This is a genomic window from Vibrio orientalis CIP 102891 = ATCC 33934 (assembly GCF_000176235.1).
Lineage (GTDB): Bacteria > Pseudomonadota > Gammaproteobacteria > Enterobacterales > Vibrionaceae > Vibrio > Vibrio orientalis.
This window is the reverse complement of record NZ_ACZV01000004.1, coordinates 634,387-1,095,759: the sequence shown is the minus strand read 5'-3', so window position 1 is coordinate 1,095,759 and position 461,373 is coordinate 634,387. Positions and strand designations below refer to the sequence as shown.

Genomic DNA, 461,373 nt, shown 5'->3' with positions numbered 1-461,373 from the left:
CTGGGAACTTCTTAAGCAATTTGTTCTTTTGCGCGGAAGGGATAGAAAGCGCTTGGTCAATTTCGCCTGCTAGGTATCGGTTAAGAGCGACGTTTGCATCGCCAATCGGTAGCCAAGTCACTTTCTCTAAGACAACGTTGTCCGCATCCCAATACTTGTCATTTTTGACCATCACCATCTTTTCATTCACTTTCCAGTTTGAAACGGTGAAGGCGCCATTGGTGACGATGTTTTGTGGTTGCGTCCATGCGTTGCCATGTTTTTCGATGGTCGCTTGGTGAACAGGCGCTAGCACAGGGTGGCTAAGCAGTTTGATGAAAAAAGGAACTGGCTTCTCAAGCGTTACTTCAAAGGTATGGTCGTCAATAGCACGAACGCCTAATGACTCAGCTGATGCTTCTCCTTTCATGATTTTGTTAGAGTTTTTGATGCCAGGAATGGCTGCAAACCACGCATAAGGGGAAGCAGTTTCTGGATCGATTAAGCGTTTCCAACTGTAGACAAAATCCTCTGCTGTCAGAGGGTCACCATTCGACCATTGTGATTGACGTAGTTTGAAGGTGTAGACGGTATTGTTGTCATTAGCCTGCCAACTTTCAGCAATCCCGGGAATGGTTTTACCTTGTTTATCTTGAATCGTTAGTCCTTCAAATAGGTCGCGACCTAAGTTGAAGGCTGGCTCTGCAGCTTGTTTTGCTGGATCAATCGATGTGACCTCAGCGCCGTTGTTAAGCACGATTTCTTGTTTGTCTGCCAGTTGTGTTCCTGCCGGGTAGGGCTTCGCGATGGTATTGCCTGCCATAAATGCCGCAGCAATAGCACTTAATGCGATCAGTTTTTTTGCTTTCATAGCTTCCTCGTTATTTCCTTATAGGAGTGACCCTATGGCGAAATGGGAGGGGAGGTTAACGCCATGAACGGTTTGGTATTAACCGACATTTCACCACTAGGGATGAGGTGAATGTATATTGTATAAAATGCTCAAACAAACACTATTTAACATGTTTGCAACAAGGTGGCAGAAGCAGAGACCAGCGGTCTTAGTTTTTGAGACTGAATAAAATTTAGTCAGCCAAATGTATTGAAACCGCTGTCAGATCACAGCGGCTATTTATCAATAGACTAGGTGCTGCGAAAACGTGCGGAGACTTGTTTGAGAAGCTCTCCATTGATTTCTGGTAGGCCATCAGAAAAAAAGATTTGTTGGCCCGGAATATTGCGGAAAAGTACATTCGTTAACTCACCTGTACCATTAGCGCTATTGGCCGCATGCATCTCGCCTATTTTCTGATCTACTTCTTGTTCAAGCTTTAACCTTTGCTCGGGTGTTAATCTAACCCGCGCATGGCAAACCTGAGAGAGCGTGTTATCTGCCATCGAAATTTGTTCAAATCGGCGCTTAAACAGTGTGTCTAGGGCGGTGCCTTCTTCCATAATGAAGCGACGCCCTGAGCGGTAGAACACTTTGTCGCCGAGGTTTTCGATGTAACCGAGCACTTCGGCAATGCTGAGATAAAAGCGTAAACTGGTTTCAGAGAGCTGGTACGTTTGCGCCACTTCTTCAGGAGTCAGATTACAAGAGGTAACAAGGTAGATAAAGTCGAGTAGATAAGGATGTTCAACGAATAAGGCATTTTGCTCACCAGATAAGAACTGTTCGTTATCACGCTGGATTTGAATTGCAATCTCGGACAGCTCTTTTAGATCCGTATTGAGGTGATTGGTATAGATGAGGATCTTATCTAGCCCAAGGGAAGGGTTATGCAAATGCCGCTTTATCGTAGAGAGTGGAATACCCGTTTTCTCAGACAAAGCACTGTAGCATAAGCCTTCTTCTTTGATCTTAAGGCGAATTGCGGCTAATAAAAACTCAGGACCAATATGCATACGGGCTACTCCATTAGGATGGGTCGTTATGGCGTTCTAGCAACAAATCGCGAATGGCGGCCCCCGCTTCAAGAATGTGTTTCTTAAGCATATATTTCGCACCTTCGATATCACGATTCTGACACATTTCCAGTAGCGCTTGGTGCTCTTTGTCCGCTTTGACAGTGCCTTCGGTAAACAATAACTGCATACGAATATAGCGGTCACACTTGGTGTTGAGGTTATAGATGACGTCCATGGTCTCTGGCATATCAGCAGGAGCGTAGAGCGCTTTATGCAGCTCATAGTTGTAGTTGCTCCACTCTTCGACTTCATCACCTCGACTTACCACGTCATCAAAGCGTTCGCGAATGGCGTTAGCTTTGGCGAGGTCTTCGTCAGTCATCTTTTGAATCGCGCGCTCCAAAATGTGGCACTCAACCACTGCTCTTAGCTCAAACAACTCGTCAATCTTGTCTGGGGAGAGTTCGGTAACCGTTGCTCCTTTATGAGCTTCAAAGCTGACCAATCCTTGTGCTTCTAGCTGCATTAAGGCTTCGCGAACGGGGATACGGCTAACGTTAAACTCTTTAGCCAGTGCGTCTTGGCGCAAAGGCTGACCAGTTTTCAACTCCCCTTTGAGAATTTTAGTTCGAATCGCTTCTTCGACTAATTGGGTTCGAGTTTTAAAAACAGGTTGTGACATCCAAGTCTCCAGTAGTACGTCTTCAATATTGTATTCAATATACTATTTTGTCGGAGAATGTGAATGAACAACGTGCCAGTGGGCTGTTTTTTGGGGGATAGGTCAATAGTTGGTAATGCTGAGAGTGAGCTTGTGTCAGGTTTTAGGCAGCAATGAGAGCCTGAATCGTCAAGGCTCTCATTTATTCAAAAGACTTTATTGCTTAATAAACTGGCGATCAAAAAGATGGCCTAGCTTAGCGGCTTTGGTTTCAAGGTAGAACTGGTTATTGGTATTAATGCCTTCCTGCAGTGGCACTCGCTCTTGGATAACAATCTCAGCTTGCTCTAGCGCTTTCACCTTACGTGGGTTATTGGTCATCAGGCGTACAGTATCGATGCCTAGATAGCTGAGCATTCCTCGACAAAATCGGTAGTCTCTCATGTCGGCGGCAAAGCCTAATTGCTCGTTGGCCTCAACGGTATCGGCGCCTTTATCTTGCAAGTGATAAGCTCGAATTTTGTTGATCAACCCAATACCACGACCTTCCTGACGTAAGTAGAGTAAAACGCCCGCACCTTCGTCGGTGATGTTTTGCAGAGCTCTATCGAGTTGGAAGCCGCAGTCACAACGAGTACTAAACAATGCATCACCGGTTAAGCATTCGGAATGTAGGCGAATCAACGGCGCTTCCACGGAAGAGATATCACCGTAGACCAGCGCTAAGTGTTCTTTACCTGTTTCACGTTCAATAAAACCGTGCATTTCAAAGGTGCCCCATTTGGTTGGCAGCTTAGCTTTATCAACAAATTGAATTAGGTTGTAAGGGGTACTGTTTTGCAACCGTTGACGCACAGACATTAAAATCTTGCCGAGGTGATTGTTACCTTGCCCATCTTCCCCATCGCCCCAAAAAGCATCCTTATGTGAATGCTCAGTGAGGGTTGCCTCGCCAGTTTCGATCAATTTAAACGCCAATAATGGGTTCTGGCTAAACTTTTCTGTGACGATAAAGCGCATCACATCGAGTCGAATATCGAGCCAGTCAGTTCGTTCTTTTTGTTTAAACTCACGACTTAGCTCAAATGCGCGATCTGGCGTTTTACTGTGTTGAATTTGGCCATAGATCTCTGGATCAACGAACTTCTGTGCTTGGTAGTAATGCTCACTTGTAGGCCAAGTCTGACCATCGATGTTAATTGGAGAATGGAAAAAATTGGAAAGAAATCCGTAGGCGTCTTCCGGTTCGTAAAACTGAATATTGCTATCCATAGCGCTCTCCTGACATTGTTTCAGCTTGCAATAAGAAATTGATTGCTTATTAAGAATTAGTTGTTGCTGAGTATAATGTCAATTAAATGAATTTTTTTGCGCCGGAGTGCGTTTATCAATCATTATAATTCATGCTCTTTGTTAGGCTGCTTCCATATATCGCTCTCAGTTTCGTCATATCACTCCAATTGATTAATTTCTGTGCCTATGTACTGCGCTGGCCAATATAGTTAACTCTCCACAATCTTAGGTTTATAGGGAGTTTAAGCATGGAAAACAAAAACTTAAGTCTGAATAAATTGACGTTAACACTGATAGCTACGGGGCTTATTTCTACGGGCGCATATGCGTTACCAAATACTGCCCCAAGCAGTAAAACGGTACCTAACGTAGAATCGATAGCTGTGTACAACCATAGCCTGAGTAATGAGAGAATCTTTGCGAAACAAGCAGCGCAACGTGAAATCTATTCTGGTTGGGACCAACTACCTGTGTTTGATGTTAATAAAACGTATGAACATGCAGATTCGAGCGTAAAGTTTACCGATGGCCAACGCTGGGGGGTATTCAAGAATAAGTGGTGGGTGAAAGGTGAATCGCCAAGTTTTACCGACGGAAATGGAGCATGGGAGTTGGTTAGCGAAACTGATATTTTAGGCCACTATTTGCCTGAATCCGTGACTGTGAATAATTGGCTCAGTTCGTCGGCTTACAACGCGGGGGATCAAGTAAAGCATTCGATCAATGGAGAGGAGCTTTATTTCGAAGCTAAATACTGGACTCAAGGTAGTGAACCAGCCCTGACTGTTTCGAATGGTGGAACGGTTCAAGATTGGGAAACGCCGTGGACCCAAATCGATGGGGTCTCTGATGATGTGACTCCGCCAGTGACTCCTGACCCTGATCCAGAACCACCGGAGACAACAGATCCTGAAACTCCTGTTACACCGGACCCAGAGCCGGAACTACCAATCATTCCAGAGCCAGAGCCAGAGCCAGAGCCAGAGCCAGAGCCAGAAATCCCGGTTACTCCAGATCCAGAATTACCAGGTGAATTTTGGAACTCGACAACGGCTTATGTTGCTGGGGACAGAGTCAGCTATACGATTGACGGCTCAACGTTATTGTTTGAAGCAAGATACTGGACGAAAGGTGACAAGCCAGTGCTGACGGTATCTAGTGGTGGAACGCTGCAGGATTGGGAAACCCCTTGGCAAGTTGTTGATGGAGTGGTTCCGGAACCTGAGCCAGAAGTGCCAGTCACGCCTGAACCTGAGTTACCTGTTACTCCAGATCCAGAACCGGAAGTGCCGGTAACACCAGACCCAGAGACTCCTGTTATTGATCCACCTACCGACCTGCCAGCCGATGGCTATGAATTCTTGAGTGAGCTAACTAACGAACATTGGGATTGGTTCTTCCCTATGCGTTCTGGTCGCTACAACATGGGAGGGGGAGCTCGTAACCAACCTCCATTTGCTCTCGCTGATGGTTCTAAAGATACATTTAATCTAGACGCATTCAAGCGTGCGGTACTGGAGTACAATACGTGGGCGGAAAGTAAAGGCTACAAACAGTTCCTGAATGAAGGGACTAAGTCTCAGCAAGCTCTAGAATTTACAAGCTTTTGGGCGAAATCATCGCGAGAGACTTCTGGCTCGTGGGACAATGCTCCCGCGCCATGGATCGTGAACGATAAAGACGCTGGCATTGTTTGGAAAGGTGCACTTTACTGGGTTGAAGAAGTGGGATACTCAACTAACCCTGACGGTACTAGCCCGGCAATTAACTATGTTGATGCTGGCTCTACCGCTTACCCACCAGCTGAAGGGCGCTCTTACTATGGTCGAGGTATTATTCAGCTGTCTTGGAACTATAACTATGGTGCGTTTAGCTACTGGTTGTATGACAATGGCATGATGCGTGATTTGATCACTGAACGTGATACCTTGTTGAAACGTCCAGATTATGTCGCAAACCAAGGGGATTTATCGATCTTATCGGGTATTTGGTTCTGGATGACGCCGCAAGGTGCAAAACCATCATCGCATGATGTCATGATGGGTAACATCACTCACGTCTCAAGCAGTAGCCAAGAGTTAGGGTTACCACAACGTAATGATGGCGGCAGTATTGTTACGGCTGAAGGTGAGTCTTACGATGAGGCTGTTATCTCCTACCGTTTAGGCACAGTGACTAACATTGTGAACGGTGGATTAGAGTGTAATAAGGCTGCGTCTTACCATACTGGTCCAACTCAACGTGCTTCATACTACAATGCCTATGCTAAGTATATGAATGCGAGTATCAATGGTATTCAGGTTCCTACCGTTCAAGATTCAACCAACGTTTGGTCAGTTAAGGTTAACGATCAAAGCCCTGATAATCTAAAAACGTCGACTTGTTACGCTCAAAAGAGCTACTACGGTTGGTAATATACCAGTGAAAACCTAATCGGTTTGATCTAAGAAACAGCCTGCTCAATGTAGCAGGCTGTATTGTTTTTGGCCTTATTAAGCCTATTTCCCATCCACCGATTGGCGAACACTGAGCGGGTTTTGTGATTTAAGGGCGTCGGGTAAAAGGGCTTCTGGTACTGATTGATAGGCAACCGGTCTTAACCAACGTTTGATTGCCTCAGCACCAACAGAGGTACTGGCTGGCATAGTTGAAGCTGGGTAAGGACCGCCGTGCACCATGGCATAACTGACTTCAACACCGGTAGGCCAGCCATTAAAGACGATACGACCTGCGACCTCTTCAAGTTCATCAAGCAGTCGAGAAGCAATAGGGTAGTCTGGTTCTTCGGCATGGATGGTTGCAGTTAAGCTTCCAGCCAAGTTTGTGCTCAGTTGCAGCATATCTTGGTCATCTTCACACACTACGATGATCGACTGTGGTCCAAAGATCTCTTCTTGCCACTGTGGATTATTACGCCACTCATCGCTGGTGGTTTCAAACAGCATTGATGGTACACCATTATCTGGTTGAGACTGAGTACGAGTTAAGCCGCTTTGACTGGCTCTTTCTTCGCTTTGGACCAAATAGTTATGTTTAATTCCACCAGTCAGCATGGTTTGCCCAGGCTGCTGCTTAATACCTTGGCGAACGGTGGCAATGAATTCCTCACTCGCTTTACTTTTAGCCACAAATACGACCGCAGGTTTAGTACAAAACTGCCCGCAACCCATATTCATCGAAAGGATGTACTCTTCCGCCAGAGATTGCGCATGTTCTGCCATGCGATGGGAAAGAATAAATACAGGATTTGAAGCGCCTAACTCACCATAAAATGGGATTGGTTCTGAGCGGCTCTGAGCTAGATCGAATAGGGCTCGGCCACCATGAATCGAACCTGTGAACCCAACCGCTTTTATGGCTGGATGGCTGACAACGGCTTGGCCAAGTTCGTGGCTCGTGCCTTGCAGCAGCGTAAATATCGCTTGGGGTAATTGTTGTGCTTCGATTGCTTTGGCAATGCACTTTGCCACGATTTCACTGGTGCCAGGGTGAGCAGGGTGGCCTTTCACTACCACAGGGCAACCCGCCGCGAGAGCCGAAGCGGTATCACCGCCGGCAGTGGAAAACGCGAGAGGGAAGTTGGAAGCACCAAATACCGCGACTGGGCCTAAACCAATGTTTTGGCGACGAATATCGGGTTTAGCAAGTGGCTCTCGATTGGGATTAGCGGTATCAAAAATCGCTTCTTGCCATAATCCGCCCTCTACCACGTCAGCGAAGAGCCTTAGCTGTGCAGTTGTACGGCTTAGCTCCCCGTTGAGCCTGGCTGGTGGAAGGGCTGATTCTAGGTTGGCTCGTTCAACGATCGCTTCTCGCTGCTCTTCAAGGCAATCTGCAATCGCTTGTAGCAATAGGCTTCGAGTCTTGGGCGATGTTTGACGAAATGACTTTGCGACTTCATGAGCAGCAGAGGCGGCAAGATTAACGTCGGCTTGATTGTGTTCGGCAAATTGGCCAGCTAGCGTTTGCTCAGTCGCTGGGTTTAGTGCGTAAAAGGTGTGGCGAGTACTCATAACGTTTCCTAAATATGGGGTTAATTGGGTTTATTTCAGTTCAAATCCGTACGCATACGGGTCTTGGTCATCGACCCAAATGGTGTTGTGCCCCGTGACTTGTGCCCAGCCTTCAATACTTGGCAGTATCGCTGCTCGACCATTTACCTCGGTAATGCCTTCGATTCGTCCGGTGAACAAACTGCCAATGATGCTCTCATGGATAAAATCTTCTCCTTGTTTGAGTTTGCCTTTGGCATGCCATTGCGCCATACGCGCGCTGGTTCCTGTACCACAAGGAGATCGGTCGAGGGCTTTTTCTCCGTAAAACACAGCGTTCTTGGCGGTAGATTCTGGGCGAGTTGGCGTGCCAGTCCAAAGCACATGCGACACGCCACAAACGGTTGGATCGTTAGGGTGAATGCACTCAACCGCTTGAGAAACCGCTTCGCGAACTTTTGGGCTCAGCATTAAAATTTCATCGGACGTGTAGTGCTCTAGTCCTTGGTAATTTTCTTGTGGATCGACGATGACGTAGTAGTTGCCACCATAAGAAACATCAACGGTGATCTCGCCTAACCCTTCAACTTCAACCGTGACATCTTGGTGAGCAAGATAAGCAGGGACGTTAAAGATCTTTACTGAGGTGACCTTTTCGCCGTCTCTTTGATAGTGCACTTCAATCTGTCCTGCAGGTACATCTAGGATTAATCGACCTTCTTCTTTTGGGGTGATCAGCTTGTGTTCTAACGCAGAGGTGACAGTTCCAATGGTGCCGTGGCCGCACATCGGTAAACAGCCACTGGTTTCAATAAACAGAATCGATGCATCGGCATTGTCACTACAAGGTGGCAGTACCACGGACCCTGACATCATGGCATGACCGCGAGGCTCAAACATGAGCGACTGACGGATCCAATCATAGTGTTCGAGGAAAAACTGGCGCTTATCGCTCATGGTCTTTCCTTCTAGCGGAGGCACGCCGCCTGCAACTAATCGAACCGGATTACCACAGGTATGTGCATCAATACAGAAGAAGGTTCCTTGTCTCATTTCTCGCTCCTTGAATAAGAAATTGGTTGAAGTAGAGAAATTGGATGTTATCGTGATGTTAAGTATATTTTATACAATTTTGTTTTTGAAACGTGATAAGGAGCAAAATAAATGGTGAACAAGAAATCATCAATCCCACAAAATATCGCCGTGGTTGGCGGTGGTGTTATTGGATTATGTATCGCACTAAAGCTGCAGTTAGCGGGTGAGAACGTCACCATTTTTGATAAGCGTGGCGTGGGAGAGGGGTGTTCTAAAGGTAACGCTGGTCATTTTGCGACGGAGCAAGTTTTTCCTCTCGCAACGCCTGCGCTCTTGCCCCAGTTACCTAAAATGTTGCTGTCGCCAACCAGTCCGGTATCGGTTCGATTTCAAGATGTCCACCGCACGCTTCCTTGGATGGTTCGGTTTCTATTAAAGGCTAGAAAGAAGGCTTCAGAGCATGCCACTCAAGCACTGACGGAGTTAAACCGCGTCGCGATGGAAAACTGGTTTGAGCTGCTAGAGCAAGTCGGATTATCGGAGTTAATTACCATGCAAGGTTCATTGTTGACCTTTGAGAGCGAGTCACTGTTTGATAGCTATCGCTCAACACTAAACAGGTTACGTGAGCAAGGGGTGAATTGCCAAGTCTGGGAGCAAGAGAGACTACGTGATGAACTCCCTTATTTATCAGCCAATGTTAAAAAAGGGGTGTTTTTCCCTGATACGGGACATACCTCAAACCCTTATAGAATGTGCATTGAGATGGCAGATGTGTTTGAGTCAATGCAAGGTCGATGGATTAAAGAACAAGTTGATGACGTATTTTTTGATGGTGAACTGGGCGTCGTCGTGACGCCGTCGCTCAGCCATGAATTTGATAAAGTCGTTATCGCAACAGGCGCAGAATCGGCCCCACTAGTAAAGAAAATTACTGGAGTTAAAGTGCCGATTCAGGCCGAGCGTGGTTACCATTTAATGGTGCCAAAACTGAAAAATTGTTTGCCGTTTCCCGTTAGCTCAGCGGATAGAAAATTCATTATGACGCCGATGGAGACGGGTCTACGTTTGGCAGGGACGGTCGAATATGCAGACATCGATTCCCCACCAAATATGCAGCGCGCCAACATGCTTAAAGGGTTAGCAACAGGATTATTGAAACCAGAATGTGAACTTGACTCGGTCGGTGAAAGCTGGATGGGAAATCGTCCCTCATTGCCTGATTCGTTACCTGTAATCGATACTGCTTTGAATGGCAAAGTGCTACTCGCGTTTGGTCACCAACACCTTGGTCTGACGCAGGGGGCTATCACGGCTGCTTTGATTTCTCAGCTTCATACTGAGAGCGAAACCATAGTCGATCTTTCGCCATTTGCGCTAGATCGCTTTTGCTAAAATTTTTTAAAATTAAATATTGTATAAAATATACAAGCGCATTATGTTAATTAAAAGTTAATGAAAATTAAGTTCAAAAAACGGATTTGATTTGATGCCTTACAGCAGTATCTGGGCGTCCAATAATTTCGGGAACACTCCCGATGTGACAACAACAAGGAGCAAAAATCATGTCAAGAAAGACGATGACACCACTCGCACTTATGGTTTCAGGACTGCTGTTAGGAACGATTAATATCGCCAACGCGAGCGACAAATTAACGGTCGTATCATGGGGCGGCGCTTTTACTAAAAGCCAAGTAGAGGCGTACCACAAACCTTATGTTGAAAAGACAGGCGTTGAATTGGTGTCTGAAGATTTCAGTGGTGGTCTAGCAGAAATCAAAGCGCAGGTAGAGGCGAATAATGTCCGTTGGGATTTAGTATCACTTGATAAGCCAGACATTGTCCGCGGTTGTGCGGAAGGTTTATTGGAAACCGTTGATCCTAGTATCTTACCGGCCGGAGATGATGGTACGCCAGCGAAGGAAGATTTTATTCCAGGGGCAATCCATGAATGTGCAGTGAATACCATCGTGGTTTCAACGGTACTTACCATCAACGAAGAAGCCTTTAATGGTAAGGCTGTGCCATCAAAGCTGACCGATCTCTTCGATCTTGAGCAGTTTCCGGGTCGCCGAGCTCTACAGAAAATGCCACAAGGTAACCTAGAGTGGGCGTTGATTGCTGACGGTGTTAAACCCGAAGCTGTGTATGAAACTCTTGAAAGTCCAGAAGGTCGAGCTCGTGCTTTTGCTAAGTTAGACAGCATTAAGCCACAAGTTGTGTGGTGGACAACGGGAGCTCAGCCGCCACAAATGTTGGCAGACAAAGAAGTGGTGATGGCGTCTGCATTCAATGGCCGTATTCACAGTGCCACTCAAGAAGAGGGTCAGCCGTTCAAAATCATTTGGGATCATCAGTTAGGCTATATGAATGGCTGGGCTATTCCTAAAGGCAGTCCTAACCTTGAGCAAGCTCTAGACTTTATTAAGTTTTCTTCGGGAACCAAACCACTGGCTGACCAAGCGAAATATGTTGCTTACGGTCCTACGCGTAAATCATCTTCAGCGCAAATCAGCCCGGAGATCCTAGCCAGCTTGCCGACAGCGCCTAATAACTTCCAAACCGCGTTTTTGATTGATGATGAGTGGTGGTCAGATTATGCCGATGAGCTGAATGAAGAGTTCAACACTTGGCTTCTTAACTAACCCTAAGCTCTAAAGTGGAGGCGAGATTGCTCGCCTCCTTAAAAGGAATATTCAATGATCAATCTCGATGCGCAGCAAATTGTCAAAAGTCTAACGATGAAAGGTTTGATTGACTCGATGCGCCAGACTTATCAGGAACAATCGACCATTCCTCAGCGCAGAGTGATGCCTTTAGAGGAGGGCAGCTACGACGCGTTTGCCTTGCTACCTGCTTGGAGTGAGTCACTTATTACGGTCAAAGCGTTTACTTATTTCCCGCAGAATTATCAGGAAGGAAAAGACACTCTCGCTTCAAAGATCTTAGCCTTTGATCGCGCTAATGGTGAGCCATTGGCACTCTTGGATGGCAAGGTGCTGACGTTTTGGCGCACTGCTGCGGCATCTGCATTGGCGGCTGACTATTTAGCACGTAAGGATGCGAGTCGCTTACTGATTTGTGGTACAGGGAACCTTGCTCCCTACATGGCTTACGCTTATGCAGCTATCCGTCCGATCAAAAAGGTGTTGGTGTGGGGGCGCGATAAGCAAAAAGCTCGTCAGACAATCGATACCATTTTGTCGAGCAATCAATATCAGTCACTCCCTATAGAAAATCAGTTCGATGTTGAAGTGGTGGATGACGTGAACAGTACATTGGCACACATCGACATCGTTACCTGCGTAACGGGATCAGATAGGGCGCTATTTGATGGTACTCAACTTCAACCTGGGACACATGTCGATCTGATTGGTAATCATGATAAAGATAAGCGTGAATGTGATACTTCGACGGTAGTACGTTCTAGTGTGTTTGTTGATAGTAAAGTTAACGTCTTAGCCGAAGCGGGAGACTTACTTATCCCGATTGAACAAGGGCTATTTGCCGAACAACAAATCCAAGCTGAATTGACCGAGTTGTGCTCTCAAACTCACTCAGGTCGTCAATCTCAACAAGAAATTACGTTATATAAATCAGTCGGCAGTGCTCTGGCCGATCTTGCTGCAGTTGAGTTTGTTCTAACCCAGAAAGAGATTCTTTAATTTTTGAGGATAGTCCTCATTTATCGCGGTTTCGGCCGTATTTTTAAATTGCATAAAATATACAAATGGAAGGTATAAGATGAACGTAGATTGGAAAGGTGTCTACCCAGCAGTTAGTACACAGTTTCGCAAAGACCAAAGCATTGATCTAGATGCGACTCAGACGGTAATTGATAACCAGATTAATGACGGTGTAAACGGCATTATTTGTCTCGGTACTGTGGGTGAAAACTGCGCGCTCTACCCTGAAGAGAAGCGCCAAGTTCTAAAAGCTGCACAAGAAGTGGTAGCAGGCCGTGTACCTCTTATTGCAGGGACGGCAGAGTCGATCACTACGGCTGCTGTTGACTATATGCAAGACGCACAAAAAATCGGAATTGATGGTTGTATGGTGATGCCAGCGATGGTCTATCGCACCTCAGACAGTGAAACGGTTGATTACTACCGTACGCTTGCTGAAGCGACGCCTGAGATGCCAATTATGATCTATAACAATCCCGTTTCTTATGGCGTTGATGTCTCTCTGGACATGATGGCGCAACTGGCAGAGTGCGAAAGTATTGTTGCAGTTAAAGAGTCGACCACAGATACCCGCCGAATCACTGAGTTGTATAACCGTTTCGATGACCGCTTCACCGTATTTAGCGGCGTTGACGATATTGCCCTTGAATCATTGATGCTTGGTGCGACGGGGTGGATTTCCGGTCTAACCAATGCGTTCCCTGCTGAGTCTGTCGCGATTTATAAGCTTGCGAGTCAAGGCCGTTACGCGGAAGCACTAGAAATCTACCGTTGGTTCTTACCATTACTTCGTTTAGATACGATTCCGACTTTGGTGCAGTGCATCAAGCTAGCGGAGCAGGTGTGTGGTCGAGGCAGTGAACAGGTGCGAGCTCCACGTCAAAACCTCAAAGGTGACGAGCGTGCACAAGTGATTGCCTTAGTTGAGCAGGCGATTGCGACTCGCCCTGATTTATCGAAATACAAGCTGTAACTCCCCAAAAGTTACCTGGTTAAGGGTAAGGAGTTCCTTACCCTCAATCCATTTATGTAAACGGCTTATTAGGTCGTTAAGCCGTTTACCTATTTGGGTTGCCAAACATATTGCTATTAAAAGGATTCGCAATGGCACTGCAGAAGGAATACGTGAGCTTTCAACACGTACAGAAAACCTATGATGGTGAAAACCTCGTCGTGAAGGACTTCAATTTGGCGATTGAGCCGGGTGAGTTCGTCACTATGCTTGGCCCGTCAGGCTCGGGCAAGACTACTTGTTTGATGATGTTGGCAGGGTTTGAAACCGCAACTAAGGGCGAAATCTATATTGATGGAACCCCAGTGAACAACCTTGCTCCGCATAAGCGTGATATTGGCATGGTGTTTCAAAACTACGCGCTCTTTCCGCATATGACGATTGCAGAGAATCTCGCTTTTCCATTGAAGGTGCGTAAGTTATCGGCAGAGGAAGTTGAGCGAAAAGTGACATCCGTGCTTGAGATGGTTGAGCTTGCTCATGTCGCTAACCGTTACCCTAAACAGTTGTCCGGTGGGCAGCAGCAGCGTGTCGCCTTAGCTCGTGCTTTGGTGTTTGAACCTAAGTTAGTGCTAATGGATGAGCCACTAGGTGCGCTCGATAAACAGCTTCGTGAACAGATGCAACTTGAGATCAAGCGTTTGCATGAAAAGCTCGGCATTACCGTGTTGTATGTAACTCATGATCAAGACGAAGCATTAACGATGTCTGATCGCATCGCGGTATTTAATAATGGGGCAGTGCAGCAGCTCGCTTCTCCAACGGATCTTTATGAGTCACCAAGCAATGCGTTTGTAGCGCAGTTCATTGGCGAGAATAACCAGATTCAAGGCGTCGTCTCTCAGCTTGATTCGCATCGTTGCACTGTGAGTGTTAATGATCTTTCTATTAATGCCAAACCAGTGAAAGTGGCCAGTGTGGGTGAGACTACCCTGTTATCTGTACGTCCAGAGAAGATCGTTGTCGAGCCTGAAGCGGGTAGCTGTGATAACGAGTTAACTGGGTTGCTAAGAGAGCTGATTTATCATGGTGATCATCACCGCTTAGTGGTCGAGATTACGGGTGTAGGCGATATCGTGGTTAAAGTGCCTAACGACAGTCATGGTGAACGCACGTTTGTTGCAGGTCGTCAGTATACCATCGGCTGGCTTAGCCAAGATTGTCATGCGCTTGATTGTCAGCAAGTGCAAGCCGAGCATGAGGTAGCCGCATGAGTCGCGAACTAACAGGACTAAACTCGGTTTTGTCATTGCAGCGCAAGCTGGTGCGAACGGACCAAAGTCTCAAAGCCCAACTCAAACGTGCCGAGAGGCAAAAACAGATTCGCTCCATTTTGCTAATTCTTCCTTTGGTCTGTTTTATCTGTATCACGTTTGCCTTTCCTATTGCGGAAATGCTCTATCGAAGTGTCGATAACAATGCGCTGCCGAAAGCGTTTCCACACTCTTCTAGTGCGATAAAAGAGTGGGATTACCAAGGCTTACCAAGTTTGTCGATTCAGCAAACCTTTATGGGAGAACTTAAACAGCGCTATCAAGATAAGACGCTACCCAAACTGGCGAATCGAATGAATATTGAAGTGTCAGGTATGCGTAGCTTGTTAATGAAAACAGGGCGAAAACTGGCTAAGTTAGAGTCGCTGCCGGAAAACCTTGAAGAGATTAAAAAGCTCGATAAACGCTGGTCTAAGCCGCAATATTGGGCCGCGCTGAAAAACCTCAGTTCACCCTATACCTTGAGCTATTACCTTGCCGCGCTGGATTTACGTTACGACGCCAAAGGTGAAGTGAGCGCTCAGCCAGAAACAAGACAGGTATATGTGGACTTGTTTACCAAGACATTAGGTATGTCGCTGGTGATCACCGTAATCTGCTTAGTGATGGCTTATCCAGTCGCGTATTTACTGGCAAATCTTCCGGATAAGCAAGCAAACTTGTTGCTGATTGTGGTGCTCCTGCCATTCTGGACTTCACTTTTGGTTCGAACCACATCTTGGATCGTGCTGCTGCAAAACCAAGGTGTGGTGAATGATTTGCTGCTTTGGCTTGGGATCACCAGTGAGCGCTTAGCCATGATGCACAATACCTTTGGCACTATCGTGGCGATGGTGCACATCTTACTGCCGTTCATGATCTTGCCGCTTTATAGCGTGATGAAGGGGATTAGTCCAAGCTACTTCCGCGCTGCTCGATCATTAGGTGCAACGCCTTCAGTTGCATTCGTTAAAGTCTACATGCCACTGACAATGCCCGGAATCGGTGCGGGTGCCTTACTGACATTTATTCTATCGATTGGTTTCTATATCACACCGGCGTTGGTTGGTGGGCGCAGCGGGCAGATGATTTCAAACATGATTGCCTATCACATGCAAACTTCATTGAATTGGGGAATGGCAGCCGCACTTGGCGGGTTGTTGCTCGCGGTAGTGACAGTGCTGTTTTATCTGTTTAATCGCGTCGTCGGTATTAATAACATCAAGGTAGGAGGTTAACTATGGCACTGCCAGCTTATTGTAATATGCGCGAGCGAGTGGGTTACGCGACCTACCTAGTATTTTGTACCTTGGTGTTTCTGTTTCTTATTGCGCCAATCCTGATTATTGTGCCGCTTTCGTTTAATGCGACGCCTTACTTCACCTTCACTGAAGGGATGTTAAGTCTCGACCCTGATGCTTATTCAGTGCGTTGGTATGTTGATATGTTTACCAATAGTCAGTGGCTGATGGCGCTTAAAAATAGTACCTTAATCGCCATTAGTGCGACGATTGTTGCGACAGTGCTCGGAACATTGGCGGCGATGGGATTAGCAGCCAATAACGTCCCATTTCGCAATGCAATTATGGCGTTTCTGATCTCGCCAATGATTGTTCCGGTGATCATTTCTGCTGCCGCGATGTACTTCTTCTACACTCGCTTGGATTTATCGCAAACCTTCACTGGTATTGTGCTAGCGCATGCCGCATTGGGGACGCCTTTTGTGGTGATTACTGTGACAGCGACTCTAAGCGGCTTTGATCATAGTTTAGTACGAGCGGCGTATAGTCTAGGAGCTAACCCAGTCTATACCTTCAGGCATGTGACCTTTCCATTGATTCGTCCGGGGATGATTTCCGGCGGTCTATTCGCGTTCGGTACTTCTTTTGATGAAGTGGTGGTGGCGCTATTTATCACCGGGGTTGAACAAAGAACGGTACCGAGACAGATGTGGTCAGGTATTCGCGAGCAAATCAGTCCAACCATTCTTGCCGTGGCGACACTGCTGATCTGCATGTCAGTCATGCTGCTGCTTACGCTAGAAATTTTACGCCGACGCAATGTGAAGATTCGCGGGATCAAGGAGTAGGTTTATCGATTTTTGGAGTAGGGCAAGTCAACTGTTTAGGTTCTGTCCATATGTCCTAGTAGGCAATAATCCCCTGACTTGCTATTTCCATAACGCCTCAATATTTGAGGCGTTTTTTTTAACACCATTGTTAAGTTATTGAAATCGTCTACGAAATTGACTCGGGGTCATCTCTTTTACTGTTTTGAACTGCCTGTTGAAATTAGACAAGTTCTGAAAACCCGTTTTCTCGGCAATGAGTGCGATAGGTTGCGCGGTACTGGCGAGCAATTCGCAGGCTTTGCCGATGCGAAATTGCTTTAGGTGATCAGAAAAACTGACGCCGTAGTGCTTTTCAAACAAGCGATAGGCGGAGCTTTCGCTCATATGCAAATACCGACCAAGGTCAGAGATTCGAATTGTATCCGCGTAGTTGTTTTCGATATAACGAGTCGCCAGTTGAACCTTTTGCTGTGCTTCTTTGTTCCCCGACACTTGGCTGATTCGATAGGGGGAAGCCGATAAACGCAACGACTCGGCATCATTGGCGATCAACAGTAGTACTTCAATGACACGAATGGCTTGAAACTGTCGTTCGACTTGCTCAATGCCATTGAGACGTTCAGCAACCTGTTGTGATATCGCGGGGCTAAATTTGATGCCATAGGCTGAGTTTTCAAGTAGCCGCTTGATATTGCGAGCCTCAGGGATTGTCGCTTGCAGCTTTTCTATCCAGTGGTGCTTGAGCCAGACAATCACAGAGTGGTGCGGTTTTTCTTCTGAACCGTTGATTTGGCCAGTGATCATGTGGGGTAGCCCCGGTCCATATAAGAGCAGAGTATTATGATGGACTGAGCCTACTGCATCTCCGGCAAAGTAATTGCCACTAAATACATATTCGGGGTCTTGGTAAAGGACCAGTTCATATTCGGTGTGATAGTGCCAAGAACAAGCAAAATCTTCTTTTTTTACTCGGCAATGATATTCGCGAACAATCCAATCATTGCTCGGTGTATCCATCACGTTTTCTATGAACGGTTTCATTGCTGCTCTCCCTTTTATTCGCCGTCAAGATTAGTGTAATTGTTGCTTTTCTGTCAAAGGTGGATTCAAAGTTGATGGATTAGTATCAGAGGTGGCTCGAATACTATCAATATAACCGCATATCTTTGCGTAGACTGTAGCCTCACACACTTACTCAAAGGAGCCCTACTATGTTCAAAGATAAAACGGCGATGTTGTTTATTATTACTGCGTTTGTCACCGGCTTATGTGGGGCCTTTTTTTACCCTTTGTCGAGTCTCTTTATTGTTGAAGAGCTAGGGGCATCGCCAATGATGTTGAGCTTATATATGGTGATGGCGGTGGTGAGTGCGGTTGTGGTCTCCCAGTTGTTAGCAAGACAATCTGATCGCAATTGGAAACGAAAAACGATTCTCCTTGTGGCGATGACTTGCTATTTAATTACCATCTCAAGCTTTATTGTTGTCAGGGACTATTGGTTAGCAATCACCATTGCGACGGTCTTCGGCAGTGTCAGTGGCGCCTCTTTTGGTCAGTTGTTTGCGCTAGGTCGTGAGTACGGTGATCGCCATATGAAAGACAGCACGACTTTTCTTTCTACGATGCGTGCAGGAATCGCGATTGCTTGGGTATTTGGTCCGCCAATGGCATTTATGCTCAAAGCGGCTTTTGGTTACAACGCCTCGTTTACCGTTTCCGCTGTGATTGTCAGTCTCTCGATTTTTGTTATGGCCAAGTACCTACCAAATGGCGTGGTTAAAGAGGAATCATTACCGGAACAAGCGCCGACCGCGGGTCAAACTTCGAATGGATTGATTGCGCTATATTGTTCAGTGGTTGTGTTTGCTTTTGCGGCGAACAATTTATACATCACCAGCATGCCGCTTTACCTATCGCAAGAGCTGAAAGTTGACCCAAGTTGGCTCGGTTTTCTATTCGGTGCAGGAGCGTTATGTGAGATTCCAGTGATGCTTTACGCTGGAAAACTGGCAGCGCGCTTTGGCACGATTAAGTTGCTGATGCTAGGTCTTGTCAGTGGCGTAGCCTTCTACTCTGTAATGCTTACTAACACAACGTTCATCGCCATGTTGATGGCGCAGGTACTGAATGGCTTCTTCATTGGGGTATGTGCGACCCTCGGGATGGTTGTATTGCAAGATATGATGAAAGATCGCTTAGGCACGGCGTCGACGCTTTTCTCCAATATGCTCAACGTTAGCATGTTAGTCGCGAGTCTTTCTGTTGGCGTAGTGGGTGAATTGTTTAACTACTACAGCACACTTTATGTTTCCCTCGCGGGGTCATTAACAGCCATCGTCTTGTTGGCGTTGTTTGCTGTATCTGAATCTAAGCACCATCAACAGCAAAGTCGGCCTATGAGTGCTTAAACCGAGTTCCTTACGACAGTCATCTTTGGCCAAAAGGTTAACCAGTAAATACTGATAGCCTTTTGGTCAAAGAGACTGATTAACCGAGCCTCAGGCTTTCCCCCCGTTAGTCACTAAAGCTATGGCACCTCAAGTTGTTCAACTTCTTCTTTCGGCGCCTTGAGTGGGAGTGTTAAGGTAAAACATGTGCCGACTTCCAGCTCACTGGTGACATTAATGGTGCCACCGAGTAATCCAGTAACTAAGTTATAGACAATATTGAGGCCGAGACCTGAGCCGCCTTGTCCTAAGCGAGTGGTGAAGAACGGATCAAAAATCTTTTGCAGATGTTCTTGTTCGATCCCTTGTCCGTTATCCGTGATGGTTAATACGGCTTGCCCCTCAATCAAGTGCCCCTGAATGGTGACAGATTTCTCAGCTTGACCAGAGAAGGCATGAACGATCGCATTCGACAGTAAGTTCATTAGCACTTGGGTGAGGGGACCCGGATAGCTATCCATGACGATGTTTTCCTCACACTCTTCCATTAAGGCTATTTGGCTCTTGCTCAGATTTGGTGACATGGTGACTCGAAGCTCGCGTAAGATCTCGTCTAGATTAAACGAGCGACGTTGATAGCTTGATTGGTCGACTGCTACCTGTTTAAAGCTTGAAATGAGTTCTGCTGCGCGGCGTAGGTTGCGCTCAATACTCTCTGCAGAATCGCAGCTTTGCTCAATATAGCTATCGAGTACCGAACGTCTCAGCCCTTCTTTGGTTGATTCAACAAAGTGTTGATTGGTGTCTTTGAGGCTACTCGCGACAACCATTGCGTTGCCTATGGGTGTATTGAGTTCGTGCGCGACCCCTGCGACGAGTGAGCCGAGTCCCGCAAGTTTTTCTGACTGGACCAGTTCTTCTTGTGTGGCTTCGAGTACTTCAAGTGCATGTCTAAGTTCGACGGTGCGTTCATCTACCCGTTGTTCGAGTTCACGAGTTTGTTGCTCGATGGTTTTGAGGTGCTCTCGGCGATCGTGTTCTGTCTTCGCAGCTCGCTTGAACCAATATGACCACTTAGATGGGATCGTTGGAATGATCAAATTTGAATTATTTGGCAGCTCTTCGACGAATTGAGCTAACCGCAATGCGGGCTTACTGAAGTTCCAGTGTTGATAGAGCACAACAAGCAATAGTAATAGAGTGAACGCCGTAGCCATGATTAGGTTCGGTAACAGAGTTTGCAAGGTATAAGAACGTATATCACTGTTTGAGATTTCTAATACTAACCGCCATGGTGTATTGGGTAATTGGTAAGAGGCCCAATACCCGAGCGGGGTAGTGTTTAGGAGTGCATGCGTCGCTTGGTGAGCCTCACCTATAGTCACAAATGACAGGACATCTTGTTGGTTTACTGCTTCGGTTTTACCTTTCAGGCTGCCTCCGCTGTCACCAACCACTCTACCTTGCTCATCAACAATGGCTAACCTTGCCCGTTCAAGGGGTCTATCGGTAATGATCTTATCGAGTACTTTTAGAGTTATATCGGTCCCAACAGCACCTACAAACTTGTCATCCATATAAGTCGGTGCAAGCAAGGAAATCATCATGCCTTTGCCGCCAGCATCCATATAGGGTGTCGTCCAGACCTTTTCTTTTTTCGGGTTGGCAGTTGGGTTGATCAAGTCCAGAGGGAAGGTTCCGCCAGCCTCAAATATAACATCGAGTGCGGCATCCATGTTATCGGATTGAGTCGCTCCTAGGATATCTTTAGCCCCAAGCCATGGGTATATATAGGTCAGAATTTGCTCTGCATCGTAGTAGTAGCTCCACTGAAAGTCATCGTGTTGTTGGTGCGTAGAGACGACTTCGGAAACCATCGAAAGCAGCGTTTGAGCATCGAATGAATAGTCTCGAGCGTTGGAGCGAACATAGAGCTGACCAACGGTGTCACGCAGTGATTCGGGCAAGTTATCCCAGGGTGCGTTAGCGGGGGCGTTTTTAGATTGCTCGCTCAGATAGAGAAATGATTGTTTGTTTGGAATTAGCTCTGGATAAAGATAAGCGGTTTCGATGGCATTGCGCATAGTATCGATATGATTTAATGACACAGAGATGGTTTTATTCAGTGACAGCATACTCTCAAGCGCTTTATGGCTTTGCTCGGTGACGACTTGAGAGCGAATTTGCTTACTTAGATAGAGCGTGTTTCCCAAAGTAAGTAGGACGATTAACGCCAGCGCGCCATAAAGCATCAATCGGTGGCGGAAAATTAGCGCTTTTGAGCTGATATGCTCTTGGGATTGTTTGGTATTAGCATTGTTTTCATTGTTCCATCTAGGGTCTTCCATGAAAGTACCTTTCTATTTAGTCGTTCGGCATTGGCTTAGCTAGGAATGCGATGAGCTCGTCAAGCTCCATTGCTTTGGCAAATAACCAGCCTTGACCTTCTTCGCAGTTGAATGCTTTTAATTGTTGATACTGAGCTTGAGTTTCAATCCCTTCGGCAGTGACTTCCATACCTAACGTTTGGCCCAAGTTGACAATCATTTTTGCGATGCTGTCATCTTGTTCCATGGCGTCAACGAAAGTTCGGTCGATTTTTAATCGTGTGGCCGGTAGGGTATGAAGAATGCTGAGCGAGGAAAATCCCGTTCCAAAATCATCAATTGCAACTTTACAGCCAAGCGCTCTGACGCGGTTTAAGGCTTGTTGGATATCATCTAGATTGTTTGCGGCGATGGTTTCAGTAACCTCAATCTCGACTTGCTCAGGGGGAATGTGACTCGATTGCATCGCGCTTTTCAGGTCTGCGCAGAAGTCGGGTTCTTCCAACTGAGCCGGGGAGACGTTAATTGCGATGGTGATATCAGCAAAGCCACTATTCAGAAGTTGATGGAACTGCTGGCAAGCCTGTTTGAGTACGAATTTGCCAATGTTCACCATCATGCCAGACTGTTCTGCCAACGGGATAAACTGATCAGGAGGGACTAAGTTGCCGTTTTTATTGCGCCAGCGAAGTAATGCCTCAACCCCTGTTAATTTAAGCGATTCAAGGTGATACTTAGGTTGGTACATGAGGAAAAGGGCATTATTGTCTAAGGCTTCTTTAAGCTCTGACAGTAAAAGCATTCGATCTCTGGCGCTTTGCCCCATATCTTTGGAAAAGTGAATGACTGAGCCTCGGTGATGTAACTTAGCCTGTTTCAACGCGACTTGAGCATCTTTATAGCGTTCTGCGAGATTGGCATTGTCTTGCTCATTTAATTCCACTTCACCAACACTAGCCATGATTTTGAACGGCTGACTGTCAATGAAAAAGCTCTCATCGAAGACATTGAGTATGCTACGGGTGTCCATTTCTTCTGCATTACCAATCAGGGCAAAGACATCGCTGCCTCCACGAGCAAGGAAGCAGTTTGGAAAAGCCAAAGTAAGACGGTGAGCGACGGCTTTGAGTAAGAGGTCTCCAACTTTGTGACCAAAGCTGTCATTGAAGGCGGAGAAGTCATCGATGTCGACTAAGGCGAGTAACGACGAGTGGTGGAGCTTAGGGTTTGATAGTTGGTAGCGAAGCAAGCTGTTGAGGTTGGGGATGCGAAGTAATGAGTCAGTGAAAGCTTGCTCTTCCAATTTGTTGTATAGCAACACGTTATCGAAGCCAACGGAGAGATTGGCACAAAAAACTTCAAGTAAGTGGCGATCAAGATCTTCAAGTGGACGATGGATATCGACGTAGGCAGCCAACCCTCTACCCTGCTCAGTGGAGAAATAGAGAGTGAGCCCAGTTTCAAGTAGGCTGGTGCGGCTTTCTAGACAGCGCATGATTGACTCTCTTATTTTATGCGAATCTAACGTGTCGAGTGGTGAATGGACAAATTGGCTATAACGCCCAGCCGCTGCGATGATTTGGGCACTTTCTCCTTGATTGTTTGAGGGCTCCTGAACGCAGATTAAACCATCAGGTTCGATCTGGATGATAGCGCTAATCTGTTTAACCGCTCCTTCAGCAAACATTCTTAGACCATGCAGGTGGGCGAGTTCAGTACTGGCCTTGACGACTTTTTCGAGTCCTTGGCGCATAATTTGTTGATTTCGTATCTGTTTATACGCTCGTATAGCACTCGTTAGGATGGTAAAGAGACGAACTCGCGTAAGCTCTGGTTTCGTTCGGTAATCATTGATGTCGTAGCGCCGAATGGTTTCCATTTCGGGGGCATAACCAGGTTGGCCGGTACGTAAGACGATTCGAATGGCTTTGAGCTCAAGCTTATCGCGGATGATTTCGACTAGATCCAAGCCAGCGTGTTCCGTTTCCATCACCACATCAAGGAGCACGACACCAATATCACGTTCGTTTGTCAGGCATTGCTGTGCTTCTTTAGCGGAGTAGGCATGTATCAATTCAAGTGGCCGCTCCTCAACAATCAATCCCTTGAGCGCAAGCTTTGTCGCTTCATGGACGTCAGCATCGTCATCGACAACAAGAATCCGCCAAGTGTGAGAGGGTAGCGTAGGTAAATCTGTTGGGTTGTCATCTTCAATGATGAGCATTAAGTCGTCAGTTGATTCAGCCTTGTTCTCCATGAGCCCTCAAATATTGGCGTAGGTATAAGCTAAAAGTTTAGTCCGATATTGTTGGGTATGCGAAGTGAGAAGAGTAACGGAGATATTGAAAAGAATCACAATGACTAGGCGAGTAGGACTCGCCTAGTGTCAGAATGGGTGCTACGCCAGTTTTAGATCAAACTGCTGACGATACATCACCATATCTTCAATGGTCAGTACTGGCATATTGTGCAGCTTACCAAAGGCGACGATCTCTGGTGCTTTTGCCATGCTGCCATCAGGGTTTGTCACTTCACACAGTACGCCTGCTGGTTGTAGACCTGCCATTTGCATCAAGTCAATAGTACCTTCTGTGTGACCACGACGAGTTAAAACGCCGCCTTTACGCGCACGTAGAGGGAATACGTGACCAGGGCGAGCAAGGTCAGAGGCTTTCGCCGTTGGGTTGGCTGCAGTCTTAATCGTGGTAACGCGGTCTTGAGCAGATACCCCAGTTGTGACACCAACTTTGGCCTCAATAGAGACAGTAAATGCTGTTTGGTTAGCACTGTTGTTGTCTTTGACCATAGGCGTTAGCTCTAGGCGATCCGCTTGCTCTTCTGGTAAACATAGACAAACGATGCCGCTACATTCACGGATCATCAGTGCCATTTGAGCGGTAGTTAAAGACTCGACCGAGTATATGATGTCGCCTTCGTTTTCGCGGTCTTCATCATCAAGAAGAAGAACACCACGGCCTTCTTTTAAGGCTACGAGTGCAGTTTCAACGCGTGTAATTGGGTCGCCGAATTCGGCAAGAAGTGATGACTGATTCATGGTTAACTCCTAAATATCACCAGAATCAGGGCATGCATGAGCACCGGAGCCTCGATAAATGAACTCCAGCTAAAACGAAATGCACCACGGCATACAGAGTATGGTGATGTCTTTTCATTCTCTCTCATCCGGACTATAACCGTCGGCTCTGGGTTTTCACCAGATCTGCTGACCTCGACGAATCGAGCGCTCGCGGGCTCACCTTAAACCGAATATAGCTAAGGAATACCGCCGGTGGGGAATTTCGCCCCGCCCTGAGAATAAATTAAACGTTTGCAATTAAGCGAATGGGATTCTATCGCTTCTGAGAGGAAAATCAACAAACGCGCTCAATATAATGAGCTTGAACAGAAACAGCGGTGCTAAATGGCAAAAAAGACAGCACTAGGCTGTCTTTTAAACGAGTAATCATCATCACTAAGAGGATTATTTGTAGAACGCTTCTACTTCGCCTTTTAGTTTGATCAGCATTGGGTTACCCCAGCGATCTTTTGCTTTTGGTGAAGGGATTTTTACCCAACCTTCACTCACGCAGTACTCTTCAACATCAGTACGCTCTTTGCCGTTTAGGCGGATACCGATGTGGTGCTCAAAACACTCTTTTACAAAGTGTGGGCTACGTGGGTTACCTGAAAGGTGATCTGGCAACTCTGGCTTAGCGTTGTTATCGCTCATGATTATGACCTGCAATATATTTAAGGTGACGCATTGTAGACAATACCAAGCGCGGCGACAAGATAGAGTAAGTGGTTACTAATCGTCTTCTCCGCACTCAGCACAAGCTTGGTAGGTTCTTTCCCCTTCGCTAATGACGAAATGCTTGCCGACACAAGTTTCGCATAGCGCGAGTGTCGGGTAGCTTTGCTTCGGTTTTTTTGATTGAGTGGTGACGACTTCGACCACGTAGAATTTTCTCATGTTGATTAACTTACTTGATGAAGAGAACAGCTCGGATGTTACCAAACGCCGCGACTTATCGCATTCGCAGAGAGCTGGAAAGTGCCAGTAAAGCAGAAAAATACTGCTTTACTGGCTTGATTTAACCTAATGTTGTCTCGCGGTTTACTCCGGACTCTAACGCAAAGTCATGATCATGGCTGATCAAAATGAACCCTCCTTGATACTGCTGTAATGCGCTGGCTAAATTGATTTTCGACTCTAGGTCTAGGTGGTTGTCTGGCTCATCCAGTAGCAAAAATGGTTGGCTAGGCTGATGACTGACGATCAACATCGCCAGTTTCATTTTCTCGCCGCCGCTCAGTGCTGACCCTAATCGAAACACGCTGTCACGGCGAAACCCGATACCTGCAAGTAATGTACGCGCATGGCTTTCCTTCATTTGATTGCAGTGTGACATTAGATTGTCGAGCATCGAGAGCTGCGCTTGTATGACGTTAAAATGTTGGTCGAGATAATAGAGTGGGGTGTTGACTAGGTACTCTCCCGACATGACTGGCCATCGACCATGGAGCGTTTTGAGTAACGTAGACTTGCCACTACCATTTTTACCCTTTAGATGCAGTTTATCGTTGGCATAAACCTGCAAGGTGAGCGATTCGATAAAGCCGTATTTTAGCGTTACATCTATCAGGGAAAGTACTTTCTTAGTACTTATTTGCCCATCCTCTAAATAGATTTTTTGCGTTTTGAGCTGTTCTTGTCTTTCACGCAGTGCGCTTCCTTTCCGCTGTAAGTGCTTCATTCTTAACTGTTCGTTTTTATTGCGACTGGCAAGCCGGCGTTCAGCGCTGTTTTTCATCCCATCTAGCAATATTTTAGGCTGACTGCCATCTTTGCGAGACTTATTACTTTGAGAAGCTCTTTGCTCGGCTTTCTCCTTGTTTTTCTGCGCTTGTTCAATAAGCTGCTTTTGCGTTTTTTCTACATTGTTCAGTTGTCTTTCAACGGCTTGCAGTTCAACGCGCTTAAGTTGTTCGTATGTGTCGTAATTGCCACCGAAGGTTTGCAGCCCGAGTTGGGACATCTCCCATATTTCATTCACCTCTCTTAATAATTCTCGATCATGACTAACGAGTAATATCGAGCCGGCGAAGTTTGCCATTGCGTGAATGAGCCATTGTTTGGCTTGCCTATCAAGGTGGTTGGAGGGCTCATCCAGAATCAGCAGTTCTGCCTCGCTTTCAAACAGTTGCCAAAGCTGCAAACGTGCCAGTTGACCGCCGCTTAGCTCTGAGCAGGAAAAGAGAGGGTTGGCTGGTAGGCCCAATTCGCTGAGTTGCTGTGAGAGTTTGCTCTCCAAATCCCACTGGTCTTCAACGATATTGAACCACTTTTCATCACAGCTCCCTGCTTCGATTTGTTTGATCGCATTGAGAATGGTCTCTTTCCCCAAGTAGTGGGCAATTGAACTCGTTTGAGTTAAAAGTTCGTCATCTTGTTGTCGGTAAAGAGCATAGGAACTCGGCTTGGAAACGGTGCCATCAGATGGGGCTATTTCACCTGATAATATCGAGGTAAGAACGGATTTTCCGATGCCATTTCGCCCGACTAATCCGACGCGAGGTTTGGCCATTGAACAAGATAGATGTGTGAAAAGTTGTTCACCGTTGTCAAAGTGAAAGCTGATGTTTTGAGCACTAAATACTGGCATATGTTGCCTCCTGTAGTACAGGGGGAACAGCCGTAGCTAAGAATAGTGTTGTGAAGTTAGATCTGTGCTGTCAAAAATTGTATCAAATACAGATTTTGAAATTTAACGCAAAGAAATAGCTGAGAGTGAGCTACGCCTACTAACCCTGTAAATCCAAAGATAATGTGAAGATGGATGACAGGTTTAGTTATTCATATTGGCGTAATCTCCTGAAGAAATGATGGCGAGAGTATACTGAGAGTGCTGAGCAAAAATCAAGCAACTCAGCACAGAGATATGCCTAACGTCACACAGCGATTTGGTAGCGGTTTCTCCCAGCACTTTTAGCTCGGTATAGCGCGGCGTCAATTTGAGCGAAGTTTTCATCCCAGTTTTTAGAAAGTATTTGGCCAGTGCATACCTTGGCTCCCAGAGAAATAGTAACGTTAAACTGTTGTGAGCCGTAAGCGTAGTGATGAGACTCAATACAACCACGCAGTCTTTCTAATATTCCTGCCACATTTTCGTGACCATCAAGAGGGATCAGCAAAATAAATTCTTCACCGCCCCAACGAATCAATTGATCTTGCTTACGCAGCTGACCTTGGAGTACTTGGACCGTTTCCTTAAGCACCATGTCACCGATGTCATGACCATGTTGATCGTTAAAAGATTTAAAATGGTCGATGTCTAGCACTGAAACCAGTACGTCGGAGGTAATCAGTGTCTCTTGCTTGATCCATTGCTCTAAGTAGCGTCGATTGTAGGCTCCGGTGAGCAAATCGGTGTGGTTTTGCTGTTTCAATTCAGAATTCGAACGCTTTAAGCGCAAAAAGACTCGCGCAGCGAAGTAGCTAATGAAGATAAACAGTGCAGTGTAGAGAATGTTTTTCGAGCGTTGCTCTTCCAATTTCGCGGCTTGTAGGGCATTGGTGGCTTCTAGTAACTCGACTTCGCGTTTGTTAAGCGTACGTTCTAACGCACCTTTTTCGCTGATAATCTCTTCATTGTAAGTTTGTCGATTGAAGTCCTGCTTCAGTAGGGCAGACTGCTTCATGTAGTTGAGAGCTTGCTGATAATTCCCTTGCTTTTCATAAGCATTGACAAGGTTAGCAAGAAGTTGAAGCTCCCAAGCTGTTTCTTGGCTCTCCGAAACAGCAAGAATATCAAGGGACTTATGCGCATAGGCAATGGTTTGGTCATAGTTTTCTTGAGCTAAATACGCTGTAGAAAAAGAGTCATAACAAGTCGCTAGCATTACCGGAGATTCAGAAGATTGCTTGGAAAGATCAAGACAACGTTGTGCCATATCCAACGCCTCGGTTGGGCGGCCAACGCTAGAGTAGAGCTGAGACATATTTGATAGGGTAGAAAATTTAATGCGATTGGAGCCTGTTTTATCTGCCTCTTGGAGTGCTAGGCGCATGTATGTGGCCGCTTGTTCATGATCGCCTGTCGCAAAATAGATGGCACTCGAGTTAGCATATAGAATCGCTTCAAACAGACTATTGTCATACTGATTGGTCTGATATAGCTTCAGCGCTCGCTTTATGTTGATATTCGCTTGTTTCCACTCTTCAGACTGCATGTAGACAGTAGCGATATTATTCAGCGTCATGGTGGCTTGAAAGTCGTCACCGATTTCATTGACCAACGCAAAGGCCATTTTGTAATAGTTGAGACTGGCTTTGATGTTTGAGTGCTGCATTTTAATATTGCCTAGCCAGCGATAGGCTCTTGCCAGAAGACGTTTATAGCCAATCTCTCTTGCGAGTATAACTGTCTCGTGCAGAAGTAACTCTCCCTCGCTCAGTTGATCAGACTCGAGCAGCTTAATTGCTTTGTTGAGTTTGGCTTCTGCTGTTATCCAATCAATGCCAGCTTGTTGTCCGAACTGAACCAAGTCTGGCGGCGTGTCGATGGCTATTCCTTCATATTTCTTCAGGTTCAACAGGCCAAAATAGTATAGCGCTGTGCTCTGTGCAGATGCGTTTCTCGGCAGTGAGATCTCACTGAGCTGGACCTTCCCTGGGCGGCATAGAGAGTGGTAGTAGAAGTTGAGCATTGAGCGTTCATCACTTTCAACCTGTTTATAGAGAAAGTCATATTGTGGTTCTACATTGCATGCTGCTTGCGCTGAAAAAGATGCACTCAGAGCAAAGTAGGTGATCACAAAAGAAAGGTAACGCTTCATCTATACCGCAAACAATCATTAATGGCTAATACCTTAGTTTACCATCTTATAAATAGCCTGTACTTCGTTGGGGGTAAATTACTTCTGTTTAATAAATAATTTAACAATCACTCTAGTTCATCGTGACTTTATTGAAGTCAATCCAACCGTTTGCAAGTAGCTCTGGAGCAGATATGGTCTCGGAAACGGTGGGGCCAGTACTGTCCGGTGCGCTGTTGTTAGTATCGGCGATCCACAATGTCTTTTTGTTGGTTGCTTTCTTATTGCTGCTTGCGTTCTGGCAGCTGGAAAAACTCGAATTTACCCACCAACCCATGAATGATCAGCGTAATCTGTTCGATTCTCTAAAGGAAGGTTGGCAGATTCTGAGAGCGGAACACAATATGTGGCAAATTACCCTTGCCGTGATGGTGATTAATACCACTGGGGCGGTGTTCTGGATTCAAGCTATTTACTACGGCAAGGCTGAATTGGCCTTAAGCGCGATCGAAGTCAGTTACTTGATCGCTGCATCAGGCTTTGTTTTACCCTTGATGTTGCCCAACGTTTGGTATCAGTGCGGTGTTTATCTGTTGCTGCGTAGTTCAAATAGTGACGGCGTTGATATTGTGGCAAACCTCAGTACGCGAAATTACCTAATCTCAAGAGTGTTTGATGACTTGACCTGTCTATGGCTTTATAGTTTAAGTTATATACCACTTAACCGTTATTTAGGTAGGTTTCCATGTACAAAATCTCTCAGCTCGCTGACCTATTGGGCATTTCCCGTACTACCTTGCTCTACTATGAAAAGCTCGGGCTGATTAAAGGTCAGCGTATGAGCAATGGCTATCGCTCATACGGAGATAAAGATCTGCAACGCCTGAAATTGCTTCAGAACTTGCAAGCGGGTGGTTTAACTCTGAAAGAGTGTCAATCGTGTTTGGATGAAAAGATTGATCGAGCGCTGCTGAAACAAAGGCTGACTGAACTTGAACAAGAGATCGAGAAGAAGCAGAAGTCACGCGATTTATTGGCAGCTCTGCTTGGCGAGAGTCGTTTGGATGATTGGCATAGCAACCTAAATAACATTGCCCCTGATGCTCACCTTGAATGGTTGATGAAGCAGGGTTTCGATGAAAAACAAGCGATGCATTTGAAGTGGTTGTCGAAAGATATGAATGAACATGAACGTTATATGCAAGATTTTATGCGAGTCTTTGAAGCGCTAGAACGTTGGGGCCCGGGGAGCGAATTTGATACTGAAAAAGCACTTGGTCTGCTTTCTAATAAGAGTGGCGACTGGTTAGAGATTGGTTGTGGTCAAGGTATCGCGACTAAGCTTCTTGCGACTCATACGGATGCGCACATTACTGCGATTGATAATGACCAGCCCGCACTTAACTTCCTTGATAACACTCTTCAAAGAATGGGCCTTAGTGATCGAGTCACTGCTGTCTGCGCCGATATGGGGAAGCTGCCTTTTCCGCAAGGGACTTTCGATGTGATTTGGGCTGAATGCAGCGCGTATATTATCGGGGTCGAGAATGCGCTAAAAGCTTGGCGTCAGTTACTGAAACCTAATGGAATACTGGTTGTAAGTGACCTTGTATGGCGAGTAGATGAACCTACTCAAGATGCTAAGGTGTTTTGGCAGGGCGAATATCCGGATATGACGACCGCGACGTCACGAGCCAAACTAGCCCAACGACTAGGGTATGAAGTGGTGAACTCTTTTCCAATTAGTGATGAGTCATGGGATAACTATTATCTACCACTCAACAAGCGTATTGGTGAGGTTGAGGAGACGCTTGAAGGTTCGGCAGCGATTGAAAGCCTTAAACGTGAAATCGAGGCTTATCATCAACGAGAGCACCAGTTTGACTACCAGATGTTCATTTTAAGGGTAGCAGAGTAAAAACCTCAAAGAGTGTTTGACCTGTCTATAACTTTACAGTTTATGCTGCAGGCACAAATTTGAGAGGACTTAATATGAATTACGGTATTTACAATACGACTGAAACAGTATCGATTATCGAGCTATTTCGCAAAACATTTTCCGACTCAGAAGGGCCTGCTGAAGGTCAAATGATCGGTGAATTAGTTAACAACCTTATCTCTGAAACCCCTGACCAAGATATCTCAGTTGCAGTGGCGAGAGATGGTAGTGACATTGTTGGTTGTATCTTGTTTACTCGCTTAGCGTTTGAAAATGAAAGCGAGTGCTTTTTGATGGCGCCTGTTGCTGTACGCACTGATTATCAAGGGAAGGGTGTTGGGCAAGGGTTGATCCAATTTGGTCTAACCGAGATGCAAAACCAAGGCATCAAACTGGCCTTTACCTATGGTGACCCGAATTTTTATAGCAAAACTGGGTTCGAGCCAGTCTCTGAGCAAGCATTTAAAGCGCCATTGCCGCTGAGTTTTCCTCATGGGTGGATGGCTCAATCGTTGGGCGAAGAAAAGATTGAAGCGCTTTCTGGTAGCAGTACATGTGTGCCTGCGTTTAACCAACCTGAATTGTGGTAATGCTGTGTGACTTAAAAAACTCTCTGATGGGCGTAGTACTCTTCGGGGAGTTTTTATATTCGCCTCAAGGTCGAGATCTGATCGATAGTTTTACATGCACCATTGGAGTCGACATACAGAATTATTCTATTATCTAAAAGCCTAAATCAATGGATGAAATAAACAGTTATGGAACCGAGAATCAGCATCATTACCTTAGGGGTAGAGGATCTTCAACGCTCATTTGAGTTTTACACTGGACTTGGCTTCCCAAGCTCAAGATCGCCAGACGATGGCATCATCTTCTTTAAAACGGGCGGGGTTTGTTTAGCACTTTACCCGATCAAATCGCTTGCTGAAGACGTGTCACCTGATATGGCAGTGAAAGCGTCAGGCTTTTGCGGTATGACTTTGGCTCACAACACACGTACGAAGCAAGAAGTCGACGACATTCTGAATAGAGCCGTTAGCCTTGGTGCAAAGCTAGAAAAGCCAGCACAAGATGTTTTTTGGGGAGGTTACAGTGGCTACTTTTCCGATCCTGATGGTTATTTGTGGGAGATTGCTTTTGGCGACTGTTGGGAGTTTAATCAAGATGGGTCATTAGTTATCGATTAGGGGATAAAGTGCAGTTACAACGTATCCATCATGTAGCAATTATTTGCTCAGACTATCCAGTGTCTAAACGCTTTTACACCGACGTGTTAGGGCTTAAGGTCTTAGCTGAAAACTATCGTCAAGAAAGAGATTCTTACAAGTTAGATCTCGCCTTACCAGATGGTGGGCAATTGGAGTTGTTTTCTTTTCCCAACCCACCAGAAAGACAGTCTAGACCCGAAGCACAAGGCTTAAGACACTTGGCTTTTACCGTTAAATCAGTTGGAGATTATGTCAACTATTTGGTTGGAAAGGGAATCGAAGTCGAGCCGATCCGCATTGATGAGTTTACCGGTAAGCCGTATACGTTTTTCAACGATCCAGACGGCCTACCGCTTGAACTCTATCAGGGTTAACTTAGCTCAAAATCTCTCGTTTGATAACCTTGAATACGCCTGCTTCACGGTTACTTGGAGCAGCGAAACGCGCGACCTGTTTGACCTTAGGGTGGGCATTATCCATTGCGTATGAATGGTAGCTTGCCTTGAGCATTTCCAGATCGTTGAGGTAGTCGCCAAAGCTCATGGTTTGTTCATGAGAGAAGTTCAATGATTGCTGAAGGAATTCTATCGCAGCACCTTTAGACGCCTTTGCATTCATCACATCAAGCCATATCTTAGCGCTGACTACAACTTGGTGGCTAGCGCCGAATACCTTATTGAATGACGGGTAAACCAGCTCTTCTGTACCGCCAAAGTGACATATTGCGACTTTAATAAATTCGTCTTTGACGGTAAGTAAGTCATCAACGTATTGGCAGTTTTTGTAGTATTTAGAGAACTCAGCGAGCGCCTTAGGATCTTGTGTTTCAATATAGGCTGATTTTTTTCCGCACAAGACGATTTGCGCACCGTCGATCGAGCGAGCTTGAGCGATGATTGCTTGAATAGAATCGTTATCCATTCCGCAACTATATAGCTCTTTGCCTTGGTGCATCACCATAGTGCCGTTTTCGGCAATGAACATCATGCGCTCTTTTAAAGGTGCGAAGGTTTCAATCAAACTGTAATACTGACGGCCCGAAGCGGCAGCAAAGATAATGCCTTTCTCTTCAAGTTGTGGGTATAGCTCAAAAAATTCAGGGTTAAGTTGACTGTTTTCGTCGAGAAGTGTTCCGTCCATATCGGCAGCGATGAACTTTATTGGTTGTTGGCTCATTTGGTAAGGGTACATAGGTTAGAAAGAAGATTTATGAGCCTTAACTTACACGACTCTAAGGGCGAGACAAGTAAATTTTGCGCTGGATGCCAGAAATAAAAAAGCCTAGCGAGAAGCTAGGCTTTAAGAGTTAAACATCAAATATTATGATGCTTTATCGAGCTTTGGGCTATCAGCCGGCTCTTCATCTGATGGTTCTGAGAAAATTTCTGCGACCGCACTGCGCTCTAATTCGCCTTGCAAATTGCCATCTTCATCAACTACAGGCAAAGAGTAGTCGTACGACATAGTATCCACCAACACTTCTTCGATAGCAGCATCTGGTGACACCGATGGGACTTCTTCATAGATCTCTTGACTGATTTCATCCTGAGTGGTTTCTCTGGCGGCGTCGTTTAAGCCCTCTTTTGTCAATACTCCTTGGTAACCTTCGTCAGTCACATGGTAGGCGTAGTCTTGCTTGATGCCTTTCATCTGAGAGATGGCTTCTTGGATAGTATTGGCACTGATTCGATAAGCTTGCGGGTTCATCACTGTCTCAACCGTCAGCGCACGTGCTCGGTTTACATCTTTAACGAAGGCTTCTACATAGTCATCAGCAGGGTGGAGTAAGATTTCATCCGGAGTCCCTTGCTGGACCAACTCGCCATCTTTCAGGATTGCAATTCGGTCACCCAAGCGTAGTGCTTCGTCTAGGTCGTGAGTAATGAACACGATGGTTTTGTGCAGTTTTTCTTGAAGCTCAATCAGTTGATCTTGCATTTCGCTGCGGATCAAAGGATCAAGTGCAGAGAAGGCTTCATCCATCAGCAAGATTTCTGCGTCAGTACAAAGTGCACGCGCTAGGCCAACACGTTGTTGCTGGCCGCCAGAAAGCTGAGAAGGGTATTGTTTTTCATAGCCTTTTAAGCCAACTGTTTCTAACCACTCATAGGCTTTATCAAGGCGCTGAGTTTTCTCGACGCCTTGAACTTCTAGGCCGTAAGCGACATTGTCGACCACGGTGCGGTGAGGGAGCAGTCCAAAACGTTGAAATACCATCGACATTTTGTGGCGACGGAACTCTTCCAACTCCTTTTGGTTGAGCTTCATAACATCTGTCCCTTCAACTAGAATCTGCCCTTCTGTTGGGTCGATCAGTCGATTGAAGTGACGGATTAAGGTCGACTTACCTGAGCCAGATAGACCCATAATAACGAAGATTTCACCTTGCTTGATGCTAAGGTTAATCTCTTTCAGTCCGACTGTGTGGCCAGTTTCTGCGAGGACTTTATCTTTGCTTTCACCCTGCTTTACACGCGGCATTACCGTGTGAGGCTTCGCCCCAAAGACCTTATACAGTCCACTGATTTCGATAAGTGGTTTAGTCATGCTTTAGATCTCCAAGGTGAGCTTGTGTTCTTTTTGCGTAAGCTTGAGAAGCGCGGTCGAACAAGATCGCCAAAGCAACAATCGCAAAACCGTTTAAAAGACCAAGAGTGAAGTATTGGTTGGTGATGGCTTTAAGTACTGGTTGACCAAGTCCCTTAACACCAATCATCGATGCGATCACAACCATAGAAAGCGACATCATAATCGTTTGGTTGATGCCCGCCATGATGGTTGGCATTGCTAGCGGTAACTGGACACCAAACAAGCGTTGTTTTGCGCTCGCCCCAAATGCAGTGGAGGCTTCTAAGACTTCTTTGTCTACTAGGCGGATACCGAGGTTGGTAAGACGAATCACCGGCGGAATAGCGTAAATAACAACGGCAATTAGACCTGGAATTTTACCGATACCAAGTAGCATTACCACCGGAATTAGATAGACGAATGCAGGCATGGTTTGCATTACATCAAGCATAGGAGTAACGACAGATTGCACTCGGTTGGAGCGGGCCATCGCGATACCGATTGGAATACCAAGCACAATAGAGAGTAGGGTACAGACAGTAATGATACTTAAGGTTCGCATCGTATCTTCCCACATTCCAAAATAACCAATCAAAATGAGGGAAACAAAACAGCCAAGAGAAAGCTTCCACGAGCGACTAGCAGCATAGACAAGGCCGGTACAGATCGCTAAAACGAGCATCCAAGGGGTTGAGAGAAGAAGCTTTTCAAACCAGATAAGAAATGAAAGAAGAGGGTCGAAGAATGATTCGATCATATCTCCGTATTCACGAGAAAAATCTCGGTATGCGCCATCAAGCGTCTTGCGAATCGCTCTAAGATCAGAACGCTCCATTTCAGGAAAGCTGTTGAACCAGCTATCATTTGACATCAATAAGTTCCTTTTATTCTCATTCACCGCGTGTTGCTATGCGGTGAATGAGTACATCTATAGGATAGCGCCTAAGCGCTAAGATAGTTCTAGAGTTGTTTCTATAGGGCTTGTTTTACTTTATCAGCCACATCTTGTGGTACCCATGCAGTCCAGATTTGCGGGTACTTTTCTAGGAAGTGGAACATCGCTTCTTCGCCGTCAGCTTGGTTGTCTTCCATCCAAGCCAGCAGTTGGTTCATATCAGCATTCGTGAAGCCACGTTTAGCAAAGTACTCGTAAGCTTGTGGTGCTCGGGAAGCGAATTCTTCTGTAGTAATTGTATGTACTGGTGAAGGTGGGTACATGGTTGGTTTAGGTTCTGCACACTCAGGTTGTGTTGTACAGCCGACAAATTCAGCTTCATCGACACCACTACCAAAGTCAACTTTGACCATTTCGTATTTACCGAGTACGGCTGTTGGCGCCCAGTAATAACCAAACCATGCTTCTTCACGTTCGTAAGCTTTTGCGATCGCGCCAGACAGGCCAGCACTTGAACCTGGGTCAACGATAGTAAATCCTGACTCACCTAGTGCGAGTGCGTTGAAAAGGTGGCCTGCACTGATTTGACAGTTCCAACCTGCTGGACAGCTGTAAAACGCTGAATTATCTGGGTCTTCAGGGTGTTCGAACAGTTTTGAGTGCTTCTTAACACCTTCGATAGTTGCAAGTTCTGGGTATTTGTTGACCAAGTATTTAGGTACCCAGAAGCCTTCCTCACCGCCGTCGACGAGTGATTTACCTGCGTAGCGAAGGCGTTTTTCTGCCACACCTTTATCTAAGGCATCTTTTAAGCTGTTGCTCCATAGCTCAGGAGCAACATCTGGCTGGCCTTTTTCAATCATCGATGTACCAGTAGGCATGGTATCACCAGGGATAAGTTCGGCTTCACAACCATAGCCGTGTTCTAGAATGAATCGGTCAACATTGGCGATTACTGTCGCGGAATTCCAGTTCATATCTGCGATAGTGACTTTACCACATTCGTCTGCTTGAGCCTGGAAAGCGGTTGCGCTTAAGGTCAGTATTGCAGCCGTTTTTAGTTTCATTTGAATTTCCTTTTTAATGAATACGCTGTAATGGTAGTGAATTGATATTTAGAGTTCAAATGATTATATGATTGTTGTGACTAAAATTTGTTACTGTTGATGTGGTTTTATTCTCAATCTGGTACAGGTTATATGGTTATTATATGTGATTTGACCTGAAAATTGCATACCTATTAATGCTTGATGTTTTGAGTTCAAAGTAAATATTTTAATTAGTAGACCAAACATTTTTTATGTCGGGCCAGCCCCAGTTAGTTAGCGCCACGTCGTTGAGGACCCCTTGAAAGCGTAAGGTTTGCCTGTGATGAAAGAGTGGTGAAAGCCAGAATTGGTTAATCAGTGCTGACGCAATAGGCTCTAACGCATCTAAATAGTCATTTAATGGCGTTTGTGAACGAAGCTCGTCTAAACGTTGGACTAGCCACTGCTTAGACTCTTCACCAATACAACGCTGAATAATGGGGTTGTGATAAAGACTGTTAAAAGCGGACGCATGGCGATTATCATCTAGGTTGATGTTGGTGATAATCAAAGATTCGGAAAGATCTCCCTGACTAGAGCGAGTAGTTAGCTCGCGGTAGGAGTAGGTATTGATAGTGACGTCGACGCCTTGTTGTTCAAGTAAGTACTTCAATGCTGAGGCGCAGTTCCACAAGGAGCTATAGTCGTAGACGGCAATGCTGAGTTGTTTAGGTAATGTGACCGAAGGCATCTCTGGGCGAGTAATCTTGTGCCACATAGGCAGAAGATTTTCAGCGATTTCGCAGCCAAATAAACGGTCTGTTTCATCCAGGTAGCGATAGACTTTATCTGCAGTGAGGTAAGTCGAGAGAAAACGTCGTTGGCTATCATCTAGAGCCTGAGCCCCGCTTTGATTAAATAGGATGAACATACAGCCGTCCTCTATCCGGCTCTTCTGCACATCTTTTTCTGTACGCTGGCTAACTGCATGAGACACATAGTAGTGGCACTGTTTACTTGATTGGGCTCCAGGTTGGTTGGTGTGAATTTGCTGGTTTTCCAGCCCTAGCTCGTCTAGGTGCCATATGGTGACTTGATCGGTTAAGGCTCGGCAGCTGTAGTAGCGCTCAAATGCCTGTAAACACAGCTTTGTTTGGCTATGCTCCGTCACCTCAAATGGCCCAGAACCAATCACTTGACGAGAGGCTGATTGGCTTACTTGGTTTGGTGGTTGAATTGAGTATTTAACACCGGAAAGAAGTCCACCAAACCCTTGATCGGGTTTAGAAAGCGTAAAGACCACTTTATTTCGCGCTGGCGAGTGGACGGACTCTAAATGCTGGAGCTCACTTTGGTAGTCTTCGAGCGCCATTAGCTTTTCGAACAGCTCACTAATGCAACTTCCATCTATGGTGGCACCATTATGAAAGCTCAAACTCGGGCGTAGATAGAAAGTCCACTGCAGGGCTTCTTCGTCATAGTACCAATGGTGGGCTAATTGTGGCTGCAATTCTCCGCTATGAGAACTACCGACTAAGCAGCAGTATATTTGCCTTAGTAGATACCGTTCACTCGATCTTTGTAGCTGATGGGGGACGAGGCGTTCAAAGGGACGTTTGTAGGTAAGCTGGATATGGAGCATACCCTCTCGGACAGAGGCGCCCGACGTACTTTGTAGCAGCCTGCCGAAAGCAATTTCGTCATCATCGAGTATAGAGAGTGCCTTTTCATACTTACCTTGCAAAATACGTTTGGCGGCAAGTCTATTTTTAAGCTCATCTAGTTCTAGGTTCAATACTAATGTGGAACGCTGATTACGCCCCGGTTTTGGTGTCCAACTTAACCATTCAAGTTGCTGCATTTGGCTCAGTAGATTACGAGCGTGGCGTGGACTGGTAAACAGCAGTTCGGCCACCATAGGTAGCGCGGTTTTGATCTCAGCGCCGACTCCCATAGGAACCAGGCGAGTGTAATAACGAATAAGATTTAAGTCAGACACAGAAATTCTCAATAAACCAAGCACAGTTGTTATCTAGTTTGTTCCTATTTTCACTCGGTTTCTACAGCTTGAAGGCGAAATTCGCCAATTATTGACAATAAGAGGAATGGAATAAATTTATTTGGCTAGTTTTTACGTTCCGTATTAAGCGAGAAAATAGCGGCAACTAAGGAGGCGAAGATGAGAAAAGCAGTAATGATACGTTACTACCAAGCGCGACTCGCCAGCTCTTCAAATAGGTTGGAGAAATTGGCGCTGTTGAATCTACTCGATCTATTGGCTTAACCGCTACTGGTTGCTGACTAAACCAAGCGGCATCAAATAAAACTTGCTCCTGACCCCCACGAAACAGTTTATTGATGCCGCTTTTTTGATTAGAGAGGTTTGTATAACGTTATCCACGTCCCTCTATCTAGACCACTGATGTTTACTCCAGTCACGCTGCTTGCTTGAGTGACACCAGTGGGTAACCAATGAACGTTAATGGAATCAAACTTACTCGCTACTGACGCTTCAAGACCTGTCTCTTCAAGTAAAAATCCCATATTGGTGGCTTTCCAGTGGGCAGTGGCTGTTGCTGCCCATTGATCTTTGAGACGGTTGGTAATCAGCTGGGCGGCGACTTTGAGTTTAGGACCGGCAATTTTAGCAAATTGAAAATACTCGACGGAATTACCCACAACGGCCACGGCTTTGTCGTTGAGTACTCTTAGGTCTTTGACTGCACTGCCTTGAATCGGGAATTGTTCAATCACTTGGTATTTGCTGTTATCCAACAAATAGAGCGAGCTATTGGTTACCACTGCCGACTGCTTTCCATTGGGTGATGACTTTACAAAATGGATAGCGGCATCTAATTGGAACTTATTTAACTCTGTAGCGAATTGACTCTTCTCCACCCAGGTTACGTTGTTATCTTTAAGGCCAAAGATCAGTTTATCGTTAATTGTGAAGGCTGCTGCTTTCGCATTGTTTATACCAATGGTCGATTTAGGCGCTAATGTTGTCGAGTCAATCAGTACCGCATCATCGTTGCCGCCAGCACCACTATCGACAATCAAAAGCTCTGACTCATCAAGTGAGGCAACAACAAAATCTTGGGTCGCTGTTAGCGTGTAACTCTCCGAGCCCATTACCAGTTTGTCAGCACTTAATCGGCGCAGTTTATCTTTTGCGTAGATGCCATCGTCTAGTTCAGCAAGGATAGATTTCTTTTGGTAGAGCGGCATCATCCAGTTGAAATTATCATTGAAGCAGCGCTGTGCTGATAGATCGGCATCTGGGTTGACTGGGGTTGGTTTGGGGATCGGAATTGGTACGCTGCCTGAAGCGCCGCCGTACGCATCAATGGATACCTTTGAATGTTTAGTAACTTGGGTGGATTTATCATGCAAGCTAGTTAAGAAAATACCACTGGTTCCACTTGAACCACACTGTTCACTGGCTTGAGCTACTAGCTTAGGTTGATAAAGCTTGTAAGATTGAATGCTATTAAGTGCAGGCAGGATTTGTACAAGTTGATGTTCCCCGCGCTGCCATCCAAGTAGATCATCTATGCTGCCGCCGTGGTGGTCGTCATCGTCATCGTCATCATCATCATCGTCGTCATCGTAGCGAGTGATGGTAGTCAGTTCAGATAAGGCGTGTGCAGAAGCGCTGACTGCGTTATTGCTATTACCAATACTAATGTGCTTCACATTGTCTGATGAATCTAAAAAGACGATTTTTTGATTGGCAGGATTATACGTAATCGATTTCGCCCCAATGAGTGATGAGTCAACCTGAGAGCCATGCACGGTAAGAAGACCATCAAATGAGACATGCCTGCTTGGTTGAGATTTTAGATTAATACTAGATAAATCAAGAGTTTGATTGGCAATCATAAGATCAAGAGCATGGGCGATATTGAGCATCGGATCGAACTGACCTTGGCTCTGAGCTTGACGTAAAGTTTTTAGTAAAACTTCGGTCTGATCTTTGGGGCCATGAGTGGTATTGACCTGCGAAAAATTGACCCCCACTTTATCACCGAGTGCTTCTTGCAGATAGGTGATGGCACTTTGTTCATCGCCCTTCAATGCCGGGTTAAACAGCATTTCACTGTGCACTAAAGTGGTGAATGGTGACACCATCTGTGAACCAGCATGAGCCGTCAGAATTGCACCGTTATCATTGATCATTTTTGAATAGCTGCTGGTGTCAGAAATTTGTTGTTCGTAGGTACTACATACTCCGTCTAGATCTGTATCAGCACACTCTTTGAGAGAAGAGTATGAGTATGCATTAACGCCACTTGTTGATGAGGTCGAGTCATCCGAGCCTCCTCCACAAGCACTGAGAAGTAGTACACCTGAAATAGAAAGTGCCAGTTTGCACATTGGATAATTTTTAAGCATAGTCAACCGATAATTTTATTGAATTCTATTTTGCACAGTATTAATTGCTGCCATTTAATCATCTATCGAAATAAAAGATCAAATGATATTGATAATAAATATCATTTAAATTAATATCGCCGCTCAATTTTGTTGTTGGTTTTATAAATCATGGAGTCTGGACGGTGGGAATACTGGTCAAAAAACTTGGGGCTGGGGCGATAACAATAGCGCTTGTTGGCTGTGGTGGAGGAAGCGAATCTGATGCGAAAATTTCCTCGCCAGAAAGTAAGGTATCTGCCAAGAATTTGTCTGGTGTCGTGATGGATGGCTACTTAAAAAATGCCAATGTCTGTTTGGACAAAAACAACAATGCTATCTGCGATAGTGCAGATGGTGCGATTGTTCTGACTGATGAAAATGGTCACTATGAGTTGCCAATCGAGGGCGATATTTCTAGTTACAATCTGCTTGTTGAAGCGCTTTCTGGCGTCACTGTAGATATGGATAATCCAGGTCAAGTTTTACTTAGTGATTTTACTCTAGAGGCGCCAGGAACCCGACCTGAAATTGTTAGCCCATTGACCTCCATGGTATCAAGCATTGCGCAAACAACGGGTGTTAGTTTTGATGAAGCAGCTAAGAGTTTGGCTGATGATCTGAATGTTTCAGAGCAGACGATTATGTCTGACTATGTAGGTAGTACAAATCGTGAAAGTCAGCAAATCCATATGCTGGCACGTGGGATCACCAAGGTACTCCAGTCCGCTCAAGAAAGCTCAGTCAGCGGCGGTGTCACTGAAGAACACGCAAGAAAAGGCTCAATGCAGCGACTTGCGAATCTTGATGTCGCCGCGCTAAAGCAGCGTACAGACAATCTCTCTCACGGAGCGAAAAATACCGATCAAGCGCTAGCTCAAATTGCGGGTGACTATCAAAACGATTTAAAGATTACCCCTGATGATATCAAGGGAGATAAGGTTCTAGCTCGACCAAAAGCGCCAAAAAATCCAGCAGTCAATGATGCTGCCGATACTTTTGACTGGACTTGGGTTAAACCCTTCAATGCTATCTCAGATTACGAATTCTCATTAGACGGTGGTGTGAGCTGGCAAGGTGTCACTCAAAAGCCGATCAATGTAGGTTCTGGACCAATTCCTCAAGGAAGTGTCCAAGTCCGTGTTGCGGCAAAGCCTGAAAGAGCGATCGCTGTTGGCTTGGTCTTGGTTTCTGATAAAGCTTACACAGATACGCTGGTTGCTCCGGCACCAACGGCACTAAACCTTAATGATGCTAAAAATGAGTTAGATTGGACATGGGCTACGGGATTTGTCGCGTTTCTAGATTACGAATACTCTGTCGATAGTGGTAACAGTTGGAAACCAGTAACAGCAAAGCCACAATACATTGGTGATATTGCATTAGCAGCTGGTGAGCTAAAGCTAAGGGTTAAAGCGGATGACGGGCAAGGACGTCCGGCAGGTTTAATGGCGAAATCGACTCAACCTATAACGGTTACACCACCTAAACCAACCGCACCGGTACTGCTTCGAGCTGATGATGCCACTGATATATTAGAAATCACGCTAGTCCAAGGCTTTCCTAGCCTTAGCGATTATGAAATTAATCTAGGGTCGGGTTGGAACGAGCTGACAACAAACCCGGTACAAATCGGCAATGTGGATATTGCCTCTGACACAATACAAGTACGTGTGAAAGCGAATGCTACTAATGCTCGCCCTGCAGGTAGCTCACTTGTGGTTACACAGCCATTTACCCGAGCCATCAATAAACCTTCTAGCCCGACACTTCCTGTTGTCGACAATGCCAACAACCAGTTTGGTTGGACCAATGTCGCTGGATTTGTAGACGTATCTGACTATGAGTTTTCAGTCGATGGCGGTAAGTCGTTCAGTGATGTGGGTAATAACCCTCAAGATTTATCTGATAGTAATTTTGCTATCGGTGATGTTTGTGTGCGAGTAAAACAGGCCGCCAGCAATGCAGCAGGCAGCTTACTGTGTAATGACAAACCTTACTCTGTGACGCCAGCAAAACCGACAGCACCGACTAATGGTGTGGTTGACGATGCGCAAAACACTTTCGATTGGACTTGGGTTTCTGGGTTCGAAACGATTCAAGATTACGAAGTGAGAATTGAGGCTGGCGACTGGCAACCGGTTCAAACCAAACCAGTGCAACTTGAAGATCGTGCCTATGCCATTGGTACGATTGAAGTTCGAGTAAAGAATAATCCAGTTGATGGTCGTGACGCAGGTGAGGTTTTGTCGAACACTGACGAGCTTACCAAGCAACCTGACGCGCCCGTGGCGCCAACATCTCTTGTCGTTGATGACACCGTAAATACTTTAGATTGGGTGAATGTCGCAGGCTTTAGCGCTGTTGCTGATTACGAGTGGTCGGCCAATGGTGGTTCAACATGGACACAAACCGTGGCGAAGCCAATCGTGGTTGGCGATATTGCAAAACTGGCAGGTGAAGTACAAATTCGCGTCCGTGCCAATGGGCTAAATGGTCGCCTGGCAGGTGCTGCGGCATTAACGGCACAAGCGTATACCCAAACGCCGACATTGCCTGCACCAAGCAATGGTGCAATCAAGGTAGCAAATAATGGCGCAGTGCCAAATATGATCAATTGGGATTACGTCAACAGTGGCGAGCATTATGACCGCGCTGAATATTATGAGTTTACCGTAGATAAAGGCACTACTTGGCACGCTGTTACAAACAATCCTCAGTTTGTTGGGCCTAAAGCCTATGACAAGAGCTATGTGGGTATCCGAATTAAACAGAATGCGATTGCGGGCAAAGAGAATAGTGCGGGGTCGATCCTGTGGGCTACGGCTTTGACTGGGCAATTTGGAGCGTTTGAATATGTCCCAATGGAAACGTGGAATCAGTCATCAGGGTTCAGTTTATACCATGGCTGGAATAGCTACGATACAAAGTGTGTTGCCCAATACGATAGTAATGGCGAAGGCGAACCAACATTCTGGGCAGTGACTTCAGTGTCAAGGTCTGAGAACGTATTTACTAGAGTCTCTGAGCTAACGACTTGTGGCATTAATCATTGGCAATTACCTAAAGCATCAGAAGCGCTCACACTAACGACCCGTAGTAGAGATACACTGCCGAGTTACGCGAGATCTTACCTAATTTCAGATTACTCAATTGTTTGGTTAGATGAAGCAGGGACAGCGGTAGCTTACAAAAATGGAGTGAAGGACGCATCTCCCTACTCAAGCAAATATGCTTTCGCGAAATGGCAGCTTGCGAGTGGTGCGGAGCTTGTTGCGGACGTTAATAACAAACTATCGACGCTAGATGGCTTTTTATCTCAGCAGTCTACTGAACTGACTCAAGCAACGTCGTTTTTAACGACATGGTTAGCAACAAATCAAGCTAAGCAAAAGAGCTACACAACGCTAAGTAGCGAAGCTAACGTGAAACTGAATGCTCTTAATGGGCTAACGGCGAGTTGGGAAGCGCAAAAAGCTCAGCAGCAAGCACTCGTGAGCAAATTAACGTTTGAAGCGAAAATGGCTCAATCTCGTACGGACAGTGAGAGCGTTGCTTTCATTGTTAAAGTGGCAGAGTTCGAGAATAAGCTTGAACAGTTAAGCAAAAACAATGTCGCGCTTTCAGGAGTGATCGAAGCTACCGCATTCGCTGAGAAGCTTGCCAATATTCAATCACATTCTGACTCAATGACATCTGCGCAAGCGACGTTGCTCGCAGCAAGCTCAGGCAGTGCAATGCACCAAGCGACCTTGGCGTTTTACGCAGCATTATTTGATATTGAAAGTGACTATGGCACCACAGACGCGTTAAAAGCGGCGCTAAACAATGCATTGAACGGTATCGATAGCCAATTCGCGGCGCTGATTTCTGCGATGACAGATTTGGTTACTGAGTTAGATTCAACGATTGCCGTCCATAGTATCGATACATTACATACCACAGCAGAAGATGGATTAAACCGTGCTCACTCTGCCGGGTTTGTAGTCGCGCAAGCTGATGCTCTCATTGATGGCCAGTTTGCAAAGTTAGACTCATTAGGTCGTTACTTGCCTAAAGCAACATCCTATCAGCAGGGTTGGCGTTGTGTGCTCGATACCAATGTCTCGGGGACTAAACGAGTTTGGACATTGTTAAGAAGTGGCCTGCCGGGTAGTAAAGACGAAATCGTTTACGATGCAGCGGGCGCTGATTTACCAAGTGTTGTCGGGGTTGGAGGAGTTATAGAGACAGCGAACAATGCTAATCTATGTGGTTTCAATGACTGGAAGGTGCCTCATCCAAAGCGAATCAAGTCATTGGAAACAGCAACGGTTGCAGGACTTAATGGCGCGAGTAAGACGGTTGATGTCAATGTGTTCCCGAATCACAAAGGCCTTGTTCCTGAATACGATAAGTCTTACTACAACGGGGGGACACGTTTCTATTATTGGACGAGTGCCGCTTCAAGTTCTTCAAAGCAATACGCTTATGTGTTTGCCAATACGAGTGAGAGACCTGACCTACGCGCGTTTGACCTAGATGGCGATAGCTATGACCAGTACGTCACTATGGCACGACTAATGCGCGAAGACTCTGTTGCTTGGGACTATATCGCTAGTGACGGCTCAATCGTCGCGGATCGTGCCTCAGCACAGTGTGCTAAGCATCCAGAGACAGGGGAGATTTGGCAGATCTTCCAGAGTGCAATATCGAGTGAACGTTATAAGACCTTTAACAACATCCAAACGGAGCTAGCCAACTATCAAGGTGGTGTGTGTGGCAAGTCAAACTGGGGCTTACCCTCTGTGGATGATATGCGCAGCTTGATCCCAACAGATGTTGCGGTATTCCCATACGCAGCGCCCACGAGTAGCGATTCTTACGAGCATGACTACTACGTTACGAATGGGACGACAGAATCAAATCTCGAATACATTGAAATAGAGCTTGGTAAGTCAAGCACTAGTTATTACAGCAGCACAAGCCCAAATAAGTTCTTATACCGCTTCGTCGCTAAATAACCCAAATCTTTAAAAATAATAACTAATCCAGCCTCCGTTGGAGGCTGACTCTCATTTTTTAGGAGTCTATTCATGCTGAATAAGAAAAAACAACGCGGAGCTGCCGCAATTGAATACGCAATTTTGGCTGCAGCGATGTCGGTCGTATTGCTCACCTTAGTCGGGGGCAGTGACGGGCGATTAACACAAGCGATCACACAGGCTTATGACACCGTTATTACCTCATTAGAACAGTCTGCAGATTCAGGCGAATAGTTTCGTTTAGTTAAGGAAAAATCATGACAGCGAAACGACTAATGTTGCTTTCTTTGATTTTGTCAGCAGTGGGGATCGCCATCCTCTTGCTCAATCCAAGTAAGCCTCAATCCGAACAACGTCAAGCGGCTGCCGAAGTCTTTAAGCGCGTCCTTGTGGCTAAGCAGGGAGTAGTGGTGGGTCAGCCGTATACACTCAACATGTTCCAATGGAAAAGCGTATCGGAGCAAGAACTTAATAACTACCTCGACTTTATCTCGGAAGAAGAGTTTTCTCGTTTAGACCTAAAACCAGGTATTGCGCACACGGCGATTCAGTCTGGCCAAGTGATGTCTTCAGATGACTTTGAAACTCCTGCCAGTGGCATCTCGATGGCATTTAAAGTGCAAAGTGGTCATCGCGCAATATCAGTTCCGGTTGATGCGGTCACAGCCAATTCTGGATTTGTTCAGCCCGGTGACAAGGTTGATATCTTGCTATTGGGTTCTCAAGTCGAAGAGCTCAAGAAGTATGACAATCAAGTCGCGGGGCTCTACGTAACGACTATTGCTATTGACGTGAGAGTGTTGGCATTTAATCAGTATGCTGATCCACAAGATTTTCAGAAGAATCGCAGTGCTTACGGCGCAGATATTCCTGATAACAGCTCGGTCTCTTTGGAAGTTACACCTGAACAAGCGACCCAAATCGTGCTGGCGAATCAAATTGGTAAGCTGACATTGTCACTGCGCGGAGCGGGTGAAATGATTTCTGATGTTGATGAGAAATACACCGTCACTTCAACACTGATCAATCCTGATAGTAAGCAGGTCGCGCCAGACTTAGGTTTGATTCAGCTTCGACCAACGAAAGATAAAAACTAGTCGTGATAGGAAAGGACACTATGAATAGAGCATTCCGCTGGTGGAGCTTGTTATTGCTTCCTGGTTTGTTTTTCTCATTTGCTTCATGGGCAGCCCCACTAGAAGTAAATATTAATGAAGCGAAGATGATTAACTTGCCGCAAGATGCGAAATCGATCTTCATCTCTAACACTCATATTGCGGACTACCAGCCTATGACCAACACCAAGATTATGGTGTTTGGCATGCAGGCAGGCACCGCGACCATTACCATCTTAAATGCCCAAGAGCGTGTCATTTACAACAACAAGATTCGAGTTGTTCATGATACTAAGGAATTGGATTCGTTGATTGCAGCGCAGTTTCCAGAAGCATCGGTGCACTCTGAATCGTTGGGCGGGAAATTGTGGTTAAAAGGCAATGTACCAACACCTGTTATGGCACATAGCATTGTTAGTGTCGCAAAAGGATACTTGTCGCCAGTGATTGCTCCTCAGCAATCAGAAAACGGTTCGACTTCATCTGACAGTTCAACGCAGAATTCTGGCAGTGACAACAGTGATGAACTCGTCAACCAATTGATGGTGACGATGCCAACGCAAGTGAACATTCGAGTTCGCATTGCAGAAGTGTCGCGTAACGTATCCAACAAATTGGGCATTAAGTGGGGCTCACTTCAAGCGGGTATGGGGAGCTTTTTATATACCAAAGCTTGGGATGTAAGCAGCTGGGGTAAACCAACATTAGGTGCGTTGGTTGATGCGCTTGCGTCTGATGGCACGATGTCTATTCTTGCTGAGCCAAACTTAACCGCCATGTCAGGGGAAGATGCAAGCTTCTTGGTTGGTGGAGAGATCCCGTTACCATTGATTAATGGTGATACGGCAACCGTCGAGTACAAGCCGTTTGGCGTTAACTTGAACTTTACCCCTGTTGTACTTGGTCCTGATCGTATTAGCCTGCGTGTTTCACCTGAAGTGAGCAGTGTGTCGGTCGACAATCAGACGACATTGAATGGTAATACTTACCCATCATTCACTTCTCGCCGTGCCACCACCACCATTGAATTGGCGAGCGGACAAAGCTTTGCACTTGGAGGGTTACTTCAAAGCAGTGAAATTGATCAACTGCAGAAGTTACCAGGCGCGGGTGATATTCCAATCTTAGGCGGCCTATTCCGTTCAAGTGAGTACCAACGTAAAGAAACCGAACTGATCATAATTGCCACGGCTTATCTTGTTGAGCCAGTGCGGAATGACGCGTTACCTCTTCCTACCGATAACTTACTGCCACTTAGCGATCTCGAGCGCCTGCTCGCGATTCCTCGTTCGCGCGGTAAGCAGGTGAAAGGCAAAGATACTTACACGGACAATCGAGCGCCACGTTTGCTCGGTGATAACGGTTTCTACTACTAAGGTAATTACTTCATGATCAAATACATTTTACCTGCCTTGGTATTGCTTGGTGGGTGCAGTTCATCTCCGATTGAGAAAGCGCCAGCGCTTGATGTGGTTTCGGTGACCAATAAGCTGACATTGGCTATGCAAAGTTCGTCTTTAAGTGCAAAGCAAAGTAAAGCCGTTGAGCAGCTTGTTCAACGTAAAGGCTCCCCATATGGTTTGAACGTCAAGCTAGTGAGTTTAAGCAAAAGTGGTCAACGAGGCTTAAATCAAATTGAAGCATTACTTATCGATCAAGGCATTGCTGCTAAAAATATTCATCGCGAACACCTAGCTGAGAATGGCAAGGGTGACGTTCAGATCCTGATTGAGTCGTTTAAAGCCAAAGTGCCAAAGTGCCAAGCGCAAAAGTACAGTAACAACTTCATCAATCGTTACAAAGAGCATCCATCGTTTGGTTGCGCCACATCTGTTGCGCTGGCTCAAATGGTCGCGAACCCGAAAGACTTAGTTGTTGGCGAGCAGTTAGGCGCAACCAATGGAGCTAAAGCGGTCGCGACGATCGACGGTTACATCGCACCTGCAATGGACTCTGGCAACCAAACAAGCAGCGAAGAAAACACATCGACAGAGTTTGGAGGTAATTGATATGAAAACACATACCTTGTCTGTGTTGGTGGCCGCATCAGAGCGTCTCGATATCTACAGTCTGACTCAAGCATTTGCTGAAAAAGGCATTAGCAACCTTGTTCAAACAACATTGGACGAAGAGCAAATCATCAAGCAAGTGGTGAAACATGGTCACGAAATTGTGGTGCTGGATGTTTCGCAGCTGTCGGTTGAACAAGCGAAAACCATGCTACATACCGTCAAGCTGAGAACAGGAGCTCAGGTTGTTGCAGTTGGCGACAATCGAGAAATCGCCTTTTATCGCGCGATGGTCTCTGCAGGTGCGAGTGAGTATCTACTTAACCCAGTTGAAATCAGCGCCTTTAACGCGACAGAGTTCCAAGCAAATAAAGCAGAAACAACGGCAGGTAAAGTGATTGCTGTTGTTGGGGCTAAAGGAGGCGTTGGCGCATCAACCATTGCGGTGAATTTAGCGCGCGAATTGGCGGAGCGAGGAGAAGTACTCACTGTTGCCGATATGGATTTTGCGACTGGTGACTTAGACCTGCAATACGATGTGCAAGGTAACACCGCATTAGTGGAGATGCTGCAGTATCCCGAACGTCTAGAGCCTGTGGTGTATGAGCGAAGCGGTATTAAAGTCTCGGACCGCGTGACCTTATTTACCGGTTACTTGCCACTGGACTCTACACCATTTTGGCCAGAGAAAAGCGCCTTAGACCACTTTAGAAAGTTCTCGCTTCAACATTCAGATAGCTTGGTACTGGATTTACCTTCGTTTTCGATGCGCGACCAAATCGGATTTAGCTCACTGGCCCAAGCGAATGTCAGGGTATTAGTGGTAGAACCGACCTTATCGTCGATTCGTAACACAGGGCAAATTTTGGCGTTACTGGATTCAACGGCAAATGGTCAGTCAGATAAGATCAATCTGATTGTGGTCAACCATACCAAATCAGATAAAGCGTCGTTGATCAGCTGTCACGATGTTCAACGCGCGTTAGGTTGCGCAGTCGATGTTGTATTGCCTTATGCGCCTAACCATTTCTTAGCTAAAGAGTCACTGGGTCGTTCATTGTTAAATGGTAACCGCAAAGTGTCGAGGGCGTTTGATTCACTGGCGAGCAAAACTGTTGGTGGAGAGCCTACAACCAAACGCCGCCGCTGGTTGAGAGGTGCCTAATGTTTACCACCTCTAGAAAAACGGTTGAGCCGCGCAATAACGCCGCGACTCCGGTAACGAATGCTCATTCTGATCCGGTTAGGGATCATTACCAAGTCATTCATGCCAAGGTGATTAAGGCGATTGAACCTAGTGTGGTGGTTAAACTGAGCCCTGCGGATCTCGAAGGGCGTATCCATCACCTGGTGTCCGATATTGTTTCCGCTGATCAGCTTCCTCTTGGCCACCGTGAGGTGTTTACTGTGGTCAAACAGTTGGTTGATGAGATGTGTGGCTTGGGACCATTGCAGCCACTGCTCAATGATCCGGTAATCACAGATATCATGGTCAACGGCTATAAGGAAGTCTATGTCGAGAAACTGGGAAAACTTCAGAAAACTGACGTGGTGTTTCGAAGTGAAGAGCAACTGCTTAACTTAGCGAGACGTATCGTCAGCAAAATTGGTCGTCGTATCGATGAAACATCGCCCCTTGTGGATGCACGTTTAGAAGATGGCAGCCGTGTTAATGTGATGATTCCTCCGCTGGCACTGGACGGAACTTACATTTCGATTCGTAAGTTCACCCAAGATAAGCTCTCTTTGAATCAACTTGCGACCAATGGTTCGATGTCGAGCAATATGGTTCAGCTACTCGATGTCATTGTACGTTCGAGACTCAACGTATTAGTCGCTGGTGGTACGGGAGCTGGTAAGACAACACTACTCAATGCTATGTCGTTTAGCATCTCGCCAACTGAACGCATTGTTACGATTGAAGATGCCGCTGAACTCAAGCTTCAGCAACCCCATGTGGTAAGGGCTGAAACGCGTCCTGCTAATGCAGAAGGGCTGCCTGCTATTGGCCAGCGAGAGTTGGTGAAAAACTCCCTACGTATGCGTCCTGATCGCATCATCCTCGGCGAGGTTCGTGGTGAAGAAGCATTTGAAATGATGCAGGCAATGAATACCGGTCACGATGGCTCGCTTTCGACATTACATGCCAACTCGCCAACGGATGCACTGGTTCGCTTGGAAAACATGTTAATGATGGCTCAGTCTAACTTGCCTTTGTTTGCGCTTAGACGTCAGGTGGCGGATACGATTGATGTGGTGGTTCAGGTAGAACGCATGCGTGATGGCAAACGCCGAGTGGTTGCTATCACAGAGATCATCGGCTTGGAAGGTGAGCAGTATGTCACTCAAGACTTATACCGATATGTCATGAGTGGCGAAGATGTGCAAGGGAATCTGCAGGGCGTCTACCAGTCGAGCCGAACTTTGCCACAGTTCGTGACCAAGGCGGCTTATTATCAGTTAGAGCCACTGCTTCGCCGCGCGATGGAGCTAGAGATATGATTTACATCTCAGCTGCTTTGTTCCTGTTGTTGGTGGTTCTTTATGCTCTATGGCGACGCTCGCTCAAAGCAAGGGTGGCACATCGCTTAAACGGGTTAAATGCACAGGCTCGTCAAGATAGTGCGCCTTCGATCTTGCGTAAAGCCACGCCTTCAAGTGGGGTGTCACGACTGGTTGTTCGCCTAGATGCGTTGTTTTCTACTAAAGACAAAGCGTTACTTTTGGCTGCACTTATCGTGTTACCCGTAGTGAACTACGTGATGCTCGGCATGATCGATGCTCAGTGGAGAATTGCATTGGGGCTTGCCGCGACCGCTGCGATGGCTCTGATGCTATTTGTCTTGCGCAAGAAACAGCAAATTGAAGAGTTCGAACAGAGCATTGTCCAAGTCTTAGGTCTGATTAGCCGAGCGGTTTCGGCTGGACTATCTGTGCCTCAGGCGATTTCTCAGGTGGCTGAGTCGCAAGGTGGGTTACTGGGACGTGAATTTTCTCGTATTGAAGATCAGCTCGCGTTGGGGCACGGGATGCGCTACACCCTAAACGAAGCGTGTATTCGCTTACCTTACAAAGCCTTTCGCTACTTCACTATTGCGCTGGTATTAAACCAAAGCAATGGTGGCCAACTGCGCGAAATTTTACACAGTTTAAGCCGTACTCTGCATGACAATCGCACCATGCAAAAAAAGGTTAAGAGTCTGACCTCTGAGCCTCGCATGGCGGCACGTTTTCTTTCACTGTTACCGCTTGGCCTACTGGCGGTAGTCGCTTGGATTAACCCCTCTTTATTCGTTTTGCTGATCAAAACTGAAACGGGTCAGTCAGTGTTGATCTACTGCGCGGTGAGCATTGTGTTGGGTGCTATCACTCTACAGGTGATGACCAAAAATAGGAGGTTCACATGATCCTCTCAATGGGTATCGCGTGTCTTGTACTAGGAGCTGTGGGGGTTATTGCTGGATTCCTTCATGCTACCCAGTACGACATTGTTAAAGCGCGTCTTGATCGCGTTGCAAGGTTTGGTGCGGTGCAAGTCTCGCGCGGTGGTATTTTGCGTTGGGCGAGAAACCCAAAGCGCGCTCAAAAGCTCGCCATGTTTGGATACGTTTCATCACAGGCTGAATCGATTTTCATGACAGCACGTGCTAGCGCAATGACTATCGCCGGAGTGGTCTGGTTTTACTCTCAGCAACTCTCGGTTGATGTTGGTGGATTTGCCCAATGTGTCGTAGTTGCTCTGAGCATAGGTATTGTTATTGATAGAGCCCTAGATTGGCGAGTCAATGTGGTACGCCAAGAGATCGCTAAAAACATCCCAGATGCACTTGATTTAATGGTGGTGTGTGTCTCCTCTGGGCAAAGTCTTGAAGCGACCTTTAATACGGTAGGCCAAGAGATGAAAAGCATCTCGCCATCGCTTTCAAGAGAGTGGTTAGTGACGGCCACGGAAATGGCAGTGTTGGATTCTCCTCAAGTGGCACTGACTAACTTGGACACTAGGTTAGCCCTACCTGAAGTGAACAACATGATAGTCACTATGTCGCAAGCACTGAAGTTTGGTACGCCAATGGCCGATGCGCTCAAACTGATCGCTTCAGATAACCGCCAATATCACATGTTAGAGCTCGAAGAGTGGGTCGGAAAAATCCCGGCGAAAATGTCATTTCCTTTGGTCGTACTCATCATGCTGCCTGTGGTTGTCATCATCGTTGCGCCAATGGTGCTCAGCCTCTTCCAAACCTTAGGTCAATTATGAAAAAGTCAATTATCGCCCTTGTCTTGGGGTTTACCTTAATGGGTTGTCAAAGTGCGCCACAACAAGAAACCGATGACCTAAAACTGGCCAATACAGCGATGCTAAACGGTCACGCGGATAATGCATTACTGATCTACAAGCAAAAGTTGGAGTCGACCCCAGATGATGCTGAACTGCTGTTTCTTGCAGGTTCAGCGTGTAACCAGTCGGGCCGTTATGACGAGGCATTACACTATCTAAACAAAGGGCAGCAGATTTCTCCCTCACATCAGTTTGAGCGTGAAATCGGCCGCTCGCACCTTGCCTTGGGTGATTTGGAACAAGCAAAATCAGCGCTAGTTAAAGCAGTAAATGCCGCGCCGTCAGACGATGTCGCCTTAAATAGCTTAGGTGTCACACATTCATTGCTTCAGGAGTATCAAGACGCGAGAGAGGTGTTTAGCCAAGCGATAGTGCTAACACCAGACAGTGTTGAATACCGAAATAACCTAGCGCTTACTTGGATGTTGGATGGAATGCCTCATCAAAGTATCCGCATCTTATATCCCATTTATCAGCGTGGAGAGGCGAGCAGCAAAGTGCGGCTTAACTTAGCGTTGTCATATGCAATGAGTGGAGATGTTGAGGCTGCGAAACAAGTGGCGGCTCAAGACTTGTCGCAAGCTGAGCTTGAGCGCAATGGGCAGTATTACTTAAATCTAGCCAATCAGTTTGACGGAGAAACCCAATGAAACGTCAACGAGGTAGCCAATCCTTAGAGTTCGCGATGATAGCGCTGCCTTTTGTATTGCTGTTGTTGGTGGTATTCGAATTGACCCGCTTTCTTTGGATCAACATGGTGTTTGATTCAGCGGTCAATCAAGCTATGCGCGTCGCGCGTGTGATGCCGCCGGCATATGCTGCCGATCAAAGCGTCAAAGAAAAAATTGCCTCTTATCCATTGCTGGAAGAGGAAAAGGTCGAGCTCTCTGCTCCCCGCTATGCAGGTTTTGTGAGTGACTTGGCTCACTATCGTATGACATCTGCCACACAAGCCAAGCTAGGGCAATACACAGTGAATTATCATTTTTCGTTCTTGTTGATCCCTAAGCTAAGTGAAGTGTGGAAAGAATCGATGACGTTGCAGAGAGTGATGGTGGTGGCGTATGACCATTAAAACCGCATCAAAGCAAGGCGGTGTGGCTTCGATTGAGTTTCCATTTGTTGTTGTTGGCATCATGGTGATTGTCTTTGGTTTAGTTTCCATTTATCGCCTGATGTATACCCAGACGCGACTCGACAGTACCGCGTTTATGCTCGCCGATATTGTTGCGCGAACCTTTGATGATAAGGGATCTACTGCGGGACTGACGCTAGATGAACTGATCGATGAGCAGTTTGATGCTGAGGATCTACGGATGATTGCTCAACGTATGTTGCCAACAGGAATCGCGTCAGAGAACGTTGGTTTGAAATTAGAAATTCTACGCCAAGATCCAGCCTCAGGTGATATCAAGCCCGCTCAGCGGGGAGCCGGAGCAAATTGTACTGCGGCATCTTCTATTGAAAGCCTGTCTGGCTTAGCGCCGAAAAGTGAGCGAGATGAAAAAGCACTTAAAGGCCGGACGGCAACTTTAGTCCAGGCCACGTTATGTGTTGAAAACCCATTTAGTCTCGATTCGCAGTTTGAGTTGACTGGCTTTGTGCTACCAAGTCGTTTGACAAGCAAAGCTGTGATGATTGGAGGTCGTTATGCACTTTAATCAATCGATTTCGAAGCAACATGGATCTGTGGCGATCAGTTATCTAGCCATGCTGATTCCTATGATCATTGCAGCGGCGTCAACCATTGTGATTGGTTACCAGGTGCAGCTTTCTAATCGAGGAATGCAAGCGACAGATGCGGCGAGTCTCGCGTGTGAGTTTAGCGGTGAATATGACGGAACTATGGCTCAAGGTTATCTCGATTACTACCGACCAAAAATTGACAAAGTGAGCGGTCAAATTGGGACTCACAGTGGCTGCAATGTGTCGCTGAGTTACAGTTTATCGACCATATTTACTTCGCTGACGTTGTCGGATGCTTCATTCGTTGTCAGTTCAACGGCAAATGAAAAAGCTTATGTGACTGAAGATGTTGCGAGCGAGCCTCTCGAATTGATTCTAGTGCTCGATATTTCAGGTTCAATGGCCAGTGACCTTGATGACTTAAAAGCGATTTTAAAGCGCGGCTTAGCTTCATTAAAAGAGCAGCAGAACAACGCCCTTAGTAAGGATCATATCAAGGTCTCCATTGTGCCTTTTTCTGATGGCGTTTCAGTCAATAACGCCCCTTGGCTCAATGAAACAGGAACCTTCTGTGTCGAAGGTATCACTGAATCTGGTGGCAAGTTTTCTGCGGCGCACACGGTGGCAAATTTGGACATTACCCATGACCAAACCCCAGTTAAAACCTTTCAACCGGATAAGTGGCTGATGGATTGTAGCGCGATGTCGGTCACCTTGCCGCTTACTGCCGATTTAAACCAAGTGACGAATGCCGTTGATTCGCTTAGAACCGAAGGTGGTACGGCTTCTTACCAAGGCTTGATTTGGGGGCTAAGACAGCTCACACCAAATTGGCAAAAGGCTTGGGAGGTTGGGCCGAATCGCAACTTTGACAAGGTTGAACGCAAGTTAGTGCTAATGACTGATGGTGCCGATTACGGTAGTCATTTCGATGAGCTAATCAATGCAGGTTTGTGCGATAGGGCAAAAGACTATGGGGTTGCGTTGAATTTTGTTGGCTTCGGTGTGTACGGCGCTCGACTTGAACAATTTACTCGCTGTGCTGGGGACGCTAACGGCGTTTTCTCGGCCTCCAACACTCAAGAGCTCGACAGCTATTTCTCGCAGCTGCTGAGCGTTCAATACGATACCAGATTGAATTTTGGCAATAACTAAGTCTACTCAGACTCACAATTAAAACAAAAACTTAAGGAGAAATAATGTTTAAGAAATGGGTTGTCATTCTCGCGTTATTAACGTCACTGCCGTCGTTCGCTTTTAAAGAAGGGGACACGCTGACGGATACGGCATCTGCAGGGTTATCTCTCGACCCTAATAAATTGACGATTGTGGATTTTTTCGCTGAGTGGTGCGTGTCATGCCGTCATGAACTGCCAGAAGTGAATTCTCTCTATCAAACCCTTGATGGTACGGGTGTCACCGTAGTGGGTGTTGATGTTGATGAAGAAGTCGAAGTGGGACTGGCATTTCAAAAAGAGCTTGGTCTCGAATTCCCAGTGATTAATGACCCTCAGCAATCGTTGGTCAACGAATTTAAGCCTATCGGCATGCCTGCGCTCTATTACATCTACCAAGGACAAATACTCAAAGTCCGTTTTGGGGCGATAAACAACATCAGCCAGGTAATTACTGAAGACCTAGCTGAAATGGGAGTGGAATTATGAGGCTGGTTACTCGCTCAACTTATGTCGCGTTAGCGATGTTGTTTCCTTCTTTGGCAGTGAGTGCACCCAAAATAGATTTGAGTGGGATAGGTAAAGCAAAGCCGGTGCAAACACAAGTGACAAACGATTCAGGCATTTTCGAAGAGGAAGTCATTTCAAGCAAAGTGTACAGCAGTGACGGTGCAATGCCTTCGGCGAGGCGAAAAGTTGAGATGGTTAAGCCCAGTACGGCTCAACTAAAACTCGACAAGCCGAAAAAAGAGAACAAATCCTCGTTGGAATTTGTCGACAAGGCATTGGGCATCAAGCCTGTTAAACCGTGGGAGAAAGGCACTCTGGCAAAAAAAGAGATGAAGCCAGGAGGTCCAGTCCCGGAGTTTGATTTGTTTTCCGAAAAGGTGTTTGCCTACAAGCAAGGATCGGTTGGTGGTAGTGGCGTCGGTGGTGGCGGCTGTGGTTGTAACTAAATAAATAAAAACACAATGAAAAAAATACCTTTAACGCTGCTCGGTGCAGCAGCAGTGGCTAATAATGTAATGGCTGAAGATCATATTTCGGTTCATTATCTAAGCTACCAAGAATATGACGACAAAGTTGAAGCAGGCGATCGCGTTGTTTCATTTGAGAAAAGCATCGGTTTGGATTGGACGATCAATCTAGAAGTCGGCTATGACTCGGTTTCTGGTGCTTCACCAGCATGGGGGCCGACAACGCCACCTTCCGGGCCAGACGATGCGATCAATCGAGCGCAGATGACGGAAAAAGCTCAGGCAAAAACTGACCAAGTTATTCGCTCCGGTTACGACCCACATTCGAGTGGTTATGAAATTCAAAAAGTACCTTTAGAAGATAAGCGTAAATCGTTTAGTGCGAGTGCGACTTATCGAGATGAAGATCGCAATGAATGGACCTTCGGCCATAACTTTTCAGTTGAAGAAGACTACGAAAGTGTTGGCATTAACGGTAAAGGGCTTATCTATGCTGACTCGCAAAAGAATCGTTCATACAGCTTAGGCCTTGCGGCTCTGTTTGATAAAACGCTGGCGTTCCAAAAATATGAAAACTACGGCAATAGCCAAGAGTGGGAGAGCATTTTTACTGGCAGTGTTGAAGCCGGGCTTTCTCAAGTCTTTACGCCAAACCTATATGCGGTCTTTACAGGTTATGCTGGCTACCGTTCAGGGTATTTGAGTAACCATTATCTCACGGTATTGCGAGAAATAGACATTGATGAAGATGGCCAAATTGGCACCGATGAGGTGTTCTTAGCTCAAGATTCAAGACCGGATACACGTTTGTCTGGTGGTGTTAACCTGCAGGCGTTTTGGTCGATCACAGACTCTTTAGTCGTTCGTCCAAGATATAAGTGGTTCCAAGATGATTGGGGAGTCATGTCGCACCAAGTGGGAGGTAAGCTCTCTTGGGCTGTCACGGATTGGTTAACGTTAGGTCCTGGGTATTTTTGGTATACCCAAGACGCTGCGGATTTCTATCGTGACCCTTACGGCTCGGATAAGACTTTTGCTTCAACTGGTTATGCGACTTCAGATCTTCGTTTAGGCGACTATACCGCTAATGCCTATGAACTAGGCGCGAGCGTCAAGGTATACAAAGGTGTGAGTATTAACCTGCTTGGTGCCTATTATGAGCAATCTAATGGTTTTGAAGCGCAGTGGTGGGCCGTTGGAGCGACCTATGCATTCTAATAGGCCATTTGTTCATCGCTTTAAAGCAATGACGGTGCCGTGTGAAGTGCAATTATTTGGCTCGATTAAGGCGAGCCAAATTACTGCGATGATTGAACAAAACACCCGTAGATTAGAGCAAAAATATAACTTCTACTCTGAGCAATCTTGGCTGACACGTGAATTAAATCAACGTGGCGACAACTCGGTTTTACTTGATGATGAATCACTCGTGGTTTTTCAAACTGTGAAAAACCTAGTGATGGGAACAGCTGGAGTTTTTGATCCCACCGTGGGTTCGCTCAAGTGGTTATTGGCCAAGGACGCAAGCCTAAACCGCGCGCAGGCTTATCAAATTGCTCAACCTATGATGGGCGAAGCGGCGTGGCACCTTGAGGGTAAGCAGATGTTTATCAGCCACCATGAGACGCGGTTTGATCTTGGCGGTGTGATTAAAGAGTTTGCTATTGATCAAGCCATCAATCTCGCTGAAAGCTTGGGCGTAGCAGGTGCGCTAATAAACTTTGGTGGCGACATCCGAGTGCTGGGAGCAAAACCAAACCAAGAGACGTTTAATGTTGCGGTGGTTAACCCAAGCAATCCGACACAAGCGTTTTTTTCGTTGCCTTTGGCCAATGCGGCTTTGACGACTTCTGCTCACTATGAGCGCAAAACACAATTTTCTGATGGGCAAACCTCTCATATTCTGTCTGACAAAGGGACACATTCGAAAGTGTTATCAGTGACCGTTGTGGCCCCTACTGCTTTAGAAGCGGGCGCGATAAGTACCGCTCTGACCATTGACCCTTTACTTCCAGTTCCCGGCGAAGTCAGCATCATTTTTATCGATGACGAGCTCAAAATACATCAAGATACGGAGTTTCTAACGCAATGAAACAGTTCATTGTCACCTTAATGGTGTTTCTTTCCTTTTCTACATGGGCTCAAGACGATGATTTTCTGCCAGTAGAGCAAGCATTCCCATATCAGTGGTCGGTGAGTGAGGCGGGTTTGCAAGTGCACTTTGCTGTTCACCCAGATTACTACTTATACAAATCACGCTTTAAATTTAGTTCTGATGAATCAGTTAAGCTCGGGGAAGCGGACTTTTCTTGGGCTGGAAAGTCTAAAACGGACAAATACTTTGGTCAGGTTGAGGTTTTTGATAAACCAGTGACATTAACACTGCCGTACAGCGGCGTAGGGGAGATCAACATCCGCTATCAAGGCTGTGCCAATAAAGGTTTATGTTACTTACCTCAGACGATTACTTTATCGGTTCCAGAGCATACCAACTCGACGTCGAATGACCCCACGTTTTGGCAAGATATTTCAAACTTAGCGGATGATACCGACGGATTGTCAAAGTTCTTAGGAAGCGCATCAAAAGCTCAGGCTGTTTTGATGTTCTTTTTACTTGGACTAGGGTTATCGCTGACACCTTGCGTGCTACCAATGGTGCCAATTCTATCAAGCATAATAGGTGGCGACGCTAAGATGACAGGGCGTAAAGGGCTTATTCTGTCTAGCTCTTATGTTCTAGGGATGGCAACCAGCTATGCGATGACTGGAATTTTAGTAACGACAATTGCAAAAGGCGTTAACTTGCAAGCAGCGATGCAGCAACCTTGGTTACTTAGCCTTTTTGCCATCGTCTTTGTCGCCTTAGCATTAGCAATGTTCGGCTTTTATGAATTGCAATTGCCTTCATCTATCCAAAATAAGCTTAATAGTCGCTCAGACAAACTTGGTGGTGGTCGAGTAGTCAGTGTATTTGGTATGGGAGCCATATCCGCATTAGTTGTTTCCCCTTGTGTCAGTGCACCTTTAGCTGGCGCTTTACTGTATGTATCGACCACACAAGATTGGGTGTTTGGTGGTATCACGCTGTTTATTATGGCGCTGGGTATGGGTATACCGTTAATTCTCATCGGTGTCAGCGGCGGTAAGTTGTTGCCTAAGAGTGGTGCGTGGATGATTGCAGTGAAGCAGCTATTTGGCGTGTTATTACTTGCGGTCGCGATAGTACTTGTCAGTCGCTTTGTTCCTGCGTGGTTGACTATGTTGCTGTGGGCAATGTTGACAATAGGCGCAGGGGTTCATTTTGGGGCGCTTGAAGCCGCTCAGCCAGGTTGGGCTAGAATGCGTAAATTGGCGGCATTTATGTCGTTGTTTTATGGCTTGGTATTGTTTGTTGGTTTTTTGACTGGTCGTGTTGACCCGCTTAATCCATTACAAGCACACACCGTGTCTCAGCAGCCTATTTCGAGCTCAGCATCATTTACTAAACTTGCCAGCATTGAGGCACTAGAAGGGGCGTTACAGCAGGCACAAAACAATCAACAGCCTGTGTTGGTCGACCTTTATGCTGATTGGTGTGTTTCGTGTAAGGTGATAGAAAAAGAGATCTTCAGCAATGCAACCATCGCAAAAAAACTGGCTGGGTGGAAAACGATTAAGTTAGACGTCACAGAGAGTTCACCGGAACAAATGGCTTGGTTAGCTCAGAGAAATGTCTTTGGCCCTCCAGCGATATTTTTCTATTCCCCTAGTGGCGCAGAAATCGAAGCGAGTCGGCTTGCAGGCGCGGTGAGCTTAGAAAAGTTCCAAGACCGATTCCCTCGACTATAGTGATGAATCAAGCAGCGAACGTGCTGCTTGATTTAATTCTGTTGCGTAAATGTCATCAGGTAGAAGATTTTGACCTAGATAGTAGCTAATATTAACGGAGAATAATTCATGGTTGGCTACTAAAATGGAAAAAGTTGTAGATATTAATAAATGGCACAAGGAACACGTTAAGAGTGAACAAGATCTTCAGAATCTATTTACTGAACTCAACACCCATTACCACTCTGACCCCTACACAACCCTTGCTCAAAGGTTGGATAAGCTCAAGCAGCTAAAGTCGAGTCTACTCGAACAGCAATCTCAACTCGTCGCAGCGTTGAACTCAGACTATGGCCATCGTAGTGAGTTTGACAGCCTAATTTGTGATGTACTGCCAGCTGTTAACCATATTAATTATACAATCAAGCATCTTAAAAAATGGATGAAACCCAGTAAGCGCCATGCGGGGATGCTATTAATTCCTTCCAAAGTGAGAGTGGAGTATCAGCCATTAGGGGTTGTTGGGGTGATTGCCCCTTGGAACTTTCCTATTGTTCTGAGTATCGCACCAATTGTTACTGCCATTGCGGCAGGTAATCGCGTAATGGTCAAGTTGAGCGAGCATACGCCTGCAACTAACGTCGTGCTGAGCCAAATTTGTTCGGTACTGGATAAAGATGTTTATGTTGTTGAAGGTGACGCAGAGATAGCCACGCACTTTTCATCATTACCTTTCCATCACCTCATTTTTACTGGCTCAACGAAGGTAGGCAAACTGGTAGCCAAAGCGGCGGCCAGCAACTTGACTCCGGTGACCCTTGAGTTAGGAGGAAAGTCGCCGGTACTTATCGCACATGATGCTGATATCAAACGAGCGGTGGATGCAATTATGCTTGGCAAGTCTATTAATGCAGGCCAAATTTGTGTTGCACCTGATTATGTATTGCTTCCACAGGGAAAAGAGCTGCAATTTATAGAGTGCTATTTGGAACGCTTCTTTCAACTCTATGTTGAAGATGGAGAGTTGAAAGATGCGACACATATCGTCAACGAGGCGCAACATAAGCGTTTGCTCTCTTATCTGCAAGACGCTAAGGATCAAGGAGCGACGATTCACACCATTGATTATGTGGACCATGAACAAGGCCAGCTCCTCCCTCAACTTATAACTGGAGTTACTGAGCAAATGTTAGTGATGAAAGAAGAGATCTTTGGTCCCATTCTTCCGGTTATTGGCTATAGGCACTTGAACGAAGCGCTCACGTATATTAATTCAAAGCCAAGACCATTGGCACTTTACTTAATGTCTGATGACAAATTGCTTCAGCAACAAATTATTGAGCAAACCCACAGTGGTGGGGTCGCGTTCAACGATACGCTGCTTCATGTTGCGGCGGACGATGCACCATTTGGCGGTATAGGCGAATCTGGAATAGGTCATTACCATGGAGAAGAAGGGTTTAGAACCTTCTCAAAAGCGAAGACGGTATTGTCGACTCTTTCTTGGATTCCTCGCAGTGGCTTACTCCTAGAATATCGATCTTGGCTACAAAAAGTCATTGGCTTTTTGTTTCTGCGCTGATTTGCTTGATTGTTGTTATATGGCAACAGTGTTTCAACCTAATTGATATATATCAACAGCGAGAGTTCTTCTAATATACCTCCATCGCAGCAACATTGGCTGCTAACGAATTTCAACAGAGGAAATATTAAGATGAAAAAACTAATCGTAATCACAGGTGCTAGTTCAGGTATTGGTGAAGCTATTGCTCGTCGTTTGAGCAATGAAGGTCATCCTCTACTTCTTTTAGCTCGTCGTATTGACCGTCTTGAAGCGCTTAACCTACCAAACTCTTTATCAGTAAAAGTAGACGTAACAGACAAAGCCTCTTTTGAAGCGGCTATTGCTCAGGGCGAAGCAAAATTCGGCCCTGTAGATGCTATCGTAAACAACGCTGGTGCAATGCTTCTTGGTCAAATAGACACTCAAGATGCACAAGAATGGAAAACCATGTTTGATGTCAACGTTCTGGGTCTTCTAAATGGTATGCAAGCAGTCCTTGCGCCAATGATGGAGCGTAACAGCGGCACGATTATCAACATTAGCTCAATTGCGGGTAAGAAAACGTTCCCAAGTCATGCGGCATATTGTGGTACTAAATTCGCTGTACATGCTATCTCTGAGAATGTACGTGAAGAAGTAGCAGCATCAAATGTTCGAGTAACAACAATCGCACCAGGTGCTGTTGAAACAGAACTACTTTCTCATACCACATCACAAGATATCAAAGATGGTTACGACTCATGGAAAGAAGACATGGGCGGTGTTCTAGCGGCTGATGATATTGCTCGTGCAGTAGAGTTTGCTTACAGCCAGCCACAGAATGTGTGTATTCGTGAAATTGCTCTAGCGCCAACTAAACAACAGCCATAGTCGAGTAAAAAACACGATATTAGCGAGCCAGTGACGAATGTTGCTGGCTTTTTTGTTTCTTCAAATTGAGAATTTATTTGAGAACAGAGTGGATGGTCAAGAATTGATTTTTATTAAAATCAAAATAAAATCAGATACTTACCTTTGCTTTTGAATGCTTGGCATAGGGGTTGCTTTGGTATTGAGTGACAGATAGGTTATTCGCATTTTCGAGAAAGCCGAATAATGATGTCGTTATAATCAGATTTATAGTTGAAAGTGTTGACTATACTTAGAGTATGACTATCACCGAGAGGAGATGCTTATGGCAGTTGTCCCAAAACATACCGACGCTAGCACTCGTTACGATCCTAGTCAGGAGTTAACGGCAGATCAGCTACACCGATTTGGTCGAGTTGCGCAGAAAGCACAGCAACGTCGTGATGAGAGAATAGAGCGAGGAGTGATTCCTCAGACAGATCGTGCAGCAAGAAGAGCAGCGCTTAAAGATGCGGCTTTTCGACCTATTGTCACACCTAAACGTGATAAACCTAATACTGTCCGTTACGCAGTATGGATGCTTGTTGTCATGGTGTTCTCACTATGGCTAATGTATATGACTCGTTAACCTATTTAATCGAAGTAACACTCGCGAGCTTTTTTTCTTGCTCAGAAAGGTCATGAGGTAACTTGCTATCGCTGTAGAAACGGTATTGGTTTTTCCCACTATGCTTGGCAGCGTACATGGCTTTGTCAGCGCATCGAGTGAGTTCTGATAGCGTGCTGGCGTCATCTGGATAGAGTGAAACCCCCACACTAACCGTCAAGGTGTTTATACGTTCTGATGATTGATAGCTTTCGGCAAATAAAGTGCTGATGCGATTTAATATACCTTCGAGGTCTTCAATTTTTGTCACATCATAGAGAAGCAAGACGAATTCATCACCAGCAAAGCGTGCGATTGAGTAATCATGTTTCTCTGTTTTTCTATCTTTGCTTCGGACATTATTTCTTAAGCGTTTTGCGAAGTGTTGCAGCACCCTATCACCGACATCATGCCCATAGGTATCATTGATTGCTTTAAAGTTATCAATATCGATAAACACCATGGCAGTAATCTGGCTGCTGTTTTTTTGCTCTATCAGTTTTCCTGCCGCCCAGTTTTCGAAACTCCAACGATTAGCAAGTCCTGTGAGTTGATCCAAATAAGCGAGATCTTCGATGCCCTCTAAATATAGGGAGTGGATATAGTTCATTACTTTGGCGTAGTAATAGGCGGAAATATTACAAAGAAGACAGAGCGAAAATAGGCTCAGCAAGAATCGGCTCTTAGAACTATCGGCAGAGAAGTGTACGGCTTGAGGGAACTGAATAGCGATGAGAGTGAGCAGACAAAATCCGACACTCATCAGTGCGCCAACTTTGAAATCATTGACGAAAATTAGCACGGCGATAATGGGATAAAGCCATAACAGTCGATCGTTAATATGTGAACCATAGAGTAAAAGTACTACACCATGGAGCAGTAGTACGCTACTCAGAACTAAGTCACTGTGGTTGACGCGTTTATGTTTCAATAAGTAGACAGTGTTGAGTAGCAACACACAAGACGAGAAAAAATTGATAGAGCTAAGGAAGTAGTCGCCGCTAAGAAAGCGTGCGACACCATAACTAAACAGGATGGCGATCGCTATCAATGAACAGAGCAAGACAATATTCGATTTTCGTGTCGCACGAATATCCGCCATCTCTTCAATTTGCCTTCCTGCTAGTTGTTGCATATATCAAAAGTTCCTTTACGCATAGCCCCACAAGCTAAGTCTAGGAGAAATATAAATGTCTGAACGAAAACCGAATTATAGTGTTTTTATCAATCAGAATAATTAATATGCACCTTGATTTATAGTGTTAAATGATTTGAGAAAGCAACAGAATTTTGACTCATTAATGATCTGTTGCTAAACGGGCGTGCTACTGCATTATCGATGGACTTTTGACGGTAGTGCTTAGCAGGAGCTTATGATTAGGCTTGGTATTATAGTTGATGCTTATGACTAATCGGTCTATGGATTATTCGTAAGAGAGCGAAAATTCACGACGTATCCAATTCCTTATCAATAGTATGTTTTCATTTTTGAGTTTACTTGGCTGGCAAGCAAAATAGAACTTTTGATTGGGGTTGAGAACCGGTTCCCCCACTTCGACTAAGTAGCCTTGGTTCACTTCTTCCCTGACAAAAATACGGTGGGTAACAAATACCCCTAAATGACGAGTTGCTGCTTGGACCGCCTGAATAGAAGCGCCAAATTTAAGGTTATTGACCGGATCGGGCATTGAATGTTGGTACTTGTCGCACCAAATTGCCCAGTCATGTTTACGTCGGTCATTGGTCACGATGATTGCGGGGTGGCTTTCTAGCAGTGCGATTGGGTCAGTTTTCCCGTTGGCCAGCTCGGGGCTAGCGACCATGACGAGCTCATCATCAGCGAGTTTCTCACAATAGTAGTCTTGCCAATCATCGGTGTGTCCATGAATAACGGCGATATCGACGCCTTCATTTTCCATGACAAACTGCCCAACAAGGTTCGATATGCGAATATCCAAATTTGGCGCGTATTGATTAAGTTTATGAACTCTTGGGATCCACCAGTGCATTGCTAGGGAATTGACCATGTTCAATGTGAGTCGATGAGAGAGGTTGTTTTCGACTATTTGCTGTGTTGCGCGAGTGATTTGTTCTAGTGGCGGCGCAATTCGTTTGTAATAACTTCGCCCAAGAGCGTTGAGGGTAATATTTCTGCCAGTTCGGTTGAACAGAGTTTGTCCAAGGTAAGATTCTAACGATTTGATCGACTGACTTACCGCTGAGTGGCTGACGTGCAGTTGATCTGCCGCTTTAGTCATACTTTGCGTTTCTGCAACAGCGACAAAAGCATATAAGGATTTAAGTGGTGCAGAAGTTAGTTTTTTCATCTGTAAGTTTTTCTTACTAATACTGTCAAATTAACTCAGTTTTTATTTCTCCCCCTTGTTTCTAAACTAGTCGGTGTAAGGGGGGATGTATGTCAATTCAGTTGTACCCGTTTTTATTTATGTTAGCGTCAACGTTCAGTCTGTCATTAACCGGGCTGCTTTCCAAATTTTTGAGTCAATATGTTGATCTCGCAACACTGGGATTTCTCAGGTTTGTCGTGCCTGCAGTGATCATTTTACTGATTACGCGACAATCGATGATGATGCCAAGGGGCAGACTCGCTCGCACTATTTGGCTGAGAGCAATATGTATTGCAGGTTGCCAGCTTTGCTTTATCTATTCGCTTTTACATTTAAGCTTAGTGGAAAGTATTGTCCTGTTTGGTACAGGTCCACTGTTTATTCCAGTGTTAGAACGGCTTATATATAAAACACCACTACAATGGCTATCAGTTGGCTCGCTGGTGGTTACGTTCTTTGGGGTGACCTTGCTTGCCGGAGATGTAGCGGATATATCAGTTCGCCCCGAATTGCTCGTTGGACTGGCGTCAGGTTTATTGAATGCGGGTTCGCAGCTTAGCTTATATCGAATCAGTAAATCGAGCCTATCTGCATTAGAGATTAACTACTGGACATTTCTATTTGCCGGTTTGGTGCTATTGCCGTTTGTTGGTTACAGCTATGTTAGTTTAGATAGTCTTGTTGATGTGAGTGTTGTGCCTTGGGAAGGGCTGGCGGCACTGCTAATTGTCGTCTCAGTGTTGATTATTAACACCCAGGTATTTCGTGCAAAGGCCTATCGTTTAGCCAATTCGGGCACTCAGTTAGCGCCGCTAGTATTTACCAATGTGCTATTTACCGCGTTATGGCAGCAGATATATTTTGATGTAAGTTACAGTGTCACTCAGTCGGTGGGGTTGTTGTTAATTCTAGCTGCTAACATGTTTGTTGTTCTGTTTCCGATCTGCCGCCGTCGTTTTAACGCCAAAGCCGCGTAAAAAATAGCAAAGCCCCACAAGGGAGTGAGGCTTTGCTGTGGAATAACTTATTGAGCGATGAGCCCATAAGGAAGGCTGGAGAAGACTTTTGGGTTGGCTTTAATCGTCGGCGCCTCATTGACGCTCTGCCAATCAAGCAGCATTATCGCCAATACATTTCGATGTTCACCATAGGCAACATCAAAGTCACCCGTCACAGAAGGGATCATTCCTTTATCTTTGTCGATCGACTTTTGAATCGCTTGGCGCGTCTTTTCTACCACGGGGTCATTTTCAAGCCCGGCCAGTAAAAAGGTAATACCAACTTCAGCGACAACATCTTCTTTTGCTCTGAGTAAGATGGTGTCAATGTTGCTGCGGAGATAGTCGTAGATCCATTGGTATTCTTTCTCATCGACTTGGTGCTGATAGTATTCGGAATCGGCGAAAATAATATGGGTTAAACCGTAAAGTTTATTGCCGTATTGCTGCTTAGAGAGTTTTTTGTCTTCGCTATCAGGATAAGCTTTGCGAAAAGCTTCGATAAACGGCTTAACTACGTCCTGTTCATCGAGTTGTCGTAACCAGAATACTTGATTGGCAAGTTGTGCTGCCCACGCGCGAATCATTTCAGGATCGGTCGCGTACTTCTCAAAATCGTAACGGCGGATGACCTGGCGAAGCTTTTGATCTTCTTTATGCTTAAGGCCATATTCGTTGGCTCTAGCCATAGAACCGAGCAGGTCAACGCCAAGATAAAGGTATTCGGGCATGTGTTTTGTGACGGTATAGCGTCTCACACTGCGCTCGTCGGTATCGTCGCTGTAGCTGGACACGCGTTTTTCAGAATAGAGGAGGATTTGCTCTGGGGTATGTACCTCTGCAGCGAATTTATTGAGTTTACTTGCGACGCGCGCCATATCACTCCAAACGGCCGCTGAATATTTCGGGTCAAGCGTCTGTCTATACATTCTCAGCCCATAGTGGCCTTCTTTAAATGCTGGAAGAGTATAGAGCTGAGTTTCGTATGTATGGCGAATGATATCAGCAGAAGCAGTAAAACTCTCAGGTGGCGTTGATGCAAAGGTGGTTTGGCTGATTGCTAGCCCTAAGCAAAGTGCGACAAACTTTCCACGCATGTTTTCATCCTCATATGGCAATTTACCCATCTATCCATTAACAGTATCAGAATTTTCTTATTCAATTGTGAGCAATGAGTTAGGACTTACCGATAACTGACAGTTGTAGGTTAGTGGCAGAGATTGGAGAACTCTTGCGCAAGTAGTCTGGGCGTGGAGAGCAGCAATATTGCACTTTCTTATCAATAAATTTATCTATTATCGGTGAAAAGTACGACAATTTAATGTACGTTTTATATAACTGATAAAAATAACAATCATCGTCATTTTAGCGTAATTGAGCAAGTAATGGTGTGAATCAGTATCATTACGCGACCATTTCTGGGGGATAGATGACATATCATCGAGACAAGCATTATTACATTGGTGCTTTGTTTTTGACCATCTTTGTATTCTCTATAGGGCTCATTGAGTCTTTAGACCGCAGTCAGAAGTCCTTTCTGAGAGATAGTTTATTGGCGCGAGCAAAAGAGGAGTTGTCTATTGTTCGCTCTGAGCTTGAAGCTGCGATTGTCGCTGATATTTACGTGTCCAATAGTCTTGCCACTTTGGTTGCGGCTAACCCTGAGTTTGAGTTCTCTGGTTGGGATTTGATTGCATCTAGTATTCTACGTAAAAGCCGGCACGTACATGTTATTGGGCTCGCTCCAGATGATGTCATCCAATTTATCTATCCTTTTGAAGGGAATGAAAAAGCGGTAGGGTTGGATTATCGGACCATTCCAAGCCAGTGGCGTAGCGTAAAAAAGGCGCAGGAAGTACAAGAGATTTTTATTTCTGGTCCCGTCAACCTTGTTCAAGGTGGAAGGGGCTTAATCGCCAGAGTGCCAATTTTTACGGACCCTCCATACAACACAAAGTATTGGGGGGTGTGTAGCGTTGTTATTTCTTTGGACTCACTGTTTTTAGATGTCGGTGTTTCTGCATTCGAACACAAGTATGCTCTTGCGATGCGAGGGTTCGACAGTACAGGAGTTGATGGCGAGGTATTCTATGGATTGCAGCAAACCTTTGATGAAGCGTTTGCTGTCGAAGTGGTGCACTTTCCTTATGGCAGTTGGGCGATTGCTGCATCGACCAAAGGGGATCTTTTATCCAACAGTCCTTGGTACCGAGCGCACGCGGTTAGACTGCTTGGCTATCCAATGCTCATTACACTTATCATTGCTTTTGCGATGACTTACCGTCTATATGCTCAAGCGAATCAACGCTCTTTACATGATGAATTAACGCGCTTGCCGAATAGACGTTACTTTATGTATACCTTAAGTGAGCACTTTGATGCAGCCTTGAAAAACCCACATAAGGATAAATTTGCGATTCTTAACATTGATATAGATAAGTTCAAACGTATCAATGACACCTATGGACATGCTGCTGGTGATAAAGTGTTAATTGCGACGGCTGAACGACTCAAAAGTGTGCTCAGGGCGTCAGACCTTGTGGCTCGCATGGGTGGGGACGAATTCTTGATTCTATTACCGAGAATCGATCGAGTTGAAGATGTCGATGTTATTAACATTGAACTGCAAAAAGCGGTTTGCCACACTCCGGTTATCTTTGAGCACAATCTTATCAATATTCAAGTCAGCGTCGGATACGCTTTATACAAGCCAGAGTTAACAGATGTGGGCGAGCTCCTCAAGCTTGCTGACATCCGCATGTATGAAGAGAAGCGACGTCAAAGTTTAAAAGACCACACAAAATAGCGCTCTTAAACGGCAAGTTAATGTAACCCGTGCTATAGAACTAAAGTAATGGTTGCAAGAGTGAGTGCGTATGAAAGATCTAACTCAGTGGCTTTGTGAATATGGAGAAAGTCATCAAAACCCTACCAATCAAAAAATCCACAAGGTGGCCGTACCGGGTATCTTTTTATCAGTAGTTGGCCTGATTTGGTCCATTCCCTCGATTGAGCTATTTGGGCTTTCTCTCAACTGGGTTTGGGTCGCTGCGTTTCCAGTCATGGTGTTTTATTTTAGGCTTTCATTGAGTGTCTTTCTGATGATGTTGGGGTTTACTCTCGCCTGTATCGCCTTAGTTTGGTCGATAGAACTGATGCAGATATCTATCTTCCTTTTTTCATTAACGCTTTTTGCCGTTTTGTGGCTGTTCCAGTTTATCGGTCACAAAATAGAAGGGAAAAAGCCTTCATTTTTTGAAGATCTCCAATTTTTGCTTATCGGTCCTATTTGGGTGTTTCGCAAGCGATAGGGCTTGATATGCCGTTATTTTATCGTTTGCGTCTAGCCATGTGTTCCTGCTCACACTTTCAATTAAGTCTGCTAGTTATTTAGAGGTAGTAAATAATAAATGTGACAATTGTCATAGTCAAAAGTGATTTGTTACCGGTAACATGGTGTTCAACGTTACCGGTAACATAAAAATTACAACCGGTAAGTAACCAAAAGTCATTACGGCTAGATTGGACAACTGAAACGAATAAAGGAAACCCCTACTATGAAAGCAATGACTAAAACTCTACTTGCTGCCTCTATTACCGGTCTATTCTCGATGTCAGCACTAGCTGCAGATTTTACTCTTAAGATTCAATCATCAGACCCGTCAGGTGACTTGAACTTTAAGGTGCAGCAAAACTGGGCAGAACGTGTAGAGAGTATGTCTAACGGTCGTATTGATATCGACCTTCTGCCAGTGGGCGCTGTGGTTAAGCACACCGAAACACTTGGCGCTATCAAAATGGGTATCCTAGATGGTCAAGTAACCGCGACGGGTTACTTTTCAGGTAAAGATCCAGCGTTTGGCCTAATCGGTAACATGGTTGGCGCGTGGTCAGACACCACTCAATTGCTGCAATACATGAACTATGGCGGTGGTAACGAGTTAATGACAGAGCTGTACGCACCTTACGGTGTGAAGTTTGTTGGCGCATCGACGACTGGCGTTGAATCATTCATTTCTAAAAAGCCAATTGATGGCGTGGACGATCTAAAAGGTCTTAAGCTGCGCGCCCCAGAAGGCCTAGTTCAACAAGTGTTCGCGGCGGCAGGTGCTACGCCGGTTAACCTACCTGGTTCAGAAGTATTTACTGGCCTAAGCAAAGGTGTTATTGATGCTGCGGATTACACCGTGTTCTCAACTAACCAAAAAGCGGGCATGAACGACATCGCAACGCACCCTGTTCAACCAGGCTTCCACTCATTACCTCTGATTGATATTTCAATCTCACAGAAAAAGTGGGACAAAATGCCAGCGGATCTACAAACGATTCTGCAAACGTCAGTGCGTGACTTCTCTTACGACATGACAACTCAGCTCAAAATGGCTGACCAAGCGGCAGTAAAAGAGGCGCAAGCTAACCCAGAAATCACGATTCATGACTGGTCTCAAGAAGAGCGTAAGAAGTTCCGTGAGATTGCTAAAGGTCAATGGAAGGTGTTTGCGGAGCGCTCTCCTAACGCACAGAAAGTTTATGACTCTGTGACAACCTTCTTAGAGACGAATGGTCTTCTTTAAGCTATTCGCTCTTGATTAGCTTCTCTGTGGAGGGCGAGAGCCCTCCTGTTTTTTCAGGATTGCCCGATTATGACTGATAACTCTCCCCACACACCACCAGAGCAAGAAGAACAGCCAAGAAACATCCTTGATAGAGCCATTATTAAAATCAGTAATCTATTAAGTGGGTTGTTCATCTTTACGGTGCTTATTTCCTTTTACGAAGTCGTGATGCGTTATGTATTCGACGCGCCAACGACTTGGGTACATGAAACCGCCTCGTTTGTTGGTGGATCGTTGTTCATTGTGGGTGGTATTTACGCATTCGCTGCGAATAAACACGTTCGAGTTGTTCTAATTTACGATTCAGTTTCTTCTCAAACTCGAAAATATCTCAACCTTGTCCACCATGTGGTTGGCCTCGCATTTGCGGGTATGTTGGCTTACGCCTCTTATTTAATGGTTCAAGAGTCTTGGTTTACTCCTTGGGGAGAGCTACGTCTTGAAACCTCTGGTTCGGTTCTAAATGCACCGTACCCAGCTCTGCTGAAAGGCATCATCTTTGTTTGTCTTTGTGTTCTTGTTGTCCAGTTTGTGTTGCACCTCATCCAAGAGATTGCAGGTTTAGGGAAGAAAGACGATGTTTGATTTATCTTCTATTGGCATCGCATGGGGTAGCATCCTCATGTTAGTTATGATGATTGGCTTGTTACTCACCGGTATGCAGCTTGCTTTCGTAACAGGTTTCGTGGCTATCTTTTTCACGCTGTTTTGGTTTGGCCCAGATGCGCTTCCTCTCATTGCGAGTCGTACTTACAGTTTTGCATCAGGTTATGTTTTCCTCGCTGTACCAATGTTTGTATTGATGGCTGCATTGCTTGACCGATCAGGTATCGCAAGAGACTTGTTTGACGCAATGAAGTCTGTTGGTCGCCGTGTACGTGGTGGTGTTGCGGTTCAAACGCTGCTTGTTGCGGTACTGTTGGCATCAATGTCGGGAGTAATCGGCGGTGAAACGGTATTACTGGGTATTCTGGCGCTTCCGCAAATGCTTCGCCTTGGCTATGACCGTAAGTTAGCGATCGGTACGACTTGTGCGGGTGGCGCATTAGGTACTATGCTGCCCCCGTCCATCGTACTGATTATCTATGGTATGACGGCGAGCGTATCCATTGGCGATTTGTTTAAAGCGTCATTCCTGCCAGCGTTTATTCTTGCAGGCTGCTACATCGGTTATGTATTGATTCGTTGTAAACTCAACCCATCTCTAGCACCTCTGCCAAGCGATGAAGAGATGGCTGAAGACATGGCCAATCAGCCAAGCTACTTCAAAGCGCTGTTCTTCCCGCTACTTTCTGTGGCAACGGTTCTGGGCAGTATCTACACGGGTGTCGCTTCGGTAACAGAAGCATCAGCTTTAGGTGTTGTGGGCATCATGATCTCTGCGGCGATTCGTGGCGAACTTAACTTCAACATGCTTAAAGAGAGTGCCATCGCAACGATGCGTACCTGTGGCATGATCATGTGGATCGGTATCGGTGCAAGTGCATTGGTTGGTATCTACAACTTGATGGGTGGTATCGACTTTGTAGAAGAAGTGATTCTGGGTCTAAGTGGCGGTAGCGCATTGGCAACGCTACTAATCATGATGGCGATTCTACTGGTACTAGGTATGTTCCTTGACTGGGTAGGTGTGGCATTACTTACGATGCCAATCTTCGTACCTATCATCATTAGCCTTGGTTACGACCCAGTCTGGTTTGGTGTGGTGTTCTGTCTTAACATGCAGGTGTCGTTCTTATCACCACCATTTGGTCCGGCCGCTTTCTACTTGAAGTCGGTAGCGCCAAAAGACATTACGCTCGGTGAAATCTTCACATCACTATTGCCATTTATCGGACTTCAAGTTCTGGTTCTTGGTCTTGTGATTGCGTTCCCTGAGCTAGCAATGTGGTGGAAATAGCCCACCACATCAAATAACTTGAAACACCGAAAAAATTATAGTGACAGCCTCCAGTGAGAGTTGGAGGCTAAGGATAGTATTGTCCAATGAAAGCGAAAAAAATCTTAGTTATGGGCGTATCAGGCTGCGGTAAGAGTTTGATTGGTAGTGAGATTGCTAACGCTCTAAATTATCCATTTCACGATGGGGATGATTACCACCCACAAACTAACGTGGAGAAGATGGCCCAAGGTATACCACTTACCGATGACGATCGTATTGGTTGGCTAGAAACGTTGAATAAAGTGTATACCGAGAATGATAGTGCCGTGATCGCTTGCTCAGCGTTGAAACCTGCTTATCGAGACATTTTGCGTCGCAATAACGAAGAGCTTGTGATTGTCTACCTTCAAGGCGACTTTGACACCATCTGGAATCGTCATAAAGCGCGAGAAAATCACTACTTCAATGGTGAAGTAATGCTGCAAAGCCAATTTGATGCGTTAGTCGAGCCAAGCCAAAGTGAAGCTCTATTTATCGATATCTCACAGGATGTGAAAACCGTGATTAGAGATGCGTTAAATGCCATTAAGGAAAAAGAGGGAAAAGCATCATGAGCACATCTAACATCGCAATGATTGGCTTAGGTGTGATGGGAAAAAGCCTCGCACTTAACCTCTTAGACCAAGGGTTTAACGTAACTGGATTCGACATAAGTGATACTCACCGTGACGGCGCTGAGCAAGAAGCAGGAGTGCTTACCAAGCAGGCAGCTAAGGGGCAGTTTGTTAAAGCTACCAACCTAAGCCAAGTACTTGACTCGTTGTGCAAACCACGTGTGATAGCCCTATCTGTTCCGGCGGGAGCGATTGTAGAGTCAGTGATCGATGATTTGCTTGAAGTAGGTCTCGAGCAAGATGATATTGTGATTGATACCGGAAACAGCTTGTGGACAGATACTGAGGCACGCGAACAGAAATACCAAGGCAAATTGCGCTTTTTCTCAACGGCCGTTTCTGGTGGTGAAGTAGGTGCTCGTACTGGCCCGGCATTAATGGCCAGTGGTGACCGACAAGCCTGGAACTACGTGCAACCAATGTGGGAAGCGATTGCTGCAAAGGTGGATAACAAAGGTTTACCGGTTGGTCAATTTGAACAAGGTGAACCGTGCGCAGCCTATCTAGGTCCTGCCGGTGCCGGCCATTACGTAAAAATGGTCCACAATGGTATTGAGTATGCAGACATGCAGCTCATATGTGAGGTTTACCACTTCATGTCTGAAGTACTAGGTATGTCAGCGCAAGAGATTGGCCAAGTATTTGAGAAATGGAACCAAGGGGTTCTAAACAGCTACTTGATGGAGATTAGCGCTGAGATCTTGCAAACCTCAGACCCGATTACATCAAAACCGTTCGTTGAAGTAGTTCTTGATAAAGCGGGCCAGAAAGGAACAGGGTTGTGGACCGCGGTCAACAGCTTACAACAAGGTGCGCCAGCCCCAACGATTGCTCAAGCCGTATTTGCAAGAGCACAAAGCAGTCAAAAAAGCACCCGTGTTATGGGCGCTTCGCAACTCAAAACGCATGTTCAACCAAGCAGTGGTATAAACAAACAAGCGACCATTGCCGAACTGCATGAAGCATTATATTGCGCCAAGCTATCTGTTTATGCCCAAGGTTTTGATTTGATGAAAACCATGTCGGAAAAAGAGCAGTGGGAGTTAGATTTTGCCCATATCGCTAAGATTTGGCGTGCGGGCTGTATTATTAGGGCTGTTTTCTTACAAGACATTACAGCGGCTTACCAAGTTGCCCCTCACCTCGAAAACTTGCTGTTTGCTCAACGTTTCGTGGAAGAAGTGCATAACCGCTCATTTGGTTGGCGGGCGACCGTGGCAAACTCGGCGCTTACTGGTGTTCCGATGCCAGCGATAAGCTCTGCACTTAGTTATTTCGACTCTCTCCGATGTGAAGTGCTACCGGCAAACTTGCTGCAAGCACAGCGAGATTACTTTGGTGCTCACAGCTATTCTCGCATTGATGAGGAAGAGGCCAACAAGTACCACATAACGTGGAGCGCTGGCGAAAGAACTCAAATCAGCGTATAAAAATAAAGCGTTCACAGCAATGTGAGCGCTTTTTTGTTACCTGTAGCAATAAAAAACAATTTACTCATAGGTATCATGTTACCAGTAACATAAGTAAGAAGTTTATAGACTCCGTCATGGCCAATAAGAAAAAAAGACCCACATTACAAGACATCGCTGACCGAGTCGGCGTGACAAAAATGACTGTAAGCCGTTGCTTGCGCGATCCTTCTCAAGTCTCTGAATCACTCAAAGATAAAATCAACCAAGCGGTTGAAGATCTGGGCTATATCCCTAATCGAGCGCCAGACATACTGTCTAACGCAAAATCCAATGCGATCGGTGTGCTTGTTCCCTCGTTAACCAACCAAGTTTTTGCTGAGGTGATTCGAGGTATTGAGTCGGTGACCACACCCGCTGGCTATCAAACCATGATTGCGCACTATGGCTACAGCGCAGAACTGGAAGAAAAAAGTATTGCCTCACTGCTTTCGTACAATGTTGATGCAATCATTTTGTCGGAAAATGTTCATACCGAGAAAGCTCGTAAAATGCTGCAAACCGCTTCGATACCTGTTGTAGAGATCATGGACAGTTACTCAAATAAGATTGAACAGGCGGTTGGATTCGACAATGCAGACGCGTCTAAAGCGATGACAGAAGCGATCATTGCGAAAGGGCGTAACAATATTGCCTATTTCGCAGCTAGAATGGATGAGCGTACTCGTTTAAAGATGGATGGTTATCATCAAGCAATGAATAGTGCGGGCAATACGCCGGTGAGCCTACAAACGGAAGAAGCTTCGTCGTTTACGCTCGGAGCAAAACTTCTTGCTCAGTTGGTGGAACAGTACCCAAATGTGGATGGCATAGTTTGTACCAATGATGATTTAGCCATTGGTGCAGTGTATGAGTGTCAACGTCGTGGTATCAAAGTCCCTGAACAAATAGCCATTGCGGGTTTTCATGGTCATGATATCAGCCAGACCATGATTCCTAAACTTGCTACAGTGATTACACCACGTGAAGAGATTGGCCGAGTAGCCGCTGAGCAACTTATCCAGCGCCTGAAAGGCGGGGTTGATTGGCCTGCAACGATTGATCTAGGTTATGAGATTGAACTAGGGGAAAGTATTTAATTTGCGTTTTGCAAATGTTTCATTTTTTAAATTGCTTCGATTTGCAAAATGAAAATTTATTATGCGCATTGTTTTTATGAAATGGATTAAAAAAGCACCAAAAACAAAGCTGGAAGTGAATTTTAAAAGTTGGCACGCATTCTGCTTTATGTATATTGACCCTTCTTAAGCCGAGGGTCACCTAGCCAACTGACGTTGTTAGTGAACCTTATTTGTTCACACTTATATATAGCCAATCACACATATTGTGATTGGCTTTTTTTCTTTTTAGCGCCATGAAAATGGTTAGCTGAGAATAATCGGGCTTGCCTCTTCTTCACATCCGTTGTAACAACTTGGCTTTCTTGGACATACCGCTCCTCTAGAGCAGATCACTCTCGCGTCTGTCTGAATTCCGCGTTCGATCCAGTTAATGTTTAGGATCTTTGCGATAGTAGTAAATTCCTTCTGAATATGACGAGGAATAGCAGCGCTACCCCCATTACCCACGCAGAGTGATTTGAGCTCTTCTGCCAGTTCAAGGGAATTTCCTCCTTGAGCATCAATAGCTGGGTTCAAATCAATACCGGCACATAATACTCGATTGTTGCCCGCGGGATCGGTCATGTTGACGGATTCACAGCAATAGATTCTTGGCTCGTCGCCTACATTAAGAATGGATATTTGTGCAGAGCTACCTTGTTGAGGCTCTGAAAGACGACGGAATACAGCCCAGTGCTGGCATGGGTCATTCACTTTACGCATGTTTCCCCATGGAAGAGGGATGCCATTTCCTCGGTATACTGCTTTGAGCTTGTTCTGTCCATACGCATCAAAGTAGTGCCAATGCGGGTAAGGGGATACCACGGTCATCCGACGCATAGCAACAGAAGGAGAGACTCCTGCTTTTAGGTGGACATCAATTTCATAGCCACTCCGGTCAAGGAGCTGTCTAAAGGGAACTTTAGGGCATAACAATGCGCCTGCGAAAAAGCTCGATTCAAAGTCTCGCCATGCTTGCAAAATATCTTGAGAGTTAAGGTCTGAAGTCGGTGACGTTTGGTCATGCTCCTCCCAACTGTTGGCGTGGCCCACCGAAAGGACGCTCTTTAGACCCTCTTTACTGTGCAGGACACAATGACCGATATATACCGCAAGGTCGTATTTTAAGCGAGTCGGGTAATTCTTGAGGATTTCATTTAAATAGATAGTGCCAGGAGGCTCAAAGAACGAAGTTACGACTTGTTTCGCGCTGACCCCAAGTTCATCGACAACATCTTTTGGCGGACGAGAAATCCAACGAATCGTTAAACCGAGACTACGAGCGATATCCATCAAATCTTCAGCAGATAGGTTGAGCCGTTTGAGTCCGACTTCTTCAGCGGCGCGTTCAAGATCAGGAAAGTGGTTTTGGTTACTCTCTTGATGAGCTCGAATTAATAGATGAGCAAACTGTCGCCCGGTAATACCAGTTTGAGAGAGCATCTCAGGAATGGCAATTTGTAGGATGTCATTGGAGAACAGGAAACTTGGTTCCAGCGCCATGCCACTGATCCCGCCTCGATTACCTTTGTCTGGCGTGATATCAGCTTGCTCTGGTTCATCGTCTAAGAACCAAGCCGGATCTTTTTGAAATACTTCAGCAATCACTTCCAGCATATCGATACTTGGAACTCGTTTTCCCCGTTCAATCATGGATAGGTAAGAAACGGACGGCGCGTACTCTGGGTTGACTCTAATGCAGCGTGCAGAAAGGTCTTCCATAGTTAAGTGATTGCGCTTCCTAAGGTTTCTAATCTTTGTCCCTAAAAAATGGGACTGACGAATTAAGCTTTTTGACACTGGCATTTTGTAAAATTCACACTGTAAAATTTTTGTTGTGAAATTGTAGTAAAAAATTCACTAGTATAGAAAGTAAGCAAAGTCACAAAACTTAAAACAACCTTAATCAAGTTTGAAAACTTTGCTCTAGGACATAAAGATGTGCCATTACTTTGAAATAACAGTCCGCGAGGGAAACACTATGAACATGCTTACTATCGATAAAACAGAAATCCAAAAACAAGACAAACCATTTATCGCTGAAGCAGTCTTCGCGGTTGAAAAAACGAACTCGAAGCAATCTTCAGAAAAACAAATGAAAGCGAAACAACTGCTTGACCGCATGTTCCCGCTAGAGAATGGCTCTCACCAAGAAGTAACGGCTTACATGGTGGATTACCGTCACTTTGTTGCTTACTTCAAAGATGGTACCCATAGCGGCTTAAAGAGTAATAAACAATTTGTTGCTTACAGTGGGGAGAAAGAAGAACCAACGTCTATCTTGTTTCGAGATGGAACTGGTAGCCACGTAGAATTGACGTTTGGTCGCAATAAGGGGACTGGTTGCGTTGAGCTGATTGAGATTGATGATATCCAACTTGAAACATGCACCATGTTTCCGCAAGAGAGCTCAGAAATTTCAGCAATGCGTCACTGGATTAGCGTGGTAAGAGGCGACGAAAAAGGTAAGCCTAAGGCGTGTACCGAAACCAAGGCGTATACGGCGAAAAGTGGCGAAGACTACGACTTAGAGTGCTGTTATACAATGAATAAATAGCCAAAAAATAACAAGGCCTAGTAGAAATACTAGGCCTTTTTTATTTGAATTCGGCAAGATGCTATTTTGCTGCTTGCTTTTGCTTCGCTTTACATACCGCAGCAGTAAACACAACGTCTGTTGAGCTGTTTAGTGCTGTTTCTGCAGAGTCTTGAACCACACCAATGATGAAACCTACCGCAACCACCTGCATTGCAATCTCATTTGGAATACCGAACAAGCCACACGCAAGAGGGATAAGCAGTAGTGAACCACCTGCAACGCCAGATGCACCACAAGCTGATACCGCTGCCACTACACTCAATAGAAGTGCAGTCAAAAGATCGACTTCAATACCCATAGTGTGCACAGCAGCAAGAGTTAGTGTAGTGATCGTGATCGCTGCACCTGCCATGTTGATGGTTGCACCTAGAGGAATCGATACCGAGTAGGTATCTTCGTCTAGCTTCAGTTTCTCACACAAAGCCATATTGACTGGAATGTTTGCTGCACTTGAGCGAGTGAAGAAAGCGGTCACGCCACTTTCACGAATACACTGAAGAACGAGTGGGTAAGGGTTCTCGCCCGTTTTAACGAATACGATAATCGGGTTAACGACTAGAGCAATAATCGCCATTGCGCTAAGCAGTACTGCTAGAAGCTGAGCGTAGCCTGCAAGTGCATCAAAACCTGTAGTCGCGAGCGTTGCTGATACTAAACCAAAGATACCAAACGGTGCTAAACGAATAATAAAGCGTACGATCTGAGATACGCCGTGGCTCAAGTCTTCGAAAACGGCTTTCGTTGTACCTGAGGCGTGATGAAGAGCAAGACCAAGGCCGATTGCCCACGCAAGAATACCGATGTAGTTAGCACTCATAAGAGCGTTTACTGGGTTATCGACAAGCTTGAATAGTAATGTGTTTAGAACTTCCGCAATACCTTGAGGTGGAGTTGCGCCTTCTGCACCAGATACCAGCGTCAGTGTCGTCGGGAAAAGGAAGCTAAGTACTACCGCGGTTAAAGCAGCGGCAAGCGTACCAAAAAGGTAAAGTACGACGATAGGGCGCATATAGGTATGCTGGTTCTTTTTCTGGTTAGCGATTGATGCAGCGACCAGAATAAAGACAAGAATAGGAGCGACGGCTTTAAGCGCACCTACAAAGAGGCTTCCAAGTAAACCCACACTTTTAGCGTGCTCTGGTGAGACAATCGCTAGACCAACACCTAATAAGATGCCCGCTAGGATTTGCAAAACCAGATTGCCACGAGCAAAGCGTGCAATAAGTGAGTTGTGTTGCATAGTTATCCCTACAATGAATTGTTTTATAGATTTGTAGTCATTTCAGTTATTGAAAACTGAAGGGGGTATACTATCGCCCTGAAATTATGTGTCTAGAATTATTTGAAATTTAGCATTAAAGGTTGCTGCATAACGCTTGTTGTTGTTTTTATGTTGTAATTATGTTTTCTTGTGGTTGTTCTTGATGTAAATAAAAAGGGGCTCAAGGCCCCTTTTTAATGATGCAGAATATGATTAGTATTCTTTGCCCTTCTTATGAGAGCGGCTTTCTTCTTGCACTCTTTTATAAAACTTAGTCAGCTGTTTATAAGAGGCTCGCTGCTCGGCAAGTGTCGCCGTATTGCGTTGTTGTTCACGTTGCAGCTTAAGGTAGTTGGTCAGGCGGCGCTCTTCGAGTTCTCCTGATTCGATAGCTTCACGTACTCGACATTTTGGCTCATCTTGATGTTGGCAGTCCGAGAAACGGCACTGTGAAGCGAATGCTTCAACATCGGAGAAGGTTTCTGACACTCCATCTGCACAATCAATGAGTTGCAATTCTCTCATTCCAGGGGTATCAATCAGTACACCGCCACTAGGCAAGAAGTGCAGTGAGCGGCTTGTCGTAGTATGTCGACCTTTACTGTCATCTTCACGTATACCGCCAGTCATTTGAGCATCTTGATCTAATAAGCTATTGACTAGAGTTGACTTGCCGACGCCTGATGAGCCCATAAAGGCGACTGTTTTTCCAGCGCTGCACCAGGCTGCGAGTCGTTGACACTCATTTTTATCTAAGGCGTTTAGGCTTTCTACCATTAGCAATGAGTCAAGTGCCTGAACTTGCTCGCGAAGCTCATTTTCGTTGTCGGTTAAGTCCGCTTTAGTTAAAACGATAACCGGTTCTACCTTAGCTTCATGTGCGATAGCCAGATAGCGCTCAATTCGACTCAGGTTAAAGTCCTCATTCAACGAACAAACGATAAATAACGTTGTCACATTGGCGGCAATCAGTTGTTCGTGAACTTTGCTGCCAGCGGCTTTTCGATGAAAAAGGGACTGCCTTTCAAGTAGGCGGCCAAAGCGTTGATTAGAGTCGAGTATTACCCAGTCACCAACGGTCATTGAGGGTAAAGACTTATGAATATCAAGCTGTATCTCACCTTGCTCGCTAAGGAGCTTATAAACGCTTCTGTGATGTTCCGTCACTCTGGCGATTGTATGAGCGTTCTCTAGGTCGTCTAATGTGAGTTGTTGTTGGAATAGGTTATTCCAGCCAAGTGTCGAAAGCGACATAGGCATTTGTGTATTAGTATGCATGGTTGCCCCAAGTTTGCAGTTAGGCTGCAGAAAATCTTTTAGGGTCTTTTGACCCCGGTTTGATTACACCGGGCAAATAGAAGGGAAGGAGTAGGAAAGGGCTATAAGTACTCGTTAGCTCTAACGTTTCTTCACCGTGTTTGCCGGGTGGGTTTTTAATACAATCATCGTATCCTCCTAAGTTATTGAGATTGGTTTGCGTAGCAATAATAGCAAAAGAGGTGAGCATTTGCCCACCTCCTTTTAATTTTTAGTGATGATGCTTCATTCCGCTCATTACTTTCTTGATTGGTGCGGAAAACGTCTGCTTTTGACCATTAGCAAAAGTGATCTGTACATCAATTTTTTCGCCTTCGACCAGTGGCTTTTTAAGATTAAATAGCATGATGTGTAGACTACCTGGTTTGAGCTCGACACTACCCTTGGCAGGGACTTCGATACGTTCGATTTGGCGCATTTTCATCACATCGCCTTCTTTAAGCACATCATGCAGTTCGACTTTGCCTGCGGCTTCTGTTGATGCTGACACAATATAACGAGTATTCTCACCACGGTTCATTATCTCAGCAAAAACAGCGCTTGTTGCCGCATTCGGTGGCGTCGCGCGAGCATAGGCGTGGTGCGCCATGATATCCATCTTCGCTTGTGCGAGAGGGCTCAATGCAAGTGAGGCTAAAATTAGGGCTTTTAGTTTCATTTTAACTAACCTTTTGAAGTAATAGTTTTAAAGGCTTCAACCAGTGGGGCTGGAGTCAAAGTATGTGGCACTTTGGTTATTAATGTGCCATCTGGTTTTAGGAAGTAAAAATACGAACTATGGTCGAGCGTGTATTTTAACTCCGAGTTTTCTAATTCGGTTTTACGGAAGATAACACCGTACTTGTGAGCTAATGGCGTAGTAACATCCAATGGTGCAGAGAGTCCCTCAATCATGGGATGAAAATACTGCGCATATTTGTAAGAGTCAGCAGCGGCGTCTCGCTCAGGGTCGAGCGAAATGAAAATAGGACGAAATTGGTCTTTGATGGGCTGATCGATTTGGTTCAGTGCACCTGCCAACATCGCTAAAGAGGTTGGACAAACATCGGGGCAGCGAGTAAAGCCGAAGTAAACGACACGCACCCGTTCATCGTTAGGATCAAACAGTGATACGGCTTGGTTATTTTCACCAAATAGGGTTACTGAAGAGTCTTCGGTAGCTGGAGAGGTTTCGTTCTGAAGATCTAAGTAACTCTTTAGGCCAAACCCTAAAGCAAACGCTGCGACTAAGATAAGAGACCAATTTTTACTCATCTTTCCATCCTTATAGACGTTTTAAAAGCGGTTTCGCCATCAGTGATTGTGCCATACCAAGTCATGGCTTCAGTTGTGCATACAGGAAGAATTACCTGACCAGAGAATTTACCATCGCTGTTTTTATCCAGCTTGAAGACAACCTGTCCCATATCCATTTCATAGCCTTGCAACGAAATGAGCAATTGTTCGTTTGAACTTTCTGGCCAATCGACTTCAACTACTGTCGGGACCAATGGTTGGCTCGTATCCTTATCGGCTTGAACTGTTTTGTGGTCTTGCGTACAAGCGTATGTGGTAATCAGGCAATATTCATCGAGAGAAATTTTGTCGTTTTTAGCATTGAACCAATGCAAAATATCATTGGCAAAGAAGCCAGTACCGACTGCAATAATGAGTAAGAGCAGTTTAGCTACAGAAAGCATGTTATTCGTTCCATGATTGTATCGGCGCAATGCTAGCATAACGCTATGGGAAGCCATGGGTTAGAGAATTAAAACTGTGCTGAGCATCAACTAGAACGTATCACTTGTAGGGCTTTTCTTGATGCCGTAGATAGCATGGTCGAGAATCCGTCCACCTACTTTTTCCTGATTAGTCAGAACGCCCTCTAAAGTCATTCCTATTCTCTCGGCAACGCGTCGGCTCGGTTGATTATCTACCGCGGCACAGAGTTGTACTTTTACCATACCAAGTTCATTGAAGGCTTTTTCGATTAGGTGATTGACGACACGTGTAACAATGCCTTTACCTTGGTGATTCTGAGAGAGCCAATAGCCTACTTCTGCATTGAGCGTATCGTAGTTAAGCGTATTAAAGCTGCAATTTCCGACAATTTTTCCCCGATAGATGATTGCACAGGTCATAGACTTTCCTTCGGCGTATTCATGCAATACGCGCTGAATAAAGTGACGGAAATCTTGTTCGCTTTGACAATGCTTAGGCCATGCGAGCCATTGGGACAAATAGTCAACTTGATCGCTAACAAGTGAAGCATATTGATGAGCGAATGATTCTTGAACTAGCGCGAGCGAAAGTTCGTCGTCTATTTTTTCCGTGAACATATTGCTTCCTCCAACAGTTTCAAACACTAAACCTAACAAACTCTAACAGTGATAGCCATAACGTATTGTTGTATAAATGCTTTATTTCTGGCACGGAAAATATGTTGCACGCTGCGTAAGTCACAGTTTTGTTAATAACCACGGACAAGATATGGTCTATTTGTACCTCTTTCGTATACCCTTGTATTCATAATAACTATTTAAATACCAATAAAACGTGAGTATGGAATTTCCCAAGGAAGACGTACGTGTTGATATGCATCGCGTGCTATTTGAAATCGCCTATGCCCTCGATGCTGTAGGTTACGATGAAATCTATCATGGTCATCGAGTGGCTTACATCGCCTACAGTTGTGCGATACGAATGGGGTGGAGTGAAGAGAAAGCGCATAAAGCATTTGCCTTAGGCTTAATACACGATTGCGGTGTATCAGAAAGCAGTGAGCTGGATGTTTTACTGACCTCATTTATCCCCAAAGAGACTCAGCGCCATTGCATTAAAGGCTATGAACTACTTAAAGCGTGTGAGCCTTTAAGTCAGTTCGCCATTCCTATTCTTTATCATCATACGGATTGGCGACAGCTCGCTGAGATTCCAAATATTAGTGATGAGGATAAGCAACTTTCAGCATTGATCTTTTTAGCTGACCGGGTTGATTACTTACAGTCCTCCAGACCCTATGATGTGTATGGTAACGTGACCTCTGAGAGTAAAGAGTTTATTACCGGTGAGTTAGCTGCTAACGCGGGAATAATGTTCGAACCCTCAATAGTCGAATCGATGAATGAACTTCTGACTTGTGATGATTTTTGGTTCTCTATGGAGCTACGCCATATCGAAAATTTATCATCGCAATTTGTTCACGCGTTTGGTCATAGATCTAACACAGGGCTTGAGGAATCTATTTGTGTCGCAGAGCTATTTGCTCAAATTGTCGATGCAAAAAGCTCATTTACTTATCAGCACTCGAATCATGTCGCTCGTCTGGCTGAATTTTTGGCCGGTAAGCTTGGTTATTCTACTCAAACTTGTCGGATGCTTTATCTCGCTGGGCTTATTCACGATATTGGCAAGTTAAAAACTCCAAGCAGTATCCTACACAAGCCCGATCAATTAACCGACGACGAGTATTGTTGTATTAAGCGCCACGCAACGGACTCTCGTCATGCGTTAGAGAACATGTTTAAAGACTCTTTAGTCATTGACTGGGCTGCGAATCATCATGAGCGTCTAGATGGTTCGGGTTATCCGTTAGGTTTGACTGCTGAGCAGCTTGACGGGCCCAGTCGTTTGGTTGCGGTGACTGATGTATTCCAAGCTTTAACTCAATCTAGACCGTATCGAGCCGGGTTATCGCTTGATAAAACCTTAACTATTCTTGAAGAGTTAGTGGAAAATGGCAAGTTAGATAGACAGGTATTTGATTGTATCTCGGCCAATCGAGACATTTGTTATCGAATTTCTACAGGTCGTGAGTATTTAGCAGAGCCAGCGTAATGAATAGGCTGGCTCTATCAGTATTACTTACTGTTGATATAAGCTTTGAACTTCGCTTGTGTTTCAGCATCCGCTTTGTCATACCAAAAGTGCAACATTTCTTCAGCCGTTGTGTTTGCTGCTTTGCCGTCTGCTGGCAGGGTAGCAGGCAAGGTCACAGGTACAACCGCTGCTGTGGAAACGGCAGCGATACCACCTTTACGGTTGTACTCCGCAAGCTCTATTTGGTGATTACGGCCGATTTGCATGCCATCTTTGACTAATTTGTCCTGTTTAACAGCAATGGATTGACCATTTTTGTCGTTTAGGTTCCACTCTACGTGACGAATTTTCTTCGAACCATCGTGCTCATTGCGGTATTCAGGAAGTTCGAACTCCAACTCGCTGTTAGTCGCGGTAAAGGTACCAATGAGTGGGTCGCTCTCGAGGATGATACGATCTTTACCCTGGTCAAAATAAGGGTTGTAGGTGAACAGAATTTGGTTCTTACCATCAGGCAGCGTAAGAGTCTTGGTTGCCGAGAAAAATCCGCCAGAAAGCTCTGGCTGTGCATCGTTTGCAACTAACACTTGAACAGTGTCAGGAATTTCAATAGTAACAGCAGCAGTAGTAAAGCCACTAAAGCCTAGCGCAGCCATAGCAAGTAGTGTTGTTTTAATTTTCATTTTGAGTTTCCTAATAAACAGGCACTTAACCCCAAGAGAGTGCCTAGCTTAGAGTACGTTTGCAATATTCAAATGTAAGAAGTTGGAAAATTTCATCAATTTTTCATACGTCGTTATCACGCTCAAAGAGCGAGTTCATGAGCTAAAAGGGCCAACCTTTGACTATGAGCCTCCGGTTCTTCGCCATTTATCTAAGTCACGTTCTCACTAACCCCGTTACCGCCAAGATTGTAATAGTGTTCTATTTTGTTATACCCGTTCCAAATAGTCAAACCACCTATCTAAGTGACAGATTTATTTAAATTATTCTGCCAATGTCAGGATTTATAAATTTTGACTCAACATTCAAGTTGCAATGTAACACCTTGATAACCTCAAACTGATTTTTGACCTTGCCTCGTAAACAGCTTTTATTTTTTTCATCTAAAAAAAAGTCTCTTGAATACTGAAAGGGATGTTTTCGCTCGACGAAAGCAGACTTAGCCCCAACGTTAGGGCAAACATTCAAGGAATGAGAGAAATAGGTATGAATCGTATGAATTTATGCGCTGCTAGTATTGCACTCGCAGTATCAAGCGCAGCGATAGCCGCTCCATCAGCACCGAGTGTTGATGTATATGGCTCGAACAATCTGCAGTTCTCTAAGATTGAACTGGCTATGGAAACACCCGCTGGTTACAACCAAATGGTGAAGTATCATGAAGAAGCTGATATTACCATTAAGTTCAATCAATGGAGTGGGACAACAGGCGACACTTACAAAATCTACTTTGATGGCACACAAGTGGCAACGGGCCCAATCAGCGGTAGCCAAACGGATGCGACATTTAAATATGGCCAAGGTGGCTTGTACCAAATGACCATCGAAGCGTGTGATGCAACGGGTTGTAGTACCAGTGCTCCGGTTGAAGTCACGGTAGCGGATACTGACGGGTCACATTTAAAACCACTGACCATGAATATCGATCCGAACAATAAGTCCTACAATACCGATCCAAATACCGTTGTGGGTACGTATTTCGTTGAGTGGGGTATCTATGGTCGTGAGTACACGGTCGACAACCTACCAGCCGATAACCTAACTCATATTCTATATGGCTTCATTCCAATCTGTGGTCCTAACGAATCGGTTAAGTCTGTTGGTGGTAATAGCTACAATGCGTTGATGACCGCGTGTCAGGGCGTGCCAGATTACGAAGTCGTGATCCATGACCCGTGGGCTGCTTTTCAAAAGAGTTTCCCACAAGCTGGGCATGAATATAGCTCTCCAATCAAAGGTAACTACGCGATGCTTATGGCACTTAAGCAACGTAACCCTGACCTGAAAATTATCCCTTCAATTGGTGGCTGGACACTTTCTGACCCCTTCTTTGACTTCACTACCAAAGCGAACCGAGATACTTTTGTCGCGTCCGTTAAGCGATTCCTAACGACTTGGAAGTTCTACGATGGTGTTGATATTGACTGGGAATTCCCTGGTGGTGGCGGTGCAGCTGCGAACCTAGGTGACCCAGTAAATGATGGCCCTGCGTACATCGCTCTAATGCAAGAACTAAGAGCAATGCTTGATGAGCTTGAAGCGTCAACGGGAAGAACGTATGAACTCACTTCAGCAATTGGTGTTGGTCACGATAAGATCGAAGATGTTGATTACGCGGATGCGGTTCAGTACATGGACTACATCTTTGCTATGACATACGATTTTTATGGTGGCTGGAACAATGTAGTCGGTCACCAAACTGCATTGTACTGTGGTAGCTTTATGCGTCCTGGTCAGTGTGATGGCACTGGTGTTGATGAAAACGGCGAAGCGTACAAAGGCCCTGCTTACACCTCCGACAACGGTATCCAATTACTGCTAGCACAGGGTGTTCCTGCAAGTAAACTTGTTCTTGGTGCAGCAATGTATGGCCGTGGTTGGGAAGGTGTAATGCCAGAAACACTATCTGATCCAGCTGATCCTATGACGGGTGTTGGTAACGGCAAGCTAAAAGGCTCTACTGCGCAAGGTGTGTGGGAAGACGGTGTTATTGATTATAAGGGTATTAAGTCGTTCATGTTGGGTGACAACATCCAAGGAATCAATGGTTTCCAATACGGCTATGACGCACAAGCTGAGGCTCCTTGGGTATGGAACCCGACAACGGGTCAACTAATCACGTTTGATGATGACCGCTCAGTTAAAGTAAAAGGCGCGTATGTACGTAACCTAGGCCTAGCGGGTCTATTCTCTTGGGAAATTGATGCTGATAACGGTGATATCCTAAATGCGATGCATGAAGGTCTAGCTGGTGGTCCACCGCAAAACCGTGATCCAGTCGCGAATGCGGGCGCAGATGTGACAGTTGTTGGCCCTGCGAGCGTTAGCCTTGATGGTAGTGCTTCAAGTGACTCTGATGGCACAATTGCAAGCTACCAATGGACGCAAGTTTCTGGCACTCCAGTAACGCTAAGTTCAGCAAACAGCGCAGTGGCAAGCTTTGATGTAGCAGAAGTTGCTCAAGTTGAAACGCTAACCTTTAAGATTACTGTGACTGACAATGAAGGTGCGACCTCAACTGACACTGTGGTTGTAACGGTTAACCCTAAAGATCTTCCTCCAGTTAATGAAGCGCCAGTAGCTTCAGTTACTGCGCCTGCTAACGTAAATGCAGGAGATGTGGTCGTTGTTGATGCATCTGGTTCAACTGATGCGGATAACGATGTGCTTACTTACACATGGATCATCCCTGCAGGCCTTACTGCAACGGTTGATGGCGCGACAGTAAGCTTTGTTGCGGCTGAATACACTCAAGACACTTCGTTAGCCTTTACGGTAACAGTCAATGATGGACAAGCTGAGTCTTCTGCGTCGACCGTAGTTGTTGTCGCGAAAACATCTACTGGTGGTGAAGTGTGTGACAACTTGTGGCAACCAGGCTCTGTGTATAACGGTGGAGAGCAAGTTTCTTGGTCTGGCAAAGTCTGGGAAGCGAAGTGGTGGACACAAGGTGATGACCCAACGCAATCAGGTGAGTGGGGCGTTTGGAAAGAAGTTGGCGTCGCGAGTTGCGCGACTAACCAATAACCTTACTCTTCTAGCTAAATAGTAAAAAGCCATTCGAGGTAACTCGAATGGCTTTCTTTTTACAAGCAGCTAATCGCGGATTAGTTTACCGCTCTCACTTTACCCTGCTTAAGGTTGTTGAGTACGTCGGATTTTGGTCCATCAGCGATGACGCAACCTTTCTCCATGACAATTACTCGGTCTACCACGTCAAGCATTGATGTTTTATGGGTAATTAAAATCAGAGTTTCACTCTGCTTTAACTGAGCCAGCTGTTGTTTAATGTGCATTTCTGAACGGTTATCCATAGCACTGGTCGGTTCGTCCATTAAAAGAACTGGCGGGCGGCCTAACAGGGCACGAGCGATGGTTACTGCCTGGCGTTGGCCTCCAGAAAGCAACATACCGCCTTCACCAACTTGACGCTCTAAGCCTGCTGGGTCTTGTTGGGTGAATACTGTCACACCGGCTCGGTTCGCGGCATCAAGTACATCACGGTCATCTGTTAGTGGACGACCGAGCGTGATGTTGTCGCGGATACTGCCATAGAACAATTGGCTGTCTTGTGGAACGCAACCAATGTTACGGCGAATGTCGATATGGTGGAGTTGGTCGATATCAGTATCATCGATTCTAACATGGCCTTCAGTTGGCTTATAAAGGCCCATAATCAGGCGTTCAAGCGTCGTTTTACCTGAACCAATACGACCAATAATAGCGACCTTTTCGCCTGGATTAATCGTAATGCTTAAATCGCGCACCGAAGCAATTGGAGAGTCTGGGTAGTGGAAGGTAACTTTGTCCAGCTCAATTTTGCCATGGACAATCGGGCGGTGAATATAGCGCTTACCTTCTTCTTGCTCATCTGGCATTTGCATCACTTGCTCGATAATAGTCATCGATGACTTAGCTTGATTGTATCGTGTTGACAGTAGCGAAAGCTGGACCATTGGACCGATAGCACGACCGCTGAGCATGGTAGCAGCGATCAGGCCACCCATCGTCAGCTCTCCTTCAGAAATCAAGTAAACGCCAAGAATAATCATGCCCACATTTGACGCTTGTTGAACAAAACCTGCGGTGTTTTGAATACCGTCAGTGATGCGGCGGCTCTTGATATTCCAGTTTGCCATGTGCGCTACCGCTTCTTCCCAGCGGAACTGGAACTGGCTTTGAGCACCAAACAATTTAACTGTTTCTAGGCCATAAAGGCTTTCGATTAAGTTTGCGTATTTCTGAGAAGCTAGACGCGAACCCTCTTCAATGGTGTGGCGTAATGGCCCTTGTATTAGTAATGAGTAGATGATCAGAATGACAACACCGACAATTGGCACAATCACCAAGTTACCTGCCATCAACCAGATTAGGATAAGGAACAGAATTGCGAACGGAAGGTCAATCAATGAGCCGATAGTTGCCGAGGTAAAGAACTCACGAATAGATTCGAATTCCTGAAGGTGGCGAGCAAACGCGCCAACCGAAGCTGGTCTTGCTTCCATTCGAATGCCTAATACCTTACTAAAGAGTTTAGATGATATTAGGATGTCAGATTTTTTGCCGGCGACATCAATAAAGTAACTTCGCATTAACTTGAGTGTCAGATCAAACAAGAAGATGACAAAGATACCACTGGCGAGTACCCATAGGGTTTCAAACGCTAGGTTTGGTACAACCTTATCGTAGACCAAACGAGTAAACATTGGTGCCGCAATGGCGAATAGATTGATCAGAATTGAAGCAATGAGTACATCACGATAAATGCGTTTTGATTGCCATATTGTTCCCCAAAACCAATGCCCTTCACGTGTCTTGAGAACTTCGGGAGAGCGCTCGTCATAGCGGAACTGCTTCTTGGCTAGAAAATAGCGACCAATATAAAGCTCATTGAGTTCTTCGATACTGATTGAAATTGGAACAAGTCCAGATTCGCCAGTGACGATCTCTGCTTCGGTTTTCTCTTCGTTCATGCTGTTGAGAACACACGCTTCCCCATTTTTCAGGATAAGAACGACGGGGAGAACTAATTGCGAGATTTCAAGTAACGATGAGCGATTCTCTTTTGCAACCAAACCTGCGCGCTCAGCGGCGCGCGGAAATAGAAATGGGGTTAGCTTGCCATCTGAGAGTGGCAAGCCATTAATAAGCGCTTCTGGTGAATTCGCTAAACCATAGTATCGACTAACGTAGATAAGAGAGTTTAATAGCGGGTCCTGCATGCTATACCTATATAGTTGTTATTTATCTACGATGAAGCCTTGGAAGACGTCAATGAAATGCTCAGACAAGAAATCAAGCTGAGTCTGAGTTTCAACACGAGATGCAATTGTTTTAATACCTAAGTTATGTGCGGTACGAGAAATCGACGTTAGTGTGAATTTCTGTTTCTCATCATCAAGATGGTGAGTGTACAAGTAGTCTAACTTAACATACGCAGGGCGGAACTCGTTAATGTAGTCAAGAGACTGGAAGTTGCGGCCATAGTTATCGACGCCAAAATCTGCACCCGCATTTCTCACCGCATTACAGAAAAGGGCAGTGTGGTGAGGCGAATTAATAAAGCAGTTTTCTGGGATCTCAAAATGCAGCAACGAGGCCACAGAGCTGTGTTTATTCAGCAACTGTGTCACCCAACGAATAAAGCTTGGTTGAGAGATACTGCTCTGAGCGATGTTAATGGCTATCGGTTCTTTAAACTCTCCGGACTCTAAACGTTTCACGATCGCTTCAATAACGTATTCATCAAACAAGTGACTGGCGTTAAGTTGCTCTAAAGCGAACAAGTATTGATTTGCACTGTAACGTTCGCCATCTTTTTCAATCGCAGAGAATACTTCGCGGTGATATGGCTGACCCCAGCTATTATTCGCTGCCTGGAAGCGGAAACTGAACCAGTCGTTACTGATTGCTTCTTCGACCAAGTTCTTCCACTGTTGTTTACCCATTAGACTGTCGCTGCTTTCGCCTGTTACGTAGCCGTAGGTGATTTCAGGATTAGATTTAGCCGTGGCGAGTGCATTATCCAACATAGTTAGTAATGACGTGGAGCTAGTAGAAGATTTGCTATAAACCACACCTAGCGCTAAGTTCGATGTTGCCATACCCGTCGGGTCAGCATTGATATCTTGCACATAGGTGACGATGCTTTCTGCTACCAGTTTAAGCTCAGAATCTTCCATGTTAGGGAGAATAAAGCCAAATTCTTCAGTAGAGATACGTGCTAACGTCACGTTAGGTGCCGTCAGTGATACTTTAAGGTGATCGGCAAGTTCGCGAACCATACCGTCGCCAGCTTCGTAGCCTTTATCATCATAAAGCTCTCGAATGAAGCTGGCTTCGAGAATAGCAACGCCACCAATACCGCCTTCACCAATCCAAGAGTTAAGCTGACTCATGTAGTAAGCACGGTTTCCAAGCTGAGAGACGGGATCGATGTAAGCACGCTCACGCAATTGCTGTGCTTCTTTAGCTTGAGCCTTAAAGGATTTCTCCAACTGAGCTGACATACTGTTGATACCATCAACCACATAAATCAGATCTTGAGTTGCAGGGCGAGGTAAAGGATCGCCAAACTGATTGCGAGCCACTTGCTCCATTTTATCGACGATAAGCTGCAATGGACGCAGTGCGCGCTTAAGGATGAAAGAAATCGAGAGTAAACCAATCAACATGATAAGACAGAATGCAATGACTAGGCGCTCAAACGCGAGCCACAACTGGGTGTAGGCATCCCCAGGGTGACTTACGATTTCAACTTCGGCAAGCTGCATCCATCCACTGGTCACAACACGTCGATCGTGGATCTTTTCAAATAGATTTAGCTGAGTGAACCATTTCGGTACGTTTGTTGGCTTGATAGGGTAGGAGCGTAAAATCTCGTCTCCAGTATCAAGGAAAATCAGACGAACAATAGAATAGCTACTACCATCAAAAAGTGCATTGATCACCGATTCAACAGCGACTTGATCTTTGTCCTCTAGGTAAGGTGCAAGTGCTAAGCCGACCGTATTGATGGTATTGTTCACTTCAGAGCGTTGCTGCTGAATGAGGTTACTTCTCGTGGTATTGAACTCAATGATAAACACTGAGATCAACAGCATCAAAATAACCGCAATCATTCCCGCGACAAGTTGTTTATATAGAGTCATATTGCCTACTCATCATAATTAATTTTTGGTTTGTTTAACTTAAGCGATTTCTCGCGGGCACGAAGGTCATTCCATAGACTTAATCTTGATGACTTCCCTGCAAGTTGTCCTTTTTTAGATTTCATCAACCAGAGGTTTTTACCGTTAAAACTGTATATCGGTAACAAATCTCGGCGAGCTGATGCCTTCTTAATTTGAGGATTAATGTTATCTAATAGTATTGGCTCTGCACTCGGTTTTGAGTAGTAAGCCAGTACCATGTGAAACTGATTTAATTCGATGGCTTTAACGTATACCAGACGAAGTTTTCGATCAGAGACACCGAGTTCAAGTAGAGAGAAGTATTTGGCAATGGTGAAGTCTTCACAGTCGCCAGCATTACTGCCCAAAAACTCGAGTGGTGTTGCCCAGTAATCGTTCTTCCCCCAAAGTTTAATATCGTTAACAAAGTAGAGTTGGTTAAAGAAATTATTCACTTTGGTTAGTTTGTCTCGCTCGGAAAGTGACTTGTACTGAGACATTTCATTTCGCCAAGTTTGCACACGTTTCCCAGCACGATCTCCATACGTTCTTTTGACCGCGTCAACCCATCGCTGCTCTTGAGTGTTGAGGGCGAATGACGCAGTAGATGAAAGTAATAGCAGTGAAAGTGCTATTACCGGCGTTAGCCAGTGGCTCCCTTTCACGCGAGCTGTTCCTTTGCTGTTGATCGTCGTGAACTGTTCATGAATGCTATTCCTTTAATGCATTGTTTTGAGCACTGAGGATTGGTTTTAGTAGGTACTCTAAGATGGTACGTTTACCTGTTATTATATCCACAGATGCTGTCATACCCGGAATAATGGGTAATGAGTTATCTTTGTCTAAGCTGGTTTCTTTTGTTCTTACTCGGACTAAGTAGAAACTGTTTCCTTCTTCGTCCGTCGTGGTATCGGCGCTGATGTGCTCAAGTGTCCCTTCCAAACCACCATATTTTGTAAAGTCATAGGCGCTAAATTTAACAATGGTTTGTAGGTCTGGGCGTAAGAACGCAATGTCTTGCGGCGCTATCTTAGCTTCAACCAACAGCGTGTCTTCGCTTGGGACAATTTCAACGATATCCATCCCCGGTTGTATAACGCCACCAACGGTATTGACGTTGAGTGTCTTTACCGTGCCCGTAACAGGAGATGTGACAATAGTACGATTAACTCGGTCTTCTAAGCCGACGGTTGACTCGGTTAAAGAAGAAAGTTTGTCCTGTGCTTGGTTGAGTTTTTCTTGCTGCTCGGAGCGGAATTTTTGCGCAGTATCGATGCGACTAAGCATCGCTTCACGTATTGCTGATTCGAGGACTGGCCTTTTTAGTTCACTGGATGTGAGTTCACGACGAGTATCATTGACCTGTCGTTGCAATTTAAGCAATTCGATTCTAGGCACGATTCCCTCTTCAGCAAGAGGACGAGTGATTTCTAGTTCTTTTTTCGCAAAGTTATAGCCATCTCTTAAGTTACGCACGCGAGCTTTGATCTCAACAAGATCTTGTTGCTTCTGCTTTACTTGCTGGTCGATAAGCGAAATTTGGTTACGCAATTTGTTCAAATCTTGACGGTACTCTGCACGCTGTCGTGCGACCAGATTCGGTTGCTGTTCATCAAGTACAGGCGGGAAAGCAAGCTTGTTAAAGTTAAGCTTAACGTTGTCGTGCCAGTTGGTTTCATCAAAGTCTTCATTGATTTCAACACTGGTAAGGGAAGCGGATAACTGCAAAACGCTTGCAGTCAGGTTAGCTACTTGCTGCTCACGTTCACGATAATCAGAGCGGAAACGCGTATCATCGATCAGTAGTAATTGCTGACCCTTGGTTACATTTTGGCCCTCTCGCACAAGTATTTCTTTAACCAAACCGCCTTCTAGGTTCTGTACTACCTGGATTTGAGAAGAGGGAACGACTTTTCCTTGTCCGACGGTTACTTTGTCGATTTCAGCCCATGACGCCCAGACGCCAGCGAGGATGAAAAATAACACCATTACCCATAGCATAATTCGAGCACTATTAGGCGTATTGAGTAGTAATGCGGCAGTTTTGTCATCGACATACTCCAACTCGTTGGGAGTGAGTTTGTCATAACTGCTTTTGCTCATGGGTGTTCCTCGAAAATTGGCTTTATTTTATTGATTTTATTACTCATCTAACAAAATGTTAAGGATTTGCTGTAAGAATAGCAGGGTTAAATGATATATCCTCATCTTTTTATCTCTGTTGGTTATCAAATGACCGACAAATATGTAACTGAACTTGAGTTCTTTTAATTAAGAGCGCACAATCTTCAAAAAAATTTCGCTGAGGAGAAATAAAAGATGGAGCTTGAAGATATTCGTCGCGAATACACTAAAAGTGGCTTGCGAAGAAAAGATTTGTTGGCTGACCCAATTTCGCAGTTTGATTTGTGGTTAAAACAGGCAATCGAAGCGAAGATGGTAGATCCGACGGCAATGACTGTAGCTACAGTGGATGCTACAGGCCAGCCATACCAACGTATCGTGTTGCTAAAAGATGTCGATAAGCAGGGTTTTGTCTTTTATACCAATTTAGGCAGCCGTAAAGCGCAGCAGATTGAAGGTAATGCGAAAGTGAGCCTTCATTTCCCTTGGCATCCTCTGGAGCGACAAGTGCATATTACCGGTGTCGCTGAGAAGTTATCTGCTGTAGAAAATATGAAGTACTTTTCTTCTCGCCCGAAGGCTAGCCAACTTGCGGCAATTGCTAGCAAGCAAAGTAGCCGAATCTCTGCAAGAGGGGTTCTGGAAGGGAAGTTTTTGGAGCTTAAGCAGAAATTTGAAAAAGGTGAAATCCCAGTACCAAGTTTTTGGGGAGGCTATCGTATCCGACCTGAAAGCATTGAGTTTTGGCAAGGTGGTGAACATCGTCTTCATGACCGATTCCTATTTTCTAGAGAGCAAGATGAATGGCATATTGACCGCTTAGCTCCATAAAAAAACGCCGCTGAATTCAGCGGCGTTTTTGTTTCTAGATTAAGGGGCATGATGGAAAGGAGTTGCCTCACTCTCTCTTATTGAATGTCTCTCACGACTCTAAAGCCCAAGTAGTTAGCTGCAGAAGAGCGAGATAGGAAGAGCTGCTTATCTGCCGCTGCCATCTCTGGCGAGAAGTTCCATGCACCGCCTTTTGCAATACCTTGTGGGTTGCTAGTCCATTGCCAAACGTTACCTACGCCATCATAAATACCCAGTTGATTAGGCTTGAAGGCGCTAACAGGGGACGTGCTAGCATTCGACCAAGGGGTTCCACTCCAGCCGGTATTTGCTTCACCCGGTACGAAATCGTTACCCCACCAGTATTTGGTTAGGCTTCCTGCACGTACCGCAATTTCCCATTCGTCTTCGGTCGGTAAGCGGTATGGGGCACCTGTTTGTTTGCGTAACCAGTTGGTATAGGCTTTAGCGTCATTTTGGCTAACACAAACGACAGGAGAATTCGGGTATTGTTTAAAGCCAGGGTCGCGCCAGTGACTATTTTCGACTGGGGTTACTTCGCCTTTAATTAAAGCGGTACACGTGTTTTTCAGTTCCGCATCCGTTTGATAATCCGTTTGTTCAACGAATGTTGCAAACTGACTCACCGTTACTGGGGTAATGCCAAAGCCGAAAGCATGATCAAGGTGAACTTGATTGGATGCATTCTCACCAATGTAGTAAGTGCCATTTAAGACGGCGACTAACTGTGGGCCTTTACCTTGGGCTTTCATACCGTCGGCAAACTTATCTCCAGCATTGAGAGGGTTTGATTTCTCAATTAGGTTAGCGCGTAATGACGAGTCTGTTTTCACCGTAACTGGCTTATTGAAGATTTTGTAGCCTTCTTTTTGGACCATTACGTTGTGAATCCCGATTGGAAGCATCACTTCGACTGGAGTGCTGCCGTAGCTTACACCGTCGATGGTAACGCTATCACCGTAGACATTTGAACGAATAGCCAGCGTTACCCACGCGATTTCTTGCTCGAATTGAGGTTCTGTATCGAAAATACCAGGCTCAAAACAGTGTTGAGTATCGACACCGAGTAACTCACACGCTGTTTTTTCACTTGGGCGCGCTTCGAGTTCGACGTCCATGAGCGTGCGGTAACGTTCGCCATCATAGAAACCGCTGCTTGTTGTTGTGTGTTTGATGATATGAATATTCAGAGAAGCGTCGTGAATGTTACGTTCAACTAAACGAGGCTCTGAAACTTGGTTTACCAATTCACTACGATATTGCTTAACGGCTTTTTGCAGCGCAAGCGCTTGAGTTTGTTTATCACACTGAGCGAGAGTCAACGAAGAGTCACAGCGGTTAGTAAAGCTGATTGATAGTTGCTGAGGCTGCTTGAGCTCTTCTCTTAGCTGCTCAACGCGAGCATGCGTTTTGTCACTTTGTAAAACAGCAATTGCCTTAGTGATTGCGTCAACGTCTCGTTGTTGCGAATCATAGTTGGCTTGAGCTTCTGTTAGCGACTGTTCTGCCGCAAGACGAGATTTCTGATTCTGTTTTACACTAGACCACGCTTCTTGATAGCTTTTCTGTGCTCGAATGATATCTGCACTTGGGTCAGTATCGAGTTTGTTGTAGGTATCTTCAAGATAGGATTTAGCTTTTGAGAACGTCTTATCTAGAGCTCGGGTATCTCTTTCTAGAGCGTTAAGCTGGTCAGATTTTTCGTCAACGACGCTTTGTTGTTCTTTTAACGCATTTTGAGCGTTACGTAGCTCATCGTGCTTGGAGAACAATTGGTCATCGATAGCAGTGATCGACATTGTTGTATCTTCCGCCATAACGATAGGCGAAAATAAACATGGAGATAATGCTAACAAAAGGGCAGATAAACCTAGGCGCATTGATTTTCTTCTACATCTTCTTACTGGTTAATCGGTACATTCTAAACGAAAACGCCACTTTGTCTTAAGTTATCGTTAACTAACTTAAGATAAAGTGGCGTTTTTAGCTCATCTTTGTGAAACCGGTTGATATTTCAACGGTTAGCCACTTGGACGTAGCTTAACCCAAACTGTATCGTTAGCCATTACAGTGATGGTGCGATTGTATGTTTGGTAACCGTTTTTGGATACTGTCACTTGGTGTTTACCACGTGGCAACACAACCTCTACTGGCGTGCTACCGTAGTTAATGCCGTTGATAACGACATTATCTTCGTATTGGTCTGAACGAACCGTAACGTTTACCCAGTTTTTATCTTGCTTCTTAGTCGTTGCGGCTTCGCTGCCTTTCAGGCAGTAGCGCGTAGAAACATTAAGTAGCTTACACGCTGCAGAGGCTTCAGGGCGTGCTTGAAGCTGAGATTGCATTTGCGTGAAGTAGCTGTTGTTACCTTCAAAGCCTGAGCGAATCACTTGGCTCTCTTGAACGTGAACGTTCAGTTGAACACCTTTAGCGTTTTGCTTGGCAATGTTCGACTCAGTTAAGTTATCCATTAACTTCGCTTTAAACGCTTTTACTGCTTTCTGCTTGGTTAAGTACTGACCTTGGCTAGTACATTCGCCTAACGTCATTGTCGCTGAACAAGTTGTTTTATAGCTTGTTTCTAGGACATCACTTTCACGTAGCTCTGCTTCAAGTCGTTTAACGCGCGCTTCAACTTTTTGCTCTTTAAGGTAAGAGTATTCGCTGTTTAGGCGAGTCTGTTTCTGCTTAACTTGTGACAAACGCATTGTGCTTTCAGTCATTGCTTGTTGGTTCTCAAGCATCTCAGACTGATTCTCTTTTACTTCAGACCAAGCGTCTTGATAAGCCTTTTGGAAAGAGACTAAGTCAATGTCTGGGTCATCTAAAAGACGACCATACTGCTTATCTAATGCAGATTTGGTGCGATTACGTTTAGCGTTTAGCTCTTGTTCACTGCGCTTAAGTTTACTGTTTTCGTTTTGAAGCTGCTGCAGACGGTCGGCTTCAGAGTCATACTCTGACGCCATAGTGCTGATTTCTGCTTCTTTATTTTCTAATTTATTCTCGATTTCAGCGACTGGATCTGCTTGAACAGATTCTTCTGCGAAAGTCGAAGTAGTAACCCAAACCGGGCTTAGCGCAAGCAAAAGCGCTGGAATGCGACGTGTGATCATAATTCCCTGCAAACTATATAACGTTTAAATTACCTGTAAAAAATTTAACTAAGTGCACATATCCATCGTATGCACGTTTAGTAAAGGGAAAAAGACAAACTTTTGACACTCCCTGTCTTCAGTGCCTCAAAAGGGTCTATTTTTTCCATCTCTCTCAAATGAATGATGAGAATTTTTACGGCTAAGACTATCTGATCTAAAGATAAATCTCACATAGCTATACTGATTCTGTTGCCCATTGACGAAATATGCAAGTAAAGAATGGGGATCGAGATTAAGTAAAGTGAATAGAAGTGACATAAGCCGTAATTTATGTGCGCTTGATCATTCTTCCGAATACTAAAATGATGCTTTTTTCAGCACTTGGGCTCGAGGTTGCATAAGAGCTTTCAGTGATGGTTAGTAGTAAATAGCTGCTGATTTATTTCTGAATTTCGAGTTACTTCACTTTTGGTATAACATAACTATATCTGAGACCCAATTTATCGTGTTCTGTTATGTCACCATCGCCAAAATCACTAGATGAGCAAAAACCTGCCAAAGAATTGTCGCCTCGTCCGGCTCAATTAGTGACGCTGCCATCTTATATGGAATGCCATGACCATAATTACACGCAAGTCGTGATTGGCCTAAAGGGACAGGCTGAGTTTGAAGTTAGTGGCTATGGTAATTTGGTCGGGCCTGGTCAAGGGTGCGTGGTAACCTCAGGAAGTGGTCATGCATTTGGCGGAGTAGTAGGCCAGTCGGACATACTGGTACTTAACATGCCGTTAGCGACATCTGATGATCCTTTGATGCTTCAGCGTCTAAATGAACTTAATCAAAAAGAAACCTATTTTCAGCTCGACGGCCAGATTCAAAAACTGATTCAAATGTTAGTGGCTGAAATGCAATCGAGCCCGGATGATTTGCTTCTAAGTCGTGCCTGTAACGATACGGTAGTGGCATTGCTACAGCGACATATGTCGGCTTTTGAAACTGTGCGTAAGGAATCGCGTTTCGACCTTGAGGCGATTGATCGTTATATAGAGCAACACTTGAGTCAGAAAATTTCAGTGACTCAGCTCGCGGGTAGCATTTTCTTAGGTGAAAGCCAGTTCCACTCTCTGTTTAAAGACCAAATGGGCATTACCCCTCATCAGTATGTATTAGGTAAGCGCATCGATATGGCTAAGAACCTCATTGAACAAGGTAATCTCACTTTAGGTCAGGTCGCTGAGTTCACCGGTTTCTCTGGGCAAAGTACTTTCACTCATACCTTTTCTCGTCTCCAAGGGATGTCTCCCTCTCACTATAAGAAACAATTCGGTTAAATTGTATAACGTTAACCATATAATATATTGCCTATTTGAGTGTGACTCTGTTTTTGTTTTGTTAATAATCAGAGTTTTTAGCAAAAAGCTCGGAGTTTTTGACAAGTAATCTTCTCAAGCTCAAAATACACTGCAAGCCATTGTAGAAACCTGAAATGATTTCAGGTGTGAGATTGAGGAAAACGCATGTTTACAGCGACTGATGTGTTAAACGCTGAGTTTGTTGAGCAACCGCTTAATGAACTCTGGTCGTTGATCTCGCCACTTTATATGGTGGACGAATCACAATGGCTTGAACAACTTCTGCCACTAGCCGTACCGACCGAAGACGAAAAAGTTCAGATTGCGGATAAAACCACTCGCTTAATCGAAGTCATTCGAGCGGACAAAAAATCAATCCAAATGATTGATGCCTTGCTATTGGAATACAGCTTGGATACCCAAGAAGGTATTTTGCTAATGTGTCTGGCAGAAGCGTTAATGCGAATTCCAGACTCTGCAACCGCAGATGCGCTTATCCGTGACAAACTGACGGTTGCCGATTGGAAGTCACACCTGAAAAACTCTGACTCTGTGTTTGTTAACGCCTCGACTTGGGGACTGATGCTGACAGGTAAAGTGGTGGGTTTGTCTGAAAACGAATCTCAAAGCCCAGCCAGTGCAGTAAATCGCTTAGTTAACAAGATGTCTGAGCCAGTGATTCGTAAAGCGATGCACCAAGCAATGAAGGTGATGGGTCACCAATTTGTCTTGGGCCGTAGCATTGCTGAAGCGCAAAAGAACGGTCGCGCAATGCGTGATAAAGGCTTCACATACTCATACGATATGCTGGGTGAAGCGGCTCTAACCACAGCAGACGCGAACAAGTACTTCAAAGATTACTTGATGGCCATTGAAGCTGTCGGTCGGGATGATTATGCACAAGACAAGAGTCCAGCCCCATCGGTTTCTATTAAGCTATCTGCTCTTCACCCTCGCTATGAAGTGGCGAATGAGCAACGTGTACTGACTGAGCTATACGATACATTGCAGCAGTTACTGCGCCGAGCGGTAGAGCTGGATGTCGCGATTACGATCGACGCTGAGGAAGTTGATCGCTTAGAGCTATCTTTGAAGTTGTTTGAGAAGGTATACCGTAGCGAGCTTGTTCAAGGCTGGGGTAAGTTTGGTTTAGTTGTCCAAGCGTACTCAAAGCGCGCCTTGCCTGTTTTGGTTTGGCTGAATGGCTTGGCGAAACAGCAGGGCGATATGATCCCGCTGCGTCTGGTAAAAGGTGCGTACTGGGATAGTGAAATTAAGTGGTCACAACAAGCTGGCTACAGCGATTACCCAGTTTATACTCGCAAAGAAGCAACCGATGTTGCTTATCTAGCCTGTGCTCGTTTCCTACTGAGTGAAAATGTGCGCGGAAATATCTTCCCGCAGTTTGCGAGTCATAATGCCCAGACAGTGACGTCGATCGCTGTGATGGCGGCTCACAAAGAATTTGAGTTCCAACGCCTACACGGCATGGGGGATTCACTTTATAACCATGCAATGGAAGCATACCAGCAATCTGTACGTATTTATGCGCCAGTTGGTAGCCATAAAGATCTGTTGCCATACCTTGTTCGTCGCCTTTTGGAAAACGGTGCAAACAGCTCGTTTGTCCACCGTTTGGTCGATGCTCGTTGCCCGGTAGATACCCTAACTGAGCACCCAGTCGATATGCTAAATGCATTCGATACGCTAAATAATGCTCAGATTCCATTACCTCCAGCGGTTTTCCCTGAGCGTAAAAATTCGGTTGGCGTCAACGTTGACATCGAAAGTGAAGCAAAGCCATTTGAACATGAAGTAGAGAGCTTCCTTGATAAACAATGGACTGCAGGTCCTATCATCAATGGTCAGTTCCACGCCGAAAGCATGATCAAGGCAAACTTGAATGTAGAGCCAGTAACGGCACCTTATGATCGCCGTATTAATGTTGGCCAGGTGGCTTTTTCTACCCTTGATCATGTTTCCGAAGCGATTGACGGTGCAGAGGCTGCTTTCGCCGATTGGAGCAATACACCATCACAGACTCGCGCTGAAAAACTAGACGTGCTAGCGGATCTTCTTGAAGAACACTTAGCTGAGCTTGTTGCGCTGTGTCACCAAGAAGCGGGTAAGACGATTCATGACAGCATTGATGAAGTGCGTGAAGCGGTCGACTTCTGTCGTTACTACGCAAAACAAGTGGATGCACTTGGTTCATTGCCAGTCACTGGCTTTGATGGACAGCAACGCAATGTGTCACGTCAAGGGCGTGGTGTGTTTGTGTGTATTAGCCCATGGAACTTCCCGCTGGCGATTTTCTTAGGTCAAGTCTCAGCAGCGCTTGTTGCAGGTAATACTGTTGTGGCAAAACCTGCTGAGCAAACGACGCTGATTGCGGCTCGCGCCGTAGAATTGATGTTAGACGCAGGTTTCCCTGCAGGTAGCATCCAGCTACTTACCGGGCGCGGCGCAGAAATTGGTTCTGCATTGACATCCCATTCGGCAATTGCTGGCGTAGCGTTTACGGGTTCAACAGCGACAGCGCAGCGAATCAATCAAACCTTAGCTGAGCGTGATGCAGCGCCAGTACCGTTTATTGCTGAAACCGGTGGTCAGAACGCGATGATCGTTGATAGTACCGCGTTGCCAGAGCAGGTAGTTCGTGACGTCATTCGCTCTGCATTTGCATCTGCAGGCCAGCGTTGTAGTGCACTCCGCGTGTTGTATGTGCAAGAAGATATCGCAGATCGCATTGTCACTTTGATTCAAGGGGCGATGCAGGAACTGAGTGTTGGCAAGCCTTATCTGCATTCGACGGATGTTGGGCCAGTAATCGATGCAACGGCAAAAGCGAAACTGTTGGCGCATATTGAATCGATGACAAGCAGCGAGAAAAAAGTGGCTCAGTTGACACTGACAGAAGAGCATGACAATGGCGATTTTGTTGCACCAACAGCGTTTGAAATCCGTGATATTTCATGCCTTAAAGAAGAGCAGTTTGGTCCTATTCTCCATATCGTTCGATTCAAAGCTAGTGAGCTGACGCAAATCGTTGAGCAGATAAACAACACGGGCTTTGGTCTAACAATGGGCATTCATAGCCGCAATGAAACCACTTATCGCTGGATTGAAAAGCACGCTCGAGTAGGTAACTGCTATATCAACCGAGACCAAGTTGGTGCGGTGGTCGGTGTTCAACCGTTTGGTGGACAGGGACTTTCTGGAACGGGACCAAAAGCAGGTGGTCCTCATTATTTATACCGTTTTACTCAAATGCAGTTTTCTTAATTAGTGGGCAAGGAGAAATAGTATGGTTCATCAAGTAACACGTTTTTCTGATGCTTTCTCAGCGTGGGAAAACTGGAATCTAACCAATTTTGATTCTAAGAGTGAGTGTTTGCTCGCTTTTAAACAGGCCTTACAACAAGTAGAGCCTGAGTTAGCGTCCGTTGTTTCTTATCATATTGAGCAAGCGTCAGCGCTTTTAGCTGAAACGCATCAATTGATCGGTCCAACTGGGGAGACTAACGAACTATACACCGCAGGACGTGGTGTTGCTCTAGTGATTCAAGACAGCTCTCAGGAACAAGCTACATACGCTGTTATGGCCCAGCTCACGGCTGCGCTTATCTCAGGTAATAGCGTTATCTTGTGCAGTGATGACACAGAGCTTAGCCAAGCCTTGGAGTCTGCGTACCTGCAGTCTTCACTTCCTACCAACTTAGTACAGTTTGCAGCTCTAGATGCTTACCATCAGCTTCTTGATTCAGATGTACGCAGTGTGGGGTATGTAGGTAACCCTGAGGTTGAAAGGAGTATCAACCGACAATTGGCAAAACGTTCAGGCGCGATTGTTAACTTAACGTCTGAAACGGATCTTGTGAGCATACCTGTCGCTCATGATCCACATTTAGTGCTTCGGTTCATTACCGAGCGTACTAGAACTATAAATATAACAGCAGTGGGTGGTAACGCGACCTTGTTAGAACTTGGCGCTGAAAATCACTAATCTTCAATGACTTGCCCTCGAGAGAGGGCATTCAGGGAAGGCGATCTTTTAAAAGAGGACAAATCAAATGGAAAATAGCTTTGCTATTACAACCACGTTTATTGCGTATCTGATCCTGATGCTTGCAATTGGCGTTATTGCTTATCAACGAACGAAAAGCTCAAGTGACTATTTCTTAGGTGGTCGTTCGTTAGGCCCTTGGCCAGCAGCGCTTTCTGCAGGTGCATCGGATATGAGTGGTTGGTTGTTATTGGGCTTGCCTGGCTATGCTTATGCAGCGGGTATTGAAGCTTTCTGGCTTGCGGGTGGCTTACTAGTCGGTACTTGGTTGAACTGGTTAATCACAGCGAAACGTCTACGTACGTACAGCATTACAACGGACGCGCTAACTTTACCGGAGTTCTTATCTCGTCGTTTTAACGACAAATCAAAGATGATTCAGGTAATTTCTGCATTCTTCATTCTTTTATTCTTCCTTTTCTACACCAGCTCAGGCCTGGTTGCAGGCGGAAAACTATTTGAAACAGTCTTTGGTCTTGATTACACCACAGCGGTCATTATTGGCACTGTTTGTGTAGTTTCTTATACATTGTTTGGCGGTTTCCTTGCGGTATCTTGGACTGATTTGGTTCAAGGTCTACTGATGGCGGCGGCGCTCCTGATTGTCCCTATCACGGCAATGGAAGGCGGTTTGGGCCAACTAAGCAATGATCTGTCGGCTATCAACCCTCAACTTTTGACTTTATGGAATGACTCAAAAGGTGAGCCTTTGAGCGCGATTGCAATCATTTCATTGGTTGCATGGGGTCTAGGTTACTTTGGTCAGCCACATATCCTAGCGCGTTTTAAAGCATCACGTTCAAACCGCGATCTGACGACGGCCCGTCGTATTGCTGTTATCTGGACAGGCTTGTCTATGATTGGCGCAATGCTGGTTGGTCTGGTTGGTCTGATCTATGTGAACAACTCTGGCATCAGTGTGGATGACGGTGAGAAGATCTTCATGTTACTGGTGAACTCGCTATTCCACCCAGTCGTTGCCGGTATTCTTCTTGCCGCGATCTTAGCTGCAGTAATGAGTACTGCGGATTCTCAGTTACTTGTTTCTTCTTCTGCATTGGCTGAAGATTTCTACAAACAAGTGTTTAAGAAAGATGCGAGCTCAGAAGAAATCGTGATGGTCGGTCGTATCGCGGTCGTTGGTATTTCTATCGTTGCATTGATTCTTGCAATGACACCGGACAGTTCAGTGCTTGGCCTAGTCTCTTACGCTTGGGCTGGATTTGGTGCGGCATTTGGCCCTGCTTTAATTCTTAGCTTGTACTGGGAGCGTATGAACCGCAATGGTGCACTAGTTGGTATTCTGGTTGGTGGTATCACGATTGTGGTGTGGAAGCAGTTATCAGGTGGTTGGTTTGATGTGTATGAAATCGTACCAGGAATTATTTTGTCGACTCTGTCTATTGTTGTAGTCAGTATGGTGACGGGTGAACCTGAAGCATCGGTTAAGTCACAGCATGCGACATTTAAAAAGCAGCTTACTGAGCTCGATTAATTAATCCCAATGGTTTTAAATAAAAGCCTCGCTCTGCGAGGCTTTTTTATTTTCCCATTCAGCTAGCCGACTATTCTGGAAAGGTTCGTATATTAATTGAACAAGGTTCACATTTTATGAACTAAAGTATGAGTTGTGGGAACTCTCGCTTCCATAATGTGTCGATTATCAGGAAGACTGATTTAGCCGGAGAGAGAAAATGCCACACCTGCACTGCCATTGCTGCCAAAAAAGTACCCCACATAAGATTGTATTAAAGCGTTGTAATGAACAACAACACTCGGTGGTAAAATCAATGGCCTGCTTTTTTGCTACAGTGTTTAAAGGCGCTCATTACGTGAAAATGGAAAAACAGGCGTTTTGCCGTTCGTGCAATACGCAAACGGAGTTCGTTTCTCAGCCACAAGGTGCATTTTCTGGCGTGAAAATCGCGTAACCTTCACAAAAATATCGTTAAATTTAGTGCAGATGTAAGTTCTAAAGCGCTTTTATTTTAAGATGGATCTTCTCGTCTTAATAAGAGCTGCCAATGGAACTAGATAGAATCGACCGTGAAATTCTCCGTGCCTTAAATCTAAAAGGTCGACTTCCTATTGTTGAGTTAGCTAAGCAAGTTAATTTAACCACCTCTCCCTGTTCTGATCGTGTGAAACGATTGGAGAAGGAAGGCTATATTAAAGGCTACCATGCCGAGCTAAACCCAGAGAAACTGGGTTTGGATGTACAAGTATTTATCCATATTCGCCTTGATCAGACTAGCTTTTCTATATTCGAAAAATTCGCTGAAGCAGTATCCGATATGCCAGAAATTGAAGAGTGTTACTCACTTTCTGGAGACTTCGATACAATGATTAAGGTCAGGGTAAAAGATATGAAGGCCTACCAAAGCTTCATGTCGACGAAACTGGGAACCTTACCTGGAGTGATTCAAACTCGTAGTGAGGTGGTCATCGAAGAGCATAAAACCAGCTTTGGGGTGAATGCAGATTTGATTGGCAAATTATAGAAAAGGGAAGCAGTGCGCTTCCCTTTTTAGTGTTCGTTAGTGTTAAGCGAAGAACGATGACACAACACCAATTAAACCACCAAATACACCGCCCCACACAACTAGCCAACCCAAGTGCTCTTTGATCATTGTTTGCACCATCTCTTTGACTAGGCGAGGAGTCAACTCGCTCAAGCGTTGGTCAATAATATTTTCAACGTTTACTCTTATCTCATCCATCATAGCGGGTGCTTCAAATTGCTCTTTGAGCGCATCTTTAATGGTGTCACTTTGACTCATGTCGATGATCGCTTCTTGCATTTTTTCAACGAACGGCTGCTTGAGAGGTTGAAGTGCTTCTGTACCGCCAAACATAGCGAGCATTCCGCCAAACTGTGAGTTGGCAATAACCTCGACTAAAGAGTCGAAAGTTGGGTTGAAATCGATTTTCTCAATCACGGGCTCTAGGTTAAGTGTCTTACCACCGGACATCTCTGTGCTTAAAAACTTGTCGATGTTCTCTTGGGTAAAAAACTGTTCCATCATTAAGTTCTTTATCGCCGCTTTAAACTCTTCAAATCGTGCTGGGATGACACCAGAACCATACAGTCCAGGCACCTTTTCAAACAGCATGTGAATAGCTAGCCAGTTGGTGATTGCGCCAGAAAAAGCGAATAAACCCGCATAAAACGCGATTTGGTTGCCGGCTTGATAGCCACCAGCGAGAAGGGCTAGGGCGACTACGTTAGTAATTAAGCTCTTGTTCATGGAGAAATTTAAAGAAGTTATTAGTGAAAACGGGAGTATATAACAACTCAGAGAACTTTTGGCACACAAACACTTCATGTAAGCGATAACATTGTTTTACCGCTTATAGGTATCTGACGCTGATCTACTCTCGAGTGAGGCAAGTGCCTCACTTTTCTTCAGTGTTGATAATCGCTTGGCTTATATGTTCAGGGATAAGCGCCTTAGTGTGGTTTGTAAAATCAAACATTACACATGTCGCGCTTCCTACCGTTACGACCTTCCCCAGTTTTCGGCTGACAATTTGGTATTCCATCGTAAAGCGGTCATCTTGTAGGTCGCTTACTCGGGACCCAATTAACAGTGTATCAGGGTAAGTCACCGGCAGCTTATATCGGCATTCAGTATGGCCTAAAACGGGGCCAATGTGGCTCTGTTTTAGATTCACCAGCAAGTCAATTTGTTTGAAGTAGTCGAGTCGAGCGGTTTCAAAGTACCGAAAGTAGACGGCGTTATTTACATGCTGTAAGGCATCCATTTCTCCCCATGCTACTTCTATTTCAGTGGTGACTGGAAAGTCATTCAGTAACTCATCCATGGTGGTTCTCCTTTAAATCGAGTAAATATACTAATTCAAAGGTGTTGTGGTGGGGGTTAAATGTTAACAAGTTGTGATCTGGATACCTCTAGCCTCGTTAGTAGAATTAAATAATTTCGGGGTTAGTTGTCGTAAGGGACGTCATCTAGCTGCCACATTTTAAGTGTGTGCTCAACATCCAAGCATTCCCCAAGTAATATCTGATATTTAGGATCGTATGGCTCACCAATATAAGTGGTTCTGATAAGTTCTCCGGTTTTCATATCTACTTGGGTGACTGTCCTACCTTTGAAGTTTTGCAAAATAATAAACTGTTCGCTTTGAAAGACCAGTTGCTCTTTGTAAAACCAAAATGTATCAGCGGAGTGTAAAAGCTCACACTTCAAAGGAATTGAACTGGATTGTCCAGTCTCAGGATTGCTCAATAACAGTACGTAAAGTAATAAGGTGCTCATAGCATCATCCTTGTCCCACCTTAGAAATTAACTTAAGTATAGTTCCGGAGGTAGGTTTGGCCGCACCTTTTTACTGAGCATTAAAAAAGGGCCCGAAGGCCCTTAATTATAAACAATTAGGTTCGATATTGTTTGAGTACATCCGCCAGCGATTGAGAGGCTTGGCTCAAACTAGCGATTCCTTGAGACGATTGCTCAGCAACACTTCTAATTGTGTTAGATTGGGTTCTAATATCACTGAGTTCTGAAGCGATATCATTTGCGACTGCGCTTTGTTCTTCTGCAGATGTTGAGATCTGAATACTCATATCCATAAGCGTTTTGGCAGACTCAGAAATAGCTTGAACATCATTACCGATATTAGCAACGAGCTCACTGCTTGTTTTCGCTTGGCTGACCGTTTGTTCGGTAATCGATGAAATACTGTGAGTCTCTGTCTGAAGTTTCTCTATCATCGACTGAATCTCTACCGTAGCGGCTTGAGTTCTTCCTGCCAGCGTTCGAACTTCATCCGCGACGACGGCAAAACCTCGCCCTTGTTCACCTGCGCGAGCGGCTTCGATTGCTGCGTTCAGTGCTAATAAATTAGTTTGCTCAGAAATGGCATTGATGGTGGTGATCACTTCATTAATTTGCGTTGTGTTATCGGTTAAGCTTAAAACTGATTGAGAGGCCTGGCCAATATAGTCGGACAGCTTGCCAATTTCGTTAATGGCGGATTGGACGCGGTTGTGGCTATTTTCAATATGATCCGAATCGTTTTCGGTTTGCTTCGTCGCTTGCTGAGAAATGCTCGACACTTCTTTAGCCGATGCAGTCATTTGCTCCATTGCAGTTGCAACTGAATCAAGGGAAGCATATTGATGGCTGATTTGGGTTTCACTGAGTTTCATCTCTTGCTCAAATGAAGACGATGTATCGCTCAATGTCGTCGCATTGTCTTTTACGGTCACAACCAGATCAGTCAATGTATCCATCGCTTTGTCGAGCGCGCAGCCGATAGTGCCAAATTCATCACGACCTGGGTGGAAACCAAGGCGTGATGTTAAATCCCCTTCACCAATGCGTTGTGTCGTTGTATATAGCACCCACAGCGCGCCGCCTAAGAAAGTAGCGACCCAGTAACAGAAAATCGCAAATGGAATTGCCCATAGATAGCTTAGAGCGAAAGTAACTAAAGCTTGAGACTCTAGCTCTTCGATATTTGGATTGGTGAAAGTCAGTTGATAGGTTGTCCCACTAGAATGCGTCGCTGATACTACGGCAACGCCTTGTCGATAACTTGGTTCGCTAGGTTGTGACACGGTTGCGATTTGGCCGCTATTTGCAATCGCGGTGCTATCGGAGTGCGTCAATACACCAGCGAGATATTGCTCGGCAGCGACAATTGTTTGTGTCTCAATATTGTTGACTGTTTGGTAGTAACGCCCACCAGCGAGAGCAGTAACAGCAATCAAAAACAGCGAGAAAATGACCCAGATCTTGTCGTTTATCGACATCTTAATAAACAAGCGATCTATAGTACGAAATTCAACTTCTTTCATATTTCAATCCGTTGGTTGAGTGATTTGGTCGTAACTATGTAATTTAGTGATGACAAATGTATCGAAATATAACTCAAATTTACCTGACTTAGATCTCATATGTATGTAACAGTCTGTCGTATTGAATTCATATTTGTGATCTTAATTGGTGTTGGTGGCAATGGATAGTGGTATTACCGCCTCGAATAATGAGCGATATAGAACTGGCATATTGTTTGCTGTTCTGATTACAAATTTACGGAGGAAATATGAAGATAATTGAAGACCGTTTGGAAAGTTCGGCTGTATTGGATTTATTGCGTGAACACCTAGAGGATATGAATGCAACATCGCCTGCTGAAAGTGTGCATGCATTAGATGTGTCAGGTCTCAAAGAGCCCTCAGTCACTTTTTGGAGCAGTTGGCAGGGAGAGCAACTACTAGGATGTGCTGCGCTAAAAGCGTTGAGCCACGAACACGGTGAATTAAAGTCGATGCGAACTGCAACCTTAGCGAGGAAGATGGGTGTAGGTTCGACCATGCTTCGTCATATTTTAGACTATGCTCGCCAACAGGGTATGACTAAAATCAGCTTAGAAACGGGCTCAATGGCTTACTTTGCGCCAGCAAGAGCGTTATACGAGAAGCATGGTTTCGAGTATTGCGAGCCTTTCGCTGACTATACGCTGGATCCTAATAGTCAATTCATGAGCATTACTCTATGAAGCGCTAAATGTATCGCAACCTAGTCGCTATTTTGGTGCCTGAAAGCACCAAGATGGAGCGCTTGTCTTGTCTGTAGGTAATTTGGGGCTTTTATTCTGGCAAATTTTCATCCAGTGAGAATTTGGTTAGATGGAGCTATCGTCATCTTCTATACGGGTTACTAACCTAGAGGTAAGTTTGTTTTCATTAGTAGGTAGCAATGAACCTCATCGTCAATATTCATAAAGGAGTGCGCAAGCACGGATTCGAATTAGCTACGCGTCAGGCGTGGAAATGTGGAATGAAAGCAAATCTAGTAAAGCGTGTTGTTGGGGTCGCAAGAGGGCAGATTGTGTGCGTGATTGAGGGGGTAAGACCTGAATTATCAACTGAGATTAACAATGTCGTACACAGTGAAGAGAAGCAAGGTAGGTACGTGTTTGTTGGCGGAATTGTCTGGCAACCAAACGATCTACTAGCACCGGGCTTTCCTGATTTTATGTTTATGCATTTACGTAATTTGAGTGCGAAGCATAAGTACATGACCGATGAAGAACTGTTTTTGAATTTAGCGTGAGAAGGCCGTGATGTTAGCTCTATTTGGTAAGTGTCTTTTGGGTTCCGCTGCGGTATTAATGATTGCGCTACTTTCAAAAAGTAAAAGCTTCTATATCGCAGGTTTAGTGCCGTTGTTTCCTACCTTTGCTCTCATTGCTCATTACGTTGTGGGTACGGAACGTGGCATGGAGGCTCTGAGAGAGACCGCACTGTTTGGTCTTTATTCTTTGCTACCTTACGCAGGGTATTTGCTCGCGGTTTATTATTTTAGTTATCGATTTAGCTTAGTGAATACACTCTCGATGGCGACTGCAGTTTGGCTTACATCAGCGATGATCTTGCTGTTAGTCTGGACCAGATCGATGCAAACAGTGTAAAAAAGCCTAGGTTTCAAACCTAGGCTTTTTACTAGAATGGATACCAGAACAGTTCGGTGTCTATCCAGCGTTTGGCTATTGCCAGCGCGACAATTATGGCAATCGCGGTTAGGCACAACTTGTCATTACGCCCTAGCGGCTTCGCGCTATACCAAGTTCGGCTGCTATGTCGACCAAACCCACGCAGTGTCATTGCATTTGAAATTTCATCTGCTCTATCTAGGCTTGAGAAAATTAGCGGGCCAAGAATCTTTGCCACGTTTTGCAGACGTTGCATCAACGGGGTGTTTTTTGAAATATCGAGCCCGCGAGCTTGTTGTGCATGCATGATATTGACGAAATCATTTTTTACTTCTGGCAGGTAGCGTAGGGTCAGGCTTACCGCATAGGCAATTTTGTAAGGCACACCTATTCGGTTTAAGCTCGCAGCGAACTCAGTCGGGTGGGTTGTAAATACAAACACCAAGGCAATCGGGAACATGCTGAAATACTTCAATGTGACTGTGACTAAGTAGAACAAGGTCTCTTGAGTCAGAGAGTAATTGCCGGGTAATTCGAGCAAGGTCGTGGTACTGCCGATATATTCACTGCCTTGCTGAGGGGCGAGAAGGAACATAAACAGCGCATTAAGTAGCAGTACACTACCTGTACCGATTAATAATGGTTTGTATACCTTGACCGGAACGCGCGTCATTTTGAGTAGCATAAGTCCTGACACGATCAACAGGCCGATAAGGCGCAAATCGAAGGTTGTTAGGACCACGGTCACCCAAGCCATAAACAGAGCGAATTTTGTAATACCGTTTAGGCCATGTAGCGGCGATTGAGTATCAACGTAGCTGATACCAAACTTCATCTTAGAGGCATTCATGCTGCATGGTGCTCCTGTTGAATAAAGTACTGCATAAAGCTGTTGATATCCGTTTTACCTAACCCCTTAGCTAAATCGTACAAACTGGTCGTGGTTAAATTCGCCTGCTCTAATAGCGCTGGCTGACTGAATACTTGGGTCATTGGCGCATCAGCGATGAGTTTACTGTCCGAAATCACGATAGAACGGTCGGTATATTCAAGTACTAGGTGCATATCATGAGAGATGATAATCACCGTAATACCAAGCTGTTCATTGAGTTTTTTAATAAAGCTCAACATTGCCGTGTAGTTACGATAATCCTGCCCTGCGGTTGGCTCGTCAAGGATCAGAAGTTTAGGTTCTAACACAAGAATTGAAGCGATAGTGACACGCTTTTTCTGCCCGTAGCTTAAAGCTTCAATAGGCCAGTTGCGATATTTACTCAGCCCACAAAGCTCAAGTACTTCAGTCACTTTCTGTTGAATAGCAGATTCTTCTAACCCTTTATTACGCAGCCCAAAAGCGATCTCATCGAAAATCATATGATGGGAGATCATATGATTTGGGTTTTGCATCACCACACCAATCCGTTGGCTACGTTCAAAAATCGATAATGATGACAGCTCTTGACCGTCGAGAGCAATTGAGCCCAGATCTGGATTAATGACGCCCATAACCAACTTGGTAATGGTCGATTTACCTGAGCCATTTTTACCTAAGATCGAAACAAACTCACCTTGCTGAATATCAAACGATACACCTTCGAGTGCATTCTTTTCGCCATCGTATGAATAGGTCAGATTATCAATGGATAAAAGCGTATGACTGTGCCCAGCATGTGTTGGCGGCTCTGCTTGCCAATGTGCGAAGTAGGGCTTGAATGGCTCTAGCGATAGCTGATCTAATGAATCACGTTGCAACTTTTCATCTAGTGGGCACTGCGCCGATTTAAGTGCTGAGAGATAGAGAGGTTCGCGGATTCCGTGGCTCTCTAGTAGCGGCGATGCTAACAGCTCATTCGGCGTCATATCGGCAACAATTGCCCCTTGGTCCATTAGAATTACGCGATCGACAGAGCGATGGAGTACATCCTCTAAGCGATGCTCAATAATAATAATGGTTTTACCCGTTTCTTGGTGCAGTTGGTCAATGATTTCGATGGTCTTGCGACCCGTTTGTGGGTCAAGTGCTGCTAAGGGCTCATCAAACAGAAGCGTATCGACTTCATCCACCAAAATACCAGCCAAAGAGACACGCTGTTTCTGCCCACCAGATAAATCGTGAGGTGAGCGTGTCAGTAAATCCTCCAGCTCCACCATCTTTGCCGTGGCTTTTACTAGCGGGTACATGTCTAGATTTGACATCAACTGATTTTCTAAAGCGAATGCAATGTCTTCACCAACACTTAACCCAACAAATTGGCTGTCTGTATCTTGTAAGACAGTACCAACTTGTTCGGTGTATTGATGCAGGTCGAGTGTCGTCGAATCTTGACCGTTAAGCAGCAGTTGCCCTGATGTCTCTCCCTTTATTGCATGAGGGATTAGGCCATTTAGACATTGGCCAAGGGTAGACTTCCCACTACCGCTTGGACCGATAATGACGATTTTCTCTCCTTTCTCTATCCTTAGATTGATATGTTTCAGCGTTGGTTTGTCCAGCGAGTCATATCTAAAAGAGAAGTCAGAAAATTCAATTGTCATTGATGATTAAGACTCAGTTAAGTTGCGGCTTTGCTGGTTGCGTTTAGCGACCGATTTAAGGATGAAGTAACCGACGACGGCGATTAGCATCGTGTTACCAGCAGCGATAATAGAAAGCTGAGTAAAGACTTTGGTAAAAGGTTCTGCGTAAAGAATCGTATCTAGGAAAGCAGAGCAACCGTAGCCTACGATATTGCCAAATAAAGCCAAAACGACAAACAGGGAGAAATCTTTGTGGTTGAATTCACCTTTAGCGAGTCGGTTTTGAGTCATTTTAGGGAAGAAGCCAAGTACAAGGCCGACAATGCCAGAACCTAGTACCCACGTGAGCCATACGCCCCATCCAGCGAATAAATCGGTAACCCAATGACCAATAAAACCAACCAAAAAACCGACCAGTGGACCAAATAGAACAGAGAATAGTGCCAATACGGCCATTGCTGGTTTTAGTGTGGTATTGGCGAATACGGGAATACCAAACATTGGTAATCCACCAATACCGTATAGTGCTGCGCCAATAGCGATCACAACGACGGTCTTAGCCGAAAGATTCATAGATAACCCTTTGTAAAAATTTTTAGAGAACTTGGTTCACAAACGCTTCTTTTGATTGAATTTTATTTGCCTGTGAAAATGAGGCGTAGATTATACCTTCTGTATGTAAGTTTGGAAAGATAACTATCTAGATGGCTAAAATACGACCGTCAAACTGAAAATACACTACGGTTGCGTCCGGACCGTTTAGCATTGTACAAGGCTGTGTCTGCGAGGTTAACTTGGTTTGAGAGCGAGCCACTTCGGTGCTCGGTAATACCAAAGCTTGCCGTCACTTGAATCTCTTTATGGTCTGGCGTTGTGAATCGATGTTGAGCTATTTTCTGACGTATGTCTTCTGCGAGGTGCGAAAGTTGATGTCGACTGACATTGGGTAGCAAAATCAAAAACTCTTCACCGCCGATACGTCCAACAACATCTGCACTACGTGCCGCTTTGGTGACAATAGAAGAGACGGTCTTGAGCACTTCATCACCAAAGTCATGCCCATAGGTGTCGTTCAATGTTTTAAAATGGTCAATATCGAGCATAATCGACGATAGCTTAAGGCGATCAAATTGTGCCTCCCCCCACTCGAAAATATGGCGTCGATTCGACAAACCGGTTAAGAAGTCGGTGTTAGACAACTGGTAGAATTGCTGCTTTCTTTTGCGTTGGTGATATAAAAGGCCAAAGCTGAGTATCAGAATTAATAGGGTTATCGCGGCAACCCAAAGTCGTGTTTGAGCTTGATTGTTTAAATCGCGGTTTTCTATCTCTAGACGTTTATTCTCGATTTCTGATTGTAGCTCTTTCACTTTTTGCTGAGTTTGAGATTTGTATCGGCCAATCGCTTGGGTACTGTATTTATCTAGCCAGTGAAAAGCTTGCTGATGGTCACCGACTGCCGCGTAAAGTGCCGCGACGTCTTTTTGTTTATCCAAGGCATAGGCAGGTAGTGAGCTACTGGGTTGCGTATAGTATTCTTTCGCTTTATCTAAGTGCGCTAATAAGCTTGGTATATCTTCGATAGCCTGACTGTAACTTGCTAAGACTAAATGGTAAGAGAGCTTGGCGTAGCCTGAATAGTCTAAATTTAGCTGAGTTAGCTGCCTAACTCGTAATGCGGCATCATCTAATGATTCAGAGTAGGTATAGAGAGAGATCAGACCGAGGAGATGATTCCTCTGCAAGTATTTAGTTTCTAACTTTTGCGCGAGTGCTAGACCTTGCTGGTAATTGATCGCTGCGGTAGTGAGTTTATCTTTGCTGAACTCTACTTTAGACCATTTATAGTAGGCATTGGCCAAGTTGTAGTGTGCAACCGCGATTTCTTGGAGGCTGTTATCTTGCGTCGCTTGTGCTAATACCTGCTCTTGAAAACGAATCGCATGCTCGTAGTCACCATTGAGGTAATACAAAATCCCGAGTTGGCTATGTAGATCGGCGACCATCTCAGTATCATCGCTGTCCGTAAGCAAAATGTAAGCGCGGTTGGCGAGCTTGAGTGCTTGGTACTGATTGCCTTGTAGGCTTTCCACGGCACTGTATTGCAAATAGACGTAACCTTGCTTCTCTTTATCCTTTAGACGCACACCATAACGTTCTGCTAAGCGATACCACTGCATTGCATGCTGATATTGCTGAGTCGCCTCATAGGCCCAAGCGGCGCGTATTGAGTAATCAAACAGCTCTTCCATTTGCTGGGAGTCAGAGGTTTCTGGCAGTGAATACTCTTCAATCCATGCTTTACTCCCAGTGTACTGACCTAGCAGGTTGTGACTTGATACGTAGAGGTGGGCATATTGAATTTGCTCGGCGCTATTTAACGACGCGTAATGAACGGATTGAATTAACTTCAATGCTTTCGTTGGTTCAGACTTAAGGAGTTCTTTAGCTTGCTCTAAGGTTGGGTGGGCAAAGAGGTAAGACGCAAAGAGTGTTGCGCTTAGCAATGCTAAGTAGGAGAGCTTATTCATCATGCCGTTAAGTCGCAAAAGCGAGAATTCTACACAAACGGTCGGCTGTCCAGTATTGTGTATTTTGTTTGTGTGAAATAGATCTCGGTTGGTAGGGGTAGGTAAAGGCACTTATCGCGCCTCTACCTATTTATTGAGCTTATTAGTGGTCTAGGTACAAGAAGTTTTGCCAACTCTTCATTCGAATGAGTACCTTACGCATTATGGAAACGTGAGTGAACTTGTCTGAATAAACCGCGACTTCCACAGCAGTCCCTAATGGTAGGTGATAGTCGGATAAGTCGTCGGTTATCTTTAACTTAACAAACACGCGACCACTGGTACGCAGTGCGTCAGTACCTAATAGTGCGCCACGAGCTTGGAATTGACTTTCACCGATGGCGGGCAGTATTTCTACCACTTCACCTTTGAATACTTTACCCGGCAACGCTCTAAACAAAAATTCTGCTTCAAATCCTGGTTTAAGGCGTTGGAGTGAGTTTTGTCTAAAGGCTGCAGCGTAAAAGACCTCTTCGGTATGCACAAAGGTCATCACTGGAGCGAGCGGTAGAGGAACTGCCATCACGCCAGGGCGTAGCGCAAGTTGAGTGGCAAAACCATCAGTAGGTGCTTTAACTATGGTTTGCTCAAGATTGAACTCAGCTTGGCGTAGCTCTTCTAATAGACGAGCGACCGTGGTGTTTTCACCGCCAATCTCTGAGTCTAAAGCGAGTTCTGCTTGCTCAACTTTAGCGCTTGCAACGTTAACGGAAGACTCTGCTGCTTTGTAGGCTTGACGTCGAGTATCAAGTTGTTGTGCCGTAAATGCGCCTTTGTCGTAACCGCGTTGGTAACGACTAAATTCACGCTTCGCTTTATCTCTCTCAGCAATCGCTTTGTTTTTTGCAGCAATCGCCTCTTGTAGTGAAGACTCTAAACCTAGCGCACCTTGACTTGCTTCTTTGATTTGTGCCTTTTTCTTCGCAACCTCCGCTTCGTAAGGAATCGGGTCAATTGTGAAAAGAACATCGCCTTCACGCAGAGGTTTATTTGCTTCAACGGGGACGTCAATCACGCGCCCCCTTACTCCAGATACAACTGGCGTGGTCGAATAAACCTGATTACCAATCTGAGTAAATGGGTGGTTATAGTTCATCAGTAAGATCAAAGTACCGATCAGAACAACGCCGCCAAGTACAGCTGTTGGAACCGTCCATTTGTTCAGCGGAATATTGAAGACTTTAAAAATTGTGATACACAGTGCGGCATACGTCAGAATGAGTAGTAAATCCATTATTGCTCCTCCTCATTACTTTTGCTGTACGTTTGCACCGATTGAGTCGGTTGCTGCTGTTTGAGATCACGTACTTCTTCTTGTAGCTTATTGACTTGATCGATTAGCGTATCAACGCGATGATGAATGTCATGCTGCTCTTCTTCGAGCTTTTGGAAGCCCCAACCGCGCTCCTTGCGCCATAAGGTGGCCCAAATCCAGAGAAATGGCCAGATAGCATGTAAGGTAAATAGGCTTACCCAGCCTGCGTAGTGAATAGCATCTTGATGTGGGTGCTCGCGCTCTTTGGCGATCTCGTAGGGAATATCGTGAATGACGATAATGCCATAGAAAATAACCAACGCGACGAAGACAAGCAGCCCTAGTGCGAAATAATCCAAGAACATATTAACAATCCTTGCTTAATGAGATGGAATTTATAAAGAGTACTGATTATCTACAACAAAGTATAGCAATAAAAACAACAAATTAGATGGGTGTCGGTAAAACCGGACTCGCAAGAATAGAACAATGAATTAGGGGGAAAGATGTCTTTTCAGGGAGAAATTGCAGCAGTAGGGGCGGCACTAGTTTGGGCTGTCGCAACGTGGATATATAGCCAATTTAGCCACCGTTTTAGTGCGCTTCAGCTCAATATAGTAAAAGGCGTCGTAGCGTCAGCTTTGATGATGTGTGTGATTCCTTTCTCTGTGGTTGATACCCCTGCTGTTTCGGCGGACCACTTTGCCATTCTTGCCGTATCCGGAATCATTGGCATCGCGATTGGTGACAGTGCCTATTTTGCGTCGTTAAAACGGATAGGGCCTAATAAAACATTGCTTCTAGAGTCCCTAGCACCACCACTTTCTGGTGTATTGGCCTTGCTAGCTTTGGGCAGTGTATTGCCAGTGCAGGGATGGCTCGGGGTAATTGTAACGACAGTGGCCGTTTCTCTTACGGTGTTTCACGCTGATGGCTCTCCGTTAGACTGGCGCGGGGTAGTATTTGGTCTTGTGGCAAGCGTATGCCAAGCCAGTGGTGTGGTGATTTCTCACTACGCGCTGGTGGCAGGCGACTTACCGCCATTACTGGGTGCATTGATTCGTCTATCGATGGGCGTGCTGTTTGTCATGGTGATGATCGGTTGGATAGAAAAAAAGCCGTATCATTCGATGAAAGAAAACCTCTTACAACTAGGGAAGAACGGTTTTGTTTGGCTATTAGCCGCGATTTTTGTTGGTACATTCTTGGCTCTGTGGCTTCAGCAAGTTGCTTTAAAATACGCGAACCCAGCGGTTGCCCAGAGTTTGATCGCCACAAGCCCGCTGTTTATGTTGATGATTTATGCGGCGAAAGGGGAACCCATTTCCAAGCGAGGGATGGTCGGGACGATTGTCGCTGTGGCAGGTATATCATTGTTCTTTATGAAGTAGGGGAGGAGCCCCCTACTATTCAGTGCAGACTTGGTTACGACCGTTGGCTTTTGCTCGATACAAAGCTTTGTCTGCTCGATAGAATGTACGTTGGGTATTTTCACCTTCGCGGTGTAGGGTAATGCCAATACTGACAGTAAGTCCGCGCTCACCAAGTATACTTTGCCAGCCAAACTTAAAGATTCGTTCTCGATAGTTTTCAGCGTGCATTTCTGCTTGCTCTAAGGTCGCTCTTTCTAAGATTACCAGAAACTCTTCGCCACCAAATCGTACGCATGAAGCACCTCTAAACTTGAAGTAGGCTGCGAGTTCATGTGAGACGTTTACAATCGCTTTATCACCAACTAAATGACTGAGTTCATCATTGATCGACTTGAAGTGGTCGATATCGACGACCATTAAGGAGAAAGGTACATCGTGCAGCAATAAATCCTTAAGTTTTACATCAAGCCAGCGTCGATTATGTAGACTAGTAAGTGGGTCGGTAAAGACATCTTGCTGAAGTTGGGCCACGGTATGCTTTTGACTTTCAGTGGTTTCTTTCAGCTCACGGTTTTCTTGTTCTGATAAGATCAGTTTGAGTTGCAGCTCGAAACGAGATAGACGCCTTAATTGGCTCGCACCAAGCTCACCAATTGGGATCTTTTTCATTAGGTCGCTTTCGATACGAAAAGCGCGCTTTTGATATTCGAGAGCACTCTGGTAGTCGTCTTTTTGCTCGCTAATACTGGCAAGTGAATTGGCGAGTTTCAGTGACAAAATAGGAGAGGCGTACTCTTTGATACGTTTGTGTGTCGACTCAAGTATCCAATTTGCCAGATGTGGTTTGTTTTGTTCACTCAAGCATGCGGCAAGTTCTAAACGAATCGAATTAGATAGCCATGCGGAATGGACATTACCATGCGAGTACTGAACATTACCCAGACATTGCATTGCAAGGTCGGTTTGACCATTTTGACGATAGAGCTTGGATTGGTAGAGAAGAATTTGCCCAGAGAGTACTTTGTCACTGACTAAAATACTGAGTTCTTCACACTCTTTAATGAGGTCCGTTGCAGCGGTAGTTCGATTGAGCTCAATGTAGCAAGCGAGCATGTACAGTTTGTAACGAAGTCTCAGCGATCGGCTACCGATAGCGTGATCAATGCTGTCTATTTTTTGGTAGTATCGAAGCGCTCGGTTATGGTCGCCATACGCATCGCATAAATTACCCATCCCTAGCACAGCGATAACATATTCATCGATAAACCCATTGTCGACGGCGATGGTCGACGCACTGATGTATTCATTGAGTGCACCATGGTAATCACCGCTCTCAATAAGTTTATCAGCCAACCCATTGCGTACCTCTAATACGAGTTCAGCATCATGTGGTAGAGATAAGTGTGACAGAGCTTCTTTTAGTTCATCAATACTCGTTTGATACTGCTTGAGCTCAAAACGAAACTCTGCACTGATAATTAAGCACTGAGCTTTCTCTTGCCCTGTGGTTGCGATGTGTTGACGAACGTGATTCCAGAAAATCAGCGCTTCTTCGCCACTAACGGAAGATGCATCTAAGCCGGAATCAGAAATCTTATTTAGTATCGTTTCCATGCAGCTCTTCCTGTTCCTGGCTTTCTTCAAGTTGTTCTAGTGTGAATGGGAAAGACAGAATGTCTTGATAAATGACTTTAGGCAGCGAGCATTCTAGTCCTTTACGCTGCCAAGGGTATATTTCAATCATCTTGGCTAATACCTGAAATACGCTGAGAGCCGCTTCCCCTTTGTCTGCGAGTAATAGTCCCAATCGATCGCTGCTGATGCGTGACAGCATATCTTGTTTGTTACAGATAGAGTGAGCGAGTTCTGCGCAAACATCTAGGTAGCGCGAGTCAGAGTGCTGAATAATGATCACAGAATGGTTCGAACGTTTGAGCTCTGTCTTAAATAAGATCAGTTGTTCCCACCAATAGGTTTCAGACACCATTTGGGTCATCTGTTTTTCTGGATCGAACTCATGCTGGCCACGAATTCGGTTGATCAGTTTCCTAGCGCGTTGTTCTAGCTGTCTTTTCGAGGCTCTCGCTTTATCGTTACTCACTCTAGCCGTTTGCTCACGAAGCATGGTGGTTGAATGCTTTCTATATTTTTGGAATGCTTCAAGGGCAAGCTTAAAGTTGCCAGACTCTTCCGCTACGCGTGACTGCTGAAAACAAATTTGCGAGAGAAGTTCGCCATTATCAAAGGCAACGGCTGACTGCTCTGCTTGAATCAGCAGGTCAGCGGCTTCGTTGGGGCGCTTTCTGAGCAGTTCAACTCGAGCACGACTGATGAATGAGTGTGTTTTCATCCAAACTAGATTGTGTTGGATGGCTAATTCATGCGCTTTATTGGTCGCTTCTTCAGCATCTTCAATACGTTCAAGCCCAAGCAGAGCTAAGCCTCTAAAATCCCATACTTCAGCCAGCCAAGTGTTGTCATGATGGTTCTTTAAGGCTTCTGTAGCACCGTCTAAGACTGAAAGCATCTCAACGAAGTTATTGAGTAGGTAGTGATCCCAAGCAAGCAAAATTCGCGCTTTGCCTTCTAACCACTGGATACGGGCATTATTCGCGACTTTGACGGCGAGCTCATGAGTCGATTTAGCGAGTTGATATTCGTGAGTGATTCGCCATACGTTCCCAAGGCCAATTAATGCTTCCAATTGCACTTCGACTTCATCAACCAGAGCTGATTGTTCTAAAGCATTGATCCAATATTGCTGAGCGGAGTAGTACTTTGCTTGACCCCAGTAATGTAGGGCATGAATATGAAGAATTTCTGGAAGAAGATCATCAGTATCTAAGGCACTTAGTTTACTGTGTGCCTCTTTGATGTATTTTAGGCCTTTTCGGTAATCCATACTGCACCATGCACAACGAGACATGATGATCAGGGACTGAATCTCACCTTCAGGGTAGAGGATTTGCGCAGAGCGCGCGGCGCACTGTTCAGCTATTGCCCAGACCTTTTCGGGCTCGGATTCTATCTTATCCTTAAGCTGTTCAATTTCGACTTCTAGAAGTCGCTGGCTTTTATCCAATGAATCAATCCTTTACCGCGTAGAGTTCATCTTACATTATGGCATTATATGAATAGAGTGCAGATGAACACTATAAAAAGTAATAAAACGGCAGCCGTTTAAAGGCCCCCGTCACATTACTAACCGTTATGACAGTAACTCGCGTAAGGTTAAAGGTGATTGGGTCAACTCTAAGGCTTGAGCGGCTGTCTTTCCATTCTTATCTTGGTAGCACAAATTATGCCAAGCTCTAAAAATATCGAGCATTGGCAGTAAGCCGCCCGGACGAAGTTTACGCCTAGGCTCGTTGATAAAGCTTTCAAATAGGGTTTGAAAACGATGTTGATAAAACTCCGTACGGCGGATTGAAGCGTTGCGTAGCCAATGTTTCGGTTGATTTTTATCACCGGCTAAATAACAGATCCCCTTTGATGCATTAATGCCAGAGGTGATGGCCCAACGGTCACGCCACCAACCCATGTGGACAATGTCAATTTTGTCGATACTAGACTCAGGATTCCACCCTTGATCTTCCTCAACATACATTAGGTCGATATTTTGACGCTGAATACGAGGCAGGCAGATGCTTAATGCGGCAGAGCGTAACACAGGATCCTGAGGTAAATAGATAGAAACTCGACGCTCTTCTTGGCACAGGTCAAGCACATGCAGGAAATGCGCATATGAGGTGTATGGCGGTCGAACAAGCGCGCCTTTAGTTGGGTAGTTAAAGACGGTTAGGTTACCCATTGGGTCTTCAACGTTCCCCCTTGCGAGAATGGTTTGATATTGTTGGTCAATACGCTCGCGTAGTACTGGAGAAGGGGGCGGCGCAGGCATATTCGCTTCAGAAGAGTGTTCCCGAGAAACAAATCTTGACGGGTACTTGTACGGGTCATGATCAACTTCGCCTATAGGTTCTTCATTGGCTGCGTAGTTTACGTGTTGACACAAGATGTACCCACTATGCGCTTCACCTGTCGCAATCCAAAGAACGCCGTTGTTACTTTTGGGCTGCAAAGAGACATAGTGCGAGGCGAGTTCATAGCTTGCGGCATGATTTACCCAGCGAGCATCAAACATGGCCAGTTTTCGTCGACATCGACTGGCGATATGGTCAACGTGATCGTAAAACGTCTTTGGGTTGATTTCTAGCTTTCGGCAGATTTCGCGGACCGAATAGCCCATAAAAAGCAAGCCAAGGAGGTTTTCTTGAAATTGGAGTTTCTTATTGGCACCTGACCATTTATCTACGAAGGTAGACTGGCAACATTTACAACGATAACGTTGGCGATCGCCACTATAGCCAAAAGCATGATAGAGATGTTTGTGGGTATGGACGGATAGACCAAAATTACTGCAGTCGTCATTGCGGCAGGCAGGTAGGCCATCACTATGGAGATGTCTCAATCGATGAAGTTCATTAAGAACTTCTTGATTGTTAAGTAAGGGGGGGAAAGCACCACACTCCCGACATACCATCGCAGGTCGCTTAGGGTTCGCATGCTGCACAACGTAACGATGTGCGTCACTCAATCCAAAGTTGTCACACGCCAATGTTTTACAAAAGTTGAGCTGTAAACCGTCTGCTTCCTGTGGCAGTTTGCCAGTAGTCACTATCTCCCCCTCGGGATTATTCGTGCCACCAAGCTAGGCTTAGTGGCAAAGTGAATAAATTAAATGTTAATTGCAGTTTCTAGAGCGACTTTCATCATGTCGTTGAATGACTTCTGACGCTCTTCTGAACTTAGTTTCTCACCACGGATGATGTGGTCAGATACTGTTAGAATTGTTAGTGCTTTTGCACCTAAGTCTGCAGCAACGCCGTAGATACCAGCCGCTTCCATATCAACACCTAGGATGCCTAGTTTTTCCATCTTCTCGAAGAGGTCTGCTTCAGGAGTGTAGAAAAGGTCTGCAGAGAATACGTTACCAACTTTTACTGGTACTTCTTGAGAGCGAGCTTGGTTTACCGCTTCTTCTAGTAGGCCGTAATCAGCGATTGCTGCGAAGTCGTGGTTATTGAAACGGATACGGTTAACTTTAGAGTCAGTTGAAGCGCCCATACCGATAACAACGTCCATCAGTTTAACGTCGTCACGTACTGCACCACAGCTACCTACACGAATCACGTTCTTCACACCGTACTCAGCGATTAGCTCGTGTACGTAGATACAACATGATGGAATACCCATACCGTGGCCCATTACAGACACTTTTTTACCTTTGTAAGTACCTGTGTAGCCGAACATGTTGCGAACGTCACATACCTGCTTTACATCATCAAGGAAAGTTTCCGCGATGTATTTAGCACGTAGTGGGTCACCTGGCATTAGAACTGTTTCAGCGAAATCACCTGGTTGTGCATTAATGTGTGGGGTTGCCATAGTTTTTACTCCGGTTTTATTAGTCAATCATTTCTGATTACTAAATATGTTGATTCTCAAAAATCTGTTGAGGCAATACTAGCCTTATATAGCGGTGCTCCATGAGAAGTATGTCACAAAAGAGCAGTATTGAAAGCGGTTGTTGTTGGTTAATAACTAAATCTGTTGAAAGTGAAAGGGCAATCGATTTGCATAAACGTTTGCTTTTTGAAGTGAACCAAAACAGTTCGATCTACGTAACTAGAAATCAAGCAAATTGAAAAATTGTGGCCGGACAAACGGCAAATTTTAGAGCTTTTGAATGGCATGCGAAGAGCAGTAAAGGTTGTGATATGCAAAATGTGATTAAAGTGGGCATCAGTGCTTGTGTATTGGGTGAGAAAGTTAGGTTCGATGCGGGACACAAAGTCAGCAAGTTCGTCACCAAAGAGCTCGCTCCTTATTTTGACTTTGTACCTGTTTGCCCAGAAGTGGGAGCGGGAATGCCAGTACCCAGACCAACGATTCGCCTTATTTCTAACGAAGAGAGAGTCACGCTGGTCGAAACCAAAGATCCAACTCAAGATCATACAGTTCAGATGGAGAGCTACTGCGAAAAGAAAGTGGAGCAGTTAGAGGGCGAGCAGCTCAGAGGCTACATCGTTTGTGCTAAATCGCCAACTTGCGGTATGGAGCGCGTTAAGGTGTACAAAAAACGGGGTGCCGAAAACGATGGAGTAGGGATATTCACTAAGCAGTTGATGAAGTCAATGCCATGGTTGCCTGTTGAAGAAGACGGTCGATTAAACGATCCAGTATTGAAAGAAAACTTTATTACCCGTGTTTATACACTTGATGATTTTTATAACTCAATGGGTAAAGAAGTGACCCGAGGTAAGATCGTCGCGTTTCACTCGCGTTATAAGCTCACTTTAATGGCTCATCACCCCGCTTCCTATAAGCAGCTAGGCAACTTAGTGGCACATATTAAAGATTATGATGTTAACGAGTTTTTCCAACTTTACAGAGAGGGGTTAATGACAGCGATGACGAATCGGGCAAGCCGTAAGAACAACACCAATGTGTTAATGCATCTTCAGGGTTACTTTAAACGTAACCTAGATAAACCTCAGAAGCAGGAATTGAGACGAGTTATCGATGAGTATCGCGTGGGGTTGTTACCGTTGCTCGCTCCTTTAACTCTCATCAAGCACTATTTGTCTGCCCACCCAGATGAATACCTCCTGCTGCAAGCCTATCTGGAACCTTACCCACAAGAGATGCGATTAAGGTATAGCTTGTGAAAATTGTTTGGCTACGTAGGGATCTAAGGGTCGATGACAACACGGCACTGGTTGAGGCTGTTATGTCTGGTGGCAGTGTTGCGGCTGTTTATATAGCTACTCCCAAAACTTGGCAGCGTCACAATATGGCACCAATCCAAGCTGATCTTATTTTTCGACGCTTGTTAGTGTTGAAGCAAGAACTGTCTGCTAAAAACATCCCCTTATATTACGCTGAGGTCCCGACTTACCGGGATGCAGCACAATTATTGGCAGATGTGGCACAACAATCTGATGCAGGTTCGGTCTATTTCAATCATCAATATGAAGTGGATGAAATTCAGCGCGACCGACACTTAGTCAATCAATTGCTAGACACAAATATTGAGTGTGTTGGATTTGATGATAAGTGCGTGCTGTCTCCGGGCAGTGTTGTTAATAAGCAGCGGGAGTACTATAAAGTTTTCACTCCATTTAAACGTGCCTATTGTCAGCGTCTTTATCAAACACCGATTTCAGTAAAAAGAGTCATTGAAGTTGGAAGTGTTGCTGAGTTATCCAGTGAAAAGGTAACGCACTTCCACCCCAAGGTAGAGTTCAGTTACCCAAGAGTGACCAGTGAACGATACTTTGTAGATACCAAGAACATTATTCAAAAGCTGCGAGATTTTGAGTCTGAGAAAGTCGACGCTTATGCGTTACAACGAGATTTTCCTGAAATGGAAGGGACTAGCCAACTCTCTCCTTATTTAGCCATTGGTGCTTTGTCGGTGCGGCAATGTCTGATAAGGTTACTATGTAACAATCCCCCTCCTATAGCTGGAGGAAGAGAAGTTTGGTTGAGTGAGCTTGTATGGCGAGAGTTCTATCAGCATCTTATTTACTTTGAACCAAAATTATCCAAAGGTCATAGCTTTACGTCTTGGGGTGATAATTTAGTTTGGCGTAACAATCCAGCAGAGATAGAAGCTTGGAAACTGGGCAGGACCGGGTATCCCATTGTGGATGCCGCTATGGCACAGCTTAATCGTACTGGTTGGATGCACAATCGCCTGCGGATGATTGTCGCTAGCTTTTTAGTTAAAGATTTACACGTTGACTGGCGTATTGGTGAAGAGTACTTCATGTCTAAGCTGATTGATGGTGATTACGCTGCTAACAATGGCGGTTGGCAGTGGTGCGCATCAACCGGATGTGATGGGCAGCCCTATTTCAGAGTCTTTAATCCAACGACTCAGGGTGAGAAATTTGACTCGGAAGCAAGCTTTATCCGTAGTTGGCTTCCTGAGCTTGAAGAAGTTCCTGACAGATATATACATAAGCCTTGGTGTTGGCCGAACGCTAAATCATTGTCATATCCAACGCCAATAGTTGATCACAAGGCCGAAAGAGAGATAACCTTAGCACTTTATAAAGATGCTAAGGAAAATATGGATGGTGCGTAAACTTGTCGCGCTTCTCGCCTGCTTAAGTTCGTCAGCTTTTGCTGCTACTTATGAATTACCAACTGAAGGAAGCAGTATTGTTGGCCGAACTCAATATCACCAAGTGCAAGAAGGCGATACCTTAGCGAATATTGCTAAGCAGTATGATGTCGGATTCTTGTCATTAATGGCGGCGAATAAAGGTGTTGATCCATTTTTGCCTCAAGTTGATTATGTGCTTACCATTCCGACTCAGATCATTCTTCCTAAGGTCGAACGAGAGGGGATTGTGATTAACCTAGCTGAGCTCAGACTTTATTATTTTGAACCTGAAATCAACAAGGTACATATTTTCCCTGTAGGCATTGGCCGTGTTGGCCGTGACACGCCTGAAATGAAGACAACCATCAGTCAAAAACGTCCAAACCCAACCTGGACGCCTCCAACTTCTATCCGTAAAGAGTATGCAGCAAAAGGTATTGAACTGCCTGCTGTTGTTCCAGCGGGGCCTGAAAACCCTCTCGGTGAGTACGCATTACGACTCTCTTATGGAGCAGGGGATTACCTAATCCATGGTACAAACAAGGACTTCGGTATTGGTCTTCGCGTTAGTTCTGGGTGTATTCGAATGGATCCTAAGGATATTGAGTGGTTGTTCCCTCAGGTGAAACTAGGGGAAAAGGTCCGAGTGATTAATGAGCCGATAAAAGTCGCTCTAGAACCTGACCGCAGCGTATTTTTGGAGGCCCATGAGCCATTGACTCGCAGTGATGGTATTAAGCAGCAATTAGTTGTGCCTCAGGAGCTAACTTGGTGGCTAGAAGAGTTTGATCACTCTGACGTTAAAGTTCGAGCGGCTATTTTGGCCCAGAACGGAGTCCCAATTGAGGTGGTGGCACCTAACTTTATCAACTAAATTAAAATAAAAAAAAAGGGGCCAATCGGCCCCTTTTTTTAAGAAACTTAACGCTATTACTTAGTGTAATGCGTAGCCCTTTCGTGAACCTAGTGATATCAAGGCTTCTCTATCTATATCAATACCTTAGAAAAGTACGCTTTTGCCAATGTTATTCAATAACCACCAGTATCAGTAAATTCTGTCGCCACTTTGTCGCCATTTTTACTTGATTTTTGGCTACAACCCCATACTTGAAATAGGGTTCAATTCTGCTGCCTGAATCAGGTGATCGGGAGAGAAGTGTGAATAGCGCATCGTCATTTTAATATCACTGTGACCAAGGATTTTTTGCAGTACCAGAATGTTTCCTCCGGCTTCCATAAACCGACTTGCGAAGGTATGGCGGAAGACGTGAGTATTCTGCCCCTCAGGTAAGTCAGGGAATGTTTGGTTGATAATATAGGCGATGCCATGATGGCAGCCTTTAAACAGCCGATCCTTTTCTCCGGTTCGTTCGAACTCAATCAACTCGTTATAGAGCTTTTCAGTGATGGGAACGGTACGGTTCTTTTTACTCTTGGTATCAATGAAGGTAATTTTGTACTTAGTAATCTGCGGCAGACGCAGGTTATTAGCCTCTGAAATTCGGGCGCCAGTAGACAAGCAAATCTTACACACGAGCTCGAACTCTTTAGCTCGCTTACTTTTGGTGATTCTCTCGAAAAGTGCAGTTATATCCTCGTTCGACAAGAAGCCCATTTCAGATTCGGTCACGGGAATCGATTTAACACTGGCAAGTGGGTTTGGGTGAGTCCACTCCCCAAGTGAGGTGAGCTCATTGAACACGGCACGCATATATCTCAAATCGAGATTATTGGTGGGAGCAGAAATAAACTTGCCCGTGTCTGGCCCTATATGTCGGTGCTTAGCTTTTCTAGTCGAACGCCAATGAACAAAGTCTTTAGCGGTGAACTTAATTGCGAAAGGGTTACCGAGCTCTTCAACAATGCTGCAGAGGCGAGGGTAGACTTTCTCAGCCGATTTCAGGTGCTGGCCGTGAAGCTTATACCAGAGTTCGACTAAGTCTTGGAGGGTACGTAAGTCCTTCTTCTCACCAAGCCAAGGCTTATCATCAACCTCGGCCATAGTGAACTTTTCGAATGCAAGGGCTTCACCTTTAGTAGCGAAGCGCTTGCGAATACGCTTACCAGCTCGGCCCTGCGGGTAACACTCGCAGAGCCATGGCTTTTTGTTTTCGTTTTCTAGTTTTCGAACACTCACAACTGTTTATCGACAGCGTAAAATAGGGAAAGCTCTAGAACGAGGCGCACCAGGATACTCAGAGAAGCAAACTTTATCGGCAATAGAAGGTTGGGAACCAAATACTTCATCAGTGTGGTAGAAGGTGTCTGGATTGATACCTTGGTTCTCTATAAAACCCCATCCATTTTGCCCTCGCTTGAACTTGATTCGACCGTATTTTCTTTTTGCAACGGGGTAGCACAAGTGGGAGAAGAGATCTACGATCTCATCCGCTGTTGGGCGCTTTGTATAGTCGTAGTTCAAGCATAGAGAAATAATGTTCTCTAACTGTTTGCCTAAAGGAGATAAGTGTGATGAAGACTTTAGGTGTTGGATAGGGTCTACTTTTTTCTCTTGATGATAATTGATAATTATCTTAGCAAATTGCGAGGTGAACGGAGTTTCACCAGTAAGTAAAAAGTACATTATGGCTCCTATAGACCAGACATCTATGTGTTTTCCTGGGGCCGTTTTAGAAAGGACGATTTCGGGTGCCATGTATGGTAGGGCGCCAACTAGGGTTTTCGAACCTGCAATCGAGCTTTCTACATCACCTTTAGCATTAAATACTTGGTCTATTTCTTCATCTATCAGCTTAGCAATACCGAAGTCTGTAACCTTAATATCTTCGAATAAATGAGAGCCAACAACCATTATATTACTTGGCTTTAAGTCTCTATGTACGACACCAACTCTATGGGATGCTGCGACTGCTTTTGCTAAGTGATGACCAATAAAGGCTACTAGGCAGGGATCTAAGTAATGGAAATTATCACGAAAAACAGTATTTAAATCTGCACCGTTTATCAGCTCTTCGATAAGGTATTCCTTATCGTTGTAGGCAAAGTAATCTAGTGTCTTAGCTACATTGGGATGGATCACTCGCGCACTACATACAGCACTACTTTTAAATCGAAGGCTAGCAGATGCGTTTTTTGGGGTTTTAAGAGCAACCTTTCTATCTATATTTCTATCATAAGCGACAAAGACCTGTTGCATACCACCTTCATCTAGGTACGACTCAACTTCATATCGATTTGCTATCACATCGCCTACGTTGTGAATATGACTCATAATACAATCTCCGGGTGGGATGAAGAGAACGAAACGAATGAACGTTGTTCACCATCAAAAGTAACAACGCAAGCTTGGTGCAGTATATTACCGGGCTTAGCTGATTGATTGTTTAGGTATACATCACCTTCCACCTCTTGGACGACAAAATCAAAGCCGTTGTAGTAGATAGTAATTGCTTGGTTCGATTGAGACTTTAATCGTGCCGTTGGATTAGCGCTATTGACAAAGTGAGTGCCTGAAGACGTTACGAATGAGCCTGTATGCCATCCTTGAGTTATCTCTCTACCCAAGTGGTAAGTAAGTTCTTCTGCTGTTGGTCTATCTTCTGGGTTGTAACTAAGCGTTTTGGTTAGTAATTGGGTTAGCGTAACGCTTAAGCCTAGATGCGCAAATAGGGGAGCCGATTGTGGAACTTTAGGTACATACCCAGAAAAGTTACATGCGCCCCCGAACGCCAATTTGTGCATTGTCACACCGTAAGAAAAAATATCAGCGGCAAAAGACACAGTAACACTTTGTTCACTATGTAATTTATAAATTTCTGGAGCCCTATACTCTAATGTTCCAAACCCATTTTGGGTTTGATGAGGGTCACCTTCTCGTGATACTCCAAAGTCGAAGATTTTAAGTACGCCCTGAGCGTCAAACTTAGCATTTTCAAGTTTTATATCGCGGTGGCAGATACCAGATTTATGAATGTCAGATAGGCCAAATGCTAATTGGTACCCTAGTGATAGGATTTCTGCCTTACTACATTTTCCAGATTTATTGACTAAGTCTTCACCCGACAGATACTCTTGATAAATATCAATACTTGTTGGAGTGTGGACTACATCATAAAGGTTCACGACGTGCTTAGAATAAACAGATTTCAGTAGTTTTACTTCTTCCAATATGGAATCTATATCATCTGCGGTGCTCGTATTGATTGTCTTTACTGCGACATTTCGATCTAAAAATATATCTGAATACAGTGCGACACTTCCGTAAGAGCCGTTATCAAGGTGTTTCTGGTATTTATATCTTTCGCTAGCCATAGCTGAGTCTCAATTATTTAATATCTTTAGTATTCTTATCTTCAATTTCATTCTCACACTCTATGTCCCCGATCAAGCGACCATCGTGATCGAACATTTGAGTTTGTATTGACGTTATTTCAACATCTACGGAATCTAAAGAATCAATCACCTTAGTTGTTTTTTTCTTTGAGGTTGAACGAGCCCTTTTGTTTTTCTTAGCTTTAGGGGGAGTAACGTCGTTCTGGTCTTCAGTTTCTTCAGGTCCAGTGATTAGAGTTTCTGGTTTCGGGAACACAAAGTTGCCATTAAAGTCCCACAATTCAATGTAGTTGTGGGAGCTCTGTTCGTTATCTAACGCAAATTCAATGTGTTTAGAAAAACTGATGTAGAGACCACTAGCATTGTCGTGCCCACCCAGCCAATTGGATAAATGGATGCAGCGTTGTAGAAACTCGCCTGGATTATCACAGTTTTTGTATAGCTTCTGTAGGTTGTCTTCACCTATTAGAGTGATTCCGTCTGACGTAATAAAGAAGTCACTATTCGAAGAAGAAAACTCAACATCGACCTCTAAATCGCCCTCCATTCCAATGAACTTGGTTAGGCCATTGCGGAGCGCCAAAGCATCATTTAATCCAATGCCTTCAAACTTGCTTAGAAAGCTTTTGACGTCGTCATCTTCTGTGATTTGAAGTAAAGATTCGTTATTGTCGCACTTATAAATTCTGCTATCACCGACGTTGACAGTGTAGAGCTCTCCGGGTTTGTGAGAGACAATCGCGGAAAGAGTCGCACCCCCTTTATAATTTATCTCACTACATACTTTCTCGTGGGCTTCCTCGACGGCCTTTGCCATCGACAGCTCTATAGAGTCATATAAGTCTAAGTTTTTAGCTAGTTCGGTCAGGAAACGACTAACGGTAATGGTAGCTGCTAAGCCTCCATTAGCCATACCACCCATTCCATCACTAAGAACGTAGCAGTAAACATAAGTCGACAGCTTTGAACTGAAGAAGCGCGCAACAAGCGCCCGATCTTCATTTTCTTTTCTGACTAAGCCTAGTGTTGTTGCAAATACTGCGTTGGCATCATGTGCAACCGCAACTCTATTTGCATTAACCGGGCGATTTAGCCGTTTGATAAGTAAATCTTCCATTTAGTTAGCTCAGTTTGTGTTTAATATCGTGTAGTAAGTAATAGAGTTTACTATCTCTATAATTGTTTATTGCCACGTTATCGCCTACATAGTAGAAAATGGCAATAAATTTAATTGCATATAGTGTAGTTACCTAACTAGACGAATATATGCAATCGCTAACCCCTAAACTCCCCATCGAAATGGTGGTTTAGGTTAAGCTTATCACGCCACTGCATCTGTTCTTTTTTAGAAAGATTGCAACGCCTAATAAAAGCGATCCAATTGACAGGATCATTCAAGTGTTTTCGAGCGAGCTTGTTGATGCCCATGATTTCAAAGAGTTTAAATAGCATGGTTACTTGCCTCTGTTTTAGTCAACCTCGACCAATGCTTGCATGTTAAACATGCTATAGAAACTATCGTGATAACCATTGCGACGAGCATCCCTAAGTTATTGCAAGCTTATGATGCAATTCGTTTAGATTGCGGAAGACATAGTTATCTCTTCATCGAAAACGTTAGGACATTTCACAAATTTCAATCAGTTAAAATAAGCCTCAACAATTTGTGAACCTAAATTTTTATTGCAGTATTCAGTATCCATGAGGATGTTCACTTGAAAGGCACTTTCGTCAGCCTCGCTCAACGTATGGCCTAATACACGCTTGCTGAAATCGTCAAAGGCCACCGTTAAAATTGCCCATAGCCGAGGTACGTTATGGAAAATTTCGGTATAAATATCTCCCTTTCTAGGAGAGCTTTCCATAATTGCAGAACATAGCTTTCGTGAGATAAATTTGTCCTCTTTCAGGGAAAACTTAAACCCAGCGATGCTTTGCACATCGTTGATGCACTTATCAATATGAGTTGTGTTTTTTAGATCGTCCAGCTCTTCTGTGAACTTTAAGCAGTTAAACAATAGTGAAATAATTTCTGTAAATACTCTTTCATTATGAGTCATTGGCTTAGCTTCGTCTTCTATCACTTCTTCTTCATCTCCATAGCCACGCGCCCAAGCACCTTTATGTCTTGCTCCGATACTTCAATCGTTGAAGTATCAAACGCGATTGCCAGCTTCTTGCCTGGTAAACGTTGTAAGTAGTTGATAGACAAGCGTCCGTCTACATCAATCAAGTAATCACCTGAGATAGGGTCCACTGACTCTTTGTTGATGTAGTAAATCCCAGCGTCGTCTTCAATGACTTGAGTGTTTGATGGTTTTAGACCAAAACGCTCAAGAGTCGCTATGTCTAGAGACATGCTACCGGATTTTTCTAATGAACCACCCTCAAGCTTGTACGTTGCTAGGTTCTCATTCGGACTGCTACTGCCAGAAAACGGTTCACCTTCACCAAGAGCAAGGTATTTAACTGATGCTCCAGATGCTAGGTGTTCTCGAACAATTAACTCATGAGCAATTCGATCGTGATGATGCCAAGTTAAGATGGTCGATTTTGGGATTCCGTAGTGATCGGCGAGCAGGTTATAGCTATCACAACCCGTCACTATTTTTAGCCTATCCGTAAATTCGCGACCACTTGAGTACTCGAAAGGGGGAACCTTAGCTGGAATTCGACTCATTTCATTAGCCCTGTCATAAATAGATCTAGATCCCGAAATCAATCGCTGTCGATTTTATTTTCAATCAAATTGAATTTAAAACTTGAACTGATTGCGTTTTCGATCAAATATAATTTCATATTCAATTGATGCTGTCATGTTCCACCAATAGGCATCAATAAAATCTCAAAAGCATAGGATACCACTTATGGCAGCACTGCAAATAGCAATTGATGCGCCTGTATGCACAAAAAAGGAATTTTTGCGTCGTACTGGCATGTCTTCCTCTTCATTTGATCGCCAAAAAGACCTTGGCAACATTCCTATTGTTCCTAAAGACGCTTCTAAAGGTCTGATTTTGGTCAACATGGTTAAGTACAACCAAAAGTTAGCGGAGCAAGAAGTATGAGCTTCGCAACGTTACCTAAAACCAAACTCACTCAGCAAGACACGAGTGAGTCATGGGAAGACAAGTACCCAAACGAATGTCCGCTATGGCTCAATATCGTTGGCTGGTCATTCGTTTTCGTTCCGTTTTTCTTCATTTGAGTATTAGTTATGGACGCAAATAACTCAATGTGCGTATTACGTGAACGCAAACAACAAGCTTTTGATGCAGCTTGCTGTGATTTTGTCGTCAATCACGATGTTGAAGCCATTGCCCGTAAATTAGAGATGAGCGGCACAATGCTTCGCAATATGCTGAACCCAAACCAACCGCACGTTCTTAAACCTGTCGTGCTTGCTTCTATCAGCCGAGCCTCTGGTGATTACTCAATCGTAAATACGTTATTTGCAGAGGATGGGGTAGTCACAGTTCCAATCCCGAATGCCAAAGACAACTTGAACCTATTCGAACGAGTTTTAAAACACTCGGCATTTTCTGGTGAGCTTTCTAGCGATGCATTATCTATGTGCAACGCAGAGCGTTTACCACGATCCACTAAACGTAAAACCCTTGCCAAAGCACAAGCAGCGTTAGGCAATTTGGTTTTGCTCATCAATGACCTTGAACACCGCACCACAGGCCTGCAGCCACTTGTACAAATAGGCACAGACTTCTTGGCTAATGGTGCGCCTATCCCCGGCTTAGCCTAAGTCGATAAGGAGATAACAAACCATGAATCAGTTGGCTGAAAAAACAGAACTAAACCCTGTTCCCAGTGCGCAAGAGAGCATCGCGAATGCCAAAGCGCTATTCAATGGGCAAGCAATCCGCTGCAAGTTAGAAAAGATGTTTAACGAGCTGCCAGACAAGAGCCGAGGTTTAGTGCTTATTGCGGGTGGCTTACCTGCCAAAGATTACCAACGAGAGTTTTCGTCTTTCGATGATCTAGAGCTGCAAAAGATTCGCATAGGCATGAGTTATGTGAAGCAGATGGTCGTCGATTTAGACAATGAGCTTGGCGACGTTCGCCGCCTCAAGCATTACCAGTTCAGTAGTACCCATTAAACCTAGCCAGCCCTTTGCCCCTGTAACAGGGGGCTTTTTTTCGTCTTAGCGTAGGAGCATAGAAGATGAACAATCCCATAGCCAAAGTCGCTATTAAGCGCGCGATTCTATCTACCATCAATAGTTTGTATGCGTTAGCCATGGAGAGTGCAGACGTCATCAGCATTCGAATTGAGTACTCATCAAAAATGAAACTGATGAACATTGTCGTTTTTTCGGATACCACCACACACCACGCCCACAATTTGGTGCTACTGGACAATGAGAAAGCACTAGACGATTTGTTAGCAGTGGAAGACTTGATCATCGAGCGAGTTGCACAGCTACGTGACGAGTTGGAGGTGGTGGCATGAGCAACATATACGAACACCTATTCAACCAGTCATTTGAACAAATAGCAGCACGCTTTGAAAAAAGCAGCACAGCACAGCAAGAAGAAATTGTGATTCAGCTTGATGCTATCGCTAAAAAGTTAACTCCTGTTCAAACCCACCGCCCATTGGAAGACGTTTTATCTGACATTAAAGAAGCAATGCAGGGCGATCGTGCAAGTGTGTTTTTCGCTCATACCTATGTGAGCTGGTACCGCTCTTATCAAAATGAGAATGCCAAGCCACAGCTACACCATTGGTCACAGCTAGATATGAAAAACCGCAGCCTATTTATTGAAATGCTTGCCTTGCGTGATCTTGGTCGTTGGGACGATGAAGCACTTTTTCAATTCGAACAGTACTGCTTGTCAGTTATTGGTAAGTAAGGGGAAGTTATGAGTTCAACTACCGGAAAAGTACAACCTCGTGAGCTGTATCCAACACCGCCAGAAGTTGTCGATGCACTGTTATCAAAGTTAACCGTTCGCCCAACCGACAAGTTTTTGGAGCCTTGTTACGGTACTGGTGCAATTTTCGAGAAGGTAGCTTTGCCACAAAGCCAGAAGTCATTTGCTGAAATCGAAAAGGGTATTGATTACCTAACTACTGATTTTGGTACCCAAGATGTGATCATTACCAATCCACCGTTTTCACTAACGGAAGAGTTCATCCGTAAAAGTTTAAGTGAGTTAGCCCCAGACGGGACAATGGCATATCTACAACGTGTTAACTATTTAGGTTCTAAAAAGCGTTTACCTTTCTGGTTTGAAATCGGCTTTCCGCCAAAGTGCCCAATCATCGTTCCTCGCCCTCGCTTTGTGGGCGGTGGTTCAGATTCATGTGAATACGCTTGGTTTATCTGGGATAACGGCAATCGCTTCGATATACCTCAAGGGTTAAGTCATATCGTTTCAATTGGTCATGAGGTGGCAGCATGAGTAATAACGAGCTAAACAACCTAATCACTGAGGCTCCACAAGTAAGTGCAACAGTAAAGGCAAAGGTAGGCAATATTATTGCCGAACATTGGGGAGAATCTGGAGTCCCCCCAGAGCTTAGACGTTTTGTAACTAAGGCGGTAGCTAAAGCTGAAGAAGCTGGCGACGAAGGCGAATTAGCTATTTATAACGACCTTAAGCTTTTTCTTTCACATCAAAAACAGAATCAAAGCCTTTCACGGGGCCACTGTCTTTGAGTAAGTCAACTAAACCAAAATTTGCTAAGGCGTTAGTGAGCTTAACCAATTGGTCTAAGCCTCCAACAGTAACGGTTCGATATTCAGTTCTGCCATTTATCCCAAGGATGGCTGCGTGGTATTCAACGCTGTCAATTTCGGACTCGTTACTTTTCAACCAGTCTGAGATTTGGTCGTCATTAGCCAATTTGTTGTCTGAATTTATTAACTTAGTTTTCATTGAAGTGACTCCAGTTGCGTATCTTAAGTTGAGATTAACACATTGAAATCATTAAGCTACTATCAGCCTTTAGCTCCGCTTAAGTTCAAATGGCGAACCCCTCTTGTTGCTCTAGACGAGAAGGATGCTTGTGTTGAGCCAAGTTATCGCCCAAGGGTTCAGGTAGAGCCTGACGATTTAAGTGTTATAGAGCGCAGGCTCTATGAAGCAAACCCACGAGACTTCGAATGGATCTCAAGCAAAATAAAAGACCTACCCGATTACCTAACCAAGTACTTTGTTGGTCGCTATGTCGATCTATTAGAAAAAGACGGCTACCAACAGGCGAACTCATTTCTTAGAACAAAAGTTGCTCCCTCTTCAGAACGCGCCTTGATGGTGCTAAAGCAATACAAATCTTTACCGACCACGCAAAAGGTCGCGTTGCTGTCTAAAGAACTCGGAGAAGACGAAGATTCGTTTCACCCCGCTTTCTTTACAGAGCATCGTAATCCAGATTACTTACAACAAGGTCAAACATCATTTGATTTTAAAGATGTTGAAAGCAAGAGAAAACCTATTAAATCGCGGTTGTTAGCAGAACTCGACAAGAGCGAACTCAAAGAGATGGCCTTTAAGCTATCGGTCATCGTTGTTAAATACCAAACCAAACTAACCGAACATACAGATTGCAACACTCCAGAGGGAGAAGAGATCGCCGCGCTCATGACATACCGCCAAACGGCAGAGCTCATCGAAGGGTTTGGAATTAAACCACCGGGTGCTGGCAAAAAGCTCAAGCCTGAAAACATTTTCCAGTACATCTCAAAAACTCGCTGTGAAAAGTGGTGGTTTCGTTGCCTCTCCAAAGCAAGAAAAGTCATGCGTGAACACTTAGCCATTGCTATGGGGCAAGTCTCAAGCAAGGCGTCACCCTATGCGAGTTGGGATTGTGTTCGAGAGCATAAAGAGCAGCAGCACCGTAACTGGCAAGCCATTCAAAACATGATGCTGTTCGATGAAGAAACGGAAGAACAAACCGAGCTAAAAGACATGGTGCTTAAAAGCGTGTCTAACCCTGCCATTCGTCGTCATGAGTTGATGACCCGTTGCCGTGGCTGTGAAAATATTGGTAATGAGTTGGGTTTGCAGGGCTTGTTTCTTACGCTGACTACCCCTTCGAAATACCACAATAGTTATAAAAAAGGCGGCTTCATTGATCATTGGAACGGAGCAAGCCCACGTGATGCGCAAACATACTTAAATAATGTGTGGCAGCGTATTCGAGCAAAGTTAGGCCGTTTGGGTTTGCGTTGGTTTGGTGTTCGTGTTGCAGAGCCGCATCATGATGGAACACCACACTGGCATTTACTGATCTGGGTAAAGCCTCAAGATGTACTTCGTATTACCAATATCTTCATTCAATACGCAGTGATGGAAGATGTAGCAGAGCTGCTACCAAAACAGACATGGCCGAAGGTTGGTCCTGCAAACTTTGTTCAGCCGCTGCTTGATAACCCATTTAAGGTTTACAAAAAGGTCTACGAAAATAACTTCCCAATTAAGCCTGTCACTCGTCGCCCAGAAGTAGAGCTACCCGATTCAGTGCAAGTTTGGCCTGTAAAACAGCAAGGCTTAACCACGCATAATTTAGACTACACACCCCGTTGTGATGTTGGGTTTATAGACCCAGAGCAGGGAACCGCTACTGGTTATATTGCCAAATACATTTCTAAAAATATTGATGGCTATGCCATGGATGAAGAAATCTCAGATGAAACAGGTAAATCAGTCAAAGACATGGCGAAGAATGTAGGTGCTTGGAAAAGCCGTTGGAATATTCGTCAGTTTCAGTTCTTTGGTGGTGCACCGGTTACCACTTATCGAGAACTACGCCGTTTTGCCAATCAAAACAAAAAGGCCTTTATGGAATACCTCTTCATGCAAGAGCGTGTCGACTTACTCACTATTTACTCGATGTTACAGCGTGATCTTGTTGGGCCAATCAAACCTAGCAAACTTATTACCAATTCTGAGTTGATGAAGGTGATCGGTGATAGCTATCAAGCTAGGGGAGACTCAAAGCAGTCAAGAATCGCAGGAACACTCGCTGCGGCTGATCATGGTAACTGGCAAGGTTACATCATGGGGCAGGGTGGTCCGTTTGTTAAGCGTGACGATCTGTTGATAGTGAATTCATATCAAGTGCTGCCTTTCGCTTCTCCTCATGGGGAGGACGTTCGCAAGATTGAAGGTTTTACAACGCCAGAAGAAACCATCAAAACCCGTACTAAAATCTGGACGATTATCAAGAAATCAAAAGTTAACGAAGATGCTGAAGCGAGGGCTCTTGCTCTTTCTGGAGCCTCTGGCTCCTCTCGGAGTTCTGTCAATAACTGTACGGAGCCTGAGAGAGTACAGGTCTGCGATCAGCTAACCAGGTTATTAGAACCAGTGAAGAAACGGGTGAGTAAATCACCAAATATTGATGAAGCGGCACTGGCCGCACTGCTAAAAGGCAGTTCAATTCGCATCGACGATGACACAAGTATCCAAATTCGCCCCGCGGAGGTAGACGAACACGGCAATAAACGCCCTGCTCAGTTGGTAGAAGTGAGTCGTCAACGTTCGGAAGACACCAGTTGGATGGATTTCGAAGGTTGGGACAATCTATTCGCTCAACCGGAAGAACAAGAGTATCAACAACCCGACCTGTCGATTTTCCCTAGTGGGGATGACTGGCCATTGGTGTAGGAGATAAAGTGAATTAGTGGTGTTTGTGTTTTCTTGGTGTGATGGTCTTCAAGTTTATTGAAATTCATTTTTTAATATTTAAACCTAGTGAATTTGTTATAAATAATGGCTTATTTATTATATTTGTTTTAATGCATGTAGTTGATTTTCAAGTGTTTGTATTTGTGTTTTTTATTTTAATAGACGGTTGGTATTAAATTTAATATTTACCTTTGTGGTAACATAGTGCTCTAGCCGATTTTTTGGGGAAAAATGAGGTGTTGACACTAAAAAACAATTTGGCACTATTAATTACACCCTCCTTCCTCATGTCATCCAGGTCATTATTTATTTAAGTATTATTGCGCCTTTTTCAAATCTTATCCGAGAGCAGTTGTATTCGTTTTGAGATGCGTATGGTGTCAATTAGTTGGTTAAGCCCAGTAATCACGAGCGACTTTGGAAACTTTAAAGCCGTGATAGCTTGATAAATATATGAGTCAAAGTGTGCCGATACAGATGTACTGGCTGTTTGATTGAGCAATGAAACTGTGGTTCGTAAAGAAGGAAAATGACATATGAGTGAAGCAGGTCTAAGAATTCAGGTAGAAACCTGTATGGATATACAGTATATTTCCAGTGTCACTGGTAAGGGTATTGATATGTCTAAAGAAAAGCAGCTATTTCAATCCGCTCTGGATGTAATTATTGATGGTGTTGCCGTCAGTACGGCAGAAGAGGGAAGAGAGGAAGCGGGGCGAGTACTACTTGAGGGAGTACTGCCAAGGTTTGCTCATCTTTTGGATGATGAAAAAATAAAAGCCATCCAGTCGATAATCGGGATGGCTGATGAAGCGGAGAGTCCAACTTTTAAGTTATAGAATGGAAAGCTGCTGTTTTAACTCTTCTCGATGTTCAGGTGCTAAAGCCTTAACCATATTAAAAGCTAACTGCGAGGTGGTTTTGGCACTAGGGCTTAAAGTGTGACTATAAGACAGATTCATCACAAATGTATGCCCACACTCTGGGTCACTACATGAGCAATACAAATCCGCATACTTTGTACTCATTCTGTTTGATTTCTGGATGCGGCTTCTCTCGCCGCACTCTGGGCAAAGGACTCTCATAACATTGACCTAACTTAACTGACTGACAGTACAATATTACGTCAATGACTGTGTTTTTGTACAGGTTTATGCGTCTTGTGCAATATTTAAATCAAACTTCATGTGCAGGTGCTTAGGCACTTCTGGGTCACTATTCACCGCTCGCTCAAATACCTTACAAACTGGGATTACCTCGTATTTATCGTACATTTGGCTCACCTTGATTGGGTCAGGCATGTTCGCGCCTGTTTGGGGCATCATTCCACCCATCCCCGCAGGGAAGCGGTGGCCTGTGAAAATATCTTGAGTGGAAATGTTCTTCACTCGTTCGAAGTCATCCTTAGTGGCAATATCTCCAACCGGAATGATCTGCACCCCTTTCTCTTTGCCGTTTGGAATGTTGATATACATCGAACGGAAGTTGCCTGGGCCCTTTGCTCCTTGAAGTGCTTCTTGCAAACGTTGATCGTCTTCATCACTCAGGTTTGGGTCACTGGTGTAAAAAATGTAACCCATGTGGGCGCCGTTCTTGTAGTAAGCGCGTCTGAACAAGGTGGCATCTTTATTGAGCAACGCACTTTGCAAGCTGCCCAAGTAATCCGGTAAACCATAGATTTGCTGTTGTGGGTCATACTGGCCTGCAAAAATCACATCTTTAGCCTTATAGACCTTTTTCTTGTCATCCCTAAGCAGTTGCACAAAATCACCGTTCTTACGTTTGCGCATGTGCATCATGGGCAAGGGAGTTAAACCAATCACCTTTTTAAAGTGGTTTCTTAGCTTCAAAAATCCGAAATGGCCAAACCCGAAGTAATCCCAGCTAGCGTGGTTTAGCTCATCGGGTGACATACCGCCGCCTTGAATAAACCGTCCACTAACATAGTTAGAACGTGCTTTAAGTAAAGAACCATGATGACCATTCGTATTGGCTATATCGGCAAGACCTCTAAGCGATACTGGCGGCTCCCAGTAGTCATCCATGTCGTTGTAGAACAATTCGCAGTAGTTGGTTATCCAAGAGTTAGAATCTACGGGCTGCGCGTTATCAAATGAAAAACAAGAAATGCTCTTCTCTTTGGAGGTATTTGATTGTTCGGTGGTCATTTGTTTTGTCATGCTGCATTCGCCATCACATATTTAGATTTAGTCGGGGAGGAGTGATCGAGAGGTTCATTAATCACTGCGTGAGAAATCGCCCAAAACGCGTCAGCGTGGCCAACCAGTTCACTGCGGTCAGCTTTAAACGTCATGTTGTTGCCAGAGTTGGTCGCTACGCGCTTAATTGCCATAAACGCCATCGCCATATCTTTGTGCTCTTCATCGAACTGCAGGCGGCTGGCGTCAATCACGTCAATCATCTTCATTACAAGACGGTTTTTGTTATCGTTCGAATAATGAATGGCAACCGCTTCGCGCGGGTGCTGTTTGCTGAGTAGGTCATAAACACCTGCGCCAATCCCTGTTACATCGATGCCGAGATAGGTCACGTTGTAGCACTTAAACACTTCACCAATTTGTTTTGCCTGGTACTGGAAGTTGAGCCCTTTCCAATAATGCTTTTCGAGCACACGAAACTTTTCACCCGGCAACGCAGGCGGAGCAACTACAACTAAACAGGCATTGTCTCGGGTTCTTGAAGGGTCATAGCCTAACCATACCTCGCGAGCACCAATTGGGCGTTTGGCTTTTGGGTCAAAGTCTTGCCACTGTTTGCTGTCCACCATGCATCGCATGACTTTGTTAAACTCGAAGATGGATGCTGCCCCATCAACGAAAATACACATAAACAAGTTCTTAAACTCGTTGTCGCTGTATTCGTCACGTAGGTCTTCGATATCTACCAGGTCAAACCCTTGAGCGACAGCATCTTCCATCGTGATGACGTAACGCCACTGTTTGTCGGGGCATAGTCGGCCACCATCGCGGTATTCATCAAAAGTAGGGAACTCGATGTTCTTGCGCGTTTCTTTGCCTTGGCGCCATTCATCACCCGTCCAAAACGGGTAAGCAGGGTGGGTTTTACTCGATGGCGTAGAAAAGTAAGTTCGTCGCCACTTCTTATGGGTTGCAATCGCAGACGAGACCTTCTTAACCTCGGCAAACTGACCAATCCAAAAATACTCATCGGTGTAGAGATGGCCAGAGTAGGATTGAGCGGTTTTGCCGTTAGTCGAGAGAAAGCGTAGGTGTGCCCCGTTCGAAAGCACAATCGGGTTGCCGGTCAAGTCGATATCCCAAAACTCTTTGGCAATGCGAATTATGTATGTACGGAACACTTCAGCTTGAGCGCGAGAGGCCGAAAGGAACAGTTGATCGTCGCCGGTTAAAATCGCGTTTTCTAGCGCTTCACCAGAAAAGTAGTAAGTGGCGCCAATCTGGCGAGATTTAAGAATGTTCCGAATACGTTGATTAAGGTTTTCACGCATCACCTTTTGGAAGGCATACAGCGAGTTATGCCAGTCAGCAAAGCTGCCTTCAGTCAGTTCGCTTATGTCGTTTTTAACTTTGCGCCCGCGCTTCTTACTTTTTTGATTCCCATTACCAGATTTACCGTTATGGGTAGGTTGTGGCTCCGAGCTGGCTTGCGCGGCTCTTTCAATCTTAGCTTTGGCATCGGCATTCGCTTTGAGCAATTTCACATGATGCTCAATTAGCTTATCCATCTCTTTAAGCTGCTGATCGGACTTTTCTGGTAAATCAATCAGCACTGCCAAACGGCGGTTCACCATTTGTTCGACAGATAGTTCATCAAGTAACAACGCCCAGCCGAATTTCTCCGCCCAGGTATAAACGATACGGTCGCTATTTAGCTCTAATTGCGCCGCGATTTGTTTAGGAGAAACGCCGCGAATATATAGCTGCTTCGCGTCTTCCTTTATCTGTTTTGAATAAGCCATAAGCGCATCATACGCCTGCTTAACATGCTCATTCACAAGCAAAAATTCGGACGAGTTCGGATATGGCGTGTATCCGAATTCTTCAGAATTTAAGTGGCTGAAACGCCCCATTCAAAGGCGTATTGTTAGCTCAAATCGAGTGGTTATTAACGAATTTGAGTACGAGAAATGCCAAAAGCAAGTGACTGGAAAATCATCGCAACTGAAGGGCCAACTGTAGACGGGCGCAAAATCACTCGTGAGTGGATTGAGCAAATGGCTGCAAGTTACTCAACAGATGAATATACCGCACTGATTTGGCCAGAGCACCGTCGCTTTTATGGTTACGGTGAAAACTGGGGAAAAGTCTTGGAGCTTAAAGCTGAAGAGAAAGACGGCAAAATGCGCCTATTCGCCAAGCTTGAGCCAAACGAATACATGCTTGAAGCCAACCGCAAAAAGCAAAAGTTGTTTACCTCGATTGAACCAAACCCTGATTACAAAGGTGAAGGGCGTTGTTATCTGATGGGCCTAGCTGCGACTGACTCTCCTGCATCCACAGGCACATCGCTCCTTCAGTTCTCGCGTAAGCAGGGTGAAACCACCGAACTTGAATGCAGCGCATTAGAAGAAATCGACTTCTCATCCTGCTTTACCAAAAAAGACCGCTTCTTTGCGGCATTCAATGAATTTTTCTCTTCTGGCGATGAAGAGCCAGAAACGCCTAACGATCCCCAGAACGAGGATGAAGAAATGACCAAAGAGCAATTCGCTCAATTGATGGGAAAGCTTGAAGGTATCGAAACCAAACAGGCCGACCTTGAGAAACAGCAAAACGAGTTTAGTAAGCAGCTAAACCCTGAGCCTGAAGCCGAAGTGAAACCAGAAGAGATCGAGAAAGGTGTTAGCGCCGAGCAGTTCTCTCAACTGAACGAAAAGTTAGACGGCATCATCACCCAGCAATCAGAGCTAGATAAGCAGTTCAAAGCTTTGTCTGAAGAATCCCCAGACCAGCGTCCAGACCCTTCTGGTCATGATGCTCAATCTATGGAGGTTGTGTAAATGCTGAATGCAACTTCAACCAAATACCTAGAAATGTACTGTCAGCAACTTGCCAAAGACAACGAAGTCGCCGACGTTTCGAAGCAATTTAATATTGCGCCACCGATGGAAACTAAACTGCGCCAGGGAATCCTGCAATCCGTTGGATTCTTGGGAATGCTCGCAGCAATGCCTGTTGACCAAATCAAAGGTCAGGTAGTTGATGTGGGTAACAGCGGATTAATCACGGGTCGCAAAACCAATGACCGCTTTTATGCAGAGCTTGGTCAAGGCGGTCATACCTACGAGCTTACCGAGACAGACTCAGGTGTGTTCATTACATGGGAAATGATGACCCAGTGGGCTAACTCAGGCAGTAAGAATGAGTGGGCGAAGCTAATGAACAACGCCATTACTCGCAACCTTGGCCTCGATACGCTGCGTATTGGCTTTCATGGTACTCACGTAGCGGCTGGCGATACTAATCCTACAACGTATCCACTGGGTCAAGATGTAAATAAAGGTTGGCTCACTATCGTCAAAGAAAAAGCACCGGCACAAGTATTAGCCTCAGCTACGCTAGACCCAACAGGTCAAACGGCGGGCTCATACAAAAACCTTGATTCGTTAGCGAATGATCTAGAGAACACTGTGATTCATGAAGTGTTCCAAGGTGATGATGAGCTAGTGATCTTAGTTGGCCGTGATCTTGTCGCCGCAGAGCAGCACCGCTTGCTCGAATCGGCTGATAAGCCAACAGAACACAAAGCAGCCCAAAGCCTGGCCAAAACCATTAATGGTCGCAAGGTGTATACGCCACCGTTTTTCCCACCTAAAGCGATGTGGATTACCACGCTGAAAAACTTGCAAGTGCTCACGCAAAAAGGCACTCAGTGGCGTAAATCGCGCAATGAAGAAGACCGTAAGCGTTTCGAAACGTCTTATCTACGTATGGAAGGCTACGGTGTAGGACGCTTTGAGAAATTCGCCGCGATTGAGCAGGTCGACATTGTAGACCCTAATCCAGCACCGTAAGGACTAGCCCATGGTAAGCCCACTCAGAAAACAACGTGACGCGATTTTACTTCGCGTCAAACGAAACGATGCCACTGCAAACGCAGCGGCATCAATAGAAGTCGCAAATCAGGCGCTTTCGGCTTCGGCAGATAGCCTGCACATCAAACTGGTTGAGTTCGAGCAAGACAAACTCGCGCTGAAAGAATTCACCCAGATTGCGCAAAAGGTTAATCACAAGCGTGAAGTGCTGATCCCGAAGTACAAGCCAATGGTTGAAGCTTACCTTGAAGCTGGTGAAGCGTATCAAAACCCAATCTTCACTGATCTTATTGTGTGGATGTTTGATGCGGAAGAACTCGACACGGCCATTGATTGGTGTATTCAAGCCATTGAAAAAGGCTTGCCGACACCGGAGAACTTCAAACGCCCTTGGCCAGAAGTGTGTGCAGATTTCGTTTTAGAGTGGGCTGAAAAAACCTTCCCAACAGGCAACAGTATTCAACCTTATTTCAATCAAGTGCTCAACAAGATTGAAAGCGACTGGGCCGTTAACGAAAAGCTTCATGCTAAGTGGCTCAAGTTCGCGGGTTATGCGTTGCTAACAAACGAAAAAGGTCAGGTGAAACCCAGTGATGTGGGCGACTTGGAAAAGCTCGAAAGCGCACTGGCATTTATGACCAAAGCACACGAGCTGCATAACAAGGTGGGCGTAACCACCAAGATTAAAGAAGTTCAATCGCGCATTAACGCGATTCAAGAGGGCAAGAACCTCTAAAGCTCCTACGCCGCCGCGCTCGGCTGGCGAGGTTGCAATAACCCGTGTGGTTCATTGTAAAACCGTCGACCCAGTGGCTAGAGCGCACCAATTTTGAACAAGGAATTGCAATGCTTACAGGCGGAAACAACGGCTACCAAGACACCACCATTACCAATAATGGTTTCTGGCCAGACATCAACGCAGGCGATTTTGAGCGCCGACGTGGTACACCGCCAGCACAGGATGCTGAGCGCATTGCTTTTGCGTTAGCCAATGCTGTTTCTGCATGCAATTTAGAGTTAGCTAGCCTTGAAGCCAAGTACCAGGCAGAGGGGATTGTCAAAGCCGTCGATGTTCAATCCTTTCCGGTCGTGTCTGGAAAGAACAACGTAGTGATCCAGTATGAAGCGGCGGTGTTTGCTCGAGCTAAAGCCGATTTACTCCCCGACTTCAGTACTGTTCACCAAAAGAAAGAAGGTGATCATCTAGCAGAGCGAAGTGCTGAAACTAAAAACGAACTGCTGGCCGAGTGTGCGCGCATTATCCGCGCTATGAACGGGAAAACTAGAGCAACGGTAAGTTTGATATGAGCGAACAGTACCAAGCAGGCTACAAACTGCGTGATCTGAAAGCGTTTATTGAAGCGCGAGTAGGGAAAAAAGTCGCCATGCGTATGAGCGCTGAAATGCAAGACATTGAACTGAAGTTGACGCCAAAGTTTATGGGCAATGGTAGTTCTCAACTGATGTTACAGCGCTACAAAGCTGAGTTTTACTTTGACCGCTTCCCTTACCAAGAACAAAGCCCCGCAGTCCTATTTGCCAATATTGGCGCCTGGTTGATGGACAACGATGAAGAGCGTGAGCAGCAGTTGTCTGAGCTGAGCGACCCAGACATCGAAGTCGTGATAGAAGACGCCAGCAGTGCTGAGCTGATTATCGAGGTGATGTTTGAAGAGCCCGTGAAAGTGATTGAAGACCCACAGGGGCCAATTTACTGGGGCGGCAAACAGTACCGACTTGAAGATTACGATATTTGGACCGCAACCAAGCTACGAGATGTGGTGATAAACCATGCTCCAGATTAAGGCCGACGAACACAGTTTTTTACGAGCCAAAGAGCAAATCGCACTGCTCACGCTAGACAGAAAAAAACGCACTCGGTTGCTAAAAAAGCTCGGCGCTCAGTTAGCCAAGCAGACCCAAAAGAATGTCAGAGCCCAAAGCAATCCTGACGGCACTAAGTGGAAAGGTCGAAAGAAAGGGCGCAAAAAAATGCTGATGGGGTTCACCCGTAAAGTGAAGCACTTTCAGCGCAATAGTAACAAGACCTTGTTTGTTGGCTGGCCAACAGCTCGCGGAAAGGTGGCTTATCAACACCACAATGGCATAGCGGAAGAAAGCGGATTAACTAAGCGAAAGCGCCAAGCAAAAAAGAATAAAGAGCCAAGCAAAGATGACAACGCTCCCCGAGAGCAAGCCAAGCATCTGCGCGATCTTGGTTTTAGGCTAAAGCCACAAGGTAGGCAAAAGCGCGGCAAGAAACCAACCCTCAAGTGGATAACTGAAAACATGACACTTGGGGAAGCGACAAAAACCATTCAAGAGCTGGAGAACAAAACTCCCGCTAGAGATTGGCAAGTAGGAAGACCAGAACGACAGCTGATCGGCATTAGTCCTAAACGTATGGCAATGATGATTAAGCGAGAACTCAAACGCAATAGGAGTAAGTAACTATGGCATGGCCTACCGTTACCATCATTATTCAAAACCTTATGCAAGGGCCTATCGCCACTGTAGACAACCACTTCCTATTTGTGGGTTATGGCACTGTCACGGGCGAAGAGCGTCCACTTTACATGGTTGACTCGACCAGTGATCTTGACGATGTGCTCGACAAAGCGAGTGCCGAGTACCTTGCCAATCTCAAAGCCGCGCAGCATAACGCAAAACAGAATTGGACTGCGGGTGTGCTCATCTTAGACCAAGGTGACAATTGGCAAGACGCGGTGAAAAAGGCTAACGAAGTCTCAAGCTTTGAAGCGACGGCGGTACATATCCCTGCTGCAGATAAAGCCTTTATTGAATCGGCGAACACCTTGCGAACAGAGCTTAAAGTTTCACTGGGCCGAGAAACATTTGTGATTTGTCGTTTGCCAGCGATTGACAATAACGCCACCACAGGCAAAACGTGGGAACAGTACATCGCAGATTGCACTGCTATCGTGACAGACGTTGCGAGTGAATACGTTACGGTCATCCCAACCTTACACAAAGACCTCGATACCTTTGGTAAAGGCGTTGGACGTATGGCCAATGGTGAAGTCTCAATTGCCGATTCACCGGCCCGCGTGATGACCGGCTCTGTGGTCGGTAACACTGAGTTCTTAACCGATAAGAACGGTGACAGTTTACAGCTCGCGCATCTCAAAGCGCTGGAGTCGAATCGCCTATCAGTGCCGATGTGGTATCCAGACTACCCAGGTCATTACTGGACAACAGGCAATACCCTCGATGTGCCAGGGGGCGACTATCAAGATATTCGTCATATCCGCGTAGCAATGAAAGCGGCTCGCTTTGTTCGCATTCGCGCCATTGCACGAATCGCCGACCGTAAGTTCAATTCAACGCCATCGGCCACCGAAGCTGCGAAAATCTATTTCACTCAAGACTTGCGACGCATGGCACGTACGGGCGATCCAGGTGAAATCCTACCGCCAGAAGAAGACGACATTCGCATTAAGTGGGTCACCAATGAAGAAGTTGAGATTTACATGCAGGTTCAGCCTTACGACTGCCCAGTAAAAATCACTGTCTACATCAGCGTTAAGAAAGGGGAGGTTGCCTAATGAGTCGCCGAATTTCTACCCGTAGTTTTGATACCAACTTACTTGGTGAGTTTATTCATGTTGAGAGCCTCACTGCCAATATTTCCGATTCGTCTGAAGTCGCTAAGAGCGGCGGCATTCCTGATGGTTTCACTGACGGTGAAGTGAGCTGTGAAATCGAGCTTGAGCTTGATGCTAAGTACTTCAAAGTCGTTCACAGCGCGGCCAAAGCTTCAGGCAGTTACCGCAACTTACCACTAGATGATTTGATGTGTTACGCCAACACCGGTGAAGAAGAGCAGAAAGTCGAGTTCTTTGGGGTGAAATGGTTGATTGAAGACATTCTCAACATTGATCCGTCGAGCTCAGATAAACACAAGCGCAAGCTCAAAGGTTTAGTCACTAGTCCACTGTTCGTCAAGATTGATGGGGTGCCATACCTCAGCGAAGACGATACGCGCTATGTGCTGTAGGTGAAGGGTAAACCAATGACGGATGTGATTGATCATGCAAGCGGAACAGAAACCCAATTCACCAAAGTGGCACTGGCTAACCAGTTGTTACGGTCTAGCCAAAATGCCGAAAAAGAGAGCGCGTTGGATTGCGAAGAGTGTGGCGAGCCAATCCAAGAAGCGCGAAGAAAAGCAAGCAAGGGCTGTCAATTCTGCATTGATTGTCAGTCGCTTCTAGAGCGGAGGTAACTCGCCCTTATGTTGAAAGAATGGTTCGACAAGTTCACCAGTGGCCTAGTGTACCTGATGTCATTGCTAGGAATGGGCATCAGCAAAATGACCTATGAGCATTGGTACTTTACGGGGTCGCTTGTGATCGGCGTGCTTGCACTAATTTTGAACTACTGGCACAAGCGCGAAATGCAGCGTATTGCCACTGAGAAAGGAGTCACGGTCAGTGAAACTGAGTAAAAAAATCGTCTGCTCTGTGTTGGGCGCGATTGCTCTAATTACAGGTGGTGTTGCGGTTGATAGTACTGAGCCTGTTGGTCCGGTTGTAATTCAGCAGCAAGAACTGGGTGAGTTGCGTGTTAGCTCGGCTGCTCTTGAGCTGATTGGTAATGCAGAAGGATGTCGACAAGACCCATATCGCTGCCCTGCAGGTTTAGCTACTAACGGAATTGGTAACACACATGATGTTCCGAGTGCGACGGTGTTGTTAGAGCAAGTTGCCAAAGATTGGGTGAAGAATATTCAAAGTGCCGAGCGGTGTATTACCAAAGCCGAAAGCATATCCGGTATTGCTATGACTCAAGGCCAGTTCGACGCCTTTACCAGTTTTGCCTTCAATACCGGATGCACTAAGTTCAGACGTAACGGGAATGGCAGTGCGACCCAGATTTACAAACACATTATGCAGGGCGAATACCTTAAAGCGTGTGAGCAGTTAAAGCGTTGGGTGTACAGCGGCGGCAAGAAATACAACGGGCTGATCGTGCGAAGAGGGCTTGAATATGCTCGGTGTACCCAAGTCGATTAAATGGTTGTTAGTGGTAGCGGTATTCGTCGCAATCACATCCATGTGGTTATTACTCAAGGCTAGTAAGGCCGAACAAGCTGCATTAAGGGCAAGGCTTGATGCAGCCAAAGCGGCTAATCAAACCAGTGAGTTAACCATCAAGACATTACGGCATGACCAAGAGTACGTGAATGAGTTACTGGTCAGCCGCGCTCATAAACAGCAGCAAGACAAAAGGCAGTTAGATGAACAAATCAGCGAACTGGAATCACAACTGGAAAATGTGGAATGCCGCATTCCTGACAGTGTTACTCAGCGGCTGCAGCAGCCGTACTGATGCCATCCAGACACGAGTCATTGTTCAACTGCCACCGGCGGGGCTGATTGTCCCGTGTGAAAAACCAAATGTTAAAGGCACATGGCCCGAAATCGCGACCGAAGATATTCCACGGTTGAAAGATGCCCTAGGGCGATGCGCTGACCAAACACAAGACTACTTAAACTGGCGAGCCGAGCAACAAGCATCGCTGTCAATCAACAAAGGATAATCTCATGTCTAATCAACCGACATTCGCACTAAAACCTGTTGTCGTTACGGTAGGTGATACCGACTTCACCTTCACTCCGACGGTGACGGATGCTAACAACTATTCAAATGAAGTGATGCCAAGTAGCAAAGTGGTGCCTGCATATCACTACCTCACTCGTAGTGTTGACCCTAAGCAAAAAGACGAACTGAAGGCCTACTTAGATGCGGTACCAGGTTTGACGATGCAGTTATTCGCAACGGTCAGTGAGGCCGCTAAGGGTGGCATTACCATCACGCTAAAAAACTAACTGAGCGGGTTGAGCGTATCGAGCAGAACGGTATCGAACAAGCGCTCACCCTGCGCAGATTCTACTTACCCCATGAAGGGGACGACGAACAAAACCTAGCCCGAGCCATGTGGCTAGAAAAGCGAGATAAGCAACGAATGGAGGCAGCGGTGCAAACCGCCATCGCCAATCTGTTCAATAGCAGGTAAGTATGGACGAAAAGCTACTAATGCAGATGACCCTGATTGATCAGGTGACCAAACCCTTGCAAGGCATCACTAAAGAGATGACCGCCGCAACGGATTTGGGTAAGCAAGGCCTACAGAACGTTGCCACAGGTACCGCAGGTATTGTGGCGGCTGGCTTCGCTGTGCAAAACGCATTAATGCCGGCTATTGAGATGGATAGAAAACTGGGAGAAGTGGCGTCGCTTGGCGTTACCAGTGACGCGCTAAAAGAGCTTCAGGTTACGGCCTTGGAGTTTTCCGCTGAATACGGAAAGTCGGCCACTGACTTTGTGAATGCTTCTTACGATATTCAATCAGCGATTGATGGGTTAGACGGCGCAGAACTATCGCAGTTCACCAAAGCTTCGGGTGTTTTGGCCGCTGCCACTAAAGCAGATACCTCAACCATCACCAGTTACATGGGCACCATGTACGGCATCTTTAAGAATCAAGCCAATGAGATGGGTAAAGGCGCTTGGGTAGAAACAGTGGCAGGCCAAACTGCCAGTGCAGTGCAGATGTTCAAAACTACTGGTTCGGAAATGAGTAGTGCGTTCTCTAGCGTTGGCGCTGATGCGACTGCCGCTGGTATTGCCATGAATGAGCAAATGGCCATCTTAGGAACCTTGCAGGCGACCATGAGTGGTAGCGAAGCGGGAACCAAATATCGTGCATTCTTATCTGGCGTAGCCAAAGCGCAAGATGAGCTCGGACTCAGCTTTACTGATAGCCGGGGCAAGATGCTCCCAATGCTCGAGATCCTAGAGCAAATTAAAGGTGAATTTGGAGATACCTTAAGTGTTGCTGAGTCTGCTCAGCTTGATAAAGCATTTGGCAGTAAACAAGCCACCGCACTGATCAAGCAGTTGATGGCCGATACTGACGGCCTAGCAGGTAGCATCGAAACACTTGGTAGTGTGCAAGGAATGTCGAAAGCCGAAGAGATGGCTTCCAAAATGACTGACCAATGGGAGCGACTCGAATCCTCTTGGTTTGCCGTTCGTGCTGCCGTCTTCGGTGTGATCTTACCTTCCATAAATGCCGTTGTGGGTTCGCTCGCCGATGGCATCGTGTGGATTTCAGGTTGGACAGACGAGTTTCCTTGGTTGGTTGAACTGTTTGGTTATGCTGCGATTGCTGCACTCTCTTTAGGTGGTGTAGTCGCGGGGCTGTCTCTCGCAATGGGCATAGGCCAAATGATGAGTGGCGGATGGGCTGTCACTATGGGAGCGCTCAATGGTGTACTTAAACTTCTACGTATCAGCACCATCGCAATGACCGCAGCCACCTGGTTATTCAATACGGCACTATGGGCTAACCCGATGACATGGGTAGTCGCAGGTATTGTCGGCCTTATCGCCGTAGTGGGCGCCATGATTTATTGGTGGGATGACCTCAAAGCCTCATTTGGTGATACCGCAGTGTTCAAGTTCTTGTCTGACACCATCGATTGGGTGATCGAAAAGCTCAACATGATACCGGGTATCGATATTGACCTGAGTAGCTCCGGTAGTCCAGAGATTCAAGCGGCAACCGTTGTCGAAAATGCCGAGCGTAAGCCAATTCCAACACTGGAAGATTTTGCCCCAAACGCGAACGTTCAGAGTAACGCTCAGTTACCACCACAAATGGTACAGAACATCACCGCACAAAGGCCAACAGCAATGGCAGGAAACCAAACTCATATTGGCGAGGTGAACATCACCACTGAAGGGGGATTCACCCCAGAGCAGATGGAAGAGTGGGAGGCGTTATCCAATGGCTGACCAAAAGTTTATCGACATCAAAGTGATTCAAGGCGGTTGGAACGTCGATGCAGGCCAACAGCCAGAGCAAGCCAGTGATCTATACAGCATCGCTCAAGATGTGAAGCACCGCATCATGGAATCAGGACTCGCACGAAGGCTATTGGCAGAGCGCAATCCAACTTTACGTGCCGATGTACTTGTGCAAATCGAGCAAGCCGCAGAGCAAGATGAGCGAATCATACCAGGTAGTGTGTATGCCAACGAAACCAAGATTGGCACCGTAGAACTGACAGCCAAAGCGTTCGATTTTTCAGACTCGATCGACATTGAGGTGAACCAATGAAAAGACCATCGGTAGACTTTGTCGACGTCCTTGAACAAGAAGGCATCCCGACAACAGAGGCGGCCATTACTGAGCAGCTCGAAAAAGACGTAAAAGATGCCGGAAGCCAAATCTCGAATGACTCTGAAATGAGCCCGTTTTGGCGTTGGGTCAAAGCGGCGGTTGTTTCACCTGTTTATTGGCTCATAACTACACTCTTGGCGAAACACATCATGCCGAGCCTATTCGTCGCCACGGCGCAGCGTTGGGCGCTTGACTTAAAAGCGTGGGAACTCGATGTTGAACCGAAACCCGCAGTAAAAATGCAAGGCAACATCACTTTAACCAAAGCCAATAGCGCCGAAGAGAGTACTGTCTCCGCGGGGTCGATTATCCAAAGCCCTCCGATAGACGGTGTCGTTTATCGTCTGTTTGTTATCCGTGACACGGTTATTGCTGCCGGTGAAGCGGAAGGCGATATTTTATGTGAAGCGGAATACGAAGGCCAAGCGTTTAACCTGTCTGCCGGTTACTACAGCATCATCCCAGAAGAAATCAGTGGAATAGTCTCAGCAGAGAACAAACCAGATTACATCACCACATTAGGCGCCGATATTGAAGCTGACGACGAGCTAGCCTTGCGCCTACAAAACGCCTTTACCAGTTCGGGTGCTTGGCATATCGATGATGTGTACCGCTCTATCATCACTGATGTAGCAGGCATTCGAAGTGACAATGTCTTTTTCAAGAACACAGGGGAAGTTGAGCCAGGAACAGCCACCGCTTATATCTTGATGGAAGTCGGCCAGATACCACAAAGCATTCTCGAACAGTTGAACACCCATATTATGACGAATGGCCATCACGGCCATGGCGATGTTCTTACCTGTAAGGCGATACCCGATAAGAACGTTGATATCGTGACTGAAGTTGTGTTCGTGGCCAATTTAGATGCGGATACGAAAACTAGCGAGAAACAGCAAGTAGAGGACCGTATTCGCGCGGCATTTCGGGAGTCGGATGCGCATAAGAACATCACCCGAGCAGCTCCCAAGAGTCGTTTCTCTTTGTCTCGATTAGGCAAGGAAATCCACGAGGATTTAAACAGAGTCGAATCGGTGAGATTTATCGTCGATGGTGAAGTGCAAAAAGACATTGTTTCATCACTGGAGCAGCCACGTCTGCAAAGCTTAACCATTAGCGAGGTGACCCAATGAACATCCCAGAGATGATCAAGATTGTTCTCCCTTGGTGGCAAGATGGTGAATCCATCCCGAAAGAGAAAATTGAACCTTATTGGTTAACCCAAGGGGTGAAGCGGTTTTGGCTTCGTGTGTATGACTGGCTCACTTATCCAGTCAACCAACTCGATGCACTGACTTGTAGTGAGAAAGTGTTAGAGCTGATGGCGTGGGACAGAGACATCACCCGTTTTGATGGCGAGCCGCTGAGCCTGTTTCGTAAGCGCGTGAAATACGCCTTCGTTAATGCGAAAGACGCCGGCAGCGTAGCTGGATTCAAACGCATTTTTGAACGATTAGGTATTGGTATTGTGGCGTTCAAAGAACGTGAAAGTGCTATTGAGTGGGATGTCTGCACCATCGAATTGACCGATGGTGATATCTCTAACAATACCAAGTTAGTTCAAACCTTGATCGAACAATACGGCAGAACGTGTCGACGCTATCGCTTTCAGGTGACGTTCCCAACAACCCTAACCATCGCCAGTGGTGAGTTTTCGCATAACTTCAGCCTCTTTTCTGCAGAATCGAAATTGGCAGTTGAACTGACGATGAAGCCCCAACCAATCGAACATCAACAACAGTTATTTATTGCAAGCCTCTAAAGGCTGAATAGGAGAGGCAACATGAGCCAAACGGCAATTCCTCTAGAGTTTGAGAAGTACATGCAAAATCAAATCAGTGTCGGTAAAGCGCCAGACATGAACGAAATGATTTTCGCCTACATTCCCGACCTAGACCCAAGTCAACCCATTGACCGCAGCCAAGGTTTACCGGATATGTCGCTTTGGGTTCATCAACAAAACATCGACCAAGTGGGCAAACTGGGCGACAACGTTCTGGTTTACTCAGTGGTTGTTCCTGCGAGTGAGGAAGAGTTTACCTTTAACGCTATTTACCTACGTGACAAGAACGTGCCTAACTCGTGTGGCATTGTGGTGCACAAAGCCGATGAAACCAAAGAAAACGGCATGGCGAGCACTAAGTCACTCGCTCAGCAATACGATGGTGCTGCGCAAATCGCAGGCATTACCGTTGATGCTGCAACGTGGCAAATTGACTACCAAGCACGTTTGAAAGGAATCGAAGAAGACCACCGTTTAGCTTGTCTAGATAACTACGGCCACACCTCCTTTGTTGATGGCTTTGATGTAATCCAACAAGCTGACCCAGATAAATACAAAGTTACACCCGGAGTCGTGTACGTCGGCGGTTTACGTGGTGTGTTGTCTGGTGAAGTGCTTCAAACCATCACCACCAAACCCAATGGTTTGTATGTCGATGTTGTTCGCCAAGGCACTGCGCTGTCTGCGTGGGAAAACATCGTTACTATCACCGCCTCTGAAATTGACCTAACTGACTACGTAGACGGCAATGGCAATCAGCACTATGTCGCTAAACTGGCCGGAATTAATGCCGATGGTTCAGTGGTTGATTGGCGGGTGAAAGGTGGGTTAGAAGGGCATGTTGCAGAGATTGATCCTCACCCCCAATACCCTAAAGCAAGCGTTGCTCAGTTTCTACCATATGACTCAGAGCGTATCTATTCAGTTGGTGAGGTTTGCTATACCAAAGATCAAGCAACGGGTGAATTAAGTTATTGGCAATGGTATTCCAATGTTGAGTCATTAGCTGGCAAATCCCCTTTATTAGAAGTGAATCGCCATATTGGGTGGTTAGACACTACTAAGCCGTTTTACTGGATACCTTATACCGGTGATCAAGTAGGCATGCCGTTTTATTGGCTTGACACCTCAGCGCCAGAATGGGCAGTACTGGAAATTAATGTTGATTTGCCTGCAGTCGTATACTGGCGTTTGGCTCGTCGTTATCCGGCGCTAGTAAGTGATGATTCCATTAACACAGGCGAAATTCGTGCAGAGTTCTTACGAGTATTGGATCTAGGCAGAGGGATTAACCCAGCTCAAGGTTTGAACGAATTCAGTGATGCATCAGTAGGAGAGCATTCTCATAGATATCCAACTGGCGGTGTTGCGGGAATTGGCCCGTACCTCCATGGTACGTCTTGGACTGGAGGTTATGCTACTACAGAGCCGTTTAATCAAGGTCAGGAAAATAAACCTCGATCAGTCGCGAGATCTATGGCAATTGCCATTTAAGGGTAGTTATGGAAAAAATTAAGATATTTTGGTCAGTAGATAGTGAAACGCATGAAATTCTAAAACCTCAACATGCCGAATTTCGTGGTGGATTGTACCATACTCCCAAGAATGCTTTAGAAGTTGAGCCCTTACTACCAAAGCAAGGTTTTGCAGTAATAGCTGTTCTCAACGAGTCTGGCAAGGCTATTGGTTCTGAATACATCGAAGACCATCGAGGCATAACGATTTATGATGAATCGGATTGTACTAAATCAGAGTTGGTTTCTGATTTGGGTAGAATCAAAGATGGTTTCACGCTGGACGAGCCGACAAGTGAATATGATGAGAGAATCAATGGTACTTGGGTTACTGACTTAAGCAAAAAGTACATTGCTGAATACGCACAAGTGGATGCTACTCGCGAATCGCTTTATCGCTCTCAAACGGACCCATTAGAAAATGAAGCGCGGCGGCTAGAGCGCAGCGGGGCAACAGTACAAAAGCTGCAGGTTTGCTACGATCGCATCGATGAGTTGGTGGCTAAAATCAAAGCCGACAATCCGTGGCCGGTAAACCCAGAGGTTTAGACTATGACTAACCTCACTTGGCCAAGCGCCGCCCAAACCATTCAAGCCAGTGCTGAACAGGTAACTGACCAAATTGGCATAACAATGAATGATGCTGTTAGCCGTTTAACTAACCTTGAAAGTGACGCCAATTACGGGCGTCACTCTTTAAGTTCAGAGGCTGAAGCATTACTCGGTTTGCGCGGTGATCTTGAATCACTCATCGAGCAGGGTACAATTATCTCGGCAACGCCTTATCAATATGATGTTGGCCAGCAGTTAGAGTCGGGCTGCGTTTTAACACCGCTACAAGCACGAGATACGCTAGCGGCAAAACTGCAAGATAAAATAGATACTCATAGGCCAAATACCAGCACCCACTGTATCGCAGTGATGATTAGCGCCTCGAACCTAGCCAGTTTTGCTAGTCAACTGGCCAATGTTACTTCAGTTCTGTGCTTTCCTGATTGGATGCAAACAGCTAGACAGGCCAAAGCATTAACCACTAACGACCAAAACAAAATGCACGTGCCTGCGCCAATTGTGCAGCCACGCTTCAAACCAAAGGCTACTGCCAACGCTCAGCCGCTTTATGAGTACGAACAACATCAAGCAGGGCAAATAGCCACACTAGAATCACTCGCCAATGATGCCACTAATGTGATCGGTAAACTCAGTGTACTAGCCGCAAAACGCAGCGCCAAAATGGATGAACTCAAAGCGCAAATTAACGCGCTTAAAGCTCTGCAAGGCAGTGTGTGGTCGGCTAAGTTCACAGGCTCGCTTGATAGCATGGCAAGCCAACTTAAAAACACAAATGTGCCAACCAATCACCAATACACCATCATGAGCCTATTGCTTAGTGAAAAACCGTTAACCTTTTTTGAGGAGCTGTTGAATGCTTAGTTTAGATGGCAAGCTACTCCCAATCGACAACATGAAAGTGAGCTGCTCGAAGCAATACAAAGACAAAGACATGAGCGGCCAATCATCATCGACTCACTCATCTGAGCAGGGCGATAAAGGCGTGGTGATTTCGGTCACCGGTACCATTCCATTTAAGCGCGAGACGGACCTAACTGATCTCTACGATACCTTCTCGATGAAAGACGAAAACGGCAATCGTAAAGTGTTTCGTATTGGTAATCGTGATGCGCGTTTATATCGCGTACGTGAAGCTAAGTTCTTTGGCAAATTATCGTCTTCTGAACATACGTCACTTCGAGCATGGGAAATCAGCTTCTCGATGCGTGAGTACAATTCGGCCTCAGAGAAAATCGAGCAACGTACCAAAAGCAAAAAGCCATCGACGAAACAGCAAAACTCCCAGCATCAACAAGCCCTGATTGAAAGTGAAGAGGCGCTGAAATGAAGTTAGAGAAACGCCTATTTGTGGCTGGCAATGAAGTTACGCTCTCTCAAAATAGTGTAAGTCTTCATCACTCATTGGGAAGCAGTGCTATCTTCATCTACCAAAACGACATTGCGCCAACTCGCTTTGATCATGTTCAGTTCGATATCGGTTATGACCAAAACACAAAGCTTTGGTTTGAAGGGACTATCGAAAAGGTGTTTCCGACCGCGAATGGTAGCCATAAGGTATTGGTTAAAGAGTATAGCTGCATTCTCAACAAACCTTGGCCTGTAGCCATCGAGCACGCGACTATGCGCCAGGTACTTAATGCGTTAACTGACAAAATTGGCTTGCAGTTCGCACTGCCAGAGAACGTCGACTATACCGACAAGACCATTCCAAACTTTACCAGCCAAGGAACGGGCTACCAGTGTTTACAAGCGATTGGTAAAGCGTTCAACATCCCTGATTTTATCTGGTACCAGAAAACAGACCAAACCCTCTACATTGGTGCGTTTGAGCATTGCCATTACTTTGGTAAGAACGTTACGCTCAGAAATGAGTTAGCTATCAAACAAGCTGCGAATAGTATCAGCATCGCACCTTTGCCGGTGATTCGACCTGGCGCTATCGTCAATGATCAACGGGTTAAGCGAGTTGACCTGATTGCCGATGAGATGACCATCCATTGGGAAGAGAGCAAAGCGGAAGTTCCACCAAAGAAGCAAGAGGCACTCAAAAACTTCCCTGAGCTTGCTGCCGGTCATCACCTGCCAAGGTTCGGACAAATCAAAGCGGTGCGTGATGAATCGCAATCAGGTGATATCAGTGACCCATTTCGTCCTCGTTATGCGGTTGATGTTCACTTGCTGTCGGAAAACATGCAAATCGACACCAGTGTACCGCTGTATAAATCTATCCCGCTACCTATCACCATGACAGGCCATGAATCGGGATTGATGGGGTATCCGCTTGAAGGAACCATAGTTGAAATCGCCTTTGCTTATGGTCGCAATGATTTACCCATCATTCGGGCTGTTTATGGTCGAGAGTTCGCTCTACCAACCATAGAGCCGGGTGAACAGCTTCAACAGCAACGTGATGAAGTTAGCAAACGGGTAGACGCGGCAGGCAACACCACCAACCAAACCGACCAACAACAAAACCATAAGGCCTATCGAAAACACGATGAAGCCACCCATTACCAAGCGGACTTTGGTACGCACGCACTCAACGTTGACCAACATAGCTTGGAGAGCATCATAGGCAAAAAGGTTGTTGAGACATTGGGTGCCATCGAGCTCTTAGCCGGTGATAACCTAGAGCTTGGTTCACTGGGCAACATGCACACGGCCACAGCAGGGGAGCTTATCGAAACAATTGGCAAATACCGCCGAAGCATCGCTGCCGATCATCAATGGCTCCAAGCCCCTAAAACATGGGTAGGCTCAAAACAAGAGAATGTGTTGATTTTGTTATCTGAACTTATGCAAGTAGTCAAAGGACTAGCCGACACCTTAGCCAATCATACCCACAGTGGTGTAGTACCAGGTTCTGGCAGTTCACAGTCCCCAATCCAATCTGAAGCAATCTCTGGCCACGGAAGTGATAGTGAATCTCTCAAAGGCCGCTTAGACCCAATCACCAAAAACTAAAAAAGGCTGCAATTTTGCAGCCTTTACTTTGGTAGTTGGACTATTCTCTGTCTTTAAATTTATCGTAGGTACGAGGTTCGTACTTTCTTGCCATATCGAGAAACTTATCTTTGTTGTCTCTAAAGTCCTCTGGGTTTTGCTGTTTGCGTTTGAATAGAGCGTCCAGAACCAAAAACAAAATAGAAAAATACTTCATGTGTAATCTCCAGTAGTTTAAATCAAATTATTACTGGTCATAGATTCACTCGCTTGAATGCAGTTACTACCAATCGCGTGAAACAACATATCAAGAGCTACTAGCGTGTGCAATTGCGGATGTCGATTGTTGAACACAGTGCTCAAATCGACCCCTTAACCCACCTAATTCGCGCTCCTCTACACCCGCCTGCGAGGTTTTTGTACCACTTTTTTCGCACTTTTGGAGAGGCGCAATTCCATAGCCCTACAATGTAGCAATATCAGTGCCCCAAGCCTTATATAGCAAGGAGCTTACACTCATGTCGAAACCTGCGAAAAGTGCATTAAAACGCGTTATATGAAAATTCAGTAATTGATCAAAATTGAAAAAAGATCGCGCTGTGTGATCAGGTAGAGTGAGTGGGGTTTGCTGTAAGTGACTGATAAATATTAAGAGTTCTACATTGGCTCACGATTTTAATGATCTGGTGTGTGATTTTGATGATCAGTGGTGAACGGGCGAAAGCCTTATGAAATAAGGTCTGAGAGCCAATCTAGTCTCAAAGTGATTTTTTCAAAATTGAAAAAAGGAATAATTGAAAGGCTTTACTATAAGATCTAAGAAGTCGAGTCCAAGAAAAGGTAGGGTTTTGTCTCTCCAGAAATAAAAAAGGCCGCTTAATTGCGGCCTTTTTTAGTCTAGAGTAATTTCATTCTTGGATATGATAGCTAGGACATTTTCATAATCATCATCGTCGCCCCATAAATCACAAGAGTTATCAGCAATTGCTCTAGGGTCTTCAAGTCTCTCTAGTGAGCACTCAATACGATGGAACCTGTAAACATACTCTTGGAATGCTAGAGCATAACCCAATTGTCTAACCCAGAAGTCACGACCTTCTCGAGTCTGGCAGCTATCACTTGCGATGATATTGTATTCTTCTAGTAGGTAATTACGGAAAATATTTGCTGCAATACCTTGCGTTGCTGAAAGGTGCTGCACTAAGTTCGTACGCCATAATAGAACTTGTGTTACAGGTTTTGCTGCTAACACTACGTCTGCCCATACGCGACACTTAATGTAGTATACAACCTCTTCTGTCGCGCCACATAACAAAGCTACTTGGAAACCATCGTTTTCAAGTTCTGTTCTAACCAACTGATAAGTTGGTGGAAACATGATTTTCGCAGTAGCAGTAATGTCCTGAGGCTCTGACTTTAGAATCTCATGATACTTCTCGCGATTTTGTGCTTCATTGTCCAACCAACCGAAATCGTGATCGATTTTCATTTGGTCGTTATAGTTACGTGGCATATACTTGACATTCTCCGGTGTGAGGTTGCTAAGGAATACAGTTAATTAAACACACAACTAATTTTGAGCGGTATTCGCTCACAAGTCAATCGTTTCAGTTGTCAATATTCATCAATAAATATCAAAGTTAGATATTTGATTCTTGATCTACAACGGTTAAACCGTTACATTTGTTTTTGAGGCGTCAGAACCTCTTGATACACAGCGGAATGCAACCAACCCCGACAGCGTTGGCTTTTTTATGCCCGACACCCAGAGATGGGTAAGGCCTCAACAGATTTGAAGAATCTGTGCTGAGATGAATGCAGCTATTGCTGCACGGACTAAACGCCCTTAAAGGGCTAGATACCGCGAATGTAGAGCGGTCTAACAATAGTACGATTCAGACAGCGCAGATCTGCCTACCAAATTATGTTGGGAGGGCGGCGAATACAATACCCGCAAGGGGAATAAGCCCGCAGTACCTGTGTAACTGTTCTGAACCTCCCAACACCAATATTTCAGAAAAATACACGGAGGCTCTATGCCAAATTTAACAATCCTTTCTAAAGAAGTTCGTACACTCGATGGTCTTTATTCTTTAAATGACTTACATAAAGCAAGTGGTAGGCATAATAAGCATCGCCCAAGCTTATTCATGCAAAATCAGCAAATCAAAGAGTTAATCCAAGAAATTGGCAGTTCCTCAGACCTGAGGAACGGATACTATACCCAAAGCAGGAATTCCTGCTTTGCTAAATATCAAGGTGGCAAAAACCAAGGCACATGGGTATGCAAAGAACTGGTCTACTCATACGCAATGTGGATTAGCGCCAAGTTTCACCTTCAAGTCATTCGCGCTTTTGACCAAATGGTGACCCAACAGCCGCAACAACCTCAGTTACTTGATTATCAACCAGAACGTAATGTTCCAATCAGCGATCTAATCTACGAAATTGCTCAACTGCGGGGAGTGAGTACTGAACAGGTTCGTGTCCATTACTCGAACGTATTCAATTCTCAAGATTGGACAAAGGAAAATGAATTCATTGCAGCGGCAGCAAGAACTGTGCTTCGAAGAGATATGTTGACCGAACTGGAAAACACATCACCAGATATGCGTCATTTGTTAGCAATGGCAAAACTGAAAGGTTTGCGTCTAGTGAACGAATCCGACTATCAGAGCTTTCAAGCAAGGTTAGAGTTGCAGCAACAGGAAATTGAAAAGCTGATCGATGAAATGATGCGAGTCAGTAGAAACCATCGCTCGTTGAGTGTGCACGGTTTGTGGGGTTAACAGCGGCATTGAAACAAAAGTGGCGACACAAAAATGTGTCGCCACTTTATCGCCATTTGGCTTATTGCCGTCAGTTAAGTTATTGATAACTAACGACTAACATCAAAACTTTGACTTACTTAGTGTAAGACTGAGCAATGTTGTCAATACGCTCGTTTGCACGTGCAGCTTCTTCTTGAGCAGCCATTGCCGCATCACCAGACTTGCTTACTTCAGCTTGTAGAGCTTCTACGTTTTGGCTTAGCTGGCTTACTTGGTTGTTTAGCTCATCCAGTTGTGCTGTTGTAGCTTCGTCTGGACCAGACGCACAACCTGCTAGTAGAAGAACAGAAGATGCAGCTGCTGCGATCAACATTTTGTTCATAAAGAACTCCTTGCATGTATAGTATCAATAAAAGGCCCTATACGTTTTATATCGTATAGTGACGCTGAATAGTGTAGCTCCAATCGTGTCGTACCAAAAGCAGGGAAAAGTCAAAAAAACCCAAGTTTTTAGGTAATTATCAAATAAGTTGATCAAAGTCTCATTGGTGAGAGCAATGAATGCACATGCATTAACCAGCTTGGCTTTTGGTTTTTACACCTGTAGAGAATATTTTCTGTGATCTCTATCCTCTGATTACGAATCCAGTTATCATAGCCTGTTTTTGAATTTATTGTGTTGCAGACAGCTGAAAAGCAGCCACTGACAGCACTCAGCCATTGAATGGAGAATACTTTGTATTTTAAAGATTTAGGTTTAGACAATCGCTTATTAAAGAACTTGAAGCATTTTGACTTTAAGAAAGCGACAGAAATCCAGCAAAAAGCGATTCCAGTCGCGATTGCTGGCAAAGATCTGTTGGCTTCTTCAAAGACGGGTTCTGGCAAAACGTTAGCCTTTGTTCTTCCTATGCTTCACAAGTCTCTAAAAAATAAAGCGTTCTCCGCAAAAGATCCAAGAGCTTTAGTTCTTGCGCCAACGCGTGAATTAGCAAAGCAGGTGTATGGTGAACTGCGTTCAATGCTAGGTGGTTTGTCTTACGATGCTACGTTGATCGTTGGCGGTGAAAACTTTAATGACCAAGTTAAAGCTTTGCGTAAATACCCAAAGTTTATTGTCGCGACTCCTGGACGTTTAGCTGACCACTTGGAACACCGCTCTCTATTCTTAGATGGTCTAGAGACGTTAGTTCTTGACGAAGCTGACCGTATGTTGGATCTAGGTTTTGCTCCAGAGCTTCGCCGTATTCACAATGCTGCGAAACACCGTCGCCGCCAGACTCTGATGTTCTCTGCGACACTAGACCATGCTGAAGTCAATGATATTGCTTTTGAAATGCTGGACGCACCTAAACGTATTGCGGTTGGTGCTGCAAGTGAAGAACATAAAGATATCACGCAGAAATTCTACTTATGTGATCACCTTGATCATAAAGAAGCGATTTTAGAGCGTATTTTAGAAGAAGCTCAGTACAAGCAGTTGATTATCTTTACCGCGACTCGCATCGATACTGAACGTCTAACGCAGAAGCTAAACGAGAAGAAGCTAAAAGCGGTCGCATTGAGCGGAAGCCTGAATCAAACTCAGCGTAATACCATCATGAGTCAATTTGAACGTGCAGTGTTCAAAATTCTTGTTACGACCGATGTCGCGTCGCGTGGTCTTGATATTGCAAATGTAACCCACGTGGTTAATTTTGATATGCCTAAGCATACCGAAGAATACGTGCACCGTGTCGGCCGTACTGGTCGCGCTGGCAACAAAGGTGATGCTGTGTCATTGGTTGGCCCTAAAGACTGGGACAGCTTTAAACGTGTTGAAGCATACTTGCAGCAAGATCTCTCTTTCTCTGAACTAGAAGGTTTAATTGGTAAGTTCAAAGGACTGCGTCCGCGTAAACCTGATTTTCGTAATAAAGGCAAAGCTGCAGACAAAGCTAAGCCTCAGGCGAAAAAATCGGCGAAGAAACCTGTTAAACGTGACAAGAGTTTCCACCAGAACGTTGCGGTGGGGGATTCAGTATTCATCCCTAAAAAGAAAGTCGCGCCTAAGGTTGACGACGAGTAATCTAAACGTAGCATTTAAAAAGGGTTGCCAATTGGCAACCCTTTTTTATTTGCTTAGAGATATGATTAGACTTTGAAGAAGCCTAACTGTTGTTTCTGGTTCTCTGCGAGGCTAGACAGCTCTTGGCTTGCTGCGGCTGATTGGGTAATTCCCGTGACGTTTTGGCTGACCAATTCATAGATGTTACCAAGGTTTTTGTTAATGTCAGATGTGACCTGGCCTTGTTCTTCTGACGCGACAGCGACTTGAGCGTTTAGCGACGTTAGCTCTGAAATCGAGCGACTAATATTGTTTAGTGACGTACTTACTTGTTCCGCTTGTGTTTGATTTTGCTCTAACATCTCTAAACTAGTCGTCATGCTGTTGTTTGCACTACCAGACTGACGTTGTAGTTCTTCGATAATGGTTTGAATCTCTTTGGTTGATTCTTGAGTTCGTGCGGCAAGCATACGGACTTCATCGGCAACAACGGCGAAACCGCGACCGCTTTCACCAGCTCGCGCCGCTTCAATTGCCGCATTAAGTGCTAACAAGTTTGTTTGTTCAGAGATACTTTCAATTACCTCAATCACTTTCCCTATCTGTTCAGATTGGTCTTGCAAACTGTTCACCACGTTGGCAGCTTCCGCCAACTGATCGGCCATCTTGGCGCTGGTCTGAGTGTTTTGCTCGAAAATCGCTAGGCTTTCACGCGCGAGTTTATCGACATGAGTTGATGCTGCATCAGCTAGGTTGGCGTTTTGCGTCACTTCCGAGGCAGTGCTTTCCATTTGATTGATAGCAGAAGCCACTTGCTCTACTTCATTTTTCTCTTGATCAGAGTTTGCACTAGACTGCGTCATGACGGCTGCTAGCTCAGTCGAGGCTGACGCAACATCAACACTAATACGGACTAAAGAATCGACGGTTTCTTTGAGCTGCACAGTCGTTGCGTTGAAATCACGTGATAGGGCAGTAATTTCATTGTTGCCTTGTTCTTCTACCCGGACTTTTAAGTTACCTTGAGCCAGACTTTGCATCGCTAGCTGTAGCTTTTTAATCGGGGTGACAATAATACCCGCAAGAATCCAACTGATTACAAATGCAAATAATAGTACGAGTGATAGACCAATAATTGACTTGGTCATCACTGATGAGTGAATTTCACTGTTTCTCTCAACGCCGTCAATCGCAATAGTATTCAGTTTGCTCGATAGCGCTTCAATTCCCTCGATCATATCTTTGCCCTTATCTCGGTATAAGGCAGAAGCTTGTTGATACTGACGCTGGAACTCGCTAGAAACATTGGATTGGCTGTGTTTGCTTTTTAGCAGGGGAATCATCGTATCGATAGAGTAGCTAACGTAGTTTTCGATGGCTAATTCCATTTGATTGATCTCGCTTTTAAGACCTGGAACTTGGCTTAATGAGTCCAATAAGCGTCTATTTTCATTTTGTTTTTCGCGAAGTGTTGATTGCAACTGAGCAACATCATCGGCACGAAATAGGCTATAGATAGCCTTAATACGCATCCCGTAGGTGTTATCGATAATTTTAGTCAGTTGGTCTTTGTGGTTAATGACCTCTTGGGTGGAGCCCGTTACCTGCTGAAATGTGTTCTTCAAGCTTGTTGTGCTGTAGCTGATACCAACGATAAGGAGTATCAAAGTAAATAGTACAGGAACTACAACCTGTAATTTAATGGAAAAGCCGCTTAATAACTGGCGCATTAAAAGTCCTCTATGATTAATTAAGTCATTTGTAATTATTTTTATGGCGAATGATTCTAATTTCTTTAATAGATAATTCAACGAGGAAATAAAGTGAGGTTGCGAAAGTTTGAAGGGACGCTATGCAACAGTTTTTCCCTTTATATTCATGGGGTTATTTTCGTGCTGCAGATAGTGGTGTGAGTGTTTGTTTATTGTTCAATGTGTGTGTTATCTGTCCACCATGGTCAGGGTTTGTATCTCAATGGAAAAATGTGTTTGTCACAGAGGCTTCAATTAACTGAAACACAACTGTCATATTGGAATTCTAAAGTGAGCACCGTTCAAGTGAAACACAACGGCAATAAAGCCACTTAAGGAAATTGTGATGAAAAAGACAGTAATCGGTGCAATCGCACTACTAGGCGCTATGGCAGTGACTCCAGCTTCTGCTAAAGAAACTATCTCTGCTGTGGGTTCTAGCAGCGTAACTCCACTGATGGAAGTTTTCTCTGAAACATACATGAAGACAAACTCGAACGTATTCATTGAAGTTCAAGGCCCTGGTTCATCTGCTGGCGTAAAAGCAGCGAAAAACGGCAGTGCTGACTTAGGTATGTCTTCGCGTAACCTAAAGGACTCTGAAAAAGAACCAGCTCTAAAAGAGCTAACAGTCGCTCTAGACGGTATCGCAGTTGTTGTTAACCCTAAGAATGACCTAAACGGTCTAACAGCAGAGCAAGTAACGGCTATCTACAAAGGTGATATCACTAACTGGAAAGATGTTGGTGGCGCAGATAAGCCTATCGTAGCAATCACTCGTGATACTGCTTCTGGTACTCGTGGTGCTTTCGAAGACATCATGAAGCTGAAGAAGAAGATCTCTGGTAAGAAAGTTTCTGCTATCTCTCAACGTGCGCAAGTGGCAAATGGTAACGGTGCTCTGAAGACTATGGTTGCTTCAAACCCATATGCTATCGGTTATATCTCTCTAGGCACGGTTGATAGTTCAGTAAACGCTGTCGCTATCGATGGCACAGATGCTTCTGTAGACAATGTGAAGAACGGCTCTTACAAAGTAGCACGTCCATTCCTAGTGCTATACAAAGAAGGTAAACCTTCTGCTGAAACGCAGAAATTCCTAGACTGGATGGTGTCTGATACAGCTCAGACTCTTGTTGATAACAAAGGTTACATCTCAGTTAACTAATTTACGTTACCTCAATTATTTGCTCAGCCCACATATTCGGGCTGAGCGTTTTCAATCCAATTCGAATCTATAACAGAATCGAACTGTGAGATTTCCAAATGACCATCGCAAATAGTGAAAAGCTTATGAATATTGAAGCCACTCAATTGAATAAGTCAGGCCTACGCACCAAGAAACGCGTAGATTGGCGAGAGCGCATCTTCCACGGCTTGTTCCTAACCAGTGCAGTTATCGGTATTGTTTCTTTAGCCGTTATTGCTTATTTCATTGTCAAAGAAAGTATCCCAGCATTCCAAGAAGCAGGTGTTTCTGGCATCGTGCTTGGCCAAGACTGGCTCCCGCCGGCGCTGTATGGTGTGGCAACTATGATTGTTGCATCAGTTGTTTCGACATTAGGAGCAGTCGTTGTTGGCGTCCCTGTTGGTATTTTAACGGCGATTTATATTGCTGAAATCGCGCCAAAGCGCGTCGCTGATATTATTCGACCTGCCGTAGAGCTTTTAGCGGGTATCCCATCTGTGGTTTATGGCTTCTTCGGCCTTGTGATCATTGTTCCCTTGATTCAAGACATTTTTAATGTGCCAGCAGGTAACACCATCCTTGCAGGTATTATTGTCTTAGGTGTGATGATTCTGCCAACGGTTATTACTGTTTCGGAAACATCGATTCGCGCAGTGCCACGTACTTACAAAGAAGGCTCACTTGCGTTAGGTGCATCGAAGATATTCACCATCTTCAAGTTGTTAGTGCCAGCAGCTCGTAGCGGAATCATGACAGGTGTTATCTTAGGTATCGGTCGAGCGCTAGGGGAAACAATGGCGATCATTATGGTGATGGGTAACGCGCCAGCTATGCCAGAAGGTATTCTCGATTCGGCACGTACTCTTACTGCTAACATTGCGATTGAAATGTCATACGCGAGTGGTGTCCATGCCAATGCGCTATATGCGACAGGTGTTGTTCTTCTGGTGTTTATCATGTCACTGAACGCGGTCCTTCTATACCTAAACCGTGAGAAGGCGAGGTAATAACGATGTCTTTAGCAAACAACTCTAATACTATGACCATGGATAAAGCGAAGCTTAAAAAAGCACGTCAGACAAAAGATAACATTCTCACTGCTTTTGTCTGGGCAGCCGCAGCTGTCACGGTTGGCTTTCTGTTCTGGATTATTTGGTACATTCTATCTAACGGTTTGCAACACGTAGATTGGAACTTCATCACGGATAACTACACACGTACTGGCGACGAGCACGGTATCTTCCCTATGATTGTGGCGACTATCTATATGGTGATCGCATCTATCGCAGTGGCTGCACCACTAGGGATCATGACGGCTATCTATTTAACAGAATATGCCAAGGTTGGCAGTAAGTTAGTCAAAGTGATTCGCTTCTGTACCGAGTCTTTAGCTGGTATTCCGTCAATCATCTTTGGTCTATTTGGTATGACCTTCTTCGTTGCAATACTTGGCCTAGGGTTCTCGATTCTGTCGGGCGCACTTACACTGAGTATTCTGATTCTTCCAGTGATTATTCGTACGACGGAAGAAGCGTTGATGGCGGTACCGCAAACTTACCGCGAGGGCTCATACGGCCTTGGCGCTTCAAAAATCTACACAATCTGGCGTTTGATTCTTCCAAGTGCAATGCCAGGTATCTTAACTTCGGTCATTCTAAGTATTGGTCGCGTTATTGGTGAGTCGGCACCTGTATTTTTGACTGCAGGTATGGTTGCTCGTATTCCAGACTCTCTGCTTGATTCTGGCCGTACGCTGACGGTTCACCTTTATAAATTGACTACCGAGCTGTTTACCATTGAAGAGTGGAATCAAGCCTACGGGACAGCAACAGTACTTATCGTGGTCGTGCTACTGATTAATACAGTGACCAAACTGATTGCACGACGCTTCAATACAGCAACGTATTAACGCTTGCTGCGCATTAAAAGACTGACAACAGAATTGACGAATTTAGAGATAACATCATGAACAAGTTTAATATTGAAAACCTAGATCTATTTTACGGCGAAAACCAAGCGCTGAAATCGATTAACCTTCCAGTACCAGAGCGTCAAGTGACGGCGTTAATTGGCCCATCAGGCTGTGGTAAGTCAACGCTACTTCGTTGTCTTAACCGCATGAACGATCTGATTGAAGGAGTAAAGATCACTGGCCGCTTAGAGATGGATGGTGATGATATCTACGGCAACATTGATGTGGCTGACCTGCGTATTAAAGTCGGCATGGTGTTCCAAAAGCCTAACCCGTTCCCAATGAGCATTTACGAAAATGTCGCTTACGGGTTACGAGCACAAGGCATCAAAGACAAAAAGCATATTGATCAGGTAGTTGAGCGATCTCTACGTAGCGCAGCGCTATGGGATGAAGTGAAAGAACGCCTAAAGTCGCATGCATTTGGCCTATCTGGTGGTCAGCAGCAGCGTTTGTGTATCGCACGTACGATTGCGATGGAGCCGGACGTTATTTTGATGGATGAGCCGACTTCGGCACTCGATCCGATTGCGACTCATAAGATTGAAGAGTTGATGGAAGAGCTTAAAAAGAACTACACCATAGTGATCGTGACGCACTCAATGCAGCAAGCGCGTCGTATTTCAGACCGTACGGCTTTCTTCCTAATGGGAGAGCTGGTGGAGCATAACGATACGCAAGTTATCTTTAGTGAACCACAAGACGATCGTACACGCGGTTACGTAAACGGTGACTTTGGTTAATCAGGTTTTGGTATAACAAATAATAACTATAAGCGATGGTACTTTGCCCCTCAATTTAGAGGGGCTTTTTTGTTTGAAGTGAAGGGATTAGTTTGGTTTTTTTGTGAGTTTACATTGCTTGTCTATGGTAAACAGCGTCGAGCGTTCTGAATTGATCAATGCGAGTTCGATAGGAAAATCGGAGTTGGAAAGAGATAGGCCTATGCGTGAATTTGGCGTGAGTGACGCACTTAACGAGCTGGAACCGGTGATTTTAATTTTGCTACCGGTGGGCGTATTTTGGTTGGCGGTAATGACGAGCTGAATCGAGCCCAAATGTTCTTCACACGCCAATTGAGCATATCCAGATAGCTTGTGCATTTCCGTACACTCCACGCTAAAAGAGCCAAGAGATAAAACCAATAAAGCGATACCATATGGTATCGCTTTTGATTTGGTTAAGACGTTCATTTAGGTTAGTTTTGAACGATGTTAACAGTGTTGTGGTTTGAGTAGGATGCAGTAACTGTCGCTGAATCGTTGGCATTTTGCCATACAGAGATATCGTTGTTGCTTGAATACGCTAGGTTAACTGTTGCATCAGAACCACTAGAAGTTTGATCGATTGAGATTTCGTTCAGGTCACTGTGCATACCAACGTCGACATATGCATCGTTGCTATTGTGCTGACTGATATCGATGTCATTGTTATCACTGCCCCAGTAAACGTTAACATCAGCATAGTTACCATCATTCTGAGTTACATCAATATTATTAAGATCTGAACCACCACGAACGCTCACATATGCATCACTGTGGTCGCCGTTTTGAGTCGTATTAACAGTGTTTTCGTTGCTGTTTCTAACAGTGACATGCACATCGTTAGCATGGCCGTCGTTAACTACACTAGTAACTTTGTTGCTATTACCATTGACGATCTTCGTTTTGATGTGGTTGCTGTCCGCACCTTCACCATTAAACTGAGCGACGGTGACGTTACCATTACCACGAACATTGATATCCGCATCGTTGAAATCACCATCACTGACATAGACTGTAGAGGTATTGTTTTCACCTTGTTGCACAATATCTAAGTCATTGCGGTAGTTGATTGCAGTTTCAGTTGTAATGGTTGCCGTGTTTTGGTTGCCAGTTTGCGTAATGTCAAAATCAGAGCGGGAAGCATAAGTTGCACTAACTGTTGCTGTGTTTTCATTACCAGTTTGCAGGATAACTGTGTCGTTTTTGTAGGTATTGGTCATGTAGACGAAAGCATCATTACCAAGAGCAGGGTTTGCATGAGAGGTGTTCTGAGTAATTTGTACGTCATCACCGTATGCATACTGTAATTCAGTCGTTGCTTCATTACCTGCGTAAACTGTACCTGTCGCTAGAATAGCTGAGATTGCGATTGCTAACTTTTTCATGAATAGATCCTTTATATTGTCCGTTTATTTGTGTTTTATCCTTTACGTCCATTACTGCCTAACGTAAATACCTCGATTCATATTGCTAAATATGACGATGGAATCTCCACCGTCTTGTTCAATGCCGTAGCTAGAGTTGCCTTTATCAACAACAATGGCCAAATTATGGTTATTTTCTTGCACGATACTGATATCACTTCCGTAATCCGAATATGAGCAATCGAAACCTTGGCACTGTCTCAAATAAGCGATGTTATGACTACCACTTTGGCTGATGTAGCTATTGTGGTTGTAACCCGCTTGGATAATTTCTGCGTAATTATCTTGTCCATCAGATTGTTCAATCACAGCTAGGTTCTCTGAACCTGATTGAGAAACGACTGCAGTATTGCCAGTCACATTTCTTTGTACAACTTTGGCTTTATTAGCCCCTAAACCTGCACTTGTCTGAGAGATATAAACCTCTGAGTCAAAGACGTTTTCGAGCACGACTTCTGCATAGTTGCTATATGGGACAGACTTGTCATACAGCTCAGAGTATATTGCCGAGTCGCCATAAAACTCACCAAACTCACTCGCCATATCACTGGAGTAATTAATATCTGTACCATCTGCATACGCTGAAGTTGCCACTAATAAAGAAAAGACAACAAAACCTAATGTACGCTGTGTATGATTTTGCACCTTAACCTCCGCAGAGTTGGAGTAATTCCGAACTCGAACTTATTATGATTTTAAAGCTGATAAACTCAATGAACTAATAATTGGAAAACAAATAATTGATTTGTTTATTTAGTTGGGGGTTATTATCAAAATTGACACAATATAGTTTATTTACTAGTGGGTTGTTTCTAGTTCTTTAGTTTATGTTTGTTTTTAAGTTTATGTTTTTAATGTCATTTTGTTATTGTATTTTAAGTGTTTTTAATACTTGTTGTTTGTGTGTTTAATGAGAAATGAATTGTTTTAAAAATGAGAATGTATAATTTATTAATAAAGTTCTATTTTAAGTTTGACCATAATTAGATAAGTTTTGTCATGCTTATTTTATGGCAAGGTAATTTTAATTGGCTGGAAGCTAATATGGGTCGTTGTAGTGTAAAAGGATTGATTATTTTTCTATCGCTCTCTGTTTTTTGTGGCTATTCATTACCAACAAGTGCAGCGATAGAAAATGATGAAAAAATCGAAGAAAAGAAAGACTCACATTTACTTGAAAATGAAGTAGATGGATTGCTCATCGATAGGACGATGACTCGATTGGGGGATGATTTTTATTTTTTCTTCACTCAGTTAATGAATGAACGACATGGCTCTTTAAAAGAGAACCTAACGGTCAAAGAACGACCGACCGCTTTGTCTGGCAGTATTATTAGTATCTTTCATCGAGAGAAACTCATATACCGCACGGCTCTGTCTCCAGGTAGGCAGCATGCTGAAGATAAAGCAAAGCAAGCGTTAACCGCTGTGACTTCTCACCTTCTTAGATGGAAAACACAACTGAGTTATCAAGATACATTTGATTTAGCTCAGGATGAGTTTTAAAGGACTAATTATGAAACCAAACAAAGCCCTCAGTGGTATTTTGTGTGCGTGTCTATGGGCTCCGAGCGCATTCGCGACAGAGCTTATCTATACTCCTGTTAATCCGAGTTTTGGCGGTAACGCTTTAAACAGCTCTCACTTATTTGGTGTTGCTAATGCCATTAACGATTATCAAGCACCAAAAGATGAATTTGGCTTCGATGAAGAGTCTTCTCTTGATCGCCTCGCAAATAGCTTAGAATCCCGTCTGATTAGCCAATTACTTGCTGATGTGGGTAATGGCAATACTGGTCAATTAGAAACGGACGACTTTTACCTCAATATTGTTGATGATAATGGTTCGTTGATAGTGCAAATCGTCGATAAAGTCTCAGGTGAGTCAACTGAAATTAAAGTTGCTGGCCTAAATCCAGATCAGTAAAGCAGGTTAAATATGAAACTTCTATACTCACTCTTTATCGTCCTGCTAGTTGGTGGCTGTTCGAATTCAATGACGATTCCCGACGCGGATGAAGCTCCAACACTCATGCCTCGTGGCGCTACTTACCAAGACTTAGTACAGCTTCCGGAACCTAAAGGCAGGATACTTGTTTCTGTTTATGATTTCCGCGATCAAACAGGCCAGTATAAACCACAGCCAAACAGTAACTTTTCTACTGCGGTTCCTCAAGGCGGAACAGCGTTGCTTACAGCGTCGTTACTTGACTCACGATGGTTCATCCCTTTGGAAAGGGAAGGGTTACAAAACTTATTGACGGAGCGGAAGATAATTAGAGCCGCGCAGAAAAAAGGCCAGGCGGCCTCAAACCATGGTGACGACCTATCGGCGTTAAGTTCGGCCAATGTGGTTATCGAAGGTGGGATTGTTGCTTATGATTCCAACATTAAAACAGGCGGATTAGGGGCTAGATATTTAGGTATTGGATCTTCAGGCAAATATCGTACTGATCAAGTTACCGTCAACCTGAGAGCCGTGAATGTCCGTACGGGCCAGATTTTATTGAGTGTTACAACCAGCAAAACGATTTTTTCTCACGAATTGACGGCTGGCGCATTTAGATTCATTGACTATAAAGATTTGCTTGAAGTTGAGATGGGTTATACCAACAACGAGCCAGTTAATGTGGCCGTGATGTCGGCGATTGATGCTGCCGTTATCCACTTGATTGTAAAAGGCATTGGTAGAGGTTTGTGGCAGCCTGAAAATAAAGAAGATCTTCAAGACGAAACGATACAGAGATACGCCAAACAAACCCACCAAATCCTTTAACCAATAACTTTCCTTGTGTTCTGCTTCTCAATATACATATTGCTATCTGCAATGAGGAGCAGTTCATTTATTTCACGCGAATCACTCGGGAATGACGCGTAGCCAATACTCGTCGCAATGGTCACTTCATTATATCTGGTCACTTGAATAGGTAGCTGCATTTCTTGTTCAATGACACTTGCCAAGTGTTTTAGCTCACTATCAGCGGTTGCATTGGTCATCAATGCGAATTCGTCTCCTCCGATACGGTAGCTTGCTGTTGAAGCTTTTTTCAATCGAGAGCTAAATACCTGAAGTACTTTATCACCGGCTTGATGCCCATATTTGTCATTGATCTGCTTAAATCCGTTGAGGTCGAGCAAAAAAACCGTGAATGGTTCCTCTACTTGAGTGGCCCGTTGTAAGTCTTGAAACAGAGCAAGGCGATTCGATATGCCAGTTAGAGAGTCGGTTAAAGATTGTTCTTTATGATATTCAGATTCTTTTTGCAGAATAAACATCACTAGTGCAATACAGACGATAAGCAAGATCAGAGAGATAAGTTGGGTTTGGTGGAGATCTCGAGCGTCCTGCATTTGCCTTTCATAAAGGGGACTCTTAATTCGAAAATTTGTGTTGATATAGCGAATCATCGACATATAGAGAGAATTAAACTCGCGGCCTAGCTTTTCTGCATCAGCTTCGGATTGAAGGCTAAAAACCTGTGAATCAAGTAACTTGAATTGATTGAACAGTGTTTGAAAGTACATCCTTGCACCGGGTAAGGTAATGAAGGTGTCTGCTTCACGGCTGGTTAGTAACAGATCAAATCGTGACCAAGTTAGCTCATATTTTAGCTCGATATTAGCAAGATGCTGAGGTGAAAGGTGTGCAAATGGAGCCATCGTATTGAGTTCAGTGAACTCTTTAGTCAGCTGAAACAGAAACCAAGTTGCCTGATTTTGCTGCGCACTGTATGACTGTGCATGATGCCGGGTAGCGTTTAAGAAGTATAGGTTGGCAGCAACCACACCTACGCTAAGCAGAAGAAGCAAGTTCTTCGCTTTTCTCAGTGAAGAGGAAGGGGCTTTATAACTCGTTTTCGTCCACATCTTGTCGTCTATGTATCATTATCTCATCTATTTGCCATACCATCTGCGAATGGAATACCGCATTATTGGTTTCTGGATACTTGTCTAAATTAAACAATAGCCAATACGGTCCTTTTTCACGTACTCGCATTTTCTTGCCATCGACTTGATAAGCAATGATAGGCTCGTATTTATTGATATCAGCAATTTGTGAGCTAGCTGCGTAATCGTTCAATGCGATAAAAGAAACCGAAAATGCATCATCAATCTCTAGCTGATTCAGTAGTTCGGAAACCTTAAAACCGGTAAATTCTTTGATATCTGGGTACCAAGGTAAACTTGTGGCGAAGCTACTTGGTTCAAATTGAGTGATGATATTGTCGTGTGTCAAAGTAACAGGTGGCTCTTCACCAACACGGATGATTAGCTGAGAGCCAAAAGCTTGGATACTGATTAGTATGGGCAACAATGCCCAAATCATTTTCATAAGCACTCCTTTGCAACTTATATTTATAAATTTATTTATAAGATTATTATATGTTCAGATTGTGGCTATTTGAATCTCTTTCTGTTTGTCTTGCGGCCTATAGAGGGTTGAGGCTCCAACTATTGTTTGAAAGACGGGTATAAAAAAAGCCCCAAAACAGGGGCTTTTAAATCATTGTGTTAGAAGATTAAGTGGGCAACACCGGCTATTACTGGCAGGGTAATGAGAGTTCGCAAAATGAAGATGGCGAATAGCTCAAATATGTTGACCGGAATACGGCTACCTAGCAGCAGAGCACCGACTTCTGACATATAAATTAGCTGAGTGACTGACATTGCGGCAATGACAAATCGAGTCATCTCGTTATCAATAGAAGCCGCTAAAATAGCCGGAATAAACATGTCAGCAAAACCAACAACGATCGTTTCCGATGCCGCTGCCGCTTCAGGGACACCTAATAGTTCTAAGAACGGAATGAATGGCTGACCCAAGATGCTAAATACTGAAGTGTATTCTGCAATTACAAGTGCGATGGTACCTAACCCCATAACTACAGGTAATACGCCAAATACCATATCGACCGCATTTCTAACACCTTCGCCAAATACGCCTTTTACTGATGTAACTTGCGCTGACTTTTTAAGAGCTAATTCAAGACCCCAAGAGAACGTTGAATGACCTTCAGGAATTGCGTCGGCATCTTCATGTGGTTTACTACCATCAATGAATTCATTCTTCTTACGGCTTAACGGAGGTAAGCGAGGGATGATAATAGCGGCGACCAAGCCCGCTAAACAGATCGCACCGTAGAAAGGTAGAAATAAGTGTTCAAGTTCAACTTGAGCAATCACGACAAGGCTGAATGTGATTGAAACAGCAGAGAAGGTTGTTCCAACGACAGCGGCTTCACGTTGAGTGTAAAACTTATTTTCGTATTGTTTGCTAGTAAGAAGAATACCAACAGAGCCATCACCTAGCCAAGACGCCATACAGTCGATAGCACTGCGCCCAGGTAAGTTAAACACAGGTCGCATAATCTTACTCAGAAGTGTACCAAACAGCTCAAGCAGGCCGAAATTAAGCAAAAGAGGTAATAGAAGCCCTGCAAAAATGAACACAGAAAATAGGGTTGGTAATAGACCTTCTAATACAAGACCACCTGTGTTTTCTTCCCATACGGCTTCAGGGCCGACCTGGAAAAAAGTCATCGCAACCGCTAAACCGCCAATAATACGCACCAGTAGCCAAAGTGGACTTGGATTAAACAAGCCATTTAGGAATTCACTGTTAGCGATGAATGCAGGTGTTTTTATACGACAGAGTGTTGAAGCAACCGCCATAAATACGATGATGCTTGTGACTATGCTGACGAGGTTTTCACCAAAAACAGCTTGAATGGACTTGGCTAGAACAGCGACAGGAATAGTAATGTCTCCTTCGTAGCTGATTGGGGCCATAAACACGAATAGGCCAATCAGTGAAGGAATAAAGAACATCCAAAAGTTACCTTTACTTTTGGTCTGTTCAGGTGCTTGAGCGTTGTTTTGCATAGGGTTCTCGAGGTACAACTAGTTAAATATTAATAGCCAACATGATTGGCATATATATTCACTAAACGTCAATATTTATCAAACTTGCCGCAAGAGTAATGGCTTTTTACCATTCTTGCAATACTATTCAATAAATAGGGCTAACTATTCATGACAAAAAGTCGCGCATCAATTGATGTTTAGACGAATGTTTTGTTAATGTTAATTTGTTTAACTATTTGTATCAATGGTCAGTGCTGATTATTTGGAGATCTGTCGTGTCGAGATAAAGCCCCAATAAGTGACAGCAAGTAGCGCGGATAGCATCACTGGGCCGAGCAACGCAGCAATTTGATAATGAGAATAAAGTTTAGCGCCAATGACCCCACCGGATAAAAAGCCAACGAATATAAACAGGAACAGTTTTGCCTTTCGGTAGTCAAACTTTTCTCCCCGCAGTTTCGCACCAATCATCAGCCCCAGATCGGTAATGATACCTGTCATATGTGTGGTACGAACAACTGCTCCACTAAAGGTAGTCAGCATCGCATTTTGTAAACCACATGCTGCAGAAGCGAGATACTGTCCAGATTGGAAGTCATTTTTCAGCAGCCAGTAAGCGAGTAGCAGCAGAAGGCTCTCAACGCAGAGTGCCACCCCATAGCGGCGGCCTAACTTTAATGCAGTGCTTTCAATAAACAAACCGCTTAATGTTGCGCCAAGTAAGAAGCTCATCAAAATAAAAAACAGATGGCCTGTTTGCTGGTTGAAGGCTTCAAGTGATGTACCAAGCAGCGTTACGGTTCCTGATATATGTGACACTGCTTGATGAGAAAATCCGAGTAAGCCTACTGCGTTAACGGTTCCGGCAAGTAAGGCAAGTAGAAAAGCTCCTGATTCTACCCAACGTGGAAGTTTGGAAATCAAAATACGCTCCTTAAATTTCAGAGCGAAATTATAGTGCTACTGATCGATGATCGATAGGCAAACTTTGGATTAAATGTTGATCCCTGACAATTAAAGGTAATGTTCCATCTGACAGTCAAATTTTACCCAGCCAGTTTTTCTCTCCTCGTAGATAGAAAAACTTGGCGCGGGCAAGTCTTGCTTATTAAAAACACCGACAGGAATGACAATATAATCAACGGCAGCATGGAGTTTAAGTAACATAGTCGTACTGCATCGCGGGCAAAATGCGTATGTCACCTCGTTTCCTGACTCACTGAGACGAGTATATTCAACCATGTCACCATTAAATGAGACCTGTTCTTTATGAAAGCGAGCTTGTACACCAAACACGCTGCCGGTACGTTTTTGGCATTCGAAACAGTGACAGATTGCAGTACGTGTCGGCTCTCCTCGGCAGATGAGGCTAACTTGACCGCAACTACAGTCGGCCATTCGGATTTTATGTGATTGCTCCATTTTATCTCCTTCCAATTGCCTGTTACCATGACGTTCCAATTATCGTGAAACTTAATGAATTACTCCTCACCCCATGAAGAAACGTCTTTTACCTATACCTCTTATTCTTTTGATTCCTATCGTATTACTAATCATAGTCGCTGTGGCAGGAATTTATCGTTTTAGCTTGTCCGATGAAGAGATCTTGGCCAAGTTTCCAAGTCAAATATCTAATCAAGATGCCATTATGCAATCGGTGTTTGGCATCCGAACACTAAACCCATGGACCGTAAAGATCCCAGAAAGTAGTGCGTTCACATTTATTGACGATGTGGTGGAAGGGGACTTATTGAAAGGCAGTTACGAAGAGGGTGCTGAACGTGGCGTGGTCACGATTGAAAGTGAAAAGATCGTGAGCTTCGATGGCAATACTTATGTTTCCATCTTAGCGTTAAGCAATCAAGGCAGTGGTCTGTTCTACTATTTAATGCTTTCCCAATATGACGAGTTTCGCCAACGTTTGATTAGCAAAGACTCTGTGCTGCTAGGTGATCGTATCGACGTCCAGAGTTTGGAAGAGGGTGATAAACAAAGTGTCGTGGTCACTTTTCTTGAGCATGATAAAAATCAAGCAATGGCTGAGCCTCCTTCGAAACAGGTTAAGCGAATATTTGTTGTGACAAATGAAGGGCAGTTACTCAATCAATAACCACTGTTGTTTGGTTCGATATTGAGAATGTGCGACATATTGCTTATGATTTGTACTGGTAGTGTGAGATGGAATCATTTGTCGTTAAGGGAGTAAACATGATCAATAAACGTTTTTTTAAAACAAAAGACGAAGTGGAAGTGACATTCGAAGTGGCGGAAAGCGAAGTCGATCAATCGATCGCCATCGTGGCGGACTTTTTGGATTGGAAACCAGCAGCGATGAAGAAAGTCGCGAAATCGAAGTCTTATAAGTTTCGTGTTCGATTACCCAAAGATAGCCAGTTTGAGTTTCGTTATCTGGTTGACAATGAGAAGTGGATTAACGACGTTCATGCCGATCATTACCAGCCAAACGGTTTTGGTGACGATAACGGTTTGGTCTCGACTTATCAGTAGTCGATATGTAATTGAATGATATTGTTAAATTTTGCGAATATAAGGGCGTTTTACACGCCCTTTTTCTGTGAAAATTCACAATCCAAAGGTGACAATCAATAGACAAATTTGTACCCTTAAGCCCTCTGTTTATTTCTATCTATAGGTCACACTGTGCAATCTAGAAGTTTGAAGTCCCGCTTTCAAGCGCTATCAATGTCAAAAAAGATGATGGCGTTGACTGTTCCAGTTATCGCGGCGATTGCAGTTTCAACAACTTCGGACCATAGCGGCACCCAGCGAACTATCGAGTTATCATTTCCAGAATCAAAGATTGTTAACAACATCTTGATGGAGCAAGACTTGATCGAAGATCGTCCAAATTATGAGTATGTTATCCAAGCCGGTGACAACCTAAGCAGCATATTTGAGCAGCTTGGTTTTGGCTACAGCGAGTTAATGAAGATCATGGAAACGGATCTTAACTTCCTAGTACTTGATACTCTTAAGCCTGGCAACACGTTACGTTTTTGGCGCGATGAAGAAACTGGTGCACTAAACAAGATGGAGCTTGAGTTTACCCTTGTTGAAAGAGCGGTATATAGCCGTTTAGATGATGGTAGCTATGAGTTTAAGGATATAAAAATTCCTGGCGTATGGAAGTCGTTTCCACTGGTAGGAGAGATTAACGGCAGTTTCTCTACGTCTGTTAATGCGTTAGGTCTAGGAAAAAGTGAAATCGAACAAGTGGTCGCTTTGTTGAAAGACAAAGTGAACTTTGCACGAGATCTCCGTGCTGGTGACCGTTTTGAGGTTGTACAATCGCGTCAGTTTGTGGATGATAAATTAACCGGTAATCGCGAAATCCAAGCGGTTAAGATTTTCAACCAAGGTCGAGAGCTTGCTGCTTACCTTCACTCGGATGGTCAATACTATGATCAAAACGGTGATAGTTTACAGCGTGCGTTCCAGCGTAAACCTGTTAATGGTAGTTATCGTTTAAGTTCTAACTTTAATCCATACCGTAAGCACCCTGTAACGGGCCGAGTATCTCCTCACAATGGTACGGATTGGGCAGTGCCTACGGGTACGCCGATTGTCTCGACAGGTGATGGTGTTGTGATTATGACGCGTAAGCACCCATATGCCGGCAACTACGTGGTGATTCAACATGGTAGTCGTTACAAAACGCGTTACCTACATCTAAGCAAGATTTTGGTTCGCAAAGGGCAGAAAATCTCTCGCGGTCAGCGAATTGGTTTATCTGGTGCGACAGGGCGTGTAACTGGTCCTCATATTCATTATGAATTGATCGACCGTGGTCGACCAGTGAACGCAATGAAAGCGAATATTCCAATGGCGAATTCTGTGCCTAAGAGTCAAATGGCAGCATTTGAAGCTCGTCGTCATGAGATGGACACCATGCTCAGACAAAAAGAGTTGGAACTCGCCAAGTCGTCAACAAGCGATACTGCAAGTTAGTAAAAAGCTCCTTCGGGAGCTTTTTTATTGCGTGATGAACATAAAAGTTGCACTACATAGTTGTAATCAATGTTACAAATTTTAGTGATCATGTAGATAAAAAAGACAATGCATAACCAGTAATTTTCACAAATTGATTTCCCTCAATTTTGTAAGGTTTTTATGTGCTACTTTGCGGCGCAAATAACAATGATTCCTTCAATCAATTAAAACAAAACCCTACAAAAGGAAATCACAATGAAAAAAACACTCTTAAGCCTTACCGTTTTAGCTACTTTTGCTTCTGCTAACGCTTTTGCTCATAAAGAGGGCGACTTTGTTGTCCGTGGTGGGCTCGCTGCAGTGGTGCCGAATGATAGCAGTGGTGACGTGCTTAATAACCCTGGCAGTAAATTTTCGGTAGATTCGAATATTCAACTCGGTCTTACCGTTGGCTACATGTTTACTGACAACATCAGTTTTGAAGTCTTGGCGGCTACCCCGTTTTCTCATAAGATTTCGACTAACCACGGTGGGTTAGGTGAAATTGCAGAAACTAAGCATCTACCGCCAACCTTTATGGTTCAATACTACTTTGGCGAGGCGGAAAGCAACCTTCGTCCTTACGTAGGTGCTGGTATTAACTACACGGTTTTCTTTGACGAGGAGTTAAATAGCACAGGGACTGGAGCTGGTTTAAGTAATTTGTCACTTGATGACTCATGGGGTTTAGCGGCGAATGCTGGTGTGGACTATATGCTCAATGATGACTGGTTCCTTAATGCGTCTGTTTGGTACGCGGATATTGAAACGACTGCAAAATACACTGCAGGTGGACAAGAATATTCCACTGACGTAACCATTGACCCTTGGGTATTTATGATCGGTGGTGGCTATAAATTCTAAGCACATTATGATCTAAAAAAGGCTTCCTACTGGAAGCCTTTTTAGTCTTACAACATTCTAGAATGTTATTGGTTTACTTTACCTAGCTTGAGCCAAGTGTCGATAACCGTATCAGGGTTAAGTGATACCGAACTGATGCCTTGATCCATTAGCCACTCGGCAAGATCATCATGGTCAGATGGGCCTTGACCACAAATACCGACATATTTGCCTGCTTTTGTTGCTGCATCAATCGCCATCTTCAACATCGCTTTGACCGCAGGGTTACGCTCATCAAACAAGTGAGCCACGTCGCCAGAGTCACGGTCAAGACCAAGCGTTAGCTGAGTCATATCGTTCGAACCGATAGAGAACCCATCAAAGTACTTCAAGAACTCTTCAGCGAGGACTGCGTTAGAAGGCAGTTCACACATCATGATGACTTTCAGGCCTTGATCGCCGCGTCGTAAGTCAAACTTCGCCAGTAAATCGATCACTGACGCGGCTTCACTTGGAGTGCGAACAAACGGGATCATAATCTCGACATTCTTAAGACCCATTTCATTGCGAACACGTTTGATGGCTTGCGTTTCTAGCTCAAAACAGTCTTCAAATACCGGAGAAATGTAACGAGATGCCCCTCGGAAACCGAGCATTGGATTCTCTTCATGTGGTTCAAAGCTTTTGCCGCCGACAAGGTTACTGTACTCGTTCGACTTAAAGTCGGACATACGAACAATCACACGTTTCGGCCAGAAAGCGGACGCGATTGTCGCAATGCCTTCCGTTAGTTTGCTGACGTAGAAATCAATTGGATCTTTGTAGCCACGAATACGCTGATTGATTTCCGCTTTTAGCTCATCGCTTTGCTGGTCAAAGTTAAGCAAGGCTTTAGGGTGGATACCGATCATCTTATTGATGATGAATTCTAGTCGAGCTAGGCCAACCCCTTCGTTCGGGATTTGAGCAAAGTCGAATGCACGATCTGGGTTACCTACATTCATCATCACTTTCGTCGGCAGCATTGGCAATTCGTCAACCGCAGAGCGTTTGATTTCGAACTCCAGTTCACCTTGATAAACGTAACCTGTTTCGCCTTCAGCACAAGAGACTGTTACCGTGGAACCGTCAGTCAGGCCGCTGGTTGCGTTACCACAGCCAACAATCGCCGGAATACCTAGTTCACGAGCAATGATAGCTGCGTGACAAGTACGGCCGCCGCGGTTTGTAACAATCGCAGAGGCTTTCTTCATCACAGGTTCCCAGTCAGGGTCGGTCATGTCCGTTACTAGAACGTCACCTTCTTGAACCAGCGACATTTGATCAAGAGAGTCGACCAAGCGAACAGGGCCAGAGCCAATACGTTGGCCGATTGCACGACCTTCGATAAGTACATCAGCCTTATTATTTAGCTCATAACGCTCAATGACGTTTTGCTCGCTCTGAGAACAAACCGTTTCTGGACGTGCCTGAACGATGTATAGCTTGCCATCAATCCCATCTTTTGCCCACTCAATGTCCATTGGACGCTGATAGTGCTTCTCGATGATCATCGCCTGTTTCGCTAGTTCTTTGATCTCTTCATCGTTGAGTGAGAATTCGTTTTGTTCTTGTGAAGAAGTATCGATGATATCAACTTGCTTACCAATCTCTTGGTTAGTTGAGTAGATCATCTTGATAAGCTTAGAGCCAAAGGTTTTCTTCACGATAGGGTAGTGACCCGCTTCAAGCATTGGCTTGTGGACATAGAATTCATCAGGGTTAACGGCGCCTTGTACCACCATCTCTCCTAAGCCCCAAGACGAGGTAATGAAGACTACTTGGTCAAAGCCAGACTCAGTATCGAGAGTGAACATCACACCTGACGAGGCTTTGTCTGAGCGCACCATACGCTGGATACCAGCAGACAAGGAAATACCGCGGTGGTCAAAACCTTGGTGAACGCGATACGAAATAGCGCGATCGTTAAACAGTGAGGCGTAAACGTGCTTAGTTGCTTCTAAGACAGCATCAATCCCTTTCACATTAAGGAAGGTTTCTTGCTGGCCTGCAAATGAAGCATCAGGGAGATCTTCCGCAGTGGCAGATGAACGCACGGCTACCGATAGCTCATCATTACCACCAATCAGTTCTTGGTAGTCATTGCGAATATCCTGCTCAAGATCGGCAGGGAATGGGGCATCTAAAACCCATTGACGGATTGTTGCGCCTGTCTTACGCAGAGCTTCAACATCGTCAACATCTAGCTCATCAAGGAGGTGATGAATACGATCATCAAGGCCTTCAAAATCTAGAAATTGGTTAAACGCATGGGAGGTAGTCGCGAAACCATTAGGTACCGATACGCCAGCATTGGACAGGTTAGAAACCATTTCGCCCAAAGAAGCGTTTTTACCGCCGACCTTGTCGACATCTTCCATGGATAAACCATCGAACCAGAGGGTGTTCTTTTGCATGTCTTTCTCCAGAACATTGCAGCTTTGTAGGGATAAGGCAAACGATTACGTAAAAACTCAAAAAAATTCGCAATGAATTTTTAAAGCTGTGGGGGCCGTAACAGCAAGCCGGGTTTTATTATCGATATTATGGCTACTATCCTACTCAAAAGAATTTTAAAGTTTAAAATAAAATGCAAATTGATAGTCAAAGTCGTGATGTATTCTATGTTTCTGATGGAACTGCGATAACATGTGAGACATTAGGGCATGTTGTTCTGGGTCAGTTCCCCTTCAAAGCTTATGAAAAAACCTTTCCGTTTGTTGAAAGTGAGGACAAATTAACTGACTTGCTGAAGGAAATTGAAACTTCATACCAAAAGAATGGGATTAAACCACTGGTTTTCTTTTCCATCGTGATCCCAGAGTTTCGTCAACGCTTGCTCGATTCCAATTCGTACGGCTATGACGTACTAGAGAGCATCGTGCAGAAGGTGCAAGATGATATTCAGATGCAACCTAAGCCAAAGCTGCAACGTTCGCGTAGTGTAGGTCGTGACTCAGATAAGTATTTTGATCGCATTGCCGCCATTGAATACACCTTAGCGCACGACGATGGTATTACGTTAAAGGGCTTGGAAGAGGCTGACATCATTCTACTCGGTGTATCACGCAGTGGAAAAACCCCCACCAGTCTTTATATGGCAATGCAGTTTGGGTTACGCGTGGTGAACTACCCCTTCATTGATGATGATCTTGCGCGCATGAAACTGTTGCCAGAGTTTGAAATTCACCGCCATAAATTGTTCGGCTTAACCATCAACCCAGAACGATTGACCGAAATTCGAGAAAACCGACTCGCGGGGAGTGACTATGCCAGTAATGAGCAGTGTCTGCATGAGCTGCAAACTGTTGAAGCGCTGTTTCGCCGAGAAGCTATCCCATACATCAATACCTCTTCACTGTCGGTAGAAGAAATATCAACTCGAGTGCTAGAGCGCACAGGGCTTCGTCGTCGACTTCTATAGTACAGCCTTACAAGCAGCGGTTTATTGTCTATTGAATCGCTGTATAGGAAAGAGATGAGAGACCGATACCTAATCGGATTGAGGATGGTTCCGCACGGTACGTAAGTATGAATCTAACATCGATTTTAGCTGGTTGTGTGCGGAGAATTTTCTCGATATCAACATATAGAATTTGTGAGGCGACATATCAGGGATCGGTTTGGCTGCCAGACCATCAGAAATATAGTCAAGGCCCCAAATAGTTTTGATCCCGTCAATGATTTCAATCCAATTAAGGTAAACCTCACAGTTGCCTTGCTCAAGTCTGGTCAACACATCCTTGACAGAGTTACCGCCACGGATAATCTCATTAAGCCCAAAATCGGCGTAGTTGTAGCCATGATTGCCACATACTTTATATTCAGATAGATCGTTTATGTTGGTAATGTTGAGGCCTTGAGGAAAGCGCTGAGTTGAGTAGATGTAATAAGGGGTAATGCTGTAGTACCACTCGGTATAGATATAGTCTTTATCTCGCTTACTGTTGAATGAAGCGCTGACTGCTAAATCAAATTCGCCACTTTTCGTTCCTTTCAAACAGCGTGACCATGAGGTCATGGTAATTTGATAGCTGACTCCCTGCGCCATCAAGGCTTCGTTGAGGACATCAATATCAAACCCGTATGCCTCCTCATCTTTAACATAAGTGTAAGGCGGCCAATCAATGGCGTCACCACACACTCTGACATGAGTTAATTTCGTGTTGTGGGCATAGGCGGTGAAGCTTGCGAGTGTGATAACGCAGACCACGATGATGTCAGTAAATCGAAGCATTAGAAAGAGTTCCTCAAGCGCAATAACCTTAGTATAGATAAGGTTTGCAAACCTATCGAACTGCTTTATGCCGCTGGGTACACCATCGGGAAACCGAGTGTTGGGTGTGGGGTGATCAGTGAGTCATAGCCGTAAACTTGTCGGATTAAATTAGAGTTCAGCGCGCCCTGAGGGGGGGCATCGCAGACTACTTTTCCTTGGTGCAGCATGACCAGGCGATCTGAATATTGAGCGGCTAAGTTGAGGTCATGTAAGACAACCACCACGGCGGTATTAAACTCGTCGGCCAAATAGCGGGCGATTTTAAGCGTATTGTGCTGGTGGGCAAGATCGAGTGCCGAAGTTGGCTCATCGAGCATCAGGATTTTTTTGTCGCCCGCTTGATCGAGTTGAACCAACACTCGTGCTAAATGAAGACGCTGTTTCTCTCCCCCTGATAATGAAGGATAGAGCCTGTCGCTTAGGTGAGTGACTTCCGTCATCGCCATGTACTTGTCAGCTAAAGCGTGAGCTTGCGTGTTCGGTATGTTTAAAGGAATAGCTCCTAACTCGACGACCTCGCGAGCTAAAAAGGGGAAGCTGAGAGTGCTATGTTGAGGGAGCATTCCTAAGTGCTTGGCGAGTTCTGCTTGCTTCCAGTCTTTGCGTTTGTGGCCAAAATAGCTGATATCACTGTCGGAGGTGATTTCGCCACATAACAGTTTTAGCAAGGTGCTTTTACCCGCTCCGTTTGGACCCAAAAGTGTGGTGACTTCTCCAGCACGAATATTGATCGTGATGTCATCTAGAATCTTACGCTGTCCAAACTGAATGGAAATATGCTTCCCTGAAAGAACGACCTTACTCATCAGATGATTTTTCCTTTTTGTTTGAACAGTAAGTAGATGAAAAATGGTGCGCCAATCAACGCGGTCACAATGCCTACAGGCAGTTCTGCCGGAGCCACCACGACGCGCGAAAACATATCGGCAAAGGTGAGTAGTAAGGCTCCCATCAGGGCTGAGATTGGGAGTAGAGTGCGATGGTCTGGACCGGATAGCATTCGACCCAAATGGGGAATGACTAAGCCGATAAAGCCGATCATTCCAGAAACACTCACTGTTACGCCAACACCGACGGCGGTTAATAAAATAAGCTGACGTTTCAATCGCTGGACAGGGATACCGAGGTGATTTGCTTCCGCTTCACCGAGAAGTAGGGCATTGAGTGCCATGGATTTCTTGACGAAAACAAACATAAGGCCAACTAAAGTTACCACGCATAACATAATGCTACTCCAGTTCGCCCCTGCTAATGATCCCATAGACCACAGCGATAAATCGCGTAGCATCTGATCATCAGCGATGAAGTTCATAAAGCCAATCCCCGCGCCTGATAAAGCACTGATAGCAACGCCGGCCAATAGCATGATGGTGACCGATGTGCCCATTTTACTCGTGCCTAACTTGTAGACGAGCACTGTTGTTAAGGCTCCTCCAAGAAAGGCAAACACAGGCACAGCGGCAAAGTTCATAAATTGTGGGTACTGCTCGCTAAGATCGGCAAACAATACGATAGCTAGCGCCGCCCCCAAAGATGCCCCCGCAGACACGCCGATGATCCCTGGCTCTGCGAGTGGATTGCGAAATAACCCCTGCATTACGGTTCCGCACACTGCCAAAATCGCGCCAACTAGCATGCATAGGATGGTACGAGGAAAACGGATTTCATGAATGACTAAGTTGATGTGAGGGGCCAACTGCTCAGATCGTAACACTAAGCTTTGGACACTGTCCCAGAACCCAATATTCATCGGACCGACAGTGATAGATCCAATGGTGGTGACGACTAGCGCTGCGGTAAACAGCGAGATGATAAACGGTAGCGAAAGGCGACGTAACAACATAAATGCTTCTCGTTATTTGAGTAATTCGCTTAAACGCTCAGCTTCTGACAGGCTTTTTAAGCCTAAACCACCCACTAACGCATGCCCATTAATCTGGATAAACTGCTTGTTCTTGCCTGCGGGCGTTGCTGCAAGTAGCGGCAGTTTTTTAAGAATTTCATCTGCTCCACCTAGTGTTTTGTAGCTGCGGCCACTGACTAAAATGACGTCAGGCTGCATTTCAACGATAGCTTCATTCGACAGTGGCTTATACGAGCTCAGTTTATCGGCTGCTGGGTTGATGCCTCCAGCAAGTTCGATGATTGCATTCGGCGTAGTATCGCTGCCGGCCACGTTAGCTGGACGTCCTTCGTGAATAAGTAAGAACAACACCTTTTTAGCTGTGTTCTGTTGTGCTTTGTTGCTTTCTAGACTGGCAATTTGTGCCGTTACCTGCGCTATTAACTCGCTGGCTTTGTTTTGAGAGTCTGTCAGTTCGGCAATTTCATCGATGCGTTGCAACAACCCTTGAGGCGTCGACTTAGTGTTGACGATATTCACTTTAACGCCTGCTGAACATAGTTGGTCGAGTGTTGTTTGTGGTCCCATCTCGTCAGAACCGATAAGGCGGTTTGCGCCCAATGCCAATAACCCTTCAGCAGATAGGCGTCGGTGATAACCCACTTTAGGTAACGGCTTATCTGCTGGTAATTCACTGGTAACGTCAACGGCAACCAACTTGTCTTGTTGCTCAAGCGCAAAGATCAATTCAGTCACCGCACTACCTGCGCTGATAATGCGCTCGTTGGCGGAAGATGAGGTCGCCAGTAGCGATAAAGATAGGCCGACAAATGTCGTGAGAAGCGTTTTCTTATTCATATTGAACTCTATTATTTTGATTCTTCCGTGAGAAGCTGTGTGGCTTGAATCCCGTTTTCTTGTAAGAAGGCGAGAAGCTTAACAAGGTGCTGAACATCGGCGGTTTTATCTGCGCCAATCACAATTGACCTTTTGTGAGAGCGGTGCTCTTCTAATAGGGCGAGCTTAAAGTTTTCCCAGTCGATGTACTCTTTGCCATCAATTGCCCAGTAAGGTTCGGAGTCTAGAATATTGATGGTGAGAGATTGAGTATCGACCGCCGAGACCGCATCTGAGTCGGCCGCAGGTAAATCCACCTCGATAGAATCTAACTTCACGGCCGCGGTTAACATCAAAAACACCATCACAATAAAAATGATGTCGAGTAGGGGGGTGAGGTCGGGTGTCAGGCCAAAACGATTCTCTTCACTCTTGACCTTAATCATGGTGTCGTCTCAACATGAGGGCGTTTGTTGATTTGGTTATCTGGCGATACGTGTTGCAGGCTAATACCTTCAAGCCACAAGTTAACGTAGTTTAGAGTATGCTCTAGCTTTGCCATCACTTTGTCGGCCCAGAGCCCGAGCAATTGTGCTCCGGCGATCGCAGGAAGCGCAATCAACAAGCCAGCTGCTGTTGTTCGCATCGCTAAGCCTAGGCCATCAGCAAGATCATTCGGCGTAATGTTTCCGCTAGAAGCTGCGACGCCTTTAAACATCTCAATAAGGCCAAGCACCGTACCAAGAAGTCCAATTAAAGGACTGATCACGCCAATTAGAGTCAGTAAGCGTAACCCTGAGTTGAGCTGGTGGCGCTTTTCTTGTAGCCACATACCCGCGGCGTCTTCCCTTAGAGTTTTCGGAAAAGAGTGATGAGCAAGCACCATAGCGACGCCCTTGTAGAGCAGTGGTCGACGTGGAGAAAGTTGCTCGGCTAACGCTTCGATATCATTGCTGCGGGTTGGGCTGATATTACTAAGCTCTCGACGTATTGCTCGTTTACCGACGCCAAGACTAATAACAACTTGGAACAGACGCTCTGCGATAATCATAAGGGTTAGGGCTGAACAGATGATAAGAGGCCAAGCCATTAAACCAAGCTGTTGTTGTATTTGCTGTAATTGTTCCATTATCGATCCAACTTAAAACGAACTGGGATTTGCACGCGGTGAGCCATCTTTTGACCGCCAACCGTATGAGGGGAGAATTTCCATTTTTTGATCGCGTCTAGCGCAGATTTGTCGAGCATGGTTGCACCGGATGAGGAAACCAGAACTTGTTTCACTTGATGGCCATCTTCATCTAGCCATACCTCGTAAAGCGCAACACCTTCAACGCCTCGCTTTCTTGCAAGGCGAGGATATTTGGGTGCACTTGGACGGGTTAAAAATGAGGGTCTTTCAACCATAACGGGCTGAGCACTCGCACCGCGGTTTACTTGCTGTGGTTTAGCCTGCGGTTCTGACTCGGTAGGCTTTGGTTGTTTCTTAGCCATTTTTTCTATGGGCTTGTGTTCAGCTTTGGTCGCGGGCGTTTTCTTCGCTTTTGGCTGAGTATGCTTAGGCTTAACCTCAGTAGTCTTTTTCTTTACCACCGGTTTTTTCTTGGTCGTGGTGGTTTTTTTTACCGTCTTTTTAGGCTCAGGTGGCGCTATCTTCTGCTCGGGTTCAGGCGTTGGCGCTGCTTTAGTTACAGGCTCTGCTGTCGTCGTTGGTGGAGGCGGTGCAGTGGCGGCCTTAAAGTTGATGGAAACCGAATTGGACTGCGCTCCTGCGGGCATAGCAAAAGCTTTAGGCTCTTGCGCGACGAACACAAGCGCAGCATGAACGGCTAGTGACAGGCTACCTGCTATGGTGTATCGCTTGATGTTCACATTGTCCTCTGTCGACGATTTTCAATTCCAAAACGGGAGAAGATTATCACCCACAATGCAAATAAGATCAATTATCAATTGCATTATCATTATCTCCATCTTATGATCGAGTCCAGTTTTTGAGATAGCCATGTGAAGCCAGAGCGGACAAGCGCTGAAAGGGTTATTAAGTATTGGTTATTTATAAATTTGATGAATCTTTTGTAAGGGATAAACGACGATGCACCTCCTGCCATAGGGTGTGTGCTAGGTTTATGTATGACGGATGAAATGGAATGAACGATGGAAGCACTAAAACAACAAGTCGCTCAGTTGATTGAGCAAGAGCCGAAACTATTGCCCGCAGCAATAGCGGAAAAATTGAATGTATCAGAGTTTGAAGCCGTAGCAGCGTTACCAGAAGAGATGGTTGCGCTCGTCGGGGGAGAGCAGGCGCAGTCGATATTAGAAAGCTTGGTCGGTTTTGGCCCAGTCACGACAATTGTTCATTCTTTTGGATCGATTTTTGAAGTGAAGGCGCCATTCCCAAAAGGAAAAGTAGCCCGAGGTTATTACAACTTAATGGGCCGTGAAGGCGAGCTTCACGGTCATCTGAAACTGGATAACATTAAGAATATTGCTCTAGTCAGTAAGCCATTTATGGGCCGAGAGAGCCATTACTTCGGCTTTTTCTGCGAAGCAGGCAACAACGTGTTTAAAGTCTACCTAGGCCGAAATGAGAAGCGGGAGCTTATCGAAGAACAAGTCGCGACTTTTAAGCAATGGCAGAAAGAATTTAGTCATTAATCGATAAAAAATTATAGAAGAAGTCAGGAGTATTTAAATGGATCAACAAGTAAAACAAGAGCGACTGCAAGGACGTTTAGGCCCTGAAATTAAAGAGTTTCGTCAGGAGCGTCGTACGCTTCAATTAGCGACAGTTGATGAGAATGGTCGCCCGAACGTAAGCTATGCTCCTTATGTACAAAACCAAGATGGCTATTTCGTACTTATTTCCGAGATCGCGCGTCATGCCCGCAATCTACAAGCAAACCCAAATGTTTCTATCATGATGATAGAAGATGAGGACAGCTCGAAGCAGTTGTTTGCTCGTAAGCGCCTAACCTTTGATGCGGTTGCAAGCGTTGTCGAACGTGACTCTGAACAGTGGCAGCCAGTTGTTAACCAATTGAAAGATCGTTTTGGTGAAATCATTGATGGCCTCAGCCAACTGCAGGATTTCGTCTTGTTCAATCTTAAGCCAGAGCAAGGCTTGTTCGTTAAAGGCTTTGGTCAAGCGTACCAAGTATCCGGTGATGACTTAGTTGATTTTGTCCACCTTGAGCAAGGGCACAAAAAAGTCTCTAATGCATAATCAGAAACTTATTTAGTTGATCGTTGTTTCTAGGTAATCTAAGCCATACTAAAGGAGCCATAGGGCTCCTTTCTTTTTACTTATCACTTAGACCGTTGGGGGTAGAATGCGACCAGTTAGTAAAGATCACGGAGAAATCTGTTACCCGTTTATTTACGAAGATAGTCCAGTGTGTGATTTTGAAATTGCTGCTGACGAGCTATGTAGCCGCATTGGTCTAGTGCTGACAATGGAACTAGATGCGCTAAGCCGTGATATTTTAGGTCGCGTACAACCTAATGTGTACCATCTTAATGGCTCTGTTCGAGGCAAGCTTGCGATTGATGAAGCTCAATTGAAGGAGCTCTATGATGATTACAATGTGTTAAGGGAAAAGCTCGATGGAGGTTTCCGAGGTTTTGTCTTACCCGGTGGTCATCCAGTTTCCGCAGAGTTGCATTTGTGCCGGACTCAAGCCAAGAAAATTGTCCGCGCTCTTGTTGCTGTTGAACACTCTGGAAAGAAATCGCCCGCGCCAATTCTCTTCCGCTACGCCAACCTACTCGCGAATGTAATGTATGCGCTTGCCTCATATACCAATAACATTCATCAAGTCGAAGAAGTGGAATTTGTCAGTCGTAGTTATTGAATTTGATTGATACAAAAACGCTCCCTCAATATTGGGAGCGTTTTTACATCGATGGTCTAATCGTTAGAAGCTAGAGCCTGGCTGAGTTAAAAACTCGATTTCTTCAGTGGTGCTTGCTCTACCCAAAATCTCATTGCGATGAGGGTAGCGGCCAAAACGGTCAATAATCACTTTATGTTTGAGCTCGAAGTCATAGTTATTCTCGAGCCCTGGTTGGTTAAATAGCTCGACCGCTTGCTGGTGAATACTTGCTGACTCACTGTGCATGAATGGCATATAGAGAAAGCTGCACTCGATAGTGTTTAACTCTTTGTCCAGTCCTAGAGCAATGGCTTCTTGGGCGAGCGCTAAAGCAAGCGGGTCTTGGCTAAAGGCTTTGGCGCTATTGCGATGAATATTGCGGGAAAACTGGTCTAGAACAATGATTTCGGCCAAACGACCTTTTGCTGACTTCCGCCACGTTAATAGCTCGCACTGAGCGGCGCTGTCTAGCAATGCGCTGAAACGGGCCGTGATGGTTTTGTCTACCTCGCTACTGCTCACGAACCAGTCTTTAGGTTCAAGCTCGTTGAACCAAAAACTCAGCACGTCATTTTCTGTTGGTCGCTTACTCATTGGGCCTTCCATGTTTGGGTTGAGGTCCGTTGACTATGGATAAAACCAGCGCGTTTGGCAACCCCCTCCGCTTCCAATCCTAAATGGGCAAAAGCCTAATAAATAGACACTCACTCTTTATGGGTATTGGAAAAAGGAAAGTGAGGACTATAATCGCGCTCTCTCCATTTTTCTGAGTAGAAAAAGTGAATCTAGAAAGAAAACCAGATCGAGCGACCGCAATGCGTGACATCATTACGCAGGTGAAAAACACACTGCCGTTGTATGAATCAGAAACGTTTGTTTGTGGAAGTAAAGGTAGCTGCATTGGTTGCCCGAAAAAGTTACTCGAAATGGTTGATTCGGATCTCAGTTATTGGGAGTCTGCGCTCGATAGAGGCATTGCTCCCCAGTTTGACGAGATACGCCGTTTTGGAAAAATGTGCTCCAGCGTTAAACGAGCACTAAGCCGTAACGGACTGATTTAATTTCTTCGACCCCTTTAGAACTTTACTGCTCTGAACTAACTTTAATGTTAGGCAGCAGCAAAGGGGGTCGTTATATGACTCGATATGATTCGTTACGCAAGGTAATTGTCATATTTATGACGTACTTTGCGATTTCTCCAGCCTTTAGTTCAACGAGTGATTTAAGAGAAATTTCTTTCTACACAGAAAGCTATCCGCCAGCAAATTACATCGTTGATGACATCATTACTGGCTATTCTGTCGATGTATTGCTAGAGGCTAGTGCACTCGTTAATGAGCCCGTTACACTGTCTCAGGTCACGCTACAACCATGGGCTCGTTCATATCGAACGGTGCTAACCCATGAAAACTCAGTTCTATTTTCGACTACACGCTCAGAGCATCGTGAAGGTTTGTTTGATTGGGTCGGACCTATTCTTGATATCAGAGTAGTGGTCTTGGCCCGTAAAGACGCTAACATCCAAATCCAAGACCCACTCGAGATGGCCAACTACAGAATCGGTGTGATTAGAGATGACATTGGTGAGCAAAGTCTTCTTGCGTTGGGCATCCCAAGAGATTCTATGCAAGAAGCGTCCTACGTTACGGTATTAGCTGAACAGCTGATGAAAAAACGTATTGATCTCTTTGTCTACTCAGAAAGAGCGGCGTATTGGTGGTCGCGACAAGTCGGGATAGACCCCGATTTGTTTGAACCTGTTTATTTGGTCCATGAGGGACAAGTTTACTTTGCGGTTAATAAGAAGACAGACAAAGTCGTTGCTGAAAAATTGCAAAGAGGCCTCAACATGCTCAAGAAAACAGATGAATCTGGTAGTAGTCGCTATGAAGAGATCTTAGAAAAGTACTAATATGCGATGTCATCAAGCCAAACACAATGATTTGGCTTGCATGGATATATACGATGGTTACGTCTTTAACGTTTACTTAAGCGCTACTAAACTTTAGCTTTCTTAACAAAGTATGGATTATCAAACTTTTTAGGACTACCAAGCTCAGAGGCAACCAGTTTGTTCCACAGTTGTACGTCAAATTCGCTTTTGGGAATAGAAGGGTAGAGGGTTTCAACTTCTTCCATTGCAAATCTAATAAACTGCTTTTTCTTAATCTGGTTGTATTTACGCGCGACGCGATTGTGCTTTGATATCCATTCTTGCTTAAAAGCGAGTAAGCCAGGCTCTGCGACGTCTAGTGGTAATCGAGAAAGATAAATACGCTTATAAGAGACTTTACGGTCGAGCATTGTTCTCATGGCTGTCTGGATATATTTGCCATGATTGGTGATAGAAATGTCTTCTTTATCAAAAAGTTGAACACTCCATCCACTAGGGAAAAAGTTCGGCTTTCGGTACTGCTTGTTTCTAACATCGATAGCTTGGTGCATGACAAGATCGGAGGTACCGTTAAAGGTTTGTTGCCACTTACCGATACGAATCTGCACAGCAGTCGGTAATCGATAAATATTAGTAAATTTATCTTGTTCCATATTTTTATACACTAATTTTACGTCGATATATAAAAGGCAAAAAAGAATAGGCTCGAAAACAGGCGCCTATTTTAAAGGGTTGAGAACTATTCGACACAGTGTAGTGAAAAACTGTCTGACTCGCTAGTTAGTTTGGTCAAGATTTGGTTAGTTAATAGACGGCTTAGGCTTGCGTTGGTCACAATTCTTAGCAACAATCATTGATTGGAATAGCGAGCAAATGTTGGCCCTACCAACGCTTCGATAGAGCCAATATCACGTTAGTCGTAGATGGTAGGGATCGGCTGGCGTTTGTGTTGAGTGATTTTGTAAATATGCACTAAACGGTCGGTAACCTCTTGAGAGACTACTTTACCTTCTAAGAAATCGTCGATTTGCTCATAGCTAAGGTTGAGCGCGTCTTCATCCGCTTTCTGAGGGGCAAGTTCTTCAAGGTCTGCGGTAGGCACTTTCTTAACCAGCTGTTCAGGCGCGCCAAGTGTCGCAGCAAGTTCACGTACTTGACGCTTACTGAGACCAAACAATGGTGCCATGTCGCATGCGCCATCACCAAACTTAGTGTAGAAACCAGTGATGTTTTCGGCTGAGTGATCTGTACCAATGACCAAGCCGCCAACATAGCCAGCGATTTCGTACTGAGCAACCATACGCGCGCGCGCTTTGACGTTGCCTTTTACGAAGTCAACTTTAGCCTTGTCTTCGGGAAGTAGGCCAGTACCTTCCAGAGCGATATGACTTGCAGCATGTAAGCCGTCAACACCCGCTTTGATGTTAACCGATACAGAGTGCGTAGGTTGGATAAACTGTAGCGCCAACTGTGCTTCGTCTTCATCTTTCTGATCACCGTAAGGTAAACGAACGGCGATAAACTGATAACCAGCATTGCTTTCTTCATTGAGCTGGTTAACAGCAAGTTGGGCTAGGCGGCCGCAAGTTGTTGAATCGACACCGCCACTAATGCCGAGAATAAGCGACTTGCACCCAGACTCTTGTAATTTGCGCTTAATAAAATCCACGCGACGAGTAATTTCAAAATGAGGGTCAATTGATGGCAAAACGCGCATTTCGTCGCGAATCAGCTGTTCCATTATGTTTCCTTCCTGCAAGCAATATGGTTTAAAATTATGAGTCTAACTGGTGACTTTAACAGGTCTACCTCAGACCAAATTCTGAATCTTGAAGTGAACGTGTTAAAATCACATCTTTATATCATACCTCAATCAATAAATTAGAAAACTGTGATCGCGGTTTTCCCTGATAGTGAAGAACAACAATGAGCAAAATTGCCGTATTTGGTAGTGCATTTAATCCGCCAAGCCTTGGACATAAGAGTGTTATAGAGTCCCTAAACCATTTTGATCGAGTTCTGTTGTTGCCAAGTATCGCTCATGCTTGGGGAAAGCAGATGCTTGAGTACTCTGTGCGCTGTGAGCTGGTGGATGTTTTCATTCAAGAGCTCGTGGCCACAAATGTCGAACGCTCTACGGTTGAAGAAGATCTTCTTCAACCGGGAAGCAGTGTGACAACCTATGCGGTCTTGGATGAATTGCAGTCTCGTTATCCTGATAGTGAGCTTACCTTTGTTATGGGGCCAGACAATTTCTTCAACTTTTCAAAGTTTTACAAAGCCGAAGAAATTATAGAGAGGTGGCGCGTGTTGAGTTGCCCAGAGCAGGTGAAAGTACGAAGCACAGATATTCGTAATGCGCTAATTGATAAAAAAGATATTTCTAACCTCACAACCCCAAAAGTATGTCGCAAACTTGCCGAAAAAGAGTATTATTATATGGTCTAGTGTACGATATATAAGAGGCGTGAATGTCAAAGTGCGGATTGATATGGGGGGCTTTATTGCTGTCTTCTGTTTCAAATGCGTGTGAGATGTATGGCAGCAGCTCCAGTTCTCAATCAGTAATGTTAGGGCAGCAAGGTGTCTGTTTTTCTATACTTGATGGTATTGGTTATACCGCTAAGTCTATAGATTCAATCAGCAGCTATATGGCCAAGGACTCAACAGACTACTCTGCGTATTGGTCGGAATGGCTGTTACAAAATGACAGCAACCCAATTTTAACCAAGAGCTTATCTTCAAATTATATTGGTTTAGGCGTATGGGTTCCGAGCGAGCTTGAAGATCAACTTTCTAGTATGGATACGGAAGAGTGGATCAAAAGTCATGGCTTACAGCTTAGCCTTGGCTTTGGTGATATGAACACTGGTGAGCCTCGCATGCGATTCGATTATCGCTGGCATGAGGAAAGAAATGGCGACGTGATGATGCAAGTTGAAGTCCCGTTCTAACCACTTTTGACTCTTTGTTATAGCCGTAAGTTTACCCATTAGAAACTTGCTGCTGTTCTAGTCGCTCATAACTGTGACTAATTAACTGTTCTGGTGTTTCAGGTTTTGAAAAGTAGTAACCTTGAATTAAGTTACACCCCATTGCATAGAGCTTCTCTAAAGCTTCTTGATTTTCTACCCCTTCCGCTATCAGTTTGACCTCTAACTGTTTAGCTAATTGAACGATCAACCAAACTACGCGTTCAGCCGTTTCATTACTCAGCATGTTATTGATAAACGTCGAGTCAATTTTAATACAGTCAATGGGGTAGCTGTGGATGTAGTTGAGACTGGAGTAACCAGTGCCGAAATCATCAAGGGCAACGGTGAATCCAAGTAGGCGCAACTTGGTCAGAATTTTTTTGACTTCATCGGTTTGAGACAATAGTACGGTTTCCGTTAGCTCAATCGTGAACTCTTCTGGAGTGAAATTATAGCGTTGTATCGTGTCGATCAGGTGCTGTAAGTATCGTTCAGAATTGTTTAACTCATGGGCTGAACAGTTAAGTCCCAATTTTATTTTATGGCCTAGTCCGTTTTCTAGCGCAACTTTTGCCTTACAGGCAAGTTCAACAATACGTTCGCCAAATTCGACAATCAGTCCGGATTGCTCAGCAGCTTCGATGAACTCTAGCGGAGAGATCGCTCCGAGCGCTTTGCTGTGCCAACGTGCTAGAATTTCATAGTAATTCCATTGTTTTTTGTTTCGCTCGACAATAGGTTGAGCTACAACATAAATTTCACCATCGCTGATCGTTTCTTTTGCCAGTTCACTTCGTAGAGCGTCGATAATTAAGGCTCGGCGGTAGTACTGCGCACTTAAATGCGTGTCGTAACACTGCACATTGATATGCCTTGATTGCTTACAATCTTTGAGTGCCAAACTGGCGTTAAGTATGATCTGATCGGCTGTCACGTTTAGTCCTGCACTTTTGGCAAGTCCAATGCTGACACTGAATTTGATATTGTGTGCGGGATCTTGATAGCCTTTTTCAAGTTTGTTGATGATGGTGTGGCAGATTTCGAATGGGTCACCAGATAAGGTGATAAATGCAAACTCATCACCCGCTATTCGAAACGCTAAATGCTTATCTTTGATGGAAAGTTTAATGGTATTTGCAACAAACTTAATGATTTGGTCGCCGATGTAGTTACCATATAAATCATTGATTGATTTGAAGTTGTCGATATCGATATAAGCGAGAGTGAACGAGTCGATGTTCATCTCATTCAGGCGCTCGATCTTGTCAGATAAGTAACTGCGATTTAGCAAACCAGTGAGGTTGTCATGAGAAACCTCATAGCTAAGTTGGTCAACTAAGGTTTCTGAACGAGCAGATAACCACTTTGCCCTTAGGTTGTGAGTGACGATACTAGCAAAAAGCTTATGCGCTTCAACGAGGTGTTCGGTCTCGCCTGGTTCTATTTCATTATTGAATGTGGAAAGCAAAACGCCCAGTGTTTCTCCATTTGTCGCTTTCAATGGCACAGCGATGTAAGACTCGATGTTATTGTCGAAAATAAACTGTTCACTCGGGTGTCTGGAAGACGCTTGGTTTTGGCACAGTGTATACTCTTGATTAGACTGAATGACAAACGCCCATGTGCTACGACTCAATGGTGTATTACAGTGAGTTCGCTGCAGTCTTAAGTCACTAGCGGAGGCAAGTAAGACAGATTTCGGCGTAAATTGATCAAATTCAATCACGCAGGTGCAAAACGAGTTTGCATAATTGTGGAGCTCATAGGTCGCTTTGTTTAGCAGTTCGAGACCGTCCAAGCTTAATGTTTCGCCAAGTGTTTCCACACTTAGCGTATCTGGTACAGATGATGTCCTAGCCATATCGAGTAACTCACTATTATTGCGACTTATGTCACTTCTTTATCGGTTGGGTTACTCTTTAAATATGGTACTGGATGCATACATTTGCAAACTTAAATGAAAACTAATTGCAGGAGTAGGTCAAGCGGGGTTGATTACTGTGATTGCTCTTTAGATAGGCGTGCTTTTAAATAGTCCAAAAACAGTTTCGTTCTCGTGTGTTGGTAATCAAGTTTAGGATAATAAGCATAGACCAAAGCCTCATCAGCCGTGATACTCGGTAAGATTCGTTTAAGTGTACCGACTCTCAGCTCTTCTTTGATCATCACATCATTTGTCAGCAAGATTCCCATGCCACTTTTGGCTGCATAAAACAAAGCTTCAGGGTTGGTTGTGGCAAAGTTGCCGCTGAGCGATAGCTTTCTCCCATTGGTCAAAATGTATTCTCTTTGCGTACGTTCTCCCCAATTAAGCATATTGTGTTGAGCGAGTTGCTCGACGTTTTGTGGCTCCCCGTGTTGTTTTATGTAGTCAGGTGAGGCGTAAAAACCTGCTTTATGTTCGAAAAGAGGTGTCGCTTTAAAACTCAACGAATTGAGCTGTTCAATCTCTCTGCTAATGAAGAGGTCCAGACTGAGTGCTGGGAGTTGACCTGGAGTCGTCGTAATCAGCTGGATGCGGATATCGGGATACATCTTCAGGAAGTCATTAAGATATTGCACCAGAAACTTCGAGCCTACTGCGAGAGTTGCCCCAATTTTCAATAGCCCAACAGGCGTTTCTGAAACAGAGCGAGTTTCGTCGACAATAGATTGCCAGCCATCTAACTGAACCTTTGCGCGTTCATAGAACAAGGCTCCTGCTTCGGTTTGGGTGACAGAGCGAGTAGTGCGTTTTAACAGCTGCGCACCAATACGTTCTTCAAGCCAGTGGATACGTTTGCTGATCGCTGAACTTGTTGTGTTGAGCTTTCGCGCGGCCCCATTGAAGCTGCCCTCGTCTACAACACGAATATAACTCTGAACACTTTGAATCCAATCCATAACTCACTCTTATTGTTTCTTTGTAGGACTTAATCACTTTCCATTTTGCCATATTATCATTCAATCAGGACGCATATAAACTCCAATTAAAGATAATTGATTTAGGAGACGCTATGAAGAAAACCCCAATTTTATTAGCCATGATGATCATTGCGACAGGGCAGGTTGGTGTGAGTATCTATCTACCGTCTCTGCCGATGATCAGTGAATCTTTACAGGCCAACCAAGCTGACATCCAACTTTTAGTGACTCTATTTTTGGTCGGTTTTGGTGCTTCCCAACTATTCTATGGTCCACTCTCCGATGCGATAGGTCGCAGACCTGTGTTTATTATCGGCCAAGGTATTTACCTAATTGGTACCGTGATGTGCATTACTAACACGGACAGTTTGTCGATTCTGACGGTAGGCCGTTTGCTGCAAGGCTTAGGGGCGGGTAGTGCTTCTGTCCTCGGCCGTAGTGTACTACGGGACAGCTATGAAGGGGTTCAACTGACCAAAGCGTTATCTTATATCTCGGTCACAGCTTCCATTATGCCAATTGTTGCGCCAGTTTTAGGCGGCTGGATCTCATTCTACTTAGGGTGGGAGGCAGTATTTATGTTTGTTTTACTGTATCTGATTGCGATCTTTACACTCGGCTATTTCATTTTGCCTGAAACCATGAACTACGGTAAATCCCGTTTTAATCTTCGTAGTGTGATAAAGAATTACGGCCTGTTAATGACGAATAAGCAGGTGATCTCTAGCGCCTGCTATAACTGGATTAGTTATCTTGCGAGTTTGGTCTCTCTCTCTGTGATGCCTTTCATCTTGCAACATAACTTAGGCCTGACGGCTGCAGAGTATGGTTCGGTAATGATCATTCCTTCGGCTGGTCTTATGGCTGGCAGTCTTACGTTGAATGTACTAAATCGATATCTGTCGACGCGTCAGTTGATGACGCTAGCTATCTCAATTATGGCCTTGGCGGGAGTTTGGTTAGTCGCTACACCGGTCTCGTTGTTCAATCTTGTTTGGGCATTTACTTGGCTGACGGTTGCTCAAGGTATTTCGTTCCCGCTATCAATTAGCATGCTACTTGAGCCGCACAAACGGCAAGCAGGTTCGGTGTCAGCGTTATCAGGCTCCGTTCAAATGTGCCTAGCAGGTCTATTTGGAGGGTATTTGGTTGAATACTGGGTTCAGAGCCAATTTGCTATGGGGGTGTTCTATTTACTCGCTGCAATCACCATGGCTTATGTCCTCATTGCATCTAAGAAGGTAGCTGCTGCACAGCAAGAGTTTGCTTGATAGGCAGTTGAGGGTACAATGCCGGAAAAATTGACATACCGAGATAAAAACGATGGAACACAAAGAGTTTGAAACTTTAGTTAAGTCACTATGTGAGAAAGAAAACTTACCACAGGCACTAGAGCTGTTAAAAGCGTCTGAAGATGGTGAAGTGTCAGAAGCTGCACAGTCTTTATCTGGTCAGTTCGCGCTTGCAGAAGTTGACGGCGCGAAGCGTGTTTATCATGTGACAGTGCAAGAAAACGAGCAAGGCGAGGAGCAAGAGTTTGTTGAGCACGTAATGGATGAAGGTGAAGATGTGATTCGATTCGTTGCTTGGTTCTTCGACGTTATGTTTGATGTGAAGCGTAAAGATACGTACCAAGCGGCGGGTAAAGCCTATACGCAACCTAAACGCGCTTAATAATGTGATTTAGTTCTTGTTTTAGTGTTAAATGTGATTAAAATCACGCTTCCATTTTTGGGAGATAAACATGAATCACGAACTAGGCAATGCATACATTGGTCAAATGATCGCTAAGCAAGCTATGCATGAAGCACTTTATGGTAAGCCTAAAGCGAAGAAAGCCTCTTTCATCAAACGAATGATGAAGAAACTGGCGAAATAATCGCATAAGTGAAATGGATTTTTCTAATCTCGACGAGTCTCGAGCTTAGTCAAAAGCCCCGCTGAGAACAGCGGGGCTTTTTGTTTGGGCGCTACAATGAAACGACGTTATCCGGCACTGTGCTCAGCCCCTTTTCCTCAATCCATGCAGTTAGGTTATCAGCACCGCCAATATAATGGCCATCCAACCAGATTTGAGGCACCGTTACAGGGGTTTTCTCGCCGATGATTGCCTTAACTTCTGGAATCATTCGATACAAGGCCGCACTGTCTTTGACGACATCGTAATAGTGATAGTCGATACCAGCTTCATCTAAGATTTTCTTCGCTTTCACGCAGTACGGACAAGTGGCTTTACCATAAACAATATTGCCTTTAAGGGTGTCGTGCTTTGTCCATTCTTGAATCACCGACTGAACTAAGACTCCGCGGTTGAGTGCCTCGCCTTGGCTAACGACTTTACCTTCGACCATCAGGATCGGCGCATGCCAAGCGCCAACTTTTAATGGTTCCCACCAATGAGAAAGCCAATCTTTCACTTCCAACTCTATCGGGATGCCCGCCAATTCATTTTCAAAGGTATCAGCTAGGATATCTTTGGTTAGCGTACATTCACCACATGGAATGTTCACTTTAAATGGTCCCCAGCTACCAGCCCATTTATAGAGTGTTAGTTTTATTGGACTTGTCATAGATTGCTCTCCTTAAATGCCTATGACTAATTAGAACGGCGTCAGATGGCTTATCTTTCAGCTATTTTGATCTTTTTGTTTCCCAGCGAGTGATGAACGCGACAGAAGCAATAATGATAGCGGCGCCTAACCACAACCTTCCTGGTGGAACCCAGCCAAATACAGCCCAACCTGCTAATACGTTCAATGGCAGCTTTGCATGATCAAACGGTTGTACGAAAGAGGCATCTGCGACTGAATACGCTTTTACAATAGCCCACTGAGCCAACGCTGTCATTGCACCTGCAGCAAACAGAACTAGCCAAATAGTCCCACCGCTCGGCATTTGCCAATCAGGTAATGCGAGTAAGATATTAAACGGCGTGATCAAAATAAGAAGGTAGACCACCATCGTTGAAGGAGAGTCGTCAGAAGAGAGCTTTTTCACCATTAACGAATAGCAAGCCCAGAAGAAGGCGGCGCCAACGGGGAGTAAAGTCGCCCAATTAAAGTCTTCTGCCCATGGTTCAAGAATGATCATCGCGCCAACAAAGCCAGATAGAGTCGCCGCCCAGCGTGCGGTTCCGACTTTCTCTTTGAGGAATAACCCCGAGCCTACCGTGGCAAATAGTGGAGATGTCATCAGTAGCGCAATGCCTTGCCAAATCGGGACAGGGTAGGCGAGCGCCCAAAGCCAAAGTTGAATGCCGATAACAGATAGAAACACTCGGAAGACATGCATACCAAGGTGCTCTGTTCGTAAAGACTTGCCAATACCTAACGTTTTTAAGTAAGGAAGGATCACGACCAATGCAATGGCATATTGGATAAGGGCGACGGTGGTTGAAGATAGCCCAAAATTAATGCTGGCAACTTGTGCAAGACTGTTAACAATGGCAAACGCTAGCCCTGCGGTAAGCATCCAGCTAGCCCCTTGAATAGGGTGATGATTTCTGGTGGTCATGATGTAAGTGTATGAAAAATTGATAGTGTGAATCATACGACTTTATTGAAGTGAGATCACCTTAGTAATCTGAACTTGTTCTTCAATAAAGCCGAATGTGGGCAATTTCTTTATTGGTTGATTCGCCTTAGCGTTTTTTATTCAGTGTGTACACTGAAGCAACTACCAGAATAAGGCCAATAGCATGCCAAATCGTAAATAACTCATCGAGCACCATCACGGCAAAAACCGCGGTGATGGCAGGGCCGATATTGTTGGTTAGGCTAAGTGTGGTTGGGCTTAGCCTCGCCATGGCTGCAGCCATCAGATAAGAAGGTAGCACCGTACAAAAAATGCCGAGCAAAATACCAATGGTAATCAGCTCAATGCTCCAATCCGTCGGCGAGGCATCACTCAGTGATAGGTGAACAAGAATCGCAAGCCCTGCGCTGCCCATGCCAATACTGGTAAACATTGAGCTGCCTAAATGACCAATAAGCGGTTTACTCCAAACTAGATAGAACGCAAAGACCAACGCGGAGGTGATAGCGAGCAAACTCCCGGAAACAACTGAGGCCCCAAAGGCACTGAAGTCATGAAAGACAATAAAACCGATACCGACATAGCCAATCAGCGCGGAAGACAATACGGCCCGAGTTGGTTTACTGCCATACAACCCCCAACTGATCAGTACAACAAAAGTTGGGAAAAGGAAGATCAGTAGGCGTTCAAGCTGTGCTGAGATATGAGCCAGTGAAGCGATATCTAAAAAACTGGCTAGGTAGTAGCCCATGATGCCAATCGCCGCTGCTTTTACGCCATAACGTTGGACCTTGATGCGGTTTTCTCTGTGTCGGCACAAAAATAGGAAAATGAGCAAATACACCGGAAGCGAGCTAAAGGCTCTTAGCGTCATGATAGAGGTTGCGTCTCCCCCATATTGATAAGCAATCTTAATAAATATCGGTTTAACAGAGAAAAGGACGCAGCCCGCGAGTGCCATCAAAATACCAAATTGGGTGGCAGATGAAGTGCTTGAGGAGGCGGTGTGAGTTTTTTCGGTCATTCGTCTCGTATCCTTTTGAGAGTGGAGGCTACGAGAAAGCAAGGCTGGCTACGTTCTCGTAGCCAGGCGCAGTGTTACCTACCGGCTACAGGCATTGAGAAGAAGGAGCCAAAGGTAGGTAAACATAAAAGTCATAATCATTCCGATTGATGGTGAATTTTTAGACTATCTTTGTCGTGTATAAAATGCAACCGCTTGTTGTTAGCCTCGTTGCAATTTTAACTCGACTTGGTTCAGCGCATTTTGGTACATAGACCAAGCACAAATACCCGCTAAAATATTGCCGATAAACGCTCCCCAGAACAGGCCTTGGATGCCATAAAAATGCGACCCTAACCATAAACAAGGTAAGAAGAAGGCAAACAGTCGCAGCGCTGAAATCGTTAAAGCGGTATAGGATTTCCCGAGAGCATTGTTGATTGAAACCATTAACATACAGATGCCTAGTGGCCCTAAACTAAACGGTACAATCATCAGGTGATAGTTAAGAATGGACTCCACTTCTCCTTCACTGGTCATGAGAACCGCCAAACCGTTTGACCCAAGCCAAGTCGCGATGGCGATAATAAGTTGGAAACCAAGCACAAATTTGACCGCGATAGTGACCAGTTTTCGGATGTCGACAAGGTTGTTAGCGCCGAGCAATTTTCCGACCATTGGCGGCATTGACATGGTGAGCGCAAGGACGGAAACAATGGCGAAAAACTCGAACCTTGAACCAAGAGCCCATGCAGCAACCGCAGCCGTACCGTAGCTAGCCAGCAGCTTAGTGGCGAGCATCGAAGAGAGTGGTGGCAGCAATTGGCTGATCATGGCTGGCCCCATAATATTGCCAATGGAGCGAAGGCTTTTTACTACATTTAGGTCGCTCCAATCAAAGAGCATCCAGTGCTTATTCGTCACTTTCGGAGCGACAAACAGTATACCTAAGCCGAACGCGATAATGGTCGCAATTGCCGCACCGTTGATGCCCATATCGAAAGTGAAAATGAAAATAGGGTCGAGCACCAAGTTGAGCGCACTGGTCACCATCATCATGGTGCCCGGCAACATGGTATTACCATTAGCTCGACAGACACTGTATAAGAAATAGAGTACAGCACCAGTCCACGCACTGATTAACCAATAAACCCAGTAGCTATCAATAATTGGCAGTACTGATTCAGGGGCACTTAGCAGTAGTAGAATTGGCTCGCGGATCAAATAGATAATGACAGAGAACAACGCAACGCCCACGCTACCCATTGCGATGACAAGCCCCCCAAGCTGTTTGGCGTAGCGTTCTTGGTTTGCGCCAATCGCTTTAGCAATTACAGAGGTCGTTGCAATGCCTAGACCCACCTGAATACCGATAATGATCATTTGAATCGGTAAGGTAAAGCCTTGAGCCGCGAGGGGTAAAACACCTAGCTGCCCGATGAATGCACTGTCTACGAGTTGGAAGCTCATCAGTGACAGCACACCAAACAGCATTGGCCAAGTCATATTGAACAACTGTTTTCCGAGAGAAGGTGCTGAATCTTGTGTTGTTGAAGTCATAGCTGCTTTTTATTTAAGGTCTTTCGACTGTGCTTAAAGTTAAACCGAGGCAATTTCACCTCGGTTTACTATCGTTTGACATACATCGTAGCCATACCACCGAATTTCAAGGGGGTGGCTCAATAATCATGCGAAAGAGTTACTCTTGCTTAAGGTGATCTGCATAACCTTTTGGCGGTGGTGTCCATCCGCGCTCACCATTCTCATGGCGGTCTGATCTATCAGTTTGCATCGCTAACTTGATATGTTCTTCCATATGCATAAAGAGTTTGCGGTAGTTATTGTCGAAACGTTCGCCTTCAGAATCGTCCTCCCAGGCATGGTAGAGCCTATCGGATTTTTTGTCCTCAACACGCTTATATGCCGCTTTTTGTTTTTCGACATGGAACGGATGGAAATTCAACTCGCGCATTGCATGTGCGCCAAGCTCAAGCGATGAATGATAGGTTTCAAGCTCAATAATATCGGCTCCGGCTTGGCGAAGCAGGTAACCGTGTCCTCGGTCGAATGCACGAGCGAGGACCTTAACCTGCGGATAGGTATGCTTAACGTATTTTGTTAGTTCTACGCAGGTATCTCGGTTATCTATGGCGATCACAATCATTGATGCTTCCTCGATCCCTGCTGTATGCAGTAGATCTGGGCGGCTAGCATCGCCAAAGTAGGCCTTGGTATTGATTTGGCGAACGACATCCACTTGCGCAGCTTGTTGATCAAGGACGACAGTATGAACACCATTCGAGACGAGTAATCGGTTAACAATCTGGCCAAATCGGCCAATACCCGCGATGATGACCGTCCCTTTTTCCTCAATCGTGTCCGGTTCACGATCGTTGGATAACTGCTCAAAGCGCGGCAAGATCACTTTATCGAATAGAATGAATAAACCTGGGGTGAGGAACATAGAAAGTGCCACAACCAACGATAAAGTCTGCGCGATGTCTTGGGGGATAACATGGTTTTGAACGGTAAAACTCAGCAGAACAAAACCAAATTCTCCCGCTTGTGCAAGGCTGAGAGTAAATAGCCAGCGGTTACTGTCTTTAATCCGAAAAATAAACGCAAGCGTATATAGGACAGCGGATTTAAGAAGCATAACGCCCAATGTCAGGCCGATGATCAAGGCAAAATCATCAAACAAAATACCAAAGTTAATCCCAGCGCCTACGGTGATGAAAAACAGACCGAGCAGAAGACCTTTGAATGGATCAATATTGGATTCTAGTTCATGTCGGAACTCACTGTTTGCTAGGACAACACCTGCGAGGAAGGTTCCCAGCGCGGGGGATAATCCAACCAAACTCATCAAAGCAGCAATGCCTACTACCAGCATAAGTGCGGTTGCGGTGAATATTTCTCGTAGCCCTGAGCCTGCAACGAAGCGAAATAGGGGACGGCTTAAATAATGTCCGCCAACGACTAAGCCTACGATAGAAATAATAATAACGATTCCGTATCCCCAACTCGGTAAACCTGAGACAAGGCTTAGCTCTTCGTGGTGTTCTGACGCGGCTGAGACGGCAGATTGAGCTTGCTCTACCAATTCCGGAAGTGCGAGTAACGGAATAAAAGCTAACATTGGAATAACGGCAATATCTTGAAATAGCAGCACTGAGAAAGCGTTTTGTCCACCTTCTGTTTTGCTTAGTCCTTTCTCATTGAAGGTTTGTAAGACGATCGCTGTCGATGAAAGAGCGAAGATCAAGCCAATCGCAAGCGCAACAGTCCAAGGCTGGTCGAAGTAAAGCGCGATGACCATGACTATGGCAGCAGTACCGCCCACCTGAAGTCCACCTAGCCCGATTAAGCGATTACGCATTGACCAAAGCATCTTAGGTTCAAGCTCTAAGCCGACTAAGAACAGCATCATAACCACACCAAATTCGGCAAAATGTTGGATGGTATTTGTTTCTTCACCGACAAGGCCGATGATTGGGCCGATCACCACACCAGCGATAAGATACCCGAGTACAGATCCGAGCCCCAGACGTTTGGCGATAGGAACGGCGATGACTGCTGCCGCTAGGTAAATGAATGCCTGTAGGAAGTAACCGGTCATAGTTGTGCCTCTTTCGCTAGTGTGTCGACGTAGTGATTGAGTTTTTCTACCTTAACGGCTTGCTCATAATCAATTTGATCTTTGACGAGTGCTTTTAGAAGTTTCGTCCAATTCTCGACATGCGTGGTGACACGTCCATCTTCTTGAGCTGTGCGCGCGCCGAACAGTGCAAATGGCGCCAGATAATCCATACCTGTCAGACTTGCCATCTGCTCAAGCGGATAAAGTAATTCACGAATGGTGTAGTGGTTATAACCATCAGTTTGGTAAGCCTCAGCTTTACCTCCAGCAGAGAGCGAGCAAAAGAACTTTTTGCCATGTAGTGCATTACCTTCAGTGCCGTAAGCAAATCCGTATTCTAGAACGAGGTCTTGCCACTCTTTTAAAATTGCAGGGGTTGAATACCAGTAGAGTGGAAATTGGAAGATGATCACATCGTGATCTCGCAAGCGCTGTTGCTCTTTATCGATATTAATTTGATAGGTTGGGTATTCGTAATAAAGATCGACAACCGTGACGCCTTCAACCTTTTTGGCGGTATTGAAAAGGTGCTGATTGACTTCAGAACGCCCAGGAGAAGGGTGAGCAAATAACACGAGGACTTTATTGTTTGACATATCTTGTCTCGCTGGTTGATAAGTGTTGGCGGTATCAAGCTATTTTTACATAGCGCCGAGCTATTCATCAAAGAGAACTAAGGCTCAATGAGTTATTACATAGAATCAGTAATGCTTAGAAATGGTGGCTTCTAAATCACTCAAATGCTCGACAATGAGTGAGGCGTGAGCAGTGAAAGGCGTATGTTTTCCATGCGTAACGAGGCATGAAGGCATCGCCGCATTAAACGCCGCTTGCAGATCATAAAGGTAATCTCCAACATACAGAATTTCGCTAGACTCAAGCTTCCATTCATTGGCTAAGTAGAGCAAGGAATCTGGTGCGGGTTTCGGCGGAAAGTGTTCACGCGTAATAACATTGGGGATGGTTATTTTGTTGTGAGAGAGCTTAGTTTTAGTCGCTTCAGAGCAGTTTCTGGTAATGACTGCAGTGAGAAAATGATTGCTTTTAATAAAATTGAGTAGGGACTCGCAACCAGGCATGGGCTTAGAGCTCTCAGCGTCTTCTAGTTCGTGTTGAAGAACCAATGAATGAGCATTAGCTTGAGTTTTCTGACAGTCGATTTGGTCGATAAAAGAGAGCAAGTCTTGACTACTTGGACAGCCAAGCTGCTCCCTTAACCATTGAAAGTCCATGTCTGAGCTCACTAAGGTATTATCAAGATCAAAAACGATGGCTTTGATTTGAGGGATGTTTAGTGGCACGTGTGACATAGACTTTCCTTAGCTTATGCGAACTCTTGCTCCAAGTAAGCAACGATGTCTGACGATTCATACATCCATTGTACATCGCCATCTTTCTCGATTCTTAAACAAGGCACTTTCACTTTACCGCCACCCGCTTCAAGCTCTGAGCGATGTGCGTGGTCATTTTTAGCATCGCGTAAATCAAACTTTACCGATTGGCGTTTCATAGCGCGACGCACCTTAACGCAAAAAGGGCAGGCTTCAAATTGGTATAGCGCGAGAGACTGCGCTTTTGAATCAACAGCTTGTTGGTCTTCCGTTGAGCGTTTTACGCCTCTAGGTGAAAAGACAAAGTTGAGCAATAGAATAACTCGTCCTAAGAACCAGCGGATAAACTTCATAACAATCCTATTATTATATTTTAAGGTGACATTTACGTTACGCATTGTAACTGAGATGTGACCAATCTTAAACTTAGCTCAGCGTAATTTGATGTTTCTTACTGACTTCAATCCCTAACCGTTTCGCCAGTCTGGTTAAATTCGCTCGATCGGTCTTTAACTGGCGAGCCGCTTGCGCCCAATTAAAGTCCGCGTTGTTTAATGCAGTGATGATCATTTGGCGTTGATACTCTTCCGTTGACTCTCTTAAGCCTAATGATGGGTTTATTTCTGCCAAAGAGTGGGTCGCTAAACCTTCGCTAGGAATTGGCATGTCGGGCATGGAATCAAGTTCACCAATATCTTCTACAGAGATGGTAATTAGCTTGCCGCCTCGTCCTCTTGCCCGCGCTTTTAATGCTGCGCGATTAATGACGTGCTCAAGCTCGCGTACGTTACCAGGCCAGTTGTAGCGAGCTAACTCTATACGCGCTTCTTTACCCAGTTTGATTTGAACGATGCCAAGCTTTCTTCTTGCTTGTTCTAGGAAGTAGCCAGCGAGTAGAACAATGTCCCCATTTCGTTCACGAAGTGCAGGTACAGTGATTGGGTAGACACTCAAGCGGTGATATAGGTCTGAGCGGAATCGCCCTTCTGACACTTCTTCTTTTAGCTCACGATTTGTTGCTGCCAGCACTCGAACATCAATAGTTTGCACCTTGTCTTGACCAACAGGCTGGATTTCATTGTTTTGTAGCGCACGCAATATCTTACTTTGCGCCGCTAGGGGAAGTTCACCGATTTCATCGAGGAAAAGGGTACCGCCATCAGCAAGAGCAAATTTCCCTAAGCGAGACTTGTCTGCGCCAGTAAAAGCCCCTTTAACGTGGCCAAATAACTCACTCTCTACTAGATTTTCAGGTATCGCTGCACAGTTAACGTAAACCAGAGGTTGTTTTTTGCGGGGTGATAAATGATGAAGGCTGCGCGCAACCAGCTCTTTACCTACACCCGTTTCACCGTGGATAAGAATATTGAAATTAGAAGGGGCGACGACTTCAATATCCGCTTTAAGCGCTTGCATTGAATGGCTGTCCCCAATGATTTCACTGCCGTCTCTGTCCCACGCCTCTTCGTTGAGCTCTTCGAATTTTTGTTGAGTTTGCTTGGCTTGTTGTTCAAGTTGGCTTACCGCAAGAGCGACTTTCAGTGTTGAAGCCGCAATCGCAGAAAGTGCTTCAAGACTGCGAGTTGGAATTTGCTCAAAGACGCCAGGAGTCAAGCTGTCTAATGTCAGAACACCAAGCAGCTTGTCGGCGTAGAAAAGAGGTAACCCCATGCATGAGTGCATCGGTAAGTCACCTTCGTAGTCCAGCAGCAGGTTGTCGAAGGGATCAGGTAAGTCAGAATCGGCGTCGAATCGGATAGCGCTCTTAGACTCACAGATGAGTGCAAACCGAGGGTGCTCAGATATCTTGAATCGGCGGCCAAGGGTATCTCTCGTTAACCCTTGAAGAGCAAGTGGAACCAAGGTGTCTCCCTGCAGAGACAGTAGCGCAACACAATCACATTGGATCGCTTTACGAATGGCATCGAGCAGATTGTTGAATCGGTCTTGATCGTTGTCCCCGCGAGCAAGGCCAATGGTCATATCGATGAGGGTAGAAATAGAAATATCTTGCATGGCTTATGATGGCGTACTGGAGCTATTAAACGTTGATTTAGAATTAAACACAGTTTGAGAGATATTTCAAACTCTATGAGTCAATATGACTTGTTGTTTGTGTGTCGAAATGACATTTAATTGACTGGAAAGTGACGAAAAACCAGTGTTTTACAAGGATATTAAAGTTGGCACCGTTCCTGCAGATGTAGGCACGCATAATTAAAAAATTAATGAGGAGTAAGTCTCAATGCTTAACAACCAACATATTGAAGTCGTTAAAAGTACCATCCCACTACTAGAATCTGCAGGGCCTGCATTAACTCAACATTTCTATCAAAGAATGTTTTCTCATAACCCTGAACTTAAAGACATCTTTAATATGACGCATCAAAAAACAGGCCGCCAAGGCGTGGCTCTGTTTGAAGCGATTGCGGCATATGCGAAAAACATTGAAAACTTAGCGGCTTTGACCTCTGCGGTAGAGCGAATAGCGCAAAAGCACACCAGCTTTAATATTCAAGCTGAGCACTACCAGATTGTAGGTCACCACTTAATTGAGACACTGCGTGAACTAGCAAGCGATGCATTTACTCAAGAAGTTGAAGAAGCATGGACAGCCGCGTATCTATTCTTGGCGCAGATCTTTATTGATCGCGAAGGTGAGCTCTACCTACAGCGCAGACAAGCTGTTGGTGGTTGGTCAAATGCACGTTCATTTGTGGTTTCTAGTAAAAGAGCGGAATCTGAATTTGTCACGAGCTTTGTACTGACTCCTGAAGATGGTCAAGCGGTATTAGATTACCAACCGGGGCAATATATCGGGATTGAGTTGCAGCCATCAGCGGGTGAGAACAACGAGATTCGCCAGTACTCGCTATCGCAAAAATCAAATGGGGTAGATTACCGAATCTCAGTTAAGCGCGAAATTGGTGAACATAAAGGATTGGTTTCAAACCACCTGCACGATGACGTTCATGAAGGTGACACGGTAAGCCTATATCCCCCTGCAGGTGACTTCTTCTATCAAGAAAAGAGCCAACCAGTTGTCTTGATCTCGGCAGGTGTGGGTGCAACTCCGATGCAATCAATGATGCAGACCTTTGCAGCTAAAGACAAAAAAGACGTTACGGTTCTCTATGCTTGTAATAATGCAGCGCAGCACACCTTTAAGCAGGAAGTGTCCGATCTTGCACTTGAGCATAATTGGCCAACGTTTATTTGGTACCTAACTGAAAGCACCGCAGATTTCTCAGGCCAATTAGATGTCACTTTAGTTGCCAAAGAGCTGCCAATTGAGAATGGCGACTTCTACTTATGTGGACCAGTTGGTTTTATGGAATCAGCAGTGAAGCAGCTAGAGAGTGTCGGCGTCGAACGTGAACGTATTCACTATGAAGTGTTTGGACCTCACGCTTACTTATAATTAACCGACTATAGGCCCTTCGAAGTTGAAGGGCCTTTTTGATCGTACTCAGTTTGAAGTTAGCTAAATAGCCTTTTGAACCACTGGCTCAACTTAGATGGAGTTCTTGCCGCAATAGGAGAGCGCTCGTTTCCGAGGTAGAAACTTTCAAGAAACTGAGTGCGCAGTTCTTGCGTTGATGCCAACGTCGTCGTTGAAAGTAACGTTGCAGAATTGAAAGCGTGATCATTCGCTAGGCTAAAGTCCATTCTTAAATAGCCTTGGCAATAGAGCCACAAATGCGTCACCAAAGCGAACTGACGGCTACCAAGCTCTTCGAACTTATGGGTATGCTCTTTGCCTAGATTCTCATCAAAAACCTTACGCATCGCTGCTGCTGACTCAGATTGAGACTCGATATGACTTGTCTCTTCAATATGAGCCTTAGTCAGCACACCTAATAGGTGCTGAACAGGGGCGATGTCTGGCTTTCTGCCGCATGCGCGCTTAAACAGAGCATTGTGCTTTTCAATAAACAACTCGAACGACTTTCGATCTGACTCAATGGTAGAAAGAGAGCCAGCTTGAATGTTGTTAAGCTGTTGCTCTAGCTCAGTCATTAGATTGCAGTTGCTCTAAGGTAATTTCGAATGAACCTTTATCAGAGTCGACAAACAGACTCTCGCCAGTAATCATGACTGACAGATCCATACTGCGCTCGATTGTTTCAGAGAATGCTTCAATGCTTGCAGGGTCAAAACGGTAGATATTGGCTTTGTACTGGTGAACCTTGTTCTTGGTCTGTTGCCACCAAACATCGGATTTGCTGTTGAAAGAGAACACATCAACGCTTGGCGCAAGACGGCAGGCTTTCTTAATGCGGTCTAGTGATGGTTCGCCAATGTCGACCCAAAGTTGAATCTGGTCGTCCAAGGATTTCACCCATAGGTCAGGCTCTTCAGTGGTTGATAACCCTTTCGTCAATGCCAAGTCGGGCTGCCATTTAACGCAGAACGCCAAAACACGAGCCATCATTCGAGGTACAGTTTCAGATGGGTGCTGTGCAACAGTCAGCTGCGTAGAATCATACAGGTCGCGATTGGTATCAGAAAGCGAAATGCGGAACTTATAAATAGTAGGTTTGAGAGCCATAATACTTCTTGTATATAAAAAAATAGCCAGCGTAATGCTGGCTATTGTAAAACTTTAGTACTTAATAATTAAAGTACTTTGATGTTCTCAGCTTGAGGGCCTTTTTGGCCTGTAGTTACAACGAACTCAACTTTTTGGCCTTCAACTAGAGTACGGAAACCGTCACCAGTGATAGCAGAGAAGTGAGCAAAAACGTCTGGACCGTTTTCTTGTTGAATGAAGCCGAAACCTTTAGTTTCGTTAAACCATTTTACTGTACCAGTTACAGTGTTAGACATAATGTATATCCTTGATAGATCATGTAAAAGCCATACGGCATCGATAGCGTGGAAAAGGAGATTGCTATTGCGCACGACGTTACGACAGACATCAACACATCTAACGGAACGGCGAAAGTAAACAAGTACCGTTTTCAAGCTGACAATTAGTCTAAAGAGACGTGCAACTAAGTCAATAACAATAGAGCCCTTTTGACCCTAGAATCATGGGTTTTCATTAGAAATTTGCGCTAGGTATACTTTCGAAAATTTTGATGATTTATCTATAAGTAGTGTAACATTTGCCAAGCTGGTTTGTGATAGAGCGATTCGAGGTTAACTTTGAAGCGTATTCAAGCAGACATTAGCATCAAATAAACTGTGGAGGCCGTATGGCAAAAAAGAAACGTCCTGCTGAGTTCAGTGACGATAAACCGGTGATCGAAACCGAATTTGGTCGAGGTCAAATAAACGATAACGCGCTTAAAGCGGTGGTCACAAGTAAACTGTTTAAAGTAAGAGTAGAGAAGGCGAAAAAAGGGAAAGGAAGCTATCAACGCAACCTAAAACATAGAGGCAAAGAGCCCTATTCAAAAGCCGCTTAGATAGCGATGTTTGAATAGGGCTCTTTCATTATCTGGGCAAGAACTAGCGTTCGATCTTCGGCGAGTAAATGGAGTACGCGGTAATTTGTCCCGCGACGATGGCGGAAAACATAAATAGGGCAGACAGCCCGATACTCGGGATCGGAAGAATGGATTGCTCGAATACCGATTGGCTAGCACTGACGAGTACACGACTCCCAGGCACCAAAATAATAATCCCTTGAACAATATAGATAGAGCCCGTCAGGTCCATCTTCTTGGCTACCCATGTGCCGTACAGAGTGATTAGTACTGTCGTTACCCAAGTCCCGACAACCCAACCACTTTCAAATCCTAGGTAGAAAGGACCCCACATACCCAGTATGGCAACCGGAATGCCAAGTACGATATCTTTAGGTCTAGCATTAAAGATGACTCCCAATGAAACTGAGATCAAAAATAGCCCGGAAATGTGTAACCAAACGGGCACTTCGTTGGTGTAACTAAACGGCTCGGCTTGGCCCCATATCGATTCCCCAATGTTCAAGCCCATGACGATACCGACAAATAGCTTGATCAGTGACAAGGCACTTTGACCAAGCAAACTTGTACCAGAAACAAGATCATTAAAGGCTAAACACTCCAGAGAGTTAGCGATCGATAGCCCGGGCACAAATAAAACAATGGCAGCGATACAAAGTGCCCAGACCGGAATCTCGGCGCTGGTGCTAGCGAAGAAAGCAACCAGGATACCAGTCAGCAAAGCGGCGATGAACTCAGCAGCGATTGAGCGACGCGCACGGAGCACTTGCTGTGTTCCCCAGACGATAAAGCCAAGAAACACCGATATGAAGATCGCGTCCATTGTCGAGCCGACCAACATTAGATAAGCAGGGGGGATGCCCATGTTCGCCAGTGCAATGACCCATTTTGGGTAACCTGCTGGCTCAGGAACAGGTTCAGAGCTGGGCTGATTGATGCGAATAATCGTGTTGGCGAGCAAACTGAGGTTAATCGATGCAGGCTGGTGGCGCTTCATCACCACGGCATTGTTATCGTCAGGGAATTGATAATTGACAGTGGTAGGTGTCGCCTGGATCATCAGATCAACACCATGCTTTCGAGCATAAAACTGCGTGTATTTTTCTAGCTTGTAAGGCGCACAGCCACATCGGTGTAAGGTGTCGCCAATTTCGACGATCTTACGAATTCGGTACTCTGAAGGCATGGTATGTAGCACATAGGAATTTGTGACGCAAAGGTATCAAACCGTAGATTGTGATTCGAGATATTATGGGGTGAACAGTGGTCGAGCTCACACTAATTAATTAACGGGAATTTCACGTACCCTCGCAATTATGGAAACTCTGTTTGCAAAGCCGCACTTCATATAAAACAGCGCACATTAGGCGACAATTATCACAAAATTTAATTTATTTTCAATTGTAACCATTGTTACCTAAATGTAACTGGTGGGGCTAGTGATATTGGTCTTTTTACTCTAACCCCCTGATGAAAAGATGCTAAATAAATTAACCTCTTAACAATGTTTTTACATTTAGGTTGCAGGGAAGTTTTGGTTAATAATTAGACAAAATTAACGCTTGTAATTGGTACAGAAAAGGCGAAAATAACCGCAAAATGAGTTTGCAAAAATGAAAGGAAGCTTTTCCTAACTTTGAAGTACGAGGCGATGTATGAAGCTATTTCTAATTTTTATGGTGTCGATTTCCGCAGGTGTTGCATCAGCAGACCACCTTCATTCATTCTTGCTTGGTTTGTATATTGCGTCTCTCGCAGTCGGTAGCTGTTACTGGCTTGCTTTTAGAAGCAGCCGTTTCCCACAATTAGCATTGGTTTTACTGCTGTGCGGTTTCTTCGCTAAAATTGCGGTGACCGTTGTTGGTGTCTCGTGGGGATTGTCACAAGATTTAATCAGTTCTCCATTTATATTCTCACTGTCTTATTTGTTCTTCTCTATTGTGGCCACCTACGTATGGTTTGCTTACCGAGAAAAACTGATGGCAAAGAAAGACGCGCTTCTTAAAGCAGCGTAACGAAAGTGAAATTTCTGAAAACCAGCGGTTAATTCGCTGGTTTTTTTGTTCCTAAATTTGGGAACTGAGCATAAGAATGTCGATAATTCTTATGGAATGGTAACGATTGGTTTCAGAGCCGCTGAATCTTACCTCTTCTTGTCTATACTGAAGTGGATTATAAACCTACTCACAGTGAGACGTCGCATATCATGACAACGCGTTTTCTAACAGCAACAGCGCTTCTTTCGACTATTTCTCTCTCTTTTGGTGTGACGGCAGCGCCAACAATTATTCCTGATCCGCCAGCGCTTGGTGCGAAAGGGTATATTTTGATGGATTACCATACTGGCGAAGTATTGGTACAAAAGAACTCAGAAAAAAAACTTAACCCTGCGAGCTTAACCAAATTGATGACCGCCTATGTGGCAGGACAAGAGGTAAACAGCGGTAACATTGCATTAGATGATCAAGTTCGTATCAGCCGTAATGCTTGGGCGAAAAACTTCCCAGACTCGTCAAAAATGTTCATAGAAGTGGGTACTGATGTCCAACTGATGGATCTTTACCGTGGCTTGATTGTGCAATCTGGAAATGATGCCAGTGTCGCAATCGCTGAGCATGTCGCTGGCAGTGAAGATGCTTTCGTTAGCCTTATGAATAGTTGGTCGCAAAAGCTAGGGTTAGCAAATACCTCATATACAAACCCACACGGTTTAGACAGTGACGGCCTGTATTCAACGCCTTACGATATTGCATTGTTGAGTCAGGCGATCATCCGCGACTTACCCGATATTTATCCGTTATATAGTGAAACCGCTTATACCTACAATGGCATTACTCAATACAACCGTAATGGTCTATTGCGTGACCGCAGCCTAAATGTAGATGGCATGAAAACGGGTTACACCAGTGGGGCAGGCTACAGTTTAGCAACCTCTGCAACTAGCGGAGACATGCGACTTATTTCGGTTGTAATGGGCTCAAGTAGCGCAAAGAGCCGTGAGTCAGAAAGCAAGCAGCTCTTAAGCTACGGTTTCAGATTCTTCGATACGATTGCACCGACTAAACCGACGGACACATTAGCAGAAGCCAGAGTGTGGATGGGAGAAACGGATCATGTTGCGGCAGGTGTCGATGAAACAGTTCTGCTCACGCTTCCTAAAGGTGACGCCAATAAACTGATCGCAGAAGTAGAATTTACTGGTGAACTTACGGCTCCAATTCGCAAGGGTGACCCGATCGGTAAAGTAATTTATAGCGTTGAAGGTGAAGAAGTCACGAGTGCGACTTTAGTTGCCCAGCAAGATGTCGAAGAAGGTGGCATCTTTAAAAAGTTGATGGACTGGCTGAAACGCTTAGTTTCGAGTTGGTTCTAAGTTGGAAAAGTGAGTAAAAAGGCGAGGCTTTATACCTCGCCTTTTTTATTAGAACTTATAAGTAGCCGCTAGATACCAAGCACCTACTGATTGATTATAGGTTTTGGTTGTTGTGTAGTAACCATTGTAAGATGGGACGTCAAGCTCATAGTTATCTACTTCGTATGCAGTACGTAGTGACAAGCCTTGAAGTTGAGCAGGAGTAAACTCAAGCCCTAGACCTGCGCGGATGACACCACCGTCATCAGAAAAACCACCCGCTTTATAATCCACCGAACCTAAACCAATCGTTGCGAACGGACGAAGGCCATTATCAAAAGTGTATCCAAGGTTAGCGGCCACTGTGTAAGTTTTGTGTTCAATTTTGCCAGCATCAATGCTCTGACCATTTAGTGGGTTGTGGAGCTTAACGTTGGTATCGCCGTAGCTAGTAAATTGTGTTTCGATGCTAACGATGCGGTTAAACGCATAGCCAGCGATGAGTTTGTATGAATTGTCCGAGTCTGTTGAAACTGCCACAGGTAATTCATTCAGTAGTCCATCATCGTCAAAGTCTGTTGTACCAACACCTGCACCTAAATAGAAACCAGAATGTGGATTTGCACATGCAACACTAGAGAAAAGGGCAGTAACTAAAAGGAGTTTTTTCATTGTTTAGAGTCTCGATGTGAATGAGGTTGTTTTCGGGGCAGACTCTATAAAACTGAGAATTTTAGGCTAAACAAAATTCAAATAAAAAACACACATTATAAAATTGTGATATTTATATTTTTCTAAATTGAATATAAGTTGTTGTTTTATAATGTATACGTGTAAATTCATGCCAACTTACTACTCTTGATTTATAAATATAGGTAAGTAGACTGTGCCACCCTATAAATTATCAGCCAATCATATATCGGCTGTAGCAACGAGCATTCTTGAATGAGTTGCTAAGGTTAAACAGCAAGGTATAGCGATCCAATGAAAGCGATTCAGTTCTCTTCACTAAAGCTAGAATGCGAAACACGAACATTATCTAACGGCTTTGGTAACAAAGTTATCCTACGACCGTTGCCTTACGAAGTGTTGGTGTTCTTGCTACTCAAAGGCGCTCCGGCATCTCGCGAAGAGCTGTTTGAAAAGTGTTGGGGTGGCGCTGTTGTCACAGACCAAGCATTAACCAACGTCATCTCAGATCTGCGCCGTCATTTCTTTGTGTTGAACGCCAAAGAGATCAATATTCAAACCATCAGCAAGGTGGGCTATTTCCTTGATGTGGAAGTAGAGGTGATTGAGGCGTTGGAGCCGGTTCAAACGATTGAAGATACCACCGATGTTGAGTTGAACCCTTCAGTGACGCCGTCACACCAATCACAGGAAATGGCCAACCATGCTCCTAAGCGTGACATTAACTTCAAAGCGTCTTACCTGTTGGTTTTTGCTTTGATAGCAATGATAGCGGCGACCTTTATCTTTGAACCTTTTAAACCGCGCTCGCCGTTTACTGATCTTTCCCAATATGTACAACTGCTGGATGGAAGTCCTACGTTCTACCTTATGGATGGAACGAACGGCAGTATCGATAAGGCGTTTTTAACCGAGCAACTTGGCAAGGCTTCATTAGCTAACTGTTCTGCTGATGTCTACATTCGGGTTTTTCCGTCTATTTACGAGCCAGGTGTGATTGCGATGACGGTTCGATTGAAGTCTAAAACCAGTGCTCATTCCCACGTATTCCAACACTTTAATGTCACGAGTTTAACCCTGGCAGAGTCGGTGCTGATGGCGTTTGATAACCCGGAGGTAAGATGCGAGTTACAATAGGTGCATTGACAGTTATCTTAATCGCAAGTGTGATTTATCAGTGGCAGTTTGCGAGTTACAATTTTTCGGGTACACATTGGTTATGTTCTGAATCGCAGTCTGGCTTTACCTCTGAAACCTATCGCCATTATAAAAAAGTTGCTGAAATCACAACCATCTATTTCGATTCGAAGGAGAGTGTGACCTATTTCCAAACTGGCACGTTAGTTCATCAGGATGGAACGGAAAAGCCTTATGAACTGATGTTAACCGCTGACAGCGAAACCAACGGCAATCAGATTAAGCAGACGTTTACACGAGTGGAGTGGAACTTAAAACCGGAACATTCGTCACTCTTTATTAGAGATCAAGACAGCTTAGTCGGCTACAAGTCTGATTTAAGGTATGAGGTTGATGGTAAACAGCTGTTTCTGTACACCCAAGCGGGCAGTGAAGACGTAAACATTGCTTGCCATAAGTCATAAGAAAACGGGCACAACGGTGCCCGTTTGAGTATTTGAAGAAGCGGCTTAATGACCAGCAGAGAGTAAGTCTGGGTTGGTAACAAGATTGCGAACACCATGAGCATGGTCTTCATCGAACTCATTATTGGCTAACCATTGTGCAACTGAGGCAATGTCTACCTTCGCCACTTTTGGTCGCACGCTCCAAGTCACTTGCAGTGGCGAAGCTTGCTCATTGTAGCTAGGGCCGGTTGTTGAGCCTGCATATTGAATCGGCTTACCAGTATTTGTTGGGATATTTAGTGCTTGGTAGACACCACTTTTCATCTCCACCTTGGTCAAATCAACGAAGTTAAGCGCATTCGTATCATTAACGATCACAAACACCTGAGTTTCTACTCTTAGTTGCGGGTTAGAAATGGATTCGCTTAGACATGAGCCTAGCGTTGGCCCCGGTTTCACCTGCGCTGTTGAATGAACATAATGCAGTTCGATAGTATCGCCTGGCTCTAGCTGTCCATGACCTTTAGCGCCAATGGCCCCTTTAAACGGCTTAAGTTCAGCGTCACTCAACTTACCGTTATAGACATAGCCAGTATTGTAACCTTTGCCATCGCCATTACCGGCGTAGGAATTAAACTCCCCACCTTTGTGCTCAGCATTTTTATGGAAGTGGATATTGCACAAGTTCATTTGCGAGTATTCAGGCGCTTGACCAAAGTAACGGGTATTGTTACCAGCTAGGTTGTCGATATCGCGTGGAGACTGAGGACCAAACCCTTTCCCTTGAGTATTTTCAGCAAGTGCAGCACGTTGCTGTGCGATAACACTATCAGCAACATCATGGCTGTTTGAGGCTTGAACCGCTTGCGGAGCAATCACAAGAAAAGAAGACAGAAGTAAAACCTTATTCATACACAGATTTAAACCTTTGGTGAGTTTGTGAAAGAAAATGAATATATCGGTGTTACTAAGTTGCGTGCAGACGAAAAATGTCAGGCTTTGTGAGGTTGAGGGTTTGATTCCAATAATTTGTAGCGGGCTGAAAACAAAACAGCGGATGCATTGGCATCCGCTGATATTGCTTCATAAACAACGATTAATTTACTTTATTCCAAGCATTGTTCCAGTGAGAGCCAACTCCTGGTTCGAATTGAGTAGCACTAGGAGACCATTGAACGCAGTAACCTGAGTAAGGGAACTCTTTACATTGGTAGATAGCACCGTCTGACGCAAGAACCTTCGTACCAGCTGTATACGTCTCTAGACCTTCAGGGAAGACAAAATCATACTCACCAGACGGCGGTGGAGTCTGTTCTTCGACAAGGTGGAAGTCGAGTGTATTTTGCTCAATCACATTACCTTGCTGATCTTTAACCACGACAACCAACATATGGTGGCCCGGTTCTGACTTAGATAGCGTCATGGTTGCTGCTTCAACTTGACCATCGCTTAGCTCTACAGAATGCGAAGATAACGGCTCACGGTGATGGTTGTAGACTGTCATTTCAGTATGAATATCACCGGTCGCTTCAAGAGTTAAATCCAGCTGCGTCGCGTTATCACCAATGATGTATTCAGACTCTAGGCCGTATACCTCTAAGTTATAATCAGGTTCAGGTGAGTCGATCTTGTAGCCAATCTCAACGCTTTTTAATCCAGAGTCTTGTTTAAGGTAGATTGGGTTTGTGCCGTAGATTGGAGTGAACGTACCTTCAGCGCTTAATTGACCTGCTTGAAGCATTGATTGCTCTTGATTGATCTTAGCTGCGAGTGCGTGTGACCAATTGTTCGCGATGCCTTGCTCTTTTGAGTCGATGATAAGCTCTGTGCTGTACGAGACATTCTCACCATTTTGGTCGAATACACGCGTGTATACAGAGTCGCCAACATTTAGGTCTTGGCTTGGGTAAATTTGCCCACCTTGGTTCCAGTCAGGTAGTACTGGGCCGTCGCCTTCAAATTTAACGTCAATCACGTTGTAGAAAGACGCTGCAGTATCACCGACATCCCATACCGCTAAAATAACTTGGTAACCTTCACGCTCTGGCACATTACATAGGTGGCTAACACGCTTTGGTGGTTGAACCATACCGCCGTCAACCGTACAGAAAGGGTTTAGATCAAAAGAGTCACGAGCCAGTGGTTGGTTAGGGTTCCAATCGGCTTTAGTGATGTAGTATTTCCAGTCTTTAGTGACGTGGTTAGCTGTAAACGTCCATTCAAAGTACTGACTACCTGACTGAATAGGGCGCTTAACCCAGCGATCCGCCGTTTGCTCATCTAAAGCCGCCGCTAAAGCAGATTCTGCGCTGGCAATTTTACCGTCGCGTGGACCAGTTGCAGGGAAGCCATCTGGGCCTTCGACACTTTGTGGTTCATATTGAATCGCACCACAGTTGGTGTTCTTCTCATTGGTATCATTAGCTGGGAACTTACATAGTGCAACTCGACCTTCTGCTACACCATTTTCGTAAGCAGAAACGTAACCGTGACCGAAGCTTGCGCCACTCACACTAAGCAGTGCTAAAGCGATAAGAGATTTATTTGGAAGTTTGTTCATCATTTGTCCTGTGTTGATTTTATGACAAAAAAGATGACACTAAGGCATGCTTAAACACTTAGTCTCAAACTAAGTGGCAACCCCGCTATCATAGGTACGATATGTACCGACAGACCGGAAGCTTTGCGTCTTATCCTTTCGAATAGTTTGCCAAAAGTGCCGCTATGTATAGGCAGGCGAAATGTAGTTAAGCTTCCTTATAAAATCGATGTGAATAGTTTGATTGTGGAATGGTCTTCTCGAATTCCTACATTTCCGGAAATTTATCTTGCGAAAATGAAAAATTAACACTGCTTAACTTATTGAATATGTAAGCTTTATTGAGCTTATGCATTTGAATGGTGAATGCATTTTGCTGTTAAATAAATTTCGTATAAATGCAGTCCGTTGCATTTTCGTAAAACAAACTGCTGACTTTGGCTGACTCAGATTTGACAACGTTAAGCCTTAAAAATTCGACAATTCAGCCCGTCGATTTACACAAGGATTTATCATGGAATTTTCTGAAAAGGATAGAGAGGTACTCTATCAAACTTGGATGTCGCAAAAGTCGAAAATGCGCCTTACCCAAATGGAATTTGCGAAGAAACTAGGTATGAATCAACTGGCTTTTTCTCAAGTCTTGCGAGGCGAGGCTGAACTCACAATGCCATTTGTCACCAAATTCTGTCGCTTACTGCAGTTAGAGCCAAATAATGTTGTCCCTTCCCTTAAAGAAAGCCATAACAGTGGCGCACCAAAGGTCGTTTACTTACAAAGCCGAATGACGGTTGATGGTGAAATCCAAAATGCCTATATAGAAGGCAATCAGGTCGTGGTGGAATACGCGCATCACGTCCAATCTTCTTAAGTGAGGGAAAGTGCCGATTAGTCGTGATGTAAAGACGTAATTAACTATTGGCTAGCAAGGTTAGGTGTTACTCTAAATAGTTATGAAAGACTGTAGAGCAGAACAATGCTAGAAAAAGAGAACCTAATCAAGCTGGCAAGAATGCAAATGCCCTTTGGTAAATACGCAGGAAGAGTACTCATTGACCTGCCGGAAGAGTATTTACTGTGGTTCGATAAGAAAGGTTTCCCAGAAGGGGAGCTAGGTGATTTGTTGAAGCTTTGTCTAGCGTTAAAGATTGAAGGGCTTGATACCGTTGTTAAGCCTTTAAAGCGAATGTAGCTTTTCGAAGTAACGGTAAGCCCTGAATTGATAGGGTGATCTTTTAGCTAAGGGAGTCAGAACGTTGTGTTCTGACTCATATCAGCAGTAACTCATTGAATAGATTGAGCTGCCTTTAAAAGAAGCTGATTAAAGCTCTCTGGCTGTTCTAGCATTGGAAAGTGCCCAGAGTCCTCAATGAAGTAGATGCTATAGTTTTTGATGTGCTTTTTGTTGGCTTTAGAATCGGTCGGCCATAAGCGCGCATTGACTAATACAACAGGCACATTGATACTTTCAAACACGCGATACGACTCCCCTGTGATGTACTGCCCCAAATAATGGCGGAACTGGTTAAGGGCGATACCTTTTGACGCAGAGGCCATATCTTCAGTTGCCCATTCCAATATCACAGGATCAACGTCTGCCGGGAACGCATTTTTTACAAACTCTGTCATACCAGTCTGAAAGTCTTCTTCAAACGGTTTGATCATCATGTTGAGATCAGCCTGCGTCAAAGGCGCGGCCACATTTTGCGAGGTATCGACACCGATAATGCCAATGACTTCTCTCGGCATCAACTTTGCGGCCTCTGCTATCACACCACCGCCCATGGAGTGACCAACCAAAATAGCGTTGTCGATGTTTTCTTTCTTCATTACCGCTTTAATGTCGTTGGCAAAAGCGGACATAGTGTACTCTTTTCGGTTGAGCGATGAGTTGCCGTGTCCAGCCAAATCCAGCGTGACTACCTTGTATTGGGATGAAAAGAAGTCAATTTGGTTTTGCCATAAGCGGCTATCCAGACTCCAACCGTGAACTAAGATCATAGCGGTATCGCTATTCCCAGTTACGCTATAGGCAATTTTTTCTCCATCGTCTGTGCTCGCAACGCCGTATCGGGAGCTATCGAGCGGTTCAGCTATGCTGAAGCCACTGAGTGCTGACAGTACGAGAAGTAGGGTGGAAAGAATAAATAGCTTTTGAGTGTTTCGTTCATTCTTGAAATTCATAGATTGACCTTTTGCTTGGAAGTGTTTGCGGTTATCCGAATCAACTTAAGTATTGTAGAGGTTGAATCGCTTGCGGTATCACTGCTAGTGGTTTTCGCCATTGGAGCTGTGTGGGCAAGGGTATACTCAATCATCTAGGTGCGGACTTTAAACTATGAACCTATAGACAGGTCAACGGTTGATGTGATGTTGCCATGAAAATAATGGGTTGAGTAACTCCGCCAAGGTCAATAGGCGAGCTTGGTGATTTATCGAAGCTTTGCCTAGCGTTAAAGATTGAAGGACTTGATAGCGTTGTTAAACTCTTAAAACGAATGTAACCTGCAGAGAAAAGCCCAATTCTTATTTAAAAGATTTACTATGAATTTTGATATCAATACATTGAAACACCACCAACTGGTCGAAGATGGTCAACTAGAGGGGTGTTACATTCATCAGCCTGCTCAGGGTAGCCAGCAAGACGACAAAGCTGTCTTGGAAGAACGCCAAGCGCTAGAAAAGATGGGGTACAAGGTAGTGCAAGTTAAACCTAAAGGCGGAACAACCACGTTCGCCGAGGCGATGCAAGAGCTCGCAAAGAAGACGGGGCAGCAGCCTAAGTAGTCATCATATCCCACTTTATCCCGCAATATCATTTGTCCTCATTTAAAAGAGTCAGGTTAGGCTGACTCTTTTTTGAGGTCTATTCGTCTAAAAGCTCAGGTTTAGGACACTTTTGATATTTTGAATAAGGTGGGAGACAAAAACTATACCTATCCTTTGCTTCCAGCAATTCCTGATCTGTTAATTCTTTGCTAATCGATGTTGCCAATGATTCCAGTTTTCTATTTTGGGCCGATGCAGCAATTGCCCAAATATATGCGCTTTGGTAATTCTGCTTGATAATGCTACCTCCCAAAAACATCCGGGATAGATCTTCTTGAGCTTCGGCATAACCAAGTATTGCCGATTTAGTACACCACATTACTGCTCGCTCATAATCGACTTCAACTTCGTGACCATTGAAGTACATATGACATAATTCTCGTTGTGCGTGAGCATTCCCACTCATTGCCAAAGCACTGTATTGAGCAAATGATAACTGACTAAGGCTGTTGAAATTTTGCGTACCTTCATAATCATTTTTATCTGATGACTTTTTAAACCACTCCAATGCCAACTGCCGATCTTGCTGGATGCCTATTCCGTCTCTATACATTATTCCTAAATAATTTGCTGCTCTGCCATCTCCATTTTCGGCTGCCTTACGATACCAGTTTGCAGCAATAACATAGTCTTTTTTAACCCCATGCCCTTTTTCATACAAGCGTCCAAGATTTCTTTGTGCTGGAGCATAATTCTGGTCAGATGCCTTCGTATACCATGATATTGCTTTTTTATAGTCTTTCTTAATACCAATCCCATGCATATAAGCGAAGCCAAGGCTATCTTGAGATGGTGCATAACCTTGCTCCGCGGCTTGGCGGTACCAGTAAGTAGACTCGATTAGTTTATGAAATTTGCTATTTGGATACTGATATATCCATCCAAGACTGTCTTGAGCAAAGGTATTTCCTTGTTTTGCCGCTTTTAAGTACCAGTACTCGGCTTTATCGTAATCTTGTTCGACTTCACTTCCATATTCATACATTTGCCCTAGCTGGGATTGGTAACTAGCATTACCTTTTCTTGCTCCAACACTGGCCTCTTTGAAGGAAACAGTGGGCTTCTCATCATTATTGAACACTACTTCCTTTTGCCATCTAGCGGCTACCCCTTTATCTTTATTTATCGTGGTACAAGCAGACAGCCAAACAACAATGCAAAGTGAGAAAAGGAGTTTTTTCATTACAATAAATCTTCAAAATCATTTAGTTAATGATGAACTATATCACTAGCAAGACCAAAATTCGCGTACCTCAGTAAATTCCATTCCAGATGCGAAATCTCAAATTAAAGTCTGATCGGAGGTACTAGATACTTTTAGTGTAATGCACGCTCCTGTCTTTGAGTGCGGTAGAAATGATTCTAAGAGGGGTTACTTCGGATTATTGAAACTACGTCTGCACTACTAGTTAAGGGTTGTTATGTTCTTGGTGTGAAAGTGGATAGTTTGTTTAAATACCCAGCTTATATTTAGCTTTTTTGTATCTACAATATTTCAAACAAAAATCTATTCACTAAAATCGGGTATCAAAGCACTCGTTTTGGTGGGTAAAGACTCCTTTCCCCGTTATGTTGTGAAGCCGCCATCACATTTGAATATTCGTTTCAAATTAAACGTCATATTTTAAACGCTGTATATTCATTTTTTGAGAATTAATACGCTCTTTGTGGGGCCATTGGAAGTGACAACTTCAATTGTTTGGATAATTAGTCTTGCCCTGACTAATTATCCAAAGAGTCTAAGATTGCTAGTGAAATTGAATTTTGAAACGCATCACACTCGTAAAAATAACCTTGAATTACCATCAGCTCACTTAGAAAGATAAGTCCTAAATAATAACTATCAAAATACCCTACAAACCGATTATAAGGATACCTACCATCATGAGCGGTAAGATCATCAAGCTATCTCGAAATACTGACCAAGCGCCAATCAATGCTCTTTCTACCCAAAGCGTTGCTTTCTCTCATTACAACAATATCTCGGCGCAACTACCGATTGACCCGAAAAGCGGTGAGTTGGTGATTGGCGACATCAAAGCGCAAGCAGAGCAATGTTTTGCAAACATCAAATCTATCGTAGAGAGCATTGAACATGTGATGGATGATGTGGTTAAGGTCAATATCTATCTTAAAAATATTGACCATGTAGACGCTGTAAACGAAGTGATGGCGATGTTCTTTACTGAGTACTTCCCAACTAAAACAGTGTCTGCAGTGGCTGAACTGCCAAACAGTGATGCACTGATCCAGATTGACGCTCTAATCTCTAACGGTGAAGGTACCCAACCTCAAGAACCATGCCCTTTGATTAAGCAGGCAAGAAACTGCGATAGCGTGACTAAAAGTGCGACATCGACTCATTCGGTTGCGTTCTCACACTACAACAACCTATCTGCGCAGCTGCCAGTTGATCCTACTACAGGTACATTGGTTGAAGGTGGAGTTAAGGCTCAAACCGCACAATGTTTACGTAACCTAAAGACTGTCTTAGAAAGCATTGATGTGCCGTTTGACGATATTGTAAAAGTTGGCATTCAGGTAACAGATCTTGCCGATATTGAGCTAGTGAACGAAGTGTACATGACCTTCTTCCCTGATTCGGCAATTGCTCGCAGCGTTGCTTATGTTCCAGCGCGTTCTATCACACAAGCGGCGGGTTTACCAATGAATGCATTGGTTCAAATTGATGCGGTGATTTCTCATGGCGATGGTACGCCACCACAAGAAGTAGAAGATAGACATGGGATCGTGATTCGCGCGAACAATACAGACTTAGCGCCTATCAGTGAGCTATCAACACAGACGGTTGCTTTCTCTCACTACAACCATATTTCAGCTCAGCTTCCAGTGGATGTACAGACTGGACATTTAGTTGAAGGGAATACTGGTGTTCAGGCTAAGCAGTGTCTAACTCACATTAAATCCATCGTCGAAAGCATTGGTCATGAAATGGATGACTTAGTGAAGGTCAACATTCAACTAACCAATATGGCAGACTTGCACATGGTTGATGAGGTTTACACTACGTTCTTCAATGGCAACCTACCTGCTAGAACAGTGATTGGTGTTGAAAAGGTAGCATCAGGCGCATTGATTCAGATTGATGCGGTTGTTTCGAATGCTGAAGGCACACCGCCGAAGAAATAAGCAATCTAAGATAATTGCCTAGTTTAGCGCTGAATAGCCAAGGATTTGGACTTAGTACTTAGGTTAGAGCAGTTATAAAACGATAAAGAAAAAGGAGCCAACAGGCTCCTTTTTTTGTGTTGGGCTTAGTGCTTGCGCTTAGGACCATTTTTTACAAGGTCTTGGCCAGTTTGGAATACTTCTTCAGTTACCCAGCGGCCTAATATCAGTTGGTTGTTGTCGTCTAATACAGCGACAAAGCGGCGACCATCGGCATTACTTGTTGCCAATACGATACCTGCCGCATTGTTTAGACCCAGCATGCCACTTTCAACAGCCACTAGAAACGATTCTAGCTCTTCCAAATCCGAAATAATTCGGTCGTCATTAATCATCTTGATGTTCTCTTGTTTCTGCTCCTAGCCAGCAAGGAGCGACCGCAAATTGCAGACTACTTTAACGATCATAGTGATGAATTACCATATCTGCACGGCTATGAGTTAAGCAATCGACACCATTCAATCCGTATTTTTTCCATTCACGCCCTAAATTGTCCGTTTGTCGCAATCATCAGCGTGTTGTTTTTCTCCGGAGTATTGTTACAGCATCAAAACGGACAAGGACAGATTCAGATGAAAACCAATACATTAGCTAGTCTATTCACACTAAGCCTATTAACAATGACACACGCGTTTGCCGCACCTTCAGAAGCGATTATTGCTCAGTACAATTTGGCCGCAGAAGGGGACGAGGACAAAGTTGAGCTCGTTTATCAGCAGTTGGATCAGCAGATAAAAAGTGACGGCGCAGATCCACTCAGTTTGGTTTATTTAGGCAGCACTCAAACTCTGATGGGTCGTGATGCGTTTATGCCTTGGAATAAAATGAAATACACCGAGCAAGGTCTAGCGACAATTGGTAAAGGTCTCGATTTACTGAATACGCAAGCTGAGCCATTAGAAGCGCAGCAGATTCGTCAGGGGTTACCTGAGTCGTTATTGGCGAAGTCCATCGCAGGCGTAACGTTTACCTCGTTACCCGATATGTTTAACCATTTTGACCGCGGTTATGACATCTTCCTAGAACTTCTTTCAGATGAGTCTTTCTCCGCTCAACATTATGATGCCATCTCTTGGGTATACATCTACGCCATTCAGGCTGCTATACGCGCAGAAGATAAGCCTCAAGCACAGAAGTGGCTCGCTGAAATGCAAGCGCATAATGCTAATCACCCTATGACGATTCAAGCGCAAGCTATTGTTGATAAAGCAGCTTAAGGGGGCGTTATGATTCAGTTTAATCAGATTAGTAAGCAGTACCAAATGGGGCAACAGCAAGTCGCCGCCCTCAACCAGGTCAGTGGTGAGATCAAGCAAGGTGAGATGGTTGCCCTATGTGGTCCTTCAGGTTCAGGTAAAAGTACGTTACTCAACATCTTAGGATTACTTGATATGGACTATCAGGGAGAAATCTCATTATCAGGCAACGCTTATCCAAAGGATCCTAAGCAAGCGGCATTGCTACGTCGAACCCAACTGGGTTTTGTGTTTCAAAAATTCAATCTTGTTCCGGTGATGACAGCGTGGGAAAACGTGGCTTATCCGTTGATGCTTAATGGCTATTCAGTCCAAGAACAAAAAAGGATGGCAAGCGAGCTGCTAGAACACGTTGGATTGGCGGAATTTAAAGATCATCGACCAGACAATCTATCGGGCGGCCAACAACAGAGAGTAGCGATTGCAAGAGCCTTAGTTCATAAACCACAGCTAGTAATTGCTGATGAACCCACAGCCAGTCTAGACAGCCGCACAGCAGGGATAGTGATTGATTTGATGAAAAACTTAGGTCACCAAATGGGCACGACATTTGTGGTTGCCACCCATGATTCGCGAATGGCTTTGCACTGTGACCGCTCGATAGATCTTGTTGATGGCCGCATAAATGAGGAGGCAATCAAATGGGCAAGTTAATTCCAGATTCACTACGCATTGCCTTTCTCAACCTGAAGAGAAACGGGCGCCGTAGCACCTTATCAATCTTGATCGTAGCGATTGCGATTTTTGCTCTTACATCGGCTGGTGGCTTCGGTCTTTATACTTATGACTCGCTGAAAGAGTCGACTGCTCGCGATACCGGTCACTTAACCATCAGCCAGCCAGACTACTTTGAAAAAGATGAAGAGATGCCGCTAGCCAACGGATTAGCTGGCTCAGGAAGTATTACCCAGCAGCTAATCGCCAACGAGCATGTTCGAGGTGTGCAGCCAAGAATCGACTTTACCGGTTTAGTTTCTAATGGCAGTAAATCGACCATCTTTGTTGGCATTGGCGTCAATGAACGAGAGTTCGATATGAAAGGGCCGTTCCTCGATGTACGTGAAGGAAAAACATTGTCGAGCCCTCAATCATCACGTTATGACCCGAGTGAGCCTGAAGTCATGTTGGGTGTCGATTTAGCCAGAAACCTAAGTGTGCAGCCGGGTGACTGGGTTACATTACTTGCGACAACCAGTGATGGCGCGTTAAATGCGTATGACTACAAAGTTCGTGGTATCTACTCAACAGGTGTGCCTGAGCTCGATAAGCGTCAGTTGTATATTCACGTGACTTCGGCGCAAGAGCTGTTGTCTAGCGATAAAGTCAGCACCTTATCTGTGTTCTTATTCGATACCGCCTTAACTGACAATATGCAATCTTGGGTAGAGCAAGCATTGGCTCGCGTTGACTTACCACAAGCAGTTGAAGTGACGCCTTGGCAAGAACGTGCCTTCTTCTACACCAAGGTAAAAGACTTATATGACCGAATCTTTGGCATCATGGGCGCGGTAATGGCGATGGTGGTTTTCGTTGCACTTTTCAACACGATGACGATGTCGGTGACAGAGCGCACTCGTGAGATTGGCACACTGTCAGCGCTTGGAACCTACCCGCGAGAGATTGTTTTAGGCTTTGTCAGAGAATCAGCCTTGCTCGCTTTAATTGGGTCAGCCATAGGTGGGCTATTGAGCCTGTTAACTAGCGGACTTTTGATGGTAGTTGATGTCCAAATGCCACCGCCGCCAGGACGCAGCGACGGCTATCCACTTAACATTTATTTTTCTCCTGAGTTATTTGCAGCCACGGCGCTAGGTGTATTGCTGATATGCGTTGCTGCTGCATGGTTATCGGTATCAAAAGGCGTTAAAAAACCAATCACGGAGGCACTTATCTATGTTTAATCGAATTAAATCTCTTCTTGTGTTGAGTGCTTTAGTTACCTCGACTGTGTATGCGAATGATGTTGAACAAATGGTGAAAAATGCCGATCAATTTCGCTTGGAATCTAAGTCGGCCAAAGTGGTTTCATTGGTGAGCTTGTATCAGAACGAACAGTTAGACAAAACTCGTCAATACAGCGTTTACACACGACCAAACCGAGAGTCTCTAGTTCTGTTCAAGTCGCAAGTGGAAGCGGGGCAGAAAATGCTGATGCTCGGTGATAACTACTGGCTAGTGATGCCGAAAAGTCGCCGCCCAATTCGCATTACTCCGATGCAGAAGCTGTTAGGTGAGGCATCAGTGGGTGATATCTCAACGCTAACTTGGAGCGAAGATTATCAGCCGAGCTTAATCACAACTGAAATGGTTGAATCTGGTGGGCAACAAATCAAAACCAATCAACTACAACTGCAGGCGACCACAAAAGGGGCCAGTTACCACCGAATCGATTTGTGGCTCAATCAATCGAATGACTTCCCCGTCAAAGCGGATCTCTATCTACGCTCAGGGAAACTGGCCAAACAAGCTTGGTTTACGGCGGGGGAGCGTGACGGTCAAACTCGCGTTGTTGCGATGACCTTACTTGATCAGATTCAACCTGCGAAAAAGACCGTAATTGAATATCAAGAGGTGACAGAAGCCGCGTTAGATGACAAGTACTACAACCCAGCTTATTTAACTCGTAACGCATTGTCGGAGCTATAAATGAAAATCAAAGCAGCGTGCGTCGCTGGGCTCATTTGGTCCGCTTCAAGCTACGGGCAAGCAGTGACATTCGATTGGGATTACATGCTAAGTGCCAGCACGACAACCCATCGCGACTCGCAACTACTGGGCGCAGCACCAGCATCCAATAGCCAAGCGGTGGATGCGTTGCTTGATGTTCAGTTTGAGGGTTACGGAGTCACAGGCTTAGTGGCACTGAAAGCCAATGATATCTACCACTCAGATTCACAACGCTCATACGATGATGAGTTGATTGTTCAAGAATTGTTTTGGCAAGGCAGTCTGTTTGATAGTGCGGTTGACTTTACTCTAGGCAAAGTGCGTCTCGACTGGGGAGTCGGTTACGGCTATCGACCATTAGATGTATTCAAACCTTATCGACGTAATCCGGTCGGTATCCAAGTTGAAGAAGGCACTGGAACCATGATGGCCTCTTACTTTGATATGGCGGGTGAGTGGTCATTGCTTTACACCGATTCGAGTTGGACCCAGCAAGAAGGCAGTGAGTTAGAGCAAGCTTCGGAGCAACAAGGGGTCGGCCTTCGTCGCTACGCTTTATTGGACGATTCTGAGTGGCAGGCACTGGTTTACTATGATGACGTTCGTGAAGGTTTAGTCGGCGGCTCTGTGGTAACAGTGCTTGATCCTGCGTGGTCGGTTCATGGTTCAGCGCTTTATCAAAGAAAATACTTGGGCTATCAACAATCGTCATTGTATCAACCGGTATCACTGGAGACAGAGAATAATGGTTATCAAGCATTGATTGGTTTGAACTGGGCTAATGCTATCGGAAATAACGTCATTTTAGAGTATTGGTATGACAGCAGAAGTTGGGGAAAAAGCGACTGGCAGAATGGTTTTGAACGAGTAGAGCAGTTGTCAGCGACTCCGGTATCGGCTTCACTGGCTAACTCTTATGCGCAAGGCCTAAATAATGCCAATTTAGTTAAGCACAACATCATGTTTCACTGGTCGCTCGACTCAAGCAGTTGGAGTCAGTGGGACTGGTCTGGCGACTGGTTATGGTTAGGTGATCTAACGCCAACGCTTGACGTGCTTTACTCACCTCAAGATCAAGGTGTCATCGCCACCCAGTGGCTCGAATATTCTGTCTATGATTCCGGTTCAGCGTCGTTTGTTACTGAATTTGCAGCACGTTTTATGACAGGTGAAAGTCGCTCTTTGTATGCAAACTTACCTGATAAGCGTATGATTTTTATAAACCTAAAAGGGAAGTTCTAATGGCAACACACAAAAACGCAAAGTCTGACGTGGTAAAGAGCTTTGGCTACACAGCCGCATTTTGTGCTGTTATCGCCCTTGTGACTCAGACCATTTGGCCAAGTGCTTATATTGAACACCTTGTGATCAGTCTCGGCTATGGTTTTAGTTCTGTGGTCGGTTCCATTGCCATCAGTCGCTGGAAGCCAGAGCTATCAACAAGGTATGTTAACTTTTTCTCGCTAGTGATTGCGATGGTCATCGGGACATCCAATGCTTACTTTTGGCTTAATAGTTACGATAACTTCAGTGAGCTAAGCCAGTTAAAACCGGTGGCAATCTTAGGGCTGATTTTCACTATCACCTGCTTTTCTTACTTTTACATTTATGAGCAAAAGCTGCTCGCGCAGAAAGAGTTAGAGAAAGCTAAGCGACTTCAATCGGAGCAAGAAAAAGCCTTAGTGTTAAGTCAGCTACGCCAATTACAAAGCCAGATCGAGCCGCATTTCTTGTTTAATACTTTAGCCAACGTTAATGCCTTGATAAGCCACGACCCAAAAGCGGCGCAGCATATGCTCGACAAACTTACAGAGCTGCTTAGGGGAGCGGTAATCAATAGTCGCCAAGAGAGTTCATCAATGACTGCCGAGCTTAACCTTGTTGATGCCTATTTAGCGATCCAGAAGATTCGTTTAGGTGAGCGTTTGGAATATCGAATAGATAATCAGTTGACTGAGCCAATGCCACTCGCGCCTTTGCTTATCCAGCCTTTGGTAGAAAACGCGATACAACATGGTATTGAACCTAAAGTCGACGGTGGAGAGATCGAAATCAAAGTCTCACAAAAAGAACAATTTGTGTGCATAGAAGTTAATGACTCTGGGGTAGGATTAACGCAATCTACGAATAGCAGTGGTCACGGTATTGGTTTACAAAATACCCGAGAAAGAATCGGTGCTTTGTATGGGGAACTTGCTGAGTTATCGATAAAGCAGTCCAATTTGGGTGGTGTTCAATCGTCGATTTGCATTCCGACTGAGAGCTTACGAGTATAGGAACGAGAGTTATGGTTGATAAAGGATATCGCGCAGTTATAGCAGATGATGAACCATTGCTGCGTCACCACCTTAATAAGCTTCTTGCTGATGCGTGGCCGGAGCTAGAGATCGTTGGTTTAGCGAAGAACGGTCAAGAAGCGCTTGAGCTCATCGAGCTGCATCAACCAGAGATTATATTTCTCGATATCAAAATGCCGCAACTTGATGGCATGTCAGCGGCGAAAGTCATCGCCAAGAGTGGCAGTGAGGCGCAAGTCGTTTTTGTCACAGCCTACGATGAGTTTGCATTACAAGCGTTTGAAGCCAACGCGGCCGATTACCTGCTTAAACCTTTGTCGGAACAACGCCTTGACCAATGTGTCGCTAAGCTTAAACGTCGCCTGAATAGTCAGCAGGCGCAACCTTCTCAGCCTGATGTCTCTGCGCTTATCAATCAAATACAGCAACTGAGTAGTCAAAATACGCCGAGTTACTTGAGTTGGTTACGCGCCAGCAAAGGCGATGATATCCATCTAATTGCTATATCCGATGTACTCTATTTTAAAGCGGAAGATAAATACGTCTCTGTTTTTGCTAAGAGTGGCAGTAAAACAAACGAATACCTGCTAAGAACCTCACTAAAAGAGCTGATGCAGCAACTTGATCCCAACCAATTCTGGCAGATCCATCGCTCAACGATTGTGAATGTTTCGGCGATAGAAAAGGTCAAGAAAGTGATTACCGGCAAAATGGTTGTTATGGTGGGTAATGAAAAGCTCCCCGTCAGCCGTGCAATGCAGAGTCAATTTACTAACTTATGGTAGTTAGGGAAACAGCCACCAATAGGAAAGCCGCCATGAAACAAGCCAACAAACTCTATTACGTCTACGACCCAATGTGCTCTTGGTGCTGGGGGTATAAACCCGTTTGGACGCAAATCATGACCTCGCTGAAAGATAAACTGGTAGTGCAGTATGTGGTGGGCGGTTTAGCACCAGACTCGGACGAGCCAATGCCTGAACCAATGAGAGAGCAGATCGCTTCTTATTGGAAAAAGATCGAAAACTACCTCGGTACTGAGTTTAACTACCAATTCTGGACACAATGCACACCTAGACGCTCCACTTATCCCTCTTGTCGTGCGGCATTAGCTGCCCGTAAGCAACATGCAGAGCGACAAATGGTTGAGGCGATTCAAGCGGCATACTACCTAGAGGCGAGAAACCCAAGTGATAGCGATGTGCTTATCTCAGTAGCGGAAAAAATTGGTTTAGATGTTAAGCAATTTGAGCAAGACTACTGTTCGCCTGAGCTCAATCAAGCACTTATGCAAGAGCTGAAGTTTGCTCGTAGTATCGGTGGGAATAGCTTTCCCTCGTTGTTTCTACAAACTGAGTCTGGCATTGTAGAGCTACCAATAGATTATCAATCTGCCCAAGTGACCCTTGAGCAGATAGAAGGGTTGATCTAAACGCGGATATTAAGCTGGGAGCGCTAAGCAGAGAAATAGGGTTGCCATTGGCGTAAAGTGCAAGGCAACTCGTCCTTCTCCCGCTTGAACGATAAGCTGGCAATCGCATTCATTGAGCTTATCACGCATGGTGTAGATACCGTCTTTTAAGTGCCACTCTGCGATGAGATGCTGAGGTATATTCAACGCCAGTTGGCTTGCCTCTTGGTTACTAAAGTTAGTGGCTATTACGAGTACTTGATTGCCATCTGAGCGTGCAAAGGCATACAGTTTGTCCTGCATATGAGCGAAGTTTTCATAGTTAGCCGCATACAAATCATGATATTCCCCAGTCAACGCTGAATGGTTTAACGTTAGGTTAAGCAGCGTTTGATAGAACTCTCTTAGCTGTGTCTCACTTTTGCTTAATAGACCGCCATCGAAAGCCCCATTGTTCATCCACCTTTGATGCGCAGGCACGCCAATGTAATCGAAAATCGATGTTCTGGTTGGGAGTCCAAAGCCTGCATTTTCTTCGCCTTTTTCTCCGACTTCCTGACCAAAGTAGATCATCGTCGGGGCAGAAGATAAGCACGCTGAAATCAACATCGCGGGCTTACCGTTTTCGCCACTGCCTGCAAACTCAGAGCAAGCAAGTCTCTGCTCGTCATGATTATCTAAAAAATGCAGCATGTGGTGTTCAATATCGCGCAGTTGATATTCGATTCGGCCAATCTCTGCGGTTGAGGCCTGGCCGCGAATAATGGCTTTTAAGCTGTCGTATAGGTCGACCTTATCGTAGAGGTAGTCCATTTTTCCAAGCTGGATATAGTCACGATACAGCTCAGGTTGGTAGACCTCGGCCATTAATAACGCGTCAGGCTGTTGGTGCTTGATGGAGCTATTTAGGTAACTCCAGAACTCAACGGGCACCATCTCTGCCATGTCGTAGCGAAACCCATCAACCCCTTCTTCTAGCCAATAGAGAGCGATATCGCGAAACTTTTTCCACGAATCAGGCACGGATTTATCTAACCAAAACTGATAGTGCTGCTGCGCAGACAGATCTCCAAACTCTTTCGGTAGAGCATCAAAGTCTCTTGTGCCGTCAGGTTTCACACCATAGTTGATCTTAACAGTCTCATACCAATCATCATGGTTCGGTTTGGCGAGTCGAGAACCATTACCTGTCCATTTTGCTGGGAACTCAAAGTAGGGATCCTTTAGAAGAGGGTGCTGTTCCCCACCAAGCGGCGGAAACTTCGTTAGCGCATCGGGAAGCTCAAATGCCTGCTGCGGAATGTAGTAAAAGTTATTGTCTCGATGATATTCAATATCAGTATTGTCAGTCGCGCCAAAATCATCGACCCCGATAGGATTGTTTAGTCCTTGATACGCGCGCGCGACATGATTCGGCACAATATCGATGATCACTTTCATGCCCGCATCATGGGTACGCTTGATTAAATCAGCAAATTCTTGATTTCTTTTCGCCGGGTCGTCAGCTAAATCTGGATTAACAGAATAGTAGTCTTTCACCGCATACGGCGAACCAGCGCGTCCCTTAACAATGCTAGGGTGGTCATTGCTAATGCCGAACTTTGAATAGTCATTAATTAATGCGTGGTGAGGAACACCAGTATACCAAATGTGGGTGATGCCAAGTTTGCGTATTTCATTTAATGCAGTGTCGGTAAAGTCACTGAATTTGCCTACACCATTTTCCTCTAGGGTGCCCCAAGGTAAATTGACTTGCTTTTTATTGCCAAAGAGTCGGGTAAAGACTTGATAGATATTGTGCTTTTTCATCAAATTTAACGTTAATAAGGCTGTTAGATTTAGGCTAGTTTAATAGGCAGAGGGTTAACTCATCCCTAGCTATCAAATTTAGGGCGTAGTATTTGAAAATGTGAGCTTGGTTGTATCGACGGAGGGGGGCCTTCTGGCCCGACACCACACCACGAGATGATGAAGGAGTACATCATTCCTACATTTTTGTCTGCAAACTAGTGTGACGTTACCGATTCTACTGGGCAAAATCTCACAGAATCACAATCTCTGTGAGCACTCTTTCTTATGGGGTTCGTTGTTAAGTAGTTGGTTTTACATTTGTATTTGCTAATTCTTTGGTTTTTTTGCTACGAAAGTTAACTTTGACAGCTGTGGGCAACTTCCTAAGCTTAAAGAGGTACAACGTCAGCTGAAAAGGAGAACATAATGGCGAAATTCCAACAGGATATTCCCAATCGAGTCACTGTTTATCATGATGATATCGACCAAGAGAAAGCATTAAAAAATGCCATGTTGCCTGAGAAACCACGCTACTTTAATGGCTCACCAACATACGAAGCGTCTAGCGTCGATGAGTTCAAAACCAAACTCAGCCAGATTGGAATGTCTTTTGATGGATAAGGCTTAACGAACAAATAAAAAAGGCAGCACGAAGCTGCCTTTGTTCTTTTATGTTGAGCGAGTTATAAGCTCAAGGTGCCATTTAGGTACGTGAGACCATTTTCAACATCTTGACCCAGCAAAACAGGCCCATCTAAATCGACGATTTCTGCTCTTGTCGCAATGGGCAGGGCAGCTTTCATTGCTATTGATGTGCCAAGCATACAACCTACCATGATAGAGAAACCTAAAGCGCGAGCTCTGGTTTCTAATTCAAGTGCCTCGGTGAGTCCACCTGTCTTATCGAGTTTTATATTGATCATTTCATAACGATCAACAAGCTCGGAAAGGTGCTCTGCGGTGTGGCAGCTTTCGTCGGCGCATAATGGAATCGGGTGCGCAACATCGGCCAACTTAGAGTCGTTATCTGACGGAAGTGGCTGCTCAATCATCGCAATATCGTATTGAGTGAGCATCGTAAACAGTTCATCAAGGTCTAACTCTGCCCATGCCTCATTAGCATCAAGAATAATTTTACATGTTGGCGCTGACTGGCGCACCGCGGCGACTTTCTCTATTACTTGTTCAGCATCAAGCTTAACCTTTAGCAGGGTCGCGCCTTGCTGGGCATATTCTCGGGCTTGTTTAGCCATTGTTTCTACATCGCCAATCGACACTGTCATTGCGGTCTCAATTGTGGGCGAAATGTCGAAAAAGGGTGCAGGAAACTGACTTTGTTCCATTTGAGCAATAAGCTGCCATAGGGCGCAGTCGATCGCATTTCGAGCAGCGCCAGCAGGCATCGTCTGTAATCGCTGCTTAGCTTGGAAAGGCGACATTTTTTCTATCTCCGGAATCCAAGCGGAGATTTGTGCCATGACGGACTCGACACTCTCACCATATCGTGGATAAGGCGTACATTCTCCGATTGCTTGCCACTGGTTATACTGGATGGTCACTCTCACAACGTGGCAATGTGTGCGTGCACCGCGCGATATGACAAACGGCGTAGCGAGTTCGATTAAGTGGGAGTGAGCCTGTATTTGCATGAACTTTCCTTAGTAAGATGACAATGCATCCGCGATGGACTGGATACCAAAACGAACTGGATCAGTAACAGGGACTTGGTATTTCTCCTGCCAATCTGCACACAATGCTTGAGCTTCTTGCTCATTGACCGCTGAGGTATTGAGGCTGATCCCCGCGAGCTTGACGTCTGGATTGGTTAAACGTGCCGCATTTAGATTCGCTTCGATGCTATCGGAAATAGATGGCACCTTACAGTGTGGCAGATGACGTATATGAGCGCGGTTCAATTCATGACATAAAACGAGTGCATCTGCTTGTGCACCGTGCAATAAACCTAAACTGACGCCAGCAAAAGACGGGTTAAACAATGATCCTTGTCCTTCGATAATATCCCACTCATGGTCATCGAAGTTTGGGCTAATGGCCTCAACCGCACCGGAAATAAAATCGGCTACAACAGCATCAATTGAGATACCAGCGCCATCAATCAAAATTCCAGTTTGTCCTGTCGCTTTAAATCTAGCGTCTACTCCTTTAGATTGCATCGCTTTTTCAAGCGCCAACGCAGTAAACATCTTGCCTACGGAGCAATCTGTTCCGACGGTGAGTATTCTTTTTCCTTGGCGTGGCTTACCATTGCCGACAGCCAGCGGCGCATCGTAATGACGAACGTCATGTAAACGGGTGACCCCCGTCGCAACGAGTTCCTTAAGCTCTGGGATTTCGCTTAGGCGAGTATGCATTCCCGAAGCAATTTCGAAGCCCATTTTGGCTGCCTCGATTAAGGTGTCACGCCAAGTTTCAGGAATGACACCACCGGCATTAGCAGTACCAATCACCAAGGTCTTTGCCCCTAAGTTCTTGGCTTGAACAAGGTCTAGTTCCTTAAGCCCTAGTGAGACAGTCTCGTCTGTAAGTCTTAGCTGGCCAACGCAGTAACTAGGTCGCCAAAGTGCGATTCCTCGTGCTGTTTTTGCCGCAATAGGGTCAGTGACGTCGCCAAGAAAAAGTAGATAAGGTTGAGCAATAGACATAAGCATCCTTGTTGCAAAATAGGTGGTTTTAGACAGCCTATCTTGCGTTGGAAAGCGCGACGAATGCTTATATGTGATTAGGGTATAACTTTAGGTTATAGACTGGCTGAGTTGGTCAACAAACCACTTTGCGGCAATGCTCAGTGGTCGATGTTCGGCATGCAATAAAGAGACGGAGACATTAATGGTCGGCTTCAGTCGATGTCGATTTACTTTGTGTTGGTATTGGCTTGCGGTCCATGGGTCGACAATCGCATTACCCGCTCCCGCAACGACCAATTCTGCTGCGGCGCTGTAGTTTCGCATCGTCACTTTTGAGTGGTAATTAGGGTTGAGAGCATGAATAGCTTGGTGGAGATGCAAGCCAAGTGGATCTCGGGTGTCTAGGCCGATCAAGGTGGTTTGTGATCCGAGAAGCTCGCTCAATGTCAATGCACCACTCAATGTACTAGAGAGCGGTGTTAGTACCTCAAGCTCAGTATTTAATAAGGTTTTCTGGACAATAGAAGTAGGGGCTTCGTCACCAAATCCGATCGCGAGGTCGAGTTTGTTTTTAAGTAGGGCATCAGATAACTCGTCACGATTAGCTGTCGAAACTTCAATGGTATAGTTTGTCTCGTGGCAGATAGTCGCGATAAGCGGGGCAAGTAACCCTGCCGCCAAGATCGGTGGAGCTCCAATCATCAGATGTTTCTCACCGGCTTTAATCTTGTTGGTTAAATTTCTAAATTGCCCAAGTTGCTGATAGACCTTTTCTGCCTCCGGTAAGAGTAATTGTGCTTCTTGAGTTGGTACTAAACGACCTTTTACTCGTTCAAATAGAGCAAAGCCCAGCTGAAGCTCAGTATGTGATAGCACCCTAGTGACATTGGGTTGCGACACGTGCAGTTGCTTTGCAGCTCCCGAAACCGTGCCTGTTTTCATTACCGCGTAAAACACTTCGAGCTGTCTTAGGTTCACTGGCGATCCTCAATCTCTATTTGAATGCCTTTACTCTAATGGAAATCAGCGATTTAAAAAAGAATGTGAGCAAGCTGTTGATCCCTCTAGCCGTCTCGGCCTTACTTTTCTTAAACGTCTGCCTTCCCTGTTCGTTTATAAAGTCGACTGGATTTTTATCATATAAAAGCCACACTTACTGATATATCAGTTAACAGCAAACTTTTGAACCACAATAACTGAGCTCAGGGTGCACGAATAAGGATTTGAGTCATGCGGAACTTAGGATTTAGAAAACTACTATTGATATCAATTGTAGGGCTAGTTGTCGTCTCGGTGTCGGCGTCTAGCTATATCGCTTACGTTAAACAGAAAGCAAGTTTGGTGGAGTTAATAACTAAGACCAATAAAGACTATGTAAAAAGCGAAGCAGAGCAAATCGCGGCTCAATTGAATGAAAAGGTCAACGGCCTTGATAAGTTGGGGCAGCATTTTGACAATAAGCCTATCACCGGGACCGCAGACGATTTTATTGAACTCACTCATATCTTTTCTAAAGCAATGAACTTAAACAGTTCGGTGGTGGCATTTACCAATGGTGATGCTTATTGGAATCAAACTGCTAAAACTTGGCCTAATCACAAGTTCGATGGGGATGTGACGACAAGAGGTTGGTACCAACTCGGTAGACAAAGCTCCTCTGCGGCGATTTCTGAACCCTATCAGGGAAGCGAGGGGGACGTTTATTGGGTGTCGATTGTGCGTAAAACATTAAGCGGTATGATTTCTGCGGACATGCAACTGGGTTTCTTAAATGACATCGCTAAAAATGCTAATGAGATACCAGGGGCTGTCGCGGTAATTCTTAATCACGATACAACCGTGCTCGCTTCATCGATCAATGAGGTAAAAGCAGGCACTAAAGCCGACAGTGTCGATTGGCTAAATACCGTTGCAAAGCAGGTGATTGGCAATGTTGATTCTGTGTTTGATGGTTCGATAGGTGACAAAGATGAGCTGTTTTTCTCTCACCAAGTCAAAGTTGCGGACAAAAACTGGTATTTTGTTATTGGGATTGAAAAAGCCGTCGCGTTTTCTGCGCTTACTTCTGCCAAACAAGCTGCAATAACAACCGCAGTCATTGCGACCGTCGTCAGTATTGTTCTTGCTTTGATCATCATGAACATACTTTATCGCCCAATCCTTGTGTTGAAAGAGACCGTTATGGGACTCAGTGAAGGTAATGGTGACCTAACTCAACGCATTGAGGTAAAAACTCACGATGACCTTGGCCAGATTTCTGAAGGGGTCAATGCCTTTATCGCAAACCTCCAATCCATGATGCTTGAAATTAGTGAGGTGACTAACCACCTCAATGAAAATGTTGATCGGATGAAAGATCAGAGTCAGAGAAACAGTGTGATTCTTCAAAACCATGTTCAAGAGACGGAGCAAGTCGTCACCGCGATTGAGGAGATGAACTCTACCGCCGAATCAATGGCAACCGATGCTGCGAATACCGCTCAGCTGACGCACAAAGCGAGTGAAGCAGGCTCTGCGTCAAAAGATACCGTGACTCAAGCACAGAACAATGTAAATGAGCTAGTGGAAGATGTAAGTGTCGCTTCTGAGAACGTGAATAGCATGGCCTCAGAGACCGATGGTATTAACACCATCTTAGGGGTGATAGGGGATATTGCGGAACAAACCAACTTGCTTGCATTGAACGCGGCAATTGAAGCAGCAAGAGCGGGCGAGCAAGGACGAGGTTTTGCGGTGGTTGCTGATGAAGTTCGTAACCTTGCAAGTCGCACAAAAGCCAGTACCGAAGAGATCGAAGCCGCATTAGCCAGCTTATTAAAAGGCAGTCAGTCGGTTGTTGATTCCATGGACTCGACAAAAGAGAAGTGCGCGCAGACTGCTGAGGGAGCAGGAGAAGTGGCAAGCAGTCTTGATGTCATGACGGACTTTGTTACCGACATTAATGATCTGAGTACACAGATAGCGACGGCTGCGGAAGAACAAAGCAGTGTGACTCAGGAGCTGAGCAGAAACATGACTGCGATTAATGACATCGTTGGTGAGCTTGATGCCAATGGTCAAACAGCACTAGAAGAGGCTCAAGCCATATCGGATATGAATCACACCCTCACATCGATTGTTGGGCGATTTAAGCTTTCTTAGAGCTGGGACCGATATGCTTCAGATCGAGATAAACTCAATGTTTTGTGAGCTACATCTTCATTCGTCCTTCTCGCTACAACCCACTTGGTGCTACCCTGAACCTCAAGTTAACTTAAGGAACGGTATTTAAACTTGCAGGGAGGTGAGAATGGAAATGAGCGTCGGTGAAGTCGCAAAACGCGCGGGAGTAAAGGTCTCAGCACTGCACTTCTATGAGCAAAAAGGATTGATCCATAGCTGGCGTAACCAAGGTAATCAGCGTCGTTACGATCGCAGTGTATTACGGCGTATTGCGGTTATTAAAGCCGCGCAAGAGGTTGGTTTGACCCTTGAAGAGATTGTCGACTCTTTGTCGTACTTACCCAAGCATCACGCGCCGAACCGCAAAGAGTGGGAGCAGATGGCATCAGGCTGGAAAGCGTTGCTTGAGCATCGTATTCAACAGATGAAAGCACTACAAGAAGATCTTGGCGGTTGTATTGGTTGCGGCTGTTTGTCGATGGAATCCTGCGCAATATACAATCCGCAAGATATTCGCGCGGAAACCTTTAAAGGCAAAACCATGCTCACTAATCCAGAGGAATGGTCACAAGGAGAGAGCGAACCCGAGCAATAACGGCAGAGTGATGATGCTAAAGAAGTTGCCAAAAAGTACCATGGAAGCCACTTTTGTCGGTTCAATTTGAAAACGTTCAGCGAACAGATAGTTCATCACCGCTGGAGGCAACATGGTAAACAGTACCATCATTTGTAATTGCATGGTTGGTAGCGGAATAAAGAAGTAGATAATGCTAAATGCAATCGCTCCGGTGAAGAGTGACAAAAGAGTGGATACAACCCCAACTTTTAATCCACTTAGACGCATGTTACACATCTGAGCGCCGAGCGAGAGCAACATAACGGGTACCGCTGCTTGGCCTAATAAGCTGGTTGCTTCATAAAGTGGCTTCCACACACCTACACCAGACAGGTTGAGCAGTAAGGCGGCGGAAGCAGCAAGAAAAATCGGCATTCTTATAATCTGTTTTATTGGGTTTCCTTCACTAAGTAACGCCAGTCCAATACTGATATGAAGACAGGCAGACACGACAAACAATAAGACGGCAGGGGCAAGAGCCGTATCGCCAAATGTGTAGGTGAACAGAGGTATCGCTAAGTTGCCGCTATTGCGGAACATATGCAAAGGTGCCCAAGCTTTAAATCTGACTTTCATGGCATAACAGATTGGCACCATCACCAAACCGGGAATCAACACTGCAACAATCGATGCACTCAACAGAGGTACTTGTTCAGTATCCAGTGGCATAGCAACTAGCGATGAAAACACCAGCGCGGGAGTAAACGCATCCATATTGATTCGGTTGATGGGTTTAAAGTCTGGTTTCAACCAGCGACCTACCGAAAAACCGACAGCAATCAAGGCAAAGACAGGGAAAAGAATACCGACGACTTGTTCTAACATGCTGACCGTAAAGAAGTGTTTATGGGGATTGGTTGTTCCAAGTTAACGGATTCTTGGCCAATTAAACAGCGAAAACATTCCTGTTGTGTTGTTTTAGTGACGTTGAGACAAGAGCCGATATGCTAGTTGCACATCGACTGATATCAAAAGTGGGAGCACTAGTCTTGTTGGCGATACTTATGCAATAAATCAATCGGGATATGGCAATAGTCATCAGGACAGCGCGTCAGTCGGTCTTGATGCTCTTGATCGCTTTTTACGTAGTTGAGGAGCGGCTTAACTTCGACGGCGATTCTGTCGCTATCTGCTCTATTATCGATATAGTGCTGAGCTTGTTGGAGGTGTTCTGCAACCCGGCTGTAAATACCAGTACGGTACTTCTCTCCGACATCGTCACCTTGTTTGTTAACACTGTATGGGTCAATGATCTCAAACAGACAGTCCATGAGTTGTTCTATGGAAATGACACTCGGGTCAAACTGGGTACGCACGCACTCAGCGTAGCCATCATAAGGGGCGTTAGTGATATTACTCTGACCATTTGCTCGGCCCGCTTCAGTTTGAATTACCCCTGGGATGTGTCTCACAAACTCCTGTACACCCCACAAGCAGCCACCTGCAATATAGATTTCTTCCAATCTTCTACCATTTTAAGGACGATTAATTGATGTGTGTATTAGAGCAGCTCTTACTGTTAAGTAACAGAGTTAAGATGATTGTCCTCCTCGAAATAAGCATTCTCTAACGTGGAAACGTACCGAATAATGTGACAAAGAACATACTTTTAGTGTGTATATAGGCTGTTTCTATAAATTAATGAGTTTCTGATGCCAGATTACAAATCGATAGTCTAAGTTTATATGTGCTAGGTTTCTTATTGTTGGGGTGTGTAGAGTGTGTCAATTGTGACTAAACCAAAGTTGGCCTTTATAGTCTCTGTATTCGTGCTGTCTACAGTCGCCTGGGGCGTCTTCCATAAACATAACGAGATGCAGTACCCGCCATCTTCTCAAATCAAGATCGGGGTGTCACTCACACCACTTTCGTCGCCTTTTTTGGTAGCGGAACAGCTCGGTTTTTTCAAAGACTTAAACTTAGATGTGACACTTTACCCGTGTTCTAGTGGTGCAGCCTGTACGGAATTGATGATTGAACGAAGTGTGGACTATGCGACTGCTTCAGAGTCCGTTGTTATGTTCCAAAGTTTCGAACGAGATGATCTTTCTTTACTCGCGAGCTTTGTTGAATCAGACAACGACTTGAAACTACTAACATTAGTACCTTTTAAAATCTCAGGTGTGAAAGACTTAGCAGGCCGGAAAGTGGGGGTGGTGAAGGGGACGGCGAGTGAGTTTTATCTTGATTCCGTTCTGATCAGCAACAATGTTGAAAAAGCCTCAATCGATAAGGTGTATCTTCAGCCTCATGAATTGGTTCCGGCCTTATTATCGTATCGTGTTGAAGCCATATCGGCGTGGGAGCCAATGGGGTTTCAAGCAGACCTTCTCTCTGTCGCCGAAGTGACGAACTTAGGGGTAAAAGGTATCTATCAACTCTCCTTTAACCTTATTTCTCGCTCACCATATCTAGAGTTTGTTGACGATGAGCCCGTGCGATTGTTGCAAGCTCTGGAGTTGGCGATTGAATGGATTAATGCCAATCCCGACCAAGCACTCAAGATGATAGCGGCTCGCTTAGATATCCCACTCAACCAAGTGGAATGGTCATGGGAAGATTATTTGTTCCGCCTCTCCTTAGGAAACTCATTACTCTCAAATCTGCAACTACAAGCTCGTTGGGCGATAGAAAGCAAATTGGTCAATGCGTCTCCGCCGGATTTTAGGCAAGTGTTTTACAGCTACCCTTACCAACAACTGCTTGCGCAAAGAGATTAGACTATGCTGGATTCATTGTTTAAGAAGATGTTTATCCTATCAACGACAACCATGATGTTGACGTTGTTTATCGTGATTTCATTTTCGAAGATCAATACTCAGCAGAACATGACGAAATCAGAGTTGGATAAAATTATTGATCTACAACTTTGTGTCGATTTAGTGAGGAGTCAATTGTGGGTCTTTAAACAGTTCGGTGATAAGCCGAGCTTGGATCAAGTCGAACTCGCTCAAGCAGAACTGGATACAAAACTAACGGCATACAAAAACAGCAATATCCAGTTGGAAAATATCCAGCGTATGAACCGAAGCTTACATATGCTCATCGTTCAAGAAAAGGATTTGAATCCAGTTTTGGAGCAGAGTACAACCTCCATTGCGGCAACAAACATCAATGCAAGAAGCTTGCTCCATTCACGCTATAACATGATTGTTCAGAACATGACGGAAGAGCTCGCTTATGTCCATCAAGCCGTGCTAAACCGTAATACCGAGAATTTGAAGAGTGTTATGTCTACTGCGGCGGCTTGGTTAATTATCTGTTCGATTCTGGTCAGTGTCACCGCATGGCTGATCTTATTTAGATTTAAGTCGGGCGCAGAAGCAATGAAAAAAGCGATTATGGGCTTGGCTCAGGGGCACCTAGATACGCAAGTAGAAGCGGTTAAAATGGATAGTGAGTTTAGAGTGATTGCAAGCTTCTTCAATCAAATGACGGTTTCGCTACGCCAATCAACGGTGACGAAGAAAGAGCTTGAAGAAGAGGTGCTTCGTCAGACTCAGCAGCTTAAACATAAACAAGAACAATTAATTTTCTTGTCGGAACATGACCCACTTACAAATCTTGTTAATCGCCGCGCGTTTGATAGGCAGTTAGAGAGTGCGATAGTTAAAGCTAATCGAACCGAGTGCAAACTGGCGTTGATGTTTATCGACTTGGATGACTTTAAGTGTATTAATGATACCTACGGTCATGATGCGGGTGACTTTGTCCTTATTCAAGTCGCTGAGCGTTTGGAAGAATGTATTCGAGAGTCGGACTTTGTTGGTAGGTTAGGTGGGGATGAATTTGTTATCTGTCTCGACCTTCTCAATGACTTTAGTATCGTATCTTCCAAAGTAGCTCAAATTGAGCAAGCGATACGCGAACCAATCACTTTTCATGAGCGCACGCTACAAGTCGGAGCCAGCATTGGTGTGAGTCATTTCCCCGATCATACTAAAAATATGGATGCACTTATTTGCCTTGCTGATGAAGCGATGTACAACGCGAAAAAGACCAAAGATGAGCATTGTGAAGAGAGGCAACGTCAATGCTTAGGCACAAGCTTTGACCAAAGTGAGAACGTGATTAATCTGGTATGGCAGAAAAAATAGATTTCACATCAAACCACTCGTTTTATTACTTAGTAAAGCAGTAAGTGTAAATTTCGCTTAACACCCCAAACTCGAGGCATTTAGGCCCATTTCTCGACATTTTTATCAATTATCCGCATCTTATGCGTGTTTGATTCACATCAACTTTTAGTGAATCGTAAGGGATAGGAAGTCTAAAATGGATAAAGAACATAGCCTACGCGAGAACATGCTCGCGTTAATCTTAGGTAGCGCGCTTGTGTCGCTCGGCGTTATCTTCTTCAATAAAGTCGGTCTTTTAACCGGTGGTACTGCGGGTCTTGCCATCTTCTTAACTAAAGTCAGTAGCTTTAGTTTCGGTCAGATCTTTTTTGCGTTAAATCTACCTTTTTACATCTTATCTGTGGCTCGTATGGGCTGGCGCTTTACGCTGAACACCTTTATTGCCGTGACCATTGTTTCATTCGCGGTAGATCACTTACATCATGTGATTGAGATTGCGCGCATTGACCCACTCTACGCTGCGTTATTGGGTGGAGGGATGATTGGAATCGGCATGCTGGTTATTTTCCGTCACAAGATGAGCCTAGGTGGCTTCAATATTCTTGCGCTGTTCCTTCAAGAGCGCTACGGGATTCGAGCAGGTAAAGTTCAGATGGCTTTGGACTGCACTATCGTTGTGATGTCGCTGTTTGTCGTTGATGTTCACCTGATTCTGTTATCGGTACTTGGCGCCGTGGCGACAAACTTGATATTGGCAATGAACCACAAACCGGGTCGATATCAGCCTCAGGCTACCACTGCTTAGAGTGACAAAAGTCGAGTTAAAAGGCTTAGCATCTTGCTAAGCCTTTTTTGTCTAACCTTGGTTTAGCGTGAGATTAAACGCTGTTAAATCATTGGGTTCAATATAAAAGCCATCCTTACAAGGGGCATGCACGGTTCCCCCCATCTCGATGTTAAAGTATTTAAATACGTTCTTGAAAAATCCGTGGTAGATGGGACAAATCTCGGGGCTTGCAGAGCTCGCGACGACGTGTCCGAGCTTTCCTTCTAATTGGCGTGCCTTCGGTTTTAGTTCTGCTACATCAAGAAGTTCTGTCATACGGTCAATTAATGCCTTCATTGGTGCTGTGACAGAGTGCCAATAGACGGGAGAAGCAAAGACCAAGTGCTCAGCGGCCAGCATTTTCTCAACCAGCGGGTAAAAGTCATCGGTAGGATAGTCGTTATTGTAGTTGTATGGGGTGATCGCGAGTTCATCAATATCAACTACTTCGGCAGGGTGATGTTGAAAAAGCTCAGAGACCAGTTGAGCAGTATTTCCTTGTTTGTTGGCGCTTGAGAATAGCACTAGAGTTTTCATTTGTTGTCCTTTCAATATGAGTTCGTTGAAGGACTATAAACCCCCAACCTAGGTTGAGGTAAAGGGGTAATTTAAAGCTCTTTGATTAGATCTCGCAAGGATTCAATATGTAAGGTACCTTCTGGGAGAGTTGTATTCTGATGGTTGAAAAACACCGTGTTTAAACCGGCTGCTTTGGCTGGAGAGATATCTTTCTCTAAGTTATCACCAACCATAGTGACATCACTTGCCGCTTGACCAACAGAATCAATGATCGCCTGATAGAATTGCGGATCTTGTTTCTCTAATCCTAGATTGGCTTTACAAAAATAACCGCTGATATAAGTGTCTAGCCCGACTCGTTGAAAGGCTTGTTGTATCTCAGACTCGCTCGAATCTTGAGCACTGGTGGCAATGTAGATAGTTGAAGATTGGCTAAGGTGTTGTAGTGTTTCTTCGGCTCCTTCGACGGCTTCGACATGCGGCCAAAGGTACATTTTCCCTTTTTGGCTAGCGAAATCGATCATCAATGTGTTTCCCCAATCGAACAAATAGACCTTACTCATAGAGACTTCCTTGTAGTAAAAACAAACAAACGCGATCAAACAACCATCATATTGCTTCAAAACCCATCAAACAAAAGAAAAACGCACTTTTTTGTTTGACTCTTAAGGCTCAATCCGTAAAGTATGCAGCGAACGCCGCGGTGGGTAACTAAAGCGTTGAAAGAAAAGGGCGCCTTGGCAGAGTGGCTATGCAGCGGATTGCAAATCCGTGGACCTCGGTTCGATTCCGGGAGGCGCCTCCATTCTTTATTAAATTTTAGATGGTGTTTATTGTTCTAAACGGCATCACAAAGAAATTTGTGTGCCCTGGTGGTGGAATTGGTAGACACAAGGGATTTAAAATCCCTCGACGTTCGCGTTGTGCCGGTTCAAGTCCGGCCCGGGGCACCATCTCAATTTAGCTCTAAGAGCAACCAAATAATGGCGCCTTGGCAGAGTGGCTATGCAGCGGATTGCAAATCCGTGGACCTCGGTTCGATTCCGGGAGGCGCCTCCATTATTTCGATGAAACCAGCCTAGTGCTGGTTTTTTTGTATCTGGGGTTCAAGTAAATAAAAAGGCCACCTGCATACACAAGTGGCCTGTATTTGAAACTCGGTGATCTTAGAAGTGAACCCTAGTCTCTGTATCTTCGGTAACACTTAAGCCGCTATCCGCAGCATGGATAATAAAGTTACCTGTTAAGCCTTCTTCGGAATCGTTGTTAGCGGTACATGTATAGCCGACTGAGTATGTTCCCGGTTTTACAAAACCAAACTCATACTCGTGGGTGACACCATCATCATCTAGGGTAACATTTGCAGCAGTAATCGGTGCGACCGTCCCAGAACCAGAAAAAGAGCCCATCTCTGCTTGTGTTACATCGCCTTCATATAAGTAAACAGCGTGGCTGTAGGAAGGTGAGGACGTAGTATTCTCACAAGCTCCCATTGTACTATCGGCGACATTACCGCTAATTTCTCCAGTTTCAGCCGTGTTAACGAGCGAAACGGAAGTACGTTGAATTGTATAAGCGTTTGATGAGTTCTTCGGCTCTTTTAGGCCGCGACGTAAATCAAACTCTACAACGTAGTCATTGTTTTCATGATTTACGGTAAAAGTATCATTGAAATAAAGAACACCTGCATTATCGACCGAGCCAACGCCCTGAGGACATTTGCCTTCACCTTTTACGGTTAAAGGTGTGCTGTTGCCTGTGTTCGCTTCAACGACATAAGAAGGGAAAGTCGGGTGGTCGCCGTCATTTGCAAATAGACACAGTTTGTAATCACCTGTTGGGATGTTTTGGTTTTCAATCAGCTCTTGAGCCTCGCCGCCTTGGAAATTAAGTAGGTTGACACTTAATGGGATAGGGTCTTGGCCATCAGGAAGAGGATTGCCATTGTCGTCAATGAGATTCCCCTCGTTATCCTTCTTGTACACATCAAACAGAATTGGAGAACCTTCTCCTAATGGCAGAAATGCCACTTTGCTATAGGTCACCACAACTTCTGATACATTGTCGATTGGTGCATCTGACACCGATAGTGTGACAGGTGTGGTGTCTGTTGAAGAATCACCTGAATTACACCCAGATAGAACAAGAGCAACAGAAGCGCTCAGTAAGCCGATCTTGATTAGTTTCATATTTAACGACCTGGTTAGTTTTGATGGCCGCGAGTATACATACGGTATAGCTAAAAATAGTGAGCGATAAGTTAATAATAGGGGGGGGGAATGTCAGGGAAAAGTAGAGAAAAGTCCTACATTGATGACCGTTCCAACTCAGAGAGCTGGAACGGTGACTTCAAACATTAGACGGCCAAAGGCATCTGATCATTAGATGGGTCGTGTTTACGGTATACACGAATCAATCCGATTAACGCTAACAGCGACATCATTAACATCAGTGCTCCAAGCGGCATTTGGTTTGTCGTTGGAATAGCTGAAGCTGCGAGTGTCGCTAAGCCAGCGCCAAGGTTTTGCATACCACCGAGTACTGCGCCACCTGTACCTGCATGATAAGGCAAAGGAGAAAGCGCACCTGTTGTCGCTGCAGGGAACAAGATACCAGCACCCAAAAAGTAAATTGTTGCACCGCCAATTAACGTTAATGCGGTTGTTTGTCCCATTAAACCTGGAATAAGCACAATCAGTGAACCCGCCATGATAGAGAATAAGCCAAACATGAGTGCGCTTTTCTCATTCTTTTTCGCTGCAATGATGCTAGACAGCGCGGCACCGACTAAATACCCCGGAATAGGCATTACAAACAATAGGCTTACTGTCGTTGCAGGCAACTGGAGTACACCACCAAGCAGTACGCCCGCAGCAGCTTCGAAGATTGCGACGCCAGAGAACGTTGCAACTAAGCAGATTAAGTAACCTTGAAAACGGCGATCCGATAATACGTAACGGTAGCTGTCAGTAACGCGCTCGTAGCGGCGGTTTTCTTTTGGCAATGTTTCTTTAAAGCTGGTCATCATAGTGATCACAACAGCAATACCAAACAAGGCTAAAAACATGTAGCTAGAGCGCCAGCCAAATGCTTCAGATAAGTAGCCACCTAATACAGGTGCAATCAATGGTGAAAAGATCACACACATGCTAATTAGGCTATTTACTTTATGCAGTTCGACGCCAGAGAAAACGTCACGCGTTAATGTACGCGACATTGCACCGCCACACCCGATACCAAGACCTTGAATGAAGCTACCTGCAAGGAACCATTCGTACTGATGTGCGAATAGGGCAATGAGCGTACCGACTATATAGATAAATAGACCAACGATGATAATTGGTTTGCGGCCCAAGCGATCGGACAGCGGCCCATAAACAAACTGCGATAGGCCGTAAGGGATTAGGTAACACGCCATTACTGCTTGCAAAGCGGCTGGTGATTCCAAAAACTCAGTCGCCATGTAACCTATAGAAGGTACATACATAGTCTGAGTCATTTGACCAACAGCAGTCAAAATAGCGATCAAGAATGTTAATTTAATGACTTGGGAAGACGCGGACATTTCCAACTACACCTAAATTTAAAGCGCAAAAACGGCTAGCTTTGCGGTAACAAAGCTAATAAATAAAATATAAAAGGGAACTTTCAGGCGCGAGATATTAGAGGGACTTGGAGATGCGTGCAACGAAAAAGTGTGATCTTACGCAGGATAAATATTTTGATTTTGGATTAGAAAAACTAATCCAAAATCAAATCAATGAAAACGCCAATAATTATGCGGTTGGAAGCTTTGATAAGCACTTTCGACACAGGCAAGTGCTGTTGCTTGGCAAAGATGAAGTATCCCTTTTTTCTATTGAGAAACACCAACAAGTCTCTTTGCCTTGACTAATATCGCATTGGGCTGGCTCTTGGCAAGACGGGCATGTGTGACTTGAGATTATGCCACTCAGCTTATTGATTGCTTCTTCGCGTTCATCATCAGTGATATTACACCAGTTAACAATTTCATCCATCGTCCGGTGGCAACCGCTGCAGATGCCTTCGTTATTTTTGCATGCCGCAATACATGGTGTTTTCACTTTACATCGCCCATCTTCATTAAACTTGATGGGAATATACCTTGATTGTTTATACACGGCAAAGAATGACTAATAAGTTACTTCTCAAAACTCGGTGGTTGGTACTGAAGTGAACGATCTTGTTTCATAAAAATGTTGCTGGCAATAACACTACCAACACTAATTAGGCCTAGAGCTAGCCAAACGGTACTGCTTGGTTGCTCTGAGAATATCGGCATTGCGAGTAAAGTGGCAATTGCGGGCGTTGCTGCGCCAAAAGCGGCGGTTCGTTCTGCGCCCAACACGGATATGGCATGCAGGTAAGTGAAGGCAGCGATTAATCCAGCTCCCACTCCTTGAAGCAGAGTGTGGCCCAATAATTCCTGTAACGGCCAAGAAGAAGGCTTAGTCGCCAATAGGTGGCTGTCTAACGCACCTGTGACAGTTAAGAGAAGTAAGCTGCACAGCGACATTAGGGAAACGAGACCAGACGTCACAAGTGGGTTTAAATTAGAGACTCGCGCACAAATCGTAAATACAGCCCACATTGCACTGCCCGTCAGAAATAATAGGTGCCCCTGCAATAGCTGCGGTGATGGGTTGGTGATGCTATGAGATAAAAATGTTCCGATGCCAATGATGACAAGACTTAGGCCAAAGATACGATGGGCGCTAAGAGGTTGTTTGAACAGCATGATGGCAATGCCGGAGACAAATAAGGGCAGAGTGCCAGGAATGAGAGCACTACCATCAGCGACGGGCGCAAAGCTCATGCCTGTTCCAGCGACAAAAAGATACGGTAAGCCGCTACCAATAAACATCCCCAGAAGGTAACGTTTAGGCACCGCAGCGATGATGCTACGCGACTTAATCACAATCGGAAGTAGGACAAGGCAAGGGATCACAAAGCGCGTGAAGGCGATATCAGATGTCAGCAGTTCAGATTGAGCTCCGCTGCGTAGGGAGAGAAAAAATCCAGACCACAGTAGTAATGTGGTTGCCATTGCCAAATATCCAGAAATCATGATCATCCGTGAGTTATGTTTTAGTTCTTACTATTATGATGCGTAATCTAGGGTTAAATCTGGCAATATTACTTATGAAACTAATAAATATTGGTGGTAAGAGCTAATATTTCCCATCAAGGAGATAGAAACGTGCGGAACGGGATATGGATAAAATAGATAAACACATTTTGAGCCTGCTTCAGCAAGATGCTCGACAATCAACAGCGGACATTGCTGATAAAGTAGGTTTGTCAGCGTCCCCTTGCGCACGAAGAATAAAGCGCTTGGAAGAGTTAGGGATCATCGCCCATTATCGCGCCAGCTTAAATAAAGAACTGATCGGTGTTGGAATGACGGTTTTCGTTGAAGTAAGCCTCAACAATCACCAAGCATCGAGTATTGATGAGTTTGAATTTGCTGTGAGAGAAATGGATGAAGTGATCAGCTGCCATGTTGTATCTGGCGCGTATGATTATTTGTTGGAGGTGGTCAGCCACGACCTTACAGGGTACGAGTCATTCACCCGTAAGCTACAACGGTTAGAAAATGTCAAAGACATACACACCCATTTAGCGATTCGCCAAGTGAAAGGGGAGAGTGAGCTGCCTATTTTTAAGTCGAACTCGCGCGACTGATAGTACCTTGCTCACAAAGTTCGAACGGAGGCTCTATATGGTTTACGTTGACAGAAGTGCGATCTCTACCTTGATGTTTTGATTGATACAGCGCTAGGTCAGCACGTTTCATCCACTCTTTTATCTCTTCGAATGGTTGCGATTGAGCAATGCCGGAGCTAATGGTCATGGATAGATCTTGTGGGTATTCTGCCTGGCGAATTTTTTTATTCAGTCGATTCATCAAGGTCAGCACTGAATCTTGTTCTTGCCCTTGCACAACCAGCAAAAACTCATCCCCACCAAGCCTAAACAGTAATTCTTCGTCACTCGTGTGAGCTCTGATGATGTCTACGATACGAATAATCACTTTGTCACCGACATCGTGGCCGTAGTGATCATTGACAGACTTAAAGTTATCAATATCGATGATGACAATACACGAACAAGGGTGCTTCTTGAGAGTGCGAGTGAGGATTGTTGGTAGTTCATGGCGATTGTAAGCGCCTGTCATTGCATCGGTGACGAGCAGACTTCGGAGTTCTTGTTGAAGATTACGAATAGCGCCCACCACCACATGAACGATAATCGTGGTAACGATAAGGGACAAGAGATAACGAATGGTCACCGTGAAATCTTGATGCATAAACGCAGCAAAACCTGCCGACGAAATTAAAATGAAGTTAGTGACGATAGCTTCACTTCGGGGCAAGAGAAATATGATGCTAATTATTATTGGATAGAGCCAATAGGTTGCGAGAGTTCCGAATATTTTGATTGCCAGAACGGCAGACATGACGATAAGGGCAAGCGGAATGTAATGCCCTAGCAAAGATTTCTTGTTGTAGATAAGCGCAGTGATTTCAAGTAGCAAGGAAATTTCAAAAGCAAGTAGTACCACGCCAAGCATGATCTCCCCAATCAGAATGTTTTTAATTCCAAGGGGGATGAAGACCACTAGGGTTATTGAAGCGATAATCTTAAGTACTTGCTTTTGCTGCTGTACATCGAGAATCGCTTCATCATTTAGGTTTTCTAATCTGCTTTTTGTCATTCATGACGCCTTTTTAGCGCGTGGAACAAAGAGGGCTGTTACCTAAATAAACGTAAGCGTAAAAACACAGTTAGGCAAATAAACTATAGGACTACTCGGGCTTAGTAATACTGCCTAGCTCTAGCACCGGAGCCACGTCGATGTCTTCGGCGTTCATCATTGATGAGATGCGCTGTACTGACGAAAGCAATAGAGACTGCTCCCACTCTTCGAGTCGTTGGAACTTAGTAATAAAGCTTTGCTGCAACGGTGTTGGAGCGCTATTTAGCAATTCTTGGCCTTGCTCGGTAAGGTAGGCATGGACTTTGCGCTTATCTTTACTGCTGCGAACACGCTGAACTAACCCGTTACGCTCTAAGCGATCTAGGATAGTGGTTGCGGTCGCTTGGCTCATATTTGTATGGTCAGATAACTGTCGAATAGTGACTTCCCCTAACTCACGGATCGAGCGCATCAATATAAGCTGTGGGCCTGTCAATCCTGACTCTTTACTTAACTTTTTAGAGTGTAGGTCGATTGCTCGAATGATTTGGCGAATCGATATAAGGACTTCTTCGTGCTTTTCCAATGCGGTTCCTTTATGAATTAGTGATGAGAAGTAGGCGAAAATACATCAAATAGATGATGAAAAAAAGCCTCACACAAAACAAATTTGTGGTTAATGGGCACCTGATTGGTATGTAGTTCGTTAAACTTACTTAGAACACGAACGTTATTGTTGGAATAGTGTATAACGCATTGTTGATTATTCAATCACTGGTGTGGCGATTTTCTTAAATATGGCGAAAAAACAGCTTATTACTGGAACAATACGACAATGAGCGTACAATAATGAGAGGTGTATCAGGTTATTACATTTAGATAATCATTTTCAGCTCTAATGATTTGTCTATTGAAGGCTGATACTCAAACAGGAAAAATGCTAGAGAGGAACGATGACTAAAGGCATAGACAAGTACAGTATCGACAGCACCGATTATACAATTGGTCAAGATAACGTACAGAAGTGGGGATTTGACGTGCATAATCCGGTATTCGGATGGAGTGCAGGTCTAATAGCAGTTTTCTTAATCGCCGTTTTGGTTATGGATGCTGAGTCAGCGAAAGCGACGTTAGATGGTATCAAATGGCAAATCATAGGTAGCTTTGACTGGTTATTCATATGGTCTGGTAACATATTTGTTATCTTCTGTTTAGGTTTGATCGTTTCGCCACTAGGCAAAATTCGCCTTGGTGGTACAGATGCGACAGCCGATTACTCATACGTATCATGGTTATCGATGCTGTTTGCAGCGGGTATGGGTATCGGTCTAATGTTCTGGAGTGTTGCAGAGCCTGTCGCTTACTTCACTGGTTGGTATGAAACGCCACTGGGTGTTGAAGCGAATACTCCTGAAGCGGCTAAGTTGGCACTTGGTGCAACCATGTATCACTGGGGTCTACACCCTTGGGCAATTTATGGTGTAGTCGCACTGTCATTAGCATTCTTTGCTTACAATAAAGGCCTACCACTTTCAATCCGTTCAATTTTCTATCCAATACTTGGCGACCGCGCTTGGGGCTGGGCTGGTCACATCGTTGATATTTTGGCAGTACTTGCAACACTATTCGGTCTTGCGACGTCGCTAGGTTTAGGTGCGCAGCAGGCTGCGAGTGGTATTCACCATGTATTTGGTATTGAATCAGGTCTTGGTTTACAGATTATCGTTATCACGGTAGTGACGCTGCTAGCTGTTGTTTCAGTACTCCGTGGTATTGATGGCGGCGTAAAAGTGATCAGTAACATCAACATGATCGTGGCCTTCTTACTGCTGATCTTAGTTGCGTTGATTGGCTACGCGATTGTGCTTGGTAACATTGGTACGACACTAATGTCGTACATTGAAAACTTAATTCCTTTAAGTAACCCGCATGGCCGTGAAGATGAAGCTTGGTTCCAAGGTTGGACTGTCTTCTACTGGGCTTGGTGGATCTCTTGGTCACCATTCGTGGGTATGTTTATTGCGCGCGTTTCTAAAGGTCGTACTGTACGTGAGTTCATCACAGCAGTTCTTCTAGTACCAACGGCTGTAACCGTACTTTGGATGTCTACATTCGGTGGTATGGCGATTGAGCAGGTTATGAATGGTGTTGGTCAGTTAGGTTCAGAAGGCTTAACGGACGTGTCACTAGCAATGTTCCAAATGTTTGATGTATTGCCATTTGGCTCAATACTATCAATCATTGCGGTTATTCTAGTGTTGGTATTCTTCATTACGTCATCGGACTCTGGCTCGCTAGTTATTGATAGTATTACCGCGGGTGGTAAAGTTGATGCACCAGTGATTCAACGTGTTTTCTGGGCATTCATGGAAGGTGCCATTGCAGTTGCGCTTCTTTGGATTGGTGGTTCAGAAGCAGTACAAGCATTGCAAGCCGGTGCGATTTCTACCGCACTACCGTTTACGATTGTTCTACTGCTGATGTGTGTTAGCTTAATTTTAGGTATGCGCACAGAACGTCGTTAATCTAAAAGACATATCTAATACGCTTAGAGCCAGTCAGTTTTCCTGACTGGCTCTTTTTATTACGCGTTTTCAGACATCGTAAGTGAAATAAGTCTGATCATGCTGAGTGTTGACTTGTCGTTAGATCTCGATGGTTTAATAGGTACCAACGTATTCCGTGGTGAACCACCCACATCACAAGCGTGGTTAGGGTTACCGCAACAAAGATAGAACTGAATCGATATAAAATCGAAAAGAACGCGTCTTTTTGTTCTGGTACAAGTGAGGTTGTTAGAGGTACCGCTAAAGCAGACATGGCTGAAAACGCGATTGCGGCTTTCGCTTGGCCTTTAGTGAGCCATAAGCAGAACGGTGCCATAGCAATTGTCACGGCCAACCAAAAGAGCAAACCGTGACTGAACCAGTTGCCTAATATTAACTGCACTAGCATGCCGGCAAGACAGCCTAATGCTGTACCAATGATACGAATTTTTGCCATCGCTAACGAACCGGCCAACGTCATCGGTGTAAGAATGATCAAAATGGAAGCCTGCGCCGAAAGCGAGTCATAAAGATCGGCGACTTGGAAGACCACGAAAGCCGCCATTGCCACCACCCAGCCCATCGCAACTTGGCTAATATAATCGATATCGCTTTTAACTGGGGTGCTCACCTCTTGTTGCTGAATAGCAGACTCTGGTTCTGGGAACAGCCAGTAGGCAAGGGCACAAACAACAATATTGCCTAAGGTAATAACCCATAAATTGACGTTAAACTCTTCTATGTCGATAAAGTCATAGCTGGCGAAATTGAGTACGATAGAGCCGACTAACAGACCCATATAGCCAAATAGATAAGTTTTCGGGTTCATCATAGCGATGCATTTGAACAACATCATTATGCCCACAGCAACAAGCATTAAACTCGGGTGGAATTGTAAATACTCAAGTATAAAGGTTGCTTGTAATGTGGTCCAAAGCGCGGATAAACAGACCATTAGTAACAATGGCCAGTGGAAGTGATCCATACGACCCAAGACAAATAATGGCAACATCATCGCAAAGAAGCCGTAAGACCAACCAAACACCATGCTGAGTGCTAGGCCAAATGAGCAACCGAACCAAATTCTCATCGCTTTCATGAACGACCCCTAGTAGATGAAGTGGAACCAGCTTGCGATATGAATTTGTACCTCAGCCATGAAATGCCAAAATGGATTACTCTCTGGGTACAAAACGATAGTCGCACGAGATCCTATGAACAGTGCTGATGGTAAAGCCGCTTCGCTGTCTAGGTTGATGCGTGTGCGCTGTGCATCTCGCACCCAGCGATTGTTTACTTCGACTTTTGTTAGCGCACCATTAGGCGTTTGTTGGGCTGTTAATACCCCATAATCTTGGCTTGCTATGTCAAATGGATACGTCTCACCAGGGTAAGCATCAAAGGCCACCACCGCTCGATAGTCATCAGATAGCTTTGCGACCGATTTTTCTCGAAAATCCGCGGTTACCCACAACGAACCTGTTGGAACAAAGGTGATAATCGGCATATTGATGTTGGCCATGCTGCCTATTTCAAGCTGTAAGTTGGTAATAACACCATCACTTGGCGCAATCACTTTAGTGTTGCTGACATCAAGTTGCGCTTTTTCCAATCCATTTTTAGCGAGGCGAACCGCGGTACTTTGACCTACTGACTCGCCCAGTTGTGCCTCAATCACTTTCAAACTCTGTTTTTCTGCCTTAAGTGCCGCACGGGCAACTTGGTTTTGCGCATACGCGGCATCTAAATTTGATTGAGAGATGACTTTTTGCTTTGAGAGCTTTTGTAAACGAGCGTACTCACGATGAGCGTTGTCGTAAGTCGCTTGAGCACGGGTAATGTTCGCCAGTGCAGCTTCACGTTGAGAATAGAGTGTCGCTTCTTTCTCATAAGCAGATTGAAGTGAGAGCTCAGCTTGTTGGAGAGCAATTTGATATTTATGCGCATCGACTTGAAATAGCACGTCGCCTTCGCTGACCTGCTGATTATTTGCGACGAAAATATCGGTGACTTTACCCGACACTTCAGGCGCTAACTGCACCACATAGCCTTGGACTCGACCTTCTGTTGTGATGGGGGCATGGCGATCAGCAGTTGTGATGTAGAAAAATAGAGCAATGAATAGGACAATTAGTGTTCTCATCCAACGCTTGAATTTGTGATCAGCCGTCATGTTAGTTTCCGATATATTGTACAAAGAGAAGAGAATTATAGAGAACTTGGTCACATTTCAGTAGAATGGTGATACTAACATGAGTGACCTAAAAGTAGGACAATGAGCGTAAGTCTTGATGATATCCATTTGTTTAGCCAAACTGTAGTGCATGGTGGTATTAGTGCTGCCGCAGCGGCCAATGATATGCAGCGGTCTAAAGTGAGCCGTCGATTGCAAGAGCTAGAAAAAGCGTTGGGGTGCCAGTTACTGATTCGAACGACGCGAACGATCGAATTGACGGAGCATGGCAACCGACTGTTTGAGTTGGTTGAAAAGCCAGTCGAGCAATTGCAGCAAGGTTTGAGCGTGATGAAAGAGCATCAAAACGAGCACGCTGGCAAAGTGAGACTAGCGATCCCATCAGCGTTAATGAGCTCTGCGGCGTTCAATGCCATTATTAATGAATACACGCGGCGCTTTCCAGATATCACCATCGAGATTGAAAGCCACCAAGAGAGTGTTGATCTTCGGCGCCAGGCTTTTGATCTACAACTGTTACCTAGTGTTGTTAAAGTGACAGATGATAGCTATGTGCAGTTTAGCTTGCTGCCATATCGTAGCCACTTTGTTGCTTCTCAGAGCTATTTAGATTCGCACCCTACGATCGAAACGATTGAAGATTTGCAGCAGCATCGTTTACTGACTAATCGTTATAATGTTGCTTTATTAGGCCCGAACCTTAGCGCGGCACTTAAATCGGATGATTTGAATCTATTGCGTTCGATGGCAATTGCGGGAAATGGCATCGCATTATTACCCCAAGTTCATTCAATGCCAGCGCTCAAAGAGGGCAGTTTAGTTGAAGTGCTTCCGCAGTTTACGCATCCAAAACAGCATCTGACTTTAATTTACCCATCTGCGTTGTTCTTGCCGAATAAGGTCAAAGTACTGATTGAAATGTTTCGTGCGTATTTTCAATAACGTGTTGATGATGAAGCTATAAAAAGGAGCCTATCATTGGCTCCTTTTCAATTCATCACTATTGCTTACGAAGTTGGTAATGCTGTGCTAGATCACCTTGAATGCGTTCCCCATTCATGTCGAGCATAAATAGGATATTTTCGCCGACAAAATAGTGGTTAGCGCCACTTTCATTTTCTAGTGTGATGGTATTGCCTTGATCGTTCCAGCTTAGCTGACCTTGTGATTCAAAAGTGCCATTTTCTTTACCGAGATAGGCTTGCTGGATACTGTAGCTGCCATCGTGATTAAGCGTGATTTTTGTCTCGATACCTTGGCAGTCAGCACAAGGAAGAGTGCCGATATAAGTTCCATTCCAATCAAGGGCAGTATTAGCGCTGTGTCCATCATTGCTCCCAACTTCAACGGCAGACGCTACCGCCGCGGCTTGCTGTGTTTCATTCGCTGAGGGTGTTTGCTCATCCTGACAGCCTGCCAAGATAAATACTGCACTAGTGATGAATAATAGGGCCTTTTTCATTGTCGCTACCTTAAGTCGATGCGGAAGCCTTTATAGTAGCGAGGGGGAGATTGCCTTAGTCAGAAATTGGTAAGATATTGATGAGGTCAGAGTGATTTATTCGGAATAAGAGTTCAGCCTAGGTAGCCGTACAGGAGCTTCGCTCTGCGCGCCATCTAGGCTGATTGAGAGAGTCCACCTAAATCCAAAGTTTGCCAATTGGCATTTTTCGTTCGTAGTGATGGGCGAGTTGTGCTTGAAGCAATTCCGCCGTTGCAACCGCGTCTGTCAGCGCATGATGGGGTGTATATTGGGGCAAACCATAACGTGATCGGCTTGCGCCAAGACGAACGGAAGCGGGCTTCTTACCAAGTATTTTGTTAAACAGTCCACCACTTTGTTTCTGCTGCAGTTGTGTCTCGATATGCATGGTATCAACGACGGGAAACTCTATCCCTTCCTTAATTCTCGCCATCAAAGCTTTATCAAAAAATTCTCGCTCAATGCGCTGATAATGCACAACCATGATTTTACCTGACATCTGCTCTAATACTTGCTCGTAAATTCCAGAAAGATCGGGGGCATCGAGCACGTCAGAGTGAGTAATACCGTGGATAACCACCGATTCTTCGGCCAGTTGTTTACGCGGTCGTACTGTCCAATGCTGCGCTTGGTTGATAAAGATACGATTAAGGTTAAAAGGAACGGTACCAATCGTGATAATGTCATCGTTATCGGAATCGAGCCCGGTAGTTTCAAAATCCATGGCAAGAAACTGCACATCCTCTAGTGGCGTGTTCGGGTCTGGCACCCCTGCTTGGTAATAATGTTTCAAGCTAGGATTCTTAATCACTTCTACCTTGCGACTGAATTTGGCTGGCCAATCGATCGAGGGAGGCGACATCAATTTATTAATCATTCATGCCTCACTTAAAGTTATTGCTAGCTTGATAACGGAACTTTAAGAAGTTTTGCGCATTACTCAAAATTTGGAAGGCATCTTTCAGGTTACGTCGTTCGAAATCAGAGAGGTTCTCTGGCTCGATGTTGTTATCGGGCTCAATTTCATTTTCGACATCTAGGGCTTGGTGCCTGATACGAACCATTGAAATAAACTCAAGAGCATCGCTTAAATCACGCGCTTTGCCTTTCGGCAGAATACCTGCCTCATGAATATCATCTAATCGCTCAAAGGAGTTCTTAGAGCGGGAGCCAACAGCTAAAGCGTGAACGCGGATTAAATCGGCGAGTGGTGCAGTACCGCGGCGTTTAAGGTTGATGGAGTTTTTGTGCTGGCCATCTTTTTCCATCACGAAGTCTTTAAAGAAACCGAGCGGAGGGGTTCGGTTCATCGCATTTCGTGCTAAACAAGCTAAGAAGCGGTTGTTTTTACGTGCTCGTCTTACGATGAAGCCATTGAGTTGCTCAGCCCATTTCAAGCGGCCATAAACGCCCTCAAGGTCAAAGAAGATAGAAGCGTTGAGCAGCGCTTTAGGGTTTGGATCATCAATCCAGTCGGCGAAACACTCTTCCCATTCTGTTCGAGTCATACGCCACTCTGGGTTTGTTGCCATAATGTCGCCGGTACAGTAGGTGTAGCCACATTTGTCTAATCCATCACAAACAAGTGCTGACAGTTTCGCGAAGTAGGCATCGTGTTCTTCTTTGACGTAAGTGTTATCAAGAATAATGGCATTGTCTTGGTCTGTGACTAGTAGTTGTTCATCACGCCCCATAGAACCTAATGCAACAAAACAATACGGGACGGGGGGCTCACCCAGTTCCTCTTCTGCAAGTTCGATAATGCGTTGCTTGAAGCTTCTACCGATAACCGACATTGCACTGCCAACCATGTGAGAGTTCGCGTCTTCATTGACAAGGCGGACGAAACTGTCTTTAACTTGTTCCGATAAGGCCGCTAGCTCTTCGATGGATTGCTGTTGGAAGATACTACTTACTAGCAACAGTGAGTTTTGAGACTCATAGCGAACGATATCGGTCGCCTCAATAATACCAATAGGTTGCTTGTCTTTGAGCACTGGAAGATGGTGTACGTTGTAACGCAGCATAGTCAGCATAGCTTCATATACGTACGCGTTGTGATCAAGTGAAATGACTTCGGTGGTCATTACACTGGACACTTCATCATTAGGATCTAAACCTTGGGCGAGCACACGAGTACATAAATCTCTGTCGGTGATGATACCGACGAGAGGATTGTTGTCATCTTCATCATCGTCAGCCACTTCTGGATCAATAACGAGCAGTGACGACACGTTCTCTTCGGCCATCTTGATTGCGGCATTTTGAATCGACTCTGTTTTTGGAATCGATGGCGCTTCGGTTGTCAGTAGCGTGCGTACTTTAGAAGTCGTTAAATCATTTTGTTCATTACTATTTGAAACCGTCTGACGCAGGCGTGCATTATCTTCTACCTCGACGAAATCGGCGAATGATTCATGATTGTCGTACAGCTCCTGGAATACGTCTGCAGGAATACAATAGAGTAGGCTGTCTTTGGTTGCTTTAGCAGGAAAACGGACTTTATTGTTGGTTAACAGCCCCATCTGACCAAACAGTGCACCTTCATCAAGGCGGTTGTATAGTTCGCCTTTACGACGATAGACTTCAATGACGCCGCTTCTCACCATGTAGAGATCCTGAATCTCATCCCCAAAGTGGATGACCGGAGTATCTTCACGATAGTAGGAGATCTCTACGTGTTCAGTCACGTAGTTAAGGACATCATCTTCTAGTTCGTCAAATGGAGGGTGTTGGGAAAGGAAGTTTTTAATTTCCAGTAGCTCTGCTTCCATGAAAAATCCAATTCTTCGAGGGTGTTAGTTTCATGGTACATGATCTTGACGTTAAGTTCATGATTTGTCCACGTGGCAGAAAGAAAAGAGGCTTAACCTGACAAGCTAAGCCTCTAATGATAGAAGGTAGGGTGTTATCTCGTTGTTAACTCAGACCAATGATGTTTCCATGGTCATCAAGATCTAGGTTCATGAATGCGGGTCTGTCAGGTAAACCCGGCATTGTCATAACATTGCCGCATAGCGCGTAGATGAACCCTGCGCCAGCACAAAGCTTAAGTTCGCGAATATGAACCTCAAAGCCACTCGGAGCGCCTTTAATGCTGCCGTCGGTAGAGATAGAAAGGGGCGTTTTTGCCAAGCATACTGCTAACTGATCGTAGCCATGGTTCTTAAGGTCCGCGAGCTGTTGTTTAGCTTTGTTACTAAGGGTAATGCTTGCGGCACCGTATCCTGCTTCCGCTACTGCCATCAGTTTTTCTTCTGTCGTTTGCTCAAACTGATAAAGAGGAGCAAAACGATTTTGACCTTCACACTGAGCCATGACTTTTTCGGCTAATTCAACGGTGCCAGCTCCGCCTTTTGCAAAGCCTTCACTGATCGCTACTTCAACGTTGTTTGGCAGTGACTCAACCAACTCTTTTAGCATTTGAAGTTCTTGCTCGCTGTCTTGTGGAAAGCGGTTAATTGCGACAACCGCAGGCACGCCATATTTATTGACATTGTTGATGTGCCATTTCAAATTTTCGAATCCTGCGGATAAGGCGTTCGGATCAGGTTCAAATAGAGAGTCGGGAATCGCTTGGCCTGGCTTTAGGTCGTATAACCCTGAATTGGCTTTGAGTCCACGCAGCGTCGCGACAATGACCGCGCAGTCTGGCGCTTTGCCTGAGACTTGCGCTTTGATGTTACACGCTTTTTCAAAGCCCATATCTGAACCAAAGCCACCTTCGGTCACCGTGAATTCACTTAGCTTGGTGGCGATATTATCGGCAATGATTGACGAGTTACCATGAGCGATGTTCGCAAATGGCCCAGCATGGATCAGAGTAGGAACACCTTCAAGGGTTTGCATTAACGTTGGCTCAATGGCTTCCTTCATGCTGACCGCCATAGCTCCTGCAACCTGAAGATCTTCAGTGGTCACAGGCTTACCGTCAGTATTGTAAGCAACAACGATATTGCCAATACGCTGCCTCAGATCTTTTAGGTCTGTTGAGAGTGCTAAGATCGCCATAAGTTCTGATGCCGCTGAGATATCAAAGCCATCTTCACGCTCGTAGCCATTGATTAACTTACCTGGCTCGTTGTGACCGACGGTTACCATTCGTAGAGCGCGATCATTGTGGTCCATGACGCGTTTCCATATGACACGTTTTGCATCGATACGTAGAGCGGTTAACCCACTACGAGCTTCAAAGTCGTCATAACCATTGCGCTGCTCATGGTAGATGCGAGCGTCAATCGCCGCCGCCGCGAGGTTATGAGCGGCAGTCACAGCATGAATGTCACCAGTAAGATGCAAGTTAAGCTCTTCCATAGGAGCGACTTGCGAGTAACCGCCGCCTGCCGCGCCACCTTTGACACCAAATACTGGTCCCATTGACGGTTGACGGATGCATGCAGTGACGGAGCGATTAAGTTTAGCGATGCCTTGAGCTAGGCCAATGGTCGTGACGGTTTTACCTTCACCTAATGGGGTAGGAGTAATTGCCGTGACCAAGATGAGTTTGCCAGTGTCACATTGCTTTAAGCGCTTGAGGCTAGCTAAAGAAACCTTTGCTTTGAATTTGCCTTGGCTTGCGTACTCGCCTTCAAGTAGTCCAGCTTTGCTAGCAATCTCTGTGATAGGTGACAGTGGTGTGTTTCGACAGATATCAATATCGGACAGCATAAAACCCTCGAAGTAAGCACGAATTAAAGTTAAGCAAACGTTTGCGTTGAGATGATATCGGCAAAAATATCTTTGTAAAGTAGGCTGAGGCAGTTGGTTGTCTCTGTTGGGGGATTATACGTTGTACACCTGATCCAAATCAAAAGAATCGTACGCATTTTGAATAAAACACGCGGTTTATTCAGAATTCTGCCGATAGAAAAAGCGCCCATGGACGGGCGCTTTCTTGGTTAAATTGTGGTGTTAAAACCAATCGTCTTCAGGGAAGATCTTCCCTTCTGGAGCGTATGGATCATCATCAAAGGGGTGTGCCGCTTTACTTCGCAAGCTATCCAGTTGATGTTCAAGCATTTGTACGGTGTCGTAATCACCTTCAGAACATGCAACGTAGATCTGTTGCTCCAGTGCTCTAATGCTATCGTCGATACCCATAGAAGCCTCCCTATGCGTTGTTGCGCTTTATACTGTTCTACCTATTCTCAAATCTATTGTAGTCAAGCAGGCCGAATTCGATAGGTTGATTTTCCTTATACCATGCATGCACTTTGTCACTGAATGGCCAGAACTCATCAGAGCTGCGTCTAATTGCAAAGGTATCCAACAACTTAACGTAATCTTGCTCTGTCTTAATCTTTTTCAGCATATCGACCAGTTTTGGAATCTCCTGTTCAGATAGAGATAAATACGCCGCAGGGTAGCTGCCGATCACTCCGCGTACTAAAGTCAAATCATCATTCATTGGATCGCGATTTCTTTCTTCATCGAACAAGCTAGAGATATTGGTGTGCGCATTGTTATGAAGTAGCGTAAACAATTGCACCTCACCTTGTTCGGAAGTGATCATCATCATCAGGATCTGGGGGATATAAACTAGCCCTTCGCCTTTTATAGAATCGATTGAACCCAGCAATTGCTCATTCTTATCGCTAAAGCCCGTTTGTTCGATCTGATAGTGGCTAGTCAATATCGGGCTCATTTTGGTTTTGATGATGTCGTAAAGCTCAGATTTAGGATCGTCAGTTTGATAAGGAATCTGAGTTGGCTGATCGAACGGCTTAACATTACGTTGTAAAAAGTCACTCATTTGCGAGCTTTGATTTTGATACCAGCTCGATTGCTCTTGGTGACGAATGTCTCGTGGTAGGAGGGCAACGAAATTACTCTCACCTTCTAGGCGTAAGAAGTCCATAAACATACGAGTGATCAATTGATGACCAAAGTTGCCATAAACATCAAAGCCAGCCACTAATAGATAGTGAATACGTTCAATCAAAGCGTAATCGAGGATCCATGCAGTTTTAGGTGGTTTACCGATCATCCCTTGAACGACAGAGGCACTATCGAAATGTCTAAATACGGTTAGCGCGGCATTATGATTGGTCCCATTTCCTGTCCAAAGTATGTCCGTGTTTACGTACTGTCCACCTTCAAACCATTGGTTAATAAACTCTGACTTCGCTTTCAAGTAGCGTGCCTGCTGACGAGAGTACGACACCCAATTTGTGACGGGTAAGGTGTTACTTTCTAGCTCACCGGGTAGTTTCAAATTGTCGGCTTGTGAGCGATAGAACTCGTTAATTTCAGGAAGGTTAGCTTTATCGGGGTCAACAAAGAACACCCAAAAACGGTCGTTGATTACGTTTAGCGCAAGCTGACCGCGACAAACAGGGCCTTTGATAAATGCATTGATGGTGTTCTGCGCGTTATCAAGCATAAACTTGAATCGGGCATTCACTGGCAGTTCGATAAATGCCGTCATCGGGTTTGCAGCGATCTGTGGCTCATAGCTAGGAAGTTGAGCGACAGAGTAGCCTGCATCAATAAACCACTCTCTCCAGTTGTTCATTCTTTGTTGATTTAAAGCAAACGGCATATGTGTTTTATCGACGATAGTGCCTTGCTCTGGAATCAGACGATAGTAGACGCGATTAACGCCAGGATCATCGTATGGACGCCTTGTCGCAATACGTTTAACAGGCTCGCCCGGAGGAGTGCTTGAACGAACCAAGGTAAAGAATCGAGGTGTCGCTTCATTTAAATCCGAGAAATAGAGATGCGATAAGAACAGATGCTCGTAGATGTAGCGAGCCGTCAGTTGAACTTTACGAGAGCCTTTATTCAGCATGGTTTCGTATTCATTCACTAATTCCTGTTGCTCAAGCGTTAATGGGATCTGCGCGTTCATGATGGCGCCATTTTTCAGCCAATCCATGAGCGTTGAATACTCATTGCTCGCTAGGTTTGGCATACCATAAGGCATTCCCCAAGTCGGGTAGTCTTGCGCATATTGGTCATATTCTTCGATAGTTGGGCATACCTGACTGCGATCAACCGCGAAATCGAAACCTTCTAACTGAGTTTGGTCAGGTAAAGGGTGCGCTTCTTTTTGCTCAAGCATACGAGCAATAAGGCCAGCTTGCATATTGGCCGTTGGGTTTTGAATCCGTTCATTGAGAATTGGATGAAAGCCAAGTTCACGCCATTGCTCTGTTGTTTCTGCGTCTTCAAATAGGCGACTTGGTGTTGCGGCAGTTAGGCGAGTACCTTGATAGACAAGCTCTTTACTTGCCCCGCGGTCTATGCCTTCTACGGAAGACATCTTCAACTGACAAGGAGCGTCATAACAGGCATGACAAACAACACAGCGATTATCAATAATAGGTTTTACATCAGTTAAGAAAAAGTCACTCTGCGGGCTGCTTAGTTCAGCGCGACGTTCGCGGACTTGTGGTTCGCCGAAAAGTTGATCGTAATTTAAACCTGCATAGGTTGCACACCCGGAAAACAGGGTGGCTATAGCTAAGATAAAAAAGGTGCGTAAATTCATAACTATAATGGCTCTATTTATTGATTTTATGTTGCAAGAGAAGAATAGACGTTATTGTCAATAATACACCATTCATGAATTTGGTTTAAGTCACGTTTTCTCGCACTCAAGACAGTGAGTCATTGATTAGTATCATGTTGTTTCCTACGCAGACGTGACGTAACAGACGCTGAAATTGACGCTAAGGCGGTGAAACTGTTCTATCCAGCGCCACTGGTTATCTTGCAGTTTGTCACCGGGACCTTTTACTTCGACCCAATGGTAATCCCCATCCTTAAATAGCATCAAGTCGGGCATACCATTTCTAAATAGCTTAAGGTCTTGCAGCATTACTTTGAAAAGCTCGGCGATTAATTGTTTTGGCATGGATTTGATACAAGCATCGAGCAGCGTTTTACTAAACAAAGACCAATGGACAAAAGGATTACTCAAGCCATATTTCTGCGCATACACCGAGCAGAGATGGTCAAAGCCATCATGTTGAATAGTGTGTAAGGCTTCATCAATCTTCTCTTTTCGCTTTGTAATGAAATCCGAATGGTAGAGATCCAAAGGGCGATGTTGATATTGGTTGATGAATGCGCCTTCAACCGGAGCAAAGAGCACATCCCAAAACGCAAGGCCAAATAGGCCATTGAGTAGTATGTTTTCGGCATAGAAAACTTGGTAGCCCTGTTGCTCAAAATACTCTTTTACCGCGAGTTCAACTCTCTGTGAAGAAAGGTCTAGATCTAAATGGTATTCCGATAATACAGGCTTCTTCTGCCTTGGTATTTTTTCACCTTGCTTGCGCTTCACGCGCTGTTTCAACTTTTTAGCTACTTCGAGCTCAGCAAGGTCGTGCGGGTGCTGTAATATTTTTGTGACAACGTCACTCATCTTATTTATGTCATTGAGCTTATCGTAGATGCGAACCAGTCGTTCTCGAGCAGGGGGAAGTGGGATCTGTTTAAACCAGTAGATAGAATGCTCGTACTGCTCTAGGCGCTCAAGGTCACGAGCAATGTCATTAATAAGATGCTGCCTTTTTCGTTCAATGTAATGATGCCCTATCTTATGGGGAAGTGATTCTAGGAGTGTGAGCAAGTAATGAGCATCTTTACGATTTCCTTCGGCGTATTGGCTTTGTATATCCGCAAGCATCAATAACTGGTCTACTTCACGTCGAGCGGTAAAGAAGCGTCTTGTTTTACTCAACGGGTAGCTTTCAAATTGATGCAGCCCTAAATCATCCAATACGAACTGGCTCAAGTCTTGATGGGTATTGGCGAAAAATAGCGTGAGTAACAACGAGATAATTTGCGGGTTGCATAACTCAATGACATCAAATTCAAGTGATTTGAAATCCGAGTAGGGCTGTGGCGACAACTCAGCAACGAGTTGTTCTTTATTCAATGATTTATTAAGCGGAGTAAACAACGAGACTAGCTCAGCTTTGGTTAGTAACACCCGCCCAAACTCTTGCTCAGATATTGACGAGTTAATTGCGATAAAGCTACTCAGTTCTAGCTGTTTAAGTGCGTCAGTTAGGCTAGGAATTTCATCATATTGGAGTTTGTCTGAACGAAACCAGTGTCCTCTGCGTGAAAGCAGCCTAACCAGCAAACATTGCGCAGAGTGTTCGAGTTGGTCAAATTGGGTGAGCCATTCCAATTCTGATGGTGAGAGGAAGTCAGGGTACCAATCGAGAGTGTGTTGCGTGAGCTTTTTAAAGTTATTGAGATAGTAATCCGCAGCAAGGTCGATAGAGTCAGACATAGGTTTTCAGATACAAAAAAGGCCTAACCCTTAGGTTAAGCCTTTCTCATAGTAATTCAATCTATTAAGCGTGCTTTAGCTCAGCAATTTTCGCTTCAGATAGCGGCTTAGTGATGAATGCAAGTACGATACATACTGCCATCATTACAGCTGATACTGTGTACGCTAGGCCGTAACCTTCGCCTGCAGTCATAGAGAAACCAACCACTGCTGCACCGATTGCACCACCGATACCCCATGCAGTGTAAAGTACACCGTAGTTAGTACCGTAGTTCTTAAGGCCGTAGAATTCCGCTGTTAGAGTAGGGAATACTGCTAGAAGCGTACCGTAACCAATCGCAGCAATTGCTGTACCGATGATTAGCGTGAATTCAGTTTGGAATGTAGCAAACAGAACCATGTTGATGCCCTGAAGCACGAATGCTAGAAGCAGAGTACGTACGCCACCAATTTTGTCTGCAAGCATACCTGCTGCTACACGACCGCCTGAGTTAAATACCGCTAGGATAGACGCTAGGTAAACCGCGTTTGGTAGGTTTGCCTGTACGCTTGCGATCGTTGTGATGTTACCGATGATCATAAGACCAACAGAAGCTGCGAATGCGTACATGATCCATAGTGAGTAGAACTGTGGCGTTTTAAGCATTGCTTTCCAAGTTAAGTCTTCAGACTTCTTAACCGCTTTAGGTGCTTGGCCTTCTTTTACTTTAGGTTCAGCTGGCGTGTAGTCTGATGGTGGGTTGTTGATTGTCGCTGCTAGAGGAACAGCAATCGCTAGGATACCAACACCAAGAACTAAGAAGCTCGTTTGAATGCCCATGCTGTCGATCAATGCAGAGGTTACTGGCGCTAGGTAGATAGCCGCAAGACCAAAACCTGCTGCGATGATGCCATTAACCATACCTTTCTTCGATGAGTGGAACCACTTCATCGCAGAAGGAGAAAGACAAGCGTAACCAAAACCGATACCCGCACCAGTGATAACACCAAATGTGATGTTTAGCATCATTGGAGAGCTAACAAAGCTAGACGCGATCATACCTAGACCTGTAAGAACAGTACCTAAGATCAGGATAAGGCGTGGGCCCATACGGTCTTGAAGAATACCCGCAACAAGAAGACAGATAGAGAATGTGATAGTTGCAGTCGCGTAAGGCGCTGATGCTTCAGCTGCACTCCAGCCAGACTCAGTCACTAGTGCTTTGTTAAATACACTCCAAGCATACAGGATGCCAAGACACAGGTTGATACAGAAACCTGCTAGCAGGATGCGCATTGCTTTATCAATCTTGCTCATTTTTCTTCTCGTTTGTCCTCTAAAAAGAGGATGGGTTAACTGGCTATTTTTTAAAAATAAGTTTGCGTTTATCAACATAAAGCGCAATGGGCGCGAATTATAACCAATTAAAGTGTGATTGGAATCTCTTTTTAAACGAATACTGATATTTTTTTAAATTGTTATTTTTCTGTGTCAGATTTTGAGTGCCCGACGCGGCTGGTTTGTAACAAAAGGCTAGGGAGTCAATAAATTCGCTGTATTAAAAACAGGCAAATAGGATGAGTGGCAAATAAATAGGAGGGAGCACAAAAAAGGGCACATCGAGATGCGCCCTGTGAGGTGAAAGAGTGTATTTGGCGTTAGTTACCAATCAGAGCAGGGATACCTGGCAATTGCCCCACAATCGCAAGTGAACCCACACAAATAACGAATGCCAATCCAGGAATTAGGTATTTATCTTTTGCTGATAGCTCTTTTGCACGTTCATGGTCGCCAATTAAGCCCATATTATCGAGCAGCATGGTCGTTGCCCAACCAAATACTGGGTTAACGAATGCACAAGCAAAGATACAAATACCAGCACTTAAAGAGTCTTTATGCTTATGGATCATCTGCATACCTGCTTCAAGCAATGGCAAGAATACACCGACGATAAGCGCGACACGCAGAACAGGCTCCCACATAGCAAGATCCATTGGGTAGCCAATAACGGCGGCTGCGATACACATAATACCGGTGAGCAGTGCACCCCCTGGGATAGGACGTTTAGCGATCGCCGCAGGGATCATATAAGTACCCCATGAAGACGCTAGGTTACCACCACCAAGGAAAGAGCCAATACCCTGACGAATTGATGCAACCATCATGGTGTCATCGACATCCATAAGCACGCCTTTTGCGTCTTTAGGGTAGTTCAGTTCTTGGAATACACGGTGACCAAGGTAGTCAGGTGACCACATCGCAACAGCGAGCAAAGCAAATGGCGTTACGGCGATGAAGTGCTCCAGATTTGGCCAACCTAATTGCCAACCTGTATCTTCACCCCACCAGTAGAACGGACTAAAGTGCGGAAGACCTGGTTCAGTAGTAAAGGCGAAATCTGCCCCTAATACGTAGGCAACAATACCAGCGATAAGAGAACACAGCGGGATAGCTAGCCAGCGCTTATTAATTTTAGCTAGGTAGGCATAGACGGCTAGGGTCACACCAATGACGGCAAACGAGATATAGCCTTGATCAGTGCTTGAAGCCCAAGCTTCGGTCTTATTAATTTGACCAATCAGACCGACCGCCCCTAGATAGATGAGTAGACCGCCCCGAACGCCAACACCAGTGAGAGTCATCAGCTTTGAACCGCCCTTGGTATACGCGAGGATAAAGCCGAACATACACACCATGATGCCTAAAGCCAGCGGGTGTCCTCCCGCAGCGGCAATCAAGGGTATCAATGGAATCATCGGACCGTGAGTACCGGCTAAGTTAGAGTTTGGGTTCAAAATGGCAGAGAAAAGGATAACAAATAGAGCGCCGGCAATCAGGAGCTCATAACGGACGTTTTCTGCGACAAATTCTGGAGATAAGCCAAACTGCGCGGCAAAGACTGCAACCATCGCGGTTACCATAACCACTTTACCGATCGTTGCTGCGAGTGCTGGTACTAAGTCTTCAAGCTCAACACTGTAATCGCGTGAAGGCAAGTGGATCCCCCAACGACGAAAGCTCATGATCTTAAGATCGTGGTTTAGAAACTCTTCTCGGCTATCAAATTCCTGCGCTTTACGGCGCATATCCCTATAAAAGGTCTTACTTTTGTTAGACATCGTGTCTTCCTATGTAATGTACCGAAGTTGAACCATGTCAATTAGGGCTCCGCTTTCGCTTGGTATACTAGCCTTCGACCAGTACGAGACGACATCCCAGACGCTACCAAACATCTCTATCTTATTGATAAAGAGGGAAAACATGGCTTTTCTTCGGTGATGAAAACAAGATGAACGACTCGTCACCTTGTCAAAATTCGAATCAAAACAATGGACACATAGTAGGAAAGTGGCAGTTTATAAATATTGATTTGAATTAATTAACGGGTCTGCACTATAGGTGTGGTGATTGGTGGTTAATAAAAATGCAACGCACATCACGTTGTGAGTATTTTATCAATATGATGCTAGGTTAAGTGAAACTGAATGAAAATTTCTGAACATGCAGATCGTACTGAACGACTATTTGGTGTACGTGGCGAAGACATTCACCGCTGGATCGATGGCTTTTTTGACCATAATGGCCAAGAGCATGGTGAAACCATGGCAAAGGAGCTCGATTTTGATCCGTACTCTCACCGCCGCTTTCGTCACTGTAAAGAAGCACTTGCTGAAGCAATCAAGGAATTTGGTAGCAAATACACCAATCAACAAATTCGCGATGTTTTTGAAGCTCATATACGTGATGATTACCATGGATACTTACCTAGCCGAGCTGATTTTGAGAATGGCTCGTTTGCCGCGAAGTACCATGACGTAGACCAAGATGAGACCTTAGGTGATGTGCTGGATGAAACAGAGCTTGCTGATTACTTCAACGGGTTAAGCCGAGAGAATGACGAACCGAGCACGCCTTTGAGTCAGTTCAACTTACGCATTATCTTGCCTACCATCGCAGCTATCGTCCTATTCATTACCGCGATTGTTTACGTGATTCTTCCTCTTGTTGAAAACTCAATGATGAGTCAAAAGCGTCAGATGCTGCAAGAGCTGACCTCGACAGCGGTAAGTGTGATTGATAGCTACGTCGCTCTGGAACAGCGTGGGGTCTTAACCTTGCCAGAAGCACAACAAAAAGCGGCAATGGAAATCAAATCCATGCGCTATGGCCCTGAAAATAAGGACTATTTCTTTATCACCGATATGCAGCCGAAAATGGTTATGCATCCTTATCGTAGTGATCTCACCAATCAAGATTTAACTCATTATGTCGGTAATGACAGCGGTCGTTCTATCCCTGTCTTTGTCGAAATCACCAAACTCGTCAGAGCATCGCAACACGGATTTTTAGAGTACCAATGGCAATGGAAAGATGACCCAACCATCACCGCACCAAAAATGACCTATGTTGAAGGAGTAGAGGAGTGGCAATGGATCGTCGGAACGGGTGTCTATTTTGATGACGTTCAGCACGAAATAGATAAACTTGAAGGGACTTTATTCCGTATTTTTGTCGCAATTACGCTCGGGCTAGTGGCGATTATGCTATACGTGATTGGCCAGTCAAAGGTGATAGATCGCCGAAAAAAACGAGCAGAACTCGCATTGCATGAAGCGAAAAACCGCTATAAAGCCTTGGTTGAGTCGTCAAATGAAGGTTATATCCTAGAAGCAGACGGAAAAATCATCTTTTCGAATAGCCGCTTACATCAACTACTCGGTTATACCGATACCGAATTGAAATCTGGGTCAATTTGGCAAGATCTGTTTTCCGATTTACCGCAAAACAGCCGTGTACTGCGCCATTTAATCAAGCTATTTAATCATGAGACTGAGCCTGCTGAGTTTGAGGCTCAGATCGTGACCAAAAGTGGCCGTACCATCGATATTATATTGAGTACGTCACGTATCTTTTTGTCGGAAAAGCTTGGTCATGTCATTTCATTTCGCCCAATTGTGCGCAAAATTTACGGTGGCAGCTTTGGCTCGGTAAACCCTACGTCAGATTATCAAAAGACCAGTGCCAGTATCGTCGTTGATATTGAACAAGGTCAGAGTCACAGCCACGTTATTGAGTCATTGAATCGATTGACGGACCTAATCCGTGAGATGATCTCGGCCGGAACTCGTCCAGATTATTTACGGCGTTTGATTGGCAGTACCTATGACGCTGCCATTTGTCGGTTTATTGATTTAACCATTGAAGAAATTGGCGAACCTCCAGTGCCTTTCTCTTTCCTATCCTTTGGCAGTAATGCGCGCCACGATATGACGCTGTTCTCGGATCAAGATAATGCGATTGTATTTGAAACACCGGATGATCAAGACCTAAAAGCGATACGTCGATACTTTTTACACTTGGCCGAAAGAGTGTGTGCAATGCTCAACCAAGCAGGCTATAGCTACTGTGATGGCTTGATTATGGCCTCTAACCATCAATGGTGTTTAAGTGAACAGGAGTGGAAGCACAACTTCACCCAATGGATTGAGCAAGCAACGTCTGACTCGATCTTGGAGCTTAATGTGTTCTTTGATATTCGCTCGACCTACGGCGAGGGCCGCTTAGCTGACAATATTCAAACCCATATACAACATAAGCTTGAAGATACGCCTAACTTCTTACCAACCTACGCGCAGCACTGCTTAGCGCATCAAGTGCCTACACTGGATGAGTTAGGTTCTACAGCCATTAACCTGAAAGAGTGCCTAAGGCCAATTGAACTCTTTGCCCGTCTGTATGCATTAAAGCTCAATATCAGAGAGAGTAATTCGTTATCACGCTTGAAAGGCGTGCTTACTGCAGGAGAAACGGATCCTAAAGTACATCGAGAAATGGTCTACCTGTTTGATCATATTTGGCAGCTACGCTTTATGAATCAAATCATTGAGTACAGCGACCTTCGTCAAGTCAATGATCTATTGCCACTCAATGACTTAACGGTTATTGAACAGCAGTTGTTTAAGAACGTGCTCAACCGATTGTCACTGTTTCGTGACAAAATTAAGGCTGACTTTGAAATAGATGAGCTTCAGTCGTTTATTCGTTAGAAACCAAAGTGGAACTTACATGGCGTTATAGTTAGGCCCACCGCCTTCTGGTGGACGCCATGTAATGTTTTGCGATGGGTCTTTTATGTCGCAGGTTTTACAGTGTAAACAATTGGCGGCATTGATCTGAAACTTAGGTTTACCGTCAACCTCAATTACTTCATAAACCCCAGCCGGACAGTATCGCTGGCTCGGTTCATTAAACAGTGTCATATGACTGGAAAGGGGTAAGGCCGAGTCAGTCAAAATCAGATGACAGGGCTGATTTTCCTCATGGTGCGTTGAAGACAAATAGACGGAAGAGGTCTTATCAAAACTAAGCACACCATCGGGCTTATCATAATGTATAGGCTTGCAGCGTGAGCGTTCATGAAGGTTAACGTAATCAGCCTGAGGATCTAATAAGTTCCAAGGCGTAGAGCCCCCACTTAAACGTTGCCACAGGTTTTGCTCAAATGTCGCGAGAGCACCGCCCCAAATTGGCCCGAATTGATGAATAGCACCCGGAAAGTTTCGATGTTGATTGAGTTCTTGATACAGCCAAGAATCGGCAAATAGAGAGTGGTAATCAGGTTCGGACTCTTCTTGGTAAAGCGCGGTAAATATTGCTTCGCCAGCTAGTAGCCCTGACTTCATCGCGGTATGACAGCCTTTGATCTTGGCTGAGTTGAGTGTGCCCGCGTCACAGCCGATAAGTAACCCGCCGGGAAACTGTTGCTTCGGCAGTGAAAGCAAGCCACCTTTTGCCAGAGCGCGCGCACCATAAGCAATGCGTTCAGCATCTTTTAGAAAGGGAGCAATGGATGGATGGTGCTTAAAGCGCTGAAATTCTTCAAAAGGGCTTAAATAAGGATTGTGGTAGTTAAGGTCGGTGATCAGGCCGACGGCAATCAGGTTATCTTCTAAGTGATAAAGAAAGCCACCACCATTAGCTTGGGATTCGGTTAGCGGCCAGCCAGCAGTGTGAAGCACTGTGCCTTGAGCGTAGAGTGGCTGGTCATCACTGACTTTCCAAACCTCTTTAATGCCTAGCGCGTAATGCTGTGGCTGAGAGTCGGCAGCCAGATTGAAGTTCGCAATCAAGTTTTTGCCGAGGTGGCCCCGAGCGCCTTCGGCAAATACCGTGAATTTAGCATTCAGTTGAACGCCAGCTTGAAAGCCACTTTTACGCTGTCCTTCCTTATCTAATCCCATTTCTGCGGTGATTACGCCACAGACTTGGCCAGACTCGTCATAGCAGACGTCACTGGCTGGGAAACCCGGAAAGATCTCGACCCCCATTGTTTCAGCTTTGTCGGCCAACCATTGGCATAGTTTGCCGAGGCTAATAACGTAGTTACTTGAGTCATTGTGTAAAGAGCTAGGGCTTAGAAACTTAGGCACGCCAACATGATTGTGTTTACTGGTTAGGTAGAGTAATTGGTCACTTGATACTTGGGTTTGAACCGGAGCGCCTTGTTCTTGCCAGTCAGGGAACAGCTCATCAAGTGCACGAGTTTCAAATACGGCACCAGACAATATATGTGCACCAACTTCAGGCCCTTTTTCAACCACACAGATAGAAACAGGTTGGTCGCGTTGCTTAGAAAGTTGTGCAAGTTTACAGGCTGCAGATAACCCTGCAGGGCCAGCGCCAACAATCACCACATCAAAGTCCATACTTTCTCGTTCCATCTCTCTTCGCCTAGTTCGGGTGAACAATATCACTAAATATAGTTACAGTTGACGTAAACGTAAACTTTGGCATGTCCTCATCGGCTAAATGAATGGGAAGGAACGAACGCGTGTTTCGTCCGTTTCAGGATATATAGCATATTGACAGTTATAGGGATAAATATTCCCTCTGCGTTAATTGGATCGAAAATTAAATAACTAAACAATCGATACAGAGTGGATGTAAGAATTTTTGAAGATTGCTTATAACGGATTGACTGGAAATGTATAAAAGAAAATATTCTTCGTTAAAATTACTGATTATGATTCAATATTACTACTACTGGGCGCTCCTACTTTTGTAGGAATACTTCCACATCTATATTCTTTAATTCCTATTACTATGTGTCCATTTTGTTTTGTAAAATGAGTTGGACTGCGTCGAAACTAGGTTAGTAAAGAACAATTGATGAGATTACAACTAGGTCTTGAACTGCCTTGATTCTATTTATTTTTTATAAATGAAGAAGCAAATATTTAATTGTTATAGTGTTGGTAGGGACATCAAGTCTGATAAATGCAATGTTCAAGTTGTTGAAATTTAAACGTAATTAAATGGTTGGACACGATCTCGGGAAAAAGAGCGCATAAAAGTCAGCCTGAATTAGGCAACAAAGCTTATATGACCATATAATTAAGATTAATAAGGTGAGGTATTGTGAGATTAATATTAAAGTATTGTGCTGGAGCTGCCTTTGCAATTATTTTGAGTGGTTACTCATATGCGGACAATATATTGGTGGTAGAAGAAGGGACGTATTTACGAGCTGTAATTTCATCGTTGCAAAATAATGGTCACACAGTTACTAGGCATTCTGGAACTAGTTTACCAACTGTTGACTTATCTGTATATCAAGGCATTTACTATGCAAGTCTAAGTAGTGCATTAACGAATACTGAAGTCTCGGCGTTAGTTGATTACGTCAACTTGGGGGGGAAGGCGCTGTTTTTCTTCGGTGATCATCAGAACTCTGGAAATAGTAGTGCGGCTCAATTTTTAACTAACTTCTCGAACGTGACGGCGCCAAGTCTAGGCTCAGGGCAGAGTGCTTCTGTTTATGATAGATATTTCAATGTAGGTCAAGAGCTAGATTCAATTGCCTACCATACCTTTTCTAATATAGGGTCTGGAACGCTTACGGCTTCTGATAATAATGGGCGAGCTGTTGGGGTTCTATTCTCGAACATAGGAACTGAGTTATCTAGCGGGGTAGGCTATTGGATGGATGCCTCTGCTGGCAGCACCGCAGGTAATTACAACTATTTTGATGCTACCTATAGCGAGTTACGTTCACCAGGACCAGACTCTGATGGAGACGGTGTTCCTGATATTGTTGAGCTGAGAGATGGAACCGATGAGACTGATGGCGCGTCTTATATAGACTCGGACTCTGGTGGGGTTCCAGACTATACCGAGCAATTTACATTTTATCCAGTGACTGACCCGTCAGATAGCTCAGATGATGATATGGGAAAATACTACCTTTCGTTGCCTGACAATGATGGGGATGGGGTTCCCGATGCAATTGAAATCCAACAAGGTACAGATCCTAACTCAAATTCAAATTACTTAGACTCTGACAACGACGGCGTCCCCGATGCAGTTGAAGTTATCGAAGGTACTGACCCAAATGATGCTACCAGCTTTAAAGATGAGGATGACGGTGGATTGCCAGACTATCTCGAAAAACAGGCAGGGTTAGACGCAACGAAGGGCGATGACGATTTCGGCCAAGATACAGACGGTGACGGCATTCCTGACGGCATAGAAATACTAGAAGGTACAGATCCAAATGATGCCTCAGATTCCAAGGGTACTGACAGCGACGGTGATGGTGTCCCTGATGTTATCGAAGTGCTAGAGGGGACAGACCCAAATGATGCAACCAGCTTTAAAGACGGTGATAACGGTGGTCTACCTGATTACGTAGAGCAGCAGTTAGGGCTAGATGCAACCGTTGGCGACGATGATTTCACCAAAGACAGTGACGGTGATGGAGTGCCCGATGGTGTTGAGTTCTTAGAAGGCACAGACCCGAATGATGATACGGACTTTAGCGGTACTGACAGTGATGGTGACGGTGTTCCGGATGCAATCGAAATATTAGAAGGCACTGATCCAAATGATGCAACCAGTTTTAAAGACGGTGATAACGGTGGTCTACCTGATTATGTAGAGAAGCAGTTGGGGCTAGATGCAACCGTTGGTGACGATGATTTCACCAAAGACAGTGACGGTGATGGTGTGCCCGATGGTGTTGAGTTCTTAGAAGGCACAGACCCGAATGATGATACGGACTTTAGCGGTACTGACAGTGATGGTGACGGTGTTCCGGATGCAATCGAAATATTAGATGGCACTGATCCAGATGATGCGACCAGTTTTAAAGACGGTGATAACGGTGGTCTACCTGATTACGCAGAGAAGCAACTGGGGCTAGATTCAACCGTTGGTGACGATGATTTCACCAAAGACAGTGACGGTGATGGTGTGCCCGATGGTGTTGAATTCTTAGAAGGCACGGACCCGAATGATGATACGGACTTTAGCGGTACTGACAGTGATGGTGACGGTGTTCCGGATGCAATCGAAATATTAGAAGGCACTGATCCAAATGATGCGACCAGTTTTAAAGACGGTGATAACGGTGGTCTACCTGATTACGCAGAGAAGCAACTGGGGCTAGATGCAACCGTTGGTGACGATGATTTCACCAAAGACAGTGACGGTGATGGAGTGCCCGATGGTGTTGAGTTCTTAGAAGGCACAGACCCGAATAATGCTACGGACTTTAGCGGTACTGACAGTGATGGTGACGGTGTTCCAGATTCCATCGAGCAGCTTGAAGGAACAGACCCAAATGACAAGAAAAGTGTGAAAAATAGCGATGGTGGGACGCTACCCGATTATTTAGAAAGAGTACAAGGTTTAGATCCACTAGATAATAGAGATGATCCGCTGCCAGTAGTAATAGACGTTGTTCCCCCAAAAAATGAACTTAGCACCGTAACAGTAGGGACTAACGGTGGCTCAACTTCGATTTTTGCTCTGGGTTTGTTGGCGTTACTGTCAGGCGTAAGACGCTTTAGAGGAGCCAAATAATGCAAAAGAGAATGATTTTTTCTTTACTCACAGTGGCTTTATTTTCGTCTTTAGCTTGTGCTTCGACAGATTTCTATACTGGTTTAGGATTGGGCATGTCTAATTTAAGCCCAGATATCAACCAACAAGAACAAGATGACCAACGAAAATTTGCTGGGACGCTATTCTTGGGTAAAAATATTGGCAGTTATACGGCTTTAGAGGGTAGCTATAGCTATTTGAGCAGTTATGATCTCAATGACAATGATGGTGCTGTCGAGTACCAAAACTACGGATTGAGTGGTTTACTATATTGGCCTTCTTCGTCGAGTGAGTGGTCAGTATATGGAAAATTGGGTGCGAACTACTTAGATGCTAACTTTCAAGGTAGTGCTGCAAACCTAAATGTGGAACATAAAGTGAGTTTTGCATCAGGCCTAGGTATTCGTTGGAACTTGAATGAGAACTGGTTTGCACGACTTGAGTACAATCTCTACGACAGTGATTATTCAGCTGCGTTTATTCAGGTTGCGCGTACTTGGGGTCACAGTTCTGAGCAAGCCCAGTTGGTTGAAATACAAACTGATTCAGTAATAGAAGAGCCGATGGTTACAGAGCAGCATCCACAATCTATCACTAAATCAGAAATGTTTGACAAAGTCACTTTAAGCTCTGGGCCGTTTGATTCAGAGAGTAGTGAACTTAACGAGTCATCTAGCCAACAGCTGTCGCAGTTAGTGGCAACACTAAAAGAGTACCCTGAGGCTAAAGTTGAAGTTGTGGGGCATACAGATTCAACAGGGTCTTCGTCTTATAACCAGGCACTTTCAATACAAAGGGCAACAGAAGTGTCCAACTTCCTTGAAAGTGAGGGTATTGATTCAAGCCGAATATCCATTGATGGTCACGGAGAAACGCAGCCAATTGCGCCTAACTCTACTTCACAAGGACGAGCTAATAATCGCCGAGTTGAGGTTACTATTCCTCAATTTGAATTCGTGAGGAAGTAAAGCAAACTAAATCAAAGCCGCTGATAGTCAATATCAGCGGCTTTTTCATTAATGAACGGTTGGTAAAGTTTCAATCAGTGCCTGGCCTCTAGTTGACGTAAACGTAAACTTTACTAAGCTCAATTTATTGGATGGTATTTCGGAGAGTACGATGAAAGTTATAGTAGCGATTAAGCGTGTCGTCGACCCTTATGTCAAAGTTCGGATTAAGTCAGATGGCTCTGGTGTCGAAACCGATAATGTCAAAATGGCGATTAATCCATTTTGTGAAATCGCGGTTGAAGAAGCGATCCGCATGAAAGAAGCAGGCGTAGCTGATGAAGTTATTGTGGCTTCACTGGGCGGTGATGAGTGTCAGGAGCAGTTACGTTCAGCATTAGCTTTGGGCGCAGATAGAGCGATTCACGTCTGTGTTGACCAAATCTGCCAGCCACTCAGCGTCGCAAAAGTGCTGAAAGCACTAATGGAGAAAGAGCAAGCGGGTATCGTGCTGCTTGGGAAGCAATCCATTGATACTGATAACAATCAAGTGGCGCAGATGTTGGCGGCGTTAACTAGTCTACCTCAGGCGACGTTCGCCTCTAAGTTAACCGTTGATGGCGATAATGTTGAAGTGGAAAGAGAAGTAGATGGTGGCTTAGAGCGGCTTAAGTTAGCGTTGCCGGCGATTATCAGTACTGATCTACGTCTCAATGAACCGCGCTATGCGTCTTTGCCCAACATTATGAAAGCCAAACGTAAGCCAATGGAAAGTGTGACTCCTGACGAGCTAGAGGTTGTGATTGAAAGCTCTCAAACCATTATCGAAGTGATGGCTCCTCCGTTGAGAACTTCTGGCGTTATGGTGGCAAGTGTCGATGAGTTGGTTGATAAGTTACGTAATGAAGCTAAAGTTATTGATTAGGGAGGCACTATGAGTAACCGAATCCTTATTGTTGCTGAACATGATGGTAAAAGATTATCTTCAGGCACATTATCGGCCATAGAAGCGGCGAGCCAAGTGTCGAAGCATGTTGATAGCGCGCCGTTAGATTTACTTTTGATTGGTGACATATGTGACGACCTCGTTCAGGCTTGTATCAACTTACCGCGACTAACCAAAGTTGTGGTGATCTCGGATCCAAGGCTAAGCACTCCATTGAGTGAGCGTCTTGCTCCGATGATTGCCGCTATGGCAGATGCCTATTCTCATATCCTCACTTCGGCGAGCTCTTTTGGTAAAGATCTCTCACCAAGAATTGCTGCGCTGCTCGATGTAGGACAGCTTTCTGATGTGATCGCGATAGAAGCCGCTGACACTGTGATTCGACCAATCTATGCTGGTAATGCCTTAGCTAAGGTATCTTCTCAAGATGCAATAATCGTTATGACGATTCGTGAATCAGCGTTTGAGAAAGTCAGCAGTGACGGGGAAACGAATGTTCCTGTGGAAGCCATCGACGTAGATGTGCCATCCATTTATACCGAGATGGTAGGACAAGTGGTGACTGAAAGCGCTCGTCCTGAGCTTTCTGCTGCTGACGTGGTCATTTCCGGAGGTCGCGGTGTGGGGAGTAAGGAAAATTTCGCGATGGTTGAAGCGTTGGCCGATAAGTTAGGCGGCGCGATTGGCGCTTCCAGAGCCGCAGTGGATGCCGGATTTGTCACCAATGATCTGCAAGTTGGTCAGACGGGTAAAATTGTCGCGCCTAAGCTCTATATTGCGATTGGTATTTCTGGGGCGATACAGCATTTAGCGGGCATGAAAGACTCTAAAGTGATTGTCGCCATTAACAGCGATCCAGACGCGCCTATTTTTGAAATTGCCGATTATGGGTTAGTCGGGGATCTATTTACTTTGCTGCCAGAGTTTATTGAAAAGATTGATAGCTAAGTGACTAGATTAAAAAACATAAAATGAACGCCGAATCGATGATTCGGCGTTTTTGTTTAGCGCTGTAAATGTTCGACCAGTTTTTTGGTAAATCTTGCTGCTTCGCCGCCGGTACAGGCCCGATGGTCAAAGGTAATCGATAGCGGCATCACTTTGATTGCAGTTGGCTTGCCATGGTCCATTATGACCCGTTCAATGATTCGACCTGCGCCGACGATCGCTACTTGAGGGGGGGAGACGACCGGAGTGGCAAATATCCCAGCAATCGCGCCAAAGTTGGAGAGGGTAATCGTCGCATTTTGCAGGCTTTCTCGGCCAATCTTACGCTCTCGAATCCCTTTGACGGTTTCATTTAGCCAGTTTCGAATATCGTCATTGTTAAAGGTTTCGGCATGTTTAAGCACCGGAACGTATAAACCGTGACTGCTATCGACCGCGATACCAATATTGACTCTACTATGTACACACCTTGTCATCGTTTCTGCATCAAACCATGCGTTCATCGCAGGCTCTTGCTGACAGGCATAAACCACCGCTTTAATTAATCGGCCGGAGATATCTTCAGAACTTGACCAGTTAGCGAGGCTTGCCTCTTCAGTAATGGTGACCGCGGCAACGTTATGGTGAGAGTCTGACATGGTAGACACCATAGTGCGCCGCGCCCCTTTAAGAACCTCTGTTCCTGGGCTTTGTTTACGCGCCTCAGTGTAAATGTCTGCATCGGTGACCATCCCATTGGCTCCACTACCATGAACCGTATTCAAGTCGACGCCAAGTTTCTTTGCTAGTAACCTTGCAGAAGGCAGTGCAGTGACCAATTCTTCATTGGTTGGATTGTGGGTACTGCCAATCCAAAAATCATCGACATCCACTTGGTGTGTCGTGTGCGAGACATTACCGACCACTGTTGCTGCATCGGTTTTATTACTTTGGGCTGATGAAGTTGAACCCACTAACTCAGGCTGCTCTTCAATTTCAAGCAATAGCGCACCGATATTGATGACATCGCCGGCTTCGCCATGACGGCTAATAACGACACCAGAGTAGGGCGCGGGAACTTCCACAACTGCTTTGGCTGTTTCAACCGTTAATACCACTTGGTCTAGCTCGACACTGTCACCAACCTTAATATGCCACTCAACAATTTCAGATTCGGCGAGTCCTTCACCGAGATCGGGTAATAAGAATGTTTTCATTTCCATCCCTCCACGAGCTCTCTAGCAGCGAGTACAATGTCTTGTTCTTCAATCATGAAATAATCTTCGTTTCTGTAATAAGGCATGATGGTGTCCATACCCGTTACGCGCCGAGGAGGGGCTTTAAGTAAACACATCGCATGCTCGGCGGTGCGGGCCAGTATCTCTGCGCCAACGCCGCAGGTTCGACTGGCTTCATGGACAACAAGTAGACGTCCGGTTTTCTCTAACGAACGTAGAATGGTGTCCATATCAATCGGCTTGATACTGGCGAGATCAATCACTTCGACTTCTATCCCTTGTGAGGAAAGCGTTTGTGCTGCTTGCAAAGATTCAACCACACAAGCTCCCCAAGTTACTAAGGTAATGTCTCGGCCTTTGCGCAGGGTAAAACACGTATCGAGTGGGAGTGCCTCTCCGCTGTCGATAACGTCAGATTTAACAGTGCGATAAATACGTTTGGGTTCAAAGAACATCACAGGGTCGTTACTTCTGATAGAAGCGAGTAACAAACCGTAAGCTCTTTGAGGAGAGGATGGGATGACGACTTTAAAGCCGGGAATATGAGCAAACAAAGCCTCAATACTTTCAGAGTGGTGCTCTGGTGCGTGTATACCGCCACCAAACGGAGCGCGAAACACGGCAGGGCAGGTTAATCTTCCGCGAGTTCGGTTTCGCATTCGCGCTGCATGACACATCAAGTGTTCCATCGCTGGGAAGACAAACCCTTGGAACTGGAACTCTGCGATTGGTCGTAAACCTTGAGATGCCATACCGACGGTTACACCGCCAATTAGCGCTTCAGCTAGCGGTGAGTCAATCACTCGTTTGAGGCCAAATCGTTCTTTAAGGCCAACGGTTGCTCTAAAGACCCCACCATTATCACCGACATCTTCGCCAAGCAGCACCACTGTTGGGTCTTTATCCATCTCATGATGTAGAGCTAGGTTAACCGCTTCAACTAATGTCAATTCAGCCATGTTTGCCTCCCTGCATTCGCATCGCTTTGTTGATCACTTTGTCGCGCTGTTGATTGAGTTCCAGTGGAGATTGCTCGTAAAGATAATCAAAGGCGGTTTCAGGGGCTTGTGGGGGCAGGTTCATGTAATGCTCAACCGCGGTTTCTACTTGTTCTTTACATGCTGTCAGCCACGCTTGTTCCTGCTCATCACTCCAAGCGTTCTTTGCGACAAGGTAGGCTTTAAGTCGAACAATGGGTTCGTACTGCCAAGCCTCGGAAAGTTCGTCGTTACTGCGATAGCGGCTTGCGTCATCGGCAGTAGTGTGATCACTTAGGCGATAGCTTATCGCTTCAATCAGCGTTGGCCCTTTACCCTTTCTAGCTCGGTCGAGAGCAGCCAGTACACAGTCGTGTACAGCCACAATGTCATTGCCATCGACGGTTACACCCTGAATACCCGCGCCTTTGGCTTTATCTGATAGGAACTCAGCAGCGGATTGAAGTGCTCGCGGAACGGAAATCGCCCATTGATTGTTATTAACGACAAATACCAATGGAAGATTCCAAGCGCCAGCGCAGTTAATACTTTCTAGGAAATCACCTTTCGACGTAGCGCCGTCGCCACAAGTGACGAGTGCAGCGTGGTGTTGATGTTCAATTTTCAGTGCCGCAGCGACACCTACTGCATGAGTGCATTGGGTAGCAATTGGAACGCAAAATGGCAAGTCACGGCAATGTTCCGGCGATTCACCATCGCTTGGTGTGACATGAAAGTCACTACCGCGTTCATCCCCGCCCCAATATTGAAGATTTTTTTCCATTGGGATGCCTCTGACCCACATAGCGGGCATATCGCGGTAGTAGGGGACGAACACATCTCTGGGGTGCATTGCATGGCCGATCGCCACGCCATAGGCTTCTGAGCCTAGGTGCGAAGGGTAGGTCCCTAGCTTACCAGTTCGTTGTAAGGCGACCGCTTTGTTGTCGTAGGTTCGGGTTAGTACCATATCTTTATAGAATCGCACTAACGTTGATAAATCTGCCCATGCTGGTAGCTGGTTAACTGACTCTCCTTGAAAATCAATAAACCGTAGCATCGGAAGTGTCTGAACATTCATTACTATCTCCTTGATATTGCAAAGGTGGATCGCACCGATAGCAATCTTGTTTGGCCCGCTGTTCATGTTTCGAACGCGCACCAAGATAGATACCTAAACTTCATACATCTTGTAACGCAAATTGAAATAACCTACTGACTGCTTGTTAGTAACGAAAGTTTTTGTCTGAAAACCTCCGATAAAGTAGCGAACAATTTCAAAAGCGTTGGTTATGTATAAGTGTAACCAAAATGTTAAAAATGGCTAATAAGCAGAACGAAATAGAGGGTAGCGGGTGGAACTTGCGAGAAAACATCTGGAGGATCATTCTAGTTTTTGATTTCAGCTTTGACGAAAGGTAGAGCTTTATACTTATGAGTGATAAATCAGCAAAACAAAGGTTTGTTTGATGCCAGTGAAAAAATGACAATAAAAAAGCAGCAGACCGTGGCCTGCTGCTTGTTCTTAGTAATGATTGAGCTTAGTAATGATTAAGCAATGCGCTTAGGATTACTCAGGCTGTTGCGTTAGTTTGCCTTCTTGCTGAACTTTGTACACTTTACCTGCGTTGAAACGCTCTAGGTAGTCAGCTAGGTCGCGCTTAACTTCTGGTACAAGAATGTAAAGACCAACAATGTTCACTAGTGCCATTGCAAAGATCATTGCATCAGAGAAGTCGATAACTGGACCTAGGTTCATAGCTGCGCCAATCACAACAAACACACAGAATTTAACTTTAAAGATAAGCTCTGCTGTTTTGCTCTCACCAAATAGGTAAGTCCAAGCTTTCAGGCCGTAGTAAGACCAAGAAATCATAGTAGAGAACGCAAACAGAACAACGGCGATTGCAAGTACATATGGGAACCAGCTGATTGCGCTACCGAATGCTGCTGAAGTTAGTTCTACACCTGCAAGGCCAGTATCTGTATCTAGATAACCAGTGATGATGATAACTAACGCTGTCATCGTACAGATAACAACAGTATCGATGAATGGTTCTAGTAGTGATACGAAACCTTCAGACATTGGCTCTTTAGTTTTAACTGCTGCGTGAGCAATAGCCGCTGAACCAACACCTGCTTCGTTCGAGAACGCTGCACGTTTGAAACCTTGGATAAGAACGCCGATTACACCACCTGTAATACCTTCACCAGTGAATGCACCGTTGAAGATTGCAGCAAATGCGTCATCGATTCGATCGTAGTTCATCGCAATGATGATAATTGCCGCACCAACGTAAATAGTTGCCATGAAAGGAACAACTTTCTCTGTTACTTTCGCGATTGACTTGATACCACCGATGATCACGATGCCGACAATAACTGCAAGAATAAGACCAAATAACCAGCCTTTGTCAGCGAAGAAAGATGCATCACCACCTGTTACGCCAACAACCTGTTTGAACGCTTGGTTTGCTTGGAACATGTTACCGCCGCCAAGTGCACCACCAATAGCGAATACAGAGAATAGAACCGCAAGAGTACGACCGAGAGCCGCATTGCCGCGCTTTGCCAAACCTTTGCTTAGGTAGTACATAGGGCCGCCAGATACCGAACCATCAGGGTTGGTATTACGGTATTTAACACCCAGAGCACACTCTACAAATTTACTCGACATACCGAGTAGACCTGCAAGGATCATCCAGAATGTCGCACCAGCGCCACCAATCGAAACGGCAACAGCAACACCAGCGATGTTACCAAGACCAACCGTACCAGATAGTGCAGTAGTTAGAGCTTGAAAGTGAGAAACCTCACCGTCAGCTTTTGATTTAGGATTCGAGAACTTCCCCGATACTAACTGAACCGCGTGTTTGAATCCGCGAACGTTAATAAAGCCTAAGTAGAAGGTGAAGAAAGTTGCTGCAACAACTAACCAAAGAACGATCCACGGCACCTGTACGTCTGTAAAAGGGAAGGGAATAGTCGAAAAGATCATTCCTACAAATGGGTTAACGATAGGTGCAACGACTTCGTTGATTTTGTCATCCAAAGTGGATGCTGCAGCGCTACCTGCAAATAGACTCGCCAATACGGCCAGCGATATACGCTTTGTCATGCTTTTCCTGCCTGTGAAATAGGTGTTTATATTATTAATATTTATATGAAGTTGTGTTTTGTTACATTTGTGTAACCTTGCCTATTATTCATTTTATAAATATCTAAGCAACATCATTGATGGAAAATATGATCCAGCGAGCAATTCTAAATTTAGCTAATTGATGTGTAATTTGTTGGCATTAATCACTGAAAAACACCTAATGTAATGGCGTATATGACTGCCTGTTGTTTTAATTAATGGTTTTATCTATTGATCTCGGCTGTGACGATAACACTAATTGATTACTCATTAACCATATAAACATGATGGAAGTGGGGGATTAAGTAGAGATAGATATTATGCTGGTTGCGTATAAATTAAGCATCTTTTACTACGCGGTTGATTGTATGTTAACCAGTGAGTTTACAAGCGATGATTTATTCATCTGTAGGAATAAACCCACCTAAAAACAGAAACTTAACACAGTAAACTTTGTGTAAAATGTTTAGTAAGAATATGGATTTAGAAATATTCAGGAGTATTATCTGCCACCTCAAATAATTATGGTGGTAAATTATGAAATCTAACGTGTTGAAAGTGGCAATTGTTGCTGGTTTAGGTCTAACTTCGTTAACAGGTTGTATGGGTCAAATGGCAACAACTGGTCTAGTATCAAAGTTCAACCTAGAAGTGGTTGATAACCGTTACGCTCGTGAAGGTATGTTCCTACTTCTTTCTCCAGCATACGGTATTGCGGGTACAGTCGATCTATTCGTGATCAACGCAATTGAATTCTGGACAGGTACTAACCCACTTTCAGGCAAGTCTCCAGCTGTGGTTGATACTCCAACTAAAAACTACATCAAAGTTAACGGCAGCTTAGACAGTTCACTAAAAGACGTTCCACTGTCAAACAACTCTAGTGTTGATCACGCTACTATGCAGCAGATTGACGCGAACACAATGCAAATGGACATCACGTACATCGACGGTACGCAAAAAGTACTACGTGGTGAGAAAGCAGAAGATAGCGTTGCGTTCTACCTAAATGATGAATACGTAACAACAGTTTCAAATGACGAACTGACTAACTACGTAGCAACAACGAACATCTAATTATCCTAGGCCTTTATGCGCAATGTATGAAGGCCTTTTCTTTTTCCTCTCTCTTTTCTCACGTTTTACCTCTTCTATTACTTTCTTCCTAAAATTTAGCTGTACCTCGCGTAAAACGGCACTTATAACTAAAGTTTAGAAAACGTGAATAACAACTATTTTACATAGTTGTAATAGCAGTTATATTGGTGCCGAGCCAAATATTAGGAGTTAGATGGATGAAACTCACGATATCAGGGAAGTTACAGCTAAGCTTTCTGTCACTTGCAGTACTTTTTATCGTTTCCGCATTTTTTACTTTTCGTAGTGTTAGCACGGTTGAAACCCAAACGACATCATTGCTTGATCGTGATTTGCCGACCGTCGATGCGGGTCGTACACTTCAGCAATCTATTCACGCAACAGTATCTTCTTTAAGAGCATACATGCTTTTGGGTGGTGAAGAGTCACTACAACAAACTCAGCAAGATAACCTCACTCAGGCGATTGACCGTGTCGAGATTCTGCTGATTTCTCTCGAAGAGTTAGTCGATGAGCAGAGCTATCAAGAGATCGTGGCCAAGTGGGCCGCAGTGTCTCAATCGCTCAGTGACATATCAGAGATGAGCCATAGTGAAGAGAACCTGCCCGCGCATGCTCTGTTTATTAATGAAGCCGCGCCTATCGCCGAAGTCGCATTAGACCAACTTCAAGGTTTGATTAATGACGAAGCGGGCAATACTGAAGGTGGAGAGCGTAAACGCTTGTTTAGACTGTATGCTGACAGCTATACCTCATTGGCCAACGCGCTTTCATCTATGCGTGATTTCTTACTTTATGGCAAACAAGAGCATCTTGATAAATACCAAGATTTTTTAAAGTCCCACGCGAAGTCTGTTGCTGAAATCGACTCTAAGGTCGCTTTATTGTCGAGCAGTGACCAAGGCTTGTGGTCGTTGTTTAAAGAAATGCAGCAGCTCTATTTCCCTTTAGCTGACCAAGTCGTTGCTCAAAGAAAAGCACCAGATTGGAATTTGGCGAATCAAAAAATGGCCAACGAGTTAGTGCCGGCAGTTGAATCGTTAGACTCAAGCTTAGAAATGGTGATCAATAAGCAGCAAGCGTTAGCGGATCGTTCAGGAGAGGGTATCTTCCAGTCAGTGAGTACAGTACTGCAATTGCTTATCGCCTCAATTGCTGTAGTGGTCGTAGTATCAGTCTCAACCGCGCACTTTATGGGCAAGAGCATTGGCCGTCGAGTTTCTGTTATTTCCAAGAGAGCAGAATCTATTGCTGATGGTGACGTGTCACAATCGCCACTGGCCGTTGAAGGTAGCGATGAACTGGCGAGTCTTACTCACTCTATTAATAAGATGAACGATGAACTGGAAAATATCGTCAAAGGCGTAACGAGTAAAGCCAATACGGTCAGCGGCAGTATGAGCGAATTGCTCAATGCGAATGCTCAGACGGTGACTCAAGTAGATAGCCAAAAAGCGACCATGGATCTCGTTGGTCAGCAAGTGGGTGAAGTGAGCCAGTCCGCAACAGATACGGCGCATCAGGCTGAGCAATCGGCGGCTACATTAGCTGAATCAAAAGTGCAGATCGAAGCGGGCTCGAAGGCGTTAGATCTAAACAAAACCACGATTGGTACATTGCATGACACGATCGGTAAAGCCAGCATCCAAGTGGATGCATTAAGCAAAGAAAGCGAGGCAATTGGACGCGTCACTGAAGTGATAGAAGGACTTGCTGAACAAACCAATCTTCTGGCGCTTAATGCTGCGATTGAAGCCGCACGGGCCGGAGAATATGGTCGAGGTTTTGCCGTAGTGGCTGATGAAGTGCGTATGCTCGCGACAAGAACTACTGAATCAACGACTGAGATCAACAATATCGTTAACGCGATTCAAACGTCGACTCAAGCGGTTGTGAGTGAAATTGAGAAGAGTAAAACGTTAGCCGAAGAAGGGGCAACCCACACCGAAGAGGCCTATGGAACACTGAGCTCAACCACTCACCAAATTGAAGCGCTCAACCAACAGATGCAAGATTTACTCAGTTCTGCACAGCAGCAATCGCATGCAACCGCAGAAATTCAATCTCTTATGGGACAAGTGATTGCTTCAGTTGAAGGAGTCGCAGAAATCTCAAACTCGTCAGCACAAATATCCAGTCAGGTGCGTGGACAAGTAGAAGAGTTGAATGGTGAAATGGCTCAGTTTAAAACCAACTAAACGTGGTTTGCAGAGGAATTATTGATAAGGCTCTCATATCCAAATTCAAGCGCTCTTAAGTATTGATATTTATACTAGACTTGTACAATAACAATATAGAAGCTCAAGGAGTAATACCTTGAGCTTTACTATTTATAAAGGTAAGTAGTGAAACGAATTTTTGTCAGTTTTTTCATCTTGATGTGCGCGACGGTCTATGCGCAAGAGCCTGAATCTAAGCAGCTCATTGTGGCAAATTCTAAGGCATGGAAACCGTTTTCTTTCATTAATAGTGACGGCGAGCCTGACGGTATCTTAATAGACTATTGGAACTATTATGGTGAAAAAAACGATGTGGAAATAGAGTTCCTATTGTTAGATTGGCAGTCTTCGTTAGATGCAGTCACTGAAGGTAGGGCGGATGTTCATGCGGGTCTGCTTTGGTCTGAAAACCGTGAGAGTTTTTTAGATTTTGCCCCGGTCATTATGTCTATTGATACTCAGCTATATATAAACCAAGAGTTAATCGGTATCGACTTGGATGAGCTTACCTTTGGTAAGCATGATTACGTCGTTGGAGTCGTAAGTGGCGGTTATGAAGAAGAATTTACTCGTCTCCATTTTCCTCATCTTAAGTTAAAGAACTTTGCCAATAACCAACAAATGATCGACGCGGCCTTTTCTGGAGACCTTGACGGCTTTGTCGCTGACTTACAAGTCGCCAACTTTTATCTATATAGCCGTAAAGAACCCAAACGATTCATCGGTGTACGCCACTTATATTCCGGGGATCTAATGCCGGCAGTTAAAGACGGTAACACGGAACTTCAGAAACAAATAACTGTGGCGATAAAGCAATTAGACTCTAAAGACACAGAGAAAATTTTTAACCGCTGGATGTACGTCAATACTGTTTACCCTGAATACCTTACCCACCTGATAGTTGGTGGTCTCCTTCTTGTGGGCGGGACATATATTTTTGTTTTACGTATCTCTGTTAAGCGAAAAACCCAAGCCTTAGAGCTGGCTAATAAGTCGCTCAAGAAGCTGTCCGAAACTGATCAGATGACAGGTATCAGTAATCGACGACACTTTTTCAATGAACTAAAAGTACGGATGAAACAACCAGGCTCAATTGTGATTATGATCTTCGATATCGATGATTTTAAGAACATCAATGATAGCCATGGCCACAAAGTAGGCGATCGGGTAATACGCAGTGTCGTTGGCGCGACCTCGAATGTGGTTTCGCACAAACATTTGTTTGCACGAATCGGAGGAGAGGAGTTTGTCGTTGTTGCCAATAACCTTAGCTATGAAAGTGCTATCGCTCTTGCCGAGAATATCTGTACATCGATACGCAGCGTTAAATTACCTGAAGATGATATCGAGAAGATTACCGTGAGTTTGGGCTGCGCATTTTATAGTAACAACGAAAATGATATTAACTTGTCAACCGCCGATCATTTGATGTACCAATCCAAACAATCAGGTAAAGACCAAGTGACTGCTCAGCGTTATTCATAATCTGCGTTAAGTGAAATCGATGATAAAAACAGCATACTTTAGGTAAATTGATGCTTAGTTCACCACTTAGTTCAATTGACGAAGAAAAGGCTTTTCTTTTCAGTCAGATGTGGCATATTGGTCAGGTCTTCAAGACGATGCGTACTTCGTATAATGGCTATTACCTCAGCCTTCCAAGCTGATGATGCGGGTTCGATTCCCGCAGTACGCTCCAATCCTTTCTTGCTTTCGTCGCATGACCATGTGACCAAGTCGCTCACGAGATGTTTGTAGCACTCGTTTTTCTAAGTTTTTCATTCCTTCTTTAATTTGAAAATAATGTCTCAGAATTCTATTCTATGGCTTGGTCTTTAATGTAATTCTCTTATTTCTTCACTCAAATCTATCTGCCTTTTTACTCGTTTACACGATGCATTTATATGCCAGATTTTTATAATTCAAACGCTAGTTTGGTATGAAAATCACTTGCCGTCAGGTTATTCCTACTCTTGCTCTAGCGCTTTCCTACTTCAATAAATTCTAACAATAGTAATATTAGATTCGAAATTCATTAATATTTATTACGGCATTGTTATATGTATAAAGCTAAGGCTGTTTTGTTTGGTTGTATCGCGATTCTATCGGGGTGTGATAATTATGATGGGAAGGCACAATTTAGTTCGAGTGGGGAGTTCGTTACTTCGTTACCTTCGAATTCTGTTCCAGGTGACCTTTATCCAGTCTCTTTTATCGCAAAAGTTGATAGGAAGCTGTCAGCTGACGCTAACTCATTAATCTATAAAGATAATGTTGAGGTTCAATCATCTGAAGTCGACTGTTTAAATGAAACCGTCGAAGGGCAGTATATATGCGCGATTTCTTTAAGAGTTACACCGCTTGCTAACGGTCCTGCCTCAGTAGAATTAGATATTGAAGGACAGAGGTTTCTCAATCAAACCTTTGTAACTCAAAGTGCTGTTATTGGACATATGCATAGCAATACTCTGCAAACATTTAACTTTCAAAAAGACAAGTTTGAAGCAGGTAAATCGCACCCAGTGGATTTGGTATTCACAAATATAGGCAGCGAAGTTGCTAATAATATTGATATTTCCTCGCTCTTTGAGCGCAAATTAACAGATGTTAAATCAACCTGTGGCACCTCATTAGAAGCAGGAGAAGGATGTTATATTCACGGTAATTACACACCTGAAGCTACAGATGTTAATGGGGTTAAATATAGCTTGACTTACGACGAAGGAGAGCAAGTAACTGTCGGCGCAAAAAATGTCTTAAATAAGGAACGCTTGGTTGGCAGAGTAATTAGAAATCTCCCTTTCAACATTGCGAGCAGTACCAGTTATGACGTTGAGTTTAGATTTAGTAACTTGGGCACAGAGCCAGTTACTAATATTCAAACCCAATTACTTGCGCCTAGTGTGAGTGAAATTCGCTTCGATGAATGCCAAGACAGTGCCTTAGCTGTTGGTGAATCATGCGCAGTTACCGCTTCGGTTGTTGGTGATGAAATAGGAACACTTACCGCTTTAGTTGGCATTCAGGGTGATAATGGGGACAGTGCCTATGCTACCGTGGTGAGTAATGTAGTTGAGTCTCCAATTGTTGCACATGTTGAGCAAGACCTACCGCAGAAGATGGCACTTGGTGCTGCATATGACTATCTGGTAACTTTCACTAACCAAAGTGACAGCCATGACGCTACAGGTGTGCGTTTTGCTCATTTGTATCCGGAATCTTACAGTATACATAGTAATACTTGCGTCGACTCAACCTTAAAAGCAGAAGAAAGTTGTCATATCTCTCTCACGACGACAGCTGAATCAACGGGAATTCAACACTATTCAAGTTACTTGATGTTCGACCAAGGGACAGCTGTAATATCCAGTTCGACATTATCCCGAGCTTCGGAACGTTCACTACATAGCGTTATTGATCTCGATTTTCCTAGCAATATGTTACTGAATCAAAGCTACCCGTTTCACGCAACATTTACAAATAATGGTTTAGTGGACACTGATTTAATATCTATTACTTCAATGACAACACAAAATGTTTTGATCAACAGCAATACATGTGAAGGAGAAATACTTCAACCCGGTACTTCTTGTCAGTTGAGTGGTGAATACTACACGACGCAATTAGGGCCAGTCCGATTAGAAGGAAACCTAAATTATGGTCCGAATCTTGATGAAGCGTTCAACTTTTCGAGTGAAGTAGTAGCCGTTCCAATTCATGGTTCAGTAAAAATTGGGTTACCTCAAAACATTGGTTTGAATAACACTTATCCAATTTCGTATGTATATCAAAACTTAAGTGCGGTTCACGACGCGAGCATGGTCAATGTGACTTTATCAAGCACTGCTCCTGTCCATGTTGCCACCAACACTTGTGAATCAAAAACGATACTTCATCCAGGTGAGGAGTGTGAGATTTCAGGAGAGTTTACGGCGACTCAACAAGGGTTGCACCAATTCCAATCTTCTATGACTTATAAAGAAGGTAATGCGGTTAAGATTAATAGCTCTGCCATAGTGAGTGATGTTGTCGTTTCATCTCAAGTAGAAGGAAGCTTGCCGATAGTAGGTTTAGGCCAAACTTATCCAATCCGATATGTTTTCAATAATGAATCGATTGTTGAGGCGAGTGGTATCCAAATATCACATAGTGCAAACCTAAACATTACATCCGATTCGTGCGGGACAACATTAACTGGTGGGGGGCAATGTGAAATTGTCGCTGAATATTCACCTTCAGAAAATGGCCAATTCGTACATACGCTAAATTTTGATTATGTCGAAGGGAACGAAATCGAATTAACTCAACCGGTTAAGGTTGTCGATGCTATTGCTCTTGATGAAGTGGTATATCAAGCGGGTTCACTGAGTCATAGCTTTGATGCTGCCGATCATTTTAACTATGCTTCTGATTATGGCTTTACAATATTGACTAAATTACAAGCTCTGGATATTTCGGGGAACCCAGAAAGCGTAGTACACGCTAAATGGGGAGGGACTGAAATGGATATTGAGTTGACACCAAGTGAGCCAATGACCTTTACGGGACATCGTGTAAATAATTGCTCTACAAGAAGTATGAATTCAACCATTGGTTGTGCATCTGGGAAACTGTCAAGTTTAAGGCTCACTCTTAATAGTGATAGCTTTAATGCGTTACCTAGTGGTGAGCAATCAGGAGTGATTTATATTACGTTGACACAATCAAACAATACTCATGTAGCAGTGTTTGGATTGCCAATACGGGTGATCAAGTAGTATATAATAGTATAAAGGGTAGTATTCTACTGATGCTGCCCTTTATCGGCTATGTTGCTCAATTAAGAGAGAAGACATACCAGCCCCATTGTATTAATTCAAATTCTTTCGAAGAGCTCGTCCTACTTCTACAATTTTCTCCAAATTAACTCCAGTTTCAATTCCAAGTCCATGACAAAGATAAACCACCTCTTCAGTAGCGACATTGCCTGATGCGCCTTTAGCATAAGGGCAGCCGCCAAGTCCAGCAACGCTAGAATCTATAGTGGAAATACCCATCAGTAACGCTTGATAGATATTGGCGATCGCTTGTCCGTAGGTATCGTGAAAGTGGACTGCGATACTTTCTTTAGGGCACTGGGCTAGAACGGCTTCAAGCATGGTGGCCACTCTCAATGGTGTACCTGTACCAATGGTGTCACCGAGTGAAATCTCATAGCAGCCGATATCGAGCATTTGCTTAGCTAGGCTGGCAACGTGTTTTGGATTGGTTGCACCATCGTATGGGCAATCAATGACGCAAGAAAGGTAGCCTCTTACCCGAATATTGTGCTCGCGTGCTAACGCTATTACAGGTTTAAAGCGGTTTAGGCTTTCAGTGATGGAGCAGTTAATATTTCGCTGGCAAAAGCTTTCAGATACAGAAGAGAAGACTGCCACTTCATCGACTTGGGATTGAATCGCTTGTTCTAGCCCTTTGATGTTAGGAGTAAGGGCTGAGTAGCTAACATTAGCTGCGCGTTGGATGTACTGAAATACCTGTTCAGAGTCCGCCATTTGCGGAATTTTATTGGCTGAGACAAACGCTCCAGACTCGATATGGCGAAGGCCAGTTTGAGAAAGCCGGTTGATCAGTTCTACTTTGACATCAAGCGGAACAGTTTTTTCGTTTTGCAGACCATCTCGGGGTCCAACTTCAACAATTTTGACCGACTTAGGTAGGGCAGAGACTATTGATTGAGTATGACTGCTATCCATAGTTCACCTACTTAATCCAATTAGGCGAGCGCTTATCGAGAAAAGCACTTAAACCTTCTTGGCCTTCGTCAGAGACTCTTACCTCAGCAATGAGTTCGCTGGTGTAGCGCTTTAATGGGCCATCAACCACGACTTGCTCGCACCTTGCGCAGAGTCTCTTGCTGAGCGCTAATGCATGAGGAGCAAGGGCCAGAATATTAGATATCCATCGTTCGGTGACATGATCAGTCTGCTCCTGATTGATTATCTGATGGGTCAGATCCAATTCGAGAGCACGCTGAGAGTCGATCAGTTCCGCGTTCAGCATATAGCGCCTTGTTTGCCTGATACCAATCGCTCTAATCACATAGGGCGCAATAGTGGCAGGGACCAGCCCAAGTTTTACCTCACTGAGACAAAACTTGGCATTCTCATGAGCTATGACCATATCGCAGCAACAGATTAGCCCGAGCGCTCCGCCAAATGCACAGCCATTGACGATGGCTAATGTTGGGTGAGGAAAAGTGTCGAGCTTTTCGAGTAGGGTTGCCAATTGATAGGCGTCATTCTGGTTATCTTCTTTACTTTTTGTGACCATTGAACGCATCCAATGTATATCGGCACCCGCTGAGAAGTGATTACCATCGCCAGTTAGAATTAAAGCTCGAACATTAGCATATGAGGATAGGGTATCTAACGTGGCGATCAATTCAGAAATCATCTGGTCATTGAACGCATTCGCGACGTCAGGGCGATTCAGACGAATGTGAGCAATGCCAGATGCGTCTACATGGTAATCTATGGTCTCGGTATCTGAGGATGAGGACATGATAATCACCTACATTCTAAATATGCCAAACTCGCTGTCGGCAATGGGTGCATTAAGGGAGATTTTTAACGCATGAGACAAAACATTGCGCGTCTGTTTAGGGTCGATAATGCCATCATCCCACAAGCGAGCACTGGCGTAGTAGGGGTGGCCTTGGGTATTGTATAGGTCCAAAATTTCTTGTTTAAAGGCTTGTTGCTGATGCGGTTGCCACTCGCTTCCTTCTCTTTGCATCACTTGGTTTTTTACTTGGGTTAACACACCAGCAGCTTGCTCGCCGCCCATGACGGAAATACGCGCATTTGGCCACATCCACATCATGGTTGGATTATAAGCTCGGCCGCACATGCCATAATTGCCAGCGCCATATGACCCGCCAATAATGATGGTGAACTTAGGGACGTCAGCACAGGCAACGGCCATGACAAGCTTTGCGCCATTCTTAGCGATGCCGCCTTCTTCATACTTTTTGCCCACCATAAAGCCGGTGATGTTTTGCAAAAATAACAAAGGGATTTTGCGTTTCGCGCACAGCTCAATAAAATGCGCGCCTTTTTGCGCCGACTCTGAAAACAAAATGCCATTGTTAGCGACAATACCAATTAAGTCACCGTTGATTCTTGCGAAGCCACAGACCAAGGTTGTGCCAAACAGCGCTTTAAATTCATCGAACTCTGATCCATCGACGATACGGGCGATCACTTCTCTAACATCAAACGATAATCGTAAGTCAGAATTCACAATACCGTATAGATCGGATGCATCGTAATGCGGAGTTAAGCCGTTGTTTTTGGAGGTGGGGATTGAAACGTTACTGCTGGATATGGCCTGCCTAGCAAGCTCTAACGCATGAGTTTCATCCTGCGCATAATAGTCAGCCACACCAGACTTACGGCAGTGAACATCTGCGCCGCCGAGCTCTTCATCCGTCACGACTTCTCCCGTTGCGGCTTTTACTAACGGAGGGCCAGCGAGAAAGATAGTGCCTTGCTGCTTAACGATGATGGAAACATCGGCCATTGCAGGAATATAAGCGCCACCTGCGGTACATAAACCAAGAACCACAGCAATCTGAGGAATACCTTGAGCCGACATCCTGGCTTGATTGTAAAAGATCCGACCGAAATGTTCTTTGTCGGGGAAAACGTCTGCTTGATGGGGTAGGTTAGCCCCGCCAGAGTCGACTAAGTACACACAGGGAAGCTGGCATTGTTGAGCGATCTCTTGAGCTCTTAAATGCTTTTTCACGGTGAGAGGGTAATAGGTCCCCCCTTTGACCGAAGGGTCGTTGGCGATGACCATACAATCGATTTGTTGAATCTTGCCAATGCCTGCGACAACCCCTGCGCAGGGAATATCATCGTCATAAACTTGCCATGCAGCAAACTGAGCGATTTCTAAGAAGGGGCTATCCTTGTCAAGCAGCTTGGCGATTCTGTCGCGCACCGGTAATTTCCCTTTAGCGCGTTGGCGCTCGATGGCTTTTTTACCGCCGCCAAGCATAATCTTTTCGAGATCAGACTCTAAGATTGAAACCAGTTCCGACATCGCTTCAACGTTCTTTTGATAGAGCTCAGAATCAGGTTTGATTTTAGTTTTTATTATCGGCATCGACATATCCTTATCGCGACTCTTCAAACAGCTCTCGGCCAATCAACATGCGGCGAATTTCGGAGGTTCCTGCGCCAATCTCATACAGCTTGGCATCACGTAGTAGCCTTCCGGCTGGAAACTCGTTGATGTAGCCATTGCCGCCAAGCAGTTGGATCGCATCGAGCGCGAGTTGCGTTGCGAGTTCGGCGCAATAAAGGATCGCGCCTGCGGCATCTTTGCGTGTGGTCTGTTTGTTGTCACACGCTTTCGCAACGGTATATAGATAGGCACGTGCGGCGTTGGTGCGGGTATACATATCGGCGACTTTCGCTTGAACTAACTGGAACTCACCGATTGAACGACCAAACTGTTTGCGGTCATGAATGTAGGGGATGACGATGTCTAAGCAGGCTTGCATGATACCGAGAGGGCCAGCGGCGAGAACAACACGTTCATAATCTAAACCGCTCATCAAAACTTTAACACCTTGATTGAGCTCCCCTAGGATGTTTTCTTTCGGCACCGGGCAGTTGTCGAATACAAGCTCGCAGGTGTTTGAGCCACGCATACCTAACTTGTCGAGCTTCTGCGCATGGGAAAAACCAGAGAACTTTTTTTCAACAATGAAGGCGGTGATGCCATGGGAGCCTTTGTCTGGTTCGGTTTTGGCATAGACAACAATGACGTCAGCGTCTGGACCATTGGTGATCCACATTTTGGAACCGGTAAGCAGGTAATAGTCACCGTTTAACGTTGCTTTAAGCTGCATGCTGACCACGTCTGAACCCGCATTAGGTTCACTCATGGCAAGTGCACCTATATGACTGCCATCAATCAATTTGGGCAGGTACTTGGCTCTTTGCGACTCGTTCCCATTACGAAATATTTGATTTACACACAAGTTAGAGTGTGCACCGTAGCTTAAGGCAACAGAAGCTGACGCTCGGCTAATCTCTTCCATGGCAATGACATGGGCAAGATAACCCATGTGGGCACCACCATATTGCTCATCAACAGTAACGCCGAGTAAACCCATTTCACCGAACAAGGGCCAAAGCTGATTGGGAAAGGCATTATCTTGGTCGACTTGGCTGGCGAGTGGGGCGATGTTTTGTTGAGCAAAGCCATGTACGTGTTCACGTAATAGGTTGAGCTCTTCATCTAGCCCGAAATTGAGCGAGGTAGTTTGCGATAACATAATGCCTCCGATAGTTCGGCTGTGACAACATAATAGAAGACATTAATAGTGGTTGAGTTAGCTAGCTTTACGAGTATCCAGCGCTTGTTCACAGCGCTCTCTTGCAATTTTCAAGTCGTCTAGCATACTTTCTATGTCTTCCATTTGGCGCTTCAGCAGCGCTTCCTTTTCATCAATGATCTTCAGCATTTCAGTGAGCTGAGTCTCGCCTTGATGGGTATCGTATAGTTCAAATAATTCACGTATTTCGGCCAGCGAAAAGCCAAGTCGTTTGCCCCTAAGAATCAACTTAAGGCGAGTTTTATCGCGGCGGTTGTATATACGCATAGTGCCTTTACGTTCAGGCTGGATCAGTCCCTCATCCTCATAAAATCGGATGCTTCGAGTCGTAATATCAAATTCCTTGGCGAGGTCGCTAATCTTGTATTTTTCCACTGAACTACCGTTCCTTTCTTCTGGGCAATAGGGTCGATCGTCACGATGAATTTATCTTTTGTTTCAAAGTTGACGTTTACGTAAATGTTAGTGCTATGCTTACGTAAACGTCAAGAAATTAAATCTGACCACAAACGACGCTTGGTAAGGACAATCAAGGTAGTAACAGTACTTTGCCAAGCTGTACGCAACGTCAAAGAGGGCGGAGCATGGAACAGCAAGAAGTATGGATAGTCGCGGCAAAGCGCACGCCGATGGGCAAGTTTCAAGGGGCGCTGTCTAAAATGGGCGCGCCACAACTTGGTGCTATCGCCATCGGTTCGGTTGTCAAACAATCAGGTATTGCACTTGATGTTATTGACGAGGTCCTGATGGGCTGCGTGCTTCCGGCAGGCTGTGGTCAAGCACCTGCACGTCAAGCGGCAATCGGTGCAGGTCTTGCTGATAATATTCCTTGTACCACAGTGAATAAAGTGTGTGGCTCGGGTATGAAAACCGTCATGCTTGCCTACGACATGATTAAATCAGGTTCGATTCACTGTGCGCTCGCTGGTGGTATGGAGAGCATGACTAATGCACCTTATTTGCTCAAAGAATCGCGTAGCGGGATGAGAATGGGGCATAAGACCACATTCGACCATATGTTTTTAGATGGATTACAAGATGCTTACGAAGGCGAGTTGATGGGCGTCTATGGGCAAAAAGTGGCGGACCAACTTGGGTTTACTCGTGAACAAATGGATGATTGGGCAACACGATCCGTTGAACGAGCGCTCGCTGCACATCGACAAAAACTGTTCCAAACTGAAATCATCCCAATTGATGTTACTGACGACCTCGCCCTTGACTACGACGAGCTTCCCCCTTCAATCGATAAAGAGAAAATTTCCAAACTCAAAGCTGCATTTGCTCACAATGGGACGATCACCGCTGCGAATTCGAGTGCAATCTCAGATGGCGCAGCAGCCTTGATGGTTATCGATTCAACTGCGGCGAAGAAACAAGGATTAAAACCGTTAGCGATCATTAAAGCCCACGCGAGTCATGCAAGGAAGCCGAGTGAATTTGCGGTCGCCCCTGTTTATGCCATTCAAAACCTCTTGGCTAAGCTCGATTGGGAAATCGAAGAGGTTGACCTTTGGGAGATCAATGAAGCCTTTGCGGTGGTAACTCAGATCGCGATACAAGAGTTACTAATCAGTCCCGATAAAGTGAACGTGAAAGGTGGCGCCTGTGCATTGGGCCATCCTATAGGGGCGAGTGGCGCGCGGATTTTGACGACGCTTATCTATGCGTTACGTCAACTGCAATCAATCGGCGTCAATGGTGACGCAGCGAATAGGAAAACGATGAAAGGGATAGCGGCTATTTGTATCGGTGGCGGGGAAGCCACGGCGATAGGCATTGAAATCCCTTTATAAGGTAACTAGAAAACGGTAAGGAAATCGCAATGACACAACTTGTCCCTTTATTTATTGGTGGAGAGTTCTGCCAATCTAATAGTGATGAATGGCTCGAAGTGACCAACCCTGCTAACAATGCCGTCATCGCAGAGCTTCCGTGTGCGACGAATGACGAAATGGAGCGTGCTATCCAAAATGCGTACGATAGTTTTCTCACCTGGAAGGACGTCGCCGTGTCAGAACGGGCTCGGCTGATGCTGAGATATCAACACTTGTTGAAAGAACATCACGATGAGTTAGCAGAACTCCTTTCGAAAGAAACCGGTAAAACAACCATTGATGCGAAAGGCGATGTTTGGCGCGGAATTGAGGTCGTTGAACAGGCGGCCAACATCGCAAGCAACATGATGGGGGAAACGGTCGAGAACGTCGCAACCGATATTGATAGCTATTCGTTAATCCAACCGCTTGGTGTTTGCTGTGGTATTACCCCTTTCAATTTTCCTGCGATGATTCCATTGTGGATGTTTCCGCTGGCGATAGCGGCTGGTAACACCTTTGTACTGAAACCTTCTGAGCAGGTGCCTTTAACCGCGATGCGTTTAGCTGAACTGTTTGAGCAAGCGGGAGCACCAAAAGGCGTGTTACAGGTTGTTCATGGTGGTAAACCGCAAGTGGACTATCTCCTTGCTCACCCAATCATTAAGGCGATCTCTTTTGTTGGTTCTGTACCGGTCGCCCAATACATTTACCAAACCGGTACTTCTCATAATAAACGTGTTCAAGCTTTTGCTGGTGCGAAAAACCATATGGTTGTTATGCCTGACGCCAATAAAGCTCAAGTGTTGAGTAATTTAGTGGGCGCTTCAGTCGGTGCTGCAGGTCAGCGCTGTATGGCGATCTCCGTCGCTGTTTTTGTTGGTAGCTCGAAAGAGTGGATTGGTGAACTCGCTGGGGAAATGGCCAAAGTAACGCCAGGTGCTTGGAATGATGACAAAGCAGGCTACGGGCCATTAATCAGTAAGCAAGCGAAAGCAAGAGTGGTCGCCTTGATTGATGAAGGCAGGGCGCAAGGCGCGAAATGTGAGTTAGACGGTAGTCAATGCGCCGTTGATGGCATGCCGGATGGCAACTGGCTTGGCCCAACTCTGTTTAGTGGCGTCACGACGGATATGTCTATCTATCAGCAGGAGATATTTGGACCCGTATTGGTGTGTCTAGAAGTGGAAACCTTAGAAGAGGCCATCGTCCTTATTAACAACAACCCATATGGCAACGGCACCTCGATTTTTACTGCTAATGGGGCCGCTGCGCGAAAATATCAGCATGAAATTCAGGTTGGTCAGGTTGGTATCAATGTGCCAATCCCTGTGCCATTGCCATTTTTCTCTTTTACTGGTTGGCGAGGTAGCTTTTACGGCGACTTACACGCCTATGGCAAACAGGCAGTCAGGTTCTATACCGAAACGAAAACCGTGACGGCACGTTGGTTTGATGATGACATTCCAACTGGGCCCAATATGACCATTCAGTTGCGATAAGGGGCGGGTATGGATTTCGAACTAAATGAAGACCAAAGGGCTTTTGCGGATATCGCAGCTCAATTTGCGAGAGATAAACTCGCACCAATGGCTGAGGAGTGGGATCAAAAGCAAATCTTTCCTAAAGAGGTGATTCGTGAAGCAGGTGAACTTGGTTTCCTAAGTCTTTATACCCCCGAAGAGCAAGGCGGCTTAGGTTTACCAAGGTTGGATGCATCAATCATATTTGAACAACTGGCGATGGGCTGCACTTCAACAACGGCATTTATGACGATTCACAATATGGTTTCTTGGATGGTCGCAAGTTTTGCGAGTGAAACCGCCCGACAAACCTATTGTGAAAAACTGATCACGGGCGAATGGCTAGGGTCTTATTGCCTTACAGAGCCTAACGCGGGGTCTGATGCAGCGGCACTCGTAACCAGTGCTCAGCAAGTCGATGATGGTTATCTCATTAATGGTTCGAAGGTGTTTATTTCTGGGGCGGGCGAGACTGACGTTTTAGTTGTCATGGCAAGAACCAGTGATGACGGTGCAAAAGGGATCTCAGCGTTTGTCGTTCCGGCAACAGCACAAGGTATTAGTTACGGACGAAAAGAGCCGAAAATGGGTTGGAACTCTCAGCCAACTCGGAGCATTAATTTCGACAACGTAAAGATCCCCAAAGACCACTTATTAGGCGAAGAAGGCCAAGGTTTTGTATTTGCGATGAAAGGGTTAGATGGTGGCCGAATTAACATCGCCACTTGCTCAATTGGCACCGCGCAGCAAGCGTTAAATCAAGCGACTCAATATCTTAAAGAACGAAAACAGTTTGGTAAGCCTATCGCTCAGTTTCAAGCACTGCAATTCAAGTTAGCAGACATGGCGACCGAGTTAGTTGCGGCGCGTCACTTGGTGCGCCTTGCTGCAAGCAAATTAGATAGTGGTGACACAGAAGCGACAGCTTACTGCGCAATGGCTAAGCGATTTGCCACCGACGTGGGTTTTAAAGTGTGTGATCAGGCATTACAGCTTTATGGAGGCTATGGTTATATCAAGGAATATCCAATGGAAAGGTATTTCCGAGATGTGCGTGTTCACCAAATTTTGGAAGGCACCAACGAGATCATGCGAGTGATCATTGCGAGACGATTGCTTGCTGAAGGTGCACAAATTTTTTAGGGGAAAGAGCGATGACACAGCAGAACAGTTTGGCGTTACCACATGAAATAAATGGTCATGTGGCGGTGGTAACCATGAACAACCCACCCGCCAACACATGGACGAAGCAAAGTCTAAATGAGCTTAAGCAACTGGTTCACGCACTCAATAATAATGCTGACGTATATGCGCTAGTGATTACGGGAAATGGGACAAAATTCTTTTCAGCGGGGGCAGATCTTAAGTTATTTGCATCGGGTGAGAAGAACATTGCATGGGAGATGGCCCAAGCCTTTGGGGAAGCCTTTGAAGCATTGTCTGCTTTTCGAGGTGTTTCCATTGCAGCCATCAATGGTTATGCAATGGGCGGAGGGTTGGAAGTTGCTTTAGCGTGCGATATTAGAATTGCTGAGACTCAAGCTGTCATGGCATTGCCAGAGGCCAAAGTTGGACTTTTACCCTGTGCAGGAGGCACACAAAACCTTACGGCACTTGTTGGTGAAGGTTGGGCAAAACGAATCATTTTGTGCGGAGAGCAAGTCGATGCCATAAAAGCCCACTCGATTCGCTTAGTCGAAGAGGTGGTCGATCAAGGTCAGGCGCTCGAAACCGCTCTAATGTTGGCCCAAAGCGTTGCTAATCAATCCCCATCCTCAGTTACTGCGTGTAAGTCTTTGATTCAAAATAGCCGTACAGATCCAATTGCTCATGGCCTAGTTAAAGAACGTGAGCTATTCATGCAGCTATTTGATACCAAAGATCAAAAAGAGGGGGTGAATGCCTTTCTCGAAAAACGTCAGCCAAATTGGAGCAATAGTTAGCTCTAAGGAGTAACGATATGAGTGATACCGTTCATTTTGTTGAACTGCCTTGTAGCGGTAGCCCTTATAAAATTGGCGTCGTAACTTTACATAACGAAGCTTCATTAAATGCCTTAACGCTCGATATGTTAGTCAGTTTAAAAGCTCAACTCGAGAAGTGGCATGAGGATGACACGATTGTTTGTGTTGTGCTTGAGGGCGCGGGTGAAAAGGCATTCTGCGCTGGTGGTGACGTACGCACCATGTTTAATGTCATGCAAGGTTCTAACCCAGATGAAATCGAGAATTTCTGCTCGATGTATTTTAGTGTCGAGTATCAATGTGACTATCTGATTCATACCTACTGCAAGCCTATTATTGCATGGGGCCATGGCATTGTGATGGGCGGTGGTATGGGGCTTTATATGGCATCAAGCCACAAAGTTGTCGCGCCAGACTCCAGATTAGCCATGCCAGAAGTTTCAATCGGCCTTTTTCCCGATGTGGGCGCAACGTGGTTTTTGAACCGCTTAGATAGCGGAATTGGGTTGTTTTTGGGCTTAACCGGAATGATGGTCAATGCGGCGGACGCGGTTGAGCTCCACCTGGCCGACCATCTGGTGCTAGAAAGCCATAAAGAGAGCTTTGTTGAGCAGTTGCAAGTCGCAGATTGGGATTGCGTAGAAGATACCTATGAAGTGGTGACTGAGCTACTGGAGGGATTCGAAGCTGAGATAAGTGACCAAAAGCCCGAACTTCAAATCATGCCTTACTTTAATCACATCCAACAAGCATGCGCTGCCGATGATGTACTACATGTAACAGACAATATTCTTGCTTTAGCAGGTGATGCGAAATGGCTTAGCAATGCAAAAGCGAATTTAGTGTCTGGTAGCCCAATTACGGCGCATATTTGCTTTAGGCAGATGAACGATTATAGCGACTTATCGTTGGCAGAGTGTTTCAGATTAGAGCTGATTTTAGCGGTGAATTGCGCCCTATTAGGAGAGTTTCAAGAAGGGGTTCGCGCGCGCCTAATCGACAAAGATGGTCAGCCCAATTGGAGGTTTGCCAATATTTCCAAAGTAGAACCAGAAGCTATCGATAAGCTGTTTGTATCGATATGGGATCAAGAGTCTCACCCACTGGTCAAATTAGGTCATTACTAGAGGCCATAGCTAGATAGGCCAAACATCACATAAATAAGTGAGAGGATAACGTTATGGGGACGGTAGCATTCGTTGGGTTAGGTAATATGGGCGCACCAATGGCGCGCAATCTGCTTTCTGCGGGTTTCAAGGTACAAGTCTATGATGTCGTAACTGAAATGGCTCAAGAACTAGGGGCATTTGGAGCAATCCCTTGTGCTTCAATCGAAGAGGTTACGCGTGGCGCTGATACAGTGATTACCATGCTGCCTGCGGGAGAGCATGTTAGAGCGGTTTACCTATCCGATGATGGTATTTTGGACCATGTTAGCGGTGACACCTTGCTTATAGATTCTTCGACGATTGATCCAGAAACGGCGAGACTGGTTGGTCAACAAGCCGGTGGAAAAGGGATCAGTTTTACCGATGCGCCCGTTTCTGGCGGCGTTGCTGGAGCGAAAGCAGCGACGCTGACCTTTATTGTTGGCGGCAAAGAGCAAGACTTTTCTAAGGCGGAACAAGTCCTGCGTCATATGGGCAAAAACATTTTTCATGCGGGAGACGTGGGCTCTGGGCAAATGGGAAAGATCTGCAATAACTTAATGCTTGGTATTTTGATGTCGGGAACTTGTGAGGCGTTGAATTTAGGCATCGACAACGGCTTAGATCCAAAAGTATTGTCCAACATCATGCTTCAAAGCTCAGGGAGAAACTGGGCTCTTGAGCTCTACAACCCTTGCCCTGGCGTGATGGAAAACGCACCTGCCTCCAACCAATACCAACCGGGCTTTATGAGTAAACTCATGCTCAAAGACTTAGGTCTTGGGCTTGAAGCGGCTACGAAAAGTCAATCGTCCGTGCCAATGGGGGCGTTGGCTAGAAACCTATACGCTTTCCATAACATGAACGGTAATGAGGAACTCGATTTTTCTAGCCTGTTTGAGTTCTATCAATCGCAGTCAAAGTCATAGGAGAAACGCTATGAACTTAAAAGAAAGCGTCATCGCGATTACGGGGGCAGGACAGGGATTAGGGCAGATGATGGCGGTAACGCTCGCCCATGCGGGGGCTGAGCTAGCATTGATTGATGTGAATGAAGAAGCGCTGAAAGTGACTCAAGATCAGTGCCATATGCTAGGGGTCAAAGCGCTGACCTATAAAGCGGATGTCACCAATGAGAATGAGGTAGAGCAAACCTTTAGTGACATTGTCACTGATTTTGGTCAGTTGGATGGACTGGTGAATAATGCGGGAATTTTACGTGATGGGTTATTGGTCAAGGTGAAAGATGGTCACATTTCTAAGATGTCGTTGGAGCAATTTACCTCAGTGATTGATGTTAACTTAACCGGTACCTTTCTCTGTGGTCGAGAAGCCGCGATACAAATGATTGAAACCAAACGACAAGGGATGATCATCAATATTTCCAGCGTAGCGCGAGCAGGGAATATAGGGCAAACCAACTACGCGGCATCTAAGGCGGCGGTGGCGACATTAGCCACCACTTGGGCTAGGGAGCTCGCAAGGTATGGCATTAGGTCTGCTGCGGTTGCTCCAGGGGTAATAGAAACTCCGATGGCTGCGCAAATGAAACCAGAGGCCATAGAGCGCCTTGAAAACATGATTCCTGTTGGCCGAATGGGTCATACCAACGAAATAGCAAGCACAGTGAAGTTCTTGTTTGAAAATGACTACGTAAATGGCCGTGTCATTGAAGTTGATGGTGGAATAAGAATGTAACTCAGATGGCAAATCAACATAGTCTGAAAACTTAGAATAAAAAAGTTTGATTCTCGTCGAAAAGTTTAGATTTTGTGCTTACACTTATATCACTAAATGCATATTCGTAGGTTAAAGCCAGAATCTACGGGTAGACGTATAAAAGAAATATTTGTCGCGTTGGTTGGCGATTTTCCTCAATTAATCATGACGGAATAGGATTTCCGTCTGAGGTTATCGTTATGAAAATTGCAACAAAGATTGTTCTCGCTTCGACGTTATTGTGTACCTTAGCGGTCATAGCAACCGGGACAATTGTCGGCTGGCGTTCTTCGGATTTGTCAGAGCAGGCATTATATCAACGCGCAAATAGTCAACTGATCTCAATTAGAGAAATCAAAAAAAGTGAAATCGAAAGCTACTTCAAACAGATTAGTGGTCAAGTCGTTACGACCGCGAACTCTGTGGGAGTACAAGGAGCGATCACGGCATTTAGCGAAGGATTTAAAAACTACCCCGTGGAAAGCGTGACGGATAGCGATGTGTCCATGCTACGTAGCTATTATCAATCAAGCTTTGGTGCGACGTACCGGGATTCTAATGGTGGGGTTTCTGCTGGTGAAATGCAAAAGCTAGACAGTTTGTCAAATCAGGCCTTAGCGTTACAAGCGCGCTATATTGGTACTAATCCCAATCCTCTGGGCGAAAAACACCAATTGATGAGTGACTCTCTCAATACCGATTACGATAAAGCTCATGCGATGTATCACCCTAGTGTCAAAGGGTTTCTAGAAGAGTTTGGCTATTACGATATCTTCTTAGTCGATATGCAAGGTAATGTTGTGTATTCGGTATTCAAAGAGCTCGACTACGCGACAAACTTAAACACTGGACCTTACGCGAATAGCGGTCTTGCTAAGGCGTACAAAAATGCGCTCTCGTTGTCTCATAACCAATATCATTTAGAGGATTTTGCGCCGTATTTCCCATCTTATGAAGCGGCGGCCTCGTTCATTGCTACGCCAATTGTGCAAAATGGTAAAACATTGGGCGCTTTGATCTTCCAGATGCCTGTTGATGAAATCAATCTAATCATGACGTTTCACAAAGACTGGGAAAATGAAGGGTTGGGTTTGAGCGGCGAAGCTTATCTAGTGGGGCAAGATGGCCTATTACGTAGTGAGTCGCGCTTTTTGATTGAAGATCCTGACACCTATTTCACAGCCTTACAGGCTGGAGGAGTGAGCTCAAATATCGTGAATCAAATTAGAGATAAGTCTTCCGCGATTGGTCGACAACCCGTCAATACTCCCACCTCAAAAGCGTCATTAAAAGGTCAACGAGGCTCTGATGTGATCAGTGACTATCGGGGCATAGATGTACTATCCGCTTATTCTCCGGTTAACGCCGCGGGACTCTCTTGGGGGATTATCGTTGAGATTGATAAGAGCGAAGCGCTTGCTGATCTAAGTTCATTAATCAGTTCACTAGCGATTACCGTGATCACTAGCATTGCGGTGGTGGTAGTGGCTGCGGTTCTTCTTTCTTACTTCTTAGGTAACAGTATTGCTCGCCCTATCAAAGTTGCCAGTGATAAGGTACAAATGATCAGCAAAAACAATGACCTTACCCAACGCCTTGAAGTGACAGGGAAAGATGAAATGACGGATCTTGCGGTCTCTTTGAATGGATTATTTACCCATTTACAAGACATTATCGGTAAGTTTGCTCAAGCAACCAATAACCTAAACAGTAATACTCAAAGTATGGCCGGGAACATGAATAGTACTCGTGACGCCGTGACCGATCAGAATAATCGAACAGAATCAGTAGCGACAGCTGTAAATGAGATGAGCGCATCGATTTCTGAGGTAGCACAGTTTGCTATTCGAGCCGCCGAGTTTGTTAAAAACGCCAATGATACGGGTAGTGCTGGTGTTAAAGTGGGTCAAAATCTGGGTAACGAAATATCGAGACTCGATTCGGAAATGCAGACAGCGGTTTCAGCGATTGAACGATTGAATACGGAGACGAACTCAATTGCTGAAGTTCTTGATGTGATTCAAGGTATCGCAGAGCAGACCAACCTATTAGCACTTAACGCTGCGATTGAGGCGGCAAGGGCAGGCGAGCAGGGGCGTGGTTTTGCGGTCGTTGCCGATGAAGTTCGCTCACTCGCTGGTCGTACTCAAGCATCGACGGAAGAGATTCGCGGTAAAATTGAATCACTTCAACGTGAAACGCAAAGTGTCTCGCAAAGTATCCAGAGCGCCAATACCACGGTTTCTCAAGGGGTGGTCACTTGTGATGAAAACACTCAAATGCTAGAGCAAATCGTTTCGATGCTCGATCAACTCAATGAGATGAACGTACAAATTGCCGCTGCCACAGAAGAGCAGAAAGCGGTAACGGATGATATAAGCGGTAGTATTACCTCTATTGCCGATGCCTCTTCCGCGGTCTCGGTACAAATACAAGATGCAGACGATGTATTACAAGGTCTGTCTAGCGAAGCGGAAAATCTAAACGGAGAAGTGACACAGTTTAAGTATTGAGTAAAAGGGCTTTAAACGAAGATAACGGGTAATTGTGGGAAAATCTGACAAGGCGCTTTTTTCCGTTGGCCAGTATCATAGACTCGACAAAGATTTATCGGAGTATATGAAAAATGGAATTAAACAACTTCTTAGCAACTTTGTCAGAAACACCGACTGAGATTCAGTTTGAAGATACGATGGCTGTAATTGAAGCGAACTATGAGTTTGTACCGACAGCTTTCGTCAATGGTGATACCAGCAACGAGGCGAATCAGAATAATGGTTCGTGTAAAATCTTCGCCTTTGCTCGGCTAAAAGAGCTAGAGCAAGCATCCACTCTAGCGTGCTTTGGCCGCTTCTATCGTGAAGATGTACTCGGTAACCCAGACGGTGATGATCACGCGAATATTCGCAACTTCATCAAGTATGGCTGGCAGGGCATTAAGTTTGAAGGTGATGCGTTAGTCGCGAAAGCATAGAACAGCGCTAGAAACTCTAAGAAAAAGCCAGACATTGTGTCTGGCTTTTTTATGTCGAACGGATACTTAGCTGACTAGATTTCTTCGTGTTTGTGGACCAATCCGAAATCAGCCAGTACTGCGTAGGCGGCAGGGATCATAAACAACACCAATAGTGTTGAGGCGAAAATACCAAACACAATTGAGATGACTAGTGGTTGAATAACCTGCGCCTGTAAGCTGGTTTCTGTCAGTAACGGCAATAGGCCAGCCGCAGTGGTCATCGAGGTTAGAAATACCGCTCTGAAACGTTCTCGACTCGCTTTGACTACTGAGTCATGCACGCTGTCACCATCATCGACATGGTGCCGGATGTATTGCACCAATAAGATTGAGTCATTGACCACGATACCTGCTAGCGATACAAAGCCCATCATACTCGGCATACTTAATGAGTGACCAAGTAAGATATGTCCCCAAACGACACCAATAAAGGCGAGGGGAATCGCTAGCATGACCACAAAAGGTTCTAGGTAACTACGGAACTGGTAACTGAGTATGGCAAATACGCCAAATAGTCCAAGCAAAAAGCCTTTACCCATTGAAGCTCCAGTTTCCGCAGCGTCTTTCGCTTCACCTTCAAAGTCGAATCTTAGCCCCGGATATTTGGCTATTAGCTTAGGCGCCTCGTCTTTTTGGAATTGGGTGATTACCGCGGTCGAGTTGACCTTGGTATTATCGGTATCACCAAATACGCTGATGGTGCGTAAACCGTCGATACGTTGAATACGAACATAGTTACGTTGGAAATCGAGCGTTGCTATCGTTGCTAACGGAATTTGGCTACCGTCAGGCATGATAATTGGGAAGTTGGCAAGTTGCTGCAAATCACCTGCTTCCACTTTGTTCAAACGAACCTCAATCGAGATATTCTCGACACCAATCTGAATCTCATCCGCAGTTTGACCGAAGAACGCGGCGCGAAGTTGATTGGCAATAAGCTGACCATTGATACCGTAAACTTCTGCTCCCGGACGCAACTTAACGAGCACTTCTTCTTTACCCATTCGCATGTCATCCAACACGCCGTGGATACCATCGAACTCATTCAAGTACTGCTGAATATCAATCGAGGCCGCTTTTAGCGCGTCTAAATCATCATGCTTAGCGCGAATTTCAATCGCACGTCCACCAGGTCCCATGGTTGGCTGCTTAAATACCAATGAAATTGGGTCAGCAAGTTCACCAATATCACTCCGCCATGCCGAAATGAAGTCATCAATTACCGTGTTTCTACTTTCAGCGCCCAGTAGATCAAGTCTAACAGTAGCAATGTGCGGCCCAGATTCATTGGCATCGGCATTCGCATTGAACTGACTGGTAATATGCTGAACAAGTTGAGTGCCATTTTCGAATTCTTGACTCCATTGCGCGTCAAGCTTTTGGGCTGATGCAACAATTCTATCCACGGCGGCTTCTGTTTGCGCCAAAGAAGAGCCCGGGGGAAGTATGATTCGCGCCTCAGCAATATCTCCGTCGAGTTCGGGAAAAGGTTGGAACTTAAGTAGACCGCCTGCAATGGTAGCTACAGAGATTAAAAGTAGCGCGACAACGCCACCTAAAAATGCATAGCGATACTCGACCACTTTCTCTACGGCGTTAACCAGTGTGGTATTACGGAAGTTTTCAAAGCTATCGAGAAGTTTCTGTTTAAATTTAGCGGGTGGCTTTTCGCGTTTCTCCTTGTGTAAAGAGTGAGATAAGTGATTAGGCAATATCAAAAACGCCTCTACCAAGCTCAGTGTTAGTACAAGGATCAATACTTGGGGGACCGCTTTTAGCACCGCTCCCATTTCACCTTCAAGGAATAGCAAGCTGCCAAATATACACACTGTAGTTAGGAAAGAGGAAATGACGCCGGGCAAAACCTTTTTCACGCCTTTAATGACTGCGTTATCGACGTCTTCTCCCCGATCAAGGTGGGCGGCGATGGATTCAGCAATCACGATCGCATCATCCATCATAATACCAATCGCCATCAGCAGCCCAACCAGCGACATAATGTTGATTGAAAGCCCAAGTTGAGCCATTAAGAATAGCCCGCCGAGGAAGGCAACGGGTAGACCTGCTGCGACCCAAAATGAGTAACGCAAGCTAAAGAACAGCCACATGGTCGCAAAGACTAAAACAATACCTTGCCAACCATTGCGAACCATCATGGTTAAACGATCCCATAACACCGAGGAAAGGTCGTTGGTGAGCTCAAGCTTGACACCTGTAGGCGCTATTGCTTGCTGATCTTCGACGAATTGCGACACGCGATCTTTAATACGTAGTGCATCATCTTCTTTATTTTTACTCACTTTGAGTAACGCTGAAGGGTGACCATCGAAAAGAACTTTCTGTTCGTCCAGTTCAAAACGGTCGGTAATTGTCGCGATATCGCGTAGGCGGATAATCGAGCCATTAGGCCCTGAGCCGACGACGATGCTTTCCAGTTCTTGAGGCGTGGTGCGGCGCTCATCAAAACGGATCAGGAAGTTTTTGTCAGGTGTCTCTACATTACCGCTCGGCAGTTTGATGTTTTGGCGACCAATTTGGTCAGCAATATCACCCACGCTTAGCCCAAGTTGACGCATGGCTTGAGTATCAAGTTCGACGCGAAACTGATGGTCAGAGAAGCCAGCAACATCAACCAGAGAAACATCATAATCAAGTTTTAACGTTCTCTTAAGCTGTTCTGCGTAGGCTTTTAGTTCAGGCCATGTCGTATCAGCCGTGATGGCAACGTCGACAACAGGCTCGTTCCAATCTAACTCTTGGACGATTGGAGATTCAATCTCTTGAGGAAAATCGTTGATTGAATTGATCTGAGTCTGAACATCAATCAGCATGCGGCCGATATCCGCCCGTTCATTAAGTTTTAAGATTAAACGTGCGGAACCTTCAATCGCCTCACATTGAGTTTCTTCAATATTGGCAAGGCCATCGACGGCATCTTCCATGCGAACACAGATACTTTCCTCTACTTCTTGTGGAGAAGCGCCAGGGTAGACGACACCAGCCATAATGTAAGGAGGATCGAATTCAGGAAACGTCTCACGCTTAATATTTGTCAGTGAGGTTAAGCCCAATACCAACAAACCAAGCATCAATAGGTTGGCAGCGGTGGGGTGCTTAGCAAAGAATCGAATCATTGCGCGGACTCCTCTGTGCTAGCCTCTTTGAGTAACATGCCGTCAATCGCAGGCAGTAAGTCGTTTAAGATCAGCTTGTCGCCTTGATTAAGTTCTCCGTCAATCACGACTTGGTTGTCCCTACGATATTCGACATCAACAGTCTTGATAGCGAGTGTGTTATCGGACGCCATTAGATAAATCTTATTGCCGTGAAGAGCGCGCTCAGGAACCACCCAACTTGGATTGGCTTGGCCTTCTATTGATGCGCGGACGAACATACCATTGACCAATGGGGGAACAGAGGTCGGATTTAAACTGCGATAATCTTGCTCAATTTCTAAGATCACCCCAGCGGTGGCTTGATTAGGGTCGACAGTTTCACTAATGCGGCTTACTTTGGCGGGCCAGCTTGCTTTCAAGTTACCACTGCTTAGTTCGATACTCGCCTGGATTGATGATTTATTCGGTTGAGGAATCCCAGTTTCGTCACGGGCGAATTCACCCAAGCTCGATGCGAGAGTTTGCATGTCATGAATTGATAGTTGTGCTTCCACTTCCATTACATCCATACCGTGGCCTGTTACCATGGTTTGTTGCAAATTCACGACTTGGTTTTGTTCGATTTGAACGTCTGCGATACGTAAGTCGTATGGCAGAGTAATGATGGTTTTTTCCAGTGAGCGCTGAGCTTCATCAACCTTGGAAGTGTTCACTTTAACCAGAGCTTCTGCGACGCGTTTTTCATCTGGCATGAGGCCAATTTGATTTTCGATATCTAGAACCACTTTACGTTGCGAAAGCGCACTTTGTGTTTGCTGATCAACATCGGATTGGGACGTTAGCCCTTTCTTACGCAGGTTTTGTTTTCTTTCCAGCTCTTTATTAGCGATAACGAGACGGTTTTTCTCGATTTTTAATGTTTCTTTAAGGTTTGATTCTTCTTGGGTAAGCTTAGCCAAAGAGGTTTGCGCAGACTTTAGATCGGCTTGAGCTTGCACCAGCTTGAGTTCGTAATCGAGAGGGTCAATCCGCAAAATCTCGGTTCCGGCTTTTAGTATTTGACCTTTCTCAAGCAATGGATGGCGATAAACGATCTTACCGGTGACTTCCGATATAGCGCTCCATTCGACCTTTGGCGTGACCTTACCAAAGCCAATTGCAAGGGGGGCCATGGCCTTGAGTTCGAGCGGTATGGTGTCGACGAGTCTCGCGCGATCACCAGCAGGTTTAACAGGAAGATCGGGTTTTAGCTTAACGGCGATAATTAGTGTCACGATTCCTACAGCAAGCGCTGGAAAAAACAGTAGTTTCTTATTTATTTTCATTATCGTTAATCCTGCGATTCAGTCGGTTGTAAAAAACCGTGGGTCATAAGTTTGATGTTGTGTTCGAATAACTGGTTTAGGAACTCTTCGTTGAGTTCAATGCCATGGATGGCAAGCATTGCTGGTGGAGCGATGAATGGGAAGACCATCAGGCTAATGTAGGACACTTTACACAGCCGAGGATCTACATCAGGACGAACAATTTCGCTCTCCACCAGTCTCTCGAACATAATAGACTGCATTGGCTGGCTGACGTCCATAAACACTTTTTCAAGTAGCTTTCGCTGAGTTTCGGAGCTGTCCATATTCATGACTTGGGCAATCAGTCGAGGGAAGAGTGGAATTTTGATCATTTCGCGATAGTAGGTGCGCATAATGTCGAGGAAGTTTTTCTGCGAGCTGTCTTTGACTAGGCGTTGCATTTGAATCTTCATCGGTTCGATGGTTTCTCGCAGCATGGTCTCAAACAGGCCTTCTTTATTGCCAAAGTAGTAACGAATCATCGCGACATTGACACCAGCGTTGCTTGCCACTAACCGGGTAGAGACTTTGTTGTAGGGCATAACCGTAAATAGATCGCGTGACGCATCGATAAGCGCTCGTCGCGCGTCGATGTCATCACTGGGACGTCCGGCTTTCCTCGCCATATTCATACCGTAGTTACTCTCGTTTATTAAACGTATGATTAATTATAGAGTGATGAAAATATCTTCGATATAACAATTATTAATCACTATTTAATCAAGTGATTAATTAAACGCGATTAAAGGTAAGAAATGTGATTTGTGACGTCAACAGAACTGATAAAGAAAAGCCCGCGTAGTAGCTAATTACGCGGGCGAAAAGAGACAACAATTATTGTCGCTATTTGGAGATTGTTGGTCCAGCGTCCTTATCCAGACTGTTACAAGCTATTGTACTTTATTACTAGCTCTTTATAGCCGTGTAACCAATGAACAACAAAATAACATTTTTATGAATAACGCATAAACAACGAAAAACGGAAAGATAAGTTGCATTTATGAAATGAATGAGTCATGACGAGTTGAATCGTTTACGCTATGCCAGAGCAAGAGCGATTCAACAATGGTCTAAATGTCGTAATCGGAGTCGATTTTAGCGTACTTACGAGCTAACTGGTCGATAGGAATAGGGCGTTCGATCAAATAGCCTTGGAGAAGGTCACAGCCATACTCAATCAACACTGCTCTCTGTGCTTCAGTTTCAACACCTTCAGCCACAACACGCATATTTGCTGATCGTGCGATTGCAAGAATCGCTTTAACAAGAGAATCACTTTGCTCTGAGCTCAGCATTTTATCGACAAATACACGGTCAATCTTAAGTTCATCTAGTGGCAAGTTGCTAAGGTAGCTGAGTGAGGAATAACCCGTACCAAAATCATCAAGTGAGACGGTGAATCCAAGTTCTTTGACTTGATTAATGACAGGAGCAACTTTAGGTAAATCATTGATCAGAACGTTTTCAGTGATTTCTAATGTGATACGACGACTGGGCAATTGATGCTTATCGGTAATGCTTTGAAGTTGCTGGATAAAGCCGCTGTACATCAATTGCATTGGTGAAATATTGATGGAAAGGATCAGCTCTGAATCTGGTGACGGAAAGACTTGCACAAATTCTTCACAAGCTTTGTTGATAACAAACTCGCCGATTCTCCCAATTAGGCCGATTTCTTCCGCCAATGAAATAAACTCAAGTGGTGATACTTGGCCCAGTTGAGGGTTGTACCAACGCAGCAAGCTCTCTACGCCGTACAATTCCCCAGTCTTAGCATTGACCTGTGGTTGGTAGCTAACAGTCAATTCTCCACGATCAATTGCTTCTCTGAGTTCTCGTTCAAGCAAGAAGTCGTACTGAACTTGCTGATTAATCGAACTATCAAAGAAAAGTACATCACCTTTTTGACGCGCTTTGGATTTGTATAGCACGATATCGGCTTTTGAAATCAGCTCTTCTGGATCATCACCGTCAGACGGGTACATAGAGACGCCAATTGAGCAACTGGCGAAGATCACCTTGCCGTCGATGACAAATTGTTGTCTGAATACATTTTTTATCTGCTCGACTTTAGATTCTGTTTCACTGAGATTCTTAAGGTTAGAAAAGCAGAAGATGAATTCATCTCCACCAAAACGGGCTACATAGTCATTTGGACCTAAGAAAGCATCAAATTTCTTACCGATTTCACTGAGTAACCGGTCCCCTGCGCTGTGACCATAGAGGTCATTAACCTTTTTGAAATCATCGAGATCGACAAACATCACTGCAAGTTGGCAGCACTGCGCGGCGGACATTTCAATACCGTTAGCGATATGTTGATGGAGTAGCGAGCGGTTAGGTAAGCCAGTCAACTCATCGTGGTTGGCAAGATATTCCAATTGATCTTTGGTGCTTTGAAGATTTTCAAAGTCGTAATTGATGCGTTTTTCAAACTTCTTAAAGCGATTGGCTATTACGCGACTTAAGGAATAAGAGAAAAGGGCGACAATCACTGTTGTTATAATGCCGATGAGCACCAACTGTTGCAGTGTCTTTTGCTGTTCTTCTTCTGAGGCTGCTTCACGTTCATTAAAATAATGCTCGCTAAGCGCGTCATACACACCGGCCCCAATTGTCCAGCCCCAGTTGGGTTCTTTAACGACATAACTTGTTTTTGAAAGACTTGATATATCGTCAGGGCCCGAGTTGGCGATATAATTTACGAATTGTTTATCCGCTTCCATGATACGTTGCGACGCTTGCTGGTATTGTTCATCACCAACAGCAAAGGTATTTTGTCCAATTAACGATTCATTAATGTGAGAAAGAATGGTGCCATCGCTTGCGAGAACGAATACATAGCCGTAGTCACCAAATCTAAGGTTTCTAAGCCACTTTAAGGACGTCTGTTTAATGTCATTTTCAACATCGACAACGTAATCGCCCGTACCTATAAACCAATCGTATGGCGCGAAGTACTTACCAAAACCGACTTTTTCAAACTCTTTATTACGGTTCTCTGGTTTTACAAACCACCAGCGATAAAAGGCTTCATCATGCTTTTTAACTTGTTCACCCATCTCGCGGACAATATAGCTACCACGGACATCCTTAAAATCCCAAAGTGAAGTGCCTTCGACGCGCGGAAGCAGAGGGTGCATAACATTGAGTCCATCTGTTTTGTAGATGAAAAAATAGCCACGCCCTTGATTAAAACGGATATCTCTCAAAGCGTCAGTAATTAACTTGGTGACTTGCTGTTCCGGAAGATGTTTGTTGCTTTCGTAGAGGCGTGTTGCGATTGCATGCGCCTCATAAATATGTTCTTGGATCGTGTCTTCCAATTTGTCTTCTACTTGAGTCCGAGCGAATTGGATCTGCTCTAAGACATATTCGACACGATTGGTTAGCGTTTCGAGCCGACGCTGTTCATAGTCCTGTTTTAGCGAATTAAGTTCTTCGCGTGAGGTAAGAATGGTATCTCTAACGGTTAGGACAACCCATAGCAATGTAAATACGGCGACTATGGTGGCAGGAGCATAAGTAATGAGGTTAAGCAGTTTTTTGTCTGTTAGCTTAGTCATGCCGCTCCTTGAGGGACCTTAGAAAGAACAATAATTATAGCGGCCATAACTTTAGAACATTGAACTATTAACGGGATTTTATAAAGTTCCGTCAAAATATGAGAACCCAACATGTGCAATTGGTTGCTTCTTAAGGGGTTTATCTAACTTGAATGCCTCTCTGTTATGTTAAGACCATCAAGCATGTCCTGCAGACGAGGGATGTGTTTAATCAATGCGGAGCGTATTTTCTTCGGTTCGACTGGCTTGGTTAGGAAATCGTTCATTCCGGATTCATAACACAGTAATTTGTGTTCTTTCATGACATTAGCTGTGACTGCGATGATTGGAACTTGGCAACGCCAATCATCATAACTGCGTAGCATTCGTGTCGCTTCGTAACCATCCATAATTGGCATATGACAGTCCATCAAAATTGCGTCAAATTGGTATGTTTGACAAATGTCTATGGCTTCTTGACCATTATTGACGATGGTTGTATTTACGTTTAGTAGATTGAGCATTACGCTAATGATCTGCTGATTCACTCTAGTGTCTTCGACGACTAGAACGCAAATGTCGCTATCGACTTGTTCATTAATCAGTTTAATTTCATCCTGAGAATACTTTTCAGTGAAGCTAATTAAATTCCGTTTAACCGGAGGCGTATTTTTCGCGTCGATGTTGGTGATGTGCATCGGAATAGTGAAGTAGAAACTACTACCAAGCCCGACTTCACTAGTTACTTTCAGTTCACCCCCCATCATCTCGACTATTTTTTTGCTGATAGCTAACCCAAGACCCGTTCCTCCATACTTTCTTGTTGTGCTGCCATCCGCTTGCTGGAATTTCTCGAAGATCGATGAAAGATTGTCTTTGTCGATGCCTATTCCCGTGTCTTTTATCTCAATGTATAAGTGAGGGTGTTGTTCAATGTGTAATGAGTTTACTTTTAGTTCGATATGACCTTGTTGGGTAAACTTAAGTGCATTACCGATTAAGTTATTCAACACTTGCTTAAGCCGCACCTGATCGCCTTCAATTTCGTTGGGTAAATTCGGCTCGATATTACATTGGAACATGAGCTGTTTCTGTGCGGCCCTGACGCTATATTCGTTTGATTGTTGGTGGAGCAACTGGCAGATATCAAACGGTTCGTTGCTTAAGGAGAAGTGTCCCGCTTCTATCTTAGAGAAATCGAGAATGTCATTAATGATATCAAGCAAGGTACTTGAAGAGCTTGTGAGTATATCGAGGTAGTTTTTCTGAATATCACTCGGACTTGTTTCTTCTAAAAGGGTGGCAATTCCAACAATACCATTCATTGGCGTACGAATTTCGTGGCTCATATTCGCGAGAAACTCGCTTTTTTTGATATTGGCGACTTCAGCTTTTTCTTTGGCTGAGTTGAGTTGTTGATAATTGATTTCCAATTGTGCAATACAGGCGTTGTATTTTTTTATTAGCTGAGTGATTTCATCGTTGAACTTGCGGGAGCGTCCTGTGATTTTATTGGGAGTAAAGCCTCCTTCAAAGTCTGACATGGCCCGGGAGACGTTTTGGATTGGCCGAACAATCATGGTTAACACGATATAAAGCAAACCAGCGACGATGAGACCGGTTTGAAGCAAAGTGATGGAAAGTAGCCATAAAAAGTCACGCCACAATTGACTGTGTAGAGGTGCAATGTCGGTCTCTATGGTAAGTGTGCCGATCGTAAACGTTTTATCACCAAGTGAATGGCTTATTGGCCATTCATGTATGATGATATGGTCACTATCGACACTTCCTGCTGAGGCGATAACCTTGGTACCGTCTTCAAGTTTGACGGAGTCTACGTAAGGAAGTTGATAGATACCTTTGATTTGAGTATTCAGTTGCGCAGTGTCGACAACCCATAGACTAGCACTGACGCTAGCGAGAAAGCTCTCTTCCAATTGATGTAGTTTTTGATCAATGGAATCTAATTCTGAGCGATAGCCGTGATAAAAATTTATTCCGGCAATGATTAGCGCTAATACTACACTTACCGTCACGGTAGCGATGACAAGTTGTTTGGCGATACCCCAGTTAAATTGTTTCATCACTTAACAATCCATATCAAATGTGCCTTGTTGCTTATAAATAGCCTAGTATTAATATCGAAAGAGTGGGAAGAAAAAATACAAGGAGTTCGTAGTGAAACGAGTTAGGTTAGTCAGTTCAATGATTGCGATGCTATTTAGCATTAGCTCCTACCAATCAATCGCCAATGATGTTGTTAACTATTATGTGATTGCGGGACAAGCGCAACCTTTCCAAATTGAGGAGCAGGGGAAGAATCACACAGGCATTGTCTCTGACATCATTGCTGAAATATTTACTGGAAGTGGTTATCAACTTAACTACCACACCTACCCATTTAATCGAATGATTTCGACACTGGAGTCTGGCGGTGAACAAAACTGGATCACGTATGGAAGTCCAAACTGGGGAAGAGTACAGTCAGAACATCTGTCGGATTTACCCATCTATAACGTGAAGCATGCCTTGGTGACTAGTACCAAAGCGCCTTTTCATTACAACGATTTTGGCTCAATTAAAGGTAAAGGCCTAGTACTACTGTTAGGCTTCGATTACGCAGAATTGACGCCGCATATCGAGCAAGGTGACGTTAGCGAAATTCGGGTCAAAAACTATGAGGCGGCATTTAGTATTATAGAGAGGCTGCCGAGTGATACCGCATTTGTTGAAATGGAATCACGCGTGAAATACCACTTAAATCGACTAGGGTTAACGGAACAGAACTTTCGTGTTGAGGCGTTTAGTGATGTGATTGCGGAATACCCGATTCATTTAGCATTTTCTGGTGAAATGAAGCCTGAGATTCGGTTGTTTATCAATCAGCGTTTAGCTGAAATGAAAGCCAATGGCTCGTTGGAAGAGATAATTAATCGGTACATCTGATCAACCTGAGCCATACTTTTAACACAGTTTTTTACAAGGTGGACAATTGTGAAAAGAGTGTTGTTATGGCTTGTGGTCTTTGCTCCGGCGGTATCTTGGGTCGCGTTGTCATTTTATGAGACGACATGGTGGGTAGAAAATATTGTTGCATTTCCAGCACTATTTTTGATCGCCTACTGGGCCATGGGGGCAGCATTATTGCTGTTTCGCCACTGGTTTGCCGCCATAACTTGTCTGCTGCTGTCTTCTGTGTTTTTCATGTTGGCTCCCAAATCCCACCAACGGCAGGTTAGCAATTGCGTAAATCCAATCACCATTGCTCAGTACAATCTTTATTACGCGAACGATGATGTGAATGCATTTATTAATTATCTAATGTCGACACCAAAGGATCTCGTCGTTCTTCAAGAGGTAGCCCCCGAAGTGGGGGAAAAGCTAAAAAGTCTCAATGATATTTATCCCTATTACTATGGAGGTCAGGAAGGAATTGGGTACCCTTCAAGTCAGATGATTTTGAGTCGTTCGCCGTTAACTGACATGTCTGTTTATATGACGCCAGATCAGCAGGCGATCATTCGTGGAACTTGGCACCCGAGTAAACATATTGCGATGACTCTCGTCGCTGCTCATCCTCCTTCACCAAGGACAAAACCCTTGTGGTATCGTCGCAATGCATTAATACGTACCATCGAATCGATTAACGAGATATACCCCTCTGATGAGGTGTTGGTCGTCGGTGATTTTAACTTATCTTCTGTCAGTTTAAGGTTTGGTGCGCTTTTTCCAAGTTACCAGACGCTTCCTGTTGCAAGCTGGCCAAATTGGGCCAGTGACTTCAAGACCCCTGATTTTTCAATGATTGCAATTGATCATCTGTGGCTTAAATCGGCGGCGAGTGGTCGGCGAATATGTGAGCGGCGTAGTGTTGCAAGGCCAAATGGTTCTGACCACAAGATTGTGATTACGCGAATTGGCTATTGATATTGATTCGTATTCGGTGTGAGAATGTTGTGATCTGTTTGATAAGGAATACACATGGAACTGACTCAATACACCGATGAACAATTGTGGGAAATTGGCAACGCGTTAATGGATAACCTAATGCAGGCATCAACAGAAATTGATCACCAAAGTCATGTTCAGGACTTTACTCAACGCTTAAGTGACATCGTTCAGCCAGAATACTTTGAGCGCGTAGTGAAGAAGTACCAGCAAGAAAAAGGGCTGTTTACTGCGCGAACTCCAGTTGATATTTTTCGACGTGAAAGCTCAGTCGCATTTGTATGGAAACAAGGTTTCAGTCTGGCAAAAGGGGAGTTTGTCGCTGAAATGGTCATGATGAAAGTTGATGGCCGTTGGCTGGTGGATCATGCCGCCGTCTTTTAAGTTGCAGTTAGGTTAACCACTCGATAGAATCGCCGCTCCTTTCACAGCTGTAAATGTTTGAGGACATATGAATAGCGCGCAAATTGCAGCGTCGTATTCTGTAGTAGCAACTTCACCGAAACGTGAAGTGCTACTAAGAGAAACAATGGCGCTAGCAAAAATGGCTTCAGTAATCGCACTGCCATTTTTGCTATTGTCTCTGGTTTGGATCTAATCCAGAGCACACAGCACAGGGATGTGTGCTTTATGCCTCTATGGTTTAAGCTTCAAAACCTTATCGATATCTTCAGCGCTGTGGCGTTCTGGCACTTGTTCCCATTCTTCTCCCCACGCTTTATTCACGATGCGACCACGCTGTACCGCTTCACGAGCTTCGATTTGCTCCGCCCAACGTTTTACATTCGTATAGCTATCGACATCAAGGAACTCAGCAGCGTCATACGCTTTACCTAATACTAAGTTGCCATACCAAGGCCAGGTCGCGATATCAGCAATAGAGTACTCATCGCCACCAAGATAGGTAGTTTTGGCAAGTTGCTTATCGAGCACATCTAACTGGCGCTTTGCTTCCATTGAAAAACGGTTAATTGGGTATTCAAACTTCTCTGGTGCGTAAGCATAGAAATGACCAAAACCGCCGCCAAGGTAAGGAGCTGAGCCTTGAAGCCAGAACAACCAGTTCATCACTTGGGTCTTAGCTTTTATGTCTTTCGGCAAGAAGTGACCAAACTTCTCTGCAAGATAAAGTAAGATGTTACCGGACTCAAACACATTGATAGGCTCGTCGCCTGACTGGTCAACGAGTGCTGGAATCTTAGAATTTGGGTTAATCTCTACAAAACCTGAGCCAAACTGATCGCCTTCGCCAATTCGAATAAGGTAAGCGTCATACTCCGCTTCTTTTACGCCAAGTGCCAGTAGCTCTTCAAGCATAATGGTGACCTTTTGGCCATTTGGAGTCCCCATCGAATGTAACTGAATTGGGTGTTCACCAACTGGAAGCGCTTGCTCATGACGAGCACCAGAATCTGGTCGATTGATACTTGCCCATTGGCCGCCATTCTCTTCGTCCATTTTCCATACTTTCGGTGGTACGTATTGGTTAGTCATTGTTATTCCTTATTCCGATTGATATCAGGCTAGGTTGAGCATTTATAAGCAAGCGTAAAACTTAACTCAACAGACACTTATTACAGTTGGGATGAAATCAGCGGTTAAAAAGGGGGCTAAGGAAATTTGTATAGAACGCTTGGTTATTGAAAATGGAGAATGGATATAAGAAAGTTCTAATATACGGAGAAGAAGCTTGGAGTTACCAAGCTTCTGAGTCGATCAACGATGGGTTTGCTTTAGGTGTTCTAAAACCGCATTAAGAGAAGGAAGAATAGAGTGCCCAAGTTGGATGACTTCAGGACTTGGTTCAACTAGGTCAGGAATTTGGAAAGTCATCATCGTTGCGCCCACAGCACTAATGACACCATTATTTGAGTCTTCGAAAGCTAGGCATCTATTAGGTTCGACCGCCAGTCGTTGTGCTGCTAATAGGTAGATCTCAGGATCGGGTTTACCATTTGAGACTTCACAACCACAGGTGACTGAGTCGAAATAGCCAGAAAGGTCAGATAACTCCAGTTTTTTCTCAGCGATATCTTTATGCGTGGAGGTTGCAACGGCAGTAGGGATATTGTTCGATTTTAGCCAAGTAAGCAGTTCGACGACACCTTCCTTCACTGGGATTGCTTGGTGTTTGACAATGGCTTGGTAGTTCTTTTTCCATTCGTTGTGCAGTCGTTCTAGGTCGTCACCGTAGGCGTCGCGGAAAATCTTCTCAATCCCCGCAGAGTTTCTACCAATAATAGACAGATAAACGTCTTCGTAGAATGGCAGTTCTTGAGTTAGACAGGCTTGCTTAAATACTCTCATACAGACTCTTTCTGTATCGAGTAAAAGGCCATCCATATCGAATATCGCGGCTTGATAGTTCATAGTTACAACTTGAATAGAATGAAAGTACATCGATTTTGTCATATTTTCCCTAAAGCTAATAGGGGGAAAGTTATACAAATCAACAATCTACCCTTTGCATTAATTAGCCTGGCAAATGGGTACACACTCATTTACATGGTTATGCTCAATTTCGGTCAAGAAATGATCTGGGTTAATAAATTATAGCCCCATGTCCTTATAGTGCATTGCAAAGTCAATTCCTAAAAAGGATTATTATAATGAAAAAACTCTTAGCACTGGGTATCACAGCAGCCATTTCAGCACCTGTAATGGCAGAACATTCAACGATCGATGGTATGGATTTTGGTCCTCTCACGCCATTAGTTGGAACATGGAAATCAGTGGAAACGGGTGGGGTGGATATGTCACCAGGCCAGACTGACTCTGCGGTGGGTAAAGGTGGACCAGCCGTAACGCCTTTCTACGAAGTGATGACGTTTGAAGTTGCAGCTGACGCGACCAATGCCAGTGACCAGTATTTGGTTGCACTCTACTACAAGCAGGAAGTGTTCCGTAAGGCGGACGATTCTAAATTCCATGATCAGCGCGGTTACTTGATCTACGACCAAGAGAATCAGATTGTTTACAACTCATTTTGTGTACCAAGAACGACATGTGTGACAGCGGAAGGTCCGGCAGGCAATACAATGATTCTTAAAGCATCAGTTAGAGGCATTGCTGAGTCTGAATATATGACAGCCAATGCGAAGACGACAGACTTTATTATCAATATGAGTATCTCTGATGATACGTTAACTTATTCACAAACAACGAGTTTGGATATTTACGGCAAGCCTTTTGCTCACACTGACACGAGCACATTAGAAAAAGTGAAATAATGTCTTTTTAACTGCCAATAGATGCGATACAAAGCCCCTTTATGGGGCTTTGTTGCTTAATGCACTCTTCGCTTATTAATTTGTCGTCCAATGTTTAGTACACTCGGGTGAAAACGATAAGTAATAAATTTTGAGGGAAAGAAAGTGCAGAACAAAAAGGTAGCGTTTGTTGGTCTAGGTGTTATGGGTTACCCAATGGCGGGCTTTTTAAGCAAAACAGGGTATGAGACAAAGGTTTTCAACCGTACTAAAGAGAAAGCAGACAAATGGGCAGCAGAATACGTAGGACAGGCATGTGAAACGCCAAGCCAAGCGGCACAAGACGCTGATGTGGTTTTTGTTTGTGTTGGTAACGATGATGACGTGAGAAGTGTAGTGTATGGTGAAGCGGGCATTCTGTCTTCTCTAAAACCGGGCGCGGTATTAGTTGATCATACAACGACATCAGCAGAGTTAGCGGTTGAGTTAGCTCAGGCTGCGAAAGAGAATGGCAATACCTTTATGGATGCGCCAGTGTCTGGTGGTCAAGCAGGGGCGGAAAACGGCGTATTAACTATCATGTGTGGTGGTGAGCAAGCTATCTTTGATGATATTTCACCGATAATGGATGTGTACGCGAAGCAAATGACATTGCTGGGTGAAAATGGTCAGGGTCAGCGTTGCAAAATGGTTAACCAGATCTGTATTGGCGGCATTTTACAAGGTCTCAGCGAAGCCTTGTTACTGGCACAAAAGTCGGGATTAGATGTTGAACAGGTGGTAGAGACATTAAAACATGGCGCTGCAGGGTCATGGCAGATGGAAAATCGCGCTGTCACTATGTCTCAAGACAAATTTGACTTTGGTTTCGCAATTGACTGGATGCGCAAAGACTTAGGGTTCTGTTTAAAAGAAGCAGAACGTGTGGGCCTAGAGCTTCCATTAACGAAAAAAGTGGACGAGCAGTACGCTGAGCTACAAGAAGATGGTTTTGGCCGCATGGACACGTCCGTACTCATGAAAGCGGTTGCGAAAAGTCAGCAGTAAGCCGACTAGTAAAAAATAAATAGTTCTTTGGTATCAAATAGCTTAAAGAAGTTAAAGGTATCCATATCTAACTCTCCTTGAACTGAGGTTTAAATAAAGAGGCGCTCATATGCACCTCTTTTCTCATTTAAGTGCTACATAGTTAACCCTAGTTGACGATTGGGATGTTTACCAATGACAACTAAAGATTGACCTGTAATTAGTTCAAATCGAAACGGTCAGCGTTCATTACTTTGCTCCATGCTGAGACAAAGTCCTTAACGAATTTCTCTTTGTTGTCATCTTGAGCATAAACCTCAGCGTATGCGCGAAGAATCGAGTTTGAACCGAAGACGAGGTCTGCACGGGTCGCAGTCCATTTCTCTTCACCTGAACGACGCTCAACAATCGAGTAAGAGTTACGACCTGTTGGCTTCCACAAGTAACGCATGTCTGTCAGGTTGATAAAGAAATCATTGGTTAATGTGCCAACTTGGTCGGTAAACACACCATGCGCAGTATTCGCGTGGTTAGTTCCTAGTACTCGCATACCACCAACAAGAACCGTCATTTCAGGTGCTGTTAGTCCCAATAGTTGTGCATGGTTAAGCATCAACTCTTCTGGTGTTGCAGAGTAATGCTGCTTTTGCCAGTTACGGAAACCATCAGCGATTGGCTCTAACACTGCAAATGACTCGATATCAGTTTGTTCTAGTGTCGCATCACCTCGTCCTGGAGAGAAAGGCACTTGAATCTCGAAGCCAGCCGCTTTCGCAGCTTGTTCAATACCCAAGTTACCTGCAAGAACGATAGTGTCCGCAACGCTAATGCCAGCTTCAGCAGCAACAGCTTCTAGAGCCGATAGAACCTTCGCTAAGCGTTCTGGCTCGTTACCTTGCCATTGGCTAAGTGGTGCTAGGCGGATACGTGCGCCGTTTGCGCCACCACGTTTATCTGAGTTACGGAATGTACGCGCGCTATCCCATGCTGTTGCCACCATGTCGCTAACAGACAGACCACTTTGAGCAATCTTCGCTTTTACTGCAGCAACATCGTAATTCGCATTACCGCTTGGTACAGGGTCTTGCCAAACTAACTCTTCTGTTGGGATATCTGGACCGAAGTAGCGGCTTTTTGGACCCATATCGCGGTGAGTTAACTTAAACCAAGCGCGAGCGAACGTTTCAGAGAAATACTCAGGATCGTTGTAAAAACGGTCAGAGATCTTGCGATATTCAGGGTCAACGCGTAGCGCCATGTCAGCGTCTGTCATGATTGGATTGAGACGAATACTTGGGTCTTCTACATCAACGGGCTTATCTTCTTCTTTAATATCCATTGGTTCCCATTGCCAAGCTCCTGCTGGGCTCTTACGTAGCCACCAATCGTAGTTAAGCAGTAGATAGAAGTAGCCGTTATCCCACTCGGTTGGGTTGGTTGTCCACGCGCCTTCGATACCGCTAGTTACGGTGTCACGACCAATGCCGCGAGCGCTGTGGTTATTCCAACCTAGACCTTGCTCATCAATGTCAGCACGTTCTGGTTCTGGACCAAGTTTAGATGCATCACCGTTACCATGTGCTTTACCAACTGTGTGACCACCTGCGGTTAATGCGACGGTTTCTTCGTCGTTCATACCCATTCGAGCAAAGGTTTCGCGCATGTCTTTCGCAGTTTTGATTGGATCAGGCTCGCCGTCTACACCTTCAGGGTTTACGTAGATTAGGCCCATCATTACTGCGGCGAGTGGGTTATCTAAGTCACGCTCTTTAGAGTAACGGCTGTTCTCGCCACCACTTTCTTGTAACCACTCTTGCTCCGCACCCCAATAGATGTCTTTTTCTGGGTGCCAAATATCTTCACGGCCAAAGGCGAAACCAAAGGTTTTCAATCCCATTGATTCATACGCCATGTTACCGGCTAGAATCATCAGATCGGCCCAACTGATCTTGTTACCGTATTTTTGTTTGATAGGCCAAAGTAGGCGGCGAGCTTTATCTAGGTTACCGTTGTCTGGCCATGAATTTAGTGGAGCAAAGCGTTGGTTGCCGGTATCGGCACCGCCGCGTCCATCACCAATGCGGTACGTGCCGGCAGAGTGCCATGCCATACGAATCATCAAACCGCCGTAGTGTCCCCAATCGGCAGGCCACCACTCTTGGCTGTCTGTCATTAGGTGTTTTAAGTCTTGCTTTAAGGCTTCAACATCAAGCTTTTTGAGTTCATCTTTGTAGTTAAAGTCTTCGCCCATAGGGTTAGACTTCTTATCGTGTTGATGAAGGATGTCTAGGTTAAGCGCATTTGGCCACCACGCGACATTTGAAGTATTAGCAGAGGTTGCTCCGCCATGCATAACCGGACATTGACCGCCGTTATTTTTTTTATGTTCCATGTGTTGCTCCTAGAGTGTCACAGCAAGTAAGTAGTGTGAGATAAGAACCACGTCTACAGTGTGGTCTTTGCTGTACTTAGAATAGGAGCTTTTCGCGCTTTTAGAAATCTGGTTGTAGCTATGTTGTCGATAGGTATTTTCTATCATAATTTGGCAAGAGAAATGAAACAGGAACAGAGGTTTGGGCGAAAAAAGGAGAGGGGAAATAGCGCTGCCATAAATAGCAGCGCCGAAGGTTTAGCTATACTGAACTTCTAACTGTTCTGCTTTTTGCCAAGCAGCATGAGTAGTGAGTTGTTTGGCGTATTGCGCGATATTCGGGTAGCGTTTCATTAGTCCGAATCTATTTAGAGCCTCAACAATAAACGACATCATGACGTCAGCGCCGGTTAACTTATCTGCCACGAAGTAACGCTTACCCTCAAGCGAGTGGTCGACATAGCTCATCACTTTATCAAGCTCAAGTTCTGCATAATCAGCAAGAAAGTTGGTTGGCGCACCATCTTTAGCGACAAATATTTTTAGAAGGAGTGGCAGTGCCGCTGAACTTTCAGCGAAATGTAACCACTGGATATAGTCGACGTATTCGTCACTGTCTCGGTTTGGAGCAAGACGTTCAGGCGCATATTTGCTGATCAAGTACTCTGTAATTGCACCAGATTCAGTAATCACTCGACCTTGATCTTCAATTACTGGTGACTTGCCAAGTGGGTGAATGGATTTGAGTTCTGGTGGTGCAAGGAAGGTCACGCTGTCTCGCTGATAAGGAACGATGTGGTAATCCACTTCCAATTCCTCAAGAAGCCAAATAATACGCTTAGAGCGAGATTGGTTTAGGTGGTGTAAAGTAATCATGTATAGCTCCTATACTGGCTCGTTAGTTTTGACGACGAGCTTGCCAAAATTCTTGCCTTCTAACAGACCAATGAACGCTTCGGGAGCGTTTTCTAACCCTTCAACTAAGTGCTCTCGGTAGTGGATTTTCCCTTCTGACAGCCATTGGGTCATTTGCGTTGCAAACTCACTATAGCGATGGCCGTAGTCGTCAAAAATTATGAAGCCTTGCATCTTGATGCGTTTAATCAGCAGTTGCGCCATCAGCATAGACATACGATCTGGCCCATCAGGCAGTGAAGTTGCGTTGTATTGTGAAATCAAGCCACATAGTGGGATACGAGCGCCAGTGTTTAGTAATGGCATGACGGCATCGAATACCTTGCCACCTACGTTTTCAAAATAGACATCGATGCCGTTATCACACGCAGCAGCAAGCTGCTGTGCGAAGTCTTTTGCTTTATGGTCGATACATTCATCAAAACCGAGTTGCTCTTTCGCGTAGCGACATTTTTCTTCACCGCCCGCGACACCAATCACTCTGCATCCTTTTAACTTACCAATTTGGCCAACCATTGAACCCACTGCGCCTGTTGCTGCAGCAACCACTAAGGTATCACCTTCTTTAGGCTGACCGATGTCGAGGAGGCCCATATAAGCGGTAAAGCCAGGCATACCCATGACGCCGAGTGCGTAGGATGGGTGACTAGGGTTCATGCCCATTTTAATCAGGCCTTCACCGTCAGAAATGCCGTAGTCTTGCCAACCAGTGAACGCTAATACCCATTCACCTTTATCAAAGTTAGCGTGATTTGATTCCATAACCTGACAAACTGTACCACCGACCATGGTTTCGCCAAGGGCAACGGGATCAGCGTAAGATTTGGCATCGCTCATTCGACCGCGCATGTAAGGGTCTAACGAAAGGTAGACACTGCGCAGGAGCATTTCGCCCTGTTGTGGAGACGGAACCTCTGCGTGTTCTAGGCGAAAATTTTCAGGTGTTGGAGCGCCAACAGGACGTGATGCCAAGACAATTTGGCGATGAGTTGTAAGGTTAGACATGGTAATTATTCCTTATTAGACCGGTCGTCTAGTTAATGTTTGAAAAAATCCCGTCCTCAAATGGACGGGAGATTTAACGATTCAATGATTATTCACTACGAACAAATTATTAGCTATTTGTGCCTAAACGCTGCTTAGTCGTCGCTAGACACAATTCAAGATGAGATTGGTCTTGCATCAACTTGTTGAGTAGGCTTGCTCCAAGCCATTGTTGATAAAGCTGGCTAGCAACCTCGTGGCAATTGAGTGGGGCAATAGAGCCGTCATCAATACCACGTTGCAGCGTTTGTGCGAGCGCTTGAATTATAAGTTCCGCACCGTTGGCAAGTGATACGCGCATGGTATCGGAGAGATCAGAAACCTCAGCACTTAACTTAACAACAAGACACTTGTTGGCGTTGCATACGCCGTTATCGAATGCCAACCAACGCGAAAAATAGTCGAGCAGACAGTCACGACCATTCATCTCTGGCTGGTTGAGTACTGATTGGATACGAGCCAAGTAGCTGCGGACATACTCTTCAATCAAGGACTCGCCGAATTGCTCCTTCGACTTGAAGTAATGATAGAACGAGCCCTTTGGTACATCGGCAGATTTCAACAGCTGAGCCAAGCCCACGGCAGTAAAGCCTTTCGTCACTATCAATTCATAGCCCACATCAAGAATATGCTGACGTGTATCGTTTGTTTTATCGTTCATGGATGGCACTATAAATTAAATTAGACCAGTCGTCTAGTTGGGGTGAAGAGTCTGCAAAAGCAGAAGTTTGTGTGGGATTAAACGATTATGGATTATCTTTAGCAGGCAGCGTTGGCTACCTGCAAAAAGGATTCGGGTTAAACAAGCTCGTAGCTGATTTCAAATAGTGTGTCTGTGTTAGGGTAAATTTCTCGGATCAGTGTCTTAAGCTTTGGCAGTTCAATGTATTCTTGTTCTGCGTGGAACTGATTAATATCGTCATAGTGCAGTGGCTTGACTGATAAGATCTTTACTTCACATACCTTTTGATCGGTTTCAAGTGTATAGACCTCGACCGTTGTCCCCGGCACGTAGTGAGACTCAGACTCGTCTCTGATAGTGATGGTTTTCTTCCCAGACGCGACTAATGGCGTTAAAAACTCGAAGAAAGTAATTTTAGTTGGTGCTTCCATTGCGTTACCTGCTTAGATTAATGAGTGAAAGCTCTAGATAATAGGAGTCGCATTTTAAATGAGTCACCGCACTTTAGAAAGCGTTACTGAGTAACTGCGGCTAGAGTATCGATAGACAAAGCGATTCGAGTTCCTTTGTTCACTTCACTTTTTACATCAATCACCCCTGCGAGCTTTTGAGTGCAGATATTGTACACCATATGCATACCAAGACCTGTCCCGCCTTTGGCTCTAAGGGTGGTAAAAAATGGTTGGAAGATTTTCTTTTGGTTTTCAGGAGAAATACCGACACCATTGTCTTCAACGACGATACTTAGTTTGCCATTCTCTTCGCTGGCATTAAGCATGATAATTCGCTCTTGCTGAGCATTCTTACCAACAAAACCATGCACGGCACTATTACTGATTAACTCTTCTAAGACACATTGCAGAGAAATAGGAGGCAAGAAGAGCTGTAATGACTCTTCACAATTGATGTCTACATCGATCGATTTTGCTGATAACGTGTTTTGTACATGCAGTACCGCGTCATCAAGGATTTGCTTTAAGTTGATGGCTTTTGCTTCTTCTGCGGTCATTTTTTGGTTGATCTGTTTAAGCTTGCTGACTAAAGAGACCGAGCGATCAACATTGTTGACGATCATCTCCACACATTCGTTGGCGACTTGAAGAAACGTGTTTAGATCATCGGTTGTAATGGTTTTGTCTGCAAATTTATTGGCAACATCATTAAGTTGTTCGCTGAGTAAGGACAAGCTAGTGACGGAAATGCCAAGTGGGGTATTTAACTCATGCGCTACACCGACAACCATTCCTGTAAGTGCGGACATCTTTTCCGCTTCCATCAGTTGATCTTGTGTGCGCTTGAACTTTTCAATCAAGGTTTTAATTGAATGCTCACTGTCCTCGAGCTCCATTGCCTTATTCTCGATTTCATCTTCTACTTCATTGATCAAGCTTCGTAAGCTGACAATCATCGAGTGAAGAGAATTCGCCATAATGTCTTTGTCGCTGCTTGGTTCGATATCAATGTTGGTCAAATTGCCTTTAGCAACGTGATGGAGAATTTGTATATTTGACTCCAACCTGTCCATCAAATGATTAAAGGAGACGGCAACGTCACCAGCCTCTGTACCTATTTCGACCGGGACACGTTTAGAGTAATCTCCATTTTTGCTTATTGTTTCGATGACTTGGAGCGTTTCTAGCCAACTCATTTTGACGCCATGCTCTGATACATTAAGTCCGAGGCGTTCCGCTTGCTCGGTGACACGATGTATCTTGAAATACTTGAGTAAGTAGAAACAAGCGTAGGAGTTGATCGCGGACCAAAGTAATATCGCCACTAATCCGATCATCTGTATCGTTGTTGGCCAAAGTGAATTGAATTGTTCGGGAGAAGTGATTGTTGTCCCGACATAAAAGGTGCCGATAGTGCCACAGAATAAATGGACAGGAATGGCTCCTACGGGGTCATCAATGCGTAACACGACCAATAGCTTGTCACCGAAATAAACGGTAAGAGAGGCAAGTATCCCAAGCAAAACGACATCAAGAGTACCGAATAAATCCGCGCCGGCAGTGACGATAACTAAGCCACCTAATACGCTATTGAGGATCACAAACACGGGAATATGTCGGGCACGGTGAACAAGAACCAAAGAGACAAAGCCTGACACGACGCCGCACATCATGGTGTTAAATAGGACTGTCGCTACCCGTTCGTCAAATCGATAAAAGCTACCGCCATTAAATCCCATCCAAGCAAACACCATCAAAAACACGCCGATGGTAACTAGCGTATGGTTATAGGAAGGGATCTCATTGACTTGCTGATTACTCATAAATCGGTCTTTTCGTGGCCCGATAACGATGGTTCCTATTAAACCGATCATCCCTCCAACAACATGTACGGTAGCGCCACCAGCAAAATCATGGAATCCAAGTTGAGATAGCCAAGAGTTTGGATTCCATGTCCAGTATGAAACCACAGGATAGGTGAACAATCCGATCAATGCGGACGCGTAGATATAACCACGAAAGCTCATTCGTTCTGCTACGCAGCCTGAAACAATCGTTGCCGCTGTTGCCACAAACATGAGATTGAACATTAAGACAGGCAACTGAGAGGTTTCTGGTGGGAAGGTTTCAAAGGAAAAAAGGGAGCTGCCTTGAGCGAAGTGAAATCCGACAAAGACGTAAACGATCGAAACAACAAGGAAGTCAGCCATGTTTTTCATCGCGACATTGACTGAGTTTTTGGCTCGAACACACCCGGTTTCGACGAGGGTAAAGCCAGCCTGCATAAATAAAGCAATACACGTGCAAGCTAATAACCACAGAAGAGACACAAGATCAGTCTCGGCCATACTTACCTCTTTAGTCTTACATCTTACCTAACAGTAAGCGTAGACGATGTAATAAAAATGCTGAACAACCTTGATGTTAAATGTGAAACTTTAGGGTAAGGAAATAAAAGCTCAAGAGTTAGACGTCGAGGGGCGAAGGATAAGAGAAGATTGGATGACTGCCGACGAATGGCTCGTCGGCAGGGAAGGTCGGATAACCGTGTGATCAGTTATTGAGCGGTACGCTTGTGTTTTGGTACATAGTTCAAAATAGAAATCGGCACAGGTTTGCGAGGCTCAAATCCTTCAACTTCACGGCGTTCAAGCAAGTGACCAAGACGGCTCTCAATCATGCATAGGTTCTTGAAGTTATCTTTCGACACAAATGAAATGGCTTCGCCTTGTGCATCGGCACGGCCTGTACGACCAATACGATGGACGTATTCATCCGCAGGGAAAGGAAGATCGTAATTGATTACGCGGCTTAGTCCTTCAATATCAATGCCTCGGGCACCGACGCCAGTCGCAATCATGTATTTGATTTTGCCTGCTTTGAAGTCTTCCAATAGCTTAGAACGGATCGCTTGGCTGCGACCACTGTGGAAGGCTTCAGCTTCAATACCACGCTTTTCAAGCTGGCTCGCCAATTTAGCAGCACCGTGCTTAGTTTCGATAAAGATCAGTGCTTGATCCCACTCGTTTTCTTTAATTAAGTGGCTTAGAAGTGCAGACTTCATATCTTTATCAACGGTGATTAACCACTGTTCGATGTTTTTCTTCGACGCTTGATTTGCTGCAATTGAAATCTCATACGGGTTGTGAACAGCGGTTTTTGCTAGGTCACGAACCTTGTTCGAAAGTGTCGCGGAAAACAGCAGATTCTGAATGTCCGTTGGCAAACGATCTAAGATTTTATTGATGTCTTCGATAAAGCCCATGTCTAGCATGCGGTCTGCTTCATCAAGGACTAATATTTCGACTTCTTCAAAATAGACTGCACGTTTGGCATACATATCAAGTAAGCGCCCAGGAGTCGCAACAAGGATATCTACACCTTCGATCAGTGCTTGTTTCTGAGGTTGTTCGTCAACGCCACCGTACATTGCCAAAGAAGTCAGGTTCAAGTGTTTGCCATACTCTTGGACTTTCTGCTCAACCTGAATCGCTAGCTCGCGAGTTGGGGCTAAGATCAGCGCACGGATACGCTTTTTGCGTTGGGTTTCACCTTGCGATAGCTTTTCCAAAATTGGTAGGACAAAACTTGCTGTCTTACCTGTACCGGTTTGGGCCGCTGCAATCAAATCTTCGCCGTCAAGAATGACAGGGATAGCTTTGTTTTGAATGTTGGTCGGTTTGTCGTAACCAAGTTCAGAAATAGCGGTAGTGATAGGTTGGCTTAAGCCGAGTTTTGAGAATGGCATGTTTACACTCTGGATCTAGATGAATCAGGGGAGTTTCACCCCTTAGATGACGCAGAGTGTAGCATGAAGTCGCGAGTGTGATTAGCTTTGTTTTTCTAGATACCAGTTGCCCTTACATGGGCCGTTAGTCAGATACCAATTACCTTGAATTTTATGCTTACCCAGGGTGCCTTGGAAACGATAGTCCCATTGACGATTGGTGGCATACAGGACGAGCTCATCGCTGTCTTGGTTGATCCAGCCTTTCAGTGAGGTGCCGTTGTACGTTAATGTAAATTTAGCCAGTCCACCTTCAATCACGCCGGTGATTGTTGTTCTCTCACACAGGTTATTCCCTGTTACGTCAATGCGCCGACCAAGCCATTCACCATCATGAAGAGTAGAGACAGTAAAGTCTGGCGTTTGCGGTAGTTTAGGGAAGGAGTCTGGGTTACTCGAGCCAAATAGACCCGTTTGCTGGCCATAAATAACAAACAGTCCGAAACCAATAGCAATTAACCACAAGCCTTTCTTTTTCATAATGGTATTAGTCCAAAATTTCGGTGGTGATGTCAGTTTTTACTGAGTTAGCGATAAAGCAATGTTGGTGGGATAGGTGGTGCAACTTTTCCAACTGCTGACGGTTAGGTTGCTTCTCGCCTAAGAACACGACCTTTGGACGCAAGGTTATCTTAGTCACCGATGTATAGCCGTGGTCATCTTCTTCCATGATACCCACTGCATTATCAATGTAGCTTTCAATAACATAGCGCTGCTTGGCTGCAATACCAAGGAAGGTAAGCATGTGGCAACTCGAAATCGCAGCTATGAAAGCTTCTTCTGGATCGACATTTTCTTCTACAGAGAGGGGGACAGGAACGACATGGGGAGAGGAGGAAGCAGGGACGATTACGCCACCATCAAATTCCCACGTGTGGCCACGGCTGTATTGATTGTCATTGAAAGGTTCATGCTTTCCTTTTTGCCACTTTACTAACGCAGAATAGCTCGACATATAGACACTCCTTGAATCTGTTTTGCCATGCTACGGCTTTCGAGGGGCCATGACGAGATATTACGTGCAGAGGCAGAGTAAAAAGCGAGATAGGTCTCAGCAGTGATAAGCCCTTAGTCTAAACGAAGAGCTTGAACTTATAGACTTTTCCCTGAGAGGCTAGATTTCAAGAGTGGGAAGTGGGGCACTTATTGTTCTGCCCACGATACTGTAAGTATTTCGACCTGATTGTTTCGACTTATATAGCTCTTTGTCGGCAAGATTACACAAAAGATCGAAACCAATATGATTGCTTCCAATGTGCATGAAATTTACCGCCCCGATAGAGAGGGTCAAAAGTTGGCTACATGCAGAGCGAGGGTTAGACAGACTCAGTGACTCGATCGACTCTTGCAAGGCGACGAGCTTATTCTCTATTTCCTGTAGCGATTGGTCGTAGCACAGTATTAAGAATTCATCTCCACCATAGCGAAATAGGTGGTCATTGCTGCTAGAGAATGTATTTTTCATGCGAGCTGCTACTTCAGTCAGAGCGTGGTCGCCCATCTGATGCCCATAAAAGTCATTGAAGCCTTTGTAGTAATCAATGTCGATCATGATGACCGCTAAGTTATTATCTGTACTTGCGGCCTGTAGCGTTAGTTTTGGACCTATAGTATCCAACTGGTAACGGTTGTACAGCCCGCTCAGTGGGTCAGTCTGTGAGAGCACTTCAAGCTGCTTATTAACTTGCTGGAGCCGTTGTTTTTGCACATGGTTTTCGAGTGCGATGGCAATAAAGCTTGCTAATTGTTCGAATAGGCTACGATGGTATTGCTGATACTGATCCGCCAATTTGTGTTGGATAGAAAGTACGCCGAGCACACGTTTGCCGAGTGTTATTGGAGTTAAGATGATCGACTGAACGGGCTTCGAATTATTCCGGTGGATGCTTTCCACCTTGTGGCGTTCCTCCGTTGGTATCATGACGTCGAAGGACTCTTCAACAATATGATTGAGATGAACGGTGGTATTGGTTTGTACCACATAACTACCGACCGAATATTCGCAGTTACAGTCTATGGATGTGCTGTCGACAAACCCATCGCGATCGTAAAAATAGTCATAGCTCAACACCTGAGTGCTGTTGTCATATAGCGCGATACCAAATTCATCCGTTGGAAAAATTGCGCTAATTTTATCGAAGATGAACGGTAACTGTGGCTTGATACAGTCTGAGGTTGCAATATGCTGACCGATTTCAGTAATCAGGCCGATGTACTCTTCCATTTGTGCTAACAGTAAGCGCTCTTGCGCAGCAGTGGATTGCTTTACGTTGCTTAAAATCGCCGAATACTCTTTGTCTTGAGAGCGTTCCAACGCTGCCTTTGTAGCCTTGATTAGAGTATCTTGTAGAGCAATGACCTCAGACTGAAGATTCTGTTTCTCAGCGAGACGGATTAAGGTGCTGTACAAAATTTCAAAGAAACTAAAATTACTATTTGCGTCTATCTTTGATGTCAGTTCTCTACAAACTCGCTCAGCTTTCTCATCCAAGCCATGCTTTTCCAAATACTGAGCATAGTAGACAAGGTTTTCTTGGCGGTTATGGGTATCAATGACCAATTTGAAGAGCTCTTCAGCTTGGTCAAAATAGTCGAGAACCGTGTTTAATGGAAAGCTGTCACTTAGTGCCATGACTTGGGCTAAGTAGCCGTTAGATATCGCTTCGACGCGGGTATTGTTAGCCGAGTGTGCGATGTGCTTGGCTTGCTTTATGTATTCTACTGCTTGAGTCGATTGACCTAAATGCCCGAGTGCATAACCCATGTTGAGTAGGCAAATAGACTGATTGACATGATTACCAACGGCACGTGCACTTTGTTCTCCGAGTGAGGCAAGCTTTAGCGCCGACTCGTATTGCTTTAAGCAAAGGTGGAAGTCGCTAATATTGGTGTAGGCGAAGGCTCGATAGTTGTTATCAAGAAAATGCGCATTGTCTAACACATAGCTGTAGAGGTGATGAGCGTAGTGGTAGTCTTCACGATCAGCGTAAATCGACCCCATTAAAATGTGAACGTGAAGGCTTAACAGCTTATCCGTTGATGTGCAGTGACTTAAGCAAAGATTGTATTGCTGGATGGCATCATCAAGTTGATCTAGCCTGTCATGGCGCAGCCCAGCGAGAAAGTGCTTGTGTGCTGGTGGGAGAGGGAAGTCATTTTCGACACAGATATTTTCGATAGCGCTTTCAAGGCGTAGCAAACCCTCTACACCATAGTAGATTTGCATTTGTGCCAGTAGTGCTTGAATTTTATGTAGTGTGTCTGATGACATCTCAACTCCTTTATCGGAGTTGAGATTATATGGTATGGGTGACTGAATTGTAAGATTTGCACAATAAAAGATATTTGTTGTGATCAACAACGATTCTTATTGCGTTTGGCGTGGAGTCTCTAAAACTCCGAATCAACTTGGAAAGTGAGTCGTTCACCACTATAGGGGTGATCAAATTCAAGGCGCTCAGCATGCAGATGAAGTCTATCTGCTTTTTCACCGTATAAGGTATCTCCAACCATAGGGATATTGAGCCCAAGGTGGTGGGCACAGTGAACACGCAGTTGATGCGTTCTCCCTGTCTTAGGGTATAGATATAATTTCGTTCGGTTATCGATAGTAGAAATGGCTTCCCAATGGGTTTCAGCAGGTTTGCCATGTTCATAGCAGACTAGTTGGCGAGGGCGATCAACGGGATCGCCACGCATTGGCAAGTTGATATCACCTTGCGTCTCTTCGACACTCCCTTCAAGTAGCGCAACATAACGCTTCTTGACACTACGTGAGATAAATTGTTTTTGTAGACTCTTGTTGGCACGCTTGGTCAGAGCAAACACCAGTAGGCCTGATGTCGCCATATCGAGCCGATGAATGACAAAAGGCCCTTCAACGTCAGGGTAGCGCTGTTGCAAGCGAGTATATGCCGAATCAGTAATGGTTTTACCCGGCACAGACAATAGACCTGAAGGCTTATTGACCACCACCATCGATTCATCTTCAAACAGAATTTCGAGCTCTTTGTCTTCCGCCCAGTTCTCTTCTAGTGGGTTATCATCAACCAGCATGCCTTGCATCATGTGGCCAAGTATAGGCTGACATTTGCTGTTACAAGAAGGGTAGAACTTCGCGTGCTGCCTAATTTCTGATTTTGGAGAAACGCCCCACCAAAATTCCGCTAAAGCCAACGGCTTAAAACCATGTTTAAACGCGTAATGTAACAGCTTAGGCGCGGCACATTCACCTGCACCGGCTGGTGGCGTGGGTGTTGCGGTTGGTTTAAAGATCGCTCTTAACGATTCTTGCTGGCCGTTAGCATTTAAGAATCGGTATTGTTCGAATAGCTTGTTTTGCAGCGTATTGGACATCTGTTTACGTTGCTCTTTAAGACGTGTCAGATCGTCTTCAAGAACATTCAGTTCTGATTCAACCTCTGCAATCTTGTTGTCCCATTCGAGCTTGAGGTATTTAAGAACGTTCTTTTCGGCAACGCTCTCTTTACCAAGTTCAGCGAGCAGTGCATCGACCCCCGCTTTGTCGAGCGTTTGCTCTGCTTCTTTTCGACGCACTTTTCGCTCTGCTCGGCTGCTAATCATCTGTGCTCGATGAGCTTGTTCTTCTGCTTGATATTGGTCTTGTGCTGTTTTTAACGCTTGTCTAAGCTGCAATAGCCTAGGTTCGTATTCGCGCGATTTTACCTGGTCACTAACCTGAGTTATCTCTGCGAGTTCAGAACGGAAAAAGCTCTGTTCTGCCAGCATGTCAAACACAGGTGGAACAAAGCCCGCTAGCAAGTTTGAGTCTGCGATTTTGCCAGAGAAAGCCGACAAGTAACCAATGTCACCTTGCGGAGATTGGACCAACAACACGCCAAACATTTTCCCCGTACCTTGGGTTGAATTATCCAGTCCAAAATCGTGCTGCCAATCTTGCTGGTGCGTTAGGTATTCTTGAAGCTGACTCGCCGCCAAGACACACAGAGGGTGCGCTTGATAATAAAACGGAAAGGTGAACTTTTCGGGTAGTGAATAGGTGGAAATATCAGTGTCGAAGCGGGTAAACAGGTCGTTAGGGTGGTGCATATAACTATTCACAACAGGTAAAATCAATTGGGCGTGATTTTACCTGTTTGTAGTGTGATTACTAGAGAGAATATACCTTAGCGAGTGTAATCTGCATCAACACTGATAAACCAATGCTGGACAGTGCCATCTTCACGCTCTACCCAAAGATCATTATCAAAGTGTTTGATGCGACCTTTCACCGTCAAAGAGAGTTTGTTTTCGTCGGTGGTTTCGAACTGGATAAAAGGGTCTGATGTAATTAAGAAAGGTTCAGCGTCTTTTACATCACCATCACTGTCAATCAAGAAGAAATGATTGAGCTTTCCATCTTCTGGTTTGGTTGAAATGGCTTTGTAGCCAACAATCTGAAAGCCATTACCAATCGGCTTACTCAATATTTCACTGCTGAGTCTGACGTGTGTTGGGATAAACACCCAAGCAAGAAGCACAGAAACGGCAGAAACAATGGCACCGATCGAAAGGATAAGTTTGGACATAGCGAGAAATTAGAAAAGCGAAACAGAGCGCTACTCTAGCACAAAGTGTCACTATAAATGTGATCTTGATACGCTTAACGGTCATTGTTGTGCTATTGGATGGAGTTTTAACCAATCTCTAAAGCATGTGGCAAAATTGTCGCTTATATTGAGGGCGAACCATGGCTAATTCGAGTACGAAAATTTGAAAAATCGTTTTGACCTCAACCTATACCGCTTCTTGTCACTACTTCATCGACACCGCTCTCAAGTTAAAGTCTGCCATGACTTAGACATAAGCCGAGCGACGTTTAATCGCCACCTGTCAGATTGCCGCGATAGCTTAGGTGATGAGTTGTTCGTTGTCTCTAAGGGCGTGTATACACCGACTTTGTTTACTAATCAGTTGATTGAGTATATTGATTTGCCTCTACAACAATTAGAGCAAGTGCCATACGCCGCTAAGCGTTTCGAAGGCGCCGAGTCGCAACTTGAATTTCTCTTCTATGTCGTGAATCCAATAAGTCGACTGATTACTGTCCCACTTATTAATGGGTTAACCACGTCTGAATCTACGCCAAAAATATCGTTTGTGGATTGGTCGTTAGATGGCATCGAATTTCCGAAACCGGAGACTCTGGCGGTTGGTATTGGAGGCTACCCCAATGAGTTCAACGACCAGTTGCTTGAACGTAAAGTTGGCTCAGTTGAGCTGTATGTCTATGTGAATAAAAACCACCAACTGGCGAAGCGTGACAAATTAGAGCTTCAGGAGATTGCTGGCGCAAAAACGGTTCGAATTTCGATGGGATCATTTGATAGCAATACCTACTATGAGCGTATTCGAAAAAGTGTCGGTATTTCATTACAGCAACCCCTTACGGTCGCCTCATTAGGCAGTGCTCTGGATTGTGTTGCCAATGGTGAACATGTGTTGGTGTGCTTTGAAGTGGGCAAAGATCTTCCTGAAAATGTAGTAAAAATTCCGCTGCATTTAGACAGTGAACGGATGCATTATGATGTTGGTATCCATTATCATCGTGTTAATTATCAGCATCCGGTGATGCACAAGATAGAAGAGCTTATTCGCCAAGCTTTGACTTCTCTATAAAGATAAAAAAGGCAGCGTCTATATAAACGCTGCCTTTGGTGCATTAAGGAAGTGATTAGTTGACTAATTCAATATCCCCAGGCTTCCAACTCTCGTCGTACCAAGCTTCTTGAGGTCCATATAAGCGGAGAATACTAAACCAACCTTTGCCCGGCACGGTTTGAATCCAGTTTGAGTCTTTTCCTTTTGGTGCTTTTGGTCCGAAGTACAAGGTTACAGATCCGTCAGCATTTTCAATGAAGTCATCACGTTTATTGTTCTTACTTGGAAACGGTTGACTGGTTTGCAGCTCAGAGCGCGTTTGTGGATCATAAGCTACCACTGACCAGAAGTTTTTAGCCGGAACATTTGCCGGGATGTTTAGCTTGTACGTCTTGCTGCCATCTAAGAACTCACCATCTTTTGAGGTGTCTACTAATGCGTATTGGGAGCCTTTGTCGATCAGCTTAAGTGCCATTGCAGGGGTATTCACTGTCGCAATATAGAAAAAATAGGTTCTCGCATCTAAGTTACGTCCGCCTTCACCTTCATCGATTAACCACTGGTAGTCACCACCGATGAAAGCGGTCTTCCATTGACGGTCATCGTATTTATAGGCTGACTTGTCACGAGGTTGAAAGTAGAGAGCTCGAGCCGTCGCGTTACCAATTGCGACACCGTCTTCTAGTATTTTTTGCATACGTGCATCTGGCTCGAATGGCTTATTCTTTTGTAGGCCAATGCTCGACATCAAACCGCGCATTTCTGGGTCAATAAATGCAATAGGCTCCTTATCGAGCACAATTTTTATTTCATCGTAAAAATGTTCGTCGTTGGCATGAATGGTATTGAATTCTTTACCACTACCAGACGTGAACTCCATTTTTGGTGGATTCGCTTTGATTGCTAACGGGTAGATCTTTAACTGACTCTTATACGCATTGATAGCGGCATCAGGCTTACCATCTTTTAGGAAGCCACGAGCAATAAATCAGTTGGTGTAACTTGTTGATTGGGAAACGAAGTAACCTTTAGGGACTTCGCCTTCATAGCCTGGAGGTAGAATGAGGTATTTTCCGCCTTTACCTTTGTCAGGGCCGACGACACCAAGGTCAGTCACAAAGCGGAAGAAGGCATCATTAACCGTGGTTGGTCCCATGCCCGGCGGTACTTCAATAACCGTTGGGCCGTCACGTTCTAAATCCAAAAATGCAGAGGCATAAACAGTGTCTGTATTTCCTGTTAAGAAAAGCGGGTTTGAATCCATCAGGTTATCAAACAACATGACTTGATTTGACTGGGTGATCCCCATCTCTGCGTGTCCAAGTCTAATTGCTTCTAGGGACGCCATTGGGATCGCGTTGAGGAACACTTCCGTTGCTCTGATCGTATCTAAGTTATCGTAGATTTTTTGACTAGTTTCATCAGTGGGAACACCATCTTTAAATTGTAATGAGCCAATGCTGGTTTCAACATGATCTGGTGTCATGATGCTCTCAGGAATGTCGGTGTTATAACTACTGTTAGCCGCGACGGAATAGCCAGAGAAAGCGAATACAACCGAAAATGCGAGTGCTTTTAAAGGAGTCTTTAACATGGATTTACCTAATTGGTTTTGGACAGTGACTTCACTTTAAATGAAGCCAGCGAACAAAGTTGATAATCGGGAAGCTCAGAAATGAGCATAGAACGATTCAATTAGTTTGCGAGTTGATTGCAGCCTCTATTGCATATCTGTAATAATGACCGCAAAAATAGCACCTAATATTGCAGAGTGGGTTATGGCCAATTGGGAAGGGGTAAGTGAATTTGTTGGGGTCGCAGAAACCCAATCATTTACCGCAGCAGCAAATAAATTAGACACCTCCGTTGCTCAAATCAGTCGACGAGTGTCGGCGTTAGAAGAACGTTTAGCGGTTAAGCTCTTTAATCGAACAACCCGTAAAGTGTCGCTCACGGAAGCGGGGCAGTTGTACTATCAACAGTGTAAGCACTTGGTTGAAGGTCTTGAATTGGCTGAATTAGCCGTGACCCAAATGCAATCAACGCCGAAAGGGCTACTCAAAGTGACTGCTCCTGTGACTTATGGTGAGCAGCATCTTGCGCCATTACTGCACCAGTTTTTGGAGCTCTACCCGCAGGTTAATCTCGATTTGATGCTCACTAACCAAAAGCTAGATCTAATTGAGCTTGGTGTTGATGTAGCGATTCGCCTTGGTCGCTTACAAGACTCAAGCCTTATCGCCAAGCGTTTATCGAGCAGACAACTCTATGTATGTGCTAGCCCTGATTATTTAGACCGATTTGGCGAGCCTCATACGTTATCGGAGCTAAGTAACCATCAATGTTTAGTAGGCTCTGTAGAGTACTGGCGTTTTAGAGATACGAAAGGTGAGAAGTCTATGCGAGTGTCAGGGCGTATTCACTGTAATTCTGGCTACGCATTGTTAGATGCCGCAAAGCGAGGCTTAGGTTTGGCGCAGTTGCCTGATCATTATGTTCAGGAAGCGTTAGATACGGGTGAGCTGGTGGAAGTTCTGACCGAATACCGTGATGAAAGAGAAGGGATATGGGCGCTTTATCCGCAAAATCGTAACCTGTCACCAAAGGTGCGCTTACTGATTGATTTCTTGGCGGAAAAACTAGGCTAGCAACAAGGGGGAATTGCTCCCCCTCAACTGCTTGTTTTATGCTTCTTGCTCTTCAGCATCTTGGCGTTTGATCACCTTATGACCATCTTCTGCTACGCCTTGTTTCCAATAACTACTGATGTAGATATTTTCGCGTTCTACCTGCTTTTCGTTTCTGAAGTATTGGCGTAGTGCGCGCATCGAATCAAACTCACACGCGCACCAAACAGAAGCACGACCATTAAGCCATTCTAGCTGGCGCGCAGACTCAGAGAGCTCGTCTTGTTCAAATACCCAATGTACAGCAAGTTGCTCTGGTGCGTCTAAAGGTTGAATGTCTTGCTCAGAAATGACCTTCACGACCGCGTAGCCTTTTGCATCACGGGGTAGTTGTTTGATCTTGGCTGATAGGGCAGGCAAGGCTGTCATATCCGCCGTCATAAAGAACCAATCAGCCTCAGTGTTCATATCTTGAATCGCCCCAGGACCTGCAATAGATATCGTGTCACCAACGGCTGCATCCATCGCCCAACGCGCAGCGAAGCCGCACTGTAGATCGTCGGTAATATGTTTGACAAAGTCGATTTCAATTGAGCCCGCTTGGGCGTCAAACTGACGAATAGTGTACGTGCGCATAACCGGTCTGTCGTCAGGGCTCATTGTCGATAGATCGGTAGAGCCTGACGGGGTAAACAACAGCTTGATGTAGCTACCTTCACAATTCGCGGGAAACTCACGCAATGACTCTGATTGGAAAGCAATTCTCTGCATGTTTGGTGTGATGGACTCAGTAGCAATGACAACAACTTGCTTAGGCGATGGCTTTTTCATATTACAACTCGATAATTGTTCTTGTTCGCATTTAGATTATCAGTAGAACAAGAGATTGAATAGCATCTTTAAACAAATTTACATTACTGACTGTCTAGATCATCGGTAGAGTGGATCCAACCAGCAAAACTGCCATCGAAATATTGAACGCGCGAACACGGAATGAACTGGTTAACCAGCGTTGTAATTCTCGCCCTGCCAGAATCCAAAAGGTGCCTGATGGGTAGTTAACCAACAGAAACGTCAGTGAAATAATACCTAGTTCAAACCAACCACCGCCGTTGCTGTATAGCGTGACTGAGCTTAATGCCATCGACCAACCTTTTGGGTTGACCCATTGAAAACTGGCGGCACCAAAAAAGCTCATTGGCTTAAAGTCATCGACATCTTTTGCGCGACCACTGAGTGCGATTTTTGCCGCTAAATAGACCAAATAAGCCAAACTGATGTACTTGAGAATGGTATGAGTTAGAGGATAAGCCGTGAATACTGACGATAAGCCCAACCCAACGATCAGAACCATAAAGGCAAACCCAAAAGCGACACCACTCATATGGGGAAGGGTACGCATATAACCGACATTGGCACCGGAAGTCATCAGCATTAAATTGTTTGGACCGGGTGTAAATGTAGAGACAAAAGCAAATAGCACCAGTGCGCTAAGCTGTTCGAATTCCATAGTGATTTCCTTATTAGTTCAACAGACGCAAGATAATTGCGTGAAAAAGGGTGTTCTGACCGGTCACGTTTATAGTAGGTGGAATTGTGAGCAATTTTGTGCTTTTATTCGAACTCTAAACGGAAATTACGCAATAAAGGGTATGTATGGATCGGTTCGACGAAAGAATATTGCAAGAGCTTAAAGTAGACGGAAGAATCTCCAATGTAGAGCTTTCAGAAAGGATTGGTTTGTCCGCCTCCGCGACCCTAAGGCGCGTTCAAGAGCTAGAGAAGCAGGGAATAATAAAAGGCTACCGGGTACTGATCGATAGCAGTCAGCTTGGTGTTGGGTTCATTGCCTACGTCTCAATTGGGCTGTCGAGTCACCGAAAGCAATCACAACTAGAGTTTGAACAACACGTACAGTTCGTTGACGAAGTGGTTGAATGCCACAATATTACTGGCGCTAACGAGTACCTTCTCCGAGTAGAGGCCCGTGACTTACCGAGCTACAAGAAGTTTCACGCCGATGTACTGGGGGAGTGTGAACATGTCCAATCGATCACGACAATGGTGGTGATGGACTCCTCAAAAGATGAACGTTAGCAAATGAAGTGAATAGGCAGGCTAGGTAGCACTATCTGTAATAATTCATACACTTAATCGCCACCTAATCGTAATGGATTAGCAATTAAAGCTTAATGCTACCCCTCTAATTTAACTCGCATCACATAGTTCGAGCATTGAAGCTCATTATAAATGCAAGGTAAATAAGATGAAAAAAGCAGCGGTAGCGTCGGCAATATTTGCAGCCCTAGTATCAGGTTCTTCACTAGCAGCGACAGTTTACAAATCAGATGGCACAGAGTTAAAAATTGGCGGTCGTGCGGAAGCGCGCTTCAATATCTCTGACGAAAACGAATCCGCAACTGATAGCTCATTTGATGACAAATCACGTGCACGTTTTAACTTTGTGGGTAAAACAGAGCTATCTGACGATTTATACGGCTTTGGTAAATATGAAGCGGAAGTAGGTACAGACTCAAGCTCTACTATCAACAATCGCTACGTATATGCAGGATTCGGCACTAACTTCGGTGAATTCTCTTACGGTAAGCAAGATTCTGCGCAGGTTCAGGTGACTGACTTCACGGATTTAATGAACACGTTTGATGAAGCAGCAGCAGACCTTATTGGTGCAAACAAAGATAAGCGTGAGAACAACTTCGTTTACTCTGGTAATTTTGAAGCACTAACAGTTAAAGCAAACTACATCGCATCTGACCAAAAAGATAATGACAGCTTCGGTCTGTCAGCGGTTTACGGCTTTGATTTCGGTCTTGACCTAGGTTTAGGTTACACCACGCAAGATCAAGGTGATAAATCTGAAGATCAGGTCAACATCGGTGCGAGCTACAAACTTGACGCACTAACGTTGGCTGCAATCTACGGTGACGGTACGGTTGTTGAGTCCAACCAAGAGTTCGATGCGAACATGTTTGAACTTGGCGCTAAATACAAGCTAGGTAAAACCTCGCTGATTGCGGTTTACAACTACCAAGAAGTAAATAATGCAGATACAACGGATCACTTTGCGCTAGAAGTAGAACATAAGTTTAACGGCCACTTACGTACATATGTTGGCTACATGTTCCAACAGCTAGACAATACAGAAGACGAGCTACAAGCGGGTATTCGCTACGATTTTTAACTCGAACTGCCTGAAGTTCAGCTAATTGGCCAAGCATTGCTTGGCCTTTTTTTGTTTTGGGTCAAAGAGTCAGACACGCATATGATTTATAAAGCGGTTGCATATGGTGTTGTGGGCATATGAGCTTGCGCAAACGGTTAGTGCAAAAAATCCTGACTTTTTAAGGTGTTATTTGCCATACCAGCCATTAATTATGCTAGACTCCGCGCCCTTTATGTTGTGGGAATATTCCCAGATCAAGGATGAAATCAAAAAAACTTGATTGAGAAAAATAATGCAATTATCGCTTAAAAACTTGTCTATTCGAACGCAGGTGCTTGTACCTGTACTATTTACTACCTTCGCACTGTTCATTGCTTTATGGATCACTAAGAGTAATCTTGAGGCTGAGCAGAAAATTATCGCCTCAAACACCGATTCATTGGTGTTCTATAAAGATAAACTTGCCCATATAGATGACCAAGTGTATCCATTACGAATTAGTGCGGTTTATGCGATCTATGATTCTTCGCGCCGTAACGTTTTCCTCGGTGAACTCAAAACGGGCTTGGCAGAGATTCAAAAAGATCTCGATATGATGGCAAGCCGCGCTACCTTCCGTGATGATGTGAATGGCGTTCGTCGTTCTATTGAAAACTATGTCCAGTACTCTAATCGCGCTGTTGACCTATTTTCACGCCGTGATCAAGGAACTGTAAGCGAACAAGAGTACTCAAACTTCATCGCGCAATATCGTGATGCGGGTAACGAGATGGTTGAAAGCATCAATAAACTGTCTGCAAAGGTTAATGAATTTGCTTCAGCGGCGATGGATAACAGTGCAAAGGAAAACGCCAAAGTACAAAATCTGGCGATGATCCTTGTACTCTCTGTTCTAGCGGTTTCGCTACTGGTTGCTTGGGTACTGTCAGGCATGATCGTGACGCCAATTCAACGCTTACAAGAAGTGATGCGTAAAATTGCTGCTGGCGATCTATCAGTTCGTGCTGATGTCGACGGTGACAACGAGATTGCCCACCTGAGCGAAGACGTGAACCAGACGGCTGTTAAGCTTCATACGACAGTCAATGAACTCGCACGTATCAGTGAAGAAGTCGCTTCTGCATCGACAGAACTAGCGGCAGTAATGACGCAAGCTCAAGCAAACGCGCAGCAAGAGTTAGCTGAAATCGAACAAGTGGCTTCAGCGGTTAATGAACTATCAAGCACAGCAGATAACGTTAGCGACAATGCTCAGTTAGCCGATTCAACGGCACGTGAAGCAGACCAGCTTGCGAAATCTGGTTTAGATATCTTCGAAGAGAGTAACCAAGCGAGCGTTCAAATGGGCCAAGCGCTCAATGAAGCGGCGAGTGTGGTTCTAACGCTAAAAGAGCAGTCAGAGCAAATCAACGACGTGATTGAAGTGATCCGCGGTGTTTCTGAGCAGACAAACCTACTCGCACTCAACGCTGCTATTGAAGCGGCGCGTGCGGGCGAGTCTGGTCGTGGCTTTGCTGTGGTAGCCGATGAAGTTCGTATGCTAGCAGCGCGTACGCAAGAGTCTACTGGCGAAATCCAGGCGATCATCGAAGAGCTTCAAAAGCAATCTGGCCTAGCAAATGACAGCATGCAGCTAAGCCTAGAGATGTTAGAGAAGAACAACGAACTCGCACTGCAAGCCAACAGCGCGCTACAAGGCATTACTGAGTCAGTGACCAACATCAATGACGCTAACACCCAAGTAGCGACAGCGGCAGAGCAGCAATCGCAAGTGACTCAAGACATTAACCGCAATGTTGTGAACATGTCTGAGCTTGTGAACCAAAACGTTTCAGGTATTTGCCAGAGTGCGAGTGCAAGTAACGAACTATCAGCATTAGCAGAGAAGCAGAAAGCACAGCTCGCTTTCTTTAAACTGTAATTCTGTAAGCAAAAATGGAAGGCAGAAGTCGGCAACGGCTTCTGCCTTTTTTGTATCTTGAATAGCGCCAAGAACACTAAAACAAAGAAATTTGCACAAAATGGTCAAAAAACAACCGAACAGTTCGTTTTTTTACGTTGGATAGGTGAACCAGAAAGGGCAATTTAAACGTATATTTTGCTGTTTTGAGGGTGAAAGTGGTGTGTTTGGTCAATATTCTTTCAATTGCGAGACGAAAAGGATTGCGCAAACGTTTTACATGATTTGAGTTAAGTGTTTGTTTTTCAGTGGAAAGTGTTGAAAATTGAAGGCGTTGCGGTGGGCTAGGTATGCAACTTAACCGAACTGTATCACAAAAAAATTGAAAATATCAGTCTTGCGAGAATTAAATCGCGACCTATAATGCTGAAAACCGGAGCGTCTGCCAACGCTCCGGTTTTTTTGTGTCCGAAACTCAGTAAAGCGTCTGCCAACGTTTACCGAAAACGCACGACACGTAAATTTGATTACAGGAAAATTTATCATGCGTATCGAACAAGAACTTAAGTTAGGCTTTAAAGATGTACTATTCCGCCCGAAGCGTTCTACTCTTAAAAGTCGTTCTCAAGTTGAATTAACCCGCGAGTTTACATTCAAGCACAGCGGCCGTCAATGGTCTGGTGTACCTGTAATCGCTGCGAATATGGATTCGGTAGCAAGCTTTGAAATGGCAGCTGCACTAGCTGAACACGGCGTTATGACAGCAGTACACAAGCACTACACAGTAGAGCAGTGGGCTGACTTCGTTAAGAACGCAGACAAGAAGACACTAAACAATGTATTCGTTTCTACAGGTACGTCTGACGCTGAGTTCGAAAAGACTAAGCAAATCATGGCGCTATCTGAAGAGCTAATCTTCATCTGTATTGACATCGCGAACGGTTACTCAGAGCACCTAGTTGAGTATGTAGAGCGAGTTCGCGCAGAGTTCCCGAACAAAGTTATCTCTGCGGGTAACGTTGTAACTGGCGACATGTGTGAAGAGCTAATCCTAGCAGGTGCAGATATCGTTAAAGTTGGTATCGGCCCAGGCTCTGTATGTACAACACGTGTTAAAACTGGTGTTGGTTACCCACAACTTTCTGCAATCATCGAATGTGGTGACGCAGCACATGGCCTTGGCGGCATGATCATCGGTGATGGTGGCTGTTCATGTGCGGGTGACGTTGCTAAAGCATTCGGCGGCGGCGCTGACTTCGTAATGCTAGGCGGTATGCTAGCTGGCCACGAAGAGTCAGGCGGTGAAGTTGTTGAGCAAGACGGCAAGCAGTTCATGAAGTTCTACGGCATGTCTTCTCAGTCTGCTATGGCGAAGCACTCTGGTGGTGTCGCTAAGTACCGCGCAGCTGAAGGTAAAACTGTTCTTTTACCATTCCGCGGCACAGTGCACGATACAATTTCTGACATCCTTGGTGGTGTACGTTCTACATGTACATACGTAGGCGCAGCAAAGCTTAAAGAGCTAACTAAGCGTACGACTTTCATCCGCGTACAAGAGCAAGAGAACAACGTATTCGGTAAAGAGTAATCTGACGATTGTTCCAATACTATGAAACAAAAAGAGCCGCTATTTGCGGCTCTTTTTTTGTTTGGAAGCGCCAACAGCGATTGAAGGGTTTAAGTTGTGGCGTTAAAGAGCTCAAAGCGAGAGTCTTATCGGACTGAAACGCCACAAGTCATCCCCCGAACAACTAAGTAATATTTGATATATAAATATATTTAGCACATCATTCTGTATACTCATCACCATATTCAATGAGAATTTAAATAGAAGATTGGTCGTGGACTTTGGGCCGAATTATAACCGCTTCTTATTCGTTTTAATGCAATTGGTATCGCCCATCAATGCCTCGTGCTCTTGGAGTGACACGGATATTGATGAGGCTGAGACTGAGTACTTTCAACCAAGTAAGGTCCAGCTTAGTTTCGAAGTAGTGAGACTCTTTTTGACATGTGAGAAACGGATTTGAGAAGGATATGGTAATTGATAAACGATCTTGAAAGTGTCGCTAGTTGGCTGATTTTATTGTTTATTCTCATAGTTCGGTAAGTTTGGGGATTATATTTTAAAAATATCTTGGGATATTCAATTTTATCCATATAATACGCACCCATTTTTATAAACACCAAGCTTATGATGTTTGTTTTTATTGTATGAAGGAATTGTTATGAGACCTAAACAGGGTGTATTAGCATTGTTGTTAATCTCTGTAACGGCAGTAATTAGTGGTTGTTCCTCTAATAACACTAAGGGTATGCCGAATCCCCTTGATTCATTGAAAAACCTCAATGAAGAGAATCAGCAAAGCATTGAGAAAGTAACCTCGACCAGTGACGATTCTAAGAAAAACGAGCTAAAGCCTGACTTGAGCAAGCCGAAAGAGACGAACGATTCTCCTCGTTCAGTAAATCCGCCTGTTCAGAAGCAACTGAGCCAAAAGGGTTTAACTAAAAAAGAAGATAAGTTAAACCAAGAACAGAAGAAGTCTTTGAAAAGTCCAAAGCCTGATTTGCCAAAACTGGATCTTAAGCAACTGCCTAATATCCCTAAATTACCCAACCTGCCAACGCTGCCAGAGTTATTAGAAAAACCAGTGGAGATCCAGGCGCCTCCTAGCTTTAAACATCCTCTAGTCTCAAGCGAAAAGTTGTACTTTATGCTTGGTGAAGATCAAAAAGGTAATTACCTATATGCCGAAGGTCCAGTGGTCGAGGGGGCTTACGATGACTTCATCAAGTATGTTCGTCACTTTGAGTCTCGTGGGATACACCTTGACCGTTTCATGATGCACAGTAACGGAGGGTTGCTAAACGAAGGCCTAAAAATCGGAACGTATATTCATGATAACAATTGGACGACAGACGCAGATGCCAATATTCAGTGCTATTCGAGTTGCGGGATGATTTATGCCTCTGGAGTGAACAAGCGAATGCAATCCGGTGCGAAGGTTGGCTTTCATCGCCCTTACTATTCAAACAAGCCTGATACACCAGAGTTAATCATAGAGGTATATCAAAGCTACCAACCATACTGGGATTACATTCAGGGAAATGAAAAATTGTATGACCGCTTTATGACCTATGATCGCAACGAAATGTATGTATTAGACGCCGATACTATCAATAATTACATGCAATCTGAAATTTACTAAATCTTAAACATGCAGATTGTCAGGGGGACGATCTCATCTGTAACACTTGTTGGAAATACTATGAACATGCAGAGTGCTGCTATTCACCTAGAAAATATTAACGAAAAGCCATACCGTAAATATCCTATTCTATATGGCACATTATGTGTGATGGGTTTTTTAATCATCACATTTAACGTTATGGGTTACGACACCTTGTTCCACGCAGAGCCATGGTTATCTTGGGTCCCTGTAACGCCGTTTGGCTTGTTACTTGGTTTTGCTGAGATTGCGGTTCTTGCATATACGTCTGCCGTATTTAACAACTGGTGCAATACCGGGTGGCTGCAAAAAGCGGTGACCTGGGGAATTATCGTTAGCTTTGCAGCTTTGTGTTTTGCTGGTGTGAACGGTTACTTACAAAGCCTATCTACCGCGGAGATTGTGAAAGCTGAAGAGGCAAGAAAGAGAACCGAAAACAATGCTTCTTACGTGACTACTCTTGAAGCTGAAGTGAAGAACATTGAAGCCACGATTGCACAGTCAATCGCTCAGATTTTGCCCCTCAGTGAGCAGATTGAATCAAAGAGCCTTCAAATCAAGCAACTTCATGAACAAGCCAGTGAACGTCGTCAAAGTTCAATGGTTTGCGATGAGGTGAAAGACTGTGCAGATTCGGTGGCGGCTTTCGTAAACCAGGCCAAATTATTAGAAGATGAGGTGATGTTTTTAAACAGTACACGACAAGATTACCAGTCGAAGGTATCGAGGTTAGAAGCCTATCTTCACGAGGCAAAAAGTCAGCTACGCGACGAAAAAGTTAAAGACCGTGACACCATCAACGAATTTGCAGGCACTGAAACGGAATATGAGCTGAAGAAACAGGCTTATGAGTCCAAAGTGAGCGCTATTTTGGCCTTTTTTGGTCACAAGTCTGACGATCCTTTCAACTGGTTTATCGGTTTTGTTAGTTTCATTATCTATCCCGTATACCTAGCTCTGAATATGTTCCTGAACTTCCAGTCCCCGGAAAACCTAGCTCATCGTCGGACGAAGCAGAAAGAAAAAGATCAGCGAAAGAAAACCAAGCGCGTTCACTCGTCACTTCGCAATCGCTTGTTGAAGCATATTCTCAAAACACTAATGGTCATGAATCAGCGAAACAAACGTCACAAAAAAGTACAGGCGCATAAGATGAATAATCAAGGGATCATTCGCAAGCTCTTGAAGTATCTGCGAGTGTGGTCTGCCAGACGAACTAAATTGATCCCGGTTGAAACTATCGTCGAGAAAGAAGTCGAGAAAGAAATAGAAAAAATTGTAGAAGTTGAAAAAATCGTTGAAGTGGAAAAAGAAGTGCCGATCTATGTGGATCGCGTGGTACCTGCTACTCATGAAGTTCCTGTTTACGTTGATAAGGTGGTTGAAGTGGAAAAACCGTACTACATCAAAGAGCCGGAAGTCATCATTCATGAGCGTATCATTCCTGTGCCAGAGTCGATCACGGGCAAGGAACTCGAGGAATTACTGAACAATGCGTAGTATGGATTTAAGTAGCTTGAATCAGTTCAAGCGAAACAAGTATCTCAAACCTGATGATACGACAACTGATCCTGAGGCGGGGACTGAAAAAGATAATCAACGCGGCGATAGTCTAGAAACAGGCGCCGTTGTCAATCCAAGCCCGACACCCAACAGAAGTAATCCTGTCACGACGTATTACCCTAAGACGGGTAACGCCCCTCATGTGAGCATTGGAGGCGGGGAACCAGACGTTGGTCAAAAATCTTTGGGCCCACCTGTTGAAATTATTTATCCACCAATAGGTAACACCTCCAATGAAAAACAAGGGAAAGGTGATGTAGCTTCTCGATTCGTGCAGGGTGATGAGATCGCGCCAGGTGCGGTTCCCAGCCATGATAAAAAAACACAATATGAGCCTTTGAACCGAGTCTCTAAAGCTGAAAGAATTAAGAATCTTGTTAAGTTGTTGATTTATATTGTCTTGTTGATTGCGGTGATCCTAGCTTGTTTTGCGGGTTTGTATCGACTAGCGAGATGGGCAATTGAAGAACCCACCATCATCACTAAAGAAGTCACGGTTGAGAAAAAGGTTGAGGTCACTCCCCCTGAATGTACCCAGATCCGCCGTGACGGCAAAATTTTCATGAACTGTGATGGTGTAAAAATTAATGGTGCTCCATCGATTGAAGAGTCTGGTGTTGAGAATGTACCGGAGCTTCTTTAATGAACCTGAGTAGTGAAGTGGTATCGACAATGGTGGGTTTATCCATCTTTGTGTTGTTAGGGTTCATCTTGGCCTATTGGTTGTTCACTTGTGCTATGAAACAGTGGCACTACATCAAAAATCTGGAGCCATTCTATGAACAGCCTAATTCGTACAGCGTCAGAAACCATAGTGTGTACATTATTAAGGTTGAAGGAGAGAATGACCCTGATCGTGTCTATGTTGGCGTGACGAATAATTTCGCTAGGCGACTTAATGAACACAAAGAACAACTAGAGCGAGGTAAACACAAAAACCATAATCTTCAGGAAGCTTACGAGCAGGGCCATCGCTTTATGATGCATCGTTTAGGTAGGGAGTACACCAAACTTGAGGCATATGGAAAAGAACACCAACTTCGCCCTCGGTGGAATATGGGGTTTAATATAGCCGCTGGTGGGTTAAGGGGCATACATTACTAATGAGCTTATTCACTTTTCCATATTATGTAATGATGTAGCTAGACATGAATTCGGTGAAAATATTCTCATATTGAGGTGCTCGATAGACAACTTTGCGATTGTGTACAAAGCAAGAGAACAACGTATTCGGTAAAGAGTAATCTGACGATTGTTCCAATACGACAAAACATTAAGAGCCGCATTTAGCGGCTCTTTTTTTAGCGAATATCAATAAAGCTGATTACTAGGCCGCAGCCTCATTTTGTTGTACTTTTCCGATAGCTACGCTTTCACGGTACTCCGCAGCTTCAGCTTTCATGGTCCAATGAACATCTTGAATACCATGTTGCTCAACCGCTTGCTTAACTTCAGTTATCGTCGTACGGAAGAACTCTTTACGAGGGTTAATCTTGTTTACTGACTGTTGATTGAATCGACGATGAAGTTCATTCTCTAGTGCAGGAGCGTCTTCGCTGAAAATCATAGCATGAACGTCAAATGAGAATGGAACAGAGGCATCGCCCAGTTCTTTAACGCGATCCATCGGTTCTAGTCGGCGAGTCATACCTATCTTGAATACTTCTTCGCCAAAGCTGCCGACGTTACTTATAACATAGACATGGCCGCGGCGGGTTTGCTGCGCCATAGAAAGTGCACGTTGTCCTTTCTCTTCTGCTTCTTGTAGTTTACCTTCCAATTCTGCTAACTGAGCTTCATACTCTGCTTTTTGCTCGTCACTTGCTTTGCTCAGTTCAGCTCGAGCTTTCTCAAGAGCTTTTTGAAGCATCTTTTCTTCTTTCTCGGCTTCTTTACGAGCTTTTTCTGCTTCTCGAATAGCACGTTCTTCTTCGCGAATTTGTGCTTTGATTGCCGCTTGCTCATCTTTCTCGATCTTTTTTAACTCAAAAGTGGCAACCGCCCATTTAAGTTCAGTTAGGCGAGCATCTAAGAACTCTTGGTTAATTCTAGCATTACGAAACGGAGCTCCGTTGTGATTAACTAGCGCAAAAGCATCAATGATTTCTTGCTTAATTTTACCAAAATTGTCGTGTTTCACTTTTGCCAAAGCACTATCCACTTTACCGTTGAAAGCGTCGACAGCGAAATGGATTGCATAAGTTTTTCGGTGTGCTTCTACATAGTCACATGCACCAGCGTGACCCTCCTGAACCATCGTCTTGACACGCTTACGGGCTGCTTTTAATTCTTCACCTGCGTCTTTATGGCTAAACTCATCTGCTAGGTCATCCAATACAGAATGGTTCGGAATGATGTAATCGTCTTTGTAGCCATCAATAGTATTACGCATTGCACGAATAGCTTTTTCATAGGTATCCGCTTTTGCTTTCGCTTCGTATGCATCACCCGCAATTTCCTTAGCTTGTTCTTCCGCATAGCTAACGACCTTATTAGCCTCTTCACGTGCTTCATTTTTTATTAGTTCAGCTTTGTCTTTTGCCTCACTAAGCTTTTGGCGGGTTTCTTTGCGAAGTTGTTCCGCTTCTGCATAAACGCCTTCTGCCTCGAGACGGGTAGAAGCCGCCTGTTCTTCAGCCTCATCGAGCAATCGCTGTGTGTGTAGCTCCATATCGATGATTGGCTGATATTTGCTTAGCAACTGGGCCTTTTCATTTTTAAGCCTACTTTTCTCTCGATTTACTTGCTTGAGTTGGTCTTCAAATTCTAGTTTTCTTTTTTTAGCCTTATGGTAAGAGATTGCTAAAAGGAGAAGTGGCAAACAAAAGATAATAAGCGCAATGAATGCGGTTGTATTCATAATTTACACCTAACCAATATTAGTTATTTTGTTGTGGTGGATTGAGCGACTTCTGCGAGTTGCCTGATACTATCCATTCTGAATAAAACGATACTAACGACAATAATTGCTAGTACGTCTAGTTTAATAAGTTGCCTCATCTATTAGTCACTCTGTTTGTGTACAGTTACTCGCCTAGCTGATTGAATGCCTTGCTGTGACATTCAATCGGAAAACGTTGTTTTAGAACCAATCTCATACGAATGAGTTAATAAAAAGGCTAATGAGGCATAAACCTTACCTTAACTGTGGATTATATATTTAATGCAATTAGTTGTGTATATGATTTGTGCGAATCAAACCAAAATATGAGGAAGGGCACTACCTGCAGATCGTTTGATGATTGAAATGATCATCGGCAATGTGAACGCCATATCCCACATCACTAGGTGCCTTGTTGAGCAGGTGTCTGATTTCGATCTAGTGACATCGACTGTCGCGACATAGAAATGTTGTGTACATACAAAGGCCGAGCAATTCGCTCGGCCTTTTTCGTTTGTCTCTTAGCGTCTGGTGTTATTCGATTGGAGAGCAGAACTGTTTTGACTTGAGTGCCACAAGAGAGCAATCGACATTTTGAACAATGTTCTCTGCGGTGTTGCCAATCATCACGCCTTGTATTCCCGTACGAGCTAATGTCCCCATCACTAATACATCGACATTTATTTCCTCAACACAAGTCGGGATCTCGTCGTCTGCGGTACCGTGCAGTCGGTGCAGGGTAATATCACCGCCAATTTCCGCCGCATCTACTAATGCTTGTAGCGCTTCTGAATGTTGCTTCTTCGCTTGAGAGATGTGACTCTCAAGCTCTTGTTCAGAGGCTTTAAACCAGACGTTATCTGTCAGGTAGCTTTCCAATACGTATTCCCAACAAGAGATGATATGAAGTTGGCTGTCACAATTATCAGCGATAGAGCGGCTTAGTTTGAGCAGGTCAATGGATAGCGCGCGTTCTTCGTCTGAGGTTGCATTGGGGTTAACCGCAACAGCGACTCTTTGCTTGATGCTTGGCTTGTCTGATGGTCGATTAAGCCATACGGCACAGGGGCATTTACGCAGCAAGCTCATATCAATTGCGCGCAGGCCTTTAGCGTTGTTTTTACTTCGCTCTGCATCTTTGAACACAAGATCGATTTTGTGTTTTTGAATATGACGAATTGCTTGAATATCCGGCTTTTCTGCGGTAACTAACTCAACAGGCACATCCAGATCTTCATTGGTTAAGTGATGGTCAGAAAGGCTAGTATTAATTTGACTTTGCAGCGACTCTAAAAGTGAACCTTCGTAGTGCTCCTGGTATTCTTGCATATCACTAGGAAGGTGAGGGCAAACAATGAGGCCGGCCAATTTGGCTTTGTTGCGCCAAGCCAAACGGATCGACAAATCGAGCGACTGGTTGTTATCCATTACGCCCTTACTCAAGAACAGTATGTTGTTGAATTTTTGCATAAACACCTCCTTGTACTTCAAGTTTTGACGCTAAGCGATGAAATTTCCACTTTAATTCAAAACTTAAAAACAGCTAGGGTGTAAAGGTGTTAGCTAAATAGAATGCTCACTCTTAAGCTCGGATAATGAGTAAACAAGTTATTGTGACTAGTTGTGCTTGAATGATTGCGTATCGCTCATTTCAGTTAGGCCTAAGTTGGCTTCGTTACTTATATCCGATAAGTTATAAGGATTGTTACACGAGGCCTACCACGGATGCACGACTTAAACGCTTTACATGTCTTCCTTGCTTTGATGCAAACCCATTCAACACAACGCGCGGCGCTTAAGTTAGGGCGGTCACAATCATACGTCTCTAAGGTCTTGGCTCAGCTGAGACAAGACCTCGGTGACCCATTGTTTGTGCGTGAGGCCTCTGGCTTAGTCCCGACAGATTACGCGCTAGCCATCGAACCAAAGCTTAAGAACGCCTTAGACCAATTAGATTTGGCGCTAGCACCGGAAGGCTTTGACCCCAAAGACTTAGATAAGATAACCATACATGTAGCCGAACCGTATTTGGTGAAAATTGGTAAGCCCTTAATCAAAGCGATTCGTGCACAAACCGATGCGGTCATTGAACTACGACAATGGAGTGAACACAGCGAGCCGCTCATATTGGAAGAGCAGGTAGACGTAGGGTTACATGTCTTAAGTGATAAACCGCAAAGCTTTTATCAAAGGAAGATCCACTCAGGCGCTGGCTACTTTGAAGGTAATCAATCTGGCGAGTATGTGAAGTTCATTATTTCAGGCGTCAATGAACACCAAGACCATTTTAAAGCACTCGAGCCCGATTTAGAGGCGGGAATCATTGTTGATAGTGTCCACCTTATCAACCAGTTAATGGATGATTATTTTACTCTTCGATATGAGCCTTATTACGATGAAAAACAGCATTGCCCACTTAACTTGGATGTTGCACTCATTTGCAAATCATCGCTCCGTTCAGCAGCCAAGCAAAAATGGTTAATGGAACTCATCGTGCCTATCGTCGATGAGTGTATCGTACCGGCAAAGTAGGCAAAAAAGAAACAGCGCCTTGGAGTAGGCGCTTTTCAGGTTTTATAAAGCCGATAGGTAGGACTTGTAGGCTTTGAGTCTGACTGTAGCCGCACCAATGATATCCATAAAGCCTAATGCCTCATGGGGTTTCTTCGCCGATACCCAGCCTGAACCTGTTGCACCAATAGGGACGTTGTAGCCTTCTGGCTCTTCAAATTCAATCACAATGGTACGTCCATGGCTGCCCATGTTATTACCTACGTGTTGGCGTACGTGTTGGGAGCCATTCATCACTGACACTCGTGCTTCACCTGTGCCCGCCGTTAAACTATGCACGCGACCACGGAAGATTTCGCCAGGATAAGCATTCACATAAAATTCAGCAAACTGGCCAACTTCAATATTGCGGTAGGTTTGATCGGCAATGCGCATTTCAACGAATTTCTTGCTGGTATCGTAGAGGTGCATATTGCCTAGACGTGTGCCTTCAACAATATTCGCAATCGATAGCTGACCGTCAAAAGGCGCGCGTACTTCACGGCGATCGTTTTGCCATGTTGCTGTGGCGATTTGTGCTTCGACACTTAAGATTTGCGCATTAACGGCAGCAATCTTCGCGTCAGTCGATTCTATGCGCGTTCGTAAATCATCACGAGCAGACTCTTGGGCAAAATCATTCAGCTGAGTCAGTCTATCGAGTTGCTTTTTATCGTTATTGATTTGATGAGTTAAAGCCAGTATTTCTGCTTGTGCGGCATCTTTTTGTGCATTCAGACCGTCGATTTGAGAGGACGTGTCTTCAGTGCGTAAGGTGTAAATCAAATCGCCTTGATTGAGCATTTGGTTATGCTCAACGAATACTTGTTCTACCTCTTGACCAACTAACGGGCTGAGTACGGCATGAGGCGCTTTAACGGTGGTACTGTCGGTTAAGTCAGCCGGTGACCAGAAGCGATGGGCGGTGAACAGCGATAGGGCCAAAAGAGCACCAATACCAATGATTATCGCTGCGTTTTTCAGTGTCCAACGTACTACGCCTGTTTTAACGAGTAGCCAACAAATAAAGACATAAGGGAGCATGATCTCTTTCATGGTTTATTCCTCTGACTTACTAATAGGGTGGCGACCGTTGCGGATGATGTTCGAGACCTCTGCGGCTAATACATCCCAACGAGCAAAAGCGATGATGATGGCCAAAACCCACCATGTTTTGTCGATAAACAGACCACAAAGGGATAGGGCGAAGACGATCTGTGTGTGAGCACTCGACATTTTCGCCGCTCGATGGACGGCGACTTCGTGCAATTGCCACAGAAGATAAACGACGTAAACCAAAATCGCGACGGTGACAAAGAAGATAAAGCCCATGAAGACTTCTGAATCCAGTAGCCTCAATATCGAAGGATAACCATTGGAAAAATACTCTTCCGGTAGGTCTTTACCATGCACGGTACCAAGTTTGGACAGCAGCACCGATGCACCAACTAAGGTGAACAGCGCAAACGCGATTTTAAATACGCTAGAGAAAAATGTTGCAGCAATCCTTTTCAGCTTTGTCTCCGTTCCTGGAGGTGAAATGGGTAGATTCGTATTGGATGACATAAATACAGCCTTCATTATTGCTTTAGAAGAATGATAAAGGCTGGCGAGTGTAAATTTGGAATAGTCGAAATTCCGTAATGACACAATAAAGGCTGAAAAGGCAGTCAGGCCAATGAATGTCGTAGCCTGTTTTGTGTTAGGCGTTCAAATTGGAGGGAGGTAGGAAATGCTTGGAGGATCGCAAATATCAATATAATGAATGACTCATATATAAGATTGTTCGCTGTTTCAATATGTTCGGGCAAAAAGTTGCTATTTTAAACTAGTTGGAAAAGGCTAAGGGAAATAGACTAATGAACGTCAGAAGAGCAATCCTACCAATTCACGTCCATTTGACGACAGTGATTATATTCGTTGTTGTGTTAGCTTCAGGGACGCAAATTTGGTTAACCAATAAGGGGTTGTCAGAGCTACTTTTAGAAGCCAATGGCAAACTATTCTATCGCATTGCAACAGAAACACGACATCAATTGAATCAACACTATAGTACCGCATTTACTATGATTGGTGCCTTTAGGAAAAGTTACGCAATCAATTCATCAGAAGTCGATGTACGAGAAAAAGTGCTGCCCCAAATTGTCCATCTTCTAAAAGAATCTCCCCATGTATCTTCCTATTCGTTTTATTATCCGTCCGGTGATTTTTTCTCCGTTTCAAGAGTAAAGAATCAGATGATGGCTAGGCGTTTAAACGTGGATAGTAGCGTCAAAATTATAATTGCTCACAACAATAACGGTACGGTTCAAATTCGAGGGAGCGATGAACATCTTACGCAGTTTACGGAGATAGATGCCAGTAAAGTTATTTTATATAAGTCGCATAGCTGGTTTAGTGATGCGCAAACCGAAAAAAGTTTAATTTCCTCACCGACGCTTTTGCCTATATCTGAAATGGTGGGGGTGAATATCTACAGAAAGAATGATAACGGGATCGTCATAACCGCTGAGGTATTGTTGGAAGATATACACAGCTCATTGACCGATACACTTACGAATGACTCTTCTATCCGCGTTCTATACAACGATGTTGGCCAAGTATTTGCCTTCAGTGACAGGCTCGATGCAAACATACCGTCAGCACTGCTAACCGATAAATTAGATGAACTACCAAACAAGGTGGCTCTTTATGCGATTAATAAGAACCAAAGAGATGGAAAGCTTGGTTTGTTCGAATTTGAAGGAGAGAAGTGGTTTGGTCAAGTAGTGACGTTTCAGCCGTTACAGGGGCAAACATTTCATCTTCTCATGACAGCTAAGGCTGCGGACCTTTTTGACAATGGAGCCTTAATCAAAAAGCAAACAATCTACACCTCGCTAGTTGTCTTACTACTTATACTACCTGGCATATTTGCCGTTTCGGTGTATATATCAAAACCAATAAAACGAGCAACGCAGAATGCGAAAGACATTGAAAGCTTCAAGTTTGATAAAGATGATAAGACTCCACACAGCTATATCCGCGAAATAGAAGAGCTTAATCAGGCTCAGAGGTCGACACGATCCACCATTAGCCAATTTATTTCTTTGACCAATAACATTGCTAACAAAGAAAACCTCGATGACATGCTTAGTTTAGTTTGTCGTGAGACCGCAAAAGCTGTTGAGGCGAGTGGAGTATTATTGTATTTGCATGATACAGAGAATGAAACACTGGTGCCCAAATATGTTTGGTATGAGGGTATTGATGAGAGTCAAGCTGTTGCTCGTACACTCCCTGTGTCGGAAGCAAGAAAAGTAATGAATGAGCTATTTGTTGCGAACAAAGTGGCCATATTTAATGCAGAGGATATAGAGAGACTTGATGTTCCTTGGGATAAGAGTCGAGCTGGAAAGGTCATATGTATTCCACTTATGGATCGTTCAGGAAGTGTCATTGGATCGTTTGGGGTACTTTATGAAGGGGATAACGCTCTTGAACGTTATCAATCTTACGAAGACTACCTACACACTTTGCTCGGTTTTACGTCAGTTACAATAGAAACTCACGATATGATGGATGCACAAAAATCATTACTTGATTCATTTATTCAGGTATTTGCAGGCTCGCTCGATAGGAAGTCTCCTTACACTGGGAATCATTGTCAGCGTGTTCCTGTAATAACCGAGTGGTTAACTCAAGCTGCGCAAGATTCTCAATATGGAGTCTTTAAAGGTTTTAGCTTGACTCCGAAACAGTGGGAAGAGTTGAAAATGGCAAGTTGGCTCCACGATTGTGGAAAGATTACCACTCCGGAGCATATTGTTGATAAAGCGACGAAACTGGAAACGATTTATAACCGAATTCATGAAGTGCGGATGCGATTTGAGGTTATAAAAAGGGAAAAAGAGATTGAGCTCCTTAAGGCGCAGCATGGTGAGCTTACGACTGAACACTTGCAGCAACTAGACGCGCATAATGTTCAAGTAAATAAAGACTTTGAATTTATCGCTGAACTTAATTTGGGAGGCGAGTTTGTTGATGATGGTGATATTCGTCGGTTACATAAGATCGCTGAGCAAACATGGACGAGAACATTAAGTAAAACGGCAGGGATATCTTGGGTTGAACAGCAAAGGAGCCAAGAGCAGCCGCCGTTACCAACTACTGAGCAAGTGTTGGCTGACTTACCCGAGCACCTTGTCCCTTGGGATTTCGCTCGGGTTAATGATGAACGTTTTACATTGAAAGCAACCGACTATCAAGCCAATCTAGGTGAACTCTATAATTTATCGACGCGCCGAGGAACATTAGCTGACGAAGACCGGTTTATTATTAACGATCATATTATTCAATCCATAAATATTTTGGAATCCTTACCGTTTCCTAAACACATGCGTGATGTAGCTAAAATTGCTGGTGGTCATCATGAAAAGATGGACGGTACTGGTTATCCGATGGGGCTGAAGGGAGACGAGATGCCATTGACAGCTCGCATCATGGCAATCGCTGACGTATTTGAAGCACTGACGAGCACCGATCGTCCTTACAAAAAAGCGAAGACTCTATCCGAATCAATTAAGATAATGAGCTTTATGGTTAAAGATGGACACCTTGACCCAGACCTATTTGAGCTGTTTTTATCCTCTGGTGTCTACATGCGTTTTGCCAAAGAATACATGGAACCAGAACAGCAGGACTCAGTTGACTGCTCGAATTATTTAAGAGGTAAGGTGTCAAAAGAGGAAGTTTGCTAATCTCAGCTGTTCCGAAAATATATATGAAATATAAAAAAGCCCCGCTATACGAGCGGGGCTTTTAGTTATCGAGATGCAGTGATTAAGCTAGAAGCTCTTTCGCTGTGTTCACGACGTTTTCAGTCGTGAAGCCGAACATCTTGAATAGCTCACCTGCAGGCGCAGATTCGCCGAATGTTGTCATACCGATGATCTTGCCACCGAAGCCAACGTACTTGTACCAGAAGTCAGCAATGCCAGCTTCAACAGCGATACGAGCTGTTACGTCTGATGGTAATACAGATTCACGGTACTCAACGTCTTGCTTGTCGAACGCATCAGTTGCAGGCATAGAAACTACGCGTACTTTCTTACCTTCAGCCGTTAGTTCCGCCGCTGCGTTAACCGCTAGCTCAACTTCAGAACCTGTAGCAATAAGGATAAGCTCTGGCTTGCCTGCACAATCTTTCAGGATGTAACCACCCTTCGCGATGTTAGCTACTTGCTCTTCGCTACGTTCTTGCTGTGCAAGGTTTTGACGAGAGAAGATAAGAGAAGTAGGGCCATCTTTACGCTCGATTGCTAGTTTCCAAGCCACTGCCGACTCAACTTGGTCACATGGACGCCATGTGCTCATGTTTGGCGTTAGACGTAGAGAAGCGATCTGCTCAACCGGTTGGTGAGTAGGGCCATCTTCGCCAAGACCGATAGAGTCGTGCGTGTAAACCTGAATGTTCTGAACTTTCATCAGTGCAGCCATACGCATTGCGTTACGAGCGTACTCCATGAACATTAGGAAAGTTGCACCGTATGGTACGAAACCACCGTGTAGCGCAATACCGTTCATGATAGCCGTCATACCGAATTCACGTACACCGTAGTGGATGTAGTTACCCGCTGCATCTTCAGCAGAAACAGACTTAGAACCAGACCACATAGTTAGGTTAGAAGGTGCAAGGTCAGCAGAGCCGCCTAGGAATTCTGGTAGCATAGCGCCGAACGCTTCTAGTGCGTTTTGAGACGCTTTACGTGAAGCGATGTTTGCTGGGTTCGCTTGAAGGTCAGCAATGATTTGGTTTGCTTTCTCTTCCCACTGTGCAGGTAGGTCACCGTTTACGCGGCGTTTGAATTCAGCTGCCAGCTCAGGGTGTGCTGCTTCATAAGCTGCAAGTTTCTCGTTCCACGCTGCTTCCTTAGCTGCGCCTGCTTCTTTCGCGTCCCACTGCGCGTAGACATCTTGCGGAATTTCAAAAGGACCGTGCTCCCAACCTAGTTCTTTACGTGTAGCTGCAATTTCTTCAGCGCCTAGTGGTGCACCGTGACAGTCGTGTGAACCAGACTTGTTTGGTGAACCAAAACCGATGATAGTTTTAGTACAGATCAGAGTAGGGCGTGGGTCTGCTTTTGCTGCAATGATTGCTGCGTTAATCGCTTCAGAGTCGTGACCGTCTACCGCTGGAATTACGTGCCAACCGTATGCTTCAAAACGCTTAGGCGTATCGTCAGAGAACCAACCTTCAACTTCACCATCGATAGAGATACCGTTGTCATCCCAGAAAGCGATTAGCTTACCAAGACCTAGCGTGCCTGCTAGTGAACATGCTTCGTGAGAGATACCTTCCATCAGACAACCATCACCCATGAACGCATAAGTGAAGTGGTCAACGATGTCGTGGCCTTCTTTGTTGAATTGTGCTGCGAGAGTCTTCTCAGCCAGCGCCATACCAACAGCGTTTGTGATACCTTGACCTAGTGGGCCAGTTGTTGTTTCGATACCTGGTGCGTAACCATACTCTGGGTGACCAGGAGTCTTAGAGTGTAGTTGACGGAAGTTTTTCAGATCGTCGATTGATAGCTCGTAACCAGCAAGGTGAAGCAGAGAGTAAATCAGCATAGAGCCGTGGCCGTTTGAAAGAACGAAACGGTCGCGGTCAGCCCACTCTGGGTTTGACGGGTTGTGGTTTAGGTGAGAGCGCCAAAGAACTTCAGCGATGTCAGCCATACCCATAGGTGCGCCTGGGTGACCAGAGTTTGCTTGTTGTACACCGTCCATGCTTAGTGCACGAATAGCATTAGCTAGATTTTTGCGATCCATAATAAATACCGATTAATAGATTGTTTCTTAGAAAGGATGTTAAGAGGGGAACGCAAACGTTCCCCTCTAGAAATTCTGTTGATTAAAGCTTAGCTTCAATCATTGCTTCAAGTTTGCCTTGGTCAACGGCGAAGTTGCGGATACCTTCAGCAAGCTTCTCAACTGCCATTGGGTCTTGGTTGTGATCCCATAGGAACTCAGCGTGCGTCATTGCAGCAGGGCGCTCTTTAGCACCTTTAGAGTCAACCAGCTTCTCTACGACTTCACCTTCGGCCGCTTCAAGTTCAGCAAGAAGTGCAGGAGCGATAGTTAGACGGTCACAACCCGCTAGCTCTAGGATCTCGCCGATGTTGCGGAAGCTTGCGCCCATTACTACAGTGTTGTAGCCGTACGCTTTGTAGTAGTCGTAGATGCTAGTTACAGACAGTACGCCTGGATCTTCTTGAGCTTCGAAGTCACGGCCTTCTTTCGCTTTGTACCAGTCCATGATACGACCAACGAATGGAGAGATTAGGAATACGCCAGCTTCAGCACAAGCACGAGCCTGAGCGAAAGAGAATAGTAGAGTAAGGTTACAGTTGATGCCTTCTTTCTCTAGGATTTCAGCCGCGCGGATACCTTCCCAAGTAGAAGCCAGTTTGATAAGGATGCGATCGTTAGTGATGCCCGCATCGTTGTACATTTTAACTAGCTGACGTGCTTTCGCTACGCTGCCTTCCATATCGTAAGATAGACGAGCATCTACCTCAGTAGAGATACGGCCAGGGATAGTTTTTAGGATTTCTTTACCGATGTTTACCGCTAGCATGTCACAAGTATCTTGTACTTGTTGTGCTTTATCAGAGCTTTGCGCTTTAGCGTATTCAATTGAAGCATCGATTAGAGGTGCATACTCTTCGATTTGAGCAGCTTTAAGGATCAGAGAAGGGTTAGTTGTTGCATCTTCTGGCTGGTATTTTTTGATTGCATCAATTTCACCAGTGTCAGCTACTACAGTCGTTAGTTTACGAAGTTGCTCTAATTTGTTGCTCATTCCGATCATCCTATTTAATAAGCCGTCATACCACGTTAGCTGATATGACTTGTGCAATTGCAAGCGTGGTGTCGATCTCTTCAAGCAATAATGATGCTTGTGAAATCAACGAACCCGAAATTTCAGCACCAGAGCAGATGTTGTGAACATTTGCTCTCATGTTGAGTAAATGATGGGTCCATAATTATATCATCCACCCAGAATGTCAATTGGTTAAACAGGGATATGGTGACATTCATCAAGGATTTTTTAAGGTCAGATGTGTGATTGAACCAATTAAACGTTTGCCAAGCTATATAAAGGCGTGAAGGGGATTTAAAGAGAGTAAAATCGCGCATGAGAATTTGTATTGCACGTGAGCAAATGATGGCAATAATTGCCACTATGACATATGCTACACCCTTGAACATATGTTACGTGCTGTTTATAGATTAGGAATGCTGTAGTTATGAGTAAGATTCACAATGAGATGTCTGACGATAACACCGATCTATTGACTGAGATTTCAGTCGCGTATTACCAAGACGGTGCCACTCAAGAAGAGATTTCAAAAAAGTTCTCAGTATCGCGTGCCAAAGTAGGGCGAATGCTCAAACAAGCTCGGGATGAAGGTATTGTCGAAATCACGGTAAAGTATCACCCGGTATTTAGTGCCAAGATCGAACAAAGATTGATTGAACGCTTTGGTGTCAAACGAGCATTGGTCGCTATCGACCAACCAAGTGAAGAGCAACAACGCCTCCAAGTCGCGGGTTTGGTGTCTAAATATATGGCGAGCTCGATTCAAAACGGCTCAGTCGTCACCGTCGGACAAGGGCGAAATGTATCAGCGGTTGCTCATCACGTTGGGGTTATCCCCCAGCGCGAGGTTAAGTTTGTCTGTGGCATAGGAGGTATTCACCCTCGCGGAGGCATGTTCAATGCTGACCATATCTGCCGACAATTTGCTAAGACCTATGGAGGTACATCGGAGTCTTTGTATGCTCCCGCTTATGCTGAGAACCGTGAGCAAAAGATGGCATTTATGCAAAATGCGACCGTTAAGCAGACATTGGATTTGGCGCGTAAAGCAGATGTGGCGTTAGTCGGTATTGGCGATATGAGTGAAAACAGCTATATGGTCGATTTAGGTTGGTTCACTGCTGGTGAAGTTGTTCAATCTAGAATGCTGCAAGGCGTAGTCGGTGACTTTGCTGGTTATGACTTTTTCGACATACATGGCGGTACAGCCAAAACGGTAATGAGTGACCGAGTGATTGGTCTCGGCATTGAAGAGTTTCGACCAATTGCAGAGGTAATCGCAATTGCTGCAGAAAATAGTAAGCCACTTGCTTTATTAGGTGCACTCAGAACAGGCGTGATCGATGTTATCGCCACCAGTGTAAGTAATGCGCTGACGGTGCTTAACCTCGATGAGCAAATGAAATAGTTAATCACCGAGTAATTAGTGGTAGGTACTGCACTTACCACTAGTAATAATAAATCCTTATAGCCTCATTTTTAAATCTTATAAGTCATTGATAGTATAAGGTTTAATTATCTCTCTAGAACAAATCTTGATTGGTTGATATTCAACTAAATTGATAGAGTCACTCCTCTTTAACCAGCCATAGCAGATTGTTAATTTCTGCTAAGCACAATGGATTACAATTATGAGGATAAAACGACTCTGTCTTACGGCTGCGCTTGCTTGTGCATCCGTTTATGCACACTCAACCACGCTTCCCGCACCAATCTGGCATACAATGACCTTGTCAGACGGTAGCAGCAAAGAATTACGCCTTATGGGGTGGGAGGATCTGTTTTGGTACCAGGACCACGAAGGGTTCTTATATATTCAGGGGGATGACCTTGAATGGTATTTCGCTGAATATGACTCTTCACAAGAGCAAGGCGTTATGAGCTCAACGGGAATATTGGCTACTAGGGGGGCGATACCACCACAGCAGTCAAATATCGACAAGGTAAACATCAAACCAGCCTACCAGTCACAATCGTCACATCAGCCGAGAGCAAACACCAAAAGCAAATCTACCGCGTATGCTCAAGGAAGAAGCTTATCATCTGCGGCCTCATCAGGGAGTGATGTCACTAACCAACCTCTGTTGGTAGTACAAGTGGGCTTCAGTGACGTAAAAATCGAAAATGATTTTACCAATACGATCTTTGGCCAGAATCAGCAAAGTGTTCAGGACTATTTTCTAAAAAACAGTTATGACACGTACAAGGTTGTGCCAGCAAAAGAAACTCAGGGTACTGCCAACGACGGCATAATTGATGTTGAATTAAATATTGCTCATCCTAATTGTCATTCTAAAACAGACAGCACTTGCCAAACCAAGCTCAACAACGTGTTCACGAAGGCTTATGCCGCACTGGATGGCAACTTCGATTTGTCACAGTACGATGATGACAAGAATGGCAGTATCGAACCAAGCGAACTGTCAGTAATGTTCGTTTTTGCTGGTAATGATAAATCAAGTGGTACCAATAAAACGCCAACCATTTGGCCCCATAAATATGCTCACTCGACTGTGACGATTGATGGTAAGCGAATCTCTTCTTACTGTTTATTCGCTGACTACCAGCATGATAACCAGTCAGCAATGGGAGTCATCGCGCATGAGCTAGGCCATCTAATGCTTGGATTGCCTGATTTGTATTCCTATAAACATGATGGTTCTATCGGTCATTGGGGGCTTATGGGAGGCGGGAGTTGGGGACGTAAACCCGGTGATACATACTCTGGGCAAACACCCGTAAATATGCTTGCTTGGAGTAAAGAAGCGGCTGGGTTTATTGAACCACGCGCTTTGACCGACACCGGCTCAGTAGATCTAAATACAGACAAAGGTGAGAGTGTCATTTATCTGGATCCTCACTTGAAGCAGTATGGACCGCGTCTTTACGTCGAGAATCGTCGCAAGAACCACTATGACCGAGCGCTAAAAGGGGAAGGTCTATTAGTTACCGCGGTAAATATCGACAATCACTTTAACAGCACTGGACCTATGCAGGTACAAGTGATGCAAGCTGATGACCAAGGGCTACTCGAAAGTGGACGCTCATCTGGTGATAATGGGGATGTTTTTCCTGGTAGTGACAATGTCACAAGTCTCAGCGATAGTTCCTCTCCGGCGTTAACCAATGTCACAGGGGGAAGACCTACTGAAATTGAGCTAGCCAGTATAACGAGTGATAGCGTAAGCGCCTCCTTCAATCTAACCATTCCAGCTAGTGCAGAAAAGTCAGCATGGGTCACCTCTTTTGGCCGAACTTACCCAAGCTATCAGACAGGAAACAATGTACTTGGTTTCGCGATTGATGTCGCAGACAGCGATCAGCGCTTAGTCGGTTTTCAGTTTTATGCCAAGCCGACCACTGTCGCGATGCCTATGTTTTATCGATTACTAAAATATCCTTATACCTCAAGGTTTGGTCGTGTGATTGTCGACGAAAGTAGAGAGGTAGTATTAGGACGAGGCGCTGCTCCTGAGAATGGCGGGCAGGTAATGCTGGATGCTCCTTTTGCACTCTCACAAGGTAGCCATCTTATTGTATTAGAGCTGGAAAATGGCACACCTGAATACTCAACCCAATTTCTTGATGCCTATCTGGGCGATGGACAGCGTAAAACCCAATACTACGGAACGTTAGCGGACTATAAAACTCATGGCTTAAACAATGGTTTTAGCCGAAATTTCCCGTTTGCTGCACTGTTTGAAGGTAACCAAACCACGCAAGGTTTAGCGGTAGATGACTATGTTCGCACACAGGAAGATACGCCGATAAAACTAGATCTGGCAGCAAATGACACTGGATTAAACGATAACGAACAGTACCAGATAGAAGTGACTCAAAGGCCAAGCCTGGGTCGAGTCGCTGGACAGGTTTACTATCCAAATAAAGATATGAATGGTCGAGATAAGTTTAGCTATCGATTGGTAGGCGACATGGGGACCATCACCAATGAAGCGGAGGTCAGTGTCGATATACTCGCAGTCAATGATGCGCCAAGTTTTACGGTTAAATCAAGTTCTGCTCGCTATATCCCTGGTACTGATGTCACGCTTTCTATTGTTGATTTGATTGATGTTGATTCCTCCACACTCTCTATTCGTTGGTCGCAGGTTAAAGGTAAACGATTGACCTTTTGGGGCGCTAGAGAGCGAGCGTTAACATTCCGATTACCGGAGAATACGGCTGCGGGAAGTCGTTTTGAATTTGTTGCTCAGGTCACTGATAACTTAGGGATGACAAGCCAACAAAGATTTCAATTTACCACCAAAAGCAAGGTAAGATCGCCGATGCAAAATAAAGTAAAGGTGGCTTATGAAGGCAGCATAAAGGTTGCGCCAAATGTTGATTCGCGCTTAGTCAGGATAGAGCTGTTATCGAATCCGGATCATGGCATGGCGAAAATCGTTGGTCAAACTATTGTGTATACTGCTCCAAGTAAACGAACGATGAGCATTTATGACCAAGTTTTTTACAAAGCATGGTTAGAAGATGGTAGTGAGGTTACTGGTAGCTATGAAATTGAAGTCGTTGCAACAAGCGGTGGCAGTGACCTTAGCTCAGACCCTACTGTCACAGAGGAGTCCTCAGGAGGGGGAATCTCGATTCTTTTCATTACAGCCTTGATGCTGCTTATAAGAGTTCGTAAGAACTAGATAACAATCATGATTGGGCGACATCTGTGTTGCCCATTTTCCTTGTTTTAGAAATAAAGTTCATATTTCAGTGTCAGTAGTGTATCAAGTTCGAAACAAAATGTTGCATAGGTCACAATAATGATTATTTTAGAAATGTAATAATTCGCAATAAGTCGCGCAATTTGATTACAATTAACAAACATTTGACACCATTCCCCCTGATTGTCCCGCTTTTGAGACCATTGCTCATCTGTAGCAAAAGTATCTACAACGAGTGCTTTTGGCAGCAAAAAAACTAAGTAAGAACTGCTCTAGAGCCAAAATTCTAACTTCTGTAGTTCTAATCCCTATCTCGTTCGGTTTCATTTATTTTACAAGATGCTGCTAGCAATAGTGTTGCTGAGTGTTTTTTGTATAAAACATGTTTATAGGATTATAAATATTGCTGTTTGTATCTATATGACACAATTGTTATTTTCAGCTCAATTATTTAGATAATTAAAAAAATAACAATAAACCGCAGCATCGAGGTAGTTTCGACTATGAAAACCGTCAATAGAAGTATCGACGTCAAATACCTAAGAACTTTTTCGCAGGTTGCCAAACATAAGAGTTTTACTGCAGCGGCTGAGTCGCTGTTTATGACACAACCTGCGGTTTCACAACATATTAAAAAGATCGAAAGTACAATAGGGGCAAGTATTTTTGATAGAAAAGACGGCTTTGTGCTGACAAAACACGGCCAAGTTCTACTTGAGTATGTCGATCAAACTATGTCTATGTATGAGAAATTATTTCACGACCTGGAGAGTGTGGAGTTACGTGATCAGTTTAAGATTGCAATCGCTGAGTCGTTTTGTCCTGATATGGTTGACAAGATCATCAATGAATTCAGAGCACTGAACAATATTGACTTAACAATCACCAGTTTTGCTAACTGTGCGTATCTGGATATCGATAAGTATGATCTGATTTTTTCGGTCAGTAGGCTTCCATACAGTAATGGTCGTTCATACCAACTCAATACTGTTAATTACGCTATTGCTCATTCGCATATGTTGGATCCTCAAGAGTGTTATCCGCAGCGCATAGTCTATTGTGACACGCTAAATCGCTCCGATGTTCAAGATATACTGAAACATCATGGGGTTGACTCTTGTTTTGTATCCAGTTGGGTTTCGACAAACTCATTGCGCCTGATTAAGAATGAACTTGAAACAAATGGCACAGTATTGATTTTTCCAGAATGGTCAGTAAGGAACCTTAATTGTCGTAAAGTGATCATCAATCAGAAGGTCAACATGTATGTATGGTGTAGTGAAGATGTTACTCATGAACTTGAAGAGTTAGGGGTAAAAGACAAAATTCAGGATCTGTTTGAGCTACGTGAAGAAGCAAGCATGCACAGACAAGAAACCGATTACATGCCAGCACTTACAAACTAAACAAAGAGAGTGCAGTAAACGCTACGCCACTAATTGAGATAGGTATTCCATAGGGAATACCTTTTTCAAATAAATTTGTCTTGGTCATCAAGCCAACAAGATACATAACAACTAATTGAAAACCACCTAAAAACCCCACCAAAACTAAGCAAGCGATGGTCAGTTCGGGCTTAATACCGATAGAAAATGCACACAATAGTTTGATATCACCAGCGCCGAAACCACCGATTAGCCATACAATAAGTAAAACCAAGAATATAATAGAAGTAATGGTTGCTGATTGGATGAAATATCCAAAGTAAAATGAAGCAATAAAGTTTGTAATAAATAATGATTTGCAAATTTTATTGGGTAATGTTCGGTGTTTATGATCGCTGATACAAGATTGAACCGCACAGACGATATTTATAATGACTACAGTAATTTCAATGATGTTATCTAAGTTCATATTAGAATAGTAACGCGGTAGTCAATATATTCAAAGTTAATGTACATAAAGTTTATTTATCACCCCATAAATAACACATCACCTTGTTGTGATAATAAAAAATTATAATCGTATAAAAACTTATAATTTGTTGTGATGGGTTTTGGGTGATTTAATTCCAACTGAAATATACACGGGCTAAGGCCAACATTTTAGAGGAACATTATGTACTACAAAACTTTAGCTAAGCTTGCAGAGCTTAAAATGAAATTTGAAGATGACATTCGCGGTGTAACTGCTGTGGAATACGCAATTATTGCAGTTGTAATGTCAGCGCTTGTACTAGCAGCATTTCAAACTGATGCGCTTAAAAATGCAATTACTGGTGCCCTAACTGCAGTAACTGACAACTTAACTACAGCAACTGGTAGTTAATTAATTTAATACACTGCTTTATTTCTAGGGGCGAATGCCCCTATTTAGTTACCACATAGACTCATTATGAATAGAACAATTATTCTTGTACTTGTTACTCTCGTTATTTTTTCTATCTTTATTTTTATAAACAATACCTATCTTTCTTCGACTGGTGAAGAGCAAGAAAAAGTTATTAAATCGGAGCCGAAAGTCGCCGTGTTAGTCGTGAGTGGCGAGGCGAAAAAAGGTCAAATAATAAAGTCCTCCATCCACAAATCGGAGTTGGTTAACTTATCACAAGTTGAAAGTGTAGATTACACTCCCAAGGATGAAATTCACATTGAACCAGGTGCGTTATTTAAACGAGATTTAAATCCAGGCGAGCTTATATCCCAAGAAGACATTTCAAACCCAGGCGATAGGGATTATATGTTTTTGTCTGTTAATAAGGGAGAGTTACCTTACTTTTACCACGTAACGGGTCTTGGAATTGTACAAACATTATCGCTTTATCCGGGAGACAAAGTAAGTTTTGTTTCTACAACCTCTTCTGAAACGAACTTGCTAGAAGATGGCTACGGTGATGTTGGAGGTTTGGTTAGCCGCGTAATTATCAGCGGAGCTAGGGTTCTTCAGGTCATTAAAGGTGAAGAAGACGAAGACGCTCAGGATGCTGAAGATAAGCAATATAGCATCGTCGTCGCATTGAGAATGCGTGATGTATTAAAGCTTGAAATGGCGCAAAAAGTGGGTGACGTCAATATTGTTCCTGCGGAGATTGAAAACCGCTATTTATCAATTCGTAGCAGTGACTTACTTGAGACACAATTTGGTGTCCGAGAGTTAAGAGGCCAAGACTAAATGATAGCAAATAAAACGAAGTCAGCAGCTCTGATATGTCTTATTCTTGCGTTACCTTCTTATGCTTCGCAATTGATGAGTTTAGATCAAGGAGCGGCTAAAACAATTAATCTAAAACGTCAGATTGCTACTGTTTTTGTCGCAAACCAACAAATCGCTGATTATAAAATAATTGATGACAACAAGGTCGTAGTATATGGCGTTGGTCAAGGTAGCACGTCTGTTATTGTATATGATCGCGGCGGAAACGAAATCTACAACGCTGAGCTAGTGGTAAATCAAAGCTTGCGACTGTTGAAGCAGACTATTATTGCGCGCTTTCCGGACGAAAACGTTGTTGTTTCGAATGTTGGTGACCAAGTGGTACTCGACGGCATAGTCAGTAGCGAAGAGGTCAAACAAAAAGTGTATCGCCTAGTAGGTGAGATGCTAAAGAAAGAACGCCGCAGGCACACTTATGAGCTAAGGGATGCAGATGGAGAAGAGTATGATGAATTAGACTATACCTCTCGCTTTACTTACGATCAGGTGATCAATCATCTTAAAGTTCTAACCACAGAACAGATCAATGTAAAGCTAACCGTTGCAGAAGTATCTAGTTCATTTTTATCCGAGCTGGGTGTTAGCTACAGCGATAGCGGTGAGCCAGGAAAATTCGTCAATAAACTGCTTGATTTCACAGCGCAAGATATTGTGTCGGTTATCTCTGCGAGTGGTGATGACAAGATTGGTCAGGTGCTCGCTGAACCTAACTTATCCGTGATTTCCGGAGAGCAAGCGAGCTTTCTTGCTGGTGGCGAAATACCTATCGCTGTGCGTGATGAAGACGGTATAAGCATTAGTTACAAAGAGTACGGTGTTAAGTTGGCCATGGTCGCGAAAGTGACAGATTCGGAAAACATCCGTCTTACTCTGATACCTGAAGTGAGTTCGATTGATGAATCAAACAAGACATCAACGGGCTTAATCTCTGTCCCTACATTAAGAACTCGACGAGCGCAGACGACTGTGCACCTCAAAGACGGACAAAGTTTTGTACTCGCAGGCCTATTGACTTCAGAAGAACGGGAAGCATTAACCAAAATTCCATTCTTGGGAGACATTCCAATTTTAGGTGCGTTGTTTAGTCATACGACAACAAACCGTTCAAAAACGGAACTGATTATCGTAGCAACGGTAAATCTCGTTGATCCGGTTGAATCAGAACAGGTCAAGTTACCAAGCTTTAAACGCACCAGCGATATCGAACGATTGTTGCGTATCGACCTATCAGAACTTAATGAGCCCGAACTCGAAGGAACCATAGAACAGGGAGGTTTCAACTAATGCGTTGGATAGTCATTTCCATGCTGGCGTTACTTAGCGTTGCATGTAGCCAAGTAGATACAACAAACTCAAGCGTTATTGAACAATTAGAAGAGCGATTGGAGTTTGATACCACCCAAGGTGACGACTCAATGGGACGAGCGGTCGCTTTCATTCGTGACGTTAAGAGGCGCCAACCGAAAGCCCGTTTTCTTGTCGAATACAAAACGGGTTCAAGTGAGTTTGTCGCAACGCTACACGGTAAGTTCAAAACTGAGGGCGTGGCAAAGGATAGATATAAAGTTGCCTTAGCCGAAGCGAATCAAGCCAAAAACATTTTAATTACTGCTAAGTACGTGCGAATTCAAAGTAGCGATTGTGGCGCAATGACGTTCAGCAAGAGAGAGACTTACCGATTTGGCTGCAGCGTTGAACATAATCGAAATATCAGCTTAGTTAATCCAATCACACGAGTTCAGTAGGCATGGATCTAGATATCTTATTTAAAAACTCGTCTTCGAAAGTGAAGGAGAGTGTCTCAGCAAAAGATCTTGTTGTTTCTGATGATGCTGAGTTTATTGAGTCTGTTAATGACTTGTACGCCATTGAAGGGTATGCGAAACCGATTGAGGTGTCTGACATCGAGAATGACAGTGCTTGGAATCATTCAGGGGTTAGGCTTAACCACGTAATATTGGACTTGCGTGGTGTGAGCAACATTGTTGATCAGACCTCGGAGATTGCAACACAATTAGATGTGACGATTTCATTGCTTGTTTTGTGTGATGTCGATTCGATTAAGCTACGTAACCAGGTTCATTCCCTTGGAGCTAATTATGTCCTATGGGATTCGGATCTTGACGGATTACTCGCGGCAATCAAGTCAAGCGATGATCAAGAATCCAGTGCTAAACGCACCCGAGTTGCTAAGCGTATTTTAGTCTTAGGAACAAAGGGAGGGGTCGGGGTTTCAAGTGTCAGTTCGCTACTGTGTCACTCACTGGCGGGGCAGGCTAATCTAAAAACTTTGCTGGTCGATCATGATTCTGGCGCAATGAATAGTGATATCTATCTCGGTGTTAAAGGTCATAAGCCTAAACAAAATAGTATCGACTTAAACCAAATTGATATCGATGACGCGATCGCCAAGACGTATGTTCATTCCGTGGTAGACAAGCTTGACTATCTGGTTTTAGAGAAGAACATCGCTTGTCTGTCCGACCACGCGACAACCTTATATAACTTGTCTAATCAACTGGTCGATCAATATAACTTCATCATCGATTCCGTCCCGCTTTCTTGCTATGAAGAGATTCATGATCAAGAGCTGAACGAAAAATACCACCGTATTTTTGTGGTGTGTGACCCGTCAGTCGCATCACTGCGTTCGTACAATTTGCTCAAGAAAAAGTTCGGTAAAGCTGAGCATGAGTTGGTGTTTAATCTCAACCGACCTGCAAAAGACTTTATGGTCACTCTTAAAAGTGCCAAAGAACGAATCCGCGCTAAAAGTAGCATCGACTTTTGCTATGAGCCGGCGTTGGAAAAACAGCTCATTCAGCAAGGCATCGGCCAGTTCATGAAGTCAAAATCGTCGGCGTCGGTAGCCAATATGGTCGTTGCCTTAACGGGTAAGAAGATCAAAACCAAATCACGTTTCTCACTGTTTAGAAAATGAATCAAATAAAAGAAATATACATCCAACTTAGAGATGAAATCTTTGATGCATTGGATGCAGCAACGCTAGTTGAAATTAGCACCCAAGAGCTTGAAGAGCAGTTAAAAGACTCAGTCAACATTCTGATTGATAAAAAGAAGCTGCAAGTGAGCTCTCTCAAACGTGTAGAACTTGTTAAAGCGCTTCTTGATGAGCTTAAAGGTCTTGGACCGCTACAAAAGCTCGTTGATAACGACGACATTTCGGACATCATGATCAATGGCCCATCAGACATCTTTATTGAGATTGGTGGCAAGGTCGAAAAATCTCCAATTCAGTTTGTTAATGAGAAGCAACTCAACACCATTGCAAAACGGATCGCTTCAAATGTAGGCCGTCGTATTGACGAATCTAAACCCTTGTGTGACGCACGTTTGCTAGATGGAAGCCGTGTCAATATTGTCATCCCTCCGTTGGCGATTGATGGCACTTCTATATCAATTCGTAAGTTTAAAGAGCAAAAGATTAAGCTTGAGAATCTGGTTGAGTTTGGCGCTATGTCGGTAGAGATGGCAAAACTGTTGTCAATTGCCAGCCACTGTAAATGCAATGTTCTCATATCGGGTGGTACAGGTTCTGGTAAAACCACGCTGCTCAATGCGCTGTCGGGTTTTATCGGCGAAACTGAGCGTATTGTGACCATTGAAGATGCGGCAGAGCTGCAGTTGCAAAAGCCACATATTGTTCGTCTCGAAACACGTCAGGCAAGTGTCGAAGGTACTGGTGAGGTTTCGGCACGCGAGCTTGTTATCAACGCACTGCGTATGCGTCCGGATCGCATAATCGTTGGTGAGTGTCGTGGCGGCGAAGCGTTTGAAATGCTGCAGGCGATGAACACTGGCCATGATGGTTCTATGTCGACTTTACACGCCAACACACCCAGAGATGCTATTGCTCGTACCGAAAGCATGGTGATGATGGCGACGGCCAGTCTGCCAATTGCAGCGATTCGACGCACCATTGTAAGTGCGGTCGATTTGATCGTACAGGTCAAGCGCTTACATGATGGTAGCCGTAAAGTCATGTACATATCAGAGATCATCGGTATGGAAGGCGACAGTGTCGTAATGGAAGACATCTTTCGTTACGAAGCAAGCCCAGAGATGAAAGACGGTAAGATCGATGGAGAGTTCCGTACCCCGGGCTTGTCGACCCGCTCAGTGATCTATGAACGAGCCAGGTTCTTTGGCCTTGAGCAGACGGTTAGGGAGATTTTCGCGTGACCTTATTATTAATACTTGCCTGGGTCGGTTTGGCGGTTTATTGGCTGAGTGTACGTACACGTCAAAATAGCAAACTCAATAAGCTAATTCAGATGGAAGCTGAGTTTGAGGGCGTAAAAGGAGTACGATCGGTTATTGACGCCCAGCAGTTTGAAAAAGATTTCAAAGCTCGCTTACGTCAACAATATAAAGCGATGGTAAAAGTCTTTCAGCCGCATATGCCGCTCAAACTGTTGGTGTTTTTCTCAGTTTCTTCAATCGCCATTTACACCATAAATGCCTTCTTTTTTCGCCAGGACTTCGTCACATGTTTAGTGATCTTAGAACCTATTTTGTTTGTGATGTTTTTTATCAAGCTCAAACAAAGACAGGAAGAGAAATTTAAAACCAACTTTCCTGATGCGCTAAATATTCTTAGTGGGGCGATCTCTTCCGGCCAAAGTATCGTCCATGCATTTGAATATGTGGGTAAACAACTCAATAACGAAGTAGGTAACGAGTTTAAATTTATGGCCGAACGATTACTCATCGGTGAAGACCCAGATGATGTGCTAGAAAGAAGTGCCACCACTTTTCCCTACTTGGAATACTTTTTCTTTGCTTCAACCATTCGCATCAACTTGAGTCGGGGTGGGCAACTTAAAGACGTTATCAACAGAATTAACCGACTAATGTTCGACTCCAGAGCGGTAGAAAAAAAGAAAAATGCGTTGACGTCAGAGGCGCGAGCATCGGCGAAGATCATTGCCTGCTTGCCGGTAATCTTTCTGGTGATTTTAAAGTTTACCAGTCCGGAAAATTATAGCTTCGTGATGTTTGAACCTGGTGGCCAGCCGATTTTTTACTACGTGTTGATCAGTGAGTTTATTGGCTTTGTTTGTATCTGGCTTATCTTGCGAGGTGTCAACTAATGAGTCTGGTAAACATCGCGCTTTGGGGTGTCGCTTTGCTATTCTCGTTGCTCGTCGCTGGGGGCGTGCTTAAAGCGTGGGACAATGCACGGGCAAACATTGCGACAAGAAAAATCATCGGCTCGACCAGAGAAGAACGTAAGCGGATTGATTTGGTCAAAACTGCACTATCTCAGTTTAGCTTCAACAAAGAAGAGACACGTAAAAAGCTCGTTGCGGCTGGGTTTTATAGTGATTATCTGGCCGATGTGTACTACCTGATGAAAATCATTCCCTTCACACTCTGTTTAGCTTTGATTGGTTTTGACTATTTCAAGGGCGAAACCGAGGTCGCCTTTTCATTGCTTTACCTGTTGGGCGCTTTAGGTCTGTTTATTATTGGACCTGATGCGTTTATCGCAAGCAGAGGTAACGCAAACACCAAACATATTAGTTCTAGACTGCCGTTTCTGCTTGATCTGATGAACGTCTGTGTTCATACCGGTATGACAATTGAGTCAAGCTTAGATTACTTATCCAAGGAGCTGGTGACCGTTGACCGCAATTTAGCTTATGTAGTTCGTGTCACTGTCGATCGCTCGCGATTGGTAGGTTTAGAAAAAGCCTTAGAAGAGTTTTATGACTTAGTGCCGACCAGCGAGTCACAAAGCTTCGTCATGACCATGGTTCAGAGTCTTCAATTTGGTTCCTCCATTGGACCTGTGTTAGCGACGCTAGCAACGGATATTCGTGAATTGAACATGATGGATCTGGAAGAAAGGATAGGAAAAATGGGGGCCAAAATGTCTATCCCGCTGATTGCTTTCATCATGGTACCTATCGTTGTACTGATTGCCGCTCCAGGTATTTTAAGGATGTTGATGTGAAAAAATTAATACTTTGTTCGCTACTGTTAACGGGCTTTTTAGCAGGTTGTACAGCAGTGAATACCGAGCTGCAAACCAAAGAAAAGTTATTGATTGGTTCAGGAAATGACCAGCAACTGATTGAGTTTTACAAAGCAAATTTAAAACTCGAACCGATTTATAAAGCCAAGCTTGTCGATCTCTACTTGTCGCAAAAAGACATTAAGTCTGCAGAGTTGTACAGAAATACCTATACAGAAGACGATTTGGAAGAGCCTGAGTTTATATTGACCAATGCTCGTCTTGATTATCAGAAAAAAAACTATTCTCAAGCCTTAGCCAATCTGGATTTGTATCTGGATGAAGGTGGCGAAAAGGGTCAATTCCATCTGCTCAAAGGAAAAATATTGGCTCAGCAGAAGCGATTCTCACAAGCGATTGAGCAGTTTGAAGAGAGCAGAAAGCAAGGCGCGTCAGACAGGGAAGCGGGCAACAATATTGCGGTGGTTAAGATGATGCAGGCTGACTACCTTGGTGCGACAGATACTTTGTACGATTTGTACATCGCAAGTCCAAGCGATAAGAAGGTCCGTTCGAATCTGATAATTTCTTCTGTAAATGCTCAACGTCCCGATATTGCGTTGGAGGTTCTTCGGCACACTAACAGTGACGAGCAGGCGCGAAAGCAACTAGCGGCATTAATGCGCTCAATCAAAAAGAACAAAAGGAGCAGTAGTTCAGTGAGTCAGCCAACAGTAAAAACGTCCGTTAAATCGTTAGGCTCGGGCGCAAGTTTTGTAGCGCCAACCAATAAGGTGAGCCATTTGGTTAGTGGCAGTGAGGTTCAACAAGCGAAAAGTAGCATCGTTGGCTCAGAGCTTGATCCAAATAAACTCAAACCGGGAGTAAGGCCGATTTATCGTGTTCAGGTGTTAGCGACTTATACCGCGATACCATCCGATTTTCTTAATTACCTGCAGACCAATTATGGAACCGTCTATTCGTACACCCACGGCTTATGGAAGCGTTATTGTATTGGAGAGTTCGATGATTTGAATGAGGCTAAGACTTTCCTTGGCAGCTTAGATATTAAAGGTGCGTTCGTGGTTGATTACACCAAGAAGAGGTACGTGCGACTATGAAGCGCTTTAAGCAGAAAGGCTCTTTAACCATAGAAGCGGCAATGGGAATACCTCTGTTTTTAGCCATTATCTTTGGCTGGGTCGAGATTTGTATCCTCACGTTCAATATGAGTATGACGGATCACGCTTTAACCACTGCGGTAATGCGCACCAAAAAAGCCGGAGACTCAAGCAATAGTAACAAGGTTAATTACGGTCAAATGATCAAAGATGAACTCAATAAAGCTGGTGGGGCTTTATGGAGTAACGGCGTAAAGCCTGGCAGTGTTCAGATCCGGGTCGACTACTTTAAAGATTACGGCGGTTTTTTAAAGTGTACCGATGCTTACCAGTCATCTGAAGAGTGTCCTGATAAAAAAGATCAGCCGGAAGATATGGCTCTGGCGGTATACAACCTTGAGTACACCTATGATCCGCTGGTGTCGATTTGGTTTCCTGACATGGTAATCAAACGAGAGGTGATCACCATTCAAGAGTACGAGCGTTGCTCGTTTAAAGTTGGACGGGGGGCTGGTTGTGCGAGTTAAACAAACAGGTTCCTTTGCTGTAGAACTGGCGTTAGTGCTGGTATTTGCCTCAGGCTTATTCTTGGTTGTGGTGAACTACATGTTGGCGATCAACAAAAAAGGCCAGCTCGATAGAGCAGCGTATTCAATGGCAACCATTCTGGCAGAAAGAAAACAGTTGTTTAGCGCAGATCTAGATATATGCGCCGGAGACTGCCGCAAAACGGAACATGAAACCTATTCGATCGCGTCGGCGTCGTTGAAGCGAATGATTCCCAATTTTGAAAAATCTAAATTGGGCATGCGTATTGATGAAGTTCGTCTTCAAGAGACCTTGCTTCCAAGCGGAAAGATTCAATACAAGCGAATCCAGAAAACACTAACTAAAGGCGCAATCCATGGTTGTGATTTCCCAGATATGAGCGACATAACTAAAGATAAGGCGGTTGAGTTGCTGCCTGTGACTTCGCGAGGACGAAGACTGCCTTTGTATCAAGTCTCCTTGTGCTATGAAATACCAGTAAATCTAATCGGCGTGGCAAATGGTGAAATGCTTCGCTTGATCAGTACTTCTTACTCATTTGCGAGGGTCTGATATGCCAACGATCAGGAAAAATCGAGGAGTAGCAGGAATACTCTTTATCGGTCTGCTACCTATCATGGTCATTTTCATGGCTTTTTCGATGCAAATGTCACAACAGATGTTGGCGCATGCGCGTGTGTTAGAGGCGGCAGAAGTTGCCAGTTTGGCTCTAATCGCAAGTCCTAAGGAGTCGGAAGACGATAATGTCAAATATGCACGTCAGTTAGTGGATAGGTATGTGGTTGATAATATCAATGATGTCGACGTTGAAGTCTACACGCGTAAATGTGAGTACAAAGATGGTTGTGTACAGGCTAGCGGTGAGGTTGCGCCTTTTAGTGATTTTGTCGTAAGCGCGAAAGCTGAACATAAATCGTGGATCGCGTACGAAGAAGCGGAGCTGAAACCAGAGTTTGAAGTCGCAGGTAAGTCCGTGACGCGCAAATACCTTCCCCAACCGGTTGATGTTTACTTTATTGGCGACTTTAGTGGCTCGATGACAGGTCACTGGAAAGGGGGAAAAACCAAGCTTGATGTTGTTAAGCAAACCATCGAGCGCGTGGTGGAAGATATCGCAGATTTTAATACCGAAGAAAAAAGCCGTGTTGCGTTATTGGGATATAACCCGTTGCATGTCAAACAGAGCGGAACAGTATATTTGAATGCGTACGGCTATCGCAGATCTTGGCCGAAAAAAATCGCTTACGATTATGCTCGAGGGACCAGCGCGCAAACAGTGGCAAAAATGTTTGATCCACCAAGCGTATATTCGCGAGTGCAAGAGTATGTTCGTGGGATGTCACGTCTCGACGTTGAGAACCTTGTTGTGAATAACGACCGATTTGTCGACTATTACAAGTTTTACGATATTCCGCTCACAGAGGATTACACCCACTTTAAAGCTCGACTGGCAAGTGCTTGGTTGGGCGCAGAAGGGGGCACCTCGTCATGGAATGGAATTATCGCTGCTGCCCAAGAGGCAAATAGAGCAACCAACATCAACCCTGAACAAGTATTTATCGTCCTGTCAGATGGTGCTGACAACGATACTAACTATTTACAGCGACTGGTGAATCAGGGGCTGTGCACAAAGCTACGTTCAACCATATCCGCTAAAAGGAATCGATTCCAAAGCAAAACAGGCAGCGCTGGTAAAACCAAAGTGACGATGGGCGTTATTGGTGTGGACTATCGGGTGAAAGAATCGGATGGATTTGGGGATTGCTTCGGTCGCAAAAACATCTATCACGCCAAAGATGGTGATGACGTTTACAAATACATTCTAAACCTAATTAATGAAGAAACAGGAAGACTTAAGGATTAACATGAAATACCCAGTAATTATTACTTCACTTTTACTATCACCGCTGGGTTATGCGAACTGCTTAGGTAGCGTTGATGAATACATAACATCAACTACCTTGGTCTCTTCTCATACTGTAAAAACTCAGGTTAGCGGGCATCTAACTCAGCGTGAAGCGAAATCCGAAAACACGCTGTTAAATAGTGGCCGGGATGTGGTTCATTCTGAGGCTGCAGACGACGTATGTTTCTACGATAAAGAAACACAGTCTTTGGTGCTCAACTACGGTATAGATATTTACAAACTGTCTCCTAACCATAAACAGGTGCTAGAGCAGTACTTAGGCTTGGTAAACAATACCGCTAAGATTTACATCGAAGGACATGCCGATAGTCTAGGCGGTGAGGGATACAACAAAGCGCTGTCTGCTCGTCGAGCTAAGCAGGTCGCCAAGTATCTTAAAAGCGACTTAAAGCAAGGAAACAGAATCGTTGAACATGCCTATGGTGAAAGCTCGCCTATTTGTAACCTTGAGCAAAATAGCGCGACTGGTTGCAATCGTCGTGTTGTTATCACCATTAAGTCGTGATGCGTTGCTTAATATTTGCTTGTTTTTGTATTCTATGGGCGATGGCGATGAGTGGCGCCCTGTAAATGATAAACAGCCAGCTTTTATAGCTGGCTGTTTTTACTTGGTTGCCGCAATAACTGAGACATTGTGCAATAACAATATTGCTATTTACTGCTGATAGGTAAGTCGCTATCGGCGCCCCATTCAGTCCATGAGCCATCATATACCGCAAGATTGGTATATCCACTTAGTTCGGCTGCTAATAAAACGATACAGGCGGTAACGCCTGAACCACAGCTAAACAGAGTTTGAGATGCGTCAGCAGAAAGTGAGTGTTTCAAGATCGTTTTAAGTTCGTTGACCGGCTTTAGCTTGTGTTTGTCCATCAGTTCAGCGAAGGGCTGACAAACAGAATTTGGAATATGTCCGCTGCGAATGCCTGCGCGTGGCTCAGCAACTTCGCTATTAAAGCGTGCTCTTGCACGAGCATCCACGGTTAAACTCTCGCTGTTGTCTATTTGTTGCACAACATACTTAGCATCGACAAAGTACTCAGGGTTTAGCTTACCTGAAAAATTACCAGCGGCGCTCGCTACAGAATACTCTGTTCTGGTGTCAAAGCCAGCCGCCTTCCACTCTGTCAGGCCGCCATCAAGAATATACACTTCATTGTGTCCCATCGCTCGTAGCATCCACCAGGCTCTTGGTGAAGCGAAAGTACCACTGTTGTCATACACGACAATCACAGAATCGTTATTCAGTCCTAACTCTTGAGCAAGTGAGTTAAAACGTTCTTCGCTTGGCATCATATGAGGGAGGGAGCTATCAGGGTCGCAGAACACTTTGTCATAGTCGAAGCGGCGCGACATTGGAATGAAGTTGGCTTTATCCTTTTCAACTTCGCCCGGGATCTGAAAATCAATACTGGCATCAAGAATAACCAAATTGGGATCATTGAGTTGCTGATTAAGCCATTGTGGGGTAACAAGCGGTGACATACTTATTCCTTGTATTGTGATTGAAAGCACTTTATGACTGTATAGGATACATGGTCAGAAAAGAAACTCTGTTCTTGTTGAATAGTGACATGGGAATCTTTTGGGCAATCGATCTTTGGATCGGATTGAAGGAGTAGGCTTTGATTGTTATCGGTAACAATGTTGAGATAGCGCCGGTGCCCATCTAAAGATTGGGTTAGCGTTTGTGAAACAACCGTTCCAGTCACTGTTGAAGAGGAATTGGCAGGGAGAAACAAAAGAGTTGCAGCGAAAACAAGGCAAAGTAATAGCATAGCAGTGAGGAAAACTTTGGGATTATTCATCGATAGATAGCCTTCCTCACTTGCTAAACAGCTTAACTACACACCGGGCAGCTAGGCATCTTCATTAAGTTCATCTCACGCCATGACATACTCATCGCGTCGAGCATTAAGATTTTACCTTGTTTAGGCGTGCCGTAGTTGGCGATAACTTTAATCGCTTCCATAGCTTGTACCGCACCGATAATACCGACGACGGGTGCCATAACACCAGCTTCAACACAGCTTAACGCCGCATTACCAAATAGGGCGCTTAAACATTGATAGCATGGTTCGCTTTCATCTTGGTAGGTAAAGACACTGACTTGACCTTCCATACGAATCGCAGCACCGGAAACCAATGGTGTCTTCGACTGAAAACACAACTTATTTAGCTGGTTACGCGTCTCGACGTTGTCTGATGCATCAAGCACTAATGTGTGCTGTGTGATGAGTTCAGCGAGTTCATCATCTGACAAACGCTTATCAACCGTGTCGAGCTCGATGTGTGGATTTAACTGCTGCAAGGATTGAGCGGCAGAAACAACCTTCTTAACACCAATGTCGCTGTCGTGGTGGAGTACTTGACGTTGTAGGTTTGATAACTCAACAATATCGTCATCGATTAACGTAAGCTTACCAACGCCTGCCGTTGCTAGATATTGACTGGACGCACAACCTAAACCACCAGCACCTAGAATCAAAATCGAACTTTGTTTCAGTGCCTCTTGGCCTTCAAAGTCGAATTGTTTCAGGATGATTTGGCGGTTGTAACGCAGCATCTCTTGATCAGATAAGATCTCCAATGGCTGCTCCTAGTATAACGTTGAGTTAAACAGTTGAATGTTGACTGTTTCACCGACTTCTATGCGACCACGTTCACGCTCAAGTACCACAAAGCAATTGGCAAGGCTCATAGAGCGGAACGCACCAGAGCTTTGGTTACCGGTGGTTTCAACCACAAACTTGCCATCTTCAATAGAGTAGATGCCACGTTGGTAATCTGTACGGCCAGGCGCTTTCTTGAAGGCACTTTTTGTCATCGCTGGAATTGATTCAGGCGCTGTCCATTCACTGTGGCCAGCAAGTTTGGCTAGAAGCGGTTGTACCAGAACATACATAGTCAATACAGCAGACACTGGGTTGCCCGGAAGACCACAGAACCACGCGGTAGAAAGCTTACCAAACGCGAACGGTTTGCCCGGTTTAATTGCTAGCTTCCAAAAACCAATTTGCCCTAGCTCTTCAAGAATATCTTTGGTGTAGTCAGCTTCACCAACGCTGACACCGCCAGACGTCACGACCACATCAGCCAACGTTTGAGCTTGTTCAAACGTCGCCTTTAGGGTTTCTGGGCAATCAGGAATAATGCCTAGGTCAATCGCTTCACAACCAAAGTTTTCGATTAGAGGTTTAATACCGTAACGGTTGCTGTCGTAGATTTGGCCTTCTGCGAGTGTTTCACCTAATGGTTTTAGCTCATCACCAGTTGAGAAGAAAGCAACACGCGGCTTACGGACGACGGTTACATGGCTGATACCGAGAGTCGCGATCATTGGAATATCACGTGAAGTTAGACGAGCACCTTTCGCCAGTACCGTTGCACCTTGCGCAATATCGTCACCCATAGGGCGAATGTTGTTCTGAGGCTTAACATCGGTTTGATTGAATTGAATACCTGCATCGGTCACTTCGGTATTCTCTTGCATGATCACCGCGTCACAGCCTTCAGGGATCTTTGCGCCCGTCATAATGCGAATACAGGTACCTTGTGGCCATTCGCCATGGAACGGTTGTCCTGCAAATGATTTACCCGCTAAAGGCATAACATTGTTTTGCGCCAAATCTGCCAGACGCAGAGCGTATCCATCCATTGCTGAGTTATCAAATGGAGGGACGAAAATAGGGGATAGAATGTCTTCAGCTAATACGTAGCCAATTGCTTCGGCTAGGGGGAGTTGTAAGGTCGCTTGGATAGGTTTAATTGGCGACAGCATTTTTTCCATCGCATCTTCGATCGGCATCAAGCCAGGAGCATCACAGCAGCCCATATCAAAATCCTACTCTTTTATTATTGTCAGATAATCCGGTCACTTTACCACAGAAAGCCTTGTGCAATAATGACCTTCGATAAAATATGGGTGTAATTATTGATAAATCCGAGTATCCTTGTCTGCCATCCGAAAGGGGTAAAGTAAGAGGAAGTGGTATGTCAGGTCTTAGCGAATCAGCGAAGTTAGTTAAAGATGCGCTAGAGCAACGAGGATTAGAAACGCCAATGGCGCCTAATCAGTTCAGTCGAGATGAGAAAAAAGAGAAAATTCAACACCATATGCGTGAGATTCTTTCTCTATTAGAACTTGACCTTACCGACGATAGCCTTGAAGAAACACCGCAACGTATCGCGAAGATGTACGTTGATGAGATATTCTCAGGGTTAGACTATTCAAACTTCCCTAAAATCACGGTTATCGAAAATAAGATGAACGTGAGCGAGATGGTTCGCGTGAAAGACATCACCGTGACCAGTACATGTGAGCACCATTTAGTGACGATTGATGGCCGCGCGGCTGTCGCTTACATTCCTCGTGGCAAAATCATTGGCTTATCAAAGATCAATCGTATAGTTCGATTCTTTGCTCAGCGCCCACAAGTGCAAGAGCGAATGACGCAACAAATTCTCGTGGCACTGCAAACATTGCTAGAGTCAGATGACGTAGCAGTAACGATTGATGCAACACACTACTGCGTGAAATCACGTGGTGTGATGGATGCGACCAGCGAAACAACCACAACAGCGCTTGGTGGTATCTTTAAATCGAACTCAGCAACAAGACATGAGTTTCTGCACGGAATTCGATAGGGCTGAGTAACGATTCAACCGATTTTCAAACCGCTTCGTTATTGAAGCGGTTTTTGTTTTTATCGTTAACCGACTTTTGGTTAACACATCCTTAAAGGATAAAATTGTGACAACTTCATTTAAAACGCTGAACCTAAGACCTGAGCTGACTGAAACACTTGATAGCCTTGGCTACACAGAGATGACGCCAATTCAGCAGCAAGCACTGCCGATGGTATTGGCTGGCAAAGACGTTATCGGCCAAGGTAAAACGGGTTCAGGTAAAACGGCGACGTTCTCATTGGGTCTATTGAGCAACCTTAACGTGAAACGTTTCCGTGTTCAGACTTTGGTACTTTGTCCAACGCGTGAACTAGCGGACCAAGTAGCCAAAGAGATCCGTACGTTAGCGCGTGGTATCCATAATATTAAAGTGCTAACCCTATGTGGCGGTATGCCAATGGGACCACAAATTGGTTCACTTGAGCACGGCGCGCACATCTTAGTCGGTACGCCGGGTCGTATTCTTGATCATATGTCTAAGGGGCGTATTAGCCTTGATGAGCTAAATACCCTGGTACTGGACGAAGCGGACCGTATGCTAGATATGGGCTTTGAAGACGCCATTGATACCATTATCGATGCTGTTCCAGAAAAACGTCAGACACTACTATTTAGTGCAACTTTCCCAGACAACATCGATTCTTTGGCTGCTAAAGTGATGGTTAACCCAGAGATGGTTAAAGTCGAATCGACGCACCAGAAAAGTACCATTGAACAGAAGTTCTATAAACTGAACACAACAGAAGAGCGTGATGATGCACTAGAGGCTCTACTATTAACGCATAAACCAGAATCATCAGTTGTGTTCTGTAACACCAAGAAAGAAGTACAAAACGTAACAGATGAGCTTGGTCATCGCGGTTTTAGCGTGGTTGAACTTCATGGTGATATGGAGCAACGTGAACGCGAACAAGCGCTGACAATGTTTGCTAATAAGAGTATCTCTATTCTTGTTGCGACAGATGTAGCAGCGCGTGGTCTGGACGTTGATAACCTAGATGCCGTATTTAACTTTGAGTTGTCACGTGACCCAGAAGTGCACGTACACCGCATTGGTCGTACTGGCCGCGCAGGTTCGAAAGGCGTAGCATTTAGTTTCTACAGCGAGAAAGAAGAATACCGCGTTGCGCGTATCGATGAATACATGGATATTGCGATCAATGCATCAGAGCTACCTGAGAAGCCAGTTGAACGTGCTTTCTATCCAAAGATGCAGACGATCCAAATCTTAGGCGGTAAAAAGCAGAAGGTTCGTGCAGGTGACATCTTGGGCGCGCTAACTAAGCAAGCAGGCTTAGACGGTAAGAAAATCGGTAAGATTAATATCCTAGCGATGGTTTCTTACGTGGCGGTTGAGCATGACATTGTTAAGCCTGCTCTAAAGCAGTTACAAACTGGCAAGATGAAAGGGCGTAACTTTAAAGCTCGTGTAATGAAGTAATACTGAAGCGCGTTTATGAATACGTAGAACCCCGCCATTTTGGTGGGGTTCTTTCGTTTGAATGAGCTGAAATTAAATGTTGTGGAATAGGATTTCTAGCCTAATCGTGGCTTTGAATTCACCTAAACGGTCAGTGTTAGGTTCTTTAGACCAATTGTATTCCGGCGTTAACTCGTAAAAGAACCAAGGGCGCAGAATGTTTTGACGATAGGTGACCGACATATGTGTATTGGAAATATAATGGTACGGACGATTGGTACCTGTGGTACTCAATTGATAGTTTAGCGCTTGCTGGTCCGAGATATGTTGGTAGAGGGTAAGGCCAGAACCGAGCTCCCAACCTTTAATATCATCTTCATAGGTGGCGAAGTTGCTCCAGCGAAGTAAGAATTCAGGGCTAAGAGAGTAATCTAGGTCGAGCTCTGTTGATTCTCCCGTCAGCGTTTTCTTTTGATACACTTTTTGCGTCGCTCGCAGCAGCAGATCTTCAGAGAGCGGATAGGTATATCGGAAACGTGCTTCTGCGCCAGGATGAGCGGTGATTTTAAAGTTAAGACTCGTTCGTTCGCTGTTAAGCCAGTCGTATTGAAGGGCAAAGACATTCTCAGCCTCATCACTGCTGTTTGGGAAAAGGCCGAACAGGTCATCTTCATCATCTGATTCAATGACTAGTTTTAATCGCTTGGTTACTTTGGGTAAATAAAACCGCGCCTTTAAGCGTGTCTTATATTGGTAGCCTTCACCCTTGACATAAGAAAAGTCGTTTCGCCATCGGATCACACTGCCAGCATTGGCATCTTCATCTATACGCTCATCAACAAAGAAATTATCAAACCATATCGCAGGCTGACAAACGCGACTGTTTACGTAGTTAAAGGCGGTATCAAGGATTTGCGCTGAGTCGGGCTGGCTGTGACACGAAGAGTAATCGACTTCGTTTTCAGCCAAACAAGTAGCGCTTACAAATAAGAGTGGGAAAGCAATTAAACGCAATGGAAATACAACATTAGAGAACTTAGAGACCAGTATGGCGAGGATTGATTCGCTTGGTCAATAGCTAAGTTGATTAACAAATAGAAAGTGAAATGCCAATCGCAGAAGTGATTGGCATTTACGACGATTAAGACTGAGCGATTTGCGCGTATTGGCGTAGTAAGTCGGTTAACGTCGTTACCCATTCAAGCGCATTTTGTGGGCTCTGCTTAAGGATAACTTCGACGTGATTACAGTGAGTTTCTAACGGAATTGCACGTTCAAGATGGAAAGAAACAGTGTAAAAGTGCCACAGCAATAGACGCTGCATACGCAGAATGTTTTGCTCTTTGTTCTCTGACTCACTAAATAGAGCAGGGAGCTCACTGAGGGCAATCGCATTCATTCGAAGCATGGCATCAAACTGCGCTTCTTGCAGTTTATCTTCGTTTTCAGTTTCACTTTGCTCGAAAGTAAAAAGCTCCGTCATAGACTCTTCAGGAACAAGTCGATGAACCATACGAAGGCTAAGCTCTTCGAGTTCATCTCGAGGCATTACAGAGAGGGATTGATAAGTGTAATCGCGTTGCATGGTATTTCTCAGAGATGATAGTAGGGCGGGTATTCTAACGGCTCAGTCTCAGATTACCAGATATAGCAATTACGCTATAGGCAAAAAAATCCCCGCATGCCCGCGGGGAAACTTTATTGTTGTGCTTGCTAGGTTAGCCTATGACGTTGTTAGAGAACTTATTCTTGTCGTAAATCTCATTCCTTAAAACTAGAAGCTATTGATAACTTAGCCAGTAAATAATCAATATTTTTTCTCAAATACTCAAAAAGTGTGACGTCGATTCAACAAAGCTTCAATCAAATATTGCCATCAAATTTGTCAAGATGACGTTAAACAGAGGACTAGATTTAGTCATTTTGATTGAAAGATGAACGCTTGAACGTTTGCGTAAAAATATGTGATGAATATCTCACTTGTGGCGCTATACTTTCCGCCCGGTTGAGAGTAATCGCTCTACCAATACAAGCCGTCACACGGAATGGTGAATGACCCCACGGACAGGACCAGCTATCTATTCAATGCTTGTAGAGGTAATTTTAAATGAATGTGTTATTTGGCTTAATCGGTGTGGCATCTTTGCTGCTTTGTGCAGTGTTGCTATCAGAAAGTCGAAAATCAATTAACTGGAAAACAGTATCGCGCGCTTTGATGCTTCAGGTAGGCTTTGCCGCGTTAGTTTTGTATTTTCCTTTAGGCCAAGCGGCCTTAACATCACTAAGTGGTGGCGTTTCAAGTCTATTGGGCTTTGCCGATGAAGGGATAAAATTCCTATTTGGCGACTTAGCTAGCACTGGCTTCATTTTTGCGGTTCGCGTCCTTCCTATTATCATTTTCTTCAGTGCTCTTATTTCTGCCCTTTACTACCTAGGCATTATGCAAAAAGTTATCGAGTTTATCGGTGGCGGCATCCAAAAATTCTTAGGCACCAGTAAAGCAGAATCGTTAGTAGCGACAGGTAATATCTTCCTTTCACAGGGTGAATCTCCACTTCTTGTTCGTCCTTTCCTTTCTCGAATGACTCGTTCTGAACTGTTTGCTGTAATGGCTGGTGGTATGGCATCGGTAGCGGGCAGTGTACTGGGTGGTTATGCTGGCTTAGGCGTAGAGCTTAAGTACCTAATTGCAGCAAGCTTTATGGCGGCTCCGGGTAGCTTAATGATGGCAAAAATCATTGTCCCTGAACGCGATACGCCCGTTGATCAATCGGATATCGAAATGGATCAAGCGCAAGATAGCAACGTGATTGATGCCCTTGCAAGCGGTGCAATGAACGGTATGAAAGTCGCGGTTGCAGTAGGTACTATGCTTATTGCTTTCGTGAGTGTGATTGCAATGGTTAACACTGGCCTAGAAAGCCTAGGTGAAGTGGCAGGCTTTAGCGGTATTACACTGCAAGCGCTGTTCGGTTACCTGTTCTCGCCTTTAGCTTGGTTGATTGGCGTTCCTTCGAATGAAGTACTGATGGCAGGTTCATACATTGGTCAGAAGATCGTAATGAACGAGTTCGTTGCTTTCATCGATTTTGTTGAGCACAAAGCACTGCTATCTGAGCACACTCAAGTTATCGTTACTTTTGCACTGTGTGGTTTTGCCAATATTGGTTCTATCGCAATTCAGCTTGGCTCTATCGGCGTAATTGCTCCAGAGCGTCGCTCAGAAGTAGCAAACCTTGGTATCAAAGCGGTACTTGCGGGTACATTAGCTAACCTGATGAGTGCGTGTCTAGCGGGTATCTTTATCCTGCTTTAATCAATACCCAGTTTTCAAATATTAAGCCCAGAGTGAATGCTCTGGGCTTTTTTTGTTTTAGGTTGCTGTATTTGGTTGCTGCTTTGCGAACTACTGGTTTCGAAGCTGCTCGGTGATGTAATCAATAAATCCACGCAGTCTGGCTGGCATGTACTTGGTCTGCGGGTATTGCATAGCGATCGCGCCGTGGTAATTACTTTTAATCGTCCAATCTGACAAAACAGGCACGACTTGCTTCTGTGCGATGGCATCAGCAATCACAAAATCATGGAAAATCCCAATTCCTAGCGCGTTTTTTACACCGGTTAGCCGCATCTGGGAGTGGTTCACTGCGTAGCGGCCTGATACGGATACTGAGTGATATTCATCATCTTTGAAAAAGTCCCAAATATGGTCACGATCGTTTTCTGCTAGGTACAAACAATCATGCTGCTCTAACTCAGTTGGGTGCTCAGGCATTCCCTTTTGAGCGATGTAATCGGGACTCGCACAGAGTACTAGGTTAGTTTTACTGACTTCTCTAAGCACCAAGTTTTCATCAGGTTTGTCAGTCAGTTTGAACGCGACATCAATGCCATCACGGATAAGATCGATCTCCCCGTCGGCGACACGCAGTTTTAGCTGAATATCGGGGTATTTTTGTAAGAAAGGGACAACGTGGGGCTGCAATACGGAGTTTAGAAATGCTTCTGGCGCTGCGACGGTAAGCGCTCCAGACATCTCTTCATGGGCCGATGTTGAAAGCTCTACCGCTTGCTTGGCGGCATTAAGCATTACCATGGCTTGATCGTAAACTTGCTGGCCCGCACGAGTGATGATCAATTTACGAGTGGTTCGTTCAAACAACTTGACCGACAGTGATGTCTCTAGCCGAGTAACCAGTTTACTCAACGCAGAAGGGGTGACGTTCAACTGCTTCGCTGCTGCAGTAAAGCTACCTTCATCGACAATAAGAATGAAGCTGGCAAGATCAGGAAGTAGGGCGATGAGTTTGGTATTTTTCATAATCCGTTTGGGTTAATTGTTTGTTAATAATGTTATGTTGAGATTACGATCGCAGTTTGTTCTTGAACTGTACGATATGTTGAAAGCGTCGTAATAGTCAAAGGAGATGACTTATGCAGCAAGCCACTACGTTACTCGATCTTTGGTCGATGCTTGAAAACATCTTATTTGCCGCGCTGGGCGTATTCGCATTTTCTGTAATGACGCTGATGCTTCAAAATCGAGAGTAAACTCTATTCCCCACAATATGACTAGCCTTTTGTTGGGCGTACCACGGATAGTTTGGTCGCCCTTTAGGCTCAATTCCCTTAGGTGACAGCCTTTCATCTAACGTAGCTTACCTCATCCAAACGCTAATAATAACAACCTTTACATCACTAACCTGTGAGCTTGGTCATTAAATGTCCTTATTTGTGCCTGTGGTTCATTAATGTTTTTCCACTCGGTGGGATAATGAAAATTACGTGCTTGAATTACACTTAAGACATTAGATTTTTATCTTCAGAACTTGTTTGCAACTGCAAGGCTGAAGACGGGTAGCAAGTGATAACGACTTGCCAATAATAACTAGGAAGGAATTTGCAATGTCTTCTGCATTCTACAATCAGATCCAACAACAAATCGAAGAAGTAAAGGAAGAAGGCCTTTACAAATCTGAGCGCGTAATTACTTCTCAGCAGCAAGCCGCTGTTAAGATCTCAACAGGTGAAGAAGTACTAAACTTCTGTGCAAACAACTACCTTGGCTTAGCGAACCACCCTGCACTAATTGAAGCGGGTAATGCGGGTATGGACCAACACGGTTTTGGTATGGCGTCTGTGCGCTTCATCTGTGGTACGCAAGATATCCATAAAGAGCTAGAAGACAAACTATCTACATTCCTAGGCAAAGAAGACACTATCCTTTACACATCGTGTTTTGATGCGAATGCAGGCCTATTTGAGACCATTCTAGGCAAAGAAGATGCGATCATCTCTGACGCGCTAAACCATGCTTCAATTATCGACGGTGTACGTCTATGTAAAGCAATGCGCTTCCGTTACTCGAACAACAATATGGAAGAGCTAGAGCAGCAACTTATCGCAGCGAAAGAAGCAGGTGCTCGTCACATTCTTATCGTGACTGACGGTGTGTTCTCAATGGACGGCGTAGTAGCAAACCTTCCGGCTATCTGTGACCTAGCAGATAAGTACGGCGCGTTGACAATGGTTGATGACTCGCACGCAGTTGGTTTCATGGGTAAAACGGGCGCTGGTACACACGAGTTCCACAACGTTGTAGACCGTATCGACATCATCACGGGTACGCTAGGTAAAGCAATGGGTGGCGCGTCAGGCGGTTACACGTCTGGTAAAGCTGAAGTGATTGACTGGCTACGTCAGCGTTCTCGTCCATACCTATTCTCTAACTCTGTTGCGCCTGCGATTGTTAGCGCTTCGATCCGCGTTCTTGATTTGCTTAAAGAGAGCGGTGAGCTTCGTGAGCATCTATGGGAAAACGCTGCACACTTCCGCGCTCGCATGGAAGACGCTGGCTTCACTATGGGTGGTGCTGACCACGCAATTATCCCAATCATGTTGGGTGATGCAAAAGTAGCGGCAGAGTTCGCTGAGCGTGCACTTGAGAAAGGCATCTACGTTGTAGGCTTCTCATTCCCAGTCGTACCAAAAGGTCAAGCGCGTATCCGTACTCAAATGTCTGCAGCGCACTCACGCGAGCAGCTAGACCGTGCTATCGACGCGTTCATCGCAGTTGGTAAAGACATGGGCATCATCTAATTTTCGCAATAGACGGAAATAGATAACACAAGATCATTGATTCTCGCCCGAACGGTGGGCGAGATGAATTAGGTAACAATATGAAAATCAAAGCTCTTTCTAAGCTAAAGCCTGAAGAAGGCATCTGGATGACTGAGGTTGAGAAACCTGAAGTTGGCCATAACGATCTTCTGATCAAGATTAAGAAAACTGCTATTTGTGGTACAGACGTACACATCTACAACTGGGATGAATGGTCACAAAAGACTATTCCTGTTCCTATGGTTGTAGGTCACGAATACGTGGGCGAAGTGGTTGGCATGGGTCAAGAGGTTCGTGGCTTCGAGATTGGTGATCGCGTTTCTGGCGAAGGTCACATCACTTGTGGTCACTGTCGTAACTGTCGTGGCGGTCGTACTCACCTATGTCGTAACACAACCGGTGTTGGTGTAAACCGTACTGGTGCGTTCTCTGAGTATCTGGTAATTCCTGCGTTTAACGCATTTAAGATCCCTGCAGAGATCTCTGATGATCTGGCCTCTATCTTTGACCCGTTTGGTAACGCGGTACACACTGCATTATCTTTCGACCTAGTGGGTGAAGACGTTCTTATCACAGGTGCTGGTCCAATCGGTATTATGGCAGCAGCAGTTGCTAAGCACGTTGGTGCACGCCACGTTGTTATCACTGATGTGAACGAATACCGTCTAGATCTTGCGAAAAAGATGGGTGTTACACGTGCTGTAAACGTAATGGAAGAGAAGCTTGAAGATGTAATGTCTGAGCTTGGAATGACAGAAGGCTTCGACGTAGGTCTAGAAATGTCTGGTGTACCTTCTGCGTTCAACAGCATGCTAACCAACATGAACCACGGCGGTAAGATCTCTCTACTAGGTATTCCACCATCAGATATGGCGGTTGACTGGAACCAAGTGATCTTCAAAGGTCTTGTTATCAAAGGCATCTACGGCCGCGAAATGTTCGAAACTTGGTACAAGATGGCTTCTTTGATTCAGTCAGGCCTAGATCTTACTCCAATCATCACTCACCACTACAAAGTGGACGACTTCCAAGCAGGCTTCGACATGATGCGCTCTGGTATGTCGGGCAAAGTTATTCTTGATTGGGAATAAGAGAATTTAGGCTCTAAATAGCGAAAGGCGACAGGTCAAACTGTCGCCTTTTTTACATCTGTTTACGCTAAATACCCCTCGATTACGATGATTATCGCCACTTTGTCGCCATTCATTCTCTAATGGATTTAGGTAGACAGCTTGTATTAAATACGCTGGCGCTTTCGTATAACACAAAGCATGAACCGTCGGAGCAATAGCTAGGATAATGGCCCTATGGAGAGACTATTTAGAAGCCGAAAAACCTAATGGGTTCCGGCGACGGTTTACCTGACTAAAGCTCAGGAAAAGATAGACATGATCCGCCCCAGCAGTTTTGGATACCGAGTTAAGTGATTAGAATTACTAGCTAGGTGAACCATGACAACTAAAAAAACAGAATAAACATTCCCCAGAATTTAAAGCAGAAACCCTGAATCGAGCAGATAAAGTAGGAGTAGCTTCGGTAGCAAGACAGTCTTTTTACATGAATCCCAAATCTACGGGTGGCGGAAGAACTCGAAGAAAGAGACCAATATTTTGGCCCAAATTAGTTAGTTCAAATCGCCTAACGTATTCAAGTGGCTTAGTTTCTTGGATTCAAAACTGCATAACGATTCAATTTTCCCTTCTCGATTACCAGAACAAACTAGCTCTTACTGGGTTTGTTAAAGCTACTATTAAAACTCTATGCATAAATCATAAATACTATTTATGATCGATTGAATTTTATTGTCAGAATGATCAATTTAAATATTTGAATAAATGGGGGTTGTTTAGTGATCTTTTTAATTGTAAATGATTTTCATTGTAACTAATTTAGATGATAATGATTACCAATATCGTGATTGGGTTATTGTATTTGACTGAAAGAAATTAATTGTCTTTTAAATTGTATATTTAAATATTATTGTTTTTTCAAATTCAAAGGAGAATCTCTTGATATGGAAAAACAATTACCTTTAATTATAAATGGGAAAATAATTTCTACTGAAGAAAATCGATTTGAGATCAATTTTGAAGAAAAAATAGTTAAGATTGATTCCTTTAATCATGTTCATTTATCCCAGATGGTGAATCATGACTACTTAAATGATCTAAATATAAACAATATAATCAATTTTCTTTATACAACGGGGCAGCGTTGGAAAAGCGAAGAGTATTCAAGAAGAAGGGCATATATTCGGTCTCTTATTACTTATTTGGGGTATTCACCACAAATGGCGAAACTAGAAGCAAATTGGATTGCAATGATCCTTTGCTCTAAGAGTGCGCTCTACGACATTATTGATACCGAACTTGGCTCTACGCATATACAAGATGAATGGCTACCGCAGGGCGAGTGTTATGTGAGGGCTTTTCCTAAAGGACGCACGATGCATTTGCTTGCAGGCAACGTTCCTCTATCCGGTGTGACCTCAATACTGCGAGCCATACTGACAAAGAACCAGTGTATTGTCAGAATGTCAGCATCGGACCCTTTTACTGCCCATGCGCTAGCGATGAGCTTTGTTGATGTCGATCCAAATCATCCTATTTCTCGTTCCATTTCCGTATTGTATTGGCCTCATAACTCGGATACGACACTCGCTGAAGAACTACTCAGTCATATGGATGCGGTGGTTGCTTGGGGTGGGCGAGATGCCATTGATTGGGCGGTTAAGCATTCACCTTCGCACATTGATGTTTTGAAGTTTGGTCCGAAGAAGAGTTTTACCGTTCTTGACCACCCAATCGACTTAGAAGAAGCCGCATCGGGTGTTGCTCATGACATTTGTTTTTATGATCAAAATGCCTGCTTTTCTACTCAGAATATTTACTTTTCTGGAGATAAGTATGAAGAATTTAAATCAAAACTTGTTGAAAAATTGAATCTTTATCAAGAGGTTTTGCCAAAATCAAAGCAAAGTTTTGATGATGAAGCTTTATTTTCTATGACGCGTCTGGAGTGTCAATTTTCTGGATTGAGGGTTATATCAGAGCCGGGAAATAACTGGATGATAATCGAGTCAGAACCTGGAGTTGAATATAACCACCCATTAAGTCGTTGTGTTTATATCCACAAAATAAATGCAGTTGATGATGTTGTTAAATATATAGAGAAACATAAAACACAAACGATTTCTTTTTATCCATGGGAGTCTTCCAAGAAATATCGAGATGCATTCGCCGCAAAAGGAGTAGAAAGAATCGTTGAATCTGGGATGAATAATATATTTAGAGCCGGTGGTGCCCATGATGCCATGCGACCACTTCAACGTTTAGTTCGATTTGTTTCTCATGAAAGACCATATAAGTTCACCACTAAGGATGTATCTGTCGAAATAGAGCAAACCCGCTTTCTCGAAGAAGATAAATTCTTGGTTTTCGTCCCTTAAATAAGGAAATTTACAATGAGTAATCGATGCAAGACTATTGCACACGTGTTGCGCGTGAACAATGGTCAGGAAATTCACGTCTGGGAAACGCCCCCAAAAGAAAATGCACCTTCGAAACATAGCACTATTTTAATTGCCTCTGGTTTTGCCAGAAGAATGGATCACTTTGCTGGGTTAGCTGAGTATTTATCTGAAAATGGTTTCCATGTTTTCCGTTATGACTCCCTTCATCATGTAGGGCTTAGCTCGGGCTCGATTGATGAATTCACCATGACGACGGGCAAAAACAGTTTGTGTTCTGTTTATCACTGGCTGCAGACCAAGGGTACACAAAACATTGGTTTGATTGCAGCAAGTCTCTCAGCTCGTGTCGCCTATGAAGTTGTTTCTGATCTCGAGCTGTCTTTTCTGATTACCGCGGTTGGTGTGGTTAACTTGCGTGACACTCTAGAGAAAGCGCTTAGCTTTGATTACCTCAGTTTGCCTATCAATGAGCTGCCAAACGATCTCGATTTTGAAGGCCATAAGCTTGGTTCTGAAGTGTTCGTTCGCGACTGCTTCGAGCACCATTGGGATACCTTTGATTCCACTCTCGACAAAGTAGTCAATACCTCGGTTCCTTTAATCGCCTTTACCGCTAACAACGATGACTGGGTTAAGCAAGAAGAAGTCTATGACATGTTAGCGCATATCCGCAGTGGAAATTGCAAGCTCTACTCCTTGCTTGGGAGCTCTCATGACTTGGGTGAAAACTTGGTTGTGCTACGCAATTTCTACCAATCCGTTACCAAAGCCGCCATCGCAATGGATGGAGGTAGCTTAGAAATCGACGTTGACTTTATCGAGCCAGATTTTGAACAACTCACCACCGCCACTGTGAATGAACGTCGCTTGAAAGCGGAAATTGAAAGCCGTGCGCCAGAAATGGCTTAGGTCTTATCGCAATACCAACAAATAAGGAAATGTTATGAAATTTGGAAACTTCCTTCTCACTTATCAGCCACCTGAGCTATCTCAGACCGAAGTGATGAAGCGATTGGTTAACCTGGGCAAAGCGTCTGAAGGTTGTGGTTTCGACACTGTTTGGTTACTAGAGCACCACTTTACTGAATTTGGGTTATTAGGCAATCCTTATGTGGCCGCTGCACACCTACTAGGTGCGACAGAAACGCTCAATGTTGGCACAGCAGCCATTGTATTGCCTACTGCCCATCCGGTTCGACAAGCAGAAGACGTAAACCTATTGGATCAAATGTCGAAAGGACGATTCCGTTTTGGTATTTGTCGCGGTTTGTACGACAAAGATTTCCGTGTCTTCGGTACAGACATGGATAACAGTCGAGCCTTAATGGACTGTTGGTATGACTTGATGAAAGAAGGCTTCAACGAAGGCTATATCGCGGCGGATAACGAACATATTAAGTTTCCGAAAATCCAGCTGAATCCATCGGCTTACACACAGGGCGGAGCTCCGGTTTACGTGGTCGCGGAGTCAGCATCAACGACAGAATGGGCAGCAGAGCGTGGCCTTCCAATGATTCTAAGCTGGATCATCAACACTCACGAGAAGAAAGCGCAGCTTGATCTTTACAACGAAGTCGCGACTGAACATGGCTACGATGTCACTAAGATTGACCACTGTTTGTCTTACATCACCTCCGTCGACCATGACTCAAATAAAGCCAAAGAAATTTGCCGTAACTTTTTGGGGCATTGGTACGACTCATATGTGAATGCCACCAAGATTTTTGACGACTCTAACCAAACAAAAGGTTACGACTTCAATAAAGGTCAATGGCGTGATTTTGTGTTGAAAGGCCATAAAGACACCAATCGCCGAATTGATTACAGCTACGAAATCAACCCAGTAGGGACGCCTGAAGAGTGTATCGCGATTATCCAGCAAGATATTGATGCGACAGGTGTTAACAATATTTGTTGTGGTTTTGAAGCAAACGGTTCTGAAGAAGAAATTATCGCATCTATGAAACTATTCCAGTCCGATGTGATGCCATATCTCAAAGAAAAACAGTAATTAATATTTTCTAAAAGGAAAGAGAAATGAAATTTGGATTATTCTTCCTCAATTTTATGAATTCAAAGCGTTCTTCTGATCAAGTCATCGAAGAAATGTTGGATACGGCACATTACGTAGACCAGTTGAAGTTTGACACGTTGGCCGTTTACGAAAACCACTTCTCTAACAATGGTGTCGTTGGTGCCCCATTAACAGTGGCTGGTTTTTTACTTGGTATGACAAAGAACGCCAAAGTGGCTTCGTTGAATCACGTCATTACCACGCACCACCCAGTGCGAGTGGCGGAAGAAGCGTGTCTACTCGACCAAATGAGTGAAGGCCGTTTTATCTTCGGCTTTAGTGACTGTGAAAAGAGTGCAGATATGCGCTTCTTTAACCGACCAACGGATTCTCAGTTTCAGCTGTTCAGTGAGTGTCACAAGATCATCAATGATGCATTCACTACTGGGTACTGCCATCCAAACAATGATTTTTATAGTTTTCCTAAAATCTCCGTTAACCCACACGCGTACACTGAAGGTGGTCCTGCGCAATTTGTGAATGCGACGAGCAAAGCAGTGGTGGAATGGGCGGCTAAGCTAGGGCTTCCACTCGTGTTTAAATGGGATGACTCGAATGCGCAAAGAAAAGAATACGCCGGTTTGTACCACGAAGTTGCTCAGGCGCATGGTGTTGATGTTAGCCAGGTGCGACACAAGCTCACATTATTGATCAACCAAAATGTTGATGGTGAAGTAGCAAGAGTAGAAGCACGCGCGTATTTGGAAGAGTTTGTCCGTGAATCTTACCCAAACACTGACTTTGAGCAAAAAATGGCAGAGCTGTTGTCAGAAAATGCCATCGGTACCTATGAAGAGTGTACACAGGCAGCGCGAGTTGCGATTGAGTGCTGTGGTGCCGCGGATCTATTGATGTCTTTTGAGTCGATGGAAGATAAAGCGCAGCAAAGAGCGGTTATCGACGTGGTAAACGCCAACATCATCAAATACCACTCGTAACGTTTAACTAATGCGGAAGGGGCAGTGATGCCCCTTATATCACCATTCTTTTCGCGCGATAGCGCTAACTAATAGAGGCATTATATGGACGTACTTTCAGCGGTTAAGCAGGAAAATATCGCAGCGAGCACAGAAATCGATGACCTGATTTTCATGGGAGCTCCTCAGAAATGGTCATTGCAGGAACAAAAACAGCTGACATCTCGCCTTGTTAAAGGTGCATATCAATACCATTACCACAATAATGATGACTATCGTCAGTTCTGCCAGAGGCTGGGAGTCGAGGAGGAGGTGGAAGATCTCAACGATATCCCCGTTTTCCCTACTTCTATTTTTAAGTTGAAAACCCTATTAACACTTGGCGATGAAGAGGTAGAGAATCGCTTTACTAGTAGTGGTACTAGTGGCATCAAAAGTATTGTCGCACGAGATAGACTGAGTATTGAGCGACTACTTGGTTCAGTAAATTTCGGTATGAATTACGTAGGTGATTGGTTTGATCATCAGATGGAGTTGGTGAACTTAGGCCCTGACCGCTTTAATGCTAACAATATTTGGTTCAAGTACGTCATGAGCTTAGTCGAGCTCCTTTACCCGACCGCATTTACTGTTACTGAGGATGAGATCGATTTTGAGGCGACAATAGCCAATATGAATCGTATTAAACAGTCCGGTAAAACCATTTGTCTTATCGGCCCTCCATATTTTATCTATTTATTGTGCTGCTTCATGCGCGAGCATGGTCGAACTTTCAATGGTGGTCGCGATCTTTACATCATCACTGGTGGTGGCTGGAAAAAGCATCAGGATCAATCGCTCGATAGAGACGAGTTCAACCAACTTCTGTGTGAGACTTTTGCCTTAGAAAGCGCGGAGCAGATTCGAGACACCTTTAATCAAGTTGAACTGAACACCTGCTTTTTTGAAGATACAGAACACAAAAAGCGTGTACCGCCGTGGGTCTTTGCAAGAGCTCTGGATCCTAAAACATTAAAGCCACTTCCGCATGGCCAGACGGGACTGATGAGCTATATGGATGCCTCGGCGGTCAGCTATCCCTGTTTTCTAGTGACTGATGACATTGGCATCGTGCGAGAAGAAGAAGGCGATCGCCCGGGAACCACCGTTGAGATCGTTAGAAGAGTTAAGACGCGAGGTGTTAAGGGGTGTGCCCTAAGTATGTCTCAAGCATTTAAAGCTAAGAACGAAAGAGGCAATTGAAATGTTATGTACGATAGAAAAAATTGAGCCGTTAAGTGACTTGATATTCCGAGTGTTACTCAAGCCGGATCAGCCTTTTGAATTTAAGGCAGGGCAGTACATTAACGTCAGCTTAAGCTCTGGCTGTTTACCGTTTTCTATTGCTTCATGTCCTTCTAACGGTTCGTTCTTAGAACTCCATATTGGTGGCTCTGATATCAGCAAGAAAAACACGCTTGTGATGGAAGAACTCTCCAATTCTTGGGTCTGCGGCAATATGGTTGAAGTGAGCGAAGCACGAGGCGAGGCTTGGCTGCGTGATGAGAGTGTCAAACCTTTGTTATTGGTCGCAGGCGGGACAGGAATGTCTTACACCCTAAGTATTTTGAAAAATAGCTTAGAGCAAGGGTTTACCCAGCCAATTTACATCTATTGGGGTGCCAAGGATATGGACAATCTGTATGTGCATGACGAGCTGGTGGATATTGCGCTTGAAAATAAAAACGTTAGTTATGTGCCAGTCACCGAAATATCAACTTGTCCGCAATACGCTAAGCAAGGAAAGGTGTTGGAGTGTGTGATGAGTGATTTCCGTAACTTATCTGAATTCGATATCTACTTGTGTGGTCCTCGCAAGATGGTTGAAGTGGCTCGTGATTGGTTCTGTGACAAAAGAGGGGCAGAACCGGAGCAACTTTATGCGGATGCGTTCGCTTATTTGTAATCAGTATGAAGGAAAAGAAACTATGAGCTCAACGTCACTACTAGATGAGTTTGGCACTCCACTACAAAGAGTAGAAAGAGCGATTGAAGCTCTACAAAATGGCCTTGGCGTTCTATTAATGGATGATGAGGAGCGTGAGAACGAAGGCGACCTTATTTTCTCTGCACAGCATCTTACCGAAGCGCAAATGGCACTCATGATTCGTGAATGCTGTGGCATCGTGTGTTTGTGCTTAACGGAAGAACGCGCCAATTGGTTGGAGCTTCCTCCTATGGTGAAAGATAATTGCAGTAAAAACCAGACCGCTTTTACGGTTTCGATTGAAGCGAAAGAAGGGGTGACGACAGGGGTCTCTGCGAAAGATCGCGTGACAACGGTCAAAACGGCCACTTGTTTTGATGCTCAACCAGAAGATTTAGCAAGACCAGGCCATGTTTTTCCACTGATTGCGAAAACAAATGGCGTGTTGGCCCGTCGAGGTCATACCGAAGGTACGATCGATTTGATGTATCTAGCAAACTTAGTCCCATCAGGGATCCTTTGCGAACTGACTAACCCTGACGGAACCATGGCGAAACTGCCAGAGACCGTTGAGTTTGCACGGCGTCATGGAATGACAGTACTCACTATTGAAGATATCGTCGATTATCGAACGGGCATCGACCTGAAAAATGAATATGAGAGTAGCTTAGTGTGTGAAGTGAGTTGGTCTTAGTATTTAAAGTTGCTTTGTTTGTTCAGTCGCCTAGCTGACTTTCCGCCCTCATCGGGCGGTTTTTTATGTGCTCAGCCAAGTGAAACCGCTTTTTCCGGTTCCCAACTGTAAAGCAATGATTAGAATAGTGCCTTAAACAAATCACAGTATGATGTGAATAGCATGTTTGATGGTCAGAGTTGCGCTACCTGCTAGCAAAATAACGGCTAGTCAATGCAAATAAAAAGGGCAACCTCTAACTGAGGTTGCCCTTTTTGTATCGACGTGTTGGATGGATTAACTGTCGAATAGGTATAGATACTCGCCGTAACCTTGTTTTTCTAACTCATCGACGGGGATGAATCGCATCGCGGCGGAGTTCATACAGTAGCGCAGGCCCGTTGGTGCAGGACCATCTTTAAATACGTGCCCAAGGTGAGAGTCGGCAAATCGGCTTCTTACTTCGGTACGTGGGTAAAGTAGGTGGTAATCGGTTTTAGTGACAATGTAACCTTCATTGATTGGCTTGGTGAAGCTTGGCCAACCTGTACCAGACTTATACTTGTCAGTTGAAGAAAACAAAGGTTCACCAGTTACGATATCAACGTAGATACCGTGCTCTTTGTTGTCCCAATATTCGTTGTTGAATGCACGTTCGGTGCCTTCTTCTTGCGTCACGTAATATTGAAGGTCAGTCAAGTTTGCTTTGATCTCTTTATCAGACGGTTTGCTGTAGTTCTTAATGTTTGAAACCGCGTTCTTCTCATCAATCAATTGGCGTAGAGTGACCGGATTGTCTTCACGCTCATCACCGAAGATGTCATCTAAGTATTGGTCACGGCCAGACGCATAACGGTAGTAGTTGTAACGGACTTTATTTCGCTTGTAGTAGTCCTGATGGTAGTCTTCGGCAGGCCAAAACTTAGTGAATTTGATTAGCTCCGTTTTGAGCGGCTTTTTATAGATACCGAGCGCATCGATTTCGGCCATGAAGGTCTCAGAAATCTGCTTTTGTTGGTCAGTATGGTAGAAGATAGCAGGGCGATAGTGGCGACCTCTATCAACAAAAGAACCTTGATCGTCAGTCGGGTCAATGTGGCGGAAAAACTGATCGAGTACCTGCTCATAGTTCACCGCTTTAGGGTCATACTTTACTTCAATAACTTCTATGTGGCCGGTTTTACCCGATGACACCTGTTTATAGGTTGGGTTCTCAACATTTCCACCTGCATAGCCTGATACTACGTCTAAAACACCAGGCAACTTTTCAAGGTCCGATTCCGTGCACCAAAAACAACCACCCGCGAGCGTTGCGACTTCATATCCCTTTGAAGTTTTTGTTTTCGTCATATCACTATCTGCATTGCCTACAAAAGAGGCAAGGACAGCGATGGCAGCAATAGCTGAGAAGGCAAACTTAAACTTCGTTTTCATATCAACCTCATCGATTATGTATCGGTATTGAGTAATAAGAACGGATCTTAAAAAGAAAAATTGCACCGTATGTGAAGTTTTAGTCGATTAATTTACAAAACGATCAAAAACGGCGCCTTAAAGACGCCGTTTTTATTGATTATTTTATGTTGGGGAAAGTTATCAACCTAGAGCAGGCAACACACCCATAGTGATAAGTAACTGCGCGCCAACAATACATACACCGACTGTGCTAGTCACGGCGAGTCCAAGATTGCCGCCAATCACTTGGTAGTGGTTTTGTTCAGATTGAGCACGCACTTTCTTCACCATTAGAATTGGTAGGAAGATAGCTAAAACAACTAGGGCAATTGCCGCGTAACCTAACGCCATGATAAAGCCTTGTGGGTAGAACAAAGCGAAACCCATTGGTGGCAAGAAGGTAACAGCGCCTACAAGTACGCGAGAGTTACCTTTACCTTGCTTTTTAAGGCTATCACCCAAGAACTCAAACAGACCTAAACTTACACCTAAGAAAGAGGTAAGGAGCGCAAGGTCAGCGAATACACCAATAGTTTGGCCTAAGTTTGATTTATGAACCGTTGTCGCAAGCGTTGAAATAAGCGCGCTTAACCCTTGGTTATCTAACAGAGTAGATTGATTGACTACGCCTAGCGTTACCAACTGCCAAAATACGTAGATGATCAGTGGAATTGCTGAACCAATCAGAATGGCTTTACGCAGCGACGGAGTATGTCCATCTAGGTAGTTAACAATCGCCGGGATACTGCCGTGAAAACCAAATGAAGTAAAAATAACCGGAATGGCAGCAATCACTAGCCCTTGCTCGACAGGCATGCTCAGTAAGTATGATTCGGTGACGTTAGGCGCTAAGAAGGTCAGTACCATCGCCATCGCAACAATCTTAACTAAGAAAAGCACGCGGTTTACCTTATCGACCGTTGATGTACCGACTGTAACGACAGCAGCAACGATAAACGTGAACAGTAGGGTTGATGTGGTGTTGGAAACCTCGATTCCGGTAAAGCCAGAAATACGATCAGCGAACTGCGAACCACCACCAGCAATGTACGCGGCACACAATGCGTAGAACAAGAACATCATGGCGAAGCTTGCTACCCATTTGCCTTTTTTACCCAAAAATTTATTTGCTAAGGTGTGAAGGGTAGCATCCTGCTCAGCGTGTTGATGTATTTCAATCATTAGCAGTGCGGTGTAAGCCATTAATGACCAAAGCGCGATCATAATGATAAGTGATGTTGTGAACCCAATTCCAGCTGAAGCGAGTGGTAGCGCCAACATACCAGCACCAATAGTAGTACCAGCGATGATCAAAGTACTACCCAATACCTTTGATTTATCCATTGTATATATTTCTTTACGTTATTGTGGTGAAGGTTTAGTCATTTAGCCCGCTTACAGCTTTGTTATTGGACGAAATAACTATCTGTAACGGCATTATTCAAGATGAAGGGGATGATTTCAAGTGAAATGTACGGATAATTTACCAGTGGTGTAAAGTTGAGTTTACACATCTTGTGTGGAGCTCTTACGTAAACGTTTACTTGAGATATGATTCAAACCATAGCCAGTTTTTACTTTCTCCTTTCAAAAAACTGTCATATAAGTGGTTTAAAAAGGAACACAAGTACTGCATATTGGTACTAAGGCCTTCGCCGGTCTTGAAATAATGTTTTAAAAGGAGGTCAGAATGAGTGACCAAACAACTAACGAAGAATGCCTTGAGCTACTTGATGCGATGGAAATTGGCTTTGAGCTCTCAGACTATGAGCAGTCAATTGAAGAACTCGCAGAAGAGATCTTTAAATAAAATTCTTCGACAATAGAAACCACTGTTTTGGTGGATAACAGAAAGAGCCAGTGCAAATGCGCTGGCTTTGTGCTTTATACTACTAGGTAGTTATCAATAAACAGCGACTAGGGATCACCTTGAATTATCTTGCTCACCTGCACATTGCCGATCACTGTCAATCTAGTTTGCTCGGTAACTTGTTGGGTGACTTTGTGCGAGGGAATCCTGAAAGTCAGTTTTCGCCGCAAATATCCGAAGGTGTTCGGCTGCATCGCTTTGTCGATTCCTTCACCGATAGTCATCCATTGGTAATAGAGTCTAAAGGGCATTTCCCGCAAGGTGTTCGCCGTTTCTCCGGTATCGCATTAGATATGTTTTGGGATCACTGTTTAGCTAAACGCTGGTCTGAATTCCACTCTCTGAAGCTGGATAGTTTTTGCCAGTTTGCACAGCAGAATGTTGAATTGGAGATTCCTACTACTTTACCTGAGTCGTTTGTTCGCACATCCACCGCGATGTGGCAAGGGAGATGGTTAGAGTCTTATCAACACATCGAGAACATCGAGTTTGCACTGAGCCGGATGTCTAACCGAAGACCAACCATGACGGTGCTTTCACAGTGCTTCCCTTATATTGAGTCAAACTATCACCAGCTTGATGAAGTATTTAGTGCCTTCTACCCAGAGATACTAACCGCTAGCAAAAGATTCTGATAGAATCGTCGACCTTGCAATTATAGGTAATTTACATGTCGACCGATTTCCAATCTCTTGGGCTGTGCTCAACGCTTTTAACTACGCTTGAAAAGCTAAACTTTAAACTGCCGACTGAAGTTCAAAAGCACGCCATTCCTCATGTGTTAGAAGGCCAAGATGTGCTTGCTGGCGCTCAAACCGGCACAGGAAAAACGGCAGCGTTTGGCTTACCTATTATTCAGCGTTTACTTGAGTCAGAAACGACACGTGATATTCAAAGTAATGATGTACTGGCTCTTGTGCTTGTGCCGACTCGTGAACTAGCACAGCAAGTCTTCGACAACATTACTCTATATGCTCAAGATACAATTATTAAAGTGGTCACCGCTTATGGTGGCACGAGCATGAACGTGCAAACGCGTAATCTTGATCAAGGCTGCGATATCCTCATTGCGACACCTGGTCGACTTCTTGATCACTTGTTCTGCAAGAACATCAACTTAACCAAGACACAGTACTTAGTCTTAGATGAAGCGGATCGCATGCTCGACATGGGCTTTATGCCAGACATCAAACGCATCCTTAAAAGATGTAATGAAGAGCGTCAGACGATGTTCTTCTCAGCAACGTTTGATAAGCGCATTAAGACCATCGCTTATAAGATGCTCAGTGAGCCAGTTGAAGTGCAAGTAACGCCATCGAACAGTACTGCTGAAACCGTCAAGCAGATGGTCTACCCAGTGGATAAAAAGCGTAAAGCCGAGCTGTTAGCGTACCTAATTGGTTCACGCAACTGGCAACAAGTTTTAGTCTTTACCAAAACCAAGCAGGGCAGCGATGCTTTGGCGAAAGAGCTTAAACTCGATGGTATTAAAGCGGCATCAATCAATGGTGATAAAAGCCAAGGTGCGCGTCAAAAAGCGTTAGATGACTTTAAATCTGGTCAGGTACGTGCACTTATCGCGACCGATGTCGCAGCGCGTGGCTTAGACATTCAGCAACTCGAACAGGTTGTGAACTTCGATATGCCGTATAAAGCGGAAGATTATGTTCACCGTATTGGCCGTACTGGACGCGCTGGTAAAGAAGGTTTCGCGGTGTCATTAATGAGTCGAGATGAAGAGTACTTGCTTGAGGCGATTGAACGCCTATTAGACGGTAAGCTGCCTCAAGAGTGGCTTGAAGGATTTGAACCTAGTTTGATTGAAGAGGTTGAAACGGATCGCTCACCAAAACGCAAAGGTCGAAACTCTGACAAGCGCAAAATGAAGGCTAAACTTAAGATTCATGCTAACCGTGGTAAAAAGCGCTAAACCAAAGGAATGTAGGTGAACAGTAAAACGGATTTGACTGAACTTACATTGGCACTGCTCACTCTTGAAGATGCTGAGCAGTTGCTGATTTTCGAATCGGAAAACAAATCTTGGTTCGAGCAATTTATCCCTCCACGGGAACAAGACTTCTATTCACTTGATGGGGTTAAAGCTCACATTCAAGAGTTCCTACTCGAATACAAATGCCGTCAGTTGCTCCCATTACTTATCAAAGACAATAACCAAACCATTGTGGGACGACTCAATTTTTCAAATTTAGACTTTAAGAAAAAGAGCGCTCACGTTGGTTATCGAGTTGGTCAGCGATTCGTCTCTCAGGGTGTAGCAACACGAGCATTAGAGAGAGGAAAGGTCATTTTGAATGCCCAGGGAGTTGAGCGTTTATTTGCCTATGCCGAAGTAGAAAACAAAGCTTCGCAAAAGGTGTTGTTATCGAATGGCTTTACTAAGGTTCGTGTAGTGAAAGATTACGCTAAACTCAATGGCAGTATGATTGATTGTATTGAGTTTACATTAAAAACGGATTAATTAGGTTTTCCCTCGAGTTTGCAAAAAAGGCTCTCATATTTTAATGAGAGCCCTTTGAGTATTGGTCGCTATGCGTATTGAGCGACAAGCATTTCCCAACTTTTCCGCTGAGCGGCGAGGTCGCTCTTCATTTGCTGGTAGCGAACTTTTAACAGGGAACGTTCATATTTCTGTGTTAAGTCAGCACGTTTAGCTTCCAACATCTGCTTTTTCACGTCGTAGTAGTCAGACATTTTGACCATTAGCTCTTCAAATTCTTTGTTTAATGCCTCGTTAAGCAGCTTAGCGTTTGGTAGCGAACTCACGTTCTTAGACGCCGTGGTGAGCGCTTGTTTCGCTTTGGCCTTTTCAATCTTTAGCTTAGGTGTTACTCGCAGCTTTTTAGTTAGCCCGAGCCAAGAGCAGGATTTTATCAACCATTTTGTTGGATCGTATTGCCACCAGTAAATGCCATTGCGGTAGTCATTTTCGAAGATGTGGTGGTAGTTGTGGTAACCCTCACCGAATGTGAACACGGCCAAAACTCCGTTATCACGAGCGGTATTCTTGTCTGTGTATGGCTGTGAGCCCCAGATGTGCGCCAGTGAGTTGATAAAGAATGTAGAGTGATGGCTAAGTACTAAGCGCAATACACCAACGACGAGCAGCATGCCGATCATATCGCCGTAGATTGCACCTAGAAGAATTGGGATACCAAAGTTAGTCGCAATAGCCAGTGGAACATAGTATTTGTGTTGCCACATTACTATCTTATCTTTCTGTAAATCTCGGCAATTTGAGTAGTCAGTGTAGGTGTTCGCATTGTACTCACGCAGCATCCAACCAATATGAGAAAACCAAAAACCGCGTTTCGCTGAGTAAGGATCTTTATCGTTGTTATCAACATGCTTGTGGTGGATACGGTGATCGGAACTCCAATGAAGTGCACTATTTTGCAGAGCGAAGGCACCACCGATGGCGAAAAGTAAGCGTAATGACCAGTGCGCTTCAAAAGTTTTGTGCGACCACAATCTATGATATCCGGCAGTAATCGATAGGTTACAAAACGAAAATGCGACAACAAACCAAATAAGGTGTTCGGCGCCATAGCCTAATGTGATTCCATACCAAGGAACTACCACGGTAGCGACGATAAATGATGATAAAAAGATAAAAATGTTTAACCAAATCAGCGGTGGTTTACTAGAGCCAGACATGGTGATTTCCTTTCAGCTAACAGTTGTTCGCTAGAATATCAGCGTACACGTGTAAGTCAAACGGGATAATTCAAATTTATGAGGCGTAAAAGGGATATTTGGTAACGATTTGTAGCTTTTATAAGGGTGACTATGCATTACGAATAGGTAATGTTTCAGAATGTTTGGCTTTTAGTTAAATGTTTTATAGTATGAAGGGGTAAACAATCCTTACAGGAAGTAATAAGGTACTACAAATGGAATTGAAAGTAGCTGAATATAGCGACTACGAGCGCATTGCTACACTGCATGCAGAGAGCTGGAAGAAGTTTTACTACGGGATACTCGGTAAAGACTTTCTCGAAAATGATGTTCAAGATGAACGATCCGCAATTTGGCAAACTCGCCTAATTAACCCACCGTTTAACCAACATGTCGTGCTCCTTGAAGAAGGCGGGCTACTGTGTGGCTTTATTTGCGCATTTGGTAATCATGATTTTGAAAAAGGGACCATCATTGACGCTCTGCATATCGATCCCGCCTATCGAGGGCGTGGTTTAGGTGTGCAGTTGTTATCTGAAATGGCAAAGTGGATTGCACAGTATTTCCCAGACAATGGCGTCTATTTAGAAGTCATGAAGGACAATAAACAAGCGGTAGAATTTTATGACCATCTAGGCGGAAAGTGTGACCTAGAAAGGTTGTGGAATGCGCCTTGTGGCAATCAAGTCCCGGAGCTTGTCTACAAGTGGAATTCAGGGCAAGAACTACTAGATTGTGTGGCTAGTCACATTAAGTCTGGAACTGTAACAGCTTGATACACTTAAGCTGAGCGTCCTGATAATTCTCGGACATTAATTTGTAGACCGTTAGGTAGCTTTAGATAAGCCCATTTTTTTATTTATCTAACGGTCTATTCAATGAAAAAAACGTTACTCTTCACGGCACTTAGTAGTGCTCTTTTTCTCGTAGGATGCGGCGATAATACCCAAGGAAAGCAACAATTACCTGCCCAGCTCGTAGTAGCAGAGCAAGCTCAATTTACTCCTCATCAGCAGAGCAAATCTTACATCGGACGCGTTGAAGCTGTTGAAGATACCAATATCACTGCTCAAGTGACTGGCTATCTTAAAGCGAGACATTTTGAAGAGGGTGAGATGGTCGAAAAGGGCCAGTTACTCTACTCAATCGAACCATCATCATTTGAAGCACAACTCGCAAGTGCCAAAGCTGCGTTGGCTCAAGCAAGAGCGACACTAAAGAAAGCAGAACTCGACTTCGAACGTGGTAAAAACCTATTGCCTAAAGGCAGCATTTCTCAATCTGAATTCGATAACCTCAACGCTGCATTGCTAGGTGCACAAGCACAAGTTGAAGCTGGAAAGGCACAGACTCACCTTGCAGAGGTCAATCTCTCCTATACCCAAATTAAAGCACCGTTTTCGGGGCGTATTGCACAAAGTAAAGTAAGCACCGGTGATTTGGTCTCTCCTCAATCTGGCATTTTGACGACATTAGTGAGCTTAGATCCTGTTCATACCAGCTTTAGTATCAGTGAACGTGAACGTCTAGAACTTGGTATGGATAAGGTTAAAGGGGAAGGTTCAGCTGATGCAGTAGAAGTACAAGTGGTACTGGAAAATGGCCAACCGTTTGAACATTTAGGCAAGTTAGACTTTTTAGGCAATCGAATTGACCTGAACACCGGTACATTGGCAATGCGCGCTATTGTTGATAACCCTGACTATCGCTTACTACCAGGCCAGCACATTCGTATCGAACTACGTGAAAAACAACCGATGGATGTCATCGTCATTCCACGCCGAGCTGTACAAACTGACCTAGAAGGTAACTTTGTCATGGTTGTAGCAGAAGGAAACGTTGCAGAGCGAAGAAACGTTGAGCTTGGCAGACAATTAGAGAAAGGAGTCATTGTCAGAAGTGGTATCAATGCGGACGAACAAGTCATTACGCAAGGATTACAGCGTATCCGTAATGGTGTTCCAGTTCGTTTTGAACAGCCACAAACTGCTGAATAGAGAGGTGTAAATGTTAAGTCGTTTCTTTATCCAGCGCCCTAAGTTTGCGCTGGTCATCTCTATCATATTGACTTTGGCAGGGGCGATCTCGTTAGCGATCTTGCCTGTAGCTGAATATCCGAAAATCAGTCCGCCATCGGTGAGTGTGACAGCGTACTACACAGGCGCAAGTGCTGAAGTTGTTGAGCAGGCAATAGCGGACCCGATAGAAACCTCGGTCAATGGCGTCGAAAACATGATCTACATGTCTTCGAAAAGTGCTAACGACGGCTCGTATAATCTGAACGTAACGTTTGACGTTGGCACTGACCCTGACATGGCGCAGGTTAACGTACAAAACCGTGTGTCTCAAATTGAGTCTAAACTGCCTCAAGAAGTGCGTATGGTTGGTGTGACCGTTAAAAAGCGTTCGCCTGACCTGCTAATGGTACTTAACTTTTACTCACCAGATGGTAAGTATGACGATCAATTCTTGATCAACTACATTAACCTTAATGTGAAAGACCAATTGGCGCGCGTTAAGGGCATTAGTGAGGTTAGCGTAATTGGTGGCGGTGAATACGCAATGCGTGTTTGGCTTGATCCAGAAAAAATGGCTAACTTGAAGCTAACCACAAGTGATGTATACGGCGCATTAGCAGAGCAAAACGTACAGGTCGCAGCTGGCCGTGTTGGCGCAGCGCCGTACAGTGAAGCGCAAGAAGTGCAGTTCAACCTTGTAACTAAAGGTCGATTGGAAAGCGTTGATGAGTTCGAGAATGTGGTTCTACGCGCGAATCCTGATGGCTCTTCAGTTTACCTAAAAGATGTTGCACGCGTTGAGCTAGGTAAGAAGTTCTACGATGGTAGCGGTAAGTTCCGTGGCCAAGACGCGTCCATTGTTGCTCTGTCTCTACAATCAGATGCTAACGCATTGGAAAGTGGTAAAGCGGTCATGGAGCTGCTTGATAACTTAAGTGTCAACTTCCCTGAAGGGATGGCGTACGAGACCAGTTACGACACCACAGTGTTTGTCGCCGAGTCAATTAAGGGCGTAGTTAAAACTCTAATTGAAGCAATTTTGTTGGTGATTGCCGTGACCTACCTGTTCCTAGGTAGTGCTCGCGCAACACTAATTCCTGTTGTTGCGATTCCTGTATCTCTGATTGGTACGTTTGCGATCATGCAGACCACAGGTTTCACCATCAATACGGTTACCTTGTTTGGTTTGATTCTTGCGATTGGTATCGTAGTTGATGACGCGATTTTGGTAATCGAAAACGTCGATACGACAATGGCAAAAGATCCATCTTTATCACCGCGTAAAGCGACCTTAATCGCGATGAAAGAGGTGACTGGGCCAATTATCACCTCTACCTTGGTGTTATTGGCGGTATTCTTGCCAGTAGCGATGCTTCCGGGCATAACAGGGATCATGTACCGCCAGTTCGCGCTGACGATCTGTATTTCGGTTGTTATCTCTTCTATCAATGCACTGACGCTGTCACCAGCCTTGTGTTCATTGGTGTTGAAGCAGGGTGGTGGCAATACATCACGCTGGTTTACGGCATTCAATTCAGGTTTAGAGCGCATTACGGTGCGTTACGGTCAAATTGCGGGCTTCTTGGTTAAGAAAGCATTGCTTCTGGTGGCGTTCTTTGTTGTTGCAGTTGGCGCGGTGACATTCTTCGCTAAAACCACTTCAACGGCGTTTGTCCCACAAGAAGATAAAGGCATCTTGCTGGTTAATGTACAGTTGCCAGATGCAGCGTCGCTATCTCGTACTGAGGAAGTGACCAAGCAGCTTATCGATATGGTTGAGCAAGAGCCGGGTGTTGATGGTATTACCGTTGCTAACGGTTACGCATTTATGACCGGTGCAGCGGCATCTAATGGCGCGTCATTATTCATCAAGCTACATGACTGGGATACAAGAAATAGCTTTGATGGCGACCATTCAGCCAACGCAATTGCGCAGCGTATTAACGGACGTGCGGCGATGCAGTTACCACAAGCCATTGTCTTTGCCATGGGGCCACCGGCCGTTCCAGGAATGGGTGCTGCGTCAGGCTTTGAGTTTGTACTAGAAGATACGCTAGGTCGAAGCAGAACCGATCTTGCGATGGTGATGGGCCAGATGATTGAGGAAGCGAACAAGCAACCTGAAATTGGCTTCACCTTCAGTACATTCCGCGCCAACGTGCCTCACTACTATGTTGATATCGATCGTGAGAAAGCGCAGCAACTTGGAATTCCACTATCAAGTGTCTTTCAAACGCTACAGGGTAACTTAGGCTCGCTTTACGTCAACGACTTCACCATGTTTGGTAAGAACTTCCGAGTGACCATGCAAGCGGATGGGGAACACCGTAAAGGAATGGAAGACCTAGAGCGTTTCCATGTGCGTTCATCAAGCGGCGAGATGATTCCTTTAAGCACCTTAGTGAGCTATGAGCAAATCTTTGAGCCAGATGTTGCATGGCGTTACAACATGTACCGCAGTGCGATTATTCAAGGTCAACCTGCACCGGGATACTCAAGTGGTGATGCGATTGCTGCCATGGAGCGCGTCGCAGCAGAGATACTACCGCAAGGTTATCAATATGAGTGGACTGGTATGGCCTACCAAGAAGTTCTTGCGGGTAACCAAGCTATCTTCGCGTTTGCCCTCGCGTTGATCTTTATCTACTTGTTTATGGTTGCGCAGTATGAGAGTTGGACGATTCCGCTCGCGATCATATTGGTGGTGCCAATCGCGACCTTAGGTTCTTTCTTGGCTCTGAACTTAACAGGGACACCGCTGAACCTGTATGCACAGATAGGCTTAGTACTACTCATAGCGCTCGCGGCGAAGAACGCAATTTTGATTGTAGAGTTCGCCAAAGTAGAGCGTGAAGAGAAAGACGTGCCGATTGATAAGGCAGCGGTAGAAGGGGGTAAGCTGCGCTTTAGAGCGGTGAATATGACGTCTTGGTCATTTATCTTGGGTATCTTCCCGTTGATCTTTGCATCCGGTGCAGGACACGTGAGCCAGAACTCTTTAGGTATTTCCCTAATCGGTGGACTTTTGTGTGTACTCTTAGCGGGGACATTCTTAATTCCGGGCTTCTACGCCATGGTTCAGCGTAAACGCGAAAAAGCACATGGTGGCAATACCAAGCTGATTCCATTAGATGACGAATAGAACTAAATTAAACACCCAATAAACAAAACCCTAGCAAATCTGCTAGGGTTTTTCGTATCAGGGCGACAGTAAATCAGTATTTCATTGCCAGTCTAATCATACCAATAGCATTACGACGTTTTGAACTCGGCAACGGCATTATCCATATCCGCCGCTTGAGCTGAAATACCATCAACCTCGGTGAGACATTGCTGCGCAGATCCCATGTTACCTTCAGAAATGGTATTTAGCTCTGTGATTGAGTCACTGACTTGATTCATCACAATACCTTGTTCTTCAATTGCAGAGGCAATACGCTCGGAATTAGCCTGAATGTTGGTCATATCATCAATAATCTGCGATAAGCTACTATCCAGTGTTTGTGAAGCTTCTAAAGTCTGTGCACCTTGATCGTTACATTGGTCAATATTGGTTACCACCTCAGACATTTGGCTCTGAATCGCGGTAACAACTTTGGTAATTTCTTCCGTCGATTGATGGGTTCTGCTTGCCAGTGCGCGAACTTCATCGGCTACCACGGCAAAACCACGGCCTTGTTCGCCAGCCCGAGCTGCTTCAATCGCAGCATTAAGCGCTAGTAAGTTAGTTTGCTCCGCGATTTCTTGAATAATATTAACGGCGTCGCCAATTTTATCGACGTGATTATTTAGAGAGTTAATAGACTCTTGGCTGTTACCTAGAATGCTTGATAGCTGATCGATGTTGCTAACGGTTGTTTCTACGACTTTTCGGCCACTTTGCGCGTTGACGGAGGCTTGTTGAACACCTTCTACTGCCACAGCTGTGCTTTCCGAGATCTCATTGATGGTAGAAACCATTTCTTGCACGGATGTCGCCATCATACTGGTATGGTTTGCTTGGACGTGAAATTGCTCCATTACGTTTTGCAACTCACCATGCATATTTGATGTACTACCAGATAGCGCTGAAGACTTGGATTGAGTGCCTGAGATGAGGTGCTCGAATTTATCCAACAGCATATTAAAGTAGTTACCAATCTGGCTCAGTTCGTCGTTACGCGTTAAGTTCGCACGCAATGACACGTTGTTGGTTTTGGCAATTTCTTGGATCGCAGAAAGTAATGACGCGACTTGTTGATTGATCGTTCTTGATATCTGAAAAATAAAACCGAAGATAATCAAGACGACAATTGCGGTCATTATCATTTTTAGAGAAGCAAGTTGCTCTTTAGTCGCTTGGGTTTGCTCATCGAGTGCTTGAACAAATGATTTGAATTGTTTTTCAACTGTGTGAGATAAGTTACGAGTCTCACCCAATAACCCTTGGTTGTATTTAAGTCCAATCAGTGTATTTTGCTGAATGTACGCTTTTGCTGATGAAGTTAGGCGTTCAGCGTTTGGCGGTAAGTGCTCTGGAACGAAATTACCGGCGAGGACCTGAGTATTGAATTCAAAAAGCTTAACTAGCTGATCGCTTGAAAGAGATGACTTAATACTCGTTAAATCAGATAGATATTGGCCTACCAACTTGTCTTCTGGCTTAAGGCCTAGTTGTTCATAGGCTCGCACTAACTTATTAAAGCCTTGTTGGTAATTGAGAATATCGACCTTTAGTTGAGAACTAGAAGGAAGTGAGTTCTCGGATAAAACCGAAGATAGTTCGTTTTCTAACCCGAGGAAAATATCCATATTGCTGTTGAACTTGTCTAAATACTTCATATCTTTACGCAGTAAGAAGTCTTTTTCGTTTCTACGTAAATTCAACAGGCGTATTTCAAGTTTAGCGACCAACAAGCTCGCATGGTTCAATTGAGAAGTAGTTTGGGTAAAGTGGGTTGTTGCAAAAAGTACCGTTACAACCCCAAAAATGGCTACAACACCTAATGAATACAGTTTATTCTTGATATTCATGAGATTACCTTAGTCCGTTAAGTAAGCGATTTATAAGTATTTATAGTGATGTTAGCTGTTAATAATAAATATATCAATTCAATCACTATGGATGAAGTATAACGGCAATCAATGCTTGTATGTAAAAAAGTGAGTGTCAGATGTATAAAACATTAGAAATGTATCAAGGAATTATCTTTGATATGGATGGGACCTTGATTGATACGATGCCTGCACACCTGACTGCGTGGGCAAAAACTGCGCAGCACTTTGGTTTTCCTTTTACCAAGGAGTGGCTACATAGCTTAGGTGGAATGCCAAGTTATAAAATAGCCGCAGAAGTCAATGCAAAGCATGGTATGGTTCTTGACCCTCAGGCCGTATCACGCTACAAAATGGCGGCTTTTGCTGACCTGGATGAGCACGGAGAAAATATCGATTGTACAGTCAATGTCCTTAACCATTTCTATGGTCATAAGAAACTTGCAGTTGGAACGGGGAGCCAGCGTGAAAGTGCAATTCGACTACTCACTAAAGCAAAACTTATTGAGCGATTTGATGCGGTTGTTACGGCGACGGATGTAGAAAATCATAAACCTAACCCAGATACTTTTCTTAAAGCAGCGCAATTGATCGGGTTGGCAGCTAAGGAGTGCGTCGTATTTGAGGATACCCAGTTAGGGCTGAAAGCGGCTCACGCGGCAGGTATGGATTGCGTGTTAGTAGAGTCAGGTAAGTTAAAACATTACCCCTGTAAAACAGAAACAATGTGATATAAAAAAGCCGCTATGACTAGCGGCTTTTTTATTAACGATCCCAGTACGCTTCTTCTAGGCTATCTTCGCGCTCTGGTAGTGCGCGAGCTAGGCGAGGAGAGTGCTGAGTCAGTACTTCGTAACTTACACGGTTTGCATACTTACAAATTTGAGACAACGATGAATAGGTCAAATATGGCTGATCGTGCTTAGATGAGTTTGGAACGTTCATGTGGTGATGGCTGTTTGCGGCCATATCATGAAGCAATGCTGACAAAGCGGCATCGCCTGCACCATTGGTATTCTTGATCTCAAGCGGACCGCCAAGGTATGGGCCGATATGAGAGTATGCTTTAACTGGATTCACACAGTCAGAACGGCGCATCGCTCGGCTGAACTCATATTTATTGAATTCAGGGATGTTACCCGGTAACAAAGGCAGTTCTGTTTCACGCTTGGCTGATTCGTCAGTATAACCCGCCATATACAGTCCTACAGGGCCTGCAGTGCAAAGGACAACATCTACCCACTCTAAGGCTTTATCTGCTGCAAGAAGTGGATCTTTCTCACCTGTTAAGGCTTCACCTTCTTCTTCGTTCATCGCAACAATTGAGATGTTTTCTTTGATGTAGTCTTGCCACCATTTCGCATTGCCTTCGATGACCCATTTCGTACCCAAGGTAAGTACAACAGGAACATTCTTCGCCTTGGCAATTTCAATAGCACGTGCGACAGCTTGCGGCATTGGATCTTCTGGTTTACCACGCATTAGGTATGAAGAAACGACTAAAGCTGATGCTTTATCGAATACCTCTTCAGGAATGCTATCAGGACGAAGTTTGTTCATATGACCTTCGTTAATCGCAAACGTACGTTCACCATTTTCGGAAATCAATGTGTAGCAGCGACCAATTGAACCTTCGACCATTTGTAAATGGTTAAGGTTCATGCGTGAAGAAGTGCGGCATAGGTAACGGTAAGCGAAAGAGCCTACTTCAATATTGCGTGACATAACACCAAGCAAGACGGACTTGCTATCAGCAAGAACAGAGTAGTTATGAAGCGTGTTACCGATGGTGTCACCAGGGTATTGGTGCGTGATTAACTCACGTTCTACCAACTCTTTATAAAGAGCGTCAGCTTGGCACTCTTCTAAAACTAGTGAGTGTCCCTTACTCAGTTCGTATTTGGCGAGAAATTCGTCGTCTACTCGCGCTTCGATATCAACGATAGTCTGACCAACACCGACCACGATTGGGCGAAATAGCTTTGGCGTTTGCTTCATCTGATTGATGAGTGGATCACGAGCGTGAGTTGGAAAGTAGTGCTTAGATTTGCGCTGTCCGGGAAACTTCATGTTAAAAGTGGAGTTGGAAATTTTCCCGCATAATATCACATGTGTGAAAGATTGCTTTCATATTTATTACATAAAAAGGGGCCAAACTTAACTGTTTGACCCTTTAATAACCTATTTCTCGCCTTGATAAGCGCCATAAGCTTTTGTGCCCCAAAGTGGGACCGTTGAAAGGCTATGTTTGAAGCTGCCGGATGTCTCTTTGGTAGAATATGACAAGTACATCAAAGTCTGGTTTTCAACGTCGATAATACGACGAATCTTCATACTCTTGAAAAAGATACTTTTAGATTTCTTAAATACCACTTCACCATTTTTAGACTTATCAATATTCGCAATCATCTCTGGGGTGATCTCACCAGTTTGGCGACAAGAGATTGAGCTATCACTTGGGTCAGCTAGACTAAAGTCCGCTTCGATTGAAGCAACATGACAGGTAACGCCTGTTACAACAGGATCTTGCATATGGTTTAGTTTGATATCTTTCATCGTAAACAAACCTAGGCTTACATCACCCACCTCATCGCTGCTGTCACAAGCGGTTAGTCCTAGCGCGAGTAATCCGACTACTGCAGTTTTTTTGAACATTTTAACGAGTCCTTTGCCAAGTATATTTAGGTGAAACACAAGTAGCATATCAGCTTTTCTGTTTAGATGGGCAATATGTATGTAAAAGACTTGTGAGCTCAATGTGTTATCGAGTAAGCTTCAGCTAGTTATAGTACAAAGACAGGTTTAGTCATGACGACGTTGATTCCCCAAATTGCTCAAATTAAGAATTCATGGCTGTATCAGCAAATCGATGTGCAATTTCCTACCAAAGAAAGCCTAAAAGGTTTAGAGCTCTATAAACAAGCAGTTGCGACGCGTGAATATCAAGTAGTCACTGAACTACCAACCATAGAAACCCCATTTAGTCCTGACGATATTTTTCTTGTCGATTTCCACCGACTCACGGTGATGTTTGCCCTTATTCAAGCTAGCCAATGGCAAAGCGATTTTGAGCAAGAGATGATCGTTGAATTCCTAACCCAAATAATTTATTCAGAGCCTTGCTCATTGTATCTAGGGTTTCAGTCGGGCGAACCGGTTGCTGCTGCAATTATCACGAAATCTGAACAGAACGTGTTGATTTCTGACGTTGTGATCAAGGGGAGAGAGCCATCATCCACTGATTTTATCGCTGCTTTGCTCTCCAAGTTAAGCAACGAATTTCCTGCTAATATCGAGATTCTTATCGAAAAGTAATTCCTTTGTAAAAGGGTGATGCGCTCTAAAGTTCTGACTATAAGCGAATTACTAAGGGGTAAACTGTTAACTTCGTCATTTTAATTACTGTGATTTTTTTTATTATTTCTTAATGCGAATTAAGAAGGTAGTTTGAATGACTAAGACCAAGACTAATGCTCAATGTGTAATCTTTGATTGTGACGGTACGCTTGTCGATAGTGAAAAGCTTTGCTGCCAAGCCTTGTGTGAGACCTTCCGTCGTTTTGGAGGTACACTTTCAATGGAAGAGGCGGTTAGCCACTTTGAAGGTGGCAAGCTTGCCGATATCTTAGCCAGTACAAAACACCGCTTAGGCATCAATGTTTCTATAGATAAACTTGAACCCGTTTATCGAGACATCCTCGACGCTCTTTTTGAACAACAACTTGAACCCATGGATGGAGTATTCGAAACGCTCGAATTTCTCAAAGGTGCAGGTGTCGAATATTGCGTAGCGTCGAATGGTCCTAGCTTTAAAATTGAACGATGCCTAGAGCTAACCGGACTATTACCTTTCTTCAAAGGCAAGATTTTCTCAGCTTTTGATACCAATAGCTGGAAGCCTGAACCCGACTTAATTCTTTATAGTGCCATGAACATGGGATTCAAACTGCAAGAGTGTGTTTATATTGATGACACGCCAAAAGGTCTTGAAGCTGGCGTGAGGGCAGGAGTGAAAACTGTCCACTTAGTTGGTTTGAATAGTAAGAGCCACAAACTCGACTTACTTAAAATCAAAAACCTCAGAGAATTGAAGACAGTCTTAGTCAGTTAATGCATTGGCAATGACAGCAGTGGGCTGATGGACCTACATGCTGAAATATGTGGTATAGCGGGTTGGGTGATAACAATTGACTTAATGTCTTCAAAGAATGAGCCGCATTCTGCACATAACATTTTATCGTTGCTAGATAACAAATATTCTTCGCTGCCACAAAGTGGACAACAAAGCACATCATGCTTTGCATGGTCTGATTTCATAAATATTCTCCTAGCAGCGAAAGTGACTTTAATGTTGTTTTTTTATTATGTTGACAGGTTAACTATATACCTGAATCGTTACAATTCTATTTTAGTCTAATTCGCTATTTGGAAGCCCATCGGCGAGATGAATTGCAGAAATTTGAGAAGCAATTCATATATTGATGGAAGTGATTCTCAAAAACTCATGTGAACAACGTCACCTAGAATCAGTATATCGAGTAAGATATTGCTATATGCGGTGGTAGTAAGAGTGTCCATAAGCATCAACTAATAAAAAAGCCTGCATATCCGCAGGCTTTTTTAGTCATTCAACGCTCTAAGTACGATTGGCCAAGTAAGCTTCGTAGTCTGGAATTTCAATATCCACTTTTTTCTCAATTAACTCTGATTCGATAATGAATTTCGCCGTCGCACGGTTGGTCGCGACAGGGATGTTCCAAACACTCGCGATACGTAATAATGCTTTTACGTCAGGGTCATGTGGTACAGCATTTAATGGATCCCAGAAGAAAATCAATACATCGATTTTACCTTCAGAGATCAAGGCACCAAGCTGTTGGTCGCCCCCCATCGGGCCGCTGATCATACTTTTAATCGCTAATCCGGTTTCTTTACTCAGCATAGAGCCAGTGGTGCCTGTTGCGTAAAGGAAGTGCCCCTGTAGTTTTTCTTTGTTCTCTTTTACCCAGCGAAGTAACTCTGGCTTGCAGTTGTCGTGTGCAACCAAAGCGATATGTTTATTTTCCGGGAGAGTACGAGTCGTTTTTTCCATTTAGACTTCCTAATTATTTGTTTTCGTTATAGACGTAAAAAGTTGGTCGATATTCCGAAGGTGACAACGATTGTTCAATCACCTTTGGGTTCAATTTATGTGGTGTCAGTGGTTCGATGATAGGTGCCATCACTGGTTCATACTGCTCACCGCGCAGATAGCTCACTGCTTGCTGAATCGACAGGCGTCCCTGTAAAACCATTTTATCAGTAGGAGCAAATTCAACGCGATCTCTTAGTAAGCCGCGATAGACACCATGACTTAAATAGGTAGAGACTAGGCCAATATCGTCAGTTTTTCCGGCACTGCGAAGCTCACTGATTGCAGCTTCAATGGCGACAGCGCTACCAACGATATAATCGATGTCTGGGTTATCGATAGCAGATTGAACTAGGTTACGCTGTAACTCTTTGTCATTGTCTGCCCATAAGGTTTCTGTAATGTTGATGTCACTGTCTTTAATCGCAGCATAGAAACCTTTGATGACAGGCTTAGTACCACCACTCGATTTCGGGCCAGGTAAAAGCGATACGTTAGCGATGCCAGAACCTTTAGGGTGTTTAGATCTCAAATACTCGCCGGTGTAATAGCCCATCCAATACCAATCGACGCCAACTTCGCCTTTAAGATTGGTTTTATTTGTGTCATCAACTAGGAATTTATTGACGGTCGCAAACACTGGAGTACTACCGACATATTGGCGGAGTGAGTCATAAAACAGGTCAGGAGCGACAGTGCCCAAAATGATAGCGTCAGCGTTCCAACGAACACATAAGGATAAATGTTGGCGCTGCTTTTCCAAATTTAGGTAGCCACCTGCCTCTAGAACTCTTAAGTCAACGTTCTGTTTCTTTGCTTCGTCAACCATTCCGTAGTTGACAGATAACCAGTATGAGTCTTTTAAATGAGGGTAGATCCCACAAATTCTAAGCGGTTCTTGCGCGTATGCCTGATTGGCAAAAGCAATCAGTAGCAGAGCACTGAAGGTTGTAGCGCGCTTTTTAATAGCGGAGATCAAAGACATGCAGTATTTCGTTGGTAAAGGCCCTATAAACACTGCAAAATATACCGCATTATAGATGACTAAAGAAGTGAAGATTCATCGTGTTACTCGCTAAAGCCAGTATTGGTCGTAAGTTATTGTTCGCATTCTTGGCGATGGCCTTGCTGGTTTTGATCTCTGCTCTGATAGGTGTGTTTGGTTTTAGCTTTGTGGCTAAAACTGAGCGTAATGTAGTTAATTCAGCGATTCCTTCCATGATAGAAGCGCGTCAGGTCTCTGCGCTTAGTTCTAGGATCATCTCATCGGTGCAGGTTTTATCTAATGCGAAGAGCGAAAAACAGCGCCAGCAAGCTGGTCAGGAGTTGTTCTCACAGCTAGAAGCCTTACTGACGCACATCAAGCAGTTAGGCTCAGACTCGTTTGACTCCGAACTGTTAACCAAACTCGAGACGGATTTGCAGGTTGTCATCGATACGCTTGCCAAACTGGGTATTACCGTAGAAAAACGCCTGTTTCTAGACCAAGACTTGGTTGTGCGTACAGAAGAACTCCGAAAGCTTGCTCAGGAACTCGAACAACTGACACGCACACAGGTCTCTAATACGTCAACCATTGCTGTCGCTAACGTTACTCACATTTACGATTTGCTGTCCAAACAAAAGACTCAACAAGCTTACAAAGCGCTTGATACCTTAGTTGAAGTCGATTTGGATCTCTCCGAACGTCTTCATGAACTGCATCTACTCGCTTTTAAGCTTCTTAATCACATTGAAGAGACTCGTACGATTTCAGACATCGACCGAATCAAAACGATTCGGCAGGAGTTTGTGAGCAATTTGTCGATAATGAAACGTCGCGTACAAGCGGTTGAGGATCCTACGCGCTCGATTCAAATGGTTGACCTGTTAAAACAACTGGAAGAGCGAGAAGTGGTGTTTGATGTCTTGCTCAAACGTTACGAGAATGAAGCGCTTGCTCAACAATTGATGCAAAACACCTTAGATCAGTTTTCTACCCTGAATACGACAGTAAACAAACTGGTTGATGAATCAAACGCCGCAACCACCGTGGCCGTGTCAGAGTTAAAAACTACATTAGATTATGCGCAGCTTACCTTAACGATTATCACCGTCCTTGGTATGGTGATCGTCGTGTTGATCGTTTGGAAAGTCGTTTATGTCTCGGTATTAAAGCGTCTTGCTGAGTATTCTTCGGCGCTTTTGTCGATTGCAAAAGGTCAGCTTCAAGTCGATGTTACCGTTAAAGGCAACGATGAGTTAGCTCATATGGGGCAAGCTATCATTACTGCTCGCAACACTGCGCATGCGTTGAAAGTGGTCGCGGAAAGTGAAGCGAAGGCTAAAAGAGAGTTGCAAGAACATAAAGAGCATCTAGAAGAGTTGGTTACTGAAAGAACGCATCAACTTCAAAATGCCAACGTGCGTCTCAATGAAGAAGTTGAAAATCACGCACGAGCTCGCTCACTCGCCGAACAAGCGAGCCGAGCAAAATCGGCATTTTTAGCAACGATGAGCCATGAAATTCGTACGCCGATGAATGGAGTGCTTGGGACGGCAAGGCTGTTAAAAGATGCCGGTTTAGATAGCAAACAGGGATATTACGTAGATGTGATAAACCGCAGTGGTACAACACTTCTGGCTATTCTCAATGACGTACTTGATTACTCGAAAATAGAAGCGGGTCACCTAGAAATTCGACCTATCGACTTTAACCTTTACTCTATGGTTGATGATACTAAACACCTTCTGGATGGGCGAGCGAAAGAGAAGTCTCTCGAACTAGCATGCACGATTGAAAGCGATGTTGATAAGTTTTGGCGTGGCGACGTCACTCGCATAAGCCAAGTTCTTAATAACTTGGTAGGTAATGCGATCAAGTTTACCGATCGTGGCTACGTCGATATCTATGTGTCCCTCGATCCCGACCTTGATGGAAACGTTTTGTTTGAGGTCTCTGACAGCGGTGTGGGTATTAGCGAGCAAGAGCAGGTTACCCTGTTTGATGCGTTTACCCAGGCTACCGGGGGATTAAGCTCCAAGGGGGGCACTGGGTTAGGCTTAGCCATCAGCAAACGTATTGTTGAAGCGATGAATGGCAAGCTGTTAGTTGAATCTCATGTTGGCGAAGGAAGTCGCTTTTGGTTCTCAATTCCTTTAACCGTAGGACAAGCAGTAGAAGAGTCTGAAATCGTCTCGGAATGTAAGCTTAAAGCCAAGGTGTTATTGATTGAAGATAATCCGGTGAACTGCATGGTTGCAGAAGGCTTCTTAGAAAGTATGGGGCATACCGTCCAGACGGCGATAGATGGCAAACAAGCGAAGGGCTTGTTTAATGAGCAACGATTCGACATTGTTTTGATGGATATAAACCTGCCAGATTGTGATGGTATTGAGTTACTCGCTGAACTCAAGCAAGCAGAGACTCAACTCGGTATCGCAGCAACGCCTATGATTGCGGTCTCCGCTCACGTATACGATGAAGAAGTACAAAGTTATCTTGCTGCTGGTTTTGATGGGTATTTACCTAAACCACTCGATAAAGATGCACTGTGTGTCATTGTGCAAAACAGCTTAGATGGGCAAAAGCTTATTCTTGAGCAAACTGAATGTTATGAGGATGACAGTAACATGGAACAGAGAGCAATCATCGACAGCAAAATTATTAATGCCGATATGGAAGTGCTAGGCAAAGCAAAAATGCGAGACATTGGCCACTTGTTTAATCAAGGTGCGGATGAGATTCTTAAACTGCTGGAAAGCACCCATGATAATAACGGTGTGAAGCAACTTGCTCACAAACTCAAAGGTTCAGCTGGAAGTATGGGACTCAACGCTCTGTTTGATATTTGCCTATTGATTGAAAAAGATAGTGAGCCACTAACTTGTTATATCGACAACAAGCAGGCACTAATTCAATTGGTCCAGCACTCAAAACAAGCCTTAAACGAACTATTAGATTAGAGAGTTTTAATGTACGTAATAGAAACGACTCATTTGAATATGTGCCAAATCGCAGAAGCGGATTGGACGCTGTTCGAACGTTTGCATCAAGACGATGAAGTCATTCGTTATGCTTTCGATAAACCGTCTGTCGCTGCGATTCGTGAACGCTTCGAATCACGTTTACCTGAATGGTCTTGGCCGAGTCAACATTGGCTATGCTTAGTGATTCGTGAAAAGTTGAGCGGGGAAGCAATTGGCGTAACGGGTTTGTGTATTTCAGAGCAAAATGATCGTCATGTAGAAGTAGGTTATCTACTGCTCCCTGAATTTCATGGTAAGGGGTATGGAACCGAATCACTGATTGGCCTTATTGATTATATGACCGTGAGCTTCCCGATTGATACGGTAAACGCGATTGTTACGGATGGCAATATTGCCTCGTGTAAGGTACTCGAAAAAGCCGGCTTTTCTCTAGCGGAACGCGAGAAAGATGCGTACAAAATAGGCGAGCACTATTATGACGACCTTATTTATCGCTACCATGTTGAAGAGCCGCAGTACTAAACCAATACCGACAAGGTAAGCAGCGCTTGCGCCGTATAGTAGGTCACCATAATTACATGCCTTGAGAAGGCAGAACTACTGCGAAACCTGTCGATGGCTAACACTAAATCTGACGCGATAAATACAACTGCTCCAAGCGCTCCGTAGGCGGCGCTAATATAAGGGGAGGTAGACCAAAGGTCGATTGCCCCCCAAGCCATTATTAGAATAGCGATGCAGTAAACCGCAACCGGATACTTCATCTCGCCAAGTGTGGGTAAAAGAAACAAATAGACGATCACGCCAATCGCAAGTAGCAAGCTAAGTGTCGTTAAGCTAACGCTATTTACCTCATTAAAAAATGCCGCGGTATAAACAATATGGGCAAGGAAAAAAGCGCCTAATCCTTGAATGAATTTATCTTTGGGGTGCATCAGGAAGAGATCCCCGATACTAGAAAGAAGTAACCCTGATCCAATCAGAAGTGCATAAGTTTGATTTGCATGGCCTTCGAAAGAGAAGACCAGATAGGCCATCATGAGAATTGGCGTTGCTTTAGTTAGATAGAAAATCGTTCTATTTTTTCTATCAATACTCCAGATATGAACCAAACATATCAGGCAAATCACAATCCACATAAAACCTTCTCATATAAAAAAAGCAGCAATAGCTGCTTTTTTAGAGTAATGATTGGCAATCTGTTACGCAATAGCAGTCGCTAAGATATTGCGACTTTGGTCTAGGCTAATCGCCTGATTTTCACCTAATGCTACCATTCCATGCTGCTCTAATTGTGCAACTACTGCCTCGACAGCATCCTCTTTACTACCTTGGTATCCATTAAACTGGGTAGTAACGCCGAGTGATTGATAGAATGCCTCAATTGCATCGATCGTCTGCAGCGCAAGTGTCTCTGATTCTTTGAATCCAAACACATTCTTACCCATTTGCTCAAGCTTAGCTTTTTTCACTTCAAATTGATTACGCAGGAGTGAAGGTTGAACGATGGCAAGTGAACGGGCGTGATCAACTCCCCAAAGGGCAGTAAATTCATGGCCAATCATATGTGTTGCCCAGTCGTGAGGTACGCCAGAACCAATCAGTCCATTCAGTGCTTGGTTTGCATTCCACATTAGGTTTGCACGCCATGCATCATTATCACGATTTTCAAACTCTTCGCCTAATTGCTTTAAGTTCTTGAGTAATGCTTCAGCGTAACCATCCTGGACCATCGCGCCGTGAGTGTTGGTCAAGTATTGCTCACAAACGTGAACCCAAGCATCGACGATACCATTAACAAGCTGACGCTCAGGAAGTGTTTTCATGACATCTGGGTCCATCACTGCAAATTTTGGTTGTACGTGTGGCGTCATAAAAGGAAGTTTATCGTGAGTTTCTGCTTTAGTGATAACCGCGCCCATATTCGACTCTGAACCGGTAGCTGGCAACGTTAAAATCGCACCTAGCGGTATTGCCGAAGAAACAGGGTGCTTACCGATCATGATATCCCAGCCATCACCATCATAGTGAGACGCAGCAGCGACGTATTTAGAACCGTCGATCACTGAACCACCACCGACAGCGAGAATAAAGTCGATTCCCTTTTGTTTAACGATTGAAACTGCTTTGTCTAACGTCTCTTTGGTTGGATTTGGTTCTACACCAGAAAATTCGACCCATTCGTAACCTGCAAGCGCTTCGCTGACTTGGTCATATACACCGTTACGCTTGATCGAGCCACCGCCATAAATCACGATAACCTTGCTGCCTTGAGGAATAATCGAATTAATACTTTGAATTTGTCCCTGACCGAATTGGATTTGGGTAGGGTTTACATAACTAAATTTCATAGGGTGCCTTTCAGTTCAATGTAGATGCATTCTGAGTTTGTATTGTGCATATTAGTCTTGACATTGGGATCATAAAAGGTCAATTTCTCCAATTATGTTGCCTATTACTATAATTTTAGGAGTGCGAATGTCGTTAGCTGATGTAATGCAGAAATATGTAGAGTTAAAGCAACTGCATAATCTTGAAGGCATTTCAAAGACCCAAATTGATGGCGTAGTCTTTTATCGCAGTAGTAAAGGAAATAATCGCCAACCTTTTGTCTACCAGTCAGGTGTGATTGTTCTTGGGCAAGGACATAAGAATATCTATTTAGGAGACAAGCCAGTTAGATATGGTTCAGAAGACTATTTAGTTGTTGGTGTACCCATGCCTTTGGAGTGTGAATCGTTTCCGGAAAACGGAGAACCGTTGCTTGGCTTAAGTATCAGTATTGACCCACAGTTGCTTCATCGACTCGTAAATAAATTGGAATCATTGCATTGTTATAAGCCCCATGCTGAACGTTGTGTAGGGGCAGGGTTAGGCGCCGTAAAAATGGATGATGGAATGCTTGACGTCTGTACGCGAATAATGAAGGCATTATGCTGTCCGGTAGAAGCTGAAATCTTGTCTGATAGTTTGCTAGAAGAGTTGGCCTATCGAGCGCTTATGAGCTCAGAAGGGCAGGTGTTGTTTGATTTGGCACGTCATGATGGACACTACGCGCGTGTCGCAAAAGCGCTGGAGTTCTTACACAACAACTACCATGAAACAGTTACGGTTCAACACCTAGCTCAACAGGCAAACATGAGTGTATCGGCCTTCCACCAAGCTTTTCGGGATGTCACACTGGAATCGCCAATTCAATATATAAAGAAAGTGAGGCTTAACAAAGCGCGCGAGTTGATTCAGCTAGAGGGTGTGAGAGTCGGTGTCGCAGCGAGAAGTGTTGGTTACAACAGCACATCGCAATTTTCGCGTGAATATAAGCGTCATTTTAATCAAACGCCAACTGAAATTAATACAACGGTTAATGGATAGACACTAAACTTGTTAAAAAGAGGAAACTGGTTTTTACAAGTTTGCAGTGTTTTTTGAAAATTGTTTAAGTAATACTAAGAGAACAGAGAGCAAGTCTCTACAAGACCCCTATAGGAGATCTAGTCAATCTTCTAACCGAGCCCCTTCATCGATTTGGTGAAGGGGCTTATTTTTTTATAAGCAAAATAAATCAGTTATTAGTTATTGATGCAAAATAAGCGTCTCACTGTTGCAAAAGTGACACATTGATTTGCGAGTGAATTTGAAGTCTAACGATTTTGTACGTGTCTTTTTGCGGCTGTTATCTAATGTTATTTCACTGAGTAATTTAAGTTCGTGGTGATCTTTATTCCACTTTTTATTACGTGTAAACAATAACTTAAGGATAACGCAATATGCACCTATCAAAAAGGAATGCGAAAAAAAGAGTCTTTACGCTAAGTACCCTTAGCGCATCGTGCTTGATGGCATTCAATAGCTATGCGGCTGTTGATTGTTCGACGTTAGATAACTGGGAATCAACAACGGTTTACAATTCCGGTGATCAAGTCCAATACCTTGATAAGGCTTACCAAGCGAACCATTGGACTCAAGCCAATGATCCTGCTCAAACCGCAAGTGAATGGGGGCCATGGAAAGAAATTGGCAGTTGTGATGTCACTGGCGGCAACGAACTTCCTAGTGCAACGATTACTTCTCCTACAGCGTCAGATACCATTGCAGAAGGCGATGTAGTATCACTCTCTGCAGACGCAGCAGATTCGGACGGAACAGTCACCAAAGTTGAATTCTTGTTAAATGGCTCGGTAATAGCCCAAAGTACATCAGCCCCATATTCTGCGATTTGGACAGCAACATCAGGAAACCACAAGATTACGGCTGTCGCTTACGATGATAAAGGCGGGCAAAGTTTAGATAGCGACGTCAATATTGTTGTTAGTTCGGCTAACCCAGACAACGTAGCGCCGACCGTTGAACTTAATCTGTCTACAGCTTCAGTCGAACTGGGTAGTGTCGTCACTCTAACCGCTTTAGCAGAGGACAGCGATGGAACTATCGATAAAGTCGATTTCTATGTCGCAGGTGCGTTAGTTGGTACTGTTGCCACTGCGCCTTACACGCTCGATTACCCAACAACTCAATCAGGTAATTTAGCAGTCTACGCGAAGGCGACCGATAATTTAGGCGCGTCAACCGCCTCTGCATCTTCTTCTCTACAAGTAAACAGCGCGCCAACAGTAGCGACATGTCGTCCAGATGGTCTCTATCAAACTCAGGGCGTAGATGTTCCTTACTGTACTACCTATGACGAAGAAGGCCGCGAGTTGATGGGCGCGGATCACCCTCGACGTGTGATTGGTTACTTCACAAGTTGGCGTGCAGGTGATGATCCACAAGCGGCTTATCTGGTTAAAGACATCCCTTGGGAACAATTGACTCATATTAACTATGCGTTTGTGGGAATTGGCTCTGACGGTAAGGTTAATCTTGGCGACGTTAACGATCCAAATAATGCTGCAACAGCTAAAGAGTGGGCGGGGGTAGATATTGATCCTAGCTTGGGCTTCAAAGGTCATTTCGGCGCGCTGGCCACTTACAAAGAGCGCTATGGTGTTAAGACCCTAATTTCAATTGGCGGTTGGGCAGAAACTGGCGGGCACTTTGGTGCTGATGGAAACCGAGTCGCCGATGGTGGTTTTTACACAATGACCACCAATGACGATGGTTCTATTAATCACGCTGGTATCGAAAAGTTTGCGGCATCTGCGGTTGAGATGATGCGCACCTATAAATTCGATGGCCTAGATATTGATTATGAGTACCCGACCTCGATGGTAGGTGCTGGCAATCCTTATGACAAGGCGTTTATGGAGCCACGTCGTCCATACCTGTGGGCATCATACCAAGAGTTGATGAAAGTCCTGCGTGAAAAACTAGATGCGGCTTCAGCTCAAGATGGCGTTCATTACATGCTAACCATTGCGGCACCGTCATCAGGTTACTTGCTACGTGGTATGGAGACGTTTGATGTCACGAAGTATCTTGATTACGTAAACATCATGTCTTACGACTTGCACGGTGCTTGGAATGATCACGTAGGGCACAATGCGGCGCTGTTTGACACTGGTGAAGATTCAGAGTTGGCGCAGTGGAATGTATACGGCACGGCAGCTTATGGTGGTATTGGTTATCTGAATACCGATTGGGCTTACCACTATTTCCGTGGCTCAATGCCAGCAGGTCGTATTAACATTGGTGTTCCTTACTATACCCGTGGTTGGCAAGGCGTCACTGGCGGAACAAATGGTCTTTGGGGCCGTGCTGCACTGCCAGACCAAACGCAGTGTGCAGAAGGAACCGGTGAGGGCGAGAAGAACAACTGTGGTAACGGTGCTCTCGGTATCGATAATATGTGGCACGACCTAGACCCTAACGGTAATGAAATGGGTGCAGGCTCAGGCCCGATGTGGCACGCGAAAAACTTAGAAAATGGCATATGGGGTACTTACAGCGACGCGTACAACCTTGATCCTATTAACGATCCGACAGATCAACTCGTAGGTACTTATCAGCGTAACTACGATAGTGTGGCGGTTGCGCCTTGGTTATGGAATGCCGAGAAGAGTGTATTCCTATCTACTGAAGATGAAGCATCGGTGAGTGTTAAAGCTGACTACGTCATTGATAAAGAAATTGGCGGCATCATGTTCTGGGAGCTAGCGGGTGACTATAACTGTTATCAGCTAGATGCCAACGGTCAACGTACTAATGTCGACGTTAGTGAACAGGCATGTAAATCGGGCAATGGCGAATACCATATGGGTAATACCATGACCAAAGCTATCTATGATAAGTTTAAGTCAGCCAGCCCTTATGGCAACAAGATCGCGACAGGCGCAATTCCGGCTGAAGCTGTTGATATCTCCGTTTCAATCGGCGGCTTTAAAGTTGGCGATCAGAACTATCCAATCAACCCTAAAGTAACGTTCACCAATAACAGTGGCCAAGCTATTCCTGGTGGTACTGAATTCCAGTTTGATATTCCTGTCTCTGCGCCGGATAACGCAAAAGATCAATCAGGTGGAGGACTTACGGTCATTGCATCTGGTCACACGAAAGCAAATAACATCGGTGGTTTAGAAGGTACGATGCACCGTGTTGCGTTCAGCTTACCAAGTTGGAAAGATCTGCCTGCTGGTGGCACTTATGAGTTAGACATGGTTTATTACCTACCGATCTCAGGCCCAGCTAACTACACCGTGAATATTAACGGTGTGGATTACGCATTCAAGTTTGAACAGCCTGATCTACCGTTAGCGGATTTATCTGCCGGTAATGGTGGTAATAACGGTGGTGGTGACACTGGCGGCGGTACGGGCTCTGGGACAGTAACTGCATGGGAGCCAGGAGTGACTCAAGCGAAAAATGGCGACACGTATAGTTATAACGGCCAATGTTTCGTTGCTAAGAATAGCCCGGGAACCTGGGAAACTCCGACGCAATCTAACTGGTTCTGGGATGAAGTTCCTTGTCCACAATAGTTAAATTGATAGCTACACAGTAATAAAAAAGGCCTTGGGTAATCCCAAGGCCTTTTTCTCGCATGTAGGCTTATCTTAAGCAATGGAATCATTTTCAGTCATCGATAGTATCGACACTTTATTTCTTCCTAACGATTTTGATTCATAGAGTGCAATATCGGCGCGCTTATAGGTTTCGTCTTGGTGTGAGCAAATCTCGGTAAGTCCCGCGCTAACGGTGATGTTTAATTCACTTTCCAAGCTAACCGCGACGCGAATTCGGTTTAAAACGACTTCGGCTTCTCGTAGGTCAGTGTGTGGAAGGATAAGCGCGAACTCTTCACCGCCAATACGTGCAACAAGATCGGTTTCTCTTAATTGTTTTTCAAGAGACTTCGCAACTTGCCTAATGACAGCATCTCCTTTGTCATGACCATATCGGTCATTAACACGTTTAAAATGGTCAATATCAATGAGAGCAAGTACTGAAACCGCTTGATTTGTATAACGCTTAGTACGTGCAGAGTGGGCCTGCATTTCAGAATCAAACTTGCGGCGATTCCACAATGATGTCATGGAATCTTTTTCACTCAAGTCGCGCAGTCGATTCTCAAGTTCTTTACGATGTGAAATATCAACAAATGAAGCGACGTAAAATTGAATGGTGTCACTGTTGTGTTTTACAGTTTGGATACGCAGTATCTGCGTAATATGTGAACCATCTCGACGCTTATTGATGACTTCACCTTCCCATATACCTGTGTTTTCCAATTGCTTCCACATGTTCAAGTAGAATTCTTGCGAGTGTTTACCAGACGAAAACAGCGATGGCTTTTGGCCTTTGACATCTTCCAGTTCAAATCCGCTGACACGAGTGAATTCTTCATTAACTTGGATAATACGGTTATTTCTATCGGTAATGATCATTGCTGACATACCGTTCATCGCTGCTCGAGCAATTTTACTATCTAAGCTGTTTTTTTCGTGGTTGTAGTTCCAGGTAACGAAAGTAAAGGTCAAAAGTATCAATATGATAAGTATAAATATACCTTGTTGATATAGAACTCTTCGTTCATCTGAACTAAACGCTAACGCTTCAGAAGCGTCTGTTTTTAGAAATAAGGTAACTGCACTGATGTTATCACTGCTGCCCACTTGCGTTTTAGTGAAGGAGTACCAGCCTTGCTGATCTTTGACGGTCCCCGAATCAGAAAGCTGTATACCGCGCCACAATAGAGGGTATTGATTGGCTACATTTATATTAGCGTTTTCCTCAACTAAATGACCCATGATGTCATTGCCATTCGGGGTCATTAAGTAATAGCCCTGCGCGGTAACAATGCTAGGTAAGTTCTTAGCGTGATTTTTATAAGCAAGACTCTTATAAATTCTTACTAGGTCGAGGTTTGCGACAAAATACCCAAGTCGTTGACCATTAAAATTGAGTGGGTAGATGATGCGATACGTCGGCGTAAGTGGCTGTACTAATTCGCCATTCTCTTGTTCGAGGTCGATACCAAATGTACCCACTTCGCGATTTCCCAAAGCACGAGCATAGGTAAAGTAATCACGATGGCTCTTGTTTTGGAGGTTCTCTTCTTCGACCAGCTCAATAAAGCCATCTCCGCTATTCACACGAACAATTTCTTGGCCTTCCTGATCGAGAAACCTTAGTTGAGAGTAGTAGCCCTGTGTTCGCGCGATGAGTAGCCAAAAATCTTGTAGCGCTTCCGTATTAGTTTCGGTTGGATTAATTAGGGCTTGAAGAAGAATGTTGTTATGGGAGAGATAGCGCAAAGATTCAGACATCTTTTGCAATGAGTTCTGCAGCTCAACTTTTGCGTATTCAAGCTTATTTCGATTGATTTGTTCAATATGAAGCTCAGTTTTATCGTCGATTTGAGTAAACTGACTATAGAAGTACAGAAAAGGGACAAACGCCAATACGCTGAATACAGCAATTGATTGGAGTAGAAATTTGGAACTGCGTTGGCGCATTATGTTGGCGTAAACTTCAAATTAATCAGTAAACGGCGACTATACACATTTTTTATAGTATTTACTGTGAGCCTTGTTGAGTATATGTCTATTAAGTATGACATATCCTTTGTGATTGTCGTGTATTTGTTCAGCGTCTAATTGTGAAAAAAGCACCCGGAGGAGGTGCTTTTGATATTAGTGGGGGTTATGAATTACAGTGTTGATGCCGCAACTTCATTGGTTTTTGATTTACTTTTAAGGAAAGCGTAACTGAAACCTGTCACAGCGGTACCTGCAGCAATCGCAACAAGGTACATAAAGACAGGAGTAATCGCATTTGGAATTAGTAATACGAACAGGCCGCCGTGTGGTGCCATAAGTTTCGCGCCAAACAGCATAGATAGAGCACCTGTTAGTGCACCACCAACCATACATGCTGGGATTACGCGCATAGGGTCTTTCGCAGCAAATGGGATAGCACCTTCAGAAATGAAACATAGGCCAAGAACAAAAGATGCTTTGCCTGCTTCCTGTTCACTTTTCTCGAACTTATTCTTAGCAATGAATGTCGCTAGACCCATACCAAGAGCAGGGACCATGCCTGCAGCCATGATTGCCGCCATCGGCGCGTAAGTTTGCGAAGCTAGCAGGCCAACACCAAACGCGTATGCTGCTTTGTTTACCGGACCACCTAAGTCAAAACACATCATTGCGCCAAGCAATAGACCTAAAAGAACAGCACTATCAGAACCCATGTTGTTTAAGAAGTCGGTCAATGCGTTCATTACGCCTGATACAGGGCCGCCAACAATATAGATCATCACCAAACCAGTGAATAAGGTGGCAACAAAAGGAATGATCAGAATTGGTTTAAGTGCTTCCATCGATTGCGGTAGCGACACTTTATCCGCAAGGAATTTTGCTGCATAACCCGCGATGAAGCCCGCTGCAATACCGCCTAAGAAGCCTGCACCAGTTGAGCTCGCAAGCATACCGCCAACTAAGCCTGGCGCTAGACCCGGACGGTCAGCAATAGAGAATGCGATATAGCCTGCAAGGACAGGAATCATAAGAGCGAAAGCAGAACCACCACCAATTGTCATTAATGCAGCGGCTAGTGTGCCTTCTTCTTTAAACGCTTCGATACCAAACACGAAAGATAGCGCGATGATTAAACCGCCAGCAACAACGACGGGTAGCATGTGCGAAACACCTGTCATCAAATGCTTATAAGCACCTTTCTTCTCATCTGCGGTATTCGAAGCTGTCGAGCCACTGTGTTTATATTCAGTAGCCAGAGAGAAAGCTTTATCCATCTCTTCTGATGTCTTTTTAAGTGCTGGACCCGTTTTGGTACGGTACATCAGTTTACCGTCAAAGCGGTCAAGTGGTACTTCAATATCTGCTGCAATGATAACAAGGTCTGCATCCGCGATTTCTTGATCAGTAAGCTGATTTTTTGCACCAACCGAGCCTCGAGTCTCAACCTTAATTTGATGACCGCGTTTCTTGCCTTCTTCTTCAAGTGCTTCTGCGGCCATGAAAGTGTGCGCTACACCTGTAGGGCAGGCTGTAATCGCGACAATTTTCTTCTGTTCGTTTGAAACTTGAGCAGGGGTAGTCTCAATTTGCGTCTCTGATTTTTGTAGAAGATTGGCATGTTCGACCGCGTGCTGTAAAAAAGCTTTCGAGTCAGCTGCCACTTTTTCAATCGAAGCTGCATAGACCTTTTTTCCGATGAAACGGGTCGTATCGATTGTTTTGTCTGCTGCGATAATGACAACATCGGCTTGGTCGATCTCTTCAGCACTAAGGACTGAAGAGTCCATGACTGATGATTGACACTCAATTTTCGCGTCCCAGCTTAGTGATTTAGCCGCTTGTTCTAATAGACCCGCAGCTAAGATGCTATTGGCTACGCCACTAGGGCACGCAGTAATGATTGCTAATTTCATAATGGTAACCTTTGTTCCTTAGTTCTCGATATGAGTTGTTGCTAAGTCAAGAGCTTCGACTTGAGTCTTGCTCTTGATCTCATCCAGCTCTTGTTGGCTGGTTAAGCCCACGCCAACTTGACTAACAGCAAGTGCTGATAGCGCAGTAGCGAAGCGAATTAATGATTCTTTTGGTAACTCTTGCATATGACCCCAGCAGAGCCCTGCAACTAATGTATCGCCGGCACCAACAGTACTAACGACCTTCATTTTTGGTGGACGAGCAGAAATCCATTCACCTTCGTTAAGCCACATAACGCCATCTTTACCCATCGATACGACGATGTTGTCGATACCTTTGCTACTCAAGCTTTGCGCTGCTGACTTGCATTCGTCCGCAGTCGTGAGCTTTGTGCCGATGAAGTCACTCAGCTCTTCGTCATTGGGTTTAATTAACCACGGCTGAGCATCGATGCCCGAACGGAGTGCCGCTTTACTACTATCAAACAACACTTTCTTGCCGCGTTTACGCAACTCGGAAATCCAAGATGCGCACAGTTCAGGAGAGACACCGCCCGGTAGACTGCCCGCAAAGACAAAGAACTCATGATCTTCAGCAAGTGCGTATAAAGTCTCTTCAAAACGTGTGACATCATCTTGTGACACGGTCACGCCAGGGAAGTTGATATCAGTGACTTGCTCGTTTTTCTCGACCAACTTAACGTTGATGCGCGTAGCACCTGTAACTTCAACGAAGCGGTCTTTAACACCAATCTGGTCAAATAACTGATGAAATAACTCAGGGTTTTCTTTTCCTAAAAAACCAGTGACCGTAACGTTAGCACCCAATTCACTCAGTACTTTGGCAACATTGACGCCTTTACCCGCAGCGTGGAGGTTACTAGAGGAAACCAAGTTAACCGTACCCGCACTCAACATGTCGATAGAACCAGTTAAATCGAGAGCAGGATTAAGCGTTACTGTCACAACATTGTTTGTTTTAGCCATGAGATATCCTTAGCCTTCACCTAAGCCAGATGCGATAGCAATACCGATAGACTTAAGCGCGACTGCAGCGTCATCACCATCGGCACTAAACTGGAGTTGATGTCCGTTTTTGACACCAAGCGCAATCACTTTCATCAAGCTTTTTGCGTTCACTTCTTTGCCGTCACCATCTAAGTTTGATACTCGGATTGTTGCTTCAAACTTTTTCGCTTCTGCGACTAGCATTGCCCCAGGTCTAGCATGTAGGCCGTGTGTATTTTTAATCGTGAACACAGCTGTGTTCTCACTATTTTCTTGGCTTAGGTCACTGATTGTTTCACCGTTTAAGAGCGCAATAACTTGCTCCGTTGATGAGTTAATCAACGTTTCTTGTTTGTTCTCAAAAACGATTGATGAGAGGTTTTGCAGAATTGAATTGTGCGAACTGTTACATGCAGCAAATGCAATCAAAGCGCGAACAGGCGTGTCTTGTAGTGAACAATCATTGGCAGTGGAAACAAATGAAACACCTGTACGTGTGACATCTTTGTCACTGCCGACCAACCATAAACCCTTGCCAAGGTGAGTTGGGGATTTCGCTACGATATCAGCAACGAAGGCACTACCAGCGCAGCCGGTATTTTTTAGTAGACCAGAAGCAACCGCACTCATTTGAATCATGTCGCTCGCTGGGAAGTTTAATTGAACCAACGAAGCATCGAGTTCTGCTTCAAGTTGGGTTTCTCCAAGAAGTAGGGCAGCAATTTCAGCTTCAGACTTTGCTGCCTTAAGGGCTTGCTCTACACCGTCAGCGGACAATACTTTGGTTAGTTGCTTCAAAATGCCAAGGTGTTCATCTGATTTAGCCGCGATACCAATTGCAACGTAAACAGTGTTGCCGTCACCCCAATCGACGCCATTAGGGTAATGGTGAACTGCAACGCCAGTTTGTTTGACTAAGGGTCTTGTTTCGATTGTTCCATGAGGAATTGCAATGCCATTTCCTAAGAATGTCGAGTTTTGCTTTTCGCGATTGTGCATGCCCTCAACATAGCCATCATCGACCAGTTGATTATTAGTAAGGCTACGCGCAATGCTGCTGATTGCGTCGTATTTGTCACTCGCCGTTTGAGCAAGTGTAATATCGCTAGGGGACAATTTAAGCATGGTAGTTTCTCCAGCTTTCTTAAAAACATCTTAATTACGTTATTCGTAATCGCTTAAAACTCATTTGCTGAATGTAACTGAATCGATTCAGCAAAAAGGGAATAAATTAAGAATTCAGCCATCACCTTATTAACGACAATGTTATTGGTGGGAAGTGAGTCAAATAGGTGATTATTGTCACTCTATTGCTCTTGCTGAATCCTTTCAGCTTTAATACTGAATCGTTTCAGCTTATAATTCAACTCAGTCTAAGATCGTAAGTGGCGGATTATGATCCAGCGCACAATATAGAGGTTAGTGATATGACACTCGATGAAATTGCCCAATTAGCGGGGGTTTCAAAAACCACAGCGAGTTACGTGATTAACGGTAAGGCGCAAAAATACCGCATAAGTGAGAAGACTCAGCGTAAGGTAATGGCCGTCGTAGAAGAGCATAATTACCGTCCGGATCTCGCCGCAAGTACATTAAGAGCAGGGCATAGCCGTTCTTTTGGGTTAATTATTCCTGACCTAGAAAACACCAGTTACGCGCGCTTGGCAAAACTACTTGAGCAAAACTCACGCTCGGCAGGCTACCAAATTCTTATCGCTTGTTCTGATGATGATCCGGAAACGGAAAAAAATGTGGTTCGCGCCTTGGTAAGCCGTAAAGTTGATGCGCTATTCGTAGCGAGCGTTATCCCTGAGGCAAGTGATTATTATGTGAACCTACAAAATAGCGGAACGCCAGTGATAGCACTTGACCGTCCATTAGATGATGAACATTTTTGTTGCGTGATTAGCGAAGATTTTGGGGGCGCATTTGAACTGACATCATCTGTAATTAGTGACAATGTAACATCAATTGGTCTAATTGGAGCGTTACCCGAGCTAAATATCTCAAAGGAACGTGAGCTTGGCTTTTGTTCTGCCGCAAAGAATCAATCTATCAAGCCAATAATCGGCTATGGTGACCACTTCAATCGCGCTGAAGGAAAACGCGTATTAGATCTATGGGTGGAAAGTAATACGGTTCCAGATGCCATTGTAACGACCTCTTATACGTTACTGGAAGGGGTGTTAGACGTACTTCTTGAACGCCCTGAGCTAGCAGGAAAAATTAAAATTGCGACGTTCGGTGACAATCGATTGTTGGACTTCCTTCCGATGAAGATAAACTCATTGCCTCAGCAGTTTGAGCTTATTGCTGACAGTGCAATGGCGCTTGCTCTCAATGCGGCGTCTAAACGATACCAGACCGGTGTCGAACTCATCCCACGAAAAATTGTCGTTCGTTAATTAAAACGGATACTTTAAAGGCCTTAGCTAGTTCTAGCTAAAGCCTTTATCAACGAATAGGTCAAAGAAAGTGTCGAGGTTAGTATTGGAAGCGCACTGACATCGTTACTTGAGGACCGTATAGGCCGTTATTACGAGTTTCCGCGGAAAGAGAAAGCTGTTCGGTCGAATGGAAACGAATACCCGCGTGGAAAACAGATGAATCATCGTTACGACCAAGTCGGCCTGTCGCTTCTACTTGGTTTGTTAACCAAGCACGTAAACCAATGTTGAATTCAGCTTGAGTATTGCTGTCGCCACCGGCTTCTTCAGTAAGCTTGATTTGATGAATTAATAGTTGACCGTATACGTCTACAAATTGATTAACAGGGCCATTAAAGCCGATACCGCCTGCTAGGTCATAGTCACTGTCAAACTGGCTGTCTACACGGACAATAAAGTGGGAGTTATCAGTAAAGAGTGTACTAAATTCTGCCCCTGTCATTTCTGGACCAATGGCGGTACGCACTTCAAAGTAGTTGTAGTTAAAATTGTTTGCTTGAGCATTTCCGCTGATGCCTGCGATCGCTAAGGCACTGGCCAAGATGATTTTTTTCAAAAGTAGTCTCCGACTAACATTAAAGTGTAGATATAAAAATGGCTAGCAATAAGCAAGCCAATAATAACGTAATCGAAAGACTAATTCAGGCGATTTATAGTACTTGGATACGATCTACTTCAATTTCTGGGGTGTTTCCACCTTCATATTCACCGAATAGACGCAGCTTCGTTGTATGGTCAATAGGCTGAGTCATGTTGATATCGTCATCAAGCTCAACTTGAATCTCGCCTTTGCCATCAGAAAAGATAAACGTATCGCCTTTAACTTGACGGATAAGCTGGCCTTCAACAACAACATTTTTTTCGGTGAACATACTTGTGTCTTTTAGCAATGAATCAACCGTTACTACTTCCACTGGGCCCGTGTACTGCAGTGTTGTACGGTGGTGGTTGTCGCCGTCTTTTGCCATTGCGAAAGTTGGAGCTAGGATGATCGTTGCAGCAGTCGCTAAAATAAGCTTTTTCATTGAGATTCTCTCTGTTTTATTAGGTAATGTTTGTTTCGATGGTGCTATTAAAGCAGAGCGAAGTTGAATCTATGCTGAGCACAAGGTTCATATTCGATTCATCTTGTTGAGTCATTAGTAGAAAAACCGTTATTATGACAACCAGAACAACTATTTATCGAGTTTGAAACGCAATGCAGTCAACGTTAAAGGCATTAATGGTACAGGGAACGACCTCTGATGCCGGAAAAAGTGTTTTGGTGGCAGGTTTATGCCGTGTGTTAGCACGAAAGGGGATAAACGTCGCACCATTTAAACCACAGAACATGGCTCTAAATAGCGCGGTCACCTCAGACGGTGGTGAAATAGGCCGAGCTCAAGCTGTTCAAGCACTCGCATGTAATATTGAGTCAAGTGTTCATATGAACCCCGTGTTGCTTAAACCACATACGGATATGGGCGCACAAGTTATCTTTCAGGGTAAGGCGACCACAACCGTAGACGCAATCGGCTACCAATCTTATAAAAAAATTGCTCTTCCTGTCGTTATGGACTCTTTTGCGATCTTACAAGATCAATATGACACGGTGTTAATTGAAGGAGCGGGGAGTCCGGCAGAGATAAACCTGCGTGAAAATGATATCGCCAACATGGGATTTGCTGAAGAAGCAGATGTCCCGGTCATCATTGTTGCAGACATCGATCGTGGCGGGGTGTTTGCACACTTGTACGGAACATTAGCACTGCTATCAGAAAGTGAGCAACAGCGCGTAAAAGGCTTCGTTATAAACCGTTTTAGAGGCGATATTTCGTTATTGCAGTCAGGGCTCGATTGGTTGGAAGCAAAAACAGGTAAGCCCGTGATTGGTGTTTTACCTTATCTGCACGGCTTTGATCTTGAAGCTGAAGATGCGATTAACTCTGAACAGCTTACTGGAGAAGAGACCAAGCTACGCGTCGCCGTTCCTGTCTTTCCAAGAATCAGTAATCACACTGACTTTGATGCATTGAGGGTCAACCCTGATATCGATTTGCAGTATATCGGTAATGGTGAACGCATAAAAAATGTCGATCTAATTATACTCCCAGGCTCTAAAGCGGTCAGAAGCGATTTGGATTATCTACGCAGTCAAAAGTGGGATAAAGATATCCAACGTCATTTACGTTATGGCGGCAAAGTCATGGGCATCTGTGGTGGATATCAAATGTTAGGACAAGCGATTCATGATCCAAATGGAATTGAAGGCGATGCCGGTTCAACGGCTGGGCTCGGCTACCTAGATGCTGAAACTATACTGAAACCGAATAAAACGCTGACTAATGTAACAGGGCATTTGAATCTTAATGGTTCAGATATTCCTGTAAAAGGCTATGAAATTCATGCAGGTGTTACCGAGGTAAAAGCGAAGTCGCCAATTTATTTGCAGTCTGGGCAACCGGACGGGGCGATTAGTGATTGCAATCAAGTGTTTGGTACCTACTTACATGGTATCTTCGATAATCCAGACGCTGTTAATGATATTTGCCGCTGGGCAGGTGTTGATGATATTGCTCAAATTGATCACCAAACCAATCAGCAACAAGCCATCGACCGAATTGCAGATGCAATAGAGCAACATCTTCAACTCGATCTCCTTTGGCCAGAACTAAAAGATTAAATGATAAGAACTAGATTTCGCCAATTTACTGTTGGTATCGCCTCGTTGCTATGTTGTATGCCATTGTTTGCGGCAGAACAACTGCGTATCTATGCAGCCTCTTCAATGACGAATGCCGTCAATGAACTTGTTGAAGTATTTGAACGTAATGCCGACGTAAAAATCACCACCGTTTATGCTGGTACTTCATCGTTAGCAAGGCAGGTAGAACAAGGGGCTCCTGTTGATATTCTTATCGCAGCGAATACAAAGTGGATGAACTACCTTGTTGATAAAGGCGCGGTAATTAGTGACAACGTCACAAACGTTGCAACTAATGAGCTTGTGGTCATCTCTACTGAGTTAATTAAACTTGATGTAGCAAATGAAAGCTCATGGCAAGCCACATTAAACGGGCAGCGCTTGGCAATAGGCCAAACCAATGCTGTTCCAGCCGGCATTTATGCAAAACAATCGCTAGAGTCACTGAATGTTTGGTCACAGGTCAAGCAACAGTTAGCACCAACTAAAAATGTCAGAATCGCATTAACACTGGTTGAACGAAACGAAACACCACTTGGCATCGTCTATAAAACGGATGCCTTGTCGAGTCCTAAGGTTCAAATTGTGGCGACTTTTCCAGAAACAAGCCACGATGCCATTATCTACCCAATGGCAATGATGAACGAAGCGCCTACAACGCGAGACTTTACCCAATTTGTTCATTCCAAAAAAGGGCAAGAGATACTGAAAAAGTATGGATTTAACCAAGGTATGCGATAACGAATGGACATATTGACCGAGTACGAATATCAAGCGTTGATACTTAGCTTAAAGGTCGCCTTTTATGCGATTGTTTGGCTTATTCCCTTAGGGATAGGTTTGGCTTGGCTACTAGCGCGCAAGCAGTTTTATGGTAAGAGCTTCATCGACAGCTTAATCCATTTACCTCTCGTACTGCCTCCTGTTGTCGTAGGCTATTTGCTACTTATTTCGATGGGGCGACAAGGGTTTCTCGGTGAATGGCTATACCAATACTTTGGCGTTGTCTTTTCATTTAGTTGGAAAGGCGCTGTATTAGCCTGCATTGTGGTGGCATTACCATTAATGGTACGTTCGATTCGCTTGAGTTTGGAATCTGTAGATACCAAGTTGGAACAAGCCGCAGCGACTCTGGGCGCCTCTCCAATCAAGATCTTTTTCACGATCACGTTACCACTAACCATTCCCGGGATTATCACCGGTACCATGTTGGCCTTTGCGCGTAGCCTAGGTGAATTTGGTGCGACCATCAGCTTTGTGTCAAACATCCCAGGCGAGACACAAACGATCCCGCTCGCCATGTATAACTTTATCGAAACACCGGGTTCTGAAGCAGAAGCAATGCGCCTATGTATCATCTCTATCGTGATCGCCTTAGGTTCATTGGTCGCCTCTGAACAATTGAGTCGTGTTACGGCGCGTCGTTTAGGAGGGGCTAAATGAGTCATTTGACCATCCTGTATCGACAACAACTCGGCGAACTTGAGTTTGATATTGATCTGCAATTACCAGAGAAAGGCATTACAGCAGTCTTTGGCCGCTCGGGTGCGGGCAAAACATCTTTAATCAATGTCATTGCCGGATTAAGCCAGCCAAGTTCAGGCTTGATTCAAATAAACAACGCAACACTTTATGATTCAGATCATAAGATAGATATCCCCACATTTAAGCGCAACGTCGGTTACGTTTTTCAAGATGCTAGGTTATTCCCTCATTACAAAGTTAAGCGTAATTTGACATACGGAGTTAAAGCTCACGATAAGCAGCATTTCGAGCAAATAACAAACTTACTCGCCTTAAAGCCGCTACTCGAACGATACCCCAATCAGTTATCCGGTGGGGAAAAACAGCGCGTTGCTATAGGCCGAGCATTACTGTCGAAACCCGATATTCTTTTGATGGATGAACCATTAGCTTCATTGGATCTACCCCGTAAAAGAGAAGTGATGCCATTTCTCGAACAATTGGCGCTACAAGTTGAAATCCCTATTGTATACGTCTCTCATAGTTTAAATGAGGTGCTAAGACTTGCTGACCACTTAGTTATCATTGAGCAAGGGAAAGTGGCCATTGCAGGCCCAATAGAGCAGGTATGGGCATCGAAGGCGATGCGGCCTTGGCAATCCTTTTCTGAGCAAAGCACACTATTTGAGGGCAAACTCATTCGTCATAATGAACAGTACGCTTTGTCGCAAATAGAGTTAGCTAAAAACATTGCGCTTTGGGTTCAACGGGTCGATGGTGACATTGGTTCATCAGTGCGTCTGCAGGTAAGAGCCAACGATGTCTCTTTGATGTTGGAAGAACCAAAGCAAACCTCAATCCGAAACATATTGAAGGGAACGATTACTCACATAGAGACGCAGTCTCACGGTCAAGAAAGGCAAAGTGTTTCAGTCACAATTGAGCTGGCTGAACAGTGTCATTTGAATGCGACAGTAACCGCTTGGGCACGGGATGAGTTACAGCTCAAACAAGGGATGAGTGTCTACGTTCAAATCAAAGGGGTGAGTGTGACCCAAAAAGATATTGTTTTATCCCATTAAAAAACGCCGCATATAGCGGCGTTTTTCTTTTTGCTTTGAATTACTTAGCAAATACGTCCGTGAAGTCACGTTTAAGAATTGGATCGCGGCGTGCTTTTTTAATTTGTTTCACCATGTCTTTAACACAGTTATGTAAAACTTGATCAAGCAGCTGAGCACGGTACTCTTCTTTTTGCTCTTCAGTCATCTCTTTTGGAAGATCTAGAGTCGGGAACTCTTCCATCACATTCAAGCCGGCAAATGCTTGGCTTACTGAGATAAGTGCATGGAACTGCTCAAAATTGTCTAGAACGTTTTGAGCGCTATTAGGTAGCTCGTTCCAAGCTTCGCGAACAGCTTCTTCGGAAACATCGTGGATTGACGTCACCATGTAGTGCATTGCTTCTGGTACTTCGTCAAACTCGATAACTTGACGCAGTTCTGCAGAAACTTCTGCCAAATCTACTTTCGGTTGTTCTGATTGATTAACGTCAGACATGTTTATCTTCTCTTATATGTGTATATGACGGCGTTATCGTAAAAAATTGGCGCCAAATGTCAACCTTGGATGGAGGATTATGTCATTGTGTAGTATTTTTAGTCTAAGCATGTGATTTCTTATTAGTTTTGATCAAATGCCTTTTTCTTATTCGAGACTCTTTTATCAAACCTTGGAGCAATAAGAGTGGATGTACGCGGCTCTTCTATGAAAATACTCCTAGTTGATGATGTTCAGATGGAACGTATTCAACTGGCAATTCGACTGAAACAACTTGGTCATACAGTTGAAATGGCTGATTCGGGTCATCGTGCGCTTGAGCTCTATCATGATTTTGAGCCAGATCTCATTCTGCTTGATGTCTCTATGCCAGATATGAACGGATTCGAAGTCTCAGCTCAAATTCGCAAACAGTATCCTGAATGGGTACCGATCATTTTCTTAAGTAGCCACAACGAGCCATCAATGATCGCCAACGCAATCGAGGCAGGGGGGGATGATTACTTAATCAAGCCCGTCGACAAAATTGTCCTCAACTCTAAATTAATTGCCATGCAAAGAATCGCATTTATGCGAAGAGAGCTTAAGCAAAAATCCGCTGCTCTTGCTAAGGCCAATCAAGAACTCGAACAACTCGCACAAGAAGATGGTTTAACCAAGGTCAAAAACCGACGCTTTGTCGACCAAAAGCTGCAAGAGATGATCTTACTTCACGGACGTCATGAGCTGCCGTTAAGCGTAATACTGCTCGACGTTGATAAGTTTAAGCTCTTCAATGACAACTATGGCCACATTGAAGGCGACAAATGCTTAATTCTATTGGCTGAGCTCTTAACTAAGTTATTTGTTCGCAGTGGTGAAGTCGTGGGTCGATACGGGGGCGAGGAGTTTGTTGTCATTCTAGGTTATACCGATCAAGAGAAAGCCATCAAGGATGCTTCACGTATACAATCAGCGTTAACCGAGGCGAGCATTCCTCATGAGTACAGCGAAGTGGCGGACATAGTGACAGTGTCACAGGGTGTATTCACAACTATCCCTAGCGGTAAAGAGAGCATCGAGCAAATCTATGAGCTTGTCGATAAGCAACTCTACCAAGCGAAACTCGCAGGCCGAAACCAATATATTAGCGTCAACCAATAATCATCAACGATTGTTTTAGTCTTAATTTTCAAGTAACTTACTCTAATTGCGAATGAATTTGGATTATTGATTAGATGGTAACGTTTAAATCTTGCCGATACCTAGGCTTGTCGTTAGCGTGCTTTTCACCCATTGCTTTAGCTAAAGGCAACCCTCACTTCCAAGATTATTTAGAACAAGCTTTTTCCGCAGCAAT

419 protein-coding genes, 4 tRNA genes, 2 pseudogenes and 2 riboswitches (2 of these 427 cut by a window edge) are annotated in these 461,373 nt (G+C 44.6%); of the genes and pseudogenes, 232 read left to right on the top strand and 193 right to left on the bottom strand.

Annotated features, from left to right (window positions below):
• The 4 genes from VIA_RS08440 to ribA all read right to left on the bottom strand — a co-directional run.
• Nucleotides 1-850, bottom strand: partial view of a peptide ABC transporter substrate-binding protein gene (locus tag VIA_RS08440; protein ID WP_004412420.1) — the 5' portion only. It extends 761 nt beyond the left edge of the window; only the first 850 of its 1,611 coding nucleotides appear in the window; the start codon lies at nt 848-850; the stop codon falls past the left edge of the window.
• Nucleotides 851-1,122: 272 nt separating this feature from the next.
• Entirely contained in the window at nt 1,123-1,887 is a 765-nt protein-coding gene (locus tag VIA_RS08435) for a hypothetical protein (protein WP_004412419.1), read from the bottom strand.
• Between the two features lie 13 nt (nt 1,888-1,900).
• Nucleotides 1,901-2,572 carry a GntR family transcriptional regulator gene (locus VIA_RS08430; RefSeq protein WP_004412418.1) on the bottom strand — a complete coding sequence of 224 codons (672 nt, stop codon included), beginning with the start codon at nt 2,570-2,572 and terminating at the stop codon, nt 1,901-1,903.
• Nucleotides 2,573-2,767: 195 nt separating this feature from the next.
• A complete protein-coding gene (ribA, locus tag VIA_RS21670) occupies nt 2,768-3,823 on the bottom strand; it encodes a GTP cyclohydrolase II (protein ID WP_004412417.1) in 1,056 nt (351 codons plus the stop codon).
• 269 nt (nt 3,824-4,092) lie between these two features.
• Here ribA and VIA_RS08415 point away from each other — a divergent pair, with 269 nt between their 5' ends.
• On the top strand, nt 4,093-6,258 hold the full coding sequence (locus VIA_RS08415) for a glycoside hydrolase family 19 protein (RefSeq protein ID WP_004416061.1): 2,166 nt from the start codon (nt 4,093-4,095) through the stop codon (nt 6,256-6,258).
• Between the two features lie 84 nt (nt 6,259-6,342).
• Here VIA_RS08415 and VIA_RS08410 read toward each other — a convergent pair whose 3' ends face one another.
• Nucleotides 6,343-7,857, bottom strand: coding sequence for an aldehyde dehydrogenase (NADP(+)) (locus tag VIA_RS08410; RefSeq protein ID WP_004412415.1), 1,515 nt, complete (start codon nt 7,855-7,857; stop codon nt 6,343-6,345).
• 30 nt (nt 7,858-7,887) lie between these two features.
• Nucleotides 7,888-8,889 carry a 4-hydroxyproline epimerase gene (locus tag VIA_RS08405; protein ID WP_004412414.1) on the bottom strand — a complete coding sequence of 334 codons (1,002 nt, stop codon included), beginning with the start codon at nt 8,887-8,889 and terminating at the stop codon, nt 7,888-7,890.
• Between the two features lie 111 nt (nt 8,890-9,000).
• Between VIA_RS08405 and VIA_RS08400 the strand changes: the two genes are divergently transcribed.
• The 7 genes from VIA_RS08400 (at nt 9,001) to VIA_RS08370 (ending at nt 16,911) form a co-directional block, all read left to right on the top strand.
• On the top strand, nt 9,001-10,266 hold the full coding sequence (locus VIA_RS08400; RefSeq protein WP_004412413.1) for an NAD(P)/FAD-dependent oxidoreductase: 1,266 nt from the start codon (nt 9,001-9,003) through the stop codon (nt 10,264-10,266).
• Nucleotides 10,267-10,436: 170 nt separating this feature from the next.
• Entirely contained in the window at nt 10,437-11,516 is a 1,080-nt protein-coding gene (locus VIA_RS08395; RefSeq protein ID WP_004412412.1) for a polyamine ABC transporter substrate-binding protein, read from the top strand.
• 54 nt (nt 11,517-11,570) lie between these two features.
• Nucleotides 11,571-12,536, top strand: coding sequence for a bifunctional Delta(1)-pyrroline-2-carboxylate/Delta(1)-piperideine-2-carboxylate reductase (lhpI, locus tag VIA_RS08390; protein ID WP_004412411.1), 966 nt, complete (start codon nt 11,571-11,573; stop codon nt 12,534-12,536).
• A gap of 79 nt (nt 12,537-12,615) precedes the next feature.
• Nucleotides 12,616-13,530 carry a dihydrodipicolinate synthase family protein gene (locus VIA_RS08385; RefSeq protein ID WP_004412410.1) on the top strand — a complete coding sequence of 305 codons (915 nt, stop codon included), beginning with the start codon at nt 12,616-12,618 and terminating at the stop codon, nt 13,528-13,530.
• 131 nt (nt 13,531-13,661) lie between these two features.
• Nucleotides 13,662-14,783 (top strand): ABC transporter ATP-binding protein, encoded by a 1,122-nt coding sequence (locus VIA_RS08380; RefSeq protein ID WP_004412409.1) that lies wholly within the window; start codon nt 13,662-13,664, stop codon nt 14,781-14,783.
• On the top strand, nt 14,780-16,060 hold the full coding sequence (locus tag VIA_RS08375) for an ABC transporter permease (protein WP_004416064.1): 1,281 nt from the start codon (nt 14,780-14,782) through the stop codon (nt 16,058-16,060). Before VIA_RS08380 ends, VIA_RS08375 begins: the two co-directional genes overlap by 4 nt.
• Before the next feature lie 2 nt (nt 16,061-16,062).
• The gene (locus VIA_RS08370) at nt 16,063-16,911 is read left to right on the top strand and encodes an ABC transporter permease (protein ID WP_004412407.1); all 849 of its coding nucleotides are present in this window, start codon (nt 16,063-16,065) and stop codon (nt 16,909-16,911) included.
• A gap of 135 nt (nt 16,912-17,046) precedes the next feature.
• On the opposite strand, the gene VIA_RS08365 is transcribed toward VIA_RS08370, so the two are convergent.
• Complete coding sequence (locus VIA_RS08365; RefSeq protein ID WP_004412406.1) at nt 17,047-17,934, bottom strand: helix-turn-helix domain-containing protein; 888 nt, start codon at nt 17,932-17,934, stop codon at nt 17,047-17,049.
• A gap of 170 nt (nt 17,935-18,104) precedes the next feature.
• On the opposite strand from VIA_RS08365, the gene VIA_RS08360 reads away from it, so the two are divergent.
• The gene (locus VIA_RS08360; protein WP_004412405.1) at nt 18,105-19,301 is read left to right on the top strand and encodes a sugar efflux transporter; all 1,197 of its coding nucleotides are present in this window, start codon (nt 18,105-18,107) and stop codon (nt 19,299-19,301) included.
• 119 nt (nt 19,302-19,420) lie between these two features.
• Here the strand turns inward: VIA_RS08360 and VIA_RS08355 are convergent, their stop codons facing one another.
• The 7 genes from VIA_RS08355 to VIA_RS08330 form a co-directional block, all read right to left on the bottom strand.
• Nucleotides 19,421-21,628: a sensor histidine kinase gene (locus tag VIA_RS08355; protein ID WP_004412404.1), complete on the bottom strand. Its 2,208-nt coding sequence runs from the start codon at nt 21,626-21,628 to the stop codon at nt 19,421-19,423.
• A gap of 16 nt (nt 21,629-21,644) precedes the next feature.
• Entirely contained in the window at nt 21,645-23,864 is a 2,220-nt protein-coding gene (locus VIA_RS08350; RefSeq protein ID WP_004412403.1) for a putative bifunctional diguanylate cyclase/phosphodiesterase, read from the bottom strand.
• Nucleotides 23,865-24,005: 141 nt separating this feature from the next.
• Entirely contained in the window at nt 24,006-24,662 is a 657-nt protein-coding gene (ribB, locus tag VIA_RS08345; RefSeq protein ID WP_004412402.1) for a 3,4-dihydroxy-2-butanone-4-phosphate synthase, read from the bottom strand.
• A gap of 112 nt (nt 24,663-24,774) precedes the next feature.
• Nucleotides 24,775-24,928, bottom strand: a riboswitch (FMN riboswitch).
• 160 nt (nt 24,929-25,088) lie between these two features.
• A complete protein-coding gene (locus tag VIA_RS08340; protein ID WP_004412401.1) occupies nt 25,089-25,337 on the bottom strand; it encodes a DUF3297 family protein in 249 nt (82 codons plus the stop codon).
• Between the two features lie 78 nt (nt 25,338-25,415).
• A complete protein-coding gene (locus VIA_RS22330; RefSeq protein WP_004416068.1) occupies nt 25,416-25,580 on the bottom strand; it encodes a hypothetical protein in 165 nt (54 codons plus the stop codon).
• A 121-nt stretch (nt 25,581-25,701) separates the two neighbouring features.
• Nucleotides 25,702-27,273: an ABC-F family ATP-binding cassette domain-containing protein gene (locus tag VIA_RS08335; RefSeq protein WP_004412399.1), complete on the bottom strand. Its 1,572-nt coding sequence runs from the start codon at nt 27,271-27,273 to the stop codon at nt 25,702-25,704.
• A gap of 286 nt (nt 27,274-27,559) precedes the next feature.
• Entirely contained in the window at nt 27,560-29,446 is a 1,887-nt protein-coding gene (locus VIA_RS08330) for a tetratricopeptide repeat-containing diguanylate cyclase (RefSeq protein WP_004412398.1), read from the bottom strand.
• Nucleotides 29,447-29,628: 182 nt separating this feature from the next.
• Here VIA_RS08330 and VIA_RS22480 point away from each other — a divergent pair.
• The 5 genes and pseudogenes from VIA_RS22480 to gloA2 all read left to right on the top strand — a co-directional run.
• Nucleotides 29,629-29,964: pseudogene (locus VIA_RS22480) on the top strand (MFS transporter); the annotation flags it as partial.
• A gap of 206 nt (nt 29,965-30,170) precedes the next feature.
• Nucleotides 30,171-31,343 (top strand): MerR family transcriptional regulator, encoded by a 1,173-nt coding sequence (locus tag VIA_RS08320; RefSeq protein ID WP_038210712.1) that lies wholly within the window; start codon nt 30,171-30,173, stop codon nt 31,341-31,343.
• A gap of 74 nt (nt 31,344-31,417) precedes the next feature.
• Nucleotides 31,418-31,954: a GNAT family N-acetyltransferase gene (locus tag VIA_RS08315; RefSeq protein ID WP_004412395.1), complete on the top strand. Its 537-nt coding sequence runs from the start codon at nt 31,418-31,420 to the stop codon at nt 31,952-31,954.
• 168 nt (nt 31,955-32,122) lie between these two features.
• Nucleotides 32,123-32,551, top strand: coding sequence for a VOC family protein (locus VIA_RS08310; protein ID WP_004412394.1), 429 nt, complete (start codon nt 32,123-32,125; stop codon nt 32,549-32,551).
• Nucleotides 32,552-32,559: 8 nt separating this feature from the next.
• Nucleotides 32,560-32,946, top strand: coding sequence for an SMU1112c/YaeR family gloxylase I-like metalloprotein (gloA2, locus tag VIA_RS08305; protein WP_004412393.1), 387 nt, complete (start codon nt 32,560-32,562; stop codon nt 32,944-32,946).
• Nucleotide 32,947: 1 nt separating this feature from the next.
• Here the strand turns inward: gloA2 and VIA_RS08300 are convergent, their stop codons facing one another.
• The 6 genes from VIA_RS08300 to VIA_RS08275 form a co-directional block, all read right to left on the bottom strand.
• Nucleotides 32,948-33,748 carry a Cof-type HAD-IIB family hydrolase gene (locus VIA_RS08300; protein WP_004416071.1) on the bottom strand — a complete coding sequence of 267 codons (801 nt, stop codon included), beginning with the start codon at nt 33,746-33,748 and terminating at the stop codon, nt 32,948-32,950.
• Nucleotides 33,749-33,892: 144 nt separating this feature from the next.
• Nucleotides 33,893-35,119 carry a quaternary amine ABC transporter ATP-binding protein gene (locus VIA_RS08295; RefSeq protein WP_004412389.1) on the bottom strand — a complete coding sequence of 409 codons (1,227 nt, stop codon included), beginning with the start codon at nt 35,117-35,119 and terminating at the stop codon, nt 33,893-33,895.
• Nucleotides 35,112-36,011 (bottom strand): ABC transporter permease, encoded by a 900-nt coding sequence (locus tag VIA_RS08290; RefSeq protein ID WP_004412388.1) that lies wholly within the window; start codon nt 36,009-36,011, stop codon nt 35,112-35,114. Before VIA_RS08290 ends, VIA_RS08295 begins: the two co-directional genes overlap by 8 nt.
• Nucleotides 36,012-36,112: 101 nt before the next feature.
• Nucleotides 36,113-37,102 carry an ABC transporter substrate-binding protein gene (locus VIA_RS08285; protein ID WP_004412387.1) on the bottom strand — a complete coding sequence of 330 codons (990 nt, stop codon included), beginning with the start codon at nt 37,100-37,102 and terminating at the stop codon, nt 36,113-36,115.
• 208 nt (nt 37,103-37,310) lie between these two features.
• Nucleotides 37,311-39,062, bottom strand: coding sequence for an SgrR family transcriptional regulator (locus VIA_RS08280; protein WP_004412385.1), 1,752 nt, complete (start codon nt 39,060-39,062; stop codon nt 37,311-37,313).
• A gap of 374 nt (nt 39,063-39,436) precedes the next feature.
• Nucleotides 39,437-41,458 (bottom strand): hypothetical protein, encoded by a 2,022-nt coding sequence (locus VIA_RS08275; RefSeq protein WP_071816288.1) that lies wholly within the window; start codon nt 41,456-41,458, stop codon nt 39,437-39,439.
• A 164-nt stretch (nt 41,459-41,622) separates the two neighbouring features.
• On the opposite strand from VIA_RS08275, the gene VIA_RS08270 reads away from it, so the two are divergent.
• The 21 genes from VIA_RS08270 to VIA_RS08170 all read left to right on the top strand — a co-directional run bounded on the left by VIA_RS08270 (nt 41,623) and on the right by VIA_RS08170 (nt 64,649).
• On the top strand, nt 41,623-46,479 hold the full coding sequence (locus tag VIA_RS08270; protein WP_004416078.1) for an Lcl C-terminal domain-containing protein: 4,857 nt from the start codon (nt 41,623-41,625) through the stop codon (nt 46,477-46,479).
• Between the two features lie 72 nt (nt 46,480-46,551).
• Nucleotides 46,552-46,734 (top strand): Flp family type IVb pilin, encoded by a 183-nt coding sequence (locus VIA_RS08265; RefSeq protein WP_004412378.1) that lies wholly within the window; start codon nt 46,552-46,554, stop codon nt 46,732-46,734.
• A gap of 23 nt (nt 46,735-46,757) precedes the next feature.
• The gene (gene cpaB, locus VIA_RS08260) at nt 46,758-47,597 is read left to right on the top strand and encodes a Flp pilus assembly protein CpaB (RefSeq protein WP_004412376.1); all 840 of its coding nucleotides are present in this window, start codon (nt 46,758-46,760) and stop codon (nt 47,595-47,597) included.
• A 20-nt stretch (nt 47,598-47,617) separates the two neighbouring features.
• Nucleotides 47,618-48,991: a type II and III secretion system protein family protein gene (locus tag VIA_RS08255; protein WP_004412375.1), complete on the top strand. Its 1,374-nt coding sequence runs from the start codon at nt 47,618-47,620 to the stop codon at nt 48,989-48,991.
• A 12-nt stretch (nt 48,992-49,003) separates the two neighbouring features.
• Nucleotides 49,004-49,624, top strand: coding sequence for a CpaD family pilus assembly lipoprotein (locus VIA_RS08250; protein WP_004412373.1), 621 nt, complete (start codon nt 49,004-49,006; stop codon nt 49,622-49,624).
• Between the two features lies 1 nt (nt 49,625).
• The gene (locus tag VIA_RS08245; protein WP_004412371.1) at nt 49,626-50,789 is read left to right on the top strand and encodes a CpaE/TadZ family protein; all 1,164 of its coding nucleotides are present in this window, start codon (nt 49,626-49,628) and stop codon (nt 50,787-50,789) included.
• Nucleotides 50,789-52,126 carry a TadA family conjugal transfer-associated ATPase gene (locus tag VIA_RS08240; protein ID WP_004412369.1) on the top strand — a complete coding sequence of 446 codons (1,338 nt, stop codon included), beginning with the start codon at nt 50,789-50,791 and terminating at the stop codon, nt 52,124-52,126. The genes VIA_RS08245 and VIA_RS08240 overlap by 1 nt, the downstream gene beginning before the upstream one ends.
• A complete protein-coding gene (locus VIA_RS08235) occupies nt 52,123-53,031 on the top strand; it encodes a type II secretion system F family protein (RefSeq protein ID WP_004412368.1) in 909 nt (302 codons plus the stop codon). The genes VIA_RS08240 and VIA_RS08235 overlap by 4 nt, the downstream gene beginning before the upstream one ends.
• Nucleotides 53,028-53,882: a type II secretion system F family protein gene (locus VIA_RS08230; protein WP_004412366.1), complete on the top strand. Its 855-nt coding sequence runs from the start codon at nt 53,028-53,030 to the stop codon at nt 53,880-53,882. Before VIA_RS08235 ends, VIA_RS08230 begins: the two co-directional genes overlap by 4 nt.
• The gene (locus tag VIA_RS08225) at nt 53,879-54,613 is read left to right on the top strand and encodes a tetratricopeptide repeat protein (RefSeq protein ID WP_004412365.1); all 735 of its coding nucleotides are present in this window, start codon (nt 53,879-53,881) and stop codon (nt 54,611-54,613) included. The genes VIA_RS08230 and VIA_RS08225 overlap by 4 nt, the downstream gene beginning before the upstream one ends.
• Nucleotides 54,610-55,038 carry a TadE/TadG family type IV pilus assembly protein gene (locus tag VIA_RS08220; RefSeq protein WP_004412364.1) on the top strand — a complete coding sequence of 143 codons (429 nt, stop codon included), beginning with the start codon at nt 54,610-54,612 and terminating at the stop codon, nt 55,036-55,038. Before VIA_RS08225 ends, VIA_RS08220 begins: the two co-directional genes overlap by 4 nt.
• Complete coding sequence (gene tadF, locus VIA_RS08215) at nt 55,028-55,624, top strand: tight adherence pilus pseudopilin TadF (RefSeq protein ID WP_004412362.1); 597 nt, start codon at nt 55,028-55,030, stop codon at nt 55,622-55,624. The genes VIA_RS08220 and tadF (VIA_RS08215) overlap by 11 nt, the downstream gene beginning before the upstream one ends.
• Nucleotides 55,614-56,804, top strand: a complete 1,191-nt coding sequence (locus tag VIA_RS08210) for a vWA domain-containing protein (protein WP_004412360.1) — start codon at nt 55,614-55,616, stop codon at nt 56,802-56,804. The genes tadF (VIA_RS08215) and VIA_RS08210 overlap by 11 nt, the downstream gene beginning before the upstream one ends.
• A 44-nt stretch (nt 56,805-56,848) precedes the next feature.
• The gene (locus VIA_RS08205) at nt 56,849-57,313 is read left to right on the top strand and encodes a TlpA family protein disulfide reductase (RefSeq protein ID WP_004412359.1); all 465 of its coding nucleotides are present in this window, start codon (nt 56,849-56,851) and stop codon (nt 57,311-57,313) included.
• Nucleotides 57,310-57,780, top strand: a complete 471-nt coding sequence (locus VIA_RS08200) for a DUF4266 domain-containing protein (protein WP_004416082.1) — start codon at nt 57,310-57,312, stop codon at nt 57,778-57,780. The genes VIA_RS08205 and VIA_RS08200 overlap by 4 nt, the downstream gene beginning before the upstream one ends.
• A 15-nt stretch (nt 57,781-57,795) precedes the next feature.
• Entirely contained in the window at nt 57,796-59,019 is a 1,224-nt protein-coding gene (locus VIA_RS08195; protein ID WP_004412353.1) for a DUF3570 domain-containing protein, read from the top strand.
• Complete coding sequence (locus VIA_RS08190) at nt 59,009-59,893, top strand: FAD:protein FMN transferase (protein ID WP_004412351.1); 885 nt, start codon at nt 59,009-59,011, stop codon at nt 59,891-59,893. The genes VIA_RS08195 and VIA_RS08190 overlap by 11 nt, the downstream gene beginning before the upstream one ends.
• On the top strand, nt 59,890-61,629 hold the full coding sequence (gene dsbD, locus VIA_RS08185) for a protein-disulfide reductase DsbD (protein WP_004412349.1): 1,740 nt from the start codon (nt 59,890-59,892) through the stop codon (nt 61,627-61,629). Before VIA_RS08190 ends, dsbD begins: the two co-directional genes overlap by 4 nt.
• A 124-nt stretch (nt 61,630-61,753) precedes the next feature.
• Nucleotides 61,754-63,190: a coniferyl aldehyde dehydrogenase gene (locus tag VIA_RS08180; RefSeq protein WP_004412347.1), complete on the top strand. Its 1,437-nt coding sequence runs from the start codon at nt 61,754-61,756 to the stop codon at nt 63,188-63,190.
• A 132-nt stretch (nt 63,191-63,322) separates the two neighbouring features.
• Entirely contained in the window at nt 63,323-64,042 is a 720-nt protein-coding gene (locus tag VIA_RS08175) for an SDR family oxidoreductase (protein ID WP_004412345.1), read from the top strand.
• 304 nt (nt 64,043-64,346) lie between these two features.
• On the top strand, nt 64,347-64,649 hold the full coding sequence (locus tag VIA_RS08170) for a hypothetical protein (RefSeq protein ID WP_004412344.1): 303 nt from the start codon (nt 64,347-64,349) through the stop codon (nt 64,647-64,649).
• 1 nt (nt 64,650) lies between these two features.
• Here VIA_RS08170 and VIA_RS08165 read toward each other — a convergent pair whose 3' ends face one another.
• Both VIA_RS08165 and VIA_RS08160 read right to left on the bottom strand, forming a co-directional pair.
• Nucleotides 64,651-65,802: a GGDEF domain-containing protein gene (locus VIA_RS08165; protein WP_004412343.1), complete on the bottom strand. Its 1,152-nt coding sequence runs from the start codon at nt 65,800-65,802 to the stop codon at nt 64,651-64,653.
• Between the two features lie 289 nt (nt 65,803-66,091).
• The gene (locus VIA_RS08160) at nt 66,092-66,994 is read right to left on the bottom strand and encodes a LysR substrate-binding domain-containing protein (RefSeq protein WP_004412342.1); all 903 of its coding nucleotides are present in this window, start codon (nt 66,992-66,994) and stop codon (nt 66,092-66,094) included.
• 89 nt (nt 66,995-67,083) lie between these two features.
• Between VIA_RS08160 and VIA_RS08155 the strand changes: the two genes are divergently transcribed.
• Nucleotides 67,084-67,992 carry a DMT family transporter gene (locus VIA_RS08155; RefSeq protein WP_004412341.1) on the top strand — a complete coding sequence of 303 codons (909 nt, stop codon included), beginning with the start codon at nt 67,084-67,086 and terminating at the stop codon, nt 67,990-67,992.
• Between the two features lie 47 nt (nt 67,993-68,039).
• On the opposite strand, the gene VIA_RS08150 is transcribed toward VIA_RS08155, so the two are convergent.
• The gene (locus VIA_RS08150; RefSeq protein WP_004412340.1) at nt 68,040-69,110 is read right to left on the bottom strand and encodes a DUF3541 domain-containing protein; all 1,071 of its coding nucleotides are present in this window, start codon (nt 69,108-69,110) and stop codon (nt 68,040-68,042) included.
• Nucleotides 69,111-69,442: 332 nt separating this feature from the next.
• Between VIA_RS08150 and VIA_RS08145 the strand changes: the two genes are divergently transcribed.
• From VIA_RS08145 to gntR, 8 genes are all read left to right on the top strand, one after another.
• A complete protein-coding gene (locus VIA_RS08145; protein WP_004412339.1) occupies nt 69,443-70,819 on the top strand; it encodes a diguanylate cyclase in 1,377 nt (458 codons plus the stop codon).
• Between the two features lie 70 nt (nt 70,820-70,889).
• Nucleotides 70,890-71,324: an Mpo1 family 2-hydroxy fatty acid dioxygenase gene (locus tag VIA_RS08140; RefSeq protein ID WP_004412338.1), complete on the top strand. Its 435-nt coding sequence runs from the start codon at nt 70,890-70,892 to the stop codon at nt 71,322-71,324.
• Between the two features lie 246 nt (nt 71,325-71,570).
• On the top strand, nt 71,571-72,587 hold the full coding sequence (locus tag VIA_RS08135; protein WP_004412337.1) for a TRAP transporter substrate-binding protein: 1,017 nt from the start codon (nt 71,571-71,573) through the stop codon (nt 72,585-72,587).
• Between the two features lie 69 nt (nt 72,588-72,656).
• Entirely contained in the window at nt 72,657-73,214 is a 558-nt protein-coding gene (locus tag VIA_RS08130) for a TRAP transporter small permease subunit (protein WP_004412336.1), read from the top strand.
• Complete coding sequence (locus VIA_RS08125) at nt 73,207-74,529, top strand: TRAP transporter large permease (protein WP_004412335.1); 1,323 nt, start codon at nt 73,207-73,209, stop codon at nt 74,527-74,529. The genes VIA_RS08130 and VIA_RS08125 overlap by 8 nt, the downstream gene beginning before the upstream one ends.
• A gap of 86 nt (nt 74,530-74,615) precedes the next feature.
• Nucleotides 74,616-75,125, top strand: coding sequence for a gluconokinase (locus tag VIA_RS08120; protein ID WP_004412334.1), 510 nt, complete (start codon nt 74,616-74,618; stop codon nt 75,123-75,125).
• Complete coding sequence (gndA, locus tag VIA_RS08115) at nt 75,122-76,615, top strand: NADP-dependent phosphogluconate dehydrogenase (protein ID WP_004412333.1); 1,494 nt, start codon at nt 75,122-75,124, stop codon at nt 76,613-76,615. Before VIA_RS08120 ends, gndA begins: the two co-directional genes overlap by 4 nt.
• A 116-nt stretch (nt 76,616-76,731) precedes the next feature.
• Entirely contained in the window at nt 76,732-77,733 is a 1,002-nt protein-coding gene (gene gntR / locus VIA_RS08110; protein WP_004412332.1) for a gluconate operon transcriptional repressor GntR, read from the top strand.
• A 285-nt stretch (nt 77,734-78,018) separates the two neighbouring features.
• Here gntR and VIA_RS08105 read toward each other — a convergent pair whose 3' ends face one another.
• Complete coding sequence (locus VIA_RS08105; RefSeq protein WP_038210719.1) at nt 78,019-79,560, bottom strand: DUF3612 domain-containing protein; 1,542 nt, start codon at nt 79,558-79,560, stop codon at nt 78,019-78,021.
• A gap of 175 nt (nt 79,561-79,735) precedes the next feature.
• On the opposite strand from VIA_RS08105, the gene VIA_RS08100 reads away from it, so the two are divergent.
• Complete coding sequence (locus VIA_RS08100) at nt 79,736-80,311, top strand: aldolase/citrate lyase/malate synthase family protein (RefSeq protein ID WP_004412330.1); 576 nt, start codon at nt 79,736-79,738, stop codon at nt 80,309-80,311.
• 61 nt (nt 80,312-80,372) lie between these two features.
• Here VIA_RS08100 and sstT read toward each other — a convergent pair whose 3' ends face one another.
• From sstT to VIA_RS08065, 7 genes are all read right to left on the bottom strand, one after another.
• Entirely contained in the window at nt 80,373-81,593 is a 1,221-nt protein-coding gene (gene sstT, locus VIA_RS08095; RefSeq protein WP_004412329.1) for a serine/threonine transporter SstT, read from the bottom strand.
• Nucleotides 81,594-81,827: 234 nt separating this feature from the next.
• Nucleotides 81,828-82,892 carry a ribosome small subunit-dependent GTPase A gene (gene rsgA, locus VIA_RS08090; RefSeq protein ID WP_004412328.1) on the bottom strand — a complete coding sequence of 355 codons (1,065 nt, stop codon included), beginning with the start codon at nt 82,890-82,892 and terminating at the stop codon, nt 81,828-81,830.
• A 19-nt stretch (nt 82,893-82,911) separates the two neighbouring features.
• Nucleotides 82,912-83,121: a hypothetical protein gene (locus VIA_RS08085; protein WP_004416092.1), complete on the bottom strand. Its 210-nt coding sequence runs from the start codon at nt 83,119-83,121 to the stop codon at nt 82,912-82,914.
• Between the two features lie 21 nt (nt 83,122-83,142).
• The gene (locus tag VIA_RS08080; RefSeq protein WP_004412327.1) at nt 83,143-83,589 is read right to left on the bottom strand and encodes a copper chaperone PCu(A)C; all 447 of its coding nucleotides are present in this window, start codon (nt 83,587-83,589) and stop codon (nt 83,143-83,145) included.
• Nucleotides 83,590-83,594: 5 nt separating this feature from the next.
• On the bottom strand, nt 83,595-84,185 hold the full coding sequence (locus VIA_RS08075; RefSeq protein WP_004412326.1) for an SCO family protein: 591 nt from the start codon (nt 84,183-84,185) through the stop codon (nt 83,595-83,597).
• Nucleotides 84,182-84,610: a hypothetical protein gene (locus tag VIA_RS08070; protein WP_004412325.1), complete on the bottom strand. Its 429-nt coding sequence runs from the start codon at nt 84,608-84,610 to the stop codon at nt 84,182-84,184. Before VIA_RS08070 ends, VIA_RS08075 begins: the two co-directional genes overlap by 4 nt.
• A gap of 90 nt (nt 84,611-84,700) precedes the next feature.
• Entirely contained in the window at nt 84,701-85,249 is a 549-nt protein-coding gene (locus VIA_RS08065; RefSeq protein WP_004412324.1) for a GNAT family N-acetyltransferase, read from the bottom strand.
• Between the two features lie 223 nt (nt 85,250-85,472).
• On the opposite strand from VIA_RS08065, the gene VIA_RS08060 reads away from it, so the two are divergent.
• On the top strand, nt 85,473-86,747 hold the full coding sequence (locus VIA_RS08060) for an HD-GYP domain-containing protein (protein WP_004412323.1): 1,275 nt from the start codon (nt 85,473-85,475) through the stop codon (nt 86,745-86,747).
• Between the two features lie 23 nt (nt 86,748-86,770).
• Here the strand turns inward: VIA_RS08060 and VIA_RS08055 are convergent, their stop codons facing one another.
• On the bottom strand, nt 86,771-87,412 hold the full coding sequence (locus VIA_RS08055) for a DUF2057 family protein (protein WP_004412322.1): 642 nt from the start codon (nt 87,410-87,412) through the stop codon (nt 86,771-86,773).
• A gap of 526 nt (nt 87,413-87,938) precedes the next feature.
• Here VIA_RS08055 and VIA_RS08050 point away from each other — a divergent pair.
• Nucleotides 87,939-90,479, top strand: coding sequence for a glycosyl hydrolase family 18 protein (locus VIA_RS08050; RefSeq protein ID WP_004416101.1), 2,541 nt, complete (start codon nt 87,939-87,941; stop codon nt 90,477-90,479).
• Between the two features lie 80 nt (nt 90,480-90,559).
• On the opposite strand, the gene VIA_RS08045 is transcribed toward VIA_RS08050, so the two are convergent.
• The 4 genes from VIA_RS08045 to VIA_RS08030 all read right to left on the bottom strand — a co-directional run bounded on the left by VIA_RS08045 (nt 90,560) and on the right by VIA_RS08030 (nt 96,727).
• Nucleotides 90,560-92,674, bottom strand: coding sequence for a type I secretion system permease/ATPase (locus VIA_RS08045; RefSeq protein WP_004412320.1), 2,115 nt, complete (start codon nt 92,672-92,674; stop codon nt 90,560-90,562).
• An 18-nt stretch (nt 92,675-92,692) separates the two neighbouring features.
• Nucleotides 92,693-94,603 carry a bifunctional diguanylate cyclase/phosphodiesterase gene (locus tag VIA_RS08040; RefSeq protein WP_004412319.1) on the bottom strand — a complete coding sequence of 637 codons (1,911 nt, stop codon included), beginning with the start codon at nt 94,601-94,603 and terminating at the stop codon, nt 92,693-92,695.
• A gap of 5 nt (nt 94,604-94,608) precedes the next feature.
• The gene (locus VIA_RS08035) at nt 94,609-95,259 is read right to left on the bottom strand and encodes a transglutaminase-like cysteine peptidase (protein WP_412774842.1); all 651 of its coding nucleotides are present in this window, start codon (nt 95,257-95,259) and stop codon (nt 94,609-94,611) included.
• 76 nt (nt 95,260-95,335) lie between these two features.
• Nucleotides 95,336-96,727 carry an HlyD family type I secretion periplasmic adaptor subunit gene (locus VIA_RS08030; protein ID WP_004412317.1) on the bottom strand — a complete coding sequence of 464 codons (1,392 nt, stop codon included), beginning with the start codon at nt 96,725-96,727 and terminating at the stop codon, nt 95,336-95,338.
• Between the two features lie 216 nt (nt 96,728-96,943).
• Here VIA_RS08030 and pdxH point away from each other — a divergent pair, with 216 nt between their 5' ends.
• Nucleotides 96,944-97,579, top strand: coding sequence for a pyridoxamine 5'-phosphate oxidase (gene pdxH / locus VIA_RS08025; RefSeq protein WP_004412316.1), 636 nt, complete (start codon nt 96,944-96,946; stop codon nt 97,577-97,579).
• A gap of 77 nt (nt 97,580-97,656) precedes the next feature.
• Here pdxH and VIA_RS08020 read toward each other — a convergent pair whose 3' ends face one another.
• Together VIA_RS08020 and VIA_RS08015 are read right to left on the bottom strand one after the other, a co-directional pair.
• Nucleotides 97,657-99,480, bottom strand: coding sequence for a formylglycine-generating enzyme family protein (locus tag VIA_RS08020; RefSeq protein WP_004412315.1), 1,824 nt, complete (start codon nt 99,478-99,480; stop codon nt 97,657-97,659).
• Between the two features lie 141 nt (nt 99,481-99,621).
• On the bottom strand, nt 99,622-100,719 hold the full coding sequence (locus tag VIA_RS08015; protein WP_004412314.1) for a PEGA domain-containing protein: 1,098 nt from the start codon (nt 100,717-100,719) through the stop codon (nt 99,622-99,624).
• 497 nt (nt 100,720-101,216) lie between these two features.
• Between VIA_RS08015 and VIA_RS08010 the strand changes: the two genes are divergently transcribed.
• From VIA_RS08010 to VIA_RS07990, 5 genes are all read left to right on the top strand, one after another.
• Entirely contained in the window at nt 101,217-102,032 is an 816-nt protein-coding gene (locus VIA_RS08010) for an AraC family transcriptional regulator (RefSeq protein ID WP_004412313.1), read from the top strand.
• Nucleotides 102,033-102,218: 186 nt separating this feature from the next.
• Nucleotides 102,219-105,338 carry a bifunctional proline dehydrogenase/L-glutamate gamma-semialdehyde dehydrogenase PutA gene (gene putA / locus VIA_RS08005; protein ID WP_004412312.1) on the top strand — a complete coding sequence of 1,040 codons (3,120 nt, stop codon included), beginning with the start codon at nt 102,219-102,221 and terminating at the stop codon, nt 105,336-105,338.
• Nucleotides 105,339-105,360: 22 nt separating this feature from the next.
• Entirely contained in the window at nt 105,361-106,059 is a 699-nt protein-coding gene (locus VIA_RS08000) for a hypothetical protein (protein WP_004412311.1), read from the top strand.
• 67 nt (nt 106,060-106,126) lie between these two features.
• Nucleotides 106,127-107,614: a sodium/proline symporter PutP gene (gene putP, locus VIA_RS07995; RefSeq protein WP_004412310.1), complete on the top strand. Its 1,488-nt coding sequence runs from the start codon at nt 106,127-106,129 to the stop codon at nt 107,612-107,614.
• A 529-nt stretch (nt 107,615-108,143) separates the two neighbouring features.
• On the top strand, nt 108,144-108,620 hold the full coding sequence (locus VIA_RS07990) for an Lrp/AsnC family transcriptional regulator (RefSeq protein ID WP_004412308.1): 477 nt from the start codon (nt 108,144-108,146) through the stop codon (nt 108,618-108,620).
• Between the two features lie 42 nt (nt 108,621-108,662).
• Here the strand turns inward: VIA_RS07990 and VIA_RS07985 are convergent, their stop codons facing one another.
• From VIA_RS07985 to VIA_RS07970, 4 genes are all read right to left on the bottom strand, one after another.
• Nucleotides 108,663-109,367, bottom strand: a complete 705-nt coding sequence (locus VIA_RS07985; protein WP_004412307.1) for a DUF445 domain-containing protein — start codon at nt 109,365-109,367, stop codon at nt 108,663-108,665.
• 148 nt (nt 109,368-109,515) lie between these two features.
• On the bottom strand, nt 109,516-109,944 hold the full coding sequence (locus tag VIA_RS07980) for an acyl-CoA thioesterase (protein ID WP_004412305.1): 429 nt from the start codon (nt 109,942-109,944) through the stop codon (nt 109,516-109,518).
• Between the two features lie 122 nt (nt 109,945-110,066).
• The gene (locus VIA_RS07975) at nt 110,067-110,399 is read right to left on the bottom strand and encodes a hypothetical protein (protein ID WP_004416107.1); all 333 of its coding nucleotides are present in this window, start codon (nt 110,397-110,399) and stop codon (nt 110,067-110,069) included.
• 116 nt (nt 110,400-110,515) lie between these two features.
• Nucleotides 110,516-111,943 carry a methyl-accepting chemotaxis protein gene (locus VIA_RS07970; protein ID WP_004412301.1) on the bottom strand — a complete coding sequence of 476 codons (1,428 nt, stop codon included), beginning with the start codon at nt 111,941-111,943 and terminating at the stop codon, nt 110,516-110,518.
• 248 nt (nt 111,944-112,191) lie between these two features.
• Between VIA_RS07970 and VIA_RS07965 the strand changes: the two genes are divergently transcribed.
• The 3 genes from VIA_RS07965 to VIA_RS07955 all read left to right on the top strand — a co-directional run bounded on the left by VIA_RS07965 (nt 112,192) and on the right by VIA_RS07955 (nt 113,562).
• Nucleotides 112,192-112,647 (top strand): GNAT family N-acetyltransferase, encoded by a 456-nt coding sequence (locus VIA_RS07965; RefSeq protein ID WP_004416110.1) that lies wholly within the window; start codon nt 112,192-112,194, stop codon nt 112,645-112,647.
• A 200-nt stretch (nt 112,648-112,847) separates the two neighbouring features.
• Nucleotides 112,848-113,204 (top strand): hypothetical protein, encoded by a 357-nt coding sequence (locus tag VIA_RS07960; RefSeq protein WP_004416114.1) that lies wholly within the window; start codon nt 112,848-112,850, stop codon nt 113,202-113,204.
• Between the two features lie 10 nt (nt 113,205-113,214).
• Complete coding sequence (locus tag VIA_RS07955; protein ID WP_004412294.1) at nt 113,215-113,562, top strand: GlpM family protein; 348 nt, start codon at nt 113,215-113,217, stop codon at nt 113,560-113,562.
• 31 nt (nt 113,563-113,593) lie between these two features.
• Here the strand turns inward: VIA_RS07955 and VIA_RS07950 are convergent, their stop codons facing one another.
• From VIA_RS07950 to VIA_RS07925, 6 genes are all read right to left on the bottom strand, one after another.
• Entirely contained in the window at nt 113,594-114,433 is an 840-nt protein-coding gene (locus VIA_RS07950; RefSeq protein WP_004412292.1) for an energy-coupling factor transporter transmembrane component T family protein, read from the bottom strand.
• Entirely contained in the window at nt 114,430-116,118 is a 1,689-nt protein-coding gene (locus VIA_RS07945; RefSeq protein ID WP_004412291.1) for an ABC transporter ATP-binding protein, read from the bottom strand. Before VIA_RS07945 ends, VIA_RS07950 begins: the two co-directional genes overlap by 4 nt.
• A gap of 6 nt (nt 116,119-116,124) precedes the next feature.
• Nucleotides 116,125-116,673, bottom strand: a complete 549-nt coding sequence (locus VIA_RS07940) for an ECF-type riboflavin transporter substrate-binding protein (RefSeq protein WP_004412289.1) — start codon at nt 116,671-116,673, stop codon at nt 116,125-116,127.
• Nucleotides 116,674-116,822: 149 nt separating this feature from the next.
• Nucleotides 116,823-118,634 carry a tetratricopeptide repeat-containing diguanylate cyclase gene (locus VIA_RS07935; RefSeq protein WP_138977027.1) on the bottom strand — a complete coding sequence of 604 codons (1,812 nt, stop codon included), beginning with the start codon at nt 118,632-118,634 and terminating at the stop codon, nt 116,823-116,825.
• Nucleotides 118,635-118,773: 139 nt separating this feature from the next.
• On the bottom strand, nt 118,774-119,904 hold the full coding sequence (locus tag VIA_RS07930; RefSeq protein WP_004412287.1) for an HlyD family secretion protein: 1,131 nt from the start codon (nt 119,902-119,904) through the stop codon (nt 118,774-118,776).
• Entirely contained in the window at nt 119,904-120,290 is a 387-nt protein-coding gene (locus VIA_RS07925) for a DUF3302 domain-containing protein (RefSeq protein ID WP_004412285.1), read from the bottom strand. The genes VIA_RS07930 and VIA_RS07925 overlap by 1 nt, the downstream gene beginning before the upstream one ends.
• 141 nt (nt 120,291-120,431) lie before the next feature.
• Between VIA_RS07925 and VIA_RS07920 the strand changes: the two genes are divergently transcribed.
• Nucleotides 120,432-121,316, top strand: a complete 885-nt coding sequence (locus VIA_RS07920) for a DMT family transporter (RefSeq protein WP_004412283.1) — start codon at nt 120,432-120,434, stop codon at nt 121,314-121,316.
• 15 nt (nt 121,317-121,331) lie between these two features.
• Here VIA_RS07920 and VIA_RS07915 read toward each other — a convergent pair whose 3' ends face one another.
• The 4 genes from VIA_RS07915 to deoD form a co-directional block, all read right to left on the bottom strand.
• Nucleotides 121,332-122,912: a GGDEF domain-containing protein gene (locus VIA_RS07915; protein ID WP_004412282.1), complete on the bottom strand. Its 1,581-nt coding sequence runs from the start codon at nt 122,910-122,912 to the stop codon at nt 121,332-121,334.
• Complete coding sequence (locus VIA_RS07910) at nt 122,893-124,380, bottom strand: hypothetical protein (RefSeq protein ID WP_004412281.1); 1,488 nt, start codon at nt 124,378-124,380, stop codon at nt 122,893-122,895. Before VIA_RS07910 ends, VIA_RS07915 begins: the two co-directional genes overlap by 20 nt.
• Before the next feature lie 126 nt (nt 124,381-124,506).
• The gene (locus VIA_RS07905; RefSeq protein WP_004412280.1) at nt 124,507-125,976 is read right to left on the bottom strand and encodes a hypothetical protein; all 1,470 of its coding nucleotides are present in this window, start codon (nt 125,974-125,976) and stop codon (nt 124,507-124,509) included.
• 59 nt (nt 125,977-126,035) lie between these two features.
• Entirely contained in the window at nt 126,036-126,746 is a 711-nt protein-coding gene (gene deoD / locus VIA_RS07900; RefSeq protein WP_004412279.1) for a purine-nucleoside phosphorylase, read from the bottom strand.
• A gap of 332 nt (nt 126,747-127,078) precedes the next feature.
• Between deoD and VIA_RS07895 the strand changes: the two genes are divergently transcribed.
• The 3 genes from VIA_RS07895 to VIA_RS07885 are packed head-to-tail and all read left to right on the top strand — an operon-like array spanning nt 127,079 to nt 130,348.
• A complete protein-coding gene (locus VIA_RS07895; RefSeq protein ID WP_004412277.1) occupies nt 127,079-128,029 on the top strand; it encodes a YbgA family protein in 951 nt (316 codons plus the stop codon).
• Nucleotides 128,026-129,453, top strand: a complete 1,428-nt coding sequence (phrB, locus tag VIA_RS07890; RefSeq protein ID WP_004412276.1) for a deoxyribodipyrimidine photo-lyase — start codon at nt 128,026-128,028, stop codon at nt 129,451-129,453. Before VIA_RS07895 ends, phrB begins: the two co-directional genes overlap by 4 nt.
• On the top strand, nt 129,443-130,348 hold the full coding sequence (locus VIA_RS07885) for a L,D-transpeptidase family protein (RefSeq protein WP_004412275.1): 906 nt from the start codon (nt 129,443-129,445) through the stop codon (nt 130,346-130,348). The genes phrB and VIA_RS07885 overlap by 11 nt, the downstream gene beginning before the upstream one ends.
• 219 nt (nt 130,349-130,567) lie before the next feature.
• Here the strand turns inward: VIA_RS07885 and VIA_RS07880 are convergent, their stop codons facing one another.
• The 6 genes from VIA_RS07880 to VIA_RS07855 form a co-directional block, all read right to left on the bottom strand.
• Nucleotides 130,568-131,611 carry a phage integrase gene (locus tag VIA_RS07880; protein ID WP_004412273.1) on the bottom strand — a complete coding sequence of 348 codons (1,044 nt, stop codon included), beginning with the start codon at nt 131,609-131,611 and terminating at the stop codon, nt 130,568-130,570.
• A 6-nt stretch (nt 131,612-131,617) separates the two neighbouring features.
• Entirely contained in the window at nt 131,618-132,706 is a 1,089-nt protein-coding gene (locus tag VIA_RS07875) for a serine/threonine-protein kinase (protein ID WP_004416125.1), read from the bottom strand.
• A complete protein-coding gene (locus tag VIA_RS07870; RefSeq protein ID WP_004416128.1) occupies nt 132,703-133,746 on the bottom strand; it encodes a protein kinase domain-containing protein in 1,044 nt (347 codons plus the stop codon). Before VIA_RS07870 ends, VIA_RS07875 begins: the two co-directional genes overlap by 4 nt.
• Before the next feature lie 13 nt (nt 133,747-133,759).
• A complete protein-coding gene (locus tag VIA_RS07865; protein WP_004412272.1) occupies nt 133,760-134,884 on the bottom strand; it encodes a PP2C family protein-serine/threonine phosphatase in 1,125 nt (374 codons plus the stop codon).
• Between the two features lie 523 nt (nt 134,885-135,407).
• Nucleotides 135,408-135,851 (bottom strand): hypothetical protein, encoded by a 444-nt coding sequence (locus VIA_RS07860; RefSeq protein WP_004416134.1) that lies wholly within the window; start codon nt 135,849-135,851, stop codon nt 135,408-135,410.
• Nucleotides 135,848-136,447, bottom strand: a complete 600-nt coding sequence (locus VIA_RS07855; RefSeq protein ID WP_071816284.1) for a phage repressor protein CI — start codon at nt 136,445-136,447, stop codon at nt 135,848-135,850. The genes VIA_RS07860 and VIA_RS07855 overlap by 4 nt, the downstream gene beginning before the upstream one ends.
• 187 nt (nt 136,448-136,634) lie before the next feature.
• Here VIA_RS07855 and VIA_RS07850 point away from each other — a divergent pair, with 187 nt between their 5' ends.
• The 7 genes from VIA_RS07850 to VIA_RS07825 all read left to right on the top strand — a co-directional run bounded on the left by VIA_RS07850 (nt 136,635) and on the right by VIA_RS07825 (nt 139,188).
• Complete coding sequence (locus VIA_RS07850) at nt 136,635-136,835, top strand: hypothetical protein (RefSeq protein WP_004416137.1); 201 nt, start codon at nt 136,635-136,637, stop codon at nt 136,833-136,835.
• On the top strand, nt 136,832-136,975 hold the full coding sequence (locus VIA_RS22325; protein WP_004412266.1) for a hypothetical protein: 144 nt from the start codon (nt 136,832-136,834) through the stop codon (nt 136,973-136,975). The genes VIA_RS07850 and VIA_RS22325 overlap by 4 nt, the downstream gene beginning before the upstream one ends.
• Nucleotides 136,976-136,984: 9 nt before the next feature.
• Nucleotides 136,985-137,524 carry a phage regulatory CII family protein gene (locus tag VIA_RS07845; RefSeq protein WP_004412265.1) on the top strand — a complete coding sequence of 180 codons (540 nt, stop codon included), beginning with the start codon at nt 136,985-136,987 and terminating at the stop codon, nt 137,522-137,524.
• Between the two features lie 22 nt (nt 137,525-137,546).
• The gene (locus tag VIA_RS07840; RefSeq protein ID WP_004412264.1) at nt 137,547-137,879 is read left to right on the top strand and encodes a hypothetical protein; all 333 of its coding nucleotides are present in this window, start codon (nt 137,547-137,549) and stop codon (nt 137,877-137,879) included.
• Nucleotides 137,880-137,944: 65 nt separating this feature from the next.
• The gene (locus tag VIA_RS07835) at nt 137,945-138,232 is read left to right on the top strand and encodes a hypothetical protein (RefSeq protein ID WP_004412263.1); all 288 of its coding nucleotides are present in this window, start codon (nt 137,945-137,947) and stop codon (nt 138,230-138,232) included.
• Nucleotides 138,229-138,636, top strand: a complete 408-nt coding sequence (locus VIA_RS07830) for a hypothetical protein (protein ID WP_004412262.1) — start codon at nt 138,229-138,231, stop codon at nt 138,634-138,636. Before VIA_RS07835 ends, VIA_RS07830 begins: the two co-directional genes overlap by 4 nt.
• 9 nt (nt 138,637-138,645) lie before the next feature.
• On the top strand, nt 138,646-139,188 hold the full coding sequence (locus VIA_RS07825) for a class I SAM-dependent methyltransferase (RefSeq protein ID WP_004412260.1): 543 nt from the start codon (nt 138,646-138,648) through the stop codon (nt 139,186-139,188).
• A gap of 195 nt (nt 139,189-139,383) precedes the next feature.
• Here the strand turns inward: VIA_RS07825 and VIA_RS07820 are convergent, their stop codons facing one another.
• The gene (locus VIA_RS07820; RefSeq protein ID WP_004412258.1) at nt 139,384-139,665 is read right to left on the bottom strand and encodes a hypothetical protein; all 282 of its coding nucleotides are present in this window, start codon (nt 139,663-139,665) and stop codon (nt 139,384-139,386) included.
• A gap of 42 nt (nt 139,666-139,707) precedes the next feature.
• Here VIA_RS07820 and VIA_RS07815 point away from each other — a divergent pair, with 42 nt between their 5' ends.
• Both VIA_RS07815 and VIA_RS07810 read left to right on the top strand, forming a co-directional pair.
• A complete protein-coding gene (locus VIA_RS07815) occupies nt 139,708-142,398 on the top strand; it encodes a replication endonuclease (RefSeq protein ID WP_004412257.1) in 2,691 nt (896 codons plus the stop codon).
• 557 nt (nt 142,399-142,955) lie between these two features.
• Nucleotides 142,956-143,258, top strand: coding sequence for a hypothetical protein (locus VIA_RS07810; protein ID WP_004412256.1), 303 nt, complete (start codon nt 142,956-142,958; stop codon nt 143,256-143,258).
• Here the strand turns inward: VIA_RS07810 and VIA_RS21660 are convergent.
• From VIA_RS21660 to VIA_RS07800, 3 genes are all read right to left on the bottom strand, one after another.
• Nucleotides 143,253-143,504 (bottom strand): Ogr/Delta-like zinc finger protein, encoded by a 252-nt coding sequence (locus tag VIA_RS21660; protein ID WP_004416141.1) that lies wholly within the window; start codon nt 143,502-143,504, stop codon nt 143,253-143,255. The two genes, VIA_RS07810 and VIA_RS21660, sit on opposite strands and share 6 nt — an antisense overlap.
• 66 nt (nt 143,505-143,570) lie before the next feature.
• Complete coding sequence (locus tag VIA_RS07805; RefSeq protein ID WP_004416143.1) at nt 143,571-144,599, bottom strand: phage portal protein; 1,029 nt, start codon at nt 144,597-144,599, stop codon at nt 143,571-143,573.
• Nucleotides 144,596-146,380 carry a terminase large subunit domain-containing protein gene (locus tag VIA_RS07800; RefSeq protein WP_004412253.1) on the bottom strand — a complete coding sequence of 595 codons (1,785 nt, stop codon included), beginning with the start codon at nt 146,378-146,380 and terminating at the stop codon, nt 144,596-144,598. Before VIA_RS07800 ends, VIA_RS07805 begins: the two co-directional genes overlap by 4 nt.
• 168 nt (nt 146,381-146,548) lie before the next feature.
• Here VIA_RS07800 and VIA_RS07795 point away from each other — a divergent pair, with 168 nt between their 5' ends.
• The 24 genes from VIA_RS07795 to VIA_RS07690 all read left to right on the top strand — a co-directional run bounded on the left by VIA_RS07795 (nt 146,549) and on the right by VIA_RS07690 (nt 163,502).
• Complete coding sequence (locus VIA_RS07795; RefSeq protein ID WP_004412252.1) at nt 146,549-147,421, top strand: GPO family capsid scaffolding protein; 873 nt, start codon at nt 146,549-146,551, stop codon at nt 147,419-147,421.
• On the top strand, nt 147,422-148,435 hold the full coding sequence (locus VIA_RS07790) for a phage major capsid protein, P2 family (RefSeq protein WP_004412250.1): 1,014 nt from the start codon (nt 147,422-147,424) through the stop codon (nt 148,433-148,435).
• Nucleotides 148,436-148,445: 10 nt separating this feature from the next.
• Complete coding sequence (gpM, locus tag VIA_RS07785) at nt 148,446-149,192, top strand: phage terminase small subunit (RefSeq protein WP_004412248.1); 747 nt, start codon at nt 148,446-148,448, stop codon at nt 149,190-149,192.
• A gap of 110 nt (nt 149,193-149,302) precedes the next feature.
• The gene (locus VIA_RS07780) at nt 149,303-149,764 is read left to right on the top strand and encodes a head completion/stabilization protein (RefSeq protein WP_004412246.1); all 462 of its coding nucleotides are present in this window, start codon (nt 149,303-149,305) and stop codon (nt 149,762-149,764) included.
• A complete protein-coding gene (locus VIA_RS07775) occupies nt 149,761-150,261 on the top strand; it encodes a phage tail protein (protein ID WP_004412244.1) in 501 nt (166 codons plus the stop codon). The genes VIA_RS07780 and VIA_RS07775 overlap by 4 nt, the downstream gene beginning before the upstream one ends.
• Complete coding sequence (locus VIA_RS07770; protein ID WP_004412242.1) at nt 150,248-150,907, top strand: phage virion morphogenesis protein; 660 nt, start codon at nt 150,248-150,250, stop codon at nt 150,905-150,907. The genes VIA_RS07775 and VIA_RS07770 overlap by 14 nt, the downstream gene beginning before the upstream one ends.
• Before the next feature lie 2 nt (nt 150,908-150,909).
• Nucleotides 150,910-152,022, top strand: a complete 1,113-nt coding sequence (locus VIA_RS07765; protein WP_004412240.1) for a DUF2586 domain-containing protein — start codon at nt 150,910-150,912, stop codon at nt 152,020-152,022.
• Nucleotides 152,022-152,474: a phage protein gene (locus VIA_RS07760; protein ID WP_004412238.1), complete on the top strand. Its 453-nt coding sequence runs from the start codon at nt 152,022-152,024 to the stop codon at nt 152,472-152,474. The genes VIA_RS07765 and VIA_RS07760 overlap by 1 nt, the downstream gene beginning before the upstream one ends.
• Before the next feature lie 15 nt (nt 152,475-152,489).
• Complete coding sequence (locus VIA_RS07755) at nt 152,490-152,702, top strand: TraR/DksA C4-type zinc finger protein (protein ID WP_004416148.1); 213 nt, start codon at nt 152,490-152,492, stop codon at nt 152,700-152,702.
• 9 nt (nt 152,703-152,711) lie between these two features.
• Nucleotides 152,712-152,924: a hypothetical protein gene (locus VIA_RS07750; RefSeq protein WP_004412234.1), complete on the top strand. Its 213-nt coding sequence runs from the start codon at nt 152,712-152,714 to the stop codon at nt 152,922-152,924.
• The gene (locus tag VIA_RS07745; RefSeq protein WP_004412233.1) at nt 152,911-153,492 is read left to right on the top strand and encodes a lysozyme; all 582 of its coding nucleotides are present in this window, start codon (nt 152,911-152,913) and stop codon (nt 153,490-153,492) included. Before VIA_RS07750 ends, VIA_RS07745 begins: the two co-directional genes overlap by 14 nt.
• 40 nt (nt 153,493-153,532) lie before the next feature.
• Entirely contained in the window at nt 153,533-153,808 is a 276-nt protein-coding gene (locus VIA_RS21540; RefSeq protein WP_244262975.1) for a hypothetical protein, read from the top strand.
• Complete coding sequence (gene lysC / locus VIA_RS21655; RefSeq protein ID WP_244262974.1) at nt 153,717-154,019, top strand: Rz1-like lysis system protein LysC; 303 nt, start codon at nt 153,717-153,719, stop codon at nt 154,017-154,019. The genes VIA_RS21540 and lysC overlap by 92 nt, the downstream gene beginning before the upstream one ends.
• Nucleotides 154,020-154,023: 4 nt before the next feature.
• Complete coding sequence (locus VIA_RS07735) at nt 154,024-154,308, top strand: putative phage tail assembly chaperone (RefSeq protein ID WP_004412231.1); 285 nt, start codon at nt 154,024-154,026, stop codon at nt 154,306-154,308.
• Between the two features lie 17 nt (nt 154,309-154,325).
• Nucleotides 154,326-154,496 (top strand): DUF6890 family protein, encoded by a 171-nt coding sequence (locus VIA_RS22650; protein ID WP_425273946.1) that lies wholly within the window; start codon nt 154,326-154,328, stop codon nt 154,494-154,496.
• Nucleotides 154,497-154,498: 2 nt separating this feature from the next.
• The gene (locus VIA_RS07730) at nt 154,499-156,280 is read left to right on the top strand and encodes a phage tail tape measure protein (protein ID WP_004412230.1); all 1,782 of its coding nucleotides are present in this window, start codon (nt 154,499-154,501) and stop codon (nt 156,278-156,280) included.
• On the top strand, nt 156,273-156,605 hold the full coding sequence (locus VIA_RS07725) for a DUF2590 family protein (protein WP_004412229.1): 333 nt from the start codon (nt 156,273-156,275) through the stop codon (nt 156,603-156,605). The genes VIA_RS07730 and VIA_RS07725 overlap by 8 nt, the downstream gene beginning before the upstream one ends.
• Nucleotides 156,602-157,801: a baseplate J/gp47 family protein gene (locus VIA_RS07720; RefSeq protein WP_004412228.1), complete on the top strand. Its 1,200-nt coding sequence runs from the start codon at nt 156,602-156,604 to the stop codon at nt 157,799-157,801. Before VIA_RS07725 ends, VIA_RS07720 begins: the two co-directional genes overlap by 4 nt.
• A complete protein-coding gene (locus VIA_RS07715; protein ID WP_004412227.1) occupies nt 157,798-158,430 on the top strand; it encodes a phage tail protein in 633 nt (210 codons plus the stop codon). The genes VIA_RS07720 and VIA_RS07715 overlap by 4 nt, the downstream gene beginning before the upstream one ends.
• Nucleotides 158,431-158,451: 21 nt before the next feature.
• Nucleotides 158,452-159,945, top strand: coding sequence for a phage tail-collar fiber domain-containing protein (locus VIA_RS07710; RefSeq protein ID WP_004412226.1), 1,494 nt, complete (start codon nt 158,452-158,454; stop codon nt 159,943-159,945).
• Between the two features lie 8 nt (nt 159,946-159,953).
• Nucleotides 159,954-160,514 (top strand): hypothetical protein, encoded by a 561-nt coding sequence (locus VIA_RS07705; protein ID WP_004416150.1) that lies wholly within the window; start codon nt 159,954-159,956, stop codon nt 160,512-160,514.
• A 3-nt stretch (nt 160,515-160,517) separates the two neighbouring features.
• Entirely contained in the window at nt 160,518-161,399 is an 882-nt protein-coding gene (locus tag VIA_RS07700) for a hypothetical protein (RefSeq protein WP_004412224.1), read from the top strand.
• Nucleotides 161,392-161,865, top strand: a complete 474-nt coding sequence (locus VIA_RS07695) for a baseplate complex protein (RefSeq protein WP_004412223.1) — start codon at nt 161,392-161,394, stop codon at nt 161,863-161,865. Before VIA_RS07700 ends, VIA_RS07695 begins: the two co-directional genes overlap by 8 nt.
• A complete protein-coding gene (locus VIA_RS07690; RefSeq protein WP_004412222.1) occupies nt 161,862-163,502 on the top strand; it encodes a hypothetical protein in 1,641 nt (546 codons plus the stop codon). Before VIA_RS07695 ends, VIA_RS07690 begins: the two co-directional genes overlap by 4 nt.
• A 40-nt stretch (nt 163,503-163,542) precedes the next feature.
• Here the strand turns inward: VIA_RS07690 and VIA_RS22320 are convergent, their stop codons facing one another.
• Nucleotides 163,543-163,698, bottom strand: a complete 156-nt coding sequence (locus tag VIA_RS22320) for a hypothetical protein (protein ID WP_004412221.1) — start codon at nt 163,696-163,698, stop codon at nt 163,543-163,545.
• 675 nt (nt 163,699-164,373) lie between these two features.
• Nucleotides 164,374-164,994, bottom strand: a complete 621-nt coding sequence (locus VIA_RS07685; protein ID WP_004412220.1) for a hypothetical protein — start codon at nt 164,992-164,994, stop codon at nt 164,374-164,376.
• A 523-nt stretch (nt 164,995-165,517) separates the two neighbouring features.
• Here VIA_RS07685 and VIA_RS07680 point away from each other — a divergent pair.
• Complete coding sequence (locus tag VIA_RS07680) at nt 165,518-166,270, top strand: KilA-N domain-containing protein (protein ID WP_004412219.1); 753 nt, start codon at nt 165,518-165,520, stop codon at nt 166,268-166,270.
• 115 nt (nt 166,271-166,385) lie between these two features.
• On the opposite strand, the gene VIA_RS07675 is transcribed toward VIA_RS07680, so the two are convergent.
• Entirely contained in the window at nt 166,386-166,634 is a 249-nt protein-coding gene (locus VIA_RS07675) for an Lpp/OprI family alanine-zipper lipoprotein (RefSeq protein ID WP_004412218.1), read from the bottom strand.
• Nucleotides 166,635-166,976: 342 nt separating this feature from the next.
• Between VIA_RS07675 and VIA_RS07670 the strand changes: the two genes are divergently transcribed.
• Nucleotides 166,977-168,320 (top strand): DEAD/DEAH box helicase, encoded by a 1,344-nt coding sequence (locus VIA_RS07670; protein WP_004416152.1) that lies wholly within the window; start codon nt 166,977-166,979, stop codon nt 168,318-168,320.
• A 65-nt stretch (nt 168,321-168,385) separates the two neighbouring features.
• On the opposite strand, the gene VIA_RS07665 is transcribed toward VIA_RS07670, so the two are convergent.
• A complete protein-coding gene (locus tag VIA_RS07665) occupies nt 168,386-170,029 on the bottom strand; it encodes a methyl-accepting chemotaxis protein (protein ID WP_004412216.1) in 1,644 nt (547 codons plus the stop codon).
• A gap of 367 nt (nt 170,030-170,396) precedes the next feature.
• On the opposite strand from VIA_RS07665, the gene VIA_RS07660 reads away from it, so the two are divergent.
• The 4 genes from VIA_RS07660 (at nt 170,397) to pstB (ending at nt 173,954) form a co-directional block, all read left to right on the top strand.
• A complete protein-coding gene (locus tag VIA_RS07660; RefSeq protein WP_004412215.1) occupies nt 170,397-171,218 on the top strand; it encodes a phosphate ABC transporter substrate-binding protein in 822 nt (273 codons plus the stop codon).
• Nucleotides 171,219-171,316: 98 nt separating this feature from the next.
• The gene (pstC, locus tag VIA_RS07655; protein ID WP_004412214.1) at nt 171,317-172,246 is read left to right on the top strand and encodes a phosphate ABC transporter permease subunit PstC; all 930 of its coding nucleotides are present in this window, start codon (nt 171,317-171,319) and stop codon (nt 172,244-172,246) included.
• Nucleotides 172,247-172,284: 38 nt separating this feature from the next.
• On the top strand, nt 172,285-173,148 hold the full coding sequence (gene pstA, locus VIA_RS07650; RefSeq protein WP_004416154.1) for a phosphate ABC transporter permease PstA: 864 nt from the start codon (nt 172,285-172,287) through the stop codon (nt 173,146-173,148).
• A gap of 56 nt (nt 173,149-173,204) precedes the next feature.
• Nucleotides 173,205-173,954, top strand: coding sequence for a phosphate ABC transporter ATP-binding protein PstB (pstB, locus tag VIA_RS07645; RefSeq protein WP_004412212.1), 750 nt, complete (start codon nt 173,205-173,207; stop codon nt 173,952-173,954).
• A gap of 87 nt (nt 173,955-174,041) precedes the next feature.
• On the opposite strand, the gene VIA_RS22095 is transcribed toward pstB, so the two are convergent.
• The 3 genes from VIA_RS22095 to VIA_RS07635 all read right to left on the bottom strand — a co-directional run bounded on the left by VIA_RS22095 (nt 174,042) and on the right by VIA_RS07635 (nt 176,044).
• Nucleotides 174,042-174,314, bottom strand: a complete 273-nt coding sequence (locus tag VIA_RS22095; protein WP_138977028.1) for a hypothetical protein — start codon at nt 174,312-174,314, stop codon at nt 174,042-174,044.
• A gap of 95 nt (nt 174,315-174,409) precedes the next feature.
• Complete coding sequence (locus tag VIA_RS07640) at nt 174,410-175,360, bottom strand: curlin (RefSeq protein WP_004412210.1); 951 nt, start codon at nt 175,358-175,360, stop codon at nt 174,410-174,412.
• Nucleotides 175,361-175,411: 51 nt separating this feature from the next.
• Nucleotides 175,412-176,044 carry a minor curlin subunit CsgB gene (locus VIA_RS07635; RefSeq protein WP_004412209.1) on the bottom strand — a complete coding sequence of 211 codons (633 nt, stop codon included), beginning with the start codon at nt 176,042-176,044 and terminating at the stop codon, nt 175,412-175,414.
• Between the two features lie 354 nt (nt 176,045-176,398).
• Between VIA_RS07635 and VIA_RS07630 the strand changes: the two genes are divergently transcribed.
• The 3 genes from VIA_RS07630 to VIA_RS07620 are packed head-to-tail and all read left to right on the top strand — an operon-like array spanning nt 176,399 to nt 178,175.
• Nucleotides 176,399-176,905 (top strand): curli production assembly/transport protein CsgE, encoded by a 507-nt coding sequence (locus VIA_RS07630; protein WP_004416158.1) that lies wholly within the window; start codon nt 176,399-176,401, stop codon nt 176,903-176,905.
• Between the two features lie 10 nt (nt 176,906-176,915).
• Nucleotides 176,916-177,326, top strand: a complete 411-nt coding sequence (locus VIA_RS07625) for a curli assembly protein CsgF (protein WP_004412207.1) — start codon at nt 176,916-176,918, stop codon at nt 177,324-177,326.
• A gap of 12 nt (nt 177,327-177,338) precedes the next feature.
• Nucleotides 177,339-178,175 (top strand): CsgG/HfaB family protein, encoded by an 837-nt coding sequence (locus VIA_RS07620; RefSeq protein WP_004412206.1) that lies wholly within the window; start codon nt 177,339-177,341, stop codon nt 178,173-178,175.
• Here the strand turns inward: VIA_RS07620 and VIA_RS07615 are convergent.
• The 5 genes from VIA_RS07615 to VIA_RS07595 all read right to left on the bottom strand — a co-directional run bounded on the left by VIA_RS07615 (nt 178,172) and on the right by VIA_RS07595 (nt 182,686).
• On the bottom strand, nt 178,172-179,266 hold the full coding sequence (locus VIA_RS07615) for a GGDEF domain-containing protein (protein ID WP_004412205.1): 1,095 nt from the start codon (nt 179,264-179,266) through the stop codon (nt 178,172-178,174). The genes VIA_RS07620 and VIA_RS07615 overlap by 4 nt on opposite strands.
• Complete coding sequence (locus tag VIA_RS07610) at nt 179,244-179,732, bottom strand: putative pterin-binding protein (RefSeq protein WP_004412204.1); 489 nt, start codon at nt 179,730-179,732, stop codon at nt 179,244-179,246. The genes VIA_RS07615 and VIA_RS07610 overlap by 23 nt, the downstream gene beginning before the upstream one ends.
• 179 nt (nt 179,733-179,911) lie before the next feature.
• Nucleotides 179,912-181,282: a YjiH family protein gene (locus VIA_RS07605; RefSeq protein WP_004412203.1), complete on the bottom strand. Its 1,371-nt coding sequence runs from the start codon at nt 181,280-181,282 to the stop codon at nt 179,912-179,914.
• Nucleotides 181,283-181,522: 240 nt separating this feature from the next.
• A complete protein-coding gene (locus VIA_RS07600) occupies nt 181,523-182,188 on the bottom strand; it encodes a YoaK family protein (RefSeq protein WP_004412202.1) in 666 nt (221 codons plus the stop codon).
• 90 nt (nt 182,189-182,278) lie between these two features.
• On the bottom strand, nt 182,279-182,686 hold the full coding sequence (locus tag VIA_RS07595) for a GFA family protein (protein ID WP_004416160.1): 408 nt from the start codon (nt 182,684-182,686) through the stop codon (nt 182,279-182,281).
• A gap of 73 nt (nt 182,687-182,759) precedes the next feature.
• On the opposite strand from VIA_RS07595, the gene VIA_RS07590 reads away from it, so the two are divergent.
• From VIA_RS07590 to ompW, 4 genes are all read left to right on the top strand, one after another.
• Entirely contained in the window at nt 182,760-183,374 is a 615-nt protein-coding gene (locus VIA_RS07590; RefSeq protein ID WP_004416164.1) for a hypothetical protein, read from the top strand.
• 98 nt (nt 183,375-183,472) lie between these two features.
• Nucleotides 183,473-183,772: an isoamylase early set domain-containing protein gene (locus VIA_RS07585; RefSeq protein ID WP_004412200.1), complete on the top strand. Its 300-nt coding sequence runs from the start codon at nt 183,473-183,475 to the stop codon at nt 183,770-183,772.
• Between the two features lie 168 nt (nt 183,773-183,940).
• Entirely contained in the window at nt 183,941-185,233 is a 1,293-nt protein-coding gene (gene shyA / locus VIA_RS07580; protein WP_483050719.1) for a peptidoglycan DD-endopeptidase ShyA, read from the top strand.
• Between the two features lie 237 nt (nt 185,234-185,470).
• On the top strand, nt 185,471-186,118 hold the full coding sequence (ompW, locus tag VIA_RS07575) for an outer membrane protein OmpW (RefSeq protein ID WP_004412198.1): 648 nt from the start codon (nt 185,471-185,473) through the stop codon (nt 186,116-186,118).
• Between the two features lie 65 nt (nt 186,119-186,183).
• Here the strand turns inward: ompW and ppsA are convergent, their stop codons facing one another.
• Nucleotides 186,184-188,553: a phosphoenolpyruvate synthase gene (ppsA, locus tag VIA_RS07570; protein WP_004416167.1), complete on the bottom strand. Its 2,370-nt coding sequence runs from the start codon at nt 188,551-188,553 to the stop codon at nt 186,184-186,186.
• 173 nt (nt 188,554-188,726) lie between these two features.
• On the opposite strand from ppsA, the gene ppsR reads away from it, so the two are divergent.
• Nucleotides 188,727-189,560: a posphoenolpyruvate synthetase regulatory kinase/phosphorylase PpsR gene (gene ppsR / locus VIA_RS07565; protein WP_004416169.1), complete on the top strand. Its 834-nt coding sequence runs from the start codon at nt 188,727-188,729 to the stop codon at nt 189,558-189,560.
• A gap of 69 nt (nt 189,561-189,629) precedes the next feature.
• On the opposite strand, the gene VIA_RS07560 is transcribed toward ppsR, so the two are convergent.
• The 7 genes from VIA_RS07560 to VIA_RS07530 form a co-directional block, all read right to left on the bottom strand.
• Nucleotides 189,630-190,373 carry a substrate-binding periplasmic protein gene (locus VIA_RS07560; RefSeq protein WP_004412195.1) on the bottom strand — a complete coding sequence of 248 codons (744 nt, stop codon included), beginning with the start codon at nt 190,371-190,373 and terminating at the stop codon, nt 189,630-189,632.
• A gap of 65 nt (nt 190,374-190,438) precedes the next feature.
• Nucleotides 190,439-191,221: a heme ABC transporter ATP-binding protein gene (locus VIA_RS07555; protein ID WP_004412194.1), complete on the bottom strand. Its 783-nt coding sequence runs from the start codon at nt 191,219-191,221 to the stop codon at nt 190,439-190,441.
• Nucleotides 191,221-192,258 carry a FecCD family ABC transporter permease gene (locus VIA_RS07550; protein ID WP_004412193.1) on the bottom strand — a complete coding sequence of 346 codons (1,038 nt, stop codon included), beginning with the start codon at nt 192,256-192,258 and terminating at the stop codon, nt 191,221-191,223. Before VIA_RS07550 ends, VIA_RS07555 begins: the two co-directional genes overlap by 1 nt.
• Nucleotides 192,259-192,270: 12 nt before the next feature.
• The gene (locus VIA_RS07545) at nt 192,271-193,116 is read right to left on the bottom strand and encodes a heme/hemin ABC transporter substrate-binding protein (protein ID WP_004412192.1); all 846 of its coding nucleotides are present in this window, start codon (nt 193,114-193,116) and stop codon (nt 192,271-192,273) included.
• 11 nt (nt 193,117-193,127) lie between these two features.
• The gene (locus VIA_RS07540; RefSeq protein ID WP_004412191.1) at nt 193,128-193,541 is read right to left on the bottom strand and encodes an ExbD/TolR family protein; all 414 of its coding nucleotides are present in this window, start codon (nt 193,539-193,541) and stop codon (nt 193,128-193,130) included.
• Complete coding sequence (locus VIA_RS07535; protein ID WP_004412190.1) at nt 193,538-194,224, bottom strand: MotA/TolQ/ExbB proton channel family protein; 687 nt, start codon at nt 194,222-194,224, stop codon at nt 193,538-193,540. The genes VIA_RS07540 and VIA_RS07535 overlap by 4 nt, the downstream gene beginning before the upstream one ends.
• On the bottom strand, nt 194,224-194,967 hold the full coding sequence (locus VIA_RS07530; protein ID WP_004412189.1) for an energy transducer TonB: 744 nt from the start codon (nt 194,965-194,967) through the stop codon (nt 194,224-194,226). Before VIA_RS07530 ends, VIA_RS07535 begins: the two co-directional genes overlap by 1 nt.
• 282 nt (nt 194,968-195,249) lie before the next feature.
• On the opposite strand from VIA_RS07530, the gene hutX reads away from it, so the two are divergent.
• The 3 genes from hutX to VIA_RS07515 all read left to right on the top strand — a co-directional run bounded on the left by hutX (nt 195,250) and on the right by VIA_RS07515 (nt 196,949).
• On the top strand, nt 195,250-195,753 hold the full coding sequence (hutX, locus tag VIA_RS07525; protein ID WP_004412188.1) for a heme utilization cystosolic carrier protein HutX: 504 nt from the start codon (nt 195,250-195,252) through the stop codon (nt 195,751-195,753).
• Between the two features lie 37 nt (nt 195,754-195,790).
• Complete coding sequence (hutZ, locus tag VIA_RS07520) at nt 195,791-196,321, top strand: heme utilization protein HutZ (protein ID WP_004412187.1); 531 nt, start codon at nt 195,791-195,793, stop codon at nt 196,319-196,321.
• Between the two features lie 106 nt (nt 196,322-196,427).
• On the top strand, nt 196,428-196,949 hold the full coding sequence (locus VIA_RS07515) for an ATP:cob(I)alamin adenosyltransferase (RefSeq protein WP_004416172.1): 522 nt from the start codon (nt 196,428-196,430) through the stop codon (nt 196,947-196,949).
• Between the two features lie 63 nt (nt 196,950-197,012).
• On the opposite strand, the gene VIA_RS07510 is transcribed toward VIA_RS07515, so the two are convergent.
• Nucleotides 197,013-197,564: a DUF924 family protein gene (locus tag VIA_RS07510; protein ID WP_004416174.1), complete on the bottom strand. Its 552-nt coding sequence runs from the start codon at nt 197,562-197,564 to the stop codon at nt 197,013-197,015.
• A gap of 221 nt (nt 197,565-197,785) precedes the next feature.
• On the opposite strand from VIA_RS07510, the gene VIA_RS07505 reads away from it, so the two are divergent.
• Complete coding sequence (locus VIA_RS07505) at nt 197,786-198,031, top strand: hypothetical protein (protein WP_004412184.1); 246 nt, start codon at nt 197,786-197,788, stop codon at nt 198,029-198,031.
• 116 nt (nt 198,032-198,147) lie between these two features.
• The gene (locus VIA_RS07500) at nt 198,148-198,882 is read left to right on the top strand and encodes a substrate-binding periplasmic protein (protein ID WP_004412183.1); all 735 of its coding nucleotides are present in this window, start codon (nt 198,148-198,150) and stop codon (nt 198,880-198,882) included.
• Nucleotides 198,883-198,968: 86 nt separating this feature from the next.
• On the opposite strand, the gene VIA_RS07495 is transcribed toward VIA_RS07500, so the two are convergent.
• Nucleotides 198,969-199,517 carry an MSHA operon transcriptional regulator gene (locus tag VIA_RS07495; protein WP_004412182.1) on the bottom strand — a complete coding sequence of 183 codons (549 nt, stop codon included), beginning with the start codon at nt 199,515-199,517 and terminating at the stop codon, nt 198,969-198,971.
• 260 nt (nt 199,518-199,777) lie between these two features.
• Nucleotides 199,778-200,605: an ammonia-dependent NAD(+) synthetase gene (gene nadE, locus VIA_RS07490; protein ID WP_004412181.1), complete on the bottom strand. Its 828-nt coding sequence runs from the start codon at nt 200,603-200,605 to the stop codon at nt 199,778-199,780.
• A gap of 185 nt (nt 200,606-200,790) precedes the next feature.
• Here nadE and VIA_RS07485 point away from each other — a divergent pair, with 185 nt between their 5' ends.
• Nucleotides 200,791-201,312, top strand: coding sequence for a nicotinate-nicotinamide nucleotide adenylyltransferase (locus tag VIA_RS07485; protein WP_004412180.1), 522 nt, complete (start codon nt 200,791-200,793; stop codon nt 201,310-201,312).
• Between the two features lie 23 nt (nt 201,313-201,335).
• Nucleotides 201,336-201,818: a hypothetical protein gene (locus VIA_RS07480; RefSeq protein WP_004416177.1), complete on the top strand. Its 483-nt coding sequence runs from the start codon at nt 201,336-201,338 to the stop codon at nt 201,816-201,818.
• A 31-nt stretch (nt 201,819-201,849) separates the two neighbouring features.
• Here the strand turns inward: VIA_RS07480 and VIA_RS07475 are convergent, their stop codons facing one another.
• Both VIA_RS07475 and VIA_RS07470 read right to left on the bottom strand, forming a co-directional pair.
• A complete protein-coding gene (locus VIA_RS07475) occupies nt 201,850-203,700 on the bottom strand; it encodes a putative bifunctional diguanylate cyclase/phosphodiesterase (protein ID WP_004412178.1) in 1,851 nt (616 codons plus the stop codon).
• A gap of 134 nt (nt 203,701-203,834) precedes the next feature.
• Entirely contained in the window at nt 203,835-204,722 is an 888-nt protein-coding gene (locus VIA_RS07470; protein WP_004412177.1) for a LysR family transcriptional regulator, read from the bottom strand.
• Nucleotides 204,723-204,835: 113 nt separating this feature from the next.
• Between VIA_RS07470 and VIA_RS07465 the strand changes: the two genes are divergently transcribed.
• From VIA_RS07465 to VIA_RS22575, 3 genes are all read left to right on the top strand, one after another.
• Complete coding sequence (locus VIA_RS07465) at nt 204,836-206,014, top strand: multidrug effflux MFS transporter (RefSeq protein WP_004412176.1); 1,179 nt, start codon at nt 204,836-204,838, stop codon at nt 206,012-206,014.
• Nucleotides 206,015-206,066: 52 nt separating this feature from the next.
• Entirely contained in the window at nt 206,067-206,417 is a 351-nt protein-coding gene (locus VIA_RS07460; RefSeq protein ID WP_004412175.1) for a hypothetical protein, read from the top strand.
• Between the two features lie 70 nt (nt 206,418-206,487).
• Nucleotides 206,488-206,622, top strand: coding sequence for a hypothetical protein (locus VIA_RS22575; RefSeq protein WP_004412174.1), 135 nt, complete (start codon nt 206,488-206,490; stop codon nt 206,620-206,622).
• Between the two features lie 91 nt (nt 206,623-206,713).
• Here VIA_RS22575 and VIA_RS07455 read toward each other — a convergent pair whose 3' ends face one another.
• From VIA_RS07455 to norR, 9 genes are all read right to left on the bottom strand, one after another.
• A complete protein-coding gene (locus VIA_RS07455) occupies nt 206,714-207,313 on the bottom strand; it encodes a glutaredoxin (protein ID WP_004412173.1) in 600 nt (199 codons plus the stop codon).
• A 61-nt stretch (nt 207,314-207,374) separates the two neighbouring features.
• Nucleotides 207,375-208,256: a DMT family transporter gene (locus tag VIA_RS07450; protein WP_038210762.1), complete on the bottom strand. Its 882-nt coding sequence runs from the start codon at nt 208,254-208,256 to the stop codon at nt 207,375-207,377.
• Between the two features lie 127 nt (nt 208,257-208,383).
• Nucleotides 208,384-209,301 carry a DMT family transporter gene (locus tag VIA_RS07445; protein ID WP_004412171.1) on the bottom strand — a complete coding sequence of 306 codons (918 nt, stop codon included), beginning with the start codon at nt 209,299-209,301 and terminating at the stop codon, nt 208,384-208,386.
• A 201-nt stretch (nt 209,302-209,502) separates the two neighbouring features.
• The gene (locus VIA_RS07440) at nt 209,503-210,840 is read right to left on the bottom strand and encodes an MATE family efflux transporter (RefSeq protein WP_004412170.1); all 1,338 of its coding nucleotides are present in this window, start codon (nt 210,838-210,840) and stop codon (nt 209,503-209,505) included.
• A gap of 139 nt (nt 210,841-210,979) precedes the next feature.
• Nucleotides 210,980-212,899: a monovalent cation:proton antiporter-2 (CPA2) family protein gene (locus tag VIA_RS07435; protein ID WP_004412169.1), complete on the bottom strand. Its 1,920-nt coding sequence runs from the start codon at nt 212,897-212,899 to the stop codon at nt 210,980-210,982.
• The gene (locus VIA_RS07430) at nt 212,896-213,516 is read right to left on the bottom strand and encodes an NAD(P)H-dependent oxidoreductase (protein WP_004412168.1); all 621 of its coding nucleotides are present in this window, start codon (nt 213,514-213,516) and stop codon (nt 212,896-212,898) included. The genes VIA_RS07435 and VIA_RS07430 overlap by 4 nt, the downstream gene beginning before the upstream one ends.
• Nucleotides 213,517-213,621: 105 nt before the next feature.
• Entirely contained in the window at nt 213,622-214,230 is a 609-nt protein-coding gene (locus tag VIA_RS07425; RefSeq protein WP_004412167.1) for an HAD family hydrolase, read from the bottom strand.
• Nucleotides 214,231-214,244: 14 nt separating this feature from the next.
• A complete protein-coding gene (locus VIA_RS07420; RefSeq protein ID WP_004412166.1) occupies nt 214,245-214,604 on the bottom strand; it encodes a glutaredoxin family protein in 360 nt (119 codons plus the stop codon).
• 73 nt (nt 214,605-214,677) lie between these two features.
• The gene (gene norR / locus VIA_RS07415) at nt 214,678-216,267 is read right to left on the bottom strand and encodes a nitric oxide reductase transcriptional regulator NorR (RefSeq protein ID WP_004412165.1); all 1,590 of its coding nucleotides are present in this window, start codon (nt 216,265-216,267) and stop codon (nt 214,678-214,680) included.
• A gap of 229 nt (nt 216,268-216,496) precedes the next feature.
• Between norR and hmpA the strand changes: the two genes are divergently transcribed.
• Nucleotides 216,497-217,672: an NO-inducible flavohemoprotein gene (hmpA, locus tag VIA_RS07410; protein WP_004412164.1), complete on the top strand. Its 1,176-nt coding sequence runs from the start codon at nt 216,497-216,499 to the stop codon at nt 217,670-217,672.
• 59 nt (nt 217,673-217,731) lie between these two features.
• On the opposite strand, the gene VIA_RS07405 is transcribed toward hmpA, so the two are convergent.
• From VIA_RS07405 to VIA_RS07395, 3 genes are all read right to left on the bottom strand, one after another.
• The gene (locus VIA_RS07405; protein ID WP_004412163.1) at nt 217,732-218,271 is read right to left on the bottom strand and encodes a hypothetical protein; all 540 of its coding nucleotides are present in this window, start codon (nt 218,269-218,271) and stop codon (nt 217,732-217,734) included.
• Complete coding sequence (locus VIA_RS07400) at nt 218,264-218,803, bottom strand: YaeQ family protein (protein WP_004416180.1); 540 nt, start codon at nt 218,801-218,803, stop codon at nt 218,264-218,266. The genes VIA_RS07405 and VIA_RS07400 overlap by 8 nt, the downstream gene beginning before the upstream one ends.
• A 68-nt stretch (nt 218,804-218,871) precedes the next feature.
• Nucleotides 218,872-219,081, bottom strand: coding sequence for a cold-shock protein (locus tag VIA_RS07395; protein ID WP_004412161.1), 210 nt, complete (start codon nt 219,079-219,081; stop codon nt 218,872-218,874).
• A gap of 371 nt (nt 219,082-219,452) precedes the next feature.
• On the opposite strand from VIA_RS07395, the gene VIA_RS07390 reads away from it, so the two are divergent.
• The gene (locus VIA_RS07390) at nt 219,453-219,665 is read left to right on the top strand and encodes an alternative ribosome-rescue factor A (protein ID WP_004412160.1); all 213 of its coding nucleotides are present in this window, start codon (nt 219,453-219,455) and stop codon (nt 219,663-219,665) included.
• A gap of 43 nt (nt 219,666-219,708) precedes the next feature.
• Here VIA_RS07390 and VIA_RS07385 read toward each other — a convergent pair whose 3' ends face one another.
• On the bottom strand, nt 219,709-220,872 hold the full coding sequence (locus VIA_RS07385) for a threonine/serine exporter family protein (RefSeq protein WP_004412159.1): 1,164 nt from the start codon (nt 220,870-220,872) through the stop codon (nt 219,709-219,711).
• Nucleotides 220,873-221,341: 469 nt separating this feature from the next.
• On the opposite strand from VIA_RS07385, the gene VIA_RS07380 reads away from it, so the two are divergent.
• Together VIA_RS07380 and VIA_RS07375 are read left to right on the top strand one after the other, a co-directional pair.
• The gene (locus VIA_RS07380; protein ID WP_004412158.1) at nt 221,342-221,701 is read left to right on the top strand and encodes a hypothetical protein; all 360 of its coding nucleotides are present in this window, start codon (nt 221,342-221,344) and stop codon (nt 221,699-221,701) included.
• Between the two features lie 191 nt (nt 221,702-221,892).
• The gene (locus tag VIA_RS07375; RefSeq protein WP_004412157.1) at nt 221,893-223,059 is read left to right on the top strand and encodes a D-alanyl-D-alanine carboxypeptidase family protein; all 1,167 of its coding nucleotides are present in this window, start codon (nt 221,893-221,895) and stop codon (nt 223,057-223,059) included.
• Between the two features lie 48 nt (nt 223,060-223,107).
• Here VIA_RS07375 and VIA_RS07370 read toward each other — a convergent pair whose 3' ends face one another.
• A complete protein-coding gene (locus VIA_RS07370; RefSeq protein ID WP_004412155.1) occupies nt 223,108-223,710 on the bottom strand; it encodes a porin family protein in 603 nt (200 codons plus the stop codon).
• A gap of 312 nt (nt 223,711-224,022) precedes the next feature.
• Between VIA_RS07370 and VIA_RS07365 the strand changes: the two genes are divergently transcribed.
• Nucleotides 224,023-224,865, top strand: coding sequence for a winged helix-turn-helix domain-containing protein (locus VIA_RS07365; RefSeq protein ID WP_004412154.1), 843 nt, complete (start codon nt 224,023-224,025; stop codon nt 224,863-224,865).
• Nucleotides 224,850-225,329, top strand: coding sequence for a hypothetical protein (locus VIA_RS07360; protein WP_004416183.1), 480 nt, complete (start codon nt 224,850-224,852; stop codon nt 225,327-225,329). The genes VIA_RS07365 and VIA_RS07360 overlap by 16 nt, the downstream gene beginning before the upstream one ends.
• A 45-nt stretch (nt 225,330-225,374) precedes the next feature.
• Here the strand turns inward: VIA_RS07360 and VIA_RS07355 are convergent, their stop codons facing one another.
• The gene (locus VIA_RS07355; protein ID WP_004412152.1) at nt 225,375-226,223 is read right to left on the bottom strand and encodes a delta-class carbonic anhydrase; all 849 of its coding nucleotides are present in this window, start codon (nt 226,221-226,223) and stop codon (nt 225,375-225,377) included.
• Nucleotides 226,224-226,407: 184 nt separating this feature from the next.
• A complete protein-coding gene (gene gbpA / locus VIA_RS07350; RefSeq protein WP_004412150.1) occupies nt 226,408-227,871 on the bottom strand; it encodes an N-acetylglucosamine-binding protein GbpA in 1,464 nt (487 codons plus the stop codon).
• 72 nt (nt 227,872-227,943) lie between these two features.
• Nucleotides 227,944-228,033: riboswitch (cyclic di-GMP riboswitch) on the bottom strand.
• Between the two features lie 331 nt (nt 228,034-228,364).
• On the opposite strand from gbpA, the gene VIA_RS07345 reads away from it, so the two are divergent.
• Nucleotides 228,365-228,721 (top strand): helix-turn-helix domain-containing protein, encoded by a 357-nt coding sequence (locus VIA_RS07345; RefSeq protein WP_004412149.1) that lies wholly within the window; start codon nt 228,365-228,367, stop codon nt 228,719-228,721.
• A 105-nt stretch (nt 228,722-228,826) separates the two neighbouring features.
• Nucleotides 228,827-229,042 (top strand): DUF3820 family protein, encoded by a 216-nt coding sequence (locus VIA_RS07340; protein WP_004412148.1) that lies wholly within the window; start codon nt 228,827-228,829, stop codon nt 229,040-229,042.
• A 92-nt stretch (nt 229,043-229,134) separates the two neighbouring features.
• On the opposite strand, the gene VIA_RS07335 is transcribed toward VIA_RS07340, so the two are convergent.
• Entirely contained in the window at nt 229,135-230,034 is a 900-nt protein-coding gene (locus VIA_RS07335) for an alpha/beta fold hydrolase (protein ID WP_004416185.1), read from the bottom strand.
• Between the two features lie 360 nt (nt 230,035-230,394).
• Here VIA_RS07335 and VIA_RS07330 point away from each other — a divergent pair, with 360 nt between their 5' ends.
• Nucleotides 230,395-230,637, top strand: a complete 243-nt coding sequence (locus VIA_RS07330; protein WP_004412145.1) for a hypothetical protein — start codon at nt 230,395-230,397, stop codon at nt 230,635-230,637.
• A 79-nt stretch (nt 230,638-230,716) separates the two neighbouring features.
• Here the strand turns inward: VIA_RS07330 and VIA_RS07325 are convergent, their stop codons facing one another.
• Nucleotides 230,717-231,862, bottom strand: a complete 1,146-nt coding sequence (locus VIA_RS07325; RefSeq protein ID WP_004412144.1) for an SEL1-like repeat protein — start codon at nt 231,860-231,862, stop codon at nt 230,717-230,719.
• 701 nt (nt 231,863-232,563) lie between these two features.
• Between VIA_RS07325 and VIA_RS07320 the strand changes: the two genes are divergently transcribed.
• Complete coding sequence (locus VIA_RS07320) at nt 232,564-233,829, top strand: RidA family protein (RefSeq protein ID WP_004412142.1); 1,266 nt, start codon at nt 232,564-232,566, stop codon at nt 233,827-233,829.
• Between the two features lie 125 nt (nt 233,830-233,954).
• Here the strand turns inward: VIA_RS07320 and VIA_RS07315 are convergent, their stop codons facing one another.
• The gene (locus VIA_RS07315; protein ID WP_004412141.1) at nt 233,955-234,203 is read right to left on the bottom strand and encodes a hypothetical protein; all 249 of its coding nucleotides are present in this window, start codon (nt 234,201-234,203) and stop codon (nt 233,955-233,957) included.
• Nucleotides 234,204-234,440: 237 nt separating this feature from the next.
• Between VIA_RS07315 and VIA_RS07310 the strand changes: the two genes are divergently transcribed.
• From VIA_RS07310 to VIA_RS07275, 8 genes are read left to right on the top strand one after another with little or no spacing between them, the layout of a single operon-like run.
• Nucleotides 234,441-235,085 carry a hypothetical protein gene (locus VIA_RS07310; RefSeq protein ID WP_004412140.1) on the top strand — a complete coding sequence of 215 codons (645 nt, stop codon included), beginning with the start codon at nt 234,441-234,443 and terminating at the stop codon, nt 235,083-235,085.
• A 9-nt stretch (nt 235,086-235,094) separates the two neighbouring features.
• The gene (locus VIA_RS07305) at nt 235,095-235,778 is read left to right on the top strand and encodes an ABC transporter ATP-binding protein (RefSeq protein WP_004412138.1); all 684 of its coding nucleotides are present in this window, start codon (nt 235,095-235,097) and stop codon (nt 235,776-235,778) included.
• Nucleotides 235,766-237,025 (top strand): ABC transporter permease, encoded by a 1,260-nt coding sequence (locus VIA_RS07300; protein ID WP_004412136.1) that lies wholly within the window; start codon nt 235,766-235,768, stop codon nt 237,023-237,025. The genes VIA_RS07305 and VIA_RS07300 overlap by 13 nt, the downstream gene beginning before the upstream one ends.
• A complete protein-coding gene (locus VIA_RS07295) occupies nt 237,018-237,770 on the top strand; it encodes an outer membrane lipoprotein-sorting protein (protein WP_004412135.1) in 753 nt (250 codons plus the stop codon). Before VIA_RS07300 ends, VIA_RS07295 begins: the two co-directional genes overlap by 8 nt.
• Entirely contained in the window at nt 237,771-239,033 is a 1,263-nt protein-coding gene (locus VIA_RS07290; protein ID WP_004412134.1) for a hypothetical protein, read from the top strand.
• Nucleotides 239,033-240,067: a sensor histidine kinase gene (locus tag VIA_RS07285; RefSeq protein ID WP_004412132.1), complete on the top strand. Its 1,035-nt coding sequence runs from the start codon at nt 239,033-239,035 to the stop codon at nt 240,065-240,067. Before VIA_RS07290 ends, VIA_RS07285 begins: the two co-directional genes overlap by 1 nt.
• A gap of 11 nt (nt 240,068-240,078) precedes the next feature.
• On the top strand, nt 240,079-240,873 hold the full coding sequence (locus VIA_RS07280) for a LytR/AlgR family response regulator transcription factor (protein ID WP_004412131.1): 795 nt from the start codon (nt 240,079-240,081) through the stop codon (nt 240,871-240,873).
• Between the two features lie 32 nt (nt 240,874-240,905).
• Nucleotides 240,906-241,520: a DsbA family protein gene (locus VIA_RS07275; RefSeq protein ID WP_004412129.1), complete on the top strand. Its 615-nt coding sequence runs from the start codon at nt 240,906-240,908 to the stop codon at nt 241,518-241,520.
• Nucleotides 241,521-241,529: 9 nt separating this feature from the next.
• Here the strand turns inward: VIA_RS07275 and VIA_RS07270 are convergent, their stop codons facing one another.
• Nucleotides 241,530-243,308: an alpha-amylase family protein gene (locus VIA_RS07270; protein WP_004412127.1), complete on the bottom strand. Its 1,779-nt coding sequence runs from the start codon at nt 243,306-243,308 to the stop codon at nt 241,530-241,532.
• Between the two features lie 408 nt (nt 243,309-243,716).
• Here VIA_RS07270 and VIA_RS07265 point away from each other — a divergent pair, with 408 nt between their 5' ends.
• On the top strand, nt 243,717-243,911 hold the full coding sequence (locus VIA_RS07265; RefSeq protein ID WP_004412124.1) for a hypothetical protein: 195 nt from the start codon (nt 243,717-243,719) through the stop codon (nt 243,909-243,911).
• 62 nt (nt 243,912-243,973) lie between these two features.
• Here the strand turns inward: VIA_RS07265 and dgcA are convergent, their stop codons facing one another.
• From dgcA to VIA_RS07250, 3 genes are all read right to left on the bottom strand, one after another.
• On the bottom strand, nt 243,974-244,939 hold the full coding sequence (gene dgcA / locus VIA_RS07260; protein ID WP_038210745.1) for an N-acetyl-D-Glu racemase DgcA: 966 nt from the start codon (nt 244,937-244,939) through the stop codon (nt 243,974-243,976).
• A gap of 9 nt (nt 244,940-244,948) precedes the next feature.
• Nucleotides 244,949-245,953, bottom strand: coding sequence for an N-acetyltransferase DgcN (gene dgcN / locus VIA_RS07255; protein ID WP_004412117.1), 1,005 nt, complete (start codon nt 245,951-245,953; stop codon nt 244,949-244,951).
• A 90-nt stretch (nt 245,954-246,043) separates the two neighbouring features.
• Nucleotides 246,044-246,913 carry a LysR family transcriptional regulator gene (locus VIA_RS07250; protein WP_004412115.1) on the bottom strand — a complete coding sequence of 290 codons (870 nt, stop codon included), beginning with the start codon at nt 246,911-246,913 and terminating at the stop codon, nt 246,044-246,046.
• 252 nt (nt 246,914-247,165) lie between these two features.
• Between VIA_RS07250 and VIA_RS07245 the strand changes: the two genes are divergently transcribed.
• Nucleotides 247,166-249,076: a methyl-accepting chemotaxis protein gene (locus tag VIA_RS07245; protein ID WP_004412113.1), complete on the top strand. Its 1,911-nt coding sequence runs from the start codon at nt 247,166-247,168 to the stop codon at nt 249,074-249,076.
• Nucleotides 249,077-249,224: 148 nt separating this feature from the next.
• Entirely contained in the window at nt 249,225-249,692 is a 468-nt protein-coding gene (gene soxR / locus VIA_RS07240) for a redox-sensitive transcriptional activator SoxR (protein WP_004412111.1), read from the top strand.
• Here soxR and VIA_RS07235 read toward each other — a convergent pair.
• Nucleotides 249,663-250,538 (bottom strand): AEC family transporter, encoded by an 876-nt coding sequence (locus VIA_RS07235; RefSeq protein WP_004412110.1) that lies wholly within the window; start codon nt 250,536-250,538, stop codon nt 249,663-249,665. The two genes, soxR and VIA_RS07235, sit on opposite strands and share 30 nt — an antisense overlap.
• Before the next feature lie 158 nt (nt 250,539-250,696).
• Nucleotides 250,697-251,176, bottom strand: a complete 480-nt coding sequence (locus VIA_RS07230; protein WP_004412108.1) for a peptide-methionine (S)-S-oxide reductase — start codon at nt 251,174-251,176, stop codon at nt 250,697-250,699.
• 351 nt (nt 251,177-251,527) lie between these two features.
• Here VIA_RS07230 and VIA_RS07225 point away from each other — a divergent pair, with 351 nt between their 5' ends.
• From VIA_RS07225 to VIA_RS07215, 3 genes are all read left to right on the top strand, one after another.
• The gene (locus VIA_RS07225; RefSeq protein WP_004416189.1) at nt 251,528-252,433 is read left to right on the top strand and encodes an ABC transporter substrate-binding protein; all 906 of its coding nucleotides are present in this window, start codon (nt 251,528-251,530) and stop codon (nt 252,431-252,433) included.
• 3 nt (nt 252,434-252,436) lie between these two features.
• Nucleotides 252,437-253,810, top strand: coding sequence for a diguanylate cyclase domain-containing protein (locus VIA_RS07220; RefSeq protein WP_004412104.1), 1,374 nt, complete (start codon nt 252,437-252,439; stop codon nt 253,808-253,810).
• 178 nt (nt 253,811-253,988) lie between these two features.
• A complete protein-coding gene (locus VIA_RS07215; protein WP_004412102.1) occupies nt 253,989-254,597 on the top strand; it encodes a YitT family protein in 609 nt (202 codons plus the stop codon).
• A gap of 51 nt (nt 254,598-254,648) precedes the next feature.
• Here VIA_RS07215 and VIA_RS07210 read toward each other — a convergent pair whose 3' ends face one another.
• Both VIA_RS07210 and VIA_RS07205 read right to left on the bottom strand, forming a co-directional pair.
• Nucleotides 254,649-255,155 carry a flavodoxin family protein gene (locus VIA_RS07210; protein ID WP_004412101.1) on the bottom strand — a complete coding sequence of 169 codons (507 nt, stop codon included), beginning with the start codon at nt 255,153-255,155 and terminating at the stop codon, nt 254,649-254,651.
• Nucleotides 255,156-255,226: 71 nt separating this feature from the next.
• Nucleotides 255,227-255,700, bottom strand: coding sequence for an HAD family hydrolase (locus VIA_RS07205; protein WP_004412099.1), 474 nt, complete (start codon nt 255,698-255,700; stop codon nt 255,227-255,229).
• A gap of 168 nt (nt 255,701-255,868) precedes the next feature.
• Here VIA_RS07205 and VIA_RS07200 point away from each other — a divergent pair.
• The 3 genes from VIA_RS07200 (at nt 255,869) to VIA_RS07190 (ending at nt 256,196) form a co-directional block, all read left to right on the top strand.
• Nucleotides 255,869-255,942 (top strand) — tRNA-Cys (locus VIA_RS07200).
• 61 nt (nt 255,943-256,003) lie between these two features.
• Nucleotides 256,004-256,090 (top strand) — tRNA-Leu (locus VIA_RS07195).
• Nucleotides 256,091-256,122: 32 nt separating this feature from the next.
• Nucleotides 256,123-256,196, top strand: a tRNA-Cys gene (locus VIA_RS07190).
• 107 nt (nt 256,197-256,303) lie between these two features.
• Here VIA_RS07190 and VIA_RS07185 read toward each other — a convergent pair.
• From VIA_RS07185 to VIA_RS07170, 4 genes are all read right to left on the bottom strand, one after another.
• The gene (locus VIA_RS07185; RefSeq protein ID WP_004412098.1) at nt 256,304-257,326 is read right to left on the bottom strand and encodes a DUF4382 domain-containing protein; all 1,023 of its coding nucleotides are present in this window, start codon (nt 257,324-257,326) and stop codon (nt 256,304-256,306) included.
• Between the two features lie 167 nt (nt 257,327-257,493).
• Nucleotides 257,494-258,702 (bottom strand): multidrug efflux MFS transporter EmrD, encoded by a 1,209-nt coding sequence (gene emrD, locus VIA_RS07180; protein WP_004412096.1) that lies wholly within the window; start codon nt 258,700-258,702, stop codon nt 257,494-257,496.
• A gap of 211 nt (nt 258,703-258,913) precedes the next feature.
• On the bottom strand, nt 258,914-259,222 hold the full coding sequence (locus VIA_RS21650; protein ID WP_004416195.1) for a cysteine-rich CWC family protein: 309 nt from the start codon (nt 259,220-259,222) through the stop codon (nt 258,914-258,916).
• A 77-nt stretch (nt 259,223-259,299) separates the two neighbouring features.
• The gene (locus VIA_RS07170) at nt 259,300-260,205 is read right to left on the bottom strand and encodes a DMT family transporter (RefSeq protein ID WP_038210767.1); all 906 of its coding nucleotides are present in this window, start codon (nt 260,203-260,205) and stop codon (nt 259,300-259,302) included.
• A gap of 167 nt (nt 260,206-260,372) precedes the next feature.
• Between VIA_RS07170 and VIA_RS07165 the strand changes: the two genes are divergently transcribed.
• A complete protein-coding gene (locus VIA_RS07165) occupies nt 260,373-260,843 on the top strand; it encodes an Lrp/AsnC family transcriptional regulator (RefSeq protein ID WP_004412091.1) in 471 nt (156 codons plus the stop codon).
• On the opposite strand, the gene VIA_RS07160 is transcribed toward VIA_RS07165, so the two are convergent.
• The gene (locus VIA_RS07160; protein ID WP_004412090.1) at nt 260,821-261,876 is read right to left on the bottom strand and encodes a GGDEF domain-containing protein; all 1,056 of its coding nucleotides are present in this window, start codon (nt 261,874-261,876) and stop codon (nt 260,821-260,823) included. The two genes, VIA_RS07165 and VIA_RS07160, sit on opposite strands and share 23 nt — an antisense overlap.
• 91 nt (nt 261,877-261,967) lie before the next feature.
• Nucleotides 261,968-262,444, bottom strand: a complete 477-nt coding sequence (locus VIA_RS07155) for a MarR family winged helix-turn-helix transcriptional regulator (protein WP_004412088.1) — start codon at nt 262,442-262,444, stop codon at nt 261,968-261,970.
• Between the two features lie 367 nt (nt 262,445-262,811).
• On the opposite strand from VIA_RS07155, the gene VIA_RS07150 reads away from it, so the two are divergent.
• Nucleotides 262,812-264,383: a BCCT family transporter gene (locus tag VIA_RS07150; protein ID WP_004412086.1), complete on the top strand. Its 1,572-nt coding sequence runs from the start codon at nt 262,812-262,814 to the stop codon at nt 264,381-264,383.
• Nucleotides 264,384-264,480: 97 nt separating this feature from the next.
• Here the strand turns inward: VIA_RS07150 and VIA_RS07145 are convergent, their stop codons facing one another.
• Nucleotides 264,481-265,503 (bottom strand): DUF2955 domain-containing protein, encoded by a 1,023-nt coding sequence (locus tag VIA_RS07145; RefSeq protein WP_004412084.1) that lies wholly within the window; start codon nt 265,501-265,503, stop codon nt 264,481-264,483.
• Between the two features lie 9 nt (nt 265,504-265,512).
• Nucleotides 265,513-266,577 (bottom strand): HlyD family secretion protein, encoded by a 1,065-nt coding sequence (locus VIA_RS07140; protein WP_004412083.1) that lies wholly within the window; start codon nt 266,575-266,577, stop codon nt 265,513-265,515.
• A gap of 102 nt (nt 266,578-266,679) precedes the next feature.
• On the opposite strand from VIA_RS07140, the gene VIA_RS07135 reads away from it, so the two are divergent.
• Complete coding sequence (locus tag VIA_RS07135; protein ID WP_004412081.1) at nt 266,680-267,540, top strand: LysR family transcriptional regulator; 861 nt, start codon at nt 266,680-266,682, stop codon at nt 267,538-267,540.
• A 58-nt stretch (nt 267,541-267,598) separates the two neighbouring features.
• Here VIA_RS07135 and VIA_RS07130 read toward each other — a convergent pair whose 3' ends face one another.
• The 9 genes from VIA_RS07130 to VIA_RS07090 form a co-directional block, all read right to left on the bottom strand.
• Nucleotides 267,599-268,060: a copper resistance protein NlpE gene (locus VIA_RS07130; protein ID WP_004412080.1), complete on the bottom strand. Its 462-nt coding sequence runs from the start codon at nt 268,058-268,060 to the stop codon at nt 267,599-267,601.
• Nucleotides 268,061-268,238: 178 nt separating this feature from the next.
• Nucleotides 268,239-268,958 (bottom strand): 3'-5' exonuclease, encoded by a 720-nt coding sequence (locus VIA_RS07125; RefSeq protein WP_004412079.1) that lies wholly within the window; start codon nt 268,956-268,958, stop codon nt 268,239-268,241.
• A 7-nt stretch (nt 268,959-268,965) separates the two neighbouring features.
• A complete protein-coding gene (locus VIA_RS07120; protein WP_004412077.1) occupies nt 268,966-270,855 on the bottom strand; it encodes a DUF294 nucleotidyltransferase-like domain-containing protein in 1,890 nt (629 codons plus the stop codon).
• A gap of 145 nt (nt 270,856-271,000) precedes the next feature.
• Entirely contained in the window at nt 271,001-272,749 is a 1,749-nt protein-coding gene (locus tag VIA_RS07115) for a formate--tetrahydrofolate ligase (RefSeq protein WP_004412075.1), read from the bottom strand.
• Nucleotides 272,750-272,992: 243 nt separating this feature from the next.
• Nucleotides 272,993-273,181, bottom strand: coding sequence for a hypothetical protein (locus tag VIA_RS07110; RefSeq protein ID WP_004412074.1), 189 nt, complete (start codon nt 273,179-273,181; stop codon nt 272,993-272,995).
• A 37-nt stretch (nt 273,182-273,218) separates the two neighbouring features.
• Nucleotides 273,219-275,576 carry a fatty acid cis/trans isomerase gene (locus VIA_RS07105; protein WP_004416198.1) on the bottom strand — a complete coding sequence of 786 codons (2,358 nt, stop codon included), beginning with the start codon at nt 275,574-275,576 and terminating at the stop codon, nt 273,219-273,221.
• A 144-nt stretch (nt 275,577-275,720) separates the two neighbouring features.
• Nucleotides 275,721-277,334, bottom strand: a complete 1,614-nt coding sequence (locus VIA_RS07100) for a VRR-NUC domain-containing protein (RefSeq protein ID WP_004412071.1) — start codon at nt 277,332-277,334, stop codon at nt 275,721-275,723.
• Between the two features lie 64 nt (nt 277,335-277,398).
• Nucleotides 277,399-278,631: an L-lactate MFS transporter gene (locus VIA_RS07095; protein WP_004412069.1), complete on the bottom strand. Its 1,233-nt coding sequence runs from the start codon at nt 278,629-278,631 to the stop codon at nt 277,399-277,401.
• A 341-nt stretch (nt 278,632-278,972) separates the two neighbouring features.
• Nucleotides 278,973-280,433 carry a DUF3360 family protein gene (locus tag VIA_RS07090; protein WP_004416201.1) on the bottom strand — a complete coding sequence of 487 codons (1,461 nt, stop codon included), beginning with the start codon at nt 280,431-280,433 and terminating at the stop codon, nt 278,973-278,975.
• Between the two features lie 366 nt (nt 280,434-280,799).
• Between VIA_RS07090 and VIA_RS07085 the strand changes: the two genes are divergently transcribed.
• On the top strand, nt 280,800-283,361 hold the full coding sequence (locus VIA_RS07085; RefSeq protein ID WP_004412065.1) for a DUF294 nucleotidyltransferase-like domain-containing protein: 2,562 nt from the start codon (nt 280,800-280,802) through the stop codon (nt 283,359-283,361).
• A 15-nt stretch (nt 283,362-283,376) separates the two neighbouring features.
• On the opposite strand, the gene VIA_RS07080 is transcribed toward VIA_RS07085, so the two are convergent.
• Nucleotides 283,377-285,035, bottom strand: a complete 1,659-nt coding sequence (locus VIA_RS07080) for an electron transfer flavoprotein-ubiquinone oxidoreductase (protein ID WP_004416202.1) — start codon at nt 285,033-285,035, stop codon at nt 283,377-283,379.
• 697 nt (nt 285,036-285,732) lie between these two features.
• On the opposite strand from VIA_RS07080, the gene VIA_RS07075 reads away from it, so the two are divergent.
• The 4 genes from VIA_RS07075 to VIA_RS07060 all read left to right on the top strand — a co-directional run bounded on the left by VIA_RS07075 (nt 285,733) and on the right by VIA_RS07060 (nt 291,039).
• A complete protein-coding gene (locus VIA_RS07075; protein WP_040896751.1) occupies nt 285,733-288,177 on the top strand; it encodes a hypothetical protein in 2,445 nt (814 codons plus the stop codon).
• Complete coding sequence (locus VIA_RS07070) at nt 288,177-289,166, top strand: OmpA family protein (protein WP_004412061.1); 990 nt, start codon at nt 288,177-288,179, stop codon at nt 289,164-289,166. The genes VIA_RS07075 and VIA_RS07070 overlap by 1 nt, the downstream gene beginning before the upstream one ends.
• Nucleotides 289,167-289,317: 151 nt before the next feature.
• Nucleotides 289,318-290,070 (top strand): electron transfer flavoprotein subunit beta/FixA family protein, encoded by a 753-nt coding sequence (locus VIA_RS07065; RefSeq protein ID WP_004412059.1) that lies wholly within the window; start codon nt 289,318-289,320, stop codon nt 290,068-290,070.
• 9 nt (nt 290,071-290,079) lie between these two features.
• Nucleotides 290,080-291,039, top strand: coding sequence for an electron transfer flavoprotein subunit alpha/FixB family protein (locus tag VIA_RS07060; RefSeq protein ID WP_004412058.1), 960 nt, complete (start codon nt 290,080-290,082; stop codon nt 291,037-291,039).
• A 56-nt stretch (nt 291,040-291,095) separates the two neighbouring features.
• Here VIA_RS07060 and VIA_RS07055 read toward each other — a convergent pair whose 3' ends face one another.
• From VIA_RS07055 to VIA_RS07040, 4 genes are all read right to left on the bottom strand, one after another.
• The gene (locus VIA_RS07055; protein ID WP_004418707.1) at nt 291,096-292,235 is read right to left on the bottom strand and encodes a dihydrolipoamide acetyltransferase family protein; all 1,140 of its coding nucleotides are present in this window, start codon (nt 292,233-292,235) and stop codon (nt 291,096-291,098) included.
• Nucleotides 292,232-293,215: an alpha-ketoacid dehydrogenase subunit beta gene (locus VIA_RS07050; RefSeq protein WP_004412054.1), complete on the bottom strand. Its 984-nt coding sequence runs from the start codon at nt 293,213-293,215 to the stop codon at nt 292,232-292,234. The genes VIA_RS07055 and VIA_RS07050 overlap by 4 nt, the downstream gene beginning before the upstream one ends.
• Nucleotides 293,208-294,314 (bottom strand): pyruvate dehydrogenase (acetyl-transferring) E1 component subunit alpha, encoded by a 1,107-nt coding sequence (gene pdhA, locus VIA_RS07045; RefSeq protein ID WP_004412052.1) that lies wholly within the window; start codon nt 294,312-294,314, stop codon nt 293,208-293,210. The genes VIA_RS07050 and pdhA overlap by 8 nt, the downstream gene beginning before the upstream one ends.
• Nucleotides 294,315-294,803: 489 nt before the next feature.
• On the bottom strand, nt 294,804-296,351 hold the full coding sequence (locus tag VIA_RS07040; protein WP_004412048.1) for an alanine/glycine:cation symporter family protein: 1,548 nt from the start codon (nt 296,349-296,351) through the stop codon (nt 294,804-294,806).
• Between the two features lie 558 nt (nt 296,352-296,909).
• Here VIA_RS07040 and VIA_RS07035 point away from each other — a divergent pair.
• The 5 genes from VIA_RS07035 (at nt 296,910) to VIA_RS07015 (ending at nt 304,446) form a co-directional block, all read left to right on the top strand.
• On the top strand, nt 296,910-297,449 hold the full coding sequence (locus VIA_RS07035) for a DUF3332 domain-containing protein (protein ID WP_004412046.1): 540 nt from the start codon (nt 296,910-296,912) through the stop codon (nt 297,447-297,449).
• A 218-nt stretch (nt 297,450-297,667) separates the two neighbouring features.
• Nucleotides 297,668-299,668 carry a HAMP domain-containing methyl-accepting chemotaxis protein gene (locus tag VIA_RS07030; RefSeq protein WP_004418714.1) on the top strand — a complete coding sequence of 667 codons (2,001 nt, stop codon included), beginning with the start codon at nt 297,668-297,670 and terminating at the stop codon, nt 299,666-299,668.
• 147 nt (nt 299,669-299,815) lie between these two features.
• The gene (locus VIA_RS07025; protein ID WP_004412044.1) at nt 299,816-301,174 is read left to right on the top strand and encodes a transporter substrate-binding domain-containing diguanylate cyclase; all 1,359 of its coding nucleotides are present in this window, start codon (nt 299,816-299,818) and stop codon (nt 301,172-301,174) included.
• 139 nt (nt 301,175-301,313) lie between these two features.
• Nucleotides 301,314-301,388 (top strand) — tRNA-Gly (locus VIA_RS07020).
• Between the two features lie 361 nt (nt 301,389-301,749).
• Nucleotides 301,750-304,446, top strand: coding sequence for a hypothetical protein (locus VIA_RS07015; protein ID WP_004412042.1), 2,697 nt, complete (start codon nt 301,750-301,752; stop codon nt 304,444-304,446).
• 93 nt (nt 304,447-304,539) lie between these two features.
• Here VIA_RS07015 and VIA_RS07010 read toward each other — a convergent pair whose 3' ends face one another.
• Genes VIA_RS07010 through VIA_RS06990 form a run of 5 tightly spaced genes read right to left on the bottom strand, consistent with a single transcriptional unit; the run spans nt 304,540 to nt 309,458 of the window.
• Nucleotides 304,540-305,424: a hydroxymethylglutaryl-CoA lyase gene (locus VIA_RS07010; protein WP_004412041.1), complete on the bottom strand. Its 885-nt coding sequence runs from the start codon at nt 305,422-305,424 to the stop codon at nt 304,540-304,542.
• A gap of 7 nt (nt 305,425-305,431) precedes the next feature.
• On the bottom strand, nt 305,432-306,232 hold the full coding sequence (locus VIA_RS07005) for an enoyl-CoA hydratase-related protein (protein ID WP_004412040.1): 801 nt from the start codon (nt 306,230-306,232) through the stop codon (nt 305,432-305,434).
• A 9-nt stretch (nt 306,233-306,241) separates the two neighbouring features.
• Nucleotides 306,242-307,843 (bottom strand): carboxyl transferase domain-containing protein, encoded by a 1,602-nt coding sequence (locus tag VIA_RS07000; RefSeq protein ID WP_004412038.1) that lies wholly within the window; start codon nt 307,841-307,843, stop codon nt 306,242-306,244.
• A gap of 10 nt (nt 307,844-307,853) precedes the next feature.
• Complete coding sequence (locus tag VIA_RS06995) at nt 307,854-309,023, bottom strand: isovaleryl-CoA dehydrogenase (RefSeq protein WP_004412037.1); 1,170 nt, start codon at nt 309,021-309,023, stop codon at nt 307,854-307,856.
• Nucleotides 309,024-309,080: 57 nt separating this feature from the next.
• Complete coding sequence (locus VIA_RS06990; protein WP_004412035.1) at nt 309,081-309,458, bottom strand: MerR family transcriptional regulator; 378 nt, start codon at nt 309,456-309,458, stop codon at nt 309,081-309,083.
• 209 nt (nt 309,459-309,667) lie between these two features.
• Here VIA_RS06990 and VIA_RS06985 point away from each other — a divergent pair, with 209 nt between their 5' ends.
• The 9 genes from VIA_RS06985 (at nt 309,668) to VIA_RS06945 (ending at nt 320,228) form a co-directional block, all read left to right on the top strand.
• Entirely contained in the window at nt 309,668-310,879 is a 1,212-nt protein-coding gene (locus tag VIA_RS06985) for a thiolase family protein (RefSeq protein WP_004412034.1), read from the top strand.
• 29 nt (nt 310,880-310,908) lie between these two features.
• Entirely contained in the window at nt 310,909-312,402 is a 1,494-nt protein-coding gene (locus VIA_RS06980; protein ID WP_004412032.1) for a CoA-acylating methylmalonate-semialdehyde dehydrogenase, read from the top strand.
• Nucleotides 312,403-312,411: 9 nt separating this feature from the next.
• The gene (locus tag VIA_RS06975; protein WP_004412030.1) at nt 312,412-313,566 is read left to right on the top strand and encodes an acyl-CoA dehydrogenase family protein; all 1,155 of its coding nucleotides are present in this window, start codon (nt 312,412-312,414) and stop codon (nt 313,564-313,566) included.
• An 11-nt stretch (nt 313,567-313,577) separates the two neighbouring features.
• Nucleotides 313,578-314,366 carry an enoyl-CoA hydratase gene (locus VIA_RS06970; RefSeq protein WP_004418717.1) on the top strand — a complete coding sequence of 263 codons (789 nt, stop codon included), beginning with the start codon at nt 313,578-313,580 and terminating at the stop codon, nt 314,364-314,366.
• Nucleotides 314,367-314,383: 17 nt separating this feature from the next.
• Nucleotides 314,384-315,514 carry an enoyl-CoA hydratase/isomerase family protein gene (locus VIA_RS06965; protein WP_004412027.1) on the top strand — a complete coding sequence of 377 codons (1,131 nt, stop codon included), beginning with the start codon at nt 314,384-314,386 and terminating at the stop codon, nt 315,512-315,514.
• Between the two features lie 53 nt (nt 315,515-315,567).
• Nucleotides 315,568-316,464, top strand: a complete 897-nt coding sequence (gene mmsB / locus VIA_RS06960; RefSeq protein ID WP_004412025.1) for a 3-hydroxyisobutyrate dehydrogenase — start codon at nt 315,568-315,570, stop codon at nt 316,462-316,464.
• 10 nt (nt 316,465-316,474) lie between these two features.
• The gene (locus VIA_RS06955) at nt 316,475-317,233 is read left to right on the top strand and encodes an SDR family oxidoreductase (protein ID WP_004412022.1); all 759 of its coding nucleotides are present in this window, start codon (nt 316,475-316,477) and stop codon (nt 317,231-317,233) included.
• A gap of 221 nt (nt 317,234-317,454) precedes the next feature.
• Nucleotides 317,455-319,767: a methyl-accepting chemotaxis protein gene (locus VIA_RS06950; protein WP_004418719.1), complete on the top strand. Its 2,313-nt coding sequence runs from the start codon at nt 317,455-317,457 to the stop codon at nt 319,765-319,767.
• A gap of 113 nt (nt 319,768-319,880) precedes the next feature.
• Nucleotides 319,881-320,228, top strand: coding sequence for a HopJ type III effector protein (locus VIA_RS06945; RefSeq protein WP_004412018.1), 348 nt, complete (start codon nt 319,881-319,883; stop codon nt 320,226-320,228).
• A 74-nt stretch (nt 320,229-320,302) separates the two neighbouring features.
• Here the strand turns inward: VIA_RS06945 and VIA_RS06940 are convergent, their stop codons facing one another.
• The 5 genes from VIA_RS06940 to VIA_RS06920 form a co-directional block, all read right to left on the bottom strand.
• On the bottom strand, nt 320,303-323,404 hold the full coding sequence (locus tag VIA_RS06940) for an efflux RND transporter permease subunit (RefSeq protein ID WP_004412016.1): 3,102 nt from the start codon (nt 323,402-323,404) through the stop codon (nt 320,303-320,305).
• The gene (locus VIA_RS06935; RefSeq protein ID WP_004412015.1) at nt 323,401-324,711 is read right to left on the bottom strand and encodes an efflux RND transporter periplasmic adaptor subunit; all 1,311 of its coding nucleotides are present in this window, start codon (nt 324,709-324,711) and stop codon (nt 323,401-323,403) included. The genes VIA_RS06940 and VIA_RS06935 overlap by 4 nt, the downstream gene beginning before the upstream one ends.
• 5 nt (nt 324,712-324,716) lie before the next feature.
• The gene (locus VIA_RS06930; RefSeq protein WP_004418720.1) at nt 324,717-325,364 is read right to left on the bottom strand and encodes a TetR/AcrR family transcriptional regulator; all 648 of its coding nucleotides are present in this window, start codon (nt 325,362-325,364) and stop codon (nt 324,717-324,719) included.
• 438 nt (nt 325,365-325,802) lie between these two features.
• Nucleotides 325,803-328,298, bottom strand: a complete 2,496-nt coding sequence (locus VIA_RS06925) for a bifunctional diguanylate cyclase/phosphodiesterase (protein WP_004412013.1) — start codon at nt 328,296-328,298, stop codon at nt 325,803-325,805.
• A 143-nt stretch (nt 328,299-328,441) separates the two neighbouring features.
• Complete coding sequence (locus VIA_RS06920) at nt 328,442-330,361, bottom strand: ATP-binding protein (protein WP_004412011.1); 1,920 nt, start codon at nt 330,359-330,361, stop codon at nt 328,442-328,444.
• Between the two features lie 121 nt (nt 330,362-330,482).
• On the opposite strand from VIA_RS06920, the gene VIA_RS06915 reads away from it, so the two are divergent.
• The 4 genes from VIA_RS06915 to VIA_RS22315 all read left to right on the top strand — a co-directional run bounded on the left by VIA_RS06915 (nt 330,483) and on the right by VIA_RS22315 (nt 332,823).
• Nucleotides 330,483-331,223, top strand: a complete 741-nt coding sequence (locus tag VIA_RS06915) for a substrate-binding periplasmic protein (protein WP_004412009.1) — start codon at nt 330,483-330,485, stop codon at nt 331,221-331,223.
• A 48-nt stretch (nt 331,224-331,271) separates the two neighbouring features.
• Nucleotides 331,272-332,204 carry an endonuclease/exonuclease/phosphatase family protein gene (locus VIA_RS06910; protein WP_004412007.1) on the top strand — a complete coding sequence of 311 codons (933 nt, stop codon included), beginning with the start codon at nt 331,272-331,274 and terminating at the stop codon, nt 332,202-332,204.
• A gap of 54 nt (nt 332,205-332,258) precedes the next feature.
• On the top strand, nt 332,259-332,609 hold the full coding sequence (locus VIA_RS06905; RefSeq protein ID WP_004412004.1) for a hypothetical protein: 351 nt from the start codon (nt 332,259-332,261) through the stop codon (nt 332,607-332,609).
• Between the two features lie 67 nt (nt 332,610-332,676).
• Nucleotides 332,677-332,823, top strand: coding sequence for a hypothetical protein (locus tag VIA_RS22315; protein ID WP_004412002.1), 147 nt, complete (start codon nt 332,677-332,679; stop codon nt 332,821-332,823).
• A gap of 38 nt (nt 332,824-332,861) precedes the next feature.
• Here the strand turns inward: VIA_RS22315 and yghU are convergent, their stop codons facing one another.
• Both yghU and VIA_RS06890 read right to left on the bottom strand, forming a co-directional pair.
• The gene (gene yghU, locus VIA_RS06895; protein WP_004412000.1) at nt 332,862-333,719 is read right to left on the bottom strand and encodes a glutathione-dependent disulfide-bond oxidoreductase; all 858 of its coding nucleotides are present in this window, start codon (nt 333,717-333,719) and stop codon (nt 332,862-332,864) included.
• Between the two features lie 222 nt (nt 333,720-333,941).
• Nucleotides 333,942-334,595 carry an HAD family hydrolase gene (locus tag VIA_RS06890; protein WP_004418722.1) on the bottom strand — a complete coding sequence of 218 codons (654 nt, stop codon included), beginning with the start codon at nt 334,593-334,595 and terminating at the stop codon, nt 333,942-333,944.
• A 239-nt stretch (nt 334,596-334,834) separates the two neighbouring features.
• Between VIA_RS06890 and VIA_RS06885 the strand changes: the two genes are divergently transcribed.
• Together VIA_RS06885 and VIA_RS06880 are read left to right on the top strand one after the other, a co-directional pair.
• Complete coding sequence (locus VIA_RS06885; protein WP_004411996.1) at nt 334,835-335,455, top strand: heme-binding beta-barrel domain-containing protein; 621 nt, start codon at nt 334,835-334,837, stop codon at nt 335,453-335,455.
• Nucleotides 335,456-335,578: 123 nt separating this feature from the next.
• Nucleotides 335,579-336,481, top strand: a complete 903-nt coding sequence (locus tag VIA_RS06880) for an NAD(P)-dependent oxidoreductase (RefSeq protein ID WP_268869238.1) — start codon at nt 335,579-335,581, stop codon at nt 336,479-336,481.
• Between the two features lie 199 nt (nt 336,482-336,680).
• Here the strand turns inward: VIA_RS06880 and katG are convergent, their stop codons facing one another.
• From katG to VIA_RS06820, 12 genes are all read right to left on the bottom strand, one after another.
• The gene (gene katG, locus VIA_RS06875) at nt 336,681-338,852 is read right to left on the bottom strand and encodes a catalase/peroxidase HPI (RefSeq protein ID WP_004411994.1); all 2,172 of its coding nucleotides are present in this window, start codon (nt 338,850-338,852) and stop codon (nt 336,681-336,683) included.
• 237 nt (nt 338,853-339,089) lie between these two features.
• A complete protein-coding gene (locus VIA_RS06870; protein ID WP_004411991.1) occupies nt 339,090-339,707 on the bottom strand; it encodes a glutathione S-transferase family protein in 618 nt (205 codons plus the stop codon).
• 9 nt (nt 339,708-339,716) lie between these two features.
• Nucleotides 339,717-340,751 carry an NADP-dependent oxidoreductase gene (locus VIA_RS06865; RefSeq protein WP_004411989.1) on the bottom strand — a complete coding sequence of 345 codons (1,035 nt, stop codon included), beginning with the start codon at nt 340,749-340,751 and terminating at the stop codon, nt 339,717-339,719.
• 109 nt (nt 340,752-340,860) lie between these two features.
• Nucleotides 340,861-341,451 (bottom strand): TetR/AcrR family transcriptional regulator, encoded by a 591-nt coding sequence (locus VIA_RS06860; RefSeq protein ID WP_004411987.1) that lies wholly within the window; start codon nt 341,449-341,451, stop codon nt 340,861-340,863.
• 137 nt (nt 341,452-341,588) lie between these two features.
• Nucleotides 341,589-341,903, bottom strand: coding sequence for a N(4)-acetylcytidine aminohydrolase (gene yqfB / locus VIA_RS06855; RefSeq protein WP_004411984.1), 315 nt, complete (start codon nt 341,901-341,903; stop codon nt 341,589-341,591).
• A gap of 83 nt (nt 341,904-341,986) precedes the next feature.
• A complete protein-coding gene (locus VIA_RS06850) occupies nt 341,987-344,272 on the bottom strand; it encodes an ATP-binding protein (protein WP_004411982.1) in 2,286 nt (761 codons plus the stop codon).
• A 209-nt stretch (nt 344,273-344,481) separates the two neighbouring features.
• Nucleotides 344,482-345,672 carry a DEAD/DEAH box helicase gene (locus VIA_RS06845; RefSeq protein ID WP_004411980.1) on the bottom strand — a complete coding sequence of 397 codons (1,191 nt, stop codon included), beginning with the start codon at nt 345,670-345,672 and terminating at the stop codon, nt 344,482-344,484.
• A gap of 81 nt (nt 345,673-345,753) precedes the next feature.
• A complete protein-coding gene (locus VIA_RS06840) occupies nt 345,754-346,191 on the bottom strand; it encodes a hypothetical protein (RefSeq protein WP_004411979.1) in 438 nt (145 codons plus the stop codon).
• A 7-nt stretch (nt 346,192-346,198) separates the two neighbouring features.
• The gene (locus VIA_RS06835) at nt 346,199-346,666 is read right to left on the bottom strand and encodes an OsmC family protein (RefSeq protein ID WP_004411977.1); all 468 of its coding nucleotides are present in this window, start codon (nt 346,664-346,666) and stop codon (nt 346,199-346,201) included.
• Between the two features lie 159 nt (nt 346,667-346,825).
• Nucleotides 346,826-348,982, bottom strand: coding sequence for a sensor domain-containing diguanylate cyclase (locus tag VIA_RS06830; RefSeq protein ID WP_004411976.1), 2,157 nt, complete (start codon nt 348,980-348,982; stop codon nt 346,826-346,828).
• 119 nt (nt 348,983-349,101) lie between these two features.
• Nucleotides 349,102-350,781 carry an RluA family pseudouridine synthase gene (locus VIA_RS06825; protein WP_004411974.1) on the bottom strand — a complete coding sequence of 560 codons (1,680 nt, stop codon included), beginning with the start codon at nt 350,779-350,781 and terminating at the stop codon, nt 349,102-349,104.
• Between the two features lie 77 nt (nt 350,782-350,858).
• Nucleotides 350,859-351,260, bottom strand: a complete 402-nt coding sequence (locus VIA_RS06820) for a hypothetical protein (RefSeq protein WP_004411972.1) — start codon at nt 351,258-351,260, stop codon at nt 350,859-350,861.
• Between the two features lie 184 nt (nt 351,261-351,444).
• On the opposite strand from VIA_RS06820, the gene VIA_RS06815 reads away from it, so the two are divergent.
• Nucleotides 351,445-352,350, top strand: coding sequence for a LysR family transcriptional regulator (locus VIA_RS06815; RefSeq protein ID WP_004411970.1), 906 nt, complete (start codon nt 351,445-351,447; stop codon nt 352,348-352,350).
• Between the two features lie 55 nt (nt 352,351-352,405).
• On the opposite strand, the pseudogene VIA_RS06810 reads toward VIA_RS06815, so the two are convergent.
• Nucleotides 352,406-353,926, bottom strand: a pseudogene (locus VIA_RS06810) (DUF1254 domain-containing protein).
• A 184-nt stretch (nt 353,927-354,110) separates the two neighbouring features.
• Here VIA_RS06810 and VIA_RS06805 point away from each other — a divergent pair.
• Entirely contained in the window at nt 354,111-354,980 is an 870-nt protein-coding gene (locus VIA_RS06805) for a LysR family transcriptional regulator (protein WP_004418731.1), read from the top strand.
• A 36-nt stretch (nt 354,981-355,016) separates the two neighbouring features.
• Here the strand turns inward: VIA_RS06805 and VIA_RS06800 are convergent, their stop codons facing one another.
• Together VIA_RS06800 and VIA_RS06795 are read right to left on the bottom strand one after the other, a co-directional pair.
• Entirely contained in the window at nt 355,017-355,790 is a 774-nt protein-coding gene (locus VIA_RS06800; RefSeq protein ID WP_004411962.1) for a siderophore-interacting protein, read from the bottom strand.
• Nucleotides 355,791-355,884: 94 nt separating this feature from the next.
• Nucleotides 355,885-356,469, bottom strand: coding sequence for a LysE family translocator (locus tag VIA_RS06795; RefSeq protein ID WP_004411960.1), 585 nt, complete (start codon nt 356,467-356,469; stop codon nt 355,885-355,887).
• Nucleotides 356,470-356,615: 146 nt separating this feature from the next.
• Between VIA_RS06795 and VIA_RS06790 the strand changes: the two genes are divergently transcribed.
• The 8 genes from VIA_RS06790 to VIA_RS06755 all read left to right on the top strand — a co-directional run bounded on the left by VIA_RS06790 (nt 356,616) and on the right by VIA_RS06755 (nt 365,943).
• Nucleotides 356,616-357,056, top strand: a complete 441-nt coding sequence (locus VIA_RS06790) for an Lrp/AsnC family transcriptional regulator (protein WP_004411958.1) — start codon at nt 356,616-356,618, stop codon at nt 357,054-357,056.
• Between the two features lie 169 nt (nt 357,057-357,225).
• Nucleotides 357,226-358,161 (top strand): porin, encoded by a 936-nt coding sequence (locus VIA_RS06785; RefSeq protein WP_004411957.1) that lies wholly within the window; start codon nt 357,226-357,228, stop codon nt 358,159-358,161.
• 274 nt (nt 358,162-358,435) lie between these two features.
• Complete coding sequence (locus VIA_RS06780) at nt 358,436-360,064, top strand: methyl-accepting chemotaxis protein (protein WP_004418743.1); 1,629 nt, start codon at nt 358,436-358,438, stop codon at nt 360,062-360,064.
• A gap of 523 nt (nt 360,065-360,587) precedes the next feature.
• Entirely contained in the window at nt 360,588-361,631 is a 1,044-nt protein-coding gene (locus VIA_RS06775; RefSeq protein WP_004411954.1) for a GMP reductase, read from the top strand.
• Between the two features lie 640 nt (nt 361,632-362,271).
• Nucleotides 362,272-363,255: a hypothetical protein gene (locus tag VIA_RS06770; RefSeq protein WP_004411952.1), complete on the top strand. Its 984-nt coding sequence runs from the start codon at nt 362,272-362,274 to the stop codon at nt 363,253-363,255.
• A gap of 60 nt (nt 363,256-363,315) precedes the next feature.
• On the top strand, nt 363,316-364,776 hold the full coding sequence (locus VIA_RS06765; RefSeq protein ID WP_004411951.1) for a hypothetical protein: 1,461 nt from the start codon (nt 363,316-363,318) through the stop codon (nt 364,774-364,776).
• Nucleotides 364,769-365,482 carry a hypothetical protein gene (locus VIA_RS06760; protein ID WP_004411950.1) on the top strand — a complete coding sequence of 238 codons (714 nt, stop codon included), beginning with the start codon at nt 364,769-364,771 and terminating at the stop codon, nt 365,480-365,482. Before VIA_RS06765 ends, VIA_RS06760 begins: the two co-directional genes overlap by 8 nt.
• Complete coding sequence (locus VIA_RS06755; RefSeq protein ID WP_004418748.1) at nt 365,482-365,943, top strand: GIY-YIG nuclease family protein; 462 nt, start codon at nt 365,482-365,484, stop codon at nt 365,941-365,943. The genes VIA_RS06760 and VIA_RS06755 overlap by 1 nt, the downstream gene beginning before the upstream one ends.
• Before the next feature lie 223 nt (nt 365,944-366,166).
• Here VIA_RS06755 and VIA_RS06750 read toward each other — a convergent pair whose 3' ends face one another.
• Nucleotides 366,167-367,699 (bottom strand): SNIPE associated domain-containing protein, encoded by a 1,533-nt coding sequence (locus tag VIA_RS06750; RefSeq protein WP_004411949.1) that lies wholly within the window; start codon nt 367,697-367,699, stop codon nt 366,167-366,169.
• A gap of 555 nt (nt 367,700-368,254) precedes the next feature.
• Nucleotides 368,255-369,190, bottom strand: coding sequence for a universal stress protein (locus VIA_RS06745; protein ID WP_004411947.1), 936 nt, complete (start codon nt 369,188-369,190; stop codon nt 368,255-368,257).
• Nucleotides 369,191-369,445: 255 nt separating this feature from the next.
• Between VIA_RS06745 and VIA_RS06740 the strand changes: the two genes are divergently transcribed.
• On the top strand, nt 369,446-370,252 hold the full coding sequence (locus VIA_RS06740; protein ID WP_004411945.1) for a LysR family transcriptional regulator: 807 nt from the start codon (nt 369,446-369,448) through the stop codon (nt 370,250-370,252).
• Between the two features lie 42 nt (nt 370,253-370,294).
• On the opposite strand, the gene VIA_RS06735 is transcribed toward VIA_RS06740, so the two are convergent.
• Both VIA_RS06735 and VIA_RS06730 read right to left on the bottom strand, forming a co-directional pair.
• Complete coding sequence (locus VIA_RS06735) at nt 370,295-371,326, bottom strand: HlyD family secretion protein (protein ID WP_004411944.1); 1,032 nt, start codon at nt 371,324-371,326, stop codon at nt 370,295-370,297.
• A 3-nt stretch (nt 371,327-371,329) separates the two neighbouring features.
• Nucleotides 371,330-371,836, bottom strand: coding sequence for a hypothetical protein (locus tag VIA_RS06730; protein WP_004411943.1), 507 nt, complete (start codon nt 371,834-371,836; stop codon nt 371,330-371,332).
• Nucleotides 371,837-372,129: 293 nt separating this feature from the next.
• Here VIA_RS06730 and VIA_RS06725 point away from each other — a divergent pair, with 293 nt between their 5' ends.
• Nucleotides 372,130-375,009 carry an HD-GYP domain-containing protein gene (locus VIA_RS06725; protein ID WP_004411942.1) on the top strand — a complete coding sequence of 960 codons (2,880 nt, stop codon included), beginning with the start codon at nt 372,130-372,132 and terminating at the stop codon, nt 375,007-375,009.
• An 82-nt stretch (nt 375,010-375,091) separates the two neighbouring features.
• On the opposite strand, the gene tkt is transcribed toward VIA_RS06725, so the two are convergent.
• Complete coding sequence (gene tkt, locus VIA_RS06720) at nt 375,092-377,083, bottom strand: transketolase (RefSeq protein ID WP_004411940.1); 1,992 nt, start codon at nt 377,081-377,083, stop codon at nt 375,092-375,094.
• An 82-nt stretch (nt 377,084-377,165) separates the two neighbouring features.
• Nucleotides 377,166-378,116, bottom strand: a complete 951-nt coding sequence (tal, locus tag VIA_RS06715) for a transaldolase (protein ID WP_004411938.1) — start codon at nt 378,114-378,116, stop codon at nt 377,166-377,168.
• Nucleotides 378,117-378,564: 448 nt separating this feature from the next.
• Here tal and VIA_RS06710 point away from each other — a divergent pair, with 448 nt between their 5' ends.
• The 3 genes from VIA_RS06710 to VIA_RS06700 all read left to right on the top strand — a co-directional run bounded on the left by VIA_RS06710 (nt 378,565) and on the right by VIA_RS06700 (nt 384,216).
• A complete protein-coding gene (locus tag VIA_RS06710; protein ID WP_004411936.1) occupies nt 378,565-379,545 on the top strand; it encodes a sugar-binding transcriptional regulator in 981 nt (326 codons plus the stop codon).
• Nucleotides 379,546-379,768: 223 nt separating this feature from the next.
• A complete protein-coding gene (locus tag VIA_RS06705) occupies nt 379,769-382,789 on the top strand; it encodes a M6 family metalloprotease domain-containing protein (RefSeq protein ID WP_004411935.1) in 3,021 nt (1,006 codons plus the stop codon).
• Between the two features lie 524 nt (nt 382,790-383,313).
• Nucleotides 383,314-384,216, top strand: a complete 903-nt coding sequence (locus VIA_RS06700) for a LysR family transcriptional regulator (RefSeq protein ID WP_004411933.1) — start codon at nt 383,314-383,316, stop codon at nt 384,214-384,216.
• On the opposite strand, the gene VIA_RS06695 is transcribed toward VIA_RS06700, so the two are convergent.
• Nucleotides 384,206-384,664 (bottom strand): A24 family peptidase, encoded by a 459-nt coding sequence (locus tag VIA_RS06695; RefSeq protein ID WP_004411932.1) that lies wholly within the window; start codon nt 384,662-384,664, stop codon nt 384,206-384,208. The genes VIA_RS06700 and VIA_RS06695 overlap by 11 nt on opposite strands.
• A gap of 204 nt (nt 384,665-384,868) precedes the next feature.
• Here VIA_RS06695 and VIA_RS06690 point away from each other — a divergent pair, with 204 nt between their 5' ends.
• The 13 genes from VIA_RS06690 to VIA_RS06630 all read left to right on the top strand — a co-directional run bounded on the left by VIA_RS06690 (nt 384,869) and on the right by VIA_RS06630 (nt 396,045).
• Entirely contained in the window at nt 384,869-385,078 is a 210-nt protein-coding gene (locus VIA_RS06690) for a Flp family type IVb pilin (protein ID WP_004411931.1), read from the top strand.
• Between the two features lie 66 nt (nt 385,079-385,144).
• The gene (locus VIA_RS06685; protein WP_004411929.1) at nt 385,145-385,921 is read left to right on the top strand and encodes a hypothetical protein; all 777 of its coding nucleotides are present in this window, start codon (nt 385,145-385,147) and stop codon (nt 385,919-385,921) included.
• A complete protein-coding gene (locus tag VIA_RS06680; protein WP_004411928.1) occupies nt 385,922-387,247 on the top strand; it encodes a type II and III secretion system protein family protein in 1,326 nt (441 codons plus the stop codon). It begins immediately after the preceding gene.
• Nucleotides 387,247-387,708, top strand: a complete 462-nt coding sequence (locus tag VIA_RS06675) for a hypothetical protein (protein WP_004411926.1) — start codon at nt 387,247-387,249, stop codon at nt 387,706-387,708. Before VIA_RS06680 ends, VIA_RS06675 begins: the two co-directional genes overlap by 1 nt.
• A 2-nt stretch (nt 387,709-387,710) precedes the next feature.
• Complete coding sequence (locus tag VIA_RS06670) at nt 387,711-388,904, top strand: AAA family ATPase (RefSeq protein WP_004411924.1); 1,194 nt, start codon at nt 387,711-387,713, stop codon at nt 388,902-388,904.
• Nucleotides 388,901-390,166, top strand: a complete 1,266-nt coding sequence (locus VIA_RS06665) for a TadA family conjugal transfer-associated ATPase (RefSeq protein WP_004411922.1) — start codon at nt 388,901-388,903, stop codon at nt 390,164-390,166. Before VIA_RS06670 ends, VIA_RS06665 begins: the two co-directional genes overlap by 4 nt.
• A complete protein-coding gene (locus tag VIA_RS06660; RefSeq protein WP_004411921.1) occupies nt 390,163-391,077 on the top strand; it encodes a type II secretion system F family protein in 915 nt (304 codons plus the stop codon). The genes VIA_RS06665 and VIA_RS06660 overlap by 4 nt, the downstream gene beginning before the upstream one ends.
• The gene (locus tag VIA_RS06655; protein WP_004411919.1) at nt 391,077-391,943 is read left to right on the top strand and encodes a type II secretion system F family protein; all 867 of its coding nucleotides are present in this window, start codon (nt 391,077-391,079) and stop codon (nt 391,941-391,943) included. The genes VIA_RS06660 and VIA_RS06655 overlap by 1 nt, the downstream gene beginning before the upstream one ends.
• Nucleotides 391,940-393,064, top strand: coding sequence for a tetratricopeptide repeat protein (locus tag VIA_RS06650; protein ID WP_004411918.1), 1,125 nt, complete (start codon nt 391,940-391,942; stop codon nt 393,062-393,064). Before VIA_RS06655 ends, VIA_RS06650 begins: the two co-directional genes overlap by 4 nt.
• Nucleotides 393,061-393,591, top strand: coding sequence for a TadE family protein (locus VIA_RS06645; RefSeq protein ID WP_004411916.1), 531 nt, complete (start codon nt 393,061-393,063; stop codon nt 393,589-393,591). Before VIA_RS06650 ends, VIA_RS06645 begins: the two co-directional genes overlap by 4 nt.
• On the top strand, nt 393,581-394,165 hold the full coding sequence (gene tadF, locus VIA_RS06640; RefSeq protein WP_004411913.1) for a tight adherence pilus pseudopilin TadF: 585 nt from the start codon (nt 393,581-393,583) through the stop codon (nt 394,163-394,165). The genes VIA_RS06645 and tadF (VIA_RS06640) overlap by 11 nt, the downstream gene beginning before the upstream one ends.
• 1 nt (nt 394,166) lies before the next feature.
• Nucleotides 394,167-395,477 carry a pilus assembly protein gene (locus VIA_RS06635; protein ID WP_004411912.1) on the top strand — a complete coding sequence of 437 codons (1,311 nt, stop codon included), beginning with the start codon at nt 394,167-394,169 and terminating at the stop codon, nt 395,475-395,477.
• 1 nt (nt 395,478) lies between these two features.
• Nucleotides 395,479-396,045 carry an OmpA family protein gene (locus tag VIA_RS06630; RefSeq protein WP_004411910.1) on the top strand — a complete coding sequence of 189 codons (567 nt, stop codon included), beginning with the start codon at nt 395,479-395,481 and terminating at the stop codon, nt 396,043-396,045.
• 146 nt (nt 396,046-396,191) lie between these two features.
• On the opposite strand, the gene VIA_RS06625 is transcribed toward VIA_RS06630, so the two are convergent.
• The 3 genes from VIA_RS06625 to moeA form a co-directional block, all read right to left on the bottom strand.
• Complete coding sequence (locus tag VIA_RS06625; protein ID WP_004411908.1) at nt 396,192-397,025, bottom strand: sulfurtransferase; 834 nt, start codon at nt 397,023-397,025, stop codon at nt 396,192-396,194.
• A gap of 355 nt (nt 397,026-397,380) precedes the next feature.
• A complete protein-coding gene (gene moeB, locus VIA_RS06615; RefSeq protein WP_004411906.1) occupies nt 397,381-398,130 on the bottom strand; it encodes a molybdopterin-synthase adenylyltransferase MoeB in 750 nt (249 codons plus the stop codon).
• A 9-nt stretch (nt 398,131-398,139) separates the two neighbouring features.
• On the bottom strand, nt 398,140-399,375 hold the full coding sequence (moeA, locus tag VIA_RS06610) for a molybdopterin molybdotransferase MoeA (RefSeq protein ID WP_004411905.1): 1,236 nt from the start codon (nt 399,373-399,375) through the stop codon (nt 398,140-398,142).
• A 158-nt stretch (nt 399,376-399,533) separates the two neighbouring features.
• Between moeA and folE the strand changes: the two genes are divergently transcribed.
• Together folE and dbpA are read left to right on the top strand one after the other, a co-directional pair.
• A complete protein-coding gene (gene folE / locus VIA_RS06605; protein ID WP_004411903.1) occupies nt 399,534-400,187 on the top strand; it encodes a GTP cyclohydrolase I FolE in 654 nt (217 codons plus the stop codon).
• Between the two features lie 106 nt (nt 400,188-400,293).
• Nucleotides 400,294-401,670, top strand: coding sequence for an ATP-dependent RNA helicase DbpA (dbpA, locus tag VIA_RS06600; protein ID WP_004411900.1), 1,377 nt, complete (start codon nt 400,294-400,296; stop codon nt 401,668-401,670).
• A 72-nt stretch (nt 401,671-401,742) separates the two neighbouring features.
• On the opposite strand, the gene VIA_RS06595 is transcribed toward dbpA, so the two are convergent.
• Nucleotides 401,743-402,618 carry a hypothetical protein gene (locus tag VIA_RS06595; RefSeq protein ID WP_004411899.1) on the bottom strand — a complete coding sequence of 292 codons (876 nt, stop codon included), beginning with the start codon at nt 402,616-402,618 and terminating at the stop codon, nt 401,743-401,745.
• Nucleotides 402,619-402,790: 172 nt separating this feature from the next.
• A complete protein-coding gene (locus tag VIA_RS06590; RefSeq protein ID WP_004411896.1) occupies nt 402,791-403,234 on the bottom strand; it encodes a hypothetical protein in 444 nt (147 codons plus the stop codon).
• Between the two features lie 522 nt (nt 403,235-403,756).
• Between VIA_RS06590 and VIA_RS06580 the strand changes: the two genes are divergently transcribed.
• Complete coding sequence (locus VIA_RS06580) at nt 403,757-404,965, top strand: NupC/NupG family nucleoside CNT transporter (protein ID WP_004411894.1); 1,209 nt, start codon at nt 403,757-403,759, stop codon at nt 404,963-404,965.
• 90 nt (nt 404,966-405,055) lie between these two features.
• On the opposite strand, the gene VIA_RS06575 is transcribed toward VIA_RS06580, so the two are convergent.
• Nucleotides 405,056-405,970, bottom strand: a complete 915-nt coding sequence (locus VIA_RS06575; protein WP_004411892.1) for a LysR family transcriptional regulator — start codon at nt 405,968-405,970, stop codon at nt 405,056-405,058.
• A 584-nt stretch (nt 405,971-406,554) separates the two neighbouring features.
• Here VIA_RS06575 and VIA_RS06570 point away from each other — a divergent pair.
• From VIA_RS06570 to ribB (VIA_RS06530), 9 genes are all read left to right on the top strand, one after another.
• On the top strand, nt 406,555-407,748 hold the full coding sequence (locus VIA_RS06570) for a glycine C-acetyltransferase (RefSeq protein ID WP_004411887.1): 1,194 nt from the start codon (nt 406,555-406,557) through the stop codon (nt 407,746-407,748).
• Between the two features lie 80 nt (nt 407,749-407,828).
• Entirely contained in the window at nt 407,829-408,860 is a 1,032-nt protein-coding gene (tdh, locus tag VIA_RS06565; RefSeq protein WP_004411885.1) for an L-threonine 3-dehydrogenase, read from the top strand.
• A gap of 923 nt (nt 408,861-409,783) precedes the next feature.
• Complete coding sequence (gene luxC / locus VIA_RS06560; RefSeq protein WP_004411884.1) at nt 409,784-411,217, top strand: long-chain-fatty-acyl-CoA reductase LuxC; 1,434 nt, start codon at nt 409,784-409,786, stop codon at nt 411,215-411,217.
• 15 nt (nt 411,218-411,232) lie between these two features.
• A complete protein-coding gene (locus VIA_RS06555; RefSeq protein WP_004411883.1) occupies nt 411,233-412,150 on the top strand; it encodes an acyl transferase in 918 nt (305 codons plus the stop codon).
• A 34-nt stretch (nt 412,151-412,184) separates the two neighbouring features.
• Nucleotides 412,185-413,252 (top strand): luciferase subunit alpha, encoded by a 1,068-nt coding sequence (gene luxA, locus VIA_RS06550; protein WP_004411881.1) that lies wholly within the window; start codon nt 412,185-412,187, stop codon nt 413,250-413,252.
• A gap of 26 nt (nt 413,253-413,278) precedes the next feature.
• The gene (gene luxB, locus VIA_RS06545) at nt 413,279-414,253 is read left to right on the top strand and encodes a luciferase subunit beta (protein WP_004411879.1); all 975 of its coding nucleotides are present in this window, start codon (nt 413,279-413,281) and stop codon (nt 414,251-414,253) included.
• Between the two features lie 84 nt (nt 414,254-414,337).
• Nucleotides 414,338-415,474 (top strand): long-chain-fatty-acid--protein ligase LuxE, encoded by a 1,137-nt coding sequence (gene luxE, locus VIA_RS06540; protein ID WP_004411877.1) that lies wholly within the window; start codon nt 414,338-414,340, stop codon nt 415,472-415,474.
• A 1-nt stretch (nt 415,475) separates the two neighbouring features.
• A complete protein-coding gene (gene luxG, locus VIA_RS06535; protein ID WP_004411875.1) occupies nt 415,476-416,177 on the top strand; it encodes a flavin mononucleotide reductase LuxG in 702 nt (233 codons plus the stop codon).
• A 22-nt stretch (nt 416,178-416,199) separates the two neighbouring features.
• Complete coding sequence (gene ribB, locus VIA_RS06530) at nt 416,200-416,892, top strand: 3,4-dihydroxy-2-butanone-4-phosphate synthase (RefSeq protein ID WP_004411872.1); 693 nt, start codon at nt 416,200-416,202, stop codon at nt 416,890-416,892.
• 276 nt (nt 416,893-417,168) lie between these two features.
• Here ribB (VIA_RS06530) and msrB read toward each other — a convergent pair whose 3' ends face one another.
• Together msrB and VIA_RS06520 are read right to left on the bottom strand one after the other, a co-directional pair.
• Nucleotides 417,169-418,305 carry a peptide-methionine (R)-S-oxide reductase MsrB gene (gene msrB / locus VIA_RS06525; RefSeq protein WP_004411869.1) on the bottom strand — a complete coding sequence of 379 codons (1,137 nt, stop codon included), beginning with the start codon at nt 418,303-418,305 and terminating at the stop codon, nt 417,169-417,171.
• A gap of 162 nt (nt 418,306-418,467) precedes the next feature.
• Nucleotides 418,468-419,670 carry an aromatic amino acid transport family protein gene (locus tag VIA_RS06520; protein ID WP_004411867.1) on the bottom strand — a complete coding sequence of 401 codons (1,203 nt, stop codon included), beginning with the start codon at nt 419,668-419,670 and terminating at the stop codon, nt 418,468-418,470.
• A gap of 585 nt (nt 419,671-420,255) precedes the next feature.
• Here VIA_RS06520 and VIA_RS06515 point away from each other — a divergent pair.
• From VIA_RS06515 to VIA_RS06505, 3 genes are read left to right on the top strand one after another with little or no spacing between them, the layout of a single operon-like run.
• Nucleotides 420,256-420,831: an acyl carrier protein phosphodiesterase gene (locus VIA_RS06515; protein WP_004418763.1), complete on the top strand. Its 576-nt coding sequence runs from the start codon at nt 420,256-420,258 to the stop codon at nt 420,829-420,831.
• 35 nt (nt 420,832-420,866) lie between these two features.
• On the top strand, nt 420,867-422,126 hold the full coding sequence (locus VIA_RS06510) for a DEAD/DEAH box helicase (protein WP_004411862.1): 1,260 nt from the start codon (nt 420,867-420,869) through the stop codon (nt 422,124-422,126).
• A 15-nt stretch (nt 422,127-422,141) separates the two neighbouring features.
• Nucleotides 422,142-422,675: a GNAT family N-acetyltransferase gene (locus VIA_RS06505; protein WP_004411861.1), complete on the top strand. Its 534-nt coding sequence runs from the start codon at nt 422,142-422,144 to the stop codon at nt 422,673-422,675.
• Nucleotides 422,676-422,743: 68 nt separating this feature from the next.
• On the opposite strand, the gene VIA_RS06500 is transcribed toward VIA_RS06505, so the two are convergent.
• Nucleotides 422,744-423,871 (bottom strand): acyl-CoA desaturase, encoded by a 1,128-nt coding sequence (locus VIA_RS06500; RefSeq protein WP_004411859.1) that lies wholly within the window; start codon nt 423,869-423,871, stop codon nt 422,744-422,746.
• A gap of 236 nt (nt 423,872-424,107) precedes the next feature.
• Between VIA_RS06500 and VIA_RS06495 the strand changes: the two genes are divergently transcribed.
• From VIA_RS06495 to VIA_RS06485, 3 genes are all read left to right on the top strand, one after another.
• On the top strand, nt 424,108-424,668 hold the full coding sequence (locus tag VIA_RS06495) for a GNAT family N-acetyltransferase (RefSeq protein ID WP_004411857.1): 561 nt from the start codon (nt 424,108-424,110) through the stop codon (nt 424,666-424,668).
• Nucleotides 424,669-424,770: 102 nt separating this feature from the next.
• On the top strand, nt 424,771-425,889 hold the full coding sequence (locus tag VIA_RS06490; RefSeq protein WP_004411855.1) for an efflux RND transporter periplasmic adaptor subunit: 1,119 nt from the start codon (nt 424,771-424,773) through the stop codon (nt 425,887-425,889).
• Nucleotides 425,890-425,899: 10 nt separating this feature from the next.
• On the top strand, nt 425,900-429,052 hold the full coding sequence (locus VIA_RS06485) for an efflux RND transporter permease subunit (protein WP_004411853.1): 3,153 nt from the start codon (nt 425,900-425,902) through the stop codon (nt 429,050-429,052).
• Nucleotides 429,053-429,162: 110 nt separating this feature from the next.
• On the opposite strand, the gene VIA_RS06480 is transcribed toward VIA_RS06485, so the two are convergent.
• Complete coding sequence (locus VIA_RS06480; protein WP_004411851.1) at nt 429,163-430,923, bottom strand: methyl-accepting chemotaxis protein; 1,761 nt, start codon at nt 430,921-430,923, stop codon at nt 429,163-429,165.
• A gap of 140 nt (nt 430,924-431,063) precedes the next feature.
• Here VIA_RS06480 and VIA_RS06475 point away from each other — a divergent pair, with 140 nt between their 5' ends.
• Entirely contained in the window at nt 431,064-431,675 is a 612-nt protein-coding gene (locus VIA_RS06475) for a beta-phosphoglucomutase family hydrolase (protein WP_004411849.1), read from the top strand.
• 34 nt (nt 431,676-431,709) lie between these two features.
• Here the strand turns inward: VIA_RS06475 and VIA_RS06470 are convergent, their stop codons facing one another.
• Both VIA_RS06470 and VIA_RS06465 read right to left on the bottom strand, forming a co-directional pair.
• On the bottom strand, nt 431,710-433,014 hold the full coding sequence (locus tag VIA_RS06470) for an inosine/guanosine kinase (protein ID WP_004416542.1): 1,305 nt from the start codon (nt 433,012-433,014) through the stop codon (nt 431,710-431,712).
• A 111-nt stretch (nt 433,015-433,125) separates the two neighbouring features.
• Nucleotides 433,126-433,599, bottom strand: a complete 474-nt coding sequence (locus tag VIA_RS06465; RefSeq protein WP_004411845.1) for a CreA family protein — start codon at nt 433,597-433,599, stop codon at nt 433,126-433,128.
• A gap of 153 nt (nt 433,600-433,752) precedes the next feature.
• Between VIA_RS06465 and VIA_RS06460 the strand changes: the two genes are divergently transcribed.
• A complete protein-coding gene (locus tag VIA_RS06460; protein WP_004411843.1) occupies nt 433,753-434,259 on the top strand; it encodes a hypothetical protein in 507 nt (168 codons plus the stop codon).
• Nucleotides 434,260-434,395: 136 nt separating this feature from the next.
• Nucleotides 434,396-435,055: an HAD-IA family hydrolase gene (locus VIA_RS06455; protein ID WP_004411842.1), complete on the top strand. Its 660-nt coding sequence runs from the start codon at nt 434,396-434,398 to the stop codon at nt 435,053-435,055.
• A 525-nt stretch (nt 435,056-435,580) separates the two neighbouring features.
• Here VIA_RS06455 and VIA_RS06445 read toward each other — a convergent pair.
• Nucleotides 435,581-436,036: a methylglyoxal synthase gene (locus VIA_RS06445; protein WP_004411840.1), complete on the bottom strand. Its 456-nt coding sequence runs from the start codon at nt 436,034-436,036 to the stop codon at nt 435,581-435,583.
• Between the two features lie 13 nt (nt 436,037-436,049).
• The gene (gene torT / locus VIA_RS06440) at nt 436,050-437,060 is read right to left on the bottom strand and encodes a TMAO reductase system periplasmic protein TorT (RefSeq protein ID WP_004411838.1); all 1,011 of its coding nucleotides are present in this window, start codon (nt 437,058-437,060) and stop codon (nt 436,050-436,052) included.
• 80 nt (nt 437,061-437,140) lie between these two features.
• Here torT and torS point away from each other — a divergent pair, with 80 nt between their 5' ends.
• Nucleotides 437,141-440,020: a TMAO reductase system sensor histidine kinase/response regulator TorS gene (torS, locus tag VIA_RS06435; protein ID WP_004411836.1), complete on the top strand. Its 2,880-nt coding sequence runs from the start codon at nt 437,141-437,143 to the stop codon at nt 440,018-440,020.
• Between the two features lie 9 nt (nt 440,021-440,029).
• Nucleotides 440,030-440,566, top strand: coding sequence for a GNAT family N-acetyltransferase (locus VIA_RS06430; protein WP_004411835.1), 537 nt, complete (start codon nt 440,030-440,032; stop codon nt 440,564-440,566).
• Here the strand turns inward: VIA_RS06430 and VIA_RS06425 are convergent.
• Entirely contained in the window at nt 440,563-441,183 is a 621-nt protein-coding gene (locus VIA_RS06425) for a lysoplasmalogenase (RefSeq protein ID WP_004416551.1), read from the bottom strand. The genes VIA_RS06430 and VIA_RS06425 overlap by 4 nt on opposite strands.
• Nucleotides 441,184-441,246: 63 nt before the next feature.
• Nucleotides 441,247-442,395 (bottom strand): iron-containing alcohol dehydrogenase, encoded by a 1,149-nt coding sequence (locus VIA_RS06420; protein ID WP_004411831.1) that lies wholly within the window; start codon nt 442,393-442,395, stop codon nt 441,247-441,249.
• 127 nt (nt 442,396-442,522) lie between these two features.
• Between VIA_RS06420 and VIA_RS06415 the strand changes: the two genes are divergently transcribed.
• Entirely contained in the window at nt 442,523-443,416 is an 894-nt protein-coding gene (locus VIA_RS06415; protein ID WP_004411829.1) for an AraC family transcriptional regulator, read from the top strand.
• A gap of 395 nt (nt 443,417-443,811) precedes the next feature.
• Nucleotides 443,812-446,958 carry a chitinase C-terminal domain-containing protein gene (locus tag VIA_RS06410; protein ID WP_004411827.1) on the top strand — a complete coding sequence of 1,049 codons (3,147 nt, stop codon included), beginning with the start codon at nt 443,812-443,814 and terminating at the stop codon, nt 446,956-446,958.
• A 75-nt stretch (nt 446,959-447,033) separates the two neighbouring features.
• Here the strand turns inward: VIA_RS06410 and VIA_RS06405 are convergent, their stop codons facing one another.
• From VIA_RS06405 to fruB, 4 genes are all read right to left on the bottom strand, one after another.
• Nucleotides 447,034-448,935, bottom strand: a complete 1,902-nt coding sequence (locus VIA_RS06405) for a diguanylate cyclase (protein ID WP_004411826.1) — start codon at nt 448,933-448,935, stop codon at nt 447,034-447,036.
• A gap of 194 nt (nt 448,936-449,129) precedes the next feature.
• Nucleotides 449,130-450,872: a PTS fructose transporter subunit IIBC gene (gene fruA / locus VIA_RS06400; RefSeq protein WP_004411824.1), complete on the bottom strand. Its 1,743-nt coding sequence runs from the start codon at nt 450,870-450,872 to the stop codon at nt 449,130-449,132.
• Between the two features lie 18 nt (nt 450,873-450,890).
• On the bottom strand, nt 450,891-451,859 hold the full coding sequence (gene pfkB / locus VIA_RS06395; protein WP_004411823.1) for a 1-phosphofructokinase: 969 nt from the start codon (nt 451,857-451,859) through the stop codon (nt 450,891-450,893).
• A 9-nt stretch (nt 451,860-451,868) separates the two neighbouring features.
• On the bottom strand, nt 451,869-453,005 hold the full coding sequence (fruB, locus tag VIA_RS06390; protein WP_004411821.1) for a fused PTS fructose transporter subunit IIA/HPr protein: 1,137 nt from the start codon (nt 453,003-453,005) through the stop codon (nt 451,869-451,871).
• A gap of 302 nt (nt 453,006-453,307) precedes the next feature.
• Between fruB and cra the strand changes: the two genes are divergently transcribed.
• Nucleotides 453,308-454,285, top strand: a complete 978-nt coding sequence (cra, locus tag VIA_RS06385; RefSeq protein WP_004411820.1) for a catabolite repressor/activator — start codon at nt 453,308-453,310, stop codon at nt 454,283-454,285.
• Nucleotides 454,286-454,364: 79 nt separating this feature from the next.
• On the opposite strand, the gene VIA_RS06380 is transcribed toward cra, so the two are convergent.
• Together VIA_RS06380 and VIA_RS06375 are read right to left on the bottom strand one after the other, a co-directional pair.
• Complete coding sequence (locus tag VIA_RS06380) at nt 454,365-454,883, bottom strand: hypothetical protein (protein ID WP_004411818.1); 519 nt, start codon at nt 454,881-454,883, stop codon at nt 454,365-454,367.
• A 94-nt stretch (nt 454,884-454,977) separates the two neighbouring features.
• Nucleotides 454,978-455,352 (bottom strand): YgiW/YdeI family stress tolerance OB fold protein, encoded by a 375-nt coding sequence (locus VIA_RS06375; protein WP_004411817.1) that lies wholly within the window; start codon nt 455,350-455,352, stop codon nt 454,978-454,980.
• A 173-nt stretch (nt 455,353-455,525) separates the two neighbouring features.
• On the opposite strand from VIA_RS06375, the gene VIA_RS06370 reads away from it, so the two are divergent.
• Genes VIA_RS06370 through modC form a run of 4 tightly spaced genes read left to right on the top strand, consistent with a single transcriptional unit; the run spans nt 455,526 to nt 459,556 of the window.
• Nucleotides 455,526-456,989 (top strand): cobyric acid synthase, encoded by a 1,464-nt coding sequence (locus tag VIA_RS06370; RefSeq protein WP_038210934.1) that lies wholly within the window; start codon nt 455,526-455,528, stop codon nt 456,987-456,989.
• A gap of 3 nt (nt 456,990-456,992) precedes the next feature.
• Nucleotides 456,993-457,751 (top strand): molybdate ABC transporter substrate-binding protein, encoded by a 759-nt coding sequence (gene modA, locus VIA_RS06365; RefSeq protein WP_412774846.1) that lies wholly within the window; start codon nt 456,993-456,995, stop codon nt 457,749-457,751.
• Between the two features lie 3 nt (nt 457,752-457,754).
• Entirely contained in the window at nt 457,755-458,453 is a 699-nt protein-coding gene (modB, locus tag VIA_RS06360; protein ID WP_004411812.1) for a molybdate ABC transporter permease subunit, read from the top strand.
• A complete protein-coding gene (gene modC, locus VIA_RS06355) occupies nt 458,450-459,556 on the top strand; it encodes a molybdenum ABC transporter ATP-binding protein ModC (protein WP_004411807.1) in 1,107 nt (368 codons plus the stop codon). Before modB ends, modC begins: the two co-directional genes overlap by 4 nt.
• Before the next feature lie 40 nt (nt 459,557-459,596).
• Here modC and VIA_RS06350 read toward each other — a convergent pair whose 3' ends face one another.
• A complete protein-coding gene (locus VIA_RS06350) occupies nt 459,597-460,034 on the bottom strand; it encodes a DUF3069 domain-containing protein (protein ID WP_004411804.1) in 438 nt (145 codons plus the stop codon).
• Nucleotides 460,035-460,241: 207 nt separating this feature from the next.
• Between VIA_RS06350 and VIA_RS06345 the strand changes: the two genes are divergently transcribed.
• On the top strand, nt 460,242-461,177 hold the full coding sequence (locus VIA_RS06345) for a GGDEF domain-containing response regulator (protein WP_050778693.1): 936 nt from the start codon (nt 460,242-460,244) through the stop codon (nt 461,175-461,177).
• A 74-nt stretch (nt 461,178-461,251) separates the two neighbouring features.
• On the top strand, nt 461,252-461,373 hold the 5' end (the start) of the coding sequence (locus tag VIA_RS06340; RefSeq protein WP_004411801.1) for a Solitary outer membrane autotransporter beta-barrel domain. Its footprint extends 868 nt past the window's final position; the window shows 122 of its 990 coding nt (coding positions 1-122); the start codon lies at nt 461,252-461,254; the stop codon falls past the right edge of the window.

Coding starts and splice junctions, on each gene's coding strand:
- VIA_RS08435 (WP_004412419.1), bottom strand. CDS start 1,887: ATGCATATTGGTCCTGAGTTTTTATTAGCCGCAATTCGCCTTAAGATC.
- VIA_RS08430 (WP_004412418.1), bottom strand. CDS start 2,572: ATGTCACAACCTGTTTTTAAAACTCGAACCCAATTAGTCGAAGAAGCG.
- ribA (WP_004412417.1), bottom strand. CDS start 3,823: ATGGATAGCAATATTCAGTTTTACGAACCGGAAGACGCCTACGGATTT.
- VIA_RS08415 (WP_004416061.1), top strand. CDS start 4,093: ATGGAAAACAAAAACTTAAGTCTGAATAAATTGACGTTAACACTGATA.
- VIA_RS08410 (WP_004412415.1), bottom strand. CDS start 7,857: ATGAGTACTCGCCACACCTTTTACGCACTAAACCCAGCGACTGAGCAA.
- VIA_RS08405 (WP_004412414.1), bottom strand. CDS start 8,889: ATGAGACAAGGAACCTTCTTCTGTATTGATGCACATACCTGTGGTAAT.
- VIA_RS08400 (WP_004412413.1), top strand. CDS start 9,001: ATGGTGAACAAGAAATCATCAATCCCACAAAATATCGCCGTGGTTGGC.
- VIA_RS08395 (WP_004412412.1), top strand. CDS start 10,437: ATGTCAAGAAAGACGATGACACCACTCGCACTTATGGTTTCAGGACTG.
- lhpI (WP_004412411.1), top strand. CDS start 11,571: ATGATCAATCTCGATGCGCAGCAAATTGTCAAAAGTCTAACGATGAAA.
- VIA_RS08385 (WP_004412410.1), top strand. CDS start 12,616: ATGAACGTAGATTGGAAAGGTGTCTACCCAGCAGTTAGTACACAGTTT.
- VIA_RS08380 (WP_004412409.1), top strand. CDS start 13,662: ATGGCACTGCAGAAGGAATACGTGAGCTTTCAACACGTACAGAAAACC.
- VIA_RS08375 (WP_004416064.1), top strand. CDS start 14,780: ATGAGTCGCGAACTAACAGGACTAAACTCGGTTTTGTCATTGCAGCGC.
- VIA_RS08370 (WP_004412407.1), top strand. CDS start 16,063: ATGGCACTGCCAGCTTATTGTAATATGCGCGAGCGAGTGGGTTACGCG.
- VIA_RS08365 (WP_004412406.1), bottom strand. CDS start 17,934: ATGAAACCGTTCATAGAAAACGTGATGGATACACCGAGCAATGATTGG.
- VIA_RS08360 (WP_004412405.1), top strand. CDS start 18,105: ATGTTCAAAGATAAAACGGCGATGTTGTTTATTATTACTGCGTTTGTC.
- VIA_RS08355 (WP_004412404.1), bottom strand. CDS start 21,628: ATGGAAGACCCTAGATGGAACAATGAAAACAATGCTAATACCAAACAA.
- VIA_RS08350 (WP_004412403.1), bottom strand. CDS start 23,864: ATGGAGAACAAGGCTGAATCAACTGACGACTTAATGCTCATCATTGAA.
- ribB (WP_004412402.1), bottom strand. CDS start 24,662: ATGAATCAGTCATCACTTCTTGCCGAATTCGGCGACCCAATTACACGC.
- VIA_RS08340 (WP_004412401.1), bottom strand. CDS start 25,337: ATGAGCGATAACAACGCTAAGCCAGAGTTGCCAGATCACCTTTCAGGT.
- VIA_RS22330 (WP_004416068.1), bottom strand. CDS start 25,580: ATGAGAAAATTCTACGTGGTCGAAGTCGTCACCACTCAATCAAAAAAA.
- VIA_RS08335 (WP_004412399.1), bottom strand. CDS start 27,273: ATGCCAGTATTTAGTGCTCAAAACATCAGCTTTCACTTTGACAACGGT.
- VIA_RS08330 (WP_004412398.1), bottom strand. CDS start 29,446: ATGAAGCGTTACCTTTCTTTTGTGATCACCTACTTTGCTCTGAGTGCA.
- VIA_RS08320 (WP_038210712.1), top strand. CDS start 30,171: ATGTACAAAATCTCTCAGCTCGCTGACCTATTGGGCATTTCCCGTACT.
- VIA_RS08315 (WP_004412395.1), top strand. CDS start 31,418: ATGAATTACGGTATTTACAATACGACTGAAACAGTATCGATTATCGAG.
- VIA_RS08310 (WP_004412394.1), top strand. CDS start 32,123: ATGGAACCGAGAATCAGCATCATTACCTTAGGGGTAGAGGATCTTCAA.
- VIA_RS08300 (WP_004416071.1), bottom strand. CDS start 33,748: ATGAGCCAACAACCAATAAAGTTCATCGCTGCCGATATGGACGGAACA.
- VIA_RS08295 (WP_004412389.1), bottom strand. CDS start 35,119: ATGACTAAACCACTTATCGAAATCAGTGGACTGTATAAGGTCTTTGGG.
- VIA_RS08290 (WP_004412388.1), bottom strand. CDS start 36,011: ATGTCAAATGATAGCTGGTTCAACAGCTTTCCTGAAATGGAGCGTTCT.
- VIA_RS08285 (WP_004412387.1), bottom strand. CDS start 37,102: ATGAAACTAAAAACGGCTGCAATACTGACCTTAAGCGCAACCGCTTTC.
- VIA_RS08275 (WP_071816288.1), bottom strand. CDS start 41,458: ATGCTTAAAAATTATCCAATGTGCAAACTGGCACTTTCTATTTCAGGT.
- VIA_RS08265 (WP_004412378.1), top strand. CDS start 46,552: ATGCTGAATAAGAAAAAACAACGCGGAGCTGCCGCAATTGAATACGCA.
- cpaB (WP_004412376.1), top strand. CDS start 46,758: ATGACAGCGAAACGACTAATGTTGCTTTCTTTGATTTTGTCAGCAGTG.
- VIA_RS08255 (WP_004412375.1), top strand. CDS start 47,618: ATGAATAGAGCATTCCGCTGGTGGAGCTTGTTATTGCTTCCTGGTTTG.
- VIA_RS08250 (WP_004412373.1), top strand. CDS start 49,004: ATGATCAAATACATTTTACCTGCCTTGGTATTGCTTGGTGGGTGCAGT.
- VIA_RS08245 (WP_004412371.1), top strand. CDS start 49,626: ATGAAAACACATACCTTGTCTGTGTTGGTGGCCGCATCAGAGCGTCTC.
- VIA_RS08240 (WP_004412369.1), top strand. CDS start 50,789: ATGTTTACCACCTCTAGAAAAACGGTTGAGCCGCGCAATAACGCCGCG.
- VIA_RS08235 (WP_004412368.1), top strand. CDS start 52,123: ATGATTTACATCTCAGCTGCTTTGTTCCTGTTGTTGGTGGTTCTTTAT.
- VIA_RS08230 (WP_004412366.1), top strand. CDS start 53,028: ATGATCCTCTCAATGGGTATCGCGTGTCTTGTACTAGGAGCTGTGGGG.
- VIA_RS08225 (WP_004412365.1), top strand. CDS start 53,879: ATGAAAAAGTCAATTATCGCCCTTGTCTTGGGGTTTACCTTAATGGGT.
- VIA_RS08220 (WP_004412364.1), top strand. CDS start 54,610: ATGAAACGTCAACGAGGTAGCCAATCCTTAGAGTTCGCGATGATAGCG.
- tadF (WP_004412362.1), top strand. CDS start 55,028: ATGACCATTAAAACCGCATCAAAGCAAGGCGGTGTGGCTTCGATTGAG.
- VIA_RS08210 (WP_004412360.1), top strand. CDS start 55,614: ATGCACTTTAATCAATCGATTTCGAAGCAACATGGATCTGTGGCGATC.
- VIA_RS08205 (WP_004412359.1), top strand. CDS start 56,849: ATGTTTAAGAAATGGGTTGTCATTCTCGCGTTATTAACGTCACTGCCG.
- VIA_RS08200 (WP_004416082.1), top strand. CDS start 57,310: ATGAGGCTGGTTACTCGCTCAACTTATGTCGCGTTAGCGATGTTGTTT.
- VIA_RS08195 (WP_004412353.1), top strand. CDS start 57,796: ATGAAAAAAATACCTTTAACGCTGCTCGGTGCAGCAGCAGTGGCTAAT.
- VIA_RS08190 (WP_004412351.1), top strand. CDS start 59,009: ATGCATTCTAATAGGCCATTTGTTCATCGCTTTAAAGCAATGACGGTG.
- dsbD (WP_004412349.1), top strand. CDS start 59,890: ATGAAACAGTTCATTGTCACCTTAATGGTGTTTCTTTCCTTTTCTACA.
- VIA_RS08180 (WP_004412347.1), top strand. CDS start 61,754: ATGGAAAAAGTTGTAGATATTAATAAATGGCACAAGGAACACGTTAAG.
- VIA_RS08175 (WP_004412345.1), top strand. CDS start 63,323: ATGAAAAAACTAATCGTAATCACAGGTGCTAGTTCAGGTATTGGTGAA.
- VIA_RS08170 (WP_004412344.1), top strand. CDS start 64,347: ATGGCAGTTGTCCCAAAACATACCGACGCTAGCACTCGTTACGATCCT.
- VIA_RS08165 (WP_004412343.1), bottom strand. CDS start 65,802: ATGCAACAACTAGCAGGAAGGCAAATTGAAGAGATGGCGGATATTCGT.
- VIA_RS08160 (WP_004412342.1), bottom strand. CDS start 66,994: ATGAAAAAACTAACTTCTGCACCACTTAAATCCTTATATGCTTTTGTC.
- VIA_RS08155 (WP_004412341.1), top strand. CDS start 67,084: ATGTCAATTCAGTTGTACCCGTTTTTATTTATGTTAGCGTCAACGTTC.
- VIA_RS08150 (WP_004412340.1), bottom strand. CDS start 69,110: ATGCGTGGAAAGTTTGTCGCACTTTGCTTAGGGCTAGCAATCAGCCAA.
- VIA_RS08145 (WP_004412339.1), top strand. CDS start 69,443: ATGACATATCATCGAGACAAGCATTATTACATTGGTGCTTTGTTTTTG.
- VIA_RS08140 (WP_004412338.1), top strand. CDS start 70,890: ATGAAAGATCTAACTCAGTGGCTTTGTGAATATGGAGAAAGTCATCAA.
- VIA_RS08135 (WP_004412337.1), top strand. CDS start 71,571: ATGAAAGCAATGACTAAAACTCTACTTGCTGCCTCTATTACCGGTCTA.
- VIA_RS08130 (WP_004412336.1), top strand. CDS start 72,657: ATGACTGATAACTCTCCCCACACACCACCAGAGCAAGAAGAACAGCCA.
- VIA_RS08125 (WP_004412335.1), top strand. CDS start 73,207: ATGTTTGATTTATCTTCTATTGGCATCGCATGGGGTAGCATCCTCATG.
- VIA_RS08120 (WP_004412334.1), top strand. CDS start 74,616: ATGAAAGCGAAAAAAATCTTAGTTATGGGCGTATCAGGCTGCGGTAAG.
- gndA (WP_004412333.1), top strand. CDS start 75,122: ATGAGCACATCTAACATCGCAATGATTGGCTTAGGTGTGATGGGAAAA.
- gntR (WP_004412332.1), top strand. CDS start 76,732: ATGGCCAATAAGAAAAAAAGACCCACATTACAAGACATCGCTGACCGA.
- VIA_RS08105 (WP_038210719.1), bottom strand. CDS start 79,560: ATGCCAGTGTCAAAAAGCTTAATTCGTCAGTCCCATTTTTTAGGGACA.
- VIA_RS08100 (WP_004412330.1), top strand. CDS start 79,736: ATGAACATGCTTACTATCGATAAAACAGAAATCCAAAAACAAGACAAA.
- sstT (WP_004412329.1), bottom strand. CDS start 81,593: ATGCAACACAACTCACTTATTGCACGCTTTGCTCGTGGCAATCTGGTT.
- rsgA (WP_004412328.1), bottom strand. CDS start 82,892: ATGCATACTAATACACAAATGCCTATGTCGCTTTCGACACTTGGCTGG.
- VIA_RS08085 (WP_004416092.1), bottom strand. CDS start 83,121: ATGCTCACCTCTTTTGCTATTATTGCTACGCAAACCAATCTCAATAAC.
- VIA_RS08080 (WP_004412327.1), bottom strand. CDS start 83,589: ATGAAACTAAAAGCCCTAATTTTAGCCTCACTTGCATTGAGCCCTCTC.
- VIA_RS08075 (WP_004412326.1), bottom strand. CDS start 84,185: ATGAGTAAAAATTGGTCTCTTATCTTAGTCGCAGCGTTTGCTTTAGGG.
- VIA_RS08070 (WP_004412325.1), bottom strand. CDS start 84,610: ATGCTTTCTGTAGCTAAACTGCTCTTACTCATTATTGCAGTCGGTACT.
- VIA_RS08065 (WP_004412324.1), bottom strand. CDS start 85,249: ATGTTCACGGAAAAAATAGACGACGAACTTTCGCTCGCGCTAGTTCAA.
- VIA_RS08060 (WP_004412323.1), top strand. CDS start 85,473: ATGGAATTTCCCAAGGAAGACGTACGTGTTGATATGCATCGCGTGCTA.
- VIA_RS08055 (WP_004412322.1), bottom strand. CDS start 87,412: ATGAAAATTAAAACAACACTACTTGCTATGGCTGCGCTAGGCTTTAGT.
- VIA_RS08050 (WP_004416101.1), top strand. CDS start 87,939: ATGAATCGTATGAATTTATGCGCTGCTAGTATTGCACTCGCAGTATCA.
- VIA_RS08045 (WP_004412320.1), bottom strand. CDS start 92,674: ATGCAGGACCCGCTATTAAACTCTCTTATCTACGTTAGTCGATACTAT.
- VIA_RS08040 (WP_004412319.1), bottom strand. CDS start 94,603: ATGACTCTATATAAACAACTTGTCGCGGGAATGATTGCGGTTATTTTG.
- VIA_RS08030 (WP_004412317.1), bottom strand. CDS start 96,727: ATGAGCAAAAGCAGTTATGACAAACTCACTCCCAACGAGTTGGAGTAT.
- pdxH (WP_004412316.1), top strand. CDS start 96,944: ATGGAGCTTGAAGATATTCGTCGCGAATACACTAAAAGTGGCTTGCGA.
- VIA_RS08020 (WP_004412315.1), bottom strand. CDS start 99,480: ATGCGCCTAGGTTTATCTGCCCTTTTGTTAGCATTATCTCCATGTTTA.
- VIA_RS08015 (WP_004412314.1), bottom strand. CDS start 100,719: ATGATCACACGTCGCATTCCAGCGCTTTTGCTTGCGCTAAGCCCGGTT.
- VIA_RS08010 (WP_004412313.1), top strand. CDS start 101,217: ATGTCACCATCGCCAAAATCACTAGATGAGCAAAAACCTGCCAAAGAA.
- putA (WP_004412312.1), top strand. CDS start 102,219: ATGTTTACAGCGACTGATGTGTTAAACGCTGAGTTTGTTGAGCAACCG.
- VIA_RS08000 (WP_004412311.1), top strand. CDS start 105,361: ATGGTTCATCAAGTAACACGTTTTTCTGATGCTTTCTCAGCGTGGGAA.
- putP (WP_004412310.1), top strand. CDS start 106,127: ATGGAAAATAGCTTTGCTATTACAACCACGTTTATTGCGTATCTGATC.
- VIA_RS07990 (WP_004412308.1), top strand. CDS start 108,144: ATGGAACTAGATAGAATCGACCGTGAAATTCTCCGTGCCTTAAATCTA.
- VIA_RS07985 (WP_004412307.1), bottom strand. CDS start 109,367: ATGAACAAGAGCTTAATTACTAACGTAGTCGCCCTAGCCCTTCTCGCT.
- VIA_RS07980 (WP_004412305.1), bottom strand. CDS start 109,944: ATGGATGAGTTACTGAATGACTTTCCAGTCACCACTGAAATAGAAGTA.
- VIA_RS07975 (WP_004416107.1), bottom strand. CDS start 110,399: ATGAGCACCTTATTACTTTACGTACTGTTATTGAGCAATCCTGAGACT.
- VIA_RS07970 (WP_004412301.1), bottom strand. CDS start 111,943: ATGAAAGAAGTTGAATTTCGTACTATAGATCGCTTGTTTATTAAGATG.
- VIA_RS07965 (WP_004416110.1), top strand. CDS start 112,192: ATGAAGATAATTGAAGACCGTTTGGAAAGTTCGGCTGTATTGGATTTA.
- VIA_RS07960 (WP_004416114.1), top strand. CDS start 112,848: ATGAACCTCATCGTCAATATTCATAAAGGAGTGCGCAAGCACGGATTC.
- VIA_RS07955 (WP_004412294.1), top strand. CDS start 113,215: ATGTTAGCTCTATTTGGTAAGTGTCTTTTGGGTTCCGCTGCGGTATTA.
- VIA_RS07950 (WP_004412292.1), bottom strand. CDS start 114,433: ATGAATGCCTCTAAGATGAAGTTTGGTATCAGCTACGTTGATACTCAA.
- VIA_RS07945 (WP_004412291.1), bottom strand. CDS start 116,118: ATGACAATTGAATTTTCTGACTTCTCTTTTAGATATGACTCGCTGGAC.
- VIA_RS07940 (WP_004412289.1), bottom strand. CDS start 116,673: ATGAATCTTTCGGCTAAGACCGTCGTTGTGATCGCTATTGGCGCAGCA.
- VIA_RS07935 (WP_138977027.1), bottom strand. CDS start 118,634: ATGATGAATAAGCTCTCCTACTTAGCATTGCTAAGCGCAACACTCTTT.
- VIA_RS07930 (WP_004412287.1), bottom strand. CDS start 119,904: ATGGATTTACTACTCATTCTGACGTATGCCGCACTGTGTATCACAATT.
- VIA_RS07925 (WP_004412285.1), bottom strand. CDS start 120,290: ATGTTCTTGGATTATTTCGCACTAGGGCTGCTTGTCTTCGTCGCGTTG.
- VIA_RS07920 (WP_004412283.1), top strand. CDS start 120,432: ATGTCTTTTCAGGGAGAAATTGCAGCAGTAGGGGCGGCACTAGTTTGG.
- VIA_RS07915 (WP_004412282.1), bottom strand. CDS start 122,912: ATGGAAACGATACTAAATAAGATTTCTGATTCCGGCTTAGATGCATCT.
- deoD (WP_004412279.1), bottom strand. CDS start 126,746: ATGGCAACCCCACACATTAATGCACAACCAGGTGATTTCGCTGAAACA.
- VIA_RS07895 (WP_004412277.1), top strand. CDS start 127,079: ATGCAAAATGTGATTAAAGTGGGCATCAGTGCTTGTGTATTGGGTGAG.
- VIA_RS07885 (WP_004412275.1), top strand. CDS start 129,443: ATGGTGCGTAAACTTGTCGCGCTTCTCGCCTGCTTAAGTTCGTCAGCT.
- VIA_RS07875 (WP_004416125.1), bottom strand. CDS start 132,706: ATGAGTCATATTCACAACGTAGGCGATGTGATAGCAAATCGATATGAA.
- VIA_RS07870 (WP_004416128.1), bottom strand. CDS start 133,746: ATGGCTAGCGAAAGATATAAATACCAGAAACACCTTGATAACGGCTCT.
- VIA_RS07865 (WP_004412272.1), bottom strand. CDS start 134,884: ATGGAAGATTTACTTATCAAACGGCTAAATCGCCCGGTTAATGCAAAT.
- VIA_RS07855 (WP_071816284.1), bottom strand. CDS start 136,447: ATGAGTCGAATTCCAGCTAAGGTTCCCCCTTTCGAGTACTCAAGTGGT.
- VIA_RS07850 (WP_004416137.1), top strand. CDS start 136,635: ATGGCAGCACTGCAAATAGCAATTGATGCGCCTGTATGCACAAAAAAG.
- VIA_RS22325 (WP_004412266.1), top strand. CDS start 136,832: ATGAGCTTCGCAACGTTACCTAAAACCAAACTCACTCAGCAAGACACG.
- VIA_RS07845 (WP_004412265.1), top strand. CDS start 136,985: ATGGACGCAAATAACTCAATGTGCGTATTACGTGAACGCAAACAACAA.
- VIA_RS07840 (WP_004412264.1), top strand. CDS start 137,547: ATGAATCAGTTGGCTGAAAAAACAGAACTAAACCCTGTTCCCAGTGCG.
- VIA_RS07835 (WP_004412263.1), top strand. CDS start 137,945: ATGAACAATCCCATAGCCAAAGTCGCTATTAAGCGCGCGATTCTATCT.
- VIA_RS07830 (WP_004412262.1), top strand. CDS start 138,229: ATGAGCAACATATACGAACACCTATTCAACCAGTCATTTGAACAAATA.
- VIA_RS07825 (WP_004412260.1), top strand. CDS start 138,646: ATGAGTTCAACTACCGGAAAAGTACAACCTCGTGAGCTGTATCCAACA.
- VIA_RS07820 (WP_004412258.1), bottom strand. CDS start 139,665: ATGAAAACTAAGTTAATAAATTCAGACAACAAATTGGCTAATGACGAC.
- VIA_RS07810 (WP_004412256.1), top strand. CDS start 142,956: ATGAGTGAAGCAGGTCTAAGAATTCAGGTAGAAACCTGTATGGATATA.
- VIA_RS21660 (WP_004416141.1), bottom strand. CDS start 143,504: ATGAGAGTCCTTTGCCCAGAGTGCGGCGAGAGAAGCCGCATCCAGAAA.
- VIA_RS07805 (WP_004416143.1), bottom strand. CDS start 144,599: ATGACAAAACAAATGACCACCGAACAATCAAATACCTCCAAAGAGAAG.
- VIA_RS07800 (WP_004412253.1), bottom strand. CDS start 146,380: ATGGCTTATTCAAAACAGATAAAGGAAGACGCGAAGCAGCTATATATT.
- VIA_RS07795 (WP_004412252.1), top strand. CDS start 146,549: ATGCCAAAAGCAAGTGACTGGAAAATCATCGCAACTGAAGGGCCAACT.
- VIA_RS07790 (WP_004412250.1), top strand. CDS start 147,422: ATGCTGAATGCAACTTCAACCAAATACCTAGAAATGTACTGTCAGCAA.
- gpM (WP_004412248.1), top strand. CDS start 148,446: ATGGTAAGCCCACTCAGAAAACAACGTGACGCGATTTTACTTCGCGTC.
- VIA_RS07780 (WP_004412246.1), top strand. CDS start 149,303: ATGCTTACAGGCGGAAACAACGGCTACCAAGACACCACCATTACCAAT.
- VIA_RS07775 (WP_004412244.1), top strand. CDS start 149,761: ATGAGCGAACAGTACCAAGCAGGCTACAAACTGCGTGATCTGAAAGCG.
- VIA_RS07770 (WP_004412242.1), top strand. CDS start 150,248: ATGCTCCAGATTAAGGCCGACGAACACAGTTTTTTACGAGCCAAAGAG.
- VIA_RS07765 (WP_004412240.1), top strand. CDS start 150,910: ATGGCATGGCCTACCGTTACCATCATTATTCAAAACCTTATGCAAGGG.
- VIA_RS07760 (WP_004412238.1), top strand. CDS start 152,022: ATGAGTCGCCGAATTTCTACCCGTAGTTTTGATACCAACTTACTTGGT.
- VIA_RS07755 (WP_004416148.1), top strand. CDS start 152,490: ATGACGGATGTGATTGATCATGCAAGCGGAACAGAAACCCAATTCACC.
- VIA_RS07750 (WP_004412234.1), top strand. CDS start 152,712: ATGTTGAAAGAATGGTTCGACAAGTTCACCAGTGGCCTAGTGTACCTG.
- VIA_RS21540 (WP_244262975.1), top strand. CDS start 153,533: ATGTGGTTATTACTCAAGGCTAGTAAGGCCGAACAAGCTGCATTAAGG.
- lysC (WP_244262974.1), top strand. CDS start 153,717: ATGAACAAATCAGCGAACTGGAATCACAACTGGAAAATGTGGAATGCC.
- VIA_RS07735 (WP_004412231.1), top strand. CDS start 154,024: ATGTCTAATCAACCGACATTCGCACTAAAACCTGTTGTCGTTACGGTA.
- VIA_RS07730 (WP_004412230.1), top strand. CDS start 154,499: ATGGACGAAAAGCTACTAATGCAGATGACCCTGATTGATCAGGTGACC.
- VIA_RS07725 (WP_004412229.1), top strand. CDS start 156,273: ATGGCTGACCAAAAGTTTATCGACATCAAAGTGATTCAAGGCGGTTGG.
- VIA_RS07720 (WP_004412228.1), top strand. CDS start 156,602: ATGAAAAGACCATCGGTAGACTTTGTCGACGTCCTTGAACAAGAAGGC.
- VIA_RS07715 (WP_004412227.1), top strand. CDS start 157,798: ATGAACATCCCAGAGATGATCAAGATTGTTCTCCCTTGGTGGCAAGAT.
- VIA_RS07710 (WP_004412226.1), top strand. CDS start 158,452: ATGAGCCAAACGGCAATTCCTCTAGAGTTTGAGAAGTACATGCAAAAT.
- VIA_RS07705 (WP_004416150.1), top strand. CDS start 159,954: ATGGAAAAAATTAAGATATTTTGGTCAGTAGATAGTGAAACGCATGAA.
- VIA_RS07700 (WP_004412224.1), top strand. CDS start 160,518: ATGACTAACCTCACTTGGCCAAGCGCCGCCCAAACCATTCAAGCCAGT.
- VIA_RS07695 (WP_004412223.1), top strand. CDS start 161,392: ATGCTTAGTTTAGATGGCAAGCTACTCCCAATCGACAACATGAAAGTG.
- VIA_RS07690 (WP_004412222.1), top strand. CDS start 161,862: ATGAAGTTAGAGAAACGCCTATTTGTGGCTGGCAATGAAGTTACGCTC.
- VIA_RS22320 (WP_004412221.1), bottom strand. CDS start 163,698: ATGAAGTATTTTTCTATTTTGTTTTTGGTTCTGGACGCTCTATTCAAA.
- VIA_RS07685 (WP_004412220.1), bottom strand. CDS start 164,994: ATGCCACGTAACTATAACGACCAAATGAAAATCGATCACGATTTCGGT.
- VIA_RS07680 (WP_004412219.1), top strand. CDS start 165,518: ATGCCAAATTTAACAATCCTTTCTAAAGAAGTTCGTACACTCGATGGT.
- VIA_RS07675 (WP_004412218.1), bottom strand. CDS start 166,634: ATGAACAAAATGTTGATCGCAGCAGCTGCATCTTCTGTTCTTCTACTA.
- VIA_RS07670 (WP_004416152.1), top strand. CDS start 166,977: ATGGAGAATACTTTGTATTTTAAAGATTTAGGTTTAGACAATCGCTTA.
- VIA_RS07665 (WP_004412216.1), bottom strand. CDS start 170,029: ATGCGCCAGTTATTAAGCGGCTTTTCCATTAAATTACAGGTTGTAGTT.
- VIA_RS07660 (WP_004412215.1), top strand. CDS start 170,397: ATGAAAAAGACAGTAATCGGTGCAATCGCACTACTAGGCGCTATGGCA.
- pstC (WP_004412214.1), top strand. CDS start 171,317: ATGACCATCGCAAATAGTGAAAAGCTTATGAATATTGAAGCCACTCAA.
- pstA (WP_004416154.1), top strand. CDS start 172,285: ATGGATAAAGCGAAGCTTAAAAAAGCACGTCAGACAAAAGATAACATT.
- pstB (WP_004412212.1), top strand. CDS start 173,205: ATGAACAAGTTTAATATTGAAAACCTAGATCTATTTTACGGCGAAAAC.
- VIA_RS22095 (WP_138977028.1), bottom strand. CDS start 174,314: ATGCACAAGCTATCTGGATATGCTCAATTGGCGTGTGAAGAACATTTG.
- VIA_RS07640 (WP_004412210.1), bottom strand. CDS start 175,360: ATGAAAAAGTTAGCAATCGCAATCTCAGCTATTCTAGCGACAGGTACA.
- VIA_RS07630 (WP_004416158.1), top strand. CDS start 176,399: ATGCTTATTTTATGGCAAGGTAATTTTAATTGGCTGGAAGCTAATATG.
- VIA_RS07625 (WP_004412207.1), top strand. CDS start 176,916: ATGAAACCAAACAAAGCCCTCAGTGGTATTTTGTGTGCGTGTCTATGG.
- VIA_RS07620 (WP_004412206.1), top strand. CDS start 177,339: ATGAAACTTCTATACTCACTCTTTATCGTCCTGCTAGTTGGTGGCTGT.
- VIA_RS07615 (WP_004412205.1), bottom strand. CDS start 179,266: ATGTGGACGAAAACGAGTTATAAAGCCCCTTCCTCTTCACTGAGAAAA.
- VIA_RS07610 (WP_004412204.1), bottom strand. CDS start 179,732: ATGAAAATGATTTGGGCATTGTTGCCCATACTAATCAGTATCCAAGCT.
- VIA_RS07605 (WP_004412203.1), bottom strand. CDS start 181,282: ATGCAAAACAACGCTCAAGCACCTGAACAGACCAAAAGTAAAGGTAAC.
- VIA_RS07595 (WP_004416160.1), bottom strand. CDS start 182,686: ATGGAGCAATCACATAAAATCCGAATGGCCGACTGTAGTTGCGGTCAA.
- VIA_RS07590 (WP_004416164.1), top strand. CDS start 182,760: ATGAAGAAACGTCTTTTACCTATACCTCTTATTCTTTTGATTCCTATC.
- VIA_RS07585 (WP_004412200.1), top strand. CDS start 183,473: ATGATCAATAAACGTTTTTTTAAAACAAAAGACGAAGTGGAAGTGACA.
- ompW (WP_004412198.1), top strand. CDS start 185,471: ATGAAAAAAACACTCTTAAGCCTTACCGTTTTAGCTACTTTTGCTTCT.
- ppsA (WP_004416167.1), bottom strand. CDS start 188,553: ATGCAAAAGAACACCCTCTGGTTCGATGGTTTATCCATGGAAGATGTC.
- ppsR (WP_004416169.1), top strand. CDS start 188,727: ATGCAAATTGATAGTCAAAGTCGTGATGTATTCTATGTTTCTGATGGA.
- VIA_RS07560 (WP_004412195.1), bottom strand. CDS start 190,373: ATGCTTCGATTTACTGACATCATCGTGGTCTGCGTTATCACACTCGCA.
- VIA_RS07555 (WP_004412194.1), bottom strand. CDS start 191,221: ATGAGTAAGGTCGTTCTTTCAGGGAAGCATATTTCCATTCAGTTTGGA.
- VIA_RS07550 (WP_004412193.1), bottom strand. CDS start 192,258: ATGTTGTTACGTCGCCTTTCGCTACCGTTTATCATCTCGCTGTTTACC.
- VIA_RS07545 (WP_004412192.1), bottom strand. CDS start 193,116: ATGAATAAGAAAACGCTTCTCACGACATTTGTCGGCCTATCTTTATCG.
- VIA_RS07540 (WP_004412191.1), bottom strand. CDS start 193,541: ATGATTAAGGTCAAGAGTGAAGAGAATCGTTTTGGCCTGACACCCGAC.
- VIA_RS07535 (WP_004412190.1), bottom strand. CDS start 194,224: ATGGAACAATTACAGCAAATACAACAACAGCTTGGTTTAATGGCTTGG.
- hutX (WP_004412188.1), top strand. CDS start 195,250: ATGGAAGCACTAAAACAACAAGTCGCTCAGTTGATTGAGCAAGAGCCG.
- hutZ (WP_004412187.1), top strand. CDS start 195,791: ATGGATCAACAAGTAAAACAAGAGCGACTGCAAGGACGTTTAGGCCCT.
- VIA_RS07515 (WP_004416172.1), top strand. CDS start 196,428: ATGCGACCAGTTAGTAAAGATCACGGAGAAATCTGTTACCCGTTTATT.
- VIA_RS07510 (WP_004416174.1), bottom strand. CDS start 197,564: ATGAGTAAGCGACCAACAGAAAATGACGTGCTGAGTTTTTGGTTCAAC.
- VIA_RS07505 (WP_004412184.1), top strand. CDS start 197,786: ATGCGTGACATCATTACGCAGGTGAAAAACACACTGCCGTTGTATGAA.
- VIA_RS07500 (WP_004412183.1), top strand. CDS start 198,148: ATGACGTACTTTGCGATTTCTCCAGCCTTTAGTTCAACGAGTGATTTA.
- VIA_RS07495 (WP_004412182.1), bottom strand. CDS start 199,517: ATGGAACAAGATAAATTTACTAATATTTATCGATTACCGACTGCTGTG.
- nadE (WP_004412181.1), bottom strand. CDS start 200,605: ATGGAACAGCTGATTCGCGACGAAATGCGCGTTTTGCCATCAATTGAC.
- VIA_RS07485 (WP_004412180.1), top strand. CDS start 200,791: ATGAGCAAAATTGCCGTATTTGGTAGTGCATTTAATCCGCCAAGCCTT.
- VIA_RS07480 (WP_004416177.1), top strand. CDS start 201,336: ATGTCAAAGTGCGGATTGATATGGGGGGCTTTATTGCTGTCTTCTGTT.
- VIA_RS07475 (WP_004412178.1), bottom strand. CDS start 203,700: ATGGCTAGGACATCATCTGTACCAGATACGCTAAGTGTGGAAACACTT.
- VIA_RS07470 (WP_004412177.1), bottom strand. CDS start 204,722: ATGGATTGGATTCAAAGTGTTCAGAGTTATATTCGTGTTGTAGACGAG.
- VIA_RS07465 (WP_004412176.1), top strand. CDS start 204,836: ATGAAGAAAACCCCAATTTTATTAGCCATGATGATCATTGCGACAGGG.
- VIA_RS07460 (WP_004412175.1), top strand. CDS start 206,067: ATGGAACACAAAGAGTTTGAAACTTTAGTTAAGTCACTATGTGAGAAA.
- VIA_RS22575 (WP_004412174.1), top strand. CDS start 206,488: ATGAATCACGAACTAGGCAATGCATACATTGGTCAAATGATCGCTAAG.
- VIA_RS07455 (WP_004412173.1), bottom strand. CDS start 207,313: ATGACAAGTCCAATAAAACTAACACTCTATAAATGGGCTGGTAGCTGG.
- VIA_RS07450 (WP_038210762.1), bottom strand. CDS start 208,256: ATGACCACCAGAAATCATCACCCTATTCAAGGGGCTAGCTGGATGCTT.
- VIA_RS07445 (WP_004412171.1), bottom strand. CDS start 209,301: ATGACCGAAAAAACTCACACCGCCTCCTCAAGCACTTCATCTGCCACC.
- VIA_RS07440 (WP_004412170.1), bottom strand. CDS start 210,840: ATGACTTCAACAACACAAGATTCAGCACCTTCTCTCGGAAAACAGTTG.
- VIA_RS07435 (WP_004412169.1), bottom strand. CDS start 212,899: ATGACCGGTTACTTCCTACAGGCATTCATTTACCTAGCGGCAGCAGTC.
- VIA_RS07430 (WP_004412168.1), bottom strand. CDS start 213,516: ATGTCAAACAATAAAGTCCTCGTGTTATTTGCTCACCCTTCTCCTGGG.
- VIA_RS07425 (WP_004412167.1), bottom strand. CDS start 214,230: ATGTCACACGTGCCACTAAACATCCCTCAAATCAAAGCCATCGTTTTT.
- VIA_RS07420 (WP_004412166.1), bottom strand. CDS start 214,604: ATGAAGTTTATCCGCTGGTTCTTAGGACGAGTTATTCTATTGCTCAAC.
- norR (WP_004412165.1), bottom strand. CDS start 216,267: ATGCAAGATATTTCTATTTCTACCCTCATCGATATGACCATTGGCCTT.
- hmpA (WP_004412164.1), top strand. CDS start 216,497: ATGCTTAACAACCAACATATTGAAGTCGTTAAAAGTACCATCCCACTA.
- VIA_RS07405 (WP_004412163.1), bottom strand. CDS start 218,271: ATGACTGAGCTAGAGCAACAGCTTAACAACATTCAAGCTGGCTCTCTT.
- VIA_RS07400 (WP_004416180.1), bottom strand. CDS start 218,803: ATGGCTCTCAAACCTACTATTTATAAGTTCCGCATTTCGCTTTCTGAT.
- VIA_RS07395 (WP_004412161.1), bottom strand. CDS start 219,081: ATGTCTAACACTGTAACTGGTACAGTAAAATGGTTTAACGAAACTAAA.
- VIA_RS07390 (WP_004412160.1), top strand. CDS start 219,453: ATGGCAAAAAAGAAACGTCCTGCTGAGTTCAGTGACGATAAACCGGTG.
- VIA_RS07385 (WP_004412159.1), bottom strand. CDS start 220,872: ATGCCTTCAGAGTACCGAATTCGTAAGATCGTCGAAATTGGCGACACC.
- VIA_RS07380 (WP_004412158.1), top strand. CDS start 221,342: ATGAAGCTATTTCTAATTTTTATGGTGTCGATTTCCGCAGGTGTTGCA.
- VIA_RS07375 (WP_004412157.1), top strand. CDS start 221,893: ATGACAACGCGTTTTCTAACAGCAACAGCGCTTCTTTCGACTATTTCT.
- VIA_RS07370 (WP_004412155.1), bottom strand. CDS start 223,710: ATGAAAAAACTCCTTTTAGTTACTGCCCTTTTCTCTAGTGTTGCATGT.
- VIA_RS07365 (WP_004412154.1), top strand. CDS start 224,023: ATGAAAGCGATTCAGTTCTCTTCACTAAAGCTAGAATGCGAAACACGA.
- VIA_RS07360 (WP_004416183.1), top strand. CDS start 224,850: ATGCGAGTTACAATAGGTGCATTGACAGTTATCTTAATCGCAAGTGTG.
- VIA_RS07355 (WP_004412152.1), bottom strand. CDS start 226,223: ATGAATAAGGTTTTACTTCTGTCTTCTTTTCTTGTGATTGCTCCGCAA.
- gbpA (WP_004412150.1), bottom strand. CDS start 227,871: ATGAACAAACTTCCAAATAAATCTCTTATCGCTTTAGCACTGCTTAGT.
- VIA_RS07345 (WP_004412149.1), top strand. CDS start 228,365: ATGGAATTTTCTGAAAAGGATAGAGAGGTACTCTATCAAACTTGGATG.
- VIA_RS07340 (WP_004412148.1), top strand. CDS start 228,827: ATGCTAGAAAAAGAGAACCTAATCAAGCTGGCAAGAATGCAAATGCCC.
- VIA_RS07335 (WP_004416185.1), bottom strand. CDS start 230,034: ATGAATTTCAAGAATGAACGAAACACTCAAAAGCTATTTATTCTTTCC.
- VIA_RS07330 (WP_004412145.1), top strand. CDS start 230,395: ATGAATTTTGATATCAATACATTGAAACACCACCAACTGGTCGAAGAT.
- VIA_RS07325 (WP_004412144.1), bottom strand. CDS start 231,862: ATGAAAAAACTCCTTTTCTCACTTTGCATTGTTGTTTGGCTGTCTGCT.
- VIA_RS07320 (WP_004412142.1), top strand. CDS start 232,564: ATGAGCGGTAAGATCATCAAGCTATCTCGAAATACTGACCAAGCGCCA.
- VIA_RS07315 (WP_004412141.1), bottom strand. CDS start 234,203: ATGATTAATGACGACCGAATTATTTCGGATTTGGAAGAGCTAGAATCG.
- VIA_RS07310 (WP_004412140.1), top strand. CDS start 234,441: ATGAAAACCAATACATTAGCTAGTCTATTCACACTAAGCCTATTAACA.
- VIA_RS07305 (WP_004412138.1), top strand. CDS start 235,095: ATGATTCAGTTTAATCAGATTAGTAAGCAGTACCAAATGGGGCAACAG.
- VIA_RS07300 (WP_004412136.1), top strand. CDS start 235,766: ATGGGCAAGTTAATTCCAGATTCACTACGCATTGCCTTTCTCAACCTG.
- VIA_RS07295 (WP_004412135.1), top strand. CDS start 237,018: ATGTTTAATCGAATTAAATCTCTTCTTGTGTTGAGTGCTTTAGTTACC.
- VIA_RS07290 (WP_004412134.1), top strand. CDS start 237,771: ATGAAAATCAAAGCAGCGTGCGTCGCTGGGCTCATTTGGTCCGCTTCA.
- VIA_RS07285 (WP_004412132.1), top strand. CDS start 239,033: ATGGCAACACACAAAAACGCAAAGTCTGACGTGGTAAAGAGCTTTGGC.
- VIA_RS07280 (WP_004412131.1), top strand. CDS start 240,079: ATGGTTGATAAAGGATATCGCGCAGTTATAGCAGATGATGAACCATTG.
- VIA_RS07275 (WP_004412129.1), top strand. CDS start 240,906: ATGAAACAAGCCAACAAACTCTATTACGTCTACGACCCAATGTGCTCT.
- VIA_RS07270 (WP_004412127.1), bottom strand. CDS start 243,308: ATGAAAAAGCACAATATCTATCAAGTCTTTACCCGACTCTTTGGCAAT.
- VIA_RS07265 (WP_004412124.1), top strand. CDS start 243,717: ATGGCGAAATTCCAACAGGATATTCCCAATCGAGTCACTGTTTATCAT.
- dgcA (WP_038210745.1), bottom strand. CDS start 244,939: ATGCAAATACAGGCTCACTCCCACTTAATCGAACTCGCTACGCCGTTT.
- dgcN (WP_004412117.1), bottom strand. CDS start 245,953: ATGTCTATTGCTCAACCTTATCTACTTTTTCTTGGCGACGTCACTGAC.
- VIA_RS07245 (WP_004412113.1), top strand. CDS start 247,166: ATGCGGAACTTAGGATTTAGAAAACTACTATTGATATCAATTGTAGGG.
- soxR (WP_004412111.1), top strand. CDS start 249,225: ATGGAAATGAGCGTCGGTGAAGTCGCAAAACGCGCGGGAGTAAAGGTC.
- VIA_RS07235 (WP_004412110.1), bottom strand. CDS start 250,538: ATGTTAGAACAAGTCGTCGGTATTCTTTTCCCTGTCTTTGCCTTGATT.
- VIA_RS07225 (WP_004416189.1), top strand. CDS start 251,528: ATGCAGTACCCGCCATCTTCTCAAATCAAGATCGGGGTGTCACTCACA.
- VIA_RS07220 (WP_004412104.1), top strand. CDS start 252,437: ATGCTGGATTCATTGTTTAAGAAGATGTTTATCCTATCAACGACAACC.
- VIA_RS07215 (WP_004412102.1), top strand. CDS start 253,989: ATGGATAAAGAACATAGCCTACGCGAGAACATGCTCGCGTTAATCTTA.
- VIA_RS07210 (WP_004412101.1), bottom strand. CDS start 255,155: ATGAAAACTCTAGTGCTATTCTCAAGCGCCAACAAACAAGGAAATACT.
- VIA_RS07205 (WP_004412099.1), bottom strand. CDS start 255,700: ATGAGTAAGGTCTATTTGTTCGATTGGGGAAACACATTGATGATCGAT.
- VIA_RS07185 (WP_004412098.1), bottom strand. CDS start 257,326: ATGAAACTAATCAAGATCGGCTTACTGAGCGCTTCTGTTGCTCTTGTT.
- emrD (WP_004412096.1), bottom strand. CDS start 258,702: ATGTCCGCGTCTTCCCAAGTCATTAAATTAACATTCTTGATCGCTATT.
- VIA_RS07170 (WP_038210767.1), bottom strand. CDS start 260,205: ATGGCAACCACATTACTACTGTGGTCTGGATTTTTTCTCTCCCTACGC.
- VIA_RS07165 (WP_004412091.1), top strand. CDS start 260,373: ATGGATAAAATAGATAAACACATTTTGAGCCTGCTTCAGCAAGATGCT.
- VIA_RS07160 (WP_004412090.1), bottom strand. CDS start 261,876: ATGACAAAAAGCAGATTAGAAAACCTAAATGATGAAGCGATTCTCGAT.
- VIA_RS07150 (WP_004412086.1), top strand. CDS start 262,812: ATGACTAAAGGCATAGACAAGTACAGTATCGACAGCACCGATTATACA.
- VIA_RS07145 (WP_004412084.1), bottom strand. CDS start 265,503: ATGAAAGCGATGAGAATTTGGTTCGGTTGCTCATTTGGCCTAGCACTC.
- VIA_RS07140 (WP_004412083.1), bottom strand. CDS start 266,577: ATGACGGCTGATCACAAATTCAAGCGTTGGATGAGAACACTAATTGTC.
- VIA_RS07135 (WP_004412081.1), top strand. CDS start 266,680: ATGAGCGTAAGTCTTGATGATATCCATTTGTTTAGCCAAACTGTAGTG.
- VIA_RS07130 (WP_004412080.1), bottom strand. CDS start 268,060: ATGAAAAAGGCCCTATTATTCATCACTAGTGCAGTATTTATCTTGGCA.
- VIA_RS07125 (WP_004412079.1), bottom strand. CDS start 268,958: ATGATTAATAAATTGATGTCGCCTCCCTCGATCGATTGGCCAGCCAAA.
- VIA_RS07120 (WP_004412077.1), bottom strand. CDS start 270,855: ATGGAAGCAGAGCTACTGGAAATTAAAAACTTCCTTTCCCAACACCCT.
- VIA_RS07115 (WP_004412075.1), bottom strand. CDS start 272,749: ATGCTGTCCGATATTGATATCTGTCGAAACACACCACTGTCACCTATC.
- VIA_RS07110 (WP_004412074.1), bottom strand. CDS start 273,181: ATGGGTATCGACGATAGCATTAGAGCACTGGAGCAACAGATCTACGTT.
- VIA_RS07105 (WP_004416198.1), bottom strand. CDS start 275,576: ATGAATTTACGCACCTTTTTTATCTTAGCTATAGCCACCCTGTTTTCC.
- VIA_RS07100 (WP_004412071.1), bottom strand. CDS start 277,334: ATGTCTGACTCTATCGACCTTGCTGCGGATTACTATCTCAATAACTTT.
- VIA_RS07095 (WP_004412069.1), bottom strand. CDS start 278,631: ATGAGCAAGATTGATAAAGCAATGCGCATCCTGCTAGCAGGTTTCTGT.
- VIA_RS07090 (WP_004416201.1), bottom strand. CDS start 280,433: ATGTCTAACAAAAGTAAGACCTTTTATAGGGATATGCGCCGTAAAGCG.
- VIA_RS07085 (WP_004412065.1), top strand. CDS start 280,800: ATGAAAATTTCTGAACATGCAGATCGTACTGAACGACTATTTGGTGTA.
- VIA_RS07080 (WP_004416202.1), bottom strand. CDS start 285,035: ATGGAACGAGAAAGTATGGACTTTGATGTGGTGATTGTTGGCGCTGGC.
- VIA_RS07070 (WP_004412061.1), top strand. CDS start 288,177: ATGCAAAAGAGAATGATTTTTTCTTTACTCACAGTGGCTTTATTTTCG.
- VIA_RS07065 (WP_004412059.1), top strand. CDS start 289,318: ATGAAAGTTATAGTAGCGATTAAGCGTGTCGTCGACCCTTATGTCAAA.
- VIA_RS07060 (WP_004412058.1), top strand. CDS start 290,080: ATGAGTAACCGAATCCTTATTGTTGCTGAACATGATGGTAAAAGATTA.
- VIA_RS07055 (WP_004418707.1), bottom strand. CDS start 292,235: ATGAAAACATTCTTATTACCCGATCTCGGTGAAGGACTCGCCGAATCT.
- VIA_RS07050 (WP_004412054.1), bottom strand. CDS start 293,215: ATGGCTGAATTGACATTAGTTGAAGCGGTTAACCTAGCTCTACATCAT.
- pdhA (WP_004412052.1), bottom strand. CDS start 294,314: ATGAATGTTCAGACACTTCCGATGCTACGGTTTATTGATTTTCAAGGA.
- VIA_RS07040 (WP_004412048.1), bottom strand. CDS start 296,351: ATGACAAAGCGTATATCGCTGGCCGTATTGGCGAGTCTATTTGCAGGT.
- VIA_RS07035 (WP_004412046.1), top strand. CDS start 296,910: ATGAAATCTAACGTGTTGAAAGTGGCAATTGTTGCTGGTTTAGGTCTA.
- VIA_RS07030 (WP_004418714.1), top strand. CDS start 297,668: ATGAAACTCACGATATCAGGGAAGTTACAGCTAAGCTTTCTGTCACTT.
- VIA_RS07015 (WP_004412042.1), top strand. CDS start 301,750: ATGTATAAAGCTAAGGCTGTTTTGTTTGGTTGTATCGCGATTCTATCG.
- VIA_RS07010 (WP_004412041.1), bottom strand. CDS start 305,424: ATGGATAGCAGTCATACTCAATCAATAGTCTCTGCCCTACCTAAGTCG.
- VIA_RS07005 (WP_004412040.1), bottom strand. CDS start 306,232: ATGTCCTCATCCTCAGATACCGAGACCATAGATTACCATGTAGACGCA.
- VIA_RS07000 (WP_004412038.1), bottom strand. CDS start 307,843: ATGCCGATAATAAAAACTAAAATCAAACCTGATTCTGAGCTCTATCAA.
- VIA_RS06995 (WP_004412037.1), bottom strand. CDS start 309,023: ATGTTATCGCAAACTACCTCGCTCAATTTCGGGCTAGATGAAGAGCTC.
- VIA_RS06985 (WP_004412034.1), top strand. CDS start 309,668: ATGGAACAGCAAGAAGTATGGATAGTCGCGGCAAAGCGCACGCCGATG.
- VIA_RS06980 (WP_004412032.1), top strand. CDS start 310,909: ATGACACAACTTGTCCCTTTATTTATTGGTGGAGAGTTCTGCCAATCT.
- VIA_RS06975 (WP_004412030.1), top strand. CDS start 312,412: ATGGATTTCGAACTAAATGAAGACCAAAGGGCTTTTGCGGATATCGCA.
- VIA_RS06970 (WP_004418717.1), top strand. CDS start 313,578: ATGACACAGCAGAACAGTTTGGCGTTACCACATGAAATAAATGGTCAT.
- VIA_RS06965 (WP_004412027.1), top strand. CDS start 314,384: ATGAGTGATACCGTTCATTTTGTTGAACTGCCTTGTAGCGGTAGCCCT.
- mmsB (WP_004412025.1), top strand. CDS start 315,568: ATGGGGACGGTAGCATTCGTTGGGTTAGGTAATATGGGCGCACCAATG.
- VIA_RS06955 (WP_004412022.1), top strand. CDS start 316,475: ATGAACTTAAAAGAAAGCGTCATCGCGATTACGGGGGCAGGACAGGGA.
- VIA_RS06950 (WP_004418719.1), top strand. CDS start 317,455: ATGAAAATTGCAACAAAGATTGTTCTCGCTTCGACGTTATTGTGTACC.
- VIA_RS06945 (WP_004412018.1), top strand. CDS start 319,881: ATGGAATTAAACAACTTCTTAGCAACTTTGTCAGAAACACCGACTGAG.
- VIA_RS06940 (WP_004412016.1), bottom strand. CDS start 323,404: ATGATTCGATTCTTTGCTAAGCACCCCACCGCTGCCAACCTATTGATG.
- VIA_RS06935 (WP_004412015.1), bottom strand. CDS start 324,711: ATGAAAATAAATAAGAAACTACTGTTTTTTCCAGCGCTTGCTGTAGGA.
- VIA_RS06930 (WP_004418720.1), bottom strand. CDS start 325,364: ATGAATATGGCGAGGAAAGCCGGACGTCCCAGTGATGACATCGACGCG.
- VIA_RS06925 (WP_004412013.1), bottom strand. CDS start 328,298: ATGACTAAGCTAACAGACAAAAAACTGCTTAACCTCATTACTTATGCT.
- VIA_RS06920 (WP_004412011.1), bottom strand. CDS start 330,361: ATGAAACAATTTAACTGGGGTATCGCCAAACAACTTGTCATCGCTACC.
- VIA_RS06915 (WP_004412009.1), top strand. CDS start 330,483: ATGATTGCGATGCTATTTAGCATTAGCTCCTACCAATCAATCGCCAAT.
- VIA_RS06905 (WP_004412004.1), top strand. CDS start 332,259: ATGGAACTGACTCAATACACCGATGAACAATTGTGGGAAATTGGCAAC.
- VIA_RS22315 (WP_004412002.1), top strand. CDS start 332,677: ATGAATAGCGCGCAAATTGCAGCGTCGTATTCTGTAGTAGCAACTTCA.
- yghU (WP_004412000.1), bottom strand. CDS start 333,719: ATGACTAACCAATACGTACCACCGAAAGTATGGAAAATGGACGAAGAG.
- VIA_RS06890 (WP_004418722.1), bottom strand. CDS start 334,595: ATGAACTATCAAGCCGCGATATTCGATATGGATGGCCTTTTACTCGAT.
- VIA_RS06885 (WP_004411996.1), top strand. CDS start 334,835: ATGAAAAAACTCTTAGCACTGGGTATCACAGCAGCCATTTCAGCACCT.
- katG (WP_004411994.1), bottom strand. CDS start 338,852: ATGGAACATAAAAAAAATAACGGCGGTCAATGTCCGGTTATGCATGGC.
- VIA_RS06870 (WP_004411991.1), bottom strand. CDS start 339,707: ATGATTACTTTACACCACCTAAACCAATCTCGCTCTAAGCGTATTATT.
- VIA_RS06865 (WP_004411989.1), bottom strand. CDS start 340,751: ATGTCTAACCTTACAACTCATCGCCAAATTGTCTTGGCATCACGTCCT.
- VIA_RS06860 (WP_004411987.1), bottom strand. CDS start 341,451: ATGAACGATAAAACAAACGATACACGTCAGCATATTCTTGATGTGGGC.
- yqfB (WP_004411984.1), bottom strand. CDS start 341,903: ATGGAAGCACCAACTAAAATTACTTTCTTCGAGTTTTTAACGCCATTA.
- VIA_RS06850 (WP_004411982.1), bottom strand. CDS start 344,272: ATGGCCGAGACTGATCTTGTGTCTCTTCTGTGGTTATTAGCTTGCACG.
- VIA_RS06845 (WP_004411980.1), bottom strand. CDS start 345,672: ATGCCATTCTCAAAACTCGGCTTAAGCCAACCTATCACTACCGCTATT.
- VIA_RS06840 (WP_004411979.1), bottom strand. CDS start 346,191: ATGAAAAAGAAAGGCTTGTGGTTAATTGCTATTGGTTTCGGACTGTTT.
- VIA_RS06835 (WP_004411977.1), bottom strand. CDS start 346,666: ATGTCGAGCTATTCTGCGTTAGTAAAGTGGCAAAAAGGAAAGCATGAA.
- VIA_RS06830 (WP_004411976.1), bottom strand. CDS start 348,982: ATGTCATCAGACACACTACATAAAATTCAAGCACTACTGGCACAAATG.
- VIA_RS06825 (WP_004411974.1), bottom strand. CDS start 350,781: ATGCACCACCCTAACGACCTGTTTACCCGCTTCGACACTGATATTTCC.
- VIA_RS06820 (WP_004411972.1), bottom strand. CDS start 351,260: ATGTCCAAACTTATCCTTTCGATCGGTGCCATTGTTTCTGCCGTTTCT.
- VIA_RS06805 (WP_004418731.1), top strand. CDS start 354,111: ATGGCCAATTGGGAAGGGGTAAGTGAATTTGTTGGGGTCGCAGAAACC.
- VIA_RS06800 (WP_004411962.1), bottom strand. CDS start 355,790: ATGAAAAAGCCATCGCCTAAGCAAGTTGTTGTCATTGCTACTGAGTCC.
- VIA_RS06795 (WP_004411960.1), bottom strand. CDS start 356,469: ATGGAATTCGAACAGCTTAGCGCACTGGTGCTATTTGCTTTTGTCTCT.
- VIA_RS06790 (WP_004411958.1), top strand. CDS start 356,616: ATGGATCGGTTCGACGAAAGAATATTGCAAGAGCTTAAAGTAGACGGA.
- VIA_RS06785 (WP_004411957.1), top strand. CDS start 357,226: ATGAAAAAAGCAGCGGTAGCGTCGGCAATATTTGCAGCCCTAGTATCA.
- VIA_RS06780 (WP_004418743.1), top strand. CDS start 358,436: ATGCAATTATCGCTTAAAAACTTGTCTATTCGAACGCAGGTGCTTGTA.
- VIA_RS06775 (WP_004411954.1), top strand. CDS start 360,588: ATGCGTATCGAACAAGAACTTAAGTTAGGCTTTAAAGATGTACTATTC.
- VIA_RS06770 (WP_004411952.1), top strand. CDS start 362,272: ATGAGACCTAAACAGGGTGTATTAGCATTGTTGTTAATCTCTGTAACG.
- VIA_RS06765 (WP_004411951.1), top strand. CDS start 363,316: ATGAACATGCAGAGTGCTGCTATTCACCTAGAAAATATTAACGAAAAG.
- VIA_RS06760 (WP_004411950.1), top strand. CDS start 364,769: ATGCGTAGTATGGATTTAAGTAGCTTGAATCAGTTCAAGCGAAACAAG.
- VIA_RS06755 (WP_004418748.1), top strand. CDS start 365,482: ATGAACCTGAGTAGTGAAGTGGTATCGACAATGGTGGGTTTATCCATC.
- VIA_RS06750 (WP_004411949.1), bottom strand. CDS start 367,699: ATGAATACAACCGCATTCATTGCGCTTATTATCTTTTGTTTGCCACTT.
- VIA_RS06745 (WP_004411947.1), bottom strand. CDS start 369,190: ATGCAAAAATTCAACAACATACTGTTCTTGAGTAAGGGCGTAATGGAT.
- VIA_RS06740 (WP_004411945.1), top strand. CDS start 369,446: ATGCACGACTTAAACGCTTTACATGTCTTCCTTGCTTTGATGCAAACC.
- VIA_RS06735 (WP_004411944.1), bottom strand. CDS start 371,326: ATGAAAGAGATCATGCTCCCTTATGTCTTTATTTGTTGGCTACTCGTT.
- VIA_RS06730 (WP_004411943.1), bottom strand. CDS start 371,836: ATGTCATCCAATACGAATCTACCCATTTCACCTCCAGGAACGGAGACA.
- VIA_RS06725 (WP_004411942.1), top strand. CDS start 372,130: ATGAACGTCAGAAGAGCAATCCTACCAATTCACGTCCATTTGACGACA.
- tkt (WP_004411940.1), bottom strand. CDS start 377,083: ATGGATCGCAAAAATCTAGCTAATGCTATTCGTGCACTAAGCATGGAC.
- tal (WP_004411938.1), bottom strand. CDS start 378,116: ATGAGCAACAAATTAGAGCAACTTCGTAAACTAACGACTGTAGTAGCT.
- VIA_RS06710 (WP_004411936.1), top strand. CDS start 378,565: ATGAGTAAGATTCACAATGAGATGTCTGACGATAACACCGATCTATTG.
- VIA_RS06705 (WP_004411935.1), top strand. CDS start 379,769: ATGAGGATAAAACGACTCTGTCTTACGGCTGCGCTTGCTTGTGCATCC.
- VIA_RS06700 (WP_004411933.1), top strand. CDS start 383,314: ATGAAAACCGTCAATAGAAGTATCGACGTCAAATACCTAAGAACTTTT.
- VIA_RS06695 (WP_004411932.1), bottom strand. CDS start 384,664: ATGAACTTAGATAACATCATTGAAATTACTGTAGTCATTATAAATATC.
- VIA_RS06690 (WP_004411931.1), top strand. CDS start 384,869: ATGTACTACAAAACTTTAGCTAAGCTTGCAGAGCTTAAAATGAAATTT.
- VIA_RS06685 (WP_004411929.1), top strand. CDS start 385,145: ATGAATAGAACAATTATTCTTGTACTTGTTACTCTCGTTATTTTTTCT.
- VIA_RS06680 (WP_004411928.1), top strand. CDS start 385,922: ATGATAGCAAATAAAACGAAGTCAGCAGCTCTGATATGTCTTATTCTT.
- VIA_RS06675 (WP_004411926.1), top strand. CDS start 387,247: ATGCGTTGGATAGTCATTTCCATGCTGGCGTTACTTAGCGTTGCATGT.
- VIA_RS06670 (WP_004411924.1), top strand. CDS start 387,711: ATGGATCTAGATATCTTATTTAAAAACTCGTCTTCGAAAGTGAAGGAG.
- VIA_RS06665 (WP_004411922.1), top strand. CDS start 388,901: ATGAATCAAATAAAAGAAATATACATCCAACTTAGAGATGAAATCTTT.
- VIA_RS06655 (WP_004411919.1), top strand. CDS start 391,077: ATGAGTCTGGTAAACATCGCGCTTTGGGGTGTCGCTTTGCTATTCTCG.
- VIA_RS06645 (WP_004411916.1), top strand. CDS start 393,061: ATGAAGCGCTTTAAGCAGAAAGGCTCTTTAACCATAGAAGCGGCAATG.
- VIA_RS06635 (WP_004411912.1), top strand. CDS start 394,167: ATGCCAACGATCAGGAAAAATCGAGGAGTAGCAGGAATACTCTTTATC.
- VIA_RS06630 (WP_004411910.1), top strand. CDS start 395,479: ATGAAATACCCAGTAATTATTACTTCACTTTTACTATCACCGCTGGGT.
- VIA_RS06625 (WP_004411908.1), bottom strand. CDS start 397,025: ATGTCACCGCTTGTTACCCCACAATGGCTTAATCAGCAACTCAATGAT.
- moeA (WP_004411905.1), bottom strand. CDS start 399,375: ATGGGCTGCTGTGATGCTCCTGGCTTGATGCCGATCGAAGATGCGATG.
- folE (WP_004411903.1), top strand. CDS start 399,534: ATGTCAGGTCTTAGCGAATCAGCGAAGTTAGTTAAAGATGCGCTAGAG.
- VIA_RS06590 (WP_004411896.1), bottom strand. CDS start 403,234: ATGCAACGCGATTACACTTATCAATCCCTCTCTGTAATGCCTCGAGAT.
- VIA_RS06580 (WP_004411894.1), top strand. CDS start 403,757: ATGAATGTGTTATTTGGCTTAATCGGTGTGGCATCTTTGCTGCTTTGT.
- VIA_RS06575 (WP_004411892.1), bottom strand. CDS start 405,970: ATGAAAAATACCAAACTCATCGCCCTACTTCCTGATCTTGCCAGCTTC.
- VIA_RS06570 (WP_004411887.1), top strand. CDS start 406,555: ATGTCTTCTGCATTCTACAATCAGATCCAACAACAAATCGAAGAAGTA.
- tdh (WP_004411885.1), top strand. CDS start 407,829: ATGAAAATCAAAGCTCTTTCTAAGCTAAAGCCTGAAGAAGGCATCTGG.
- luxC (WP_004411884.1), top strand. CDS start 409,784: ATGGAAAAACAATTACCTTTAATTATAAATGGGAAAATAATTTCTACT.
- VIA_RS06555 (WP_004411883.1), top strand. CDS start 411,233: ATGAGTAATCGATGCAAGACTATTGCACACGTGTTGCGCGTGAACAAT.
- luxA (WP_004411881.1), top strand. CDS start 412,185: ATGAAATTTGGAAACTTCCTTCTCACTTATCAGCCACCTGAGCTATCT.
- luxB (WP_004411879.1), top strand. CDS start 413,279: ATGAAATTTGGATTATTCTTCCTCAATTTTATGAATTCAAAGCGTTCT.
- luxE (WP_004411877.1), top strand. CDS start 414,338: ATGGACGTACTTTCAGCGGTTAAGCAGGAAAATATCGCAGCGAGCACA.
- luxG (WP_004411875.1), top strand. CDS start 415,476: ATGTTATGTACGATAGAAAAAATTGAGCCGTTAAGTGACTTGATATTC.
- ribB (WP_004411872.1), top strand. CDS start 416,200: ATGAGCTCAACGTCACTACTAGATGAGTTTGGCACTCCACTACAAAGA.
- msrB (WP_004411869.1), bottom strand. CDS start 418,305: ATGAAAACGAAGTTTAAGTTTGCCTTCTCAGCTATTGCTGCCATCGCT.
- VIA_RS06520 (WP_004411867.1), bottom strand. CDS start 419,670: ATGGATAAATCAAAGGTATTGGGTAGTACTTTGATCATCGCTGGTACT.
- VIA_RS06510 (WP_004411862.1), top strand. CDS start 420,867: ATGTCGACCGATTTCCAATCTCTTGGGCTGTGCTCAACGCTTTTAACT.
- VIA_RS06500 (WP_004411859.1), bottom strand. CDS start 423,871: ATGTCTGGCTCTAGTAAACCACCGCTGATTTGGTTAAACATTTTTATC.
- VIA_RS06495 (WP_004411857.1), top strand. CDS start 424,108: ATGGAATTGAAAGTAGCTGAATATAGCGACTACGAGCGCATTGCTACA.
- VIA_RS06490 (WP_004411855.1), top strand. CDS start 424,771: ATGAAAAAAACGTTACTCTTCACGGCACTTAGTAGTGCTCTTTTTCTC.
- VIA_RS06485 (WP_004411853.1), top strand. CDS start 425,900: ATGTTAAGTCGTTTCTTTATCCAGCGCCCTAAGTTTGCGCTGGTCATC.
- VIA_RS06480 (WP_004411851.1), bottom strand. CDS start 430,923: ATGAATATCAAGAATAAACTGTATTCATTAGGTGTTGTAGCCATTTTT.
- VIA_RS06475 (WP_004411849.1), top strand. CDS start 431,064: ATGTATAAAACATTAGAAATGTATCAAGGAATTATCTTTGATATGGAT.
- VIA_RS06470 (WP_004416542.1), bottom strand. CDS start 433,014: ATGAAGTTTCCCGGACAGCGCAAATCTAAGCACTACTTTCCAACTCAC.
- VIA_RS06465 (WP_004411845.1), bottom strand. CDS start 433,599: ATGTTCAAAAAAACTGCAGTAGTCGGATTACTCGCGCTAGGACTAACC.
- VIA_RS06460 (WP_004411843.1), top strand. CDS start 433,753: ATGACGACGTTGATTCCCCAAATTGCTCAAATTAAGAATTCATGGCTG.
- VIA_RS06455 (WP_004411842.1), top strand. CDS start 434,396: ATGACTAAGACCAAGACTAATGCTCAATGTGTAATCTTTGATTGTGAC.
- VIA_RS06445 (WP_004411840.1), bottom strand. CDS start 436,036: ATGGAAAAAACGACTCGTACTCTCCCGGAAAATAAACATATCGCTTTG.
- torT (WP_004411838.1), bottom strand. CDS start 437,060: ATGTCTTTGATCTCCGCTATTAAAAAGCGCGCTACAACCTTCAGTGCT.
- VIA_RS06430 (WP_004411835.1), top strand. CDS start 440,030: ATGTACGTAATAGAAACGACTCATTTGAATATGTGCCAAATCGCAGAA.
- VIA_RS06425 (WP_004416551.1), bottom strand. CDS start 441,183: ATGTGGATTGTGATTTGCCTGATATGTTTGGTTCATATCTGGAGTATT.
- VIA_RS06420 (WP_004411831.1), bottom strand. CDS start 442,395: ATGAAATTTAGTTATGTAAACCCTACCCAAATCCAATTCGGTCAGGGA.
- VIA_RS06415 (WP_004411829.1), top strand. CDS start 442,523: ATGTCGTTAGCTGATGTAATGCAGAAATATGTAGAGTTAAAGCAACTG.
- VIA_RS06410 (WP_004411827.1), top strand. CDS start 443,812: ATGCACCTATCAAAAAGGAATGCGAAAAAAAGAGTCTTTACGCTAAGT.
- VIA_RS06405 (WP_004411826.1), bottom strand. CDS start 448,935: ATGCGCCAACGCAGTTCCAAATTTCTACTCCAATCAATTGCTGTATTC.
- fruA (WP_004411824.1), bottom strand. CDS start 450,872: ATGAAATTAGCAATCATTACTGCGTGCCCTAGTGGCGTAGCCAATAGC.
- pfkB (WP_004411823.1), bottom strand. CDS start 451,859: ATGGCTAAAACAAACAATGTTGTGACAGTAACGCTTAATCCTGCTCTC.
- fruB (WP_004411821.1), bottom strand. CDS start 453,005: ATGCTTAAATTGTCCCCTAGCGATATTACACTTGCTCAAACGGCGAGT.
- cra (WP_004411820.1), top strand. CDS start 453,308: ATGACACTCGATGAAATTGCCCAATTAGCGGGGGTTTCAAAAACCACA.
- VIA_RS06375 (WP_004411817.1), bottom strand. CDS start 455,352: ATGAAAAAGCTTATTTTAGCGACTGCTGCAACGATCATCCTAGCTCCA.
- VIA_RS06370 (WP_038210934.1), top strand. CDS start 455,526: ATGCAGTCAACGTTAAAGGCATTAATGGTACAGGGAACGACCTCTGAT.
- modB (WP_004411812.1), top strand. CDS start 457,755: ATGGACATATTGACCGAGTACGAATATCAAGCGTTGATACTTAGCTTA.
- modC (WP_004411807.1), top strand. CDS start 458,450: ATGAGTCATTTGACCATCCTGTATCGACAACAACTCGGCGAACTTGAG.
- VIA_RS06350 (WP_004411804.1), bottom strand. CDS start 460,034: ATGTCTGACGTTAATCAATCAGAACAACCGAAAGTAGATTTGGCAGAA.
- VIA_RS06345 (WP_050778693.1), top strand. CDS start 460,242: ATGAAAATACTCCTAGTTGATGATGTTCAGATGGAACGTATTCAACTG.